Here is a 365841-nt window from a genome sequence, read left to right as displayed (position 1 = left end):
TAAGACTGGGGTGGAAATGGAATGGGAGTGGTGGTTTGTGGTTGAATTGGCGGTTTGGAAATTGTGGGGAATGTGAATAGAGCGAGGGAGAGTTTGAAGGGTAGAGAGATGGTTGGGGGATGGTGGGAGTGGAAAGAATGAGAGTATAGATTGACAGGGCTGCCCAAGTGATATTAGTCGCTGAATATATACCATTTTTCGATAGATATGTACAAAAGGTGTCTACACAAATGGGATTATTGAAGTCTGTAGAAGCCAATAAAGTATTAAATATTTGAGGTGTCTGCCCTAAATAAAATAGTTAATAAACGGATAGAGAAAATGAACATTTCGGGCGTTTATTTAACATGGTTCTTGTATTGTATTGATTGGACAGACATGACCAGAAAAAGACATAATAATTTACTTAATAGAAGGGCTACTGTGGAAATCAGGAAGAAATGATAGATATCGGAATGATGATCCACAGCAATTTCGACCATAGAGAATTTTAAAAAGTTCCGAACCGGCCGGATGAAAAGAGGAGTACGTCATGGATAAGGAGTACGTAAGTTGTGAAGGATAAATTGAATATTGCAATGCTCGGTGATGGAGATATAATAGGGACAACCAAGAAAAACCACGTAGAATCAGGGCTTTTGGCGGCTTGACCCAGCTCTCAAATCCAGATTTTTATGCAGAGAGGGTTAGAAGACGCCAAAAAGCTAAGATAGTGGATGGCTTCTTGACGGCTCTATTCGACCCAATCTTAAAGAGCATGAAAATTTGAATAGGAGGTTTGGAGCAAGCCTGTGCCTGGTACGAGAGTGCCGGGGATGGGCTTGTTGTCGTGCTTATCTTTGGCGCTGATGAAAATCCGTTTTAGCATAGACCGGGTTTCATGAGCAGTGGAAACAAAACTCATTTGGGAATGAAATTGCGGAAGAGAAGACCTGGTAGGGAGTGGGCGAAGGATGGCAAATAATGCGGAGGGATTGTCGCTATGTATGTTCGGCCTGAAGAGATTTGGTCGGGAAGGTGGCGTCGAGGTTGTGGTCGAAGAACTCAGCACTCGGATGGTGAAGTTAGGCCATCAGGTGACTTGTTATACCCGTGGCGGCCATCATGTGAGCGGGAAAGAGTTTGACGGTGAAAGGCTGCACGAGTACAAGGGTGTAAAACTCAAAACGGTCCCGACCATCAACGGGAAAGGACTTGCAGCGGTATCCTCCAGTTTCTTTGCCGCGTTAGCATCTGCCTTTGGCCGATACGATGTCGTGCACATCCACGCGAAGGCCCGGCGGCTATGTGCTGGCTTCCAAAGTTATTTGGAAAACGGGTTGTAGTGACAGTGCATGGCTATGTGGGCTTGTCCATTTCTGTGCTCTTAGCCCAGCATGAAAAAGTATTTGCGGTCGATATTGTTTCGTCTAAAGTCGAGATGGTGAATCAAAGAAAATCTCCAATCCAGGATGAATACATTGAAAAATACCTGGCTGAGAAAGACCTGGATTTGACCGCAACACTCGACGCGGAGATGGCTTACAGCGCAGCCGATTTTGTGGTGATTGCAGCGCCAACAAATGTCTACTCAACAAACTGTATTGACGTAGCAATGTCGAAAAGAACCTGTTTTGCACACTATATAGGGTGCTGAAATTGGCCGTGTTTCACAGCTATATGAACTGTAAATGCAAGATATTTATACAAAACGCTGAACTTTTGCCCCCCCCGTGGTACAAAATTGGCACAACTTTTTCAGAAGAATCATAGAAATGTCGGAAAATAGGAGAAAACAACAAAAATCCATGAGTTTATCATTAACGTCTGAAACTGCTGTTGAGTACACTATCTGACCCACTAATGACACCTACATCATAACGGTTTGTTGAGTCATGAAAAATAGAGAAAAACAGATGATTTCTACTTCATAAAACAGCTGTTGAGTAGAGCACGGATGGTGATGATAATTACATGTTTTGAGTGGTTAAAGTGAATGATTTGTTAATAACGAACAATGAATGGTGAGAATTGGATTGGATGATATATACAGTTTTAATAAAACTCATGCGCCGACAGGGTTGATTCAACAATCCAACACTTAGAAAAAACGTCATTGTAGGGTATACGGGGTTCGACTGTATAAAACAGCACTTCGGCTATAGAGAAATAGAGACGAGTGTACTCAACGGATGTTTTATGGAGTAGAAAACATGATTGCTGGGGTAGTTGGATACGACAATATAAGAAAACACTTAGCCGAGTGTGGTTATCACACAGTGGAAATTAGAGAGAAATGCCATCCATATGGATGTGCATATAGATTTGCGGAAAGAAAAATGACGAGGAGTATTTGAGGGATGAGGAAGAATAAAATCAAAATATTGCATATAGCGCAGGCCGCAGGTGGCGTGGATCGCTACATCCGAATGCTTCTCAAGTATTTGGATAAAGAAAAATTCGAGAATATATTGGTTTGCTCACAAGATTTTCATGAAGAAGACTACAGAGATTTGGTGGATTCTTTTGAACAGATTGAAATGACTAGAGCCATTGGTGGAAACGATCTAAAGGCGATTAAAGAGGTTAGAGCACTGATAAAAAAATATAACCCCGATATTGTTTATGCTCACTCCAGTAAGGCTGGAGCCATTGCTCGTGTTGCCGATATCGGTTTGAAAAATCGCTGTGTATATAACCCACACGGATGGGCGTTTAACATGCGTTGTTCTGCAAAGAAAAAAGCAATGTACACAGCCATTGAAAAGGTGGCTGCGCCATTCTGCGATAAGATTATCTGTATTTCAGATGCGGAAAAGCAGTCAGCATTGGATAAGAAAATATGCAAAGAGGACAAGTTACAGGTCATTTTTAATGGTGTGGACATCGAAACCTATGAGAATGGAGTACATGGTGCAGTTAAAAGGAGAGACTTGAACATTCCGGAAGATGCATTTGTTGTTGGTATGGTTGGACGAATGAGTCCACAGAAAGCACCGGATGTGTTTGTTAAGATGGCAAAGAAGGTAAAAGAAGCGGTTCCAAATGCACACTTCATTATTGTTGGAAACGGAAATCAGGAAGCCGAGATTAGAAGGTATGCGGAGGACAATGGTTTCTCGGACAGTTTACATATCACAGGCTGGGTTGATAACCCAATGAGCTATGTGGAGCTTTTTGATGTTGCATGCCTGTTGAGCCGCTGGGAGGGCTTTGGTCTAGCACTGCCCGAATATATGATGGCGGGTAAGCCGATTGTAGCAAGTAATGTGGATGCTATTCCGAATATAATCCGGGATGGAGAAAACGGTTTGCTTGTTGAAGTGGATGATGCCGCCGGTGCAAGTAAAGCAGTGATGCGAATCTATCAGGAAGATGGATTAAGGGATACATTGGTGGCACAGGGCTTGGAAGATGTACATAAGAAATTTAATGCCCGGAGAGTTTCAGAAGAACATGGGAAACTGTTTGAGTAAATGTAAAGATTGACGGAGGAGGAAACAGTTATGAAAGGCATTATTTTAGCAGGAGGTTCAGGCACACGACTGTACCCATTAACAAAAGTAACAAGTAAACAGCTTTTGCCAATCTACGACAAACCGATGATTTATTATCCGATGTCTGTTTTGATGAACGCAGGCATCCGCGACATTTTGATTATTTCCACACCACAGGATACTCCTCGTTTCGAGAACCTGCTTGGTGATGGACACCAGTTTGGTGTGAATCTGACCTATGCGGTTCAGCCGTCTCCGGATGGACTGGCACAGGCCTTTATCATTGGTGCCGACTTTATCGGTGAGGATTCTGTGGCTATGGTGTTGGGCGATAACATCTTTGCGGGTCATGGTCTGAAGAAGCGCCTGCAGGCAGCAGTCCAGAATGCAGAAAACGGCAAGGGCGCAACGGTGTTTGGCTACTATGTGGACGATCCAGAGCGTTTTGGTATTGTGGAGTTTGACAAGAACGGTAAGGCCATTTCTATCGAGGAAAAGCCAGAACATCCGAAGAGCAACTATTGCGTGACTGGTCTGTACTTCTATGATAACCGTGTGGTCGAGTTTGCAAAGAACCTGAAACCGTCTGCCCGTGGTGAATTGGAAATTACCGATCTGAACCGTATTTATCTGGAAGACGGTACCCTGAATGTAGAACTGCTGGGTCAGGGCTTCACTTGGCTGGATACAGGTACACATGAGAGCCTGGTGGATGCCACCAACTTCGTAAAGACTGTCGAGCAGCATCAGCATCGTAAGATTGCTTGCCTGGAAGAAATCGCATACCTGAACGGATGGATCAGCAAGGATGAGCTGATGGAAGTCTATGAGGTCATGAAGAAGAATCAGTACGGACAGTATCTGAAGGACGTCATGGACGGCAAGTATCAGGAACATCTGTATTAATTAGAAAACGAGAACAAGATACATAGATAAGTGTAGAGGAGAATAAATCATGAATATTATTGTTACCGGCGGTGCTGGGTTTATTGGTAGTAACTTTGTGTTCCATATGCTGAAAAAGTATCCGGATTATCGGATCATCTGCTTGGACAAGCTGACCTATGCAGGCAATCTGTCCACACTGGCCCCTGTTATGGATAACCCGAATTTCCGCTTCGTGAAGGCTGATATTTGCGACCGCGAGGCTGTGAACAAACTGTTTGAAGAAGAACATCCGGACATCGTGGTCAACTTTGCGGCAGAATCTCATGTTGACCGTTCCATCGAAGATCCGGGCATCTTCCTCCAGACCAATATCATCGGCACCAGTGTGCTGATGGATGCTTGCCGCAAATATGGTATTCAGCGTTACCATCAGGTTTCTACCGATGAGGTTTACGGTGACCTGCCGCTGGATCGTCCTGACCTGTTCTTCACTGAGGAGACTCCGATCCATACTAGCTCTCCGTATAGCAGCTCCAAAGCAGCCGCTGACCTGCTGGTTCTGGCTTACCACCGTACCTACGGCCTGCCTGTGACCATTTCCCGTTGCTCCAATAACTATGGCCCGTATCATTTCCCGGAGAAGCTGATTCCGCTGATGATTGCTAATGCTCTGGCTGACAAGCCGCTGCCTGTTTACGGCGAGGGTCTGAACGTCCGTGACTGGCTGTATGTGGAAGATCACTGCAAGGCTATTGACTTGATTATCCACAAAGGTCGTGTTGGTGAAGTCTACAATGTCGGCGGTCATAACGAGAAGCAGAACATCGAGATCGTGAAGATCATCTGCAAGGAGCTGGGCAAGCCGGAAAGCCTTATCACCCATGTTGGTGACCGTAAGGGCCACGATATGCGCTATGCTATCGACCCGACCAAGATCCACAATGAGCTGGGCTGGCTGCCGGAGACCAAGTTTGAGGACGGCATCAAGAAGACTATTCAGTGGTATCTCAATAACCGTGAGTGGTGGGAGACTATCATCAGCGGCGAATATCAGAACTACTACGAGAAAATGTACAGCAACCGCTAAAAGCCAGAGGAGGAAAGAACATGAAGTTTTTTGTAACAGGCGTTGGCGGTCAGCTGGGTCATGACGTGATGAATGAACTGCTGAAGTGTGGTCATGAAGGTGTTGGTTCTGATATTCAGGAAACCTACAGCGGTGTGGCTGATGGTTCTGCGGTAACAAAAGCACCGTATGTGGCTCTGGATATTACTGATAAAGATGCTGTTGAAAAAGTAATTACAGAAGTAACCCCGGATGCTGTGATCCACTGTGCGGCATGGACGGCTGTGGATATGGCAGAGGACGACGATAAAGTGGCGAAAGTTCGTTCCATCAATGCTGGTGGAACTCAGAATATTGCAGATGTCTGCAAGAAGTTGGACTGCAAGATGACCTACATCAGCACGGATTATGTGTTTGATGGTCAGGGCACTGAGCCTTGGCAGCCGGACTGCAAGGATTACAAGCCGCTGAATGTGTATGGTCAGACGAAGTTGGAAGGTGAACTGGCAGTCAGCCAGACGCTGGAGAAGTATTTCATTGTCCGCATTGCATGGGTGTTTGGCTTGAATGGTAAAAACTTTATTAAGACCATGCTGAATGTTGGTAAGACACATGACACTGTCCGTGTGGTTAATGACCAGATCGGCACACCGACCTATACATATGATTTAGCTCGACTGCTCGTTGATATGAATGAAACTGAGAAGTATGGCTATTACCATGCGACCAACGAGGGTGGTTATATCAGTTGGTACGATTTCACGAAAGAAATCTACCGTCAGGCGGGCTATAAGACGGAGGTGCTTCCGGTAAGCACCGAGGAGTATGGTCTGAGCAAGGCTGCTCGTCCGTTCAACAGTCGTTTGGATAAGAGCAAGCTGGTGGAGGCTGGATTTACTCCGCTTCCGACTTGGCAGGATGCATTGAGCCGTTATCTGAAAGAGATCGAGCAGTAATAGAGGAGATAGAAGAAATGGGACAGATTAAAGTTGAGAAAAATGTAGGCGGCATCGAGGGCCTCTGTGTGATTGAGCCTGCTGTTCATGGTGATGCCCGTGGCTATTTCATGGAAACTTACAACGAAAAAGATATGAAGGAGGCTGGCATTGACATCTACTTTGTACAGGATAACCAGTCTATGTCTACAAAGGGTGTGCTTCGTGGCCTGCACTTTCAGAAACAGTATCCGCAGTGCAAGCTGGTGCGCGCCGTGCGCGGCACAGTGTTCGATGTTGCAGTTGATCTCAGAAGCAATTCTGAGACCTATGGCAAGTGGTATGGCGTGACCTTGTCCGCTGAGAACAAGAAGCAGTTCCTCATCCCGGAAGGTTTTGCGCATGGCTTCCTGGTTCTGAGTGACGAGGCAGAGTTCTGCTACAAGGTTAATGACTTCTGGCATCCGAATGATGAGGGTGGCATAGCTTGGAACGATCCTGAAATCGGCATCGAGTGGCCGGAACTGAAGGGTGAGTACAAGGGCAGCACAAGTGCAGAAGGCTATATGCTAGAAGACGGTACTGCACTGAATCTGAGTGATAAGGATCAGAAGTGGCTGGGACTGAAGGATACTTTTAAATTTTAAGAATATGAGATGATACCTTTACATGAAATAAAAGCGTAAGGTGCAGTTGGATAATATAGAGAAAGAGGATTGACATGGCATGGAAAGAATGAAGGTTGCGTTTTTAACTAGTGGGATTTCACCAGTTCCAGCAACAAAGGGAGGAGCTGTTGAAAATCTGATAGAAGACTTACTTGATGAAAATGAAAAGAAACATAGTTTTGACTTTTCAGTTTTTAGTCTATACGAAGAAAAGGCAGCAGAACAATCAAAAAAATATAAAAACAGCAACTTTTATTTTGTGAAGTCTCCGGAAGTGGTTAATTGTTTTGATAAAGCAATATACTGGATTGCAAAAAATCTGTTAAAAAAAGCAAATTTGATTTCATATCGTTGTATTCTTCGTAGACTGTATGTGATGTCAAAGTTCCCAAAGATTTTACTAAAAAATGACTTCGATAGACTTGTTTTGGTAACGAATTCTACGCTTTTCTTCGTGTTAAAAAACAAGAAAGTTGCAAAGAAATATGAAGGAAAGACAATCTATTATCTCCATAATGAGGTTCGTTCGCTGTTTAAATGCGAAAAAGAGGCAGCCTCAATTAGAAGCCTAATAGGAATAAGTGAATTTGTAAATAACTCTTTTAGAAAGCAGGTTCCAACATTAAATAAAGAGCAATGTTATGTCCTTAAAAATGGAGTGGATACTGTAAGATTCACAGCAAGAGACGAAAGAAAAATAATAGAGTATAGAAACAAATATGGAATTGAAGATAATGATTTTGTTGTGATATTTGCAGGAAGGTTGGTAGATGAAAAAGGGGCACTTGAAACAATCAAAGCGATTAAAGAATGCAAAGATGAACATATAAAGTTGCTTATTGTTGGAGCGGGTTTTTATAGCAGTGACATAGTTGATGACTACACATTAGAGCTTCAGAAGGAAGCAGAAGGTATAAAAGATGGGATTGTATTTACAGGATATATAGATTATAAAGATATGCCTTCTATTTACCAATTAGGAAATGTTGCGGTTCTTCCGTCAATGTGGGAGGAACCAGCAGGGATGACTATGGTGGAAGCAGTAGTTAGTGGATTACCGTTGATTACAACAAATTCTGGAGGAATCCCTGAATACATACCTGATAATGCCGCAATTCTATTAAATCGTGATGAAAATCTCGTGGACAATATTAAAAAGTCAATCTTGATGATTAAGGATGAGCCAGGCAAATTTGATGCTATGATATCAAATGGACGAAAATTAGTACAAGAATATAATTTGATGAATTATTATAGCAATTTTGAAACAATACTTATGGAGTGATTATGTACAAAATTTTGATATTAATGTCAACATATAACGGAAAGGATAAAATCCGAAAACAAGTTGAAAGTATTATACATCAAAGAGAGGTCGACAGTTACATATATATTAGGGACGATGGGTCAGATGATGATACAATTGAAGTAATTGAAGACTTAGTCAAAGAATATAGAAGTAGGATTTTTGTTAAGCAAGAAAACAATGTTGGATGGAAACAAAGCTTTTTACAGCTGTTATATTTAGCTGATAATTCTTATGATTATTACGGCTTTTCAGATCAAGATGATGTATGGTTTGACAATAAAATAATAGACTGTATTCGGCTTGCGGAAAAAGATGATTATAAAGGACCACAGTTGATTCACTGTAATTCTGTTTCAGTTACATCTGATTTAAAGACAAGAAGCGAGCAAGAAAACCGAATTGCAACACCCCCATCTTTTGAGTCTGCAATTGCAACTGAATATTTTCAGGGCTGTGGAATGCTTTGGAACAAAGACGCAATGAACATTATTCAAAAGTATAAACCGTTTAATAAAGACATAGCACATGATTACTGGGTTGGACTGATTTGCTTCTTGTCTGGTAAAATTTATTTTTGTGAAGAACCCTTGTTTTATCATATTCGTTATGAAAGTAACTCATCCGAAGATGGAAATAGAAATAAAGGACGAATGAAAAGATTGAAAACCTTGTTGCGAGGGAAAAAAGCATATATGAATCCAACAGAAGATTTATTAGTGGGATATAGTGAATTCTTGAGCAACGATGAAATCGCTTTTTTGAAGGACATTTCGGATTACAAGAAAAATTATTTATGTAAGCTACGATTATTGATAAATAGAAAATTTGTCAGACCAACGCTTCCGGCAACATTAATGTTGAAATTGGCAATTTGCATAAATAGATTTTAAGGAAGGAGGAATTAATGTGCTTTCGTTATTGCTACTTATTGTAGCAATGTTTACACTTGTGAATATTAAAATTTCGCAAAGAGATACAATATCACCCGCAGCCATTGCTTGTCTGAGTTTATTTATAGGTGTTCTTTTTTCCTGCATGGGAGCAGACAGTTGGGAATTTCGACTTTCAGCCACTACATTCTTTGTTGTATTAGTCGGAATAAGTGCTATGACAATGGCAAATCTTTTTTCTAGAAAAAGAATAAAAGTGCCTGTTAGTTGGATAAAGGGATCTGATGTAGTATATAACGATAAAATTGTGGAAGTGGCGACTTTTTGTAGCATAATATTTACAATTTTGTATGGCTTAAATGCATATAGAGTTGGAATGATGGCTGGAGGAAGTGGCATGAATGCATTTGCTTATATGAAAACGGCTTATATGGAGGACGCAGGTCAGTATCGCATGAACCCACTAATACGTCAGCTTTTCAAACCGGTAATTGCAATCGCATACGTAAATATGTTTCTATTTATTGACACTGTTGTAAAAAAAGAAAAAAATAAAAGAAGAAAGTTATGTGGATTGATCTCAGTTCTAAGCGCAGTTGCAATTGTTATTTTTTCAGGATCAAGAACGGAAATTATGCAGTTGCTATCTGGCGGAATTTTAATGTTTTCTGTCTTGTGGAGAGAACATAAAGGCTGGAATATAAAAGATAATAAGAAATCATTTGTTGAAATGATAAGGAAAATTTGGCCAGCAGTTTTTGCGTTTTTAGCACTTGCATTTATTTCAAGAAATATTGTAAAAACAACAAATAATGAACTGTCCGCAACAAGTACATTCTTGCAATATGTTATCTATTATGTGGGAAGTTCGGTTGCAGTCCTTAATAAAAAAATCAAAATGGTTTATAGTGGGGAAGGGCTTTTATTCGGAAATGATATAGCAAAAACTATTATGCATGCACAAGTATACCTCGGAAAGCTAAATTATGGCGGAAATACTGCGACAATTTTTATTAGTGTTTTTGAAGGTGGATTGATTTATATGATATGCCGCTTATTACTGGTGTTTTTTATAGGAATATTACTATATCGCAGTCTGTTATTAAAATCCGAAAGTAGCTATAAAAGAAACCGAAATCTTGTTCTCATGTCGATGTCGTATTATGTATTCACAATGGCATATTATTCGGACTGTGTTGGTTTACTTACGAAAACTTCAAATATTTTGACGATGTTTGTTGTGATATTTTACCATAGACTAATTGCAGGTGTACCAATAAGAAAAGTGAATTAAGGAGAAATGTGATATGAATATATTAGTAATACACGCTCACACGGCGAATAGAGGTGATGAGGCAGCGGTCAAAGCAATGGTTGATGAACTATTGACGAAATATCCTGAAGCCAAAATTACGATTGCATTAAATGGTGTGACACCCTATCCTAATATGCCGCAGCAAGTGGAACTAATTGATCGCTTTCCGAAAGTACATAATCGGATAGCTCAAGTAGAGTTTGTCTTGGCGCATTTAACAGCAGGAAAATGTGTTTTTACAAAGGCTGGGAAGGAATTTATGAATACCTTAAAATCTGCTGACTTGGTAATACATGCGCCAGGAGGACCTTCAATCGGCGATATATATAAGGGTGTCGAATTTTTTTATTTGTGGACTTTGGATATTGTAAAAAAGAATAATATTCCTTATATGTTTTATGCACCATCTATGGGGCCGTTTAAAGATCGGAAGAAAAATATTGATCGCAAGAAAATACTACTAGGTGCAGAACGGGTTATTGTACGTGATCCGATTTCTCTACAATATGTGAATGATTTTGTTCCGGAAGTAAGGGCAATTCAAACATTAGATTCAGCTTTGCAGCATGATGTTGATTTAGAATTAAATCAAAACAAACTTGTTAGATATACAGAGTTGACTGACTTTATGTCAAAACATAGTCGGTGTATTGGAATTACAATTACTGAATTAGATTGGCACCCGTCGTATAAAGATAATGAACATGTCAAGAAGATTCCTACGGTATTTAAAGAATTTATTAAGAAAAGAATCAATGAGGGATACGGCATAATTTTTATACCTCAATTATATGGAACCTCAAACGATACTGTGACAATGAGCAAGTATATGTATTCAGAAGACTGTTTTATGGTCGCGGCCAATGTTGATACTTATGATTCTTATTTTCAGCAGTTTTTGATAGGAAAATTGTACGCAGTTGTCGGAATGCGTTATCATAGTAATATCTTTTCGGCTAAAATGGGGACTCCGTTTATTTCAATATCTTATGAACAAAAAATGAAAGGATTTATTAAATCTGTTGGTTTAGATGAGTATTGCATAGATATTAATAATCTGGAAGCGAAAGAACTTGAAGATAGATATAATATGCTTGTGGACAATTATGAGGAATATAAAGATAGGCTGAAATCGCTTCACTGCACTATGAAAGAAAAATCGTATGAAACGACAGCGGCTGTTATAGAAATTTTGGAGAGAAAGACTAGTGGGGAGTGAGTATGACTGAATTAGATCAAGTTAAACTGATCCTTGGAACAGGTTTGTCGTCGAGTAAGGATTACATTGAATTTAAAAGTATCGTTCAAAGCTGCATTTGCAATGGGATTAACGCTTTTGATACGGCACCAAGTTATGGAACAGAAAGTCTATTAGGAAAGGTTATATCCGACTTAGAACAGGAAAAAATTGTAAGCCGATCAGAATGCTGGGTACAGACAAAGATTGATCCTTGGCAGATGCAAGAGAAAAGCGGGGATGTTAGCGAATATTTAAGTCACAGTGGTAAAAATCTTGGAGTAAGTTATTTTGACGCGGTTTTGATACATTGGCCGATTCCGGAGTATTTGGAAAATACTCTGCATAGTCTTGAATGTGCAAAGAACAATGGATTGATAAGGAATATTGGTGTGTGTAATGTTAGAAAGCGCCATATCGATGAATTACTTGCACATGATCATAAGGTTGATATTGTTCAAATTGAGCGACATCCGCTAAGAACTTGTGATGAAGATGTTGAATACTTTAAGTCTAAAAACATCACTGTACAAGCATATTCCCCATTGTGCAAGATGAATCCAAAGATTCGCAACAATACGGCACTTAAATCGTTGGAGGATAAATATAATCGTAATATTGGACAAATTATTATGCGCTGGCATATAAGTACAGGAGTGATTCCGGTGTTTACGACTAAAAAGGTGTCAAGGATACAGGAATACAGTAACTTGTTGAATTTTGATTTAGAGCCAGAGGATATTTCTCTGATTAATTTAATCAATGAAAACTATAAAATGTATTTGGAGTCGTGGTTATGTCCAGGTTATTAAAATTGTTGATGATTGGTGGATGCCTTTGGGTATTCATATTAGTGATATGTTTTATAAAACATTTATGGTTCCTATTTGCAGTTCTGATACTAATTGGCATATATATAGCGGTTAATTTTGCATTATATAAAAAATTAAAAAATAATGTAAATCAAATGAATGCGACGGGAACTATAAGAAATGTTGACTTTTTAATTATTGGTGAATACATAGATGTACATTCGCTAGTTGATGATGGCAGTTCTGTCTTCGTAATTCTATCACCAGAAAGATCGTTGCAAGCATCAAAAGAAATATTAAGACATACGTTTAGTATTTTAAGAGATGGTGGAACGGTAATTATTACTAGCCCAAAGGGTGCGCTAAATGGCTATACCTGCTTTGATACAATGTGGTTTCACGATATAACAATTAAGAGGCTTGGACTGAAGATAAAAAAATTACTCAACAAATTTCCACTATTTGCTGAACCAGTCAAATCAATTTGTTTGTTGATGAGAGCAGATAATAAGGGAAAAAAGATAAATGAAATGTTGTGCCCAGACTCTGAAATACCAAAGTTTTGTTCTAAACGGGGATTGAATTTCAAGTATTATCAAATTGAGAAAAGGAGCAAATGATATGATTACAGGATACACTAATAATACGAGTGTGCAAATTCTTATTGCATTATTACGAAAGCATGGAATTAAGCGTGCAATAATTTCTCCGGGAACGACGAATTTGGAATTTGCAGCCGGATTACAATACTGCGGAGAGTTTGAACTATATTCAGCTGTTGATGAACGTAGTGCTGCATACATGGCATGCGGGATGGCAGCAGCAACGAAAGAACCAGTTATTATCACTTGCACAGAGGCTACAGCATCAAGAGATTATTATCCCGGCTTAACAGAAGCATATCACAGAAAACTTCCGGTTTTGGCAGTTACGGGTGTTCATCGTTATGCAGAAATAGGACATTTACAACCTCAGATTATTGACCGCAGTGTTTCTGCTCGTGATGCTTTAGTTATGAAAGTCCGGTTGCCGATTATTAAAGACAAAGAAGATGTGTGGCAAACGGAAATTGAAGTAAATAAGGCTTTGCTTGCATTAAGACATAGAGGGGGAGGACCTGTCCATATTGATTTGCCGTGCTGCAATGATGATTACCAGTTTGATTTGACTCAACTCCCGGACTCTCGCATGATTAATAGATATAGCTACAAAGACATACTTCCGGCAGTACCGGAGGGCAGAACCGCAATTTTTATTGGAAGCCATAATGAGTTTTCGGAGAAAGAAACGAAGGCTATAGATTCTTTTTGCGGGAAATATGATGCAGTTGTCTTTTGTGACCATACAAGTGGATACCACGGGAAATATGCTGTACATGCAGGATTAGTAGCATTTCAAAAATCAGGATTTGATATTTTTAATGGAATTTCTTTGCTTGTGCATATTGGTGGAGCAGCAGGAGATGGGCCAGCAATGGCAAGATTTAAGGCTGTTCGGGAGGTATGGAGAGTTAATCCGGATGGAGAATTGCGTGATACGTTTAAGAAGTTAAGTGCGGTTTTTGAAATGGAAGAAATCAACTTTTTTTCTAACTATGTGGGCAATGAAAAATTGGATGACATGAAAGAAGTGTTTTTGCAAAAATGCAAAGAAACAACTGAAAACATATTAATTGATGAAAGCAAACTTCCATTTTCTAATGTGTATATAGCCTCTAAAATTGCTCCAAATTTGCCAGAAAATTCTTATATTCATATTGGTGTGAGCAATACTATTCGTGCATGGACTCTGTTTGATTTTCCTGATTCAGTAAAATCTAGCAGTAATGTTGGGTGTAGAGGTATTGATGGTATTATGTCGGCATTCATAGGAACATCGCTGGTAAAAGAAGAACTGTGCTTTTGTGTTTTGGGCGATTTGACATTTTTCTATGATTTGAACTCTTTAGGAAACCGCAGTATCAAGAATAATGTCAGAATTCTATTAATTAATAATAACAGCGGCGGTGTTATGAAACTACAGGGAGCGCCCGGATACCGTTTTTTTGGAGATGAAGAAACAGATAAATTTATAGCTGCTGCTGGACACTTTGGAAACAAGTCAAAAAGTCTTGTTCGTCACTTTGCTGAAGATCTTGGTTTTGAATACATGACTGCAGAAAGCAAGGACGAATTCAAAGAAGTGTATCCTGAATTTGTAAGTTCTGAAAACAAAGATAAGCCTATAATTTTTGAGGTTTTTACTGATGCGGCAGACGATAGAGAGGCCTTTAATATTGCATCGAGTATAGAAGTTTCATCTTCTGGAATGGCAAAAGAATTAGCAAAAAAACTGCTTGGAAACACAGGAACTGCAAAAGTGAAACGCTTTCTTTCAGGAAAAAAATAAAAACTAACATGGAGATAATAATGCAAGAAAGTGGTAAAAAAATAGAGAGTGGAGAGAAAGTACTAAAAGCTGGTGTATGGTATACGATATCAACAGTTTTTGTAAAGGCAATTTCCGTAATCACTATGCCAATTTATACTAGACTTCTCTCTACGCATGATTATGGTGTTGCATCGACTTTTAGCTCGTGGTATTCGCTAATGTTAATTATTTGTTCATTGGACTTAGAGATGAGCATTGGACGGGCGAAGCAAGATTATGGATCAGGGCTAAAAAAGTATGTTGGTTCTTTACAGGTTTTGAGTGGTCTGTTTTCGGTGATACTATTTTCCTTTTGTGGTATCTTCTTGCCGCAAATATCAGCTTTGACAGAGATGAATTATGGCTTATTGATGATCTTAGCGGTATATCTTCTGTTTTCACCGGCTGTTTCTTTTGCACAGGCCAATTATAGATATGAGTATCGTTATAAAGAGAATATAGCGATAATGATTTTTATTTCAGTGACTACGGTTTTAGCTTCTTTAGTGCTTATTTATGTAATGCCGACGAATAAATACTACGGAAAAGTTATTGGATCGGCGATTCCAACAGTTGCTTTGGGTGTCTATTACTGGATAAGCGGACTGAACAATGGAAGATTAAGTATAAACACAAGTCATTGGAAATATGCTCTGACAATTTCAGCGCCTATGATTATTCATTCACTGTCCCTAAATGCTTTGTCAACATCTGATAGGGTAGTGATAGCCAAATTGGTTGGAGCAGAGGCTACAGGAATTTATACACTTGCTTATCAGTATGCACTGCTGATAAATGTTGTTATGAGTGCTGTCAACCAAGCGTGGCAACCGTGGTTCCATGATAATTACTATGTTGGAAATTATGAGCAAATAAAGAAAAACGCGAATAAGTTGACAGTGTTAGGCTGTTTTATCGGTGTTGGATGTGTATCATTAGCGCCGGAGATGATTTCTCTTTTGGGACCAGAAGAATATAAGTCTGGCGTGTGGGCTGTTCCGCCAATTGTACTGGGTGTTGTTTGCCAGTTCCTGTATACACATTATATTAATGTGGAACTCCATTTGAAAAAGACAAAATATGCATCATACGGAACGGTTATTGCAGCTGCACTTAATATTGGCTTAAATATAGTTTTTGTGGGTAAATATGGGTTTGTGGCGGCAGCGTATACAACACTGTTTAGTTACATTGTACTACTTGTCGCACATTTCTGTATTACTAGATTTTTACTCAAAGTTAATCTGTATGATAATAAATTTTTTGTGGGTTCGTTTATTGGTGTAGCTTTGTTGAGCGGTATATTTATGGCGCTGTTTGACCACTTTATCATCAGATTCCTACTGATGAGCATAATGGGGATTGTCTTTTTGTTTTACAATCGAGAAATGATTAAGACATTTCTGAATAAGGGCAAAATTAAGAAAGGGTGATTAAAGTGGAAAATTTGTACGCGGGTATTGACTAAAGGAAAGGGAGAAATAAAATCTTGAGAGCAGAGCAGAGCAGAGCAGAGCAGAGCAGAGCAGAGCAGAGCAGAGCAGAGCAGAGCAGAGCAGAGCAGAGCAGAGCAGAACGATTATCATGGCTTGATGTACTAAAAGGTATAGGTATTGTTCTTGTTGCAATAGGACATATCTATTCTAATCGAACCGTTTTTAACTGGCTGTATTCCTTCCATATGCCACTTTTCTTTTTGGCAGCAGGTTGGGTGTATAAAGAAAAATCAGTTTTAACAGACATAAAGAGGAGAATCCAGACCATAGTTGTTCCGTATTTCTCGTTCGGTTTGCTAGTACTTTTATATTGGCAAGTGATAGAGAGAAGATTCCGGGATTCGGATATGAGCTTCATGGATTCTCTCCTAGGACTATTTTCGGGTTGCTATGACAATTTGGACTTCAACGTTCATCTGTGGTTTTTGCCGTGTTTTTTTGTAACGGTAGCTCTTTTCAATATACTGGTCAATCTGGGCGGAAGAAAATTTGCTTATATTGCAGTTGTTCTGATGAGCTTGGTTTATGTGGTTCTTCCGATGCCAGAACTTCCTTGGGGATTTAACCGTGTGTTCAAGTACATAGGATTTTATGCTGTAGGTGTTCTCTTGGCGGGGAGAGAAACAAGAATTGTGGACAGAAAGATAAGAACAGGAATGGCTGCTGTAGTTTTGATTATCTTAAATTTCTTCTTGTCCCTCCACAACTTAACCACGGGAATCATGTGGTTTGTGACGGCACTTATTGGCGTGGCTTCTATGATTCTGATTTCTCTGTTCATCAACGAAAATAGAATTCTGCAGTATTTCGGTAGAATCTCTCTGATTGTTCTTTGCATTCACGGTCCTGTATATCGGATTGTAGTTAAGATTGTATCAATTCCGTTGCACAAGGGAACAGATGCCGTGAGAGAGGACTTTCTGCTTGCGATGATTGTTGTTGTGGCTACGATGATAATTTGCAGCGTGGCTTATGAGGTTGTTGTGCGCATTGCTCCGTGGATGGTTGGTAAGAAAAGATGAGTTAATAGAAAGAGGTGATTGGTAATCAAGTGGTACATAAAATCATTAATTCAAGATTTCAGACAACCCGTGTCATACTTGATTCCAACCATCTTCTTCAGTGGATGCATTGTATTTGCTGTTAGCTGGTTATGTGGAAAGAAGAGCACAATAAAACATAGAATTTCATTTGCCTTTTTCTTAGCGTACATTCTCGTTATTTTTCGCATAGCTTTCTTATGCAGGGAACCTGGGAGCAGAAAGGCTATTAGCTTGGTCTTGTTTGAAACATGGGGACATACCTTTCATATGCACGCTATGTTTGTTGAAAACATTATTATGTTTATTCCGTTTGGTGTCTTGCTACCGATATTGTTTAGAAAATTTAGAAAGATAAGGTACAATAAGTTTCGCAAATTGAAAAGTAGTTAAAAAGAGACATGGTTTGCAGCCCTCTGGTAGAATGAAGTCACGACACACCATTCTGAAAGGAGACAACAAACCATGTCCGAAAAGATTGTACAGCTTAACGAGGAAGTAATCAAGGGTCAAATCAAAGAACTGGTACGAGGCAGCGTAGAGGAAACCCTCAACGAACTGCTGGAGGCCGAGGCGGAGAAGCTGACCCAGGCGGCCCGGTACGAGCGCAATGAGCAGCGTCAGGGCTATCGCAGCGGCCACTACAACCGTAACCTCACCACCACTTCCGGGGACGTCACTCTCAAGGTTCCCAAACTCAAGGGAATCTCTTTTGAAACCGCCATCATTGAGCGGTATCGCCGCCGGGAGAGCAGCGTGGAAGAAGCCCTCATTGAGATGTACCTGGCAGGCGTATCCGTTCGGCGTGTGGAGGATATTACCGAGGCCCTCTGGGGTAGCAAAGTCTCTCCCTCCACTATAAGTGAGTTAAACAAGAAAGCGTATGTCCACATCGAGGATTGGCGGAACCGTCCTCTGCAAGGCGGACGATATCCGTATGTCTATGTGGATGGGATCTATCTGCGCCGTAACTGGGGCGGCGAATTTGAAAACGTAGCCATTCTTGTGGCAATTGCGGTCAATGAGGACGGATACCGTGAGGTTCTGGGTGCCGCCGAGGGCATGAAGGAGGACAAGTCCAGCTGGGTCAGCTTCTTCCAGTGGCTGCGTGGCCGAGGTCTGGACGGTGTGAAACTCATTGTTGGAGACAAGTGCCTTGGTATGCTGGAGGCCGTGGGAGAAGTATTCCCCGAAGCCAAGTACCAGCGCTGTACCGTCCACTTTTACCGCAATGTATTCTCGGTCACGCCTCGCTCCAAGGTGAAGCTGGTGGCAAAGATGCTCAAGGCGGTCCACGCCCAGGAAGATAAGGTACAATAAGTTTCGCAAATTGAAAAGTAGTTAAAAAGAGACATGGTTTGCAGCCCTCTGGTAGAATGAAGTCACGACACACCATTCTGAAAGGAGACAACAAACCATGTCCGAAAAGATTGTACAGCTTAACGAGGAAGTAATCAAGGGTCAAATCAAAGAACTGGTACGAGGCAGCGTAGAGGAAACCCTCAACGAACTGCTGGAGGCCGAGGCGGAGAAGCTGACCCAGGCGGCCCGGTACGAGCGCAATGAGCAGCGTCAGGGCTATCGCAGCGGCCACTACAACCGTAACCTCACCACCACTTCCGGGGACGTCACTCTCAAGGTTCCCAAACTCAAGGGAATCTCTTTTGAAACCGCCATCATTGAGCGGTATCGCCGCCGGGAGAGCAGCGTGGAAGAAGCCCTCATTGAGATGTACCTGGCAGGCGTATCCGTTCGGCGTGTGGAGGATATTACCGAGGCCCTCTGGGGTAGCAAAGTCTCTCCCTCCACTATAAGTGAGTTAAACAAGAAAGCGTATGTCCACATCGAGGATTGGCGGAACCGTCCTCTGCAAGGCGGACGATATCCGTATGTCTATGTGGATGGGATCTATCTGCGCCGTAACTGGGGCGGCGAATTTGAAAACGTAGCCATTCTTGTGGCAATTGCGGTCAATGAGGACGGATACCGTGAGGTTCTGGGTGCCGCCGAGGGCATGAAGGAGGACAAGTCCAGCTGGGTCAGCTTCTTCCAGTGGCTGCGTGGCCGAGGTCTGGACGGTGTGAAACTCATTGTTGGAGACAAGTGCCTTGGTATGCTGGAGGCCGTGGGAGAAGTATTCCCCGAAGCCAAGTACCAGCGCTGTACCGTCCACTTTTACCGCAATGTATTCTCGGTCACGCCTCGCTCCAAGGTGAAGCTGGTGGCAAAGATGCTCAAGGCGGTCCACGCCCAGGAAAGCAAGAAAGCAGCCCGGGAAAAGGCCAAAGCTGTGGTGGAAGAACTGCGCTCCATGAAACTGAAAGAGGCGGCCAAGAAGGTAGAGGATGGCATTGAGGAGACGCTGACCTACTGCGATTTTCCCAGCGAGCACTGGACTCGCATCCGTACCAATAACGTTATTGAACGACTCAACCGGGAGATCCGCCGCCGTACCCGTGTGGTGGGCAGTTTCCCGGACGGCAATTCCGCCCTTATGCTGGTCTGTGCCCGGCTGCGCCATGTGGCCGGCACCCAGTGGGGCAACAAGAAGTACATGAACATGAAGCACCTGGAGGCAGCCCTTGAAGATGCCTCCATTGCTGGCTGACTTCACTCATGCCAGACCCTGCAAACCATTTTGCGAAAAATACTTGACACTACCTGAGGAGACGCTGACCTACTGCGATTTTCCCAGCGAGCACTGGACTCGCATCCGTACCAATAACGTTATTGAACGACTCAACCGGGAGATCCGCCGCCGTACCCGTGTGGTGGGCAGTTTCCCGGACGGCAATTCCGCCCTTATGCTGGTCTGTGCCCGGCTGCGCCATGTGGCCGGCACCCAGTGGGGCAACAAGAAGTACATGAACATGAAGCACCTGGAGGCAGCCCTTGAAGATGCCTCCATTGCTGGCTGACTTCACTCATGCCAGACCCTGCAAACCATTTTGCGAAAAATACTTGACACTACCAAACTCTGGCGTACAGCACCACGCCCTCGCTGCGCACCATTGCCAGCATTCTGAAAAATGACCTGGACAAGCCGGACAAGGCCGAGAGCCAACTGTCGCAGTCCAAAGCCAATAGCTACGGCATTACCCGCGGCGCGGCCTACTTCCGGAAGGGAGGTGACCGCTGATGCTGAACCAGGCAACGATGGATATGCTCACGGCAATGAAGATGACCGCTATGGCAGCGGAGTTCGCCAACCAGTTGAAAGACCCCACGTTCAATGAACTGGGCTTCGAGGAGCGCCTGGGCTTGCTGGTAAATGCGGAATGGAACCGACGCCAGAGCAACAAACTGAACCGGTTTATCCGCAATCCACGCTTCGCCGTGCCGTCTGCCACTGTAGAAGGCATTGAATACCACGAGGACCGAAAGCTGGACAAGGCACAGATGCTGCGGTTTGCCACCTGCCAGTACATTGACGAAGACCACCACATTATCCTCAAGGGAACCTCTGGCAACGGCAAGACTTACATCGCCTGTGCCCGGTAGTGTCAAGTATTTTTCGCAAAATGGTTTGCAGGGTCTGGCATGAGTGAAGTCAGCCAGCAATGGAGGCATCTTCAAGGGCTGCCTCCAGGTGCTTCATGTTCATGTACTTCTTGTTGCCCCACTGGGTGCCGGCCACATGGCGCAGCCGGGCACAGACCAGCATAAGGGCGGAATTGCCGTCCGGGAAACTGCCCACCACACGGGTACGGCGGCGGATCTCCCGGTTGAGTCGTTCAATAACGTTATTGGTACGGATGCGAGTCCAGTGCTCGCTGGGAAAATCGCAGTAGGTCAGCGTCTCCTCAATGCCATCCTCTACCTTCTTGGCCGCCTCTTTCAGTTTCATGGAGCGCAGTTCTTCCACCACAGCTTTGGCCTTTTCCCGGGCTGCTTTCTTGCTTTCCTGGGCGTGGACCGCCTTGAGCATCTTTGCCACCAGCTTCACCTTGGAGCGAGGCGTGACCGAGAATACATTGCGGTAAAAGTGGACGGTACAGCGCTGGTACTTGGCTTCGGGGAATACTTCTCCCACGGCCTCCAGCATACCAAGGCACTTGTCTCCAACAATGAGTTTCACACCGTCCAGACCTCGGCCACGCAGCCACTGGAAGAAGCTGACCCAGCTGGACTTGTCCTCCTTCATGCCCTCGGCGGCACCCAGAACCTCACGGTATCCGTCCTCATTGACCGCAATTGCCACAAGAATGGCTACGTTTTCAAATTCGCCGCCCCAGTTACGGCGCAGATAGATCCCATCCACATAGACATACGGATATCGTCCGCCTTGCAGAGGACGGTTCCGCCAATCCTCGATGTGGACATACGCTTTCTTGTTTAACTCACTTATAGTGGAGGGAGAGACTTTGCTACCCCAGAGGGCCTCGGTAATATCCTCCACACGCCGAACGGATACGCCTGCCAGGTACATCTCAATGAGGGCTTCTTCCACGCTGCTCTCCCGGCGGCGATACCGCTCAATGATGGCGGTTTCAAAAGAGATTCCCTTGAGTTTGGGAACCTTGAGAGTGACGTCCCCGGAAGTGGTGGTGAGGTTACGGTTGTAGTGGCCGCTGCGATAGCCCTGACGCTGCTCATTGCGCTCGTACCGGGCCGCCTGGGTCAGCTTCTCCGCCTCGGCCTCCAGCAGTTCGTTGAGGGTTTCCTCTACGCTGCCTCGTACCAGTTCTTTGATTTGACCCTTGATTACTTCCTCGTTAAGCTGTACAATCTTTTCGGACATGGTTTGTTGTCTCCTTTCAGAATGGTGTGTCGTGACTTCATTCTACCAGAGGGCTGCAAACCATGTCTCTTTTTAACTACTTTTCAATTTGCGAAACTTATTGTACCTTATCCCAGAGTTTTGCCGCAGTGTTGGCGTCGGGAGATCGCGACCATATTTTGTCGGGAGTATTTAACCAATTTTTGTCGGAAAAGTCGGAGCCAGCAGAATAAATAAAAAGAGTGCCAACAACCCAGCACTCATAAATTGGTTATTCCTGCGCCACTACCGGCTCAACCGCAGGTATCTTGCCTGTTTGCAAAGAAACGGTCTCCAGTTTCTTTCCCCGGAAACTTTCACCACGCAGCTTAAACACAGTAGCATCGTCAAAGATGCGGTCCAGCGTACACAGCAAGGTAGCGTCTTCCTCAAAATCCTCGCGCCAGAGAGCCGGGTTCTTGTTGCTGGTGAAGATCATATTGAAACTGCCTTCTTTGTTGTATCGCCGGTCAATCAGGTCAAAGAACAGCCGGGTATTCTCTTTGTCAAAGGCACAGTGGCCAATCTCGTCAATAATCAGGCAAGAGGGGCGCACAAGACCGTTGAGGCAGGAATCGGTCTTTCCGGAACGTCTGGCTGCCGTGAATCGGTCCCGGAGTTCAGATGCCTTAATGAAATAGGTCTTCAATCCGTGCTGGCAGCAGGCGTAGCCGAAAGCCTGTGCCAGATGTGTTTTACCTGTACCTGCCGGACCAATAAAGGCTAGGTTTCGGTGAGAGTAGATGGCATTCAAGGACGCCAGAACCTTCAGACGCTCCACATCTTTCCCCTTGAGCAGTGAGAAATCAAAGTTCTCAAAGGTTTTAGGCACCTTTGTAGGAAGGCGGCTCAGTTTCAACAAAGTCTGGATAGTGGTCTGCTGCTTCTTTTCGCTGAGATAGGAAAAGAGCATTTGCACGGCTTCTAATCCAGTCTCTGAGAATTCCTGGTCTTCCGCGAACAGCGCAAATTCCTCTGCGGAAAGATCCAGCTTTAAAACAGAGGCAGCGGTTGCCACCTGCTCAAAGATTGTTTCCTTCATACCTGGTCCTCCTTGTCAAAATCAAATTTGGCAAAGGAGAGATCCTGCGAGGATTTTGGAAGCTGTAAAATCTGTGTTTGCACGGGTGCTGTAGGAAACTCTTCAGGCTGTGCCAAGGGTTCGTACTGTCCGTTGCAGAAACTGTCCGTTCGGCTCCAGGTAACGGTATGTGTAACCAGCAGCACTTTCAGGTCAGCAGAATAGATACGTAATAAATCACCGTTGCGCTCCACTCTGGCTGTTGCGCCAGGATAGCTGTAAGGTACTCCGAAACGCCGACCCTCGTAATTTACAAAGCCGTCAAAGGATATTTTTCTTTCCGGACAGAGATAGAAACGGACGGCATCCTCCGGAACCATGCGCAATTGTTCTCCACATATGGTTTCGTGAATCTTTTGAGGCGCACCATCCACAGTGCGGCGGTAGGTTCCGTTCTGTTTGTTGCACCATTCCAGCGCCTGCCAGTTGAGGTCTGTAAGATCGCAGAACACCCGGTCAGCCAGGAAATTGTCCTTCACAAAACGCACCAATCGCTCCACTTTTCCCTTGGTGAAGGGATGCCGTGGCTTGCAAAGTTTTGTCTCGAAGGTAAGGGTCTGCATAAAGGCTTCGTAGTCTTTCTGCCAGACTGGATGGCCATCCAGATCTCGGTGCAGTACAACGCTCTTCATGTTGTCGGTTAACACAAAACGCGGAACCCCCATGTACTGGAAAGCGTGGATCATCCCAATAAACAGGTTTTCCTGCCGGGCATTGGGGAAGAGCTCAATATACCGCTGTCCGCAATGGTGGCAAATCATAGCAAAGCAGGCAACTCGGTAGGTTTGCCCATTGTAATCCAGAACATCAGTGAATCCCCAATCCATCTGGTAAGCTTCACCGGGCTTTGTGACGTACCGGCGGCCACGGTTTCCCTGCGCCGCAACCAACTGGCGCTTGGCTGGAATAAGGTGTTTGTGGGCGGCGATATACTCTTTTACAATGGTTGCCCCGCCTTCAAAACCGGCCTGTCGCAAACGCTCCAACACTACAGAGGAGTTCTTGACTCCTTGGCGCAACAAACTGTCCAACAGGCCGGTATAACCGCTGAGTTTTGTGACCGTATGTTTACTGCCTTTGGTGCTCCGAGGCAAATCTTGGAAGCTGTTTTTCTTGAGTCTGCGCAGTCTGCTACGAGATACGCCGGTTCGTCGTTCTAATTCGGCCAAGTTGATACGTTCCAGGGAAAAGGAGTCTCCCTGGAACGCCTTCATTTCTTCTATGGCTTGTGCTATACTTGGTGCAAAGCCATTACCATTTTGCTCTTTCATCGCTATTCCTTTCCTCTGGGTTGTTGGCACTTTCCAGTGTACAGGATTTAAAAGAGCATCGGTAGTGGCTTTATCTTTTCCGACTAAATTTGGTCTCGAACGCCCGACACTTGAAGGTTAGTTTCTCCCGACCCGAATAGCAGGCTGCCTCCAGCCGCTGTTTGCCGTACCGCTGTTCCAGTTTGGTCAGACCAGCGCAGGCCTTGTAGCCCTGCTCGGCGGCCTTACCGGACTTCAGGAAGTGTTCGGCTACCTTCTCGGTCATAGGACCGACCGACATCGCCCAGCGGCTGAACTCGTCGGCGTTGTAGGTGAGATATTTCTGGCGTTCCGGCGGCATATGCTCGCGCTTCACCAGCGGATCCCGCTGCCGAGTCTGCAACCGGCGGTGACTGGCTACGCGGTTGCCGTGGTAGAATACCTCTACCGTTGTTTTAGTCACGCGGATGTCCACGCGCTCGCCAATCAAGTTATAGGGAACAGAATACTTGTTCCTGCCATCCGTAACAAGATAGTCGTTGGCGACCTTGGCAACCGACCAGACGGCCGGTTCAAACGCACTGACCGGCAGCGGCAGCATATAGGGCTTCTCTTCTTCCAGATAGGCACTTCGGCGGCAGCCAGCCATCTGCTTGAACGGGCGGCTGTTCAACTCATCCAGCTTTTCAGCAACTGCCTCATTCAATTCCCGCAAAGAAAAGAATTTGCGGTCGCGTAGAGCGGCCACGATCCATGTTTCGGCAAAGCGGACGGATGCCTCCGCCGGACTCTTGTCCTTCGGCTTGCGGACACGTGCCGGTACGATTGCGGTACCGTAATGCTCAGCCAGTTCCTGGTAACTGCGGTTCAGAATCACATCGTACCGGGTGTTGGACAGCGTGGCCGTTTTGCAGTTGTCAGGGATCAGCAGCCGTGCAACACCGCCGAAGAAGTCAAAAGCGTGGACATGGCAGTTCAGCCAGTTCTCGGTTTTCATGTCGTCGCAGGCTTCCGCATAGGTGTAGTAGCTGCAGGGCAGAACGGCAACAAACAAATAGGCTGCCCTTTGTTCGCCTGTGACCGGGTCCTGGATGGGAATGGTGTCTCCAGCCCAATCTACCTGCATGGCATCTCCAGGCTTGTGCTGGATGCGCATGGTCGCTTTTGTTATGCGCGCCCAGCGGCGGTACCGTTCGCCAAACTGAGTACTCATGTACGGCCTTTGGCCCGCCTCCTGACACCTCGCACAGTATTCTTCCCACAGCAGCGTCAGGGTCACGCCCGACCGGGCCAGTTCGCGGTGGATGTACGGATAGTCGGGCTCAGCATATTGACTGGATGCTTTGTGCCTGTTCGGAAAGAGAAGCTGTTCCAGATCGGCATTGGCGACATCGTCGGAGAGGGGCCAGGATATGCCTTGTTCCTTTGCTGCCTGCAGTACATCTCGCACCGTATGTCTGGAACAGTGTGCCATTGATTCAATGGTTCGCTGGCTGTACTGAAGACTGCTTAACCGCAAGATCTCCCGATAATTTGTCATTACGAAACCTCCAATTGATTTAGTCACAGCTTGGCTGTGCTAAACCAATTATAAGGCTTTGGGGCTTCAGTGCGTGAAAGTGGGGCTAAAACTCCGGCAAGGTGGTGCTAAAACTGCGTGCAGATGGGGCTGGGATGGCGATTTTTGCAGCTGTCTGACATTGCATGGAAAAACGATCCTGCCAGACTGGTACAGATTGCAGGATACCCACTGGACAATCGCCCGTCTGCTGTGCAGTTCATAGAGATCTTTTCCAACTACATACAGAGAAACTACTTGGAAGAAAGAATCCTCACTTGACCTGAATAACCAAAATCGTTTAACAACACCCCTGGAACTCCGAGCTGTGAACAGGTCCAGTAAAAACGGACAATAGACAAAGTACCCCCTGATGTAGGAAAATGGAAATACTACATCAGGGGGTATTACTATGGGAAAAAGGAATTACACACATGTGCAGGAATTGTTGCCTGAAATCGAAGCTATGCTTGGATCGGGAAAAACGCAGAGAGAAGTAGCGGAGTATTTTGGCTTTCGGGATAAGTATGTCGTAAAAAGCCTTGTGAAACGGGAACGTGCCAAACAACGGAAGCGAGAAGCCGGAATCACGATACGGCCCAAAGGACGGCAGAGAAAAGCTGCTTCGCCAAGGGACATTGTTGCAGAGCAGGCTTACGAGATTCAGCGGCTGCGCATGGAAAATAAGCTGCTGCGGGATTTTCTGCGATCCACAGGAAGGAAGTGAGAGCAAAGGCAAAGTATGCAGTGATTTACCGCCACAGGAAAGAGTATCCCATTGTTGTAATGTGCAAATTCTTTTCAGTATCGAGAAGCGGCTATTACAGCTTTGTAAAGCGGATGAACCGGCCAGAAAAGGATGCTGCTCTTGCCGAAACGATCCGACAGCAGCAGGCAAAATGTTTTCATACCTACGGCTACCGACGGATGTGGCAGTGGCTGAAAGGCAGCAAAGAGATTTACCACAACCCCAAGACCATTTTGCGTGTCATGAAGAAATACGGCCTGTTGGCAGAGATTCGTCGCCGCAGAAAGTGGCAGCAGATGGGCCAGCACGTACATAAATACCAAAATCTACTCAAGCGAAATTTCCAAGCCGCGGCTCCCAACTGCAAATGGGTAACTGACATTTCTTATATTCAGACGAAGCAGGGGGTATTGTACCTGTCCATGATCCGGGATCTGTATGACAACAGCATTGTGGCCTACAAAACTGCGACACAGCAAACGGTGAACCTGGTGCTGGACACCATCCGCCAGGCAGTACGCAACGAAAAGAAGAAGGTCGCCGCAGAGTTGCAGCTCCACAGCGACCAAGGCTTTCAATACACCTCGCAAGCATATTTCAAGCTGACTCAACAATACGGCATTACGCCTTCGATGTCAAGACGTGGGAACTCGTATGACAACGCTATGGCGGAAAATTTCTTCTCCATCCTCAAAACGGAGTGTATCTACCGCCACAAACCGGCGACCTTCTTTGAAGCCGACGAGATGATTGACCGCTATATCCACTTTTACAACCATGAGCGCATCCAAAGCAAAACAGGAGTGCCGCCGCTCTCGCTGCGCCACTCCTGCTAAAACCGAATATTCCTGCACCAGGGGCTCTTTTTGTACTGTCTGCACAATCTGGGTCAGTTCACTGCCGCACTTGCTGCGGCAGCTCTTTTTGTCTCTGAAATGCTCAACATGGTCTGCCTGGATGGTAGCTGGGTCTGTCGGGACGGGCGATTATAGGGCGGTTACTTTCTATCTGCTCCGGCTTTTTATTTAATCTTTCCTTTTAGCTTTTTGAAGAAAATTCTTGCTAAATGCGGCATACGCTTCAACATCTTCGTATGCAATCCGTTTTGGGGAAAGAGAAGCGTCCTTTAGTAGGAGCATTGCTTTAATCACGTCCACTTCATCCATGTGAGGATTAGATGTGCTGAGAATCTGTGTTTCATTAATGGTATACATTGGTTGTTTCTCATGTTCCAGTATGTAACCAAATGCCTGAAAGAAAGATTCGATTAAGGGCTCCTTGGAACGAAGTTGATTGACTTTTTCTTGGGATATGCAGAAGGAAGGCGACACTTCGGCTAAGAGGCCAGAGACATATGAAGTATCTGCCTCATCTATAGGAAGTGCAAATAGAACAAAATTCATGAATAATACTGGATTGTCTCGAAGCGATGAAGGAGTTAGAGCAATCCCCCTGCGGAAATAGAGTCCATGTGAGCGAAAGTGTTGCCAATTGAAATATAAAAAATAGAAATCACCCGTTTCATTTGTAAGTAGCAAAAAGATTGTTGAATGTCGTGCGTCAACATAGGGAGTTCCATACAAGACGCGTGGATCAGTATAAGGTTTGCCTTCGACAGAAGTAGGTCGTCCGTGGTAGTGCATAGTAGCTGTTGCTTGAGCGTTCTTTTGGGCGATTTCCAGATCAAAGCGTATTAGTTCAGGGCTTTTATGGTTTGGCGAATAAAAGAAGCCGTGAAATTCTCCAAAATATTTTGGATCATCAAGAACAGTGAAATTGCCAGAAGCAAGAAAGTTTCCGTTGCTTTGGTATGTTGTATCCTTGGTTCCTGGACGGGATAGTATCATGGCGGTATCTAAGTGAAGATATCGGCAGATAGCAATTACGGTAGTTAAATCGATTGCATCTTTACTTTGATCTAGAACATTACGGACTGTACCATAGTTTACCTCAATGTCATTGGATTCGTTAATTGCGTCAGTTAGTTGATTTATATTGAGCTTTGACCGGTTAAGAGCATCATTCAGGCGTTGTTTAATCGCTTGGATTTGTTCGTGCTTATTAGATTTTTGCATGAGCCATCACTCCTTTATCTTATTATACACGCGTCTTTGAGTTACGTAAAGATAGATTTGCATTGCAAATATTAGCCTTTAAGAAACAAAAAAATAATTGTGCATCTTGGAGACGTGATTGTGCCCGTCGCTTGGAGACTTCCCAAGTAAGCCCAGCTATAATTGAGATAACAAGAGTTTGTTTCTAGACCAGCTTGTTAAAGCAGCAGAAAACGTCTGAGATGTGAAGGGGGATGGTTCCTATGATGATTTAAGGCTCCGTTTGGAGCAACATCGGACAAGTCATTTTACAAATACGAACAGCGCATCTCTTTACATAGAGAAAAACACCGCTGGCATAAGGCAGCAAGAGGAGTTCTTAGGCTCCCGTTAAAAAAAACGGGCGCGCCTGAGATCATTCTTGCTGCCTTTCTTCGTTTGCGATCAACGTAAGCACCAGGCCGCCCGTGCCGCAAGGCAGGAAGGATGGTCTTTTATGCTTACACTGAAAAATCTGAAGTCTATGGTAGAGAATGTACCCAGCAAGAAGGCTGCTGTGCCGGGCATCCGGCAGTTGGAGGAATCCGATGCAAGAATCCTTGTCCGGGAGATGATTTCGGATATGCTGATCACGGTTTATCAGAACGGGTATGTGGCTTGCCGCAGAGGTCGGGAATCAACCGTGTTCCGGCTCCATGACTGTGGCGGCTATACATACTGGGGTGCATTGGAAGAAAATGAAGAAACTGTGGCTCAAGATGTTTTCGAGAACGAAAACTGGTATACCCGCCTGTATCTGGAAGCAGAAGATCGCCTGAACGCCAACTATGAACGGAAACAGCGTCACCACCAGATTTCGCTGGATGGCCTATATGCTGACCGTTGCAGCAATATGGGCGATTTCACCTGGGACGGTCTGACCGACCTGATCGAGCGGGAGGATGTGAGGCAGGTTAAGAAGTTCCTTGGTCACATGACGCCGAAGCAGCGGCATGTAATCATCCTCTATTTTATCGAGCAGAGAGGCACGAAGGACATCGCGTCCGAACTTGGCGTTTCCTACCAGGCGGTCAGCGACATGATTAAGAAAGCCATCACCCGTGTGCGCCGGAGAGAAGGAATCAACGCAGTTGGCATCCCGCGTGGGGTCTATAACCGCTGCGCCAGGAAGTGGGGTGAGGAGGATGACTAACAACATGAAGCCTGCGAATGCGGAAAAACTGGTGGACACCAGTAGCATCCAGGTCGATCCGAGCCTGCCCTATGAGGAGCGGGTCAAATCCTATCTCAGCCAGATCGGTAATCCCTACCGCTACCTGGATCACAGCTTTACCGTTACCTGTACGTTTGCCGGGGTATGCTCGCTTGAGAACTGCCTGACCAGTTACCTCAGTGAAAAGTACGGGATGCAGAAAGCCTGATATTCTTTTATCCAGCTTGCCGCCTGTGAGTGAAATCATCACTTGCAGGCGGCTTTTTTTCATTTGGCAGCGGATATAGGCGTCTAAAAGCTCTTTTGCAAGTTTTCAAATTATCTGACGCAGATAGCTTGAAAAACTCCATTAAAGAATCCGAGAAGTGAAGGGAAAGGCGTTAAGCCATTCCCTTCACAGTACCTTGACAACTGAATAGCCTGCCCAGATAGATACCTGGCACTGAATGTGCATTCTGCGTGTCTTGCCAGGAAAATACGTCGCGGGAATCGGGATAGGAACGGGTCTGGGATGAGCACAGGCAAACACTCAAATGTTAACTACTGACAACAGTAGATACCATGTGGCGGGGCGGTTCATTTTGCCGGCCCCGCCATATGAATGTGCCGTTGTCATTCCGGCGGAAGTGCCTGCCGGAGACTGCTATGACACAAAATCAAAGGAAGGGATGTGAGCGATATGCTGAAATGGATGATCGGCCTGGCGGTTCTGCTGCTGGTGTTGGTCATGTTTTGCTGTGTCCGCGCTGCGACACTGGCGGACGGCCAGATGAAACAGATCATGCAGGGCAGAAAAAAGAGGGAGGACCAGGATTATGAGTAACATGGAATTTTGGCGATAAAATGGATCGCGTAAGAAAACTGCCGGATTTGCCCTATTTCTATGGCGCAGGTGCAGAGCAGTTTGCGTTTTACCGCATCCCGAAGGCTTTCTTTACAGAGCCAGCGTTGTGCGAAATCTCCCTGGAAGCCAAACTCCTGTATGGCCTGATGCTGGACAGGCTTGCCCTCTCGGCCAGGAATGGCTGGGTGGATGAGGAAAACCGTGTGTTTATCTACTACACGGTGGACAGCATTATGGAAGATTTGAACTGCGGCAACAAGAAGGCGGTGAAGCTGCTCAATGAACTGGACAGTGAATATGGCCTGATTGAGCGCAAACGCCAGGGACAGGGCAAACCGACGCGCATCTATGTGAAGAACTTTTCAACACTGCTCCAGAACCGACATTTCCAGAAGTGTCAAAATGACACTTCTAAAAGTGTTAAAACGACATCTCTAGATATGTCAGAACGACACTCTAATAAGACTAATATAAATAATACTGAGTTTAACAAGATCAATCCTATCTATCCGCCGGAAGGCGACGATGGATATGATGGATTGGATGAGTACAAACAGTATCGGGATTATTTTTTGGATCAGTTGGAGTTTGATGTTCTGTTGGCCAACCACCCATATGATGGAGAGGTGCTCAACGAAATTCTGGAGCTGCTTGTGGAGACGGTCTGCTCCAAGCGACAGTATCTTCATGTCTGCGGCGAGGACAAGCCCGCTGAAGTGGTAAAAAGCCGTCTGATGAAATTGACCAGCGACCATATTGAGTACGTTTTAGATTGTCTCAAATCAAACACCACGGCGATCAAAAACATCAAACGCTACTTACTGGCTACCCTGTACAATGCGCCGGTTACCATCAGCAGCTATTACAGCGCCCTTGTCAACCATGATCTCTACGGCAGAAGAGAGGAATAGTAGTCAAGGTCATATCATGAGTTTGCAGCTTTTATTCAGGTAAACAGGAAAAATTCCCGGAACGAGGAGGTGATAAACCAAATGCAGGAGGAAACCACGGAAAAAACCATCTCTCTTTGTATCAAGGGGGCAAAGGTTACAGAGGGCGTTCTGAAGGCGGTGCTTAAAAAGCTGGTTTCGGAAATGAATCAGCAGAAATCGTCGATCAGACGGTGCAGCTCGGTCACCCGGCGGGGCAAGCAGAGCCTGAAACAGATGATGAAGGAGGGAAGTCAGCTTACCAACATTGAGATTACGGACAACAATATCAAATCCTTTGAGCGCGTGGCCCGAAAATACGGCGTTGACTACAGCCTGAAAAAAGACAGTTTCACATCCCCGCCCCGGTATCTGGTCTTTTTCCGCGCCAGGGATGTGGATGTTATGACCGCTGCCTTTAAGGAGTATGCGGGCATCTCGGCGGAAAAGGAGAAAAAGCCGAAGATGTCCATCCGCAAGAAACTTCAGATTGCCAAAGACCGCGTCGCGAAGCACCGTGAACGCGAAAAATCTCACAAGAAAGAGAGGGGACAGGAACGATGAGCAGGAAAATCAGGCGGGGGGCTATGCCGGCTCGCAAGCCGCGTAAAAAAGCACCCTCCAACCAGACCGGGGGCAGCGCCTGGGGGCAGAAACTGGCATCCGCTGTCCGGGAAAAGTTACAGGGCGTTCAGGTCAAAAAGCTGCTTCCCAAACTTATCCCATTTGCGATTGTGTTCTATCTGATCGACAAAAGCGCATGGCTGTACCGTCACTGTACAGGGGATTCTGCTATTACCCGGCTGATGGTTCTGCTTCAGAACTTTGGCCTGGCGTTCCAAAATCCGCTACCCAGTATCCACCTGATGGACATGGGAGCCGGCGTGATCGCCGCAGCCGCATTTTATGCGATCCTTTACTTCCGGCATAAAAACGCCAAAAAATACCGTCCCGGTGAGGAATACGGCTCCGCCCGATGGGGCGGGCCGAAGGACATTGAGCCGTACATTGCCCCAGTGTTTGAGAATAACATCATCCTGACCCAGACGGAACGACTGACCATGAGCAGCCGCCCGAAGAATCCGAAATACGCCAGGAACAAAAACGTGATTGTGATCGGTGGTTCCGGTTCCGGCAAGACGCGCTTCTATGTGAAGCCGAATTTGATGCAGATGCCGAAAAACGTGTCCTATGTGGTCACGGACCCGAAAGGCACCATCATCATCGAGTGCGGGAAAATGCTGGTCAATGAGGGGTATGTGGTAAAAGTCCTGAATACCATCAACTTCCGTAAATCCATGCACTATAACCCCTTCCACTATATCCGCAGTGAGAAGGATATTCTCAAACTGGTCAACACCATCATTGCCAACACCAAGGGGGAGGGTGAAAAATCTTCCGAGGATTTCTGGATCAAGGCAGAGCGGCTGCTGTATACGGCGCTCATCGGCTATATTTGGTATGAGGCCCCGGAGGAGGAGCAGAACTTCTCCACGCTGCTGGAATTCATCAATGCGTCTGAAACCCGTGAGGATGATGAATCGTTCAAAAATGCTGTAGATGAGTTGTTTGAGGAATTGGAGGCAGACAACCCGGAGCATTTTGCTGTCAGGCAGTATAAGAAATATAAACTGGCTGCCGGTGTAGTAAGTTGAAAGAGTATTTTTAGTACCTTAGATTAAAAGTTCTCTTTGAGCTTATTATTTTTGGCTCAAATACAGAGGAAAGGAGCAGAACATGAGTAGTGAAAAGATTATTGTATTATACGAGCGATTAAGCCGAGAGGATGAGAACCTTGGAGAGTCGTACAGTATATCAAATCAAAAGAAGTTGCTAGAAGATTATTGCAGAGAAAAAGGGTGGACTAGGTTCAGGCACTTCACTGATGATGGTATATCCGGTACAACCTTTGAAAGACCGTCCTTTAAGGCTATGATGGAGCTTGTGGAAGATGGAGAGGTGGAAACCATTATCCTGAAGGATATGAGTCGATTAGGACGAGATTATCTTGTTGTAGGTCAGCTCAGAGAGTTCTTCCGTAAAAAGGGAGTCCGTCTGATTGCAATTAATGATAACCATGACAGTTACAATGGAGATGACGATTTCCTTGTATTCAGGGATGTTATGAATGAAATGTATGCCAAGGATATCAGCAAAAAGATAAAATCCACATTCAAGTCCAAGGGAAAATCCGGAAAGCATGTGGCTAGTGTTACACCATACGGATATCTGAAAGATGAAAATGACGGAAATCATTGGATTGTGGATGAAGAAGCTGCTGAAATCGTGAGGCAGATATTCAAATGGACTATTGATGGGCTGGGTCCTTATCAGATAGCTACTCTTTTGCAGGAGAAGAAAGTAGAAATACCGGCAGTGCATATGGCACGCTTTGGGCAAGGGAACAATAGGCATAAGACTTTTAAAGACCCTTATGGATGGGGTTCTTCTACAGTAGTTGGGATATTGAAGAAAAGAGAATACTTAGGTCACACTGTGAATTTCAAAACGCAGAAGCACTTTAAGGATAAAAAGAGCCATTATGTATCGGAAGATAATTGGGTAATATTTGAGAATACGCAGGAGCCGATTATTGACCAGCAAACCTTTGATACAGTGCAGAAGTTACGAGCAAATGTCAGGAGATATCCGGACGGATGGGGAGAGCATCATGTTCTTACCGGACTCATGCGTTGTGCTGATTGTGGAGCGAAAATGTATGTGCATCGGACAAGCAATGGCAAGAGAATACCACAATATACATGTTCCGCTTATAGCAAGGTGCCGGTTGGTACATTATGCAATACCCAGCATAGAATTAACGAGTCGGTGGTGTTGGAGCTGATAGGGGATATGCTCAAGGCAATCTTTGAATATGCCAAGTATGACCGTAATGAATTTTTGGAAACCATAGCAACCGCACAATCAACGCAAGAGGATGCAGAGGTAAAAAGGGTTAGGGCGAGAATTACGGTGGCTAGAAATCGCTGTGAGGAGCTTGAGAAGTTAATCTGTCGTATTTATGAGGACAACATTCTTGGAAAACTGCCGGATAGCAGATATGAGGTTTTAGATAAACAGTATTCCAAGGAAAAAGCAGAGCTTGATGCAGAGCTTAAGGAATTGGAAGTGAAGCTCACTGAATACGAGAAGAGCAAAAATTCTGCAAGTAAATTTATGGCACTGATTGATAAATATGAGAAGTTTGAGGAACTGACACCGGCAATGATAAATGAATTTGTTGATAAGGTGCTGGTGCATGAAAGAGACAGAAAGGGGAGCATTCAAACCACGCAGGAGATTGAAATCTATTTTAATTTTGTTGGGCGATATGTTCCACCGGCAATGATGACAGAACCTACTCCGGAAGAACAAGCTGAAATTGACCGGATTAACAGAATTAAGGATAAGAGGCATCAGCAGTATTTACGAAGAAAAGAAAGCGGATGGCAGAGGAAGTATGAAGAGCGTGTAAAGAGCGAAAAGCGAGCAAAGATAGAAGCTATGAAAGAAGAAATTCGTAGGCAGGACAGAGAGAACGGAGTCTATGCAACAGTGGGAAGTCTTGCATTAGAGCCGAAAATCGGAACGCCGGTGTAGGATTTCGTAAAAAGCACTTGAGAGAAGTCTTGAGTGCTTTTTTCATGCTCAAATTTCCGTAGGAAATGCAGAGCAACCGAAGAAGTTGAACTGTGTTATCCGTCTTGTGGGGATGACAGATTTCAACTCCTTCGGAGCAGAGTACAGAGGTGCAACCTTTGTCGGAGTTGAGAGGCAGAGCCTTCATCAGGTCAAGGGCGGAAGCCTTGCCCAGTTTATTGTCGTTGCGACGATAAGTACTGGGTATTACTTGTCGCAAACGCAAGGGAAAAAACGGCTTCGCCTTTGAAAAACGAAAGCAGTGGAAAGGAGAAAAACGAATGAAAGCTTCAAGGCATAATGGCAGAAGCGGAAAGCATGGGGTCTATGATGTAAAGCATAATGACCGAGATTTTGATGTGGAGAACAGTGAGCATATTGACCCTGAAAGGACAAAAGAAAATGTGTATTGGGATTGCTACCAAGGTTACAGCTTTGCCGGTAGCTCCCAAGAGAGGCAGTTTACTTTTACCGAAGTTGAGCGTGCCTATTATTTTGAGCATTACTCAGACCATGTGGATGCACAGAATGAGAGAAATGAGATGGCAAGGCATCCGGAACGGAACAGAACCATTGATGATGTACTGAAAAATAATAAGACTTGTCCGGAAGAAACTGTGTTACAGCTTGGTAATATAGACGAAACGGTTTCGGCAGATGTGCTGGCTAAGGTAGTGGCAGAGTATTTTGAGGAATTTAATAAACGATATGGTTCACATGTTCACATTTTAGACTGGGCACTGCACATGGATGAGTCAACACCACATATCCATGAGAGGCATGTGTTTGATGCAAAAAATCAATATGGAGAGTTGTGTCCTCAGCAAGAGAAAGCACTGGAAGAACTGGGATTTGAACTGCCTGACCCAACAAAGAAAAAGGGGAAATACAATAACCGGAAAATCAGCTTTGATGCGGAATGCAGAAAAATGTTTTTGGATATTGCCCACAGAAACGGAGTCGAGATAGATTTCGAGCCGGTCTATGGCGGTGTCAGTTATCTTGAGAAGCAGGATTTTATTATCGAAAATCAGAAAAGACGAATTGCTGAAAATCAGGCAACATTAGATGCACTCACAATGAAGATTTCTGATTTGGAAGCCTTTGTGGAAGAGGTGGCTGAGGATGCCTATGAAAAAGCATGTGAGGTGGTATCTGAAACAGTGGCAGAGCAGACCAGAGAGGAAGATATCGAGGAGCTTCGCAAGTATAAAAAGTGGCTGACTTCGGATGAGAGAAAAACACCAAAGGATAAAAGGGATTTTGTTGGAAGATGCCTTGATAATTTGGAGAACAAGCTCAGGAGCATGGCTCAGAAGGTGGCTGATAAGGTTATGGGAGCATTGCAAAATCCACGCTTAAAGGAGCAAAAGAAAGCTGAGGTAAAGGAACATGCAAGGAAGTCGGTTCGTGCCCTTCTTGAGGCAAATAAGAGGCTTGTAGAGGAGCAGAGAGCAAATGTTACCGAAGCACCGGCACAGAAGAAATCAAGGGGAGAGGAGTTGGGATAAGCATGAATGTATTTACAGTAGTAAAGGACAATGTCACTGCAAGGCAAGTGGCTATGCAGTATGGTATTAAAATCAACCGGAGCGGGCTGGCTTGCTGTCCGTTTCATAAGGACAAGACTCCCAGTATGAAGATGGATAAGAGGTACTATTGCTTTGGTTGTGGAGATACCGGTGATGCCATTGATTTTGTTGCAAAGTATTTCGGTCTTGCACCAAAGTCAGCTGCAATGAAGATTGCATCTGACTTTGGACTAAACTATGATGCAACCAACCGAGCACCACCGAAAAAGATTGCACCAAGGAAAACACCGGAGCAGATATTGGATGAGGAACAGAGGCAGTGCTTTAGGGTTCTGTCGGACTATTATCATCTGCTAAGGAAATGGAAAACAGAATATGCACCAAAGAGCATGGATGAGGAATTGCATCCCTGCTTTGTAGAAGCTCTGCAGAATATCAGTAAAGTAGAATATCAGCTTGATACTCTTCTTGAAAAGGATATCCCTGACAGAGCTTTTGTTGTTTCTGACATTGGAAAGGGGGTGAAGTCGATTGTACGAAGAATTGAAGAGTATCGAAGAAGTCAGGGCGATACTGGAGTGCACAGAAAAGGGAGAAGTCAGGAAAACAGTCGGTAATTATCGTCTGATTTTGATGCATGACCCTAATCTGAAAGGTGCATTCCGGCTGAATATGTTTACGGACAAAATTGACATTACAAGGGATTTGGGATGGTATCGGGAGAGTGAGAGCCTTACGGATGTGGATTTGAAGTTTCTTGTTGTCTATTTTGAAAAGCATTACGGATTGTCCAATGAAAAGCGAATTGAGGATGTGATAAAGGTTGTGGCAAATGAAAACCGCTATCATCCGGTTCTTGATTATCTAAATTCCCTAACATGGGATGGCAAGGAGCGAATACGCTATGCACTGCATCATTTCTTAGGAGCAGAGGTCAGCGATTACACTTATGAGGTAATGAAGCTTTTTATGATGGGTACGATATCAAGAGTTTCCTGCCCAGGCATCAAGTTTGAATCAATGCTTTGCCTGGTAGGTGGTCAGGGAGCCGGTAAATCCACTTTTCTGCGTTTCCTTGCCATGAAGGATGATTGGTTTACGGATGACTTAAAGAAAATGGATGATGACAATGTGTACCGAAAAATACAAGCACATCTGATATTAGAGTTTCCTGAAATGGTGGCTATTCTCAATGCTAAGAATGTAGAAGATACCAAGTCCTTTATGAGTAGACAGAAGGATACCTATAAAACACCATACGACCGGCATCCGAAAGACCATAAGAGGCAGTGTGTGTTTGCCGGTTCGTCAAATTCATTGGATTTTTTGCCTATGGATAGGTCGGGAAATAGAAGATTTCTGCCTATTCTGTGTAAGTCAGATGAGGCTGAGGTTCATATCCTTGATGCTGAAAAAGCATCAAGGGAATATATAGACCAAATGTGGGCAGAAGCAATGGTAATCTATAGGAGTGGCGATTTTCAGTTGAAGCTTCCAAAGAAGATTGAGGAAGAGCTTCGGGAGTATCAGAAACAGTTTATGCAGGAAGATACCAAGAAAGAGCTTATTCTTGATTATTTGGAGCATTGCCAAGCAAATATGGTGTGTTCAAGGCAGTTGTACGCCGAAGCGTTGGGGAATGATGGAAATCCGGCACAATGGGAAATACGAGAGATTAACGACATAATGAATAACTGTAGTGATTGGATTGCCTTTAGTAATCCAAGACATTTCCCTGAGCCATATCGCCGGCAGAAAGGATGGGAGAAGCCTGACAACAAAGGTCGGGATTTTCAACCGATTACCAAGGAGCAGATGGAACAGTTATCACTACCGGCAGAGTGGATGCAGTAATAATTGCCCAGTAGGTTGTCGGCTGGTTGTCTATCCCGTTGTCAACCTCGTTGTCGGTTCTATATTCCTAAAACCCTTATATTTACTATATTTTTTAGGGGGTATATATAGTTCTGACAACGAAAGCAACGGAATATTTAAGAAAAAGTAAATTTAGGAAAAGTAACTATAAATAAAAGGAATTGAGAGTTTTTGAAGGTCGGTTGTCAGCTTCCGGTTGTCAGCTGAAAGAGGCTCTTCCTTATCAGGCAAAACAAAAAAGGAGAACACAAAATGGAGAATAGAAAATCACACACACCGGTAGCACTCAGGAAGCAGATAGGTGGCACAATGTATGTTGTGAGAGTGCATTTCAATGAAGATGCCAAGGAAACCATGAAGGACAAGATAAAGAGGCTGATTGAGAGTGATGTCAAGACAACACAACATACTGCATAGGTAAAAAAGCATGTAGAAGAATTGTATATTTCGTGATATAATTGGTGTGTTCGATGAGAGCGCAAATTTGAATTTTCAGGCTTACGGAGAACTTGAAAGTAAGCGATTATATGATGTTTCTGTTAATACCTTACGTGAGGAAAAATGAAATGATTGATTTGGACGTAGAAATATATCAGCATTTGAATGAACAGATAAAAATAAATAAACTCTGCTATTTGTCATCAGGCGATGATAGCGATACTTTTTTATGTAATGAACAATATGTTGTGAAAGTTCCAAAGCGAGATTCTGTTAGATTTGCTCAGAAACGAGAGTTTGAATTGTATCGGTTTTTAGAAAATTGTAATTTATCTTATCAGACCCCTGCGGTAGTATATCAAAGTGACCGATTTAATATTATGAAATATATTAAAGGGGAACGTATTACTTATGAGCAGTATCATAAGTTGAGTGAAAAGGAAAAGGATGCCCTTGCATATGATGAAGCTACGTTTTTGAAAGAGTTACATTCCATAGAGATTGATTGTTCTGTCAGTTTGTTTTCAGATGCTCTGGTGAATAAGAAAGATAAGTTTTTGCAAGATAAAAAATTACTTATAAGTATTCTGGAAAAGGAGCAGCTGTTAACTGATGAGATGTTGGAACATATCGAAACAATATATGAAAACATATTAAGCAATGCTGTTTTATTTAAATATACCCCTTGTTTGGTACATAATGATTTCAGTGCAAATAACATGATTTTTAGAAATAATAGACTGTTTGGAGTTATTGATTTTGGCGATTTTAATGTAGGTGACCCGGATAATGATTTTTTGTGCTTGCTGGATTGTAGTACAGATGATTTCGGGAAAGAATTTGGCAGGAAGGTATTAAAATACTATCAGCATAAGGCGCCGGAAGTAGCAGAAAGAAAAGCAGAGCTTAATGATGTGTATTGGTTGATAGACCAAATCATTTATGGTTATGAAAGAAAAGATAGGGAAATGTTGATTAAGGGTGTTTCTGAATTGCTACAGACACAAGCAGAGATGTTTATATTTTAGCAGGAAAAGATGATGTGAAATTATATCATGGAAGAGGTGAATTATGTTGGAAGAAAAGCGAGTTTCCTTTCGCCCGATGAGTGAGGATGATTTAGTTCTAATGTTAAAATGGCTGACAGATGACCGTGTTCTTGAATTTTACGACGGTAGAGATAAAAAGCATACACAGAAAACGATTCGTGAGCATTATACAGAGCAATGGGCGGATGAGATTTATCGAGTCATCATTGAATATGATACAATTCCCATCGGTTACGCACAAATATACAGAATTCAGGGGGAACTTTTCGACGAATATGATTACCATGAGACGGAAGAAAAGATTTATGCGATGGACCAATTTATCGGTGAGCCGGAATATTGGAATATGGGAATCGGTGCAGAATATTGCAGAGTAGTATGCCAATATCTACGAACGGAAATGGATGCCAATGCGGTGATTCTTGACCCACGAAAAAATAATCCACGAGCGGTACGAGCATATCAGAAGGCGGGATTTGAAATTATTAAGGAGCTTCCCGAACATGAGCTACACGAAGGGAAGAAGGAAGATTGTGTGTTGATGGAATGGAGAGCGTAATGTTAATGAATTTTAATTTCTAAGGCTGCAAACTTTCAGTAAGTCGGCGCGTTTTACGGAAAGACGAATTTGAAGTTTGCGCTCTTGTGAGTGAAACAGAAACTTGGAGGAATGAATGATGAGAGATGTACATGTACACTTTTTACATGGAAATCCCATAGGCTATAATATTGATTTTTTTGAGGGATTCATTAAAGTAGCACAAGATGCAGGGCTTGATGAAATATACATGCTTGAGCATACCCATCAGTTTACTGAGTTTGAGAGAGTATACGAACCAATAAAAGCATATAACGATTTTCAGCATAACTGGATAATAAAAAGAATGAATGGTTCGATAGATGATTACATTAGTTTTATTAAAAGAGTAAAGGCTACTAGGTATCCTGTAAAAGTGCGGTTTGGTCTTGAAGTCTGTTATATTCCTGAAACTGCTGACATTTTGACAGATATTCTTGATAAATATGATTTTGATTTTCTTACAGGAGCTGTACATTGGATTGATGGTTGGGGATTTGACCATATGGGACAAAAAGAGATTTGGGAAAGCAAGAACATAGAAGAAGTATATAAAAGATATTATGAAATTATGTTCCAGTTGTGTGAAAGTGGTTTGTTTAATGGTCTTGCTCATCCTGACTCAATCAAGTGTTTTGGTCACAAACCAAACATTGATTTAACGGAATATTATAATAAACTAGCTGTTCTGTTAAATAAGCACGGAATGTATGCTGAAAATAGTGGAGGGTTACAATTAAATTATAGTTCTGATATTGAACTTGGTTTAAATCATCAATTATTATCTATTCTGAGAAAAAATAATGTGCAAATTGAGACTGCTTCCGATGCACACAAACAAAGCGATGTTGGTGCAAATATCATGGAACTTGAAAATATGCTAAAAGATTAGTAAAGTTAGCAAATATAATATCTTTTAGCTTGTCAAAATCTAGATACAGTGGAAACTTTCAGTTTGGGCATGAGTTTGCCGGTAATCAAAAGTGAATAAAACATGACTTTATAGCCATTGTGGAGAAATCTACAGTGGCTTTTTTCATGCAATGAAATGTAGGGGGTACTAAAAAGTCCTTGACATTTCGTTTCAGGCAAGACGGCGAAATCCATCCTGATTTCCTGCGGTGCCAGGTTGGCCCCATTTGATATCCAGGAACTGCGTGACCTGATGTCCTACGATGAATTGGAGCTGGATATGCTGGGGGAGCGACGAACAGCGATGTTCGTCATTATCAGCGATACGGACGATACCTTCAATTTTGTGGTCGCCATCATGTACACCCAGCTTTTCAACCTTCTGTGTGATAAGGCGGATGATGAGCACGGCGGCCGGCTTCCGTACCATGTCCGGCTCCTGCTCGATGAGTTTGCCAATATTGGCTCAATCCCGAAATTTGATAAGTTGATTGCCACCATCCGAAGCCGTGAAATATCGGCTTCTATTATTTTGCAGTCTCAGAGCCAGCTCAAGACGATCTATAAGGACGCCGCGGAAACCATCACCGGCAACTGCGACACCATGTTGTTTTTGGGCGGCAAGGAAAGCTCGACCCTGAAGGAAATCAGCGAGACGCTGGGCAAGGAAACCATAGATTTGCTCAACACATCGGATACCCGCGGGCAGAGCCAGTCGTATGGCATGAATTATCAAAAAACCGGGAAAGAGCTGATGAGTCGAGATGAACTTTCGGTTATGGATGGAAACAAGTGCATCCTGCAACTGCGCGGCGTCCGGCCTTTCCTGAGCAATAAGTACGACATCACACAGCATAAACGATACAGGGAATTGTCCGATTATGACAAGAAAAACGCCTTTGACGTGGAACAGTATCTGAAACACACGCTGCGGATGGGCGTGGAGGAAGAATTTGAAGTCTTTGACGTGGAGGTGACACAGACTGATCTGGATCCTGCCGGTTGACGGCAGTGAAAAGGAGGAACTTCGCGATGAAACGTCCGTATCCGGTAAATTTGTTATCGGCAATCAGATTAAATGAAATCTGCGGCACAGCGATGGATTATGCCACGCTTATCGCAGACCAGCAGGCAGGGTTGGCCAATCTGCTGGATCAGCTCACCGAGCGGGAACGCTTTGTCCTGGACAAGCATTACCGCGAAGGCGCTTCCATGAAAGCGCTGGCTGACCAACACCATGTCAACGAGAACCGCATCCGGCAGATTATTCGCCATGCGGTCAAGAAATGCCAGGTGAAGGAACTGCTTCTCTATGTGGCAGACGGCTTTGCGGCCAGGACAAACGCCCTCACAGAGCAGGCCGCACAGGCGGAACGGCTTTATTGCCAGCATTTGAGCATGGAAGGAGTCCATCTCTATCGGCTGGAAGCCGGCGCATTGGATTTGCCTGTCAAGGTTTTGCACACACTGGACCGCGCCGGCGTTCACGCAATCCGCGATCTGGTGATCCTGTCCCAGTACGAAGCCGGTTTGTGCCGGATTCGTATGCTGGGGGCAGCCTCGGAGAGGCAGATCATAACGCGCCTGCAATCGGCAGGACTGTTGCCAGCGCAGTATGAAAGAATCCCTGGCTGTCCCTGCTGTATGAAACCTGACCGGGAACTTGCGGCTTTTCGCAATCTCACCCGGTTTGCCGACAACTGAAAAATCTTCATCCATCTGACCGTCTGCTTACCAGGCGGTCTTTTCTTTTGAGCAGGAGGAAGATATGACTACTATCTATCCGGCGCGGGCACCGCCTGCATACTCTGCAAACACAAAACCAGAACACCACCAATAAAAAATAAAGAAAGGGGAAATCGGAACGCGGGGCCGCTTGGCAAACAAGCGGAAATGCTGGTTTTGTGCGATGAATAACTGAAGATCTCATCCCCGACCTTATGTTCCGATAAACAAATTATGGAATTCTTTAGCTCTGCTGTTACGATTCTCCAGACCCTGGTGGTCGCCATCGGTGCCGGCCTCGGCGTGTGGGGCGTTATCAACCTGATGGAAGGTTACGGAAACGACAACCCTGGTGCAAAAAGCCAGGGTATGAAACAGCTCATGGCCGGCGGTGGCGTGATCCTCATCGGCACCCAGTTGATCCCTCTTCTGGGCGGACTGTTCTGATGATGTAAGGGGGGCAGTCCATGTTCGATAGCATTTTTGATGCAATCGAAGAATGGATGCGGGATCTCCTGACGGGTATGGTGACTTCCAACCTGACCACCATGTTCACCGATGTCAATGAAAAGACCGGCGAAATTGCCACGCAGGTGGGAATGACACCACAAGGGTGGAACAGCAGCATATACAACATGGTACAAAGCCTGTCCAATTCGGTGATCGTACCCATAGCCGGGATCATCATTACGATGGTCCTGTGCTATGAATTGATTTCCATGCTGACGGAACGGAACAACCTGCACGATGTGGATACCTGGATGTTTTTCAAGTATTTCCTCAAAATGTGGGTCGCGGTGTTTCTGGTCAGCAATACCTGGACAATCACGATGGCAGTCTTTGATGTGGGACAAAGCGTGGTCAACAGCGCCGCGGGGACAATCAGCGGCAGCACGGCCATTGATATATCGTCCTTTACATCCACCATCAGCACCACGATGGAATCGATGGAACTGGGCGAACTATTTGTCTTGATGCTGGAAACCTTCATCCTCAGCTTCTGTATGAAGGTCATGTCCGTCCTCATCATGGTGATCATGTTCGGGCGTATGATCGAGATTTACCTGTACACTTCGGTTGCACCCATTCCATTTGCCACCATGTCCAACCGGGAATGGGGACAGATGGGTACCAATTATTTCCGTGGGCTTTTCGCCCTGGCGTTTCAAGCGTTCCTGATGATGGTCTGCGTCGGCATCTATGCCGCGCTGGTCGCCTCCATTGAGCTGACCGACAATGTTCACTCGGCCCTGTTTGGGGTTGCGGCCTATACCATCATCCTGTGTTTCAGCCTGCTGAAAACCGGATCGCTCAGTAAGCAAATTTTCAACACCCACTAGACGGGAAAAACTCAAAGGAAAGGAGCGGGTTACAGGGGCGGCTCATTCCCGGCAAAAAACGTCCGCTGTTACCCAAATTGATTATGGCCTATGTAACAGTCCCCAAAGACCTGGCGAAGGTCAAAAATAAGGTGGCCTTTAACCTGACGCTGCGCCAGATCATCTGTATTGTGGTTGGCGCGGCGCTGGGGCTGCCGTTTTATTTCCTGACGCGGGACATCATCGGAACCAGCGGCGCGGCCACCGGGATGGTGCTGCTCATGCTGCCGGAATTTCTCTTTGCCATGTACGAAAAAGACGGGATGCACATGGAGAAGATTCTCCAGAATTTTATCCGGGTTCGGTTCCAGCGTCCGGCCATCCGCCGGTATGAGACGGCCAATCTGTATGAGGAGGCGGCCTATCCGTACAAGGTGCCGGAGAACAAGCCGCAAACGAAAGGAGGGCTGCACCGTGGTAAAAAAGAAAAAGTCCCGCCCCGCTAAACCGGTAAGGGCAGATGCAAAAAGCACCCGGTTTCCGCTGAAGGGTAAGGCAAAGCGGATTTCTGTCCAGGATTCCATTGCCTATAAGGAAATGGGCAAGGATGGTATCTGCCGGGTAGCCGACCATGTCTACTCCAAGACCATCCGCTTTTATGACATCAACTACCAGTTGGCCCAGAATGACGATAAAAGCGCCATCTTTGAAAACTGGTGCGACTTTCTCAATTACTTTGACAGCAGCATCCAGTTTCAGTTGTCCTTCATCAACCAAAAGAGCAGCATGAAGGAGTATGAGAAGGTCATCCAGATCGAACCACAGAACGACGCTTTCGACGATGTGCGCATGGAATACGCACAGATGCTGCACAACCAACTGGCGAAGGGGAACAATGGTCTGCTTAAATCCAAGTATATCACATTTGCCATTGAGGCTGACAATCTGGCGATGGCAAGGCCGAAACTGGAGCGCATCGAGACGGACATTCTGAGCAACTTCAAGGTCTTGGGCGTGACCGCCTATCCCCTGAATGGGGTGGAACGCTTGAAAGTCCTATATGAGACTTTGAACCCGGAAACCGAAACGCCGTTTACCTTCACCTACGACCAGGTATTGAAAACCGGCCTGGGGACGAAGGACTATATCGCGCCGACGAGTTTCCTGTTCAAATCCGGCAAGGACTTCATGATGGGCGATACCTATGGCGCAGTATCCTATCTTCAGATTCTGGCCCCGGAACTCACCGACAAAATGCTGGCCGAATTTCTGGATATTGATAAAAACCTGATCGTCACCATGCACGTTCAATCCCTGGATCAGTTGAAGGCAATCAAGCTGATTAAGAGCAAAGTGACCGACATCAACCGCATGAAGATCGAGGAACAGAAGAAAGCCGTCCGCTCCGGGTACGATATGGAAATTATTCCGTCCGACCTGGCTACCTATGGCGGTGATGCCAAGAAACTGCTGGATGATCTTCAGTCCCGCAATGAGCGGATGTTCTTAGTCACGGTGCTGTTTCTGAATACGGCCAAGACCCGGCAGGAGCTCGATAACGCTGTGTTCCAGGTGGCAGGTATTGCGCAGAAGTATAACTGCGCGCTGCGCCGGCTGGACTATATGCAGGAAGATGGCCTGATGAGCAGCCTGCCGCTGGGGTTCAACCACATCCCGATCAGGCGGGCGCTGACCACCACGGCCGCGGCCATTTTTGTTCCGTTCACCACCCAGGAACTGTTCATGGGCGGCGAATCGCTCTACTATGGCCTGAACGCCCTGTCCAACAACATCATCATGGTGGACCGCAAAAAATTGAAGAATCCCAACGGCCTGATTCTCGGAACACCCGGCTCCGGCAAATCCTTCGCGGCAAAGCGGGAAATAACCAATGCGTTTTTCGTAACGCAGGACGATATTATCATCGGAGACCCGGAAGGGGAATATTTCCCGCTGGTTCATGCGTTGGGCGGACAGGTCATCCACATTTCCGCCACCAGCCACGACTACATCAATCCGATGGACATCAACATGGACTATTCGGATGACGATAACCCGCTGGGTGTGAAGTCCGACTTCATCCTCTCCCTTTGCGAACTGATTATGGGATCGCGCAATGGGATTGAGGCGGAGGAAAAATCGGTCATTGACCGCTGCCTGCCGCTGGTGTACCAGAAATACTTTGAAAACCCGGTGCCGGAGAATATGCCGGTGCTTGGTGATTTGTATGCCTGCCTGCGCAGCCAGAAGGAGCCGCAGGCACAGCGGATTGCCACGGCGCTGGAAATCTACGTCAATGGCTCACTGAAAGTGTTCAATCACCAGACCAATGTAAAGCTGGATAACCGGATTGTCTGCTATGACATCAAGGAATTGGGCAAGCAGTTGAAAAAACTGGGGATGCTCATTATTCAGGATCAGGTGTGGAACCGTGTCACCATCAACCGTTCGGAGCACAGAGCAACGCGGTATTACATTGACGAGTTCCACCTTTTGCTGAAGGAGGAGCAGACGGCGGCCTATTCGGTAGAGATCTGGAAACGGTTCCGTAAATGGGGCGGGATTCCGACCGGCATCACCCAGAACATCAAAGATTTGCTGGCCAGCCGGGAAATCGAGAACATCATGGAAAACAGCGATTTTATCCTGATGCTCAACCAGGCGGCAGGCGACCGGCAGGTTCTTGCCAAACAGTTGAATATCAGCCCGTACCAGCTCTCCTATGTGACCAACAGCGGCGCGGGTGAGGGGCTTCTGTTCTACGGCAACACCATCATCCCGTTCAAAGATCATTTCGATAAGACGCTCAAACTCTATGCGATCATGTCCACCCGTCCAGAGGACGTCGCCGCCAGACAAGGGGCGGAATCCAAACAGTGAAGGTGGTGTCAGTACGGCCTATAACGGAATGCACCGGGTGATATGGGCGATTTTTATTTTCTCTATCACCCTGTTTACGATTCGCTTATATTTCTTGATGGGAATGTTTCCATTGAAATGGAGCGGAAAAATCAGTTGTCGGCCTCTCGGAAGCCTGTATACGCAGGTCGATGGGAGGTTTTTTCAAAAGTGAAAATGTGGAGGTTTTACTCTATGAACAAAAACAAAAAACGGAGATTTGCGCCGGGTCAAAAGATTCCCAAGACCTATGGGCGCGCAGGCAATATCTCCAAGGAAGAATCGGACGCTATGCTGGAGGAGGCGCTTGCCCAGTTGTTCTCAGCGGCACACCGTTCTGATCCTGCGGATAGGAAACGGGCTAAGCAGCCTGATAAAATCCTTGTTCCTGCACTGGAGGGAGATGGCGAGGAGGTTTTCGGCCAGATGGTGGACGATCTGCTCTGCATGGCATCTCTGGTGGATGGTCTGTACAGCATTCTGGTTTCCCTTGCCGACAGACGGGTGTGCCAGAAACTGGCGCTGAACCAGGGCGGTGAACTGCTTCGGGAAGCGGATGCAATCCTGGAAAGATGGCAGCGGTATTCGCTGCCGGAAGCGTAAGAGGAAGCTGGCGGCGAGGAGGTGAGAAATAATGCCAGGAAAACGCTATGAAGCGCAAGATAAGCGTGTCCAGAAAATGACCCGTGACGGCTTAATGGAAGAAAACCTGCATAGTGGCGAGCATAAACGGGTCAGTAAGCGGACCCAGGATGCCAGCTTGGCGAGGGATGGGGTTGAACAAAGCCGGCCTATTCGAGAAAACAGCCAGCCACAGGTGGCGGGCGGTCAGAAATGGCAGCCCCGTCCAATGGCCAAAGAGGACGCGGCCGTACCCCATGCCAATCACCGCCCACAGCCGGTACAACCCGATACCAGTCAACCGGCGGTGTCCGCTGTTCAGAGCGAGGAACATTTGTCTCCGGGCTATACCCAGGAACGTCCGACACTGACCAGTGGTGAAAGATATGCGCCGCCAACACCTGCAAGATTCACACAGGATCGGTTCCCAAACGAGGGTGCCGTGAACGCCGGCGCAGGAATTGCCAATACAAAACAGCAGGGATTGGCTCAGACACAGAGGGCTGTTAGGCAAACCGAGTATGAGGCAAGCCAGGTGCAGCCCCTGACGGGCGACGATGCGACTATGACCTTTACAACCGGTGAGTACAGCAACGCCCAACCCTTGGCACCGCAGCAAAACGTTATGCCAGACACCGTCCCACTGACAGAGCCGGTAACGGCGCAGGGACAGGTTGCCGCATCCAATTTTGCATGCGGTAGGCAGGATACAGATACGGACCAAGCACAGCCTGTTGGCGGTCAGGAAGAACAAGCGCCGCTTGAAGATGCGCAAATGAACCAAACCGATGTGCCCCATAGCAGCCCGGGCCGGTTTTCTGAACATTCTGCCAAAATGACAGATTTTCGGGAAACATCCGCAAGCCGGGCCGCTGTGCAGACAGCGGCTGAGATACGGCACAACCGTCAGAAAAAACAGGTGCAGTCCGGTTATCACCGGTATCATGCGGAAAATCACACGGCGGATCAGCTCCAGGAATCTGGTGCTGATGCAGATCAAGGCAGGCCGCCGGAGCCGGTTGCGGATGCTGCGGCAAAAGCGCAGGACACAGCGGTTGACATCAACGCTGTTGTTGACATAGAAGAAGGTAGAGGTGCCGGTGCCGCCGTACCGACACAGCGACCAGAGCCTGGCCCGGCTGCGGAGGCAAGGGCCGGTGCGCCTACTTTCTCAGCATCCGAATCCACAACACCCCCAAGGGCCAGAGCAAAAGCAAGCTCGTATCAATCGGCTTTTCGACAGGATGATTCCGAACCGGATGGCAGGTCAAGAAGCACTTTTGACGATGGTACGCATAAGAACAATCCGAAAAGCGCCAGAGAAGGCCAACAGCAGCAAAAAAGGCAGTGGCAGGACAAGCAGGATTCTCAGGAGAAAGCTGGGACATCCAAGAAAAAATCCAGCCGCTTGTCCTTTGACGATGAGGAAAACGGGATGGTTCGCGGTGCCGGCATGGGTATTGGCCGCAAGGCTGCTTCTGCTGTCGCTGGTGCGGTGGCTGGCTACGTCCACACCAAAGTTCACAGTGTTGAGCGGGAAAACAGCGCGGTGGAGGGCGCGCACAAGGCCGAGATTCTAGGCGAGAGCGGCATCCATAAGGTGGTGAACCGGGTCAGTCAACATCGTAAGGATCAAAAGTCAAAACGACACAAAGAAATTAACTCTGCCAGGAAGGATAAACGGCTGCATTTTACCCCTACGGAATCGGCTGCCGCCACCGGCGAAAAAGCGGCGCAGGCAGCCACAGCAAAGAATGCAGCGAAGGATGCACAGGGTAAGACATCCATCCTGAACCGCTTTTGGCAGAAAAAACGGTATAAGGAAGCCTACGCCGCCGCCAGAAATGGAAAAACGGCGGCCGGTGCTGCCGCAAAAGCTACGCAGACAGCGGGAAGTAAGGCCAAGGCGACCATTCAGACCTTCTTCCGCAAAAACAAAGGCATTTTTATTGGGGCCGGCATCATTGCGCTGTTTGTGCTGATTTTCGGTGCCATCCTGTCGAGTTGTACCGCCATGATGCAGGGGACGCAGAACACCTTCATTTCTTCCACCTATCCCAGCCAGGATGCGGACATCTATGCCGCTGAAAATGCGTATTTGGCGCTAGAAGAAGAACTCAACGAGCAGATCAACAACATGGAATCGACCCATCCCGGTTACGATGAGTACAACTATCAGATTGATGAAATCTCGCACAACCCGTATCAACTGATTTCCTATCTGACGGCCAAGTATGAGGAATTTACCTATGCCCAGGTGGCCGGTGAGGTGGAGAGCCTGTTCACCCAGCAATATGAGCTGATTGTCGATGAGGTCATTGAAATCCGCACCCGCACCGTGACTGATCCGGAGACGGGGGAAGAGACAGAGGAGGAGTATGAATACCGCATTTTAAACATTACCCTGATCAACCACGGGTTTGATTCCGTCGCCCGCGGCAATATGGACGGCGACCAGTCCGGCCGCTATACCTTATATAATACGACCTATGGCAACAGAAATTATCTGTTCGATACGGCCACGCTGCCAACCTATACGGGAGACGAAGGCGGGTTCGGTTATGAAATTCCAGCAGAAGCCCTGACGGATGAGAGCTTTGCCCGGATGATTGCCGAAGCGGAAAAGTATCTTGGATTTCCTTATGTCTGGGGCGGCAGTTCGCCCTCCACCAGTTTTGACTGTTCTGGTTTTGTGTGTTGGGTCATCAATAACTGCGGCAACGGATGGAATGTGGGGCGGACAACGGCTAATGGCCTGCGCTCCCATTGCGCGTATGTCTCGCCAGAGGAAGCAAAGCCGGGCGACCTGATCTTTTTCCAGGGTACCTACAACACAACCGGCGCATCCCATGTGGGCATCTATGTGGGCAACGGGATGATGATTCATTGTGGAGATCCGGTGCAGTACACAAGCGTTCAAACTTCCTACTGGCAGAGCCATTTCCTTGCCTACGGCAGAATTCAATGAGTAAAGGAGTGACGATGATATGAGCAAAAAATTGAGCCGTTATCTCGAGGATATTGAGAAAACGGAAAAGAAAATGGCGGAACTGAAAGCGCATCTGGAGGCGGTGCGGCAGTCCCAGAAGGCAGACGAGGACGCCGAGATTGTCCGCAGCATCCGCAGCATGAACGTGAAAGGCTGGGATTTGCTCCGCTTGCTGGACAGTATTCAGAACGGCACGGTGGAGCTGCGGCCGGTGGAACCTGCCGGCCCTTCCGATGCGCAGCATGAGGGGGATACACCCGAAATCTTGCCGGATTTCGATGGAGAAGAAACCGGCCTTGACAAGCAGACGCCGGACGAGGCGTCGGAAAGTGAGGAATGAAACCATGAAAAAGAAGAAACTGCTGACGCTGCTGACCACCCTGTGTATGGCGCTGACGCTTTTCCCGGTGACGGCGTTTGCCTATGCGGAGCCGGAACCGACCCCTACGCCGGAGCCGGTGATCGAGGAAACGACGCCGGAGGGCACCCCGTTTTCGGTTCCCGGCAACGGGGAAATCCTGGACGATATTACCGATGATCCCACCAAGGATTTCCTGACCGTGACAACGGCCAACGGCAATACCTTTTTCCTGGTCATTGACCGCAGCCAGAACACAGAAAACGTGTATATGCTCTCGATGATCGACGAGCTTGACCTTCAGGATTTCATCGAAGAGAGTGAACAGGAAGAACCGGCGCAGGCCGGCGTGGTGTTGGAGGAGCCCGCGCAAACGCCGGAACCCACCCAGGCGGTGGAGCCGGAAACGGAGGAAGAACCCGCGTCCAATGGGTTGCCGCTCTTCCTCATTGTGATCATGCTGACCGCCGTGGCCGGTGTGGGGGCATATTTCTACTTTAAGATTTATAAACCCCAACATGAGCAGGACAATTCCGAGAGCGAGAACATGGAGATCAGCGACGGCCTGGAAACCATCAACGAGGATGAACCGGCAGACACCGATGAGGATGCCGGTTCGGATGAAACCCAGTAATATATAAGCGTGAACACAGCGTAAACACCTGGAGGGCGGCCCGCTTTTGGGCTGCCCTCCTTCCATTGTATGCTTTAGCAAAATGAGAACCCCCAGCTCTGCTGGGGAGAGTAAAAAAGCTTTAGCTTCAAGCACCGAGCGAAGCGAGAAGAGATCAACAACTTTACTATTGTCAGGAAATTGATCTTAGATAATAGCGCCCGTTTACGGGCTGTGGGGCAAGTGATGCAAGTGGCGACTTTTTCAGTGCCTCTTGAGAGGCTTGCCGTTCGATGCCCTTCTAGGGCTTACACAAGCCCCCGGCTTAGCCGGGGGTCATGACTTTACGAGGAGGAGGAGACTATGATTTTAGTGATCGCGGAAAAACCCAGTGTATCGGGCAGCCTGTCCAAAGTGATCGGCGCGGCCAACCGTAAAAAGGGCTATTTTAAGGGCAACGGGTATCTGGTCAGTTGGTGTCTGGGCCACCTGGCAGAATATGTGGAGCCACAGGTCTATGACAAAAAGTATGAGCGTTGGCACTATGAGGATTTGCCCATCATCCCGGATCATTGGCAGCTTGCGGTGGCTGAGGCGAAAAAGGAACAGTTTGAGGTGCTTTCCATCCTGATGAATCGGCCTGATCTCGAATACATTGTCAATGCCTGCGATGCCGGGCGCGAGGGTGAATCCATCTTCCGCAGGGTGTTCGCCCTGGTGGGGAGCAAAGCCCCTGTCAAGCGGCTTTGGATTTCCAGCATGGAGGATGCCGCCATCCGGGAAGGGTTTGCACACCTGAAGGACAGTAGGGCTTATGACAATCTCTTCCAGGCGGCGGAGTGCCGCGCCCGCGCCGATTGGCTGGTGGGAATGAACGCCACACGGGCCTATACCACCAAATACTTTAAGCGGCTGGTGATCGGGCGGGTGCAGACTCCGACCCTGGCTATGCTGGTGGAACGCCAGCATAAAATCGACGGTTTTGTACGGGAAACCTATTATAAGGTATCGCTGAGCGGTGACGGGCTGACGGTTGTTTCGGACGCCATCCAGGAGGAGGCCGATGCAGAAAACCTTGTGCAGATCTGCCACGGAAAGCCGGCAACCGTGTCAAAACTGGAAAAGACCAAGAAAACGGCGAAACCGCCCCGGCTCTATGACCTGACCACCCTGCAAAGGGAGGCAAACCGCTTCTTTGGTTATACCGCTCAGGAAACGCTGGATGTCCTTCAGGAACTGTATGAGGGCAAACTCGTGACCTACCCCCGGACAGACAGTCAGTATATCACGGAGGATATGGCCGGAACGGTTCAGGGGCTGCTTGCCGGTATGCCGAAGATTTTGCCCTTTCTTTCCGCTGTGCCGGATGATTCACGGGTCAGCCGCCTGGTGGACAATGCCAAGGTGACGGATCACCACGCGATTCTGCCGACCCAGGAGGCGGTACGGGCTGACCTTTCCCAACTGGCCGAAAAACAGAAAAATATCTTCTATCTGGTGTGCCAGCGGCTCGCCCAGGCAGTTTTACCCGACTGCATCTATGAGGAGACGGATGTCGAAGTGCTGTGTGCGGAAACTACGTTTAAGGCCAAAGGCAAGATTGTGTTGGAGCCTGGGTATCAGGCCATCGAGGATGCGTTCCGTATCTATTATAATAAGGTAGGGGAAAATAAAGAGAACGCGAAAATTCCCGCTTCTCTGACCGAGGGTATGGAACTTGCATCGGTACAGGCCGGTAAGAGCCGGCACTTCACCTCTCCGCCCAAGGCATACACCGAAGATACCCTGCTCTCGGCTATGGAGACAGCCGGCAACAAAGAGTTTGACGCCGACACCGAGAAGAAGGGGCTGGGTACGCCTGCTACGCGGGCCAACATCATCGAAAAGCTGGTACATTCCGGCTACGCAGCCCGGAAAGGCAAACAGATCGTTCCCACTAAAGATGGCATGGAGATGATCTCCGTGATCCCGGACTATCTGAAATCGGCGGCGCTGACCGCTGAATGGGAGAACCGGCTTCTTGGTGTGGAGCGCGGGAAAATGCCGGCGGACGCTTTCCTGCAAGACATCTGCAAACTGGTGGCAAAGGTGCTGGAAGGATGCGACGCCATCCCGGAAGCGGAACGCCAGCGGTTTGATGCGCGGGTCAGTGTTGGCAACTGCCCACTCTGCGGCAAGCCGGTGTATGAGAGCGTGAAAAACTTCTACTGCTCCGACAAATCCTGCCGCTTTGCGCTCTGGAAGGAGAATCGTTTCCTCGCCAACATGAAAAAGACCATCGACAAAAAGATGGCGGCCGATCTGCTGAAAACCGGCAAAACCCATGTCACTGACCTCTATTCGGCCAAGAAAAATGCTACCTTCGCCGCTGATCTGGTCATGCAGATGGAAAACGGCCGGCCCGCATTTTCTCTTTCGTTCCCGAAACCCTACTCCAGCAAGAAAGGAAAAGCGGCGGGCCAAAAGAAGTAACCTTGCATACTCCCGGTGGGCGGTAGGATGGCCTGCCGGGATTTCTTTTTTGCATAAGACAGGAGGCAACTATGGCACAAATACAATCCATTCAGGCGTTGGCTGAATCCCACGCCCAGGAAGTCAGCCGGTCGCCCCGCGACTGGATGGGGTATCTGGATACCGCCGCAAGGCTGTACCGGTACTCGTTCCAGGAAAATCTTCTGATCCACGCCCAGCGCCCCGGTGCAACCGCCTGTGCGGAGTTGGAACTGTGGAACAGCAAGATGAACCGCTGGGTCAACCGCGGCGCCAAGGGCATTGCGCTGTTGGACGATACCGGACCAAGGCTGCGGCTTCGGTATGTCTTTGACATTTCCGATACCCATCCGGTCAAAGGGGCAAGAGACCCCTACCTGTGGGAAATGCGGGAGACGCACCATGACGCCATTCTTTCCCACCTGGCAGACGCCTATGGCCTGGACGAATCGGCAGATACCTTGCCGCTGGCCCTGATAGCGATTGCCAGGCAGGTGAGTGAGGAAAACCTGGAAGAAGCGATGGAAGGTCTGGCCTATGAAAAAGGCGGTACATTCCTGGAGGAACTGGATGAAGATAACATTCGGGTCGAATTCCGCAATATGCTGGAATACAGCATCTACTATACGCTGTGCCGCCGCTGCGGCCTTGACCCGATGGAGGAACTGGAGGAATCCGACTTTATCCCGGTGACGGATTTCAACCGGCTTTCGGTTCTGACCTTTCTGGGAAACGCCACCAGCAGCCTGTCCGAGCCGGTTCTGCGGGATATTGGCCGGGAGATGCGCCGGATCGAACGGGAAAATTTGGCGCAGCAGCTTGAAAAATCCGTGGACAGCTTGTATACTGTAAATGAAAGATTTAGCGCATTAAAGCGCGAAAGCGAAGAACCAGGAACACAACCAACTGAAGGAGGATATGAGCATGGAACTGACGTATCATCGCAAGGGAGAGTATCTGTTTCCGAACCTGGCCGTACAGGAGGAGCCGGTGCAACTGGGCAAGTATGGGATGCTGCGCAGGACGTATCTGAAGGAGAACAAGCAGAACTGGTATCAGAGTATGCTGCTGACAGGCAAACTGAACCGGCACCTGCTGGAGATCGAGAAGGCCGCCGAGGATCGGATGGACGTGCTGATGGCGGGGCTGCTGAAACAGTATCCGGCCCCGGACAAGGAGAAGGATCAACTGGCCTGGACAGCGCACATGAACAGCCTGCAGGCGATGGCCGAGGAGACCATTCTGACGGAATTGGTGTACAACTGATTCCTGAGACAACCGAACAGGATTTGAGTGAAGCAGAGGAAGAAATCGCCTCTGCTTTATCTTTGCCAGAATTGCCGACGGTGGCAAGCCAGCGCCATGCCATTGAGGAACGGCAGGCGGCGCTGTATGCGGGGGAAATTGCTATCCCTGCGGATGTGGTGGATGAAGTCCTTCGCAGCGGCGGCAACCGGGACAGAAGCCAGCTCCGGCTGATCTATAACTTTATGACCGACCCGACGCCGGAGGAAGCCGCGGAGTTCGTAAAGCGTGAATACGGCGTCGGCGGTAAGGGTTTTACCATTGACGGACGGGACTATGCGGTCTGGTGGGATGAACCGGGAATGCAGATCGCCGCCGGCCATACCGTGAAGGACAAAATCTCGGAGAAAGCGTTTCTCTCTTGGCCGGATGTGAGCGCCCGGATTGGGCAACTGCTCGCCCAGGGGGAATACGCGCCCCAGGTGGTGCTGGACGCAGCGCGGGGCAACGCACTCAAAGAACACGCCGCGGTCTTAATCTATATGGAACGTGACCTGGCCGATGGCGTGGCGGAGCGATTCTTTGATGATTTATCCGTATTTCAAGGCGGATTCCCCGAAGTGACGGAGCGCCTGGCTCAACAGTTGGATTCGCCGGAGTATGTGGCAGACCTAAACCAGCGTCTTGAACGGTTAGCGTCTGCCTATGCTGTAGATACGTCCCTGATCCGGTTCCGCCATTATGCGCCGGATCGCGTGTTGCAGCAGTTTCAAAAGTTCGCCCGCGAGGCTGTGCCGTATCAGGCGCGGAATGAATTTGCATGGCAAGAGCATGACCGCTTTATCACCGAAGATGAAGTGGACGCCTTTCTGACGCGTGGTGGCCCATATTCGGATGGACGTTTGACGGTTTATGCGTACTTTATCGGTGCACACACGGATAAGGAAAAGGCCGACTTCCTCCGCCACCAGTATGGGGAAGGCGGGAGCAGCCACGCGCTGGCCGGAGCAGATGATTCCCATGCGGATTACGGGACAAAGGGGATTGCGCTGGCGCGGGGAAGCTATACCGCACCCTATGCGCAAACCTTTCTGAAATGGCCGAAGGCGGCGCTGCGGGTAGATCAGTTGATTCAGCAAAAGGAATACTTACAGCCGGGCGATTACACACGGATGCCGGCCTATGAGCGGGAATGGATGGCAAACCGCATCCTGCAATTTTACAGTGGGCTTCCACAAGAAGTTGACCGCCCTTTCACCGATACCTTTTTCCACGAAGAAGCGAGAAAAGAACTGCCGGAAGCTCTTTCTGATGCCACCAAGGCAGAAACCCTGTTGACCGCAATGAACCAGGCACTGGCCGCGTTGCCTCTGGATTTTGACCGCTATGAGGAGCGGGCTGAGATTCTGGCCCAGGTGCACCAGTATGTGGACGGTACCTTCACCATCTTCCCGGAGCCGAAAAAGGCACCGGATTTGAATAGCATTTCCGGTCGGCAGCTTTCCCTGTTTGACTTTATGGACAGCGGTGAGCCGGCAAGCGACAAGGAAGAAATGCCCGCCCCAGCCCCGGCACCATCCGAGGCACATATGACGGCGAATACCGGTGACGGACAGGAAGAACCCGTGCAAAATGGCGTTGTGGCCCGTTACCATTCAGCTATGGCCATGCAGGACGGCTATACCGAAGAGATTGCCATCATCCGGTATCCCAATGGGAAATTTTACAACCATTATGGATTCGATGAGGAGCTGGGGATGGGAGCCGCTACGGCAGGCCCGTTTGATTCGCTGGAAGATGCAAGGCGAGCCCTTCACGCCCATCGCCCTGATGCGCAGGAAGTGGAGGTGCAGGAGCAAAAGACGGAACGGGAACCGCAGCCTTTGGAGCCAATGCTGCTGCAAACACAAGACGAGTACAACGCTGTTAAGGAAAAATACCCCAATTCCCTGATTGGCTTTGAACTGGAAGGGCATTACCTGTTCCTGGGCGAAGATGCCAAACAGGTGTCCGCGATACTCGACAGCAGACTTCTGGAAAAACCATTGGAACAGGGCGGCAATATCATCGTAACAGGATTTCCTTCTAACCAGTGGGTGTATTATTCCCGCCAGCTTTGGAGTAAAGGCGAGAATGTCTGCCTTTACGGGGAACAGAATGACGGCACCCACGCCCAGACCAAATATTTAAGCGGCAGGGATTATCTACCCATTGATACGACGGTGCATATTGACGGCAGGGAGTTCCGCGTGGATACGGTGGACTTTGAACGGGGTAAAGTCAGTTTGCAGGACATGACGATGGCCAGAGAGGTGCGGTATCCGCTGTTTCGGGAGGAACCGGTCGAGTTTGTCCGCGCACTCTACGAGCAGGAAGAACCCCAATTTGATTTTGCCACGGAGGAACAGGTATTCATTGCAATCCAGCAATCCCGGTATGCCTATGAGGATTTCTCCGGCGAACAGATGGACGTGATCTATGCGGCAGGCCAGAAAAATTTGAACCTTCTGCCCATGCTGAACCCGGACTTTTCTGTGGAACAAATGCAACTGATCGCAGATATAGAGGATCGGGTGCGCAAAAATGAGCGCGTCGCCTACGACGGGATGATGCTTCCCCTGACCGGCCACGTTATGACGCCGGAAGAAATCAACGCTGTACGGAAAGAAATCCGCCTGCCGCTGGAGCCGTTTACCCGAACCGACGAGGCAACGGAAGAACCGGCGGCACCCGCTCAAACGGCTGTGATTCAGGAAAAGCACAATTTTCACATCACCGACGATGATCTGGGCGTGGGCGGCCCGAAAGCCAAGTTCCGCGCCAACATGGACGCTATCCATCTGCTGAAAACACTGGAGGCCGAGGGTCGGCTTGCCACGGCGGAAGAACAGGAAGTGCTGTCCCGCTTTGTCGGCTGGGGCGGCATCTCCCAGACATTTGACCCGGACAACTCCAGTTGGGCGAAGGAGTATGCCGAGGTAAAAGCGGCGTTGAACCCGGAAGAATACCGTGATGCCAGAGGCTCTACCCTCAACGCCTTTTATACCTCTCCCACCGTGATTAAGGCGATGTATGCCGCACTGGAACAGATGGGGCTGCGTACCGGCAATGTGCTGGAACCGGCCTGCGGGATCGGCAACTTTATGGGGCTGGTGCCACAGAGTATGGAAGGGCTGAAAATGTACGGTGTGGAGCTGGACAGCATTTCCGGCCGGATTGCCCGGCAGCTCTACCAGAAAAATCAGATCGCCGTCCAGGGCTTTGAGACAATGGAGTTTCCGGACAGTTTCTTTGACTGTGCGATTGGCAATGTCCCCTTTGGCGATTACAAAGTGCTGGACAAGCGGTATGACCGCTACAATTTCCTGATCCACGATTACTTCATTGCCCGCAGCCTTGATCTGGTGCGCCCTGGCGGCGTGGTGGCAGTCATCACATCCTCCGGCACAATGGACAAGCAGAATGATTCCGTCCGCCGTTATCTGGCGGCGCGGGCCGACCTGTTGGGCGCTATCCGCCTGCCGGATAACGCCTTTATGCGCAATGCCAACACCGGCGTGGTGGCGGATATTCTGTTTTTCCAGAAGCGTGACCGGGTGGCATTGGAGGAGCCGGACTGGGTGCATCTGGGTACGACCGAGGAAGGCTATACGGTCAACTCGTACTTTGCCAGACACCCGGAGATGGTTTTGGGCACGTTTTCAACGGAAAACACCCAGTACGGCAAGCAGGAGGTGACGGTAAAGCCCATCGAGGGCGCTGTGCTGGCTGACCAGTTGCAAGCGGCCATCTCCCACATTCAGGGAACGATCACCGAGCCGGAACTGGATGAATCCGAGCTGGAGGGCGTGGATACGTCGATACCGGCAGACCCGGAGGTGAAGAATTTCAGCTTCGCCAACGTGGACGGCCTCGTGTATTACCGTGAAAATTCCCGGATGAATCTCATGGAACTGCCGGCAACGACAACCGAACGGGTGCTGGGGATGATTGAACTTAGGGACTTGACCCAAAATCTGCTCAATTTGCAGATGGAAAACTGCTCCGATGCAGAACTGACCATCGCCCAGGACAAACTGAACCGGGCCTATGATTCCTTTACGGCGCAATACGGCCTAATCAGCAGCAACGCCAATCGCCGCGCCTTTTCGCAGGACAGCAGCTACTGCCTGCTGGCTTCCTTGGAAATTCTGGACGAAGAAGGCAAACTGAAGCGGAAAGCCGACATCTTTACAAAGCGTACCATTCGCCGCCCGGAAGCTGTGACCAGCGTGGACACGGCCAGCGAGGCGCTGGCGGTATCCATCGGGGAACGTGCCAAGGTGGATGTGCCCTTTATGGCGCAGTTGGCGGGGAAAACCGAGAACGAAATCACCGAGGAACTGTCAGGCGTGATTTTCAAAAATCCGCTGACTGACCAGTGGGAAATGTCGGATGAATACCTTTCCGGCAACGTCCGCGAAAAGCTGGCTGTGGCCCGCCAGTTTGCAGAGAATCACCCGGAATTTGCCATCAATGTGGCCTATCTGGAACGGGTACAGCCCAAAGACCTGGATGCGTCTGAAATTGAGGTGCGCCTTGGCGCAACCTGGATCAAGCCGGAATATGTCCAGGAATTCATGCAGGAGACGTTCCACACGCCCTGGTATATGGCGGGGAGAGTTATTTCCGTCTCCTATTCCGATGTGACCGGCGCGTGGAATGTATCGGGCAAAAGCCGGGATGTAAACAATCCGCTGGTCAATGCCACCTTCGGCACCACCCGCGCCAATGCCTACCGGCTGTTGGAAGATGCCCTGAACCTGCGGGACACCAAAATCTATGACACGGAGCGTGATATAGACGGGAATGAGCATCGGGTTCTCAACAAAAATGAGACGATGCTGGCCCAGCAGAAACAGGACGCCATCAAGGAGGCATTCAAGGAATGGATTTTCCGGGATATGGATCGCCGGGAAGATTTGGTGCAGACCTATAACCGGATGTTTAACAGCATCCGCCCCCGTGAATATGATGGCTCGCACATCCGCTTTGTGGGTATGACGCCGGAGATCACCCTGATGCAGCACCAGAAAAATGCGGTGGCCCATATCCTGTATGGCGGGAATACCCTGCTGGCCCACTGTGTCGGTGCTGGCAAGACCTTCCAGATGATCGCTGCCGGCATGGAGAGCAAGCGTCTGGGCCTGGCGCAGAAATGCCTGTATGTAGTGCCCAACCATCTGACAGAGCAATGGGGCAGCGACTTTTTACGCCTGTATCCCGGCGCGAATATCCTGGTGGCGACCAAGAAGGACTTTGAACCGGCCAACCGAAAAAAGTTCTGCTCACGCATCGCCACGGGCAACTATGATGCTATTATCATCGGCCACAGCCAGTTTGAGCGTATCCCACTGTCCAGGGAACGGCAGATTGCCACGATTGAACGCCAGATTGACGATATCACAATGGCAATCGCGGATGCTAAGGACAAGGCCGGGGCAAACTTCACCGTCAAGCAGATGGAAAAGACCAAAAAATCATTGCAGGTGAGATTGCAGAAACTGAACGACCAGACGCGCAAGGACGATGTGGTCACCTTTGAGCAACTGGGCGTTGACCGGCTGTTTGTGGACGAAAGCCATTTTTACAAAAATATGTTCCTCTACACAAAAATGCGGAACGTGGCCGGCATCTCCCAGACGGACGCGCAGAAAAGCTCGGATATGTTTATGAAGTGCCAATACCTGGATGAGATTACAGGCAGCCGGGGCATTACCTTTGCGACCGGTACTCCTATCAGCAACTCAATGGTGGAACTCTACACCATCATGCGCTATTTGCAATATGACACCCTCCAGAAGATGGGACTGGGACATTTCGATTCCTGGGCCGCTACGTTTGGGGAGACGGTGACGGCGATTGAACTGGCACCGGAAGGAACGGGCTACCGTGCAAAAACGCGGTTCGCCCGCTTTTTTAATCTCCCGGAACTGATTTCGGTATTCAAGGAGGCAGCGGATGTCCGCACGGCGGATATGCTGCACCTGCCGGTGCCGGAAGCGGAGTATGTCAACGTGGTCTTAAAGCCCAGTGAAATCCAGCAGGATATGGTATCCAGCTTTGCTGACCGGGCGGAAGTCGTCCGCACAGGTTCGGTTGACCCCAGGACCGATAACATGCTCAAGATCACAAACGATGGGCGGAAATGCGCATTGGATCAGCGGCTGTTGAATGACCTTCTCCCGGATGAGCCGGACAGTAAGGTGAATCACTGTGTCGAAAATGCCTTTTCTATCTGGCAGGAAACCAGTGACATCTGCGCCACCCAGCTAATTTTCTGTGACCTGTCCACGCCGAAAGGCGACGGCAGTTTCAATGTCTACGATGATGTGCGGGATAAACTGGTGGCAAAGGGCGTTCCAAGGGAAGAAGTTGCTTTTATCCATGAGGCAACGACCGAGACAAAAAAGGCGGAGCTGTTTGCCAAGGTGCGCGCCGGTCAGGTGCGTATCCTGCTCGGTTCCACACCGAAACTAGGAGCCGGAACCAACATCCAGGATCGGTTGATTGCGCTGCATCATCTGGACTGCCCCTGGAAACCTTCTGACCTGGAACAGCAGGAAGGACGAATTTTACGTCAGGGCAACCAGAACAAGAAGGTAAAAATTTATCGTTACGTCACCGAAAATACGTTTGATGCGTACATGTGGCAGCTTTTGGAGAATAAGCAGAAGTTCATCAGCCAGATCATGACATCCAAATCCCCTGTGCGTTCTGCGGAAGATGTGGACGATACGGCGCTTTCCTACGCGGAAATCAAGGCGCTGGCAACAGGCAATCCGTACATCAAGGAGAAGATGGACTTGGACATCCAGGTGAGCAAGCTAAAGCTGCTCAAAGCCAACCACACCAGTCAGATTTACCGTCTGGAATCGGACATTGCCAAGCGCTACCCGATAGAGATTACTGCCACGAAAGAGCGCGTGGCTGGGCTGAAAGCTGACCTGGAGGCGGTAAAACCGTATCTCGACCAGGACAAAGACGAGTTTGTCATTACCGTTGGGGAAAAGACCTATAGGGACAAGAAAGAGGCTGGCACAGCGATTCTGGCGGCCTGCGCCGGTTTGAAAGCCGTCAATACGGCAGGGCAAATCGGTGATTATCACGGGTTCGCTTTGGTGGCGAGCTATGACACCTTTAACCAGACATTCATGCTCACCGTCAAGCGGCAATGCAGCTATACCATGGAGGTCGGCAAAGACCCGCTGGGCAATATCCAGCGTATCAACAATGCTCTGGCGGGTATTGAGAAAAAGCTGCCGGAGGCAGAGTCCAAACTGGCAACCTTGCAGGCCCAGTTGGAGGCTGCCAGGGAGGAGGTCAAAAGACCTTTCCCGCAAGCTGCGGAGCTGGAGGAAAAGTCGGCGCGGCTGGCAGAACTCAATGCTCTTTTGAACATGGATGAGCGCGGCGGTAGCGAGGCCGTTGGGCTGGATGAGACATCGGAAGCTATGGAAACTGTGACACCCACCCGGAAACAGCCGGAGGTTGCGCAAGAAGTGACCGAGCCTGATCGCCCCGCCAGGGGTGGGTCTGTTCTCGCTAGGCTCCACGAGAAACAGACGGCACATAAGGAGGAGCAGGGAGCCGAATCTGCTCTGAAAAAGACGCAGGCACAGGAACTATAAACTGTTGCGGCACCGCCAGAGGGAGACAGCTTGTGAATCCCTCTGGCGGTGTCCTTCTTTTGAAGACCTGCTAAAAAAAGTCAAGTAAAATTTTCGAGAGAATGAGCAAAAAAACGAGCGCACAAATCTAAGCCGCTGAGCATCTCAAAATCGAAATGGCGGCCGGCCAGATGATATAGTGCAGAAAAATCAGTCGTATTCCATGGAATCCAAATAGGCTTTTACAGAAGCGTAGTAGATGCGCAGAAACTTGTTTGCGGAGGCCATCATGTAGACTCGGTAAGGCTTGCCTTCAGAATGTTTCTTGCTCATGAACTGGTAGACCGGCTCATCCATTGGAGCACGTTGCAGGATGACACTCATCACCAGAAAGAGCGTCCTGCGCAGGGAGGCAGACCCCCGCTTGGAAATGCTGCGGCTGCGGACATCCATTTGGCCGGATTGGTAGGGCGGGGCATCAATGCCCGCAAAGGCCACCAGTGCTTTTTTTGAATGAAAACGGCGGACATCGCCAATTTCAGCCATAAGCTGGGGGCCGAGAGAGGGACCAACGCCAAACATCCCCATTACCACAGGATACTCCGGCAGAGAAGCTGCCAGGGACTGCATCTCTTGCTTGAGAGCAGCTAACGCGGCAGAAGTTGCCCGGAGTTGGGAAATAGCCTGTTCTACCAAAAGTTTTGTTGTATCCGTTTTTGGCATGACACCGAAGTGCCCACAGGCAGAGGCGTATATATCCAATGCCTTATTTTCGTTGAAATTGTAGCCGTGCTTTCTGCACCACTTCTGGTATCTGGTGATAAAGGTCTTCTCAGACAGACCGCAGACACACTCGCAGTGCCAAAAAGCATCTACAAAGTCCACCCACTTCTCGCTGCCATCAGCGCGGGGCGGACTGGCAAACAGGCGGTTTGCGTCCGGGAAAGTTGTGTCCAGCAGGGAGATCAGGTTATTCTTCAGCATGGTTTGTACTTTGGAATACTGCTGGTACTGCCGGTAGCAGGTCTTCAGCATGAGCCGGGTATCCTCATCGGGGACATATCTCGGCAGTGTGAGCCAGTGGTCAAGGCCGTAGTTGGCCAGCTTCACAGCATCCTTCTTGTCGGTCTTGGCCCGCCTTAAACTGTTGTTTCCGTAGTCGTGCACCAGCATTGCATTGACTACCGAGACATAAAGCCCCGCGTCGTGGAGTAGCCAGGCCACAGGCGCGTGGTAATTACCCGTGGCTTCCATCACCACACGGGTCTCACCGTCCAGGCTTTTGAGCAGCCTTGCCAGCTCACTCAGTTCGCTGTCGGTGTGAAGTACCTCAAAGGGTGAGACTACCACCTCTCCGAAAGGCCGCATGACTGCGATCATGCTTTTGCCCTTGGAAACATCGATGCCAACGCAGTTCATCCACATTCCTCCAATACAACGAATCTGTGCAACCGGAATCCATCTTTTCTCGCTGCCGATTCAATCTATTGGGTGACACGAACTCCCCGGCATCCGGTAGGCTCAACCTGCTCAAATCGAACGCTGCAACAAGAGGATGGCTGACCGTCTTCAAAGCGGACATACGAAGCCCAAGGGAGTGAACGTCAGCCAGTTGCTCCTCTTATTGTAGCTTAGGCACGAGATGGAGGGAAAGCCGGACTGGCTGCCCGGCTTTCCTGTCCAAATTTATTGTAATAGGGAGATGATATAGATTTGTTGAAATTAGTACCGATCACACTGCGTCAGGCAAATGCTTTTGTCCAGGTATATCATCGGCATCATAAACCTTCTGTGGGGCACAAATTCTCAATTGGTGTTTCGGATGGAGAAAAGCTGGTCGGTGTAGTGATCTGCGGCCGGCCGGTCAGTCGGCGCTTGGATGATGGTTTAACGCTGGAAGTCAACCGAGTCTGCACGGATGGGACGAAAAATGCTTGCAGTATGCTGTATGGTGCATCCTGCCGCGCTGCAAAGGCGATGGGGTACCGCAGAGTGATTACTTATATCCTGGAAAGCGAACCCGGCACGTCGCTGAAAGCCGCCGGCTTCCACTGCGAGGGGCGGGCAGGCGGCCTTGAGTGGAACGGGAGCCGCAAACCCAAAGATGCGGATCAATACCCACATGAGATGAAAACACGATGGTCAAAAGAAATGGAGGTGGCAACAAATGCCAGAAAAACAGGAGAAGTTGCATCAATTTAATCCAGCGGAATCGGTGGTAATGACTTCCGGCCAGCAGGCACAAAAGATGGTGGAGGAAGCGAAAAAACGGTTTTGGCTCAATCCAGAAGAGGAAAACCTGATTGTCACCTATGCTCAAAAATATGATGATCCAAGTCGGGCGAGCTATCTGATTCATAAATTGGAACAGGCGGTGTATAACACTGATCCCGTGGCAGTTACCAGGGCATTACAGGAAGCCAGAGACGAGATTGACAAATTTCCTGACCGGGAGATCGGCCTTTCTGAAATGCACGAATATGGATACCGGAAGGATGATATGTACCCACTGTCGCAGGATAAGGCGCTGGAGATGCACAGGCTTGGCTTTAAGGTATACTGTTTGCAGCCGGACGGAACCGCAGGCACGTTTTCAAGCCGGGAGATGATCGAGGAACATAACGGCATCTTCGGCATCCGTAAAGCCGACTGGGATTATGAGATGGAGCACCTGGATGACGAGTACAGGGAGGATACGGCGTATCTTCACCCGCAAATGAGCGTCTTAGAGAAGGATGAAGCACTGCGGCTCTTTGATGCCGGTGAGACAATTTATCTGATTACCACCAACCCGATCCCTGTTGCGGCGACCATCCGTTTGGAAATCGAATATGGCTCTGACTATTTTCAAATTTCCACCGAAGCATTGGAGAATGTTAGGCGGCTTCAAACTGAAATGCAGGAACACCCGGAGTTGCAAAGCCTGCGGGAAGCAAAGCTGTTGTTGGAGAATGAGGACAGATATGGTGTTTATCAACTCCGAATTGACAGCCCTGTTACGGAAAAGCTGCTATGTCAGGGAATGGATGCCCTGAAATACCAGGGAAATTCAGTTGAGCGGGAAAATTACAATCTCGTCTATACAAATCATCTCTATCCGGCTGATACGCTGGAAAGTATCTACGCCAGGTTTCACCAGGATCGCCAGCCGGATTTTGATGGCCCGTCCCTCATGGTCAGCGATGTGATTGTGATGAACAGGGAGGGGGTACGGAGCGCGTACTATGTGGACAATCTGGGATTCCGGGAGTTAAAAGATTTTCTGCCGGCCCTTGAAAATCCTGCGCAAAGACAGCGCCAGGCAGTGGAAGGAAAAGAAAAAAAGAAATCTGTGCTTCAAAAATTGCATTCCCATCAGGCAAAACAAAAATCCCAGAAGCAAGCCAATCGTCACCAAAAGTCGCATACGCAAAAGAGAGGTGAGCAAGAGTTATGAAAGTGATTCCGTTTGAACAAGACGAATACATTGTCATGGCGATGTTTGAAGCAGAAAATCGTCAGGCCACAATGCAGCAGATCGAAGAAATCCTTCCATTCATTCAGGATGACACAGAACTGGTGAGGGTTGTGACAGGCACCATAGAAAAGATGAAGCGGATGCCGGATGCACAATTTGCACAGCTTGATCTGGAACCTTACCGCAAGGAGGACGGTGACGAGTGACCATCAACCAGTTTGCGGTATATCAGGTCAGGGAAGAAGCAGCATACCGGCCTCTGCGTTTCCGTTCCTATGATGAGCTACTGCAAAAAGGCTACCGTGTTGATGTAAGCAATTACCATCAGGTCTACCTTTCTCAACTGGCCCCAGGTGATACTGCTGAAACGATTTGCAGGAGGTTTGCTGACAAACTGCCGCGAACATTCAAAGGGCATACCATCAGTGTCAGTGATGTGATTGTTTTGAACCGGACTGGAGAAATATGTGCCTATTTTGTGGATAAGGGCAGACTGATCGCACTTGCCGGTTTTCTACGGCCTAACTCCTCCGGCACTCTCGTTTCGATGGACACAAGTAACTACCGAATAGATGGTAAGCCAGGCACCTGGCTGGCCTGTGACGATGTGATTGTTGATGGCCGTCACTTCTTCCTGATGCAGAACGAGCAGATGAAGAATGCAGCCGCCTGTGCAGTGGTGGACGAAAACGGCAAACTCGTTGTCGATGCGGCGCAAAAATTTGATAAAGATATACTTCGCCAGATCAACGAACATCTTCACCCTCCGCAAGCGGTTCAACAGGAGCCAGCAAAGAAGCCGCCGCTTGAAACTTGGCAGAAAGCATTTGAGAATGGAGAGTACCTCCGTGCAGCGGAGATGACCGAGGAGCAGAGTTACTCCTTCATTGATGGGCGGATCAACAATTTGCCACCGAAAAAAGAAAAAGAAGGCAAGCGGCCTTCGGTGTTGAAACGTCTCCACGAGAAGCAGGCAGCCATTGCGGTACGTTCTGGAAAACTTGCACCGCAGATGGGACTTGAGCAGGAGGCAGAGAGAAACCGTAAATAGGAGGTTACTTGCTATACAGGATTACTAGAATTCCTTCCTGGGTATAAACGAAGCTTATTATTTATATGAATACAATTTACAGTCTAGTCACAAAATAGGTATTGCGAAAGGTATCTGGTTGCGGTATAATAAAAGCGAAGATAGAATCTTCTAAAATGTTTTTTGAGGAGGGAACGACGATGCTGTACGATTATCTGAAAGATATGTATGGCGAAAACGAGCCGATATTTGTAGCTGACATCAAATACGGTGATACGCCGATGAACTCTATTAGACAACAGGTTAAGAAACTCACGGACGAGGGCTATCTGAAGCGATATGACACAGGAATTTATTTTATTCCCAAGAAAACAATCTTTAAATCTGGATCACAGCTTTCCAGAAATAAAGTTATTGAAAAGAAATATCTTTTGGAAGATGGGAAACGTTGCGGTTATGTAAGTGGTGTTCTATTTGCGAATCAATTGGGTCTTACAACGCAAGTACCTGTGAGCTGTGAGGTTGTAAGTAATAAGGCAACAAATGATGTCAGAAGGGTAAAACTTGCCTCTTCAATGATTACAGTTCGCAAGCCTAGAGTAAAGGTGACAGAGCAAAATTTCCGTCTGTTACAGTTACTCGACCTTTTCAAAGATATAGAATTTTATTCTGAAATAGATCAGGCAGAACGTCAAAATCGAATTGTTGGCTATATGGAAAAGTGCGGAATTCGGTTTTCCGCTCTGGACGAGTATCTTCCATACTACCCGGATAAAATTTATAAAAATATGTATGAAATGGGGTTGTTGAATGGAATACCTGCATAGTAACCGGGAACAATTTTTAGATGCGATAAATCTGGCTGTCTTCAAAACAGGGCTTGCTCCAGAGATCGTTGAAAAGGACTACTATGTGACAATGATCTTGAAAAAGTTGGCCGAAAGATTTGACTTTATCGTTTTTAAAGGCGGGACTTCGATCTCAAAATGTCATAGAGTAATTTCGAGATTTTCAGAAGATATTGATATAACGATAGACAGCTCTTTGTCTCAAGGGCAGAAAAGAAAACTGAAGTACGGAATTGTCGATATGGCGGCTGAGCTTGGAATGGAGATTCCTAACCTTGATTCGATTCGCAGTCGTAGAGATTATAACCGTTATGAGTTGGCTTATAGTTCTGTGTTGGATCGGTTGTCTGACACTGTCGAGACCGAAGTGCTGCTGGAAACTTCATTTACGGAAATCTCTTTTCCAACTGTACTCCTTCCGGTTCATAGCTATATTGGTGATTTATTTATGGAGGAGGCACCCGATGCAATAAGCCAATATAATCTTGATCCATTTAGCATGAAGGTCCAAGGATTAGATAGAACATTGATAGATAAAGTGTTCGCAATCTGCGACTACTACCTCAACAATAATGTTACAAAACACTCAAGACACATTTACGATATATATAAACTATATCCACTGGTTCCACAAAATGATGAATTTCGCGAGCTGGTGCGCGAAGTTAGGTCGGTGCGGGCAAAAACGTCTATTTGTCCGTCCGCACAGCCCGGTGTGAATGTACCGGACATACTTAAGCAGATTATAGAATCTCATGTATACCGAGAAGATTATTATTTTTTGACAGTTCAACTTCTAGAAGAAAATGTCAAGTATGATCAGGCAATTCAAACATTAAAGCGCATTGCAGCCGGTGGAATGTTTGAGGAGTAATGTATTTGTGCCCTAAGGCATAATTACTGAAACAGTACAAATCCATATAGCCATGACAATGGAACTGGAAAGCGAGGTGTCTGAATTGTGTAACTTAAGCCAGGGAATTTATAATGAAGGTCTTGATAAAGGAATCGAAGGGGCGGTTGAGCTTCTTAGAGAGGCCGGTTTTGGCGATCAGGACATCATTGAAAAAATTATGACCAAGTATCATTTAACCTTGGAAGTGGCGAAGAAGTATGTACTTCTTCCCACCGCCGGCTGATCGGAACATCGATATTTGATTACGATGCCAGCACGCAGCTAACGATTTTGTTGGTTGCGTGCTGGCACTTTCTTTTTGCTTAAAAAGTTTAGTCAAGGTTATGTTGCTCTGCGCGCATCGTTTCCTTTGCAGGAGTTTTGCCAAGAATTGCCTCCACATTGGAGCAAACCGTTTTCATCTCACTGGCATAATCCTTAAAGTAGTCGTAAGTCTCCTGCTGTGCCTTTTTCTGAATTGTCAGATTCTCCTTCTCCTGCTTCAGTGATTTCATAGAAGGAATCTTGCCGTCCGGGAACTGCGATTTCAAAAATTTCAAAGCGGTTTCATACAGTTCGATTTCGGTTTGGTGTTCCTGCCGGAATCTTTTTTTGTTTGGAGCTTTGAGCATTTCACGCTGAACATCCTTGTTTGCGAGATATTGCCCCGTATAGTGTATAAGCTGGTTGACGGATTTTAGTCTATCTTCTGTGTGGCGAAGCGCCTTCCTGGCATCTTTTCGCTTTGCGATCAGATCATCATAGGCGGATTGCAGTTCCTCTCTGGAATCGAAGCTGTTCTCTTGAACATAGGCGATGGTCTTTGCCATCTGCTGAAGATTAGAGACTTTCACTTTCTGCGCATAGGCTCGGCTCTGCTGCGCCGTCGCATTATTCTGAAGATCAACGACCAGCCGCAAATCTGTCTTGATGAAAAGAATTTTGGCATACTCCGGGATAACTCCGCCGAATGCTTTGAGGATGTCAGCGTTGTCGGATGTTTCAGGGGAGGAAGCCTCATGTGGCTGACCAGCTTTTTGCAGGTTTTGGGTAAAGAGATTCATCAAATAATCCCGGTCATACGCTGCGCCCAATGACCGCCCAGCGATATTTTTTGACCGCTCCGGGTGCAGGTAACTGAACCGTCCGCGTTTATCTGTTACCCGGATTCTATATCTCTCCCAAAGGGTGGTACAAAATTGTGCCAGCGTTGTGGAGGTATGTGCCACATCGTCAATGGCGTTTCGCAGGTATTGCTTCTCTGTTTGAAATTTTATCTTTGCAGGCGTCAGACCGAAGGCAATAACTTCCTGGTTGGTCTGTTCCAATTCTTTCTGGCCCCGTTGCTGCGCCCAATATTCCCGTTCCGTAACCTTTGCTTTGGCAGGTGACAGCAGATCGACTTGGTGCAGTTTTTCCCGTTCACAGATTGCCATCAGGGATTTCTGCATATGTGTCAGATAATCTCTGGTCTGGTGGTGCTTGTAGCCAGCCCGGCTGTCGCAGGGACGTTCCATAAACTCTTTCGGTTCTACGTCCAGTTTGCGCAAACTGTTGATGACGATATGTACATGGATATTCCCGCTTCCGTGGCTTCCATCCGCGTGTGTACAGACCAGCGTCTGGTGGCCGGGGAAATTTTTCTTTGCATATTCGATGCCAATAGCCTGCGCACGTTCTGGTGTCAGGCCACGGTCGATCTGATCCTGCGGGTCAAAGCTGATGATATAGTGATGTGCCTTTATCTCTCCGGGCGTTTGGTTTTTGTGATATAGCTCGTTTAATTCCCGGCATTCTTCCGCGTAGGTGAAGGGACCACAGTTGATTCCGTCCAGAATGTAGCCGCGCCGCCGGATCATTTTCCCGTTTTCATCGAGAACGGGCTTCATGCTTGTATCATCGTGTTCAAACAAAAGATAGAATAGCGCGTCATTGTAATTGGCATTTTTACTTGTAGTGTGTTTTAAGATTGCCATGAATTTCACCCACCATTCTTGTCACGTCCACCTGCGTCTGGACAATGGCATCCAATGCCCTTTCCAGCTCTGCGGTTACTGCCTGGGAGCGTAGACCGCCGGTATTAAAGTGTTTTGCAATTTGATTGATGTTATTGGACAGGTTGCTGAGCAGCCAACTGATTTTTTTCATTTCTTCTCGAAGTTCCGGGAATTCAGCCGTCACCTTGTGTGTGACCATAATCTTTCCGCCCAACAGACTTTTGCGAATGTACTCGGAGCGGGATAGACCCGCAGCGGCAGCTTTCTTCATCACCAGCTCTAATTCGATGTCAGTCAGGCGAAGGGTGATGATGTGCTGATGGTTTAATTCTTCCTCCTTTTTTGGCCTTGCCATAACGCCGTACCTCCTTAACTTGAAATTTGCCGCAGGCAGAAATCACGGGAACCGTGCCCCGTGGCTGGAGTTCATCCGCCGCGCTGCGACCATTTTAGAATGGGAGCCAACCGCAAAATCACCAGATTTGCAGGAACCGAGGGAATGGGGAGCCGGAATCCCCATCAAGTATGCCCGGAATCAAAACCCGCGAAAGCGGGTTTTCGTATTACAGGGCGTATCTTGCTTTCGTGCTACCGCCCCTTTAGAAATTGGCAAAAATGCTTCGTTGCTCCTTCATTTCTCGGAGATAACGTTGAAATTTGGCAAGTGTAAGAAATAATCAGGTAAAACAGCTTGCAAAACAGCCTTTTATTGTCTGGGTTATGAGAGGGAACAAACTATTTTGTAGTTCCTCAAATTTGCCGAACAGTGCAGAAAAGGAGGGCACAAACCATGCGGGATATGGAAAAGAAAAAATTGAAAACCAGGGAATTGGCTGAACGGGAACTTATGTCAGAAAAAATAGAGGCAATGAGAAATGTAGATATTCGCACCGTGGATAAAAGTATACTGGTGGACATTGCAGACGTAGAGATCGATACAAGTCTGCCCGACAGGGAGAGAATGCTGGACTTTATCCGGCAGGTCAAAAACCCTTATTGCTATCTGGATCATGGCACGGTGGTCAAGATCAGTTTTAGCGGCAGCCAGCGGATGGAGGACTGCCTGAAAAAATGTGTCCACCTCGGCTAGATGGCGATTTAGCACTTTAAAGTGTTGACTTTTGAGCAGGGATGTGCGATAATAACCTTGGGTCAAATAGAATATCATTTAAGAAGCCATTGATTTCTTGGTTTATTGTCGCAAGGCAATTAGATTGGGAGGTCAGTGGCTTTATGTATTTTAAAAAGGAAAAAGCGTATCTCACAGCGTCCTACGTTCGACTGTCCAGAGAAGATGGAGACAAAGTAGAGAGCGACAGCATTCATAATCAGCGGGAACTGATCTGTGACTTCGTAAAAAAGCATGACGATCTGAAACTAGTGGAGGAATACATTGATGATGGGTACAGCGGAACCAATTTTGATCGTCCTGCATTTATGCGGATGATCGAGGATGCGAAACGAAAGAAAATTGACTGCATTATCGTCAAGGACTTGTCCAGACTTGGAAGAAATTACATCGAAACGGGCAAGTACATAGAAAAAATCTTTCCATTTATGGGTATCCGATTCATTGCGATCAACGACCATTATGACAGCGCCGATGAAGAATCTGATGCAGATCACATCATCATCCCCTTCAAGAATCTGATTAACGACGCCTATTGCAAGGACATCTCCATCAAAATACGCAGCCAGTTGGATGTGAAGCGCAAGAGCGGAAAATTTATAGGGAGTTTTGCAGGATACGGGTATTTAAAAGACCCGAAGGATAAAAACCATCTTGTGGTGGATGAGTACGCGGCGCAAATCGTGCAGATGGTCTTTCGTTTAAAACTTGATGGAGTAAGTTCCCAGCGGATTGCAGAGAAGCTTACAGAGATGGGGGCACTGCCTCCCCTGGAATATAAGCGGATGCTGGGGATGAACTTTAATAGCGGATTTCGCTCCGGCTCTAATCCGAAATGGTCGGTGGTTGCGGTTAACCGGATTCTGCGCAACGAACTGTACACGGGGAACATGGTTCAAGGCAAACGGAAAAAGATTAGTTATAAAGTAAAACAGAGCCGGGCGGTGAACGAAGCGGACTGGATTCGCGTGGCAGGCACGCATGAAGCGATTATCCCGACGGAAGAATTTGACCAGGTACAGCGGGTGATGCTAATGGACACACGGACAGCGCCGGATGCCGAAAAAATCTATCTGTTTTCCGGCTTCCTGCGTTGTGGTGACTGCGGCCAGAATATGGTGAAACGGTGTACAACCAAAGACGGAAAGAAGTACCACTATTATCATTGCTCTACTTATAAAAGTGGAAACGGATGTACAGCGCACTTGATCAGTGAGAAACATTTGACGGACATCGTGCTGGAGGCAATCCGTAAACAGGTGGAGGTCTTGGTTCGAGCAGAAGCTGTATTGGGGCAGATTCAATTGCTTCCTCAAGAAAGGTTTGGCGTAAAAGAAGTAAAAGCCCAGATTGCTACGTTATCGGCAGAGGTTGAGCGTTACCAGGAACTGAAAACGCGGCTCTATCAGGATATGCAGGACGGCGTTGTTGACAGGGGCGAATTTAAAGCGATCAACGAACGCTTTACGGAAAAAATCCGGTCTGCACAACAAGCGCAGAACAAGCTGGAAGTAAAGCTTGAGAATCTACTAAAGACAGAAACGGAACTTCAACCGTGGCTTGAGGAATTTAAAAGTTATCGAAACATTCAACATCTGGAGAGAAAGGTTCTCGTTCTATTAATTGACCATATTGATGTATATGGAAAAGACAGAATAGAAATTCACTTCCAATTTGAGGACGAAATTTAGCAGATGATTCAAAACCTGGAGTATTACGAAGCACATAAGTTTCAGAATGGGAAGGTGAGCGTATGAGGGTGGTCAGTTATACAAGGGCAATCAGCTATCGCTTAAAGGATGAAAATCCCTCCAATATTATAGGGTTGCAGAATGAACACATCCAACAGTATATAAAAGAAAAAGGCTGGAAGCTGGCAGCAAAATACAGTGACCGGAAATTTTCTTCAGAAGAAATGACCGCATTCAATCAGATGCTTGAAGCCGGTCTTGCCCGGGAGTTTGATTGTGTGGTAATGGATTCAATTTTCCGTTTCGGCCATAACCTGACCGATGCAGTCAGCGTTCTGCGGGAAACATTTTATCCAATCGGAATCCATTTTGTCGTTGTCCAAGATGATTTCTCTAGTTTCGGAAAATCTGTTTCAGCGATAACAGATTATTTTAAGCAGAAGAGGATGGCGATTCTCGGCAATGCGTCATGGACTCGGTGGCGCGCATTGGAAAAAGAGGGCATCATGGTGAAGTCACATTTGAGCTATGGTTACCTTCTTTCAGAGGACCGTCGAAGCATGATTATTGATGAATCGGTAGCGCCTATCATCCGCAACATTTTTCAGTGGTTCCTCTCCGGCATGAATTACCAAACTATTGCGGACCGATTGAATGCGGAAGGCGTTATTTCTCCGCAGAAGCATATGACCAAAGTTTATGGCAGGGAACCCAATTTTATTGTAGACAGTATTTGGCGTGGCTCCAGTATTCACAAACTTCTTGAAAAACCAATCTATATGGGAAAGGCAGTTCGCAAGATTGGCGGCGTGGATACCGTGATTGAAGTGCCGCCGATTGTTTCGGAGGAAGAATTTTTAAAGACACAGGAACTTATCCCTAAAAAACCTGCCAGGGCGATCACATGGAAAATAGCAGGCGTCAACATTTTAAACAAACGCATCTATGATAAGAAAACGGGAAAAGCCCTGATGTGTATGAAATCTCCGATAGATCCAAACGATAGAGTTTACACACTGAAAAAGAACATTCGGTATCTGAGCAAAGAAGAACAGAAAAAGAGCATCCCCTACGGTGTTGTTATGGGTGCAGTCAAAGAGGCCCTGCGAAATGAGGCCGCTTTGGTAGACCAGATTGATGAAATCTTGCAGACAGAGCAGTCGCAGGATTATTTGGAGCAGCAATTACAGGACTATCGAAAATCGGCGCTAAAACTCGTTGAGCAACTGAATACAGTCTATGAAGAACGTATGAACCTTCATCGGATGTATGAAGACGGGCGCATCAATGCGGAGGAATTGGAACAGAAAGAGGATACCTGTCAGGTGAAGCTAATGCGGATTGAGCAGCAATTTGCTTTGATTATGGCTCAGGTAGAAGATCAGAAGACCGCATTCAGCAGGATCAATCCTTGGCTGGCATTGTATCGTCAAATTGAGGTGCCGGACGAACTGGAACGCAGCCATATCATGCAATGGGTTGACCGTGTGGCTGTGGTGGACGCTCAGACGATAGAGGTCGGGCTGAAGCAACAGGAGTGGAAATATAAGCTCCCCCAGGAATGGTTAACTCTCAGAAGGGATGGATAAATATGGCCAGAAAAAGCAGGAAAAATCAAGTATTACCAGAGAGCGTGCAAGTACAGGCGACAGAAAAGACGGCAAGACAACTTCTTGCCACAGCGGCCTATGTACGGCTTTCTGTAGAGAACAGCGGCAACAGTACAGATGATACACTTCAAACACAGATCAAACTTGTCCATAATTTTATTGCGAATCACCCGGATTTGAAACTGGCTGACACGTACATAGATAACGGCTTTACCGGCACGAACTTTGACCGGCCGGAATTTGAGCGCCTGATGCAGGATGTAAAGCTGGGCAAAATCCAATGTGTCGTGGTAAAAGACCTCTCCCGTTTTGGACGAGATTATCTGGAGACCGGCCATTATCTGGAGACAATCTTTCCCAGACTAAACGTTCGTTTTATCGCCGTGACAGATGATTTTGACAGCTTCAGGCCGGGGGACGTGGAAAGCCTGGCGACCCCAATAAAGAATCTGGTAAATAGCCTGTATGCCAAGGATATATCCAATAAACTTAGGGCAGTCAACGCAAATAAGCGAAAACGCGGAGAACGCTGCGGCAGCTTTCCCCCTTATGGATTGAAGCTGACAGAAGATAGAAAAAATTATTTGCCGGATCAGGAAACTGTACCTTACGTCCGTGCTATCTATGTATGGAAGCTATTGGACGTAAATAAGCATGAAATTGTACGACGGTTAGAACTGTTGCAGGCACCTTCACCACGTCAACTTCAGCGGATGCATTCAGATAATACGGCTCACCTTCAAGATAATACGACGTGGCTACCGGGTGCAGTAGCCAGGATATTGGAAAATCCAGTTTATGTAGGAGATACAGTGACAGGAAAAACAAAGCCTTTGGCAAGTTCGTATAAACGGGTACGGACCCGCAGGGAGGATTGGACGGTAACTACGAATACGCATGAGGCGGTTATCCTTCGCAGCGATTATGATGCAGTTCAAGAAATAGCAGATGCAGCGAAACAAAAATGGCGGGCCGCCATTGCAGAAAACGCTGAGGAAAGGGCAAAACTGCCAGATTTATTCCACGGGCAGGTTCATTGTGCTGGCTGCGGTGCCCCGATGATATTGCTGAGACGAGGATCGGCCGCCAAACCATTGTTCAATGTCTATACGTGCAAATCGGACAGGCATAAATATGCCTGTTATGGAACAAAGATTCAGGAGCGTCTTCTTCAGGCACTGGTTATGGATCAGATCAGTGTGTTAATCAAAGCAATGTGCAGCCGCAAGAAAATGCTCGAGGAGATGACCCAAAACGATACGAGCAAAAATGTTCTCCATTCTTTGAAAAGGAAAGCTGCCTATTTGTCTGGAAAGATTGCTGAGGCAGAAGAAAGGAAAAGCGGCTTGTATGAAGATTGGGTCATGGGACTTTTTGATAAAACGGAGTATCAGGGACTAAAAGAACATTACATCCGTGAAATTCAAAAACTGAAGAAACAGTTGCAAGAAACTGAACAAATGCAGCAAACCATAGAGAGAAGGGCACATCAGTATATAGAACTGGTAGAAAACCTTGAACAGCATTTAGATAATCACGCGTTCAATCTCGATTTGGTCAGAGAACTGGTGGAGCGCATTGATGTATCGAGCAATGGCTCCATTGCGGTTCGGTTCCGGTGCAATGATGTTTATGAAGAATTGTTTCGGATGATGGAGGATGTCCAAAATGAGAAATAAGGAAGGGATAGCCCTTTATCTGCGTTTATCTATGGCCGACGGTGATTTGGGAAAGGACAATAAGGACGAGAGCAATAGTATCGAAAACCAACGTCTGTTACTCAAAAGCTATGTCGCAGATCACCCGGAACTTTCCGGCGAACTGCGGGAGTACATGGATGATGGTTATACGGGGACAAATTTTGAGCGGCCCGGATTCAAGCAGATGATCGAGGATGCCAGACACGGCAATATTCAAGTGATTCTGGTGAAAGATTTATCCAGACTTGGGCGGGATTATATCGGTGTAGGCGATTATATCGAACAGATCTTCCCTGTACTGGGCGTCCGGTTTATTGCGGTCAATAACAATTTTGACAGCAATGCTTACGGCGATGGTGCAATGGGGCTGGATATGGCAATCACTAACTTGATTAACAGCCTTTACAGCCGGGATGTTTCCAAGAAAATCCGCTCGGCGTTTGAGGTGAGATGGAGACAGGGCTATGCAACTGCCACCAGGGTACCCTTTGGCTATCAGTGGAATACGAAGAAAAAGGGAGAATGGGTAATCGATCCTGTGGCTTCCAAGTATGTCCGCCGAATTTTTGACCTTGCATTGGAGGGCATGAATACAGCACAGATCAGTCTGCGGCTGAATGAAGAAAAAATCCCAACAGCTGGCGTCTATGAGAGCCACCAAACAGAGGATTGCTCATGGAGCCCTAAATTTATTGCGCCGGATTCCGAACAGTTATGGACAGCAGCCAAGGTTTGGCGTATTCTCAGAAGCTATGAGTATACAGGTGCTTTGGTAATGGGAAAAAAGAAAGTGCTTGCGCTTGGCAGCAAGACATACAGGAGTGTACCCAAATCGGAACAAGTGATTGTGGAAAATGCGCACGAAGCGATTGTAACCCATGAGGAATTTGAGCAGGCACAGATGGCAATTCGTAAAATGGGAGAACAAGGCTACATTGTTCCAAAAGAATATCCATTGAAGGAAAAAGTGGTGTGCGGAAACTGCAAAAGACGTCTGGAATATGCAGAAAGAGTTGGCGGTGCGGTTTTATTTTGCACTCATAAGCGCCAGGCAGGCAAATATTCCAAGTGCTGTGGGGATAATTATTCTGAAGCCATGATAAACGCACGGGTCGGATATGCCATCCGGCAGATGCTCAAGATGGTTGACTTCCTCAAGGGTCAAGTTGTCCACACTATGACGGTTGAAATGCCTGATGTAGATAAAGCAACCCGTGAGATGGAACAGGTAAAAGCGGAACAGGTGCGCCAATATGAAGCGTATGCGGATGGCGTGATCAGCAGGGAAGTGTATATGAAAAAGAAGCAGGAGTTATCCAGAAAAGCTGCCGAACTGCAAGAAAACCTGGATTTGGCAGATGGCTTGCAAGAGGAAGAAGAGAGTAATTCGGCTGGCTTACAGGAATTGGCTGATCAGGGGAAAGCACTATGGAGTGGCGGCAGGCTAACCAGGGAAATGGTGGACGCCTTTGTCGAAAAGGTTTATGTCTATGACCGCAATAAGATAGAAGTTGTGTTCCAGTGTGAGGATGTAATCCTGGCTGCATTGGATCAATATGAGGAAGAAAGAAGGAAGGCGGCCTTATGAAACAGTTACTGACAAAAAGCATTTTACCGATGGCCCTGTTTTTATTGATCGCTTATTTGGGAAAGAACATCTATATAGTGGACGACCAAATCAACTGGTTTCGAGTGTTATTGATCTTTGGCCTGCCTTATGGTATCCCGTACATGATTTTTATTATTCCTATAGGCGGCAGTGTCGCCGGGAAAACATCGCTCCTTGTGTTAAATGCGATCTTGGGTGCGGTGTTTGGGTGTTTCATTGCAGTGTGGGTTTTGTTAAGAGCACTTGTTTATCCGTTGGGATGTATGATCAAACTGGCGCTACATAGATAGTGTTTATGCGTCCAGACGTTCCTTTGTAGAGATAACAAAACATAGGCAGAAAAAATAGACCATAGGGGCAGTTTCCAAGATGCCTTTATGGTCTTTCTGTTTTCCTGGTAAGAGCGCAAGGACGCAAGCGCGCAAAGAGGGGACAATCTGTAACGCCAATCTGCGTTGTTGCCTCAGTAAAGCGGCTTGCAGTCACGCAGAGCTTCTCTGGCGGATTTCATTAATCGCATCAAAAATTCTTTTTCTTCGGGAGAACACCCATCCATAATTTCCTTCATATCGGCATCATACTGGGAAACAAGGACGGGGATGTTGTCATAGAGAAGATGGTCAACCGTTGTTTCAAGAGCAGTGGCAATGCTGATAAGCGTTGGAAGGCTGAGTTTGGTGTGGCCGTTTTCAATTGTGCTGATATACGTTGGCGACACATCAATCAGGTTTGACAAGGTCTCCTGGGTCATACTCATTTTCATGCGTGCCGAACGAATCCGTTTCCCAATCGCGCCATAGTCGATCTGTATATCCACAATCCTCACCTCCTCTGATCTGCAATTTTTGTTAAAAATCATGAAATTAGCCTATATTTGATATTGTAAACGGAAACGGCATATTATATAATTAAGTAATAGTAGAAGAAACATATAAAAATATACATACAGTAGAAAATGGGGCGACTGTTTTTGAAAGATGATCGGAAGCGAAAGGCGAATGTAAACACTTATTCCAATGTTGAGGCTACGTCTGTTCGCTGGCTGTGGTATCCTTACATCTCATATGGTAAGCTCACACTTCTCCAGGGTGACCCAGGAGAAGGTAAATCGACCTTTATCATCCGAGTTGCAGCAGCATTGACGAAGGGAGAAGCCCTCCCGGGATGCTGCAAACCGGATGAACCGGTTACTGTAATCTATCAATGCTCGGAAGACGGCCTGTCAGATACTGTGAAACCAAGGCTTATGGAAGCAGGGGCGGATTGCAGCCGGGTTGTTTACATTGTTGAAGAGGAAATACCTCTGACATTGGATGACGAAAGAATTGAGGACGCGATTGCACAGACTGGTGCAAAGCTGATGATTATTGATCCGATACAGGCGTTTATGGGGCCGGACGCGGATTGGAATAATGCTGTCAAAATCCGGCATATGTTGAGAAATCTATCGAGTACAGCACAGAAATACAACTGCGCGGTTGTAATGGTAGGGCATTTAAACAAAATGACCGGCGGAAAAAATCTATACCGTGGGCTTGGAAGCATTGATATTGCCGCCATAGCCCGCAGTGTTTTGATGATCTCACGGGACAAGGAAGAACCCTCAAAGAGGTATATGTATCCTATCAAGAGCAGTCTTGCCCCAGAAGGCCGTCCAATCTGTTTTGAACTGGGAGAAAACAGCGGTTTTCGATGGATCGGTGAATGTGAAGTCAATATTGATGAGCTGTTACAGCAAAACACAAGCAGTGTTGCGAAAAAGGAAACGGCAGCAGAATATTTGAGAGCCCTTTTGATAAACAACGATATACAGAGTACAGTGATTTTTGAAAAGCTCGATATGCTGGGAATTTCGCATCGCACAGTCCAGGCGGCAAAAAAAGAGATGGGAATTCAGTCGTACAGAAAAGGGAATGCATGGTATTGGCATCTGGATTTGGAGGAATAACGGTATGAATGAGCAGGAGCGGCGTTCCACCAATAAAGAAGAACAAAAGAGAAAAATCCGGGCGCGGTATAAAGGCATCAATCGTGATGAGCTTGAATTTATCCCCGCCAAACAAAAAGAAAAGCTCTTTGAAGATACAACAACAAAGAGGGTCGCCGCGTATTGCCGTGTTTCAACGGATGATGCAAAACAAACTTCTTCCTATGAATTACAGAGAAACCATTACGAGGATATGATTAAAGAGCATATCGGCTGGGAACTGGTTGGAATCTATGCAGATGAGGGAATCTCCGGTACATCCCTTCAGCATCGAGATGATTTTAACCGGATGATGGAGGATTGCCGTGCCGGGAAGATTGATTTGATCGTGACAAAAAGCGTCTCTCGTTTTGCGAGAAATATTGTCGACTGCATTGCCAAGCAGCGTGAGCTGGCAAATTTACCATCCCCAGTCGGCGTCTATTTTGAAACTGAACATATCTATTCCCTGGATGGAACCAGCGAGATGATGATGGCGGTTCTTGCAGCGGCTGCACAGGAAGAATCCCATACAAAGAGTGAGATTATGAACATCTCCATAGAGCAGCGGTTTTCACGAGGAATATTCCTTGTGCCGGAATTGCTGGGCTATGATAAGGACGAGGATGGAAATCTAGTCATCAACGAAGAAGAAGCCGAAACGGTAAAACTTTGTTACTACCTGTTCCTTAATGGATTCCCCAGCGCGGAGATTGCGGAAATTCTTGAGGAACTGGGGCGCAAGACAAAGTTGGGCAGGACTAAGTGGACAAGCGGCAGCGTAGCGGCGGTCCTTAAAAATGAACGCCATTGCGGTGATGTGCTGAGCCGCAAAACTTATACCCCCAATTACCTGGATCATAAAGTAAAGAAGAACCGGCATGATCGAAATCAGTATAAGCAAAGCAATCATCACGAAGGAATTGTCAGCCATGAAATCTTTGAGGCGGCGCAAAAACTGCTGGCAGTCCATAAATATAGGAAATGCGGGTATCCGCTGCCTGAATTAAGAGTGGTGGATGGTGGCGCACTACGGGGTTATGTCTCGGTAAACCGCACCTGGACTGGATTTACAGGGGAGGATTATAAAAAGGCATCGGAAAGTGCTTATAGCGATCTCGGACAGGTTCCTTCGGCAAAGACGGAACATTCCGGGTACAAAACCCATTTCGATCTGTCAGGGTATCAGATTGCGAGGGCGCAGTTCTTTTCTACCAGGCAAGATCCCGCAATGACGATTTCTGCAAATCGGCTTACTTTCAATACGGCTTGCTTGAAAAAGTTTGAAAACGTAGCGTATGTCGAACTGCTTTTTAACTCCATCGAAAAGTGCATTGCCATACGGCCTTGTTCAGCAGAATCTGTCAATGCGATACGCTGGGGGACTGTGAAAGAGGGAAGATGGACCGTTCTGCCCAAAAGCTGCGCTGGATTTGCAACGCCGCTTTACAACTTTATGGGCTGGAATGACCAATACCGCTATCGTTTCCGCGGCGAATATCACAAACAGGATGATGAACAGATTCTATTTTTTGATCTGGTACAGCCAGAGGTAATTGCAACTGTGTCGAAACAGGAAATCACCGCTGCTTCTTCAGATTTTGAAGATCAAAAGTGTTTGGAAGATAGAACCGATTTGCCAGATGAAAGCGCAGAAATCGAAAAAAGTGCAGGGAACAAGGATAAACGTGTGACAAGGATTATGTATCCTTGCGCATGGGCGGACTCTTTTGGGGACGATGCAGAAAGAGACAACTTCCTTGTGCTGCAAAGGATACCATATTATGGGGCCTGGGATATTCTGCGCCCGGCACGGACAGTTGATGGACTTCAAATACTAAATAACCATGTACTTGAGGATTTGATGGATGAAGCAAAATATATGATTGAGAAAATGAGGTGTACTGGATAATGGAACCAAATGACTTTCGGCAGAATGGAGAAGAAACAGCCGTTGATCAGAAAGCATTAGAATTGCAGGAAAACTTTACATATGACGGTTATCAGGTCGTTCGCAGGGAGTTGTTTGCTCATTTAAGGGAACCATCCGTCGTGATCCGGCGGGATAGCATTACATTCAATACGGCTTGTATTGCAGGGATGGAGGATGCCGTATATATCCAAATACTTGTAAATCCAGACACCAAAAAGATGGTTGTTCGTAAATGCGATGAGAATGATAAAGATGCACTCCGCTGGTGCATCGCAAAAACGGATAAGCGAAAAAGCCGTAAGGTGACCAGCAAGATATTCTCCGCAAAAATGTATGAGCTGATGGGATGGAATACTGCTTGCCGGTATAAAATTCTGGGGCACAAAATTGTATATGAAGATGAAATGCTCTACATTTTTGACCTTTTGGAGACCGAGATTTTTTTGGATGTGCGAAAAACAGAAACACAAAAAGCAGGTGTACAGGCGGGGGCCTCTAAAGGAACGGAAAATGCACAAAAAATGATTATGGAAGGCATTGATCTGACTTCTCATGGTGATCATCCCCCGGTCTCTATGCGTGAAAGAAAGGCATATTATCCGGCTGACTGGCGTGATTCTTTTGGCCTACCGGTGGAGGAACATAGCCGGACACTGCAAATTGATATAAAAGATGGATATGCGGAATTCAATGTGTTTTCCGATCATAAAGGGGATAGTACGCCCTCTTCCGGGAGGCGAGCAGATGAGTAGCAGTATGCCCGGAATATCTTTTCAACTTCAAAGCAATAGGGTTTATATTTTTCATTCGACAATTCTGGCCTTAGACGAGCCCAAATATATCCGGCTGCTCTTTAACCCAGAAAAAAAGCACCTGGCAGTGCAAGCGTGCGCCAGGCGTAAGCCGGAGAGTTTTGTGGTTCCCCGGTATGAACCGGAAACTTGGGCCTTCCCGATTTCAAGTTTTCCCTTGTCCAAAATGCTGTCCGAATGCTGTTCATGGGAGAGAGATAAAACATATCGTGTTTATGGGGAACTCCATAAGGACTATCACCTGGTTGAATTTGATTTGACCCAGGCAGTCATTTACACGGAAGAATAAGAGATGACTGTGTCAACAGGACCTTTGAGCGATCAAAGGCCCTATTTTTTTGCCCATTTTTGAGGGTGATGCCGCTCTTCATCTGAAAAAAATATCGAAAATTTTTTGTTCCTTACTTGACAACAGGAGGCCATAAGCGCATTCCATCCCGGGAAGGCGGAATTGAGATCGTGGTGGAGAAACTGTCCACACGGATGGTCAAACTTGGACATCAGGTTACATGTTTTAATCGCAAAGGACACCATGTGAGTGGTTCGGAGTTTGATGGTAATCATTTGTCAGAGTATAAAGGTGTGAAGCTGAAGCCGGTATGGACGCTTCCGGATATTTCGGAGATGCTTCGAATGAACAGTAAGACGGCAGCAAAGAATTTTACATAGGCAACATTATCCTGCATATGAAGATGGAAGGTGATCTGGATGCGGCAAGCAATCCTCTGCTTTCTTACCGCCTAAAATACGAAGACCAGCCTAAACCCAACTCTGCCAAATCATAATTAAAGATCCCTGAAGCCAGCTATCTCTCTGTGTTTCAGGGATTTTTTTATTGCAAACCCAAAATCCCCTCACATTCGACAAATCCCAACATAATTATTGCAAAATATCCCAAACAAGATATAATAAAAAGCACAGCAAACCAACCACACAACGCCCCCAAAAACAAGGAGACCTCCCACATGGCATTCCAAACCACAAAACAAACCATCTCCCAACCACTATTAGACACCGCCGCCTCCCTATACTGCTCTGCATCCCCTCACCCCACCCTGAAGTCAATTTCCGATCAGCTGAAATCCCAGGGCCACCTGGACATAACCCCGCTCAAAGTCCGCCGCCTCCTGATCACTGCCGGTGTATATAAATCCGAACTGGCCTCCCAGATCCAGTCCTTGTACGATTCCGGGAAAACTATCACCGAAATCATGGGAATCATGCACCTTTCCCGCACCTCCGTCCATTCCTACCTGCCATATGTCATTAACGCCGATGACGAGGAGACAGAAGAAGAGAACCTGTGCCAGCGGCCCATTTCCCTAGAACAGCAAAAAAGGTGCGAACAGGCGATGGAGCAGTTTCAAAAGGACTGGAAGGGAGAGAGCCTGTGGGAAGTCATAACGGCATTTGCCGGCTGCACCTTTGTCACAAGCAAAGGGCTGAAATTCACATACGAAGTAAAACAAAACCGGCACGGAGAGCCGACAAACGAGCTTGTAATCAGCCGGAAAGAGAAAACGGTAACAAAAGCAACGGTAATAAAAGCATATGAAAAATTATTGGAACTTAGTGCAGAAGATTCTGAAGACGGCATAACAGCAGATCAGGCGAAGGAGTCCGTGCCGCCCCGTTTCCCCATCCCTCTGTCAGGCCCCAAAAAGCTCGGTACCTTCGGCGCTTCCTATCTATATCCCATTTTTATAAAACTCGGTTTGATCACCGAATATCCCATGCTCTCTTATTTTCATTTACCTTTCAGTGATGATATAGTATAATAACCGCAAAGCGGTTATTATACTAGCGCATGCCGGTTTCCGCGCAAGCCGCGGAAAGCCGGGCGCTAAAATCCGCCGGAGGCACGTGGCCGTGGGACGGCCATGGAATAATAACCGCAAAGCGGTTATTATACTTGCGCATACCGGTTTCCGCGCAAGCCGCGGAAAGCCGGGCGCTAAAACCCGCCGGAGGCGCGTGGCCGTGGGACGGCCATGGAATAATAACCGCAAAGCGGTTATTATACTTACGCATGCCGGTTTCCGCGCAAGCCGCGGAAAGCCGGGCGCTAAAATCCGCCGGAGGCACGTGGCCAGACAGCAGTTTCATGCCTGCACATGAACCTGATACCACATACCAACCACAGCGTTAATCTGTGCCAATTTGCCCCAATCATCCGATGCCCCATAGATGCATGCACGTCCAGGAAAGAAGGCCGGCCGAACATTTATCTCCAGTGTTCCGCCCCAAATTCCTCATACCGGCCCAAAACATCCCGCTCTTCATGCATACTCCTCGCCTCACCCGTCCATCCTACCCGTAGACCCCCAATTTTCCCATTCAATAAAGGAGGCATAACATTCATGGAAACCCTATACTACAACGGCCAAATCCTCACCCTATCCACCCCAACACCCCCATCCCACAACCCGGAAGCCGTCCTCATAAAAGACGGACGCATCGCCAAAGTCGGCGCCCTGGAGGAACTCGAGGCAGCCGCATCTTCTGATGTCAAAAAAGTCGACCTGGCCGGCCGCTGCCTGCTGCCGGCATTCATAGACCCCCACAGCCATTTCGTCATGAACGCAAAAATGGCGCTGTACGCGGACCTGTCGGACTGCTCATCCTTCGCCGACATCATCCGGGTTCTGAAGGAATACATCCGGAAAAACGCCGTCACGAAAGACCAGGCCGTGATTGGCTTCGGATACGACCACAACTTCTTAAAAGAACAGGCCCAGCCAGACAAGCGCGTCCTCGACCAGGTGAGCACGGAAATCCCGATCCTGATCCTTCATGTCTCGGCCCATCTGGCCTGCGCCAACAGTGCCGCTCTGGCTCTGGCCGGTATGGATGAAAACACCCCGGATGTGGCAGGAGGCCTCATCGAGCGCCTTCCCGGCGGAAGGGAGCCGAGCGGATATGTGGAAGAGATGGGCGTGCGCCTTCTTCAGGGAGCAGTCGCCGGCCGCGTAAGCCAGGACAGCTCCCGCATGTACGATGCGATCCAGACCATGTACCTGGAGCATGGCGTCACAACAGCCCAGGACGGCGCCACCGCTTCGGAAGACATGAAAACCCTGGATTGGATGGCAGAAAATAAGATGTTAAAGCTGGATGTTGTGGCATATCCGCAGCTCAGCACCGGCGGCGCGGCCCTCATGGAAGCGTATGGGGAAACATACAGAACGTACAGAAACCGCGTGAAAATCGGCGGCTACAAGCTGGTGTTAGACGGCTCGCCCCAGGGCCGCTCGGCCTGGATGACAGAGCCGTACCTGGGCGGAGAAGAGGGCTACTGCGGCTATCCGTGGATGACTGACGAGGAAGTGGAAGAGCACATGATGCGTGCCGTTTCGGAGAACCGTCAGATTCTGGTGCACTGCAACGGCGATGCGGCAGGTGACCAGTTCCTGAACGCCTATGAGAAAGCCCTGGAAAAGACAAAAAACACAAACGACCTGCGCCCGGTCATGATCCACTGCCAGACTGTGCGGAACGACCAGCTTGACCGCATGGCAAAAATCGGCATGATTGCGTCAATTTTCATCGGCCACGTCTGGTTCTGGGGCGATATCCATGTGAAAAATTTCGGTGAGAAACGCGGAAACCACATAAGCCCGGCAAGGGATGCCCTGGACCGCGGCGTGAAGGTGAATTTCCACCAGGACACGCCGGTCACAAAGCCGGACATGCTCCATTCCGTCTGGTGCGCCGTAAACCGTTTAAGCCGCGGCGGAAACATTATCGGGGAAGACCAGCGGATTTCTGCCTACGAGGCGCTCAGGGCCGTAACCATTGACGCAGCCTACGAATATTTTGAGGAACACGAAAAAGGCAGCATCGATGAAGGGAAACGCGCCGATCTGGTAATCCTGGATCGCTCCCCGTTGGAAGTCCCGCCCATGGAAATCCGCGATATCCGCGTGCTGGAAACCATAAAGGACGGAGAGACTGTTTACACAGCGCCGCAAACTCCCCAGTAGCCGCCCCGCATTTTCCGTCTGGCAAATTTTCGCATCCTGTGCTATACTTCTCAAAAGATGTTGGGGCCAAAAGGTATTTTGCCCCATGATACCGGATTGCTCCGCACGACGTGCTCCCGCAATCCTCAGGGTCAAAAAGCAAACCTGCCGTCCGGGACGTCCCTGGCGGCAGGCAAAAGAGAGGCAAATCATGGACATAAAAAAGCGAATCGAAGAAATTCTTCCCTACGGGATGGTGCTCGTGATGATTTATTACGGCTGCCCGCTGTTTATCAATAACGACACGAGCGCCATCATCGTCATGCTGGCAGTGATGCCGGCAGCCGTGTTTCTCTGCTCATTTTTCTGCGGGCTTAAAAAGGGCATGAGTTTTTTATATCTGGCTTTCGGCGCGCTGGCCTTTCTTCCGGAATACTGGATTACCATAAATGACTGGGCGGCCCTGGGCTTTTATCTTCTGATGTACCTTGCCGCCGAATTTTTTGGACTCCTGCTTGGCTTTGCGGTTGGAAAAATCGTAAAAAAGCTGCTGGAGCGCGCATAAGAAGGAGATGGGAAACATGGAAAAAAGCCAGAAACGCCTCGCGGCCATTGTCCTCTGCATCATGGGAATCGTCGGCACCCTGTACGCAGTCCGGGACGCCGGTACAGCGGGCAGACCGCAGCAGATCGAAACAGAAATCACGGCCATGGAGACGGAATGACCCAAAGTGCAGGTTTGCAGCCATTCATAATTGGCCGGGCGGAAGCTCCGTCCCGGGCTGCTGCTAGGAAATGTTAAGAAATTCTGCCAATCATTGACTTCCTTTCCTGAATATGATAACCTAAATTTGTTTTGCACGGATATTACATAGATTTTACGTTGTCATTACTGGAAAAGGAGTGCCTGCCTGATGAGCAGACGTATCGCTTGCCAATGTCATAGTTTATAAAAAGGTACAGTCCGGGGGCTTTCATCGCCTGCGGGCCGTACCTTTTTGTGTATCGTGCAGAAAACGGAACAGAAAAACAGGAAAGGAAACAGGATATGGACTTATCATTTCTCGGCTTTCTGAGGGAAACCCTGGGGAATCCGGCCCTTCTCGTTACGACCATCTTCACCCTCGGCGTGATCTTCGTAAACGGATGGACGGACGCCCCCAACGCCATCGCAACCTGCGTGACGACGCGCTGCTTAAGCGCCAGAAAAGCCATCCTCATGAGCGCCTTTTTTAACTTCCTGGGCGTTTTCATCATGACGCAGATCAACAGCTCCGTGGCCTCCACCATCAGCAACATGGTGGACTTCGGAGACAGCACCCAGAATGCATTGATCGCCCTGTGCGCGGCCCTTTTATCCATCGTCGTGTACAGCGTGGGCGCCTCTTACTTCGGCATCCCCACAAGTGAAAGCCACAGCCTCATCGCAGGACTTTCCGGCGCCGCCATAGCGATCCAGCACGGAATCGGCGGCATCAACGGCGCAGAATGGGTGAAAGTGCTTTACGGCCTTGTTTTAAGCCTCGTTCTGGGCTTCTTAACCGGCTGGCTCGTCTGCCGCGCCATCACCATAATTTGCCGGGAGATGGACCGCAGGAAGACGAACCAGGTCTTCGGATACGCCCAGATCGCCGGCGCCGCGGCCATGAGCTTCATGCACGGGGCACAGGACGGCCAGAAATTCATCGGCGTCCTCTTTTTAGGCGCCGCCTTCGCCCACGGGAAGAACTCCGTAAGCGGCATGGAAATCCCCATCTGGCTCATGCTTTTGTGCAGCGTCGTCATGGCTCTGGGAACCAGCGTCGGCGGTGAGAAAATCATCAAATCCGTCGGCATGGATATGGTAAAATTAGAGCGCTATCAGGGCTTTTCCGCCGATGTGGCCGGAGCCATCTGCCTTCTTTATTCCAGCCTTCTCGGCATCCCGGTGTCTACGACCCACACCAAAACCAGCGCCATCATGGGCGTCGGAGCCGTAAAACGCGTCTCCGCCATCAATTTCGGCGTCGTAAAAGACATGATGCTGACCTGGATTTTCACATTCCCGGGCTGCGGCCTGATCAGCTTCATCATGGCGAAAATATTCATGTTCGTTTTTTAAAAGAGTAGAAGGAGAAAAACCATGGCAAAAAAACAGGACGATTTTTATTTCCAGAACTTCATTACCTGCGCGGAATTTTCCAGCCAGGCTGCCCACCTGTTAAAAGATATCCTTTCCGATTTCCGCCCGGAGGAGACGAAAAAACGGCTGGATGAGCTCCATGCCATCGAGCATGCGGCAGACGAGAAAAAGCATGAATTAAACGACAAGCTGGTGAAGGCATTCATCACGCCCATTGAGCGGGAGGACATCGCATCCTTAAGCCAGCAGATCGACAACCTGACCGATAAAATCGAAGAGGTATTCATCCGCATTTACATCAACAACGTGAGCAAAATCCGCCCGGAGGCGCTTGAGATGCTGGATATCGTCATCCGCTGCTGCGAGGAAATCTGCGGCCTGATGAGGGAGTTTGCCAACTTCCGCCGCTCCAAGGAGCTGAAAGACCGGATTATCCGGATCAACTCCCTGGAGGAGGAGGCCGACCGCCTCTACATCGCCAACATGCGTGCCCTGCACAGCGAGGAAAAGGATGTGCTGGAAATCATCGCATGGCGGGAAATTTACAGCTATCTGGAAAAATGCGCCGACGCCTGCGAGCATGCCGCCGATGTGGTGGAGGGCGTTGTGATGAAGAATTCCTAAATTCCCCCGCCCCGCACCCTTGACACGCCCGCCAATTTATGATAAATTACAAACCAGTGCAAATACGCTGAAGAGGAAGAGTAGGAAGCGGGAAGGATCAGAGAACTGCCGGGCGGTGCGAGGCAGCTCCGGAATGCTTTTGAACTGGCCTCCAAGTAGCTTGCTGAAGGGAGAAGCTCTCCTGCGTAGGCAACGCCGGTCCGACCGTTACCAGGAAACGAGAGCATGCGGCAGACGCCGTATGAAATAGAGTGGTACCGCGTGAGTTTAAGCCCCCACGTCTCTATATAAAAGAGACAGGGGCTTTTTTATTCCACAGGGTGCGCCCGGCGCACACGATTTCAATACAGGGAGAGTTTTTCAACGATCAGAATGGAGGAAACGTCATGGCACAGTACAATCACACTGCCATCGAAAAAAAGTGGCGTGAGAACTGGGAAAAGGACCCGATCAATGTCAATGATGGGAAAAAAGAAAAATATTACTGCCTGGATATGTTCCCGTATCCGTCCGGCAGCGGCCTTCATGTGGGCCACTGGAGAGGTTATGTCATCTCCGACGTCTGGAGCCGCTACCAGCTCCTTCGCGGAAAATACGTGATTCATCCGATGGGCTGGGATGCCTTCGGCCTTCCGGCTGAGAACTACGCCATTAAAATGGGCGTCCATCCGGCAAAATCCACGGCAGAAAACGTGAAGAACATCAAAAAGCAGATCCAGGAGATCGCCGCGATCTACGACTGGGACATGGAAGTCAACACGACGGATCCGGCCTTTTACAAATGGACCCAGTGGATCTTCGTCCAGATGTTCAAAAAAGGCCTGGCCTACGAGAAAGAATTCCCGATCAACTGGTGCCCGTCCTGTAAGACAGGACTTGCCAACGAGGAAGTTGTAAACGGCTGCTGCGAGCGCTGCGGAACGCCGGTTACGAAAAAGAACCTGCGCCAGTGGATGTTAAAAATCACGGCTTATGCAGACCGTCTCTTAAACGACCTGGATAAGCTGGACTGGCCGGAAAAAGTAAAGAAGATGCAGACCGACTGGATCGGAAAATCCTACGGCGCCGAGGTAGATTTCCCGGTGGACGGAAGAGAAGAGAAGATCACGGTTTACACGACGCGTCCCGACACGCTCCACGGCGCCACCTTTATGGTGCTTGCACCGGAGCATAAATTAGCAAAGAGCCTTGCCACCGACGAGACGAGAGAGGCCGTCGAAAAATACATCTTCGACGCTTCCATGAAATCCAACGTCGACCGTCTCCAGGACAAGGAAAAGACCGGCGTCTTCACCGGCTCCTACGCCGTGAACCCGTTAAACGGCAAGAAGATCCCGATCTGGCTGTCCGACTACGTCCTGGCCGACTACGGAACAGGCGCCATCATGTGCGTTCCGGCCCACGACGACCGTGACTTTGAATTCGCAAAGAAATTTGATATCCCGATCATCCAGGTTATCGCCAAGGACGGGAAAGAAATTGAAAACATGACCGAGGCCTACACCGAGGCGAGCGGCACCATGATCAACTCCGGAGACTGGAACGGCATGGAATCCGCTGTCTTAAAGAAGGAAGCGCCGTTAATGATCGAAGAGATGGGCATCGGCCATAAGACCGTAAACTACAAGCTGCGCGACTGGGTATTCTCCCGTCAGCGTTACTGGGGCGAGCCGATCCCGATCATCCACTGCCCGAAGTGCGGCAATGTGCCGGTGCCGGAAGAAGACCTTCCGCTGACCCTTCCGGAGGTGGACAGCTACCAGCCAACGGGAACAGGAGAATCCCCGCTTGCAGCCATCGACTCCTGGGTCAACACCACATGCCCCTGCTGCGGAAGCCCTGCAAAGAGAGAGACCAACACCATGCCTCAGTGGGCCGGTTCCTCCTGGTATTTCTTACGCTACGTGGACAACAAAAACGACAAAGAGCTGGTATCTAGAGAGAAGGCCGATAAGTACCTGCCGGTGGATATGTACATCGGCGGCGTCGAGCACGCAGTGCTTCACCTTCTGTATTCCAGGTTCTATACGAAGTTCTTATATGACATCGGCGTCATCGACTTTGACGAGCCCTTCAAGAAGCTGTTCAACCAGGGCATGATTACAGGAAAGAACGGCATCAAGATGAGCAAGTCCAAAGGAAACGTCGTTTCCCCGGATGATTTGGTGAGGGATTACGGCTGCGACGCCCTGCGCCTCTATGAGCTGTTCGTAGGCCCGCCGGAACTGGATGCCGAGTGGGATGACCGCGGCATCGAGGGCGTTGCCAGGTTCTTGAACCGTTTCTACAACCTGGTGATGACAAGCAAGGACAAAGACGTCAAAGAGACGAAAGAAATGGTGAAGCTGCGTCACAAGCTGGTTTACGACATCGAGACGCGTTTCAACCAGTTCAGCTTAAATACCGTAGTCTCCGGCTTCATGGAGTACAACAACAAGCTGATTGACCTGGCAAAGACCGAAGGCGGCATCGACAAAGAGACCTTAAAGACCTTTGTGATTCTGCTTTCCCCGTTTGCGCCGCATCTGGGCGAAGAGCTCTGGAGAGACCTTGGCGGCACCGACAGCGTCTTCCATCAGACATGGCCGGAGTGCGATGCGGAGGCCATGAAGGACGATGAGATCGAAATCGCCGTCCAGGTAAACGGAAAGACGAGAGCCGTCATCTCCGTGCCGGCCGACATCTCCAAAGAAGATGCGATTGCAGCCGGAAAAGAAGCCGTAAAGGGAAAACTTGCCGGTACCATCATAAAAGAAATCTACGTTCCGAAAAAGATTGTCAACATTGTGGCAAAATAAACGGCCGAGGCGCCTTCCCCCTGGGACATCCTGGGAGAGGGCGCCTTTTTTATTTCATAGGAGATTGCGTCCTATGAAATAAAACGCTCCGCGAGGATGCGCACTTCGCGCAGAGGAATATGGCTGCTGGCGCAGCCGCGCTCCGGCGCGAGTGTGCGCCGCAGCGCACACTTTTTTATCCGCCTGAAAACAGAGTCCCCATTGCATGAAAGCCTCCGGCCTGGGCGCATGCCGCGCGCAGCGTCTTATTTTTACGAAAACAGACGAAAAACCATCAAAAAAGGAGGAAAATATGAAAAAAACGCAAAAAAAGCTTGAACTTTCCGCGCGGACTCCCTTATAATAAATTTTATTAGACATTACAGCGATAAAGGAGTAAAAGATGGACATTCTGGAGGCAGTTACAGAACGGTATGAGACCCTGAGCCCGGCTCAGAAACGCATTGCCGACTATATTTTCAAATACCCCGACGAGGTCTGCTTCTATTCCCTGAAGGAGATGTCAGAGGCCCTCGGCGTCACGGAGGTGACGATCCTGCGGTTCGCAAAAAGGATCGGGCTTTCCAGCTTCGTGGAGTTAAAACGCCAGCTCCGGGAACATCTCCAGGTGCGCTTAAGCGGCGGAGACACCCTGGGGCGGATCACCGACTGGATCGGAAAGCAGGCGGACGAGACCGAGGACAGGGAAAAGCTGTTCCATGAGTTCGTGGAAAATGAAATAAACGTCCTGAAAAAAACGTATTCGTCCTTTCCCTTAAACCGCGTCCAGGAGGCCGTTTCCATCATCCGCGGCGCAAACATGGTTTATGTAGTCGGCCACGAGCTGACGACGGGCATTTCTTCCTATTTAACAAGGCGCCTTTTAACCATCGGAGTCAAAGCCGTAGATCTCGGAAACGTCAGCAGGGCCATCTACAACGACTACATGTGCCACATCGGCCCGGAGGACGCCGTGATCCTCTTTTCCGTTCCCGGCTACGCCAAGCACCTCGTCAACACCACAAAATTCCTGGAAAAGAACCGCGTCCCCCAGATTGTCGTCACCGATAAGACAGAGGCGCCGCCGGCCGCATCTGCAACCATCGTCCTCACCTGCAACAACCATGACATGTTTTTTTACAACTCGGTGCTGGGCTTCATGAGCATCTGCAATCTGCTGGCATATTTTACGGCGGCAGAGAACATGGAATAGACCAACCGCATGCGCGGACGGCTCTCCGAAGTCCGGGAAGCCATTGGGACGCCGGCAGTTATGAAGGACTGATGGAGACGGGAACGGGCTTTGTATAATTCGTACAGAAAAAAGTGACGGAATCCCGGCAATTTTGCGCTTTTCCCGGCGTGTATAGTAAACACACTACGCGTATTTGTGAAAAACTTGGCAAAATCCATAAGAAAAGCGCTAAGATTGCGAAAAATATTGACAAAATTGTGCAAAGCTGATATCCTTATGAATGCAAGACCTGTACCGGCCAGCCTGCGTGGTACCAGGAGGGCGCCCGGTCGGAAAGGGCAGGAGAGGGGACAATGGCTCCAGCCTATACCGGGGGACGGGTAAAATAAAGGAGGGCAAATTTTATGAGAAAAAGAGGAATGGCAAAAGTTCTTGCAGCCGTGCTTGCAGCATCTATGATGCTTTCCGCATGCGGAGGCGATTCCGGCAGCGAGACGACAGCCGCATCTGCCGGCGGATCGGCCGCAGAAGCAGCAGACGGGGGGGCATCTTCTTCGGAAGGCAGCGGAAATATCGGAAAGACCGATATTATCTTCGGAATCAAGTCGGACGTGGTTTCTCTGGACCCGGCAGGGCAGCAGGATACCACCTCCTCCATCCTGTTAAAGCATGTGTACAGCACGCTGCTTGACATCGACGACGACGGAAATATCGTCGGCGACCTGGCTGAAAGCTATGAGCTTTCCGGAACCCAGGACTATGTGTTCCATCTGAGAGAAGACGCAGTTTTCGCAGACGGAACGCCTGTGACGGCACAGGATGTAAAGTTTACGTTTGACCGTGCAAAAACCATGCCGAAGACCTTAAGCAACACCTCCAAGGTTTCCGAGGTTGTAGTTGACAACGACCACCAGGTGACGATCAAGCTCTCCGAGCCGTATGCGTCCTTCCCGGCCATCGTCTGCAACTCCAACTTAAGCATCGTATCGGAAGCAGCCGTAACGGCAGCAGGCGATGCCTACGGCGATGTGGAGAATATCTTAGGCTCCGGTCCGTTCGACTTAACCGAGTGGGTTCCCAACGACCACTATACGCTTGTGAGAAATGAAAATTACTGGGGCGATATGCCGATTGCAACATCCATTACCTGCCGCGTGATCCCGGAGGGCAGCGCGAGAGCCATCGCCCTTGAGACCGGCGAAATCGACCTCGTATGGTCGCTCGATGCCATCGACGCCATCAACCTGGAGTCCAATCCTGACGTATCCGTTCTGACCCAGCTTTCCTCTTCCATTGAGTACCTGGGCATGAACACGACAAAGGGCCCGTTCCAGGATGTGAAAGTCCGTCAGGCGATCAACTACGCCATCGACCCGCAGGTATTCGTGGATACGATCTTAGAGGGCCGCGGCCAGGTTGCAAACAGCGTCATCAACTCCACGATCCCCGGCTGGTCCGAGGAAGTGACAGGATATGACTACGATCCGGAAATGGCAAAGCAGCTCCTTGCTGAGGCCGGCTATGCTGACGGCTTCACCTGCCAGCTTTTCGTATCCGGCGACGTGAGAAACCGTTCCGCACAGCTTGTGCAGGCGCAGCTTGCCGAGGTTGGCATTACCGTTGACATTTCCATGTATGAGTGGGGCGCTTTCCTTGACTCCCTCAACGCAGGAGACCATGACATGTATATCTTAGGCTGGTCCAACTCCTCCTTCGATGCGGACAGCAGCGTATATCCGCTGTTCCATTCCAGCAACCACGGCGCAACCGGAAACCGTGCGTTCCTGACAGATGCAGAGCTGGATGAGATGATTATTGCAGCAGCCCAGGAGACAGACGAAGCCGCACGTATGGATCTCTACAAACAGATCCAGGAGAGATGTAAAGAGCTGGCACCGTGGGTACCGCTTTACTATCAGGACAACCTGGTCGGCACCCGCGCAGACTTAAAGGGCTTCAAGCTTCATAAAGGTGCACAGCATTATCTTGGCAACTGCCACTATGAGAACTAATTTTCAGATGGCCTGAAAAGAAAAGGAACGTGAGGTGCGGGTGCGATCATAGGCACCCGCACCTTTAAAAAAATCCACGACAAACGCCGGTACACGGCAGAATGGAAGGTATCAATGAGCAGATATATTTTGAAGAGATTGGTAATGCTGATCCCTGTTCTGATTGGCGTTACCTTTATGGTTTACTTCATCCTGAGCCTGTCGCCGGGCGATACCGCGGCCATTGTGGCAGGCGAGGGCGCAGACGCGGAGACGATTGAAGCCGTCCGCAAGGACCTTGGCCTGGATAAGCCGGTCATCGTCCAGTACGGCAGATACATGTGGGATCTTCTCCACGGCGACATGGGACAGTCCTATCAGACAAAACGAGATGTATTTTCCACCATCATGTCTGCATTCCCCAATACGGCAAAGCTGGCATTCTGGTCGATCCTTGTGGCCGTCGGGATCGCGCTCCCAATCGGTATCGTCAGCGCTACGAGACAGTACAGCGCAGTTGACAACGTGGGAATGGTAGCAGCCCTTTTAGGCGTTGCAACGCCGAACTTCTGGCTCGGGCTCATGTTAATCATTCTGTTCTCCTTAAATCTTCGCTGGCTGCCGTCCGGCGGTATGGGCGGATGGAAAAACTACATCATGCCGGCCATTACCCTGGGAACCGGCGATGCTGCCTTAATCACACGTATGACGCGTTCCTCCATGCTGGAGGTTATCCGTCAGGACTACATCCGTACAGCCCGTGCAAAGGGCGTGCCGGAGAAGCGGGTGATCCGCCATCATGCGCTTAAAAATGCACTGATCCCTGTTGTCACCGTTATCGGCCTCCAGTTCGGCTCCCTTTTAGGCGGCGCCACCCTGACAGAGACCGTATTTGCGTGGCCGGGACTTGGCCGTCTCCTGGTAGATTCCATCAAGAGCAAGGACGCGCCTCTGGTTCTCGGCGGTGTTATTACGCTGACCATCACCTTCAGTATTATCAACCTGCTGGTCGATATCCTCTATGCATTCATCGACCCGCGGATCAAAGCGCAGTATAAGAGAAAGTAAGGAGGCAGCATATGGGAGCGAAAAAAAGCAATCCGGCGGTACATATGGAGGACGGCGCGGTTCAGGTAAAGAAGCGCAGCCAGTTCCAGGAAACATGGCGCCGGCTGAAAAAGAACAGGATGGCAATGCTTGGCCTATTTGTCATCACTCTTTTAATCCTGGTTTCAATCTTTGCAGATTTCATTTTTGACTATAACGATGTGGTAATCAAGCAGGATACGTCGATCCGCCTGGAAGGCCCGAGTAGCGAGCACTGGCTCGGAACCGATGAATTTGGCCGCGATATCCTGGCACGTCTCGTCCATGGATCCAGAGTTTCCTTAAGCGTAGGCGTTGTGGCCGTTACGATTTCCCTTTTGATCGGCGGTACCCTTGGTGCCATCGCAGGTTTCTACGGCGGTAAGGTGGATAATGTCATCATGAGGTTTATGGACATCCTTCTGGCGGTGCCAAGCCTTCTTCTTTCCATTACCATCGTATCAGCCCTCGGGCCGAGCTTAATCAACCTGATGTTAGCCATCGGAATTTCCTCGGTGCCGAGCTATGCCAGAATTGTGCGCGCTTCGGTTCTTACCGTAAAGGATCAGGAGTTCGTGGAGGCGGCCAGATGTATCGGAGCCAACAACTTCGAGATTATCACGTCCCACATCATCCCGAACTGTATGGCACCGATCATCGTACAGGTATCCTTAAAGGTAGCATCGGCGATCCTTTCCACATCAGGCTTAAGCTTCCTCGGACTTGGCGTGAAGGCGCCGACACCGGAGTGGGGCGCCATGCTGTCGGGAGGCCGTTCCTATCTGAGGAATGCGCCGCATCTGTGCATTTTCCCGGGTATTGCGATCATCATCACGATCCTGTCCTTAAACCTTCTCGGCGACGGACTGCGGGATGCGCTTGACCCGAAATTAAAGAAATAAGGGAGGATACCGACGTGGCAGAAGAGAACAAGAAGGACTTAATCCTTGACATAAAAGATCTGGTCATCCACTATGAGACGGAAGACGGCGTTGTGGAGGCCGTAAACGGGCTGGATATCCAGCTTGAACATGGAAAAACCCTGGGCCTCGTAGGCGAGACCGGCTCCGGGAAGACGACGACGGCCCTTTCCATTTTAAGGCTTGTGCCGGACCCGCCGGGAGTCATCAAAAACGGCTCTATCATCCTGGACGGCAAAGACATTTTAAACATGCCCACAAAAGAGCTGGAGCACATCCGCGGAAACCTGGTATCCATGATTTTCCAGGATCCCATGACCTCCTTAAACCCGGTGCTTACGGTCGGCGAGCAGATTGCCGAGGTCATTGCGCTCCATGAAAACATCAGTGAAAAGGAAGCGGCCCAGAAGGCCGGCGATATGTTGGAGGTCGTTGGAATCCCGAGAGAGCGCTACGGCGAATATCCGCATCAGTTCTCCGGCGGAATGAAGCAGCGTGTCGTCATCGCCATGGCGCTGGCCTGCAACCCGAAGCTCCTTTTAGCCGACGAGCCGACGACGGCTCTCGACGTGACGATCCAGGCGCAGGTTCTGGAAACCATGAAGCAGCTCCGTGAAAAATACGGCTCCGCCATGATTATGATTACCCATGACCTTGGAATCATCGCCGAGGTCTGTGACGAGGTTTCCGTCGTCTATGCCGGCCAGATTGTCGAGCACGGAACGCTGGAAGACATTTTCGAGCGGACGCTCCATCCCTACACCGAGGGGCTTTTCGGCTCCCTTCCGAACATTGAGGACAGGAAAGAACGTCTCCAGCCGATCCCGGGCCTGATGCCCGACCCGACGATGCTGCCGAAGGGCTGCTGCTTCGCGCCGCGGTGCAAATACTGTACGGAAAGCTGCAAGGCGGCCCGTCCGGAAAAGAAGTGGGTCAGCGATACCCATTATGTGCGCTGCTCAAGATATGACGAACCGGATTTCAAAATCGAAAGGAGTGAGCAGTAATGGCAGATACGATCCTTGAAGTAAAACACTTAAAAAAATATTTCAATACCCCGAAGGGGACGCTTCATGCCGTCGATGATGTCAGCTTCACTCTGGAGAGAGGAAAGACACTGGGAATCGTAGGCGAGTCCGGCTGCGGAAAATCCACCACGGGCCGCGCCATCTTACGTCTCATCGAGCCCACCTCCGGCGAGGTCATCTTTAACGGCGAGGACATCGTAAAAAAGAATAAAGAAGAGATGCGCCTCTTAAGACGGGAGATGCAGCTCATTTTCCAGGATCCCTACGCATCGCTGGATCCGAGAAAAACCGTCAGCGAGATCATCGGCGAGCCCTTGAAGCTCCAGAAGCTGGTTCCGGATAAAAATGAACGGGCAAAGCGCGTCCATGAGTTAATGGAAGTCGTCGGCCTTGCGGACCGCCTTGTGAACACCTACCCGCATGAGCTGGACGGCGGAAGAAGGCAGCGTATCGGCATTGCCCGCGCCCTTGCCATGGAGCCGAAGCTCATCATCTGCGACGAGCCGGTATCGGCCCTTGACGTGTCTATCCAGGCACAGATCTTAAACCTGATGCAGGATCTTCAGGAGAAGATGGGCCTTACGTATATCTTCATCACCCATGACCTTTCGGTCGTGAACCATTTTGCCAACGATATCGCCGTTATGTATCTTGGCCAGCTCATCGAGAAAGCGCCGTCGGAAATGCTGTTCGACCGTCCGACCCATCCTTATACCCAGGCGCTTTTATCGGCCATCCCTGTGCCGAGCTTAAAAAAGCGGCGTGAGCGGATCATCTTAAAGGGCGAGATTTCGTCCCCGATCAACCCGAAGCCGGGCTGCCGGTTCGCGGCCAGATGCCCGTATGCGACTGACAGGTGCAGAAGCGAGGAGCCGAAGCTTGTGGAGATCGAGAAGGGTCATTTTGTGGCATGTCATCTGACAGAAGGCAAGTAATGAGGAAATCCAGCCTCCGGCATTTATGCAGGGGGCTTGTTCCTTTTCCTGAGTCCGGCCAGGATTTGGGAAAAGCATAAAAATATATGGGGGTATCCAGAAATGAAAAGAATTGGCATCGACGATTTTACTTACTACAATTACCCGACCTGCATGGTATCGTCTCCCGACGGCGCCCACGCGGCTCTGGCCGTTGTGAACGCAAACGTAAAGGACAACCGCTATGATTCCTGCCTGTGGATTTACACTATGGCAGACGGATCCGTGAGGAAACTGACGGGCGGGAAGAAGGAGAGAAATTTCATCTGGCTGGATGAGAAGACCCTTCTTTTCACGTCTGACCGGGAGAAATCCTATGCGGAAAAGGTGAAAAACGGCGAGGACTGGACCTGCTTTTATAAAATTTCCATCTGCGGCGGCGAGGCGCAGTTCGCATTTGCCGTACCGTATAAGGTTTCCAAGATGAAACTGGCCGGAAACAAGCTTGTCATGAGCATCAAATACGACTACAACAAGCCGGATTTCGCTTCCTTAGAGGGCGAAGAGAAGGAAGCTGCCGCAAAGGCATGGAAGGAAGAGAAGGACTATGAGGTCTTCGATGAGCTTCCCTTCTGGGCCAACGGGCAGGGCGTTGTCAACAAGATCCGTACACGCCTGGCCGTTTATGACATGGAGACGGGAAAAGCCGAAATCGTGAGCCGGGAATACGAGAATGTGGAAGGCTACTGGGTAGAAGAGGGCGATAAGGTTCTCTATATCTCCAGCCTCTACACCGACAAAAAGGATGTTTACCAGGGCCTCATGCAGTACACGATTTCTTCCGGAAAACTGGAGACACTCGTGGAACAGAAGGACATGAGCATCGACTACGCCTGCATCCTCGGCGGAAAGGTGACGTTCTTCGGCTCCTACATGAAGGACTTCGGCTTCAACGAAAACGACAAGCTCTATACGGTGGAAAACGGCGTTGTAACGCTCCTTTCCGACTACGACGACAGCATCCGCAACACCATGAGCTGCGACTGCAAGTTTGCTGACGGCGCCGGCTTTGTCCATGATGACAAGTACATCTACTTCCTCTCCACCGTGAGAAAGCAGACGGTTCTGCGCTGCTTTGATGCGGCCGGAAACCTTAAGACCCTGATCGACAGGCAGGGCAGCATCCACACCATCGACGTCTGCGGCGACACCATCTACTTCACCGGCATGCGCGATATGGGCCTTACGGAGTGTTACAGCTTCGACGGGAAAGAAGAGAAGAAGCTCACCTCCTTCAACGACGCGCTCCTTGCAGAGAGAAGCGTCTGCCCGGTTGAGGAGTTTACCTTTACCTATAAGGGCATTGAGCTGGACGGCTATGTGATGAAGCCGGTGGACTATGATCCGAACAAGACGTATCCCGGCATCCTAACGATCCACGGCGGCCCGAGAGCCACCTTCGGCCCCACCTTCTTCCATGAGAATGAGGTGTTTGCAAACGCCGGCTATTTCGTATTCTTCACGAACCCGCTCGGAAGCGACGGCCGCGGCAATGTTTTTGCCGACATTACCGGAAAGCACGGCACCATCGACTTTGAGCACTGCATGGCCGTGACCGACGAAGTGCTGAAGCGGTACCCGCAGATCGACGAGAAGCGCCTTGGCGTCATGGGCGGAAGCTACGGCGGCTTCATGACAAACTGGGTCATCGGAAATACCGACCGTTTTGCGGCCGCTGTCTCCCAGAGAAGCATTTCCAACTGGATCTCCAAGTGCATGACGACGGATATCGGCTACTACTTCAACATGGATCAGATCCATGCCGACCCGTGGAACACGCCGGATAAGATGTGGTTCCATTCGCCGCTCAAATACGCCAACAAGGCAAAGACGCCGACCTTGTTCATCCAGTCCGACGAGGACTACCGCTGCTGGATGGGCGATGCGCTCCAGATGTTCAGTGCGCTCCGCTACTTCGGCGTGGAGACGAGGCTCTGCCTGTTCCACGGCGAGAACCATGAGCTGTCCCGCTCCGGAAAGCCGACCCACCGGATCCGCAGGATGACGGAGATGATGAACTGGTTTGAGAAATATCTGAAATAAGAAATTTCAGCTTTTTCCAGTGACTTTCCGCAAAGCATGTGCTATAATGGGATATATTTGAAATTACAGCAAGGCAAAACAGAGGGGAAAGATCCATATGCACAGGCATGTTTATAAAATAGCCCCGGCCGCGATTGCACTTCTTTTATGTCTCGGCGGTTATCGCACCGATTCCGCGGACGCAGCGCAGCCGGCAGCAGTTGATACGATTGTACTGGAAACAGAGGCAGCCTCTGCCGAGGACGTCCCGGTGGACATCAAATGGAAGAGAAGCCAGGAAGGCGGGAAATGGATTGAGAGCCTTTCGGTGGCTCAGGACGTGAACAGCCTTGTCCTGGTTTTAAACGATGAGCAGGCAGAGACGCCTGTGGCGTCGGCAGCCGTGCGGACAGAAAATTCCAAAGTGAAGGGCCGCGCCATGGAAGTCAATTCCAGGCTTCTCTACTATACAAAATCGGCGGACGGCACATGGCAGGAGGTGTTTTCATCCACCTGCATCCTGTCCGGAGGCACCGATGTGCCGCAGGATGAGCTTTACGGCGTCTACCGTGCAAGCGAGGCCTTTGGGAGCCATGAAAATCCCGGGAGCCTTGTGCCGTACCAGAAGCTGACGGAAAAAGATTACCTGATCTTAGACGAGGAATCCGAACAGTACGGGACGATTGTGACCGCAGGGCCCAAAGGCCCCCAGACGGAGCAGGCCGTGCTTTTGGAGTCCATGAAGGCGCTTTCCAACTACGGCATGCTCCTTTGCCCCGAGGACGAGGAGGAACCGTATCCGGCGCTTGTGGTAAACTGCCAGCAGGAAGGAAGCGTCGAGGGCACCCTGGCCGGGATCCAGATCCCGCAGAACTACGTTCAGATGCTGATCCAGTCCGTCGACAGCAATACGCGGATCGTCATCGCAGCCGATGTAATCGACTTAGAGGGAATGTAAACAGAAAACGTTATAAGGGCAGAGAAAGGATGGCTTCTTTCTCTGCCCTTCTTTGCGTGCGCCTTCATTTTTTCCCTTTGGAGAGCTGTGCCGCCAGGAACTTTAGCATCTGGAGCTTTTTCTGCTCCGCCGACGGCATCCCCTCCGTGAGAATAGAGATGATAAGAGCCGTCTCCCGGTCGGAAAAAGACAGCCCGCTCGCCGACGCCCTTTTGTTTAAGGTCATCAGGGCGGAGAGCATTTTATCCGGCGGCGTCTTTTTTATGTCCTCGGAAAAGAGGGAGAGAAGCTCAAGCTTTTTTGGATCCATGCCGCGCAGGCGCGGATCCGTCTTCCATGCCATATTCATATCCCGGATCTCCTTTCTGACCTCACATCTGGCCAAGGGTCTGCATCATGAGCTGGATCGTCTCAAACCTGGACTGCTGTTCCGGCGGTAGCAGGGAGATAAGCTGTTCCGGGCTTATAGGCCCCCTGGACGCCGGATTTTCCGTGAACCTTGCCATGATGTCGATGATTTCCTGCTCCCTCTCGTTGGCATAGGGACGGATGGCCTGGAGCATGTCAGAAGGCGAGGAATGGCCCTCGTCCAGAGCGCAGACGCTTAACATGCCGTCCTCGTTGTCCTGGAAAAATTCCATGGTGCGTAAAAGCTCGTTCCATTTGATGAACATGGACATGGTGCGCTGCTGCGGGATCTCCATGTACGGCAGGGCGGCTTTCATCATCTGGAGACGATGGCTGCCGACGGCATAATCCAGGTCGGTCAGCTTCAGTTCTTTTTCGTTCATTGGCAGGTCTCCTTTCCTGGAGACAATATATGCGCGATTCAATCAATTCATGCCGCCTGCATACAATGAAGTTATAGGAGGTAGATAGAATATGTCCAGGCGTTTGATTATAGATGGAAACAGTGTGTACGAAATCGACGAAGACTGCGAAAAGGAGGCGCACGGAAGCCTCGTTTACGGCCGTGAGCCCGCGAAGGCGAAAGCGCCTGATGGCCGGGAAAAAGCGAAAAAGAAATCATAAAAGAAGGGCGGGATGACGTCCCGCCCGAAGATAGGAAACGAGAAAGTTTAGCAGCAGAAGCCGCCGCCACCGCCCCATCCGCCGCCGCAGCAGCAGAGCAGAAGAATGATCCAGATACAGCTGTCAAAGCCGGAACCGCACCCGCATCCGTTATTGCAGCCATTATGTCCCCAGCCGCCGCCGCCACAGCAGCAGCAAAGAATCAGGATGAGCCAGATAATGTTGCATCCGCCGCATCCGCTGTTCGCTGTCTCGCATCCGCATCCACAGTTTGTAGCAGCTAAATCACTCATGTTTTATCCTCCAAAGGCTTTTTGATTACACTCCATCATATGACAGTCTGCTTGTCATAGTTGACAGTTCGTGAAAACTTTTTTTGACGCCCTTTCCGTGATTGAGAAAACATGGAAAGGGTGTTATACTGGATAGCAGACCAAGGGAAAAAGCGAGGAAATTCGGACATGAAAAAATTGTATTACGATTCAGCATATCAGAAGGAGTTTACGGCGGCCGTCCTTTCCTGTCAGGAGGGGAAAAAGGGATATGAGATCATTCTGGATCAGACGGCCTTTTACCCGGAGGGCGGCGGCCAGCCGGCAGATACAGGCATCCTGGGCGGCGTCCGTGTCCTGGATGTCCATGAAAAAAACGGGCAGATCATCCATACAACGGACGGGCCGTTGAAAGAGGGAACTACCGTATCCGGTACTATCGATTGGGACAGGCGGTTTTTGCACATGCAGGAGCATTCCGGCGAACACATCGTTTCCGGCCTGATCCATGCCAGGTTCGGTTATGACAACGTGGGCTTTCACATGGGAAGCGAGGAAGTCACCATCGACTTCAACGGCATTCTGGAATGGGAGGACCTTCTTGAAGTAGAGCGGGAGGCCAACGCCATCATCTACGACAACCGGGAGGTTTACGCCGGGTTCCCGCCGAAGGAAGAACTGGAAACCCTCGATTACAGGAGCAAAAAAGAGCTTACCGGCGATATCCGGATCGTAAAAATCCCCGGCGGCGACGTCTGCGCCTGCTGCGGCACCCATGTGGCGCGTACCGGGGAGATCGGGATCGTCAAATTCACGTCCATGATCCATTACAAAGGCGGCGTGCGGATCGGTCTGCTCTGCGGCAGCCGGGCCCTTATGGATTATGAGAAAAAAAGGGACGGGCTCCAGAAAATCGCCGTGCTGTTATCGGCCAGGCCGGAGGAGGCCTTCTCTGCCGTGGAGCGGTTAAAGGAAGAGCTTGGGAATGCTCAGATGCGGATCGGGGCGCTCTGCCGGAGCCTGATTGAGGAAAAGGTGTCGGCCATGGAAGAGGGGAGCGGCCGTCTTTTCGTCTGTGAGCCGGATTTTGAGCCGGTGCCCTTAAGGCAGATGGTCAATGCGATGCTGGAAAAAAAGAAAGGCGATACGGTGCTCGGCCTTGCGAAAAACGGGGAGAACGGCTATTTTTATGTGCTGGGGAGCCTTGAAAACGACATGCGCCCCCTCACAAAGGAGTTAAACGGTCTCCTTCACGGAAGAGGGGGCGGCAGCATGCAGATGACGCAGGGCACCTTCTATGGAGCGTATGAGGATGTCTGCGCCGTCTTAAAAGAGAAAGGGTTTAACAGCCCTGGTACATGTAGCGAACCAGGCGCTCCGAGTCTTTCGGATCGTGCGTAGTCAGATTCAGCTCATGGATATGGCCGTTAGAAAAGACCGTTGCCATGGAAACATACTGGGACAGCTTGGATTTTAAGTTCACGGAGCCGCCCTCGGGAAGGCTCAGCTCAACGGCGCCGTCACACTGGCTGATGACATCAAAAAATTTATCGAGATTTGTAATGTTTTTCAGTTTCATTTTCATAAACAACACTCCTTTTGGGGTCTTGAATTAGTTAATCATTTAACAATCCATATTGTAGCAGGAGAAAAGGCAGAAATCAATCGGTGAAATAGATAAAAAATTAACAATCCAGAGGCTGATTTTAGAAGGAACATCAAGAAAATTTGTGAAAAAATGGGGGACTATGGAAAATATGAAAAAAAGAATCCGCGATTACGGCATCATCATTGGAAGGCATGAGACAGGGCCATTAAACAAGCTGACGGATGTGCCCGGCGTTACGGTGGGCCACTGCACTGTGGACACGGAAGAACATAAGACGGGCGTCACCGTCATCCTTCCGTGCCGCGACAACATGTTTGAAAAGAAGCTGACGGCGGCGGCCTTCGTCCACAACGGCTTCGGGAAGACGGCCGGCACGCTCCAGATCGAGGAGCTTGGGACGTTAGAGACGCCAATTGCCCTGACGAATACGTTAAATGTGGGGCTTGTCCACGATGCGATGGTTGATTACATGACAGAGCGGTGCAGGAACGAGGGGATCGAGGTGAAATCCTTAAACCCGGTGGTCGGCGAATGCAACGATTCAAACCTGAACAACATCGCAGAGCGCGCTGTGACAAAGGAGCACGTTTTTGAGGCCATCCGCGCGGCAGCGTCGGATTTTGCCGAGGGAGACGTGGGCGCCGGAAAGGGCACGGTCTGCTTCGGCATGAAGGGCGGCATCGGCTCTGCCTCCCGGCTGGTAAAAATAGGCGGCGAGACTTTCACCGTCGGCGTCCTTGTCCAGTCAAACTTCGGAAGCACGCGGAATTTCGTCCTGGACGGAAAGCCGCTGGGCGATATTCTGGCGGCGCGTATTGAGGATATCAAAAAGGACGAGGGCTCCATCATGATGGTGGTCGGCACGGATCTTCCCGTAAGCGACCGCCAGTTAAAGCGGCTGATCCGCCGGTGCGGTGTCGGACTCTCTCGGTGCGGTTCGTTCATGGGCCACGGAAGCGGCGACATCATGCTTGGCTTTACGACGGCCAACCGGATTCCCCAGGATGAGCCGTTTGTCGAGATCCGCCAGGTGGGAGAAGAGTATTTAAACGACGCCTTTGAGGCCGTGGCAGAGGCCACGGAAGAAGCCATTTTAAATTCCCTTTCCATGGCAGATACGGTGACCGGGTATAACGGGAATACGAGATACTGCCTGACCGACCTGTATTTAAAGGACTTATAAGGAGACTTCATGGCATATTTTCCATTTTTTGCGGATATTCAGGGAAAAGAGGCCGTCGTGGTCGGCGGCGGGAAGATTGCCTGCCGGCGGATTCTGTCGCTTCTTCCCTTTGGCTGCCGGGTCCGCGTCATTGCGCCGGAAATCGGGCCGGAATTGAAAGCTGTTTTGGACGAAGAGAAAGCGTCCGGCCGCCTCTTATGGGAGAACAAGGAATACGAAGAGCGGGATCTGGACGCATGCGGGCGCCCGGCCTTCGTGCTGGCGGCTTCCGGAAATCTGGCAGTCAACGAAGCTGTGGTTTTGAACTGCCGTGCCCGCGGCATTGCCGTCAACGACGCCTCGAAAAAGGAAAACTGCGATTTTTATTTTCCCGGCCTGGCGCGAAGGGGCGGGCTGGTGGCTGGCGTCACGGCTTCGGGAACCGATCATAAAAAAGCGGCCGCCCTGGCAGCGGCCGTGAGAAAGCTTCTGGAAGACGATGTATGGGCCGAAGAAAACAGCCTAAAGCCCGGTGAGAAAGGAAGCGAGCCGGATGGCGTCCAGGTAGAAGGCCGGGACGCGTAAATTCCCGCGGCCTGTTCCGATGGAGATATCCGGCTTGGCGGCGCCGTGGAAATCGGAACCGCCGGTGACACAGAGGCCGTGGCGGTCAGCAAGGGCCCGCAGTCTGGCGCTTTCCGCCTGGTTGTTGGAGGAGTGGAAGCACTCTAACCCCAGCATGCCAAGGGATTTTAAATAGACGATCAGTTCCTCTGTCTTTTCCCATCCGAACTTATACTGGCAGGGATGGGCAAGGGCCGGAAAAGCGCGGGCAGTCCGCAGGATCTCCATGGCCTGCTTTGGCGTCACGTCCTCTTTCTTCCTATAATAAGGGCAGCCGGGAGACAGGTATTTTTTAAAAGCCTGATCCACGGAGGAGACACAGCCCTTTTTTAAGAGGGCGCGGGCAAAGTGCGCCCTGGTGACGACGGTGCCGGGAACGCCGTCAAGCAGGTCGTCCCAGGTGAGCGGGAAGCCGCCGTCCTGGAAGGCCCGCAGCATTTCCGTATTCCTGCTATCCCGTTTTTGGCGGGTTGTCTTTAAAAAATCCAGAAGTTCTTTGTTTTTATGATCGAGGCACAGGCCGAGGATATGGATTTCCTTTCCCTCATAGACACAGGAAATCTCAATCCCGGGGATGACCTCCACTTCCATGTTTTCCGCCGCAGCCAGCGCCTCATCCACGCCGTCCGTCGTGTCATGGTCGGTGAGGGCGATGGCCGAAAGTCCCTTTTCCTCGGCAGCAGCCGCCACCTCGGCCGGAGAAAAAGAGCCGTCGGAAGCCGTAGAATGCACATGCAGATCAATGAATTTCATGGAACTCTCTCTTTCTTATGTCATTTTCTATGATTTTTCTCTGTTTTCCATACCAGTTTACCACACTTTTCACAGCGAGGAAAGACACAGTCGTTGTCCCATAAAAAATTAAGAAATATGTTATACCATTTTCCACAATTTATGCTATACTTATTTCGATACTGACACTAGATCATGTAATAACAGGGCAAATTCCAAGGGGAAGGCCCGAGAAAAATAATAGGGTGAGACTGTATGAGTGATGTAAGAAAGAGAGGGAACACGAGGCAGGCTGCCTCAAGAACATCGAGAAGCTCCCAGAGCAGTGCGGACAGGATCCTGGCGGTGCAGAATGCGAGGAACCGGAGCGCAGGAACCACGAGGCGGAATCCGAGGACGACGGCCTCCAGGAGCCGCAACCGCAGAAGACGGCAGGGGCCGGACTTCGCTAAAATCCTGCTGATTGCCATCGGCATTGTGATTTTCCTGATCTGCGTGGCCGTGGGTGTCAATAGCTGTGCAAGAAACGGGGAAGAAAAGGAGAGCCAGGCAGAAACAACAGAGCCGGAAACCGAGCTTTCGGCAGAGGTGACGGTAAACGGCGTCTCCATCAATGGACTGACCCAGACGGAAGCCAGGGAAAAGGTATTGTCGTCTATCGGCTGGGGCATGAAGGTCTCCTATAACGGCGAGACCATGGACGTGGACGATGTGCTGGAGACCAAGGTGGATGCCGTGCTGGCAGAGGCCTTTTCCGCGAAAGAGTCCAAAGACTATACGTTTGACGCCACAGGCCTTGAGGAAGAAATCAAAGCCCAGGCGGAAAAAATTGCCGCCGCGTGGGACAAGGCGCCGAAGAACGGCTCCATTTCGTCTTATGACAAGGCGACAAACGAATTCCTGTTTGCAGACGGAGAAAACGGAATTAAAATAGACCAGGAGAAGCTTGTGACTGACATCACGGCAGCCCTGGCGGCCGGCGACTATACGGCCGTCATCGAGGCGTCCGCGTCGACGGTGGCGCCGGAAATCACAAAGGAGCAGGCAAAGGCCAGCTTTAAGCGTATCGGCACCTTCACGACGACGACGACCTCCAACAAAGACAGGAACGAAAACATCCGTCTTGCTTCCGAGGCCTTAAACGGACTAATTATTCAGCCGGGAGAGGAATTCTCGATGAATGCGGCTACCGGCGAGAGAACGCCGGCCAAGGGATACAAGCCGGCCGGCGCCTATTTAAACGGCGTCCTGATCGAAGAGCCGGGCGGCGGCGTCTGCCAGGTATCGTCGACGCTTTACAATGCGGTGGTGTTCTCCGGCTTAAAGACGACGGAGCGCCATGCCCACAGCTACGAGCCCAGCTATGTGACGCCGGGCGAAGACGCGATGATCAGCTACGGAAGCGCTGACATGAAGTTTTTGAACAACTCCACGACGGCCGTCGGCATCAAGACCAGCTTTTCCAATAATAAGCTGACGATTTCCATTTACGGAAGCCCGATTCTGGAAGACGGCGTGACCGTTTCCATGAAGTCGGAAAAGACCCAGGTCATCGACCCGCCGGCGCCGACCTACGAGGAAGACCCGACTCTGGAACCGGGTGTGGAAAAGGTTGTCAAGGAAGCGACGCCTGGAAGCCGTTGGGTGACCAATCTGGTGAAGACGAAGGACGGCGTTGTGATCGAGGACAGCTTCCTTCACAACAGCACCTACAACGGGAAGCCGGCCACAATCAGGCGGAACACGTCGGGAAGCGTCCTGACGACGGAAGGGGAGAGCATCTCCGAGTCCGAGAGCAGCACGGCAGAGTCCTCGTCGGCAGGAAGCCCGCTCACGACTCCGGCATCTCCGGAAAATCCGCAGCCAACGGCATCGGAGCCGGGAATCTCCGGGCCGGGCTATGAAGAATCTCCGGGAAACGGACAGGTTCGTCCAAGCGAGGAACCGGGCAGCAATATCCTGCCGTCGGAAAGCGGCGGCCCGGCCAGCCAGCCGGGCGGGCAGCAGCCAGGCTCAGAGCCGGGGAATTCACCTGACGTGGTGACGATCCCCCAGACGACGCCTGCTCCCGTGACGACGACAGGGCCTGGAAACGGGCTCATATCCCCCATCGGATAAAACAAATGATTCAACCGGCCATGACGCGGCAGTAACGCTGTGCCATGGCCGGTTTTTTATTTCATGGGAAATTGCGTCCTATGAAACAAAAACGCTCCGCGAGGATGCGCACTTCGCGCAGAGGGAAAATAGCCTTTGGAGCAGCCGCGGCCCGGTGTACTGCATGCGATTCCACAATGCGGATTACAATCCGCCATGCGGAAATGCTGCGAAAAAAATCTGCATTGTTCGGGATTTTGTACGCAAAAAACCTTCGATTTCGCTTTTCATTTTCGCCGGGAATTGCTATAATATAGTACAGGTAGTCTTTTGCCCGCCGGCAGTCCGCAGGGCGGGAGCAGACTGTACTATAAATAAATCCATTTTATTTATACATTTAAAATAGGAGGAACACTATGGCAAGAAAAATGAAAACCATGGATGGCAACCATGCAGCAGCTCATGCTTCCTATGCGTTTACTGACGTGGCCGCCATCTACCCGATCACTCCTTCTTCCCCCATGGCGGAAGCTACGGATGAGTGGGCAACCGATGGAAGAACAAACATGTTCGGACAGACCGTACAGATCACGGAGATGCAGTCCGAGGCCGGTGCAGCCGGTGCCGTACACGGCTCCCTGGCAGCAGGCGCTCTGACAACGACCTATACGGCTTCCCAGGGTCTTCTCTTAATGATCCCGAACCTGTACAAGATTGCCGGTGAGCAGCTTCCGGGCGTATTCAACGTATCTGCCCGTGCCCTGGCATCCCACGCCCTTTCCATTTTCGGCGACCACTCCGACGTATATGCCTGTCGTCAGACTGGCTGTGCAATGCTCTGCGAGTCCAGCGTACAGGAGGTTATGGACTTAACGCCTGTTGCACATCTTGCAGCATTAAAGGGCAAGGTTCCGTTCATCAACTTCTTTGACGGTTTCCGTACTTCCCACGAGATCCAGAAGATCGAGACCTGGGATTATGAGGACTTAAAAGAAATGACAGACATGGATGCCATCGACGAGTTCAGAAAGAGAGCACTGAACCCGAACCATCCGTGCCAGAGAGGTTCCGCTCAGAACCCGGATATCTTCTTCCAGGTAAGAGAGGCCTGCAACCCGTACTATGATGCCCTTCCGGCAATCGTACAGGAGTACATGGACAAGGTCAACGCAAAGATCGGAACTGACTACAAGCTGTTTAACTACTACGGCGCTGCTGATGCAGAGCACGTAATCGTTGCCATGGGTTCCGTAAACGATACCATCGAAGAGACCATCGACTACCTGGTAAAGAAGGGTGAGAAGGTCGGCGTCGTTAAGGTGCGTCTTTACAGACCGTTCGCTACGGAAGCATTCGTAAATGCAATTCCGGAGACCGTTAAGCAGATTTCCGTTCTCGACAGAACGAAAGAGCCGGGCGCCATCGGCGAGCCGCTTTACCTGGACGTTGTTGCTGCTCTTAAGGGCACGAAATTCGATCAGGTTCCGGTATTCACTGGCCGCTACGGCTTAGGTTCCAAGGATACGACACCGGCTCAGATCGTTGCCGTATATGAGAACCATACAAAACAGAAATTCACCATCGGTATCGTGGACGATGTGACCAACCTCTCCCTTGAGCTTGGCGCTCCGCTCGTAACGACTCCGGAAGGCACCATCAACTGCAAGTTCTGGGGCCTTGGCGCAGACGGTACCGTAGGCGCAAACAAGAACTCCATCAAGATCATCGGCGACAACACCGACATGTATGCACAGGCATACTTCGATTACGACTCCAAGAAGTCCGGCGGTGTTACCATGTCCCACCTGCGCTTCGGCCACTCCCCGATTAAGTCCACCTACTTAATCCGCAAGGCCAACTTCGTTGCATGCCACAACCCGGCATACATCAGAAAGTACAACATGGTTCAGGAGCTGGTTGACGGCGGTACATTCCTTCTCAACTGTGCATGGGATATGGAAGGCCTTGAGAAGCACCTTCCGGGCCAGGTGAAGAAATTCATCGCTGACCACAACATCAAGTTCTACACCATCGACGGTGTGAAGCTTGGTATCGAGACCGGCATGGGCCCGACACGTATCAACACGATCCTTCAGTCCGCATTCTTCAAGCTGGCTGCCATCATCCCGGAGGAGAAGGCTATCGAGCTTATGAAGGCTGCCGCACAGGCTACCTACGGACGCAAGGGTGAAGACGTTGTTAAGAAGAACTGGGCAGCCATCGACGCAGGCGCTCAGAACGTCGTAGAGATCCAGGTTCCGGAAAGCTGGAAATCCTGCGAGGACGAGGGACTTGACTTCGTTCATGCAGAGGGCGGCAGAAAAGACGTTGTTGATTTCGTAAACAACATCCAGGCTGCTGTAAACGCTCAGGAAGGAAACAACCTGCCGGTATCCGCATTTACCAAGTATGTTGACGGTACGACTCCGTCCGGCTCCTCCGCATACGAGAAGCGCGGCATCGCCGTAAACGTGCCGGTTTGGAATCCGGACAACTGTATCCAGTGTAACTTCTGTTCTTATGTGTGCCCGCACGCAGTTATCCGTCCGATTGCCATGACAGAGGAAGAGGCTGCTAAGGCTCCGGAGAGCCAGAAGACCATCCCGATGACAGGTATGCCGCAGTACAAGTTTGCCATGACCATCTCCGCTCTGGATTGTACCGGATGCGGTTCCTGTGCAAACGTCTGCCCGGGCAAGAAGGGCGAGAAGGCACTCACCATGCAGAGCCTGGAGTCCAACCTTTCTGCTCAGGACGGCTTTAACTATGGCCAGACCCTGGATATCAAGCAGGATGTAATTGAGAAATTCAAAGAGACCACCGTTAAGGGCAGCCAGTTCAAACAGCCGCTCCTTGAGTTCTCCGGCGCATGCGCAGGCTGCGGCGAGACTCCGTATGCGAAGCTGCTTACTCAGCTCTTCGGTGACAGAATGTACATTGCAAACGCAACAGGATGTACCTCCATCTGGGGTAACTCCTCACCGTCCACACCTTACACCGTAGGCAAAGACGGCCGCGGCCCGGCATGGGACAACTCCCTGTTCGAGGACAACGCTGAGTTCGGTTACGGTATGCTTTTAGCTCAGAACGCAATCCGTGACGGCTTAAAGGCTAAGGTTGAGACCGTTTACGCTTCCGACAAGGCTTCCGACGAAGTGAAGGCAGCCTGCAAGGAGTGGCTCGATACCTTCGGCATCGGCGCTCTGAACGGTTCCGCTACGGACAAGCTGGTTGCAGTTCTCGAAGGCATTGACTGCCCGACCTGCAAGGAGATCGTAAAGAACAAAGATTTCCTGGCTAAGAAGTCCCAGTGGGTATTCGGCGGCGACGGATGGGCTTACGATATCGGCTTCGGCGGCGTTGACCACGTACTTGCAAGCGGCAAGGACATCAACATCATGGTTTACAACACCGAGGTTTACTCCAACACAGGCGGACAGTCCTCCAAGGCTACTCCGACCGGTGCTGTTGCCCAGTTCGCAGCAGGCGGCAAGGAAGTAAAACAGAAAGATCTTGCAGCCATCGCCATGAGCTACGGCTATGTATATGTTGCACAGATTTCCATGGGTGCTGATATGAACCAGACCATCAAGGCTCTGGCAGAGGCAGAGGCATATCCGGGTCCGTCCCTGATTATCGCTTACGCTCCGTGTATCAACCATGGTATCAAGAAAGGTATGGCAAAGGCTCAGACAGAAGAGAAGCTTGCTGTTCAGTCCGGTTACTGGAACATCTTCCGTTACAACCCGGCAGCTGAGAAGAAGTTCTCCCTTGACTGCAAGCCGGCAACCGTATCCTACCAGGAATTCATCGGCGGCGAGGTTCGTTACACGTCTCTGGCCCTGAAGAATCCGGAAAGAGCAAAGGCACTGTTTGCACAGGCAGAGCAGAACGCAAAGGATAAGTACGAATATCTTGAGAAGTTAGTTGCCCTGTATGACAACAGCGAGAAATAAAGAATAAACATGGGGAGCTGTCGCTTTTTCGGAAGCGGCAGCTTTCTTTATGAAGTTTTCTATTGACATCTGCCGCATGATATTTTATAATAATAGAACAAATGTTCGATACAAAACGGGACGATCTGGAGGTTTTATGGACAGGAATGCTGTGATAATCAGAAATGAAACAGAGAACGATTTCCGCCGTGTCGAGGAGGTTACGCGTGCGGCTTTCTGGAACCTGTATGTGCCGGGCTGTTCGGAGCACTACGTGGCCCATGTGATCCGCAGCCATGAAGACTTTGTAAAGGAACTGGATTTTGTGGCCGAGGCGGACGGAAAGATTGTCGGAAATATCATGTACACGAAGGCGCAGCTTTTGGGCGAGGACGGAGAGAAGAAGGAAATCCTGACGTTCGGCCCCATTTCCGTCCTTCCGGAGTACCAGAGACAGGGAATCGGTACGCGCCTGATGGAACATTCCTTTGAGAAGGCGGCCGGACTGGGGTACGATGCAGTCGTGATTTTTGGCGACCCCGGAAATTATGCAGGACGCGGCTTCAAAAGCTGTAAAAAATACGGCGTTTCCTTGGAAAATAAGACGTTTCCTTCGGCGATGTTAGTAAAGGAGCTGCGGGAAGGCGCCCTGGACGGGAAAGCCTGGATCTATGTGCAGAGCCCGGCTTTTGAAATCGAAGAGGCGGATGCAGAGGCCTTTGACGCCGGATTCCCGCCGCTTAAGAAAGAGGTTCTGCCGAGCCAGGAGGTCTTTTTTATCCACAGCCATTCGGTGATTGCCTAGACCGTTTGGAGGCGTGCGGTGAAATTTGCGGCAAATTTTCGGGAATTATGCCGATTGGGGGTGTTTCCCGGAGATTCTGGCAGAATATGGTTGCATTTCGCGGGGGATTATTCTATACTTTTAGGATGAAAGCGAGGGACAACGATGAAAAAGCATATGAAAAGAAAAGGCATGGCAGCCGCGGCTGCGCTCCTTTCCATCTGCATGGCTTTTCCCGGCCTTGCGGGACAGTGGAACCAGGATGAAAACGGAAAATGGTACGAGCGGGATGACGGCACGTATATTCAAAACGACTGGCTCCAGGACACGGACGGGAAGTGGTATTATTTCGATGAGAACGGCTATGCAGAGACCGGGCTGGTAGAAGGCATGTTTGCCAACTATATGATGGGGCCGGACGGAGCCATGTACACCAACTGTACCGTTTACATCAACGGCAAGTTCTATGACGCCGATGAATACGGGATCTTAAGCCCCAATAAGGGCGGCGAGGGATGGATCGCCGGCGCAAACGGCTGGTGGTACCGGACAGACGGGGACGAGTTCCTAAAGAATCAGTGGATGGACGAAGACGGAAGCTGGTACTATTTCGGCGAGGACGGCTATATGGTGACGGGCTGGCTTGAGCTTGACGGAAAGCGGTACTGGCTGGGCGAGGACGGCGTGATGGCTGTGAATACAGAGCTGACCATCGACGATGTGGAGTACACGGTCAATGAAGCCGGCGAGGTATCGGAGCTCCATCACTACAAAGCGCCGACCGTGATCCCGCCGGAGGAGGAAAAGAGCGATCTCCACAAGCAGGTGGATCAGATGGCTGACACGATCCTTGCGCGGATCACCAACGATTCCATGTCCAAGGAGGAGAAGGCGCGTGCCATTTACTCCTGGGTGCGCGGAAATCTGCGGTATGTGAACCACTCCGACAAGGGAGACTGGGTAAGCGCCGCCTACCAGGGCTTCCGGACAAAGCGCGGCGACTGCTACACGTATTATTCCGTATCGCTGGCGCTGTTAAGCCGCTGTGATATCCCCAGCATCGAGGTGGTGCGGACGGACGGCCATCACTGGTGGAATCTGATCGACTGCGGAAACGGCTGGTATCACTTTGATACGACGCCCAGAAGCGCAGGCGGAACCTTCTGCCTTCTGACGGATGCGGAGCTGGAGGCGTATTCCCAGGGGGTAGGCCGCGGAAGCCATACCTTCGACCATTCCCTGTATCCGCCTACGCCGTAAGCGGGAAAGCAAGCGCGGAAAGGACGTCCGGCGGGAGGCTTCCTGCCGGACGCCCGGATATCCGGCCGCTGGAAAACGGCCGGGAAAGACCATGAGAAATGGAGCAGAAACGGAAGATGCAGACAAATATACTGGAATATCTGGAGCGCACGGTCCGGCGCCTTCCGGAAAAAATTGCTTACACGGACGGAACCTATGGGCTGACCTTCCGGGAGGTCTACGGCGCGGCGCGGTCGGTCGGAAGCTTCCTGGCGGCAGAGGGCTTTTACCGGGAACCGGTGGTGGTATATATGAAAAAGAGTCCCGATGCCATTGCCGCGTTTTTCGGCGCCGTCTACGGCGGCTGTTTTTATGTGCCCTTTGATGAGGAGATGCCAAAATTCCGGGCGGCACTGATCCTTGAAAACTTAAAGCCGCGGGCCGTCATCTGTGACAGCCATACGGAAAAGACCGTAAACAGCCTGGAGTTTTCCGGGCGTGTATTCCGCTATGAGGAAATCAAAACCTTCCGGCAGGATGAGGCGGCTCTCGCGTCGATTAGGAGCCGGGCCCTTGATACGGATCCGATTTATATTGTGTTTACGTCGGGTTCCACAGGCATTCCCAAAGGCGTCGCGGCATGCCACCGGTCGGTTCTGGACTATGTGGAGAACCTTTCGGAGGTTCTTGGCTTCGGGGAGGAGACGGTTTTCGGAAACCAGTCGCCGTTATACTTTGACGCCTGCTTAAAGGAGCTTTATCCGACCATGATGTTCGGTGCCACCACCTATCTGATCCCGAAACCGCTGTTCATGTTCCCGGTGAAGCTGGTGGAATACTTAAACGAGCACCGGATCAACACGGTTTGCTGGGTGGTTTCCGCCCTGACGATGATTTCGTCCATGGGCACGTTTGATACGGTTGTGCCGGAATATCTCCGCACGGTGGCTTTTGGGAGCGAGGTGTTCCCGATGAAGCAGTTCCTTCTCTGGAAAAAGGCGCTTCCGAAGGCGAAATTTACGAACCTCTACGGGCCGACGGAGTGCACGGGGATGTCCTGCTATTACCATGTGGAGAGGGAGCTTGGACTGGATGATGTGATCCCCATCGGGCGGCCGTTCCACAACACGGAGATTCTTTTGCTGGCCGAAGGTGACCGGCCGGCGAAGGAGGGCGAATGCGGCGAAATCTGTATCCGCGGCACCTGCGTGTCCCTGGGGTATTACAACAATCCGGAAAAGACGGCGGAGGTTTTCGTACAGAACCCGTTGAACCCTTACTATCCGGAGATCATTTACCGCACCGGCGACATCGGGCGGTACAATGAGTACGGAGAGCTTGTCTTCGTGTCCCGGAAGGACTACCAGATCAAGCACATGGGCCACAGGATCGAGCTCGGTGAAATCGAGGCCTACGCAGGGCAGGCGGACGGCGTCCGCATGTGCTGCTGCGTCTACGACAAGGAGCGGGAGAAAATTGTCCTGTTCTATGTGGGAGACGCCGAGGGAAAAGAGATTTTAAAGGAATTAAAGAGCCGCCTGCCGCGGTATATGATTCCCAACCGTCTGGAAAAGCTGGAGGCTCTGCCTTTTACGGCAAACGGGAAGATCAACCGGCTGGAGCTTAAGAACCGGCTGGCAGAGGGATAAATTTGTGCGCTGCGGCACGTGAAAAGCCGCATGAGAACCAAAACAGAAGGAGAAAGTTATGGACGAATTGCTTAGAATGTTATCGGATTTGCATGAGGATGTGGACTTTGAGAGCTGCGATACACTGATTGACGACGGGATCCTGGATTCCTTCGACATCGTGACGCTGATTGCAGAGATCAACGACGAGTTTGATGTGACGATCCCGGCGGAGGAGATTGTCCCGGAGAATTTCAACTCGGCGGAGACTATCTGGAACCTGATTCAGAGGCTGGATGAGGAGTAAATAAATGCTGTTTACGTCCTACGGCTTCATCGGCCTGACGGCCGCCGTGCTGGTTCTCTACTACACGGCGTTAAAAAGGTACCAGTGGCAGCTCCTTTTAGCTGCCAGTTATGCCTTTTACTGGTTTTCCGGGCCGAAGAACCTGATTTTCATTCTGGTGACGACCGTCACTGTTTTTTTGGCCGCGCAGAAAATAAGCGGCCTTCATCAGGCGCAGGAAGCGTACTTAAAGGAACATAAGGCACAGATGTCCAAGGAGGAGCGGAAGGCGTACAAGGCTTCCGTCAAGTCATCCCAGAGAAGGTGGATGCTCGTCTGCCTGCTTTTTAACCTGGGGATTCTGGCAGTCTTAAAGTACACGAATTTCTTCATTTCCAACGTGAACTTTTTCCTGGACGTCTTCGGCTCCGGAAAGCAGCTTTCCTTTTTAAACCTGATCCTGCCCATGGGAATTTCCTTTTACACGTTCATGGCAGTCGGCTATTTGTTGGACGTGTACCGCGGGAAATATCCGGCGGAGACCCATCCCGGCCGGTTTGCGCTGTTTATTTCCTTTTTCCCCCATGTGGTGCAGGGCCCCATCAGCCGGTACGACGATGTACGGGGGACGCTGGGCGTCTCCCATGCCTTCGACTGGCAGCAGGTGAGCTTCGGCCTGGAGCGGATCCTGTGGGGATATTTTAAGAAGGTGGTCATTGCGGACAGGATCCTGACGGCCGTCAATACCATCATTCAGAATCCGGAGACCTACGACGGGATTTATGTGTTTCTCGGCATGATGTTTTATGCCCTGGAGCTTTATGCGGACTTTACCGGCGGTATCGACATCACCATCGGCATTGCCCAGACCTTCGGCGTGACGCTCAAAGAGAACTTCCACCGGCCATATTTTTCCAAGAATATCGCCGAGTATTGGAGGCGGTGGCACATCACCATGGGCACCTGGTTCACGGACTATATTTTTTACCCGATTTCCGTCAGCCAGCCGATGTTAAAGCTCAACAAGGCGGCGAGAAAGCATTTCGGCGACTACATAGGAAAGCGGATGCCCGTCTATACGGCCAGCGCTGCGGTCTGGTTCGCCACGGGAATCTGGCACGGGGCCGCCTGGAATTTCATCGTCTGGGGCATGATGAACTTTGCTGTCCTGATGATTTCCCAGGAGTTTGAGCCGTTTTATAAATGGTTCCATAAGAAGTTCCATGTGGACGGAACCATTGGATTTAAGACGTTCCAGGTGATCCGGACGGTGCTTTTGATGAGCTGCCTGCGGATGTTTGACTGTTACCGGGACGTGCCGCTGACCTTCCGGATGTTCGGAGACATGTTGATCCATTCCCGGCCTGGCCAGCTCTTTGACGGCCGGTTCTGGACGCTGGGGCTCACAGCGGCCGACTATGTGCTTTTGGCCATAGGACTTTGCCTTCTCATTTTTGTGAGCCTTCTCGGGCGGAGCGGCAGCGTGCGCGCACGGATTGCGAAAAAGCCGCTTCTGTTCCGGTTTGCCTGCTGGTATCTGCTGTTTTTGGCCGTCCTGGTGTTCGGTGCCTACGGCGTGGGCTATGATTCCAGCCAGTTTATCTACAATCAGTTTTAGGAGGGAACCATGAAGAAGAAAAAGCTTGCGGGATTCCTGCTCCTGTTTCTGGTTATAGTGGGAAGCCTGGATTTTTTGCAGCGCCTTTTCATGCCGAAATTCATGGGCGACATCGTAGAGGGGGCGCTGATTGCCGAATATTATAAGGAAACCACGGATCACGACGTGGTTTTTATCGGGGACTGTGAGGTCTATGAGAATTTTTCCCCGATCACCCTCTGGGAGGACTACGGGATTACCAGCTATATCCGCGGAAGCGCCCAGCAGCTCATCTGGCAGTCCTATTATCTTCTGGAGGAGACGTTAAAGTACGAGACGCCGGAAGTGGTGGTGTTCAACGTGCTTGCCATGAAGTATGATGAGCCGCAGAAGGAGGCCTACAACAGGATGACCCTGGACGGCATGCGGTGGTCTTCATCCAAGGTGGGAAGTATCCGCGCTTCCATGATGGAGGACGAGGAGTTTCTGGACTATGTGTTCCCGATTCTCCGTTACCACTCCAGGTGGAAGGAACTTTCGGCCGACGACTTTAAGTACCTGTACCACCGTGACCCGGTGTCCCACAGCGGGTATTACATGCGGGTGGATGTGAAGCCGGCCCAGACGTTCCCGAAGCCGAAGAAGCTGGGAAATTACCAGTTCGGGGAAAACGCCTATGCGTATCTTGACAAGATGCGGGAGCTCTGCGAGGAAAACGGAGTGGAGCTTGTGCTCATCAAGGCGCCCAGCCTGTATCCCGCCTGGTACGACGAGTGGGAGGAACAGATGGAGGCCTATGCGGCCGAGCACGGGCTTTCCTACTATAATTTCCTGGAGGTTACGGAGGAAGCCGGTATTGACTTTACGACGGATACCTATGACGGAGGGCTCCATTTAAACCTTTCCGGGGCAGAGAAGCTGGCGCGGTATTTCGGCGGAATTTTAAAAGAGGAGTTTGACCTTCCGGATCATCGGGGAGAAGAGGAGCTTCAGGCGGTCTGGGAGGAAAAATGCGATGCGTACTATGCGATGAAGGCGCGCCAGGAGGCGGAGCTTTCGGAGTACGGATATTTGAAAATGTATAACAGCGATGAGGAGGATTCGCAGTCATGAGAAAATCTTATGCAGCAATTTTACTTGGCGCCATGGTGGCCTTAAGCGCCTGCGGCAGCCAGGCAGGAGAGACGGCCAATACGACGGCGGCCCAGACGGAAAGCGCAGCGCCGGAGACGGAGGCCGCTGAGACGGAAGAGGCGGAAACGGAGGAGGCCCTGGAAGAGGAGACAAACGCCGGAACGGAAGGTTCCGGCGAAACGGAAGAAAGCGCAGACGGAGAGAGCGTAGCAGAAAATGGAGCCGCAGAAGGCGGCGCAGCCGAGTCCGCAGGAGCCGCAGAAAGCGAAAGCTCCGAGGCGGCCGGGACAGAGGCGGCAGCAGCCGTTTCTTCCACGGCATCTGCCGCCCATAAAGGCTTTGTGTTCCAGAGCGGTGAAACCCTGATCGGCATGAATGAGGATTCTGCGGCAGCCCTTTCTGAGCTGGGCGCATGGTCCAATTATGCAGAGACTACGAGCTGTGCCTTTAAAGGGCTTGATAAGACGTATTCCTATCCGGGCTTTGACCTCTATACCTACCCCTTAAACGGCACGGATAATGTAAATTCCATTTACTTTACGGATGATTCCGCTGCCACAGCCGAGGGCATCCGCATCGGCTCCACGAAGGAGGAAATGGAGGCCGCCTACGGCACGGACTATACGGAAGAATTCGGTGTCTATATTTATACGAAAGACGACTCCACCCTGTCCTTTATTGTGACAGACGGTATTGTGGAGTCTGTGGAATATACGGCTATTACGCCCCAGGGCTAAAAACAGAGGAGTTTTGGGCGTCCTGCGGCGCTTAAAAAGAGAACTGGAAAAATCCCCCTTGACACAGGGGGATTTTTTATATATACTAACTGTATTAAGAGTGTTAATACACTAATATGCAGGAAAGGAGGATGCGGATGATTATACTGGATTATAAAGACCGGCGGCCAATCTATGAGCAGGTCACGGAAAAGCTGAAGGAACTGATGTTTTTAGGCGTGCTCCAGGAGAACCAGCCGCTTCCGTCGGTGAGGAACCTGGCGATGGATCTTTCCATCAATCCAAATACGATCCAGAGGGCGTATGCGGAGCTGGAACGGCAGGGATATATCTATACGGTCAAGGGCAGAGGAAGCTTCGTGGCCGAAAATGGTGAAATGAGGGAAAATGCATTGCGTGAGATATGGAACAAACTGGAAGAAGTGGTCGAAGAGGCGTTAAGGCTTGGAATCTCAGAAAAGGATTTGAAAGAAGCGATTGGGGCCTGCTGCGAAAAGGCGGCCGGGCAGACGGGAGGTGAAACGCATGCTTGAAGCAAAGAACCTGACAAAACGATTTGACGACATTATGGCTGTGGATCACATCAGTGCCCAGATCCGGGACGGCTATGTGTTCGGCCTGATTGGAACCAACGGCGCCGGAAAGAGCACCTTCTTACGGATGGCAAGCGGCGTTTTGAAACCGGACGAAGGGACGATTCAGCTTGACGGTGAAGACATTTACGAGAACCTGAAAATGAAACGGCGGTTTTTCTATATTTCCGACGATCAGTTTTTCTTCGGAAACGCGACGCCGCAGGAGTTAATGGCTTTTTACCGGACCGTTTATCCGGAGTTTAACGTCCAGAGGTATTATCACCTTCTTGAAAGCTTTGATCTTGGGAAGCGGAGAAAGGTTTCGACCTTTTCCAAGGGCATGAAGAAACAGCTTTCGGTGATTCTCGGCCTCTGTGCCAATACGGAGTACATTTTCTGCGACGAGACCTTTGACGGGCTGGATCCCGTGATGCGCCAGGCGGTAAAGAGCCTGTTTGCCAACGACATGGCGGAGAGGAACCTGACGCCGATCATCGCATCCCACAACTTAAGGGAGCTGGAGGATATCTGCGATCATGTGGGGCTTCTCCACAAGGGCGGCATCCTGCTTTCCAAGGATCTCGACGATATGAAGCTAAACATCCATAAGATCCAGTGTGTGTTAAAGCCCGGGATGAAAGCGGAGGAGCTGGAAGGGCTCGATATTGTGAAGACCGAGTACCGCGGCAGCCTTGCAACCATCACGGTGCGGGGGAAGAGAGAAGAAGTAGAGGCAGCGATGCGGGCCGGAGAGCCGCTGTTTTTTGAGCTGATCCCGCTCTCTCTGGAAGAAATCTTTATCAGTGAAACGGAGGTGGCAGGCTATGACATCAAGAAACTTATATTTTAAGCTTATGAGAGAAGATCTGAAACGGAGAATCTGGGCCGTCTGCCTGGCGTTTCTCTGCTTCTTCTTCTGGATCCCCGTCCTTGGGGCCATGGGCTGCGACGGCCTTGAAAAACAGGTAGAACAGTGGATGGAGAGCGAGAGATATCTGGAGAAGGCCGTGGAAACCATGCGGGCTGAACGGCTTACAGAGCTGGCGCAGGAGATTATCGGCGTAAAGAACCTGGCGATCCCGTTTTTGATCGTCGGGGCAGCCATTGTCCTGGGGCTCACAGGCTTTTCCTGGCTCCACTCCAAGAAAAAGGTGGACTTTTACCACAGCCTCCCGGTGAGCCGTACCATGCTGTTTTTCGTCAAATACCTGGACAGCATCCTGATTGTGTTCTCCATGTATTTCCTGAACCTGATTTTCGGCTGCGGGATCCTGGTGATGAACGGCATGGGCTTCGGGGAAGTATTCCTTCCCGGCCTGGCGTCGCTGTTTTTCCATATGATTCATTTTACGCTGATTTACACGGTGGTGCTGGCGGCAGTGCTGATGACAGGGAATTTCTTTATTTCCGTACTCGGCATGCTGGTGTTCTTTTCCTACATCCCGTTTGTGACGTTTCTGCTTGAGGGGCTTAGCCAGCTCTTTTTTGAGACGGTGATAACCACAGGCGGTGTCCTGTCGGCAATCATGAGGCACGGTTCTCCCATCAGCTATTACACGGCGTCCCTCTCGGAAGTATGGAGCCTGAAGCTGGGAGAGTACGGGGAGCTTTTCCCCGGGCTTTTCTTCCCGCTCCTTGCCGCGGCAGCCCTGATGGTATTCTGCCTTTTTCTCTACCGGCTGCGTCCCTCCGAGGCAGCCGGGAAAGCAATGGCCTTCCGGATCACGAGAGCGCCGATCAAAGTGCTCATCGTGGTGCCGGTCACGATCTCCATGGGAGTCCTTTTCTGGGGAATCTATGAAAGCCTCAGATGGGCGGCCTTCGGATTCCTGTTCGGGCTCTTCGTGACCCACTGTGTGGTGGAGATCCTGTACCACTTTGATTTCCGAAAGCTCTTTTCCAATCTGCCCCATGCCGGTATCTGCGCGGTGATTGCCCTGGCGGTCATCGGTATCTACCGGTTTGACCTGACGGGCTTTGATACGTATTTCCCGTCGGAAGCGAAGTTTGAGTCGGCGGCCGTCTATGTGGGACGGCTGGAAAACTGGGGATTCTCCTATGGCTTTCCTGTGAGAGAAAGCAGCTCGGCAAGCTGGAGATACATTCCGGAGGAAAGTTACGGTAACAGCAACATGGCGGTTACGGATTATGATTCTGTAAAGGCCATTGCGGAAAACGGCATTGACCAGGCGCTAAAGGATAAAGAAAAACGGTTCCGGTTTGAGGACATTGTTTACAACAGCGGGGAAGACGAAGCCGTATGGTCCTATGCGACCATCCAGTACCGGCTTTCCGGCGGGAAAACCGTACAGAGACGGTATATGGTGAATGTTACGGAGCTTCGCCCTGTCCTCGATAAGCTGTATGTTTCGGAGGAATACAAGTCCGGTGTCTATCCGTTTTATGCATATGAGGATTCCAATGTGACAGGAATCTATCTGTATAAGAACCATGAAATCCAGGAGGCCAGGGGCGATGAGGAATTCCGCTCGAAGGTTCTGGCGGCCTACAAACGGGAGATGACAGCTCTGACGCTGGATGCCAGAAGCCAGGAGATGCCGGTTGGTGCGATCCGCTTCCTGACGGTGGCAGAGCGCAGCTACTTAAAGGAGCTCTCCGAGGACGGCGACAAGAATTACGCCGGTGATTTCGATCTGGATGAGATGGAGGAAGTCAACTTCTTCCCGGTCTACCCGTCTTTCACAGAGACCATCGGGCTTCTCAAAGAGGCCGGGATTGACCTTACGGAGCCGTTAAACGCAGATGAGATCAGCCGTGTCGTCATCGAAACCATGGAGCTGGAAACCACGGAGATAGAGCAAAGCGAGACGCAGGCCGCTTACGCAGAGGCCGCAACGGGCTATGTGCCGAAGGAATACACCATCCGGAACGATTCTGAGGAAAACCACCAGATGATTTCCGACATCTGTGCTGCTGTCACTGAGGAGACGCTGGCCGATTACAATTTCCTGAGAAGTTTTGATTATAATGTCGAGGTCCGTGTGTACTTTAAGGAGGATAATGAGGGATTAAATCCCGAGGACCAGATTTATTACAGATACCGGTTCCCGGACGGTGAAATGCCGGAGTCGGTGCAGGAGTTCATCGGCTACGATTCCCTTGAAAAAAACATAAGGGGCGAGCTGTAAGGGACAAAGCTGCATCGCCAAAGAATTTGCCGTCAAAACATTGACTTTATCCCCGTGATTCGATAAGATAGAGCTAGTCATAACGAAAGGGGAAAGAAGTATGGCATTCTTAGATGAAGTGAAGCGCAGCCTTTCCAGCACCGGAAAGACCGTCGCTAAGAAGACAAAGGAAATCACTGAGACGATGCAGCTCAAATCCCAGATTTCCACGGAAAAGGCAACGATTGAGCGCCTCTATACTTCCATTGGGAAGCAGGTTTTCGAGGCCGCGATGGAAGAGGACGAAAAGCGGTTCTTTACCGAATTCGGCTCGATCCGCAAAAGCATGAAGAAAAAGGCAGAACTGGAGAAGGAGCTCAGCAGCCTGGACGGATGCTTTTACTGCTCTGAGTGCGGTGCCAGAATCGACAAGAGTTCCGTATTCTGCAGCCACTGCGGCGCGAAGGTTGAAAAGAGCAAACGCGATGCCGCAGCCGCCTACGGCGAGAGCCTGAGAGACCAGATGGAAGGAACAAAGGAAGAAGAGGAAGAGGCACAGTTCGTATCCAACGAGATCGACAATGCCGCCGCCGACATTACCATCGACATTGTCAACCACTGATGAAAAAAAGAAAAGCCCTGGCTTTTGGAGAATTCGTTCCAAAAGCCAGGGCTTTTTAACAGATTTAACCTTTGCCGTTCCAGCAGTAGGTGCAGAGCTTACAGGGCTCGATGCCGACGGATTCCACCAGATCGTCGAGGCGGTGGAAGCGAAGCGTCGTAAAGTGGAGACGCTTACGGATCTCCTCAACCATTTCCTGGTAATTCTGGCTGTCGGGATCAGCGTAGTCGGCCAGGACTTCATCGGACACGTTTTCGCCCTCACGCTCCCTTATAATCCGCCTCGTAATCAGATCCAGATCCGAAGTGGAGCGGGAGAAATTCAGGTAGGGGCAGGCGAAGGTGATCGGCGGGCAGGCCGGCCTTACATGGACTTCCTTTGCGCCGCTGCGGTAGAGGAAATCCGTGGTTTCGCCGAGCTGTGTCCCGCGGACGATGGAATCGTCGATTAAGAGCAGCTTCTTGTCGCGGATCAGGCAGTCCACGGCGATCAGCTTCATCTTTGCGATCAGGTTCCGCTGCTTCTGGCTTGTGGGCATGAAGGAGCGGGGCCATGTCGGCGTGTATTTGATGAATGGGCGGGAGAACGGAATCCCGGATTCGTTGGCATAGCCGACGGCATGGGCAATTCCGGAGTCGGGAACGCCGGCCACGCTGTCAGCGTCCACGCCCTTGTCGCGCCTGGCCAGGAGCTTTCCGCAGCGGTAGCGCATCTCCTCGACGTTTACGCCTTCGTAGCTGGAGGTGGGGTAGCCGTAGTAGGTCCAGAGGAAGGTACAGATTTTCATCTCACTCCTCGGACGGCTCAGGCACTCGACGCCTTCCGGTGTCACCAGGTCGATTTCGCCCGGCCCAAGCTCGGAATAATGGGTATAGCCAAGATTCAAATATGCAAAGTTTTCAAAGGAGACGCAGTAGGCGCCGTCTTTCCTTCCGATGGTAATCGGTGTCCTTCCGTAGCGGTCCCTGGAGGCGTAAATTCCCTCGGGGGTCAGGATTAAAATGGACATGGAGCCCTTGATTTTTTCCTGTGCATAGAGGAGACCGTCCACGATGCTGTCGCTCTGGTTGATCAGCGCGGCCACCAGCTCAGTGGAGTTGATTTTCCCGCCGCTCATCTCCATAAAATGAATGTGCCCGTTTTCGTAGGCATCCTGGATGAGCTCTTTCTCATTCTTGATGACGCCCACGGTCGTCAGGGCGTAGCTCCCGAGATGGGACTGGATTAACAGGGGCTGCGGGTCCGAGTCGGAAATACATCCGATTCCCATGGTGCCCTCCAGCTCGTCCAGGTCACGGTCAAATTTTGTACGGAACGGGGAATTCTCAATGTTGTGGATAGAACGGTGGAAGCCGTCCTTTCCGTAGACGGCCATGCCGCCCCGCTTCGTTCCCAGATGGGAGTGGTAGTCGATTCCAAAGAATAGATCCAGGGTACAGCTAGTTTTTGATGCAACGCCAAAGATACCGCCCATGATATTACTCCTTTCAGATTGGCCTGTTTTTCGCAGGCAGCAGACAAAGTACGCCCCCTGCCGGGGCAAACTCCCTCCGGCCATAAAAACGACTTCTATATTAGCATAAACCGACAGAAAATAACAATAGCCCGGACATATGAAAAATACTAATAAGCCGGAAGCTGTTTTCGTAATAAAAGGAAAGGCGGAGGGAAAATCCCTCCGCAAAAAGAACGCCTAATTCCCGGCTTCCCCTACCAGGTTCGTGATGACGGCGCCGGCGGCCATTAAAAGGATGCCGAACAGGACTGTCCACACGGACAGGGAGGAGAGCATGGGGAAGAGCCCCGTATTGTAAAAAATAGCAAAGGGCGATGCGATGACAAGGCCCATGATGGCGCAGTAGGTCTGGACACCGAACTGTTCAAATAAGAAAGTAATCAGCTTGGCAATCAGGAAGATGCCGAGCAGCACACCGATGCCGAAGGGGAACAGAAGAAGGAACCCGTCCCGCATGACGGTAAAATCCAGGGCCCTGACACCGTCGAGAAAGCCCTTGATGGTGCCGATGATTCCGTAGTAATAGCCGAAGATCATCAGCATCATGGAGCCGGACACGCCGGGAATCACCATGGTGGCCGAGGCGACGACGCCGAGTACAAAGAGGATCAGCATGTTGAGGGGTGTCACGGCAATGACCGTCATGGCCTCGTCGCCTGCCTTTAAAAGCGGGAAACCGCCGCAGACGAGAAGGCCTAGAAGGAAAAACAGGACGCCGGACACGCCGATAGAACTCCTGCTTTCCTTAAGTTCTTTCCGCATGGACTTCCAGAGCATCGGAAGCCCTCCGAGAATCAGCCCCACGAAGGCCATGCAGGTCACGAAAGTGTGATTGCTTAAGAGGTACTCGATGGCGTAGGTGAAGCCGACGATCCCGATGGCGCAGCCCAAAAGGATCGGAAACAGGAACGCGAGGCTCTCCTTCAGATGCTTAAAAAGGCCGGAAATGCTTCCTAAAAGCCGGTCATAAATTCCGAGAGAGACGGCCATGGTGCCGCCGGATACGCCGGGGATCACGTTGGCGATGCCGATCATGATGCCCTTCAGCACATTCAGTAAAAAATTCATGGATAACCCTTTCTTCAGAGCTTAGATCGTAATCAGCTCATATTCTTTATTTCCGATGCCAAGCTCCACCGCGTGGTCGATGGCAACCTCCCAATTGGTTTCCGGGTGGGTGTCCGTGAAGTGGTCATGGTGGTCATGGCTCTTCTCAGCGAGGACGCTTCCGGCCACTACCGGCTGAGCGTTCACTGCATCGGCGCACGCCATGTCCAGAGCCACCGGGTCGAAGGAGGCGAACATGCCCACGTTCGGCACAATCGGCACATCGTTTTCCGAATGGCAGTCGCAGCACGGAGATACGTCCACCACCAGGTTGATGTGGAAGTTGGGGCGGTCTTTGATAACGGCATAAGTATATTCCGCAATCTTCTTATTTAAGATTTCGTTGGACTCGTCGTTGGAGGCAATGACCGCATCCATCGGACAGACACCGATGCAGCGTCCGCAGCCGACGCATTTATTGTGGTCGATGGAGGCCTTTTTGTCTGTGACAACGGCAGCACCGTGGGCACAGATCCGCGAGCAGGCGCCGCAGCCGACACATTTGTCCTCTACGACAAGGGGCTTTCCAGCGCTGTGCATTTCCATTTTTCCGGCTCTGGAGCCGCAGCCCATGCCAAGGTTCTTTAAAGCGCCGCCGAAGCCGGTCATCTCGTGGCCTTTAAAGTGGTTTAAGGAGATCACGATATCGGCGTCCATGATGGCACGGCCGATTTTGGCTTCCTTCACGTATTCGCAGTTGATGGGCACAAGCTCTTCATCCGTTCCCTTTAAGCCGTCGGCGATGATGACGTGGCAGCCGGTGGCAAAGGGGTTGTAGCCGTCCTCATAGGCAGCGTCCAGATGGTCAAGGGCGTTTTTCCTGCGGCCCACATAGAGGGTGTTGCAGTCGGTTAAGAACACGCGGCCGCCCTGTTCCTTGATTAAGTCGACAATAACCTTTGCGTAGTTGGGGCGCAGGTATGCCAGGTTTCCCGGCTCGCCGAAATGGATCTTGATGGCCGTGTATTTGTTGTTAAAATCAATGCCGTCGAGCATTCCGGCTGTTTTTACGAGGCGGGCCAGCTTCTGAAGAAGGTTTTCCGAGAGCGTGGTTCTCATATTGGTATAGTAGACCTTTGATTTTGCCATGGTATGAATCCTCCTGTTTTTGTTATTATAAAGCAGACAAGGATATTATACATGATCGGGCGGAAGACGTAAAGATAGGGAATGGAAATTCTTGTCACCCCGCCGTAAGTGTGATACACTATAAAAAGGCGCGGCGGCGCCTCTGACATCACAGGAAGAGAGGTAGAGGGCATGAAGGAAAGAAAAAGAAATCTGGAGACCGTGTGCATACAGGGAGGCTGGACGCCGGGAAACGGCGAGTCAAGAGTCCTTCCGATTTACCAGAGCACCACGTTTAAATATGAAACAAGCGAACAGATGGGCCGTCTTTTTGATCTGGAGGAGGACGGATATTTTTATACGCGGCTGGCAAACCCCACCAACGACGCCGTGGCTGCAAAAATCTGCGAGTTAGAGGGCGGTGAGGCTGCGATTCTCACTTCCTCGGGGCAGGCGGCCAACTACTATGCCGTGTTTAATATCTGCAATGCAGGGGATCATATTATCAGTGCGGCAACCATCTACGGCGGGACGTCGAACCTTTTTACCGTCACCATGAAAAAGCAGGGGATTGACGTGACGCTTGTCGATCCGGATATTTCCGAGGAAGACCTTTTAAAGGAATTCCGCCCCAACACGAAGGCCGTATTCGGCGAGACTATCGCAAACCCGGCCTTGGTTGTCCTGGATATTGAGAAATTTGCCCGCGCGGCCCATTCCCAGGGCGTGCCGCTCATCGTCGACAATACGTTTGCAACGCCGGTCAACTGCCGTCCCTTTGAGTGGGGCGCCGATATCGTGACCCACTCCACGACGAAATACATGGATGGCCACGCCATGGCCGTCGGCGGCTGCATCGTGGACAGCGGGAATTTTGACTGGGAGGCCCATGCTGACAAGTTCCCGGGCCTTACGACGCCGGACGATTCCTATCACGGCATCATCTACACGAAGAAATTCGGAAAGAAAGCATATATTACAAAAGCGACGGCGCAGCTCATGCGCGATCTGGGCTCCATCCCGTCGCCGATGAATTCGTTCCTTTTAAATGTGGGCCTTGAGACACTCCATCTGCGTGTGCCGCGCCACTGCGAAAATGCCCAGCGTGTGGCGGAGTGGCTGGCCCAGAGAGAGGACGTGGCCTGGGTCAATTTCCCCGGCTTAAAGGGAAACAAATATCATGAGCTGGCAGAAAAATACCTTCCAAACGGAAGCTGCGGCGTGATCTCCTTCGGGTTAAAGGGCGGCCGGGCCGCTGCCGGGGAATTTATGGACAAGTTAAAGTTAGCAGCCATCGTGACCCATGTGGCAGATGCAAGAACGTGCGTGCTTCATCCGGCAAGCCATACCCACCGCCAGCTTTCCGACGAACAGCTTGTGGAGGCAGGCGTGGATCCGTCCATGATCCGGCTCAGCGTCGGAATCGAAAACGTGGACGACATTATCGAGGACCTGCGTCAGGCATTGGAAGACTGATATACGATCCGTTTTTTTAGAGACAAAGGAGGAATTGCATGGAAAGAGAAAAGGGAAGGGGAAAACGCGGCCTGTGGAAACTGATTTTTGGCCGTACCACATTCTTTGTCCTGTCCCTTGCCCTTCAGATTGCGGCCTTCGTCTGGCTCTATCTGTGGCTGGACGGGACCTACCGGACCTACGGACAGGGGTTCTTCTTTGTCATCAGCGCCCTTCTTGCCATCCGGATTCTGAATGAAAAGCAGAATCCAAGCTTTAAGATGGCGTGGCTCGTCCCGGTTCTTTTATTCCCGGTGTTCGGCGCGATGCTTTATATTTTCATCCAGCTCCAGATGGAGACAAAGATCCTGGCCAGGCGGATTTCGGATATCACGAGGGAGACGGGGAGCTATCTTGTGCAGGAACCGGCCGTTCAGGAGCAGTTGGAGAAAAAGAGCGTCCGGGAGGCCAATCTCTGCAATTATATGAGAGACTGGGGCGGATATCCCGTCTGCAACAGGACGAATGTGAAATATTATCCGCTGGGAGATGATTTTTTCCCGGAGCTTTTAGAGGAGTTAAAAGAGGCAAAGCGGTTTATTTTTCTTGAGTTTTTTATCATAAAGCATGGCATTATGTGGGATAGTATCGCAGAGATCCTGGAAAAGAAGGCGGCAGAGGGCGTCGAAGTCCGCGTCATGTACGACGGCACCAACTCCTTTGCGAACCTTCCCCACAGCTATCCCAAGGAGCTTCGCGCCAAAGGGATCCAGTGCCGCGTCTTTAACCCGATCCGGCCGGCCATCTCCACGAGCCAGAACAACCGCGACCACAGGAAGATCCTGGTGATCGACGGCCACACAGCCTATACGGGCGGTGTGAACCTGTCGGATGAATATATTAACCGCCAGATCCGGTTCGGCCACTGGAAGGACAACGCCATCCGCTTAAAAGGGGAGGGCGTAAAGAGCTTTACCGTCATGTTTTTAAGAATGTGGAACGTCTGCACCAGGGAGCAGAATTATAACTTTGGGAAATATCTCGACCGCGGCGATTATTTCTATCCGCCGGAGCTTCCCATGGACGGCTTCGTGATGCCCTTTTCCGACAGTCCCATGGACCGGGAAGCCGTGGGGCACCAGCTTTACCTGGATATTTTGTACCAGGCGAAAAAGTATGTGTACATCATGACGCCGTACCTGATTATTGACGATGAGATGGCGACGGCCCTTTCCTATGCGGCCAAGCGCGGCGTGGACACGGTCATCATCATGCCCCATATCCCGGATAAGAAGTATGCGTTCATGCTGGCGCGGACATACTATCCGGAGCTTATTGAGGCCGGCGTAAAGATTTATGAATACACGCCGGGCTTTGTCCATTCCAAGACGTTTGTCAGCGACGGGGAAAAGGCAGTCGTGGGCACGATTAACATGGATTTCAGGAGCCAGTTCCTGCATTTTGAGTGCGGTGTCTACCTCTATAAGACGCCGGTGATCCGGGATATCCGCAGGGACTTTGACGAGACGCTTAAACGGTGCATGCCGATGACCATGGAGGACTGCAAAAAGCTGCCTCTCTGGTACCGGTTTACAGGCCGTGCCCTGCGCCTTGTGGCGCCGCTTATGTAGGCGGCAGGACGCAGGCGCGGCGCGTGCCAGATCCGTATTTTTTATAAGGAGACGATGGATATGACAGATGCAGCCCTTGTGCTGGAGGGCGGCGCCCTGCGGAGTGTATTTTCCGCAGGCGTCACAGATGTCCTGATGGAGCGTCAGGTGGAATTTGCCTATGTAAACGGGGTGTCGGCCGGCGCCATGAGCGGCATGAACTATATTGCCAGGCAGCCTGGCCGGATGTTCCGGATCAGTATGGAATACACCAGGGACAAGCGGTACATGAACTTAAGCCCCCGCCACATCCTGAGGAACAGGGAGATTTTTTCGTTTGATTTTGTGTTCGGGGAGCTGAGCGATAAGCTGGTGCCTTTCCACTATGAAGAATTTTACCGTTCGCCGCAGCGGTTTGAGGCCGTTGCCACCCGCTGCCGGACAGGAAAGCCGGAGTTTTTTGAAAAGGGAAAGTGTGACGATATCTGTGCGGCCGTCATCGCCTCCGGCAGCATGCCGGTGTTTTCCAAAATGGCGAAGGTGGACGGGAAGCGGTACCTGGACGGCGGGGTTTCTCTCCCGATTGCGTACCGCCGCGCCATGGAACAGGGGTATGAAAAGGTCGTGCTCCTTCTGACCCGGGAAGAGGGCTATCGGAAAAAGCCCATGGGCGCGCTCCAGAAACGTGCCTTCAGCCGGTATTTTGCGCCGCTTCCGGAGCTGTGCGCTTCAATTTATGAGATCCCTGACCGGTACAACCGGATGCAGGAGGAAATTTCGGAACTGGAAAAGGAAGGAAAAGTTTTTGTCCTGCGGCCGAAGAACCACGTGACAGTCTCCCGCACCGAGCGGAATCCGGCAAAGCTTGCGGCCCTTTACGAGGAAGGGCGCGCCGTCTGTGAAGAACAGTTCGAGGCGCTTATGAAATATCTGGAAGAATAGAAGGACAGAACATGAGACGGCAGGAAAACCGTGAAGCAGGCGGTTTCCTGCCGCAGCTTTGTTTTCCGGGAAATGGTGCGCCTCTTTGGCCTTACAGGAAATGGAAACCGGTTGCGGCAGAAATGAGGCAAAACCGGGAAATAAAAATTTTGTGAACAAAAATTCACAAAAACTACACAAAGGTCTGTTACAGTGTAACAGTCAATTTCAGATTCTTATTTTGAGAGGAGTTCAGTCGATGATACATGGAAAAGCGGCGGCAGCTCTGACGGCGGTTTGTGCCATCTCTGTTGGCATGAGCGGGACCGTCTTTGCAGCCAGCAGTACCTTTGAGATGCGGAAAAAGGCCGTGAGCCTTCTGGGAATCATAAATACGTCAAACGAGAGCGCGACTGTGACGCGGCAGGAATTTGCCAGGATGCTAGTGAACGCGTCGGATTACAGGACGAACGTGAAGGCAGCCAGCAATGTGGCTGTGTTTTCGGATGTGGCGAGCACCAGCGAATATGCCTATGCCATCCGCATTGCGGCCGACAACGGCTGGATGAGCGGATATCTGGGCGGCATGTTTAAGCCGGAGGAGCCCATTGCCATGAAAGATGCCGTGAAGGCTATGCTGGCCATTCTGGGCTATGAAAACAGCGATTTTTCCGGGAACCTTCAGGAAAACCGCATGGCTAAGTTTTCCTCCCTTTCCCTGGATACGAATCTTTACCGGGATGCCGACGAGGTTCTTACATATGAGGACTGCATCAACCTGTTTTACAACCTGATGAAGGCAAGTACGAAATCCGGCGGCCAGTATGGGAGCCAGGTGTTTGACATTACCTACAATTCCGACGGGGAAATCAACACGTCGTCGATCCTGGACGACAGCTTAAAGGGGCCGAAGATTTTAAACAACGACAGCCGGAATTTAAAGAGCCTGGTGCCCTTCAGCTTAAGCAAGGCCACCATGTTTCTAAACGGCGAGACGTCGGATGAGTCGGAGATCAACGACTATGCGACGGTCATCTACTACCATGAGTCCACGAAGACTATTTTTGCCTATTCCGACAGCGGAGAAAACAAAGGAGCCACCGAAGGCCGGATCCGCGCCATCTATTACAGCGAGACCGATCCGTTTACGCCGGTGTCCGTGGAGTTAGATACCTACGAGCAGGACCGGGAGGATGGCGGCTACGACCAGTTTTTAGTGAGCGGCTCGGAACTCCAGTACCTGTTTTCTGTGTACGGCGATTTCCGTGTCGGCGACGATGTGGCAGTCGTATGGGAAAAGAGCGGCAGCGGTGAAAATGCCTCCTACACGATTGTCGATGTAGTGGGAGATAACTAAAGGAGCAGAATATGGAAGAGAAAAACCTGACGGCAGAGGAAGCAGCTAAGCCGGAAACAGAAGAGAAGGCTTCCCCGGCGCCGAAGAAAAAGAAAAAAAGGAAGAAGGGCGGAAAGAAAATTTTCGTCATTCTCATTGTTGTCCTGCTCCTTCTTATGGCAGCTTATTCTGCGATGAAAAAAGGGAAGAATGCCGAGACGTCGGCGGAGGCATCGGCCGTGCAGACGGCCACGGCTCAGAGGATGGATATTTCCTCGGAGCTTACGGCTTCCAGCTCTCTTTCGCCGAAGGACACGTACCAGATCACATCCCTCGTGGAGGGAGAAATTTTAGAGGCGCCGTTTGAGGAGGGCGACGTGGTGGAAAAGGATCAGATCCTTTACCGGATCGACAGTTCCTCCATGGACCGGGACATGAACTCGGCCCAGACCTCCCTTACACGTGCCCAGGAGAAGCTTCAGACGGCCCAGGAGGACTACAATGAGGCTGTCTCAGATTTCAGCGGAAATACATATAAGGCCACGGAGAGCGGATATTTAAAGAAGATTTACATTGAGGCCGGCGGGAAGGTAGGGAACGGTACGCAGATCGCCGATCTCTACGACGATACCACCATGGAACTTCGTGTTCCGTTTTTATCGGCGGAGGCAGCTATGATTACGGCAGATATGCCTGTCACCGTGACCCTGGAGGATCTGGGGGAAACGCTTTCCGGCCAGGTAAAAACCGTCAGCAGCCTTGATGAGACGCTGACCGGCGGCCGGCTCGTCCGCTATGTCACGCTTACCGTCCCCAACCCCGGCGGCCTCACGACGGACATGACGGCCACGGCTGCGGTCGGCGAATTTATCTGCGCCGCAGAGGGGACGTTTGCCCCGGCAGTGGAGAAAACCATGAACGCCGAGCTTTCCGGGAACGAAAGCCTGGAAATTGAGGCCATGCTGGTATCCGAGGGGACGTATGTGACGGTGGGGACGCCGATTTTTAAGGCTACGGACAAATCCATGGAAAAATTCATGCGGAATTTTGAGGACAGCTTAAACTCCGCCGAGGACAGCCTGGAATCAGCAGAAAACAGCCTGGAAAACACCCAGGACAATCTGGACAACTATACGATCACGGCGCCGATTTCCGGCACGGTCATCACAAAAACCTCGAAGGCCGGAGACAATATCACGAAGGGAACCAGCGGTTCCACGACCATGGCGGTGATCTACGACCTTTCCTCCATGACGCTTGAAATGTCTGTCGACGAGCTGGACGTGCGGAGCGTCAAGGTAGGGCAGGCTGTGGAAATTACGGCTGACGCCATCGAGGGACAGACCTTCTACGGTACGGTGACGAACGTGAGCCTGGAGGGGAATTATTCCAACGGCGTCACAAATTACCCGGTCACGGTGACGCTTGAGGAGACCGGAGACCTGCTTCCCGGCATGAATGTGGATGCGACGATCATCCTGGAAAACTCCGAGCAGGCCCTCTGTGTACCGGCAGGGGCCCTGATGCGCGGAAACCGCGTCTATGTGAAGGATGAAACGGTGACAGAGCCCCAGGGCGGCGTGCCGGCCGGCTTCCGTGCGGTGGAGGTGGAGACCGGCGTTATCAATGACGAATACGTGGAAATCCTTTCCGGGCTTTCCGAGGGCGATGAGGTCTATGTGGATCCCAATGCCGGAGCTTCATCTGTCACCGGCATGTGGCAGATGGGCGGCGGCCGCGGCCCGGGCGGCGGAGGTCCCGGAGGCGGAGGACCGGGCGGTGGACGTCCATAAGCGGGGAGGAGACGGTTCAGATGGAAGACAAGAACAAAAATACGCCTCTCATAGAGTTGAAAAACATTTATAAAATTTATCAGATGGGCGACGAGGAGGTACGGGCCAACGACGGGATCAGCCTGACGATTTACCGCGGCGAGTTTGTGGCCATTGTGGGAAAGTCCGGAAGCGGAAAGTCCACGCTCATGAACATCATCGGCGCCCTGGATGTACCGACGGAAGGAGAATATTTCCTGGGCGGCGAGGACGTCAGCGATATGAGCGACAACCAGCTTGCGGAAATCCGCAACAAGATGATCGGCTTCGTGTTCCAGCAGTACAACCTTTTGCCGAAATTAAACCTTCTGGAAAACGTCGAGCTTCCTCTTCTCTATGCCGGGATGGACACCTGGGACAGGAGAGAGAGGGCTTTGGAGTCCCTGGAGCGTGTCGGCTTAAAGGAAAAATGGAAGAATTATCCGAACCAGCTCTCCGGCGGCCAGCAGCAGAGGGTATCCATTGCAAGAGCCCTGGCGGCCGAGCCGTCCCTGCTTCTTGCCGACGAGCCCACGGGCGCCCTGGATTCCAGGACGGGAAGAGAGGTGCTGGACTTCTTTAAGAAATTAAACGACGAGGGCAACACCATCGTCATGATTACCCATGACAGCTCCATTGCCATGGAGGCCAGGCGTGTTGTCAGGATCCATGACGGGAAGATCAATTTTGACGGAGATGTAAAGGAATATGCTGCAATCATTTAAAATGGCCTTAAGGAGCATCTGGGGCAACAAAATGCGTTCTTTTCTTACGATGCTCGGGATCATCATCGGCGTTGCCTCCGTCATTATCCTGGTGAGCATCGTCAACGGGCAGATGTCCTACATGGTGGAGAGCTTCGCCAGCATGGGCATGAATAAGATCAACGTGAATTATACGGCTCTGGCCTCCAGAACCATAGATGTCGACGAGTTCTATGAGTTTTATGAGGAACATCAGGATCTCTTTGCCCAGATGTCGCCGAACGTGTCGGTGAATGTCACGGTCAAGCATGGCTCTGACACCATGGATGCCACATCCGTGGGCGGGTACAGCGAAGAATACCTGGATATTCAGGGCTATGAGATCGCTTACGGCAGGAACCTGCTCTATTCGGATATGGCTGCGCGGCAGAAGGTGGCCGTTGTCGGCGCGTATGTGGCTTCCGAGCTTTACGGAAGCAGCGAGAGGGCTGTCGGGGAGAATATCAAGCTGAACGGTGAACCGTATCAGATTGTCGGCGTCGTGGAACAGCAGACCGAGGATCTGAGCGATTTTGATGACGGCTGCACCGATGACTTCGTCTGGATCCCGTACAGCCGGGCCGTGAAGATGTCGCGGAATGCCGTTATTACCAACTACATATTTACATCGGCGGATGTCAGTCAAAGCAGCCAGTGCAGATCGGCTCTGGAAGACTTTCTGCTGGACAAATTAAAGAGCGACGATTTCTTCCATGTCACGGCCATGAGCGAGCTTATGGATACCTTAAACGAGCAGATCGCCATGATGTCGGCCATGCTCGGCGGCATTGCCGGGATCTCCCTTCTCGTGGCAGGCGTCGGCGTCATGAATATCATGCTGGTGTCCGTGACGGAGCGTACTAGGGAAATCGGCATCCGGAAGGCCCTGGGAGCCAAGCGGCGCGTCATCATGCAGCAGTTTGTCATTGAGGCGGCCGTCACCAGTTCTATCGGCGGCATCATCGGCATTATCGTCGGCTCTGCGGCTACGACAGGGCTTGGGAACCTGCTTGGAATCCCGTCCACGCCGACGCCGTCGGCCGTAATCATCTCCTTTTCCGTATCCGTGGGTATCGGCCTGATCTTCGGCTACATGCCGGCGGCCCGCGCAGCAAGGCTTAATCCCATCGAGGCCCTGCGGAGCGAATAAGCGCGAAAAGCCCTTGAACTTTCCGGCGGCAGATAGTAAGATAGTCGTTGAGAACTGCCAAAAGAAAGGGAGAATCAGATATGAAAGTTGTGGATATGCACTGCGACACCATTCTGGAGCTGTATGCCAAAAAACAGAAGGGAGAGGCGGTCTCTATCGCCGAAAACGATCTGCACATCGACCTCTCAAAGATGGAAAAGGGAGATTACCTTGTCCAGAATTTTGCCATCTTTACTCCGCTGGAGGAGATCAAAGGGATCATGTCCCCTCCGGAGTACGCGTTCCGCCTTGCCGACCTGTTTTTTGCGGAAATGCGGAAATACCCGGAACGGATCGGCATTGTAAAGAGCTTTGCGGACATCGAGGAAAATCAGAAGAAAGGGCGCATGTCTGCCATGCTTACGATGGAAGAGGGCGCCGTCTGCGAGGGAAAGCCGGAATATCTCCGGATTTTCTATGAGCTGGGCGTGCGGATGTTCACGTTTACGTGGAATTATCAAAACGAGCTGGCCTGGCCAAATCAGGTACATATGACAGGGCCCCACGCGGGCACTTTCGCACCGGAGACGGAGCATGGGCTTACGGAGCGGGGCTTTGAATTCCTGGAGGAAATGGAGCGGCTCGGTATGATCGCCGACGTGTCCCATCTCGGCGACAAGGGGATCTTTGACGTGATTGCCCACAGCAGAAAGCCGTTTGTGGCAAGCCATTCCAATGCACGTGCTGTCTGCGGCCATGTGCGGAACCTGACGGATGAGATGATCCGGGGCATCGCCGAAAAAGGCGGCGTCATCGGTATGAACTACTGCCCGTCGTTCCTTCGTGATGCGGATAAATGGGGAAATCCGGGAAATGAGTATCAGGTTTCCCTGGACGATGTGGTGAACCATATCCGCCATATTAAGAAGGTGGGCGGCATTGACGCCGTAGGCCTTGGCTCTGATTTTGACGGGACGCCGATTTCCTTTGAAATGAAGGGCGCTCAGGACATGGGGCTTCTGGCCGACAAGCTGGCGGCCGAGAAGTTTACGGATTCTGAGATCGAAAAGATTTTTTATAAGAACGTACTCCGGGTGTACCGGGACGTACTATAAAGGGGAAAGGCCGTCTGGCGGGAACGTCAGACGGTTTTTCCATATACGGCAGTCTGCCGCAGGACGCGTAGGAAAACACTTTCTTAATAATTTCACACTTTCGTAAGAATTTATTTTTGCATTTTTTCCTCTTTTATGGTAAACTTGTATGCAGGTGATTTTTGCCGGAGAAGATCCGGCGCTGACGACAAGACAGAATTTCAGAGGAGAGAAGAACATGTTCGATGACAAGAAGCCGGTGGATTATATGGCTTCCATCAATAAGGCACGCAGGAAGCGGAATCAGAATCCGTACTGGAAATACATTGCGGCGGCAGCGGCCGTCTGCGTCGTGGCCGGCGGCATCTGGTTCGGGAGCCGCTTTATAAAAACAGGAGAGGAAGGCGATCCGGAGACGTCCGCAGAGACCGTGACGGCGACGGTGGACGAGGTGACGGCATCCAGAGAAGCCGAGGCTGAGTCCAGGGCGGCTGAAGCGCAGAAAAAGCATGAGGAGGACGTGCAGAATGTGGTGAACTCCTATGCGAATCTCGGGATGGTGCAGGTATCCGGCTACCTGAACATGCGGAAAAGCCCGGAGACAGGCTCCCAGGTGGTCGGAAAGCTCCTTGACGGAAGCGCCTGTCAGATTATGGAGGAGTTAGACGGCTGGTACCATGTGACTTCCGGCGGCATTGAAGGGTATGTGAGTTCAGAATATGTGATTACCGGCGATGCAGCCAGGGAAAAAGCGGCGTCCCTTGTGACGGATCTGGCTGTCGTTTTGACGGACAACTTAAATATCCGCGAGGAACCGTCCACCCAGTCCAACGTGGTTGGTCAGTGCTTAGAGGGCGAGCGGTATGAAATTTTAGGCCAGGAGGACGGCTGGTATCAGATTCCCGGCGGCTATATCTCCATGGACTATGCAGAAAAGCGGTTCGGCCTCAACGAGGCCAGGAAGCTGGATTTAAAGGCCATGGTGTTAAATTACTACAACAATCCCGGCGTCTCCAACGTGACGAATTACCTGAATATCCGGGATGCGGCCAGCGAATCAGACGGAAAGATTATCGGAAAGCTGCCAAGCTATGCCGGCTGTGAGATTCTGGAAGAGACGGACGGCTGGTACAAGATCCGTTCCGGGAACCTGACAGGCTATGTGAAAGGCGACTATATCCTGACCGGCGACGCGGCCCGCCAGGCGGCCATGGAGCACGCGGAGCTGATGGCCGTCGTGAGCACCGACCGGCTGAACGCCAGGACGGAGCCGTCCACGGACGCAAAGATCTGGACACAGATTTCCAACAACGAGCGGTACCATGTGCTCCAGCAGTTAGACGGCTGGGTGCAGATCGAATTTGATGAAGGCGGCGAAGGCGACGGAAGCAATGAGATCACTTCGGCATACGTGTCCACTGATTATGTGGACGTGCGGTATGCGCTGGCCGAGGCCATTAAGTTCTCGCCGGCCGAAGAGAAGGCGTCTCTGAGGAGCCAGATCGTCAACTATGCGATGCAGTTCCTTGGAAATCCGTATGTATGGGGTGGCACGAGCCTTACAAAAGGCGCCGACTGTTCCGGATTTACCATGTCGGTTATGAAACATTTCGGCATTTCCCTGCCGCATTATTCCGGCTCCCAGGCTCAGAGAGGGAAGCGGATCAAGTCCAGCGAGATGCGGCCCGGCGACCTGATTTTCTACGGAAACAGCAGCGGTACCATTAACCATGTGTCGATGTATATCGGAAACGGACAGGTCATCCATGCGGCAAGCAAGAGAAGCGGAATCAAGATTTCCACATGGAATTACAGGACCCCGCTTCGGATCGTCAACGTGATCGGCGACTGATCATATATATAAGCAGAATAAAATCTCCTTTTCCACACAAACTAAGGAAAACTGTGTGGGAAAGGAGATTTTTTTGTATGGAAAACATGTTTGGCCCATGGTTCGGCTACGGCGGAGAAGAGGATCTGGCTTTTCGGGAACGGGAAACCGGGCGCGTCCCGGCGCTTCAGGCGGAGAGAAGAAATGCCGTCATGGAGGCAAAAAACGGAGCGGGCAGATCTTCCGGCGATAAGACAAAGGAAGAAGAGGAGCGGATCCGGGAAAACGGCCAGCTCACCCTGGGAGGCGCAAAGAAGGGGCGCATCCACCTGCTCTCCATCATCGGTGAGATTGAGGGACATGAAAATCTGTCCGGCAGCACAAAGACGACAAAGTATGAACATATCCTGCCGAAGCTTGCGGAGGTGGAGGACGATGAGGACATCGAGGGCGTCCTCGTCCTCATCAACACCGTGGGCGGGGATGTGAGCTGCGGCCTGGCCCTCGCGGAGATGCTGGCCTCCTTAAGCAAGCCGACGGTATCCCTTATCATCGGCGACAGCCATTCCATCGGCGTTCCCCTGGCCGTAGCGACGGATTATTCCTTTATCGTCCCCACCGGTACCATGATGGTGCACCCGGTGCGGATGACGGGCATGGTGATCGGCACGGCCCAGACGTATGAGTATTTCGAGATGATTGAGGAGCGGATCTTAAGCTTTGTGTCAGGCCACAGCAGAATTTCCCATGAAGAGTTAAAAGGTCTGATGCACAACACGAAGATGCTGACAAAGGATCTGGGGACAGTTTTGGTTGGAAAGGATGCGGTGGAAAAGGGATTGATTAACGAGGTGGGCGGAATCCGGGAGGCGCTTTCTAAGCTGTATGAGATGATTGATGGGAAATAGTGCCTTCCCAGCCCCCAAAAAGAACCTGCGTTCTGATTCCGGTTGCAATTTAGGCTCATTTAAGCTATACTAAACCAAGAAGGCTTCGGCCTGGAGTTCTATTAAGGGAGGCTTCGGTTTGGCAGGCAGCAGCAGTAAGAAAAAAACAGCATCGACCTCAAAGAAAAGCACGGCAAAGCGTACAGGAAAAAAACAGGAGACAGGCTTTCTCCAGTCAGAAGTGGCAATACTGGGAACCTTTGCAGTCTCTGTTTTCTTATTTTTAAGCAACTTTCATATCTGCGGGTTCATCGGGGATTTTTTAAGCCAGATCATGCTTGGCGTGTTCGGCTCCATCGGCTATATCGCCCCGGTGCTTTTAACGGCAGGCATGATTTTTTATGCATCGAACAAGGGCAACATCCGCGCCGTCTATAAAATGCTGGCGGTGGAGGTGCTCCTTTTAGTCCTCTGCGGGCTGGCCCAGCTTGTGTTCGGCGGCGGCTACACAGAGGGACAGACACTGAAGGAAATTTATGAAACGGCAGGCGAGAGCGGCATGGGCGGCGGCATTATTGGCGGCGCCCTTGTGGTGCTCTTACATACGGCAGTTGGAACCATCGGTTCCTATCTGATTCTTCTTCTGGCCCTTATTATCTGTCTTGTCTGCATCACGGAGAAATCCTTTGTATCGGCGGTGAAAACCGGCGGCGGGAAGGCGTACCAGTATGCCAGGGAGGATTATGACAGGAGAAAAGAGATCCGCGAGGAGCGGCGCCTCTTAAAAGAAGAACAGAAGGTTCACGGCGTCAACTTAAACTCCACGGATCTGTCAAAGGATGTGCAGACGGCTGTCATGGAAGAAACACCGGAAGCACTGCGGGAAGAGCCGGCGATTGCGGCTTCGGAGCCGGAAAAAGAACCGGCAGCGGCCATGCAGGCACAGGAAAAAATCCAGATGCCGGATCCGGCCGACATTTTTGTCGGGAAAATTGCGGCGCCGCCAACCAGTTTTGCGGCAGACGAAGACGAAGTTCCCTTCGAGGAGGACATCTCCCTTTCCCGCCCGCGGGTGGACGAGGATGTCTTCGTGAGCCGCGATACGAGGACACTGGAGGAAATGGAGCTGTTTTCGGCCCCTTCCTTTGAAAGCGAAGGGCGGCTTTCTGAAAAACAGACGGCGGAAAGTGCGCCGAAACCGTCCTTTGAGGAGCCGGTTCCCGTAGTAGAAGACTCCGGCATTTTCCACACGCCGGAAGAACGCAAGACCGTAGTGACGGCCTCGGGAAAGGTCATCGAGACCGACACGGAAGAGATCGTAAAAAAGAAAATGGAAGCAAGAAAGCAGGCCGCCGCAGAGAAGGCGGACAGCGAGAGCTCCGTCCGCGCGGAGATTGAAAAGGCCGAAGAAAAGGTGAAAAAAGAGTATGTTTACCCGCCGATGACGCTTTTAACCAGGAAAAAAGGAAGTTCCGGCGAGTTTTCCGATAAGGAATACAAGGAGACGGCCATCAAGCTCCAGCAGACATTGCGGAATTTCGGCGTCGGCGTCACCGTCACCAACATCAGCTGCGGCCCTACGGTCACGCGCTATGAGCTGCACCCGGAACAGGGCGTAAAGGTGAGCCGGATTTTGGCCCTGGCGGACGATATTAAACTGAACCTGGCGGCGGCTGACATCCGTATCGAGGCGCCGATCCCGGGAAAGGCGGCCGTGGGAATCGAGGTGCCCAATAAGACCAACAGCATTGTTTACTTAAGAGAGCTTTTGGAGAGCGATGAATTTAAAAAGCACCCATCCAAGCTGGCCTTTGCCGTCGGAAAAGACATCGGCGGCCAGACCATTGTGGCTGACCTGGCGAAGATGCCCCATCTTTTAATTGCCGGCCAGACCGGCTCGGGAAAATCCGTGGGCATCAACACGATGATTATGAGTCTCCTCTACCATTCGTCACCGGAGGACGTAAAGCTCATCATGGTTGACCCGAAGGTGGTGGAGCTGTCTGTCTACAACGGGATCCCCCATCTGTTAATCCCCGTCGTGACGGATCCCAAAAAGGCGGCCGGTGCCTTAAACTGGGCCGTGGCGGAGATGACGGAACGGTACAAGAAATTTGCCGACTGCAACGTCCGTGACCTCAAGGGCTACAATGCGCGGATTAAGAAAATCGAGGAAGCCGGAGACGTCCCGGCAGAGGAAATTCCAAATAAGCTGCCGCAGATCGTCATCATCATCGACGAGCTGGCAGACCTTATGATGGTTGCATCCAATGAAGTGGAAGACGCCATCTGCCGTCTGGCACAGCTTGCCCGGGCAGCCGGCATCCATCTTGTGATTGCGACCCAGAGGCCGTCGGTCAACGTCATCACCGGCGTCATCAAGGCAAACGTGCCGTCGAGGATCGCCTTCTCCGTGGCGTCCGGCGTGGACTCCAGGACGATCATCGACATGAACGGAGCGGAAAAGCTCCTTGGAAACGGCGATATGCTGTTTTACCCGTCCGGCTATCCGAAGCCGGTGCGCGTCCAGGGCGCCTTCGTCTCGGATGGAGAAGTGTCGCGGGTGACAGATTTCTTAAAGGAACAGAATACGGAAGGCAGTTACAGCAGGGAAGTTGAAGCAAAAATGAACCAGCCTGTCCAGGGAGGCGGCGCAGACGGCGGAAACGAGCGCGACGTGCTGTTCCCTGATGCCGGGAAGTTCATCATAGAGAAGGACAAGGCCTCCATTGGGATGCTCCAGCGGATGTTCAAAATCGGTTTCAACCGGGCGGCCAGGATCATGGATCAGCTTGCCGAGGCAGGCGTCGTCGGGGAAGAGGAAGGCACGAAGCCGAGGAAAGTTTTGATGTCCATGGAGGAGTTTGAGGCGTTCTTAGAAGGCGGATACTAAATGAGACAAAGGAGAGAGGGAAGATGAAAACAGACATTCAGATTGCACAGGAAACCGAGATGCTTCCAATCAAGGAAGTGGCGGTACAGTACGGGATTTCGGAGGACGATCTCGAGCTTTACGGAAAGTATAAGGCGAAGATCACCGACGAGCTCTGGAACGAGGTGAAGGACAGGCCGGACGGGAAGCTCGTCCTCGTGACGGCCATCAACCCGACGCCGGCCGGCGAGGGAAAGACGACCACCAGCATCGGCCTTGCCCAGGCGCTGACGAAAGCAGGAAAGAAGACCATGCTGGCGCTCAGGGAGCCGTCCCTTGGGCCGTGCTTTGGAATCAAAGGCGGCGCTGCCGGCGGCGGCTATGCCCAGGTGGTGCCGATGGAGGACTTAAACCTTCATTTCACCGGCGATTTCCACGCCATCACGACGGCCAACAACCTGCTTGCGGCCCTTCTTGACAATCACATCCAGCAGGGCAATGCCCTCGGCATTGACACGAGGCAGATTTTATGGAAACGCTGCCTGGACATGAATGACCGCGCCCTCAGAAACATCGTCATCGGCCTCGGCGCAAAGGCGGACGGCGTCGTCCGTGAAGATCATTTCGTCATCACCGTGGCCTCGGAAATCATGGCGATCCTCTGCCTGGCAAATGACATGGAGGACTTAAAGGAGCGTCTCGGAAAGATCATCGTCGCATATAATTTTGCAGGGGAGCCGGTAACGGCAAAACAGCTTAACGCTGTGGGTTCCATGGCCGCCCTTCTTAAGGATGCCATGAAGCCGAACCTGATCCAGACCTTAGAGCATACGGGCGCCCTCGTACACGGCGGCCCCTTCGCCAACATCGCCCACGGCTGCAACAGCGTAAAGGCCACGAAGACGGCCATGAAGCTTGCCGATATCACTGTGACCGAGGCCGGCTTCGGCGCAGACCTGGGTGCAGAGAAATTCTTCGACATCAAATGCCGCAAGGCCGGCTTAAAGCCGGATGCCGTTGTCCTTGTTGCGACGGTGCGCGCATTAAAATACAACGGCGGCGTGCCCAAGGATCAGCTTTCCGAGGAGAACCTGGACGCCTTAAAGAAGGGCATTGTAAATCTGGAAAAACACATTGAGAACATCCAGAAATACCATGTCCCGGTTGTCGTGACCTTAAACTCCTTCTTAACGGACACAGAGGCAGAGTACGAATTCATTAAGAACTTCTGTGAGGAGAGAGGCTGCGAGTTTGCCCTGTCCGAAGTATGGGCCAAGGGCGGAGACGGCGGCATGGATCTGGCTGAGAAAGTGATTCAGACCTTAGAGACAAAAGAAAGCCATTTTGCGCCGCTTTATCCCGACGAGATGAGCATTTCCGAGAAGATCGAGACGGTTGCAAAAGAGATTTACGGCGCCGGCAAGGTGGTTTACTCCCCGGCGGCCAAGAAGGCCATCGCAAAGATCACGGACATGGGCTTCGGCTCCTATCCGGTCTGCATGGCAAAGACCCAGTACTCCCTCTCCGACGACCAGACGAAGCTTGGCCGTCCCGAGGGCTTTGACTTAAATGTCCGCGACGTCTATGTGAGCGCCGGCGCCGGCTTTGTCGTCGCCCTGACAGGCGCCATCATGACGATGCCGGGACTGCCGAAAAAACCGGCAGCCGACAACATCGACGTGGACGCAGACGGAAAGATTACCGGACTTTTCTAGGCCACGGTACGCCGGCTTAAGAAGAGGAACAGACAAAAAACGCCATGGCGTGAAATGGCAAAGGGGCGGGACGGATGCCGGAAACGGCAGATATCGTCCGGCCCTTTGCCGCGGCGCATCACATTTTGAGAACCGGAGGGAAGTATGAGAATCAGAGACTGGTTAGAACGGATGGACTACGAGCTGGTGCAGGGGAGCCTGGACAGCCCGGCGGAGGAAGTGGTTTACGACTCCAGGAAAGCAGGAAAAAACACGGTATTCGTCTGCATCAAGGGAAGCGTCAGGGATTCTCATGAATTTATCCCAGACGTCCTGGCTGCCGGATGCAGGATCCTCGTGGTGGAAGAGGACGTAAAGGCGCCGGAGGACGCGACGGTTCTGAAAGTAAAAAACGGCCGTATGGCCCTTGCCGAGCTTTCCGCCGCCAGGTTTGGCTACCCGGCGGAAAAGATGGTGATGATCGGCATCACCGGAACCAAGGGAAAGACGACGACGAGCCACATGGTAAAGGCGGCCCTGGAGGCAGCCGGGAAAAAGGTGGGCCTCATCGGAACCAACGGCGCTGTGATCGGGAAGGAAAAATACCCGACCTCCAACACGACGCCGGAATCCTATGTGCTTCAGGAATACTTTGCAAAAATGGCGGATGCAGGCTGTCAGTACGTGGTGATGGAGGTTTCCTCCCAGGCGCTCATGTTAAACCGGGTTGGCGGGATTACCTTCGACTACGGCATGTTCACCAACATTTCGCCGGATCACATCGGGCCGAAGGAACATGAAAGCTTTGAGGAATATCTCTACTATAAATCACGGCTCCTTACGGCCTGCCGCACCGGCCTTGTAAACCGCATGACAGACCATTATGAGGAGATTGTAAAGGACGCCTCCTGCCGCCTTATTACCTATGCGCTGGAGGGAGAGGCAGATTTTACGGGAGGAAACCTTCATTATGCCTCGGACCATGAATTTGTCGGGATCGAGTTTGACATGAAGGGGCTCCTTTCTGGCCGTGTCCGCGTGGGGATGCCGGGAAAATTCAATGCCGACAACGCCCTGGCGGCGCTGGCCGTGTGCAGCCTGGCACTGAAAGGCGAAGACGGGACGCTTTCCGAGGAAACGAAGCAGGCGCTCCTTCATTCCCTGGAAAACGTCCGCGTGGACGGGCGCATGGAGATCGCCTACGTCTCCAGAATTTGCAGCGTCATCGTCGACTACGCCCACAATGCCGTCAGCATGGAAAGTCTGCTGTCCACGCTCAGGGATTACCATCCGAAGCGCCTTGTCTGCGTCTTTGGCTGCGGCGGAAACCGGGCAAAGGAGCGGCGCTATTCCATGGGAGAAATCGGCGGCCGCATGGCGGATTTTAACATCCTGACGGCCGACAACCCCAGGTATGAGAAAAACGAGGACATCATAAAGGATATTGAGGCCGGCATGGCAAAGACCGATGGGAAGTACATCGTGATTCCCGACAGGCGGGAGGCCATTGCCTATGCGATGAAACATGCCGAAGAGGGCGACATGATCGCCATCATCGGAAAGGGCCACGAGGACTATCAGGAGATCGAGGGCGTGCGCCATCATTTCCTGGACCGGGAAGTGGTGGAAGAAACGGCAAAGGAGCTGGCGTAAATGGAAAACAAGACAGTAAAAGAAATGTTAGAGGCGACCGGGGGGACGCTTCTTTGCGGAAGCCAGGATACGCCCCTTCGGTGCATCAGCCTGGATTCCAGGAACATGAAGGGCGGCGATCTGTTTGTCCCGCTTTTGGGCGAAAAGGTGGATTCCCACCGCTTCATCGGCCAGGCCTTTGAAAACGGCGCGGCGGCCTCCCTCACAAGCGAGGAAATTTCCGGAAGCTTTGAAGGCAAGGCGTTAATCCGCGTCGCGGACACGAAAAAGGCGCTTCAGGACATCGGCCGCTATATGAGAAACCGCCTCTCCCTGCCGCTTGTTGGCGTGACGGGAAGCGTCGGGAAGACGACCACAAGAGAGATGATCGCCGCGGCCCTTTCGGCCGGGTTTCAGGTATTTAAAACACGCGCCAATCAAAACAGCCAGGTGGGCGTGCCGATTACCATCTCCGAAATTTCAAAGGACGATCAGGTGGGCGTCATCGAGCTTGGTATGAGCGAGCCCGGCGAGCTGACGGTGATTGCAAAGATTGCCCGGATCGACATGGCCGTCATCACAAACATCGGCATTGCCCACATCGAACAGCTTGGCTCCAGAGAAAACATCCGCCGTGAAAAGCTCACGATCCAGGACGGCTTAAAGGAAGGCGGAGTCCTGATCTTAAACGGCGACGACGACATGTTAAAGGACATCAAAGGGCGGGAAGGCATCCGTACCGTCACCTACGGCATGGGGGAGACCTGCGACTTTAAGGCCGAGGACATCCGCCTTTTAGACGGGCGGACGGAATTTACGGCCGTTTACGGCGAAAGCCGCTGTCCGGTGAAGCTTCGCGTCATGGGGCTTCATAACGTCTCAAACGCCATGGCGGCCATGGCCGTCTGCGTCCTTATGGGCATGTCCATGGAACAGGCGGCCGCCGGGCTTTCTACGTTCACCGGCTTTGCCCACCGCCAGCAGGTTTATGCCGGCGCGCGGATGACGATCCTCGACGATTCCTACAACGCAAGCCCGGCTTCCATGGAGGCGGCCATCGACGTGTTCCTGACCTTAAAAAAGGGCAGCCGCCATGTGGCAGTCTTGGCCGATATGAAGGAGCTTGGCGAAAAGACTGAGGAAGCCCACCGGGAAGTCGGGGAGTATGCAGGAAGAGCCGGCCTCGATCTGATTGTGACGCTCGGGCCCTCCTGTCATATACTGGCGGACTCCGCCCGCGCCGTGTCGGATACGGAAATTGTGGAGTTTGAAGATAAGGAAGAGCTGAAACGCTTCCTGGAGAATGAACTTTCGGAGGGCGACTGCGTCCTCATAAAAGGTTCCAACAGCATGGGGCTTTTCGAGCTGGCGGACCGCTTAAAAGAGGCGGCCGGGCCGGAGATGTAAGCGGAAGACGGCCGGCCGGGAGAGCAGGGCAAAAGCAGCCGGTTCCCATGGCGGGGAGCCGGAAGCCCAGGATAACATGGCCGGCCAAAGGCACTGGGCAAAAATGGCCGGCCACGGAAGCCCGGCCGGGCAGAGAAGCCGGAGCAAAAAAGAGAAAGGAGCCGGGACATGGGACAGACATACGCAGATATCATCATCGACATCTCCACCAAAAACGTAGACCGGGTGTTCCAGTACCGGATCCCGGAGCGCCTGGAAGGAAAGATCCATGTGGGCTCCCAGGTGTTAATCCCCTTTGGGAAAGGCGACAGGGAGAGGAAGGGCTATGTGGTGGCCGTCACCACTCAGCCGTCCTTTGCACCTGAAAAGACAAAGGAAATCCTGGATACGGTGAGCGGCGCCGTCCCGGTTCAGGAGCAGATGGTCTGTCTGGCCTGGTGGATGAAGGAGCGGTACGGCTCCACCATGAACCAGGCCCTAAAAACGGTGCTGCCGGTCAAAACGAAGGTGAAGCCCAGGGAAGAAAAGACGATCCGGAGCTTAAAAACAAAGGAGGAGCTCTCACAGCTCCTTTCCGAGGCAGAGAGGAAACGGTTCAAGGCCAGGATGCGGCTTTACAAGGCGCTTTTGGAAAACGAAGAGCTTCCCTACCGCCTTTCTTCGGAGAAGCTGGGCCTTACCATGGCGGCGTTAAAGCCCCTTGAGGAAAAGGGCATTATTGCGGTGGAGACGAAGGAAAACCGGCGGATCCCATTTTCCGGCGGAAACGCCGATGGGAACACGGTGCGCCTGAACATGGAACAGCAGGCGGCCGCGGACGCCGTCCTTTCCGACTACGATTCAGGAATGAGGGGAACGTATCTGCTTTACGGGATCACCGGAAGCGGGAAAACAGAGGTGTACATGGAGCTCATTGCCCATGTGTTAGAAAAAGGCAGGCAGGCCATTGTCCTGATTCCTGAAATTTCCCTGACCTACCAGACGGTCATGCGGTTTTACAGGCGGTTCGGGAGCCGCGTTTCCATCATCAACTCCAGGCTGTCGTCCGGCGAGCGGTACGACCAGATGGAGCGGGCAAGGGCCGGTGAGATCGACATCATGATCGGGCCGCGCTCCGCCCTTTTTACGCCCTTTGAGCACCTTGGCCTCATCATCATCGACGAGGAACACGAGGGCGCCTATAAAAGCGAGACTTCACCCAGGTACCATGCCAGGGAGGTGGCCGAAATGCGGGCGCAGATGAACGGGGCCAGCCTGGTTTTAGGCTCCGCCACGCCGTCTTTAGAGAGCTTTTACATGGCAGAGCAGGGCAGGTACCGGCTTCTTCCGCTCACCAGACGGGCAAAGGAGGAGAGCCATCTGGCTGCCGTTCATGTGGTGGATCTGCGGGAAGAGCTATCCTCGGGAAACCGCTCGGTGTTCAGCAGGAAGTTAAAGTCCATGATGGAGGAACGGCTGGAGAAAAAAGAACAGATCATGCTGTTCATGAACCGCCGCGGCTATGCCAACTTTGTTTCCTGCCGCTCCTGCGGTGAAGCCGTCCGCTGTCCCCACTGCGACGTGAGCCTCACCTACCACCGGGACGGGCGGTTAAAATGCCATTACTGCGGCTATGAGGTTCCGATGCCGGAAAAATGCCCCCAGTGCGGTTCGCCCTACATTGCGGCCTTCGGGACGGGGACGCAGAAGTTGGAGGAGTTTGCGAAACGGGAGTTCCCGTCGGCCAGGATCCTGCGGATGGACGCCGACACCACGGCTAAGAAAGGCGCCCATGAGGAAATCCTTCAGGCCTTTTTGGAGGGCGACGCCGACATCTTAATCGGGACACAGATGATCGTAAAGGGACATGATTTCCCAAACGTGACCCTGGTGGGGATCATGGCGGCCGATCTTTCGTTAAATGCGCCGGATTTCAGAAGCTCGGAGCGCACCTTCGACCTGCTTGTCCAGGCTTCCGGCCGCGCCGGCCGCGGAAAACGTGCCGGCGACGTGGTGATCCAGACGTATGCGCCGGATCATTATGCAATCCGCACGGCGGCCGCCCAGGATTACGGCGCCTTTTATGAACAGGAGTTTTTGTACCGGAAGCTGATGGGGTACCCGCCTGCCGTGGGGCTTCTGGGGATCCAGCTTTCCTCGCCGGACGAAAGGGAGCTTTCCCTGGCGGCTGACAGCCTGTTTCATATGCTTTCGGAGAGGTACCAGGGCACGGGCGCCAGGTTCATCGGCCCTGTGAACGCGGCCCTTTATAAAGTTAATGATATTTACAGAAAAATTTTATATATTAAGCACGAAAATTATGATATACTATTAAGAATCAGGAGTCTTGCCCAGAAATGGGAGGAAAACCGGGATTCCTGCAAAAACGTAATGATTCAGTATGACGGATAGAAAGGATAAAAGACATGGCGATCAGGCAGATTAGGACAATCGGAGATGAAATTCTCACAAAGGAGTGCAAGCCCGTAAAGGAGATGACGGAGCGCACGAGAGAGCTGATTGAGGACATGTTTGAGACAATGTATGACAACAACGGCTGCGGGCTGGCTGCGCCCCAGGTGGGGATCCGCAAGCAGATCGTGGTGATCGACGTGGACGACGGAAACCAGTACGTCCTCATTAACCCGGAAATCCTGGAGACCGACGGGAGCCAGACCGGGGCGGAAGGATGCTTAAGCGTCCCGGGAAAAAGCGGGCAGGTGACGCGCCCGAACTATGTAAAGGTAAAGGCCTTCAATGAAAACATGGAGGAGTACGTCCTGGAAGGGACGGAGCTTCTGGCAAGATGCATCTGCCACGAATGCGACCACTTAAGCGGGAAGCTTTATGTGGATATGGTAGAGGGCGAGCTTATGGATACGGCCGCAGGAGAGGAAGAATAGAGTATGAGAATCATTTTCATGGGGACGCCGGATTTCGCAGTCCCCACCTTAGAGGCCCTGGTAACGGGCGGCCATGAGGTCATCGCCGCCGTTACGCAGCCGGATAAGCCGAAGGGGCGCGGAAAGGCCGTGCTCATGACGCCGGTGAAGGAAAAAGCCCTGGAATACGGGATTCCGGTTTACCAGCCGGTAAAGGCCAGGGAGCCGGAATTTATCGAGGTTTTAAAGAGCCTTGAGCCGGAGGTGATCGTCGTTGTGGCCTTCGGCCAGATCCTTCCGAAGGAAATCCTGGAAATCCCAAGATACGGCTGCGTCAACGTCCATGCCTCCCTGCTTCCCAAATACCGCGGCGCGGCGCCGATCCAGTGGGCCGTCATCGACGGCGAAGAGGAGAGCGGCGTCACCACCATGCAGATGGATGAAGGGCTGGATACGGGAGATATCCTGGAGATGGAAAAAATCCGTCTGGAGGAAAAGGAGACGGGCGGGAGCCTGTTTGACAAGTTGAGCCGTCTTGGCGGGAAGTTAATTTTATCGACGCTTTCCGGCCTGGAAAACGGGACGGTGGTTCCAAGGAAACAGGGCGAGACGACGACACCCTATGCGAAGATGTTAAAAAAGACCATGGGAGAGATCGACTGGAACATGGAAGCGGCTGCCATCGAGCGGCTGATCCGGGGACTGAACCCATGGCCGAGCGCCTATACGTCCTGCAATGGAAAGACGCTTAAAATCTGGGCGGCCGATGTGCTTCCGGGCGGCCAGGGGGAAGAACCTGGACGCGTCCGCGCAGGAAAGGACAGTCTCCTTGTGGAGACAGGAAGCGGCCTGCTTTCGATTACGGAGCTTCAGCTTGAGGGCAAGAAGCGGATGGATACGGCTTCGTTCCTTCGTGGCTTTCAGGTCCCGGATGGGACGGTTCTTGGAAAAGGCTGAAACGCCTTTTCGTTTGAAAGGAGACATGCATATGCTTTATGGCTATGGATACGGGATGTATCCGATGTACTTTGACCCGACGATTATCCTTGTGCTGATCGGCGTGATGCTGTCGCTGTGGGCGCAGGGACGCGTAAATTCCACGTACAGCAAGTACGCCAGAGTCGGGAGCCGGACGGGGATGACCGGCGCAGATGCCGCAAGAAGGCTTCTGGCTTCCCAGGGAATCTACGACGTGACCGTCCGCCAGGTTTCAGGAAATCTGACAGACCACTACGATCCCAGGACGAAGACGGTGAACCTGTCCCAGGGCGTCTACGGCTCCACGTCGGTGGCGGCCATCGGCGTCGCTGCCCACGAGTGCGGCCATGCCATGCAGGACAATGAGGAGTATGCGCCCCTTCGGATCCGCAGTGCCCTTGTGCCGGTGGCAAATTTCGGCTCACAGCTTTCCTGGCCGTTAATCCTTTTGGGTGTAATCTTCGGGGGCCTTGGCTCCCCGCTTGTCCAGATCGGGATCCTTTTATTTACGGCTGCCGTGCTGTTCCAGCTTGTGACGCTTCCGGTGGAGTTCAACGCCTCCTCCAGAGCCGTAAAGCTTCTGGATGCCCAAGGGATTTTGTATGGTGAGGAAGTGACCGGGACGAAGAAGGTCTTAAAGGCAGCGGCCCTCACTTATGTGGCAGCGGCCGCAGGCTCGATTCTCCAGCTTTTAAGACTGCTGATCCTGTTTGGAGGAAGAAATCGTCGTGACTAAAGAGACGAACATCCGGGAGATTGTCCTTGACATTCTCCTGGAAGTGATGGAAAAAGGAAATTACAGCCATCTGATCCTGTCCCAGGCCCTGGAGAAATACCAGTACCTGGAAAAGCAGGATCGGGCTTTTATCACCAGGGTAACGGAAGGAACCCTGGAATATCAGCTTCGCCTGGATGCGGTCATCGACCGGTTTTCCAAAGTGAAGGTGAAAAAAATGAAGCCGGTGATCCGCACAATTTTAAGGATGTCTGCGTACCAGATTCTTTTCATGGAGCGGGTGCCGGATTCGGCCGTCTGCAACGAGGCCGTAAAGCTTGCAAAAAAGCGCCGGTTTGACGGCCTTTCCGGCTTTGTAAACGGTGTTCTGAGGAATATTTCCAGAGAGAAGGGAAGTCTTTCCTTCACGGCGCCGGAAGAGCGGCTTTTGATGCCGGGCTGGATCCTTTCCATGTGGGAAAAGGAGTACGGACGGGAGACGGCAGAGAAAATTGCGGAAAGCTTTCTCACGGAGCGTCCCCTTTCTGTGCGGATCAATCAGAGCCTGGCGTCCAGAAAGACGGTTTTAGAGAGCCTGGGTGCCCAGGGCCTCTCCGTTTCGGAGGACTGGGGGCCCGGTTTTGTGCTGTCTATAAAGGACTATGACTATCTGGATCAGGTGGAGGCGTTCTCGAAGGGCTGGATTACCGTTCAGGATTTCAGCTCGTCCCTCGTGGGCGTGATTGCAGAGCCAAAGTCCGGCGATTTCGTTCTGGACGTTTGCAGCGCCCCGGGCGGGAAAACCCTTGATATGGCCGACCGGCTTTCCGGCACCGGCCTTGTGGAAGCCAGGGACTTGACGGAATATAAGATTTCCCTGGTGGAGCAGAATGTGTCCCGCTGCGGCTTCGCAAACGTGCGGACAAAGGCAGCCGATGCCAGGATTTTTGACGCAGAATCAGAGGGAAAGGCAGACCTTGTGCTGGCAGACCTGCCGTGTTCGGGACTGGGAATCATCGGGAAAAAGCCGGATATCCGGATGCGTCTAAAGGAGAGCGACCTTTCCTCGCTGGCGGCGCTCCAGAGGGAAATCCTCTCCGCCGTATGGCGGTACGTGAAGCCGGGCGGGACGCTTATTTACAGCACCTGCACCATCGATAGGATGGAAAATGAAGAAAATGCCGCGTGGATTTTAAACAATCTGCCGTTTCGGAAAAAGAAGATTTCCGGTCTCCTGCCGGAGCCGTTAAGGGGCTGGTGCCATGAAAATGAGATCCAGCTTCTGCCGGGCGTGTTCCCCTGCGACGGCTTTTACATTGCGGCGTTTGAGAGAAAAGAACAGGAATAAAGTATGGAAAAAATAGATATCAAGTCCCTGGAGCTTTCCGAGCTCCAGGCCTTTGTCGGGAGCCTTGGGGAAAAGCCCTTCCGGGCCAAACAGCTTTACCAGTGGATGCACCAGAAACTGGTGCCCACCATCGACGATATGACGAACCTTTCCAAGGCTTTCCGGGAAAAATTAAAGGAGTCCTGCACGTACACGTCCCTCGTGACGGCCGGCATGCTGGAATCCGGCATTGACGGGACGAGAAAATACCTGTTTGCGCTGGAGGACGGAAACGTCATCGAGAGCGTTCTGATGCGATACCATCACGGGAATTCCGTCTGCATTTCGTCCCAGGTGGGCTGCCGGATGGGCTGCCGGTTCTGCGCGTCGACACTGGACGGGCTGGAGCGGAATTTAAAGCCGTCAGAGATGCTCGATCAGATTTACCGGATCGAGGCCTCCATCGGCGAGCGGGTTTCCAACGTGGTTGTCATGGGAAGCGGCGAGCCCATGGATAATTATGACAATCTCATCCGTTTCATCCGCCTCTTAAGCGACGGAAACGGTTTACATATCAGCCAGCGAAACATCACGGTCTCCACCTGCGGGCTTGTGCCGCAGATGAGGCGGCTTGCTGAGGAGGGGCTTCAGATCACCCTGGCCCTGTCGCTCCATGCGCCGACCGATGAGATCCGAAAGACTCTGATGCCGGTGGCAAACAGCTATAAGCTTAAGGATATCCTGGAGGCATGCCGGTACTATTATGAAAAGACCGGCCGCCGTGTCACCTTTGAATACAGCCTCGTGAAAGGCGTCAACGACAACCTCCACGAAGCGGCCATGCTGGCGGAGCTTATTAAGGACCAGCACGGCCATGTGAACCTGATCCCGGTGAACCCCATCAAGGAGCGGGATTACCGTCAGTCAGGGCGGGAGGCCATCGAAGAATTTAAGAATTATCTGGAAAAACGCGGAATCAACGTGACCGTCCGCAGGGAAATGGGCCGCGACATCGGCGGTGCCTGCGGCCAGTTAAGGAAGAGCTATCTGGAACAGAAAGAAAGGGAGGAATAACCCATGAGAGCATATGCACAGACGGACACCGGCATGGTTCGGAAGGTTAACCAGGATTCCATCTATGCCTCTGTGGACCCGGTGGGTCCCCTTTCCAATTTATTTCTCGTGGCAGACGGCATGGGCGGCCACAAGGCCGGGGACTATGCGTCCCGGTTCGTGGTGGAAACCGTCGTCCGCTGCCTGAAGGAAACGGAAAAGAAAAATGTGGTGCCTGCCTTAAGGGAGGCCATCGAGGAGACGAACCGGCTTCTTTATGAGGAAGCGGCAAAGGATCCGGAGCATACGGGCATGGGCTCGACTCTGGTGGCAGCCACGGTCCAGTATGACACGCTGTACGTCGCCAACGTGGGCGACAGCCGGCTTTACCTTCTGAGGGACAGCTTAGAGCAGGTCACAAGGGATCATTCCCTGGTGGAGGAGATGGTTGCCCTCGGGAAAATTAAGCGCGGAAGCGAGGAATACCAGAGCCATAAGAACATCATCACCCGCGCCATGGGCATCGGGCCCCAGGTGGATGAGGATTTCTTTGAGGTGCCCTTAAGAGAGAGCGACTGCGTCCTTCTCTGCTCCGACGGGCTCACCAACATGGTGGACGACCCCGGCATTGAGAAGATCTTAAAGACGACGGATACCCTGGAGGAAAAGACGGGGCACCTGATTGAAGCGGCCAATGAAAACGGCGGAAAGGACAACATTGCTGTCATCCTGGCTGAGCCTCAGATAAGTGAGGTGAGCCTATGCTGATGACTGGAATGATGCTTCAGGACCGCTATGAAATTCTGGAAAAAATCGGTTCCGGCGGCATGTCGGACGTTTATAAGGCGAAATGCCATAAATTAAACAGGCTGGTGGCCATCAAGGTTTTGAAGGCCGAGTTTACCTCGGACGCCGGCTTTGTGAGCAAGTTTAAAATGGAGGCCCAGGCGGCGGCCGGGCTTTCCCACCCCAATATTGTGAACGTCTACGACGTCGTGGACGAAGGCGAGCTTCACTACATTGTCATGGAGCTTGTCGAGGGGATCACCTTAAAGAGCTACATTGCGAAAAAAGGCCGCCTCGACGTGAAGGAGTCCATCGGCATCGCCATCCAGGTGGCCCAGGGCATCGAGGCCGCCCATGAACAGCACATCATCCACCGGGACATCAAGCCCCAGAACATGCTGATTTCCAAGGACGGAAAGGTGAAGGTGGCGGATTTCGGCATTGCGAGAGCCGTTTCCTCCCAGACCATGAATGCCACGGTAGTCGGCTCGGTGCATTACATTTCGCCGGAGCAGGCCCGCGGCGGTTACAGCGACGAGAGGAGCGACATTTATTCTCTCGGCATCACCATGTATGAGATGGTGACGGGCCGCGTGCCTTTTGAGGGCGACAATACGGTGACGGTGGCCCTCGCCCATCTGGAGGAGCCCATTGCGCCTCCGGGAATTTACAATCCGGAGATCCCGCTGGGATTTGAAAAGATTATTTTAAAATGTACGGAGAAGCGGCCGGAAAACCGGTACCCCAACGCGGCAGCCGTGATCAGTGACTTAAGGCGCGCTCTTATCGACCCGGACGATCCGGCCATCGCCATGGACGAGGAGACAAAGGAAGCCATGTCCCAGACCATCACCATAAGCCCGAAGGAGCTGGAGGTCATCCAGTTCCACGGAAGCGGGAGAGACAGTACGGACGGCCGCGGCGGGAGAGAGCGGACAGGCGGCCGGAGCCGGGACGACCGGGGCGTCAGAGAGGACAATGGCCTTTTAGACAACCGGAATTTCTCCGATGACCGGGAATTTTACGGCAGCAGGGAAAATCGTAGCGCGGGGGGCCGCTCCGGCGCAGATGCCCGCGGGACGCGGAATGCAAGACGCGACTCCCAGGAGACAGGGAAACGGCCGGGAGCGGGACGGATCCAGAAGCCGGACGAGGCGACGCAGCTGGAAAAGGTGCTGACCGTACTTGGCGTCCTGGTGGCAATCATCGTTGTGGCCGTTGTCATCGTGTTTTTTGTGAAGCTTGGCGGCGTCTTTAACCGAGGTTCCTCGCCGACTACGGCGGCGGTTGGAACGGAAAGTGTCACAGACGGGACGGAAAGCAGCGAGGAAGAGTCTGCGAGCCTCAGTAAGAAGGAAGTCCTGATGCCGAAGGTGGAAGGCATGTCCCAGGACGATGCCGAAAAGCTTCTTAAGGAATCCGATCTGGAGATGCGCGTGACCCAGGAAAATTCCGACGAGGTGGAAAAGGGCTACATCATTTCCCAGGCAAATGAGCCAGGCTCCGTTGTCCAGCGGTTTTCGGAGGTGAGCGTCGTTGTGAGCGCCGGTTCCGATAAGATCGACCTGATGAGCCTTAATATTACACAGATGACCCTGGATACGGCCGTGCGCCTTCTGGAGGGCAAGGGATTAAAGACGTCCATCGTCGAGGAAGCCAACGAGACGGTGGAACAGGGGAATATCATCCGCTTTGAGCCGGCAGATAAGGCGGCTTACGGCGATACGGTGATGCTATACGTCAGCACCGGGCCGGCCGTCGAGCTTGTGACAGTACCGGAAATGGAAAGAAAAACAGAGGAAGAGGCTCTGAAGCTTTTAAGCGAGGCAGGGCTTTTGCCGGGACAGGTGACGAAGGAGCACAGTTCCTCTGTGGCAGAGGGCAGTATCATCAGCCAGGGCATCGAGGCCGGCTCCGACGCCGAAAAGGGCTCGGCCGTGGACTACGTCGTAAGCCTCGGGCCGGAGAAGCCGAAGACCCAGTTTTTAGCCTCCCTGGAGGCCAGCTATCCGCTGATGGTTTCCTACGGGCCGGGCGCGGCGTCGTCGGAGATTACCATCATGATCCGATTAAAGCAGACGGTCAACGGCGAGGAGGTCTACACGAAATTAACAGATCCCAAGACGTACAGCGTCGATACGACCCTCGACATCCGCTTTACCAACATCCGCGGCGCTGACGGCGTCCTGACGGGCGAGGTGCAGATCGTGGATCTGACAAACAACAAGGTTCTGAATTCCTATAACGTGAACTTTGTGGAATTCGAGGTCAGCTAAATGACAGGAAAGATCATCAAAGGGATTGCCGGTTTTTACTATGTCCATGACGGCATCTCGAAGGTATATGAATGCAAAGCCAAGGGCGTGTTCCGCAACCGGAATATCAAGCCTCTGGTGGGTGATGACGTGAGCTTTGACATTCTTTCTGAGGAGGAACAGGAGGGGAACATCACGGAAATCCTTCCCAGAAAGAATGAGCTCATACGGCCTGCCGTCGCCAACATCGACCAGGCGCTTCTCGTCTTTGCCGTCGCGGAGCCGGAACCGAACCTGAATCTTTTAGACAGGTTCCTGGTGACGATGGAGCGCCAGGGCGTGCCTGCCGTCATCTGTTTTAATAAGAAGGATCTGGGAAAGGACGGGGCAGCGGCCAGGCTTTCCGGGATTTATAAAGAGGCCGGCTACGACGTCCGCCTGACGAGCACGCTGGAGGACGAGGGGATTTTGGAGATCCGGGAGCTTTTAAGGGGAAAGACGACGGCTCTCGCCGGGCCCTCCGGCGTCGGGAAGTCGTCGCTTACCAATAAAATCCAGCCGAAGGCCGCCATGGAGACAGGAGCCGTAAGCGAGAAAATCAAGCGCGGCCGCCATACGACGCGCCATTCGGAGCTGTTTTTTGTGGAGGAAAACACGTATGTGATGGACACGCCGGGCTTTAGTTCCATCTATGTGGACGGCATGGAGCCGGGAGAGCTTTCGGACTGCTTTCCGGAATTTGAGCCGTTCCTTCCCGACTGCCGTTTTCTTGGCTGCGCCCATGTGGGCGAACGGGAGTGCGGCGTCAAGGACGCGGTGCGGGACGGGAAGATTTCCGGCTCCCGCTATGAAAATTACAGGCTGATTTACGAAGAACTGAAGAATAAAAGGAGATACTGATATGCTTATCTTAGCGCCATCCATTCTGGCAGCAGATTTTACAAGGTTAGGAGAAGAAGTGCGGGCCGTGGCCGATGCCGGGGCGCAGTACATCCATCTGGACGTGATGGACGGCGCCTTTGTGCCGAGCATTTCCTTTGGAATGCCGGTCATCGAAAAGCTCCGCTCCGTCACCGATAAGGTGTTTGACGTACACATGATGGTGGAGGAGCCGGGCCGCTACGTGGAGGCCATGAAAAAGGCCGGCGCCGACATTGTCTGCGTCCACGCAGAGGCCTGCCGGCATCTGGACCGCACCTTAAACCAGATTAAAGAGTGCGGCATGAAGGCAGCCGTGGCCTTAAACCCGGCCACGCCGGTTTCTGCGCTTTCCTGCGTTTTGGAAGAGGCGGACTTGTTCCTTTTAATGACCGTAAATCCCGGCTTCGGCGGCCAGAAGTTTATCCCCTATACGTTAAAGAAAATCCGCGAGCTGCGGGGGATGTTAAACGCAGCAGGGCTTTGCACAGACATCGAAGTGGACGGCGGCATTTCGGCGGCCAACGCCAGGGAGGTCATTGAGGCCGGCGCCAACGTGCTGGTGGCCGGATCGGCAGTCTTTAAAAACGACAGCGCCGCCAACGTGCGGGAGTTTTTGAATCTGTTTCAGGAATTGAAAGCATGAAGCGGTGTCTGATGGTATCCGGCGGGAGGCTTTCCGCGGAATTTGCCAGGGAATTTTTGAAGAATCGGACGTATGACCTGGTGATCGCCGTGGACGCCGGGCTTTCGGTTCTGGAGACCCTTGGGATCTGTCCCGACGCGGCTGTCGGGGATTTTGATACTTACGGCAGGGGCCGGCTGGAGGAATATAAGAAAAATCATGCCGTGAGCCTTACAATCCACCGGCCGGAAAAGGATGAGGCCGACACGGAGCTGGCTTTTTCGGAGGCCTTCCGGCGCGGCTGCACCCATATGGATATTTTAGGTGCCACCGGCGGGCGGCTGGATCATGAGCTTTCCAACATCCATCTCCTCTATCAGGGGATGAAGCGCGGGCTTTCCGTCTCCATCTGGGACGAGCAGAACAGGATTTACCTGATTCCGGCCGAAAACTGCGGAAAAAAGACGTATCGGAAAGGCGAAACCTACGGAAACTATATTTCGTTCCTGCCGTTTACGCAGGAAGTGAAGGGCATCACCCTCACGGGTTTTAAATATCCGCTTTTTAAAAAGGATATCTCGATTTTTGAGAATCCGAGCCTCTGCGTCAGCAATGAGCTTTGCGAGGAGGAGGCCGTCATGACCTTTTCCGAGGGGATTTTGATCTGCGTGGAGTCCTTCGATGCCTGTGGACTGGATAAAAAAAACTAAACTGGATATTCAGACCAATCCACACCAGTGTTAAGATAGGTTCAGTAAAAATCTTGACAAGGGGATGGAATGAGTTATGACAGGAAATAAGAACGAAAATCTTCAGAGAATTGCCCAGGCCGGCCTGATGGCGGCCCTCTGCTATATCGGCTACGCGGTGTTCCCGGCCATCACGGCGACAGGGACGAAGATCCACGTGGGAAATGCCTTCGTGGTGCTGGCCGCGTATCTTCTCGGCGGCGTTTACGGCGGCCTTTCCGGCGCCGTCGGCCTCTCCATTGCCGACATCACCGGCGGCTATGTGGAATCGGCCCCGAGGACGTTTATCACAAAGCTTGTGATCGGCCTGGTGGCCGGCTTTGTGGCTCATAAAATTGCCGGGCTTTCCAAGGACAGATCCCACAGCTACGTGCTTAAGTGGTCTGCCATCTCCGCAGTCTGCGCCCTCGGCGTCAACTGCGTATTTGAGCCGGTTTTAAAGTACGTCTGGTACACGCTCTTAACGCCCAACGCGGATAAGGCGGCCTCGGCCATCAAGGCGCTGATGGCTGTGACGACGTATGCCACCATCATCAACGCGGTCATCAATTCCGTGATTGCGGTGGTTCTCTACATGGCCCTGCGCCCGGCCTTAAAAAAGACCGGGCTCTTACTTCCGGTCGGAAGGAAAAAGGAATAAGACATGGGATATGACAGACAAAAGAAAATTGCAATGATCAACGATCTCTCGGGATATGGCCGCTGTTCTCTGACAGTGGTTATTCCCATTCTGGCGGCAATGCGGATCCAGTGCTGTCCGATTCCGACGGCGATCCTCTCCAATCACACGGCGTTCCCCACCTACTTTTTCGACGACTATACCGATAAAATGGAGGCCTTTGCGGAAAAATGGCTGGAGCTGGGCCTTTCCTTCGACGGGATTGCCACAGGATTTTTAGGCTCCCTGCGCCAGATCGACATCGTCCTCGACCTGGTGGAGCGGCTTAAGGGAGAGCACACTTCGGTGATCGTGGATCCCGTCATGGGAGACGACGGCGTGCCCTATGCCACCTATACGGAAGCCATGTGCGAGGAGATGAAGCGGCTCGTCTGCATGGGCGACGTGGTGACGCCGAACGTGACCGAGGCATGTATTTTGACGGAGACGTCCTATAAGGAGACTGGCTGGACGCGCAGGGAGCTTTTAAACATGGCGATGATGCTGCGGCTCATGGGTGCAAAATCTGTGGTGATTACCGGCGTGAAGGAGGGCTCCTACCTGACAAACGTGGTTTTGGAGCGCGGGAAAAACGAGGCGGAATTTGTGAAGGTGAAACATGCCGGCACCGACCGGCCGGGCACCGGGGATGTCTTTTCTGCCGTTGCGGCCGGGGCCGTCGTAAACGGGGAGCCGCTTAAAAAAGCGGTGCTCCGGGCGTCGCGGTTCGTAAAGGAATGCATCCGCAAGTCGGATGAGCTGGAAATCCCCATCAACAACGGCGTCTGTTTTGAAGAGGTGTTGGACAGCCTTTGGAAAAAATAAGGAAAGGCCTTTTCATCGGCGCTAAAATGTGTTATATTTCTATTTGTGACAAAAATCCTTCGGACGTGCGTCTGTGACGACCGGCCGCAGGCGTAGAAAGAGGAGAAAAACATGCTGGACTTAAAGTTTGTCAGAGAAAACCCGGAAATTGTAAAGCAGAATATCAGGAATAAATTCCAGGACAGCAAGCTTCCGCTGGTGGATGAAGTCATAGAGCTTGACGAGGAGAACAGAAAAACCAAGAAGGAGGCCGACGATCTCCGTGCCGACAGGAACCGGATCTCCAAGCAGATCGGTGCCCTGATGGGACAGGGAAAGAAGGAAGAGGCCGAGGAGGTCAAAAAGCAGGTGACGGCCGCCTCCGATCATCTGGCTGAGTTAGAGGAGAAAGAGCGCGATCTGGAAGCCAGAATCCGCAAAATCATGATGACGATCCCCAACATCATCGACCCGTCCGTTCCCATCGGAAAGGACGACAGCGAGAATGTGGAAGTTAAGAAGTACGGCGAGCCGGTTGTCCCGGATTTTGAGATCCCGTACCATGCGGAAATTATGGAGCGGTTCTCCGGCCTGGATCTGGATTCCGCAAGAAAGGTTGCAGGAAACGGCTTTTATTACCTGATGGGGGATATTGCAAGGCTCCATTCTGCCGTGATCACCTATGCAAGGGATTTCATGATTAACCGCGGCTTTACCTACTGCGTGCCGCCGTTCATGATCCGCAGCGACGTCGTTACCGGCGTCATGAGCTTTGCGGAGATGGACGCCATGATGTATAAGATTGAGGGCGAGGATCTCTACCTGATCGGTACCAGCGAGCACTCCATGATCGGCAAGTTTATTGATACGATCATCCCGGAGGAAGAGCTTCCGAAGACCCTCACCAGCTATTCCCCGTGCTTCAGAAAGGAAAAGGGCGCCCATGGAATCGAGGAAAGAGGCGTTTACCGGATCCATCAGTTTGAAAAGCAGGAGATGATTGTCGTCTGCCGCCCGGAGGAGTCGAAGAAGTGGTTCGACGTGCTGTGGCAGAATACGGTGGATTTGTTCCGCTCCTTAGATATCCCGGTTCGGACGTTAGAGTGCTGTTCCGGAGATCTGGCCGACCTCAAGGTAAAATCCGTGGACGTGGAGGCATGGTCGCCGAGACAGAAGAAATACTTCGAGGTGGGAAGCTGTTCCAACTTAGGAGACGCCCAGGCGAGACGTTTAAGGATCCGCGTCAACGGCGCAGACGGAAAGAAGTATTTCGCCCACACCTTAAACAACACGGTTGTGGCGCCGCCGAGAATGTTAATTGCATTTTTGGAGAACAATCTCCAGGCCGACGGAACGGTTCGCATCCCGGAGGTTTTGCGGCCGTATATGGGCGGAATGGAAGTTATCAAATAAATAGGGAATTTCATAGGGCTGTGGCAGGGGGCATTGTCACAGCCTTTTTTCATTAGGAAGGAATATGCTGACAGGGGAACAGACTGGAGGGATGAGACATGCCGGCAGCATTTGCACATGATTTGTATGGGCGCAGGGTTTATGAAAGGCTCAGGCCGGAGATCCGGCGGTTTATAAAAAAGAATAAGAACTGCTTTTATCTTGGTGTCCACGGGCCGGATATCCTGTTTTACTATTATCCGCTCGGGGAAAATTCCATCGTGAAGGAAGGCTACCGGATCCATGAGGCGCCGGCCAGGGAATTTTTTGCAGAGGGAATGGAAAAGCTCCGGAACACGGACAGCCCGGTGGAGAAAAGCGCAAAAAAGGCGTACCTTCTCGGCTTTGCCTGTCATTTCGCTCTGGACAGCAGCCTCCACGGCTATATCAACGAAAAGGACAGGACGGCAGGCCTTACCCATGCGGGGATCGAGACGGAGCTTGACAGACGGCTCATGATTCGGGAGGGCATGCGTCCCCTCTGGACGGACAGGACGAGCCATATTAAGAATACGGGGATTGTCTGCCGCTCGGCCGCCAACCTTTTAAACACCAGCGACGCAGTGATTGCCAGGGCCATCGACACCATCAAGCTGGTGAACCGTGTCTTTATCAATTCTCCGGAGCCGGTAAAAGAGATGATCTGCCTGTTTTTAAAGGCGCGGGGAAAATATGAGGTGATCCACGGCATGCTGATGCGGAAGGAGCCGATAGCCGGAATGGGAGAAGTGACAGATTATCTGGAGCGGGAGTTTTTCGATGCGGTGCCCCTCGGCGCCGAGCTCCTTACATCCCTCTGGGACAGTATGACCTTCGGCTGGCCCCTTCCGGCCAGGTTTGACAGAAATTTTAACTGAAAAAAGGAGACGGTTTATGACGGGAACAATCTACGGTATCGGCGTGGGGCCGGGAGATCCGGAGCTTATGACGTTAAAAGCATGCCGGCTCATACGGGAGGCCGACGTGGCGGCGATCCCCGGGAAAGATAGGGAGAGCTGCACGGCTTACCAGATTGCAGTGAAAGCCGTGCCGGAGCTTCGGGAAAAGGAAATCCTGCCGGTGGTCTTTCCGATGACAAAGGACGAGGCCGTCCTTTTAAAGAGCCATGAGAGCGGGGCGCGTGCCATTGCAGACTGTCTGGACGCCGGGAAAAACGTGGTCTTTTTGACCCTCGGCGATCCGACGGTCTATTCCACGTACATATATGTCCATAAACGGTTAAAGGCCATGGGCTATGGGGCGGAGATTGTGAGCGGAGTGCCGTCTTTCTGCGCGGCGGCCGCCAGGCTTGGGGTAAGCCTTGGGGAACAGGCGGACTCCATCCATATCCTGCCGGGCTCCTATCCGGAACAGGCCGGGCTTTCCCTTCCCGGAACCAGGGTGTTCATGAAATCCGGAAGGCAGATAAAGGCGGTAAAACAGGCACTTATGGAGGAAGGCGTGAAGGCGGCCATGGTGGAAAACTGCGGCATGGACGGGGAACGGCTCGCTATCGGCGCGAAAAATTTCCCGGAGGATGCCGGATATTATTCGTTAATGATTGTAAAGGACAGGGAGGAGTTTTGAGATGGGGAGAGAAGTAATCCGTCTCGGGACGAGAAAGAGCCGTCTTGCCATGGTGCAGGCAGAGCTTGCGGCGGCTGCCATCCGTAAGGCGGCTCCCGGTGTGGAGATCGAACTTGTGCCGCTTGTGACGACGGGAGATAAGATTCTGGATCGTTCCCTCGTGGAATTCGGGGGGAAAGGCGTTTTTATTGATGAATTTGAATCGGCCATTGCAGACGGCAGGATTGACGCTGCCGTCCACAGCGCCAAGGACATGCCGGCCTGCTTGATGGACGGGCTTTCCATTGCGGCCGTTTTAAAGCGTGAGGATCCCAGGGATGTGTTTGTGACCGTAAAGAAAAGGGAGACATGCCATTCGCCTTTTGTGATCGGAACGGGAAGCTTACGGCGCCAGCTCCAGATTGCAGAGAGGAAGGACGGCGTCTGCCGCCTTTTGAGGGGAAACGTGAACACGCGCCTGGAAAAGCTGTTTTCCGGGGAATATGACGCGGTGATTCTGGCGGCGGCCGGGCTTAAGCGGTTAGGGCTTCTTGAGGATGAGAGGTTTTCTTTTGAATTTCTCCCGGAGACGGAATTTGTACCGGCGGGCGGACAGGGAATTATCGCTCTGGAGAGCAGAAAGGATTCCCGGTGGCAGGAGGTCTTTGACCGGATCAATGACAGGGAGGCCTTCGTTTCCCTCCTTGCGGAGCGGAAGGTGCTCTCGCTCCTTTCGGCAGGCTGCAATGCGGCCGTCGGCGTGTATAGCTGGAGAGAGGGCGGCGAGTTCCATATGAAGCTTATGAGAGAGGAAGGCGGGCGGCCCGTCTACACGGCTGTTTCAGGGCAGGAGAGCGATTATGAGGCGCTGGCGGCCAGCCTCATAGACAGATAGGAGGAGCCATGGAAAAACAGAAGGGATTCGTCTGGCTCGTGGGGGCAGGCCCGGGAGACCCGGGGCTCATTACGGTGCGCGGAAGAGAGCTGCTCCGTCAGGCCGAGGTGCTTGTCTATGACAGGCTGGCTTCGGCGGAATTTCTAAAGGAAGTACCGAAGGAATGTGAAAAAATTAACGTAGGAAAGGAGCCGGGACGCCACGGCAAAACCCAGGAGGAAATCAATGAAATTCTGGTGGAAAAGGCGCTGGAAGGAAAAATGGTGGTGCGGTTAAAGGGCGGAGACCCCTTTGTGTTCGGCCGCGGCGGCGAGGAGATCCTGGCGCTTTCCGAGCATGGAATCGCCTACGAGGTGGTGAGCGGCGTCACGTCGGCTGTGGCAGCGCCGGCCCATGCCGGGATTCCCGTGACCCACCGGGCGGTGAGCCGGAGTTTTCATGTGATTACCGGTCACACGGCCGCCGGCGGGGAATTTCTTCCCGAGGGATTCAAGGAGTATGCAAAGCTCTCCGGCACACTGTTATTTCTCATGGGGCTTTCCAATCTGGAAAAGATTGCTGCGGCGTTAATGGAAAACGGGAAAGATGCGGACACGCCTGCGGCCGTTGTCACGGACGGGACGTTACCGGGAGAGCGATGCGTCCGTGCGCCGTTAAAGGATTTGCCTTCTGCCGTGCGTGCGGCCGGTTTAAAATCGCCGGGGGTCATCGTTGTCGGCGAGACGGCTGCTTTTTCCATGCGTTACGGCGGGGAAATGCCTCTGGCCGGAGTTTCCATCGGGATTACGGGAACCGACGCGATCTTTGAAAAGCTGTCCCTGCGTCTTTCGGCTGTGGGGGCAAAGGTTTCGCGGGCGGCCGTTTCGCGGGTGGAAAAGGAAAACGGAGAGGCCCTTGAGACGGCGCTTAAGGAAATCGGGAAATATCACTGGATTGTATTCACAAGCCGGAACGCCATTGCGCTGTTTTTTGAGGCTGTGAAAGCCTGCCGGGTGGATCTTCGCGCCCTTGGCCATCTGAAATTTGCCGTGGTCGGGAAAGGCACCGGGGAATTTCTTGAGGGCTTCGGCTTTTACGCGGATTATATGCCGGAGGAATACACGACCCGGGCGCTGGCCGAAGGGCTGGCAAAACAGGTGATGGACGGCGAGGAAGTTTTGATCCCGCGGGCGAAGCAGGGCTCTCAGGTTCTTACGGAAATTCTTTCCGGGTGCGGAATTTCGTATCTCGACCTTCCGATTTACGATATCCGGACAGAGTCGCCTGATCTTAAAACGCTTTCGGGCCTTCACTACCTTACGTTCGAGAGCGGTTCCGGCGTCCGGGGGTTCTTTGCGGAAAACCCGGAGGAAAAGCGGAAGCTGTTTGAGACGGTGCGGCCTGTGTGCATCGGGAAGGTGACGGAACAGGTGCTTAAGGAATACGGCGTCGGCCATGCCGTGACGGCAGAAACTTATACGGCCGAGGGAATCGTGGAGGCGCTGCTTCGTGAGAGGGAACATGGAAGACGTTCGGTATAGAGATCGGAAATTTTTACGGCCCGGCTTTACGACGGGGACGTGCGCGGCGATGGCCGGAAAAGCGGCGGTGACGGCGCTCCTTACGGGATGCTTTCCGGATCATGTTTCCGTCGTGACGCCGGCGGGAAAGACGGTGACGGCGGTTGTGGAGAACGTATTGTTAGGTGTCCGGGAAGACGGCGGAAAGGTTTTTCGCTGCGCCGTAAGAAAAGATGCCGGTGACGACCCGGATGTGACGGACGGGCTTCTCATTTACTGCCAGGCGGAATTTTACTGTCAGGCAGACTCTGCCTGCGGGGAAGCGGAAGCTGGCCAGATTCTCATCCGCGGCGGCGCCGGAATCGGCCGCGTGACAAAGCCGGGGCTCGACCAGCCGCCGGGAGAGGCGGCCATCAACTCGGTGCCGCGTGCCATGCTGCGGGCGGAGGCAGCCGCGCTTTTGGAGGAAGCCGGGGAGACGAGAACGGTTCTCCTTACGGTGTCAGCGCCGGGCGGAGAGGAGATCGCCAAAAAGACTTTTAACCCTGTTTTGGGGATTGTGGGCGGCATCTCGATTCTCGGCACCAGCGGTATCGTAGAGCCCATGAGCGACGAGGCATTGACAGATACGATTTTTGCTCAGCTTAAGGTTTTAAGAGCCGCGGGAAGGCGTTGTTTTGCGGCTGTTCCCGGGCGGCTCGGGGCCGTCTGCTTAAGGGAACGGATCGGGGAAATTCCCGAGGACGAGATCGTCGTTTGCAGCAACTTTATCGGAAAAACCGTGGATATGGCGGCGGAGCTGGGCTTTACGGGCATGGTTCTCTGCGGACATCTGGGAAAGCTTGTGAAGCTTGGCTGCGGGATTATGAACACCCATTCGAGGGAAGGCGACGGCCGCATGGACACGCTCGTTTCCTGCTGTCTTGAGGCGGGGGCAGAGCTTTCCTTTTTGAAAAAGATTTTTCATGCCAATACGACGGAGGAGGCCTTTTCATTTATACGGGAAGAAGGGCTTTCCGAAGAAGTGACGGAGATTCTTTTAAAAAGAATTTCTCATTATCTGGGGCATCGGGCCCCGGAGGGCTTTCAGACCGGCGTCCTTTTATTTTCCCAGGAGGGCGGGTTCCTTGGAAGCAGTGCCGGGACGGATGCGCTTGCCAGGCGGCTCCTTATGGAGGCCGAAGAGAGAAGGAAGGAGAACGTACATGGAAGAAATGAAACTTAGAGAGACGCCGGACTATGCGCTTCTGGCGAGCCAGCTTGAGGCGCTCTGTGATGGGGTGGAGTACGACATTACGAACCTTGCCAATGCGTCGGCGCTTTTATACGATGCGCTCCCGGAGCTTAACTGGGCCGGGTTTTATCTTTTCCGGGACGGCGCCCTGCTTTTGGGGCCCTTTCAGGGGAAGCCGGCCTGCACGCGGATTGCCATGGGAAAGGGCGTCTGCGGGACGGCAGCGGCGCGTGGAGAGACGGTTCGTGTGGAAAATGTCCATGAATTTCCGGGACATATCGCCTGCGACTGCGCCTCCAATTCGGAGATTGTGATCCCGATTTATAAAGATCAGGCGCTTTACGGCGTCCTCGATATCGACAGCCCGAAGCTTTCCCGGTTCTCCAAAGAAGATGAAGAGGGGCTTTTGCAGTTTGTGCATGTCCTGGAAAACTATCTGTGAGGTTCAAGTATGGTACATTTTGTGGGCGCCGGCTGCGGCGCGGCAGATCTCATTACGGTGCGCGGGCAGAGGCTTATCCGGGAAGCCGACGTGATTATCTATGCCGGATCGTTAGTGAACCCGGAGCTTCTTTTGGAGGCACGTGACGGCTGTGAAATCCATGACAGCGCAAAGATGACGCTGGAAGAAGTGCTTGCTGTCATCAAAAAGGCGGAAGAAGAGAAGAAGACGACGGTGCGGCTCCATACGGGCGATCCCTGCCTGTACGGCGCCATTAAGGAGCAGATGGACGCGCTCTCCGAAATGGGCATCGAATACGACGTCTGCCCAGGCGTCAGTTCGTTTTTGGGGGCGGCGGCAAGCCTTAGAAAGGAGCTGACGCTTCCCGGCGTGACCCAGACCGTGATCCTCACGCGGATGCCTGGGCGGACGGCCGTGCCGGAGCGGGAGAGCTTCCGGGCATTGGCGTCCCACGGCGCGACCATGGCCGTGTTTTTAAGTGCCGGGCTTTTGGGCGAGATGGAAGAGGAATTGCAGGCGGCCGGATACGGCGCCGATACGCCTGCGGCCATCGTCTATAAGGCCACATGGCCGGAGGAAACGGCCGTGTCCTGTACGGTTTCCACATTAAAAAAGGCGGCCGAAGAGGCGGGCATCAAAAAGACAGCCATGATTTTTATCGGCGATGCGCTTGGGACAGAGGACTATGAAAAATCCAGGCTTTATGCCGCGGATTTTACGACGGGATACAGAAAGGGGAAGACGCCATGAAAAAGCTTTTCGTTGTGGGCATCGGGCCCGGCGACTATGAATCCATGACAATCCGGGCCGAAAAGGCCTTAAAGGAATGCAGCGTCATCGTCGGTTACACGGTCTATGTGGAGTTGATCGAAGAATTTTTCCCGGGAAAGGAATTCCTGACGACACCCATGCGCCAGGAAAAGGAGCGGTGCCGCATGGCATTTTCAGAGGCGGAAAAAGGGAAGACCACGGCGATGATTTGCAGCGGGGACGCCGGTGTCTACGGCATGGCCGGGCTGATCTATGAGATCGGAACGGAATTCCCCGAGGTGGAAATCGAGATTGTCCCCGGCATCACGGCGGCCCTTTCCGGCGCGGCGCTTCTTGGCGCGCCGCTGACCCATGATTTTGCCGTTATCAGCCTGAGCGACCTTTTGACGCCGTGGGAGAAGATCGAGAAACGGCTCCTTGCCGCCGCAGAGGCGGATTTTTCCATCTGCCTTTACAACCCGGCCAGCAAAAAGCGGGCCGATTATTTAAGGCGGGCCTGCGAGCTCCTTTTAAAATCCCGGCCGGCGGAGACGGTCTGCGGGATTGTGAGGAATATCGGCCGCGACGGGGAAGAGAAAAAGCTTATGAGCCTTGGCGAGCTCCGTGACTATGAAGCCGACATGTTTACGACCGTGTTTATCGGAAACAGCCAGACCTTCCTGGAAGGGCGGGACAGTCAGGTTATGGTGACGCCGAGAGGGTACCGCCTATGATAAAGAAGATTTGTCTGTTTGCCGGCACCACCGAGGGCCGGCTTTTGGCAAAACGGCTGGAGGCGTCCGGCGTCCTTGCCGACGTCTTTACGGCCACGGAATACGGGAAGGAGGAGATCCCGGCCGGCCATTTTGTGAAGGTGTTTTCCGGGCGGATGGATGCCGTCTTGATGGAGGAACAGCTTAAACGTGAGGACTACCTTCTGGCGGCTGATGCGACCCATCCGTTTGCAGGAGAAGTCTCGGAAAACATCCGTCTTGCATGCGAGAAAACAGGGACAGAATATGTGCGAATTCTGCGGGCAGGAGACAGAATCTGTGCGGATTCTGCGGACAGGGGGACGGAAGGCGGCGCTGCGGGGGCAGCCTCCGGTACCTCCGGCGGAAACGTCTTTGTCTTTCCGGAGCTTTCAGACGCCGTTGAATTTTTAAAGGGCACCGAAGGAAATATTCTCGTGACGACCGGGAGCAAGGAGCTGGGGGCGTTCTGTGCCCTCCCCGGGTGGGAGTCGCGGGTTTTTGCGCGGGTGCTCTCCCTGCCGGAGGTGGTGGAGACCTGCGGCCGCATGGGTTTTTACGGGAAACACCTGATTGCCATGCAGGGGCCGTTTTCCGCGGACTTAAACCTTGCCATGCTAAACAGCGTGCAGGCCAAATGGCTTGTGACGAAGGAGTCCGGTACGGCCGGGGGCTTTCCGGAAAAGGCGGAGGCAGCCTGGCGCGCCGGTGCCGGCCTCATCGTAATCGGAAGGCCTGCGGAGACGGGGCTTTCTTTTGAGGATGCCGTTTCCCTTTTAGAGGAACGGCTTGGCTGTGCGTTAAAGGGCGCCGGACGGCGGCTGCGCCTGGTGGGAGCCGGGCCGGGGGATCTTTCGATGCTTACAAAACGGGCACGCGAGGCGTTTTCCTCCTGCCAGTTGATCGCAGGTTCCAAGAGGCTTGCGGAGAGCCTTAAAGGCTTTGGAAAGCCGGTGCTCTGTGAGTACCAGCCGCAAAAGCTCCTTTCGTTTCTTTTGGAGCACCCGGAATACGAGGACACCTGCGTAGCGCTCTCCGGGGACACGGGCTTTTACAGCGGGGCAAAAGGGCTTCTTGAGGCTTTCAAAGGCCGGCCGGATTTTTCTGTTGAGGTGATTCCCGGCATTTCCTCGGTGGGCTTTTTCTTTTCCAGAATCGGAAGCTCCTGGGAGGATGTGCGGTTTGTGAGCCTTCACGGGCGGGAAGCCGATATTGCGGCGGCCGTCAGGCGCCATGGACGGGTGCTCTTTCTGGCCGGCGGGGCGGATGCCTTAAAAAAAGTCTGTGCCGCCCTTTTGAGCGCCGGGATGGAGCAGACAAAGATAACTGTCGGCGAAAACCTTTCCCTGCCGTCGGAATGCATTGACGTTGGGACACCAGAGGAACTGAAAGACAGGGAGCTTTCGCCGCTTTCGCTGATTCTTGCGGAAAATCCCGGGGCAGGACATGTAAGGCTCACCCACGGGCTTTCGGACGCAGAATTCCTGCGGGGCGATGTGCCGATGACAAAGCAGGAGGTGCGCGCCGTTTCCCTTGCCAAGCTGGAGCTTACGGAACATGCCGTCGTCTATGACATCGGAGCGGGAACGGGTTCCGTATCCGTCGAGTGCGCCAGGCTTTCCGAGACGGTTTCCGTTTACGCGGTGGAGCGCGATCCGGAGGCCCTTGCGCTTCTGGAGGAAAATAAAAGGAAATTCTGTCTGGAGAACCTGCATATTGTAAGCGGCGAGGCGCCGGGGGCCTTTTCCGGCCTTCCGGCCCCGACCCATGTGTTTGTGGGCGGAAGCGGCGGGCACATGAAGGAGATCCTTTCGGCAGTCCTGGAAAAAAACAGGGAAGCCCGCGTTGTGGTGAACCTAATTACGCCGGAATCCCTTGGAGCCGTCCTGGAATTTATCCGGGAGGCGGGAATCCGGGATGAAGAGATGGTACAGCTTTCGGCGGCCAGGTCGAGGCGGGCCGGAAAAAGCCATCTGATGATGGGGCAGAACCCTGTCTGGATCGTATCGTTTACAGGGAAGGGAGAGTAAAGCCCATGGAAATACGGTTTCCGAGATTTTTAGCGGCGGCCGCCGCCAGCGGACAGGGGAAAACCATGCTGACCTGCGCCCTGTTAAAGCTCCTTTCCGATGAAGGGCATTCGGTACGCGCCTTTAAATGCGGCCCGGACTACATCGACCCCATGTTCCACAGCCGCGTTCTGGGGATCCCCTCTTATAACCTGGACAGCTTTTTCCTAAGGCCTGATACCTTGCGGTTCCTTCTCGGACGCCACGGGGGAGTTTCGGGCGCTGTCGGCGTTTTGGAGGGCGTCATGGGCTATTACGACGGGCTTTCCGGCCTTTCCGACCGGGCCAGCGCCTATGAAATCGCAAAGCTTACGAAGACGCCTGTGGTGCTCATTGCGGATGCGTCCAGGACAAGCCTTTCGGTACTGGCCCTGATACGCGGCTTTCTGGAGTTTCGGAAGGACAGCCAGATTGCAGGCGTGATTTTTAACCGTTTATCCCCGTCCCTGTATCCGGGGCTTAAAAAGGCTGCGGAGGCGGAGCTTCCCGTCCGCGTCCTGGGCTATGTGCCTGTTTTAAAGGACATTTCCTGGGAGAGCCGCCATCTGGGGCTTCTGAGACCGGAGGAAATCCGGGGCTTTAAGGAGCAGACGGAGGCGCTTGCCGAAGCAGTTGGGAAAACCATAGACCTGGAAGGCCTCATGGAGCTGGCGGACTCGGCGCCGCCCCTTTCCTTTACCCCGCCGGACATCCCCGTTTTACCGGGAAAACCAAAGATCGCGGTGGCGATGGATGAGGCGTTCTGCTTTTATTACCGGGACAATCTGGAGCTTTTGGAGGCCATGGGAGCCAGGATCTCGTACTTTTCCCCGCTTCATGACAAAAAGCTTCCGGAGGGGACGGACGGGCTCTATCTTGGCGGCGGCTACCCGGAGCTTTATGTGCGGGAGCTTTCCGAAAACCGCGCCATGCGTATGGCCGTAAAAAGTGCCCTTTCCGATCAGATGCCGTGCATTGCGGAGTGCGGCGGCTTTTTATACCTGAAGGAGGAACTGGAGGATCAGGCGGGAAACGCATATCCGATGGCGGGATATCTTCCGGGACGCGGTTTTTATACGGGAAAGCTTGGCCGGTTCGGCTATGTGACGGTTTCTTCAAAAGAGAAGGAGCTGCTTTTTGGAGACAAGTCCCCGGCTCATGAATTCCATTACTGGGATACGACGGAAAATGGGACAGACTATACGGCAGTCAAGCCATTGACGGGGAGAAATTGGGAATGCGGCTTCGGAAGGACGGATTTTTATGCCGGATTCCCCCACTTTCATTTTTACAGCTCCATGCCGGCGGGCTTTCTGAAAGCGGCGTGCAGAAGGAGAGAAAGGACGGGACATGGGACAGTTGACTGAAGCAGAAATCATAAAAAGGCAGCTCGCAGGCGTGAAGCCGTTGGACAAAAAGGCCATGGAGACGGCAAAGAAGCGGTGGAATTCCATCGCAAAGCCCATCGGGAGCCTGGGACTTCTGGAGGCAGACCTTGTGCAGATGGCGGGCATCCGCGGGACGGCAGACGGCATGTTTCCCCTAAAGACGGCCCTGGCGGTCATGTGCGCCGACCACGGCGTCGTGGCGGAGGGCGTCAGCCAGACCGGCCAGGAAGTGACGCGGATCGTGGCGGAAAATTTCACGTCGGGAAAGACGTGTACCTCGGCCATGTGCAGGATTTCCGGCACCGATATTTTCCCGGTGGACATGGGGATGCTGGGAGAGCGGGGCGGCGTTTTAAATCTGGAGCCGTTTCGTCTTCTTGATCGGAAAATCCGTCAGGGGAGCGGAAACATTGCGAGAGAACCGGCCATGAGCCTTAAGGAGTGCAGAAGCGCCCTGCTGTCCGGCATGGAGTTGGCCGGGGACTTAAAGGATATGGGATATGACCTCCTTGCAACCGGAGAGATGGGTATCGGGAACACGACGCCGACGAGCGCCCTTTCTGCCGTCTTACTTGGCATCTCGCCGGAGGAAGCTACGGGCCGCGGCGCCGGCCTTTCCGATGAAGGCTTAAAGCGGAAGAAAGAGGCGGTTTCCATGGCAGTAGCCCGTTTTTTTGCGGCCCATCCGGACTTTGACGGGGAAAAGGCCTCGGGCGAAGAGGCCGTGATGCTTCTTTCCGAGCTTGGCGGCTTTGACATTGCCGGGATCTGCGGCCTATTTTTGGGCGGCGCCGTCCACCGGCTCCCTGTGGTTATCGACGGCTTTATCTCGGCGGCGGCGGCGCTTTTAGCCGTCCGGATTTTCCCGGGGACGAGAGATTTCCTTCTGGCCTCCCATGTGTCGTCGGAGCCGGCCGCAAAGCGCGTCATGGAAGCCCTTTCCATAAAGGCGCCCATGGATTTCGGCATGCATCTGGGAGAGGGGAGCGGCGCCGTGGCGCTTTTTCCGCTTCTTACCATGGCGGCGGCCGTCTATGAGGGCATGAGCACCTTTGATGACATCGCGGTTAAAGCCTACGAGGACTACGAAGGAGAGAGAACATGAAGCCGTTTTTCATCGCCATTTCCATGTATTCCAGGCTTCCTGCGCCGCAGTTTCCATGGGAGGAAAAGGACAGGCGGCGTGCCATCTGCTTTTTCCCCTGCGTGGGGATTTTTGTGGGCGCGGCCTTCCTTCTGGCCTTCTGGCTTCTGGAACGGATGGGGGCCAACGCCCTTTTAAAAGGGGCTGTTCTGGCCGCAGTGCCGCTCCTTGTAACCGGCGGTATCCACATGGACGGCTTTCTGGACACCTGTGACGCCAGGGCTTCCTGGGGAGACAGAGAGAAGAAGTTAGAAATCTTAAAGGATTCCCACACAGGCGCCTTTGCCGTCATAAGCGGCGTTTTGTACCTGCTTCTTCTGGCCGGCGTCTACTCGATGCTCACCTGGGAGGAGGCAAAGCCTGCGGCGGCAGGATTTGTCCTTTCGCGGGCCTTCAGCGGACTTTCGGTGGCCCTTCTTCCAAACGCCAGGGGAAGCGGCATGCTTTCAGAGCTTACAAAAGACAGCAGCCAGAAAAAAACGGCGGCGGCCATGGCCTTCTGGATTTTGCTTTCAGGAGCGGCAGCCGCTTTGGGAAATCTTACAGGCGGTGTGTTTTCGCTTCTTTTTTCCGGTATTACCTGGATTTCTTTCTGCCGCATGGCGAAAAAGGAATTCGGCGGGATTACCGGCGATCTGGCGGGATATTTTCTGGAACTCTGCGAGCTTACGCTTTCGGCTGGGCTCCTTCTTTCCGGCCGGCTTTTGTAGTTTCCTGCGGGCCATGCCCTGTCAGGATACATCCGTAAGGAGAATTTTATGGAACTTATTTTTTTCAGGCACGGCGCCACAGACGGGAACCGGGAACACCGCTACATCGGGTCGACAGACGAGCCGCTTTCCGGGGAGTGCCGCGAACTTTTAAAAAAGAACGGAACACGGGAACGCATACAAGGTCTGATTTCCTCCGGGATTTCTGCCATTTATACGAGCCCCATGGAACGATGCAGGGAGACGGCCGAGCTCCTGTTTCCAAAAGAGCGGTATCCCGATCTTTTGCGGCGGGAGATTCCAGACTTTCGGGAATGCGAGTTCGGCGAATTTGAGGGGAAAACCTACAAGGAGCTTCTCGGCCACCAGGCGTATCAGGAATTTCTGCGGACAGGGAAAATTGAAAAATTTCCGGGCGGCGAAGCTGTCGCAGCCTTTAAGGAGAGGACAAAGCAGGCATTTTTGAAGCTTTCCGGGGAATTTTCGCCTGCCGAACCATGCACCGCGGTGTTTGTCGTCCACGGCGGGACGATTATGACGCTTTTTGAGGCATACGCAGAACCGGCGAAGGGCTATTATGACTGGCAGCTAAAAAACCTGGAAGGGTACCGCGCCGTACTTTCCCGGGAACCTCTGCGTCTTACAAATGTTGCAAGAACCGGCGAATGGTGGTATAATCCTTAAACAGACAGTACAACGAAAAGAAAAGGACGGACTTTCACATGGTAGTATTTTTTCTCTTGCTCTTAAGCGCATGCTTCCTGATCTACGGCGGCCTCGTGATTACGAGAAAATTCACCCCGCCGACGTCAAAGCTTCTGATTGAGGAAGATGCGGATCTGAATGCCTGGTGCAAAACGGAAGGCTTTGCGAAAATCCTCTGGGGGCTGGATCTGGCATTTTTAGCCCTTTACTTCCAGCAGGTTTTCCTGCCGGTGGTCTGGCAGGCTCTGTTTTTGATCCTGACGGTGTACATCATCATTCTGGCATATAAAAACAACCAGAAATACATGAAATAACATTAGAAAGCTGCATTGGAGAAACGACATGATAAGCAGGCCTGAACTTGCAGCCATACTGTTATCCGGATATCTTCTGGATCTTCTCCTTGGGGACCCGCGCTGGATTTATCATCCGGTGCGCCTCATGGGGCTTATGATCGAGGGGACGGAACGCCTGGTGCGCCGCTTTTGCGAAAGGAGCGAAAAAGCTCTTCTGGCAGGCGGCGTTTTTCTGGTGGTTCTCGTCCTTTTCGAAACGGCGTTCTTTTTCGGCGGGATCCTTTTTGCCGCCTTCACTTTAAACCGCATGGCCGGCCTTTTTGTGTCGGTCTTTTTCTGCTGGCAGGCGCTGGCCGTCCGCTCCTTAAAGACCGAGAGCATGAACGTGTACCGAGAACTGAAAACCGGGACGCTGGCGGACGCCAGGAAGGCCGTCTCCAGGATCGTCGGCCGCGACACAAAGGCGCTGACATTCGAGGGAGTGACGAAGGCAGCCGTGGAAACTGTGGCGGAAAATACGTCTGACGGAGTTGTGGCTCCGCTTTTTTATCTGGCTCTCGGCGGCCCGCTTTTGGGGCTTCTCTATAAGGCCGTCAACACCATGGACTCCATGGTGGGCTATAAAAATGACAAATACCTGTTTTTCGGCCGGGCGGCGGCAAAGCTTGACGACGCGGCCAATTTTCTGCCGTCCAGGCTGTCGGCGCTTCTCATGATTGCGGCGGCCTTTCTTTCGGGGCTTGACTGGCGGGGGGCATGGCGGATTTTTAAGCGCGACCGATTCTGCCACGCAAGCCCCAATTCGGCCCAGACGGAGGCTGCCTGCGCCGGGGCGCTTGGGATCCGGCTGGCCGGGGACGCCTGGTATTTCGGAACGCTTTATAAAAAGCCGTTCATCGGCGATGACAGACGGCCGCCGGTACCGGAGGACATCCGCCTGGCCTGCCGGCTCTTATATTGGACAGCCTTTCTTTCAGCGGCGCTTTTTTGCGGGATCCAGCTCTTATTTTGACAGGGAATGGGCTTTGCGCCGCGAAACGGCAGTCTCCCAGTCCGGAAACAGTCAGGAGGAATCATATGGCGAAGGTAATTATGATACAGGGAACCATGTCAAACGCCGGGAAGAGCTTTCTCGCCGCCGGCCTCTGCCGGATTTTTAAGGAGGACGGCTTCCGGCCGGCGCCTTTTAAGTCCCAGAACATGGCTCTCAATTCTTTTATCACAAAAGAAGGGCTGGAGATGGGCCGCGCCCAGGTGATGCAGGCGGAGGCGGCCGGTGCAGAGCCGGAGGTGGCCATGAACCCGATCTTATTAAAGCCCACGTCGAACATGGGCTCACAGCTCATCGTAAACGGCGTCGTCCGCGGGAATTATCCGGCGGCCGAGTATTTTAAGATGAAAAAGAGCCTGATCCCGGAAATTAAAAAGGCATACGAGACGCTGGCGGCCAAATACGACGTGATTGTCATCGAGGGGGCAGGGAGCCCGGCGGAGATCAACCTGCGGGAAAATGACATCGTAAACATGGGGCTTGCAGAGCTTCTTGACGCGCCGGTGCTTTTGGCAGGCGACATCGACAGGGGCGGCGTGTTTGCCCAGCTTTATGGCACGGCGGCGCTTCTTTCGGAAGCGGAGCGGGCGCGGATTAAAGCCTTTATTATCAACAAATTCCGCGGCGACAAGGAGATTTTAAAGCCTGGCCTTGCCATGCTCTATGACAGGATCCCGATTCCGGTGGCCGGAGTAGTACCATATATGGAAGCGGATATCGACGACGAGGACAGCCTGGCAGAGCGGCTTTCCGGGCAGGAAAAAGAAAAGTTTTCCCATGCGTTTGCGCGGATTGCCGTGGTGCGCCTCCCGCGGATCTCAAACTTTACGGATTTCAACGTGCTGGAGCGGCTTCCCGGCATCGCACTTTCTTATGTGACGCGGCCGGGAGAGGTTTCTGACGCCGACATGGTGATCCTGCCCGGCTCGAAAAATACCATGGGCGACCTCAAATGGCTCCGGGAATCGGGGCTTGAGGCGGCCATTTTAAGGCGGGCCGCAGACGGCGCCGTGATTTTCGGCGTCTGCGGCGGCTTCCAGATGCTTGGTGAAGCGCTTTCCGACCCGGACGGCGTCGAGGAGGGCGGAAACCTGGCCGGTATGGGGCTTTTGCCGGTGACAACCGTCTTCGGCACGGAAAAGACGACGACGAGAGTGGAGGGCGAAGCAGACGGCCTTGGCACGTCAGTTCCTCTTGAGGGCTATGAGATCCACATGGGCGAGACGCTCCGGCACGGCGGAAGCCCGTTCTCCCATATCAGAGAGACGGCCGGCGGGAGCGGAGAGAAAGAGGACGGCTGCGTCCAGGGCATGATCTTTGGAACCTATGTCCACGGTGCTTTTGATTCTGAGGCCGTCTGCGGCCGTATTAGAGAACTGCTCGCAGAGAAAAAGCATGTTTCCGCGGCAGAGTATGAAACCGGCGGGCTTACGGTTTCGGAGTATAAGGAACAGCAGTATGACAAGCTGGCAAAAGGACTCCGGGAGAGCCTTGACATGGATATGATTTATAAGATTTTAAACCAGGAGATGTAAACGGATGGACTGGAATCTGGAATTAAAGGAACGGACAGGGATCAATTTCCTGGCGACAAAGCCGGCGGAAATTGAAAAGAAAAGCTTTGAGATCATAAAAAGGGAGCTGGGAGAGGAATTTCTCGCCTCTTACCCGGAAAAGCAGCTTCCGCTTCTTCTTCGCGTGATCCACACGACGGCGGATTTTTCCTATAAAGACAGCCTTTTTCTGTCGGATGGGGCCATGGAGGCCGGCTGGAACGCCATAAAAGCAGGGCTTCCCATTGTAACCGACACAACCATGGCGGCATCCGGCATCAACAAGGCGGCTGCCGTCCGTCTGGGGATTTCGGTTCACTGCTTTATCGGGGACGAGGACGTAAAAAAAGCCGCGGCGGAAAGCGGCATGACCAGGTCGGCGGCGAGTGTGGACAAGGCAGCCAGACTCATGCCGGACTGCATCTATGCGGTAGGAAATGCGCCGACGGCCCTGATGCGCCTGTATGAGCTGACGATGGAAAAAAAGATCCGGCCGGCCCTGGTGATCGGCATGCCGGTGGGCTTTGTAAACGTGGAGGAGGCGAAGGAGCTGATTCTGCGGCTTCATGTCCCCTGCATCGTCGGCCGCGGCAGAAAAGGCGGCAGCAACGTGGCCGCCGCCGTCTGCAACGCGCTTTTGTATTCGCTTCCTAGCTCCGGGGATTTTCCGGGAGCGTGAGAGTAAAGACCGTCCCTTTATCTGGCTCGCTTTCCACAAAAACCGTTCCCCGGTGGAGCTCCAGGATCCATTTTACCATGGAAAGCCCGAGGCCTGTCCCGGAGCGTCCCATGGAATTGGAGGCGCGGTAGAACCGGTTCCATATCATCGAAAGCTCTTCTTTTGGGATTCCCACGCCGGTATCCTTCACGCATACCGTGCAGACATGGTTTTCAAGGGAGAGGCCGATGGAGACCGTGCCGCCTTCCCGGTTATAGACGACGGCATTCTGGACGAGGTTCGTGAGAGCCCGCACCAGAAGGGACTGATCCGCCGTGATTAAGACGTCCGGCTGGAGGTCGGTGACGATGCGAAGGCCGGCCGTTTCCGCCTGGAGTTCCATTTCCTCGGCCACCATGGCGCAGAGCTCCGTCATGTCCACTGTCTCCCATTCCGGCTTTAATTTCCCGTTGTCGGCCCGGGCGAGCTCTAAAAGCTGTGCGATGAGCCGCGACATGCGCTTTGCCTGGCGCAGGATGGTTTCCAAAGAATCCTTCATTTCGCCGCTGTCGCCAGTGTGCTCCAGGGCATATTCCGCCTGGGAAACGATGATGGCTGCCGGCGTCCGGAGCTCGTGGGAGGCGTCGGAGGTGAACTGCTTTTCCGTGTCAAAGGACTGCTGGAGGCGGGAGAACATCCGGTTAAAGGTGGAGGCGAGCTGTGCCACCTCATCCTTAGAAGCCGGCGGGGCGTCAATCCGCCTGGAAAGGTCGCCGCCGTCCCCGATGGCATCGGCCGTTCTGCGGATGTCGTCGATGGGCCGGAAGGCGCGCCTGGTGATGAGAAAGCCGCCGCCTGCGGCCGCCAGAAGAAAGAGCGGCACGGAGAGTACGGCCACGCGGCGCATCATCTGGAAGGTGCCGTAGACATTGGACACCAGGCAGACGCCGCGGAACCAGACCGGGATTTCCCCGACCATGCGGTACACGTCATAAACCATCCAGGATTCCCCGTTTTCCTCCACGATTTTTGTCTCCTCCGATTCCAAAAGGGCGTTCACATATCCGCGGACGCTGTTTCGCGGCGCGATGAGACGCCCCTGGCTGTCGTAGAGGAAGACGGAGACCTCATTTTTATAGAAAGGCACGTCTTCGGTCTCCAGCTCGCCGCCTTCATAGGCCGTCACGGCGGCCGCCTCCTCCACGACAAGATGGAGGCTTGTGCGGTAGTTCTGCAAAAGCATGCGGTCGGAGAGCCAGAAAATATAAGAGAGGCCCACAAAGAGCAGGACGGCCATGAGCACCGTGTACCAGATGGTGACGCGCGTCTTGATGGACCAGTTTTTTATGGAGAGGCGTCGTTTCAACTCAGCTTCCCTCCTTAATCACATAGCCGCTGCCGCGGACGGTGTGGATCAATTTTTTCTCAAAGGGAGCGTCGATTTTCTTTCGGAGATACCGCATGTACACGTCCACTACGTTGGAGCCGCCTTCAAAATCGTAATTCCAGACGTGTTCCTCGATGCGGCTTCTGGAAAGCACCATGCCTTTGTTGTGCATCATGTATTCCAGGATGGCGTATTCCTTGGCGGAAAGGGAGATTTCCGTCCCGGCCCGCGTGACCTGGTGGGTGGCGAGATCCATGATAAGATCCCCGAGCACAAGCCTGTTGGAGGCCTCATTGGAGCGGCGCCTTAAGATGACGCGGATCCTCGCCAGAAGCTCGTCAAAAGCAAAGGGCTTTGTCAGATAGTCGTCGGCCCCGTTGTCGAGCCCCGTGACCCGGTCTTCGATGCTGTCTCTGGCAGTCAGGAGAAGAACCGGCGTTTTCATCCCTTTTTTCCGTATATTTTTTAAGACCGTGATCCCGTCGGCGCCGGGGAGCATCACATCGAGAAGAATCAGATCGTAGGGAGTATGTTCGATATAATACTGGGCATCCTTCCCGTTATCACAGGTATCGACGCCGTAGCCCTCCGCCTTCAGGCGCTTGGCCGTGATTTCCTTAAGATCCGGCTCGTCTTCCACAACTAAAATCCGCATATGGTCTGCCTCCTTTATCTGCATGTTCCTATGGAGACAGTTTACCATTTTTTCTTTTTCAGGTGAAGGGTTTTTAATGTTATTTTCATGTTTCGCGGTTATACTGAGGTCAAAGATAAGAAAAAGGCATGGGAAAGGAGAACCATATGAGAAAGAAGAGTTATTTTGCAGCAATCCTTTTGGCGATAACTTTAACCGGGTGCTCAGGACAAACGGCGCAGCCGACCCAGGAGGTCATGCCCCAGAACGTCCCCTCGGACATTACGGCGGCCCAGACGGCAGCAGAGACGGAAACCGAGGCCATGACTGAAGCCGTGACAGAAGCAGCCGTTTCCGCATCGGCCGGCACAGAGGCGGCCGCTCCCGCAGTCTCCGGGACGTCGGCTTCTTCGGCGGAAGAAACACCGGAAGAGCTTTTGGGCAGGCTGTACCTTGTGAAAGCGGAAGAGGAAGCGTTAGATGTGGAAGAGGATCTTCTGGAGGCCGACGTGCGGACAGGTAAGCTTACGAGAGAGGAATTTCTCCAGAAAGAAATGGAGCTGGAACAAAAAGAGGACGCCCTGGATCTTTCCGAGGATGAAATCGAGCTGGCCTTAAAGAAACAGTTCTGGACCAGCGGGAGCCTTCTCCCCGAGGACTTTGCCGCTTCGCTGGAATCCATGGAGTTAGAAGAGCTTTTGAACCTGTTAAGGGAAAATGAGCTGGAAGAGGATAAAAACGAGCTGGAGGAAGACCGCCTGAAAATGCAGTATTTAAACGGGGAGATTACGAGAGAGGCTTTCCTCACGGCTCAGGCGGAGCTTGAGAGAGCAAGCGATCTTTTAGAGGCGAAAGAAGACATGATCGAGTACAGACTGAAGCTTTTGGGGTGGGATGACTGATGCCTTCCGCGAATTGACTTTCGGTCTCAAACATGCTATTGTAAAAAAAGGCTTACAGATGCCTGCCGTGTTCTGCGGCAGGCATATTTTTTCAGGAGGTACATATGAAAACAGCACTCAGCATTGCAGGCTCCGACTGCAGCGGCGGAGCCGGAATCCAGGCAGATATCAAAACCATGTCGTCCCTCGGCGTGTTCGGCATGAGCGTCATCGTATCGGTGGTGGCGGAAAATACCAGCCGGGTGATTTCCATTGAGGACGTGTCCCCGAAGGTCATCGCCGACCAGATCGACGCGGTTTTTGAAGATATTGAGGTAAATGCGGTGAAGGTGGGCATGCTTTCGACGCCGGAATGCATGAAAACCGTGGCGGAAAAGCTTCGCCAGTATCAGCCGGAGCATGTGGTGATCGACCCGGTCATGTATGCGAAAAACGGCTGTCCCCTGATGCAGGAGACGTCCATCGGCACGCTCATTGAGACTGTGATCCCGTTAGCGACGCTTCTTACGCCCAACATCCCGGAGGCGGAGAAAATCGCCGGCATGGAGATTAAGACGGCGGAGGATATGAAGACGGCGGCAAAGAAGATTGCTGACATGGGGGCAAAGGCCGTTCTCGTAAAGGGCGGTCATTACATGGGGGATGCCCAGGACATTTTATACGACGGGAGCAGGTACCACACCTTTGTGGAAAAACGGATCCACACGAAAAACACCCATGGCACCGGCTGTACGCTCTCCAGCGCCATCGCCTCGTACCTGGCCCTGGGGGAGAGCCTCCCGGACGCCGTGAAGAAGGCTAAGGAGTATGTGACGGGCGCCATCGAGCACTCCCTGGAGATTGGAAAGGGCTGCGGCCCGACGAACCATTTCTTCCGGTTCTATAAAGATTAGGGGGGATTTTTTCATGAATGTCATGGAACATCTCAGGAAAAAGAACCCGCTCATCCACTGCATCACCAATTACGTGACGGCCTGCGACGTGGCAAACGCCGTTCTGGCCGTGGGCGGCTCGCCGATCATGGCCGATGCGCCGGAAGAGTCCTCAGAAGTGACGGGAATGGCCGATGCCCTCGTCATCAATCTCGGCATGTTAAACAGCGGGAAGCGGGAGGCCATGTTCCGTTCCTGCAAAAAAGCAGGAGAGCTGGGGCTTCCGATTGTCTTAGACCCGGTCGGCGTGGGCATTTCTGCGTTCCGGAGAGAGACGGCCGCAGAGCTTTTAAAAGCGTTTCCGTTCGCGGCCATCCGCGGGAACCTGTCGGAGATATCCTATCTCTGCGGCCTGCCGGCGGCAGAAAAAGGCGTCGACAGCGGCGCGGGAACAGGAGAGGGCGCCGCTATTTTTGCAGCCAGGAAAGCGGCAAAGGATTACAGAACGACCGTCGTCGTGACGGGCGCCGAGGACATCGTTTCCGACGGAACCCGCACGGCAAAAATTGCAAACGGCGTCCCCGAAATGCGGCAGATTACGGGAATGGGCTGCATGCTTTCCGGGATTCTCGGCGCATGCGCCGCGGCAGAGCCGGACACGTTCCAGGCGGCCGTCACAGCCGCAGCCGCCATGGGAATCGCCGGGGAGTCTTCCCTGGAGGGCATTGGAAAAAATGGTGTAGGAAGTCTCCATGTGGGGATTTTGGATGCCCTTGGCCGGATGGACGATGAGACTGTGCGGCTGCGGGGGAAAATCAAGTATGATGAGTAGGGAAAAGGCCGTTTTATGCGGCTTTTTTCATTTCATGGGAAACGGTGCTCCCTATGAAACAAAAGCGCTCCGCAGGGAGGCACACTTTTTCATATCCATGTCCGAAAACAGCCGGATTTTCCCGTGAAGACGTGGTAAGATTCCTTCAGACCATGAAAAAGGAGAAGCAAAATGGAGATGGAGCGAGAAAAAATGTATGCTGCATACAAAGCAAAGGATGCAAGGTTTGATGGCCGCTTTTTCGTCGGCATTTCGTCGACGGGAATCTACTGCCGTCCCATCTGCCGAGCCAGGCTGGCGAAGCCTGAAAACTGCACCTTTTTTGCGACGGCAGCTGAAGCGGAGCTGGCGGGCTACCGTCCCTGCCTTCTCTGCCGTCCGGAGCAGTCGCCGGGAAGGCCGGCGGGAGAGCCTTCCTCCAGAGCACTTGCAGACAGGGCCGCCAGGCTCATGGAGGCGGGCTGCGGAGCCGGACGGAATTTGGAGGAACTGGCCGCAGAGCTGTGGTGCACAAGCCGCCATCTGCGGCGCGTTTTTGCGGAAGAGTTCCATGTGACACCGGTTCAGTATTTAAAAACATGCCGTCTTCTTCTGGCGAAAAGCCTTCTGACGGATACGGAGCTTTCGGTGCTGAATACGGCCATGGCATCGGGGTTCCAAAGCCTGCGCCGCTTCCAGGATGCATTCAAAGAGCAGTATCGTATGACGCCGACAGACCTCAGAAAGCAGGTGTCGGAAAAGAAAAAGGAGAAGAAAGACGGAAGCATCACGGTCTGCCTTTCCTACCGGCCGCCGTACCGCTATGAAGAGCTGCTGCGGTTTTTCGCAGAGAGGGCCATCCCCGGTGTGGAGATAGTAAAAGACGGGCGCTATTACAGGACGGCGCGGGTGAAGGATGCGGAAGGCAGGCGCCATAACGGCTGGTTTTCCGTTGGCCATGAGCCGGAAAAGAACGCCCTTTCGGTGACGGTCGGAGAGACGCTGCTTCCGGTTTTATCCCAGATCCTTGGAAGGGTGCGGAGGATGTTTGATTTATCTTGTGATCCCGAGACGGTCGCCTGCGCCCTTTCCGGCATGGAGGCGGTACGGCCGGGGCTTTTTAAGCCGGGGACGCGCGTTCCGGGAAGCTTTGATGCCTTTGAGCTTTCCGTGCGGGCCGTTTTAGGCCAGCAGATCACAGTGCGGGCGGCCTGTACGTTGGCAGGGCGGCTGGCAGAGGCCTTGGGAACGCCTGTTTTTACGGGAATCGAGGGACTTTCGCTCCTGTTCCCGGAGCCGGAGGAGTTTCTTTCTTCCGGGGAGCCTCTTGAGAGCCGCCTTGGCCCTCTTGGAATCCTTTCTTCGCGGTCAGCCGCCATCAAAAGCCTGGCGGAGGTGTTCACAGACGGGAGTATCCGCTTTGGGTTCTGCGCCGACCCGGAGGCGGAAATGAAGAAGCTGTTAAAAATTCGAGGAATCGGGAACTGGACGGCCCAGTACATTGCCATGCGTACGATGGCCTGGACAGACGCATTCCTGGAAACAGATGCCGGAATCAAAAAGGCGCTTCCGGGACTTAGTCCCAAAGAGCTTCTTAAACTGGCGGAGCCGTGGCGGCCGTGGCGGAGCTACGCCAACATGTGCCTTTGGAATTCCCTTTACGGAGAGGAGAAAACAGAATGTATGTGACAGAATATGATTCGCCGGTGGGACGGCTTCTGCTGGGTTCAGACGGAACGGCGCTTACGGGACTTTGGATGGAAGGCCAGAAGTATTTTGGCGGGACGGGAAAGGAGCTGATGGAAAAGCAGGACTCTCTGCCAGTGTTTGACGCGGCCAAAGACTGGCTGGATCGGTATTTTGCCGGAAAGCGACCTGCGGCATCAGAGCTTCCCCTTGCGCCTTCCGGGAGTCCGTTTTATCAGGAGGTTTGGAAAATTCTTTTGGAGATCCCGTATGGAACCGTGACGACCTACGGAGCTATTGCAGGAAAAATTGCAGAAAAGAGAAACCGCCCGTCCATGTCGGCGCAGGCCGTCGGCGGCGCGGTGGGGCATAACCCGATTTCCATTATAATCCCCTGCCACCGCGTCGTGGGAGCCGGCGGAAGCCTGACCGGGTATGCCGGCGGGGTGGAGAGGAAGAGGTGGCTTTTGGAGCTTGAAGGGGGATGGGGGAGAGGAAAAACGGCAGGCCTGTAAAGGAAACAGTTCTTTGATTACGAAAAAAAGAGAGGATTTTCCCTCTCTTTCTGTCTTTATAATACCACAAAATCAACCAAAAAACAAGACTGGTATCCGGCCGCCTATGGTGTTATCCTATTCTTCCACAAAAACGGAGAGGGGGATATGCCATGGAAAAGGACTGGCTTTTATGGATACAAAATGCCATGCCGGATCGCGTCCTGGAAACAAACAAAACGACAGAAAAATACGGCCTTTCGCTCACCAGAGAGGAGGCCGGAATCATTCTAAAGGAGCAGGAGCGCATTCTAAAGGAACAGAGACGGATTGACCTTAATGGCGGCGCCGCTGAAAAAATCATCCTGGAATTCTGCGATTCTGATTTCATCAACCAGGAAAATTATGCGGAAACCGTGATCCGTCTGGAAGAAATCTTTTACCTGTACAAAAACGAGATGCAGGACGAACTGACAGACGACGAACTTCTGCACCTGATGCGGGAACAGTTTGATGAACTCTGCTTCGGGGATCTGGATTATCTGGAGGGGACATGCCTGGAAAAATTCGCAGAGGCAGTCCGGGCCGGATACCGTGGGTTCCGCGGGACAGACGGGCGCCGGGAGGCCGGCAGGTTCGACGATACGGCCAGATGGGATTATGAGCTCTATCTGGAAACGCTGCGGGAACTTTTGTGGAGGTGATGAGATGGAAGGGAAAATGGACGCATGGATGGAGATTTTTTACAGGCTGGCAGACGCCTATTCTCTAAGGGAAACCAGTTCCCTGACGTATGAAAAGGCAGAGCAGCTCATGGGAGCCGTGCTTTACTGCATCCGCGAGGCCGAGAAATTGCGGCCGGACATGCCTGCATCAGGAATCGGCGCAGAAAAGGAGCTTTACGAAGCCGGAAGACAGGCGGTCTTTGAAAAAGCGAAAGAAGCCCTTGCAGCATACCATGCGCTTTTGCCGGAGTTTGACGCCTATGGGAGCCGGTGCCTGGAGGATACGTTTTTAAAAGGGCTGCCTGCGTTTTTCTCCCGCTACGATGCGCGTTTTTACCCGCAGGCGGACATCATCACCCTGGATTACCCGGTGCTTCAGGATCTGACGCAGTATTCCGGAATTGTGAGAATTTCCGTTTTTTTAGAGTGCATGGAGGCAGAACAAGCCTTTTTAAAAGCATTCCCGCGGCCGGCCGTCATCGAAATGCTGGAACACTATGATGCCGGTTTCCGGGAATCGGCAGACAATCTCTGCGAAATTGTCCTGACGGCTTTTTTCGGACATGTTCTCGCAGGAAAACCGTTCTCCGAACAGAAGTTTTGCGAGACAGATTATGACAGGATTCAAAAGAAATTTGGAAAACAGGGCAGGCAGGAGATAAAAAGGCAGGTGACAGAGGCGGTGGGCGGCATGGTTTTCAGGTGCAGAGCAGAGAGCAGTGTTTTATCGTATCTCTGCGGGGCAGCCGAAGACATTTTAAGCCGGATGGAAAACGCGGCCGCCTGCGGCTCACTAAACAATCTGTTTTAAGAGAGAATCCCTCAGGCGGGATTCTCCGCCGCAGTGCGGTTCAAACGGCGGGAAAAAATCCCGCCGTCCGCCCCCCTATTTCACCTCTTTCAGCGCAAGCCGCGGCGACGCGACAAGTGAATAGTTGGAATGATAGATCACAAAGCCGGGAGCCGCTCCCGGCACTTTTTTTAAGAATTTCCGCTGGATATAGTCGATCTCCACCTTATCATTCTCACGGCCTTTGGAATAGTAGGCCGCCAACTCGCCGGCCTCCTCAAAGGTGCGGTCAGGAAGCTCCTTTCCCTCGGTTTTCACGATCACATGGGAGCCGGGCATGCCCTTTGCATGGAACCACCAGTCGCCGCCGTTTGCCGTCTTGAAGGTCAGTTCCTCGTTCTGGTAATTGTTCTTTCCCACATAGATGTGGAAGCCGTCCGAAGAGAGATAATGGAAGGGACGGCTGGTGATTTTCGGCTTTTTGCCGCCGGCATGGCGCTTCTTGATATAGCCGTACTCCATGAGTTCCTCGCGGATTTCCACCAGGTCGTCCTCGGCGAGGGCAATGTCGAGGGCAGAGCTGATGGACTCTAAGTGGGCGATTTCCGCTTCCGTCTGCGTAAGCTGTTCGGAGACGGCCTCGAAGGTGCGCTTCTGTTTGTTATAACGGTCAAAATATTTCTTTGCATTCTCCTGGGCTGAAAGCGTCTCATCGAGGGGGATTTTGACCTCGGTATTGTCGTAATAATTGAGGCAGGCAAGCGTTTTTTCCCCTCCGGAAAGGCCGTAGCCATACGTGTTTAAAAGCTCGCCGTAAATCCTGTATTTTTCCCGCTTTTCCGTATCCTTTAACTGCTTTCTCTGGAGATCCAGCTTCTTGTAATTCCGCTCCAGGGCCGTGGAGACGATCCGGCGGAGATCCGTGGATTTCTGATGGATTCTGGAAACGGCATTCTTTTCCGCGTAATAGGTCTCCAAAAGGCGGCTGATGGATGAAAATTCCTCAGCGCGATAATCGCCGCCCTCCATCATCGTTAAAGGCACCGAAGAAAACTCCACGGGCACATCTCCGCGGTAGATGATGGACGGCCGGAAATTCCCGCTTTTCACATCGTCCATGATCCAGCCGAAGGCATGGAAGAGATGGGTGAGCGCCGCATCGGAAAACTCCCTTGCGGAGATGTCGCCGTCTAAGGAGGCCAGATGGCAGATTTCCGCAGAAACGACAGGGCTTATGCCGGTTAAGTTCATATAAATAGCCTTGGAAAGCGGCTGGGGCGCTGCACCGATGACGGCCTTAAATTCTTCCTCGGAGATTTCCAGGGGATTTTTCTTCTCCTGGGTGTGGGGGATGAAGTAAGTCCGGCCGGGAAGAACCTCGCGGACGGAGCTGACCTGGGCGGAAATATGCTTGATGCTGTCTAGGATCATGTCGTTTTCGTCGCAGAAGATGATGTTGCTGTGTTTTCCCATCAGCTCCACGATCAGGGATTTCCGTCTGAGATCCCCGAGCTCGTCGAGATGTTCCACCTCGATGCGGATGATCCGCTCAAGTCCCGGCTGCGAAACCGAGACGATGCGCCCGTTGGCGATGTGCTTTCTCAGCAGCATGCAGAAATTCGGCGCCGTCATGGGGCTCGGCTTGTTGTTTTCCGTAAAATAAAGGAGCGGCAGGCTCGCGTTGGCGGAAATCAAAAGCCGCACATTGCCGGAGTTCCCTTTTATGGTAAGAAGGAGCTCGTCTCGTTCCGGCTGTGCGATTTTGGAAATCCGGCCGGAGAGGACGGCGCCCTTTAATTCGTGTACAAGATTTGCAATAACAATTCCATCAAATGCCATGTTGTGAAGTCCTTTCTGATGCATGGATATGGTCAGGCCGTCCGGCGGCCTCATGGAGCAGGGAAAGAAACGCTTTCCGGTACCTGGTAAGATAAAGATCCCTGCGCCGGCAGGCATAAAAATGTCTCGGAAGCTCCACGCCGAGAATCGGATAGACGGCCCATGGAGCGGAATCGCCTGCATCGACATAGGAGTCAGGGCAGATCATGACGGCCTCTGCCGTCGCGGCCACCCGCTTCCCAACCTCGATGCTGACGGTTTCCAGGCCGATTTTCGGCTTGATTTCCCTGGAAATAAAGAGAGAGTCCTGGAGCGCCCGGACGGAATGGCCGGGACGGCTGCAAATGAAGGTCTCATCCCTGGCTTCCAGAATGTCGATGGGCGTCCCGGAGGGGATCCGCCCGGCGATGGCACAGCGGCGGTTGGCGAGAAGCACCAGGTGTTCCTCCTTTAAAAGCTCATAATAAAGCTCCTCATGCTTCGGCGATGTCGTCATACAGGCAATGTCCACACGGCCTTCTAAGACGCTCTGTTCCAGGTCGGCAGAGCCCTGCTCGGAAAGCTCCAGGGTCACATGGGGGAACTGTTCCGAAAAACGGGAATACAGAAGCGGCAGAAGCTCCATGGAACGCTGTACCGGAATGCCGAAGCGAAGCGTGCCGAAGTCCTCATGCTTTAACTCCTCGATTTGGCCGGACAGGTTCCGGTTTATGGCAGAAATCTGCCTGGCGGCTTCCACGTAAAGCTGTCCCGCCGGTGTCAAGGTCATGGGTTCCGTGGTGCGGTCAAAAATAGGGGCGCCGAGGCTGGCCTCGGCAGCCTTTATGGCCTGGCTTAAGGACGGCTGGGAGATATATAGTTTTTTGGCGGCTGCGGTGACGCTGCCTTCCCGCAAAACCGCCAGAATATACTGCATGTGTTTCTCATTCATAAAATCCCCTCCGGGGTCTGGTTAAAAGACGGCTTTGGCATCCTTCGGAAGCGTCCGGACATGTTTGAAAAAGCCAAAAGAGGCTGAGGCCTCATCCCGGTTATAGACATGTCCCCACCGGGCTTCAAGCTCCAGGGCCGTCTCGTCAAACAGGGCACAGGCGGCAGACACGGAATCCCAGACTTCCCCGATATCGCCGCTTATATAGGTTTTCAAAAAGCGGTTCCATGTTTTCTCCGGGAGATAGTCTTTCATATATTTGGATGCCTTTCCCATCGAAATACGGAAATCCGTCTCATATCCGATTTTCCAGTTTAAGAGCCGCACAAGCTGCGGATGGCTTGCGGAATGGTACATTTCCTGGACGTAAGGGATTTCCTCCCGCCAAAGCCCCTTTGTGATGTTGTTTAAGCACCACCAGAATTCGTTGCAGCAGGCGAGAAATTCCCCCTGGGACGGCCGCCTGATCCGATAATCTTCGTCGGACGGAGCAGGAATGTCCGGAAAAATACCGTCTTTATCGAGCAGGATCACACAGAGCTTATCGCTCAGGACATCGGCTTCCCTTACCGGCACCACATGAAGATCCAGCCGGTTCCCGTCCGCAAACTGGATGAGCCAGCCGTAGCATTTATCAAAATCCACGTCACAGCCGTTCCACTTGTCCACCTCGTCAGGGCACTGCATATAGAGCCGCTTCCCGAACCGGTCGATCCAGTGTCTGTCCTCGTAAAAAGGCCGGTTTTCCCGCACCGCATAAACGATGTCGTAGTCCTGGAAAATATCCTTTTTTACATGGGGATTCGTCCTGGAACCGTTCATATAGACGCCGCGGATCCTGTCATCCTCCTTTGCGGTATTCAGGATCAGATCAAACATTTCTTTTTCACTCCGCATGCCGTTTCGTCCTTTCTCTGCCCGGCATAGGACGGGCCGCTTTACAGTTATTATACCATGTCCGCTGCGCGGCCACGGGCCTCCGGCGGAATTTAGCGCCCGGCTTTCCGCGGTGAACGCGGAAACCGGTATGCGCAGGTATAATGTCCGCTGCGCGGCCACGGGCCTCCGGCGGATTTTAGCGCCTGGCTTTCTGCGGTAAACGCAGAAACCAGAATGCGCAGGTATAATAACCGCTCTGCGGCTATTATACCATGCCCGCTGTTTGGCGGCAACTTGAAATCCGCGGTCAGTAAGATGTGCCAATGCCCGCAAAAAATCATTGACTCCGCCGCCCCAGTATGCTATAATCCAAATCAATTTTATAAAACTAAACCGTTGAAGCGGGGATAACGGCAATGATGCCTTTACAGAGAGCCTGTGATGCTGAGAGTCAGGTGAGAAACAAGTTGTCAAATGGGCCGCTGAGGGTGCAGTCAAATGGGAGAAATCCCAGAGTATTCTGCAACGTGCTGGCATACGTCAGTTGCCGGGGATATGAAGGTATCCCGCCGAGCGCACGGGTCATTCCGTGAAATCAAGGTGGCACCGCGGATCGTGCCGTACTTCTATCAGTACGTGATTCGTCCTTGACAGAAACCGACTATTTTTCTGTCAAGGGCGTTTTTGTTTCCGGAAAAACGAAAACAGGCGGGCGGCCGAAACGTCCCCCGAAAGCTCCTTTGGCAGAAAGCGCCAGAGGAGTTTTTCTTTTTCAGGAGGCAGAGACTATGAAAATTTCACCGACTCTCGAAGAAGTCATGGAGCTTGCGGCAGGCGGCCGGTACCAGGTGGCGCCGGTAAGCTTGGAGATCCTGTCCGACTTTACCACGCCTATCGAGGCAATGAAAATACTGAAAAACGTGTCAACCCACTGTTATATGCTGGAATCGGCCATGGCGAACGACAGATGGGGCCGCTACACCTTTCTGGGCTTCGATCCGAAACTGGAGATCACCTGCATGAACGGGGAGATGAAGGCCGGAAGCCTCACCTTCCATACGGACGATCCCTCCGGCCAGATCCGCCAGATCCTTTCCGAGTACAAAAGTCCGCGGTTTGATTTCCTTCCGCCGTTTACCGGCGGACTTGTGGGCTACTTTTCCTATGACTATCTGGGATACGGTGAGCCGGCCGTCCGCTGTGAGACAAAGGACACCGAGGCCTTTAAGGACGTCGACCTGATGCTGTTTGACAAGGTGATCGCCTTCGACCACCTCTGCCAGAAAATTATCCTGATTGTCAACATGTCCTTAAAAGAGCCGGAAACCGGATACAACAAGGCCATCCTGGAGTTAAGACAGCTTTCCGACCTTCTCCACAGCGGAGAAAAGAAGAAAGAGCCGGCCGGAACGCTCATCGGGGAAGTCACGCCGCTCTTTGAAAAAGAAGAATTCTGCGGCATGGTAAAAAAGGCAAAGCACTATATCCATGAGGGCGATATTTTCCAGATCGTGCTTTCCAACCGCCTGTCCGCCCCCTTTGAAGGCAGCTTATTCAACACCTACCGGGTGCTTCGGACGATTAACCCGTCTCCGTACATGTTCTATTTTTCCGGCACCGATGTGGAGGCGGCGGGGGCCTCGCCGGAAACCCTGGTGAAGCTGGAAAACGGCGTTCTGCACACCTTTCCGCTTGCGGGCACCAGGCCGAGGGGGAAAACCGAAGAAGAGGACAGACGGCTGGAGGAAGAGCTTTTAACCGATGAAAAGGAGCTTGCCGAGCACAACATGCTGGTGGATTTAGGCCGGAACGACCTTGGCAAAATCAGCCGGTTCGGCACCGTGAAGGTCGAAAAGCTCCATTCCATAGAGCGGTTTTCCCATGTCATGCATATTGGTTCCACGGTGCGGGGAGAAATCCGGGAGGACTTTGACGCCTTAGACGCCATCGAAGCCGTGCTTCCGGCCGGAACCTTGTCCGGTGCTCCGAAAATCCGGGCCTGTCAGCTCATCGGCGAGCTGGAAAACAATAAGCGGGGCATCTACGGCGGCGCCGTCGGCTACATTGACTTTGCCGGGAACATGGATACCTGCATCGCCATCCGCCTTGCATATAAGAAAAACGGCCGGGTGTTCGTGAGAAGCGGGGCCGGGATCGTGGCGGATTCGGTTCCGGAAAAAGAATATGAAGAGTGCTTAAACAAGGCAAAATCCTCACTCCGGGCCCTGGAGCTTGCACAGGAGGCGGAATTATGATTCTTCTCATTGATAATTACGACAGCTTTTCCTATAACCTCTACCAGCTCATCGGAGAGCTTGACGAAGAGATCCGGGTCATAAGAAACGATGAGATGACCGTGGAAGAGATTCGAAACCTAAATCCTGGCCGCATCATCCTGTCGCCGGGGCCAGGACGGCCGGAGGACGCCGGAATTCTCATTGAGGCCATCCGCACACTCGGGAAAGAAATTCCTATGCTCGGCGTCTGCCTGGGTCATCAGGCCATCTGCGCGGCCTTCGGAGCCACGGTCTCATACGCGAAAAAGCTGATGCACGGGAAACAGTCGGAAGTGACCTTCGATACGGACTGCCCGTTATTTAAAAATTGTCCGCCAAAAGCCTTAGCGGCCCGCTACCATTCCCTTGCGGCCGACGCCGCCACGCTGCCGGAATGCCTGAAAATCACCGCGGTCACAAAGGACGGAGAGGTGATGGCCGTACAGCACAGGGAATTTCCCATTTTCGGCGTACAGTTCCATCCCGAATCCATTATGACACCGGACGGAAAGACCATGCTATATAATTTTCTGAAGGAGATATAAGCCATGATAAAAGAAGCCATCGTGAAAATCGTAAACAAAGAAGACCTGACCTACGATGAGGCCTATACGGTCATGAATGAAATCATGAGCGGCCAGACGTCGCCCACCCAGAACGCCGCCTTCCTTGCGGCCCTGTCGACGAAAAGCGCCAGAGCGGAGACCACCGACGAAATTGCCGGCTGTGCGGCGGCCATGAGGGCGCACGCCACAAAGGTGGAGACTGGCATGGAGCTTTTTGAGATTGTCGGCACCGGCGGCGACAACGCCCACAGCTTCAACATTTCCACGACTTCCGCCCTTGTGGCGGCGTCCGGCGGCATGAAGGTGGCAAAGCATGGAAATCGCGCCGCTTCCTCCCAGTGCGGGACGGCAGACTGCTTAGAGGCCCTCGGCGTAAACATCTACCAGAGCCCGAAGCGGTGTCTGGAGCTTTTAAATGAAGCCGGAATCTGCTTCTTTTTCGCCCAGAAATACCATACTTCCATGAAATATGTCGGCGCAATCCGAAAGGAACTGGGATTCCGCACCGTGTTCAATATTTTAGGCCCGCTCACGAACCCCGGAACGCCCTCCATGCAGCTTCTCGGCGTGTATGACGATTATCTCGTGGAGCCGCTTGCCCAGGTACTCATAAACCTCGGCGTCCGCCGCGGCATGGTTGTCTACGGCCAGGATAAGCTGGATGAAATCTCCATGAGCGCGCCCACGTCCATCTGCGAAATCAAGGACGGCTGGTTTAAAACCTCGGTCATCGCGCCGGAGGACTTTGGCTTTAAACGCTGTGCAAAAGAAGAACTGAAAGGCGGTACGCCGGAGGAAAATGCGAAGATTACGCTGGATATTTTAAACGGAGGGAGAGGGCCGAAGAGGGATGCCGTTTTGATGAACGCAGGGGCGTCACTTTATATCGGCGGAAAGGCCGGGACCATGAAAGACGGCATCGCCCTGGCCGCAGAGCTTTTGGACTCCGGAAAGGCCCTCGAAACGCTTCATAAGCTGAAAGAAATCAGCAGCCGGCCGGAGGTGGAGGAATGACAATCCTGAATCAGCTTGCGGAACATGCGAAAGAGCGCGTCAGCGAAGCAAAAAAACGTCTGCCGGAGAGCGAGCTAAAGAGGCAGGCCGAAGCCATGAAAAAAGGCGGCTTTTCCTTTGAGGAAGCCCTGAAAAAGCCAGGGCTCTCCTTTATCTGTGAGTGCAAAAAGGCGTCGCCGTCCAAAGGGCTTATCGCCCCGGTCTTTCCCTATCTGGAGATCGCAAAGAAATACGAAGCGGCAGGCGCCGACTGCATTTCTGTTTTGACGGAGCCGAAATGGTTCCTGGGAGCCGACCAGTATCTAAAAGAGATTGCTGCCGCCGTCTCCATTCCATGCCTGCGGAAGGACTTTACCGTGGACGAATACATGATTTATGAGGCGAAGGTTCTGGGAGCCGGGGCCGTGCTCCTGATCTGCTCTCTGCTGGAAGAGGGACAGCTTGAGGAATATCTGGCCGTCTGCGAAGAACTGGGGCTTTCGGCGCTTACGGAAGCCCACGATGAAAAGGAAGCCGCCATGGCCGTAAGGGCCGGGGCCAGGATCATCGGCGTCAACAACCGGAATTTAAAGGATTTTACGGCGGACACGGAAAACAGCCGGAGACTCCGGGACATGATCCCGCAGAACGTGCTGTTTGTTTCCGAAAGCGGCGTGCGGGATGCCGAAGACGTGAGAAAGCTTAAGGAAATCGGAGCCGACGCCGTGTTAATCGGCGAGGCGCTCATGCGTGCACCGGATAAGAAAAAGGCGCTTTCCGCCTTAAGAGGTGAACAATGACAGGAATCAAATTCTGCGGGCTGAAAAATCCAAGTGACATTGAGGCCGCAAACTCCTTAGAGCCGGAGTACGTGGGCTTTGTCTTTGCGCCGAAAAGCAGGCGCTTTGTGACGCCGGAGGAGGCCTGTGAGCTGAAACGTCTCTTAAGCCCGAAAATCCAGGCTGTCGGCGTATTCGTGGACGAACGGCCGGAAGTAATAGCTGAACTTTTAACATACGGCGTCATCGACATGGCACAGCTCCATGGGACAGAGAGCCCGGAGGACATCAGACGCCTCAAAGAAATCTCTGGAAAGCCGGTCATAAAGGCCTTTCTCATAAAAACCGCGGAGGATGTCCGAAAAGCCATGCAAAGCCCTGCCGACTATGTGCTGTTGGACTCCGGCATGGGGACGGGCACCGTCTTTGACTGGGAAATGATAAAGGGCATGGAAAGGCCGTATTTCCTTGCCGGAGGGCTGGAACCTGGAAACGTGGGGCAGGCCATCAGGCGGCTTTCGCCCTTTGCCGTCGACGTGAGCTCCGGCATTGAGACAGACGGAGTGAAAGATTTACGAAAGATGGCGGAGTTTTCTGCCGCCGTCAGAAAGGAAGAGAGAGTATGACAAATCCAAACGGACGTTTCGGCATCCACGGCGGCCAGTACATCCCGGAAACGCTGATGAACGCGGTCATTGAGCTGGAGGAGGCCTATAACCGATATAAAAACGATCCCGAATTCAACCGGGAGCTTTCCAACTTATTCAACGAATACGCAGGCAGGCCGTCCAGGCTCTACTATGCGGAAAAGATGACAAAGGATCTTGGCGGCGCGAAGATCTATTTAAAGCGCGAGGACTTAAACCACACCGGCGCCCACAAAATCAACAACGTCTTAGGCCAGGCGCTGCTTGCAAAGAAAATGGGGAAAACCCGCCTGATTGCCGAGACGGGAGCCGGCCAGCACGGTGTCGCATCGGCCACGGCCGCGGCCCTCATGGGCATGGAATGCGTCGTTTTTATGGGCGAGGAGGACACGATCCGGCAGGCCTTAAACGTGTACCGCATGCGGCTTTTAGGTGCCGCAGTGGTGCCTGTGAAGACCGGCACGGCCACCTTAAAGGACGCCGTTTCCGAGGCCATGAGAGAGTGGACATCGAGGATTTCCGACACCCATTACTGTCTCGGCTCCGTCATGGGCCCCCACCCGTTCCCGACCATTGTCCGGGACTTCCAGTCGGTGATTTCAAAGGAGATAAAGGAACAGATTTTAGAAAAGGAAGGGCGGCTCCCGGATGCCGTCATCGCCTGCGTGGGCGGCGGCTCCAACGCCATCGGAAGCTTTTATCATTTTATTGAGGACAAAGACGTCCGCCTGATCGGCTGCGAGGCGGCGGGAAGAGGCATCGACACCTTCGAGACGGCGGCCACCATTGCCACCGGCCGGCTCGGTATTTTCCATGGCATGAAATCCTATTTCTGCCAGGATGAGTACGGCCAGATCGCCCCTGTCTATTCCATTTCGGCCGGCCTTGACTATCCCGGCGTCGGCCCGGAGCACGCCTATCTTCATGACATCGGACGGGCCGAATACGTGCCGGTCACGGACGAGGAAGCCGTGTGCGCCTTTGAATATCTGGCGCGGACGGAAGGGATTATCCCGGCCATCGAATCGGCTCACGCCGTGGCCCATGCCATGAAGCTGGCGCCGGCCATGGGGAAAGACCAGATTCTCGTCATCACCATTTCCGGCAGGGGAGACAAGGACTGCGCCGCCATTGCCCGTTACAGAGGGGAGGATATCCATGAGTAAGATAAAGAACGCATTTGAAAACGGAAAGGCATTCATCGCCTTCATCACCTGCGGCGACCCGGATCTTGAGACCACCGCAGCGGCCGTCCGCGCCGCCGTCACAAACGGCGCCGACCTCATCGAGCTTGGAATTCCCTTTTCCGACCCCACCGCCGAGGGGCCTGTGATCCAGGGGGCGAACCTGCGGGCGCTGACGGGCGGTGTCACCACCGATAAGATTTTTGCCTTTGTAAAAGAACTGCGGAAAGACGTGACCGTGCCCATGGTGTTCATGACCTACGCCAACGTGATTTTTTCCTACGGTGCCGGCCGCTTCCTTTCTGCCTGTCAGGAAATCGGAATCGACGGGCTCATCCTGCCGGATCTGCCCTTTGAGGAAAAGGATGAATTCCTTCCGGTCTGCCGGGAGTACGGGGTTGACCTCATATCCTTAATCGCCCCCACGTCGGAAAACCGCATCGCCATGATCGCAAAGGAGGCCGAGGGCTTTTTATACATCGTTTCCAGCCTTGGCGTGACGGGGACGAGAAGCGAAATTAAAACCGACCTGGAATCCATCATAAAAGTTGTCCGTGAAAACACCGACATTCCCTGTGCCATCGGCTTCGGGATTTCCACGCCCGAGCAGGCAAAAAAGATGGCAGACATCTCCGACGGCGCCATCGTCGGCTCGGCCATCATAAAGATTTTGGAACAATACGGGAAAGAGGCGCCGTCTCACATCGGCGCTTATGTGAAGTCCATGAAGGATGCACTGCGGTAGAAGAGAGAAAATTTTGATTTTATTTGAATATTTAAAATGAATTTACATGAAAATAGGCTGTTTTTAAAAAATTATTCTTGCTGTGGAAGATATATGTATGAAGATTGAACAAAATATGGTTATGAAAAAAGAATAGACTTATCGCTCGATGAATGATAAAATGCAAAAAAGGAGGTTATGTTATGAGTTCAGTAACTGCAAGAATAAAAGAAATCAAGCAACCTCGTGGCGGATATATCAAACCCTCACATTTTGATTTTATCCAAATAAGTGATGAAAAAATTTTAAGTGAGGACGAAAACATTCATGCTTCTGTCATTGGTATGGCAGTAGACTACTTAACCCGTTATGAAATGGGAGTTAATCTTGAAGATGCCTTTGCTATATCGTGTTATGGTGCAGAAAGGGCAAGCAAATTAGGATGTAAAGGCGCACTTAAAGAAGCACAAAAATATCTTAATCAAATAAAAGGGCTGGATGATAAGTCTATTGTAAATGCATGCAAAATGGTTACTTTTGATGTTTGGTTCAGAAATCCAAAGGAAGCTTTATTGGCTAAAACCGCTTCTGAAACTAATCCAGACTTAAATTCGATTAAGAATATTCGTATCATGGTTGAGCGGAGTGTAGCATTTTGGAATGAATATGGACCGATAATTAAAGATGGGTTTACTTTTGAACCGACTGGATATACAAAGACAGTAGATTCAGGTGATGGGGATTTTTTAACAGAAGATACATTATGGGATTTTAAAGTTTCAAAATCAAAACCCACAAACAAACATACTTTACAACTGTTAATGTATTGGATCATGGGTCAACATTCTGGCAAACCAGAATATAAGAAAATTACTAAAATGGGAATTTTTAATCCGAGATTAAATACAATACACATACTAAGGATAGAAAATGTGTCTGAGGATATTATTAAAGAGATAGAATCAGATGTTATTTGCTATTGAAAGCAGGTTTTGATACATATTAAGATAGTAAAGTAGTAAATCTAAAACAGCTATAAAGGATAACCATTATATAGGCTATCTTTTATAGCTGTTTTCCCTGTTATCGTCAGATCATAAATAGTTGGCGTCGTTTCTGTACTGCCTCATTCTTCATGCACATACATCCGCGACATCTCCTCGTCCCCGTCGCCCTGCACCATGCAGAGAAACTCCCAGCCGTACCGCTCATAAAACGAGGTATGGCCGGTAATCAGATAAAGCGTCGGGATTCCGAGCGCCTTCATGTCCGCGCAGATAAAAGAGAGAAGCGAGCCTGCGATGCCATGTCCGCGGAACTCTTCCTCCACATACAGCGCGCAGAGGTTGGGCGACAGATCCTTCCGGTCATGAAAATCATTCTCAATAATTCCGGCGCCGCCGATGATCGCACCGTTCTCCATCACAAGATACCACTGGGGAACAGCTCCCTTATTTAACAGGCATTCCGCCATGCTTTCCTCATACGCCTCTTTTGGGATCCCCCATTTGGAATGAAACCACGCCGCGGCCTCGCCTGCCATGTGTTCCTGATCCCTCAGTTTTACAATTTCCATTTCGTTTTCCTCCCGTATCCTTTCTTTACCCAGCATACCACAGGCCGAACCATCCAACAACTGTTTTCACACCATAAGAAACTTCCTATGGATCCCATAAACGGATAAGTATTGGAGACAAAAAACAATCCGTGATATAGTAAAGATAAAGAAAATGTACGGAATAAAAAGGAGGAACAGCATGGAGATCAAAAAGACAGCCATGGCCGGGACGCTGGAATCCAGCGACGTCCAGGTCACCATTGAACCGTCGGAGAACGGCATCGAAATTCTCCTGGAAAGCAGCGTCATGAGACAGTTCGGAAGACAGATCCGGGCAGTCGTAAAAGAGACGTTAGAGCGGCTGGAGGTAACAAATGCGAGGGTGGCGCTGGTGGATAAAGGCGCCCTGGACTGCACCATAAAAGCCCGCGTGGAGTGTGCCGTGTTCCGCGCCTGCGAAAAGACCGAAAATTACCCGTGGGGAGGTGCCATCCGATGAGCCATCCGAACAAAAAAAGACTGAGACGTTCCATGATGTTTTTAAACTGCCAGAAACCGGCGCTCATCAAGGATCCCTATATCTATAAGCCGGATTCCATCATGCTGGATTTAGAGGACGCTGTGGCCGAAAACCAGAAGGACGCGGCCAGGTTCTCCCTCTATCATGCATTAAAAGAGATCGACTACCGCGGCGTAGAGCGTGTCGTCCGCATCAACGGCCTCGACACGCCCCACTGGAAAGAAGACATCCGCGTCTGCGTGGCCGGCGGCGCCGACGTAATCCGCATCGCCAAAACTGAAACGGCAAAGGATGTGCATCTGGTGGAGGAACATGTCCTGGCGGCAGAAAGAGAATTTGGCAGGCCGGAGGGCAGCACGCTTTTAATGGCGGCGCTGGAGTCCTGCCGCGGCGTTTTAAATGCTCTGGAGGTTTCCGAGTCGTCGGAGCGGCTGATCGGCATCGCCTTATCCGGCGGCGACTACACGAAAGACCTCCAGACCCACATCACCGGGACGGGCGTCGAGCTTCAGGGCGCCAGACAGCACATGATAATGGCAGCCAGAGCGGCCGGCGTCCAGTGCTGGGACACGGTATTTACGAATCTCGACGACATGGAGGGCTTTGAGCGGGAGACCGAGATGATTAAACTCATGGGCTTTGACGGAAAATCCTTAATTAACCCGAGGCAGATCGCCATTGTCCATAAAATCTTTACCCCGACGGAAAAAGAAGTGATTTTCGCAGAAAAAGTCGTGCGGGAGATCGACGAAAAGAAGGCGAAAGGCATCGGCGTTTTCACCGTGGACGGGAAGATGATCGACATTGCCTTTTACGACGGTGCAAAACGGACGCTCGCCATGGCAGAGGCGGCCGGCGTCTATTTCAACAGGGCATAAGGAGGGCTTTTACATGAAGAATGCAGTCGGAAGAGAAATCCCGGAGGAAATCCTGCGGGAGACAGGAAAAGACATCTTCCGGGGCGCCTATGCCCTGGACGGCTATGAATACAAAAAAGCGGCGCCGAAGGTACGCGCCCTTGTGGATCCGAAGCGGGAAAAACTGGTGCCTTCCATAAAAGAGGCACTGGAAAAATGCGGCATCAAAGACGGCATGACCCTTTCGTTTCACCATCACTTCCGTGAGGGCGACTATGTGGTAAACATGGTGATGGAAGAGGTGCACCGCATGGGCATCAAGGACATCACCATCTGCGCCAGCTCCCTGGGAAAAGCCAACGACGCCATTGTGCCATATATCGAGGACGGCACGATCACAGGCATCCAGTCCTCCGGCGTCCGCGGGAAAATCGGCGAGGCCATCTCCGCCGGGCGGCTTAAAAACCTTGCAATCATGCGCTCCCACGGCGGCCGCGTCCGGGCCATCGAAACTGGCGAAGTCCATATCGACATCGCGTTCATCGGCGCGCCCACCTGCGACGAGTACGGAAACTGCCGGGCAAACGGTGGAAAAAGCGACTGCGGCGTCCTTTCCTACGCCATGGCAGACGCCCGCTATGCCGACAAGGTGGTGGCCGTGACAGACTGTCTGGTACCGTTCCCCAACGTGCCGGCCAGCATTTCCATGACCGACGTGGACTATGTCTGCGTGGTGGAGGAAATCGGAAACCCGGCGAAAATCGCCACAGGCGCAGCTAAGCCGACTACGGACGTGAGAAAGCTTCTGATGGCCGACTACTGCACGGAATTCGTCATCCACACGCCGTACTTTAAGGACGGTTTTTCCTACCAGACCGGCGTCGGCGGCGCCTCCATCGCTTCAACGATTTCCCTCGGGAAAATCATGGAAGAGCGCGGCATCAAAATGGGCTTCGGCGTTGGCGGCATCACGACGCCCATGTGCGAGCTTTTAGAGCGGGGGCTGATCCGAAAAATTGTCGATACCCAGGACTTTGACTTAGGCGCCATCGAATCCATCAAAAAGAACCCGAACCATGTGGAAATTTCCGCGTCGGAATACGCAAATCCCATGAACAAGGGCGCCTATGTGAACCGGCTGGATTTCGTGATCCTGGCATCTTTAGAGGTAGATGTGGACTTTAACTGCAACGTGGTAGTCGGCTCCGACGGCATGATCACCGGCGCCCAGGGCGGCCATCCCGACACGGCGGCCGGGGCAAAATGCACCATCGTTATCGCGCCGCTTCTTCAGGGCAGGATTCCGGCCATCCGCACAAGCGTCACGACGGTGACGACGCCCGGCGAAACGGTGGATGTTGTCATCACCGACTACGGCATCGCCATCAACCCGAGAAGACAGGATCTGATCGAGTGCATGAAGGGCGTAAACCTGCCGTTCTGCACCATCGAGGAACTGCGCGATAAGGCATACGCCATCTCCGGCGTGCCGGACGACGTGGAATTTGAAGACCGTGTCGTAGGCATCATCGAAAGCCGCGACGGCACGATTCTGGACGTGGTGCGGCAGGTGAAGGCGGAAGAGGAGTAAAAAACCTTGACAAGACTGGTTTCCTTTAATAGAATAATGGACGGGAATGAAGTTCTCCCGGGGCCAACGGCCCGAACCGCCGAATCATAGACATGACAGGCTGATGACTTCTGTGACAAATCACAGGGGCCGTCAGCCTTTTTTATGGGAAATCTTCCCTGTCCGGCATCCTGGCCCCGCACGAAAGGAGAAATTTTTATGCTCTTCAGTCTTTCCATGATTTTTTTATGCGGCATGATCTTCGGCGGGATTTTTGCCCGCCTGCGCCTGCCGTCTCTGCTCGGCATGCTCCTTACGGGGATGCTTTTAGGCCCTTACGGCCTGAATCTTTTAAGCCCGGAAATCCTCATGATTTCCGCGGATTTAAGGCGGATTGCCCTCATCATTATTTTAACGAGGGCCGGCCTGAACCTGGATCTTTCGGAGCTTAAAAAAGTTGGGCGCCCTGCCGTCCTCATGTGTTTCCTTCCGGCGTCCTTTGAGATTGCCGGGATGCTTCTTCTGGCGCCGGGGCTCCTTGGAATAAGCATTCTGGAGGCGGCCGTCCTCGGCGCAGTCATCGCAGCCGTCTCTCCGGCCGTCGTCGTGCCAAGGATGCTGCGGCTCATGGAAGAGAAGCGCGGGACGGCGCACGGGATCCCGCAGCTTATCATGGCAGGCGCATCCGTGGATGACGTATTTGTCATCGTCCTGTTCACCTGCTTTACAGGCCTTTTGACTGGCGGGACGTTTTCTCCGGCAGACCTTTTAAAAATCCCCACGTCCGTTGTCTCCGGCGCCGTCTGCGGCCTGGCCTTCGGAGCGGCTGCCGCTGCGTTTTTTAAAGCCGTCCATCTGCGGGACAGCCTGAAAGTGCTGATCCTTTTAAGCGTCTCGTTCCTGTTTGTGACATTGGAGGATGCCATGGATGGAATCATAGGCTTTTCCGGCCTTTTAGCCGTCATGGCCATGGGAGCGTCCTTAAAAAAATTCCGCCGGCCCGTGGCTGAGCGGCTTTCCCTGAAATACTCCAAGCTCTGGGTGGCGGCCGAGCTTTTGCTTTTCGTCCTGGTGGGTGCTGCCGCAGACCTTCCTTATGCCCTTTCTGCCGGCCCTGCCGTCGTTGCTGCGATCTTCGGCGCCCTGCTTTTCCGGATGGCCGGCGTATTTTTAAGCCTGGCAGGGACAAGGCTTACGAAAAAAGAGCGGCTTTTCTGCATGATTGCCTACACACCGAAAGCCACGGTACAGGCAGCCATCGGCTCCGTGCCGCTTTCCATGGGGCTATCCTGCGGAAATATCGTCCTGACGGCGGCCGTAGCGGCCATCCTCTTAACCGCGCCCCTGGGGGCATTCCTCACAGATGTTTCCAGCCGGAAACTGCTAGGCAGCCGGTGAAGTGCACAAACACGCACCATGATATTGTATAACATACACTATGTACCCGTTAAAAAAGATATGTTATACTAAGTTTGAAAGCAGGTGATCCTATACCAGGATCGGAAGCACAGAAGAAAACAGGGAATAAGTATTTAAGAAAGCGATTGAGGAAATATAGAAAGGGAGGCGTTGAAAAGTGAGCAATAAAGAAATGATTATTCATCTTTTAGACAATATTCCGGATTATAAAATGGGTTATGTGCTGGCATACGTGCAGGGCGTGGCAGCGGATGAGGAAGCGGACGACCTGTTCTGCCAAAGAATGCTTGAAAATTACGAGAATGCACCGGATGAAGACAAAGAGGGAGTCCCCCTGGAAGATTGCCTGAAAGAATGGGGGCTCGAAGATTGATGTACAGAATCATCATCAAAAAGAAAGCGAAAAAATTCATTGATAAACTCCCGATGAATGAGCGAAAAAGAATTGTGGAGGAAATTAAGCGGCTTCCCAATGGGGAAAACATCAAAAAGCTAAAAGGGCACGATGATCTTTTCCGCCTGCGCGTCGGAAATTACAGGATTATCTATATGGTGGATCACGGTATTCTGACCGTTTTTGTCATTGATGCCGGGAATCGCGGAGAGATATATAACAGATATTAAAATAGCGGGGAGAGATCCCCGTTTATTTCTTTGCATCATGGATGAAAACAATTTCGATGCCCGCAGAGCCGGTAAATTGTCACGAATCAGCCAGGAGCCTGGCCGGAAACTGCTCGACATTTCAGTTGACTAGAATTTCCATTTGACGTATAATAGACCCATCTATGTGAAAGTGAGGCAGCACAGGAATGATAAAGAGCATGACCGGCTTTGGCCGCCATGAAATTGTGACGGACGAGTGCAGGATTTCCGTCGAAATCAAGGCAGTCAATCACCGTTACCTGGATCTGGCAATCAAAATGCCGAAAAAATTCAACTATTTTGAAGCGGCAATGCGGACGCTTTTAAAAGACTATATCCAGAGAGGGAAGGTCGACGTATTCATCACCTATGAAGATTATACGGAAGAAAAGGTCTGCCTGAAATACAACAGCGCCCTGGCTGCGGAGTATATGGAAAGCTTCGAGCGGATGGCAGAGCAGTTCGGGATTGAAAACGACGTGAAGGTGTCCATGCTGTCGCGGTGTCCCGAGGTACTTACGATGGAACAGGTGCCGGAAGACGAGGAACAGCTCTGGGCCGTCCTGGAAAAGGCCCTTCGCGGCGCGGCCGAGGGCTTCGTGGAGACGAGGCTCAGGGAAGGTGAGAATTTAAAGAACGACCTTCTCGGAAAACTGGATTACATGAGCGAGATGGTGGACTTCATCGAGACGCGTTCGCCGGGAGTCCTGGACGAATACAGGAAGAAGCTGGAGGACAAGGTAAAAGAGATGCTCCAGAGCGCGTCCGTCGATGAGAACCGGATCCTCACGGAGGTGACGATCTTTGCCGATAAAATCTGCGTGGACGAGGAAACGGTGCGGTTAAAGAGCCATATCGCCGGCATGAAAAAAGAGCTTCTGGCCGGCGGGAGCGTCGGGCGGAAGTTAGACTTCATCGCCCAGGAGATGAACCGGGAGTCCAACACGATCCTTTCCAAGTCCAACGACCTGGAGATTTCTGACCATGCGATCATTTTAAAAACCGAGATCGAAAAGGTCAGGGAGCAGATCCAAAATATCGAATAACTGGAGTGAAAAGCCATGAAAAAACAGGGAGTTCTGGCGGTTGTGTCGGGGTTTTCCGGCGCCGGCAAGGGAACCGTCATGAAGGCACTGCTTGAAAAATACGACAATTACGCCCTTTCCATTTCCGCGACCACGCGGGATCCGAGACCGGGCGAGGAAAACGGCAGGGAGTATTTCTTTGTATCGGAAGAAACCTTCCTGTCCATGATTGAACATGACGAGCTCATCGAGCATGCCCGCTATGTGAACCACTATTACGGGACGCCGCGGGCGTATGTGGAAGAAAAAATGGCCGAGGGAAAAGACGTGATCCTGGAAATTGAAATCCAGGGCGCCTTAAAGATCAAGGAAAAATTCCCCGATGCCCTTCTGATTTTCATCGTCCCGCCGACGGCAAAAGAGCTGGAAAACAGGCTCACGGGCCGCGGAACCGAGACGAAGGAGGTCATCGAAAAACGGCTTAAGAGGGCAAAAGAAGAGTCCGATGGAATGGATTCTTATGATTATATTCTTGTAAACGATGAGGTGGAGGCCTGCGTGGAAACGCTTCACGGCCTGATCCAGTCGCAGCATCTGCGGGTTTCCGGAAACCGGGAGCTGATTGCGCGGATGAAGGCGGAGCTTAAGGAGCTCTGCCCGGGGGAATAGCCCAAAACAGGTGATTTTGAAAGGAGTTTAAAATATGTTACGTCCATCTTATTCTGATCTGATTGATGCAGTAAACAGCGCTGTGGAGCCGGGTGAAGAGCCGGTGGTTCAGAGCCGTTATTCCATCGTAATTGCCGCCGCAAAGCGGGCAAGACAGCTCATCGACGGCGACGAGCCGATGGTGGCCGGCGCTGCCGGAAAAAAGCCGCTTTCTGTTGCAGTGGAGGAGCTTTACGAACAGAAGGTCACGATTGCAAATGACGAGGCGCCTGCCGAAGAGGAAAACGAAGTCAGCGAATAAGGCTGGAAAGGGGAGGAAATGAAGGCTCATGGGCTCTGTTTCCTCTCTTTTTGTCATAGAACGAAATTATCAGGAGAAAAACCAATGAATTTGCTTTTCATATCACTGGGGTGCGACAAAAACCTGGTGGATACGGAAAAAATGCTCGGCCTTCTCGGAAAAGAGGGCTATGCCTTCGTGGACGATGAAAACGAAGCTGACGTGATCGTCATCAATACCTGCTGTTTCATCGGCGACGCAAAGGAGGAAAGCGTCAATACGATTCTGGAAATGGCGCGGTTAAAGGAAACCGGCCGTTTAAAGGCACTGATTGTCACCGGCTGCCTGGCGCAGAGATATAAAGAGGAGATCACCACAGAAATCCCGGAAGTGGACGCTGTCCTTGGGACAACCTCCTATGAGGCCGTGGCCCAAGCCGTAAAAGAGGCATTGGGCGGCCATCACACAGCGATTTTTAAGAGCATCGACGAGCCGGTGGGAGAGACGACGGACCGGCTTGTAACCACCGGCGGCCACTACGCATTTTTAAAGATTGCCGAAGGCTGCGATAAACGCTGTACCTACTGCATCATCCCGTACCTGCGCGGCAAATACCGGAGCGTCCCCGTGGAACAGCTCGTAAAAGAGGCCGGTGAGCTGGCTGAAAAAGGCGTGAAGGAGCTGATCCTCGTGGCCCAGGAGACCACGGTTTACGGAAAAGACTTATACGGGAAAAAGATGCTTCCGGAGCTTTTGCACCGTCTGGCAGGAATTCCCGGCATCCAGTGGATCCGTCTCCAGTACTGCTATCCGGAGGAGATCACGCCGGAGCTCATTGAGGCCATAAAAACCGAGGAAAAGGTCTGTCACTATCTGGATATCCCGATCCAGCATGCCAGCGACGCCGTCCTAAAGCGGATGGGGCGCCGCACAAGCAATGCAGAGATCCGAGGGTTAATCGAGACACTCAGAAAGGAAATCCCGGACATCGCCCTGCGCACGACGATGATTTCCGGCTTCCCCGGCGAAACCGAGGACGACCACCAGACGCTTCTGGATTTCGTCTATGACATGGAATTTGACCGCCTTGGCGTCTTCGCCTACTCCCCGGAGGAGGACACGCCGGCTTACGGCTTCCCGGATCAGGTGCCGGAAGAGTTAAAAGAGGAGCGGCGCGATGAAATCATGGAGCTCCAGCAGGACATTGCCTTTGAAAAGTCCGCCCGGATGAAGGGGCGCGTGCTGGAGGTGATGATCGAGGGGAAGGTGGCAGACGAAAACGCCTACGTGGGGCGCACCTACATGGACAGCCCCGGCGTGGACGGCCTGATTTTCGTCAACACGGAGCTTCCCCTGATGTCGGGGGACTTTGTCCGTGTCCGCGTGACCGGCTCTGCCGATTATGATCTGATTGGGGAGGTAGAACATGAATTTACCGAATAAGCTTACGATTCTCCGCGTGATTATGATCCCGTTTTTCGTGGCGTTCCTGATGCTTGAAAACGGGGCCAACACCACGTACCGCTATATTGCGGCGGCGCTTTTCATCATTGCGAGCCTGACCGACCTTTTAGACGGAAAGATTGCAAGGAAATACAACCTTGTCACGAACTTTGGAAAATTTATGGATCCGCTGGCGGACAAGCTCCTTGTCTGCTCGGCGTTAATCTGCATGATTGAGCTGGGACAGCTCCCGGCCTGGATGGTGATTATCATCATCAGCCGCGAATTCATCATCAGCGGCTTCCGCCTGGTGGCGTCTGACAACGGCGTCGTGATTGCGGCAAGCTACTGGGGGAAGTTTAAGACCACCTTCCAGATGATCGGCGTTGTGCTTCTGATCCTCAACATTCCGGCACTTTCCATGGTGACGGATATTGTGATCTGGATCGCCGTGGCGCTGACCGTCATTTCCCTGGTGGACTATATCGTGAAAAACGCAGGCGTTCTGAAAGAAGGGAAAATGTGATGGTTAAGACGGATAAAGGATATCTTCAGATGTATAAGATCTTCGGGAAAAGCGAGACGGAGATCAAGGAACGGCTGGCCGGGCTTTTGGAGTGCAGAGGCGGGCTTTCCGTGACGGTGCGGAGACGCGCAAAGGAAGTCCAGGTTCTCCTTGAGACGGAAGAGACCGACGAGGAGACGGCAAAGCAGTATATCAAGCCTGCCGGAAAGGCCGTCAAAAAGGCTCTCGGCGACATGATCTATTCGTCGAAGGAAAACGAGGCCATGGAGGAAGCCGTGTACCGGCTGCTGGCAAAATACGGCCTGACGGCGGCCACGGCTGAGTCCTGTACCGGCGGCCTGACGGCTGCAAAGCTCGTCAACGTGCCGGGCGCATCGGAGGTCTTCCATGCCGGCTTTATTACCTATTCCAACAAGGCAAAAAGGAAGTTCCTTGGCGTAAACAAGGCGACCTTAAAGAAATACGGCGCTGTCAGCAAAAAGACGGCCCAGGAGATGGCCGAGGGCGGCGCGGCTGCCGCTGAGGCGGATGCCTGCGTGGCAATCACCGGGATTGCCGGCCCAGACGGCGGCACCGAGGAAAAACCGGTGGGGCTTGTCTATGTGGCATGCTGCCTGAAAAACGACACGGTCGTGGAAGAGTGCCATTTCCGCGGGACGAGAAGCGAGATCCGAGAGCAGTCCGCCATGTACGCGCTGGATCTTCTGCGGCGCACGATTCTTAAAAATTACCGGTAGGTGAAGCCATATGCGCTTGTATGAAAGGCTGTACGCGGGCGAGCGGGCAAAAAAGCACAGATATAAAATCCTCCAGTCTCTCCGGCATGAAGAGGCGGCGGGGTATTATGTCTTAACGCCGCCTGCCAACGGGAAAAACCTCCTGGACATGTATCCGGCGTTCGTCTTAAAGCAGCCCTATTATAAGGAACAGGATCTTCTGATTTTAGGGATCGCCGAGGACTTCGAGGATGCCGCAGAGCTTGCGGGGCGTATCGTCTCGGAGGTCTATGAAAAGACAGGAGGCTTTGACGTACAGGGCTATCTGAAAGGAAAACTGATCAGGGAGTGAATCCATGCTCCATATTTTATTGTTGCTGTTAAAAATTATCGGGATTATCCTGCTTGCCGTTTTGGCGCTCCTGCTTCTTTTTCTTCTGGCCGTCCTTTTCGTGCCGGTGCGGTATAAGGGAGACGGCTCGTATCACGGCGGGATCAAAGGGACGGCGGCCGTCACCTGGCTGTTTCATGCCGTGTCGTTCCGCCTGGCTTATGACGGGGATATGGCTGTATCCTTTAAGCTCTTTGGATTTCCGCTGATTTCGGAAAAAGGGGAAAAAGAAGACGACGATTTTGCCGTACAGGCCGCGGAACTGAGGAGCGGGAGAGAGGCCCCATCGGAAGGAAAAAGGGCGGAGCCCCCAAAGGATCAGACGCAGAAGCCGGTTCCCCAAAACCCAAAGGAAGAAACGCAGGAGCCGCCTGCGGCTGAGATAGAGGCTCCAAAGCCCTCTGCGGAGAAAGAAAAAAAGGAAGACGGTGCGCCGGAACCGGAAAAGCCAAAGGAATCCAGGCTCGTTCGCTTTTTAAACCGCTTAAAAGAGAAAGCGCGGTCTCTCCGGAAACGGCTCTGCGGGACAGTACAGGGGCTGTTAAAAAAGAAAGAGGAGCTTTTAAAAAAATACGGAAAAGCAAGGGAATTCCTGGAAAAAGAGGAGAACCAGAAAACCTTTAAACTGGTCATAAGACAGGGGAAGCGCATTTTTTTCCACCTGTTTCCAAAGAAGCTGGAAGGCCATATCCGGTTCGGGCTTGAAGATCCCTACCGGATGGGGCAGATTTTATGCATCATCAGCCCATTTTATGGGTTTTACGGGAAAAACCTTGAAATAGAGCCTGTTTTTGATGAAACGGCTCTCGAGGGAGAAGTCTCGTTTAAGGGTCGGATTCGGCTCGGGACACTTCTGTTTCTCGGGCTCAGGCTGCTTGCCGATAAAAATTTCCGCGTGCTGTTAAGACGGTGGAGAAGAAGATAAGGAGGAATCACATATGGCAGAAAATCAGTTCCCATCTACGGTGGAGGCGCTGTTTAAAGGGATGGATCATTTTGTGACGACGAAAACCGTGGTGGGAGAGGCCGTGAAAATCGACGACACCATCATCCTGCCGCTGGTGGACGTCACCTGCGGGATGGCGGCCGGCTCCTTTGCCCAGAGCGCCAAAACCAACGCCGGAGGCGGCATGAGCGCGAAAATGAGCCCCAGTGCCGTGCTGGTGATCCAGAACGGCGTCACAAGGCTCGTGAACATCAAGCATCAGGACGCTGTCACCAAGGTCATCGACATGGTGCCGGATCTGGTGAACCGTTTTGTGGGCGGAAACGACATCTCCCCGAAGGCCATGGCGAAAGCAGAGGACATGGCGGAAGAGCTCGGGAAAGAAAACGAATAGCGGGAAGAAAGAAGCCGCATCCCCTCCGGCCGTCCGGCATAAGATGTAGTAACCGCTTTTTGTTTGCAGTAGCTGCGCCGCTGTTCCTTCGGGGCGCTGCCTGCAAATTCGCTTCCGGGAGGGATTATGAGAAGACTTTGCGGCCTTATGCTTTTCTGCGTCGGCATCGGTATGATCTGGGTACTGATAATCCCCAAGTCGTTTCTCATGGTGCTGCTTGCGGCAGGCCTCCTGATTGTGGGATATAACCTGTTCTGCTGTTAGGGGCGTCCTGGCTTTTGAAACAAAAAAGGGGGCATCCGTTTGTCTGACTGACAACACAGATACCCTCTGTCTTTTGCTGCAAAAACCTGTATCGGAGGCGTTATGCTCTTTCTACGAGACCGGATCTTAAGCAGGATGTACATACATACATCTTCTTTGCTCCGCCGTTTACCTTAACCCTTACAGATTTCACGTTTGCGTTCCAGATTCTGTTGGATCTTCTATGGGAATGGCTTACTCCATTACCAAAGTGAGCAGCTTTTTCACAAATAGCGCATTTTGCCATGGTTGCACCTCCTTAACAGTTCTTTGGACTCTTGAGTAAAAATCCATAACAAATGTATGATAGCAGATAGGATCGAATTTTGCAAGTAGATTTTCAAATTTTCTCATATTTTTATGGGAAAGATGGTTTGCTTTATAAAACGATGGATATTCCGCCCAAAACAAAACCCCAAATTGAATAGACAGCTTATGGGGGAATATGTTATAATAACACAAAGCGTGCGGTGACGTTATGCCTGCAAAGAGGCATGATAATACGCCCGCTGCACATGCTATTACTTAAGAAACAGATCCGCCGTCTCGGACGGAGATGCGAAAACGCAATTTCAGCGGAAACGGAGGCAGGTATATGAAGGGATGCATTAACAATAAAATGGGGCAGATTCAGATTGACACCGATGTAATCGCTTTTTATGCGGGGACGACGGCGGTGGAATGCTTCGGAATTGTCGGCATGGCGGCCGTCAGCATGAAGGACGGGCTCGTCAGGCTCTTAAAGCGCGAAAGCCTGACCCATGGAATTACCGTGACGGTAAGCGAAGACAATGCCATCAGCATTGATTTTCACGTGATCGTCTCCTACGGCGTCAGCATTTTAACGGTTGCCGACAACCTGATTGAAAACGTAAAATACAAAGTAGAAGAATTAACTGGAATGCCGGTGGAGAAAATCAACATCTTCGTCGAAGGCGTGAGAGTGATAGATTAAGGAGGAACTGATTCATGGAGTTAAAATCCATAGATGCCCCGCTGCTTAAAGCTGCGGTTCTGGCGGCAGCAAAAAGCCTGGAGGCAAAAAAAGAATGGATCAATGAATTGAACGTATTCCCGGTTCCGGACGGAGACACCGGCACCAATATGACGATGACGATCATGGCGGCTGCCAAAGAGGTGACAGCCCTGGAAAATCCCACGACGGAGTCCATTGCGAAGGCACTCTCGTCCGGCTCCCTGCGCGGGGCCAGGGGAAACTCCGGCGTCATCCTCTCACAGCTTTTCCGCGGATTCACAAAGGAGATCAAGGACACGGACGTCATCACGGTGACGGTTCTTGCAAATGCCTTCACCCGCGGCGCCGAGACGGCATATAAGGCCGTCATGAAGCCGAAGGAAGGCACGATTTTAACTGTGGCCCGCGGCATGGCGGAGCGGTCGGTGGAGCTGGCGGCACAGACGGACGACATCATCGAATTTCTGGAAAAGGTCATCGAGCAGGGCGACTATATTTTAAGCCAGACCCCGGAAATGCTCCCGGTCTTAAAGCAGGCCGGCGTCGTGGATTCCGGCGGACAGGGCCTTATGCAGGTGATGAAGGGCGGTCTCGACGGGCTTTTAGGCCGCGGCATCCCCTTTGATATGGAGGTTTCCTCCGGCGCCCAGGCCAAAGCTGCCCCCACGCGTCCGGAGCTTGAGACAGACGACATCAAATTCGGCTATTGCACCGAATTTATCATCAATACGGAAAAGCCCTTTGATGAAAAAGAAGAACAGAAATTCAAAGGGTATCTGGAGTCCATCGGCGATTCCATCGTCGTGGTTTCCGATGAGGACGTGGTAAAAGTCCATGTCCACACCAACCACCCGGGCCTTGCCTTTGAAAAAGCGCTGACCTACGGCTCCCTTTCCAGGATGAAAATCGACAACATGCGGGAAGAGCATAACGAGCGCCTGAATTTGAGCGGAGAAAAGGCAAAACCGCAGGAGACGAAGGAAGAGCCCAGGAAGAAATACGGCTTCATCGCCGTTTCCATCGGCGACGGCCTTGGTGAGATTTTCCGCGGCATCGGCGCCGACTACCTGATTGAAGGCGGCCAGACCATGAACCCGAGCACCGAGGACATGTTGAATGCCATCGACCAGGTGAACGCAGATGTGATTTACATCCTGCCGAACAATAAAAACATCATCCTGGCGGCCGAGCAGGCAAAGAGCCTTGTGGAGGACAAGCAGATTTTCGTTGTCCCGTCCAGGACTGTGCCCCAGGGGATTGCTGCCTTAATCAATTTCCTTCCCGACGCAGAGCCGGAAGAAAACATGGAAGCCATGGCGGAAGAAATGAGGCGCGTCCGCACCGGCCAGATCACGTATGCAGTCCGGACGACCACCATCGACGGTATGGAGATCCACGAGGGCGACATCATGGGCATCGGCGATTCCGGCATGCTGGCAGTGGGAACGTCCGTGGACGAAACGGCCATGGATACCTTAAAGAAGCTGGCAGAAGAAGACTCCGAACTCATCAGCATCTATTTCGGAGAGGACGTAAAGGAAGAGGAGGCCGAAGCGTTTGCAGAGCGGGTCCGGGAGGCATTCCCTGCCTGTGAAGTGGAAGTAAACGACGGCGGCCAGCCGATCTACTACTATTTAATGTCTGTGGAATAAAGAAAAGCAAGGGACTGTCTAGGCCTCCGGACATGGCGGCCGGGCAGTCCTTTTTGAAAGGAGCTTTGGAAACGGTATGGTTCAGGCACAGCCGGTAGAAATATTAAAGGGCGTCGGAGAGAAGACGGCCGGCCTGTTTTTGAAGGTGGGCGTAAAGACGGTGGACGATCTGCTCCACTATTATCCGAGGGCCTATGACACGTACCAAAAGCCGTCGGCCATCGGGGAATTAAAGGAGGGGGAAGTCGGCGTCGTGGACGGCTATTTAAAAAGCGGCGCCACTGGCCGGCATTTCGGAAGCACCTCCATCGTCACAGTCTCCATAAGCGATATGACGGGAAAGCTGCGGCTCGTCTGGTACCACATGCCCTATTTAAAAAACACCTTAAAGGCTGACAGCCGCTATATTTTCCGCGGCCGCGTCGTAAAAAAGAACGGCGTCCTCACCATGGAACAGCCCCAGATGTTTAAGCCGGAGGTGTACGCGGAGAGCCTGGGGCGCATGCAGCCCATCTATGCCCAGACGAAAGGCCTTGGAAATAAACTCATCACCTCGGCGGTGGAGCAGGCCGTCTCCATGCGGGAGATGGAGCGGGACTACCTTCCGGCAAGCCTCAGGACGGCTCACGAGCTGGCCGAATATAATTTTGCCATCGAGCACATCCATTTCCCGAAGGACGAGGCCGAGCTCCGCTTTGCCAGAAAGCGGCTTGTTTACGACGAGTTTTTCCTGTTCCTTCTGGCTGTGCGCCGCCTAAAGGAAAAAAGGCAGAACGTAAAAAGCGCCTATGTAATGGAGCGTCACGCCATGGCAGACGGGCTGAAAGCTTCCCTTCCCTACCGGCTCACAGCGGCCCAGGAGCGGACCCTTGGCGAGGTCTGGAGCGATTTAAAAAGCGGCGCCGTCATGAACCGGCTCATCCAGGGCGACGTGGGCTCCGGAAAGACGATCATCGCCGTTTTAGCTCTCCTTGCGGCCGCAGAAAACGGCTTCCAGGGCGCCCTCATGGTGCCGACGGAGGTGCTTGCAAGGCAGCATTTTGAGTCGGTCACGGCGCTTTTTAAAGCCCACGGGATCGAAAAGACGGCCGTCCTTGTAACCGGCTCCATGACGGCAAAGGAAAAGCGGACGGCATACGCCGCCATCGCCTCCCACGAGGCCGACATCATCATCGGCACCCATGCGCTAATCCAGGAAAAGGTTGTCTATGACCGGCTGGCCCTCGTGATTACCGACGAACAGCACCGGTTCGGCGTGGCGCAGCGGGAGATGCTGGGGAACAAAGGGGAAATGCCCCATGTGCTCGTCATGAGCGCGACACCGATTCCGAGGACGCTTGCCATCATCCTGTACGGCGACCTGGATATTTCCGTCATCGACGAGCTGCCGGCCGACCGGCTCCCCATCAAAAACTGCGTCGTGGACACCGGCTACCGGGAGCGCGCCTACCGGTTCATCCGCGGCGAGGTGGAAAAAGGCCGCCAGGCCTACGTCATCTGTCCGATGGTGGAGGAGAGCGAGATGATCGAGGCGGAGAACGTCCTGGATTATACGAAGGTGTTAAAGGAAAAGCTTCCGGGGATACGGGTGGAATACCTGCACGGAAAGATGAAGGGAAAAGAGAAAAACAAAATCATGGAGGCCTTTGCCGCCGGGGAAATTAAAGTGCTTGTTTCGACGACGGTCATCGAGGTGGGTGTCAACGTCCCAAACGCCACGGTCATGATGATTGAAAATGCCGAGCGGTTCGGCCTGGCGCAGCTCCACCAGCTTCGCGGGCGCGTCGGCCGTGGAAAGGAGCAGTCCTACTGCATCATGGTGGACGCCTCCGGCGACAAGGCGCAGAATGAGCGGCTGGCCGTCTTAAACAAGTCAAACGACGGCTTTTTCATCGCCTCCGAGGACTTGCGGCTTCGCGGCCCCGGAGACATTTTCGGGCTGCGCCAGAGCGGCGACATGGAGTTTCGGCTGGCCGATATTTATACGGACGCCGTAACGCTTAAGGAGGTCTCCGAGGACGTGAACCGGCTCCTTTCGGAGGATGAAAACCTGGAAAAACCGGAACACGCGGAGCTTAACAGGAAGCTTCAGGCGTATCTTTCGGAAAGCTATGAAAAGGTGAATTTGTAGGGCTTGTGAAAGAGGCGGATTCCGATTATAATAGACCGTGAACAGGAAAGAAAGGAGCATCCGATGAAGTCGCTTGTCATAGCAGAAAAGCCGTCCGTGGCCCGGGATATTGCCCGCGTTTTAAAGTGCCAGAAAAGCGGAAACGGCTTTCTTGAGGGAGATAAATACATCGTCACCTGGGGGCTCGGCCATCTCGTGACCCTGGCTGACCCGGAGGATTACGATAAAAAATATAAGGAATGGAAGTTGGAAGACCTGCCGATGCTGCCGGAGACCTTTAAGTTAGAAGTCATCCGCCAGACGGCAAAGCAGTACCATGCCGTAAAGGAACAGCTTCACCGGAAAGACGTTTCGTCGGTCATCATCGCCACTGACGCCGGAAGAGAGGGTGAGCTGGTGGCGCGTCTGATCTTAAAAAAGGCGGGAAATTCCAGGCCGTTAAAAAGACTCTGGATTTCCTCGGTGACGGATAAGGCCATCCGCGAGGGCTTTGAAAACTTAAGGGACGGCCGCGACTATGAAAATCTTTACGACGCGGCCATGTGCCGGGCGGAGGCCGACTGGATGGTGGGAATCAACGCCACCAGGGCGCTGACCTGCAAATACAACGCGAGCCTCTCCTGCGGCCGCGTCCAGACGCCTACGCTTTCCATGATCGCAAAACGGGAGGAACAGATCCGCCAGTTCGTGCCGAAGCCCTATTACGGCCTCCAGGCAAAATATCAGGGGCTTACATTTACCTGGCAGGACAAGGAGAGCAGGAGCACAAGCTCTTTTGATAAAAGCCGGATCGAAAGCATCCGCGAGGCCGTAAAAAACGGGAAAGCCGTCGTGACAAAGGTGCAGCGGACGCCGAAAAAGACCATGCCGCCGCTTCTTTACGACCTGACGGAGCTTCAGAGGGACGCAAGCAAGCGGTATGACTATTCCGCAAAGGAAACCTTAAATCTGATGCAGCGGCTCTATGAAAACCACAAGGTGCTGACGTATCCGCGGACGGATTCCAGGTATTTAAGCGCCGACATTGTGCCCACCTTAAAGGAGCGGCTGAAGGCCTGCTCCGTCGGCCCCTACCGCACCATCGGCGGCCGGCTGATCCGGCTTCCAATCCCGGAAAAGCCGTTTTTCGTGGACGATAAAAAGGTGTCTGACCATCACGCCATCATCCCGACGGAGCAGTTCGTGGAGCTTTCTCATATGACCGTCGATGAACGGCGGGTTTACGACCTTGTGGTGCGCCGGTTCCTGGCGGTTTTCTATCCGCCTTATGAATATGAGCAGACGTCCGTCACCGTGAAAATCGGGGATGAGACATTTATCGCCCATGGAAACGCCGTCAAAGAGGCCGGCTGGAAGGCGGTCTATGAGGCGGACGGCGGAGATGACTTCTTTGAGGAAGAAGAGGGCACGCCGAAGGAGAGCGCGGGACAGGCGCTTTTAAGCCTTAAGGAAGGCGATACGCTTACAGGCCTTGCGTTTTCCGTCACCGAGGGAAAGACGAAGCCTCCGGCCCACTTTAACGAGGCGACGCTGCTTTCCGCCATGGAAAATCCCGCGGCCTACATGGAATCGAAAGATAAGGCCATGGCGAAAACCCTGGGGGAGACCGGGGGCCTCGGCACCGTGGCGACCCGCGCCGACATCATTGAAAAGCTGTTTTCCAGCTTTCTGTTGGAGAAAAAAGGAAAGGATATCCTTTTGACCTCCAAGGCAAAACAGCTCCTTACGCTTGTGCCGGAGGACTTAAAAAAGCCGGAGCTGACGGCAGAGTGGGAGATGAAGCTCTCAAAAATTGCAAAAGGCGAGCTAAAGCGCGCCGATTTCATGGAGGACATCCGCGCCTATTCCGAGGAGCTGACCGGCCAGATCAAAGGCGGCGAGGGCACCTTCCGCCATGAAAACCTGACGAACACCAAATGCCCGCAGTGCGGAAAGCGGATGCTTCTCGTCAAAGGGAAAAACAGAGAAATGCTTGTCTGCCAGGACAGGGAGTGCGGCTACCGGGAAACCATCTCCAGGACGTCCAACGCCCGCTGCCCGGTCTGCCATAAAAAGATGGAGCTTCGAGGCAAGGGCGACGGCCAGATTTTCGTCTGCCGCTGCGGCTACAAGGAAAAGCTTTCTGCCTTTAAAGCGCGCCGGGAAAAGGAAGGCGCCGGCGTATCGAAAAAGGATGTGGCAAGGTATCTGAACAAACAGAAGAAGGAGGCCGCAGAGCCGGTCAACAATTCTCTGGCGCAGATGCTGTCCGGAATCAAACTGGAACCGTAAAAGCCGGGCGGCCGGATGAAAAACGGCCCGGCCGCCTGCTTACATAAAAAGGAAAAGAGGGGTAACAGGCATGAACAATGCAAAAAATTATGTCGACTATATCGTCGAACAGGCAAAAGCACTGATCGCCATCGACAGCCCGTCGGGCTACGGCGGCGCAGTCGGCGAGCACCTGTTAAAGGAGTTTGAAGCGCTGGGCTTTTCGGCTTACCGCACGAGAAAGGGCGGCATCATCGCCGACCTGGGCGGAGAGGACGCAGACGATGCGGTGCTTTTGGAGGCCCACTGCGACACCCTGGGCGCCATGGTGCATGAAATCAAGGCAGACGGCCGCTTAAAGCTCACAAACATCGGCGGCATGCAGGCCAACAACGCCGAGGCGGAAAATGTCCGCATCATCACGAAATTTAACGGCGTCTACGAGGGCACCTGCCAGCTTGCAAACGCCTCCGTCCATGTGAACGGGGAGTACGGCTCCACCCAGAGGACATGGGATTCGGTGGAGGTCGTCATCGACGAGAAGGTAAGCTCCAAAGAAGACGTAAAGGCCCTGGGCATCATGCCGGGCGACTATGTCTGCTTCGAGCCGCGGACGCGGGTGACGGAATCCGGCTACATCAAGAGCCGCTTCCTGGATGACAAGCTGTCTTCCGCCATTCTTCTCGGTTATGCAAAATACTTAAAAGACGAGGGCGTGACGCCGAAGCGCCGGATTTATCTCCACTTCACGATCTTTGAGGAGGTGGGCCATGGCGGTTCTGCATCCGTTCCGGAAGGCGTCACCGAGGCATGGTCCGTGGACATGGGCTGCGTCGGAAAGGGCCTTCAGTGTACGGAGCATGAGGTATCCATCTGTGCCAAGGACAGAGGCGGCCCATACAACTATGACATCGTGAAAAAGCTGGTGGAACTGGCAGAAGCCAACGGAATCGGCTATGCCGTGGACATCTATCCGTTCTACGGCTCCGACGTGGAAGCCACCTTAAAGGCCGGCTATGACATCCGCCATGCGCTCATCGGCCCCGGTGTCTATGCGTCCCACGGCTATGAGAGAAGCCACAAAGACGGCGTGGAGAACACCCTGCGCTTAATCCAGGCATACCTGGGCTAAAAAGAAAGGAGAGTGCCGGCATGGAACCAAAGTTTCGGCTTGAGACAGAAATGGGGTATGGGGAATACAGGCGGTTCTCCAGGACAGTCATGCTTCGTGTCAACCATATCGCCCTTGTGGCCCTTTTCATGATGGCAGTCCTGGCGGTTCTGTCTTACCTGACCTGGGATGCGTTCTATCTGATCCTGGCGGTTCTTGTGCCGGCAATTTTCTGGCTTGTCATCGAATACAAGACGAAGAAGGCTTATGCCTCCAACAAGGCCATGCAGGGCATGAAATCCGAGTATCTGTTTTATGACGATCATTTCGAGGCCAAAAGCAGCCTCGGGACGTCAGAAATCTCTTACGGCCAGCTTTATCTGGTTCTGGAGACGAAAGAGGATTTCTATCTGATGATCGGAAGGAACCAGGGCTGTGCCCTGGAAAAGAGCCGGTTTCCCGACGGGCTTTCGGAATTTTTAAGAGGACTTCCGGGGCATAAGAAGGCATAGAAAAAATTCTACGATATAGAAAAAATTCTATAATGAAGGAGGAGTTGCAAATGCTTGCAGTAACAAACGGAACAGTCGTCACCGTCACGAGCGGTACCATTGAAAACGGAACGGTTCTGGTAGAGGACGGAAAAATCAAGGCAGTCGGCGCCGGGCTTGAAATCCCGGAGGGAGCCGAGGTCATCGATGCCAAAGGCGGCGTCATCATGCCGGGCCTCATCGACTGCCACACCCATATCTGCAATTTCTGTGAGCCGAGAACCATGCCCGGCACCAGGATGGACGGCAACGAGGGCTCCAGCCCCATCACGCCGCAGCTTCGCGCGTTAGACGCCGTCAATCCCGAGGACTGGGCCATTGAGCCGGTGAGAAACGCCGGTTTTACCACAGTTTACACGCAGCCGGGCTCCGGCAACATCATCGGCGGCCAGGGTATTGCCATCAAGCTGGCCGGACATACGGCCGAGGAGATGATGATCCCGGGAACGGAGGCCATGAAGTTTGCCCTCGGCGAGAACCCGAAGCGGTTTCATGGACTGGAGCAGAGCCGGATGCCGTGGACGAGAATGGGGACGGCGGCTCTGCTTCGTGAGACGCTCTTTAAGGCGAAGAACTATTCCGACAAATTAAAGGCTGCCGAGACGGATCCGTCGAAAGCGCCGGAGCCGGATTTTGTCATGGACGCCCTTGTGCGTGTGGTGCGCGGCGAACAGCGCGTGAGGATCCACTGCCACCGTCAGGACGACATCATGACGGCCATCCGCATCGCTAAGGAATTCGGGCTGGACTTCACGCTGGAGCACGCCACGGAAGGGTATAAGATCAAAGACGTGATCGCCGAGAACCACATCACCTGTGTTGTCGGGCCGCTTCTTCTGGCGCCGGTGAAGCAGGAGGTCTGGGACCTGATCCTGGAGAATGCCGGAATCCTTACGGACGCAGGCGTCAAGGTCTGCCTGACGGCCGATACGGGCAGCGAGACCCAGTGGCTCCCCTACCAGGCCGGCCTTCTTGCAAGACGCGGCATGAGCGAGGAGAACATCATAAAGGGCCTTACGATTTACCCGGCTGAGGTCTTAAACCTTGACCATCGGATTGGTTCCTTAGAAGTCGGGAAAGATGCCGATATTGCTGTTTTTGACGGGAATCCGTTAAGCAATATGACGCTCTGCCGGATGACGATGATCGACGGGAATGTGGTACATAATACGCTGTAATGAGATACGGCCTGCCGGCGGATGCCGGCAGGCCGTGTTAAAGTGAATCAAGAAAAACTCTAATTATTTAAATAAATCGGAATGTGTGCCGGTTCGGTCAAGATACAATTCATCTTCATAAATTTCATAAATCAACAGCCAATCCGGCAGGATATGGCATTCTCTTCGCCCTTTGTAATTTCCTGATAAGTAGTGATCCTGGTTTTTTTGAGGCAGTTTTTCCGGAATGCGGAGTATCGTAACAACGTCTTCCAGCAGTTTTAAGTTATAGCCGCGCTTGGAACAAACCTTTAAGTCTTTCTTGAACTTTCCGGAAACATTTACTTTCAGCATCATCAATCCTCCAGGATCATCTTAAAAAGATCTTCTGTCGACCCGCTGAAATGCTGGCCTGCACCTGTCCGCTTCATTTCATCAATTTCTGCAAATGCTTCCAAAGTCTCAGCGTTTGGCTCTTCCTCCGGAATTGCCGCACCTTCCAAAATTCCCATAATGTAATATATTTTACTTTCCGGCACTCTATCCAATAACTGATGTGCGTATTCTCTATTGCTCATTTTTCACACCCTCTCTTTCTATTTTTCCCTGATTGTTTAAATGATAAAACAATTCAGGCTTTCTGCTCCGGTTGATAAAATTTTTTCTTTCGTGCCTTTCGGAAATCTGGTTAAAATTTTATCGTATCTTTATATTATGATAGCGTTATCTCTTGGCTTTGTCAATGAAATATACAGCCGCTTTGGACACCTGTCAAATAAGAATTTATGCAAACACCGCCTTAGAAAGAATATACTCCCCAAGCTCTGTGATCCGGCAGCCCTGTTTTGTCTTCAGGATTTCGATGTATCCGTCGTCGGAGAGCTTTGTCAGGATGGAGCGGATCTGGTGGGCGGTGAGGGCGTGGCCGGACTCGGAGAGCAGGACGGAGATCCGGTTGCAGCCGCAGTGAGGGTATGCTTTAATCAGGAAAAGAATTTCCTGCTCCGACTCCGAAAGAGCCGCGGCATTCTCGTCGGAAACATAGCGTACATACGGAGGCAGGCTGTCCAGAGACAGTTTTTTCCCTTTGTAAATACAGGAAAAATATCGAATCAGATTTTCCATCTCCTGAAAATTCCCCGGATAATTGTAAGAATACAGGAACCGCAGCAGCTCTGCGGAGAAGAGATCCTCCGGATGGCATACCGTCCCCGGAAACATACATCCAAAATAGAAACGGAAAAAATCAGGGATCTCATTTTTCATGTCACGCAGCTTTGGAAGCTTCAGCGCAAAAGCACTGAAATGGTAGAAAAGCTCTGGCAGGAACTGCCCGGATGCCGCGTGGCTGTCCAGATTTTCTGAGCCGGAGCAGATGATATGGGGCAAGTTCCGGTTTTCTCCGGTTTGAAGCTTTAAAAGTGAACAGAGACGGTGCTGGAACTGCATCGGCGCCGCTTCCAGGTGGTCGATAAAAATTACCCCTCCTGTACCTGCAAAACAGGAGTCCAGAGATTCGCCTTCTTCCGCAGCATTGATATAGGTAAAGGTCTCGCCGGAATGCCGGGAGGCCGCGTAGACGAAGCGGGCAAGAGGGAGCTGGAGCAGCCCGGCTTCCCCAAGGAGAAGAAGCGGAACCTCTGCCTCAGCCAATAGGATCAACTGATCGACAACGCCGGAAAAACAGGGACTTTTCTTAAACATCCGCAGAATTGCTGCGTCATGATCCGACATTTTTGTGGGAGGACTTTTTTGAACCAGAGCAGGCATCCCGCTTGGGGCTGCCTTTCTTATGGAAGCAAAAAACAGGTAACGGGTCTTTTTGGCGGAATCTGTATAACTTCTTGAAAAATAAAAATCTACCCATTCATCGTTTGCGTTCTGAATTAAAAGCGGAATCCCGTCTGTAATCTGATCCATTCTCAGAAGATAGTGCCAGTCTTTAAACAATTCCGGAAGGCGCCGGCCGACTAGTGCCGTTTTCTCAAGACAAAGGAGACGGCAGAAAGCCGGATTTACATGGAGAATCGTGCCGTCTGGCTCAGAGATACAAATACCGGAGTCAAGATAATCCAGTAATTTGCTGTTGTCATAGGAATGTGCCGTAAGCTTCCCAATCTCCGTCCGCATATATCGCATGAAATTTCCAACATAGCCTGCAAAGCTGGCCGTCACCTGGTTTAGGATGGTCTCTGGAAGTCCAAAGGTGGTTATGATGTGGCAGAGGGTAGCGATGTCTACGTTCCGGTTTCCGATATCAATGATATATTTGATGGTAGAAGGGGCAAGCCTGGCCTCCCCTGGGGTAATCGCATACTGAACCTCCGGGCTGATGGCTGGCCCGCCTGGGAAATAAATGCAGTATTGGTACTGGGAAAATCCAAGAGATATCAGGCTGCTTTTTATTGCCTCGCAGTTTTTCTGGCCGTCATTGATGATGCAGACGTCAGACCCAGGCGGAATCTCCAGAATTTTGTGCAGATATGTATAATTTAATTCGCGGCTGCATTGATGCATGGGGATCGGAAGGTGGCTGACCTGTTCGGACACCAGATTGCGGCAGAGGGCCGACGAAAAAAGCAGCATCTGATACTCCGGCAGCTTTTGCAGATCAATCTGATCGAATAATTGACAGTCAATGTCGATATAAGAATGAAAAAAGGAAGATAAGTAAGGATAAATACCAAGTTTTGCATTTTTATCAATATATATAAGCAGGATTTTTGGCTTCATAACAGTCCTCCTTGAATGAATTAGGCGATTATTATGGAGATAATACAATATATTTTGGTTAAAATCAACCTAAAGATTAAAAAACAAGAAAAACCGACATAGGAGAAAGTGAATGGACGAGAATTTAATGGATTTACATGGAATCGTTTGCTATAATATCAGTCAAAAGAAAAACTTGTCAAAATTTAACACAATAATATGGTTCTAAAAAACAATTTACCGAATACTTTTTAGGCATATTCCGGCATGTACCGAGCAGTGCATGAATAGAATTTCCAAAGAGTAAATGACCTAATTTCAGAAAATACAGGAAACCCGAAAACAAGATATATAAAAGGAGGAGATGTTTATGAAGAAGAAAATCAGGTGGTCAGCTTTAATCCTGGCAGCGGCAGTGGGACTTTCCGCATGTTCCGGCACAGGCTCACAGACTTCCGCAACTACGGCAGCGCCGGAAACGACAGCCAGTGCGGGCAGCTCTGCTGAGACGACAGCCGCCGCTGTCTCGGAGACATCAAGCGGAGAGAAGATTTTAACGATTGGTACTTACATGCCTGTCACAACGCTGGTGCCATGGAGAACAACATCAGACGGTGATGGCTATATTATCCGTCAGATCTACCACACTCTGGTGGAAATGAATAAAGAGTCGGAATTTACACCGAGCCTTGCAGAAAGCTGGGAGTGCAGTGAGGACGGCAAGGAATGGACGATTCATTTGAGAGACGATATTTACTGGCAGACAGGAAATGATCTGTTCGGTGATGAAAAAGTCCAGGTAACGGCAGACGATGTCAAATTTTCTTATGAGTATTACCTTGACCCGGATAATGGCTCCGTCCGCTATACGAACCTGGTAGATACCATTGACAAAATCGAGGTGGTGGATGACTTCACCATCAAATTCTTCCTGAAGGATATCGACGTCCTTTTCGAGTATAAGATGTACCAGAACTATATTATCCCGAAGAAGGCGATTGATGAGGGATGGGATTTCGAGGCACATCCGGTTGGTTCCGGTGCCTACAAATTTGTAGAACATGTGGTAGATACGAGAGTTGTTCTGGAAAAGAATGAAGACTTCTGGCAGGAACCCGGACTGGATAAAATCGAGTACCGGATTATTACAGACAAGTCGGTTTCGGCCATCGCCCTTCAGAATAAAGAGATTGATATTTCACTGGCAATCCTTCCGACAGAAATTGCATCGGTTAAGGAAAAGGATTATCTTGTCATGGATGATACCGGCGGCTCCTTAAGATGGGTTGGCTTTAACTGCCGCGACGAACTTTTCCAGGATCCGGAAATCAGGAAGGCACTGTCCATGGCTGTTGATGTGGACGGAGCTGTTCAGGCCGTTTACGGAAATGACTCGGGCGTAAAGCTTGCCATTCGCGGCTACTCCTGCGTAACCCCGGAACGTCCCGGATATGACAACGATGCCTGCCAGGCAGTAGCACCCGTTTACGATCCGGCAGCAGCCCAGGCAAAACTGGAGGAGCTTGGATGGTCGAAGGGCTCTGACGGCATTTATGCAAAAGACGGACAGAAGCTTCAGTTTACCATTCAGGTAGGAAACAATGATGCAAACCGAGAGAAAATGGCAGTTATCGTTTCTTCCCAGTTAAAGGCCATCGGTGTAGACTGTACGGCACAGACCGTTGAGTGGGGAACCCATACGACCGATATTAAGAACGGCAATGTGCAGATGTACGTTCTTGGCGGATACAGCAACCTGGACGGCCCATTGAGACTGATGCACAGTGATGATGCCAATTTCTCACCGAACTGCGGTTATGCAAACGACGAGCTGGATGCTATCCTTGATGAGGCATGGAAAACCGTGGATTACGACGCAAGGTGCGCGCTGATTGCAGAGGCCAGTGCCATGTTTGCGGCAGATGCGCCCCACCTGGCCTGCTGGTACGAATATGCCCAGACAGGATACAACACGCGCGTCAAAGATTTTGATTATGCAACTGTATATCAGGCGCTCTGCAGCACGGAAAGAAATGTAACGGTAGAATAAGCAGCTGGCAAAATTAAGAGAAGCAGCAGACGCGGTCAGCGGGCGCCCAAAACAGCAGGCGCCCGCATTTACATAAAGGAGCGTTGATATGTGGACTTACATTGTTAGAAGACTTTTGCAGGCGATTCCAACGCTGTTGGTTATTTCTTTTCTGATCTTTTCCCTGCTTTACGTTACGCCGGGCGACCCGGTGGAACTGATTTTCGGAACAGAAGATCAGAGCCTTTCCGAAGAACAGAGACAGATTATTATGGAAGAGTGGGGGCTCGACAAACCATTTTTAATCCGGTATAAGGATTTTGTCGTGGATGCCCTGGGAGGAGATCTTGGCGTTTCCTACGCTACGAACCAGCCTGTATTTGAAAGCGTTATGGAGCGGATGCCGGCCACTTTTACCCTGGCGGCTTTCGCCATGATTCTGTCGTTAATCATTTCTGTGCCGCTTGGAATGCTGGCGGCCTTAAAACATAACAGCATATGGGATTCTCTGGCTACGGCTCTTGCTACTATTGGAGTTTCCCTCCCCAAATTCTGGTTTGGCCTTGTTTTAATGATCTATTTTTCACTGAAACTGGGCTGGCTTCCCAGCACAGGATCGGCAGATCTCATGACAGACGGCCTTGGGGAATTTTTAAAGCATATTATCATGCCTGGTTCTGCTCTGGCTCTTGGAATGGCGGCCACCCAGACGAGAATGATCCGCTCCAGCATGTTAGACGTGCTGGGCCAGGATTATGTCCGCTACGCCAGAAGCAAAGGCTTAAGAGAGAAGATTGTCATCTGGGGCCATGCCTTTAAAAATGCAATGATTCCGGTGATTACCGTGGTTGGTTCGGAAATCGGAAGCCTTTTGGGCGGTGCCGTTGTTACGGAATCCATTTTTTCCTGGCCTGGTGTCGGACGTCTGGCGGTTAATTCCATTTCCAAAAGAGATTATCCGATGATTCAGGGAATTACGCTGCTTCTCTGTACCAGCTATCTGGTTATCAATCTTCTGGTGGATATTGTCTACGCATGGGTAGACCCGCGGATCCGCCTTGACAAGAAATCATAGGAGGGAGGAAGGAAAATGGCAGAAGAAAAGAAAAAAGATTTTGAATTTGAAGATGAAATTTCCCTTCCTGTAACCAGTTATTGGAAGGACGTTGTCAGAAGGTTCTGCAAAAATAAAATTGCTGTCCTTGGCCTCGTTCTCCTTTCCGTCATCATCATTCTCTGCGTTGGAGCGCCGCTTTTTACGGATTATGATCCGGTCATTGATATGGATCTGATGAATATGCTTGTGGAACCGGGCGACGCAGAGCACCCGTTAGGCACCGACGACCTTGGCCGCGACATCTGGTGCCGTCTCCTTTACGGCGGCCGCAGCTCCCTTTTAACAGGCCTTTCCGTCGCAGCGGCCGCAGCCGTAATCGGCGTCGTCATCGGTCTGTACAGCGGATATTTCGGAGGCGTGATCGAAAGCATCCTGATGCGTTTTACGGATATCATGCTGTCGTTCCCGTTCCTGATTGTAGCCATTGCCATTATGTCTGTTCTCGGTTCCAGCCAGAGAAATATTATCATTACGCTGGCAGTCACAAGCTGGCCGAGGTTTGCCAGACTGACCCGCGGCCAGGTTCTTTCGGTAAAGAACATGGAATATGTGGAGTCTGCCAAGGCGGCCGGCTTTAAAAATGCCAGGGTTATTTTCCGTCATGTCCTTCCCAACTGCATCGGCCCCTTAATTATCCAGGGGACACTGGCCGTGGGCAGCGCCATTCTTTCCGCGGCGAGCCTTAACTATCTGGGGCTCGGCGCCGATGCGGCGGCTCCCGACTGGGGCATGATGTTAAGCCAGGGAAAGAATTATTTGCAGCTTGCTCCTTATCTGACGACAATCCCAGGGCTTGCGATCTCCATCACGGTTCTTTCAATGAACTGGATTGGCGACGGGCTCAGGGACGCGTTTGATCCCAAGATGAGAAAGTAGGTGGACATATGGAAAATAAAAATTGTCTGGAAGTAAAAAATCTCCGTACCTGGTTTCATACGCCGGAGGGAGTCGTCAAGGCTGTCGATGGAATTTCCTTTTCCGTGGGACAGGGAGAAACCCTGGCGTTAGTGGGAGAGTCCGGCTGTGGAAAAACCATCACCTCCCTTTCTCTGATCCGGCTCCTTCCGGAAACGGCTGAGCTTCAGGCGGATTCCATTATCTTAAATGGCCGCGACGTGACGAATATTGACAAAAACCAGGCCCGCAAGCTTCGCGGCTCAGAGATTTCCATGATTTTTCAGGAACCGATGACCTCATTAAATCCTGTGTACCGGATTGACAAACAGCTTGGAGAGGTGTTCCGCCTTCACAATCCGGGGATTTCAAAAGAAGAGGTGAAGAAGCGTTCCATTGATATCTTAAAAAAGACCGGCGTTCCCAATCCGGAGGAGCGTCTTAAGGTGTACCCGCACCAGCTTTCCGGCGGCCTGCGCCAGAGGGTCATGATTGCCATTTCCCTGGCGTCCAATCCGAAAATGGTGATTGCCGATGAGCCGACGACGGCGCTTGACGTGACAATCCAGGCTCAGATTTTGGATCTGTTAAAACAGCTCCAAAAGGATATGAACATGTCAATCCTCCTGATTACCCATGATTTTGGCGTGGTTTCCCAGATTGCCAGCCGTGTCGCCGTCATGTATGCAGGAAAAATTGTGGAAGAGGGCGGCATGGAAGAAGTTTTTGCCGATCCATGGCATCCTTATACGAAACTTTTGATCCTTTCCATTCCGGGAATCAAGGTAACGCGCGGAAACCGTCTGGAATCCATAAAAGGCACCGTCCCGAATCCGCTGCGTTTCCCGTCCGGCTGCCGTTTTGCGCCTCGCTGCCCTTACGCTACCGAGCGGTGCAGCAGGGAGGAACCGCCGGAGTATGCAGAAGGAAGGCGGAAAGTGCGCTGTTTTTTGAGGGGGAATCAAAATGAAAGATGAAAATACTATCTTAAGCATTGAAAATCTGAAGGTCTATTTCCCCATCAAAACGGGAATTCTCCAGAGAACCGTCGGCCACGTGAAGGCGGTAGACGGAGTCAGCCTTTCCGTGAAAAAGGGGGAGACCCTTGGCCTTGTGGGGGAGTCCGGCTGCGGAAAAACCACCATCGGGCGCGCCATCGTGCGGCTGAACCATCCGAGCGAGGGCCATATTTACTACCAGGGACAGGATGTCCTGGCTGCCCAGGGAGAAGAATTAAGACAGCTCAGAAAGAGCTTGCAGATTATATTCCAGGATCCCTATTCGTCCTTAAACCCGCGGCATACGGTTCTAAACGCCCTGACAGAGCTTCTGACGGTCCAGATGGGCATGTCGAAGACGGATGCGGCAGGCAGGGCAGAAGAGCTCCTGCACCAGGTGGGGCTCAACGCAGCTTACGGGCTTCGGTATCCCCATGAGTTTTCCGGCGGACAGAGGCAGAGGGTGGCTATCGCAAAGGCGCTGGCACTGAAGCCGAAATTCCTGGTCTGTGACGAAGCCGTTTCGGCCCTGGACGTATCCATCCAGTCCCAGATTATCAACCTGCTCATGGACTTAAAGGAGGAGTATGGGGACATGACGTATCTGTTTATTTCCCATGCCCTCAATGTGGTGGAGCACATTTCTGACCGTGTGGCCGTCATGTACCTTGGACGCATCATGGAGTTTGCAGACAACGAAGAGCTGTTTTCTCATCCGGCCCATCCATATACGCAGGCGCTTCTTTCTGCCATCCCGATTCTGTCGGGAAGAAAGAAGAGAGAGCGCATTGTCCTTCAGGGCGATGTTCCCGGCGCAGCCCATATTCCTTCCGGCTGCCGGTTCCGAACCAGATGCCCATGGGCTACGGAAGAATGTGCCCATGAAGAGCCGAAATTAAAGGATATCGGCGGCGGCCATCTGGCTGCCTGCCTGAAAATTTAAAGACGAAAAAGAGGGGCACGCCCGCGGAAACCTTTCGCAGGTGCGTCCCTCTTTATGGTATGGCTTACATTGCTTCCTTACCCCAACTTCTGATAATAATCATACCCGCCATTATTATATTTCTGAATCAGCTTCTGAATCTTCTCCGTCGGCGACAGGGTATTGCTGATGGAGGCGTCATGGTTTAAGGAGTTGATGATCGCCGCAATGTACTTGCTCACATCGGCCTCCACGTACCATTCCTTCGTAAACAGCTCCGGCGCCCGGTAGTTTAAGTTGGTGGTGACGACGCTGTCGATATAGCCCTTTTCGTAGAACTCGTCAAACTTATCAAAGCCGCTGGTGAACAGGCCGAAGGTACAGCAGACGACAACCTTTGCTGCCTTCCGCTCCTTTAAGGCCCTGGCCGTATCCAGCATGCTTTCGCCGGAGGAAATCATGTCGTCGACGATGATAACGGTCTTTCCTTCTACGGAGCTTCCCAAAAACTCATGGGCCACGATGGGGTTCCTTCCGTTAATGACTCTGGAATAGTCCCTTCTCTTATAGAACATACCCATGTCGACGCCCAGGTTGTTTGCCAGGTAGACGGCGCGGTTCATGGCACCCTCGTCGGGGCTGATGACCATCAGGTGATCCTTATCAATCTTTAAGCTGTGATCATGGTTGAACAGTGCTTTTACAAACTGGTAGGTGGGCATGAAGTTGTCGAGGCCGGAAAGCGGGATTGAATTCTGTACCCGCGGGTCATGGGCATCGAAAGTGGTGATGTTGGAGACGCCCATATGTACCAGCTCCTCAAGCGCCATGGCACAGTCCAAGGACTCTCTGTGGGTGCGCTTATGCTGGCGGCTCTCGTAGAGGAACGGCATGATGACATTGATCCTGTGCGCGGTGGAAGCGCAGGCGCCGATGATTCTCTTAAGATCCTGGTAATGGTCATCCGGGGACATGTGGTTTACATAGCCTGCCATCTTATAGGTCAGGGAGTAGTTTGTCACATCCACCATCACGAACACGTCTGCGCCGCGGACCGATTCCTTAATGACACCCTTGGCTTCGCCGCTTCCGAATCTCGGGCACTCGCAGTTTAAAAGATATGAATCCACGTCATAGCCGCGGTACTGAAGATTCTGCTGCCTTCTTTTGAGCTCCTCCGTATCATTTCTTCGGAAATTCACAATATGCCCGTTTACCTTTTCTGCCAGGTCACGGCAGCTTTCCAGGGCTGCGATTTTCAACGGTGCAATGGGGAGACGGTCATTGAACACATACTGATTTGACATGAAAAAGATTCCTCCGCTCTTCTGGCTGTTTTATTTTCTATTCTTTTATACCATTTTTCGCTTCTTTTCGTCAATAGCCGCCGGGCTTTTTCGGAAAAAGGCCATGGATTCTTTACAAAACCGGGCCGGATTGGTATAGTATGTACAGAAAGACAACGAAAAGAGAGGGAAAAAACCATTGAAATATACCGGCCATAAGATCACGGCCGTGGCGCCAGGCTCCATCGGGGAAGAGCTGGAGCTGGAGCCCGGCGATCTTCTTCTTACCATAGACGGGAACGAAATCGAAGACATTTTTGACTATGAATACATGACCCAGAGCGAGGAATTCACGCTTCTCGTGAGAAAGCAGGATGGGGAAGAGTGGGAGCTTGAAATTGACAGCGGCGGAGAGGATCTGGGGCTCACCTTTGAAAACGGCCTCATGAGCGAGTACCGCTCCTGCCGGAACAAATGTATCTTCTGCTTCATCGACCAGATGCCGTCTGGCATGCGGGATACCCTGTACTTTAAGGACGACGATTCCCGCCTGTCCTTCCTTCAGGGAAATTACATCACGCTGACGAATATGAGCGACAAGGACATCGACCGGATCATCCGTTTCCACTTATCGCCCATCAACATTTCTGTCCAGACCATGAACCCGGAGCTTCGCTGCAAGATGCTGACGAACCGGTTTGCCGGCGAAGCTTTAAAAAAGATGGACAGGCTTTACGAGGCCGGAACCGAGATGAACGGGCAGATCGTTCTCTGTAAGGGCGTCAACGACGGAAAGGAGCTGGAATACTCCATCGAACGGCTTTCCCACTATGCGCCTTATATGCAGAGTGTCTCCGTGGTGCCGGTCGGCCTTTCCAAATTCCGGGACGGACTGTATCCCCTGGAGCCGTTTACGAAGGAGGACGCCTGCCAGGTTATCGACTTAATCGAGGGCTGGCAGAAAAAGATGTATGCGGAATACGGCATCCATTTCATCCATGCCAGTGACGAGTGGTACATTTTAGCGGAGCGGGAGATGCCGGAGGAGAGCCGCTACGACGGCTATATCCAGTTAGAAAACGGCGTCGGCATGCTGCGGCTCCTTTATGAGGAATTTAAAGACGCCCTGGACGGGAAGGAGGACGACGGAAAAGAAGAGGAGCTTTCCATCGCCACGGGATATCTTCCGTACCCGTATCTCTGCCGGCTGATGGAAGATATGAAAACCGTCTATCACGGCCGGAATGTCCATGTTTACCCGATCCGAAATGACTTTTTCGGGGAGAAAATCACAGTGGCCGGGCTTATTACAGGCCAGGACCTGATTGCACAGCTAAAAGGGAAAAACCTTGGTTCACGCCTTCTCCTTCCCGCCTGCATGTTTAAAAACGGCGAGGAAATTTTTCTCGACGACGTGACGAAGGAAGAGGCAGAAGCCGCTTTACAGATTCCCATAAATATAGTAAAATCAAGCGGATACGATTTGCTGGAGGCAGTTTTGAGCCGTGACGCGGCCGCAGAGCAGACGGCAGAGCACGGCGCTTACGAGCTTTCCATGAAGGATTTCTCCGAGGTTTACGACGGGGAAGCCGAAGTTTAGATAAAGTGAGGAGATCAATATGAGTAAACCGGTAGTTGCCATCGTCGGCAGGCCCAACGTGGGAAAATCCACGCTTTTCAACGTCCTGGCCGGCAGTGCGATTTCCATTGTAAAAGATACGCCCGGCGTCACGCGTGACCGGATCTATGCCGACTGTACGTGGTTAGATTATTCCTTCACGCTCATCGACACCGGCGGAATCGAGCCGGATTCCAGGGACGTGATTTTATCCCAGATGCGGGAGCAGGCCCAGATCGCCATCGAAACGGCCGACGTGATTATTTTCCTGGTGGACGTGCGCCAGGGCCTTGTGGACGCCGATTCCAAGGTGGCGGAGATGTTAAGAAAGTCGAAAAAGCCTGTGATCTTAGCTGTCAACAAGGTGGACAGCTTTGCGAAATTCGGAAACGACGTCTATGAATTCTATAACCTGGGCATCGGAGACCCGATGCCGATTTCGTCTGCCTCGAGACTCGGTCTCGGCGACCTTCTCGACGAGGTGACAAAGCACTTTAACCAGGATCAGTACGGCGACGAGGAAGATGAAAGACCGCGGGTGGCCATCGTCGGAAAGCCCAATGTGGGGAAATCGTCGATTGTCAACAGGCTTCTCGGCGAAAACCGCGTCATCGTCTCCGACGTGGCCGGTACGACTCGCGACGCCGTGGACACGGAAATCACCCACAACGGCACGGAATACGTGTTCATCGACACGGCCGGACTCCGCCGGAAAAATAAAATCAAAGAAGACATCGAGCGGTACAGCATTATCCGCACCGTGACGGCCGTGGAGCGGGCCGACATTGTCTTAATCGTCATTGACGCGAAAGAAGGCGTCACCGAACAGGACGCCAAGATCGCCGGCATCGCCCATGAGCGCGGGAAAGGCATCATCGTCGTCGTCAACAAGTGGGACGCCATCGAAAAGAACGACAAGACGATCTACGAGTACACGAGAAAATTAAAGGAAGTGCTGTCCTTCATGCCGTATGCCGAGTACATTTTCATCTCGGCCCTGACGGGACAGCGCCTTGTGAAGCTTTTCGACCTGATCGACGTGATCCGGGAAAACCAGAACCAGCGGATCGCCACCGGCGTCTTAAACGAGATTGTCTCCGAGGCCGTGGCGCTCCAGCAGCCGCCGTCAGACAAGGGAAAACGCCTGAAAATCTACTATGCGACCCAGGTGGCCGTGAAGCCGCCGACCTTTGTCGTGTTCGTAAACGACAAGGAGCTGATGCATTTCTCCTACGTCCGGTACCTGGAGAACAAGATCCGCGAGGCCTTCGGTTTCCGCGGGACGCCGTTAAAATTCATCATCCGCGAGCGGAAGGAGAAAGAATAAGCCATGTTACGAATCCTGTGCCTTGCCATCGGCTATGTATTCGGCCTGTTCCAGACCGGGTATCTTTACGGAAAGCTTCATAAAATTGACATACGAAACTACGGGAGCGGCAACGCCGGTACCACAAATGCCCTGCGCGTGCTGGGGAAAAAGGCCGGCCTGATCGTATTCCTCGGTGATTTTTTTAAGACCGTGTTCGCCTGCCTTTTGGTGCGGATTTTATTTAAGGGAAATCCAAGCCTCGACATGTATGTGCTCTATGCCGGCGTCGGCGTGATTTTAGGCCACAATTTCCCATGCTACCTGCATTTTAAGGGCGGCAAGGGAATCGCCTCCACGGCCGGGATCCTGGTCGCTATGGACTGGCGGATTACGCTCGTCTGCGCCGTGATTTTCCTGGCGTCAGTCATCCTGACGCGGTACGTCTCCCTGGGTTCCATCCTGGTGGTGGTTGCCTTCCTGGCTCAGATTATTTTCTACGGCCTTGGCGGCAGCTATCAGGTAGCCCCGGAGAACATGACGGAGTTTTTCTGCGTGGCGGCCTTTGTGACCCTGATGGCCATCTGGCGCCACCGGGCAAATATCAAGCGGCTTCTTTCCGGGACGGAAAACAAGCTGTGGGGGAATAAAAAATAACAACTGGAAAGGGGTTATCGGCAGATGGAAAAAATCGGAATCATCGGCTCCGGAACCTGGGGAACGGCAATCTCCATTTTACTTCATAATAACGGCCATGAGGTGACAATCTGGTCGGCCATCCCGGAGGAAATTGACGAGATGGCGGCGACCCGAAAACATAAAAATCTGCCGGAGGTGACGCTTCCGGAATCGCTCCGGCTCACAAAGGATTTAAAGGAAGCCATGGAAGGAAAAGACCTCCTTGTCATGGCCGTGCCGTCGGTTTTTGTGCGGAGTACCGCAAAGCGCATGAAGCCGTACCTTCATGACGGCCAGATTATCGTGGACGTGGCAAAGGGCATCGAGGAGTCCACGCTTTTTACCATGTCTCAGATTATTGAAGAGGAGCTTCCGACCGCTCAGGTGGCGGCCCTTTCCGGCCCGAGCCACGCCGAAGAGGTGAGCCGCGGCCTTCCGACGACCTGCGTGGCGGGCGCCCATAAAAAAGCAGTGGCAGAGTACATCCAGTCGGTCTTCATGAGCCCCGTTTTCCGCGTCTACACGAGCCCTGACATGCTTGGCATCGAGATCGGCGCCGCATTGAAAAATGTGGTGGCACTGGCGGCCGGCATCGCCGACGGACTCGGCTACGGAGACAACACGAAGGCGGCCTTAATCACCCGCGGCATGGCGGAGATTGCCCGTCTCGGCATGGCCATGGGCGGCAAATATCAGACCTTTGCCGGTCTTTCCGGCATCGGGGATCTGATTGTCACCTGCGCCAGCATGCACAGCAGAAACCGCCGGGCCGGAATTTTAATTGGAAAGGGATATTCCATGGAAGAGGCCATGAAGGAAGTTCAGATGGTGGTGGAAGGCGTCTACTCGGCAAAGGCGGCTATGGCCCTTGCGAAGAAATATGAGGTGCCGATGCCCATTGTTGAGCAGGTGAACCGGGTTCTCTTTGAGGGGATGCCGGCAAGCGAGGCGGTGAGCGAGCTGATGCTTCGTGACAAGCGGATTGAAAACAGCGACCTTCCCTGGGAGGAGTAAGTCCCATACGTCATAATTTCATGCCCCCTGCATATACTTTAGCAGTATATCAAGGGGGTATTTTTATGGACATATACAGAGATATCGAGGCCAGAACCGGCGGTGAAATCTACATCGGCGTGGTGGGCCCGGTACGGACGGGAAAATCCACGTTCATCAAGCGGTTCATGGAGCTTCTCGTCATGCCGCAGATCACCGACGAACACCAGAAGGCCCAGACGAGAGACGAACTGCCCCAGAGCGCGGCCGGGAAGACCATCATGACGACGGAGCCGAAGTTCATCCCGAAGGAGGCGGCAAAAATTTCCTTAGAGGACGGCATCGAGGCCAGGGTGCGCTTAATCGACTGCGTCGGCTTCATGGTGAACGGAGCGGCCGGCCATGAGGAGAACGGGGCGGAGCGGCTCGTGAAAACCCCGTGGTATGAGGAGGAAATCCCCTTTACGGAGGCGGCGGAAGTGGGCACCAGGAAGGTCATCCGCGATCACTCCACCATCGGCCTCGCCGTGACGACGGACGGGAGCTTCGGGGAGCTTTTAAGAAACGACTACCTCGAATCGGAACAGCGAACCGTAAACGAATTAAAGGAAATCGGGAAACCGTTTCTCGTCCTTTTAAACTCCCAGAGACCTCTTTCCGAGGAGACAAAGGAACTGGCCGCAAAGATGGAAAAGGCCTACGGCGCGTCGGTGCTTCCGGTCAACTGCGAGCAGTTAAAAAAAGAGGACATCGAGGTGATCCTGGCCCAGATCTTAAAAGAGTTCCCGGTGACGGAAATCGACTTTTCCATTCCCCGCTGGATGGAGATTCTGCCGGAGAGTCATCCCTTTAAGGCCGAGGCCATCCGCACCGCCAAGGATATTTTATCGAACGTCAGCCAGATGAAGGATGTGAACGAAGCCGTAAAGACACCGGAGAGCGGGAACATTGACGATGTCCGCATCACGAAAATGGAGATGGCCGACGGGAGCGTGGCCGCTGAGATTGCCATGGACGACGGCTGTTACTATCAGGTCATCAGCGAATTTGCCGGCATGCCCGTGGCCGACGACTATACGTTGATCCACACCCTTTCAAACCTCTCCGGCATGCAGAAGGAATACGAAAAGGTGAAAAACGCCTTAAGCCAGGTGCGGTTAAAGGGCTACGGCATCGTGATGCCGGATAAGTCGGAGATTGAGCTTGACGAGCCGCAGCTCATCCGACACGGCAACAAGTACGGCGTGAAAATCCATGCCCAGGCGCCGTCCATCAACCTCATCAAGGCACATATTGAGACGGAAATCGCGCCCATCGTCGGGAATGAGCAGCAGGCTAAAGACCTGATTGCCTACATAAAAGAAAACTCCGAGACGGCCGACGGCGTCTGGGAGACGAATATTTTCGGGAAATCCGTGGAACAGATCGTCGAGGACGGCATGCAGGCGAAGATTTCCCAGATGACTGAGGACTGCCAGACAAAGCTCCAGGACACCCTCCAGAAAATCATCAACGACAGCAACGGCGGAATGATTTGCATAATTATCTGAAACGCGTTATACTAAAGTCAGTATAATGCGAGGAGGGGTACGTTTGAGACTGACATTTATTGGAGCAGATCATGAAGTAACCGGGAGCTGTCACTATCTGGAAGCCTGCGGAAAACATATTCTGGTGGACTACGGCATGGAACAGGGCAGCAACAAATTTGAGAATGTCGAGCTTCCGATTGCATTTTCCGATGTGGACTATGTTCTCTTAACCCATGCCCACATCGACCACGCCGGCCTTCTCCCCCTGATCTATGCGAAGGGCTTTAAAGGCGTGGTTTTTGCCACGGAGGCCACCTGCGACCTCTGCAATATCATGTTGAAGGACAGCGCCCACATTCAGGAGATGGAGGCAGAATGGAAGAACCGGAAGGCAAGGCGGGCCGGCAAGCCGGAGGTGGAGCCGCTTTATACCGTGGCTGACGCGGAAGGCGTGCTGACCCACTTTGTCCCCTGCCGCTACGGCGAGGAAATTGAGCTTTCCGACGGCATCCGCCTGCGGTTTACCGACGCCGGCCATCTTCTTGGCTCTGCCTCCATCGAAGTTTGGCTTTCGGAGGACGGGACGGAGAAAAAGATCGTTTTTTCCGGTGATATCGGAAACAAGAACAAGCCGCTCATCAAGAATCCGTCTTATATTGACGAAGCCGATTACGTGGTGATGGAGTGCACCTACGGCGACCGGTACCATGAAAGAACCCATGAGCACATCGAGGAGCTGGCCGATATTCTCCAGAAGACTTTGGATCGCGGCGGAAACCTGGTGATCCCGGCGTTTGCCGTCGGCAGAACCCAGGAAATCCTGTATTTCATGCGGAAAATCAAGGAAGAACACATGATCTCGGGCCACGACGGCTTTGAGGTCTATGTGGACAGCCCCCTGGCCGTGGAGGCCACCCATGTGTTCAATGAGAACATCAGCGAGTGCTTCGACGACGAGGCCATGGAGCTTGTGATGCGCGGCATCAACCCCATTGCCTTCCCGGGGCTTAAGCTTTCCATCACCAGCGAAGAGTCCAAGGCCATCAACTTCGACATGACGCCGAAGGTCATCATTTCCGCCGCCGGCATGTGCGACGCCGGACGGATCCGCCACCACTTGAAGCACAACCTCTGGCGGCCGGAGTGTACAATCCTGTTTGCCGGCTACCAGGCCATCGGCACCTTGGGACGGAGCCTCATTGACGGTGCCCAGGTGGTGAAGCTTTTCGGCGAGACCATCGACGTGGAGGCGCATATCGAGCGGCTGGACGGCATCTCCGGCCATGCCGATAAAAACGGTTTAATCGAATGGGTGAATGCCTATAAGAAAAAGCCGGAACAGGTCTTCCTTGTCCACGGCGACGATGCCGTCTGCGACAGCTTTGCAGCCGCTTTAAGGGACGAGTACGGACTTAACACCGCAGCGCCGTTTTCCGGCTCGGTTTACGACCTGGCTGCCGGCGCATGGGTGAAGGAGACCGTCGGAATCCCGATCAAGAAAGAGACCGAACAGCAGAAGAGGAACCGCGGCATCTTTGAGCTTCTTCTCGCGGCCGGCGAGCGGCTCATCGGCGTCATCCACAAGAACAGGGAATGCGCCAACAAGGACATCAAGAAATTTACGGCAGAGATCAACGCGCTCTGCGATAAATGGGACATTTGAGAGGATTTTTTTGGATGAAAGTGACATTATATACGGATGGGGCTGCCCGGGGGAACCCGGACGGCCCCGGAGGCTACGGGGCCGTGCTCCAGTATGTCGACACGAAAGGCGTCCTGCATGAAAAAGAGCTTTCGGCAGGCTACAAGCGCACCACCAACAACCGGATGGAGTTAATGGCCGCCATTGCCGGCCTGGAGGCGCTCACAAAACCGTGCCAGGTGGATCTCTATTCCGACTCCAGGTACCTGGTGGACGCCTTTAACCAGCACTGGATCGAAAGCTGGCAGAAAAACAACTGGAGCCGCCCGAAAACCGGGCCGGTGAAGAACATTGACCTCTGGAAGCGGCTTTTATCGGCTATGGAAGGCCACCAGGTGAGCTTTTTCTGGGTCAGGGGGCACAACGGCCATCCGGAGAACGAGCGGTGCGACCGCCTTGCCACTTCGGCCGCCGACGGGACAGGCCTTTTGGAGGACGAAGGCCTGTAAACAGGCAAAAACGAGGGCAAAGTGGGGGATACCCCTTCCAAAAGCTGGAAAAAATTACGATAATCTTACAATATATTACTTCTTCGTGATTTTGGTTCACAAGTTTATCCGTTTGTGCTATCCTATTTGCAGAGGCGGGGACATGTCTTTTGTTTCCGCCATGCTGTGAATGATTTTTTCGGTGAGGCACTGCGGATGAAAAGACAGTTGGGCGTTTGGATTACTATCATATGCATACTTGTTGTCGGCGTTTCTGTTACGAAGATGACGCGCCGCTTTGTCACGTCCGGCACCCTTGAGACGTTTGCGGCGGAGACAACTGTCGTTTTCGAGCCGTCAGCCATGGCCCGTACCGCAACCGGGGCGGCAGGCGCGCCGGAGACAGGCACGGAAGGCCCGCGGGGACGCCAGTCCGAGGCGGAGCTTTTTTCTGCGGCAGCCGAGACGGCAGCAGAAGCGAAGGTTTCGGAGACGCCGGAAGAGGAAATGGCGGCAGAGGATATGGCCGTTATTACCGAGGCGTCGGAAGTTACGCCAGAGCAGGAGGCCCTGACATCGGAGACGGTGAAATCGCCCCTGGATCCGGGGCCGGCACCGGCATTTTCGCCAGCCATGGCGGAGGCCGCCGACGGGGGGGCATTAAATCCATCGGAGAATTTCAGGGAACGGCTGGATTCGACGGCGGAACAGATCGAGAGATCAAAGGAAGCCGCCAACTCTTCGGCACAGGCGGCCGCTGAGTACGAATGGACGCTGTGGGACAACGAGCTCAACACCATCTATTCTGCCATCCGCCGGAATATGGACGAGGCTGAGAAAGAAGCCTTAAAGCAGGAGGAACTGGAATGGATCCGGACGCGCGACGCCGCAGCCGAGCGGGCAGCCGGAAAAAACAACGTCCAGACAAACCGGAACACAGCGTATATCCTGGAATTATCCGAGATGACAAAGGAACGCTGCTACGAACTGGTGGACACCTACGCCAGCGTTTTAGACCGGGATATCAGCCAATAGACAAAAGAAAAGGAAGGGAGCCGCGCGGGGGAAAGCCGTGCTGCTTCCGTTTTTTTACCGTTTCAAAGAAATTTCTTCTTGCATATCCGCCGCATTGCGATTATGATAGAATGAGCGAAAGTGAGCCAAGAGGGAGCTCGCTCACTCTTGGCGAACGGCGAATTCATGCCGTGGACGCAGTCCATGGCAAACTCGAGCGAAAGTGAGCCGGGAGGGAGCTCGCTCACTTACGGCGAACGGCGAATTCGGCCGTGGACGGAGTCCATGGCAAACTCGAGCGAAAGTGAGCCGGGAGGGACTCGCTCCCTCTTGGCGAACGGCGAATTCGGCCGTGGACGCAGTCCACGGCAGGCCCGAGCGAAAGTGAGCCAATACCCGTCTTTATGGGACGCACATGGAAAAGGAGGCATACGATGGCCGCGTTTTTTGTTTCACTCATACAGACAGCCGGGGAGTTTCTAATTTACGCCGCGATTGCGCTGGCGGGAATCCTTCTCGGAAAAAAATACAGGGCAAAAAAAGATAAACAGTAACCAGGAGGCAGAAATACCATGCAGAAATATGGTGTAAATGAACTGAGGAGAATGTTTCTGGAATTTTTTGAGAGCAAGGGACATCTTGCGATGAAGAGCTTCTCATTGGTTCCGCATAACGATAACAGCTTGCTTTTAATCAATTCCGGTATGGCGCCTTTAAAGCCGTACTTTACCGGACAGGAGATCCCGCCGAGGCGCCGCGTCTGCACGTGCCAGAAGTGCATCCGCACCGGCGATATCGATAACATCGGAAAGACGGCCCGCCACGGCACGTTTTTCGAGATGCTCGGAAACTTCTCCTTCGGCGACTACTTTAAGACCGAGGCGATCCACTGGTCATGGGAGTTTTTGACAGAAGTCGTAGGCCTTGAGGCAGACAGGCTCTACCCGTCCATCTATCTGGATGACGAGGAAGCCTTTAAAATCTGGAACGAGGAGATCGGCATCCCGAAGGAGCGGATTTTCCGTTTCGGCAAGGAAGACAATTTCTGGGAGCACGGCGCAGGCCCCTGCGGCCCATGTTCCGAGATTTACTATGACCGCGGCGAGAAATACGGCTGCGGAAAGCCGACCTGCACCGTCGGCTGCGACTGCGACCGCTATATTGAGGTCTGGAACAACGTCTTCACCCAGTTTGAAAACGACGGCCACGGAAACTACACCGAATTAAAGCAGAAAAACATCGACACGGGCATGGGTCTTGAGCGTCTTGCCGTCGTCGTTCAGGATGTGGACTCCCTGTTCACCATCGACACCAACAAAGCCCTTCTCGACCGGGTATGCGCCCTGGCCGGAAAGGAATACCAGAAAGACCATGAGACCGATATTTCCCTGCGGATTGTGACCGACCACATCAAGTCCTGCACCTTCATGATTTCCGACGGCATCATGCCGTCCAACGAGGGACGCGGCTATGTGTTAAGGCGCCTTCTGCGCCGTGCGGCCCGTCACGGAAGAAAGCTTGGAATCGAAGGGAAATTCCTGGCAAATCTGGCCGATACGGTCATCGCCCTCTCCAAAGACGGCTATCCGGAGTTGGAGGAAAAGAAGGCCATGATCTCCAAGGTGCTGACCGAGGAGGAGGACAAGTTCAACAAGACCATCGACCAGGGTCTTGCCATCCTTTCCGACATGGAAGAGGACATAAAGAAAAACGGGCTTTCGTCGCTTCCCGGCACGGACGCCTTCAAGCTTTACGATACCTACGGCTTCCCGCTTGATCTCACGAAGGAGATCCTGGAGGAAAAGGGCTTTTCCGTAGACGAGGAAGGCTTCCTTTCCTGCATGAAGGAGCAGAAGGAGAAAGCCAGAAAAGCCAGAAAGACGACAAACTATATGGGCGCTGACGTGACGGTTTACCAGTCCATCGACGCGTCCGTCACAACGGAATTTGTCGGCTACGACCGCCTGATCCATCAGTCCCAGATCTCCGTCTTGACGACGGAGGACGCCATCGTCGAGGCCCTGACCGACGGCGAGGTCGGGACGATCCTTGTAAATGAGACGCCGTTTTATGCCACCATGGGCGGCCAGCAGGCCGATACCGGCGTGATCGAGTCGGAGAACGGAAAATTCCTCGTGGAAGACACGATCAAGCTCCAGGGCGGCAAAGTGGGCCACGTGGGCCATATGGTAAGCGGCATGCTGCGGACGGGAGAGACCGTCACCTTAAAGGTGGACGAAGAGAACCGCGCCCTGACGGCGAGGAACCACAGCGCGACCCACCTGCTTCACAAGGCGCTCCGCACTGTCCTCGGAAGCCACGTAGAGCAGGCCGGTTCCCTTGTGGCAAAAGACAGGCTGCGTTTCGACTTCACCCATTTCTCTGCCATGACGAAGGAAGAGCTTAAGAAGGTGGAGGACATGGTAAACGAGGAGATCCGCGCCGCGCTTCCCGTAAAGACGGATATCATGAGCCTGGAGGACGCAAAGAAGACCGGCGCCATGGCGCTGTTCGGCGAAAAGTACGGCGACGAGGTGCGCGTGGTGCGTATGGGCGACTTCTCCACAGAGCTCTGCGGCGGAACCCACGTGGACAACACCCTTTCCATCGGCTCCTTTAAGATTATTTCCGAGGCAGGCATCGCTGCCGGCGTGAGACGTATCGAGGCGCTGACCTCCGACGGGCTGATCCGCCACTATGAGCAGGTGGAAAAAGAGCTCCACGAGGCTGCGGCTGCCGCAAAGGCTGCGCCGTCTGACTTAAAGGCGAAGATTGAGTCCATGCTGGAGGAATTAAAGGCCCTCCACTCTGAGAATGAGAAATTAAAGAGCCGCCTGGCAAAGGAATCCATGGGCGACGTCATGGATCAGGTGAAGGACGTAAACGGCGTGAAGCTTTTGGCTGTCCGCGCGGACGGCGTTGACATGAACGGCCTGAGAAACCTTGGCGACCAGCTCAAGGAAAAACTTGGCGAAGGCGTCATCGTGATCGCCTCCGTGACAGACGGAAAGGTGAACCTGATGGCGACGGCCACCGACGGCGCGCAGAAGATGGGCGCCCATGCCGGAAACCTCATTAAGGCCATTGCAGGCCTGGTGGGCGGCGGCGGCGGCGGACGGCCGAACATGGCCCAGGCCGGCGGAAAGAACCCGGACGGTGTCGAATCTGCCCTCTCCAAAGCGGCGGAAGTTGTCGCGGAACAGGTAAAAGGCTAAAAAATTTACTTTTCCATAAAAAATGTGTTGACGAATGTGTAATTTATGCTATAATCATACCAGTGCGAAAAATACCCACACAGTTGTATAAATGCACAATTCACAACTGGAGGGAGGTTAGGTGTGAGCGATGTCGAACGTAATTGTTAAAGATAACGAGAGCTTGGACAGTGCTTTACGCAGATTCAAAAGAAACTGCGCGAAGGCTGGTATTCAGCAGGAAATTCGTAAAAGAGAGCATTATGAGAAGCCAAGCGTAAGACGTAAGAAAAAGTCCGAAGCAGCAAGAAAACGCAAATATAACTAATCAAAAGAGGAGGCGGACCGCCGGCGAAGTTGCCGGTGGCTCGCCTTTTTGCGTATGTAAGCCCGGAAAGCGGCATCGTGCCGTCCCGGTTCCTTAAACTCCTTTCTGAAGCACCTCCCTTCCATGGGCCTGAATTTTTCTGCCCGCCTTCACATATATTTCCATAAAGGAATCGGAGCAGGGGCACTGCCTTGAAAAAGAAGAAAACAGACCGGAACTTTCTTTCAGACGCCCTGCGTCTTCCGGAGGATGTGGTAAAGGGCGAAAGCCTCCTGACCTTCATCGGCCGTTCCGCGGTCCGGATCGAAAATTACAGGGGCATCCTTTTTTATACGGACACGAACATCCGGATTCAGGCGAAGGCCTACCGGCTCTCCGTAAGCGGGAGCCGGCTTTCCATCCGGTACTATGACAAAGATGAAATGGAGATCACAGGGAAAATCGAAACCATCACGTTTGAGTAAAGGAGAAGGCCATTGGCACTGCATCATCGTTTCTTTTTCTGCGGCGGCGTCCGCGCCGGGATTGACGGGTACGACAGGGAACGCTTTTTCAACATCGCGGCCCAGAGGGAGCTTTCTGTCTGCGAAATCTCTGAAGATCACGAGACGAAGGCCGTCACCTTCTGGACAAAGGTCTCTGACTTTAAGAAGATGAAGCCGGTGGCAAGAAAGACCGGGACAAGGCTCTCCATTGTTTCCAAATTCGGCCTTCCCTTCTTTTTTCACAGGAACAGGAGGCGGAAGCTGTTTGCGGCCGGCCTGCTGACTTTTTTCCTTCTGCTTTTCTGGCTTTCCCGTTTTATCTGGGACATTTCCTTTGAGGGAAACCGAAGATTTACCGATGAGATGCTGCTTCATTACATGGAGACGCTGCCGGTGGCCTGCGGCATGAAAAAGTCCGATATCTCCTGCGAAGAACTGGAAAGCGGGCTCCGCGGCGCTTTTCCTGAGATTTCCTGGGTCTCGGCGGAGCTTCGCGGCACGCGGCTCATTGTCCATGTAAAAGAAAATGAAGCCGTCCTGACACCGGAGTTTCCGGATAAAACGCCGTGCGACCTGGTGGCGAAAAGGGACGGAACCGTCGTAAAAACCGTCACGCGGAGCGGGATCTGCAAGGTAAAGGCCGGAGATCCGGTGACGGCAGGAACCGTCCTCGTGGAGGGCACGGTGCCGATCTATGACGATTCCATGACGCTCGTGAACGCCAGGCAGGTGCATGCCGACGCGGAAATCTATGCCGAGACGGCGTATGCCTATGAAAAAACGCTTCCGAGGACGTATGAGGTGCGGGCAAAAACCGGGAAGGTGCGGAAAGGGATTTTCCTTGAGGCATTCGGCCATTCCTTTTATTTCCTCATGCCGGACAGGGACGGCGGAAGCTGGGAATTTGTCATGGAACAGCGCCAGCTTAGGCTTTTTGAGAACTTTTATCTGCCTGTTTACGGCGCCGTCATCACGGCAAACGAATACGTCCCCTACGAGCGCGCCTACACCGAAGCGGAAATACAGGCGGCTGCCGGCCGGCTTGAACAGGAATATATGGAAAATCTGTCAGAAAAAGCTATACAAATCCTTGGGAATGATGATAAAATAGAGACAGATGGCTCCGGGATCCGGATTTCCGGCGTCATGACCGTGGTGGAGGACATTGCAGAGGCGTCCCCCATCGAGAACAGTGAGGAGAATCAGACATTTCATGAGCGTAATTGAAACGATTATAGACATTCCGGCCGAGCATGAGCGGAAGGTCTGCGGACAATTTGATGTTTACTTAAAAAAGATCGAGCGGACGCTTCACGTATCCATGATCGCCAGGGACGGGGAGATTAAGGTCATCGGCCCCGACCACGCGGTAAAAAAGGCGAAGAGCGTTTTTTCCACCCTGATCGAGCTTTCCAAGCGGGGCGAAGAGATCGGGGAACAGAACGTGGATTACGCCCTGGCCCTTTCCTTTGACGGCCAGGACGACAAGCTTCTGGAAATCGACCGGGACATCATCTGCCATACCATAAACGGAAAGCCGGTGAAGCCGAAAACCCTGGGCCAGAAGCAGTACGTGGACTTGATCAGAAAGAAGATGATTGTCTTCGGCGTCGGTCCTGCCGGTACGGGAAAGACGTACCTGGGCATGTCCATGGCGATCCAGGCCTTTAAAAACGGCGAGGTCGGCCGGATTATCTTAACACGTCCCGCCATTGAAGCCGGAGAAAAGCTTGGCTTCCTGCCCGGCGACCTTCAGAGCAAGATTGACCCGTACCTGCGGCCCCTCTACGACGCCCTCTATCAGATTATGGGCGCAGACAGCTACATGCACAACGCAGAAAAGGGGCTCATTGAGGTAGCGCCGCTCGCCTACATGCGCGGCCGCACCCTGGACAATGCGTTCATTATTCTGGATGAGGCCCAGAACACGACCCAGGCGCAGATGAAAATGTTCCTTACAAGGATCGGCTTCGGCTCCAAGGTCATCATCACCGGCGACCAGTCCCAGAAGGACCTGCCCTACGGAACGGTGTCCGGCCTGGATACGGCCCTTAAGATTTTAAAGAACATCGACGACATCGGCATCTGCTATTTTACCAGCGACGATGTGGTGCGTCATCCGCTGGTACAGAAGATTGTAAAGGCATATGATGAATACGAGGCCCGCGGGAAGCGGCCTGCAAGGGGAGAGCACGCCGAGACAAAGCGGCCCGCAAAGAAGGAGGGACGTCATGACGGTAACGATTGAGTACGAGGCAGAAAAGAAGCTTGACCTGCCTTATGAAACCATCATAAAAGAGGTGGCCGAGGAAGCTCTGGATTATGTGGAATGCCCTTATGATGCGGAGATCAACGTGCTGCTTACGGACAACGAGGGGATCCGGGAAATCAATCAGGAGACACGCGGAATCGACGCCCCGACGGATGTTTTGTCGTTTCCCATGTGTGATTTTGAGACGCCGGGGGACTTTTCTAAATTAGAGGAGACGCCGGAGGAGTATTTTAATCCCGATACGGGAGAGCTGATGCTCGGGGATATCGTAATTTCCGTGGAAAAGGTCACGGAGCAGGCTGAAAAATACGGCCATTCCGAGACAAGGGAACTGGCGTTCCTTACGGCCCACAGTATGCTGCATTTGAGCGGGTACGACCATATGGAGGAGGACGAGCGGCTTGTGATGGAAGACAAGCAGCGGGAGATCCTGGAACGGAGGGGTTACAGAAGATGAGAAAAAAGCGCAGGCAGGTTTTTCTTTTGGCACTGTTTCTGGTGTCCGCAGGCGTTTTGGGCGGCTGCCAGAAAAAGTATGAACAGGTTTCCGTGACGGAGGCACCGTCCGAAACCGAGGCACCGGAAACGGAGACGGCTCCGACCGTCGTGCTGGAAACGGAACCGGAGACTGAGACGGAACCGGTCTTGCGCATTGAGGTGGATGGAAAAATCCGAAGCTACCTGACGGGCGAGATGGTGGATGTTGAGAAAGCCAACCGGCGCCCCGTGGCTGTGATGATGAGCAACGACAAGCAGTCGCTTCCCCAGTATGGTATCAACCGCGCAGACGTTGTCTATGAAGCGCCGGTGGAGGGCGATATGAACCGCTACATGGCGATTTTTGAGGATTATGACGATCTGGAGCGCATCGGCTCCGTGCGGAGCTGCCGAACCTATTATACATATTTCGCAAAGGAATTTGATGCAATCTACGCCCATTACGGCCAGAGCAATTTCGCGGTGCCCTATTTAAAAAATGTCGACCATATCAACGGCGTTGACGGCATCGGTACCACGGCATATTACAGGAGCTCCGATAAAAAGGCGCCCCACAACGCCTACACGAGCGGTGAACGGCTTGCGGCCTCCATCGAAAAGATGGGCTTTTCCACAGACTATTCCGAGGATTACGAGGGCCATTACAAGTTTGCCAGGGGCGATGAGCAGGTGAAGCTTGAGGACGGCGAGGACGCCTATAAGATCGTGCCCGGCTACCCGTTAAACAAGCCCTGGTTCGAGTACAACGAGGAAGACGGCCTCTATTACCGGTACCAGTACGGCGGCCCCCACGAGGGGAACGAAGGGCAGATTGCCGTAAAGAACGTGATCTTTCAATATGTGGAATATGGCTATTATGCGACGACGCCGTACTTAAACATCAATGTCCATACAGGGCATGAGGGACGTTTTTTCACCAACGGCAAGTACGAAAAGATCACCTGGGAGAAGGACGGGGAGTTCGGCGTCACCCATTACTACGACATGGACGGAGAGGAGATCACCTTAAACAAGGGAAAGACCTGGGTCTGCATCATCCAGACCGACAAATACAACAAGGCGGAAATCTACGGCAAATAGCCGCTTTCCGAAGAAAAACGGGAAAATATGTTTAAATTTCAAAAAGAAAGCAGATACTAACGGCAAAGGAGGAAAATCCGATGAAAAAGTATGTATCCTGCTTTCTTTTCTTTTTCTGCCTGACCTCGGCCTGCCTTGTGGGACTTTTCTACGTGACGGGGCGGGAAGAGGAATCCCGCGAGGCCATGGAGGTTCAGATGACGGAATCCGTGGACAGGCCGGTTTTTGCCGGCTCGGAGGCAGAAAGCCGTCCGGCGGAGTACAATCTGGTGCTGAATCAGGGGAAGGTGGATTCTGTATATAAGGAGAGTGAGACGGAAACGGAGGCCGAAAATTACTGTCTCGTGGCGGAGGAGGGCTATCTGATCGTCTACAACCGGGATCTTGTGACCGTAAACATGTTCACCCACATGCCTCTCGTGGACTTCCCCGTCGAAGAACAGGAAAAGCTCATGGAGGGGATCTGGTTTCCCACCATGGCCGAGATTTTCAGCTACATGGAATCTTACACCAGTTAAGGCTTGAAATTTCATCCCCTTCCCGATATACTATTGCATATGACAATACCAGGGTCAAGCGTGCTCGTCGGAGTGCGGAGCACGGAGCAATCCGGTATCATCGTGCACCAACGCTATTTTTCACAGATATCCGCCAGGAGGGAGCCATGGGCAGAGAAGGACTGATTATCGGCGGCGGGGCGTCCGGCCTTACCGCGGCCATCGCGGCTGCGAAGGGGGGCGCCCGCGTCACGCTTTTGGAGCATATGCCGCGGGTCGGCAAAAAAATACTGTCGACGGGAAACGGGCGCTGCAACATGACGAACCTGGCCCTTTCTGCTTCCTGCTACCGCTGCGGAGAACCGGATTTCCCGATGAAGGTCATCGGGCGCTTCCCGGTTCCGGAGACCTTGGCCTTTTTCCGGCGCCTTGGCATTGTAACGACGGAGAGAAATGGCTATGTCTATCCGGCTTCCGGCCAGGCACAGACGGTTTTAGACGCCCTCAGAGAGGAAGTAGAAAGCTTAAAGATCCGCGTGATCTGTGACTGCGGTGAGCTGACGGTTAAAAAAGACGGGGCGCGTTTTTTTGTCCGCTCCGATTCCGGGACATTTTCCGGGGATTTTTTAATCCTAGCGGCCGGTTCCATGGCGGCGCCTGCCACCGGCTCTGACGGAAGCGGCTACAAGCTTTCTAAGGCCTTCGGCCATTCGGTGAAAAAGCCCCTGCCAGCGCTTGTACAGCTTCGCTGCCGCGGAGATTTTTTTAAGTCCGTGGCCGGTGTCCGGACAGAGGCGAAGGTGAGCCTTTACGGAAACGGGGAATTTCTCTGCGAGGACCGCGGCGAGCTTCAGCTTACGGACTACGGAATCTCCGGCATTCCGGTGTTCCAGGTGAGCCGGTTCGCGGCGGAGGCCCTCGATAAAAAGAAAAAGGTCGAGGCTGTCCTCGACTTTTTCCCGTCCATAGATGAAGGCGCGTTTTTCGCGCTTTTAAGAGAACAGCAGAAATATCTTGCCGGCAGAACATGCGAAAGCTTTTTAAACGGGATTTTCCATAAAAAGCTTGCGGCCATGTTTTTAAAGCAGGCGGGGATCCGCCCGGCAAGGGAGGTTTCTGAGCTTTCCAAGCGAGAGCTTTCGGCGCTTACCTCCCTCATAAAGGGCTTTTCTATCCCCGTGACGGCGACGAATCCTTTCGAGCAGGCGCAGGTCTGCATGGGAGGCGTGAAGACAAGGGAGGTCGATCCGTCCACCATGGAATCAAGGCTCGTGCCGGATCTCTATTTTGCCGGGGAAATTTTAGACGTGGACGGCATCTGCGGCGGCTACAATCTCCAATGGGCCTGGTCCAGCGGGTACCTGGCCGGAAAAAGCGCGGCAGAGAAAGGGAAATAACTACATATGATTCGGATTCATCAACTGGCGCTTCCTGCCGGCCATAAGCCGGAGGCCTTAAAGAAAAAGGCGGCGAGGCTTTTAAAAGTCCCGGAGGACGCCATTGCAGAAATAAAAATTGTCCGCCGTTCCATCGACGCGCGGAAAAAAGACCAGCCGTTATTCAGCTATATTGCGGACGTGGCCTTAAAGCAGGGGAAAAAAGAGGCGGCCGTCGTGAAAAAGGCGGCCAGTGCAAATATTAAAATCGAGACAGAAGAAGAGTACCGGTATCCCGCCTGCGGGGAAACGCCTTTAAAAGAACGTCCCGTCATCATCGGTGCAGGCCCGGCCGGTTTGTTTGCTGCCCTTTCCCTTGCGGAAAACGGCTTTGCACCTCTCATTCTGGAACAGGGTGACGACGTGGACACGAGGGCAGAGAAGGTGAGGAACTTCTGGGAGAACGGCGATTCCGCCCTGGACATCCGCTCCAACGTCCAGTTCGGCGAGGGCGGCGCAGGCACGTTTTCCGACGGAAAATTAAATACTCTCGTAAAAGATACTTATGGAAGAAACCGCAAGGTGCTTTTGACCTTTACTGAGGCCGGCGCCGCCCCGGCCATCCTTTACGACAGCAAGCCCCATATCGGGACGGATGTGCTGCGGGAGGTAGTGAAAAACATAAGAAAGCGGATCCAGGATGCCGGAGGCGAGGTTCGCTTCGGCGCTGAGGTCTCGGATTTTCTCATCGAGGGCGGAAGACTTCGCGGCGTTATTCTGGCAGGCGGGGAAACGATCCGAACACCGCATGTCATTCTGGCATCAGGCCACAGCGCAAGGCCGCTGTTTGAGACACTTTTGCGCCGCGGCGTTATCATGGAGCCGAAGGCCTTCGCCGTGGGCTTCCGCGTCCAGCATCCGCAAAAGCAGATCAACCGTTCCCAGTACGGGAAAGAAAAGGAGCCGCTTTTCGGGGCTGCGCCATATAAGGTGACAGCGAAAACCTCCGGCGGCCGCGGCGTCTATTCCTTCTGCATGTGCCCCGGCGGCTTCGTCGTAAACGCCTCCTCCGAACACAGACGTCTTGCGGTAAACGGCATGAGCAACGCCGACCGGGGCGGAGAGAACGCAAACAGCGCCATCATCGTTTCGGTGACGCCGGAGGACTTCCCGGAGAGCGGGCCTTTGGGCGGCGTGGCGTTCCAGAGGTCACTGGAGGAAAAAGCCTTTTTGCTGGGCGGCGGAAAAATTCCGGTTCAGCTTTACGGGGATTTTAAAGAAAAGAGAATCAGCCGGGAATTCGGCGAGGTAGCCCCGGAGTTTTGCGGCGGCTATGCCTTTTCCGATTTGAGGGAGCTGATGCCGGAGGCGTTAAATGAGGCTTTTATTGAGGGCATGGAACAGTTCGGAAGGAAAGTAGACGGCTTTGACCGGCCGGATGCGATTCTAGCCGGCATCGAGAGCCGTACCTCATCGCCCGTGAAAATCCCGAGGGACGAAGCCATGGAAAGCAGCATCCGCGGCCTTTATCCCTGCGGAGAGGGAGCCGGATATGCAGGCGGCATCACCTCGGCGGCCATGGACGGGCTTAAGGTGGCCGAGGAACTGATCAGGCGTTTCCGGCCGGATTACGGCTAAGCGAAAACGCTTCCGAAAAAAGACGTGACAGAAAGGACAAAACAGCTATGAATCAGACAGCAAGAGAACTGCTTAAAAATAAAAAGAGAATCGTCATCAAAATCGGTTCATCCTCTTTGACGCATCCGGAGACGGGAGATTTAAACTTCATGAAGATCGAACAGCTGATCCGCGTCATCAGCGACCTGCGCGGCGAGGGGCGTGAAGTGGTGCTTGTTTCCTCCGGCGCCATCGCGGCCGGGAGACAGGCTTTGGGCTGCCAGAAGCCGGAAACCGTGGCCGAAAAGCAGGCTTACGCAGCCGTGGGCCAGGCCAGGCTCATGATGGTGTACCAGAAGATTTTTTCCGAGTACAACCAGACGGCGGCCCAGGTTCTGATGACGAAAAATACCATTGTCGACAACGTGTCCAGGGAGAACGCCCACAACACCTTCGAGGAGCTCCTGAAACTGGGGGTTGTGCCCATCGTCAACGAAAATGACACGGTCGCCACCTACGAGATCAAGTTCGGCGACAACGACCGGCTTTCGGCTATCGTTTCGGCCTTAATCGGGGCAGACCTCTTAATCCTGCTTTCCGACATCGACGGCCTTTACTCCGACGATCCCAAACGGAATCCCGATGCCGCCTTTATCGAGCAGGTGGATGAAATCTCCGACGAGCTTCTCTCCATGGGAAAGGCAACGACGGGAAGCGACGTGGGCACCGGCGGGATGGCGGCAAAGCTTTATGCGGCCAGGATTGCAGCTGACAGCGGCGCCGATATGGTGATTGCAAACGGCGACAATGTGGAATGCATCTGGGACATTTTAGCCGGTAAACAATGCGGAACGCTGTTTACGGCCCACAAGCGGCCGGAGTTTGAGTTAATCGACTACATACAGAGCATACACTAAAAAGAATGGAGAAACCATGAATCAGGAAAAAATCGACCGAATCAACACGCTTTACCATAAATCCCAGGCCGTCGGCCTCACGGAAGAAGAAAAGGCAGAGCAGGCGGCCTTAAGGAAAGAATACATCGCGGCCATCCGTGCCAACTTACGGGGTACCTTAAACAGCATTTCCATCAAGGAAAAGGACGGCACCATCACCGACCTGGGAAAGAAATACGGAAACGTAAAGGGCACAGAGCAGTAGCAGATACGGAGGCGCGGCATATGGATAAAACCGAGATACGGAGCCGGATGCGGGCCATGTTAAAGGGCCTTTCCCCGGAGGAAAAGGAGCAGCTCGACCACATGCTGTTTTTAAACACGTCGTCGCACCCGCTTCTTTTAAAGGCCGGCTGCATTTACGCCTATGCCTCATTAAGCCATGAAGCCGGGACAGGAGAGCTTCTTTCCTGGATCCTTTCGTCAGGAAAGCGGCTGGCGCTCCCGCGGGTGGAGGGCGCGTCCATGGCGTTTTATTACGTTTCATCGCCCAAAGACCTGGTGAAAGGCGCTTTTGGAATTTTGGAGCCGAATGAGATGTGCCAAAAGGCCTGTGAAAAAGATGCACCTGTCCTCGTCCCCGGCCTGGCGTTTACGGCGGCGGGGCAGAGGCTTGGAAAAGGCGGCGGCTATTATGACCGCTTTCTGGCCGGAGAACCGCTCCACCGGCGCATCGGCATTGCTTACGGCTTCCAGCTTACAAAACTGCTCCCGGAGGAACCCCACGATATGCGGGTGCAGGAGATCATCACGCCGGAGGGCACTGTAACGCGTCAGATCAATACAGCGAAGGCAGTCACAGAAAAGAGGGAATCACATGTTAATGGAAATCGGAAAAAGAGCCAGGGAGGCCTCGTATCTCCTTGGGAAAATGGGAACGTCAGAAAAAAATAAGGGGCTTCTTGCGGCCGCAGAGGCCATTTTGGACGGCAGCGGGGAAATTCTTAAGGCCAACGGAAAGGACATCGAAAAAGCCGAGGCAAAGGGCATGGCCCCTGGGCTTATCGACCGGCTCCGCTTAACGCCATCCCGCATTGAGGGCATCGTCGAGGGCATGCGCCAGGTGGCAGATTTGGAGGATCCCATCGGGGAAGTCCTGTCCATGAAAAAGCGGCCCAACGGCCTTTTGATCGGCCAGAAGCGCGTCCCGCTTGGCGTTGTGGGAATGATTTATGAGGCGCGCCCCAACGTGACGGCCGACGCCTTCGCCCTCTGCTTTAAAACAGGAAACGCCGTGATTTTAAAAGGCGGAAGCGATGCCCTGTTTTCCAATGAGGCCATCGTGGCCTGCATAAAAAAGGGCCTTTCTTCCCAGGGGATCACGGAGGATGCCGTCCAGCTTATCACCGATACGGATCATAAGACGACGCAGGAATTCATGCAGATGCGGGAATATCTGGATGTCTTAATCCCCAGGGGCGGCGCAGGGCTCATCCGGGCCGTGGTGGAAAACAGCAAGGTGCCGGTCATTGAGACGGGGACGGGAAACTGCCATGTGTACGTGGACGAGAGCGCAGACCTTTCCATGGCTCTCGACATTATCTTTAACGCGAAAACGCAGCGGATCGGCGTCTGCAACGCCTGTGAGTCCACGCTGGTTCACAGAAAAGTTGCAGAACAATTCCTGCCGCTTTTAAAGGCCAGGCTCGATGAGAAGAATGTGGAGATCCGGGCCGATGAGGAGGCGAGGAACATCGTGCCGGCTTTTGCTGCCGCCTCCGAGGAGGACTGGGGGACGGAGTACCTGGACTATATCCTTTCTTTAAAACTTGTGGATTCCGTGGACGAGGCCATCGCCCACATCAACCGCTACAACACCGGCCATTCGGAGACCATCGTGACCTCGAGTTATGAGAATGCACAGAAGTTCTTAGACGAGGTGGACGCGGCCGCTGTTTACGTCAACGCCTCGACCCGCTTTACCGACGGCTTCGAGTTCGGCTTCGGTGCCGAGATCGGCATCAGCACCCAGAAGCTCCATGCGAGAGGCCCCATGGGGCTATTGGCTCTGACCTCGACAAAATATATCATTTACGGAAACGGGCAGATTCGTCCATAATACGCTTTAAAAAGGCGGAAGTATTCCGGCGTTTGGCAGGAAAACTCCGCCTTTTGTATTGCTGGGGAAAAATTTTTATAGTATAATAATTTCTAAATTTAGCTAAAAAAGGAGCCGTTGCAAAATAGATGAGTAATCATCTATGGAGCAGCGGCTCCTTTTTTATGCCCTGAAAACAGAAAACGGACCCTGAAGAGCCCGTAATCCATGGTATAATAAGATATGACCAGTAAATTAAAATACCATAAAAATTATACCGAATTCGGTGAGCCTTATCAACTGGTTTTGCCATTAAATTTGGAAGGTTTGGTTCCTGATGATGATTCTGTTCGACTGCTGAGCCACGAATTGGAGGATTTAGATTACAGCTTGCTGTATCAGGCTTACTCTGCCAAAGGCAGAAATCCGGCAGTGGACCCAAAGACCATGTTCAAGATCCTGACTTATGCCTATTCCCAGAACATCTATTCATCCAAAAAAATTGAAACCGCATGCAGACGCGACATCAACTTTATGTGGCTGCTTGCCGGACAAAAAGCACCGGATCACAGCACCATTGCCCGTTTCCGAACCGGTTTTCTGGCAGATGCCTGTGAAAATCTGTTCTACCAGATGGTCTGCCGCCTGGAAGCAAGCGGAGAATTATCAAAAGAAACCGTATTTATTGATGGGACAAAACTGGAAGCCTGTGCCAATAAATATACCTTCGTCTGGAAGAAATCGGTGGGGAAATGGGAAGCAAAGATGTACGAACGGATTCAGGAGGCAGTCTGTCTTCTGAACCAGGATTATATCTGCGGGTTCCATGTGGGAGAGGAAAGCCGTACCCAGGATCTTCAGGAAATCTGCCGGTTTCTGGAAGAACGATGCCGTCTGGATGGGACGATTTTGGTACATGGAAGAGGAAAACGCAAAAGCCGGAATCAAAAATATCTGGAACTGTTCCGCCGGTTTCTGGAACGCCAGACGATCTATGACTGGCATACAGCTAGTTTCCAGGGCCGGAATAACTACTGCAAGACGGATCCGGATGCCACTTTTATGCACATGAAGGATGATCATATGAGGAATGCCCAGCTGAAACCTGGATATAACGTCCAGATCGCAGTGGACAGCGAATACATTGTGGCAGCTGGGATTTTTCAGGATCGGAATGATGTATGGACACTGGCGCCGTTTCTGAAAAACATGGAAGCGAACCTGGGATTTCAATATCCCAGCGTGACTGCGGATTCGGGGTATGAAAGCGAAGAGGCTTATGAATATCTGAAAAGCCAGGGTCAGATCCCTTACATCAAACCGCAGACCTACGAAAAATGGAAAAAGAGAAGTTTTAAGAAAGACATCAGCAAACGGGAAAATATGGCGTATAAGGAAGAGACAGACACCTACACCTGCCATGCAGGAAAAACACTGAGAGAAGTGTTTAAAAAGAAGCAGAAAAGCAAAAGCGGCTATCCGTCCGAGGTAACAGTATATGAATGTGAGGATTGCGGCGGATGTCCGTATAAGAAAAAATGTACGAGGGCAAAGGGAAATAAGAGGCTGTATCTTTCCAAAAACTTTTTGAAAAAGCGTCGGGAATCTTATGAGAACATCATAAGCGAAAAAGGGATCCAGTATCGGACAAACCGTTCGATTCAAGTAGAAGGAGCCTTTGGGGTGTTGAAAAACGATTATGAATTCCAGAGATTTCTGCTGAGAGGGAAAACGAAGGTAAAACTGGAGATCCTTCTGCTGTGCCTGGGGTATAATCTGAATAAATTGCATGCTAAGATCCAAAATGGCCGGACAGGAAGCCATCTGTTTGAAGTAAAAACTGCATAGAAAAATCATAAAACCGAAAGGTTTTATTAAAGTACGGCAAAAATCCGGCGATCTGCTCTGAAACCATAGGGAGCGCCGGATTTTTTGCTGTAACGAGCGGAAGTGCCGCTCAATCATCTATTTTGATGATTTTGCGACACTCCCATCATTCAGGAGGATATCATATGACGATCAACAAACAGACTGATGGCACTAAATTGACGATTTCCCTGGAAGGGCGGCTTGACACAACGACAGCTCCGCTTCTGGAGGCAGAATTAAAGCATTCCGTAGGTGATATAACCGAACTGGTATTCGATTTTGAGAAACTGGAGTACATATCGTCCGCAGGGCTCCGCGTGCTGCTTGCGGCTCAGAAGGTCATGAACCGGCAGGGGAATATGGTGATCCGGAATGTCAACGAGACCATTGCAGAGGTATTTGAGGTGACTGGTTTCGTCGAGATCCTCACCATCGAATAACGCATGATGAAAAGGGGGCCGCTTTATGGAGAATCCCATCTTCCGTAAAAAGAGTCTGGAGCGAATTTCTTCGCCGGAACAGCTGAACAACTATATCAAAGTGTCCAACCCCAGCGTCTGGATGCTTCTGGCGGCAATCATCGCGCTGCTCGCCGGCGTCTGCGTGTGGGGTGTTTTCGGGCACATGGACACAACCCTGACAGCGGCGGCGGTGGCGGAGAGCGGCGCCGTCACCTGTTATGTAAGGGAAGCTGATTATGCGTCCCTTCAAACCGGCATGACCGTATATATTGACGGGGCGGAAGGTACCATTAAAGAGACTGCCAGAACCCCGATAGCCGTAACGGAGGCCTTTGATGCCTATGCGCTGCATGTGGGAGGCCTTCAGGAGGGAGAGTGGGTGTATCCCGTCCTTTTGTCCGGCTCTCTGCCGGATGGGATCTATACGGCTGAAATTGTGGTGGAAAGCATTTCACCGGTTTCCTTTCTGCTGAATTGAGGTGCGCCATGGGAAAAACGATAAAGCAGCCGGTGACTTCCGGCTGTGCCAAAGTGCCGGTGATTATGCAGATGGAGGCCTTGGAGTGCGGGGCAGCGTCTCTTACGATGATTCTGGCTTATTACGGGAAATGGGTTCCGCTTGAGCAGGTGCGGGCAGACTGCGGCGTTTCCCGCAACGGATCCAATGCCAAGAACATATTAAAGGCGGCCCGCAGCTACGGGCTGACAGCCAAGGGCTACCGCTATGAGCCGGAAGGCCTGATGAAACATGCAAAATTTCCCTGCATTATCCACTGGAATTTTAATCATTTCGTCGTGTTGGACGGCTTTAAAGGCGGAAAGGCCTACTTAAACGACCCGGCAAAAGGAAGCTATGCGGTTTCCATGGAGACATTTGACAAATCCTTTACCGGGATTTGCCTGATGTTCGAACCGGGCGAGAATTTTGAGCCGGGCGGAAAGCCAAAATCCGTGCTTGCCTTTGCAAAGAAACGGCTGACAGGGGCAGGCGCGGCGGTGGCATTTGTGGTATTAACCACAGTCATCAGTTCGCTAATCGGCATTATCAATCATGCGTTCTCCCGGGTTTTCCTCGACCGCCTTCTTACCGGGGAAAATCCCGACTGGTTCCTTCCGTTTATCGCGGCGCTGTCGGGACTGAGCGTGATTCAAATCGCAGTGGCCTGGATACAGGCCGTTTATTCTTTAAAAATCAACGGGAAGCTGGCGATTGTAGGCAGCTCCACGTTCATGTGGAAGGTGCTGCGGATGCCCATGGAATTCTTTTCCCAGCGCATGGCCGGGGATATCCAGGCACGGCAGGGCACCAATGCCGCCATTGCCAACGACCTGGTAAACACCTTTGCACCGTTGGCCCTCGACGCCGTGATGATGGTCTTTTATCTGGCAGTTATGATCCGGTACAGCTGGCTTCTGACACTGGTGGGAATCGCGTCAATTTTCATTAACCTGTTCCTGTCCCGCATCATATCAAAAAAACGGGTGAATATCACACGCGTCCAGATGCGCGATGCCGGCAAGCTGGCCGGCGCCACCGTGGCCGGAATCGAGATGATTGAAACCATCAAGGCCAGCGGGGCGGAAAACGGATATTTTGAACGCTGGGCCGGCTACCAGGCCAGCGTGAATACGCAGCAGGTGAAATTCACGAAGCTCAGCCAGTATCTCGGCATGCTGCCGGGGCTTGTCTCTTCTCTCACGAATACGGCCGTCCTGATGTTAGGGGTATGGCTGACGCTTCAGGGAGAGTTTACGCCTGGTATGATCCTGGCTTTCCAGGGCTTTCTTTCCTCCTTTACTGCTCCGGCCATGACTCTGATTTCTGCGGGGCAGACCATTCAGGAGATGCGGACACAGATGGAGCGGGTGGAAGACGTGATGGAATACCCGGAGGATGTAAGCGGGGACGACGGCATTTTGGATGAAAATACATCTTATGATAAATTGTCGGGCAGCTTGGAAATGCGGAACGTGACCTTTGGCTACTCCCGTCTCGATCAGCCGTTGATTGAAAACTTCAACTTAAGCTTAAAGCCGGGAAGCCGTGTGGCATTTGTGGGCGCTTCCGGCTGCGGGAAATCTACGCTGTCAAAGCTGATTTCCGGGCTCTATAAGCCGTGGAGCGGGGAAATTTTATTTGACGGGAAGCCCATAAGCGAGATCGACCGCAGCGTCTTTACCGGCTCCCTGGCCGTGGTGGATCAGGATATCATCCTGTTTGAAGATACCATCGCCAATAACATCAAGATGTGGGACACCTCGATTGAGGACTTTGAGATGATTATGGCGGCCCGCGACGCCAGGATCCATGAGGACATCATGCGGCGCGAAGGCGGCTACCAGTATAAAATCACCGAAGGCGGCAAGGACTTTTCCGGCGGACAGCGGCAGCGCATGGAGATCGCCCGGGTGCTGACCCAGGATCCGACGATTATTATCCTGGACGAGGCCACCTCGGCCTTAGATGCCAAGACGGAGTATGAGGTGGTAAAATCCATCAAAGACCGCGGCATTACCTGTATTGTGGTGGCCCACCGGCTGTCCACCATACGGGACTGCGATGAGATTATTGTGATGGATAACGGCCGCGTCGTCGAGCGCGGAACCCACGATGAGCTGTATGCCAAAGGCGGCGTTTATACGCAGCTAGTGTCCAATGAATAAGGAGGTGCGGAAATATGGGCTGGTTTGATGAACAGATACGGCAGAGAAAACAGAGCGATGATGATATTTTCGCAGAATCCTTTCTTAAAATGGCCGGGGCTGTCATGGGCTCCAGGGTCTCGGCAGCCTTAAACGACCAGAGGCAGATTACAAAGGATGCCATCGACGAGATTCTGCGGTATTTTCATGTGAAAAGCCAGGAAATTCCAGACGGAATGACGGATATGAATGAACAGCTGGAGTTTTTGATGCGTCCCTACGGTATCATGCGCCGGACGGTTCAGCTGGAAAAAGGCTGGTACAAGGACGCCGTCGGCGCCATGTTAGGCGTCCGGAAGGAGGACGGCAGCGTAGTGGCCTTTATCCCGTCGGGGATTTCGGGATACAGTTTTTTTGACAAGGAAACCGGGAAACGCCAGAAGGTGAACCGGAAGAATGAGGGGTTGTTTGAAGAAGAAGCCATCGCCTTTTATAAGCCGTTCCCATTAAAAAAAATGGGGGTTGGGGAGCTGCTCCTCTACATTTTGCAGACGTTATCCATTTCAGATTATCTTCTGTTTGGTCTGGCGTCTCTTGTTGTGACGCTTGTGGGTATGATAACCCCCAAGCTCAACAGCATCATTTTTTCTGATATTGTGGAAAAAGGAAATCTCCGGATCCTTTCGGCCATGACAGTGTTTCTGGTATGCGTTTCCCTCAGTACGCTGATTCTTTCGGCGGTTAAGGAGCTTTTGCTGGCGCGGATCAACACCAAGCTGGATGTGTCGGTGCAGGCCGCAACAATGATGCGGATTCTGTCACTGCCGGCGGATTTTTTCAAAGAATACAGCTCCGGTGACCTGGCCAGCCGGGCCCAGTACCTCAACATGTTCTGCAATGAGATGGCAGCCATGTTTCTTTCCATCGGGCTGACCTCTCTGTTTTCCCTGGCCTACATATCTCAGATTTTTGCGTATGCGCCGGCGCTTGTGGTTCCGGCCATGCTTGTAATTGTATCGCTGCTGGTGCTCTCCCTGCTGACTGCTTTTATCCAGGCACGCGTCACGAAAAAGCACCTGGCGTCAGGAGCCAAAGAAAGCGGATTAAGCTATGCCCTGATTACCGGGGTGCAGAAGATTAAGCTGTCGGGATCGGAAAAGCGTGCGTTTGCCAAATGGGGAAACCAGTTTGCCGAGGCGGCGGCCTTAAGCTACAATCCGCCGCTGTTTTTAAAAATCAATACGGTATTATCCACGGCCATTTCCCTGACCGGCACCATCGTCATGTACTATGCGGCTGTCCGCAGCGGTATTTCTGTGGCGGACTACTATGCGTTCAATGCGGCCTATGGCATGGTCTCCGGCGCTTTCTTATCCCTTTCTTCCATTGCGATGATGCTGGCGCAGGTAAAACCGATTCTTGATATGGTAAAACCCATTATCGAGACGGTGCCGGAAATTTCGGTGGGCAAACAGGTGATCACACGGCTTTCCGGAGGGATTGAACTGAGCAATGTTTCCTTCCGTTACAGCGAAAATATGCCCCTGGTTATCGACGACCTTTCTCTGAAAATCCGTTCGGGACAGTATGTGGCGATTGTCGGCGCCACCGGCTGCGGGAAATCCACGCTGATGCGTCTGCTTTTGGGATTTGAGGCGCCGCAGAAGGGCGCCATTTACTACGACGGCAGGGATCTTGCATCCATTGACTTGAAGTCCCTGCGCCGGAAAATCGGTGTGGTGATGCAGAACGGAAAGCTGTTCCAGGGGGATATCTTTTCCAATATCATCATTTCAGCGCCGCGGCTCACGCTTAATGAAGCCTGGGAGGCGGCTGAGCTGGCGGGGATTGCCGAGGATATCAGGCGGATGCCCATGGGCATGAATACCATGATTTCCGAAGGATCCGGGGGAATCTCCGGCGGCCAGAGGCAGCGTCTGATGATTGCCAGGGCCATTGCGCCTAAGCCTAAAATCCTGATGTTTGACGAGGCCACGTCGGCTCTCGACAACCTGACCCAGAAGAAGGTTTCCGATTCCTTAAACGGCCTGAAATGCACGCGTATCGTCATTGCCCACCGTCTCTCCACCATCCGGCAGTGCGACCGTATCCTGTATCTGGAAAACGGGAAAATTGCAGAGGACGGCACGTATGAGGAACTGATTGCGAAAAATGGGAAGTTCGCTGAGCTGGTTGCGCGTCAGCAGTTGGAGGAGCCGAATGCCGCCACGTAAAAATTTCGGAATCACTGGCCCTTTTTCCGGCGGATTCGTATAAAGAACTGTAAGCAAAATATTCCACAAGAAAAGCATATTAGATGAAAACACTGGAAGCGTTGTATGAATTGGACAGCGTGGCCGGAGACGGCCGTTCCAGTTCCGGGCCACGCATGGGCAAAGCCAATGAAAGTTGTGGAAGATGCTTTCCGGAAGGGACAAGGCTATATAGAGTATCCGTATTAGGGGGGAAACATTTTTCGATGTATGCTCTGAATCAAAACCATCTCGCTATCCCTGCCGCTCAGGCGGAAACGCGGTTTTTTCTGCGCTATACTGCCGGTGCGGAAGAAAAATTGCGGCCGGATTTTGAAAGGGCCGTACCATTTTCGGAATCCGGAAAACGGCTTTTGTTTTTATCGTTCTTTGAGCGGCTGAGCTGGCTTACAAGAGGTGTACGGGACGATATCAAAGCGGCCTATATGAAAGAGAGAAATCCCGTGCTCGCCTGGGATCTGCGGCTGGCTGTCAAAGAAGAGAGGGAGAAAGCCGCAGAATGGCTTTTCGCTGAACTGGAGCGCACGGACGGCGGGATTCTCTTTCAGAAGGCACCGCTTCTGGAACAATGGATAAAAGAGCAGACCGACCGTTTTATCGACGTGACCCGTGAACTGCTTTTGCGTCTGACGGCGGACTGGACGGAGATCCGGCAGATTTTTTTTGCAGGCAGCGATCCGGGGCGGATCACCCAGATAAAGACCGATGGGGCGGATCTTCATTTTCATGGACGTTCCGCCTGCGTGATTGAGACCGAGGGCGGCGCGTTTGTCTACAAGCCGCACAGCTGTGAGATCGACGCCAGGTTTGGAGAAATCGTAAAGCGTTTCTTTGGAGATTTCCTGCGCGTCCCCCGCTGCATTCTGCGCCGTGATTACGGTTACTGCGAATTTGTGGAAGCCCTGCCTGTGGATTCCGAAGAAGATACCGACCGTTATTTTTATCGTCTGGGCGGGGCCTGCGCCCTGTTTCAGGCTCTTGGGAGCAGCGACCTGCACTCTGAAAACTGGATTGCCCAGGGAAGCTGCCCGGTATTGGTGGATCTGGAAACTGTGCTGACCCCTGTTCCTGCGGTATTCAGTGATCCGAACATATGGCCGGAAGCTGCTGCCGGACAGGAGGATTTTCTTTACGATGCCAACCGTTCCCTGCTGCAAAGCGTCCTTCTCCCGGACATCAAGGGAAACCGGGAAATCTCAGTTTTTCTGGATGATGGAAAGAAGTCTCTCTGCCTTCCTGTTTGGGACGGTGTGAAAAGGACAGTATTTGGACATGAAGAGGCCCTTTATGCCGGATTTTCGGAAGGCTATGACCGCTGTATGGAGATCCGCGGAGAGTTATGTCAGGCTTTGGAGGTTTTCCGGAAACTGCCGGTTCGGAGACTGCTCCGAAACACGAATTTTTACGCACAATTCCAGGAAACGCTTTTGAAAACACCGGCGCTCCAGTCAGAACAAACGCAGAGGGAAGCGGCCGGGAAGCTGAATGATTTTTTCATCCGCCATGGCGCCGGACATCTGGAGCCAATCGCCCGGTGGGAGGCGGACTGCCTGCTGGAAGGGGATATCCCGTATTTTAGCTCAAAGGGCGACGAACATGGACTCTACGGATACGGCAATCTTCTGGTTCCCGATTTTTTCAGGCAGAGCGGCATCGAACATGCGCTGGAGCGGCTGGAACGGCTTGGCGAGAAAGAAAAAGCATTTGAGCTTGGAATCCTGCGGCAGAGTCTTTGGATGGCAGTCGTGCCCGTTTCCGAGGAGGAAGCAGAGGAGGCGCTTCACAGGCCCATTCCGGAGTCTGATTCCATCACAAGGGAGCAGGCGCTCCGGGAGGCAGAAGCGATTTTCAGGCAGTTAAGCGATTCTGCACTGACTGGCCCAAGCGGAAAGGTTTCCTGGCTCATGTGCACGGAAAATGGAAATTCGTTAAAAGCGGCCATGCCTGTACTGGCGCAGGGGACGCTTGGACTGGGAGTATTTTTTTCTGCTGCGGCTGCCGTTTTTAAAGAAGATAAGCTGCACGAACAGGCTGTGAAGCTGGCCGCGGTCTGCACAGAACAGGCGGAACGCTCCATCGGCCATCTGGAACATGCAAAGTACATCCCGGAGGAAGCCATCCCTCTGGGGCTGTCTGGCGGAATCGGCGGTGTGCTTCGAGCCTTGACACTGATGGAACAGTATCTGGAAAAACCGGCGCCGGGGCATTTGGCCCAACGTGTGATTGACCTTCTTGGGAAAGTCCGGATGGAAGATGCAAAGCAAACCGATGTTTACTCCGGTGCCGCAGGCCTGCTTTTAGCCCTTTGCGGGCAGCCGGAAAGCCGGAATTCAGAAACGCTTCGCAGACATATCCGCCGTGCTGCCGACCGGCTTCTGGCATTAAGAAAGCCTTTGAAGCCGGGGGAGCCTGCGCTGTGGGATACGTTAGAAAAGGGCCGTCCCATCAGCGGAGCCGGACATGGAATGGCAGGAATCGCAGCCGCTCTCATGGGAGCAGGCCGGCTTCTTGGCGAACCGGCTTATCTGTCGGCAGCCATGGATGCCCTGGATTTTGAACGCCGTATTTATTCGGAGAAGCTCGGCACCTGGCCGGATCTTCGGGATTCTGCCTTTTCAGAGCAGGCCATGCACGGACTCTGTTCCGGTGCGCCGGGGATCGGGCTGGCATTCCTTTTTTGTCAGGAACAGGGGACGGCAGCCGGCATAGAGCCGAAGCTGGAAGGGGATATCGAACGGGCGCTGGAGGCGGTTTTCAGACATCCGCCTCTTTATATGGATTATCTGTGCTGCGGGAACAGTGCTGCCGTGGAATTCCTGATGGAGGCATCACTGGCTGTGCCGGAGCGGGCCAGGGCCTGTCAGGAGGCTGCCGGCCGGCTGTTGGGCTGGATGGTCAGGCGAAAAGAACAGGAAGGGGAATATATGTATCTGCCGCCGGAGTTCCGGCAGGCGTTTGCCCCGGATCTTCTGTACGGTGCGGCGGGGATTGGCTATGAAATGCTGCGGTTTGCGGCACCGGAGCGGATTGTACCTGTTTTGTTCTGATTAAAAACATAAAAAAATCTGTCCCTCCCGGCGGAAGCGTCGTATAAAAGGACAGAAAGATTTATCAATCATATAAGAAAATGGAGGTTTGACTATGAAAACACTGGAGACATTGTATCAGGAAGTATTGGCAAGCGAAGAGTTGAAGAGGGCTTTTTCTGAGGCGGTAAATGAAAACAGAGTGGAAGCGTTTCTGAAAGAGAATGGCTGCGAGTCGGGAGCGGAGGCGCTGGAAGCCTTCCTCATGGAAAAACAGGAGAAACAGGGTGAGCTGGCCGATGAGGAACTGGATAACGTAGCCGGCGGAGGCTGTACTGATAAACCGGCTTCTGTCAGGATTCTTTCCGGGTCTTCTGTTCCGGAAATTACAGAGATGAAAGTAATCGTAAGAAGATGCATTGTCCGAAAGACAACCTGAGATATCGATTTTAGTGGGCCGCAATGAAGTATCTTATGAAAACATTGGAATCCCATATAAGGATCAGGAAAGGGACTATGTCTATCTTCCGGCGGAAGCGTCGTATCAAAGAACAGAAGGATTTATCAAGCATATAAGAAAGTAAGAAAATGGAGGTTTGACTATGAAAACTCTGGAAGCATTGTATCAGGAAATTTTGGCAGACACAGAGCTGCAATTAAGTTTTGGCAGCGCAATGAAGGAGAACCGGCTGGAAGAATTCTTAAAGGAAAACGACTGTGAAGCCAGCAAAGAAGAGGCGGAAGCGTTCCTGAAGGAGAAACTGGAGAAGCATGGCGAACTGGCCGACGAGGAGCTGGATAACGTGGCAGGCGGCGGCTGCGGACATAGACAGAGGATGTGCCCTAAGTGTGGGAGTACAAACCTCAGTTTCGAACCGGTTTCAGGTGTGTATATGCCGAACCAGGATTCATATCTGGTTTACTTTCACTGCCACGCCTGCGGGCACGAGTGGTTGGGGAATGTGAGAGATACGGAGCTTTAAGGAAAATGGAGAAAGGGAGCTGGACAGCGTAGCCGGCGGATGCGGTTCAAGCTCCAGACGCCAAATTCCGCGTTATACGACGTTACTATTAAAAGAATAAAAAAAGCTTCGAGACAATGAATCGCCGGTAAAAAGGATGGGTTCCATATGAAATATGTTTTAAATGACAGAATTGCCCTGCGTTCCTGGCCGCGCATTCCTCACGCCTATTATATGTACGGATATCCATATGCACAGAAACTCAGCCAAGAGGCGTTCGAGCTGCTTTCCAAGTGCGACGGGAAGCAGGAGATTGCAGAATCCCCGCTGCTGACTCAGATGGAAAAAACGGGTTTTTGCCGGCCGGCAGAAGATGGCGAGACATGGAGTGCCTGGTCAGCGCCAAGAGCCTGTGATAACCGGTATTTCCCACACCTCAACTGGGCTGTGACCGGAAAATGCAACATGAACTGCAAGCACTGCTTCATGGCGTCGGACAATGCCCCGATGATGGGAGAATTTTCCTGGGAGGAATGTCTCTCCCTGCTGGACGAATGCGAGCGGTGCGGTATCCAGACCATTACCCTGACCGGCGGCGAGCCGATGCTTCATCCGCATTTTATGGACATTGTCCGGGAATGCGCCAGACGGCGGATTGATGTGGGAGAAGTGAACACCAACGGAAGCTTCCTGACAGAAGAGATGTTAGATGAATTTAAAGCCCTCGGGATGGACACGGAAATCAAGGTGAGCTTTGACGGGATCGGACATCACGACTGGCTCCGCGGCGTCCCCAACGCAGAAGAAATTGCTCTCCGTGCCATGCGGCTTGCAAAGGAAAAGGGGTTCCGCGTCCGCTCCCAGACGAATGTCCACAGGGGCAATCTGGATGTGATGTACGATACGGTAAAGCTTCTGGATGAAATGGGTGTCGAGGAGGTGCGGATCATCCGCACGACGGAAACACCGCGCTGGAGGGAAAACGGCGGAGATTCCACCTTGGGGATCCTGGAATATTACGATGAGATGTTAAAGCTGATTGAACGCTGCGTGCAGAGCGGTTTTCAAATCAGCGTGGATGTATGGCAGTTTTTGCATTACAATCCAGGACACGGAACGTATTATTTCCATCCGGTTCAGGTAGACTGCCAGAGGTACCGCGATTCCATTCCCGCCTGCAAGGGCGCAAGGGGAACGGTTGCCGTCTCCTATACGGGGGAGGTTTACCCCTGCAACCAGATGTCTGGTACCTTCGCCCATCTGGGCATCAGCTACGGAAACGTCAAAAAGCAGCCCCTGCACGATCTGCTGACGGACGGCGCATATTTAGAGCAGGTGACAATGCCAGTGTCGGAGATTTACGACGCCAACAAGGTGTGCCGCGCCTGTCAATACTGGAAGTGCTGTATGGGCGGGTGCAGGGCCATTGCCATGGTTTTCACCAATAAGTACCGTCACTTTGACCCGGCCAAATGTGCCTTCTTTAAAGGTGGCTACATGAAAAAGGCAGACGATATCTTTGCCGCCGCACCGATCCCGTACCGCTGTCTGTCGGAAACCGGAGATATGAGCCGGGCTGGAGAGCCGGAGGCCATGAAAAAGGTAGTCGCCGTCCTGGGAAGCTATGCATAAGCGCAGAAAGGCAGACATCAAAACAATATGACTGGAAAGAATCTCAGAAAATTATTCGATTACCAGAAGTTTCAAAACAATTCTACATTGGCATCCATGATTGCCGAGACAGAAAGCAGGTATGGGCAGGCCTTAAGCGACGACAGCCTGGAACAGGTTAGTGCCGCCGGAGAAGCAAGTCCTCGCCGGGATCATTTTCTTTTCCCGGAGGAGAAAGACCATGACTGAGGCAGCAAAAATAGAGCAGATTTATGAGGAATACCAGGAAAAAGTCCGGCGCTACATAAGCGGGAAAATCCAGAACCCCCACGACGCAGAGGATCTTGTTTCCAACGTATTTGTAAAGGTTTATCAGAAGCTGGAGACTTTCGATGAAACGAAGGCCTCCCTCTCCACCTGGATCTATACGATCACGCAGCGGACGGTGGTGGACTGGTTCCGGACAGCAAAAATTCACATGGAACTTCCGGAAGTGGTTCCCGGTTCAGAAGATGTGGAAACTTCCATGTTTCAGGAAGAGCTGCTGGGAGCCCTGGCACAGGCGCTCAAGTCCCTTCCGGAAAGGGAACGCGATCTGATTATTCTTCATTACTATACGGGATATACCTTAAAAGACATTGCCGGGCGCATGGGAATTTCCTATACCACGGCAAAGACAATCCACAATTCGGCCCTTGGCCGTCTGAAGGATAAACTGGCCAGGTACAGGTTTTAACATCGTTTTCCCATGGGACAGCCGGAAGTCCTTATGTGCCGGAAATGCCCGCCGCGGCGGGTTTTTCCGGTATTTTAGAGAGCAGGAGACAGGAATGCACATGAAGACTGTAAAGGATACTTTTACCGGAAAAATTTTTGCGCGCCTCTGGGCGCCGGCCATGGCTTCTTCGGTGGGATGGGCCTTAAGCGATATGGCGGATGCCGTCGTGGTGGGGCAGAAGCTTGGCACCACGGGGCTTGCGGCAATCGGGTTAATTCTGCCGGTCTACATGATCAACTGCATGGTAGCCCACGGCCTTGGGCTCGGCGGTTCTGTGCGCTATTCCAGGCTTTTAAGCGAAGGAAAAGAGGAGGAAGCCACAGAGAATTTTTCCCAGGTCATCTGCCTGGCGGTACTTTTAAGCTGTTTTACCGCCATAGCCGGAAGTGTGTTTATGGATCCGCTTCTTGGACTTCTCGGAACAGCGCGGGAGGATGGGGCGCTATATTTGGCAACAAGAGACTATCTTCAGGTTCTTACGGCGGCCACACCCCTGTTTTACCTGTCCAATATCCTGAATTATTACCTGAGAAACGACGGGAGCCAGCGCCGGGCGGGCATCGGTTCCATCACAGGAAATCTCTGTGACATTGCGTTAAATGTGTTCCTGGTGCTCGTGATCGGCCTTGGAACCCGCGGGGCTGCCCTTTCCACGGCCCTCGGTCAGATCATTACCATTGCCATCTATCTCCCCGGCGTCGTAAACAGGGGCCATGGGCTTCGCCTGAGGCTGCCGCGGGGACACTGGTTTGGGCCGGCGTTTTCCTCACTCTGGGCCGGGCTTGCCACGTCGGTGCAGTATCTGTACCAGATGATTTTTTTCCTGGTGTGCAACAATCTTTTGATCCGCCTTGGGGGAGAAACAGGTGTGGCTGTGTTCGATGTGCTGCAAAACACCTCTTACCTGATCCTCTATCTGTTTGAAGGGACGGGAAGGGCCATGCAGCCGATCCTTTCCACGTATCAGGGAGAATATAACCAGATCGGCAAACGGAACGCCGTCCGCCTTGGATTTGCAGGCGGGATTGCCGCCGGCGGCCTGTTGATTGCCTTCATCGAACTCTGGCCTGCTGGGATCGGGATGCTGTTCGGCATCACCGGGACACCCTCGGAATCCCTGGCATTTACGGCCCTTCGGATTTACGGCCTCTCGGCACTTTTTGCCGGGATCAATATTCTGCTTTGTACCTATTACCAGTCCTGCGGTCAGGAAAAGGCGGCTTTTATTTTGGAAACCCTCCGGGGCGCCGTCCTTTTGATTCCCATGACATTTCTGTTTGCCAGATTTGGCCTGGAGCGCTTCTGGTGGCTGTTCCCAGTCACGGAAGCCGGCGCGCTGGCTGTTTTTTGCGTTGCAGCGGCCGGCGGGCGCTATGGCACGGCGTCCATTGACAGTGAGCGGATTTTCCAGCGCACGATTATGAGCAGCGCGTCGGACGTGGTGTCTGTAAGCCAGGAGCTGGAAGCGTTCTGTGACCGCTGGGGCGCCGATGCCAGGCAGAGCTATCTGGCGACCATGACCATCGAGGAAATCGGTGTAGCAATTTTAAAGCACGGATTTCAGGGAAGGGACGATGGGTATATCCAGATCACGGCCCTTGCCGGGGAAGACGGAGGATTTGAGCTCCATCTGAGGGATGATGCCCTGACCTTCAATCCGTTCAGCCTGCCGGAAGACCGCGCAAAAAGGGACGGCGATTTCGACGTTGACAATATGGGCGTCCTGATGATTAAGAAGCGTGCAAAAGAATTTTATTACAGGCGCTACCAGGGATTTAATACCCTGATTATTAAAATTTAGCGGGGAAGTACGGACTATGAAAATCGTATATTTTGGAAGCGATGTATTTTTGTCATGCTTCGAGTATTTTGTATCGAATCATCAGGTTTTAGCGCTTTATACTTACCATAATGACGAGGACTTTTTCACGGAATATGCCATAAAAAAGCGCGCAGAATCGCTTGGCATCCCGGTTTTTTATGAATCCATTACGAAAGAGCGCATTCTGGATTATATCGGAGAGGGCTGCGGGCTGTTTTTTTCGGCGGAATATAACCGCATTCTTCCTGTGCCGGAAGGCGAGCCGTGGTTTTTCGGCATCAACATCCACAGCTCCCTGCTTCCTGAGGGGCGAAGCTATTATCCCATCGAGGCGGCCATGGAGCGGGGGCTTTCTGTGACGGGAGTTACGGCCCACAAGCTCCGGCCGGAGCTTGACCGCGGGGATATTTTAGGGAGCCGCACGATACGCATCACGCCGGACATGGACAGCGTGGATGTCTATATGCGGAGCGGGATTTACGCCAGGGAACTGCTGGAAGAGATCATGGGCAATCTGGAGGCGGCATGGGAAAGGGCAGTCCCTCAGACCTGGAAAAAACCCTACTGGCGCCGGCCGGAAGACAGCCTTTTGACCCTGCGCCACGATCTGACAAGGGCGCAGGCGAAAGATATGTTCCGCCGATACAACAGCATGACCCAGGTATTGGCAGAAAATGTCTGGTATTATGTGACGTCATTGGAGGATGGGTCTGCGTCCATGGCAGAAGAAATCCGGATGCTGGATGCCGGGCGCATGCTGTATCGGCTGGCAGACGGCCATCTTCGGCTCCATGTCCATCCGAAAACAGATAAACAGGGAGGTGGCTGACGCGATGAAAAAAGGGAAATGGAAGGTTCGCCTTCAGTTCAAGCTGCTTTTGGGGCTGGTACTCATGGCCTTCGTTTTGATGTTAATCCTGGCTCCTGCAATTTCCGGACTTTACCGGAGCCATATGGAGGACTATTATTCGCAGCTTGCCTTTAACCAGGCATCCATTGCAGCGGAAATCATTGACGGCGACACGATCAAAAAATATTACGAAGGCGGCGAAAAGGACACGTATTACGAAGAAATCCGTCAGTATCTTCTGACAGTCAAGCAGGAGATGGGACTTAAATATTTTTATGTGGTGGTGCCGGAAGAAGAACAGATGGTTTACATCTGGGACGCAGGAGTGGAAGGCGAGCAGGGCGTGTGCGATCTCGGGGATGCAGACGCCTATTACGGCGGCGGAAATGAACTGATGCACGCTGCGTTCACCCCGAATGCCGAAAAAACCATCCTGATTACCAACAACGACGCGTACGGATATCTTGCGTCGGCGTATGTGGCGATTTTGGACAGCGCAGGGAACCCGGCTGCCCTCTCCAGCATTGATATTTCCATGGACATGATCGAACAGCAGATCCGGCAGTTCATGCTTCTTGTGCTCGGCATCACGTGCAGCGTGCTTCTGATGAGTATCTTTGCCTGCTACTTCTATATTCGCCGTATCCTGATCCGGCCGCTTGGCGTGCTTCATCAGGCGTCCCTTGGGCTGGTGGAACATAAAATGGAACATCTGGATCAGTTTGAGGTGGAGGTGCATACCGGCGATGAGGTGGAAGACCTGGCCAACGCCTTTCAGTATATGGTAAGGCGTCTCGACGGCTATATCCGCAACCTGGCCAGTGTGACGGCAGAGAAGGAGCGCATCGGGGCGGAGCTTGATGTGGCCGCCAAAATCCAGGCCGACATGCTGCCATGCATTTTCCCGCCGTTCCCGGACCGACATGAGTTTGACATCTATGCCTCCATGCGGCCTGCCAAAGAGGTGGGCGGCGATTTCTACGACTTTTTCCTGGTGGATGACGACCACCTGGCCCTCGTGATGGCCGACGTGTCAGGAAAAGGCGTTCCGGCGGCATTATTTATGATGATTTCGAAGACGCTTTTAAAGAGCGCGGCCCAGGCGGGGCTTTCTCCGAAGTCTGTTCTGGAAAAGGTAAACAACCAGCTCTGCGAAAACAACGAAGCGGAGATGTTTGTTACCGTGTGGATGGGGATTCTGGAAATCTCCACGGGAAAAATGCGGTGCGCCAATGCGGGGCATGAGTACCCGGCCATTAGACGGCGGGACGGTTCCTTTGAGCTTTATAAGGACAGGCACGGCTTTGTCCTTGCCGGCATGGAAGGCACGAGGTACCGGGAGTATGAGCTGGAGCTGGCTTACGGGGATTCGCTGTTTGTCTACACGGACGGCGTGGCGGAGGCCACCAATGTCAGACAGGAGCTTTACGGGACGGAGCGGATGCTCGCAGCGCTAAACCAGGCGCCGGAAAAAGGCTGCCGGGAGCTTTTGGCTGCCGTCAGCGAGGACGTGGACATGTTCGCAGGGGAAGCGCCGCAGTTTGACGACATCACCATGCTCTGCCTGAAAATGAACCGGCCGGACGGCGACTGCATGAAGAAAAGAAGCATCCTTCCGCAGATCGAAAACCTTGGAGAGGCGACGGCATTTTTTGAAGAGCTTTTACGGAACGAAAAAGTGCCGGAAAAAATCATTTCCCAGGTGAATATCGCTGTCGATGAGATTTTCTCCAACATCGTCCATTACAGCGGCGCCACGACGGCGACCCTTGGCTGTGAGGCGGGAGAGCAGTTCGTCCGAATCCGCTTTTCCGACAACGGAAGGCCTTACGATCCCACCACAGAGGCGCCGGAACCTGACATCACCCTGGACGCAGAGGAGCGGGGAATCGGCGGGCTTGGCATCTTTATGGTAAAGAAGATGATGGATGAGACCGCGTATGAATATTCCAACGGCTTCAATGTGCTGACCCTGGTAAAACACTGGTAGACAATTTCCAAAATATTCTAACTATATTTTTCCTGTTTACTTTTATACAGGCCATGTTATATAATTATACAAAATTTGTCATCCCGGCAAAACCGCAGGTTTTTCCTGCGTTTTGCTGTGATGAGGACGAATTTTTTCGATTTCACTAAGGAAAGGGACGGAAATGGTCAGAATTGGGAACCAGGTATTTGACGCAGATAAAATATGGGCGGAGGCGCCGGAGAAAGAACCGGGCCGCCAGTATTATTTTATAGAAAAGACCAGGGAAGTTCTGAAGGCCAGGTTCGAGGCGGAAGTGGCCTCGGGCAGGGCCATGGAAAAATATGGGAAAGAGCTGCTCGATCAGATGCTCGCCGGGGAGTTTTACGGAACCATGTTTACTCAAACCTTCGGCTGTCAGATGAACGCCAGGGATTCGGAAAAGCTCATCGGCATTTTAGAGCAGGTCGGCTTTGTCCAGGGAAAAGACGAAAGCGCGGATTTTGTCCTTTACAACACGTGTACGGTGCGGGAAAACGCCAATTTAAAGGTTTACGGCCGCCTCGGCTATTTAAACGGCTTAAAGCGGAAGAATCCCGACAAGCTCATTGCCCTCTGCGGCTGCATGATGCAGGAGCCGGAGGTGGTGGAGAAGATCCGAAAGAGCTACCGCTTTGTGGACATTATCTTCGGAACCCACAATATTTTTAAGCTTGCGGAGTTAATCTGCCTGCGGCTTATGGAACAGCATATGGTGGTGGATATCTGGGAGGGCACCGACCAGATCGTCGAGGAGCTTCCCATTGAGAGGAAATATCCCTTCAAGTCCGGCGTGAACATCATGTTCGGCTGCAACAATTTTTGCAGCTACTGCATCGTCCCCTATGTGCGGGGGCGTGAGCGGAGCCGGAACCCGGAGGATATCATAAAGGAAATCGAAGGGCTGGCCGCCGACGGTGTCGTCGAGGTCATGCTTCTGGGACAGAACGTCAATTCCTATGGAAAGACGTTAAAGGACCCGATTTCCTTTGCAGAGCTTTTAAGGCGCGTGGAAAAGGTAGAAGGGATTGAGCGGATCCGCTTCATGACTTCTCATCCGAAGGATCTTTCGGACGAGCTGATCGAAGTCATGAGGGATTCAAAGAAAATCTGTCCCCATCTCCATCTGCCGCTCCAGTCCGGGAGCAGCCGGATCTTAAAGCTCATGAACCGTCATTATACGAAGGAACAGTACCTTGCACTGGTGGAAAAACTCCGGGCTGCTGTTCCGGACATTGCCTTAACGACCGATATCATCGTCGGTTTTCCGGGCGAGACGGAGGAAGATTTTGAGGAAACCATGGATGTGGTGAGACGTGTGCGGTACGACAGCGCCTTTACCTTCATCTATTCCAAACGGACGGGCACGCCGGCGGCAGCCATGGAAAACCAGGTGCCGGACGACGTTGTGAAGGAACGGTTTGACCGGCTTTTGACCCTTGTACAGGATATCTCCAAAGAGGTGATTGCAAGGGACCAGGGGAAGACAGAAAAAGTCCTCGTAGAGGAGATCGACACCCACCAGGCCGGCTATGTGACGGGACGTCTTGGAAACAACACGGTCGTCCATTTTGAGGGCGGCCCTGAGTTAATTGGACAAATCGTAGACGTATCTCTCGATGAATCCAAAGGCTTTTACTTCATGGGAAGCCGAAAATAACAGTAAGGAGAAGGATGCGATGAAACTGCCAATCAAGAAACTGACGGCTGCGGCTTTTGCTGCCGGCCTTTCCGTATCCGTAAGCTTTACGGCTGCGGCGGAAGACGGCTTTGGGCCAGGCTACGACCTTTATCCGGAGGAAACCCAGGCTGAGGGCGGCCAGGAAGAAAACGGACAGGGCGAGGGACAGCCGGAGGAAGGACAGACAACAGGGGAACAGACAGGAGAAGGAACCGGAGAACAGACAGGAGAGAACCAGACAGGAAGCGGCACCGGCGGGAGCGGACAGGCGCAGGCCGTCCAGTACCCGGAGGGCATGGTGCCGAACACCCACCTTTACGGCGGAAATGTGGACTGGACGCCGACCAACGGCCAGGCCATCTGGGACGCCGTTGAGGTTTTCGGCCAGCCGGCCAACGTGGCAGGCCAGTACACCTGGCTTTCCGCCAAATTAAAGGACGGCTTAAACGGCAAGCTTTCCTACCGCCCCTACGTCAACAACGGCGGCTGGTTAAAATTTTATTCCGACGGGGAGCCGGGCGGCGGCACCGAAGGTTCCACCTATGTTGAGGCAATTCAGATGCATCTGACAGGCGAGGCCGCCGAGACCTATGACCTTTACTATGCCGTTGCCACGGCGCAGAGAGGCCAGCTCGGCTTTGCAAAGGCCGGGGAAATCGCCGGAACCGTCGACCTCGGCGACTGGGTCACGGATTTAAAGGTTGTTCTTGTTCCGAAGGGGACAGGCGCTCCGGCCTCGACCCTTGACCGGTATTTCGGGCCGTTTTCCGGCAGGATCCAGTTTACGGAGACGGCTGCCACCTGCGTAAACGCAGACGGGACGCCTTATACGGGCTGGGCCGATTACGACGAAGTGCGGTACTATTTTAAGGACGGCTATACCTTAAGCGGCTGGCAGTACATTGACGGGTTAAAATTCTATTTCTACCCCAACGGCCAGCTCTGCCAGGACGTAGACGGGCTTATCGGCCCCCAGGCAGAGTATGAGCTGAAAGTCAACAAGACCTTAAACTGCCTGACCGTCTATGCAAAGGACGGTGAAAACGGCTTCATCATCCCGGTGAAGGCCATGCTCACCTCCGTCGGCGACGACACGCCCATCGGCACGTTTCAGACGCCGGAGAAGTACCGCTGGAGGCTCATGTACAACGACACCTACACCCAGTATGCCACAAGGATCCAGGCAGGGGCAGGCTTCTTGTTCCACTCCATTACATATGAGACCACGAATCCGCACACGTTAATCGCCAGCGGCTACAACGGCCTGGGCGTCGTCCGCTCTGCCGGCTGCATCCGCCTGACCTGCGAAAACGCCAAGTGGATTTACGATAACTGCAAAATCGGGACAAACGTGACGATCTATGAGGATCCCAATACGCCTTCCCCGTTCATGAAGCCGTATGTGGTTCTGATCCCCGACGACCAGAATTACGATCCGACGGATCCGAACGTGTAAGTTTCAGAAGGGACGACAGACAGTGGCACTATCACCAATGATGACGCATTACCTGGAGACGAAGAAGCAGTATCCCGACTGCATCCTGTTCTACCGTCTCGGGGATTTTTACGAAATGTTCTTCGACGACGCTTTAACCGTGTCGCGGGAACTGGAAATTACACTGACAGGAAAAGACTGTGGATTAGAGGAACGCGCACCGATGTGTGGCGTTCCTTATCACGCAGTGGAGGGATATCTGACCCGCCTTGTCCAGAAGGGATATAAGGTGGCCATCGCGGAGCAGATGGAAGACCCGAAGCTTGCGAAAGGGCTTGTGAAGCGGGAAGTCATCCGCGTGGTGACTCCCGGCACCATCACCAGCGCCCAGGCCCTTGACGAGACAAAAAACAACTACCTGATGGCAGTTGTCTACACAGGGAATAACTACGGCATAGCGACGGTCGACATCACGACCGGCGATTTTTTTGTTACGGAAGTATCATCGGAGCGGGCGCTTCTTGACGAGGTGAACCGCTTTTCTCCGTCGGAACTTGTTTGCAGCGAGGCGCTTTTCATGTCCGGTCTGGATATGGAGGAGTTAAAAAACCGCTATCACCTGGCTGTCACGGCGTTGGAGAGCCGGTTCTTTTCCGACGATACATGCAGGAAAATTTTAAAAGAACACTTTAAGGTGTTAAGCCTCGAGGGACTTGGCCTCGGCGACTACGAAAACGGGATGATTGCCTGCGGCTGCGTCCTCCAGTACCTCTATGAGACCCAGAAAAATGACCTCTCCCATTTAACAAAGCTGACGCCTTATACCACGGGTCAGTTTATGGTGATCGACACGTCCACGAGGCGGAATCTGGAGCTTGTGGAGACCTTAAGGGAAAAGCAGAAGAGAGGCACGCTTCTCTGGGTACTAGACCGGACGAAGACAGCCATGGGAGCCAGGATGCTTCGGACGTTCATCGAGCAGCCGCTCATTTCCGCCGCGGAGATCGAGAGGCGCCAGGCGGCCATCGAAGAGCTCAACATGAACTTCATTTCCAGGGAGGAAATCCGGGAATACTTAAATTCCATCTACGACCTGGAGCGCCTCATCGGCCGCATCAGCTACAAAACGGCAAACCCCAGGGATCTTCTGGCCTTTAAGAATTCCCTGTCCATGCTGCCTTATATTAAAAATCTGCTGGGCGAGTTTTCCGGCAGCCTCTTAAAGGAGCTGTACGATGACCTGGATGAGCTCTCCGACCTCTTTGATCTGATCGGCCGCTCCATCGTAGAGGAACCGCCCATCACCGTCCGCGAGGGAAATATCATCAAGGACGGCTATAACGAGGAGGTCGACAAGTACCGGAAGGCCAAGACCGAGGGGAAGAGCTGGCTCGCAGAGCTGGAGGCCTCCGAGCGGGAAAAAACGGGGATCAAGACCTTAAAAGTCAAGTTCAACAAGGTGTTCGGCTATTATTTTGAAGTCACAAACTCCTTTAAAGACATGGTGCCGGACTACTATATCCGCAAACAGACTCTCACCAACGCGGAACGGTACACCACCGACCGCTTAAAGGAATTGGAGGACATCATCATGGGAGCCGAGGACCGGCTCTACACGCTGGAATACGAGCTGTTCTGCCAGGTGCGGGATACCATCGCCGGAGAAGTCTTACGGATCCAGAAGACGGCGAAGGCCATCGCAGGAACCGACGTATTTACGGCCCTTTCCGCCGTCGCCATGCGGAACAACTATGTGAAGCCGCGAATCAATGAAAAGGGCATCATCAACATCAAAAACGGCCGTCATCCCGTGGTGGAAAAGATGATGCGGGACGACATGTTCGTCGCCAACGACACGTATCTCGACAACGGGAAAAACAGGATTTCCGTCATCACCGGCCCCAACATGGCCGGAAAATCCACCTACATGCGCCAGACGGCTTTAATCGTCTTAATGGCGCAGATCGGAAGCTTCGTCCCGGCCGACGAGGCCAACATCGGCATCTGCGACAGGATTTTCACCCGCGTCGGCGCCTCCGACGACCTGGCTTCCGGCCAGAGTACCTTCATGGTGGAAATGACCGAGGTGGCAAACATCCTGCGGAACGCCACGAAAAACAGCCTGCTTGTCCTAGACGAGATCGGCCGCGGCACCAGCACCTTTGACGGCCTTGCCATCGCTTGGGCCGTCATCGAGCACATCAGCAGTACAAAGCTTCTGGGCGCCAAAACGCTGTTTGCGACCCATTACCATGAGCTGACGGAGCTGGAGGGCGCCATAAGCGGCGTCAACAACTACTGCATCGCCGTAAAAGAACAGGGCGACGACATCGTGTTCCTCAGGAAAATCGTAAAGGGCGGCGCAGATAAGAGCTACGGCATCCAGGTGGCGAAGTTAGCAGGAGTTCCGGATTCCGTCATCGCCCGTGCAAAGGAATTGGTGGAAGAGCTTTCCAGCGCCGACATCACCTCCCATGCGAGAGAAATCGCCGAGGCGCACTCGACTGCGCCCCAGCATAAGGCCGTGACGAAGCCGGATGAAGTGGATTTAAACCAGCTTTCGATTTTTGACACGGTGAAAGACGACGACATTGTCCGGGAGTTAAAGGATCTGGAGCTTTCCACAATGACGCCCATCGACGCCTTAAACACCCTTTACAGGCTTCAGACCAAGTTAAAAAACCGCTGGGAATCATAAAAAGGAGGGACAGCCATGCCGATTCAGCTTCTCGATCAGAATACCATCAACCAGATTGCGGCCGGAGAGGTGGTGGAACGGCCGGCTTCGGTGGTGAAGGAGCTCATGGAAAACGCCATTGACGCCGGGGCCACAGCCGTGACGGCAGAAATCCGCGACGGCGGCATCGGCTTCGTCCGCATCACCGACAACGGCTGCGGGATCCCTGGGGACGAGCTTCCCCTGGCTTTCCTGCGCCATTCCACCAGCAAGATCCGGTCGGCGGCCGATCTGGTGGCCATATCCTCCCTGGGCTTTCGCGGCGAGGCGCTTTCCAGCATTGCGGCCGTGTCCCAGGTGGAGGTCATCACGAAGACAGCCGGGAGCTTAAACGGCTTCCGCTACCAGATTGAGGGCGGGAAAGAGAAGTCCCTCGAGGAGATCGGGGCGCCGGACGGCACCACCTTCATTTCCAGGAACCTCTTCTACAACACGCCGGCCAGACGGAAGTTTTTAAAGACGGCGGCCACCGAGGGCGGCCATGTGGCCGATCTGGTGGAAAAGATTGCCCTTTCCCATCCGGAGATTTCCATCCGCCTGATCGTCAACAACCAGACGAAGCTTCACACCTCCGGAAACCACAATTTAAAGGACATCATCTACACGGTTTACGGCAGGGAGATTGCCGCAAACCTGATTCCCATCGACGTGAAGACCGACTGGTTCACTATTTCCGGCTTCATCGGAAAGCCGGTGATCGCCAGAGGGAACCGGAATTTTGAAAATTATTTTATCAATGGAAGATATATCAAAAGCGGCATCATAGCAAAGGCCATCGAGGACGGCTATAAGAGCTATATGATGCAGCATAAATATCCGTTTACGCTGCTGCATTTTCAGGTGGAGCCGGAGTTCATCGACGTCAACGTCCATCCCTCAAAGATGGAGCTGCGGTTCAAGGACGGGGAGTTCATTTACCGCACCATTTGCCAGGCCGTTTCCGAGGCTCTTAGCGGCAGGGAGCTGATTCCGGCGGCGGAGCTTTCCGGAAACCGGGAAGAGAAGCAGGAGACAGACGGTACGCCAAATACCCCGGGGACAGGCGCGGCCGCAAAGCCGCAGAGAGGGCCGGAGCCCTTTGAGCGCCGCCGTTTAAACGCCATGGGAGTGGGAGAGAGCCCTGCCTCTTATGGGAAGGCGGCGGAGCGCGCTTTTCGGCCGGAAACGACGGCGGAACGTGCCGTCCGGCAGGAAACGGAAACGGGAAGCGGCGTGCCGGAAAAAGCGCCGGTTCCCGCAGACGGCGGGACAGGTTCCCTGGATGCAAAGCAGGAGCCGCGGCCAGCGCTGCCCGGCCCCTCAGCCGGTCAGCCGGTTTCCCGCCCGCTAGACAGTACGCCGGAAGCTGCTGCGGATACCCGGATTCCCAGTACGCCGGAAGCTGCGACGGATACCCGGACTCCCAGGACGCCGGCATCCGCCGTGCCTCAGAAACCTTCTGTCGCGCCCCAGCCCCTCGTTCCCGCGCCGTCAAAGCCATCGGAACCTGCAAAACCATCCACGCCCCCACAGGCGAAGGAAGCCCCAGGCGAACCGCTCGTCCAGCTTGAGATGTTCGATGACCGCCTTCTTTCGGAACAGTCCCGGTACTGGCACCGCCTGATCGGCCAGGTGTTCGACACCTACTGGATCATCGAATACAAGGACGCCATGTACATCATCGACCAGCACGCGGCCCACGAAAAGGTACTGTTTGAAAAGACCTTCGCCTCTTTAAAGTCCAGGGAGTTCACCTCCCAGAACATCAGCCCGCCCATTATCCTGACTTTATCGCTCCAGGAGGCGGAGCTTCTTCGCCGTTATCAGAGGGAATTTGAGACCATCGGCTTTGAAATCGAGCATTTCGGCGGCAACGAATACGCCGTCCGCGCCGTGCCCGACAACTTGTTTTCCCTGGCAAAAAAAGAGCTTCTTTTAGAGATGTTAGACGGCCTCTCCGAGGACACCGGCATTTCCGGCTCCGAGATGATCTACGACCGGATTGCCACCATGTCCTGCAAGGCCGCCGTTAAAGGGAACAACCGGCTCTCGGAGCGGGAAGCCAACGAACTGATCGACCAGCTTTTGAAGCTGGAAAATCCCTACGCCTGCCCTCACGGCCGGCCCACCATCATCTCCATCAGCAAATATGAGATGGAGAAAAAATTCAAGAGGATCGTTTAAATGAAGCAGCCTTTGATAATTTTAACGGGGCCGACGGCCGCCGGGAAGACGGCACTTTCCGTCCGCCTTGCAAAAGCCATTGGCGGCGAAATCATCAGCGCCGACTCCATGCAGGTGTACCGCGGCATGGACATCGGCTCCGCCAAAGCCACAAAAGAGGAGATGGGCGGCATCCGCCACCACTTAATCGACGTTTTGGAGCCGTCAGAGGAGTTCAACGTAACGCGGTTTCAGTCCATGGCGTTAGACGCCATGAAAGAGATTCAGGAGGCAGGCCATATCCCGATAGTGGCAGGCGGAACCGGCTTTTACATCCAGGCCCTGCTTTATGACATTGACTTTACGGAAAACGACGGCGACATGGCTTTCCGCCATGAGTTGGAGCGGCTGGCCGAAGAAAAAGGGCCGGAATGCCTTCATGAGCGGTTAAAACAGGTAGATCCGGAATCGGCCGCTGCCATCCATCCGAACAATCGGAAGCGGGTGATCCGTGCCCTGGAATTTTATGAAAAAACGGGGATGAAGATTTCCGACCACAACGAGGCGGAACAAAAGAAGGAATCGCCCTACCAGTTTGTCTATTACGTCCTCACCATGGATCGGGCGCGGCTTTATGAGCGCATCGACGCCCGCGTGGACAGGATGGCTGCGGCCGGGCTCGTGGACGAGGTGAAAGCCTTAAAGGACGCCGGCCTTACAAAGGATATGGTGTCCATGCAGGGACTCGGCTATAAAGAAATCCTGGATTTCCTGGACGGGAATATGAGCCTGGAGGAAGCCGTCTCTGTCATCAAGCGGGACACCAGGCATTTTGCCAAGCGCCAGCTCACCTGGTTTCGCAGGGAGCGGGACGTCTGCTGGCTTGACTGGGAAAAATTTGACTGGAACGAAGACAGGATGCTTCACTGGATCCTCTCGGATCTTACAGAGCGCGGCATCATAAAAAAGGAGCAGATACAATCATGGAATTAACGGAGATATATGGGACACTCGGCGTCACCGGGCCTGTCCTGGAATACGGAAAGCAGATCGAGGAGAGTTTAAAAGAACGGTTTGAGGCCATCGACGCCACGGCGGAGTACAACCAGTTAAAGGTCATCAAAGCCATGCAGGAGGCCAGGGTCAGCGACATCCACTTTGCCGGCACCACCGGCTACGGCTACAACGATCTGGGCCGCGACACCCTGGAAGAGGTCTATGCAAAGGCCTTCCACGGCGAGGACGCTCTGGTTCGCCCGCAGCTGATTTCCGGCACCCACGCCCTTGCCATCGCCCTTTCCGGGAACTTGCGGCCGGGCGACGAGATTCTTTCGCCGGTTGGAAAGCCCTACGACACCTTAGAGGAGGTCATCGGTATCCGGGATTCCGTCGGCTCCTTAAAGGAGTTTGGGATCACTTACCGCCAGGTAGATCTTTTAGAGGACGGAAGCTTCGACTGGGAGAACATCAGAAAGGCCATTAACGAGAAAACAAGGCTGGTGGAAATCCAGCGTTCCAAGGGCTATGCCACGCGCCCGACCCTTTCCGTCGGCCGGATCGGGGAGCTGATCGCCTTCATTAAGGCCTTAAAGCCTGACGTGATCTGCATGGTGGACAACTGCTACGGCGAATTCGTGGAGCGGATCGAGCCCACCGACGTGGGCGCGGACATGATCGTCGGCTCTCTAATTAAGAACCCCGGCGGCGGGCTGGCGCCCATCGGCGGCTATATCGTCGGAAGAAAAGACTGCATCGAGCGGGCGGCCTGCCGGCTTACGGCGCCCGGACTCGGAAAAGAAGTGGGCGCAAGCCTCGGCGTCAGCCAGTCCTTGTACCAGGGCCTTTTCCTTTCGCCGACCGTTGTGGCCGGCGCCTTAAAGGGGGCCATCTTTGCGGCCAACCTCTATGAGAGGCTCGGTTTTTCCGTGGTTCCAAACGGCAGCGAGAGCCGTCATGACATCATCCAGGCCATCACCTTCGGCACACCCGAGGGCGTGATCAAATTCTGCGAGGGCATCCAGGCGGCTGCGCCTGTGGACAGCTTCGTGACGCCGGAGCCGTGGGCCATGCCCGGCTATGATTCCGACGTCATTATGGCGGCAGGCGCCTTCATCCAGGGCGCTTCCATCGAGCTTTCGGCCGATGCGCCGATTAAACCGCCCTACGCCGTCTATTTCCAGGGCGGTCTGACCTGGTACCATGCGAAGTTCGGTATCTTAAAATCGCTCCAGAAGCTTCTCGATGCCGGGCTCATAAGCCTCCCGCAGGCATAAACATTTCAAAACTCTTAATAAACATTAAATTTTTCTGCCTGCGTTGTTTTGGGGCTGAAAATGTGGTATATTTAACTGATAGCATAAAGGGAAGGACAAGCATGTATGAGAGGGAAAAATTTTTGGATTCTGCTGATTTTCCTGCTGTCCGGCATCGTTCTGGGCGGCTTTATCGGGAATATGGCTGAGGGGATCCCCGGCCTTTCCTGGCTGAATTTCGGCCAGTCCTTTGGGATTAAAGACCCCATCGTCCTGGACTTCGGGCTCTTAATCATCACCTTCGGGCTGACAATCCGCATCACGATGGCCAGCATCATCGGCGTGGCCCTCGCCATTCTCGCATACCGCTACGTCTAAGGATCCATATTCCGGGGCCAGGTGCTTGGAGAGCGGAAAGGCCAGTATGGATCAGAAAAGAAAAACCGAAACAAAAGAAGAAATCACCATGAAGACGCTGCCGGCATCGGAACAGCCCTACGAAAAGGTTCTGGAGTACGGAGCCGCCTCCCTTTCGGACGCAGAGCTCCTCTCGGTGATCCTGCGGAGCGGTTCTAAAGGGATGCCGGCCAGGGCGCTTGCGGAAAAGGTACTGTCCCTTGGAACCCCCGACGGACTGGCGGGCCTTCTCCATCATTCCCTGGCGGATTACAAGGCTATCCGCGGAATCGGAGACGTGAAGGCCATCCAGCTTTCCTGCCTGGGTGAGCTTTCCAAACGGATCTGGCGGTCGGCTTCGGCTGTCCGTTCCCCGTCCTTCCATGAGCCGGAGGACATTGCCGCCTACTACATGGAAGAGCTCCGCCATATGGAGCAGGAATGCCTGCGCCTCATGATCTTCAATACGAAAAACCTCCTGATTAAGGAGCTGGAAATCTCCCGCGGCACTGTCAACGCGTCCATCGCCACGCCCAGGGAGCTTTATATTGAGGCGCTCCGCTACCGGGGAACCGGGATCGCCCTGGTTCACAACCATCCGAGCGGGGACGCGGCGCCAAGCAGGGAAGACTGCTTTTTTACGAGACGTGTGATGGAAGCCGGAAATTTAATCGGGATTCCGCTGTTAGACCACGTCATTATCGGGGATAATTGCTATGTGAGTCTCAGGGAACGAGGAATTTTAGAGGAATGAAGAACACCAAGTATTTTTTGGCCGGGCTGACCGTGCTCTGTATCTGCATGATCGGCGTCACTACCGTAAACGGTACTATTTTAAACCCGCTGCGGGATGCGGTCGGCTATGTGCTCGTCCCGCTTCAGACCGGGATCAATGCCGTTGGCGGCAGCATTTACAGCGAGGCCAGCAAAATCAAAGAACTCAGCACGGCGCTTGAGGACAAGGAAAAGCTCCAGGCCAGAGTGGACGAACTGACAGAAGAAAACACCAGGCTCCGCGCAGAACAGGAGGAGCTTTCCAGGCTCAGAAAGCTCTATGAGCTGGACGAGCAGTACATGCAGTATCAGAAAGTGGGAGCCAGGATCATTGCCAAGGATACCGGCGAATGGTTCCATGTGTTCCGGATCAACAAAGGCTCTGACGACGGCATCCGCGAGGGCATGAACGTCATCGCAGGCGGCGGCCTTGTGGGGATCGTGACCGACGTGGGCGCCAATTATGCCACGGTGCGCTCCATCATCGACGATTCCAGCCAGGTCAGCGCCATGGCCCAGGATTCCGGCGATTCCTGCATCGTTTCCGGCGACTTAAAGCTTTTCGAGGAAGGCCGCCTCAGGCTTTCCTACATGGAAAAGGACGACGATATCGAGGACGGCGACATGATCGTCACCTCCAATATCAGTGAAAAATTCCTTCCCGGCATCCTGATCGGCTATGCCGCGGATATTACGGTAGACTACAACGACAATTTAAGCAAATCCGGATACCTGATCCCTGTGGCCCAGTTTGACAGGCTCCAGGAGGTTCTGGTGATTACGGATACAAAGGATGCGGGGCCTGATTTCGATGAATAGCAATCTCAAACAGATCGCCATCAACCTGGTGTTAATCGTCCTGGCGTTTACGATCCAGAGCAGCGTGTTCCCGTTAATGCCGTTTCTCTCGGCATACCCGAACCTGCTTGTGATCCTGATTTTTTCCTTCGGCTTCATAAGAGGCAGCCGGTCGGGAATGGCCTACGGGCTCGTGGCAGGGCTTTTCATGGATCTTTCATCCGGCGGCGCCCTGGGCTTTTATACGCTGATCTTCGTGTGGATGGGCTACGTCAACGGGATCTGCACGAAATACTATTATGAGGACTACATCACGCTGCCCCTTGTGCTCTGCGTGTTAAATGAGCTGGCATACAACCTCTATCTCTATATGTTCAGCTTCTTAATCCGGGGGCGGCTGGATTTCGGCTATTATCTCGTGAACATCATTCTTCCGGAAACGATCTTCACGGTTGTCACGACTCTGGCTGTGTACCGGCTGTTCCTTTTCATCAGCCGGAAGTTAGAAGAGATGGAAAAAAGGAGAGACACAACGATTGTTTAATGACTTACTGGAAATTCTAAAGGATTTCGTGAAAAAACTCTTCGCCTCGCGGCTTTTCCTTCTGGGCGTGTTTTTTACATGCCTGTTTTCCGTCCTGGCTGTCCGGCTTTTCAACCTCCAAATCATCGAGGGCGAGACTTATCAGGAAAATTACATGGCAAAAACCGAGAAGGTCGTAAGCCTTCCCAGCACCCGCGGGAACATCTATGACAGGAACGGGAACGTGCTGGCCTATAATGAGCTGGCCTACAACGTGACGATCCAGGACAACGGGCAGTTTTCCACCACCAACGAGCGGAATCTGATGCTCCTTGAGCTGGTGCAGATTTTAAACCGCCACGGCGAAAAGATCCAGGGCGATCTTGCCATCGGCTTTGACTATACCGGGGAGCTTGTCTTTACAACAACCAGCGAGCTGGAGCGGAAGCGGTTTTTGCGGGATTACTACGGCTTAAGAAGCATCGACGAGCTGGACAACGAAGAGGGCACGACGCCGTCGGACGTGACGGCCAGGGAGATTTTGGAGAGCCGGAAGAAGGCCTACGGCTTAGACAAGCTGACGGATAAGGATGGAAATCCCATAGCCCTGACTGACGAAGAGGCGCTGGCCATCGCCAACATCCGCTATACCATGAATTTCACCGCATACCGGAAGTACGAGTCGACGACGGTTGCCGCCAACGTGAGCAAGGAGACTATGACGGATGTCCTGGAAAACTCTGCTGATTTAAAAGGCGTGAACATAGAAAAGACAACAAACCGCGTCTACAACGACAGCGTTTACTTCGCCCCGATCATCGGCTATATCGGGAAAATCTGGGACGAGGAGCTGGAGGAGCTGAAAAAATCGGACTCCGATTATGAGCTTACGGATCTGGTGGGAAAGACGGGAATCGAGTCCTCCATGGAGTCATACCTGAAAGGGAAAAAGGGCTCCCAGACCATGTACGTGGACAGCATGGGACGGATTCTGGAAATCGTCTCGGAGGAGGCGCCGGAGGCGGGAAATGACATCTACCTGACTGTCGACCGGGAGCTTCAGATCGGTATTTACCATATTTTAGAGCAGCAGCTTGCCGGCGTCCTCACGTCGAAGCTTGTGAACCGGGATCTGACGGACGCCGATTACACAAAGGCCTCTGACATCCCGATTCCCGTAAAGGATGTGTACTTCCAGTTCATCAACAACAACATCCTGGATTTCAACGCCTTTTCCGCCGCCGAGGCCTCCCAGGTGGAGAAAGATATCTATGCCAAATATTCCGCTGCCAGGGAGCAGGTTCTCGGGAGCCTGCGGTCGGAGCTGACAGACGAAAATGCCGTGCCCATGTCGGCGCTTTCCGAGGACATGTATTCTTACATGCAGTATATTTACACGTACCTGTCTGACCAGGGGATCGTTGTCTCTGACAAAATCCCCCAGGATTCCGAGGCGTATCTTTCCTGGCGCGAGGATTCCATCAGCCTCAGGGATTACCTCTACGCCGGTATCGCCGACAGCTGGATCGACACCACGAAGCTTTCCGTGGATACGAAATATTCCGGTGCCGACGATATTTATAACATCCTTGTGGAATATATCATGGAAGACTTAAAAACGGATACGGCCTTTGCAAAGAAAATTTACCGGTACCTGATCAACGCCGGGACCGTGACCGGGCGTGAGCTGTGTCTGGCTCTGTACTCCCAGAATATCCTGGCTTACGATGAGAACGAGTACCGGATGCTTGCGGCAGGCGGAGAGGAATACGCCTTCCAGTTTATCCGCCAGAAGATCTCCGACATCGAGATCACGCCGGCACAGCTTGCCCTGGATCCCTGTTCGGCCGGCTGCGTCGTCACCGATGTAAACACCGGCGAGGTGCTGGCGCTCGTGACGTACCCGAGCTATGACAACAACAAGTTTTCCGGCACCGTCGATGCCGATTACTACAATAAGCTGAACAACGACTTGTCGCTTCCGCTGTTCAACAATGCGACCCAGGCCCAGAAGGCGCCCGGCTCCACCTTTAAGCCGATCATCGCCGCAGCCGCCCTGGAAGAAGGCGTTGTGAGCCTTACGGACACGGTCACATGTACCGGCCAGTACCAGGAGATTACTCCGCATTTGAAATGCTGGATTTATCCCGGCGCCCACGGCGTACTCGGCGTGGTGGGAGGCATCCAGAATTCCTGCAATGTTTTCATGGCTGAGATGGGCCACAGGTTCTCTCTCCATGAGGACGGGACGTATGATCCGGAAAAGGGAATTGAGACCATCCGGAAATACGCGGCCATGTTCGGCCTCGACGAGACTTCCGGCATCGAGATCTCCGAGCGGTCACCCCACATGACGACGGAAAATCCCGAGGCATCGTCCATCGGGCAGGGCACGAACCAGTATTCCAACGTACAGCTTGCCAGATATATTTCCGCCATTGCAAACCGCGGCACGGTCTTTAGCTTAAGTCTTCTCGATAAAATGACGGATTCCCAGGGGAACCTGATTGAAGACTTTTCGCCTGAAGTCCGCTCCCATGCAGATATGGCCGAATCCACCTGGGATGCCGTACAGCTTGGTATGCGCCGCGTTATTTCCAACGGCTCCGCCAGACGGATCTTCAGCGACCTGGAGGTGGACATTGCCGGAAAAACCGGTACGGCAGAGGAGATTAAGAACGGCCATAAGATCAACCATGCGTTCTTCGTGTCCTTTGCCCCGTATGATAACCCGGAGATCGCCGTTACGGTCAATATCCCTTACGGATATTCGTCCTCCAATGCGGCGACAGCGGCAAAAAATATCTATCGGTTCTACTATGGCTATACAGGTCTGGAAGCAGTTCTGGACAACAGCGCGTCGAGCGTCTCCAACGTCGAGATCGGAGACTAGGCACGGAAGGGGGATTCTTTTATGCGAAACACGGTGGTAATCAAGGGGAACAAGGCCGGTATGACCGTCTATCTCGATCCCGGCGTCCCCTTTGAAGCGCTCCTTGGCGCCGTCAGGGAGAAATTTAAGGAAACCGCCAAATTCTGGGGTTCCGCCCAGATGACCCTGACCTTAGAGGGCAGGGCCCTTACAGCAGAAGAAGAATTCAGAATCGTCAATGCGGTTACGGAGAATTCAGGGATCGAGGTGCTCTGCCTCCTGGATTCCGACGGGGAGCGCATTGAACGGTGTGAAAAAGCACTGAACGAAAAGCTTATGGAGCTGTCCTCCCACACGGGACAGTTCTATAAGGGGAGCCTGCGGGACGGCGACGTCCTGGAGTCGGAAGCCAGCATTGTCGTCATCGGCGACGTGGAAAAGGGCGCCCGCATCCTGGCGAAGGGGAACGTCATCGTCCTCGGCGCCCTGCGGGGCAGCGTCACCGCCGGCCTCTCAGGAAACAGGAAAGCCGTCGTGGTGGCTTTGGAGATGGAGCCGGTGCAGGTGAAGATTGCAGACCTGACGCTCATGGGAAACGGCCGAAAACGCATTTTTGACCGCGGCCCGATGATAATTCTTGTAGAAAATGGTCGGATTTGTTCCGAGCCCATAAAAAAGAACTTCCTGAGCGCATTAAATTTCATTTAATACTGGAAATATTTTTAATTTTCATGTAGAATAGAAGAGTCAGGGACAACTAAATACAGGAGGATATTCTTATGAGTGAAGTCATTGTTGTTACATCCGGTAAAGGGGGTGTTGGCAAGACGACGACCTCTGCGAATGTCGGAACAGGTCTCGCCATGCTTGGTGAGAAGGTGGTGCTCATTGATACGGACATCGGCCTTCGGAACCTGGACGTGGTCATGGGACTGGAAAACCGCATCGTCTACAACCTTGTGGACGTCGTGGAGGGGAATTGCCGAATGAAGCAGGCCCTTATAAAAGACAAAAGATATCCGAACCTGTTTTTACTTCCGTCCGCCCAGACGAGGGACAAGTCTTCCGTGTCCCCGGGCCAGATGATGAAGCTGGTGGACGATTTAAGAGAAGAATTTGATTATGTACTGTTGGACTGCCCTGCCGGGATCGAGCAGGGATTTAAAAACGCCATCGCCGGCGCTGACCGCGCCTTTGTGGTGACGACGCCGGAGGTCTCCGCCATCCGCGATGCCGACCGGATCGTGGGCCTTTTGGAGGCGGCCGAGATCAAAAAGCTGGATCTGATCGTCAACCGGATCCGCATGGACATGGTGCGCCGCGGCGACATGATGTCCATTGAGGACGTGACGGACATTCTGGGGATCCCGATCCTGGGAGCCGTTCCGGACGATGAGGAGATCGTCATTTCCACGAACCAGGGAGAACCGCTCGTGGGGATGAATTCCTTCGCCGGACAGGCATATCTCAATATCTGCAAGCGTGTACTTGGTCAGGAGGTACCGATTATGGATCTTGAGTTAAACCGGGGATTTTTCTCGAGGCTGACCGGGCTTTTAAAGAGAGCGTAGGAGAGGCTTGAATCTTTTGGAAATCCTGACAAAACGGAATTCCGGAACCATTGCCAAGCGGCGGCTTCAGTTCGTCCTGATTGCCGACCGGGCTGGCTGTACGCCGGAAATCCTTGAAATGATCAAGGATGACATGATAAAAGCCATTTCAAAATACATGGAAATCGACACGAACGGCCTGGAAATCAAAATTACGCAGGTGGAGGACTCCCAGTCCGCGGCCGGTCTTCCGGTGCTGTATGCCAGCATTCCGATTCGTGTCCTGCTTACTAAGGGGACTTGCTTTTAATGTTTTCTGAATACAATTTTCGCAGCTTTAATATCCGGATCCTGCTCTATGTGATGGCTCTGACGGCCGTCGGGATTGTCGTCATCAACAGTGCTGTGGCCGGAGATACAAGCTATACGGAAAAACAGCTCATTGGGTTCGCGGGAGGGCTCTGCATGGCAGCCGCCCTTGCCTTTATCAATTACCGATGGCTCCTTAAGTTCAACTGGGTCATCTATCTTGGCTGTATCGTGATCCTTGCGGCAGTTATTTTAAACGGGGCTTTGGGCGGCGGCTCTATGCGGTGGATCGAACTCCCCGTCATCGGCCGCTTCCAGCCCTCCGAATTTGTAAAGATCGGCCTGATCCTTTTCTTTTCCTGGTATCTGGAAAAATACCAGGAAAAGATCAACCGGCCGCTCGTCCTTTTGTCTGTGGCGGTGTTTGCCGCGGTTCCGCTGTTCTTGATTTTGGAGCAGCCGGATCTTTCCACGAGCATTGTCATCGCCGTTTTCATTCTCTGCCTGATCTTTGCCGCCGGCATCGACTATAAATGGATTTTGGGCTCCATCGCCGTCGTTGTCCCACTGGGCGGGATCATGCTTTTTCTCGCAGAGCAGGGGATGGTCCCGTTTTTGCGGGGATATCAGGTAAACCGGATCCTGGCGTTTATTATGCCTGAGAAGTATGCGGAGTTAAACCTCCAGCAGGACAATTCGATGATGGCCATCGGTTCCGGGCAGCTTTATGGAAAAGGCCTGTTCAATGATACGGCAATTTCCGTTAAAAACGGCAACTTCTTATCAGAGGAGCATACGGACTTTATTTTTTCCGTTCTTGGCGAGGAAATGGGCTTTGTCGGCTGCATGGCTGTGCTGGCACTGTATCTTCTGCTCATTTACGAATGCCTGCGGACGGCAAGCCGTGCCAGAGATTTAAGCGGCCGGCTGATCTGCACCGGCGTCGCGGCGCTGGTGGGGTTCCAGGCGTTTACGAATATTGCAGTCGCCACCGGGGTATTCCCCAACACGGGGCTTCCCCTTCCGTTTTTAAGCTACGGAGTAAGCTCGCTGGTGAGTTTGTATATAGGAATAGGTATTGTCTTAAATGTAGGTCTTCAGCGCAGCACAAAACCAGAATATTAGGAGGTATGGCAATGAATGTCGGACTGATCGCGCACGATTCCAAAAAAAAGCTCATGCAGAACTTCTGTATTGCCTATAAGGGGATCCTCAGCAAACACACCCTTTATGCAACAGGCACCACAGGAAAATTGATCGAGGAAGTTACGAATCTCAATATACACAAATTTTTGCCGGGCCATCTCGGCGGGGAGCAGCAGATGGGGGCCCAGATCGAGAACAATGACATTGATCTCGTGGTGTTCCTCAGAGATCCGCTGTCTCCCAAATCCCATGAACCGGATGTCAACAAGGCCGTGCGCCTCTGCGATATCCACAATGTACCTTTGGCAACAAACCTGGCAACCGCAGAGCTTCTCATCAAGGCTCTCGACCGTGGAGATCTGGAATGGCGGGAAATGTACAAATAAAACGGTTCCTGCTCCTCGTTCTGGCGGCAGGCCTTCTGGTGTCCGGCTGTCAGAAAAAGCCGGCCTTTGAGGATGCCTATGTTTTTGAGGAGCGGGCAGAAAACTTTACCGCAGAGGGGCCCCGCACACCGGAGCCCTTTGCGGCAGACCTTGCTGTCATCACCGATGGGGACGACGTATCGCCTGCTCTTGACGCAGAGGCAGCCGCCGTGTTTTCCCTTGACGGCGGAGAGGCCCTGTTTCATAAAAACGCCATGGCACGGATGAACCCTGCCAGCACGACGAAAATCATGACGGCGATCCTGGCATTAAAATACGGGAATTTAAGCGACCTGATAACCGTGGGGGACGAGGTGATTATCACGGAAGCCGGTTCCTCCATGTGCGGCGTGAAGCCAGGTGATACCATGACCTTAGAGCAGCTTCTCTACGGCCTTATGATGCCGTCGGGAAACGATGCGGCCAATGCCATTGCCGTCTATCTGGCCGGTAGCATTGATTCTTTTGCAGATGCCATGAACGAGGAGGCCTGGAACATCGGGGCCACCGGCACCCACTACACCAACGCCAACGGCTTAACGGAGCCGGAGCACTACACGACGGCTTATGACCTCTATCTGATGTTCCACGAAGCCCTGAAATATCCGAAATTCCGGGAAATCATCGGGACGCATTCCTACACGGCCGATTATACGGGAGCCGACGGCGCAGCGAAAACCGTGACCTGGACAGTGGGGAATTACTACATGAACGGCAAGACGGAAACGCCTGCCGGGCTTACGGTTTTCGGCGGAAAGACGGGAACTACGAACGCTGCCGGCTACTGCCTGGTTATGGGGAGCCGCACGGACGACGGCCGCGAATATGCGTCTGTTGTCATGAAAGCAGCAAGCCGCGACAAGCTGTATGACAGCATGACGAAGATAATTTCTAATATTGTCAAATAGTCGTTGCATTTTTTGGATATTTAGTCTATAATCAAATCATATACAAACGATTTTTTTATACAAATCATATAAATCCAAGGAGGAGATCATTATGGTGCAGATTATCGCTGGAAAAAAGGGGAAAGGCAAAACAAAATATTTACTGGATATGGCAAATACTGCTATCAAAGAATCCAAGGGTTCCGTAGTTTATCTTGACAAGAGTTCCAAGCATATGTATGAGCTCAGCAATAAGATCCGTCTCATCAATGTAGCAGAATTTCCTGTACATAGCCCGGAGGGCTTTATCGGTTTCATCTGCGGCATTATTTCCCAGGATCATGACCTGGAAACGATGTTCCTTGACAGCTTCCTGAAACTGGCCAGCCTGGAGGGTGAAGATATCTCTTCCGTGGTTGCAGAGCTGGATGACATCGGCAAAAAATATCATGTAAACTTTGTCTTAAGCGTTTCCATGGACGGCGAAGAGCTTCCGGAAAATGCAAAGGGTATGATCCTTGTGGCGCTGTAAGAATACAGAAAACCTATGATATGGAAAATCAATGGCATAGACTTTCGTTTATGCCATTTTTTCTTGAATTTTCAGCCCGATGCTTTTATAATGAATGGTAGCCCGGCCGTACAGGAATCCGGCCGGGAAGTATCTGCCGGGAGGTTTTGGGATGGCGAAGAAAAAGACAAAGAAAGTCGTTCGGTATCGCCGGCCGTTAAATATCAATGTGGGCATGATTATTTTTGCCCTCATTTTTGCATACATGGCTTTTTATGTATATACCTACATCAGACGCGACAAAATCGAGTTTTATGAGGTGTCCGAGGGCGGCATCGTAAATGACCAGCGCCATACGGGCATTATTTTCCGTGAGGAAGAGACGAAGTACACGGACAGGGCCGGAAATATCAACTATTACCTCAGAGAAGGGAAACGGGCCGCCGTCGGGACAAGGATTTATTCCATCGACGAGACCGGGACGCTCTCTGAGCTTTTGGCCGCGCAGGCCGACAGCTCCGTGGTGCTTTCCCAGGAAAATTTGTCGACCATCAAAAAGCAGCTCTCTTCCTTCAGCCAGACGTTTACAGACGCCGCTTTCCACAGCGTCTATGACGCCAAATATACGCTGGATTCCGAGGTGTTAGAGTTCGTCAACGTGGATACGTTAAAAAATCTGGACAGCGTGGTTTCCGAGATGGGCGTCAATTTCAGCCAGGTGCGCGCCGATGCATCCGGCATTGTTTCTTACTCCATTGATTCCCTCGATGGGACAGCCCCGAACCAGGTAACGGCTGAAACCTTTGACCGTTCTTCCTATACGAGGACAAACATCAAATCGGGGCAGCTTGTGGAGACCGGGGCGCCGGCCTATAAGCTCGTGACTTCTGAGGACTGGTGCATCGTATTCCCGCTTACGGAGGCGGAGATCAGTTCCTTAAGCGGCAGGACGTCTCTGACCGTGAAGTTTTCCGGCGGCGGCCTTCAGACCACCGCGGCCTTTTCCATGTTTACCGGAGCCGACGGTGCCACATACGGGCGGCTGGATTTTACAAAGTATATGGAACAGTTTATTTCAGACAGGTTCGTGGATTTTGAGATTGTCACGGAGGAAGTCCGCGGCTTAAAAATCCCGCGGAGCGCCGTGACGGAGGAGCGGTTCTACCTGATTCCGAAGGAATTCCTTGTCCGCTCTGAAACAGGGGCAGCACGCGGCTTTTATAAGGAAACCTACAACGAGGACGGGACGGCCAGCATGGTACTGACGTCAGCCACCATCTATAATTCTGACGATGATTATTATTATGTGGGCGCCTGGGACAACAGCGAGTTCAGGGCCGGCGATTATATCGTAAAGGCAGATTCCCAGGAGCGTTACCAGATCGGCGCCACAGCGGCGCTCCAGGGCGTTTACAACATCAACCGCGGCTATACCGTGTTTAAGAGGATTGAAATTCTCTCTTCCAATGATGAATATTATACGATTAAAAAGGGTTCGGACTACGGCCTCTCCGTCTACGATCACATCGTTTTGGATGCTGCAGCCGTCGGACAGGAAGGGACAATCATTTATCAGTAGCTACAAGGAGGAAACAGTATGAGTATCAGCGAAAATCTTTCGCAGGTAAGAGAGCGGATGGCAGCCGCATGCGAAAGGGCAGGAAGGGAGCCCGGCGAGGTGACGTTAATTGCAGTCAGCAAGACGAAGCCGGTTTCCATGCTCATGGAGGCATATGATGCGGGCACGCGCGTGTTTGGAGAAAATAAGGTGCAGGAGATTCTGGAAAAGCTTCCGCAGATGCCGGAGGACTGCGTGTTTCATATGATCGGCCACCTTCAGACTAACAAGGTGCACCAGGTGGTTGGGAAGGTTTCCATGATTCACTCCGTGGACAGCCTCCGGCTGGCAGAAAAGATTGAAAAGGAGTCGGAGAAAAAGGGGATCGTCAGCGACATCCTTTTGGAGGTCAACGCTGCTAGGGAAGAGAGCAAGTTCGGGTTTTTCCTGGAGGAGACGGAGGAAGCCGTGAAAGCCATCGCAGCGTTTCCCCATGTCCGCGTAAAGGGACTCATGACCATTGCGCCAAATGTCGAAAATGCAGAGGATAATCGAAAAGTTTTTCAAGATTTATATCAATTATATGTTGACATCAAAAGTAAAAACATTGATAATGGTACTATGAGTGTTCTCTCGATGGGCATGACGGGAGATTATGAAGTCGCCATTGAAGAAGGAGCAACCATGATAAGAGTTGGAACCGGGATTTTTGGTTCCAGGCAGATTGGAGAGAAAGTATAATGAGCATTCTTAGCAAACTGATGGATACAATGCGTTTAAACGACGATGAAAACGAAGATTACTTCTTAGATGACGATTACGAGGACGAGGACAGGCCTGCAAGAAAGGGCTTTTTCAAGAAAAGTGACGATGACTTTGACGATGATTATGATTCCGCAGAGCAGGCGAGACCGCGGTTCCTTCCGCGCCCTGCCGGAAATAAGGTGGTTTCCATGCGGCGCAGCATGGAAGTATCCCTTGTAAAGCCCACGTCTATGGACGATGCAAAGGAAATCTGCGACTACCTGCTGGCCGGAAAGGCTGTCGTCCTCAATATGGAGGGCATCCACACGGAGGTGGCTCAGAGAATCATCGACTTTACGTCAGGAGCCACATATTCGATGAACGGCAATCTTCAGAAGATTTCCAATTACATCTTTATTGCGACGCCGCAGACCGTGGAGCTTTCCGGCGATTTCCAGGATATCCTGGCAGCCGGCGGCGCTCTGGACGTTTCCGGGCTAAATATCCATCTGTAAGGGACATGCCATGGAAAAAGAGGAGCAGATTTTCAGAAACAGAATACAGGAGCTTGCAGGTAATGCTTACCGGCGTGATGTTCCTGTCCATACGGATTTTCTGACCCTGAATGAGCAGACAATTTTCCAGACCATTGCCGGCTCGCTTCCGCCGGTGCGGTATGAACTGGCCGGCGGATACGAGGCGGCGGAGAGGAAGGTTGTTTGCTTTCTTCCGTCATATGAGGAGGTTTTATGGGAACCTCCTTTTGAATGTCTGAGGATTTCGCCGTTAAATGCGAAGTTCGCCGAGGCCCTGACCCACAGGGATTATCTGGGCGCCATCATGAACCTGGGCGTCGAGCGTTCTGTCATGGGCGATATCCTGGTGCACGGTACGGAGGCCTATGTGTTCGTACTGAAGGAAATGAGCCGGTACCTGGCGGAGAATCTCGTGTCGGTGCGCCATACAAGCGTCTCTGTGACGCCATGTGAGGCCGTGTCCGTCCCGGCTCCGGAGTACGACGAGATCACCGGCAGCGTAAGCTCTCTCCGTATCGACAGCATAGCGGCCCTTGCAGGCCGTCTTTCCCGCGCGAAGGCAGTTTCTCTCATCGAAGGGGAGAAAGTCTTTTTAAACGGCCGCCTGGTGCTTTCTGCGAGCCAGCCTGTCCATGAAGGAGATATTCTTTCCATCCGCGGGATCGGGAAATTTTCCTTTGCCGGAGAGGGAAGCCAGACGAAAAAGGGGCGCACGATGGTGACGCTGCGCCAGTACAAGTAACGGAGGATACGACATGGAAATGAACAGTTTGGAGCGGATCCCCATCCGCCGGGACGGGGATGTGATTTACGATATTGTACTCAGGGATTCCTTTGACGGGCTTGGGGAGGAGATCGCCGCACTGGGGCTTTCCGGGCGAAAATTCTGCATCGTGACGGATGCCAATGTGGCGCCGCTTTATCTTGAGGCCGTGCGTGCGGCCGTTGCGGACAAGGCTTCTGCCGTCGCAGAGTATGTGTTCCCGGCAGGAGAGGGGAGCAAGAACCTGGACACGGTCCGCGGGCTTTACGAGCACTTAATCCTGGAGCATTTTGACAGAAAGGATATCCTGATTGCTCTTGGCGGCGGCGTAGTCGGCGACCTCTGCGGCTTTGCGGCTGCCACGTACCTTCGCGGCGTGGGCTTCATCCAGATCCCGACGACGCTCCTTTCCCAGGTGGATTCCAGCATCGGCGGAAAGACCGGCGTGGATTTTGACTCCTATAAAAACATGGTGGGTGCGTTCCACATGCCGCGGCTCGTCTACATGAATATTTCCGTTTTAAGAACCCTTCCGGCCGAGCAGTTTACCGCCGGTATGGGAGAGGTCATCAAGCACGGGCTGATCCGTGATGCCGGATATTTTTCCTGGCTCATGGAAAATCATGAAAGGATACTGGCACTGGATCCTGAGGCCTGCCGTATGATGATAACGGGGAGCTGCATGATTAAGCGGGAAGTGGTGGAGATCGACCCGACCGAGCAGAACGAGCGTGCCACGCTTAATTTCGGCCATACCCTCGGTCATGCCATTGAAAAGCTTAAATGTTTGACGATGCTTCACGGGCACTGTGTGGCCCTCGGCGCCCTGGCTGCCATGGAGATCTGCCGGAAACGCGGCCTTGTGTCCCAGGCGGATATGGACGCTTACAGAAGGGCCATGGAGCTTTACGGCATCCCTTCCCATGTATCAGGCCTTCGTCCGGAGGATGTCATCCGCGCGACAAAAAATGATAAAAAGATGGAAGCCGGAGTAATCAAGTTCATCCTTCTTGATGGGATCGGCCATGCCTTTATTGACAGGACGGTGTCGGAGGAAGAGATGAAAGAGGCGCTTTCTGTCATTCTGTAAGACTTGAGAGGTTTTTCATGGATAAATTATGGAAACGGTACGGGCTTTTCGCTGTGCTCACGGCTCTCCTGACAGCCTTCGACCAGTGGACAAAGGCCCTTGCCTATAACGGCCTGCGTACCGGCGGGCCCATTGTGATATGGAACGGCGTATTTGAGCTTCTGTACTCGGAAAACCGGGGGGCAGCCTTCGGGATCCTTCAGGGAAAGCATGGCTTTTTCTTTCTCGTGGCCGGTGCGGTGCTCGTCGTTGTGCTCCTTTTTCTTGCCAGGCTCCCGTGGGAGAAGCGGTTTTTCCCGCTGTTTGCCTGCATGGTGCTTCTCGCTTCCGGAGCTCTCGGAAACCTGATTGACCGGGCAATGCGTGGCTTTGTGGTGGATTTTTTCTACTTTAAGCTGATTGACTTTCCGATTTTTAATGTGGCGGACTGCTTTGTAGTCGTGTCTGCCGCCTGTTTGATTCTGCTGGTTGGATTTTTCTATAAGGATGAGGAGCTTTCCTTCCTCTCAGACAAAAAGGAGAAGACGGATTGAGACAGGAAATTTTTGTGGAGGAGGACGGGACAGACGACCGGATCGACAAATTCCTTGCCGAACAGTGCGAGGAGCTTTCCCGCTCGTTCCTCCAGAAGCTTTTAAAGTCGGGGGAGGTATCGGTAAACGGCCAGGCCGTAAAGGCCAGTTTCCGGCTTTCAGAGGGCGATTTGATCGTTTTTGAGGTGCCGGAGGCCGCCAAGCCGGAAATCCTTCCGGAACCGTTTCCCCTGGATATTCTTTATGAGGATGAGGATGTGATCCTTGTCAACAAGCCGAAAGGAATGGTCGTCCATCCGGCTGCCGGGCATTATTCCGGCACGCTTGTCAACGCGCTCATGTACCATTGCCGTGACAGCCTTTCCGGCATCAACGGCGTGCTGCGGCCGGGGATTGTCCATCGGATCGACATGGACACCACCGGCGTCATCATCGCCTGCAAAAATGATGTTTCCCACCGTTCCATCGCGGAGCAGTTAAAGGAACATTCGATTACGAGGCGGTACCAGGCCATTGTCCATGGCCGCCTGAAAACAGACGAGGGGACGGTGGACGCGCCCATCGGGCGGAATCCCCAGGACAGAAAGAAGATGAGCATCAATGAGAGAAACGGGAAGCCGGCGGTAACGCATTACCATGTGCTGAACCGGTTTCGTGATTATACTCATATCGAATGCCGGCTGGAGACCGGGCGCACCCATCAGATCCGTGTCCACATGGCAAGCATCGGCCATCCGCTTCTCGGCGACGCGGTTTACGGCCCGGCCAGGTGTCCCTACCGGCTCGAGGGCCAGACACTCCATGCCGGTGTCCTTGGATTTGTGCATCCGCGGAGCGGGAAGTATATGGAGTTTTCGGCGCCGCTGCCGGAATATTTTGAAAAGCTTTTAAGGACTCTGCCGAGAGAGTGAGAGAGAAGAAGAATTTGTATTTATGTCTGAGCAAGGACAGTTGGCGCGGGAGGGCTGGCTGTTCTTTTTATTTTGGGGATTCCTTTGCTCGAAGAGATGAAATCACCTCGAAATAGGGCATAATTTCGGATAATTCAAATTCCATTTTTTCTAAATACATTCTTTGCAGCTGTTTCTCATGTCCAAGCAAAAAATAGGTTCTTGCGACGTCATATGCTGCCGGTCCCTTGCAGACATTCATCATGTCAATCAAAACCATATTTCTCGCCGTATCCACCATAAGATTGGCAGGGTGGAAATCACCATGAAGCAGGCGTATGTCGTCTTCCAGGCCTTTGATTTTTCTTAGGAGTTCCGGGGAATCCCCGGCGAGCAGTTTGAGGAAAGCCTTGTAATCCATTACATTGGCGACAGTTTTACTTATCATTTCTTTATGAAAATTGACGAATTTCTCAAGCCATATGTCTTGAACCTCCCTGTTTGATAATTTGGATAAGAGGGTTTCTCCATCGATTTTATCATAGATAATTCCAACACACCCATCAATGCATACCATTTTATAAGCAGTCGGAGTATTGATGCCTGATTTCAGTACAGCTCTCGCATTATTGAATTCATGTTCGGCATATTGTGAGGGGTAATTCCTATAAAATAATTTGCATATTAAATGACTATCATATTCAAATATTTCAGCTGTATTGCCGTTTGAAATCAAATCCATTATTATAGCCTGCCTTATATTAACTCTTTTACAGATTCTGATTTATTATTGTTTTTCCTACATATGCATTATAACATCTATGCCTATGTTTTTCCATCACGAACCTGTTCTGTACCAAAAGAGGAACAACTCCCTCTGTTGATATCAAATATTTTTCGCATTGTAGTTATGTTTCCGACTGGGATCCCAGTGTCATTTAGAACCAGCCACATGAATTGTACTTTTTATGATTTATGATTGCATTTTCGGAAAAATATTGTATAATATAGATAAGAGCATAAAATTGCCAGAAAGGAGCGGTATATTATGAGTGGAAATCTGATTATTACAATAGGAAGAGAGTGCGGAAGCGGCGGAAGACATATCGGACAGAAACTTGCAGAAGAAATGGGGGTTAAGTGTTATGACAAAGAGCTTTTGACCCTGGCGGCAAAGAACAGCGGGCTTTGCCGAGAGCTGTTTGAAACGCATGATGAAAAACCCACCAGCAGCTTTCTGTATTCCCTCGTAATGGATTCATATTCCATGGGATACACGAATTCCGCTTATATGGATATGCCGATCAATCATAAAATCTTCCTTGCCCAGTTTGATACCATCAAAAAACTTGCATCAGAAGAATCCTGCGTCATCATCGGCCGCTGTGCCGACTATGCGCTGGCAGACTTTCCAAACGTGGTGACGGTTTTCATTTGTGCCGACGAGGATGTCAAGCTAAAGACGCTCCAGGAGCGGTACCAGGTGACGGAATCCAAAGCAAAAGATATCATGATTAAAACGGATAAAAAGAGAGCTAGCTATTATAATTACTATTCCAGCAAACATTGGGGCGACTGCAAGAGCTATGACCTCTGCATCAACAGCAGCAAAGTAGGCATGGATGGGGCCATTCGGATTATCCGGGCGTTTGCAGAAGAAAAGCAGGCGTATGCGAAAAAATAAATCATCCTTTCAGGGAAGGAAAAAGCAGGCGGGACAGGCCTGCTTTTTTCTTGCGGCCGAATGGCCTTCGGCCTATTCGACGGTCACCGATTTTGCGAGATTCCGCGGCTGATCCACATCAAGCCCTTTTTGTACAGAGGCATAGTAAGCGATCAGCTGAAGGACAACAGCGATGGGGAATACCGTAAATTCGTCATCTGTTTTTGGGATGCGTATCACCGTATCGGCAATGCCGTTCTCCAAAGGAGTTTCTTCTCCGAGCAGCAGGATGACGTAAGCACCGCGCGCTTTTACTTCACGTATGTTGGAAAGCGTTTTCGCCAGAATGTGCTTTTGTGTGGCAATAGCGATCACCGGCATACCGTCTGTAATCAGGGCTATGGTTCCATGTTTCAGCTCTCCGGCGGCGTATGCCTCTGCATGAATGTAGGAAATCTCCTTTAGCTTCAGGGCGCCCTCAAGGGAAAAGGCATAATCCATGCCGCGGCCGATAAAGAAGGCATCCGGGGAAGCCGAAATGCGGACGGCAGTCTCACGGATGGAGTCCTTCTGGCCAATCATTTTCTCCATGGCTGCCGCACAGTCAAGAAGGTCGGCCGTGAATGTCCTCGCCTGTTCTTCTGTATATCTTCCGCGCACCAGTGCCATTTTGCAGAAGACAAGATACAAAGCGGCAAGCTGGACTGTGTAGGCCTTCGTGCTGGCAACAGCAATTTCCGGGCCGCCGTGTGTGTAGAGGACATAGTCGCTTTCCCTGGCGATGGAAGAGCCCTTTACGTTGACAATGGAGAGAACCGGCGAACCGCATTCCTTCGCAAGGCGAAGAGCCGCTAAAGTGTCGATGGTTTCACCGGACTGAGAAATCACGATAGCCAGCGTTTTTTCATTGATAAGCGGCTCTTCGTATCGGAATTCTGATGCAATGGAGACAGTCACAGGAATCCGAAGCCGCGGTTCAATTAAAGCTCTGGCAACCATTCCCGCATGCATGGCAGTTCCGCAGGCAATGACACGGATACTGTCCAAATTCTGAAACACATCATCCGGGATTCCGTCATCGGAAAAATCCGGGAGGCCTTTGTTCAGCCGCGGAAGAATCGTCTTTTTAAAGACTTCCGGCTGTTCATGGATTTCTTTCAGCATGAAATGGTCGAACCCGTTTTTCATGGCAGCATCCGTGTTCCAGGAGGCCTCCAAAAGTTCCGGCTCCCTGCGGCTTCCGTCCAGATCGCAGAACGTGATGTTATAAGCCGTCATTTTTACGATTGTTCCCTCCGGGACGACAAAATACCTGCGGGAATATGGAAGCAGAGCTGTCAGGTCCGACGCGATGAGTGCGCCAGACGCCGTATAGGCTGCCACAAGGGGGCTTACGTTCCGTGTTGCATAGATTTCACCTGGCCGGTCGGCAAACATGATGCAGAAGGCGTAGGAGCCTTTAATTTCAGCCAGAAGCTCGCGGATGGATGCTATGGGATCTTTTTTTATGCCGTAAATTGCATTGAGGGCCGCAGCCGCTACTTCCGTATCTGTCTGGGAGTGAAGAGCAGACTGGAGATGGTAGTTTTCCGTAAGCTGGTGGTAGTTCTCGATGATGCCGTTATGGATCATGACAACATCACCGACAATATGAGGATGGGCGTTTTCGCCGGTTACGCCGCCGTGAGTTGCCCAACGGGTATGTCCGATACCGCAGTGGGAGGAGACCGGCGTCTCCGTACAGGCGACTCTCAGAGCAGCAACTTTCCCGATTTTTTTGATAAAATGAATGTTTGAGGCTTCGTCAAAAAGTGCGATGCCGGCGCTGTCATAACCCCTGTATTCCAACTGGGTCAGCCCGTCCAGCAATAGCTTTTGGGCATCCAGCGGGCCGCAATATCCAATAATTCCACACATAGGCTGTCTCCCGTTAAATTTTTTTACGATTATAGTATTGTTTTATGTTTATGTCAATGGGGGGAGGGGAGTGCGGAAAGAATTAAGAATTTTGAACACGTGGATTGTACGATTGAGGGGGATGGATGATGGGGCAAATTGTTTGACAACCTATTATCGGATAAATATAATGAAGACACTAGAAAACAGTATCATGTCTGAGCTTGTAGAAAAGAAGCTAAAAACAGAGTTACAGCCTTTAAAAGATGATATTCGTGATCTTAAGCTAATGGCCGAAAATATGATAAAACCAAATATACAGTTATTAGCAGAAAATTATGTTCCAGCAGCGAAGCGATTTGAAAGAACATCAACACGAATTGAATCAATGGAAACTGATATTGCGTAGAGTCATAGCCCAGTGCCTAGCTGGGCTGTATTTTATTGCAGATTTAAATAGTTGTTTAAGGATACAGGATTATTGATGATTTCCGGAATGGAACAGCAGCAATTCAAAGAAAATCCAAGTTGTGTTGTGTGATTGCAAGCTTGTGGACATATGCATAACTATGCGCGAAAGACAGCTTTAACGAATAGTTCCATTTGATTGCATATACTTAAGATAGTTTCATCCCTATATGCATTCTCTCTGTCTCTCCTTCATAAAAAAAGGGACGACAGAGCCGCCCTTTTTCCGTGTTATGCTATCTGTTCAATTTTTCTTTTGAGCTGCCTAACCTCACTTTCCAGTGCCGTTACACGTAAGAGTAACATTTCCTTTTCATTTTCTACTTTCAGTGCGTCGTCGAGCTTACGGCTTAGGTCGAGGTGTCCTTCAGCGACTATGTTGATTCTCTTGTTGGTGTCATTCTCTAATGTGAGTTGGATTTCATGAATTTGTGATTTTACTTCAGTAAACCGTGCTTTAGTTTCCCGTTCAAAGGTCTCCAGCCTGTTTTCGAGGCCTTCCAACTTGTTTTCGAGGCCTCCCAACTTGTTTTCGAGGCCTCCCAACTTGTTGTTTATTGGCTGCAACAAGGTTTTCATTGTGTCTAGGATTTCCTGATCAGTCATGTTATCGCTGCTCCTTTCGGTATTGGCAGTACTCCTTAGGCTGTTTTGTTAAGCTTGTTAGAATGTTCTTCAATAACCTTTTTCATGATTTCGATATCGGCTTTCATGGCCTCGAGTTCTTCTATCCCGGTTTCATATCTCTTATACGTGCCGGTGTAGCCAGGCTTCGATATTTTGCAGCCTTGGAAGTATATCGTTTTCCATCATGATTTCCATTTTTTTCTGTCTTTCCTCGATGGGTTTTAATTTCTTGTCCATCATGCTGGAGAGAGCTAATAGTAATTCATTATCGCTCATGCTATCACTTCCTCGTTTTTATAGTAATTGAAAACGGGTAAAAAGTCAAATGGCTTTTACAATATGTTCTTTTAGTTAACATAATATTTTTATGTAAACTTTATTGCGATTATATATTTTTCATCGCTAACTTCTCCTGATATCTCGCCCAAAATCCCCAAGCATTCTTCTTCTCCTCTTGCTTTCCCAACCATTATCTGATATGATAAGAATGCTCAAAACTATTCGTTTTTTTGATATTTAACGCATAGTATAAAAAACACTCTCTCCATACTCCAACACATTTTATTTCCATCCTCACCGCAGCCTACAACAGGTATGGAAGGTAATACACAACAAATAAATACAGGATACAGACCACAATGGCAACAGCCAGGATTTTTTCAAACATTTTTCCCATTTCTGATATCTCCTCTCGGCATATGAAATCGAAACAGCGCGTCTCTGCTTTCTATCTTAGCATACCCTCTCCGCCTGTTTCAAGTTTTTCTTCGTGAGAAATATCAGACCAAGGTAATAGTTCAAATAAAAATCAGACAGGAGGCCTAAAAATACATATGAAGCTTCAAAGACTGCTGAGCCTAGTAAGAAAGGCGGCAGATGATTACAACATGATTGAAGACGGTGACAGAATCGCCATAGGCATTTCCGGCGGCAAGGACAGCCTTGCGTTACTCTGTGCACTTCAGGCACTTCAAAAATTTTATCCACGGCATTTTGAAATCCATGGGTTCACTGTGGATCTTGGATTTGGAAATCAGGATTTTGACGCTATTCGGACGTTTTGCAGCGGACTCAATGTGCCTTATACGGTGATTCCAACGGAAATCAGCCAGATTGTATTTGAAACCAGAAAAGAGTCGAATCCATGTTCCCTCTGTGCCAAAATGAGGAAAGGCGCATTAAACCAGGCGGCAAAAGATGCCGGCTGCACGAAAGTGGCTTATGCCCATCACAAGGACGACGTAATTGAAACGATGCTGCTCTCTCTGATCTATGAGGGCCGGTTTCATTCGTTTTCTCCGAAAACGTATCTCGACCGTATGGGGCTGACGGTTATCCGACCAATGCTGTATGTATCCGAATCGGACGTGATCGGCTTTAAAAACAAATATCAGCTTCCTGTATGTAAAAATCCGTGTCCTGTTGACGGAAAAACAAAAAGAGAATATGTGAAAAATCTGACAGCATCTCTGAACCGGGATGAACCCGGAGTAAAAGATCGCCTGTTCCGTGCAATTACAGAAGGAAACATCCCTGGCTGGCCAGAGAGAAAGCAGGCTGAATAAAACTGAAGGGAGGCCGACCTATGGCAACACTGACCTATCACGAACAAAAAGATGTAGAAAATATCAAACGGCTCCGGGGACTGATAAAAGAACTGCCCTATTACTGCGCGGATTTTTTCCGTGGAATTGAGCCGCGGACATCGACGCGAACCAGGATTGCCTATGCTTATGACCTGAGAATCTTTTTTGAATTCTTAAGGCGTGCCAATCCCGAGGCTGAGAAACTTGGAAAAGAGATTCCGCTTTCTTTTCTGGAAGATCTGAATGTCACAGATCTGGAAGAATATATGGAGTATCTGAAATGCCATCCAAGCATCACGGACGATGACGTCTTCAATACAGAGCGAGGAATTATGCGGAAAGTCTCTTCTTTGAAGAGTTTCTATAACTATTTTTACCGGACACAGAAGATTGAAAAGAATCCGGCAGCCCTTGTACAGCTTCCGAAGCTCCACCAGAAGGAAATTATCCGCCTGGAAATTGATGAAGTAGCAAAGCTTCTGGATCTTGTGGAAGACGGAGAAAAGCTGACAGAGCGCCAGAAACGCTATCATGAAATCACAAAGGTGCGCGATCTGGCACTGATGTCTCTTCTTCTTGGAACGGGGATCCGTGTCTCTGAATGTGTAGGGCTTAATATGAACGACGTGGATATGGACGCCTGCGGAATCAAAATCTATCGGAAAGGCGGAAAGGAATCTATCGTGTACTTCAGCGATGAAGTACGCGACGTCCTCGATAAATATCTGGAAGAGCGCCAGCATATAGAGGCATATCCCGGCCACGAAGAAGCCCTTTTCCTCTCCATGCAGAAGAAACGCATGGCTGTCAGGAGCGTCGAAAATCTGGTAAAAAAATATGCGTCCCTGGCAGCTCCTTTAAAAAAAATCACGCCGCATAAGCTTAGAAGCACCTATGGCACGAATCTTTACCGCGAAACAGGAGATATTTACCTGGTTGCCGACGTCCTTGGCCACAGCGATGTAAATACGACAAAGAAACATTACGCAGCTTTAGAGGACGAACGGCGCAGGATGGCAAGAAACCGTGTCAGGCTCCGGGAGGACTGACAGTCCTGCCGGAGGCAGTCCTATTCCGGAAGCGGTGTGTCCGTAAAATAGACGACTGCCAGAGAATCTCCTGCCAGGATATGATCGTTGGAAAGCTGATTCATTTTTTGCAGCTCTCGGACATACTCCCTGACATCCATTCCGGAATTTTCGCAGTACTGCTCTGCAATCGTCCAGAGGGTATCTCCTTCCTGAATTTCGATATTTGTATAGTAACGGTAACGCGGCGGATGGTTTTCTTCTGCATTTGCCATCACCAGCGTTTTGCCAAAAAAACATGAAATTACGATTACAGATACAATAAAAAGGACTAATGTTTTTTTCATTTTTCATACTCTCCTTTCAAACGTAGGTTCGAGAACATCTGTTCTGATTTGGATTATATACTCAGAACATACGTTTGTCAACATTTTTTTGATTTTTTTCGAACAAAGGTTTGCTTTTTTCTCGAACATATGTTAGTATATAGACAACAGGAAAATCAGCAGGCGTCCTGCTGAATCCAAAAGTCCCATCTGATATCTGAAACCGTTCTGATTTTATTACATAGATAAGGAGAGTCATATGAGTCAGGGAAGAATCACCGAAAAACAGAAAGAGATTTTAGAATATATTAAAGAAACCATATTAAAGAAGGGATACCCGCCGGCCGTGCGTGAAATCTGCGAGGCCGTCAACTTAAAGTCCACGTCCTCCGTCCACTCTCACCTTGAGACGCTGGAAAAGAACGGCTATATCCGCCGGGATCCTACCAAACCGAGGACGATTGAAATTCTGGATGATGATTTTGCACTGACGCGGCGGGAAATGGTGAACGTCCCGCTCATCGGGACGGTGGCGGCCGGCGTGCCGATCCTGGCACAGGAAAATATTGAAAGCTATATGCCGTTTCCTGCGGAAATGCTTCCGAATAAGGATATCTTTATGCTCCGCGTAAAAGGGGAAAGTATGATCGAAGCCGGTATTCTGAATGGAGATCAGGTGCTTGTATCCAGTCAGTCCACGGCAGAAAACGGGGAAATGGTTGTTGCTCTCGTGGATGATTCTGCCACAGTTAAAACCTTTTATAAGGAAGACGGCCACTACCGTCTCCAGCCGCAGAATTCTTCCATGGAGCCGATTATCGTTGATGATGTGCAGATCCTAGGAAAAGTCATTGGACTGTTCCGTATCATGAATTAAGGACAAAACTGTGCGGCAGCAGCATGTGGAAGTCTGGAAATGTGTCCGGCGGCACGGCCTTTACGGCAAATATCGCGCAGGGAGGATTTTCCCTGTTGCATCATCGCAGACAAACATTCCGCGTGATCGTGATTCATGTTCTTACGCCCGGCAAATGCCATTTCATATAAGTATGTTACTGCCTGCCGGGCCTGTGCAGCAAAACAGGCGGATTCCGGAAAACTCCGGCGTCCGCCTGCGTAAAAATTCTATATGAACTACTCTAATTCTTCCAGCGATTCCATGACCTTTCCGTCTCGCCAGATCCGCTCCAGATCATAGAACAGCCTGTCTTCTTTTGAAAATACATGAACAATCACATCGCCGTAATCCAAAAGCACCCATGTAGAGCTGCTGTTTCCTTCCTTCTGCCTGCATTCATAGCCGGCCTTGAAAAGCTGTTCCTCCACATTGTCGACAAGCGCCTGAGTCTGGTTCGTGTTGGATGCACTTGCCAGAACGAAATAATCGGCAATGACACTGACATTTTCAATGTCGATAATTTTTATATCTTCTCCTTTTTTCTCGGACAATGCCTCTACGGCGATTTTCACCAGCTCTTTTGACTGTTTCAAATGCAGTTTCCTCCTTGCTTTCCATTTGATTTTTGATATCCTGTATTTTTATATGCTTCCTTTTTTCTTCGACGGCACGCTTCATATCCTCGCAGGCGAGAACCGTCGCAGTATCAATAGAAAATTCCCGGGATCTTAAATAGGTCAGGGTACTTTCCATAATCGCAAGGCATGCCTCATCAAGATCCAGGAAAGCCAGCTTCCGCATCTCGGGAAGATTTCCCGCCTTATACCGGCGCGGCTCAATATAGTCGGCCGCGTACAGGATTTTATCGAGAAGCGTCATGCCGCAGCGTCCCGTAGTATGGCATTCAATGGCCTGAAGGATCTCCGGATCCTCGACGCCATACTTTTCTCTGGCCATGTAAGCGCCGAGCTTTGCATGGAGAAGGGACGGATCCCTCTCCTCTGACGGAGTTACCTGAAGATTCCTGGCAAGACATTTGGAGAGCAGGGTTTCCCCGTCGTACCGCTTGGCGCAGTCGTGCAGAAGCCCCGCCAGCTCTGCCTTGTCAAGATCATACCCATAACGCATGGCAAGAGCCTGACAGGTATAAGAGACCCCAAGCGTATGCTCATACCGCATGGGATCCAGCTTTTTTTTCAAATGTTTTCTTATTTCCGGTACTCTCTCATCCATCCTGTGCGATCACAGTTCCTTTCCGTCCCCGCCGGCCACGTAAAGGCGGCGGTCTCTGATATATTCTGCAACGGCTTTTGGCACGACTCCGCTTATGGACTTTCCTTCCCGTACACGCCTGCGGATATCAGCCGACGCAGCAGCGTTTTCTTCATTATGGAGCAGATGGACATCGGCGCCATAGGTTTGCTTAAGATGCTCGGCCTGCTCGGCCAGCGTGATGCCGTGGCTTTCATATTGCCTTCCTGCCGCAAGAATCGAAGCCAGGGCCATTACCTTTTCCGGATGGTACCAAGATTCAATCTGAAACAGGGAATCTGCCCCCACGATGAAGTAGAACCTTGTATTTGGATACTTCTCTTTCAAAAGTTCAAGTGTCCTGGCCGTGTACGTGTTCCCAGGCCGGTTCATCTCGAAATCCGAAACCTTGCAGTAAGGGATGTCCTTTAATGCCAGCTTAAGCATCTGGATCCTGTCTTCCCCCGGCGTAATCAGATGATCCTTTTTATGGGGCGGGATATGCGACGGCATATACCAGATTTCATCAAGATCAAACTCTTCATGAGCCTGCCGCCCTAAAAGCAGATGCCCGTTATGGACAGGATCAAAGGTGCCGCCCATGATGCCGATGCGTTTCATACAAAGCTTCCTTTCCCTGGCAGGCCCGCTTACTGCGGAAGGACGATTTTTCTGTCCTTTTCCTCTTTTGCCGGCTTATATAATACAATCATTTTGCCGATGACCTGGACAACCTGCGAATGGGTGCGCTCTGCCAGCATGGCCGCCAGCTCTTTCCCATCGTCGGCGCAGTTCTTTAAAATGTGGATCTTTATCAGCTCCCTGGCTTCCAGCGCCTCCGCCGCAGACTGGGTCACTTCGGGCGTCAGACTGGACTTGCCAATCTGGAGGATTGGGGTCATGTTCATTGCAAGCCCCTTTAAATAAGCCCTCTGTTTGCTCGTCATAGTTTTTCTCCTTTATTTGTAGTAATCGAATTCCAGCCCGTACATGCGGACAGTGTCGCCTTCTTCAATTCCAGCTTTTTCCAAATCGGCCAGGATTCCTGTCTGCTTCAAGAATTTCTGGAAGAAGTCAAAGCCCTTTTCGGAATCCAGATTCGTATATCCAAGCATCTTCTCGATCCTCGGGCCTTCCACCACATAGACGCCGTCCTCTGCCTTCTCCACCGTATAAGGAAGATTCCTGTCTCCCTGGTATTCGATTTCAAACTCTTTTTCAAAAATTTTCGGCGTCCGGTCGGCAGATTTTAAAAGCTGGAACAGATGCGCCAAAAGCTCTTCCACACCGTTTCCGCTGACAGCAGAAATTGCAAAAACCGGGATTTCCGGTTCAAATTCCCTTTTGAGGCGTGCAATTGGGCTCTCCTCTTCCTCATAAAACACGTCCATTTTATTGGCTGCGATCACCTGCGGAAGCTCAAGAAGGCCTGGATTATATGCCTCAAGCTCCTGCATGATCGTCCGGATGTCCTCCACCGGATCGCGTCCTTCGACAGAAGCCGCATCTACCACATGGAGAAGAATTTTTGTCCTCTCGATATGGCGCAGGAATTCGTGTCCGAGTCCGGCTCCGTCGGCAGCGCCTTCTATGAGGCCGGGAATATCTGCCATAACAAAGCTGTTTCCGTCTCCCATGTTCACGACGCCGAGGTGCGGGTTCAGGGTGGTGAAATGATAGTTTGCAATTTTCGGCCGGGCATTGGAAACCCTGGAAAGCAATGTGGATTTTCCTACATTAGGAAAGCCCACGAGGCCCACATCAGCGATTACCTTTAGCTCAAGCTGAACCCAAAGCTCCTGACCTGGCTTTCCAGGCTGTGCGTATTTGGGAACCTGCATGGTAGCCGTGGCATAATGCATGTTGCCAAGGCCGCCCTTTCCGCCCTTTAAAATGATTTCCCGGCGGTTCTCACCGGACATGTCGGTAATCACTTTTCCGGATTCCATGTCTTTAACGACCGTTCCTTCCGGAACCTTGATGATGAGATCCTTTCCGTCCGCGCCATGGCAGCGGCGCTTTCCGCCTTCCCCGCCGCTTTCTGCGACGTATTTCCTTACATGCCGAAAGTCCACAAGGGTGTTTAAGCCGTCGTCCACCTCGAAAATGATGTCGCCGCCTCTTCCGCCGTCGCCTCCGTCCGGCCCGCCGTTTGCCACATAGAGCTCGCGCCGGAAGCTCACATGGCCGTTTCCGCCGTTTCCGGATTTAATAAATACCTTTGCACTGTCTGTAAACATCAAAAGACCTGTCCTTTCCAATCTGTCCGCCGTCCACTCACATCTTTGCAGCCTCCTGCCGCAAAAGCCGTCCGCGCGGCTGTCATCCTGCTGCATAGCCGTCAAGCCATGCCATTCTGATCTGCTGCCATATTGCAAAAGAGCCCCATACAAGAAGTATGGAGCTCATTCCTATTATTCGTTGATTGCCTTCGGATATACAGAAACCTGCTTTTTGTCTCTGCCCTTCCTCTCAAATCTTACAACGCCGTCAACCTTGGCAAACAAGGTATCATCTCCGCCGCGTCCTACGTTAAGACCCGGATGGATTTTCGTTCCGCGCTGTCTGTAAAGAATATTTCCGGCTAACACGAACTGTCCGTCTGCTCTTTTTGCTCCAAGACGTTTGGATTCGGAATCTCTGCCGTTCTTTGTGGAACCGACACCTTTCTTATGAGCAAATAACTGAAGGTTCATCTTAAACATCTGTTACACCTCCCTGGATCGAAAGTTGATATATTCTGCTCCATATTCATCCCGGATGTTTTCCAGTCCAAGGATCAGGGATTTCATCAGGAGCTGTGACTCAGAACTCATTTTTTCCGGGAACGAAAAAGTAAAAGCACCATCATCCTCTGCAATACTGCCTTCAAAATGATCGTCTGTAAATGCCTCTACGGAGTTTGCCATGTTGAGAGCCAGTGCAGAAACAGCAGCACATATCACATCCTGTCCGTATTCTGCAAAGCCAGCATGACCGTTGATCTCGATTCCCCGCACGGATTCGTCCCTGCCACGAAGGATTGTTACCTGAATCATATGGGTTTAAGCATTGATCTTGTCGATCTTTACCTGCGTATAAAGCTGTCTGTGGCCGTTCTTCTTATGATAGCCGGTCTTGCTCTTATACTTGTAAACGATAATTTTCTTGCCCTTGCCTACTTTTTCCACAGTAGCGGATACAGTAGCACCGTCTACGGTCGGGCATCCGATTGTAAGCTCGCCGTTGTTCACAGCCAGTACCTGATCGAAAGTTACGGAAGAGCCAACCTCTGCGTCAAGTCTTTCAATCTTGATGCTGTCGCCTTCAGCCACCTTGTACTGCTTACCACCTGTTGCAATAATCGCGTACATATTGCACCTCCTATTATCATTACTCGCCAATTACGGTGGTTCCGGAGCCGGAACACTTGCGAAACCTCATTGTGCGGCATACTCTGATATAATAGCATCGCTTTGCCTGCATGTCAACCATTTTTTTCAAAAAGAAGCCTGATTTTACAAGGCCTTTCCTCGCCCCGGAACCTGCTCGTGGAGAGGCTTCTGGAGTTTTTTCCTCGTCACCTCCACAAGCCCCAGGGGCGTCATGTCCACAAGGCGCGCGGGGACGGGATCCTGAGCCAGAAATTTTCGGAGGGCGGAAAGGAGCGTCTGCCTGTCTTCCTCTGCTTCCATGTCGATAAAGTCGATGACAATGATTCCGGAAAGGTTCCGGAGCCGGAGCTGTACGGCAATTTCTCCGGCGGCCTCCAGATTTGTTTTTAAGACGGTTTCCTTAAAAGACTTCTTTCCTGCCGTCTTTCCCGTGTTTACGTCGATCACGGTCATGGCCTCTGTTGGCTCGATGAGGATGTTTCCGCCGGATTTCAGCCAGACGCGCCTGGAAAGGGCCTCGGAAAGGGCTGAGTTCAAGCTGTAAAGGGAAGAAAGCGGCAGGTTCTCATCCTCATAAAGCCTGGCGTCAATCCCCGCAGATAAAAGTTCTTCATAAATTTCCCTGAGATCCGTAAGAATTTCTCTGTATTCCGACGTATGGGTGTTTTTTACGGTCCGGAGCGGAAAACTTTCCGGGCTGTAAAGCAGGCTTAAGGCCGTGCGCGACATGCCTTTGGAAAGGACATCAAAATACTGGGAAGCCAGCTTCTCTTTCTCGCGCTTTAACGCCTCCATGCCGGCGGACTCGGCATTCGTGCGGACAATGAGACCGTAGCCGTCGTGTGTTTCCGTCTCCCACCACTCTTTTACGGCCGCTTTCCAGCCGGCATTCCGTATTTTCGAGGAAATTCCCAGCTTTGGGAGACCTGCGGTAAGGACTGCATATGTCCCCGCAAAGGAAAGGTTCGAGGTTAGAACGGCATCCTTTGTCTTTACGGCTGCCCGTGCCACCTGTACGAGGATTTCATCGCCTTCATGCAGGGCCGTATGCGGCTTTTTATCGGCAAAAATATGCGTCCTGTTTTCCCGAAGGCTGTAATAGCCGTTGATTCCCGGCTGGTATTCCACAAAAGCCGCCTGAAGGTTCGGGACGATATTTTTCACTTTTCCGACATAAATCCGGCCGGTTCTGGCCTCGGATTCCTCCGGCTCAAATTCCATCCAGACGGCCCGTTTCCCGGAAAGCAGCACAGCCGCCGTTTTTCCAAGCAGGCAGGTAAAAATTAACTTATTCAACAGCTTCACCTTTCTGCGTTGCAGCGTCAATCTCCGTGCCAAAAGCCTCTAAGGGCTGAAGCTTTCTGTCCGTTTGCTGGTCTGTGCCGAGATCCGCATAGACTTCTTCCCTCGTAATCTGGAAAGCAAAGGCCGGATATTCCATGCCTTCGGAGCGGTAAAATGCCTCCAAAACCTGTTCCGGCTTTACATTCACTGTGCTGCCGGAAGAGACCTGAAGAAAGAAGCCGTCCTCGCCGGCAAGGGGCCTGGCCTCATAAATCCATGGCCGGATATCCATCTGTTTTTCGCCTTTTTTCGTCTTCTTCGTGATTTCCAGGCTGTCACACTGAAGGAAAACGGAAAGCCTGTCAAAAAGTTCCGCTGCCGAAAGCCCAAGACCGTTTTCATATTCTTCTTTTAACCGCACCGTATAATCGCAGGCGGCTACCAGGGACATGGCGTTTACCGCGTTATCCGGCAGCTTTTTCCAGCTTAAGACCTTTATGCCATCCACCATGACATCGTTTAAACGGTTTACCATTTCTTCAGACGTCCCGGTGGATAAGACCTCGATGTCCATATATTCCCCGTTGCTTACAAGGCCGACGCCTAACGGAGACGCAAAGGACATGATCTGGTGCGGCGAAAAGCCTTCCGAATAACGGATGTCCACGTCGGCGCGGCGCATGGCCTTCTGAAAATAGCGCATCACATCCAGGTGCCCGATGAATTTCATTGCCCCATGCTTGGAAAATTTAATTCTGATCTTCAAAACAGACACCTCCTCCGAACTGTCTCACGCCGCAGCCGGAACAGCGTTCCCGGCAGTTGGGCGTCACATTTCCTGCCATGGCGTTTTTCCACTCTCTCTTTAAAAATTCCTTGGAAACACCGGTGTCGATGAAATCCCACGGGAACAGCTCGTCAAGGCTCCGCTCTCTCGTAGTATAAAAATCAATATCGACGCCGCAGGTTTCAAAGGCCTTCATCCAGACATCATTTTTAAAGAATTCCGACCATGCATCATAGACGGCGCCGTTCTTATACGCCTCCTCGATGACAGCGCCGACACGCCGGTCACCGCGGGCAAGGACGCCTTCCAGAACCGTCACGTCCGCCTCATGCCAGTTGTATTTTAAACTCTTGTGGTTTAACATTTCCCGCATTTTGTGGTTCACGATCCTGGCTTTTTCCAGGAATTCCTCTTTCGTGGACATGACGGCCCACTGGAACGGCGTGAACGGCTTCGGCACGAAAAAGGAAGTGCTGGCGACCACCTGAACCTTTCCGTTCCGCTGTTCCTTGGGAATTTCGTAATATCGCTCTGCAATCTTTTCGGACAGCAGCGCAATGCCTTCCATGTCTTCGACGGTTTCCGTGGGCAGGCCCAGCATGAAATAAAGCTTTACCCGGTTCCAGCCGCCTAAAAATGCTTCGTAGGCGCCGGTCAGGATTTCCTCCTCCGTAAGCCCTTTATTGATGACATCGCGGAGCCTCTGGGAGCCGGCCTCCGGCGCAAAGGTCAGGCTGCTCTTTTTCACGTCCTGCACCTTGCTCATCACGTCCAGCGAAAAGGCGTCGATCCGAAGGGACGGCAGGGAGACATTGACGCCTTTTCCGTGGAACTCTTCAATCAGGAAGGTCACAAGCTCTTCCAGCTCCCTGTAATCGCTGGAGCTTAGGGAACTTAAGGAAATTTCCTCATGGCCGGTGCTTTTTAGCATCTTATAAGCCAGATCCTTTAACCGCTCCACATTTTTCTCCCGGACGGGGCGGTAAATCATGCCTGCCTGGCAGAACCGGCAGCCGCGGATGCAGCCGCGCATGATTTCCAAGACGACGCGGTCCTGTGTCGCCTTGATGAACGGCACCAGGGGCTTTTCCGGATAAACGGCTTCCGTCATCTCCATGACGAGCTGCTTTTTCACCGTGGCCGGCGCCTCCGGGCAGTTTGGCGTAAAGGACTTTAACGTGCCGTCCTCGTTGTATTCTGTGTCATACAGGGACGGGACATAAATTCCCGGGATGGCGGCCGCCGTTTTTAAGAAGACTTCGCGGCCGGCGCCGGATTTTTTCCATTCTTTATAGGCGTCGATCAGGTCAAAATAGACGGTCTCGCCCTCTCCCATGTAAAACAGGTCGAAAAAGTCCGCAAGGGGCTCCGGGTTGTAGGAACATGGGCCGCCGCCGATGACGAAGGGATCATCCATGGTGCGCTCTGCGGCATGAAGCGGGATCCCGGAGAGGTCCAGAATCTGAAGGACATTGGTGTAGCACATCTCATACTGGAGCGTGATGCCCAGAAAATCAAAATGTTTTACCGGCTCCTGGGACTCCAGGGCAAAAAGCGGAATCTTCTTCTCCCGCATGATCTGGTCAAGATCCATCCACGGCGAATAGACCCGCTCGCAGTAGACGTCGTCCCTGCGGTTAAACATGTCATAGAGGATCTGGATCCCGAGGTGGGACATGCCGATGTCGTAAACATCCGGGAACGCCATGGCGAACCGGACATCCACCTTCGCCGGATCTTTTACCACCATGTTTACTTCATTTCCGATGTATCTGGCCGGTTTGTCGACGCGAAGCAGAATATCATCTGATAATGCTAATTTTCTCATACATTTCATCCTTATTTGGGGTAATCTTCAATGCTATGCGTAATTATAATAGATATTTTGGGTTTAGGCAATAGATATTCTTCCCCCATCACCGCCCCCGCCCCTCCAACATACAATGAAACTATCAGATTATATAAAAAAGGAGTTCTTTATGAGAAAAACCATCTATGGCGTGTCCCTGTGCGCGGCTGCGTTTCTTTGTCTTGCAGGCTGTGCCAGGGAAAGTGCGGACGACGGGCTTGTGCCCGTCACATTGAGCGAGGTGGCCCATTCGATCTTCTATGCGCCCCAGTATGCGGCCATCGAGCTCGGCTATTTTGAAGAAGAAGGGATCGACCTGACGCTTGTCAACGGAAGCGGGGCAGACAAGGTCATGACTGCCCTTATCGCCGGTGAAGCCGACATTGGCTTCATGGGTTCCGAGGCCTCCATCTACACATATGCAGGCGGTGAGAAGGACTACGCCATAAACTTCGCGCAGCTCACCCAGCGGGCCGGCAATTTCCTTGTGGGCCGGACGGAGGAGCCGGACTTCCAGTGGGAAAACCTGGTTGGGAAGAAAGTCCTCGGCGGCAGGGCCGGCGGCCGCCCGGATAACAATGTGCCATCCGATCAGGAAGAAAAGCGAAACGGCTGCCAGTGAGAATTTTCCCTGTGGACAAGCTGCCGCGGATACGATATAGTTAAGGAAAAAGAACATTGGGAGGGAACCAAAGATGAGACAGATTTATTATAACGGCACAGTCTATACCGGCGAACTGCCCCTTTTGGAAGCCTTTGCCGTAGAGGATGGCCGCTTTCTTTTTGCCGGCACAAACGAGCAGGCCAAGGAGGCCGCAGGATCTGAGGACGAGCTTATCGACCTTCAGGGAAATTTTGTGTGCAGCGGCTTTAACGACAGCCACATGCACCTGCTTGGATACGGCAACCTGCTCCGCTCCGCCAACCTGTCCGAGCACACGAAAAGCCTTTCGGACATGATTGCATGTCTGAAGGAATTTTCTATGGCGCATCCGCCGAAGGAAGGCGGCTGGATCATCGGCCGCGGATGGAACCAGGACTATTTCGACGATGTAAACCGGATGCCGGACCGGTATGACCTGGATCAGGTTTCCAAGACGGTGCCGGTCTGCGCCGTGCGTGCCTGCGGCCACTGCCTTGTGGTAAACAGCCGGGCCATTGAACTTCTCGGCATCACAGCCGATACGCCGCAGCCAGACGGCGGTGAGATTGGCCTCATGGACAAAACGCCGGACGGCCGTTTCTTTGACAATGCCATGGATCTCGTAAATAAGGCCCTTCCTGCGCCGGATAAGGACGAGATCAAGGAGATGCTGATCCAAGCCTGCCATGCCCTCAACGCATACGGCGTCACAAGCTGCCAGTCCGACGATTTCGTCGCCTTTAAAAATGTGCCCTGGCAGATGGTAATCGAGGCCTATAAGGAATTGGAGGCAGAAGGAAAGCTTACGGTCCGCGTCAATGAGCAGAGCCATTTTACCAACGTGGAGTCTTTTTCTGCTTTCTTAGAGGCAGGCTATAAGACTGGCGTCGGCTCCGACATGTTTAAGATCGGGCCGTTAAAGGCTTTCGGCGACGGCGCTCTTGGTGCCAGAACTGCCTACTTAAGCCGTCCCTATGAGGACGAACCGTCCACTCACGGTCTTTCCCTGTACACCCAGGAGGAGCTTGACAGCCTTATCTCCTTTGCCCACAAAAACGGGATGCAGGCCGCCATCCACACCATCGGCGACGCCTGCCTCGACCAGGTGTTACATGCATACGAAAAAGCCATGACAGAGGATCCGGGAAAGGATCTCCGCCACGGCATCGTACACTGCCAGATTTCCAGAAAAGACCAGCTGGAAAAGATCTGCCGCCTGGGCCTTCACGTCTATGCCCAGAGCATTTTCTTAGACTATGACATCCATATCGTAAAAGAACGTGTCGGCGAAGAGCTGGCCTCCACCAGTTACAGCTGGAAGAGCCTGATGGAAGGCGGTGCCACGGTCAGCAACGGCACGGACTGCCCGGTGGAAATGCCGAATGCGCTGGCCGGCATCCAGTGCGCCGTGACGAGGCAGAACCTGGACGGTACCATGCCGCCCTATCTTCCGGAACAGGCCTTTACCGTAAAGGAAGCCCTGGACAGCTACACGAAGGCCGGCGCCTATGCAAGCTTTGAGGAAACGTCCAAAGGACAGATCGCCCCGGGAATGGCGGCAGATTTCGTTGTCCTCGGGAAAAATCCCTTCGAGGTGAAACCGGAGACCATCCGGGACATCCCGGTCTGCGCCGCCTATCTTGCCGGGAAAAAGGTGTACGGCTGATAAGCGCCAATCGGGAATAGGATAAGCCGCCCCGCACATAAGATACCATGACAAAAACTGCGGGGTGGTTTCCATGAAAAAGCAGAAACCCATCTATTATCTTCTCATGAAGCCGGACGCCAATCCGGCTTTGTTACATGAACGGAAAGACTCCCTGTGCCGGCAGGGATACCTCGTCATTACTGTCCGGGAAGGCAGACAGGACATGAAGGACGGACTCCGGGAGGTGATCCGGAATCATGTTTCCTGACACGAAACCTGTCATCGACGGCTATGTGCGGCTTTCCAGGGACGACAACCGGCGCAGTTATACCTCCATTGAAAATCAGAAGAAGATCATTCTTCAGTACGCCGCCCAGAACGGCATGACCGTCCGGCACATTTACGAGGACGACGGTTTTTCCGGCTATTCCTTTGACAGGCCAGGCTTCCGGGAAATGATGGACAATCTGGACTCCATCCGCATCCTTGCAGCCAAGGATCTTTCGCGGATCGGCCGGCACAACGCCAGGGTGCTGCTCTTTTTAGAGGAAATGGAGGAGCTTGGAAAGCGGGTCATTTTAATCGACGACAACTACGACTCCTTTTCCTCGGACGACGACATCATCGGCATCAAGACCTGGGACAATGAGCGCCATGTGAAAAGCACGAGCCGAAAAGTGAAGCGCATCAAAAAAATGGAACAGGAAAGCGGGACGTTAAAATCCGTACCGCCCTTTGGCTACACCTGGCACCCTTTAAACCACAGCCTGCTTCTCATCGACGAGGAGGCCGCTGCTATCCTGACTCTGGAGAAAGACCTGTACCTGGCGGGAAACGGGATCCGAAAGATTGCGGAAATCCTCACAGACCGCGGCGTCCCCACGCCCACCATGCTTAAAAAGGAGCGCTGCGAGGCCCTGGGGCTTCCTTACCGCCGGAAGGCCGCCGATGTCTGGAGTTACAGCATGGTAAAGGATACGCTGTTCAACGACTTCCACAACGGTGTCCTGCGAACCCACAAACGGGAACGCGCCACCATCAACGGCAAAGACAAAAAAGTGCCGGAAGAAAAGCAGTATGTCTTTCCCGGCCATCATCCGAAAATCTTTGACGACAGCACATGGAACCTGCTCTTAAAGGTAAAGGAAAGCCGCGGCCGCAATGGCTACCGGGGGCAGAAAAAGCATAAAAGCCTCTTTTCCGGCTGCCTCTACTGCAAGGACTGCGGCGGAAAAATGACGGCCATAAACCGCCCCGGGCGGAAAAAGTATTATGTCTGCGGCACCTACAACAAAAAAGGAAAGCGGTTCTGCGGCGCCTCCCATACAATCATGGAAGAAACTCTTGTGAAGGCCGTAATCCGTTATCTGGCGCTCTGCGGCGGCTGCATGGATGACGCGTTAAAGGACATGGATCTTTCCGCGATAACGCCAGGCTACTCTCCTGCAAACAGTCAAAAAAGGCTGGAGGGCGAACTGAAAAGGGCCAGGGAGGAGCTTAAAACCATGATCGCCCAGAAAACAAAAGAGCTTACGGCAAACCCGTCCGCAAAAGAGCTGATTGCCGAAACCTACGCATCTCTCCAGGACGAAAAAATAGAACAGATTTCAGCCCTGAAGCAAAAGCTTTCGTCCCTGGAGACGGACTTCCCGTCTCCCGTCCAATCGTCTGCTCCTGCCCTTTTTCGGGAGTTTCTGGAGAAAAAATCCCTCACACGGGCTGATATCGAAGTCCTTGTGGAAAGCATTTGGGTCGATCAGGACGGAAATGCCGACATTTTCTTACGGTACGGGCTCCCAGACAGGGACATTCCGGCTTTCTGCGGCACGGCAGACAGCCCGTCCGGATAAGAATCCCAAAACAGTCAGGCTTCTCCCCACGATCTGCCGCTTTCATGGCTCATTGGAGCCGAGAAGGCCGGCGGCATGCCGGAAATGGTCTTTGAATACATCCTGAAAAAACACGGCATCGACCCGAGAACCGACCTTACCATCGATCAGAGCATCAGCTTCGGCAATACGGCGGCGGCTTTCACCAACGACGACTCCGATTATACCGTGGAATTTGAGCCCTACGCCACAAGCTTAGAGCAGGAAGGCGTCGGCCATGTGGTTGCCTCTCTCGGGAAAGAATCCGGCTATGTGCCTTATACGGCCTACTGTGCGAAAAAAAGCTACATGGAAGCCAATCCGGACATCATCCAGAAGTTTACCAACGCCATCCAGAAGGGCATCGACTATGTGAACAGCCATTCCTCTGCGGAGGTCGCCGAGGTCATCGCGCCGCAGTTTAAGGAAACTGACAAAGAGACCCTGGCGGCCATCATCGACCGCTTCAAATCCGAGGACACCTGGAAGGACAATACAGTCTTCGAGCCGGAAAGCTTTGACCTTCTCCAGAATATCTTAGAGGAAGCCGGCGAGCTTGACGGGCGCGTCCCCTATGAGGATCTTGTGACGACGGAATTTGCAAAAAAGGCGGCAGAGGGAAACTAACGCTCTGCCCCACAAAGGAAAAATCCCTGCGGGCCATCTGAAACCCACAGGGATTTTTCTTTTTACACCATCATCGCTTCCCACACGCGCTTTAAATGATCGGGATAGGCTGCCTCCCTTGCATCCCCGCCGGCAACCACCGGCACCTTTCCCAGCTCCTCCCCGTTCAGGCGGTAGACGAGATAACCGACGGTATCGCCTGCGGCGACGGGAGCCATGACCTCATTTTCCAGCACCAGCTCCTTTTCGATGGCATTCAGATCTTCGCCGGACAGGCTTAAGTAGGAAAAAGTGTCTCCATATTTTAAAGGCAGTGTTTCCGGGATACCGTTTCGGACAGTAAGCTCCGGCAGGGCCGGCATCTCCTCGTCCCGGTACAGGCGGCAGTTGGCGTAGCCGTAATTGAGGAGCGTCACCGCATCGTTGAACCTGGTCTTATAATCCGGCGCTGCCATGATGGCGGCAATCAGCTCCACCCCGTCCTTTTTCGCCGTAGCTGACAGACAATATTTTGCAAGGCTGGTGGAGCCGGTTTTTAAGCCGGTCACTTCAAAATTCGTCGCCATCTTAAGGAGACGGTTGGTGTTGGAGAGGCCGAACTCCTTCGTCCCCTGCTTTGTCACATGGGTGATGTTTTCCATCCAGATGGTCGAGTAATTGGAAATCTGCGGGTACTTCGTGATTAACTCCCTGGACATGACGGCAATGTCCCTGGCCGTCGTCACATGCTCCGGGGAATCCGTAAGGCCGCAGCAGTCGATGAATTTCGTATTCGTCATCCCGAGGCCTTTTGCCCGCTCGTTCATCATGGCGACAAAGGTCTGTTCATCGCCGGCTATGTACTCGGCCATGGCCACCGAAGCGTCGTTCCCGGAGGCGATGACGATGCACTTGATTAAAGTCTCCACCGTCTGAATCTCCCCTTCCTCCAGGTACACCTGGGAGCCGCCCATGGATTTTGCGTAGGCGCTGGTGACGACCTCGTCCGACAAATGGATTTTCCCCGACTGGAGCGCGTCAAACGTCAAAATCAGCGTCATGATTTTTGTCACGCTGGCCGGGTTCCTTTTTTCGTCGGCATTTTTTTCATAGATGACTGTCCCGGTACTGGCTTCCATGAGGAGCGCCGACGGCGCGCCGATCTCCGGCCCTGCACTGGCGGCCGTCTCCAAGCCGTCTTCTGCCTCCGCGCGGATTCCGCCGCCGAAAAACATGGCAGCGGACAGAAGTACGGCAGCCGCCTGTCTCACACATTTCCTGCAAAATTTTTTCATACCATTCTCCAGCTTTTCTTCCTTTATAAAATATGGCCGGGACAGCGCACAAATTCCAGTATTTCGCGCCTCCCGCCGTGTTACAAAAATTGACACGAAATTTCCCAACGCGGATGACAGGCCGGGGGCTTTATGGTATAATGACCAAATAGCGGGCATTATACCAGCGCATACCGGTTTCCGCGCCTGCCGCGGAAAGCCGGGCGCTAAATTCCGCCGGAGGCCCATGGCCGGCGGACATGGTATATGTTCACGCGCCCCAAAATACCTCACAGCAACAGGAGTTGATACAATGCAGTACGAAGATGACTACAAGCGCCGCCGCGCTTACGTTTCCCGTTCCCGAAAGTACAGAAAACGCCAGCGTATGGTGCGGATTCTGATATTTTTCCTGGTTCTTGGCGCCGTGATCCTGGCAGTCGGGATCGGCGGCTATTTCCTGCTCCAGAGCAGGAAAAAACATAATTTCCTGTCCTCGCAGTCCGGAGACCCCCAATCCGGCGATCCGGTTTCCGCCGCAGAGGCGACCACGGAAGAGACCACCACAGACGACAGGGAAGCCAGGCTCACTGCCCTGCTCGCCGATGCAGAGGCTCTTGCCCTTACTTACGACTATGACGGAGCCATTTCCCTTCTTACCGAAAGCGAATTTTCGGAAGAACAGGCTGTAACCGATGCCATCGCTTCCTATGAGGAGACGAAGTCCACCCTGGTGCGCGCCGACATAAGCACCATTACCCACGTGTTCTTCCACTCCATCATCATGGACAATTCCAAAGCCTTTGACGGCGACGCCGACGAGGCCGGCTACAACCAGGTGATGACGACAAAAAGCGAATTCTTAAAAATCCTGGAGCAGATGTACGAGCGGGGCTATGTCCTCGTAAAGCTTCATGATATCGCCTATGAGACGACGGATGAAAACGGCAATGTGAAATTTGTGGCAGGCGACATCATGCTGCCGCCCGGAAAGAAGCCCTTTGTCATGTCCCAGGACGACGTATGCTACTATGACTACATGACCGGCGATGGCTTTGCGACCCGTCTTATCATTGGTGACGACGGAAAGCCCACCTGCGAGATGACGATGGACGACGGCACGGTCTCCGTCGGTTCCTATGACCTGATTCCCCTCTTAGAGGATTTCATTACCGAACATCCGGACTTTTCCTATAAGGGCGCCAGGGCTGTCATCGCCTTTACCGGCTATGAGGGCGTCATGGGGTACCGGACGGATCCGTCCTACGAGGGTACGAATCCCAACATCGAGGCAGACCGCCAGACTGTCCGTGAGCTGGCCCAGTGCCTGCGGGACAACGGATGGGAGCTGGCCTCCCATAGCTGGGGCCACATCAACATGACCTCCCGCTCCTTAGACACCGTAAAGACGGATACGGACAAATGGGATAATTATGTGGAGTCCCTGATCGGCGATACGGATATTATTCTCTATCCTTTCGGCGCCGATGTGGGCGACTGGCATGCCTACACCATGGACAACGCCAAATTTGCCTATCTCTACGAAAAGGGCTTCCGCTATTTCTGCAACGTGGATTCCGCCCAGGCCTGGGTACAGCTCGGGGACAAATACCTCCGCCAGGGACGGCGGAACCTGGACGGCTACCGGATGTACTACGACCTTCCGGAGACGAATCCGAAAAAGGATCATCTGAGCGACCTGTTCGATGTATCCGAGGTCTTTGACAGGGAACGGCCGGTGCCGGTACCGCCGATGTAACGGACAAAGAATATATTTTAATTCCCCCGAATTCGGGGGAATTAAAATTATTTCAAAACCTTTGTAGTCTGTTCTTCCAAAATGGACATCTGGTGTATGGCGATCTTATTAAGTTTTATTAAGCGTTCTTTTTGGCATAAGCCATCTTCAATCAGCACTGCATTGATATTTTCCATATTAGACAGGCATATCAGTTCATTTATACTTGCATAATCCCGAATATTGCCCTTTTTATCAGGATTCTTATCTCTCCATTGTTTTGCAGTCATGCCAAATAATGCCATATTAAGGACATCTGCCTCAGACGCATAAATGATAGAGGTCTGTTGCGGTGTAAGTTCTGGCGGAATGAGATTAACCTTAATTGCATCGGTATGTATCCTGTAATTGATTTTTGCTAGTTCCCTCTTGGCACTCCATCCAAGTAAAGCCTGCTCTTCCTTCTTTAACCGTTCAAATTCCTTGATAAGATATAATTTGAACTGCGGAGATACCCAGCTTGCAAACTCAAATGCAATATCTTTATATGCGTATGTCCCTCCATATCGCCCCGCTTTTGCCACAATTCCTTTTGAATTTGTGCGGGATACCCATTGCTTAACAGACATAATAAAACGGTTTAATCCCGCCTCCAGCATGATTTCTTCATAGGCGGAGATATTAAAATCCGCATTATACATTTCTTCCCATATGCCAAGAAATTCTATCGTATTTTTATTTCGCAACCATTTTTCTATTAGGGCAGGTCCATTGTCAATTTTCCTTACCATATCGGTTAACGAGATATAATCATCTTCGTCAATTTGCAGTACCTGTATTTCCGTACCATCGACATTAAGTTTCCCCATAAGCACAATCCTTTCGTTTATTATGTATCAACATCTTTCCCCTATAAGCCCTTTGCAGTACTGCAATAAATACCCATAAGAATTTTTCTCGTCGCTCGGATAAATTCGAAGCCCCAGTGTTCCCTGCTGATTTCCAAATTGGTTACACGGCCGCAGACATCCCTACGTCTCAGCCATCCGCCAGGTACCGCTTCGTGTACGGGCACACCGCAAAGCATAGCCCGCAGAGATCCGTCTCAATGCCGGTGGCCTCTTTCATCCTCCGCACCTGCATGTCCTTGCAGGCCTTCCGCTGAAGAATCTCCTCCCGCTCCACCTTCGGATTCCAGAGCACACCGTTCAGGGCATGGGCTGGACACTGGCTCACGCAGACCGTACAGCCGCCGCAGCGGCTTTCCGTTACGGGCGTGCCGCAGGGAAGCGGGGCATCGGTCAGCAGGGTAGACAGGCGCACGGCACTCCCATACGTTTCTGTCACCAGCAGGCAGTTTTTCCCGATCCAGCCCAGCCCGGCCCGCGTCGCCGCGGTTTTATGGGGCAGCGGCGTCCGCCACTCCTCGTTCATGACGACCGCATCCGTCGTATTTGCCATGGCCTGATAGCCCTTTCCTTTCAGGAACTCCGCACCACAAATCACGATTTTGTTCAGCTTCGCATTCAAAGAATGGTACGCCTCATAATACTCCTTTGTCGGCGCAGTCTGCAAATCCCTCACAATCGTTTTCGGAACCGGGACGGCCACCGATACGCCGGTCTTCATGGCTCCGGAAACGATGCCATTCAAATCTGCGATTCCCATAAGCACTGCCCCTTCCGCTTTTAACAGGCTGAACAGTTCCTCTTTTAGTTTCTCCATCTCTTCCATAAGTCCTCCCCCAGAAATGTATCTCCAATGAAAAACCAGGCGGGGATATGCATCCCCGCCCTCTGTCTTTCTAAAACTGTACGATTTCCTTGATCTCTTCTGCCGGTTCCACAGACTCGGCGTATAGAACCGGGCCGACGCCGTCATAGTCCTGCCAGAATTCATAGGCCATCTTCGCGCGCACTTTGACCCACTGGCCGGTTTCCAGGTGTCTCGCCTCTCTGGCCTTGCAGATAAAGCCTAAAAACGTCATGTCGGCCTCACAGCATGTCATGGCCATCCGCCCCGGCACGAAATAATTCTTCGGGAATTCCGGCGATTTTAAAACCATGGCCGTGAATTCCACCACCTTACCGCTGTACCGGTCTTCCTTGTCGAGAGCGTCAATGTACCAGATTCCGAAAGCATCCGGGGAAATCTCCACCACGTCAGCCTTCAGATCATACGGCAAATCTTCCTCTAAAACCTCCTGCTCGATCTCCCCTTCTGCGTCCTCGAAGATCAGCTCCGCCTGCGGGTTCAATGCCTTCAGGCCGCGGCGGTACCTCGTCAGGTTCTCGTCGGTCACGTCGTCGCAGCGGTTCATGATAATCAGCTCCGACTGTCTCACAAGAAGGGACAGAAGCGGCTTCATGTTGTTTAAATAAAGCTCAAAGGTCGAGCCGTCGATAATGGTAATCTGCTGGAAAAGCTGCCAGGTATCCGGAAGCTTTAACTGATCCTGGGGCCACATGCCGTTCCACTCAATTAAGACGCGGTCCGGGTCATAGAGAGCCTCCAGGCGTCCGAAAAAGTCCTCGTCCAGCTCATCAGCGCTCTCCACGGTGACAAGCTTTGTCTTCGTCTTCTTTAAAAGCTCTTTGTCATATTCCGTATCGCCCTCCTCACAGAGGATCAGCACTGTCGTCCCGTCAGACTGGAAATATTCCTGGGTCAGGGTAAAGGAAATAAACTGGGTTTTTCCTGCCTCCAGAAAGCCGTTGATAAGAAACACCGGCATTTTTTCTTCATTATATCCGCTCATATGGTCTCCTATTTCTCAAAAGCCGCCTTCAGCTCGTCTTCCTTTAAATTGGAACCGATCACGCAGACCTTGCCGGTATAAATCGGCTCGCCGGTGCGGATTTCCGTCTCCTCGGGAACAAGATCAAAGTAGTACCATGTCCCGTCCTCGCCCGGGAGCATTCCCTTGGCGCGGAGTACCTGGCCGTACTTCTCACTGTGGGCCAGATCGGATAAAAGCGTCTCCAGCTTTTCTTTCCCGATGGTGCGGTTCGTCTCCAGGCCCCAGCTTGTGAAAATCTCATCGGCATCATGGCCATGGTGATGATGGTGGTGATGGTCGTGGTCATGGCCGCAGCAGCACTCTTCGCCGTCCTCGTGATGGTGGTGGTGATGCTCATGGTCATGATCGTGGCCGCACTCGCATTCTTCGCCGTCTTCATGGTGATGGTGGTGATGCTCATGGCCGTGGCCGCACTCGCACTCCTCATCGTCGTGGTGATGATGATGCTCATGGCCATGGCCGCACTCACACTCTTCCTCATCATGATGGTGGTGATGGTGCTCATGGTCATGGCCGCAGCAGCACTCCTCGCCGTCTTCGTGATGGTGGTGATGGCCCTCTCTCACTTCCTTAAGAAGCTGCTCTGCCATATCGTCCGCCGGTTTTTCGATAATCGAAAGGAGCTGCGCTCCCGTAAGCTCGCTGCACGGCGTCGTCACGATGGCTGCCTTCGGGTTCTTCTCCCGGATTAACTCCACGCACTGTGCCACCTTATCGGCATCGGCCACATCTGTCCTGCTTAAAACGATGGTGCCGGCGCTCTCAATCTGGTTATTGAAAAATTCGCCGAAATTCTTCATATACATTTTACATTTCATGGCATCCACGACGGTCACGGAGCCATTTAACTCCACCGGAATCTCACCGGCCACGTCGCAGACGGCCTTCATAACGTCGGAAAGCTTGCCGACGCCGGACGGCTCGATGATTACCCGATCCGGCTGGTACTTCGAGAGCACCTCTGACAAAGAACGGCCGAAATCGCCGACTAAAGAACAGCAGATGCAGCCGGAATTCATCTCACGGATCTCGATGCCGGAGTCCTTCAAAAATCCGCCGTCGATGCCGATCTCACCAAACTCATTCTCGATTAAAACCACCTTCTCGCCGGCGATGGCTTCCTTCAGAAGCTTTTTTATAAACGTCGTCTTTCCGGCTCCCAGGAAACCGGAAATAATATCAATTTTTGTCATGATAACTCCTTCCCGGAACATGGACGGAAGTCCGCTCCATGTCCATGTGAACGCGCGCAGGCGCAGCAACTCTTTTCATTGTAACTTTAGCACAATTTTTTTTATTGTCAACCGGTTCCCCGGATTTTTGCGGCATCAGCCCACTTTCCGGACGGCCCGGATCAGGGAAAAGATCCCAAAAGCCGCCATGTTTACCACTACCACACTGGCCCCGGCCGGGATGGAATACTGGTAAGAAAGGACTAACCCCACAAAAAAGCAGGCGACGGCAACGACACCCGAGGAAATGATGACGCCGAGAAAGCTCTTAAAAATCCGCATGGAAGTCAGAGCCGGGAAAATAATCAGGCTGGAAATCAGCATGGCCCCCATCATCCGCATGCCGAGAACGATGGTAACGGCCGTGAGGACGGCGATCACCATGTTGTAAGCCGGGACATTAACCCCGGTGGCCCTTGCAAAATTTTCATCAAAGGTGACGGCAAACACCTTATTGTAGCAGAACAGAAACATGCCGAGGACAACGGCCGAAAGCGCCACGGAAAAGATGACGTCCGTCCGGCTCATGGCTAAGATGCTGCCGAACATGTAGCTGCTGACGTCGGTCGTCATGCCTGTGGTTAAGGACGTGACAATGATTCCGACGGCCAGGGAGCCGGCCGAAATCATGGCGATGGCCGCGTCGCTTTTGATCTTCCCGTTTCCCGTAATCCGGAGCAGCAAAACGGCCGCTGCCACCACCACCGGGATCGAGACGGCAAGAGGCGCCCACCCGAAGGCGACGGCCACCGAAAGGGCCCCGAAGGACACATGGGATAGCCCGTCCCCGATCATGGAATACCGCTTCAGGACAAGGCTGACGCCAAGAAGGGCCGCGCAGAGGGACAGCATAAGCCCGCCCGCCATGGCCCGGACGATAAACGGATAGGAAAACATTTCTGAAAGAACCTGGATCATTCGTCTCCACCTCCCAGGAATTTTCTGCCGCAGTCAGACAGCCGGTACTCCTCTACTGTGCCGTAAAACAGCACGGTCTGCCCGAGATGCAGGATCTTTTTCGCCTGCCCCACAATATTCTGGACATCGTGGGACACCATCAGGACGGCCACGCGGCTCTCGCGGTTCAACTGGCGGATCACATGGTAAAAATCCTGCATGGTGGCCGGATCCAGGCCGGTAATCGGCTCGTCCAAGATCAAAAGCTTATCCGTGGCACAGAGCGCCCTGGCGATCAGGACGCGCTGCTTCTGGCCGCCGGAGAGGTCGCGGTAGCAGCTCTTTTTTAACTCCGAAATCCCGAGCCGTTCCATATTGAGAAGCGCCGTCTTTTTCTCCGCCTGGGAATAAAACGGCCGGTTTCCCCGCTTCCCGAGGCAGCCGGAAAGTACCACCTCAAACACGGTCGCCGGAAAGTCCTTCTGGGAACTGGTCTGCTGGGGCAGATAGCCGATGCCGGAGCGCTTTAGCTCCTCTGACATGGTGATTGTGCCGCCCGTGGGCTTTAAAAGCCCCAAAAGGCCTTTCATCAGCGTACTTTTCCCGGAGCCGTTTTCCCCGACGATGCAGAGATAGTCGCCGGGCCAGATTTCCATGGACACGTCTTTCACCACGTCGTAGTTTTCGTATCCAAAATCCACATGTTCACAAGTTATCAAAGGCTGATTCATTCACACAGTCCCTTCCGAAGATTTTTCACATTGGTTTCCATCAGTTCCAGGTAGGTGACGCCGGCGTCAAACTCCCGCCTCGTCACGTTATGGCAGGAATGGAACAGAAGCGGTTCGGCTCCTGTCTCCTCGCCGATGATCTCTGCCACACGTGGGCTGGAAAGCTCCAGATAGTAGACGGCGGGGATATGTTCCTCCCGAACCTTGTCGATTAAATAGGCGATGGTCTTGGCGCTGGGCTCCGTGTCCGTGGAGCAGCCGGAAAAGGCCGCCCGGTATCGAAGCCCGTATTCATCGGCAAAATACCGCAGCGGGAACTTGTCGCCGAAAATCATGATATCGCGCTTTGCCTCCGCCACCACGCCGGCAAATTCCGCATCCAGCTTTGAAAGCTTTGCAAGGTACGCTTCTGCCCCGGCCTCATAGTCTTTTGCATGCTCCGGATCTGCTTCCTTTAAGGCAGCGGAAATCACATTCACAATCTCCATGGCATTGGCCGGCGACGTCCAGATGTGCTCGTCGTATTCAATCTCGTAGAGGGACTCGTCTTCCGCGTCATGCCCGTCTTCCCCGTCTTCGTCATGGCCGTGCTCATGCTCATGGCCGCTCACTTCCATGCCTTCGACAATCTCCTCTTCCACCACATCCACATGGTCCATCATCGTGACGACGGTCATGGACGGCGTATCGAGGGAGGAAAGCACCTGGCTCACCCACTGTTCCATGTGGCCGCCGTTGCAGATAAACAGGTCGGCTTCCTCGATCAGGCGGATGTCGGCCGGCGTCGGCTCAAAGGAATGGCTGTCCATACCGGCGGGGATCACCATGGAAAGCTCGATGTTTTCGCCTGCAATCTGTCTCGTAAAGTCATAATACGGAAAAAGCGTCGTCACCACCTTAAGGGGATGTCCCGCTTCTGCCGGAACTTCCGCTCCCCCGCCTTCCCCGCTTCTCCTGCACCCGGAAAGCGCCAGGCAGGAAACAGCGGCTGCCAGTGCAAACATGAACACGCCTTTTAAAAAGCCAGATCTCATTCTGCATCCCTCATGGCCTTTAAGATCTCTGTCATGTCCTCCGGCCGTTCAATCATGTAATCGGGCGAAAAGGCCAGAAGCTCTTCCCGCGTCCGGAAGCCCCAGAGGACGCCCACCGTCGCCATACCGGCGCCTTTTCCCGTCCGCATGTCGGTGTTGGTGTCGCCAAAGTACAGGCATTCCTCCGGCTTCGCCCCAAGAAGCCCGGCCGCCGTCTTTGCGCCTTTGGGATCCGGCTTTTTCGGTATGGTCTCCGACTCGCCGATCACCACCTTAAACAGGCCGTTTTCAAAGACTCCGTTCACCGTGTCCTCCGCCTGGGCCTGTGGTTTGTTGGAAACAATGCCGAGGCCTAGGCCGCAGGATTTCGCATAATGCAAAAATTCCAGGATTCCGTCGTAGGCATAGAGATCGTGGAGACAGTTCTCAGAAAAAATCTCCATATAAATCGGAAGAATCTCTTCATAATGGGAAAGCGCTTCATCGCCTGCCAAAAGCAGGGCGCGCTTCATCTGCATCTTGTAGCCGTCGCCGACGATGGTTTTCATCTGGTCTTCCGTAAGCGGCCCCAGGCCAAATTTCTCAAGAGCCAGATTGGTGCAGTAAGTCAGCGCATGGATGGAATTTACAAGTGTCCCGTCCAGATCAAAAATACAGCATTTATATTTCATAAGTTCACTCCTGTCTTTTCTTAACAGCCCCAAAATGCCTGCATTCCCGGGCTGCCAGCGCATTTTATTTTAGCATAAGCCTTCCGGAATAGCAAGGAAAGGATTCCCAGGGATTGTTATTATTTTGTCATTAACAGGCGTTTCCCTTGCCATTTCCCGCGAGTTATGGCAGAATACGGAAAAATGAGCTGCCAGTACGGTTAAAAAGGAGAATCGCCATGAAAACTGTTAAAAATGAGCACCGGGAAACCTGGAAGGAATTCCTGGAAAGAAAAGAAATCCGCATCACACCTCAAACGTATCTGATCGACGCCCTTGGAGCCATGGCCTTCGGCCTCTTTGCCTCGCTTCTTATTGGAACAATTTTCTCCACCCTGGGAGAAAAATGCGGCGTCGGACTGTTCCTCACCATCGCAAATTATGCAAAAAGCGCCACCGGCGCGGCCCTTGGCGTCTCCATCGCCTATGCTTTAAAGGCGCCGCAGCTCGTCCTCTTTTCCGCGGCCGCCGTCGGCATTGCCGGAAATGAGCTGGGCGGCCCCGTCGGCGCCCTGGTCGCTGCTGTGATTTCCACAGAGCTTGGAAAGCTGGTGTCAAAGGAAACCCGCGTGGACATCCTCGTAACGCCCGGCGTCACCATCATCACCGGCGTCCTCGCCGCCCAGTTCGCAGGGCCTGCTGTCTCCCGATTCATGACGCTGTTCGGGGATCTGGTAAAATCTGCGACGGAAATGCAGCCGTTTTTCATGGGAATCCTCGTTTCCGCGCTGATCGGCATCGCCCTGACACTTCCCATCAGCAGCGCGGCCATCTGCATCATGCTGGGCCTCGACGGCATCGCAGGCGGCGCAGCCACGGCCGGCTGCTGTGCCCAGATGGTAGGCTTTGCTGTTTTAAGCTTCCGCGAAAACGGCTGGGGCGGCCTCTTCGCCCAGGGCCTCGGTACTTCCATGCTCCAGATGGCAAACATCATAAAGAACCCGAAAATCTGGCTCGCTCCCACCATGGCTTCCATGGTGACGGGGCCCGTTTCCACCATGATCTTCCGCCTGGAAAACATCCCGGCCGGCTCCGGCATGGGAACCTGCGGCCTGGTGGGCCCCATCGGAATCTATACGGCCATGCCGGACGGCGGCATGAACATGTGGATCGGGATTTTTCTCGTCTGCTTCCTTCTTCCCGCTGTTCTGACTCTCGCCTTCGGCGCGGTTTTCAGGCGGATCGGATGGATTCGTGAGGGCGATATGAAGCTGGACTTATAACCTTATTAGAAAAAATTATTAAATATTCTAAAAATACCCCCCCCCACTATATATTGACTACATTTTATCTCCATGCTATGATTGATTTTGTACAAAATGTCAAATTTTGTATAAAAAATTTTGCAAGGAGGTTGAGTTATGAAAAAGGTTTTCGCAGCGGCACTGGCGGCAGTCCTGTCCATGAACACGGTGTGTACCGCCTTTGCCGCCACAAAACTGGAAGCTCCGCAGGTATGGTGGAGCGAGGAATGGGAGGCCGTGCCGGAATGGAGCCGGGTGGAGGACGCCGGCGGGAAGTACCAGATGGAGGCAGTAAGCGACAACGGCTGGACTTTTAGTTCCACCCACTCCACAAGGATCACATCTGCCCCTGATGTCTTTTCCTTCTATGGCTTCCGCAATCAGATTGAAGAAAGCGGCGCTTACAAATTCCGTGTCAGGGCTCTTGGGGATGATATCGAAACGAAAACCAGTGACTGGTCGGAGTATTCCGAAGAATGGAATTTCGCAATGCCGGACATTTCCTTTGGCGTCCCGGAAAATCCTCATTGGGAAGGCACCACTATCGTTTGGGATGAGCCTTCCGACGCACTTTCAGCCGAGTATTCCGAGTACATTGCCGGATATGAAATTGCGCTCTATGTGGACGGGAAATGGGATATAATCTACGACGATGCACAGGCTCCGGAACTCAATGTTGCCGAAGACATGGTGGAGGAAGGCGCAGAATATACCTTCGACATCCGCACTGTCAGCAGCATGCCGTCCAAGATTTTCCATAGTAAAGCCGTCTTCGGAGATACTTATGACGCTTCCGAAGAAAATGCCGGCGTATCCGGTACCATCGACGGAATCTTAAACTCCGATGACCCGGAAGCTATCACGACGGCTCCTGACAAGCTGGCAGAAAACCGCGATAAGGTTCAGGTTGCCATGCAGACAGAACCGGAAGTGGTAAAAAAGATTGCCGAACTGGAGGCCGCATACGCAAAGGAAAACGGCATTGTAACAAAGATTGACGCCTCCAACGACACCGGAATCGACGCAGGCAAGATCGAAATCGTCGGCGCCGGCCTCAACGCAGAGGCTCCCGGCAGCACCGTCAGCTTCCGCGTCACCAAGCCGGAAGAAGAGGTGATGGTAGACCACACCGCATACCGGAACACGGTGCAGGTGGACTTCTCTCTTGTTGGTGCTGCCGAAGAGTTAAAGGTTCCCGTCCAGATCACCATCCCGATCCCGGAAACCATCAATCCGAAGTTCTTTGCTGTTCTCCACTATCACGCGGACGGAAGCTATGACGCAATCCTGCCGCCGGATCAGCTTCGGTTAAACGGCGACGGCACGGCGACCTTCACGGTGACAAGCTTCAGCACCTTCGTGCTGGCAGAAATCGGCGCAGAGCCGGAGACTCCGGTCACGCCAGTCGCAACACCGTCCAATGCCACGGAATTTAAAAACCTCGTCAAGTCTCTTCCTGACGCAGAAAGCCTGGAGGATTACGAGGCGGCCGCTTCTGGCATGGCCATGCTCCGTGAGGCACTTTTAAATGACAAGGCAGATGCCGGCGACCTCGATGCTGCCATGGTTGAAAAGCTGGATGGGCTTGTCCAGGCTCTCGCCGCTTTCGACGACGAATTTTCCATGGATGTCGAGCTGGACGGCGAGCTGGTTGACGACGTCATCGGCGCACACCTGCTGGCTTATGTCATGGGCGGAGGCGATGCGGAGTCCGTATTCATCGGACACAAGTCCCTTGCGACGGCAAGCAACGCCACCAAGCTGAAATTTGACCTGGAAGGCATGCTCCGGATGAAGGACGGTTCCGAAAAGAAGCTTTCTTCTTTAAAGACACCGTTAATCCTTTCCATCGCAGCCCCTGCCTCCTACGATGAGGTACATAAGTCCTCCGATAAAATCTCCGGCGACGGAATCAAACAGGGGACGGTCGACTACGAGGACGGAATCATCACAGTCTTCACCACGAAGCTCGGAACTGTCATGGTGAAAGGCACTTCCTCCAGCTCCTCCGGAAGCGGCTCCGGCTCCGGCGGAAGAAGCGGCGGCGCACGCTCCGGCATCGTGAAGGAAAGCGATCTTCCGAAGTCTCCCATTGGCGGCTCCTGGAAGCTTGTGGACGGAAAGTATTCCTACTATTACAGCGATGGGACAAGAGCGGAAAACTGCTGGCTTGAGATCAATTCTGTCTGGTATTTCTTCGGAAAAGACGGAATCATGGCAACGGGCTGGCTCAAAGACAACGGAAACTACTTCTACCTGGATCCGGCCACCGGCGCCATGGCAACAGGCTGGAAGGAAATCGACGGAACCTGGTACTACTTCAATGACATTGGAAACGGCTTTAAAGGCATGATGTTCGCCGGCACAACGGTGGACGGCTATGTGCTTGATGAGAGCGGTGCCTGGGTGAGATAAATGGAAAAGGCGGCGGAAATTGGGAAATCCCGTTTCCGCCGTCCTTACTTTTTATGAATCCTTCTTTCTAATCCATCAATTCCCCTGTCCACCAAAGAGCTCCACTGCCTTTATGGCCATCCGCTCCCCGTATGTTAAAAAGGTCTCCACGCTCTCATCCAAACGGCTGCTCACGGCCACCGGCCCCAGATGGATCACTGGCTTTCCGTAAGCGCCGCCGCCGGAATACGTCATCATGCCGTACACCATCATATGATCGAGAATCAGGCGGATTCCCAGGTCGCCGCCGCCGTGTACATAATCCTCTGTCGCAAAGGCCCCGCCGAGCTTTCCGGCAAGCTGGCATTTTTTGCAGGGGCCGTCCAGCCAGTCCTTGACTGCGGCGCAGACGCTTGAGACGTAAATCGGAGAGCCCAGGACGATACATCTGCTCTCTGCTGCCCATTCCTCATCGACCTCCTCAATGGGGCAGACCTTCGCCGCGACTCCGTCGACACGTTCCATTCCCTCTGCGATGACCTTTGCCATCTTCTCCGTGTTGCCTGTCTTTGAGTGGTACAGTACCATCATTTTCATGTGCATTTCCTCCATTTCTTTTTTATCTCAAATGATGTATATACATCATTATGATACGGAAAAACAATCTCACAGCTCCTGAAGAAGTTCCAGAAGCTCCTCGAGCGCCTTTAACCGTTCCTGCCCTAACCTGGACTCAAACTGGCGCTGGGCGGCCGTCCAAAGGGCGGCCGCTTCCTGCAAAACAGCCGTTCCCTGTTCGGTCAGCTCCAGGACACTGTCCCTGGCCCCCTCTTTCCTGCCGTCCCGGATATATCCGGCCTGGATCAGGGGCTTTAAGCTCCTTGCAAGGGTCGAGCGGTCCAAAAGCATAACTTCCGCCAGCTCGCGGACATTGCAGCCCTGATGCCCAGAAACCGCATACAGCAGGGAATACTGCCTCGCAGTCACACCGGAAGGCACAAGGAAGCGGTCATAGAACGCTATGACATTTTCTGCGCTTCTTCTCATTTTCAGACAGTGGCAGGACGTATTGTCAATTCTCTTGCCCATGGATAGCCTTTCCCTTTCTCATTTTAGTGTATATACATCATATCGCAGAGATAAAAATTTGTCAAGGAAAGCTGCTTTCCGCTTTCCCTGACAAATTCCTTTTCCCTATTCGTACCGCAGCGCATCAATCGGATCTGCCTTTGCCGCCTTCGATGCCGGATAAATCCCGAAGAAAATTCCCACGATGGCCGAAAACGAAACAGCCATAAGAATCACCGACGGCCGTACAATGACCTTCATCTGAAGCGCCGCACCGCCTGCCATGACGATGGATACGGCCAACGCCACGCCGATGATGCCTCCGCAGGCCGAAAGGATGGCCGATTCCGTCAAAAACTGGATCATCACATCCCGCGTCCGCGCGCCAAGGGCCTTTCGGATGCCGATTTCCCTGGTTCGCTCGGTCACGGACACCAGCATGATGTTCATGATGCCGATGCCGCCCACAAGAAGGGAGATGGCCGCAATCCCGCCAACGGCCGCAGACAGGGCACCCATGACCTGATCCACGCTTCCCATTTCAGCAACCGCCGTCACCGTGTAAAAGTCCTCCGGATTCCTGTTTTTAATCTTTGCGATAAATGCCGTGAGCCGGTTCATGAAGTCTGTCATGTCCGTCCCGTCGGCCGCAAACAGGTGGCACTGGTAAAAATTGTCGTTGGGCCACGTTAAAAGCGTGTAGGGGAGAAACGCCGAACCGGTGCTGTCATTGCTCCCCATGAGCAGAGCCTGGAACGGGCTCATTTCCTTATGGTAAACGCCGACCACCGTGTACTCGTCCGTGTCTCCGTAAATGGTTGTCCGGAAGGTCATTCCCACGGCATTTTCCACGCCGAACAGGTTCTTTGCACTCTTATCCTCAATGACGATATTTTTCCTGCGTCCCAGGATATCGCCCTCGTTTAAATACCGCCCATACAGAATCTCAACAGGCTGGACATTCTGGTAGGTGTAGTCGATTCCCTGGAAATTGAACTTCATTTTCATCCGCCCTGCCTGGACGTCCGTAGAAACCGAAGCGCTGCTGTCCATATAGGCGATCTCGTCGCCGAACGCCTCCTCAATCTGATCCAAATCATCCAGGGTAAAATAATCGCTGGTTCTCACATCGTCGATCCAGTACCCGATGGCCACATACGCCTGGGTGATGCCCACGTCCTTATAAAGGTCAGAGAACATCCCGCGCATGGTATCACCGATGGAGACGATGGAAATCACGGAGCCGATGCCGATGATGATTCCGAGCATCGTCAGGAAAGCCCGCATTTTATTGGCCTTGATGGCATGAAACGCCATGAACATATTTTCAATTAGCATCCTGCGGCCCCCTTTCCCGTTTTCTTATTGCTGTAAAGCCCCTTGGTGTGGATCGTGCCGCTGCCCTTCGTCGGGTTGGGGTTTTTCGCATCCTCGATGATCTGTCCATCGGAAAAGCGGATGATCCGGTCTGTGAAGGCCGCGATATTCTCCTCATGGGTGACGACCACAACCGTGGCGCCCGCCTTGTGAAGCTCGGAAAAAATCTCCATGATCTCAATGGAAGCGGCCGTGTCCAGGTTTCCCGTGGGCTCATCGGCGAGGATCAGGGGCGGCTCGTTGGCGAGAGCCCTGGCGATGGCAACCCTCTGGCGCTGGCCTCCGGAAAGCTCATTCGGCATATGGAATGCCCTGGCTTTCAGGCCGACGCAGTCCAAAAGCTCCATGGCACGCTCCGTCCGTTTTTTCTTGGACAGCCTCGCATACGTCATCGGAAGCTCCACATTTTTTAAAGCTGTCGTCCTGGAAATCAGATTAAACGACTGGAACACGAAACCGATCTTTAAATTCCTGACAGCCGAAAGCTCATCAGAGGAAAGCTCGGCCGTGTCAATGCCATCCAGATAGTATTTTCCAAGCGTCGGCCGGTCGAGGCACCCCAAAATATTCATGAGCGTCGATTTTCCTGAGCCGGAGTGTCCCATGATCGCCACAAATTCACCGCGTTTAATCGTGAGGCTGATTTTTTTTAAACCAAGGACACGAATCGCCCCGGTGTCGTAAATCTTCACGAGGTTTTCCAGCCGGATCAGGTCTTCGTGAAGGTTCTCCGTCACATAGGGAGAAAGCCTGTTTCTTCCAAACATAAAAGCCCCTCCTTACTGACCGCCGGCCGTCATGACGGCCATACCCTCGGTGTATGCTGCATTGGGCGCCGATACAATCAAAGTAGTCTCGTCCAGCACCTCACCCTCGGCCGGGATAATTTCGCACTCCACATCGCCCTCGACGCCGACGGTAATGGGAATCCAGTGGATCATTCCGCCGTTTACCGCCTGGACATAAGTCTCCTCGCCCACGCTTAAAATGGCGGATACCGGGACGCTTAAGGCATCCTTTGCTTCTTCCAGAATAATCTGGGCCTTGGCCGTGATCCCTGCGATCAGGCGCGTATTGTCTTCCAGGATCCGGATTTTCGTGGGGATGACCCGTTCACTGGAACCGCCGCCCTTTTCCTCGCCGGTCGGGGAAATGGAGATTACTTCACCCTGTACCGTCTCACCGTTTAAAATATCGGCGCTGATCTCCGCCGTCTGTCCCACGGCCACCTTTCCGATGGAATACTCGCTGACCTTGATTTCCAGCTCCAGCACGTCCAGATTTTCAATGACAAACAGCGGTTCCTCGTTTTCCATTTTATCGGCAAACCGGCCCACCTTCGTGTTTACCCGGACGACGGTACCGGCAATGGGGCTCTTGATTTTTGCATCGTCCAGCTCTTCCAGCTTCTTCTCATAATCGAAACGCGCCTTCTCGATCTGGAGCCGGTAGGAATCGTCTGCCGCCGGCTGGCCGTTCACAAGGGTGTAGGACTCCATGGTCCGCCTTGCGTCGTTCATGGAATTGGCCGCCGACTCCAGTTCCACCTGGGACATGCTGCCGCCGTCAAACAGAACCTTCGTCCTGTCATAATTGGCCTTGGCCGTCTGGTAGTCCTGGACAGCCTTTTCATAGCCCTGGCGCGCCTCCTTCATTTTTTCATTGTATGTAGTCACGGCCAGGTCATAGTCGTTCTTTGCGATTTCCACTTCTTTCTTGATGTTCGATTCATCCAGAATCGCAAGAACCTGGTCTTCCTCCACCCGGTCGCCCTCTTTCACCGGGATTTCCAGCACCTCGGCGTGGAGATTCGACACCACGTCCACGCTGTCGGTTCCCGAAACAGGGCCGCTGATGGAAAGCTTGCTTTTAATGTCCTTTTTGACCGGGTTTACGGTTGGGACGATGGATGGCTGCGCTTTCCCGCCGAGGGCATTCATGGCGGCAAAACCAAGGACAAGGAGTACGGCTGCGCCGATCAGGATCCGCCTGCGCTTCTTCCCTGCCTTTTTCTTTTTTGGTTTTTCCCCGGCCGTATTCATCAAAAGCTCCAGCTCTTTATCCACATCCTCCGGATGGATTCTCTCGTCATTCATGTCATAGTCCTCCTGCTTATACTGTTTCCGGCCCCTCTTTTTTCCGCCGTCACTTTCTATAACGAGCCATAAAAAGAAAACACTACAAGAAATTTTATTTTTCATGCAGTGTTTTCAGTATAACAGAAAATATTCATGGAATATAACTTTTATCTTCCGGTTTTCTTTCGGATTTCTGAAGATTTTCTTATTTTGTAATCACATCATAAAGGTCTGACCGCCGGTTCTTTAAAGACGGCATCTGCCTGCGGACTTCTTCTTCATATGTCAAGTCAATTTCTCCATAGAGGATTCCAGGCTCCGTGCCGGCTCTGGCCGTCACGCGGCCCCAGGGGTCAATCACCATGCTGTTTCCGTAAGCCGTATAAGCCGGCTTTGTCCCGGTCTGGGCCGCCGATATCAGATAGCATCCGTTTTCAATGGCGCGGGCACGAAGGAGCGCCTCTAAATGGGCCTCGCCCGTCTCCTTCGTAAAGCTGGCCGGGACAAAGATGACCTGCGCTCCTTTTAAGGCCAGAAGACGGTAAAGCTCCGGAAACCGCACATCGTAGCAGATGGACATGCCGAAAACGCCAAGCTCCGTCGTGACTGTTTCCATGGATTCTCCCGGGCAGACCCTATCGGACTCCCGGAAGGCCTTCCCGTCTGCCAGCGTAATATCGAAGGTATGAAGCTTCCGGCATTCCGAAAGGATTCTGCCGTCAGGGCCGATGAGGACGCTGGTATTATAGGCGCGCCTTTCGCCCGGAATCTCCTCGGTGATGCTGCCTCCATGGATGAAAATCCCCTTTTCCTTTGCCTTTTCCATCAGAAGCTCCGTGGAATAGCCCGGCACCGGCTCACGGCCGCCGCCCTCTCCCACGTTTCTTCCGATCAGGTTCATGACCTCCGGGAAGCAGACGAGGAGAGCGCCTTCTTTCGCCGCCTCATCGGCGTACCGAAGGGCCGTCTCCATATTCTTTCCCTTGTCATTCTGCGTGTCCATCTGAACCAGCGCAATCTTGTATTTTTCTGTCATAGCTCTCCTTTTTAAGTTTCCCGGAACATGCTCACACCCGGGCCGTCCGGACATATTCTAAAATAAAACCAGTATGTTTTCGAGGTATCCTATGATTCCCAAGCTGGAAGTAAAAGGCCTTGGCTACTCCTACCATACCGAGGAGGGAGAAACCCGGGCCCTTTCCGATATATCCTTTTCTGTCGGTGCCGGAGAATTCATCGCCGTTGTGGGGCCCTCCGGCTGCGGGAAATCCACGCTTCTTTCCCTGCTCTGCGGCCTCATCGAGCCGGAGGAAGGCACGATCCTTTTCGACGGAAAGCCGGTCACAAGAGGGCTTTCCGGCATCGGCTACATGCTCCAGAAAGACCACCTGTTTGAATGGCGCACCATCGGCTCCAACGCCGCGTTGGGGCTGGAAATCCAGCATAAGCTGGATGAAAGCCATAAAAAGAAGGTTTCTGATCTCCTGACGGCCTACGGCCTCAAAAGCTTCGAGGACGCCCGGCCGTCAGAGCTCTCCGGCGGCATGCGCCAGCGGGCGGCCTTAATCCGCACCCTGGCTCTGGAACCGGACCTTCTCCTCCTCGACGAGCCATTCTCCGCCCTGGATTACCAGACGCGGCTCGCCGTCTGCGACGACATAAGCACGATCATCAAAAAAAGGAAAAACACGGCCATTCTCGTCACCCACGACCTTTCCGAGGCCGTCAGTGCCGCCGACCGCATCCTGATCCTCTCGAAGCGGCCGGGACGCATAAAGGCCATCCTTCCGGTCACGTTCTCCGATCCCGGCTTAAGCCCCTTAGGCCGCCGGAACTCACCGGAATTTTCTTCCTATTTCAATGAAGTCTGGAGGATCCTGCAGGAATAGCCGCAGGCTCCTTCCTCTTTTATTCGGAGGTGTATCATGAAACCAAACGAAACCCTGGCACAGCAGGAATTTCTGGCGGCCAGGAAGCGCAGGAGAAAACTCATCTCACTCCTTCGCGTCCTCGTCCTTTTCGCCTTCCTGGCGCTCTGGGAGCTTTCAGCCCGCCTTGGCCTCATCAACGACTTTATTTTCAGCTCCCCGTCCCGGGTCATCCTCTGCTTTTCTTCCATGATCCTGGACGGCAGCATTATTTTCCACACCGGCATCACGCTTTGGGAAACGCTCTTAAGCTTTTTCTTCGTGACGGCCTTCGGAATCCTGGGCGGCCTGCTCTTATGGTCGGCCAAAGGCCTTTCCGAGGTTCTCGACCCGTATCTCGTCATGTTAAACAGCCTGCCGAAGTCAGCCCTGGCGCCGATCCTCATCGTCTGGCTGGGAACCGGCACCCGCACCATCGTCATCGCCGCCGTCTCCGTGGCCGTCTTCGGCTCGGTGCTGACGCTCCATAACGGCTTTCAGTCCGTGGATCCCGACCAGGTAAGGCTCATCTATTCCCTGGGAGGAACCAGGCGGGACGTGCTCATAAAGGTTTTGCTGCCCGGCTCCGTCCCCCTCATCGTCAACAACATGAAGGTCAACATCGGCCTCTGCCTTGTCGGCGTCATCATCGGCGAATTCCTGGCGGCAAACCAGGGGCTCGGCTACCTGATTATCTATGGGAGCCAGGTATTCAAGCTGGACATGGTGATGATGAGCATCGTCATCCTCTGCATCGTCTCGGCCGTCCTCTATAAAGCCGTGGCATGGCTGGAAAAGAAAACCGGCCGCATGTCCGCCAAAACGCCTTAAAGAAGCGCCGCAAGTGTGCCTGCCACGAGAAGGAACAGGCCGGCCGCCGCCTTTTTCGTCAGCCGCTCTTTAAAGACGATCCGCGAAAACAGGATTGTCACCAGGATGCTTAACTTGTCAATGGGCGCCACGGCACTGGCCGGCCCTTCCTTTAAGGCACTGTAATAAAGGAGCCAGGACGCTCCCGTCGCCAGGCCGGAAAGACAGATAAAGAAAAGCTCCCTTCCCGGCACGGAAAAGGCCTCCTTCTGTTTCTTCTGGAGAAATACCATGACCCAGGCCATGACAAGGACGACGAGCGTCCGGATGGCCGTGCCCAGGTTCGACTCCACACCGGCCATTCCGGCCTTTCCAAGAATCGAGGTCATGGCCGCAAAAACAGCCGAGAGGACGGCAAAAAGGAGCCAGGAGCTGCCGCCCGCCTTCGCCGCCGCGTTCTCCGTTTTTTTCGGGGAAATCATAAGAAGCGTTCCCGCCGCAATGGCTGCCATGGATAAAAATTTCACGGCGCCGAAGGGCTCATGGAGGAACAAAACGGCAAATACCATCGTAAGAACCGTGCTGCTCTTGTCGATGGGGACAACTTTATTGATGTCCCCAAGCTGGAGCGCACGGAAATAGCAGAGCCAGGAGGCTCCGGTACTGAGTCCTGAAAGGAACAGAAACAACCATGTCTCCCCGGACAGGGACGAAATCCCGTCAAAGGAGCCAACCACAAACACCATGACCCAGGAAAAGATCAGGACGATGATTGTCCGGATGGCCGTGGCGACCGTGGAATCCGTCTTCCTGATTCCGCACTTTGCAAGAATCGACGTGAGGCCGGCAAAAAACGCCGAACCGAAGGCACAGGGAATCCACATTACGCCTCACCGCCCTTCTCTGCCATAAACGCCCGAAGGTTTGGGAAACCGGCCCGGCTCTCCTTTTTTGACCGCTCATAAAGGCCGTCTAATATCCGGCAGAACGCATCCCGCTCTCCTTCCTCCAAATCCAAAAGCAGCCACTCATAAAAGCCGGCCTCCAGGCCAGCCTTGGAATTCTTTAAACGCTCGGCTTTCTCCGTGGCAAAAAGGAGGCGGCTGCGGCCGTCTTTCGGGTTCTTTTCCTGGCGGAGATAGCCCTTGGCGATCAGATTGGCCGTCCGCCTGGCGGCCGCGCCTTTGTCGATGTTTAACTGCTTTCGGATTTCCGCCTGCGTGATGCCAGGATTGTGCCGCACAAGGTGGAGAAAGTCGTACTCCGCAGAGCCGACGCCCTCCGCCCGCGACTCCTGAAGCAGGAATGTGCTGGCTTCCCTTGCAATTTTTGTGATCTGGCGCTTTGTCCTGTCCATAAAACGTCCCGCCTTTCCTGTTGAAATTGGATGTATGTACATCTTTTTAATTGGATGATACTGCATCCAATTTCCGGTGTCAAGACTTCGGACGCATTTTTTTCTTTTTCAGATATTCCGCTCCAAAGGTCCAGATGGGCAGAAAATAAAGATAAAACGCCGCAGCCAGGCTGGAAAGGGGCGCGCCGACTGTCGCCAGGGGAACGGCGCCTGCGATGGACCAGGGAACAAGCGGCGACATCACGATCACCGAATTTTCCAGGTCGATGGCCATCTTTTCCCTGTCCGGCTCCATCTCCCGGCAAAGCTGGTGGGTCAAAATCGCCGCCAGCGTCTGGTTGCAGGAAACCATGGACGTGGCCGCCGACACGGCCATAATCCCGCCGAAGGGCGTAAGCCGCTCCCCGAGTCCGGAAATATATTTTTTCATGCTGGTTAAAAGCCCGGTGCCTTCAAAAATCCCGGAATAGGACGATGAAAGGCAGACGATAAGCGCCACGCTCACCATCGAAGAAAGGCCGCCGCCATCCATCATGGAAGAAAGCGCCGGGTCTTTCGCCCGGTAGCCGAAAATCATGGCGGAAAGCAGCTCCGCCGCCGGCGTTTTCTGAACGAAAAGCCCCAGGACAAACGCCAGCGCGGCGCTGACTGCCATGGTAGTCCGAACCGGGAGCCGGAAAGCAGAAAGCGCTAAAATCACGGCCGCCGGCAGGATTAAGCTCCAATGAAGCAGAAAACTTCCGGAAAACATGGCTCTCACGTCCATATTCTCTCCTTTTCCGCCGAAAAACATTCCCAAAACAGCGTAAACGGCACAGGACAGAAGAAACGGAAGCACCGAGGTTTTTATCATCTGCCGGATGTTTTCATAAATATCCGTCTTTGTCAGCTCGCTGACTAAAAGGGCGCTGGTGGACACCGGCGAGCAGCGGTCGCCGAAGAAAATCCCCGATACGATGGCGCCGCCGCAGAAAAACGGGCTGACTCCCATGGCCGACGCCATGGCCATGCAGATGACGCCCATGGTGGCCGCCGTCCCAAAGGCCGTCCCCGTGAGGACAGAAACCGCGCAGTTTAATAAAAAGGCGATCAGAAGGAAGGCCGACGGCAGGACAAAATCAGACGCATAGCAGACGATGACAGGGATCGTGCCGCAGGCACGCCAGAGCCCCGTCAGCATGCCGATCAGAAGAAAAATAAAAAGGATCTTCTGCACCGTGCGGACACCGGAAAACGACATTTTCACCACGTCCTTCAAGGCATGCCCCTTATAAACCCCATACAGGCAGAATACCGCGTATCCGGCAGCCAAAGCGAGCAGAATAGAGCCGCCGGATCCAAGGCAGACCATCAGGATGAGAATAAATGCAAGCATGGCAAACAGCTCCGGCATGGTTTCGGTTCCTCCTTATTTCCGGAATAATTCTTTCATTTTATTCATTCTCTCAACGACCGGCACAGAGAACGGACATCTCGTCTCGCAGCCGCCGCAGGCGATGCAGTCTTCGGCCGTGGCAGAAAGCGCATGGTAGTGGGCCGCCACCGATTCCGGCACTTCCTCCTGCATCACAGCCAGGTCATAGAGCTTGTTTGCCATGGCAATATCGATGCCGGCCGGGCACGGCGCACAGTGGCCGCAGTAGGTACACTGGCCGGAGAACGCATGGTGCGGCGCGCCGGCCAGGACGCTGGCGTAGTCCTTCTCCTCTTCGGATGCCGTCTCGTAAGCCACGGCCGCCATGACATGTTCCGGCGTATCGCAGCCAGCCATCACGCTTGCCACAGCCGGCCTTGTGAGGGCATAGTGGAGGCACTGCACCGGCGTTAATGCCACGCCGAAGGGCGACCGTTTTTCATCGAACAGGCGGCCGCCGGCATATCCCTTCATGACGTTGATGGCAACGCCCCTCTGCTCACAGATACGGTAAAGCTCCTCTCTCTCCGGTGAAATCCCGCCGGAAGCGTCCGCGTAGGTGGATTCCTCGAAATATTTTGTGATGTCCTCGTTGTCCGGCAGAAGGTCAAAGGCCGGGTTGACGCTGAACAAAAGGACTTCAATCTCACCGCTAAGGGCCGCCCGCTTCGCCACAGCCGGATTGTGGGTGCTGAGGCCGATATGGCGGATGGTTCCGTCCTTTTTAAGCTCTCTCACATACTCCATGAACTCGCCGGCGTAAATCTTCTCAAACTCTTCTTCCTTGTCGACGTAGTGGATCATTCCCAGGTCAATGTAATCCGTTCCCAGGCGGGAAAGCAGATCCGAAAAGGCCTCCTTTACCTTTATAAGCTCCCTGGTACGGACGTACTGGCCGTTCTGCCAGGTGGAGCCGATGTGCCCCTCAATGATCCATTTGTCACGCCGGCCTTTGATGGCCGCGCCGATGTTGGTGCGGACGTTTGGCTCCGCCATCCAGCAGTCCAAAATGTTGATGCCGTTTTCCTCGCAGCAGTCGATGACGGCCTTCACTTCCTCCGCATTATGGCGCTCCAGCCACTCGGCGCCGAGGCCGATCTCGCTCGCCAGAAGGCCCGTGTTCCCTAATTTTCTGTACCGCATAAATCTTTCCTCCTGTTCTCCATCCTTTTCCTCTGTTTTAACATGATGTTTCAGAAAAGACAACCCTTTGTTCGCAAAGTCCGCAAAAAAAGAGGAACAGGCACAAAATGTCCTGTTCCCCTCATGGTTCTTTCGATTACTGCTTGCTGCTTAAATACTCGTTTAAGAGCTCCTGGGATTTGCCTGCCGTGTAGGTGAAGGTATTTCCCGTGTCAACCATCGGGCTTAAGGTGCTGTATAACGGGAATCTTGTGCCGTCAAATACAGCCAGAAGCTCATCCTGGTTGATGGCTGCGGAAACAGCCTTTCTTAAGGTCGCATCCGTTGTCTGTGCGCCGTCCAGAAGGTTGAAGCGGATGTAGGATACGCCGTTGGACGGGAGCGTCTGAAGTCTCAGGTTCGCATCGTTCTCAACGATATCATAGCTCTTCTCCGGAACGGAATAAAGCACATGGATCTCGCCGCTTCTCAAAGCGGAAAGAGCGCTGTCGGCGTCCGCGATAAACTTCACGGAAATGTTCTTGATATGCGGATAATTGTCCGTTCCAGGCATGTAAGCCGGGTTTCTCTCGAAGGTAATCTCGTAGTCGTTCTTCTTAATTGCAACATACGGGCCGCTGCAGGATAAGGTATTGTTGTAGGAGCTTCCCTCGGTGATGGTGGACTGGTCGCCGTAGCAGATATCCTTGCTTACGTCGTAGGTAGCCACATCATACGTGGAGTTCACTTCTTCCACAACAACGCTGTCCACGATACCTGCGGACTGATGAGCCAGGTAGTTTAATACCTGCGGGAACGGCTCGGTGGTCGTCACCTTGATAACCTGGTAAGCGCCTGCCGCATTGTCCACGCTGTCCTTGTTGTCCACAAGTGTGGCAATCGGTGCTGCAAGGCCGTTCTCAAGTGCTTCGCGGATGGTCATGTCGCTGCCGGAAACGGTGGTTCCCTCAAGCTCTGCCATATCCGTTACCATCTGGACATCGGCGATGTGCTCGTGAAGGCTGTATGTCTGATGGTTCGGTACGGAATCTTTGTTCTTTGCACGGTTCAGGGAGAAAATAACGTCCTCGCCTGCTACCTTAACGCCGGAATCAACGGCATGGCCGTCTTCTACGCGTGCGAAGTTGATATCATCTCTTAAGATGAAGTAATAGTCGCTGTTGCCCTCTGCGATGGAGTAGTTGTAGGACAGGGAGCCGTCAGCAACAACCTGATCGTCGTCGGTCAGGTTCACGAGGCGCACATACATGTTGGTGCTTAACATGTTCATGGTACCGTCGTTGCCCTTGATCGGGTCTAACGAAGTGATGGCAGAGCCGGACTGCTGCGTGATGAGCGTCTCGGTCTCCGGGTCGCTTCCGTCAGAGAAATCGATAGTCTCCCATACCATCGAACGGGATTTGGAAATTCTTACGGAATCCGGATCCACCTTCTTGGTATATACACCCTGGGACTTGGTGTTCTGGAACAGCGGGATGATGTACGCCTGCTCTTCTACCATGTATTTTTCCAGTTCGGCGTAGGTTGCCACATAGTCTTCGGGAGTCTCGGTGGCAGCCTTGTTGATTAACTCGTCAACCTTGGGATCTGACAGCGGCTGGTCATTGCTGTCGCCGCCTGTGATAAACAGGGCTCTTACGGCATAGTCCGGGTTACCGGTTACGGTTGTCCAGCCGGAGATCTGGATATCATAGTTTCCAGCCTCGATCTGGGATTTGTAGCTGGAGTAATCCGGCTGCATGTTTAACTTCACATTGAAGCCTGCCTTGGAAAGCTGGTCACGGACGACGTTTCCTGCTTCCTCGTTGCTGCTCATGAACAACAGTGTCAGATCCGCGGAGCCTGCTGCGGTGCTTGTATTTCCTGCTGCCGCCTGGCCGCTTCCGCCAGCCTGGGTTCCCTGGGCGCTGTCTCTCGTCTGCACGCTGCATGCCGTCGTAAGGGCCATGACAGCAGCCAGAGAAAGGGCCATCAATCTTCTTTTTTTCATGCTTCTTCTCCTTTTTTCATTTTCTGCGCGGCCTTTGCCGCACGCCTCTATGTCTCAGGCACTTTTCTGATTAAAAGTGCAGAGATCCGTTCATCATTTCCTTGCAGCGGTGACATGCTACAAAGTGGTTCTCCTCCACCTCTTTGAGCTCCGGATTCACCTGACGGCAGATATCCTCGGCAAAGGGGCACCGCGGGCTGAACCGGCAGCCCGGTTTCGGATTGATCGGCGAGGAAATCTCGCCCTTTAAGATGATCTTTTTCTTCTTCTCCAGCACATTGGTGGACGGGATTGCCGAAAGGAGCGCCACCGTGTACGGGTGAAGAGGCCTGTTAAAGATATTCTTTTTCGTCGTCTTCTCGATCATCTGTCCCAGGTACATAACTCCGATATCGTTGGAGATATGCTTGATAACGGACAGGTCGTGGGAGATGAAAATATACGTCAGGCCCAGCTTATGCTGAAGCTCCATCATCAGGTTTAAGATCTGCGCCTGAACCGACACATCCAGGGCGGAAACCGGCTCGTCACAGACTACGAATTTCGGGTTGATGGACAGGGCCCTTGCGATAACGACACGCTGGCGCCGTCCGCCGTCAAACTCGTGGGGATAGAGGTTTGCCATGGCCGGGCTTAAGCCAACCAGCTCCATTAACTCCTGTACGCGTTTTTTCCGCTCCGCATCGCTCTTATAGAGCTTGTGAAGCTTTAACGGCTCCTCGATGATCTGGGAAATCGTAAACCTGGGGTTTAAGGAGGCGTAAGGGTCCTGGAAAATGATCTGCATATGCTGTCTCATCTTCCGCATCTCTTCCTTGTCAAAGGAAGTGATATCCATGCCGTTATAAATGACCTTGCCTGCCGTCGGCTCGTGGAGCCTTAAAATGGCACGGCCAAGGGTACTTTTTCCGCAGCCGGACTCGCCTACGATTCCGAGGGTCTCGCCTTCGTTGATGGTGAAGGACACATTGTCAACTGCATGGAGGACGCCGCCGTTTGCCACGTTGAAAAATTTCTTTAATCCCTGTACTTCTAATAATGGGCTGCTCATTCTTTAACCTCCTCCAGCGGGAAATGACATTTGCATCTGTGGTTCGTGCCGACAGTCTCCGGCACCTTCTGGGAACAGATGGGCTTTGCATACTTGCACCGCGGATGGAAGCAGCAGCCGGACGGAAGATCCGCCATGTTGGGCATCATGCCGTCGATGGGCATAAGCTGTTCCGTGTCTTCGTCGATCTTCGGGATCGAGTCGAAAAGGCCGCGGGTGTAGGGATGGAGCGGATGCAGGTAAACGTCCTTCACGGTTCCGATCTCCACAATCTCGCCGGCATAGACGATGGCAACGCGGTCACACGTCTCTGCCACAACGCCCAGGTCATGCGTGATTAAGATCATGGCCATCTTGTACTTCTCTCTCAGGTTCATCATGATGTCGAGAACCTGGGCCTGGATCGTAACGTCCAAAGCCGTCGTCGGCTCGTCTGCGATTAACACCTCCGGGTTGCAGAGAAGCGCCATGGTGATAACCACACGCTGCTTCATGCCGCCGGAAAACTGATGCGGATAGTCGTCGAAACGGTCGGATTTTACGCCTACGACCTCTAACATCTCCTTAACCTTTTTCTGAGCCTCGGCCTTGCCGATCTTCTGGTGCCTGATGAGCGCCTCGGTAAGCTGGTCGCCGACGGTCATGATGGGGTTTAAGGCCGTCATCGGATCCTGGAAAATCATGGAAATTCCGTTTCCGCGGATTTTCTGGTTTTCTGCATCCGTATTGTAAATCAGGTTCTTTCCTTCAAACAGGATCTCGCCTTCGGTGATGATTCCCGGCGGATCCGGAATTAACTGCATGATGGACAGGGCCGTCGTCGTCTTTCCTGCACCGGTCTCGCCCACAAGGCCAAGGCTTTCGCCCCTGTTTAAGGAGAAGGAAATGCCGTTGACCGCTTTCACCTCTTCGTCATCCGTCACATAGTGGACATGGAGGTTCTTCACTTCCAAAATTGTATCTTTTTCGCTCATGTGCCTTTACCTTCCTTATTTCAGCTTGGGATCCAATGCGTCACGCAGGCCGTCTCCTAAGTAGTTGAACGCCAGTACCAGCACGATGATTGCCAGACCGGGGTAGATTGCCAGGTAGGAATTGGTCTCCAGGTACTCGCTTCCGATCTTTAAGATATTGCCCCATTCCGGGATGTGCGGCTCAACGCCTAACCCTAAGTAGCTTAAGCTGCTGGTGGAAAGAACTGCACCGCCGATGCTTAAGGTAGCCCTTACGATGATCGGAGCCAGGGAGTTGGGGATAATGTGCTTGAAAATAATAATGTAGTCGCGGGCTCCGCAGGCTCTCGCCGCCTCCACGAACTCACTGCTGGAAAGTCCCATAACCGTGGCGCGGACGGTTCTCGCGTAAACCGGCACATTTCCAAGGCTCAGTGCCAGGATCAGGTTGAAGGTGTTTGCTCCGAAAGCCGCCACGATGGCGATGGCAAGCAAAATGCCGGGAACAGCGTAAAGAATATCAAGGACACGCATGATTGCGTTGTCAATCTTTCCGCCATAGAAGCCGGTAACAGCTCCAAGGACGCCGCCGATGACGATGGGCATAGCTGTGGACAGCATACCGACCACAAGGGAAATTCTGGCGCCGAATATGATGCGCGTGAAGACACAGCGGCCGTAGTTATCCGTACCGAAGGGGTACACGATGCTCGGGCTTAAAAGCAGGGCGCTGTAATCATTCTCTGTCGCCACATAGTAGTCGAAGGTCAGGTAGCTGCAGATGGACACGCTCAGAAGGAAGATTACGACGAAAAATCCGAGAGCTGCCATGTTGTCCCTGAAAATACGGCGGATCACTTCAATCCACTCAACGATTCCCTTCTCTCCGCGGCGTCTGATCTTGGTGAGCAGGATCAGGCCGAGGATCAGGCCGAAGATGTTTCCCGTAACGCAGGTAAGGACCAGGACATAGCCAAGCCATTTTAACTTCGGATCCACGTTCTTTCCCGAAACCATTCTGGAAATCAGGATCATGGACACGATGTCAAATACAAGCACAGCGATGAGAAGTCCCATGCCGATGAAAAACGTATTGGCAACGAAAGGCTTGAAAATATTGATTAAGGAAACGAAAAGCACCGAGATTGTGATGAGCGTCATATAAATAGAAAGAATATACTCGATAGTCTTTTCCTTTTTCACGGTCAGGAAACCTGCGATGCCGGCGAAAATGTTGCCTGTGAACAGGAGCAGGATCATGATAATCCCAAGCTTTCTCGTTCCTGCCGGACATTCTTTGTTTGCCACAATATCCTTTTTCATTTTCAGCCAGATAAGGAGCTGAAGGACTGCTGTTACCCCGTAGAAGACACCGGCGCTGAAAACAGCAGAATTAAAGGTCATCGTCTTCAGGCTGTATGAATTAAACAGGATAATGAGCGCAATGATGAACGTGGCGCCCATGGAGAAGCCGGTCGCCCTTACCTCCTGAAACTTTTTCAGGATGCGTCTGCTTTCTCTTTTTATGTAGTCTTTGTTTTCCATAACTGCTCCTTTACTGACTCTTGATCTTGGACTTGATACGCGGATCTAAGAACGCGTACAGGATGTCCACCAGGAGGTTTACGATACTGATGATGATCGCCACGTAGACCACGCCGGCCAGGACAATCGGGATGTCCGGGATGAACTGCTTGTCTACGATGTAGCTTCCGATACCGTTTACGTTGAAGACTTTCTCCGTAACGGCAGAGCCGCCGAGCATTCCGCCGAACTGAAGGCCGATAACCGTTACAATCGGGATCATGGCGTTGCCAAGGGCGTGCTTCAAAATCACCGTTTTCTTGCTGAGACCCTTTGCGCGCGCCGTCACGATATAGTCGGCACTGATAACCTCAAGCATGGACGAGCGGGTCATTCGGGCCACACTGGCCGCAAGAGAGGTTCCAAGGACAATGGCAGGCATGATAAGCGTCAGCCAGTTGGTAGGCGAGTATGTCGCCGGCAGCCAGCCAAGGTTGATGGAAAAGTTTAAGATTAAGATCAGGCCGAGCCAGAAGTTCGGGATGGAAAGGCCTAACAGCGCCAGGAGCATGAAAACGTAGTCAAAGCCGGAATACTGTCTTACAGCAGATACGATACCGGCCGGAATCGCAATGATGATGGCGATTGTCAGGGAGGCCAGGGTAAGCTGCAAGGTTACGGGGAACTTCCGCATCAATGCTTCCATAACGACTTCGTTGCCCTGATAGGAATTTCCGATATCCAGGGTCAGGATCTTCTTGAACCAGTTAAAGAGCTGGACAAGATACGGCTGATCCAGGCCGTAGATCTTATTGAAGTTTTCCACCTGTTCCGGAGTCGCGGTTACGCCGAGGATGTTGACGGCCGGATCCATCGGGGAAAGGTGAAGGATTGTGAATACGAAGAACACAACGCCGAAGATAACGAAGATCATCATGATCAGACGTTCCAGGATGTATTTTCCGTATGGGTTGGAATAAATGGCTGCCAAAATATACAGCGGGAATGAAGTCACGACAGACAGGACGAACAGTCCGGTATTCCCAAGCAGCTCTTCCAGGATGAAGGGGAAAGAAGATTTTTCTTTCCAATCGTGGATTTCTTTGTCGGCATCAAGACGCTGGTTCACAAGCTCTTCCAGCTCTTTTTTTACCGTCTTGTCCACCTGGCGCTTCATCTCATCCGGGGACATCTTCTTTTCAAAGAAGTCCAGCTTGTTTTTCAGATAGAGTTCGGCTTTTTTTCGAAGGGATGCGGCCGTGCCGTCGGCTTCGAGCGACTCCATCAGTTCCTTCCTTGCCTTTTCGATGGCGTCTTTTTTGCCGGAACTCAGGTTGCGGGTCAGCCAGACAGCCAGCGTGACGAGAAAGGTCGGCAGTCCCAAAATAAACATCAATATACGGTAGAGGGGACGCCGATACATTTTCTTCATGGCTTCTAAAATCTGGAGTTTCATCATATCCTCCCGTAGAAAATATTTTCCAATGCACGCAGGATGAAGTACCAATTACCGGCAAATACCCCCCCCCAATCAAAAATTGGGGGGAGGGTATTCATAGCCCCTGTTTCCAGGGGGTTTGACATTCAGTTGGTTTTACTTCAGGCTTTTGTGCATTTTTGCAGAATCACTTTATCATAGGACTCGAATCTTGTCAATAATGTTCTTTTACTGATGAGAAAAATTTTATCCGACAGCCATTATGTAGCGATTATAGGCATCTTTCATGCAGGCAATCAGTGGTTTTTGCGTCAGGGCGAAGTACCGGGAGCGGATCTCCTGCTCCAGCTCCTTAAGATCGGTACGCAGGCTTTTCCCGATGAAAATCGAGGCGATGAAATTCCTCGTGACAGACAGGATCGTGTTGCACTCCACATCCAGGATCCTGCCGCTCTCTTTTTCGACTACGAGGCTGATGTAAAATTCCCCGTGCAGGTTATAAATGGCATCCTCGCGGCTCGGCTTCGCCTGCCCCACCACAAGGATCGTATCGTTTCCGTACATGGCTCACCTCTCAGGCTTTTTTGATATGGCTATTATACCGTGTTTCCCGCATTTTTTCCACTTATTTCCGGCCGGCAAATGCGGCAATTTTTCGGTTGACAAACCGGCTCTTTTCTTTTAATATATGGATGGAAAACAGATACGGATTTTTTTATTTATCGGGACTCCTGCCCGGATGTTCCCACCATAAATAAGAGCCATGGATCCTTAAGAGGGATACGTGGCTCTTTTTGCCGTTCCCACAAAGACAAGGAGAACATACTTATGAACTTTTATGAAGAACTGGACGCCGTCATGAAACAGGACTTTGGAAACCGCGGGCTTCTCGCCTCGCTTCCGCCCTCTCCGGCTGCCGAGACGGCAGGTTCCCTCTGCGGCGCAAAGCGCGTCCTGCTGCTTACCGGCTTCCCGGTGCGGACGGGAAAAGACAGCTTCACCGGCGAAACCGACGGCCCCTCCGGAACCGCGAACCTGGCGGCGGCCCTGACAGGTGCCGGATGCCAGGCCCTCGTCGTTACCGATGCCGCCTCGGCGCCGCTTTTAAAGGCCGCCTTGGACTTTCGCGCGCCGAAGGCAGGGCTTTTGGTCTTGCCGGAAACGGGAACCGACGCTTTTATAAGAAGCTGCATCCGGGATTTCTCCCCCACCCACTTTATAAGCCTTGAGCGGCCGGGAAAAGCCGCCGACGGCCACTACCACAACATGCGCGGCGAAATCATCGACGACATGGTCACGGATTCCGCCCTTTTCCTCTCGGAGGCGGGAAAGTCCGGCGCCGTCACCATCTCCATCGGAGACGGCGGGAATGAAATGGGAATGGGCGCCTTTGAACGGGAAATTCGCTCCCACGTCCCCTGCGGCCAGTCCATCTGTGCGTCGGAAAGCGCCATGTTTACTCTGGCAGCCGGCGTCTCTAACTGGTGGGGATGGGGCATCGCCTCTCTCCTCTCCGTCATGTGCGGGAAAGACCTGCTGCCGTCGGAGGACGAGGAAGCTGAAATGCTCCGCCGCGTGGTGGCGGCCGGCGGCGTGGACGGCTGTACGAAACGGCCGGAGGCCACCGTCGATGCGCTTCCGCTCTCCCTGCATCTCTCCCTTTTAAGAACCGTCCGCAGCCTGACGGAAACGGCCATGAAAGGCGCCGCCAGGGAAACGGCCTAGAAAAAACGGCAGGGCGGCCCGAAGGAGGAACCAACCTCCCCGGGCCGCCCGTTTTTTGGCCGCACAGAACATCTATTTCTGTTTTTCTTTGTCTTTAAAGGACTTTAACACCCACTGCGCCGGATAGCAGTATGCATAAGTACAGCTTTTCATGAGCTGTACCTCCTCCGGCGTCTTGCAGACGCTTAAAATCATTTCTTCCTCTTCTTTCAGAAGGTACGCCTCGCCGTTTCCGCCTGGTTCTCTGAGATCTTTGTAAATCCGGAATTTCTTGCAGTAATCCGGACAGTTCCCCTTCTTCATGCGAACCGGCTCCGGGATAATCCGAAGCTTATATTTTTCCGACATCCTCGCCAGAATGTTGTTGACTGCGTTGCAGGTATCCCTGGAAACACGATCCATGTTCGGGACACAAAGCAAATAATCCATATATGTACCTGCCTCTTTTCTGTATCATTTTGTCTTCTCTTACACTGCTATTATGGCAAAGCGGCGGAAAAAGTTCAAGCCTTTTCTTATGAATTATGCGCGCTTTACATCCTTGAATTTCTCTGCCAGCTTAAGGAGCAGCGCCACCGTGTTCTCCATGGACTGAATGCAGACAAACTCAAATTTGCCGTGGGCATTGTGGCCGCCGGTGCAGAGGTTCGGGCAGGGAACGCCCATGTAGGAGAGCCTGGAGCCATCGGTGCCGCCGCGTACCGGACGGACTCCCGGCGTCTCAACGCCAAGCTCCTTAAAGGCCTCTGCCGCCACGTCCATCAAATACATGTTCGGACGGATCTTCTCTGCCATGTTGTAGTAGGTGTCGGAGATATCCACGTCCACGGTGCCTGCGCCGTATTTCTCATTTAAGAAATCGCCGATTTTCTTTCCGAGGGCCTTGCGGTTCTCGAAGATTCCCATGTCATGATCGCGGATGATGTAGTGAAGCTCCGTCTCCTCCACGCTGCCAGCCATATGGTTTAAGTGGAAGAAGCCCTCGTACATCTCCGTGTACTCCGGTTTTTCCGCCGTCGGAAGCATACTCTGGAACTCCATGGCAATCAGAAGGGAATTCTTCATCTTATTCTTTGCGCTGCCGGGATGGATGTTCCTTCCGTGGATTGTAACCTTCATGGCCGCTGCGTTGAAGGTCTCATACTCCATCTCGCCCCATGCGCCGCCGTCTACGGTATAGGCCACGTCTGCACCCCAGCCGGGAACGTCAAAGAAGTCCACGCCGTGTCCAACCTCTTCATCCGGCGTGAAGGCGATCTTGATGGTGCCGTGGGGGATTTCCGGATGGGAAAGAAGCGTCTCTGCCATCGTCATGATCTCGGCAATGCCGGCCTTGTCGTCGCCGCCAAGAAGCGTCGTGCCGTCGGTCGTAATCAGATCCATGCCCACATAATTTTTCAGATACGGGAAATCCGCCGTACACATATGGATGCCCAGGTTCTTATTTAAGATAATGTCCTTTCCGTCATAATTTTTGATGAGCTGCGGATGGACATTCTCCCCGGAGCAGTCCGGCGACGTATCCATATGGGCCAGAAAGCCCACAACCGGCCCGTCGGTCTCCACCGTTGCCGGGATCGTCGCGTAAACGTAGCCATGGTCGCTCATGGAAACGTCCTTTGCCCCGATATTCTTAAGCTCCTCCACCAGAAGCTTTGCCAGGGCAAACTGCTTTTCCGTACTCGGAACTGTCTCTGCCCCCTCTGCGGACTGAGTATCAACCGCCACATACCGTAAAAACTTATCCACTACATTCGACATATTCCATTCTCCTTTTTGCTTTATTTTCAGCCGCTGGATGCGGCCGGATATCATTGTTTTTGCTTTTTCAGGCGCCGTTTCCGTCCTTCCGGTCGAGATCCATCTGAAGCACCTCCAGATAATGCACCAGCATGTCCCTGTGGCTCCTGATTTTCCAGGAAAGCGGCACTACCTCTTCATAGGTGAAGCTCTTCCTGCCGCCGTCCTCCATCCGCTTCCAGAAGCCATCAATCACATCGAAGGGGATGTAATAAATCTCATTCTCCGCCGTAAACGACAGGATAATAAAGGCCACGCCCCCCTGGGCCTCAAACTCCTTCATAAACGCGATCTGGTGCGGGTGAATGTTCTGGAGCGGGAACGTCCGCACCGCGCACTCCTTTGCGTCGAAGCAGACGGGAATGCCCTGCACGGCCCCGATATAGTCCACCGTACTCTTCATGTCGAAGTACGCCAGCGTAATGTGGCGGCTCTCCTTGTCGATTTCGATGGGCGTGATCGGCGTCGGGATTTTCTGGATCAGCGCCAGCTTCTTTTCCCGGTAGCTGTCGTTGGTTCTGTTGATGAATTCCTCCAGTGTGGAGCCGCGAAGGCCCCTCGTCTTCCATGTTCCCATGGGTTCTGCCCTCTCTCTGATGTCTGTCTATCTTTTAAAGTTTACATAAATTATTTATGTAAACAAGCAAGCTGTTCTCCCTCTGCCATATTAAGAAATTCTGCCGGCGGGTCTGCCTCAAAGCTTTTCCCGGAAAGTCTCCGAAAGCTTCCGGCAAGCTCCGGGAACTCCAGGCGGTAGGAGTGGAGAAGCTGGGAGGTAACGCCGTAGCGCTCTTTTGCCCGCCTGTTTTCCGCCGCATTTCCGTATTTCCCGTCGCCGATGATCGGATGGCCGAGAGACGCCAGATGGGCGCGGATCTGGTGGGAGCGCCCCGTTAAAAGCGTCACTTTTAAAAGCGTGTACGCCCCGTTATTGCAGACCGGCTCATATTTTGTGCGGATCGGAAGCGGCTTTTCCCCGCCTTTTTTTAACATGCTTTCCGCCTCTTTTTTCCCGAGGATCCGCACCTGGTTCTTTGCCTCGTCTTTTAAAAGCCATCCATCCGCCGTCAAGCTTTCCTTCATAACGCCGGATACGATGCAGAGGTAATATTTGTGGACGCTCCGCTCCCTGAAAACTTCCGAAAGCATCTGGAGTCCGGCCAGGGTCTTCCCCGCCGCCACGATGCCGCTGGTGTTCCGATCCAGACGGTTGCAGACCGACGGACGGAAAGTCTTTAGCTCCTCCTCCGTGACGGCCCCGGTTCTTAAAAGGTAGGCAATCACGTATTCCACCAGGGACTCGTCCGTCTCCTTCGCCTTCTGGGAGAGCATCCCCGACGGCTTGTTGATTAAAAGGATGTCACCGTCTTCATAGAAGATGTCCAGGGCCGTCTCCCGGACTGCCGTCTTCTTCGTCTCCGAAAATTTTTCTATGGTCTCGTCCGAAAGAAAGAGCTTTAAGACGTCGCCTTCCTTTAGCAGCTCCTGCCCGGCGCATTTTTTCCCGTTTAAAACGATGTTCTTTTTCCGCATCATCTTATAGAGAAAGCCCTTTCCGGCCAGGCTCATGTATTTTCCAAGGAATTTATCGAGCCGCTGGCCGGCCTCGTTTTTTCCGATGTTGATCTCTCTCATGGCTTTCCGCTCCTACATGGACATGTTCTTTAAAAGGTTCACCGTATAGTCCACGCTCCCATCGTCCTCTTCTTCGGTCATGGGCTTTAAGCTGGAAAGGCGCTTAAAAAAGACATTTTCCTCCGTGATTACCCTGGCGTTTCCGTCCAACTTCCAGCTTTTTAACATGGAATTTAAAAACTGCTCGGCCTTTTTCACATCCGTCTTCCCAGGACAGTAAAGATAAACGCCGGAGGGATGGACGGCCGCCGCGTCCACGGCCAGGATCATCTCCTTTGACGTGATGATCAGCTCATAGAGCATCGGCACCTTCTCTTCATAAGGACGGCAGGCCTCGTAAAACTCCCGGCTGATGCTTTTGTACCGCCAGGCCGCAAGAAGCGGCGACGCCACGTTCGCCATCGGAAGGACAGTTAAGATTGCCGTCACCGTCAGCACATTTTTAAAGGACTGAGCCGCCGTAAGCTGTCTTGCGCCAAGCTGGATGAGAATGGCCGCAGCCAGCACGGCCACCACGGCGCACTGCATGTTTCTATGGTATTTCCGGTACCCGAAGGTACCTTTCTTTCTGTTGTATTTCAAGCTTCTGCCTCACTTTTTCCTTTCTTTTTTCCGTCATCCTGCCAGGAAATGAACTGCATCAGGAAGCTGTGGGGAAGAAGGCGGCAGAGGACGTAAAAGGCTTTCATGGGAAGTCCCGGAACCGACATGGCCTTTCCCATTAAGCTGTCGGCAATGGCCCGGCGAACCACCATCTCCGGCTTCACCGTCACCCATTTCTTATAGGAGGTCAGCTTCCCGCCGTTTAAGGCGATATCAAAAAATTCCGTCGCCACCGGCCCAGGACAGACGGCCGTCACGAAAATCTTCCTGGACTTTAACTCCGCAGACAGGGCCCGGCTGTAACTTAAGACAAAGGCCTTTGTGGCCGCGTAGACGGCAAAGCCCGGCTGAGGAAGGAAGGCGGCCGCCGATGCAAACTGGATAATCCGGCTGTTTGCGGAAATATACGGGAGCACCGCCTCCGTCACGGCCACAAGCGCCTCGTTGTTTAACCGCACCATGTCCATGGAAAGCTCTGACGGGATCGTCCCGCAGGCGCCGGTCTTTCCAAAGCCGGCCGCATTTACGAGCACCTTCACTTCCGGCTCCCGCTCCTTAAGCTCTGCTTTCAGTTTCTCAATATCCTCCCTTTTGGTAAGGTCGAGAGGGAGAATCCGCACAGCCGCTGTCACATGGCCGGAAAACTCTTTGAGCCTTTCTGCCCGCCTTGCGATCACCCAGATTTCCTCCAGGCCGGCGAACCGGTCGGCAAGCTGGTACACCATCTCGCGCCCCATTCCCGAGGACGCCCCGGTAACAACTGCAATTTTCATGCACGACTACCTGCCCTTCACTGATTTATGGATATTCCGTATGGTCTTTTTCTTCGCTGGTGCAGACGCCTTCTTCTGGCTGCCAGAAAAGCCGGCTGTCTTTCCGGCGGCCCCGGCACGGCTTCCCTTTCCCGGGACAGCGCCGCCCATGGCTTTTTTTGCGGCCGCCGCTCCGGAACTGCCGCTTCCTTTTAAGGCACCGCCCTTTGCGCCTGCGTTCCTGGCGGCCCCGGCCGCAGCGCGCGCTCCGCCGTCCATGGCTTTCCCGCCGCTCCGCTCCGGCCGTACCAGGCACCGCCTGTCATAGCCGATTAAGTCTTCGCGGCCGGCCTTCCTTAACGCCTCCCGCACCAGGTCGTAATTCTTCGGGTTCCGATACTGGATCAGGGCCCGCTGCATGGCTTTCTCATGGGGATTCGTCGGCACATAGACCGGCTCCATGGTGCGCGGGTCGAGGCCCGTGTAATACATGCAGGTGGAAATCGTCGACGGCGTCGGGTAAAAATCCTGTACCTGCTCCGGCATGTAGCCCAAATCTCTCAGGTACTCGGCAAGCTCGATGGCCTCATGTAACGTGGAACCGGGATGGGACGACATCAGGTACGGCACAAGGTACTGCTTCTTCCCAAGCTTTTCATTCATCCGGTTGTACTCGTCCACAAATTTCCGGTAAACAGCATTTTCCGGCTTTCCCATCCGCTTAAGCACATTGTCGGCCACATGCTCCGGCGCCACTTTTAGCTGTCCGCTCACATGGTACTCGCAGAGCTCCCTTAAGAAATCCTTTTTCTTATCGGCCAGCACATAGTCAAAGCGGATTCCGGAACGGATGAACACCTTCTTCACCTTCGGTAGCGCACGGAGCTTTCGCAAAAGCTCAATATAATCCTTATGGTCGGCAATAAGGTTCCCGCACGGCTTCGGGAACAGGCACTGCTTTCCGGGACATGCGCCCTTCGTGAGCTGCTTTTTGCAGGCCGGGAACCGGAAGTTTGCCGTCGGCCCGCCCACGTCGTGAATGTAGCCCTTAAAGTCCGGTTCTTCCGTAAGAAGCTTCGCCTCCGCCACGATGGACTCATGGCTCCGCACCTGGATAATCCGCCCCTGATGGAAGGTCAGCGCGCAGAAGCTGCACCCGCCGAAACAGCCGCGGTTGTTTATCAGGCTGAACTTCACCTCGCGGATGGCCGGGATTCCGCCGGCTTCCTCATAGGACGGATGGTACGTCCGCATGTAGGGAAGGGCGTACACGTCGTCCATTTCCTGCGTCGTCAAAGGCTTTGCC

Annotated in this window: 334 protein-coding genes, 3 pseudogenes and 1 other annotated feature (1 of these 338 only partly in view); of the genes and pseudogenes, 260 read left to right on the top strand and 77 right to left on the bottom strand. The window is 52.2% G+C overall.

Annotated features, from left to right (window positions below):
* Nucleotides 1-953 precede the first annotated feature (953 nt).
* The 19 genes and pseudogenes from KE531_18810 to KE531_18720 all read left to right on the top strand — a co-directional run bounded on the left by KE531_18810 (nucleotide 954) and on the right by KE531_18720 (nucleotide 21042).
* Nucleotides 954-1636, top strand: a pseudogene (locus tag KE531_18810) (glycosyltransferase).
* Between the two features lie 703 nt (nucleotides 1637-2339).
* The gene (locus KE531_18805; GenBank protein MBR9955646.1) at nucleotides 2340-3455 is read left to right on the top strand and encodes a glycosyltransferase family 4 protein; all 1116 of its coding nucleotides are present in this window, start codon (nucleotides 2340-2342) and stop codon (nucleotides 3453-3455) included.
* A gap of 30 nt (nucleotides 3456-3485) precedes the next feature.
* On the top strand, nucleotides 3486-4382 hold the full coding sequence (gene rfbA / locus KE531_18800; protein ID MBR9955645.1) for a glucose-1-phosphate thymidylyltransferase RfbA: 897 nt from the start codon (nucleotides 3486-3488) through the stop codon (nucleotides 4380-4382).
* Nucleotides 4383-4431: 49 nt separating this feature from the next.
* A complete protein-coding gene (gene rfbB / locus KE531_18795) occupies nucleotides 4432-5451 on the top strand; it encodes a dTDP-glucose 4,6-dehydratase (GenBank protein ID MBR9955644.1) in 1020 nt (339 codons plus the stop codon).
* 20 nt (nucleotides 5452-5471) lie between these two features.
* Complete coding sequence (gene rfbD / locus KE531_18790; GenBank protein MBR9955643.1) at nucleotides 5472-6386, top strand: dTDP-4-dehydrorhamnose reductase; 915 nt, start codon at nucleotides 5472-5474, stop codon at nucleotides 6384-6386.
* Nucleotides 6387-6403: 17 nt separating this feature from the next.
* Entirely contained in the window at nucleotides 6404-7012 is a 609-nt protein-coding gene (gene rfbC, locus KE531_18785) for a dTDP-4-dehydrorhamnose 3,5-epimerase (GenBank protein ID MBR9955642.1), read from the top strand.
* Nucleotides 7013-7091: 79 nt separating this feature from the next.
* Nucleotides 7092-8318, top strand: coding sequence for a glycosyltransferase family 4 protein (locus KE531_18780; protein MBR9955641.1), 1227 nt, complete (start codon nucleotides 7092-7094; stop codon nucleotides 8316-8318).
* Between the two features lie 2 nt (nucleotides 8319-8320).
* Nucleotides 8321-9232, top strand: coding sequence for a glycosyltransferase (locus KE531_18775; GenBank protein MBR9955640.1), 912 nt, complete (start codon nucleotides 8321-8323; stop codon nucleotides 9230-9232).
* Between the two features lie 16 nt (nucleotides 9233-9248).
* Complete coding sequence (locus KE531_18770) at nucleotides 9249-10526, top strand: oligosaccharide repeat unit polymerase (GenBank protein MBR9955639.1); 1278 nt, start codon at nucleotides 9249-9251, stop codon at nucleotides 10524-10526.
* A gap of 13 nt (nucleotides 10527-10539) precedes the next feature.
* Nucleotides 10540-11766 (top strand): polysaccharide pyruvyl transferase family protein, encoded by a 1227-nt coding sequence (locus KE531_18765; protein ID MBR9955638.1) that lies wholly within the window; start codon nucleotides 10540-10542, stop codon nucleotides 11764-11766.
* 2 nt (nucleotides 11767-11768) lie between these two features.
* Complete coding sequence (locus KE531_18760) at nucleotides 11769-12596, top strand: aldo/keto reductase (GenBank protein MBR9955637.1); 828 nt, start codon at nucleotides 11769-11771, stop codon at nucleotides 12594-12596.
* The gene (locus KE531_18755; protein MBR9955636.1) at nucleotides 12581-13216 is read left to right on the top strand and encodes a hypothetical protein; all 636 of its coding nucleotides are present in this window, start codon (nucleotides 12581-12583) and stop codon (nucleotides 13214-13216) included. Before KE531_18760 ends, KE531_18755 begins: the two co-directional genes overlap by 16 nt.
* 1 nt (nucleotide 13217) lies before the next feature.
* A complete protein-coding gene (locus tag KE531_18750; protein MBR9955635.1) occupies nucleotides 13218-14984 on the top strand; it encodes a hypothetical protein in 1767 nt (588 codons plus the stop codon).
* Between the two features lie 20 nt (nucleotides 14985-15004).
* The gene (locus KE531_18745; protein ID MBR9955634.1) at nucleotides 15005-16438 is read left to right on the top strand and encodes an oligosaccharide flippase family protein; all 1434 of its coding nucleotides are present in this window, start codon (nucleotides 15005-15007) and stop codon (nucleotides 16436-16438) included.
* Nucleotides 16439-16494: 56 nt separating this feature from the next.
* Complete coding sequence (locus KE531_18740; GenBank protein MBR9955633.1) at nucleotides 16495-17523, top strand: acyltransferase family protein; 1029 nt, start codon at nucleotides 16495-16497, stop codon at nucleotides 17521-17523.
* Between the two features lie 483 nt (nucleotides 17524-18006).
* Nucleotides 18007-18852: pseudogene (locus KE531_18735) on the top strand (IS256 family transposase).
* A 106-nt stretch (nucleotides 18853-18958) separates the two neighbouring features.
* Nucleotides 18959-20149: an IS256 family transposase gene (locus KE531_18730; protein MBR9955632.1), complete on the top strand. Its 1191-nt coding sequence runs from the start codon at nucleotides 18959-18961 to the stop codon at nucleotides 20147-20149.
* Between the two features lie 55 nt (nucleotides 20150-20204).
* Nucleotides 20205-20459, top strand: a pseudogene (locus KE531_18725) (transposase).
* A gap of 220 nt (nucleotides 20460-20679) precedes the next feature.
* Entirely contained in the window at nucleotides 20680-21042 is a 363-nt protein-coding gene (locus KE531_18720) for an IstB-like ATP-binding domain-containing protein (GenBank protein MBR9955631.1), read from the top strand.
* Nucleotides 21043-21091: 49 nt separating this feature from the next.
* On the opposite strand, the gene KE531_18715 is transcribed toward KE531_18720, so the two are convergent.
* The 4 genes from KE531_18715 to istA (KE531_18700) all read right to left on the bottom strand — a co-directional run bounded on the left by KE531_18715 (nucleotide 21092) and on the right by istA (KE531_18700) (nucleotide 26171).
* The gene (locus tag KE531_18715; protein MBR9955630.1) at nucleotides 21092-22282 is read right to left on the bottom strand and encodes an IS256 family transposase; all 1191 of its coding nucleotides are present in this window, start codon (nucleotides 22280-22282) and stop codon (nucleotides 21092-21094) included.
* Between the two features lie 250 nt (nucleotides 22283-22532).
* Nucleotides 22533-23342: an ATP-binding protein gene (locus tag KE531_18710; GenBank protein ID MBR9955629.1), complete on the bottom strand. Its 810-nt coding sequence runs from the start codon at nucleotides 23340-23342 to the stop codon at nucleotides 22533-22535.
* The gene (gene istA / locus KE531_18705) at nucleotides 23339-24652 is read right to left on the bottom strand and encodes an IS21 family transposase (GenBank protein MBR9955628.1); all 1314 of its coding nucleotides are present in this window, start codon (nucleotides 24650-24652) and stop codon (nucleotides 23339-23341) included. The genes KE531_18710 and istA (KE531_18705) overlap by 4 nt, the downstream gene beginning before the upstream one ends.
* 70 nt (nucleotides 24653-24722) lie before the next feature.
* Nucleotides 24723-26171, bottom strand: coding sequence for an IS21 family transposase (gene istA / locus KE531_18700; protein ID MBR9955627.1), 1449 nt, complete (start codon nucleotides 26169-26171; stop codon nucleotides 24723-24725).
* Nucleotides 26172-26601: 430 nt separating this feature from the next.
* Between istA (KE531_18700) and KE531_18695 the strand changes: the two genes are divergently transcribed.
* Nucleotides 26602-26916, top strand: coding sequence for an imidazolonepropionase (locus KE531_18695; protein ID MBR9955626.1), 315 nt, complete (start codon nucleotides 26602-26604; stop codon nucleotides 26914-26916).
* Nucleotides 26913-27773 carry an IS3 family transposase gene (locus tag KE531_18690; GenBank protein MBR9955625.1) on the top strand — a complete coding sequence of 287 codons (861 nt, stop codon included), beginning with the start codon at nucleotides 26913-26915 and terminating at the stop codon, nucleotides 27771-27773. Before KE531_18695 ends, KE531_18690 begins: the two co-directional genes overlap by 4 nt.
* A gap of 189 nt (nucleotides 27774-27962) precedes the next feature.
* Here the strand turns inward: KE531_18690 and KE531_18685 are convergent, their stop codons facing one another.
* Nucleotides 27963-29012 carry a hypothetical protein gene (locus KE531_18685; protein ID MBR9955624.1) on the bottom strand — a complete coding sequence of 350 codons (1050 nt, stop codon included), beginning with the start codon at nucleotides 29010-29012 and terminating at the stop codon, nucleotides 27963-27965.
* Nucleotides 29013-29487: 475 nt separating this feature from the next.
* Here KE531_18685 and KE531_18680 point away from each other — a divergent pair, with 475 nt between their 5' ends.
* The 25 genes from KE531_18680 (at nucleotide 29488) to KE531_18560 (ending at nucleotide 54994) form a co-directional block, all read left to right on the top strand.
* Nucleotides 29488-30183, top strand: a complete 696-nt coding sequence (locus tag KE531_18680) for a sigma-70 family RNA polymerase sigma factor (protein MBR9955623.1) — start codon at nucleotides 29488-29490, stop codon at nucleotides 30181-30183.
* On the top strand, nucleotides 30176-30412 hold the full coding sequence (locus KE531_18675; GenBank protein MBR9955622.1) for a hypothetical protein: 237 nt from the start codon (nucleotides 30176-30178) through the stop codon (nucleotides 30410-30412). Before KE531_18680 ends, KE531_18675 begins: the two co-directional genes overlap by 8 nt.
* 462 nt (nucleotides 30413-30874) lie before the next feature.
* Nucleotides 30875-31027: a hypothetical protein gene (locus KE531_18670; GenBank protein MBR9955621.1), complete on the top strand. Its 153-nt coding sequence runs from the start codon at nucleotides 30875-30877 to the stop codon at nucleotides 31025-31027.
* Nucleotides 31028-31047: 20 nt separating this feature from the next.
* The gene (locus KE531_18665) at nucleotides 31048-31959 is read left to right on the top strand and encodes a replication initiator protein A (GenBank protein ID MBR9955620.1); all 912 of its coding nucleotides are present in this window, start codon (nucleotides 31048-31050) and stop codon (nucleotides 31957-31959) included.
* Nucleotides 31960-32040: 81 nt separating this feature from the next.
* Nucleotides 32041-32541: a PcfB family protein gene (locus KE531_18660; protein MBR9955619.1), complete on the top strand. Its 501-nt coding sequence runs from the start codon at nucleotides 32041-32043 to the stop codon at nucleotides 32539-32541.
* 23 nt (nucleotides 32542-32564) lie between these two features.
* Nucleotides 32565-33632, top strand: a complete 1068-nt coding sequence (locus KE531_18655; GenBank protein ID MBR9955618.1) for a type IV secretory system conjugative DNA transfer family protein — start codon at nucleotides 32565-32567, stop codon at nucleotides 33630-33632.
* Between the two features lie 82 nt (nucleotides 33633-33714).
* Complete coding sequence (locus KE531_18650) at nucleotides 33715-35577, top strand: recombinase family protein (protein ID MBR9955617.1); 1863 nt, start codon at nucleotides 33715-33717, stop codon at nucleotides 35575-35577.
* A 320-nt stretch (nucleotides 35578-35897) separates the two neighbouring features.
* The gene (locus KE531_18645) at nucleotides 35898-37127 is read left to right on the top strand and encodes a serine/arginine repetitive matrix protein 2 (protein MBR9955616.1); all 1230 of its coding nucleotides are present in this window, start codon (nucleotides 35898-35900) and stop codon (nucleotides 37125-37127) included.
* A gap of 2 nt (nucleotides 37128-37129) precedes the next feature.
* Complete coding sequence (locus tag KE531_18640; GenBank protein MBR9955615.1) at nucleotides 37130-37765, top strand: DNA primase; 636 nt, start codon at nucleotides 37130-37132, stop codon at nucleotides 37763-37765.
* 16 nt (nucleotides 37766-37781) lie between these two features.
* Nucleotides 37782-39002: a virulence-associated protein E gene (locus KE531_18635; protein MBR9955614.1), complete on the top strand. Its 1221-nt coding sequence runs from the start codon at nucleotides 37782-37784 to the stop codon at nucleotides 39000-39002.
* A gap of 273 nt (nucleotides 39003-39275) precedes the next feature.
* Nucleotides 39276-39440, top strand: coding sequence for a transposon-encoded TnpW family protein (locus KE531_18630; protein ID MBR9955613.1), 165 nt, complete (start codon nucleotides 39276-39278; stop codon nucleotides 39438-39440).
* A gap of 149 nt (nucleotides 39441-39589) precedes the next feature.
* On the top strand, nucleotides 39590-40489 hold the full coding sequence (aph(2'')-IIa, locus tag KE531_18625) for an aminoglycoside O-phosphotransferase APH(2'')-IIa (protein MBR9955612.1): 900 nt from the start codon (nucleotides 39590-39592) through the stop codon (nucleotides 40487-40489).
* A gap of 43 nt (nucleotides 40490-40532) precedes the next feature.
* Nucleotides 40533-41069 (top strand): aminoglycoside N-acetyltransferase AAC(6')-Im, encoded by a 537-nt coding sequence (gene aac(6')-Im / locus KE531_18620; GenBank protein ID MBR9955611.1) that lies wholly within the window; start codon nucleotides 40533-40535, stop codon nucleotides 41067-41069.
* Nucleotides 41070-41184: 115 nt separating this feature from the next.
* Nucleotides 41185-41979: a histidinol phosphate phosphatase gene (locus tag KE531_18615; GenBank protein ID MBR9955610.1), complete on the top strand. Its 795-nt coding sequence runs from the start codon at nucleotides 41185-41187 to the stop codon at nucleotides 41977-41979.
* Between the two features lie 213 nt (nucleotides 41980-42192).
* Nucleotides 42193-43005, top strand: coding sequence for a TraM recognition domain-containing protein (locus KE531_18610; protein ID MBR9955609.1), 813 nt, complete (start codon nucleotides 42193-42195; stop codon nucleotides 43003-43005).
* Nucleotides 43006-43031: 26 nt separating this feature from the next.
* Entirely contained in the window at nucleotides 43032-43703 is a 672-nt protein-coding gene (locus KE531_18605; GenBank protein ID MBR9955608.1) for a hypothetical protein, read from the top strand.
* A gap of 255 nt (nucleotides 43704-43958) precedes the next feature.
* Nucleotides 43959-44171 (top strand): Maff2 family protein, encoded by a 213-nt coding sequence (locus tag KE531_18600; GenBank protein ID MBR9955607.1) that lies wholly within the window; start codon nucleotides 43959-43961, stop codon nucleotides 44169-44171.
* Between the two features lie 20 nt (nucleotides 44172-44191).
* Nucleotides 44192-45064, top strand: a complete 873-nt coding sequence (locus KE531_18595; GenBank protein ID MBR9955606.1) for a hypothetical protein — start codon at nucleotides 44192-44194, stop codon at nucleotides 45062-45064.
* An 83-nt stretch (nucleotides 45065-45147) separates the two neighbouring features.
* Complete coding sequence (locus tag KE531_18590) at nucleotides 45148-45549, top strand: PrgI family protein (protein MBR9955605.1); 402 nt, start codon at nucleotides 45148-45150, stop codon at nucleotides 45547-45549.
* Nucleotides 45452-47923, top strand: a complete 2472-nt coding sequence (locus KE531_18585; protein ID MBR9955604.1) for a conjugal transfer protein TraE — start codon at nucleotides 45452-45454, stop codon at nucleotides 47921-47923. The genes KE531_18590 and KE531_18585 overlap by 98 nt, the downstream gene beginning before the upstream one ends.
* A 213-nt stretch (nucleotides 47924-48136) precedes the next feature.
* Complete coding sequence (locus KE531_18580; protein ID MBR9955603.1) at nucleotides 48137-48544, top strand: hypothetical protein; 408 nt, start codon at nucleotides 48137-48139, stop codon at nucleotides 48542-48544.
* A 31-nt stretch (nucleotides 48545-48575) separates the two neighbouring features.
* The gene (locus KE531_18575) at nucleotides 48576-51530 is read left to right on the top strand and encodes a C40 family peptidase (GenBank protein ID MBR9955602.1); all 2955 of its coding nucleotides are present in this window, start codon (nucleotides 48576-48578) and stop codon (nucleotides 51528-51530) included.
* Nucleotides 51531-51549: 19 nt separating this feature from the next.
* The gene (locus tag KE531_18570; GenBank protein ID MBR9955601.1) at nucleotides 51550-51891 is read left to right on the top strand and encodes a DUF4315 family protein; all 342 of its coding nucleotides are present in this window, start codon (nucleotides 51550-51552) and stop codon (nucleotides 51889-51891) included.
* 4 nt (nucleotides 51892-51895) lie between these two features.
* On the top strand, nucleotides 51896-52543 hold the full coding sequence (locus KE531_18565) for a DUF4366 domain-containing protein (protein MBR9955600.1): 648 nt from the start codon (nucleotides 51896-51898) through the stop codon (nucleotides 52541-52543).
* A 342-nt stretch (nucleotides 52544-52885) separates the two neighbouring features.
* Entirely contained in the window at nucleotides 52886-54994 is a 2109-nt protein-coding gene (locus KE531_18560; GenBank protein ID MBR9955599.1) for a DNA topoisomerase 3, read from the top strand.
* A gap of 91 nt (nucleotides 54995-55085) precedes the next feature.
* On the opposite strand, the gene KE531_18555 is transcribed toward KE531_18560, so the two are convergent.
* Nucleotides 55086-55349 carry a hypothetical protein gene (locus KE531_18555; protein ID MBR9955598.1) on the bottom strand — a complete coding sequence of 88 codons (264 nt, stop codon included), beginning with the start codon at nucleotides 55347-55349 and terminating at the stop codon, nucleotides 55086-55088.
* 581 nt (nucleotides 55350-55930) lie between these two features.
* Between KE531_18555 and KE531_18550 the strand changes: the two genes are divergently transcribed.
* Nucleotides 55931-56278: a TnpV protein gene (locus KE531_18550; protein ID MBR9955597.1), complete on the top strand. Its 348-nt coding sequence runs from the start codon at nucleotides 55931-55933 to the stop codon at nucleotides 56276-56278.
* Between the two features lie 23 nt (nucleotides 56279-56301).
* Nucleotides 56302-63927, top strand: a complete 7626-nt coding sequence (locus tag KE531_18545; GenBank protein ID MBR9955596.1) for a DEAD/DEAH box helicase family protein — start codon at nucleotides 56302-56304, stop codon at nucleotides 63925-63927.
* Nucleotides 63928-64116: 189 nt separating this feature from the next.
* Here KE531_18545 and KE531_18540 read toward each other — a convergent pair whose 3' ends face one another.
* Nucleotides 64117-65325 (bottom strand): IS110 family transposase, encoded by a 1209-nt coding sequence (locus KE531_18540; GenBank protein MBR9955595.1) that lies wholly within the window; start codon nucleotides 65323-65325, stop codon nucleotides 64117-64119.
* A 294-nt stretch (nucleotides 65326-65619) separates the two neighbouring features.
* Between KE531_18540 and KE531_18535 the strand changes: the two genes are divergently transcribed.
* From KE531_18535 to KE531_18505, 7 genes are all read left to right on the top strand, one after another.
* Entirely contained in the window at nucleotides 65620-66108 is a 489-nt protein-coding gene (locus KE531_18535) for a hypothetical protein (protein MBR9955594.1), read from the top strand.
* Nucleotides 66074-67342, top strand: coding sequence for a hypothetical protein (locus KE531_18530; protein MBR9955593.1), 1269 nt, complete (start codon nucleotides 66074-66076; stop codon nucleotides 67340-67342). The genes KE531_18535 and KE531_18530 overlap by 35 nt, the downstream gene beginning before the upstream one ends.
* A complete protein-coding gene (locus tag KE531_18525) occupies nucleotides 67339-67569 on the top strand; it encodes a transposon-transfer assisting family protein (protein ID MBR9955592.1) in 231 nt (76 codons plus the stop codon). Before KE531_18530 ends, KE531_18525 begins: the two co-directional genes overlap by 4 nt.
* On the top strand, nucleotides 67566-68414 hold the full coding sequence (locus KE531_18520) for a DUF4316 domain-containing protein (GenBank protein MBR9955591.1): 849 nt from the start codon (nucleotides 67566-67568) through the stop codon (nucleotides 68412-68414). The genes KE531_18525 and KE531_18520 overlap by 4 nt, the downstream gene beginning before the upstream one ends.
* A 155-nt stretch (nucleotides 68415-68569) precedes the next feature.
* Nucleotides 68570-69220: a hypothetical protein gene (locus KE531_18515; protein MBR9955590.1), complete on the top strand. Its 651-nt coding sequence runs from the start codon at nucleotides 68570-68572 to the stop codon at nucleotides 69218-69220.
* Nucleotides 69204-70115, top strand: a complete 912-nt coding sequence (locus tag KE531_18510; GenBank protein ID MBR9955589.1) for a nucleotidyl transferase AbiEii/AbiGii toxin family protein — start codon at nucleotides 69204-69206, stop codon at nucleotides 70113-70115. The genes KE531_18515 and KE531_18510 overlap by 17 nt, the downstream gene beginning before the upstream one ends.
* Nucleotides 70116-70167: 52 nt before the next feature.
* Nucleotides 70168-70380 (top strand): hypothetical protein, encoded by a 213-nt coding sequence (locus KE531_18505; GenBank protein MBR9955588.1) that lies wholly within the window; start codon nucleotides 70168-70170, stop codon nucleotides 70378-70380.
* An 88-nt stretch (nucleotides 70381-70468) separates the two neighbouring features.
* Here KE531_18505 and KE531_18500 read toward each other — a convergent pair whose 3' ends face one another.
* Nucleotides 70469-72112 (bottom strand): rlx protein, encoded by a 1644-nt coding sequence (locus KE531_18500; GenBank protein MBR9955587.1) that lies wholly within the window; start codon nucleotides 72110-72112, stop codon nucleotides 70469-70471.
* Nucleotides 72084-72488 carry a plasmid mobilization relaxosome protein MobC gene (mobC, locus tag KE531_18495; protein ID MBR9955586.1) on the bottom strand — a complete coding sequence of 135 codons (405 nt, stop codon included), beginning with the start codon at nucleotides 72486-72488 and terminating at the stop codon, nucleotides 72084-72086. The genes KE531_18500 and mobC overlap by 29 nt, the downstream gene beginning before the upstream one ends.
* 492 nt (nucleotides 72489-72980) lie before the next feature.
* On the opposite strand from mobC, the gene KE531_18490 reads away from it, so the two are divergent.
* From KE531_18490 to KE531_18465, 6 genes are all read left to right on the top strand, one after another.
* The gene (locus tag KE531_18490) at nucleotides 72981-73223 is read left to right on the top strand and encodes a hypothetical protein (GenBank protein MBR9955585.1); all 243 of its coding nucleotides are present in this window, start codon (nucleotides 72981-72983) and stop codon (nucleotides 73221-73223) included.
* A 143-nt stretch (nucleotides 73224-73366) separates the two neighbouring features.
* Nucleotides 73367-74953, top strand: a complete 1587-nt coding sequence (locus tag KE531_18485) for a recombinase family protein (GenBank protein ID MBR9955584.1) — start codon at nucleotides 73367-73369, stop codon at nucleotides 74951-74953.
* A 62-nt stretch (nucleotides 74954-75015) separates the two neighbouring features.
* The gene (locus KE531_18480; protein MBR9955583.1) at nucleotides 75016-76542 is read left to right on the top strand and encodes a recombinase family protein; all 1527 of its coding nucleotides are present in this window, start codon (nucleotides 75016-75018) and stop codon (nucleotides 76540-76542) included.
* Nucleotides 76543-76544: 2 nt separating this feature from the next.
* Nucleotides 76545-78242: a recombinase family protein gene (locus KE531_18475; GenBank protein MBR9955582.1), complete on the top strand. Its 1698-nt coding sequence runs from the start codon at nucleotides 76545-76547 to the stop codon at nucleotides 78240-78242.
* Nucleotides 78232-79851, top strand: a complete 1620-nt coding sequence (locus KE531_18470; GenBank protein ID MBR9955581.1) for a recombinase family protein — start codon at nucleotides 78232-78234, stop codon at nucleotides 79849-79851. Before KE531_18475 ends, KE531_18470 begins: the two co-directional genes overlap by 11 nt.
* Nucleotides 79848-80162, top strand: coding sequence for a hypothetical protein (locus KE531_18465; protein MBR9955580.1), 315 nt, complete (start codon nucleotides 79848-79850; stop codon nucleotides 80160-80162). The genes KE531_18470 and KE531_18465 overlap by 4 nt, the downstream gene beginning before the upstream one ends.
* A gap of 173 nt (nucleotides 80163-80335) precedes the next feature.
* Here KE531_18465 and KE531_18460 read toward each other — a convergent pair whose 3' ends face one another.
* Nucleotides 80336-80689: a helix-turn-helix transcriptional regulator gene (locus tag KE531_18460; GenBank protein ID MBR9955579.1), complete on the bottom strand. Its 354-nt coding sequence runs from the start codon at nucleotides 80687-80689 to the stop codon at nucleotides 80336-80338.
* Between the two features lie 138 nt (nucleotides 80690-80827).
* On the opposite strand from KE531_18460, the gene KE531_18455 reads away from it, so the two are divergent.
* The 19 genes from KE531_18455 to KE531_18365 all read left to right on the top strand — a co-directional run bounded on the left by KE531_18455 (nucleotide 80828) and on the right by KE531_18365 (nucleotide 104242).
* A complete protein-coding gene (locus KE531_18455; GenBank protein ID MBR9955578.1) occupies nucleotides 80828-81820 on the top strand; it encodes an AAA family ATPase in 993 nt (330 codons plus the stop codon).
* A gap of 4 nt (nucleotides 81821-81824) precedes the next feature.
* On the top strand, nucleotides 81825-83750 hold the full coding sequence (locus tag KE531_18450; protein MBR9955577.1) for a recombinase family protein: 1926 nt from the start codon (nucleotides 81825-81827) through the stop codon (nucleotides 83748-83750).
* Nucleotides 83750-84523: an integrase gene (locus tag KE531_18445; protein ID MBR9955576.1), complete on the top strand. Its 774-nt coding sequence runs from the start codon at nucleotides 83750-83752 to the stop codon at nucleotides 84521-84523. Before KE531_18450 ends, KE531_18445 begins: the two co-directional genes overlap by 1 nt.
* The gene (locus KE531_18440; GenBank protein MBR9955575.1) at nucleotides 84516-84872 is read left to right on the top strand and encodes a hypothetical protein; all 357 of its coding nucleotides are present in this window, start codon (nucleotides 84516-84518) and stop codon (nucleotides 84870-84872) included. Before KE531_18445 ends, KE531_18440 begins: the two co-directional genes overlap by 8 nt.
* A 676-nt stretch (nucleotides 84873-85548) precedes the next feature.
* The gene (locus KE531_18435) at nucleotides 85549-86361 is read left to right on the top strand and encodes a hypothetical protein (protein MBR9955574.1); all 813 of its coding nucleotides are present in this window, start codon (nucleotides 85549-85551) and stop codon (nucleotides 86359-86361) included.
* Between the two features lie 582 nt (nucleotides 86362-86943).
* Nucleotides 86944-88566: an amidohydrolase gene (locus KE531_18430; protein ID MBR9955573.1), complete on the top strand. Its 1623-nt coding sequence runs from the start codon at nucleotides 86944-86946 to the stop codon at nucleotides 88564-88566.
* 190 nt (nucleotides 88567-88756) lie between these two features.
* Complete coding sequence (locus KE531_18425) at nucleotides 88757-89110, top strand: hypothetical protein (GenBank protein MBR9955572.1); 354 nt, start codon at nucleotides 88757-88759, stop codon at nucleotides 89108-89110.
* Between the two features lie 16 nt (nucleotides 89111-89126).
* Entirely contained in the window at nucleotides 89127-89270 is a 144-nt protein-coding gene (locus tag KE531_18420; GenBank protein ID MBR9955571.1) for a hypothetical protein, read from the top strand.
* 323 nt (nucleotides 89271-89593) lie between these two features.
* Entirely contained in the window at nucleotides 89594-90646 is a 1053-nt protein-coding gene (locus KE531_18415; GenBank protein MBR9955570.1) for an inorganic phosphate transporter, read from the top strand.
* A 21-nt stretch (nucleotides 90647-90667) separates the two neighbouring features.
* Nucleotides 90668-91291 (top strand): DUF47 family protein, encoded by a 624-nt coding sequence (locus tag KE531_18410; GenBank protein ID MBR9955569.1) that lies wholly within the window; start codon nucleotides 90668-90670, stop codon nucleotides 91289-91291.
* A gap of 58 nt (nucleotides 91292-91349) precedes the next feature.
* Nucleotides 91350-91579 (top strand) — a binding site (T-box leader).
* Between the two features lie 98 nt (nucleotides 91580-91677).
* Complete coding sequence (leuS, locus tag KE531_18405) at nucleotides 91678-94089, top strand: leucine--tRNA ligase (GenBank protein ID MBR9955568.1); 2412 nt, start codon at nucleotides 91678-91680, stop codon at nucleotides 94087-94089.
* Nucleotides 94090-94471: 382 nt separating this feature from the next.
* Nucleotides 94472-95281, top strand: a complete 810-nt coding sequence (locus KE531_18400) for a MurR/RpiR family transcriptional regulator (protein MBR9955567.1) — start codon at nucleotides 94472-94474, stop codon at nucleotides 95279-95281.
* Between the two features lie 386 nt (nucleotides 95282-95667).
* Entirely contained in the window at nucleotides 95668-97275 is a 1608-nt protein-coding gene (locus tag KE531_18395) for an ABC transporter substrate-binding protein (GenBank protein MBR9955566.1), read from the top strand.
* Between the two features lie 114 nt (nucleotides 97276-97389).
* Complete coding sequence (locus KE531_18390; GenBank protein ID MBR9955565.1) at nucleotides 97390-98322, top strand: ABC transporter permease; 933 nt, start codon at nucleotides 97390-97392, stop codon at nucleotides 98320-98322.
* 44 nt (nucleotides 98323-98366) lie between these two features.
* Nucleotides 98367-99242, top strand: a complete 876-nt coding sequence (locus tag KE531_18385; GenBank protein MBR9955564.1) for an ABC transporter permease — start codon at nucleotides 98367-98369, stop codon at nucleotides 99240-99242.
* A complete protein-coding gene (locus KE531_18380) occupies nucleotides 99230-100267 on the top strand; it encodes an ABC transporter ATP-binding protein (GenBank protein MBR9955563.1) in 1038 nt (345 codons plus the stop codon). Before KE531_18385 ends, KE531_18380 begins: the two co-directional genes overlap by 13 nt.
* Complete coding sequence (locus tag KE531_18375) at nucleotides 100267-101223, top strand: dipeptide ABC transporter ATP-binding protein (protein ID MBR9955562.1); 957 nt, start codon at nucleotides 100267-100269, stop codon at nucleotides 101221-101223. Before KE531_18380 ends, KE531_18375 begins: the two co-directional genes overlap by 1 nt.
* Nucleotides 101224-101325: 102 nt before the next feature.
* A complete protein-coding gene (locus KE531_18370; GenBank protein MBR9955561.1) occupies nucleotides 101326-103305 on the top strand; it encodes a S9 family peptidase in 1980 nt (659 codons plus the stop codon).
* A 97-nt stretch (nucleotides 103306-103402) separates the two neighbouring features.
* Nucleotides 103403-104242, top strand: a complete 840-nt coding sequence (locus KE531_18365) for a hypothetical protein (GenBank protein MBR9955560.1) — start codon at nucleotides 103403-103405, stop codon at nucleotides 104240-104242.
* Nucleotides 104243-104306: 64 nt separating this feature from the next.
* Here the strand turns inward: KE531_18365 and KE531_18360 are convergent, their stop codons facing one another.
* Both KE531_18360 and KE531_18355 read right to left on the bottom strand, forming a co-directional pair.
* Nucleotides 104307-104591 (bottom strand): hypothetical protein, encoded by a 285-nt coding sequence (locus KE531_18360; GenBank protein ID MBR9955559.1) that lies wholly within the window; start codon nucleotides 104589-104591, stop codon nucleotides 104307-104309.
* A 22-nt stretch (nucleotides 104592-104613) separates the two neighbouring features.
* Nucleotides 104614-105033, bottom strand: a complete 420-nt coding sequence (locus KE531_18355) for a hypothetical protein (protein ID MBR9955558.1) — start codon at nucleotides 105031-105033, stop codon at nucleotides 104614-104616.
* 91 nt (nucleotides 105034-105124) lie between these two features.
* Between KE531_18355 and KE531_18350 the strand changes: the two genes are divergently transcribed.
* Nucleotides 105125-105274 carry a hypothetical protein gene (locus tag KE531_18350; protein ID MBR9955557.1) on the top strand — a complete coding sequence of 50 codons (150 nt, stop codon included), beginning with the start codon at nucleotides 105125-105127 and terminating at the stop codon, nucleotides 105272-105274.
* Nucleotides 105275-105321: 47 nt separating this feature from the next.
* On the opposite strand, the gene KE531_18345 is transcribed toward KE531_18350, so the two are convergent.
* The gene (locus tag KE531_18345) at nucleotides 105322-105567 is read right to left on the bottom strand and encodes a hypothetical protein (protein ID MBR9955556.1); all 246 of its coding nucleotides are present in this window, start codon (nucleotides 105565-105567) and stop codon (nucleotides 105322-105324) included.
* A gap of 168 nt (nucleotides 105568-105735) precedes the next feature.
* Between KE531_18345 and KE531_18340 the strand changes: the two genes are divergently transcribed.
* Nucleotides 105736-106947, top strand: a complete 1212-nt coding sequence (locus KE531_18340; GenBank protein ID MBR9955555.1) for an alanyl-tRNA editing protein — start codon at nucleotides 105736-105738, stop codon at nucleotides 106945-106947.
* Here the strand turns inward: KE531_18340 and KE531_18335 are convergent.
* Nucleotides 106889-107125: a polya polymerase gene (locus tag KE531_18335; GenBank protein MBR9955554.1), complete on the bottom strand. Its 237-nt coding sequence runs from the start codon at nucleotides 107123-107125 to the stop codon at nucleotides 106889-106891. The two genes, KE531_18340 and KE531_18335, sit on opposite strands and share 59 nt — an antisense overlap.
* 178 nt (nucleotides 107126-107303) lie before the next feature.
* On the opposite strand from KE531_18335, the gene KE531_18330 reads away from it, so the two are divergent.
* Nucleotides 107304-108338 (top strand): P1 family peptidase, encoded by a 1035-nt coding sequence (locus KE531_18330; protein ID MBR9955553.1) that lies wholly within the window; start codon nucleotides 107304-107306, stop codon nucleotides 108336-108338.
* Nucleotides 108339-108347: 9 nt separating this feature from the next.
* Nucleotides 108348-108902, top strand: a complete 555-nt coding sequence (locus KE531_18325) for a bifunctional precorrin-2 dehydrogenase/sirohydrochlorin ferrochelatase (GenBank protein ID MBR9955552.1) — start codon at nucleotides 108348-108350, stop codon at nucleotides 108900-108902.
* Here KE531_18325 and KE531_18320 read toward each other — a convergent pair.
* A complete protein-coding gene (locus KE531_18320; protein ID MBR9955551.1) occupies nucleotides 108840-109694 on the bottom strand; it encodes a PHP domain-containing protein in 855 nt (284 codons plus the stop codon). The two genes, KE531_18325 and KE531_18320, sit on opposite strands and share 63 nt — an antisense overlap.
* 234 nt (nucleotides 109695-109928) lie before the next feature.
* Between KE531_18320 and KE531_18315 the strand changes: the two genes are divergently transcribed.
* From KE531_18315 to KE531_18255, 13 genes are all read left to right on the top strand, one after another.
* Nucleotides 109929-111791, top strand: a complete 1863-nt coding sequence (locus tag KE531_18315; protein ID MBR9955550.1) for a VanW family protein — start codon at nucleotides 109929-109931, stop codon at nucleotides 111789-111791.
* Between the two features lie 395 nt (nucleotides 111792-112186).
* Nucleotides 112187-115726 (top strand): pyruvate:ferredoxin (flavodoxin) oxidoreductase, encoded by a 3540-nt coding sequence (nifJ, locus tag KE531_18310; GenBank protein MBR9955549.1) that lies wholly within the window; start codon nucleotides 112187-112189, stop codon nucleotides 115724-115726.
* 136 nt (nucleotides 115727-115862) lie between these two features.
* A complete protein-coding gene (locus KE531_18305; GenBank protein ID MBR9955548.1) occupies nucleotides 115863-116510 on the top strand; it encodes an N-acetyltransferase in 648 nt (215 codons plus the stop codon).
* A 156-nt stretch (nucleotides 116511-116666) separates the two neighbouring features.
* The gene (locus KE531_18300) at nucleotides 116667-117749 is read left to right on the top strand and encodes a hypothetical protein (protein MBR9955547.1); all 1083 of its coding nucleotides are present in this window, start codon (nucleotides 116667-116669) and stop codon (nucleotides 117747-117749) included.
* Between the two features lie 116 nt (nucleotides 117750-117865).
* The gene (locus KE531_18295) at nucleotides 117866-119377 is read left to right on the top strand and encodes an amino acid adenylation domain-containing protein (protein ID MBR9955546.1); all 1512 of its coding nucleotides are present in this window, start codon (nucleotides 117866-117868) and stop codon (nucleotides 119375-119377) included.
* 58 nt (nucleotides 119378-119435) lie between these two features.
* Entirely contained in the window at nucleotides 119436-119663 is a 228-nt protein-coding gene (locus tag KE531_18290; GenBank protein ID MBR9955545.1) for an acyl carrier protein, read from the top strand.
* A gap of 4 nt (nucleotides 119664-119667) precedes the next feature.
* Nucleotides 119668-121260, top strand: coding sequence for an MBOAT family protein (locus tag KE531_18285; protein ID MBR9955544.1), 1593 nt, complete (start codon nucleotides 119668-119670; stop codon nucleotides 121258-121260).
* 9 nt (nucleotides 121261-121269) lie between these two features.
* Nucleotides 121270-122352: an SGNH/GDSL hydrolase family protein gene (locus tag KE531_18280; GenBank protein ID MBR9955543.1), complete on the top strand. Its 1083-nt coding sequence runs from the start codon at nucleotides 121270-121272 to the stop codon at nucleotides 122350-122352.
* Nucleotides 122349-123110, top strand: a complete 762-nt coding sequence (locus KE531_18275) for a hypothetical protein (GenBank protein MBR9955542.1) — start codon at nucleotides 122349-122351, stop codon at nucleotides 123108-123110. Before KE531_18280 ends, KE531_18275 begins: the two co-directional genes overlap by 4 nt.
* Before the next feature lie 137 nt (nucleotides 123111-123247).
* Nucleotides 123248-123643, top strand: coding sequence for a GntR family transcriptional regulator (locus KE531_18270; protein ID MBR9955541.1), 396 nt, complete (start codon nucleotides 123248-123250; stop codon nucleotides 123641-123643).
* The gene (locus KE531_18265) at nucleotides 123636-124535 is read left to right on the top strand and encodes an ABC transporter ATP-binding protein (GenBank protein ID MBR9955540.1); all 900 of its coding nucleotides are present in this window, start codon (nucleotides 123636-123638) and stop codon (nucleotides 124533-124535) included. Before KE531_18270 ends, KE531_18265 begins: the two co-directional genes overlap by 8 nt.
* Complete coding sequence (locus tag KE531_18260) at nucleotides 124510-126834, top strand: hypothetical protein (GenBank protein MBR9955539.1); 2325 nt, start codon at nucleotides 124510-124512, stop codon at nucleotides 126832-126834. Before KE531_18265 ends, KE531_18260 begins: the two co-directional genes overlap by 26 nt.
* A gap of 100 nt (nucleotides 126835-126934) precedes the next feature.
* Nucleotides 126935-127435, top strand: a complete 501-nt coding sequence (locus KE531_18255; protein MBR9955538.1) for a zinc ribbon domain-containing protein — start codon at nucleotides 126935-126937, stop codon at nucleotides 127433-127435.
* A gap of 64 nt (nucleotides 127436-127499) precedes the next feature.
* Here KE531_18255 and KE531_18250 read toward each other — a convergent pair whose 3' ends face one another.
* The 3 genes from KE531_18250 to KE531_18240 all read right to left on the bottom strand — a co-directional run bounded on the left by KE531_18250 (nucleotide 127500) and on the right by KE531_18240 (nucleotide 131147).
* Complete coding sequence (locus KE531_18250) at nucleotides 127500-128909, bottom strand: amidophosphoribosyltransferase (protein MBR9955537.1); 1410 nt, start codon at nucleotides 128907-128909, stop codon at nucleotides 127500-127502.
* A gap of 219 nt (nucleotides 128910-129128) precedes the next feature.
* On the bottom strand, nucleotides 129129-130019 hold the full coding sequence (locus tag KE531_18245; GenBank protein MBR9955536.1) for a DUF368 domain-containing protein: 891 nt from the start codon (nucleotides 130017-130019) through the stop codon (nucleotides 129129-129131).
* Nucleotides 130020-130040: 21 nt separating this feature from the next.
* Nucleotides 130041-131147 (bottom strand): DUF362 domain-containing protein, encoded by a 1107-nt coding sequence (locus tag KE531_18240; GenBank protein MBR9955535.1) that lies wholly within the window; start codon nucleotides 131145-131147, stop codon nucleotides 130041-130043.
* 171 nt (nucleotides 131148-131318) lie between these two features.
* Between KE531_18240 and KE531_18235 the strand changes: the two genes are divergently transcribed.
* The 45 genes from KE531_18235 (at nucleotide 131319) to KE531_18015 (ending at nucleotide 183441) form a co-directional block, all read left to right on the top strand.
* On the top strand, nucleotides 131319-132602 hold the full coding sequence (locus tag KE531_18235) for an O-acetylhomoserine aminocarboxypropyltransferase/cysteine synthase (GenBank protein MBR9955534.1): 1284 nt from the start codon (nucleotides 131319-131321) through the stop codon (nucleotides 132600-132602).
* Nucleotides 132603-132640: 38 nt separating this feature from the next.
* Entirely contained in the window at nucleotides 132641-134212 is a 1572-nt protein-coding gene (cls, locus tag KE531_18230; GenBank protein ID MBR9955533.1) for a cardiolipin synthase, read from the top strand.
* A gap of 60 nt (nucleotides 134213-134272) precedes the next feature.
* A complete protein-coding gene (locus KE531_18225) occupies nucleotides 134273-135133 on the top strand; it encodes a patatin family protein (protein MBR9955532.1) in 861 nt (286 codons plus the stop codon).
* Nucleotides 135134-135371: 238 nt separating this feature from the next.
* Nucleotides 135372-136469, top strand: coding sequence for an S-layer homology domain-containing protein (locus KE531_18220; protein ID MBR9955531.1), 1098 nt, complete (start codon nucleotides 135372-135374; stop codon nucleotides 136467-136469).
* An 11-nt stretch (nucleotides 136470-136480) separates the two neighbouring features.
* On the top strand, nucleotides 136481-138241 hold the full coding sequence (locus KE531_18215; GenBank protein MBR9955530.1) for an efflux RND transporter periplasmic adaptor subunit: 1761 nt from the start codon (nucleotides 136481-136483) through the stop codon (nucleotides 138239-138241).
* Between the two features lie 20 nt (nucleotides 138242-138261).
* Entirely contained in the window at nucleotides 138262-138984 is a 723-nt protein-coding gene (locus KE531_18210; GenBank protein MBR9955529.1) for an ABC transporter ATP-binding protein, read from the top strand.
* On the top strand, nucleotides 138968-140152 hold the full coding sequence (locus tag KE531_18205) for an ABC transporter permease (GenBank protein ID MBR9955528.1): 1185 nt from the start codon (nucleotides 138968-138970) through the stop codon (nucleotides 140150-140152). Before KE531_18210 ends, KE531_18205 begins: the two co-directional genes overlap by 17 nt.
* 80 nt (nucleotides 140153-140232) lie before the next feature.
* The gene (locus KE531_18200) at nucleotides 140233-141246 is read left to right on the top strand and encodes a dipeptidase (protein ID MBR9955527.1); all 1014 of its coding nucleotides are present in this window, start codon (nucleotides 140233-140235) and stop codon (nucleotides 141244-141246) included.
* Nucleotides 141247-141463: 217 nt separating this feature from the next.
* Entirely contained in the window at nucleotides 141464-143077 is a 1614-nt protein-coding gene (locus KE531_18195; protein ID MBR9955526.1) for an SH3 domain-containing protein, read from the top strand.
* Between the two features lie 191 nt (nucleotides 143078-143268).
* Nucleotides 143269-143964, top strand: a complete 696-nt coding sequence (locus tag KE531_18190) for an ATP-dependent Clp protease proteolytic subunit (GenBank protein ID MBR9955525.1) — start codon at nucleotides 143269-143271, stop codon at nucleotides 143962-143964.
* A gap of 118 nt (nucleotides 143965-144082) precedes the next feature.
* The gene (locus KE531_18185) at nucleotides 144083-146836 is read left to right on the top strand and encodes a DNA translocase FtsK (GenBank protein MBR9955524.1); all 2754 of its coding nucleotides are present in this window, start codon (nucleotides 144083-144085) and stop codon (nucleotides 146834-146836) included.
* A gap of 23 nt (nucleotides 146837-146859) precedes the next feature.
* Nucleotides 146860-148530: a formate--tetrahydrofolate ligase gene (locus tag KE531_18180; protein MBR9955523.1), complete on the top strand. Its 1671-nt coding sequence runs from the start codon at nucleotides 146860-146862 to the stop codon at nucleotides 148528-148530.
* Nucleotides 148531-148674: 144 nt separating this feature from the next.
* Nucleotides 148675-150162 carry a UDP-N-acetylmuramoyl-L-alanyl-D-glutamate--2,6-diaminopimelate ligase gene (locus KE531_18175; GenBank protein MBR9955522.1) on the top strand — a complete coding sequence of 496 codons (1488 nt, stop codon included), beginning with the start codon at nucleotides 148675-148677 and terminating at the stop codon, nucleotides 150160-150162.
* On the top strand, nucleotides 150163-151548 hold the full coding sequence (locus KE531_18170) for a UDP-N-acetylmuramoyl-tripeptide--D-alanyl-D-alanine ligase (GenBank protein MBR9955521.1): 1386 nt from the start codon (nucleotides 150163-150165) through the stop codon (nucleotides 151546-151548).
* Between the two features lie 168 nt (nucleotides 151549-151716).
* Nucleotides 151717-153939 (top strand): primosomal protein N', encoded by a 2223-nt coding sequence (gene priA / locus KE531_18165; protein MBR9955520.1) that lies wholly within the window; start codon nucleotides 151717-151719, stop codon nucleotides 153937-153939.
* A 14-nt stretch (nucleotides 153940-153953) separates the two neighbouring features.
* The gene (gene def, locus KE531_18160; GenBank protein MBR9955519.1) at nucleotides 153954-154430 is read left to right on the top strand and encodes a peptide deformylase; all 477 of its coding nucleotides are present in this window, start codon (nucleotides 153954-153956) and stop codon (nucleotides 154428-154430) included.
* Nucleotides 154431-154433: 3 nt separating this feature from the next.
* Entirely contained in the window at nucleotides 154434-155366 is a 933-nt protein-coding gene (fmt, locus tag KE531_18155) for a methionyl-tRNA formyltransferase (protein MBR9955518.1), read from the top strand.
* 31 nt (nucleotides 155367-155397) lie between these two features.
* A complete protein-coding gene (locus tag KE531_18150) occupies nucleotides 155398-156123 on the top strand; it encodes a zinc metallopeptidase (GenBank protein ID MBR9955517.1) in 726 nt (241 codons plus the stop codon).
* The gene (gene rsmB / locus KE531_18145) at nucleotides 156098-157450 is read left to right on the top strand and encodes a 16S rRNA (cytosine(967)-C(5))-methyltransferase RsmB (protein ID MBR9955516.1); all 1353 of its coding nucleotides are present in this window, start codon (nucleotides 156098-156100) and stop codon (nucleotides 157448-157450) included. The genes KE531_18150 and rsmB overlap by 26 nt, the downstream gene beginning before the upstream one ends.
* Before the next feature lie 3 nt (nucleotides 157451-157453).
* The gene (gene rlmN / locus KE531_18140; GenBank protein MBR9955515.1) at nucleotides 157454-158503 is read left to right on the top strand and encodes a 23S rRNA (adenine(2503)-C(2))-methyltransferase RlmN; all 1050 of its coding nucleotides are present in this window, start codon (nucleotides 157454-157456) and stop codon (nucleotides 158501-158503) included.
* Between the two features lie 3 nt (nucleotides 158504-158506).
* Entirely contained in the window at nucleotides 158507-159250 is a 744-nt protein-coding gene (locus KE531_18135) for a Stp1/IreP family PP2C-type Ser/Thr phosphatase (protein MBR9955514.1), read from the top strand.
* Nucleotides 159244-161544, top strand: coding sequence for a Stk1 family PASTA domain-containing Ser/Thr kinase (gene pknB / locus KE531_18130; GenBank protein ID MBR9955513.1), 2301 nt, complete (start codon nucleotides 159244-159246; stop codon nucleotides 161542-161544). The genes KE531_18135 and pknB overlap by 7 nt, the downstream gene beginning before the upstream one ends.
* Nucleotides 161545-162423 (top strand): ribosome small subunit-dependent GTPase A, encoded by an 879-nt coding sequence (gene rsgA, locus KE531_18125; protein MBR9955512.1) that lies wholly within the window; start codon nucleotides 161545-161547, stop codon nucleotides 162421-162423.
* A gap of 1 nt (nucleotide 162424) precedes the next feature.
* Complete coding sequence (locus KE531_18120) at nucleotides 162425-163087, top strand: ribulose-phosphate 3-epimerase (GenBank protein MBR9955511.1); 663 nt, start codon at nucleotides 162425-162427, stop codon at nucleotides 163085-163087.
* Nucleotides 163084-163776 carry a thiamine diphosphokinase gene (locus KE531_18115; GenBank protein MBR9955510.1) on the top strand — a complete coding sequence of 231 codons (693 nt, stop codon included), beginning with the start codon at nucleotides 163084-163086 and terminating at the stop codon, nucleotides 163774-163776. Before KE531_18120 ends, KE531_18115 begins: the two co-directional genes overlap by 4 nt.
* A gap of 76 nt (nucleotides 163777-163852) precedes the next feature.
* Complete coding sequence (locus KE531_18110) at nucleotides 163853-164455, top strand: ECF transporter S component (GenBank protein ID MBR9955509.1); 603 nt, start codon at nucleotides 163853-163855, stop codon at nucleotides 164453-164455.
* Between the two features lie 3 nt (nucleotides 164456-164458).
* Nucleotides 164459-165298 (top strand): pyridoxamine kinase, encoded by an 840-nt coding sequence (locus KE531_18105; GenBank protein MBR9955508.1) that lies wholly within the window; start codon nucleotides 164459-164461, stop codon nucleotides 165296-165298.
* Between the two features lie 111 nt (nucleotides 165299-165409).
* Nucleotides 165410-166690, top strand: a complete 1281-nt coding sequence (gene serS / locus KE531_18100) for a serine--tRNA ligase (protein ID MBR9955507.1) — start codon at nucleotides 165410-165412, stop codon at nucleotides 166688-166690.
* A gap of 98 nt (nucleotides 166691-166788) precedes the next feature.
* A complete protein-coding gene (locus KE531_18095) occupies nucleotides 166789-167586 on the top strand; it encodes a zinc dependent phospholipase C family protein (protein MBR9955506.1) in 798 nt (265 codons plus the stop codon).
* 16 nt (nucleotides 167587-167602) lie between these two features.
* Complete coding sequence (cobI, locus tag KE531_18090; protein MBR9955505.1) at nucleotides 167603-168295, top strand: precorrin-2 C(20)-methyltransferase; 693 nt, start codon at nucleotides 167603-167605, stop codon at nucleotides 168293-168295.
* A gap of 1 nt (nucleotide 168296) precedes the next feature.
* The gene (hemC, locus tag KE531_18085) at nucleotides 168297-169169 is read left to right on the top strand and encodes a hydroxymethylbilane synthase (GenBank protein ID MBR9955504.1); all 873 of its coding nucleotides are present in this window, start codon (nucleotides 168297-168299) and stop codon (nucleotides 169167-169169) included.
* Nucleotides 169170-169177: 8 nt separating this feature from the next.
* Complete coding sequence (gene cobA / locus KE531_18080; protein MBR9955503.1) at nucleotides 169178-170689, top strand: uroporphyrinogen-III C-methyltransferase; 1512 nt, start codon at nucleotides 169178-169180, stop codon at nucleotides 170687-170689.
* A complete protein-coding gene (cbiD, locus tag KE531_18075) occupies nucleotides 170658-171893 on the top strand; it encodes a cobalamin biosynthesis protein CbiD (GenBank protein MBR9955502.1) in 1236 nt (411 codons plus the stop codon). Before cobA ends, cbiD begins: the two co-directional genes overlap by 32 nt.
* A complete protein-coding gene (locus KE531_18070) occupies nucleotides 171874-172344 on the top strand; it encodes a GAF domain-containing protein (protein ID MBR9955501.1) in 471 nt (156 codons plus the stop codon). Before cbiD ends, KE531_18070 begins: the two co-directional genes overlap by 20 nt.
* A 9-nt stretch (nucleotides 172345-172353) precedes the next feature.
* Nucleotides 172354-173115, top strand: coding sequence for a precorrin-4 C(11)-methyltransferase (gene cobM / locus KE531_18065; GenBank protein MBR9955500.1), 762 nt, complete (start codon nucleotides 172354-172356; stop codon nucleotides 173113-173115).
* Nucleotides 173112-173849 carry a precorrin-3B C(17)-methyltransferase gene (gene cobJ / locus KE531_18060; protein MBR9955499.1) on the top strand — a complete coding sequence of 246 codons (738 nt, stop codon included), beginning with the start codon at nucleotides 173112-173114 and terminating at the stop codon, nucleotides 173847-173849. Before cobM ends, cobJ begins: the two co-directional genes overlap by 4 nt.
* The gene (gene cbiE / locus KE531_18055) at nucleotides 173846-175897 is read left to right on the top strand and encodes a precorrin-6y C5,15-methyltransferase (decarboxylating) subunit CbiE (GenBank protein ID MBR9955498.1); all 2052 of its coding nucleotides are present in this window, start codon (nucleotides 173846-173848) and stop codon (nucleotides 175895-175897) included. Before cobJ ends, cbiE begins: the two co-directional genes overlap by 4 nt.
* An 11-nt stretch (nucleotides 175898-175908) precedes the next feature.
* The gene (locus KE531_18050) at nucleotides 175909-177282 is read left to right on the top strand and encodes a cobyrinate a,c-diamide synthase (GenBank protein MBR9955497.1); all 1374 of its coding nucleotides are present in this window, start codon (nucleotides 175909-175911) and stop codon (nucleotides 177280-177282) included.
* Entirely contained in the window at nucleotides 177266-178408 is a 1143-nt protein-coding gene (gene cobT, locus KE531_18045) for a nicotinate-nucleotide--dimethylbenzimidazole phosphoribosyltransferase (protein MBR9955496.1), read from the top strand. The genes KE531_18050 and cobT overlap by 17 nt, the downstream gene beginning before the upstream one ends.
* Nucleotides 178405-179157: an adenosylcobinamide-GDP ribazoletransferase gene (locus KE531_18040; GenBank protein ID MBR9955495.1), complete on the top strand. Its 753-nt coding sequence runs from the start codon at nucleotides 178405-178407 to the stop codon at nucleotides 179155-179157. Before cobT ends, KE531_18040 begins: the two co-directional genes overlap by 4 nt.
* A 48-nt stretch (nucleotides 179158-179205) precedes the next feature.
* Nucleotides 179206-179841 carry a histidine phosphatase family protein gene (locus tag KE531_18035; protein ID MBR9955494.1) on the top strand — a complete coding sequence of 212 codons (636 nt, stop codon included), beginning with the start codon at nucleotides 179206-179208 and terminating at the stop codon, nucleotides 179839-179841.
* 38 nt (nucleotides 179842-179879) lie between these two features.
* A complete protein-coding gene (locus KE531_18030; GenBank protein MBR9955493.1) occupies nucleotides 179880-180176 on the top strand; it encodes a hypothetical protein in 297 nt (98 codons plus the stop codon).
* Between the two features lie 28 nt (nucleotides 180177-180204).
* On the top strand, nucleotides 180205-181170 hold the full coding sequence (gene cobD / locus KE531_18025; protein ID MBR9955492.1) for a cobalamin biosynthesis protein CobD: 966 nt from the start codon (nucleotides 180205-180207) through the stop codon (nucleotides 181168-181170).
* Nucleotides 181171-181235: 65 nt separating this feature from the next.
* Nucleotides 181236-182744 carry a cobyric acid synthase gene (locus KE531_18020; protein ID MBR9955491.1) on the top strand — a complete coding sequence of 503 codons (1509 nt, stop codon included), beginning with the start codon at nucleotides 181236-181238 and terminating at the stop codon, nucleotides 182742-182744.
* 4 nt (nucleotides 182745-182748) lie between these two features.
* Nucleotides 182749-183441 carry a precorrin-8X methylmutase gene (locus KE531_18015; GenBank protein MBR9955490.1) on the top strand — a complete coding sequence of 231 codons (693 nt, stop codon included), beginning with the start codon at nucleotides 182749-182751 and terminating at the stop codon, nucleotides 183439-183441.
* Here KE531_18015 and KE531_18010 read toward each other — a convergent pair.
* Together KE531_18010 and KE531_18005 are read right to left on the bottom strand one after the other, a co-directional pair.
* Nucleotides 183413-184786, bottom strand: a complete 1374-nt coding sequence (locus tag KE531_18010; protein ID MBR9955489.1) for a HAMP domain-containing histidine kinase — start codon at nucleotides 184784-184786, stop codon at nucleotides 183413-183415. The two genes, KE531_18015 and KE531_18010, sit on opposite strands and share 29 nt — an antisense overlap.
* Before the next feature lies 1 nt (nucleotide 184787).
* The gene (locus KE531_18005; protein ID MBR9955488.1) at nucleotides 184788-185462 is read right to left on the bottom strand and encodes a response regulator transcription factor; all 675 of its coding nucleotides are present in this window, start codon (nucleotides 185460-185462) and stop codon (nucleotides 184788-184790) included.
* 146 nt (nucleotides 185463-185608) lie between these two features.
* Here KE531_18005 and KE531_18000 point away from each other — a divergent pair, with 146 nt between their 5' ends.
* The 7 genes from KE531_18000 (at nucleotide 185609) to KE531_17970 (ending at nucleotide 191742) form a co-directional block, all read left to right on the top strand.
* Nucleotides 185609-186343 carry a hypothetical protein gene (locus tag KE531_18000; GenBank protein MBR9955487.1) on the top strand — a complete coding sequence of 245 codons (735 nt, stop codon included), beginning with the start codon at nucleotides 185609-185611 and terminating at the stop codon, nucleotides 186341-186343.
* A 104-nt stretch (nucleotides 186344-186447) separates the two neighbouring features.
* A complete protein-coding gene (gene thiD / locus KE531_17995; protein ID MBR9955486.1) occupies nucleotides 186448-187236 on the top strand; it encodes a bifunctional hydroxymethylpyrimidine kinase/phosphomethylpyrimidine kinase in 789 nt (262 codons plus the stop codon).
* A 13-nt stretch (nucleotides 187237-187249) separates the two neighbouring features.
* Nucleotides 187250-188047, top strand: a complete 798-nt coding sequence (gene thiM, locus KE531_17990) for a hydroxyethylthiazole kinase (protein ID MBR9955485.1) — start codon at nucleotides 187250-187252, stop codon at nucleotides 188045-188047.
* A gap of 171 nt (nucleotides 188048-188218) precedes the next feature.
* Nucleotides 188219-189715, top strand: a complete 1497-nt coding sequence (locus KE531_17985; protein MBR9955484.1) for a helix-turn-helix domain-containing protein — start codon at nucleotides 188219-188221, stop codon at nucleotides 189713-189715.
* Nucleotides 189706-190227, top strand: a complete 522-nt coding sequence (locus KE531_17980; GenBank protein ID MBR9955483.1) for a methylated-DNA--[protein]-cysteine S-methyltransferase — start codon at nucleotides 189706-189708, stop codon at nucleotides 190225-190227. The genes KE531_17985 and KE531_17980 overlap by 10 nt, the downstream gene beginning before the upstream one ends.
* A 152-nt stretch (nucleotides 190228-190379) precedes the next feature.
* Nucleotides 190380-190910 carry a hypothetical protein gene (locus KE531_17975; GenBank protein ID MBR9955482.1) on the top strand — a complete coding sequence of 177 codons (531 nt, stop codon included), beginning with the start codon at nucleotides 190380-190382 and terminating at the stop codon, nucleotides 190908-190910.
* Nucleotides 190911-190914: 4 nt separating this feature from the next.
* Complete coding sequence (locus tag KE531_17970) at nucleotides 190915-191742, top strand: hypothetical protein (GenBank protein MBR9955481.1); 828 nt, start codon at nucleotides 190915-190917, stop codon at nucleotides 191740-191742.
* 75 nt (nucleotides 191743-191817) lie between these two features.
* On the opposite strand, the gene KE531_17965 is transcribed toward KE531_17970, so the two are convergent.
* The 3 genes from KE531_17965 to KE531_17955 are packed head-to-tail and all read right to left on the bottom strand — an operon-like array spanning nucleotide 191818 to nucleotide 195388.
* Nucleotides 191818-193560 carry an NFACT family protein gene (locus tag KE531_17965; GenBank protein ID MBR9955480.1) on the bottom strand — a complete coding sequence of 581 codons (1743 nt, stop codon included), beginning with the start codon at nucleotides 193558-193560 and terminating at the stop codon, nucleotides 191818-191820.
* Nucleotides 193550-194491, bottom strand: coding sequence for a LysR family transcriptional regulator (locus KE531_17960; GenBank protein MBR9955479.1), 942 nt, complete (start codon nucleotides 194489-194491; stop codon nucleotides 193550-193552). Before KE531_17960 ends, KE531_17965 begins: the two co-directional genes overlap by 11 nt.
* Nucleotides 194492-194512: 21 nt before the next feature.
* Nucleotides 194513-195388: an aminoglycoside 6-adenylyltransferase gene (locus KE531_17955; protein ID MBR9955478.1), complete on the bottom strand. Its 876-nt coding sequence runs from the start codon at nucleotides 195386-195388 to the stop codon at nucleotides 194513-194515.
* Nucleotides 195389-196158: 770 nt separating this feature from the next.
* On the opposite strand from KE531_17955, the gene trpE reads away from it, so the two are divergent.
* The 8 genes from trpE to KE531_17915 all read left to right on the top strand — a co-directional run bounded on the left by trpE (nucleotide 196159) and on the right by KE531_17915 (nucleotide 203522).
* Nucleotides 196159-197625 (top strand): anthranilate synthase component I, encoded by a 1467-nt coding sequence (gene trpE / locus KE531_17950; GenBank protein ID MBR9955477.1) that lies wholly within the window; start codon nucleotides 196159-196161, stop codon nucleotides 197623-197625.
* On the top strand, nucleotides 197622-198191 hold the full coding sequence (locus tag KE531_17945) for an aminodeoxychorismate/anthranilate synthase component II (GenBank protein MBR9955476.1): 570 nt from the start codon (nucleotides 197622-197624) through the stop codon (nucleotides 198189-198191). The genes trpE and KE531_17945 overlap by 4 nt, the downstream gene beginning before the upstream one ends.
* Before the next feature lie 3 nt (nucleotides 198192-198194).
* On the top strand, nucleotides 198195-199226 hold the full coding sequence (trpD, locus tag KE531_17940; protein ID MBR9955475.1) for an anthranilate phosphoribosyltransferase: 1032 nt from the start codon (nucleotides 198195-198197) through the stop codon (nucleotides 199224-199226).
* Entirely contained in the window at nucleotides 199223-200005 is a 783-nt protein-coding gene (gene trpC, locus KE531_17935; GenBank protein MBR9955474.1) for an indole-3-glycerol phosphate synthase TrpC, read from the top strand. The genes trpD and trpC overlap by 4 nt, the downstream gene beginning before the upstream one ends.
* Complete coding sequence (locus KE531_17930; GenBank protein MBR9955473.1) at nucleotides 200002-200610, top strand: phosphoribosylanthranilate isomerase; 609 nt, start codon at nucleotides 200002-200004, stop codon at nucleotides 200608-200610. Before trpC ends, KE531_17930 begins: the two co-directional genes overlap by 4 nt.
* The gene (gene trpB / locus KE531_17925) at nucleotides 200607-201797 is read left to right on the top strand and encodes a tryptophan synthase subunit beta (protein ID MBR9955472.1); all 1191 of its coding nucleotides are present in this window, start codon (nucleotides 200607-200609) and stop codon (nucleotides 201795-201797) included. Before KE531_17930 ends, trpB begins: the two co-directional genes overlap by 4 nt.
* Entirely contained in the window at nucleotides 201790-202560 is a 771-nt protein-coding gene (locus KE531_17920) for a tryptophan synthase subunit alpha (protein MBR9955471.1), read from the top strand. The genes trpB and KE531_17920 overlap by 8 nt, the downstream gene beginning before the upstream one ends.
* Before the next feature lie 182 nt (nucleotides 202561-202742).
* Nucleotides 202743-203522 carry a hypothetical protein gene (locus tag KE531_17915; protein MBR9955470.1) on the top strand — a complete coding sequence of 260 codons (780 nt, stop codon included), beginning with the start codon at nucleotides 202743-202745 and terminating at the stop codon, nucleotides 203520-203522.
* A 143-nt stretch (nucleotides 203523-203665) separates the two neighbouring features.
* Here KE531_17915 and KE531_17910 read toward each other — a convergent pair whose 3' ends face one another.
* Nucleotides 203666-204115, bottom strand: a complete 450-nt coding sequence (locus tag KE531_17910; GenBank protein ID MBR9955469.1) for a GNAT family N-acetyltransferase — start codon at nucleotides 204113-204115, stop codon at nucleotides 203666-203668.
* A gap of 181 nt (nucleotides 204116-204296) precedes the next feature.
* Between KE531_17910 and citD the strand changes: the two genes are divergently transcribed.
* The 16 genes from citD (at nucleotide 204297) to KE531_17830 (ending at nucleotide 215762) form a co-directional block, all read left to right on the top strand.
* Nucleotides 204297-204596 (top strand): citrate lyase acyl carrier protein, encoded by a 300-nt coding sequence (gene citD, locus KE531_17905; protein MBR9955468.1) that lies wholly within the window; start codon nucleotides 204297-204299, stop codon nucleotides 204594-204596.
* Nucleotides 204593-205495, top strand: coding sequence for an HpcH/HpaI aldolase/citrate lyase family protein (locus KE531_17900; protein ID MBR9955467.1), 903 nt, complete (start codon nucleotides 204593-204595; stop codon nucleotides 205493-205495). The genes citD and KE531_17900 overlap by 4 nt, the downstream gene beginning before the upstream one ends.
* A 13-nt stretch (nucleotides 205496-205508) precedes the next feature.
* On the top strand, nucleotides 205509-207065 hold the full coding sequence (gene citF, locus KE531_17895) for a citrate lyase subunit alpha (GenBank protein ID MBR9955466.1): 1557 nt from the start codon (nucleotides 205509-205511) through the stop codon (nucleotides 207063-207065).
* 198 nt (nucleotides 207066-207263) lie between these two features.
* On the top strand, nucleotides 207264-208442 hold the full coding sequence (locus tag KE531_17890; GenBank protein MBR9955465.1) for a cation:proton antiporter: 1179 nt from the start codon (nucleotides 207264-207266) through the stop codon (nucleotides 208440-208442).
* A 178-nt stretch (nucleotides 208443-208620) separates the two neighbouring features.
* On the top strand, nucleotides 208621-208836 hold the full coding sequence (locus KE531_17885; protein ID MBR9955464.1) for a hypothetical protein: 216 nt from the start codon (nucleotides 208621-208623) through the stop codon (nucleotides 208834-208836).
* Nucleotides 208836-209087, top strand: a complete 252-nt coding sequence (locus tag KE531_17880; GenBank protein MBR9955463.1) for a type II toxin-antitoxin system RelE/ParE family toxin — start codon at nucleotides 208836-208838, stop codon at nucleotides 209085-209087. Before KE531_17885 ends, KE531_17880 begins: the two co-directional genes overlap by 1 nt.
* Nucleotides 209088-209275: 188 nt before the next feature.
* On the top strand, nucleotides 209276-210154 hold the full coding sequence (locus tag KE531_17875) for a YicC family protein (GenBank protein ID MBR9955462.1): 879 nt from the start codon (nucleotides 209276-209278) through the stop codon (nucleotides 210152-210154).
* Between the two features lie 15 nt (nucleotides 210155-210169).
* Nucleotides 210170-210802 (top strand): guanylate kinase, encoded by a 633-nt coding sequence (gene gmk / locus KE531_17870; protein ID MBR9955461.1) that lies wholly within the window; start codon nucleotides 210170-210172, stop codon nucleotides 210800-210802.
* A 34-nt stretch (nucleotides 210803-210836) separates the two neighbouring features.
* Nucleotides 210837-211103, top strand: coding sequence for a DNA-directed RNA polymerase subunit omega (locus KE531_17865; protein MBR9955460.1), 267 nt, complete (start codon nucleotides 210837-210839; stop codon nucleotides 211101-211103).
* An 84-nt stretch (nucleotides 211104-211187) separates the two neighbouring features.
* Nucleotides 211188-212525, top strand: coding sequence for a 30S ribosomal protein S12 methylthiotransferase RimO (gene rimO / locus KE531_17860; GenBank protein ID MBR9955459.1), 1338 nt, complete (start codon nucleotides 211188-211190; stop codon nucleotides 212523-212525).
* Nucleotides 212509-213051: a CDP-diacylglycerol--glycerol-3-phosphate 3-phosphatidyltransferase gene (gene pgsA / locus KE531_17855; GenBank protein ID MBR9955458.1), complete on the top strand. Its 543-nt coding sequence runs from the start codon at nucleotides 212509-212511 to the stop codon at nucleotides 213049-213051. Before rimO ends, pgsA begins: the two co-directional genes overlap by 17 nt.
* A complete protein-coding gene (locus KE531_17850) occupies nucleotides 213051-213788 on the top strand; it encodes a nicotinamide-nucleotide amidohydrolase family protein (protein MBR9955457.1) in 738 nt (245 codons plus the stop codon). The genes pgsA and KE531_17850 overlap by 1 nt, the downstream gene beginning before the upstream one ends.
* A 10-nt stretch (nucleotides 213789-213798) precedes the next feature.
* Entirely contained in the window at nucleotides 213799-214119 is a 321-nt protein-coding gene (locus KE531_17845; protein ID MBR9955456.1) for a hypothetical protein, read from the top strand.
* 4 nt (nucleotides 214120-214123) lie between these two features.
* Nucleotides 214124-215083 (top strand): hypothetical protein, encoded by a 960-nt coding sequence (locus KE531_17840; GenBank protein ID MBR9955455.1) that lies wholly within the window; start codon nucleotides 214124-214126, stop codon nucleotides 215081-215083.
* 13 nt (nucleotides 215084-215096) lie between these two features.
* Entirely contained in the window at nucleotides 215097-215498 is a 402-nt protein-coding gene (locus tag KE531_17835) for a GerW family sporulation protein (protein ID MBR9955454.1), read from the top strand.
* 126 nt (nucleotides 215499-215624) lie between these two features.
* Nucleotides 215625-215762 (top strand): hypothetical protein, encoded by a 138-nt coding sequence (locus tag KE531_17830; GenBank protein MBR9955453.1) that lies wholly within the window; start codon nucleotides 215625-215627, stop codon nucleotides 215760-215762.
* Between the two features lie 100 nt (nucleotides 215763-215862).
* Here KE531_17830 and rpmB read toward each other — a convergent pair whose 3' ends face one another.
* The gene (gene rpmB, locus KE531_17825; GenBank protein ID MBR9955452.1) at nucleotides 215863-216048 is read right to left on the bottom strand and encodes a 50S ribosomal protein L28; all 186 of its coding nucleotides are present in this window, start codon (nucleotides 216046-216048) and stop codon (nucleotides 215863-215865) included.
* Between the two features lie 348 nt (nucleotides 216049-216396).
* Here rpmB and KE531_17820 point away from each other — a divergent pair, with 348 nt between their 5' ends.
* The 7 genes from KE531_17820 (at nucleotide 216397) to KE531_17790 (ending at nucleotide 225650) form a co-directional block, all read left to right on the top strand.
* Nucleotides 216397-216756 (top strand): Asp23/Gls24 family envelope stress response protein, encoded by a 360-nt coding sequence (locus KE531_17820; protein ID MBR9955451.1) that lies wholly within the window; start codon nucleotides 216397-216399, stop codon nucleotides 216754-216756.
* A 14-nt stretch (nucleotides 216757-216770) separates the two neighbouring features.
* Nucleotides 216771-218429, top strand: coding sequence for a DAK2 domain-containing protein (locus KE531_17815; protein MBR9955450.1), 1659 nt, complete (start codon nucleotides 216771-216773; stop codon nucleotides 218427-218429).
* 76 nt (nucleotides 218430-218505) lie between these two features.
* Nucleotides 218506-220560, top strand: a complete 2055-nt coding sequence (recG, locus tag KE531_17810) for an ATP-dependent DNA helicase RecG (GenBank protein ID MBR9955449.1) — start codon at nucleotides 218506-218508, stop codon at nucleotides 220558-220560.
* A 63-nt stretch (nucleotides 220561-220623) separates the two neighbouring features.
* The gene (locus KE531_17805) at nucleotides 220624-222831 is read left to right on the top strand and encodes a DNA topoisomerase III (GenBank protein MBR9955448.1); all 2208 of its coding nucleotides are present in this window, start codon (nucleotides 220624-220626) and stop codon (nucleotides 222829-222831) included.
* Between the two features lie 70 nt (nucleotides 222832-222901).
* A complete protein-coding gene (locus tag KE531_17800; protein ID MBR9955447.1) occupies nucleotides 222902-223942 on the top strand; it encodes a M42 family metallopeptidase in 1041 nt (346 codons plus the stop codon).
* A gap of 20 nt (nucleotides 223943-223962) precedes the next feature.
* Nucleotides 223963-224433 carry a YcxB family protein gene (locus tag KE531_17795; protein ID MBR9955446.1) on the top strand — a complete coding sequence of 157 codons (471 nt, stop codon included), beginning with the start codon at nucleotides 223963-223965 and terminating at the stop codon, nucleotides 224431-224433.
* 50 nt (nucleotides 224434-224483) lie between these two features.
* On the top strand, nucleotides 224484-225650 hold the full coding sequence (locus tag KE531_17790) for an amidohydrolase (GenBank protein ID MBR9955445.1): 1167 nt from the start codon (nucleotides 224484-224486) through the stop codon (nucleotides 225648-225650).
* A 63-nt stretch (nucleotides 225651-225713) separates the two neighbouring features.
* Here the strand turns inward: KE531_17790 and KE531_17785 are convergent, their stop codons facing one another.
* The 3 genes from KE531_17785 to KE531_17775 all read right to left on the bottom strand — a co-directional run bounded on the left by KE531_17785 (nucleotide 225714) and on the right by KE531_17775 (nucleotide 228362).
* Nucleotides 225714-225983, bottom strand: coding sequence for a type II toxin-antitoxin system YafQ family toxin (locus KE531_17785; protein ID MBR9955444.1), 270 nt, complete (start codon nucleotides 225981-225983; stop codon nucleotides 225714-225716).
* 2 nt (nucleotides 225984-225985) lie between these two features.
* Nucleotides 225986-226207 (bottom strand): hypothetical protein, encoded by a 222-nt coding sequence (locus KE531_17780; GenBank protein MBR9955443.1) that lies wholly within the window; start codon nucleotides 226205-226207, stop codon nucleotides 225986-225988.
* Between the two features lie 205 nt (nucleotides 226208-226412).
* Nucleotides 226413-228362 (bottom strand): PAS domain-containing protein, encoded by a 1950-nt coding sequence (locus KE531_17775; GenBank protein ID MBR9955442.1) that lies wholly within the window; start codon nucleotides 228360-228362, stop codon nucleotides 226413-226415.
* A gap of 349 nt (nucleotides 228363-228711) precedes the next feature.
* Here KE531_17775 and KE531_17770 point away from each other — a divergent pair, with 349 nt between their 5' ends.
* From KE531_17770 to KE531_17750, 5 genes are all read left to right on the top strand, one after another.
* Nucleotides 228712-230391, top strand: a complete 1680-nt coding sequence (locus KE531_17770; protein MBR9955441.1) for an ABC transporter substrate-binding protein — start codon at nucleotides 228712-228714, stop codon at nucleotides 230389-230391.
* Nucleotides 230392-230479: 88 nt separating this feature from the next.
* Entirely contained in the window at nucleotides 230480-231445 is a 966-nt protein-coding gene (locus KE531_17765) for an ABC transporter permease (GenBank protein MBR9955440.1), read from the top strand.
* A gap of 15 nt (nucleotides 231446-231460) precedes the next feature.
* The gene (locus tag KE531_17760; protein ID MBR9955439.1) at nucleotides 231461-232363 is read left to right on the top strand and encodes an ABC transporter permease; all 903 of its coding nucleotides are present in this window, start codon (nucleotides 231461-231463) and stop codon (nucleotides 232361-232363) included.
* An 8-nt stretch (nucleotides 232364-232371) separates the two neighbouring features.
* Nucleotides 232372-233358 carry an ABC transporter ATP-binding protein gene (locus tag KE531_17755; GenBank protein MBR9955438.1) on the top strand — a complete coding sequence of 329 codons (987 nt, stop codon included), beginning with the start codon at nucleotides 232372-232374 and terminating at the stop codon, nucleotides 233356-233358.
* Complete coding sequence (locus KE531_17750) at nucleotides 233348-234322, top strand: ATP-binding cassette domain-containing protein (GenBank protein ID MBR9955437.1); 975 nt, start codon at nucleotides 233348-233350, stop codon at nucleotides 234320-234322. Before KE531_17755 ends, KE531_17750 begins: the two co-directional genes overlap by 11 nt.
* Nucleotides 234323-234399: 77 nt before the next feature.
* Here KE531_17750 and KE531_17745 read toward each other — a convergent pair whose 3' ends face one another.
* Nucleotides 234400-235608 (bottom strand): ribose-phosphate pyrophosphokinase, encoded by a 1209-nt coding sequence (locus KE531_17745; GenBank protein MBR9955436.1) that lies wholly within the window; start codon nucleotides 235606-235608, stop codon nucleotides 234400-234402.
* A 178-nt stretch (nucleotides 235609-235786) separates the two neighbouring features.
* Between KE531_17745 and KE531_17740 the strand changes: the two genes are divergently transcribed.
* From KE531_17740 to KE531_17450, 59 genes are all read left to right on the top strand, one after another.
* Nucleotides 235787-237187 carry a DUF512 domain-containing protein gene (locus tag KE531_17740; GenBank protein MBR9955435.1) on the top strand — a complete coding sequence of 467 codons (1401 nt, stop codon included), beginning with the start codon at nucleotides 235787-235789 and terminating at the stop codon, nucleotides 237185-237187.
* A gap of 19 nt (nucleotides 237188-237206) precedes the next feature.
* Entirely contained in the window at nucleotides 237207-238532 is a 1326-nt protein-coding gene (gene der, locus KE531_17735; GenBank protein ID MBR9955434.1) for a ribosome biogenesis GTPase Der, read from the top strand.
* Between the two features lie 3 nt (nucleotides 238533-238535).
* Nucleotides 238536-239168 carry a glycerol-3-phosphate 1-O-acyltransferase PlsY gene (plsY, locus tag KE531_17730; GenBank protein MBR9955433.1) on the top strand — a complete coding sequence of 211 codons (633 nt, stop codon included), beginning with the start codon at nucleotides 238536-238538 and terminating at the stop codon, nucleotides 239166-239168.
* Nucleotides 239169-239192: 24 nt separating this feature from the next.
* Nucleotides 239193-240203 carry an NAD(P)H-dependent glycerol-3-phosphate dehydrogenase gene (locus KE531_17725; GenBank protein MBR9955432.1) on the top strand — a complete coding sequence of 337 codons (1011 nt, stop codon included), beginning with the start codon at nucleotides 239193-239195 and terminating at the stop codon, nucleotides 240201-240203.
* 65 nt (nucleotides 240204-240268) lie between these two features.
* Entirely contained in the window at nucleotides 240269-241732 is a 1464-nt protein-coding gene (gene spoIVA / locus KE531_17720; GenBank protein MBR9955431.1) for a stage IV sporulation protein A, read from the top strand.
* Between the two features lie 25 nt (nucleotides 241733-241757).
* Complete coding sequence (locus KE531_17715) at nucleotides 241758-243377, top strand: MBL fold metallo-hydrolase (protein MBR9955430.1); 1620 nt, start codon at nucleotides 241758-241760, stop codon at nucleotides 243375-243377.
* A gap of 14 nt (nucleotides 243378-243391) precedes the next feature.
* Nucleotides 243392-243865 (top strand): ribonuclease HI, encoded by a 474-nt coding sequence (gene rnhA, locus KE531_17710; GenBank protein MBR9955429.1) that lies wholly within the window; start codon nucleotides 243392-243394, stop codon nucleotides 243863-243865.
* 195 nt (nucleotides 243866-244060) lie between these two features.
* A complete protein-coding gene (locus KE531_17705; protein MBR9955428.1) occupies nucleotides 244061-244879 on the top strand; it encodes a DUF1311 domain-containing protein in 819 nt (272 codons plus the stop codon).
* Between the two features lie 551 nt (nucleotides 244880-245430).
* Nucleotides 245431-248073, top strand: a complete 2643-nt coding sequence (gene alaS / locus KE531_17700) for an alanine--tRNA ligase (protein MBR9955427.1) — start codon at nucleotides 245431-245433, stop codon at nucleotides 248071-248073.
* A gap of 130 nt (nucleotides 248074-248203) precedes the next feature.
* Nucleotides 248204-248380, top strand: a complete 177-nt coding sequence (gene rpsU / locus KE531_17695) for a 30S ribosomal protein S21 (protein ID MBR9955426.1) — start codon at nucleotides 248204-248206, stop codon at nucleotides 248378-248380.
* 191 nt (nucleotides 248381-248571) lie between these two features.
* The gene (locus KE531_17690; GenBank protein ID MBR9955425.1) at nucleotides 248572-248844 is read left to right on the top strand and encodes a YabP/YqfC family sporulation protein; all 273 of its coding nucleotides are present in this window, start codon (nucleotides 248572-248574) and stop codon (nucleotides 248842-248844) included.
* Between the two features lie 12 nt (nucleotides 248845-248856).
* Complete coding sequence (locus tag KE531_17685) at nucleotides 248857-250092, top strand: sporulation protein YqfD (protein MBR9955424.1); 1236 nt, start codon at nucleotides 248857-248859, stop codon at nucleotides 250090-250092.
* On the top strand, nucleotides 250079-251113 hold the full coding sequence (locus tag KE531_17680) for a PhoH family protein (protein ID MBR9955423.1): 1035 nt from the start codon (nucleotides 250079-250081) through the stop codon (nucleotides 251111-251113). The genes KE531_17685 and KE531_17680 overlap by 14 nt, the downstream gene beginning before the upstream one ends.
* On the top strand, nucleotides 251097-251594 hold the full coding sequence (gene ybeY, locus KE531_17675; GenBank protein ID MBR9955422.1) for an rRNA maturation RNase YbeY: 498 nt from the start codon (nucleotides 251097-251099) through the stop codon (nucleotides 251592-251594). Before KE531_17680 ends, ybeY begins: the two co-directional genes overlap by 17 nt.
* A complete protein-coding gene (locus KE531_17670; GenBank protein MBR9955421.1) occupies nucleotides 251591-252715 on the top strand; it encodes a DUF3048 domain-containing protein in 1125 nt (374 codons plus the stop codon). The genes ybeY and KE531_17670 overlap by 4 nt, the downstream gene beginning before the upstream one ends.
* A gap of 80 nt (nucleotides 252716-252795) precedes the next feature.
* Entirely contained in the window at nucleotides 252796-253233 is a 438-nt protein-coding gene (locus tag KE531_17665) for a hypothetical protein (GenBank protein ID MBR9955420.1), read from the top strand.
* Between the two features lie 146 nt (nucleotides 253234-253379).
* Nucleotides 253380-254609: an NAD(P)/FAD-dependent oxidoreductase gene (locus KE531_17660; GenBank protein MBR9955419.1), complete on the top strand. Its 1230-nt coding sequence runs from the start codon at nucleotides 253380-253382 to the stop codon at nucleotides 254607-254609.
* Nucleotides 254610-254615: 6 nt separating this feature from the next.
* A complete protein-coding gene (locus KE531_17655; protein ID MBR9955418.1) occupies nucleotides 254616-256226 on the top strand; it encodes an NAD(P)-binding protein in 1611 nt (536 codons plus the stop codon).
* A gap of 47 nt (nucleotides 256227-256273) precedes the next feature.
* Nucleotides 256274-257122 carry a glutamate 5-kinase gene (proB, locus tag KE531_17650; protein MBR9955417.1) on the top strand — a complete coding sequence of 283 codons (849 nt, stop codon included), beginning with the start codon at nucleotides 256274-256276 and terminating at the stop codon, nucleotides 257120-257122.
* A 16-nt stretch (nucleotides 257123-257138) separates the two neighbouring features.
* On the top strand, nucleotides 257139-257366 hold the full coding sequence (locus KE531_17645) for a DUF896 domain-containing protein (protein MBR9955416.1): 228 nt from the start codon (nucleotides 257139-257141) through the stop codon (nucleotides 257364-257366).
* A 20-nt stretch (nucleotides 257367-257386) separates the two neighbouring features.
* Nucleotides 257387-258055 (top strand): 5-formyltetrahydrofolate cyclo-ligase, encoded by a 669-nt coding sequence (locus KE531_17640; GenBank protein ID MBR9955415.1) that lies wholly within the window; start codon nucleotides 257387-257389, stop codon nucleotides 258053-258055.
* A complete protein-coding gene (locus KE531_17635) occupies nucleotides 257979-259220 on the top strand; it encodes a glutamate-5-semialdehyde dehydrogenase (protein MBR9955414.1) in 1242 nt (413 codons plus the stop codon). Before KE531_17640 ends, KE531_17635 begins: the two co-directional genes overlap by 77 nt.
* A gap of 222 nt (nucleotides 259221-259442) precedes the next feature.
* A complete protein-coding gene (locus KE531_17630; GenBank protein ID MBR9955413.1) occupies nucleotides 259443-261047 on the top strand; it encodes an IS1182 family transposase in 1605 nt (534 codons plus the stop codon).
* Between the two features lie 164 nt (nucleotides 261048-261211).
* Nucleotides 261212-261508 carry an STAS domain-containing protein gene (locus tag KE531_17625; GenBank protein MBR9955412.1) on the top strand — a complete coding sequence of 99 codons (297 nt, stop codon included), beginning with the start codon at nucleotides 261212-261214 and terminating at the stop codon, nucleotides 261506-261508.
* A 25-nt stretch (nucleotides 261509-261533) separates the two neighbouring features.
* Nucleotides 261534-262007, top strand: a complete 474-nt coding sequence (locus KE531_17620) for a hypothetical protein (GenBank protein MBR9955411.1) — start codon at nucleotides 261534-261536, stop codon at nucleotides 262005-262007.
* Nucleotides 262008-262015: 8 nt separating this feature from the next.
* Nucleotides 262016-264193: an NHLP family bacteriocin export ABC transporter peptidase/permease/ATPase subunit gene (locus KE531_17615; protein ID MBR9955410.1), complete on the top strand. Its 2178-nt coding sequence runs from the start codon at nucleotides 262016-262018 to the stop codon at nucleotides 264191-264193.
* A gap of 14 nt (nucleotides 264194-264207) precedes the next feature.
* Nucleotides 264208-266406, top strand: a complete 2199-nt coding sequence (locus tag KE531_17610) for an NHLP bacteriocin export ABC transporter permease/ATPase subunit (GenBank protein ID MBR9955409.1) — start codon at nucleotides 264208-264210, stop codon at nucleotides 266404-266406.
* Nucleotides 266407-266870: 464 nt separating this feature from the next.
* Complete coding sequence (locus KE531_17605) at nucleotides 266871-269492, top strand: type 2 lantipeptide synthetase LanM family protein (protein ID MBR9955408.1); 2622 nt, start codon at nucleotides 266871-266873, stop codon at nucleotides 269490-269492.
* 94 nt (nucleotides 269493-269586) lie between these two features.
* On the top strand, nucleotides 269587-269910 hold the full coding sequence (locus tag KE531_17600) for a hypothetical protein (GenBank protein MBR9955407.1): 324 nt from the start codon (nucleotides 269587-269589) through the stop codon (nucleotides 269908-269910).
* A 163-nt stretch (nucleotides 269911-270073) separates the two neighbouring features.
* Complete coding sequence (locus KE531_17595) at nucleotides 270074-270454, top strand: hypothetical protein (GenBank protein MBR9955406.1); 381 nt, start codon at nucleotides 270074-270076, stop codon at nucleotides 270452-270454.
* A gap of 147 nt (nucleotides 270455-270601) precedes the next feature.
* The gene (locus KE531_17590; GenBank protein MBR9955405.1) at nucleotides 270602-272065 is read left to right on the top strand and encodes a radical SAM protein; all 1464 of its coding nucleotides are present in this window, start codon (nucleotides 270602-270604) and stop codon (nucleotides 272063-272065) included.
* A 220-nt stretch (nucleotides 272066-272285) separates the two neighbouring features.
* Nucleotides 272286-272780: an RNA polymerase sigma factor gene (locus KE531_17585; protein MBR9955404.1), complete on the top strand. Its 495-nt coding sequence runs from the start codon at nucleotides 272286-272288 to the stop codon at nucleotides 272778-272780.
* 100 nt (nucleotides 272781-272880) lie between these two features.
* The gene (locus KE531_17580; GenBank protein ID MBR9955403.1) at nucleotides 272881-274623 is read left to right on the top strand and encodes a polysaccharide biosynthesis C-terminal domain-containing protein; all 1743 of its coding nucleotides are present in this window, start codon (nucleotides 272881-272883) and stop codon (nucleotides 274621-274623) included.
* Nucleotides 274624-275348: 725 nt separating this feature from the next.
* Entirely contained in the window at nucleotides 275349-277484 is a 2136-nt protein-coding gene (locus tag KE531_17575; GenBank protein MBR9955402.1) for a SpoIIE family protein phosphatase, read from the top strand.
* Nucleotides 277485-277647: 163 nt separating this feature from the next.
* The gene (miaB, locus tag KE531_17570; protein ID MBR9955401.1) at nucleotides 277648-279162 is read left to right on the top strand and encodes a tRNA (N6-isopentenyl adenosine(37)-C2)-methylthiotransferase MiaB; all 1515 of its coding nucleotides are present in this window, start codon (nucleotides 277648-277650) and stop codon (nucleotides 279160-279162) included.
* A gap of 316 nt (nucleotides 279163-279478) precedes the next feature.
* Entirely contained in the window at nucleotides 279479-280639 is a 1161-nt protein-coding gene (locus KE531_17565) for a L,D-transpeptidase family protein (GenBank protein MBR9955400.1), read from the top strand.
* Between the two features lie 37 nt (nucleotides 280640-280676).
* Nucleotides 280677-283316, top strand: a complete 2640-nt coding sequence (gene mutS, locus KE531_17560) for a DNA mismatch repair protein MutS (GenBank protein MBR9955399.1) — start codon at nucleotides 280677-280679, stop codon at nucleotides 283314-283316.
* 15 nt (nucleotides 283317-283331) lie between these two features.
* Complete coding sequence (gene mutL / locus KE531_17555; protein ID MBR9955398.1) at nucleotides 283332-285518, top strand: DNA mismatch repair endonuclease MutL; 2187 nt, start codon at nucleotides 283332-283334, stop codon at nucleotides 285516-285518.
* Entirely contained in the window at nucleotides 285519-286490 is a 972-nt protein-coding gene (gene miaA / locus KE531_17550) for a tRNA (adenosine(37)-N6)-dimethylallyltransferase MiaA (GenBank protein MBR9955397.1), read from the top strand.
* Nucleotides 286481-287770 (top strand): methionine gamma-lyase family protein, encoded by a 1290-nt coding sequence (locus KE531_17545; GenBank protein ID MBR9955396.1) that lies wholly within the window; start codon nucleotides 286481-286483, stop codon nucleotides 287768-287770. Before miaA ends, KE531_17545 begins: the two co-directional genes overlap by 10 nt.
* A gap of 105 nt (nucleotides 287771-287875) precedes the next feature.
* On the top strand, nucleotides 287876-288127 hold the full coding sequence (locus KE531_17540; GenBank protein MBR9955395.1) for a DUF4321 domain-containing protein: 252 nt from the start codon (nucleotides 287876-287878) through the stop codon (nucleotides 288125-288127).
* 46 nt (nucleotides 288128-288173) lie between these two features.
* Nucleotides 288174-288899: a DNA repair protein RadC gene (radC, locus tag KE531_17535; GenBank protein MBR9955394.1), complete on the top strand. Its 726-nt coding sequence runs from the start codon at nucleotides 288174-288176 to the stop codon at nucleotides 288897-288899.
* Complete coding sequence (gene mreC, locus KE531_17530; GenBank protein ID MBR9955393.1) at nucleotides 288896-289738, top strand: rod shape-determining protein MreC; 843 nt, start codon at nucleotides 288896-288898, stop codon at nucleotides 289736-289738. Before radC ends, mreC begins: the two co-directional genes overlap by 4 nt.
* Complete coding sequence (gene mreD, locus KE531_17525) at nucleotides 289731-290261, top strand: rod shape-determining protein MreD (protein MBR9955392.1); 531 nt, start codon at nucleotides 289731-289733, stop codon at nucleotides 290259-290261. The genes mreC and mreD overlap by 8 nt, the downstream gene beginning before the upstream one ends.
* Nucleotides 290254-293133 (top strand): penicillin-binding protein, encoded by a 2880-nt coding sequence (locus KE531_17520; GenBank protein ID MBR9955391.1) that lies wholly within the window; start codon nucleotides 290254-290256, stop codon nucleotides 293131-293133. The genes mreD and KE531_17520 overlap by 8 nt, the downstream gene beginning before the upstream one ends.
* Before the next feature lie 21 nt (nucleotides 293134-293154).
* Nucleotides 293155-293820, top strand: coding sequence for a septum site-determining protein MinC (locus KE531_17515; GenBank protein ID MBR9955390.1), 666 nt, complete (start codon nucleotides 293155-293157; stop codon nucleotides 293818-293820).
* Between the two features lie 71 nt (nucleotides 293821-293891).
* Nucleotides 293892-294683 (top strand): septum site-determining protein MinD, encoded by a 792-nt coding sequence (gene minD, locus KE531_17510; GenBank protein MBR9955389.1) that lies wholly within the window; start codon nucleotides 293892-293894, stop codon nucleotides 294681-294683.
* 7 nt (nucleotides 294684-294690) lie between these two features.
* On the top strand, nucleotides 294691-294972 hold the full coding sequence (minE, locus tag KE531_17505; protein MBR9955388.1) for a cell division topological specificity factor MinE: 282 nt from the start codon (nucleotides 294691-294693) through the stop codon (nucleotides 294970-294972).
* Nucleotides 294972-296096 carry a rod shape-determining protein RodA gene (locus KE531_17500; protein MBR9955387.1) on the top strand — a complete coding sequence of 375 codons (1125 nt, stop codon included), beginning with the start codon at nucleotides 294972-294974 and terminating at the stop codon, nucleotides 296094-296096. Before minE ends, KE531_17500 begins: the two co-directional genes overlap by 1 nt.
* Before the next feature lie 11 nt (nucleotides 296097-296107).
* On the top strand, nucleotides 296108-296503 hold the full coding sequence (locus KE531_17495) for a methylglyoxal synthase (protein MBR9955386.1): 396 nt from the start codon (nucleotides 296108-296110) through the stop codon (nucleotides 296501-296503).
* Nucleotides 296482-297450, top strand: a complete 969-nt coding sequence (locus KE531_17490; protein MBR9955385.1) for a D-alanyl-D-alanine carboxypeptidase — start codon at nucleotides 296482-296484, stop codon at nucleotides 297448-297450. Before KE531_17495 ends, KE531_17490 begins: the two co-directional genes overlap by 22 nt.
* Nucleotides 297451-297541: 91 nt before the next feature.
* Nucleotides 297542-297961 (top strand): twitching motility protein PilT, encoded by a 420-nt coding sequence (locus KE531_17485; GenBank protein ID MBR9955384.1) that lies wholly within the window; start codon nucleotides 297542-297544, stop codon nucleotides 297959-297961.
* A gap of 151 nt (nucleotides 297962-298112) precedes the next feature.
* Entirely contained in the window at nucleotides 298113-299519 is a 1407-nt protein-coding gene (locus tag KE531_17480) for a hypothetical protein (GenBank protein ID MBR9955383.1), read from the top strand.
* A gap of 18 nt (nucleotides 299520-299537) precedes the next feature.
* Complete coding sequence (locus KE531_17475) at nucleotides 299538-300239, top strand: YggS family pyridoxal phosphate-dependent enzyme (GenBank protein ID MBR9955382.1); 702 nt, start codon at nucleotides 299538-299540, stop codon at nucleotides 300237-300239.
* Nucleotides 300239-300757, top strand: a complete 519-nt coding sequence (locus tag KE531_17470) for a cell division protein SepF (GenBank protein ID MBR9955381.1) — start codon at nucleotides 300239-300241, stop codon at nucleotides 300755-300757. Before KE531_17475 ends, KE531_17470 begins: the two co-directional genes overlap by 1 nt.
* 10 nt (nucleotides 300758-300767) lie before the next feature.
* Nucleotides 300768-301520, top strand: coding sequence for an RNA-binding protein (locus KE531_17465; GenBank protein MBR9955380.1), 753 nt, complete (start codon nucleotides 300768-300770; stop codon nucleotides 301518-301520).
* 19 nt (nucleotides 301521-301539) lie between these two features.
* Nucleotides 301540-302631 carry a 3-dehydroquinate synthase gene (gene aroB, locus KE531_17460; GenBank protein ID MBR9955379.1) on the top strand — a complete coding sequence of 364 codons (1092 nt, stop codon included), beginning with the start codon at nucleotides 301540-301542 and terminating at the stop codon, nucleotides 302629-302631.
* 17 nt (nucleotides 302632-302648) lie between these two features.
* Nucleotides 302649-303164 carry a signal peptidase II gene (gene lspA / locus KE531_17455; GenBank protein MBR9955378.1) on the top strand — a complete coding sequence of 172 codons (516 nt, stop codon included), beginning with the start codon at nucleotides 302649-302651 and terminating at the stop codon, nucleotides 303162-303164.
* Nucleotides 303161-304075, top strand: coding sequence for an RluA family pseudouridine synthase (locus KE531_17450; GenBank protein ID MBR9955377.1), 915 nt, complete (start codon nucleotides 303161-303163; stop codon nucleotides 304073-304075). The genes lspA and KE531_17450 overlap by 4 nt, the downstream gene beginning before the upstream one ends.
* Before the next feature lie 67 nt (nucleotides 304076-304142).
* On the opposite strand, the gene KE531_17445 is transcribed toward KE531_17450, so the two are convergent.
* A complete protein-coding gene (locus KE531_17445; GenBank protein MBR9955376.1) occupies nucleotides 304143-304796 on the bottom strand; it encodes a phosphotransferase in 654 nt (217 codons plus the stop codon).
* 306 nt (nucleotides 304797-305102) lie between these two features.
* Here KE531_17445 and KE531_17440 point away from each other — a divergent pair, with 306 nt between their 5' ends.
* Nucleotides 305103-305738, top strand: a complete 636-nt coding sequence (locus tag KE531_17440) for a cytidylate kinase-like family protein (protein MBR9955375.1) — start codon at nucleotides 305103-305105, stop codon at nucleotides 305736-305738.
* Between the two features lie 72 nt (nucleotides 305739-305810).
* Here the strand turns inward: KE531_17440 and glmS are convergent, their stop codons facing one another.
* A complete protein-coding gene (gene glmS / locus KE531_17435; protein ID MBR9955374.1) occupies nucleotides 305811-307634 on the bottom strand; it encodes a glutamine--fructose-6-phosphate transaminase (isomerizing) in 1824 nt (607 codons plus the stop codon).
* A gap of 169 nt (nucleotides 307635-307803) precedes the next feature.
* On the opposite strand from glmS, the gene KE531_17430 reads away from it, so the two are divergent.
* A complete protein-coding gene (locus KE531_17430) occupies nucleotides 307804-308022 on the top strand; it encodes a hypothetical protein (GenBank protein MBR9955373.1) in 219 nt (72 codons plus the stop codon).
* 290 nt (nucleotides 308023-308312) lie between these two features.
* Here the strand turns inward: KE531_17430 and KE531_17425 are convergent, their stop codons facing one another.
* Entirely contained in the window at nucleotides 308313-308660 is a 348-nt protein-coding gene (locus tag KE531_17425) for a hypothetical protein (protein MBR9955372.1), read from the bottom strand.
* Between the two features lie 168 nt (nucleotides 308661-308828).
* Nucleotides 308829-308984: a hypothetical protein gene (locus KE531_17420; GenBank protein ID MBR9955371.1), complete on the bottom strand. Its 156-nt coding sequence runs from the start codon at nucleotides 308982-308984 to the stop codon at nucleotides 308829-308831.
* Nucleotides 308985-309541: 557 nt separating this feature from the next.
* Between KE531_17420 and KE531_17415 the strand changes: the two genes are divergently transcribed.
* Together KE531_17415 and KE531_17410 are read left to right on the top strand one after the other, a co-directional pair.
* A complete protein-coding gene (locus KE531_17415) occupies nucleotides 309542-310273 on the top strand; it encodes a tRNA 2-thiocytidine(32) synthetase TtcA (protein ID MBR9955370.1) in 732 nt (243 codons plus the stop codon).
* A 20-nt stretch (nucleotides 310274-310293) separates the two neighbouring features.
* Entirely contained in the window at nucleotides 310294-311343 is a 1050-nt protein-coding gene (locus KE531_17410; GenBank protein MBR9955369.1) for a tyrosine-type recombinase/integrase, read from the top strand.
* 20 nt (nucleotides 311344-311363) lie between these two features.
* Here KE531_17410 and KE531_17405 read toward each other — a convergent pair whose 3' ends face one another.
* On the bottom strand, nucleotides 311364-311669 hold the full coding sequence (locus tag KE531_17405) for a LysM peptidoglycan-binding domain-containing protein (GenBank protein MBR9955368.1): 306 nt from the start codon (nucleotides 311667-311669) through the stop codon (nucleotides 311364-311366).
* Between the two features lie 238 nt (nucleotides 311670-311907).
* On the opposite strand from KE531_17405, the gene lexA reads away from it, so the two are divergent.
* A complete protein-coding gene (gene lexA / locus KE531_17400; GenBank protein MBR9955367.1) occupies nucleotides 311908-312525 on the top strand; it encodes a transcriptional repressor LexA in 618 nt (205 codons plus the stop codon).
* 257 nt (nucleotides 312526-312782) lie between these two features.
* Here the strand turns inward: lexA and rsfS are convergent, their stop codons facing one another.
* From rsfS to KE531_17345, 11 genes are all read right to left on the bottom strand, one after another.
* Nucleotides 312783-313139 carry a ribosome silencing factor gene (gene rsfS / locus KE531_17395; GenBank protein MBR9955366.1) on the bottom strand — a complete coding sequence of 119 codons (357 nt, stop codon included), beginning with the start codon at nucleotides 313137-313139 and terminating at the stop codon, nucleotides 312783-312785.
* Nucleotides 313054-313779 carry a bis(5'-nucleosyl)-tetraphosphatase (symmetrical) YqeK gene (gene yqeK / locus KE531_17390; protein ID MBR9955365.1) on the bottom strand — a complete coding sequence of 242 codons (726 nt, stop codon included), beginning with the start codon at nucleotides 313777-313779 and terminating at the stop codon, nucleotides 313054-313056. The genes rsfS and yqeK overlap by 86 nt, the downstream gene beginning before the upstream one ends.
* A 9-nt stretch (nucleotides 313780-313788) precedes the next feature.
* Entirely contained in the window at nucleotides 313789-314418 is a 630-nt protein-coding gene (gene nadD, locus KE531_17385; protein MBR9955364.1) for a nicotinate-nucleotide adenylyltransferase, read from the bottom strand.
* Nucleotides 314419-314447: 29 nt separating this feature from the next.
* Nucleotides 314448-314744 carry a ribosome assembly RNA-binding protein YhbY gene (gene yhbY / locus KE531_17380; GenBank protein ID MBR9955363.1) on the bottom strand — a complete coding sequence of 99 codons (297 nt, stop codon included), beginning with the start codon at nucleotides 314742-314744 and terminating at the stop codon, nucleotides 314448-314450.
* A 12-nt stretch (nucleotides 314745-314756) separates the two neighbouring features.
* Complete coding sequence (gene obgE / locus KE531_17375; GenBank protein MBR9955362.1) at nucleotides 314757-316037, bottom strand: GTPase ObgE; 1281 nt, start codon at nucleotides 316035-316037, stop codon at nucleotides 314757-314759.
* 174 nt (nucleotides 316038-316211) lie between these two features.
* The gene (gene rpmA / locus KE531_17370; GenBank protein ID MBR9955361.1) at nucleotides 316212-316502 is read right to left on the bottom strand and encodes a 50S ribosomal protein L27; all 291 of its coding nucleotides are present in this window, start codon (nucleotides 316500-316502) and stop codon (nucleotides 316212-316214) included.
* A 3-nt stretch (nucleotides 316503-316505) separates the two neighbouring features.
* On the bottom strand, nucleotides 316506-316835 hold the full coding sequence (locus KE531_17365) for a ribosomal-processing cysteine protease Prp (protein ID MBR9955360.1): 330 nt from the start codon (nucleotides 316833-316835) through the stop codon (nucleotides 316506-316508).
* 6 nt (nucleotides 316836-316841) lie between these two features.
* A complete protein-coding gene (gene rplU / locus KE531_17360) occupies nucleotides 316842-317150 on the bottom strand; it encodes a 50S ribosomal protein L21 (GenBank protein MBR9955359.1) in 309 nt (102 codons plus the stop codon).
* Between the two features lie 144 nt (nucleotides 317151-317294).
* On the bottom strand, nucleotides 317295-318392 hold the full coding sequence (locus KE531_17355) for a ribonuclease E/G (GenBank protein MBR9955358.1): 1098 nt from the start codon (nucleotides 318390-318392) through the stop codon (nucleotides 317295-317297).
* Between the two features lie 67 nt (nucleotides 318393-318459).
* Nucleotides 318460-319221 (bottom strand): TIGR03936 family radical SAM-associated protein, encoded by a 762-nt coding sequence (locus KE531_17350; GenBank protein ID MBR9955357.1) that lies wholly within the window; start codon nucleotides 319219-319221, stop codon nucleotides 318460-318462.
* Complete coding sequence (locus tag KE531_17345) at nucleotides 319205-321070, bottom strand: TIGR03960 family B12-binding radical SAM protein (protein MBR9955356.1); 1866 nt, start codon at nucleotides 321068-321070, stop codon at nucleotides 319205-319207. The genes KE531_17350 and KE531_17345 overlap by 17 nt, the downstream gene beginning before the upstream one ends.
* A gap of 151 nt (nucleotides 321071-321221) precedes the next feature.
* Between KE531_17345 and KE531_17340 the strand changes: the two genes are divergently transcribed.
* The 5 genes from KE531_17340 (at nucleotide 321222) to KE531_17320 (ending at nucleotide 325877) form a co-directional block, all read left to right on the top strand.
* Entirely contained in the window at nucleotides 321222-321713 is a 492-nt protein-coding gene (locus tag KE531_17340; GenBank protein ID MBR9955355.1) for an ABC transporter substrate-binding protein, read from the top strand.
* Between the two features lie 73 nt (nucleotides 321714-321786).
* Nucleotides 321787-323400, top strand: coding sequence for an amidohydrolase (locus tag KE531_17335; protein MBR9955354.1), 1614 nt, complete (start codon nucleotides 321787-321789; stop codon nucleotides 323398-323400).
* A gap of 73 nt (nucleotides 323401-323473) precedes the next feature.
* On the top strand, nucleotides 323474-323650 hold the full coding sequence (locus tag KE531_17330; GenBank protein ID MBR9955353.1) for a hypothetical protein: 177 nt from the start codon (nucleotides 323474-323476) through the stop codon (nucleotides 323648-323650).
* Entirely contained in the window at nucleotides 323640-325232 is a 1593-nt protein-coding gene (locus tag KE531_17325; GenBank protein ID MBR9955352.1) for a recombinase family protein, read from the top strand. The genes KE531_17330 and KE531_17325 overlap by 11 nt, the downstream gene beginning before the upstream one ends.
* Nucleotides 325233-325307: 75 nt before the next feature.
* Nucleotides 325308-325877 carry an ABC transporter substrate-binding protein gene (locus tag KE531_17320; GenBank protein MBR9955351.1) on the top strand — a complete coding sequence of 190 codons (570 nt, stop codon included), beginning with the start codon at nucleotides 325308-325310 and terminating at the stop codon, nucleotides 325875-325877.
* Nucleotides 325878-325939: 62 nt separating this feature from the next.
* Here KE531_17320 and KE531_17315 read toward each other — a convergent pair whose 3' ends face one another.
* Nucleotides 325940-327151, bottom strand: a complete 1212-nt coding sequence (locus KE531_17315; protein MBR9955350.1) for a D-alanyl-D-alanine carboxypeptidase — start codon at nucleotides 327149-327151, stop codon at nucleotides 325940-325942.
* Nucleotides 327152-327443: 292 nt separating this feature from the next.
* Between KE531_17315 and KE531_17310 the strand changes: the two genes are divergently transcribed.
* Nucleotides 327444-328889 carry a polysaccharide deacetylase gene (locus KE531_17310; GenBank protein ID MBR9955349.1) on the top strand — a complete coding sequence of 482 codons (1446 nt, stop codon included), beginning with the start codon at nucleotides 327444-327446 and terminating at the stop codon, nucleotides 328887-328889.
* 47 nt (nucleotides 328890-328936) lie between these two features.
* Here the strand turns inward: KE531_17310 and KE531_17305 are convergent, their stop codons facing one another.
* The 8 genes from KE531_17305 to KE531_17270 form a co-directional block, all read right to left on the bottom strand.
* Complete coding sequence (locus KE531_17305) at nucleotides 328937-329737, bottom strand: KilA-N domain-containing protein (protein MBR9955348.1); 801 nt, start codon at nucleotides 329735-329737, stop codon at nucleotides 328937-328939.
* Between the two features lie 169 nt (nucleotides 329738-329906).
* Entirely contained in the window at nucleotides 329907-330593 is a 687-nt protein-coding gene (locus tag KE531_17300) for an epoxyqueuosine reductase (GenBank protein MBR9955347.1), read from the bottom strand.
* Between the two features lie 79 nt (nucleotides 330594-330672).
* Entirely contained in the window at nucleotides 330673-331626 is a 954-nt protein-coding gene (locus KE531_17295; protein MBR9955346.1) for a GTPase, read from the bottom strand.
* Between the two features lie 8 nt (nucleotides 331627-331634).
* Nucleotides 331635-332861, bottom strand: a complete 1227-nt coding sequence (locus KE531_17290; protein MBR9955345.1) for a GTP-binding protein — start codon at nucleotides 332859-332861, stop codon at nucleotides 331635-331637.
* Nucleotides 332862-332996: 135 nt separating this feature from the next.
* The gene (locus KE531_17285; protein MBR9955344.1) at nucleotides 332997-333815 is read right to left on the bottom strand and encodes a metal ABC transporter permease; all 819 of its coding nucleotides are present in this window, start codon (nucleotides 333813-333815) and stop codon (nucleotides 332997-332999) included.
* The gene (locus KE531_17280) at nucleotides 333815-334528 is read right to left on the bottom strand and encodes a metal ABC transporter ATP-binding protein (GenBank protein MBR9955343.1); all 714 of its coding nucleotides are present in this window, start codon (nucleotides 334526-334528) and stop codon (nucleotides 333815-333817) included. The genes KE531_17285 and KE531_17280 overlap by 1 nt, the downstream gene beginning before the upstream one ends.
* The gene (locus KE531_17275) at nucleotides 334525-335562 is read right to left on the bottom strand and encodes a zinc ABC transporter substrate-binding protein (GenBank protein ID MBR9955342.1); all 1038 of its coding nucleotides are present in this window, start codon (nucleotides 335560-335562) and stop codon (nucleotides 334525-334527) included. The genes KE531_17280 and KE531_17275 overlap by 4 nt, the downstream gene beginning before the upstream one ends.
* Complete coding sequence (locus KE531_17270) at nucleotides 335559-336233, bottom strand: HAD family hydrolase (GenBank protein MBR9955341.1); 675 nt, start codon at nucleotides 336231-336233, stop codon at nucleotides 335559-335561. The genes KE531_17275 and KE531_17270 overlap by 4 nt, the downstream gene beginning before the upstream one ends.
* A gap of 218 nt (nucleotides 336234-336451) precedes the next feature.
* On the opposite strand from KE531_17270, the gene KE531_17265 reads away from it, so the two are divergent.
* Together KE531_17265 and KE531_17260 are read left to right on the top strand one after the other, a co-directional pair.
* Nucleotides 336452-337495 (top strand): PTS sugar transporter subunit IIC, encoded by a 1044-nt coding sequence (locus KE531_17265; protein ID MBR9955340.1) that lies wholly within the window; start codon nucleotides 336452-336454, stop codon nucleotides 337493-337495.
* A 708-nt stretch (nucleotides 337496-338203) separates the two neighbouring features.
* Nucleotides 338204-339931, top strand: a complete 1728-nt coding sequence (locus KE531_17260; GenBank protein ID MBR9955339.1) for an N-acetylmuramoyl-L-alanine amidase family protein — start codon at nucleotides 338204-338206, stop codon at nucleotides 339929-339931.
* A gap of 75 nt (nucleotides 339932-340006) precedes the next feature.
* On the opposite strand, the gene KE531_17255 is transcribed toward KE531_17260, so the two are convergent.
* The 6 genes from KE531_17255 to KE531_17230 all read right to left on the bottom strand — a co-directional run bounded on the left by KE531_17255 (nucleotide 340007) and on the right by KE531_17230 (nucleotide 345469).
* Nucleotides 340007-340507, bottom strand: a complete 501-nt coding sequence (locus KE531_17255; protein ID MBR9955338.1) for a flavodoxin domain-containing protein — start codon at nucleotides 340505-340507, stop codon at nucleotides 340007-340009.
* Nucleotides 340508-340576: 69 nt separating this feature from the next.
* A complete protein-coding gene (locus KE531_17250) occupies nucleotides 340577-340999 on the bottom strand; it encodes a winged helix-turn-helix transcriptional regulator (protein MBR9955337.1) in 423 nt (140 codons plus the stop codon).
* Nucleotides 341000-341104: 105 nt separating this feature from the next.
* Nucleotides 341105-342316: an ABC transporter permease gene (locus KE531_17245; protein ID MBR9955336.1), complete on the bottom strand. Its 1212-nt coding sequence runs from the start codon at nucleotides 342314-342316 to the stop codon at nucleotides 341105-341107.
* Entirely contained in the window at nucleotides 342310-343122 is an 813-nt protein-coding gene (locus tag KE531_17240) for an ABC transporter ATP-binding protein (GenBank protein MBR9955335.1), read from the bottom strand. Before KE531_17240 ends, KE531_17245 begins: the two co-directional genes overlap by 7 nt.
* Before the next feature lie 12 nt (nucleotides 343123-343134).
* A complete protein-coding gene (locus tag KE531_17235) occupies nucleotides 343135-344451 on the bottom strand; it encodes an HlyD family efflux transporter periplasmic adaptor subunit (protein ID MBR9955334.1) in 1317 nt (438 codons plus the stop codon).
* 187 nt (nucleotides 344452-344638) lie between these two features.
* The gene (locus tag KE531_17230; protein ID MBR9955333.1) at nucleotides 344639-345469 is read right to left on the bottom strand and encodes a carbon-nitrogen hydrolase family protein; all 831 of its coding nucleotides are present in this window, start codon (nucleotides 345467-345469) and stop codon (nucleotides 344639-344641) included.
* 91 nt (nucleotides 345470-345560) lie between these two features.
* Between KE531_17230 and KE531_17225 the strand changes: the two genes are divergently transcribed.
* Both KE531_17225 and KE531_17220 read left to right on the top strand, forming a co-directional pair.
* On the top strand, nucleotides 345561-346322 hold the full coding sequence (locus KE531_17225) for an ABC transporter ATP-binding protein (GenBank protein MBR9955332.1): 762 nt from the start codon (nucleotides 345561-345563) through the stop codon (nucleotides 346320-346322).
* A 36-nt stretch (nucleotides 346323-346358) separates the two neighbouring features.
* Nucleotides 346359-347171 (top strand): ABC transporter permease, encoded by an 813-nt coding sequence (locus KE531_17220; protein MBR9955331.1) that lies wholly within the window; start codon nucleotides 346359-346361, stop codon nucleotides 347169-347171.
* On the opposite strand, the gene KE531_17215 is transcribed toward KE531_17220, so the two are convergent.
* The 10 genes from KE531_17215 to KE531_17170 form a co-directional block, all read right to left on the bottom strand.
* Nucleotides 347168-348034, bottom strand: a complete 867-nt coding sequence (locus tag KE531_17215; protein MBR9955330.1) for an EamA family transporter — start codon at nucleotides 348032-348034, stop codon at nucleotides 347168-347170. The two genes, KE531_17220 and KE531_17215, sit on opposite strands and share 4 nt — an antisense overlap.
* On the bottom strand, nucleotides 348034-348507 hold the full coding sequence (locus KE531_17210) for a MarR family transcriptional regulator (GenBank protein MBR9955329.1): 474 nt from the start codon (nucleotides 348505-348507) through the stop codon (nucleotides 348034-348036). Before KE531_17210 ends, KE531_17215 begins: the two co-directional genes overlap by 1 nt.
* Nucleotides 348508-348586: 79 nt before the next feature.
* A complete protein-coding gene (locus KE531_17205) occupies nucleotides 348587-349900 on the bottom strand; it encodes a sodium:proton antiporter (protein MBR9955328.1) in 1314 nt (437 codons plus the stop codon).
* A gap of 15 nt (nucleotides 349901-349915) precedes the next feature.
* Nucleotides 349916-351064 carry an aldo/keto reductase gene (locus KE531_17200; GenBank protein MBR9955327.1) on the bottom strand — a complete coding sequence of 383 codons (1149 nt, stop codon included), beginning with the start codon at nucleotides 351062-351064 and terminating at the stop codon, nucleotides 349916-349918.
* 136 nt (nucleotides 351065-351200) lie between these two features.
* Complete coding sequence (locus KE531_17195) at nucleotides 351201-353054, bottom strand: hypothetical protein (GenBank protein ID MBR9955326.1); 1854 nt, start codon at nucleotides 353052-353054, stop codon at nucleotides 351201-351203.
* A gap of 70 nt (nucleotides 353055-353124) precedes the next feature.
* Complete coding sequence (locus KE531_17190; protein MBR9955325.1) at nucleotides 353125-354105, bottom strand: dipeptide ABC transporter ATP-binding protein; 981 nt, start codon at nucleotides 354103-354105, stop codon at nucleotides 353125-353127.
* Nucleotides 354102-355079 carry an ABC transporter ATP-binding protein gene (locus tag KE531_17185; GenBank protein MBR9955324.1) on the bottom strand — a complete coding sequence of 326 codons (978 nt, stop codon included), beginning with the start codon at nucleotides 355077-355079 and terminating at the stop codon, nucleotides 354102-354104. The genes KE531_17190 and KE531_17185 overlap by 4 nt, the downstream gene beginning before the upstream one ends.
* A gap of 15 nt (nucleotides 355080-355094) precedes the next feature.
* The gene (locus tag KE531_17180) at nucleotides 355095-356075 is read right to left on the bottom strand and encodes an ABC transporter permease (GenBank protein MBR9955323.1); all 981 of its coding nucleotides are present in this window, start codon (nucleotides 356073-356075) and stop codon (nucleotides 355095-355097) included.
* A 538-nt stretch (nucleotides 356076-356613) separates the two neighbouring features.
* On the bottom strand, nucleotides 356614-357519 hold the full coding sequence (locus KE531_17175; protein MBR9955322.1) for an ABC transporter permease: 906 nt from the start codon (nucleotides 357517-357519) through the stop codon (nucleotides 356614-356616).
* Nucleotides 357520-358266: 747 nt separating this feature from the next.
* Nucleotides 358267-358584, bottom strand: coding sequence for a DUF3870 domain-containing protein (locus tag KE531_17170; protein MBR9955321.1), 318 nt, complete (start codon nucleotides 358582-358584; stop codon nucleotides 358267-358269).
* 264 nt (nucleotides 358585-358848) lie between these two features.
* On the opposite strand from KE531_17170, the gene KE531_17165 reads away from it, so the two are divergent.
* Nucleotides 358849-359745 carry a DUF4392 domain-containing protein gene (locus tag KE531_17165; GenBank protein MBR9955320.1) on the top strand — a complete coding sequence of 299 codons (897 nt, stop codon included), beginning with the start codon at nucleotides 358849-358851 and terminating at the stop codon, nucleotides 359743-359745.
* Between the two features lie 72 nt (nucleotides 359746-359817).
* Here the strand turns inward: KE531_17165 and KE531_17160 are convergent, their stop codons facing one another.
* From KE531_17160 to KE531_17130, 7 genes are all read right to left on the bottom strand, one after another.
* Nucleotides 359818-360174, bottom strand: a complete 357-nt coding sequence (locus KE531_17160) for a hypothetical protein (GenBank protein ID MBR9955319.1) — start codon at nucleotides 360172-360174, stop codon at nucleotides 359818-359820.
* 93 nt (nucleotides 360175-360267) lie between these two features.
* Nucleotides 360268-361506 carry a peptidase T gene (gene pepT, locus KE531_17155; protein MBR9955318.1) on the bottom strand — a complete coding sequence of 413 codons (1239 nt, stop codon included), beginning with the start codon at nucleotides 361504-361506 and terminating at the stop codon, nucleotides 360268-360270.
* Between the two features lie 67 nt (nucleotides 361507-361573).
* Nucleotides 361574-362122, bottom strand: a complete 549-nt coding sequence (locus tag KE531_17150) for a Holliday junction resolvase RecU (protein ID MBR9955317.1) — start codon at nucleotides 362120-362122, stop codon at nucleotides 361574-361576.
* Between the two features lie 50 nt (nucleotides 362123-362172).
* Nucleotides 362173-363180 (bottom strand): RluA family pseudouridine synthase, encoded by a 1008-nt coding sequence (locus KE531_17145; GenBank protein ID MBR9955316.1) that lies wholly within the window; start codon nucleotides 363178-363180, stop codon nucleotides 362173-362175.
* A gap of 12 nt (nucleotides 363181-363192) precedes the next feature.
* Nucleotides 363193-363708, bottom strand: coding sequence for an O-linked GlcNAc transferase-like protein (locus KE531_17140; GenBank protein ID MBR9955315.1), 516 nt, complete (start codon nucleotides 363706-363708; stop codon nucleotides 363193-363195).
* 50 nt (nucleotides 363709-363758) lie between these two features.
* On the bottom strand, nucleotides 363759-364556 hold the full coding sequence (locus KE531_17135; protein ID MBR9955314.1) for an SDR family NAD(P)-dependent oxidoreductase: 798 nt from the start codon (nucleotides 364554-364556) through the stop codon (nucleotides 363759-363761).
* Nucleotides 364557-364562: 6 nt separating this feature from the next.
* Nucleotides 364563-365841: the 3' portion of a YgiQ family radical SAM protein gene (locus KE531_17130; GenBank protein MBR9955313.1), read on the bottom strand. It continues 782 nt past the right edge of the window; 1279 of the gene's 2061 nt are visible here — the last part of the coding sequence; its start codon lies off the right edge, out of view; the stop codon is at nucleotides 364563-364565.

The sequence above is a fragment of the Eubacteriaceae bacterium Marseille-Q4139 genome (genome assembly GCA_018223415.1).
GTDB lineage: Bacteria > Bacillota > Clostridia > Lachnospirales > Lachnospiraceae > CABSIM01.
This window is presented reverse-complemented; position numbering and strand designations above follow the sequence as displayed.

Excerpts from the sequence above, each read along its gene's own strand:
- KE531_17210 (MBR9955329.1), bottom strand. The coding sequence starts at position 348,507 with ATGGACAGGACAAAGCGCCAGATCACAAAAATTGCAAGGGAAGCCAGC.
- KE531_18450 (MBR9955577.1), top strand. The coding sequence starts at position 81,825 with ATGAATGAGCAGGAGCGGCGTTCCACCAATAAAGAAGAACAAAAGAGA.
- KE531_17610 (MBR9955409.1), top strand. The coding sequence starts at position 264,208 with ATGGGCTGGTTTGATGAACAGATACGGCAGAGAAAACAGAGCGATGAT.
- KE531_18260 (MBR9955539.1), top strand. The coding sequence starts at position 124,510 with ATGACATCAAGAAACTTATATTTTAAGCTTATGAGAGAAGATCTGAAA.
- KE531_17600 (MBR9955407.1), top strand. The coding sequence starts at position 269,587 with ATGAAAACACTGGAGACATTGTATCAGGAAGTATTGGCAAGCGAAGAG.
- KE531_18020 (MBR9955491.1), top strand. The coding sequence starts at position 181,236 with ATGGCGAAGGTAATTATGATACAGGGAACCATGTCAAACGCCGGGAAG.
- rpmA (MBR9955361.1), bottom strand. The coding sequence starts at position 316,502 with ATGTTTAAGATGAACCTTCAGTTATTTGCTCATAAGAAAGGTGTCGGT.
- KE531_18430 (MBR9955573.1), top strand. The coding sequence starts at position 86,944 with ATGGAAACCCTATACTACAACGGCCAAATCCTCACCCTATCCACCCCA.
- trpD (MBR9955475.1), top strand. The coding sequence starts at position 198,195 with ATGATAAAAGAAGCCATCGTGAAAATCGTAAACAAAGAAGACCTGACC.
- KE531_17150 (MBR9955317.1), bottom strand. The coding sequence starts at position 362,122 with ATGGGAACATGGAAGACGAGGGGCCTTCGCGGCTCCACACTGGAGGAA.
- KE531_18390 (MBR9955565.1), top strand. The coding sequence starts at position 97,390 with ATGAGCAGATATATTTTGAAGAGATTGGTAATGCTGATCCCTGTTCTG.
- istA (MBR9955627.1), bottom strand. The coding sequence starts at position 26,171 with ATGACAAATTATCGGGAGATCTTGCGGTTAAGCAGTCTTCAGTACAGC.
- KE531_18175 (MBR9955522.1), top strand. The coding sequence starts at position 148,675 with ATGAGAATCAGAGACTGGTTAGAACGGATGGACTACGAGCTGGTGCAG.
- KE531_17310 (MBR9955349.1), top strand. The coding sequence starts at position 327,444 with ATGCAGTACGAAGATGACTACAAGCGCCGCCGCGCTTACGTTTCCCGT.
- KE531_17415 (MBR9955370.1), top strand. The coding sequence starts at position 309,542 with ATGAAGCTTCAAAGACTGCTGAGCCTAGTAAGAAAGGCGGCAGATGAT.
- KE531_18490 (MBR9955585.1), top strand. The coding sequence starts at position 72,981 with ATGTCAGAAAAAATAGAGGCAATGAGAAATGTAGATATTCGCACCGTG.
- KE531_18780 (MBR9955641.1), top strand. The coding sequence starts at position 7,092 with ATGGAAAGAATGAAGGTTGCGTTTTTAACTAGTGGGATTTCACCAGTT.
- KE531_17220 (MBR9955331.1), top strand. The coding sequence starts at position 346,359 with ATGAAACCAAACGAAACCCTGGCACAGCAGGAATTTCTGGCGGCCAGG.
- KE531_17910 (MBR9955469.1), bottom strand. The coding sequence starts at position 204,115 with ATGGAAATTGTAAAACTGAGGGATCAGGAACACATGGCAGGCGAGGCC.
- rfbD (MBR9955643.1), top strand. The coding sequence starts at position 5,472 with ATGAAGTTTTTTGTAACAGGCGTTGGCGGTCAGCTGGGTCATGACGTG.
- KE531_18465 (MBR9955580.1), top strand. The coding sequence starts at position 79,848 with ATGAAACAGTTACTGACAAAAAGCATTTTACCGATGGCCCTGTTTTTA.
- KE531_18505 (MBR9955588.1), top strand. The coding sequence starts at position 70,168 with ATGACAATGGAACTGGAAAGCGAGGTGTCTGAATTGTGTAACTTAAGC.
- KE531_18410 (MBR9955569.1), top strand. The coding sequence starts at position 90,668 with ATGGCAAAAAAACAGGACGATTTTTATTTCCAGAACTTCATTACCTGC.
- rfbB (MBR9955644.1), top strand. The coding sequence starts at position 4,432 with ATGAATATTATTGTTACCGGCGGTGCTGGGTTTATTGGTAGTAACTTT.
- trpC (MBR9955474.1), top strand. The coding sequence starts at position 199,223 with ATGACAATCCTGAATCAGCTTGCGGAACATGCGAAAGAGCGCGTCAGC.
- priA (MBR9955520.1), top strand. The coding sequence starts at position 151,717 with ATGGGACAGACATACGCAGATATCATCATCGACATCTCCACCAAAAAC.
- mreC (MBR9955393.1), top strand. The coding sequence starts at position 288,896 with ATGAAGAACACCAAGTATTTTTTGGCCGGGCTGACCGTGCTCTGTATC.
- citF (MBR9955466.1), top strand. The coding sequence starts at position 205,509 with ATGAAGAATGCAGTCGGAAGAGAAATCCCGGAGGAAATCCTGCGGGAG.
- KE531_17270 (MBR9955341.1), bottom strand. The coding sequence starts at position 336,233 with ATGAAATATAAATGCTGTATTTTTGATCTGGACGGGACACTTGTAAAT.
- KE531_18755 (MBR9955636.1), top strand. The coding sequence starts at position 12,581 with ATGTCCAGGTTATTAAAATTGTTGATGATTGGTGGATGCCTTTGGGTA.
- KE531_17980 (MBR9955483.1), top strand. The coding sequence starts at position 189,706 with ATGTATGTGACAGAATATGATTCGCCGGTGGGACGGCTTCTGCTGGGT.
- KE531_17660 (MBR9955419.1), top strand. The coding sequence starts at position 253,380 with ATGGGCAGAGAAGGACTGATTATCGGCGGCGGGGCGTCCGGCCTTACC.
- KE531_18635 (MBR9955614.1), top strand. The coding sequence starts at position 37,782 with ATGCATGACCCTAATCTGAAAGGTGCATTCCGGCTGAATATGTTTACG.
- KE531_18290 (MBR9955545.1), top strand. The coding sequence starts at position 119,436 with ATGGACGAATTGCTTAGAATGTTATCGGATTTGCATGAGGATGTGGAC.
- nadD (MBR9955364.1), bottom strand. The coding sequence starts at position 314,418 with ATGAAACGCATCGGCATCATGGGCGGCACCTTTGATCCTGTCCATAAC.
- KE531_17865 (MBR9955460.1), top strand. The coding sequence starts at position 210,837 with ATGTTACGTCCATCTTATTCTGATCTGATTGATGCAGTAAACAGCGCT.
- KE531_17890 (MBR9955465.1), top strand. The coding sequence starts at position 207,264 with ATGCTCTTCAGTCTTTCCATGATTTTTTTATGCGGCATGATCTTCGGC.
- KE531_18570 (MBR9955601.1), top strand. The coding sequence starts at position 51,550 with ATGAGCAAAAAATTGAGCCGTTATCTCGAGGATATTGAGAAAACGGAA.
- KE531_17605 (MBR9955408.1), top strand. The coding sequence starts at position 266,871 with ATGAAAGAGAGAAATCCCGTGCTCGCCTGGGATCTGCGGCTGGCTGTC.
- KE531_17705 (MBR9955428.1), top strand. The coding sequence starts at position 244,061 with ATGAAAAGACAGTTGGGCGTTTGGATTACTATCATATGCATACTTGTT.
- KE531_17930 (MBR9955473.1), top strand. The coding sequence starts at position 200,002 with ATGACAGGAATCAAATTCTGCGGGCTGAAAAATCCAAGTGACATTGAG.
- KE531_18240 (MBR9955535.1), bottom strand. The coding sequence starts at position 131,147 with ATGGCAAAATCAAAGGTCTACTATACCAATATGAGAACCACGCTCTCG.
- KE531_18180 (MBR9955523.1), top strand. The coding sequence starts at position 146,860 with ATGAAAACAGACATTCAGATTGCACAGGAAACCGAGATGCTTCCAATC.
- KE531_17160 (MBR9955319.1), bottom strand. The coding sequence starts at position 360,174 with ATGGATTATTTGCTTTGTGTCCCGAACATGGATCGTGTTTCCAGGGAT.
- spoIVA (MBR9955431.1), top strand. The coding sequence starts at position 240,269 with ATGGACATATACAGAGATATCGAGGCCAGAACCGGCGGTGAAATCTAC.
- KE531_18370 (MBR9955561.1), top strand. The coding sequence starts at position 101,326 with ATGAAAAGAATTGGCATCGACGATTTTACTTACTACAATTACCCGACC.
- KE531_18340 (MBR9955555.1), top strand. The coding sequence starts at position 105,736 with ATGAAAAAATTGTATTACGATTCAGCATATCAGAAGGAGTTTACGGCG.
- KE531_17365 (MBR9955360.1), bottom strand. The coding sequence starts at position 316,835 with ATGATTCAGGTAACAATCCTTCGTGGCAGGGACGAATCCGTGCGGGGA.
- KE531_18245 (MBR9955536.1), bottom strand. The coding sequence starts at position 130,019 with ATGAATTTTTTACTGAATGTGCTGAAGGGCATCATGATCGGCATCGCC.
- cls (MBR9955533.1), top strand. The coding sequence starts at position 132,641 with ATGGAAAGAGAAAAGGGAAGGGGAAAACGCGGCCTGTGGAAACTGATT.
- KE531_17845 (MBR9955456.1), top strand. The coding sequence starts at position 213,799 with ATGCGCTTGTATGAAAGGCTGTACGCGGGCGAGCGGGCAAAAAAGCAC.
- KE531_17715 (MBR9955430.1), top strand. The coding sequence starts at position 241,758 with ATGCGAGGAGGGGTACGTTTGAGACTGACATTTATTGGAGCAGATCAT.
- KE531_17815 (MBR9955450.1), top strand. The coding sequence starts at position 216,771 with ATGGAGTTAAAATCCATAGATGCCCCGCTGCTTAAAGCTGCGGTTCTG.
- KE531_18250 (MBR9955537.1), bottom strand. The coding sequence starts at position 128,909 with ATGGGCGGTATCTTTGGCGTTGCATCAAAAACTAGCTGTACCCTGGAT.
- mobC (MBR9955586.1), bottom strand. The coding sequence starts at position 72,488 with ATGGCAAGGCCAAAAAAGGAGGAAGAATTAAACCATCAGCACATCATC.
- rpsU (MBR9955426.1), top strand. The coding sequence starts at position 248,204 with ATGTCGAACGTAATTGTTAAAGATAACGAGAGCTTGGACAGTGCTTTA.
- citD (MBR9955468.1), top strand. The coding sequence starts at position 204,297 with ATGGAGATCAAAAAGACAGCCATGGCCGGGACGCTGGAATCCAGCGAC.
- KE531_18015 (MBR9955490.1), top strand. The coding sequence starts at position 182,749 with ATGGACTGGAATCTGGAATTAAAGGAACGGACAGGGATCAATTTCCTG.
- KE531_17790 (MBR9955445.1), top strand. The coding sequence starts at position 224,484 with ATGCTTGCAGTAACAAACGGAACAGTCGTCACCGTCACGAGCGGTACC.
- ybeY (MBR9955422.1), top strand. The coding sequence starts at position 251,097 with ATGACGGTAACGATTGAGTACGAGGCAGAAAAGAAGCTTGACCTGCCT.
- KE531_17830 (MBR9955453.1), top strand. The coding sequence starts at position 215,625 with ATGAGAAGACTTTGCGGCCTTATGCTTTTCTGCGTCGGCATCGGTATG.
- rfbA (MBR9955645.1), top strand. The coding sequence starts at position 3,486 with ATGAAAGGCATTATTTTAGCAGGAGGTTCAGGCACACGACTGTACCCA.
- KE531_18595 (MBR9955606.1), top strand. The coding sequence starts at position 44,192 with ATGTTCGATAGCATTTTTGATGCAATCGAAGAATGGATGCGGGATCTC.
- KE531_17275 (MBR9955342.1), bottom strand. The coding sequence starts at position 335,562 with ATGAGATCTGGCTTTTTAAAAGGCGTGTTCATGTTTGCACTGGCAGCC.
- KE531_18375 (MBR9955562.1), top strand. The coding sequence starts at position 100,267 with ATGGCAGATACGATCCTTGAAGTAAAACACTTAAAAAAATATTTCAAT.
- KE531_18285 (MBR9955544.1), top strand. The coding sequence starts at position 119,668 with ATGCTGTTTACGTCCTACGGCTTCATCGGCCTGACGGCCGCCGTGCTG.
- KE531_18640 (MBR9955615.1), top strand. The coding sequence starts at position 37,130 with ATGAATGTATTTACAGTAGTAAAGGACAATGTCACTGCAAGGCAAGTG.
- KE531_17580 (MBR9955403.1), top strand. The coding sequence starts at position 272,881 with ATGAAGACTGTAAAGGATACTTTTACCGGAAAAATTTTTGCGCGCCTC.
- KE531_18360 (MBR9955559.1), bottom strand. The coding sequence starts at position 104,591 with ATGAATATGGCATGGAAGACGGATCCGCGCCTGCGCGGCATGGATCCA.
- KE531_17645 (MBR9955416.1), top strand. The coding sequence starts at position 257,139 with ATGAATCAGGAAAAAATCGACCGAATCAACACGCTTTACCATAAATCC.
- KE531_17615 (MBR9955410.1), top strand. The coding sequence starts at position 262,016 with ATGGGAAAAACGATAAAGCAGCCGGTGACTTCCGGCTGTGCCAAAGTG.
- KE531_18365 (MBR9955560.1), top strand. The coding sequence starts at position 103,403 with ATGCACAGGCATGTTTATAAAATAGCCCCGGCCGCGATTGCACTTCTT.
- cobA (MBR9955503.1), top strand. The coding sequence starts at position 169,178 with ATGGAAAAACAGAAGGGATTCGTCTGGCTCGTGGGGGCAGGCCCGGGA.
- KE531_17800 (MBR9955447.1), top strand. The coding sequence starts at position 222,902 with ATGAACAATGCAAAAAATTATGTCGACTATATCGTCGAACAGGCAAAA.
- rpmB (MBR9955452.1), bottom strand. The coding sequence starts at position 216,048 with ATGGCAAAATGCGCTATTTGTGAAAAAGCTGCTCACTTTGGTAATGGA.
- KE531_17920 (MBR9955471.1), top strand. The coding sequence starts at position 201,790 with ATGAGTAAGATAAAGAACGCATTTGAAAACGGAAAGGCATTCATCGCC.
- KE531_17900 (MBR9955467.1), top strand. The coding sequence starts at position 204,593 with ATGAGCCATCCGAACAAAAAAAGACTGAGACGTTCCATGATGTTTTTA.
- KE531_18035 (MBR9955494.1), top strand. The coding sequence starts at position 179,206 with ATGGAACTTATTTTTTTCAGGCACGGCGCCACAGACGGGAACCGGGAA.
- KE531_17425 (MBR9955372.1), bottom strand. The coding sequence starts at position 308,660 with ATGAAAACCTTGTTGCAGCCAATAAACAACAAGTTGGGAGGCCTCGAA.
- KE531_18385 (MBR9955564.1), top strand. The coding sequence starts at position 98,367 with ATGGAGGACGGCGCGGTTCAGGTAAAGAAGCGCAGCCAGTTCCAGGAA.
- KE531_17955 (MBR9955478.1), bottom strand. The coding sequence starts at position 195,388 with ATGCGGAGTGAAAAAGAAATGTTTGATCTGATCCTGAATACCGCAAAG.
- KE531_17205 (MBR9955328.1), bottom strand. The coding sequence starts at position 349,900 with ATGCCGGAGCTGTTTGCCATGCTTGCATTTATTCTCATCCTGATGGTC.
- KE531_17235 (MBR9955334.1), bottom strand. The coding sequence starts at position 344,451 with ATGAATGACGAGAGAATCCATCCGGAGGATGTGGATAAAGAGCTGGAG.
- KE531_18540 (MBR9955595.1), bottom strand. The coding sequence starts at position 65,325 with ATGAACTGCGTTGGCATCGATGTTTCCAAGGGCAAAAGCATGATCGCA.
- pepT (MBR9955318.1), bottom strand. The coding sequence starts at position 361,506 with ATGTCGAATGTAGTGGATAAGTTTTTACGGTATGTGGCGGTTGATACT.
- KE531_18695 (MBR9955626.1), top strand. The coding sequence starts at position 26,602 with ATGGGAAAAAGGAATTACACACATGTGCAGGAATTGTTGCCTGAAATC.
- KE531_18765 (MBR9955638.1), top strand. The coding sequence starts at position 10,540 with ATGAATATATTAGTAATACACGCTCACACGGCGAATAGAGGTGATGAG.
- cobM (MBR9955500.1), top strand. The coding sequence starts at position 172,354 with ATGGTACATTTTGTGGGCGCCGGCTGCGGCGCGGCAGATCTCATTACG.
- KE531_17200 (MBR9955327.1), bottom strand. The coding sequence starts at position 351,064 with ATGCGGTACAGAAAATTAGGGAACACGGGCCTTCTGGCGAGCGAGATC.
- KE531_18750 (MBR9955635.1), top strand. The coding sequence starts at position 13,218 with ATGATTACAGGATACACTAATAATACGAGTGTGCAAATTCTTATTGCA.
- KE531_18095 (MBR9955506.1), top strand. The coding sequence starts at position 166,789 with ATGCCGGCAGCATTTGCACATGATTTGTATGGGCGCAGGGTTTATGAA.
- KE531_18235 (MBR9955534.1), top strand. The coding sequence starts at position 131,319 with ATGAAGGAAAGAAAAAGAAATCTGGAGACCGTGTGCATACAGGGAGGC.
- KE531_18575 (MBR9955602.1), top strand. The coding sequence starts at position 48,576 with ATGCCAGGAAAACGCTATGAAGCGCAAGATAAGCGTGTCCAGAAAATG.
- KE531_17295 (MBR9955346.1), bottom strand. The coding sequence starts at position 331,626 with ATGAGCGGATATAATGAAGAAAAAATGCCGGTGTTTCTTATCAACGGC.
- KE531_18215 (MBR9955530.1), top strand. The coding sequence starts at position 136,481 with ATGGAAGAGAAAAACCTGACGGCAGAGGAAGCAGCTAAGCCGGAAACA.
- KE531_18680 (MBR9955623.1), top strand. The coding sequence starts at position 29,488 with ATGCTTACACTGAAAAATCTGAAGTCTATGGTAGAGAATGTACCCAGC.
- nifJ (MBR9955549.1), top strand. The coding sequence starts at position 112,187 with ATGGCAAGAAAAATGAAAACCATGGATGGCAACCATGCAGCAGCTCAT.
- aroB (MBR9955379.1), top strand. The coding sequence starts at position 301,540 with ATGAACAGTTTGGAGCGGATCCCCATCCGCCGGGACGGGGATGTGATT.
- KE531_18530 (MBR9955593.1), top strand. The coding sequence starts at position 66,074 with ATGCCAGAAAAACAGGAGAAGTTGCATCAATTTAATCCAGCGGAATCG.
- thiD (MBR9955486.1), top strand. The coding sequence starts at position 186,448 with ATGAAAACAGCACTCAGCATTGCAGGCTCCGACTGCAGCGGCGGAGCC.
- pgsA (MBR9955458.1), top strand. The coding sequence starts at position 212,509 with ATGAATTTACCGAATAAGCTTACGATTCTCCGCGTGATTATGATCCCG.
- KE531_17195 (MBR9955326.1), bottom strand. The coding sequence starts at position 353,054 with ATGAAAAAAAGAAGATTGATGGCCCTTTCTCTGGCTGCTGTCATGGCC.
- KE531_17540 (MBR9955395.1), top strand. The coding sequence starts at position 287,876 with ATGAGAGGGAAAAATTTTTGGATTCTGCTGATTTTCCTGCTGTCCGGC.
- KE531_18350 (MBR9955557.1), top strand. The coding sequence starts at position 105,125 with ATGTCCAGGCGTTTGATTATAGATGGAAACAGTGTGTACGAAATCGAC.
- KE531_17565 (MBR9955400.1), top strand. The coding sequence starts at position 279,479 with ATGGTGCCGAACACCCACCTTTACGGCGGAAATGTGGACTGGACGCCG.
- KE531_17725 (MBR9955432.1), top strand. The coding sequence starts at position 239,193 with ATGGAAAAAATCGGAATCATCGGCTCCGGAACCTGGGGAACGGCAATC.
- KE531_17775 (MBR9955442.1), bottom strand. The coding sequence starts at position 228,362 with ATGAAGCCAAAAATCCTGCTTATATATATTGATAAAAATGCAAAACTT.
- recG (MBR9955449.1), top strand. The coding sequence starts at position 218,506 with ATGGTTCAGGCACAGCCGGTAGAAATATTAAAGGGCGTCGGAGAGAAG.
- KE531_18775 (MBR9955640.1), top strand. The coding sequence starts at position 8,321 with ATGTACAAAATTTTGATATTAATGTCAACATATAACGGAAAGGATAAA.
- KE531_18565 (MBR9955600.1), top strand. The coding sequence starts at position 51,896 with ATGAAAAAGAAGAAACTGCTGACGCTGCTGACCACCCTGTGTATGGCG.
- KE531_18585 (MBR9955604.1), top strand. The coding sequence starts at position 45,452 with ATGAGGAGGCGGCCTATCCGTACAAGGTGCCGGAGAACAAGCCGCAAA.
- KE531_18455 (MBR9955578.1), top strand. The coding sequence starts at position 80,828 with ATGGGGCGACTGTTTTTGAAAGATGATCGGAAGCGAAAGGCGAATGTA.
- rimO (MBR9955459.1), top strand. The coding sequence starts at position 211,188 with ATGAATTTGCTTTTCATATCACTGGGGTGCGACAAAAACCTGGTGGAT.
- KE531_18345 (MBR9955556.1), bottom strand. The coding sequence starts at position 105,567 with ATGAGTGATTTAGCTGCTACAAACTGTGGATGCGGATGCGAGACAGCG.
- KE531_18500 (MBR9955587.1), bottom strand. The coding sequence starts at position 72,112 with ATGGCAATCTTAAAACACACTACAAGTAAAAATGCCAATTACAATGAC.
- KE531_17290 (MBR9955345.1), bottom strand. The coding sequence starts at position 332,861 with ATGACAAAAATTGATATTATTTCCGGTTTCCTGGGAGCCGGAAAGACG.
- KE531_18330 (MBR9955553.1), top strand. The coding sequence starts at position 107,304 with ATGAAAAAAAGAATCCGCGATTACGGCATCATCATTGGAAGGCATGAG.
- KE531_18470 (MBR9955581.1), top strand. The coding sequence starts at position 78,232 with ATGAGAAATAAGGAAGGGATAGCCCTTTATCTGCGTTTATCTATGGCC.
- KE531_17835 (MBR9955454.1), top strand. The coding sequence starts at position 215,097 with ATGGCAGAAAATCAGTTCCCATCTACGGTGGAGGCGCTGTTTAAAGGG.
- cobD (MBR9955492.1), top strand. The coding sequence starts at position 180,205 with ATGATAAGCAGGCCTGAACTTGCAGCCATACTGTTATCCGGATATCTT.
- KE531_18760 (MBR9955637.1), top strand. The coding sequence starts at position 11,769 with ATGACTGAATTAGATCAAGTTAAACTGATCCTTGGAACAGGTTTGTCG.
- KE531_17480 (MBR9955383.1), top strand. The coding sequence starts at position 298,113 with ATGGCGAAGAAAAAGACAAAGAAAGTCGTTCGGTATCGCCGGCCGTTA.
- KE531_17595 (MBR9955406.1), top strand. The coding sequence starts at position 270,074 with ATGAAAACTCTGGAAGCATTGTATCAGGAAATTTTGGCAGACACAGAG.
- KE531_18110 (MBR9955509.1), top strand. The coding sequence starts at position 163,853 with ATGACAGGAAATAAGAACGAAAATCTTCAGAGAATTGCCCAGGCCGGC.
- KE531_17410 (MBR9955369.1), top strand. The coding sequence starts at position 310,294 with ATGGCAACACTGACCTATCACGAACAAAAAGATGTAGAAAATATCAAA.
- KE531_18710 (MBR9955629.1), bottom strand. The coding sequence starts at position 23,342 with ATGAAGGAAACAATCTTTGAGCAGGTGGCAACCGCTGCCTCTGTTTTA.
- KE531_17680 (MBR9955423.1), top strand. The coding sequence starts at position 250,079 with ATGAGCGTAATTGAAACGATTATAGACATTCCGGCCGAGCATGAGCGG.
- KE531_18560 (MBR9955599.1), top strand. The coding sequence starts at position 52,886 with ATGATTTTAGTGATCGCGGAAAAACCCAGTGTATCGGGCAGCCTGTCC.
- KE531_17780 (MBR9955443.1), bottom strand. The coding sequence starts at position 226,207 with ATGAGCAATAGAGAATACGCACATCAGTTATTGGATAGAGTGCCGGAA.
- KE531_18715 (MBR9955630.1), bottom strand. The coding sequence starts at position 22,282 with ATGTCCGAAAAGATTGTACAGCTTAACGAGGAAGTAATCAAGGGTCAA.
- KE531_17470 (MBR9955381.1), top strand. The coding sequence starts at position 300,239 with ATGAGCATTCTTAGCAAACTGATGGATACAATGCGTTTAAACGACGAT.
- KE531_18655 (MBR9955618.1), top strand. The coding sequence starts at position 32,565 with ATGCCGGCTCGCAAGCCGCGTAAAAAAGCACCCTCCAACCAGACCGGG.
- KE531_18615 (MBR9955610.1), top strand. The coding sequence starts at position 41,185 with ATGATGAGAGATGTACATGTACACTTTTTACATGGAAATCCCATAGGC.
- KE531_17945 (MBR9955476.1), top strand. The coding sequence starts at position 197,622 with ATGATTCTTCTCATTGATAATTACGACAGCTTTTCCTATAACCTCTAC.
- KE531_17545 (MBR9955396.1), top strand. The coding sequence starts at position 286,481 with ATGGAATTAACGGAGATATATGGGACACTCGGCGTCACCGGGCCTGTC.
- KE531_18200 (MBR9955527.1), top strand. The coding sequence starts at position 140,233 with ATGAAAGTTGTGGATATGCACTGCGACACCATTCTGGAGCTGTATGCC.
- KE531_17420 (MBR9955371.1), bottom strand. The coding sequence starts at position 308,984 with ATGAGCGATAATGAATTACTATTAGCTCTCTCCAGCATGATGGACAAG.
- KE531_17255 (MBR9955338.1), bottom strand. The coding sequence starts at position 340,507 with ATGAAAATGATGGTACTGTACCACTCAAAGACAGGCAACACGGAGAAG.
- rfbC (MBR9955642.1), top strand. The coding sequence starts at position 6,404 with ATGGGACAGATTAAAGTTGAGAAAAATGTAGGCGGCATCGAGGGCCTC.
- trpB (MBR9955472.1), top strand. The coding sequence starts at position 200,607 with ATGACAAATCCAAACGGACGTTTCGGCATCCACGGCGGCCAGTACATC.
- KE531_17770 (MBR9955441.1), top strand. The coding sequence starts at position 228,712 with ATGAAGAAGAAAATCAGGTGGTCAGCTTTAATCCTGGCAGCGGCAGTG.
- KE531_18590 (MBR9955605.1), top strand. The coding sequence starts at position 45,148 with ATGGCCTATGTAACAGTCCCCAAAGACCTGGCGAAGGTCAAAAATAAG.
- KE531_17795 (MBR9955446.1), top strand. The coding sequence starts at position 223,963 with ATGGAACCAAAGTTTCGGCTTGAGACAGAAATGGGGTATGGGGAATAC.
- KE531_17280 (MBR9955343.1), bottom strand. The coding sequence starts at position 334,528 with ATGAATCAGCCTTTGATAACTTGTGAACATGTGGATTTTGGATACGAA.
- pknB (MBR9955513.1), top strand. The coding sequence starts at position 159,244 with ATGCTGATGACTGGAATGATGCTTCAGGACCGCTATGAAATTCTGGAA.
- def (MBR9955519.1), top strand. The coding sequence starts at position 153,954 with ATGGCGATCAGGCAGATTAGGACAATCGGAGATGAAATTCTCACAAAG.
- KE531_17960 (MBR9955479.1), bottom strand. The coding sequence starts at position 194,491 with ATGAATGAGAAACACATGCAGTATATTCTGGCGGTTTTGCGGGAAGGC.
- KE531_17230 (MBR9955333.1), bottom strand. The coding sequence starts at position 345,469 with ATGACAGAAAAATACAAGATTGCGCTGGTTCAGATGGACACGCAGAAT.
- KE531_18675 (MBR9955622.1), top strand. The coding sequence starts at position 30,176 with ATGACTAACAACATGAAGCCTGCGAATGCGGAAAAACTGGTGGACACC.
- thiM (MBR9955485.1), top strand. The coding sequence starts at position 187,250 with ATGAATGTCATGGAACATCTCAGGAAAAAGAACCCGCTCATCCACTGC.
- KE531_17445 (MBR9955376.1), bottom strand. The coding sequence starts at position 304,796 with ATGGATTTGATTTCAAACGGCAATACAGCTGAAATATTTGAATATGAT.
- KE531_17305 (MBR9955348.1), bottom strand. The coding sequence starts at position 329,737 with ATGGGGAAACTTAATGTCGATGGTACGGAAATACAGGTACTGCAAATT.
- KE531_18415 (MBR9955570.1), top strand. The coding sequence starts at position 89,594 with ATGGACTTATCATTTCTCGGCTTTCTGAGGGAAACCCTGGGGAATCCG.
- alaS (MBR9955427.1), top strand. The coding sequence starts at position 245,431 with ATGCAGAAATATGGTGTAAATGAACTGAGGAGAATGTTTCTGGAATTT.
- KE531_17635 (MBR9955414.1), top strand. The coding sequence starts at position 257,979 with ATGTTAATGGAAATCGGAAAAAGAGCCAGGGAGGCCTCGTATCTCCTT.
- KE531_17175 (MBR9955322.1), bottom strand. The coding sequence starts at position 357,519 with ATGATGATCTTCGTTATCTTCGGCGTTGTGTTCTTCGTATTCACAATC.
- KE531_18205 (MBR9955528.1), top strand. The coding sequence starts at position 138,968 with ATGCTGCAATCATTTAAAATGGCCTTAAGGAGCATCTGGGGCAACAAA.
- KE531_18425 (MBR9955572.1), top strand. The coding sequence starts at position 88,757 with ATGGACATAAAAAAGCGAATCGAAGAAATTCTTCCCTACGGGATGGTG.
- KE531_17180 (MBR9955323.1), bottom strand. The coding sequence starts at position 356,075 with ATGGTTTCGGGAAAGAACGTGGATCCGAAGTTAAAATGGCTTGGCTAT.
- trpE (MBR9955477.1), top strand. The coding sequence starts at position 196,159 with ATGAAAATTTCACCGACTCTCGAAGAAGTCATGGAGCTTGCGGCAGGC.
- KE531_18660 (MBR9955619.1), top strand. The coding sequence starts at position 32,041 with ATGCAGGAGGAAACCACGGAAAAAACCATCTCTCTTTGTATCAAGGGG.
- minD (MBR9955389.1), top strand. The coding sequence starts at position 293,892 with ATGAGTGAAGTCATTGTTGTTACATCCGGTAAAGGGGGTGTTGGCAAG.
- KE531_18650 (MBR9955617.1), top strand. The coding sequence starts at position 33,715 with ATGAGTAGTGAAAAGATTATTGTATTATACGAGCGATTAAGCCGAGAG.
- KE531_17590 (MBR9955405.1), top strand. The coding sequence starts at position 270,602 with ATGAAATATGTTTTAAATGACAGAATTGCCCTGCGTTCCTGGCCGCGC.
- KE531_18040 (MBR9955495.1), top strand. The coding sequence starts at position 178,405 with ATGAAGCCGTTTTTCATCGCCATTTCCATGTATTCCAGGCTTCCTGCG.
- cbiE (MBR9955498.1), top strand. The coding sequence starts at position 173,846 with ATGATAAAGAAGATTTGTCTGTTTGCCGGCACCACCGAGGGCCGGCTT.
- yqeK (MBR9955365.1), bottom strand. The coding sequence starts at position 313,779 with ATGGATGAGAGAGTACCGGAAATAAGAAAACATTTGAAAAAAAAGCTG.
- KE531_17500 (MBR9955387.1), top strand. The coding sequence starts at position 294,972 with ATGTTTTCTGAATACAATTTTCGCAGCTTTAATATCCGGATCCTGCTC.
- KE531_18435 (MBR9955574.1), top strand. The coding sequence starts at position 85,549 with ATGGCATTCCAAACCACAAAACAAACCATCTCCCAACCACTATTAGAC.
- KE531_17970 (MBR9955481.1), top strand. The coding sequence starts at position 190,915 with ATGGAAGGGAAAATGGACGCATGGATGGAGATTTTTTACAGGCTGGCA.
- KE531_17765 (MBR9955440.1), top strand. The coding sequence starts at position 230,480 with ATGTGGACTTACATTGTTAGAAGACTTTTGCAGGCGATTCCAACGCTG.
- KE531_17805 (MBR9955448.1), top strand. The coding sequence starts at position 220,624 with ATGAAGTCGCTTGTCATAGCAGAAAAGCCGTCCGTGGCCCGGGATATT.
- KE531_17170 (MBR9955321.1), bottom strand. The coding sequence starts at position 358,584 with ATGTACGGAAACGATACGATCCTTGTGGTGGGGCAGGCGAAGCCGAGC.
- KE531_18170 (MBR9955521.1), top strand. The coding sequence starts at position 150,163 with ATGGAAAACAAGACAGTAAAAGAAATGTTAGAGGCGACCGGGGGGACG.
- KE531_18190 (MBR9955525.1), top strand. The coding sequence starts at position 143,269 with ATGGAGGCAAAAAACGGAGCGGGCAGATCTTCCGGCGATAAGACAAAG.
- KE531_18475 (MBR9955582.1), top strand. The coding sequence starts at position 76,545 with ATGGCCAGAAAAAGCAGGAAAAATCAAGTATTACCAGAGAGCGTGCAA.
- cobJ (MBR9955499.1), top strand. The coding sequence starts at position 173,112 with ATGAAAAAGCTTTTCGTTGTGGGCATCGGGCCCGGCGACTATGAATCC.
- KE531_17335 (MBR9955354.1), top strand. The coding sequence starts at position 321,787 with ATGAGACAGATTTATTATAACGGCACAGTCTATACCGGCGAACTGCCC.
- KE531_18135 (MBR9955514.1), top strand. The coding sequence starts at position 158,507 with ATGAGAGCATATGCACAGACGGACACCGGCATGGTTCGGAAGGTTAAC.
- KE531_17985 (MBR9955484.1), top strand. The coding sequence starts at position 188,219 with ATGGAGATGGAGCGAGAAAAAATGTATGCTGCATACAAAGCAAAGGAT.
- KE531_18210 (MBR9955529.1), top strand. The coding sequence starts at position 138,262 with ATGGAAGACAAGAACAAAAATACGCCTCTCATAGAGTTGAAAAACATT.
- rsgA (MBR9955512.1), top strand. The coding sequence starts at position 161,545 with ATGACAGGAAAGATCATCAAAGGGATTGCCGGTTTTTACTATGTCCAT.
- KE531_17190 (MBR9955325.1), bottom strand. The coding sequence starts at position 354,105 with ATGAGCAGCCCATTATTAGAAGTACAGGGATTAAAGAAATTTTTCAAC.
- KE531_18320 (MBR9955551.1), bottom strand. The coding sequence starts at position 109,694 with ATGAAATTCATTGATCTGCATGTGCATTCTACGGCTTCCGACGGCTCT.
- KE531_17655 (MBR9955418.1), top strand. The coding sequence starts at position 254,616 with ATGATTCGGATTCATCAACTGGCGCTTCCTGCCGGCCATAAGCCGGAG.
- radC (MBR9955394.1), top strand. The coding sequence starts at position 288,174 with ATGGATCAGAAAAGAAAAACCGAAACAAAAGAAGAAATCACCATGAAG.
- KE531_17345 (MBR9955356.1), bottom strand. The coding sequence starts at position 321,070 with ATGAGAAAATTAGCATTATCAGATGATATTCTGCTTCGCGTCGACAAA.
- hemC (MBR9955504.1), top strand. The coding sequence starts at position 168,297 with ATGGGGAGAGAAGTAATCCGTCTCGGGACGAGAAAGAGCCGTCTTGCC.
- KE531_18005 (MBR9955488.1), bottom strand. The coding sequence starts at position 185,462 with ATGCGGATTTTAGTTGTGGAAGACGAGCCGGATCTTAAGGAAATCACG.
- KE531_17465 (MBR9955380.1), top strand. The coding sequence starts at position 300,768 with ATGGAAAAAGAGGAGCAGATTTTCAGAAACAGAATACAGGAGCTTGCA.
- KE531_17325 (MBR9955352.1), top strand. The coding sequence starts at position 323,640 with ATGTTTCCTGACACGAAACCTGTCATCGACGGCTATGTGCGGCTTTCC.
- KE531_18335 (MBR9955554.1), bottom strand. The coding sequence starts at position 107,125 with ATGAAACTGAAAAACATTACAAATCTCGATAAATTTTTTGATGTCATC.
- KE531_17485 (MBR9955384.1), top strand. The coding sequence starts at position 297,542 with ATGGTGCAGATTATCGCTGGAAAAAAGGGGAAAGGCAAAACAAAATAT.
- KE531_17630 (MBR9955413.1), top strand. The coding sequence starts at position 259,443 with ATGACCAGTAAATTAAAATACCATAAAAATTATACCGAATTCGGTGAG.
- KE531_17575 (MBR9955402.1), top strand. The coding sequence starts at position 275,349 with ATGGGTCTGCGTCCATGGCAGAAGAAATCCGGATGCTGGATGCCGGGC.
- KE531_18550 (MBR9955597.1), top strand. The coding sequence starts at position 55,931 with ATGAGCATGGAACTGACGTATCATCGCAAGGGAGAGTATCTGTTTCCG.
- KE531_17250 (MBR9955337.1), bottom strand. The coding sequence starts at position 340,999 with ATGGGCAAGAGAATTGACAATACGTCCTGCCACTGTCTGAAAATGAGA.
- yhbY (MBR9955363.1), bottom strand. The coding sequence starts at position 314,744 with ATGACGAGCAAACAGAGGGCTTATTTAAAGGGGCTTGCAATGAACATG.
- KE531_18805 (MBR9955646.1), top strand. The coding sequence starts at position 2,340 with ATGAGGAAGAATAAAATCAAAATATTGCATATAGCGCAGGCCGCAGGT.
- KE531_17245 (MBR9955336.1), bottom strand. The coding sequence starts at position 342,316 with ATGCTAATTGAAAATATGTTCATGGCGTTTCATGCCATCAAGGCCAAT.
- KE531_18275 (MBR9955542.1), top strand. The coding sequence starts at position 122,349 with ATGAGAAAATCTTATGCAGCAATTTTACTTGGCGCCATGGTGGCCTTA.
- KE531_18220 (MBR9955531.1), top strand. The coding sequence starts at position 135,372 with ATGATACATGGAAAAGCGGCGGCAGCTCTGACGGCGGTTTGTGCCATC.
- KE531_17840 (MBR9955455.1), top strand. The coding sequence starts at position 214,124 with ATGCTCCATATTTTATTGTTGCTGTTAAAAATTATCGGGATTATCCTG.
- KE531_18000 (MBR9955487.1), top strand. The coding sequence starts at position 185,609 with ATGAGAAAGAAGAGTTATTTTGCAGCAATCCTTTTGGCGATAACTTTA.
- KE531_17965 (MBR9955480.1), bottom strand. The coding sequence starts at position 193,560 with ATGGCATTTGATGGAATTGTTATTGCAAATCTTGTACACGAATTAAAG.
- lspA (MBR9955378.1), top strand. The coding sequence starts at position 302,649 with ATGGATAAATTATGGAAACGGTACGGGCTTTTCGCTGTGCTCACGGCT.
- KE531_17755 (MBR9955438.1), top strand. The coding sequence starts at position 232,372 with ATGGAAAATAAAAATTGTCTGGAAGTAAAAAATCTCCGTACCTGGTTT.
- KE531_18300 (MBR9955547.1), top strand. The coding sequence starts at position 116,667 with ATGAAAAGAAAAGGCATGGCAGCCGCGGCTGCGCTCCTTTCCATCTGC.
- KE531_17620 (MBR9955411.1), top strand. The coding sequence starts at position 261,534 with ATGGAGAATCCCATCTTCCGTAAAAAGAGTCTGGAGCGAATTTCTTCG.
- KE531_17665 (MBR9955420.1), top strand. The coding sequence starts at position 252,796 with ATGAAAAAGTATGTATCCTGCTTTCTTTTCTTTTTCTGCCTGACCTCG.
- KE531_18480 (MBR9955583.1), top strand. The coding sequence starts at position 75,016 with ATGAGGGTGGTCAGTTATACAAGGGCAATCAGCTATCGCTTAAAGGAT.
- KE531_18270 (MBR9955541.1), top strand. The coding sequence starts at position 123,248 with ATGATTATACTGGATTATAAAGACCGGCGGCCAATCTATGAGCAGGTC.
- KE531_17975 (MBR9955482.1), top strand. The coding sequence starts at position 190,380 with ATGGAAAAGGACTGGCTTTTATGGATACAAAATGCCATGCCGGATCGC.
- mutS (MBR9955399.1), top strand. The coding sequence starts at position 280,677 with ATGATGACGCATTACCTGGAGACGAAGAAGCAGTATCCCGACTGCATC.
- leuS (MBR9955568.1), top strand. The coding sequence starts at position 91,678 with ATGGCACAGTACAATCACACTGCCATCGAAAAAAAGTGGCGTGAGAAC.
- KE531_17750 (MBR9955437.1), top strand. The coding sequence starts at position 233,348 with ATGAAAGATGAAAATACTATCTTAAGCATTGAAAATCTGAAGGTCTAT.
- proB (MBR9955417.1), top strand. The coding sequence starts at position 256,274 with ATGAATCAGACAGCAAGAGAACTGCTTAAAAATAAAAAGAGAATCGTC.
- rlmN (MBR9955515.1), top strand. The coding sequence starts at position 157,454 with ATGGAAAAAATAGATATCAAGTCCCTGGAGCTTTCCGAGCTCCAGGCC.
- KE531_17850 (MBR9955457.1), top strand. The coding sequence starts at position 213,051 with ATGGTTAAGACGGATAAAGGATATCTTCAGATGTATAAGATCTTCGGG.
- KE531_17880 (MBR9955463.1), top strand. The coding sequence starts at position 208,836 with ATGTACAGAATCATCATCAAAAAGAAAGCGAAAAAATTCATTGATAAA.
- KE531_18630 (MBR9955613.1), top strand. The coding sequence starts at position 39,276 with ATGGAGAATAGAAAATCACACACACCGGTAGCACTCAGGAAGCAGATA.
- KE531_18280 (MBR9955543.1), top strand. The coding sequence starts at position 121,270 with ATGAAGAAGAAAAAGCTTGCGGGATTCCTGCTCCTGTTTCTGGTTATA.
- obgE (MBR9955362.1), bottom strand. The coding sequence starts at position 316,037 with ATGTTTACAGACAGTGCAAAGGTATTTATTAAATCCGGAAACGGCGGA.
- mutL (MBR9955398.1), top strand. The coding sequence starts at position 283,332 with ATGCCGATTCAGCTTCTCGATCAGAATACCATCAACCAGATTGCGGCC.
- KE531_17915 (MBR9955470.1), top strand. The coding sequence starts at position 202,743 with ATGAGTTCAGTAACTGCAAGAATAAAAGAAATCAAGCAACCTCGTGGC.
- gmk (MBR9955461.1), top strand. The coding sequence starts at position 210,170 with ATGAAAAAACAGGGAGTTCTGGCGGTTGTGTCGGGGTTTTCCGGCGCC.
- KE531_18440 (MBR9955575.1), top strand. The coding sequence starts at position 84,516 with ATGAGTAGCAGTATGCCCGGAATATCTTTTCAACTTCAAAGCAATAGG.
- KE531_18580 (MBR9955603.1), top strand. The coding sequence starts at position 48,137 with ATGAACAAAAACAAAAAACGGAGATTTGCGCCGGGTCAAAAGATTCCC.
- KE531_18150 (MBR9955517.1), top strand. The coding sequence starts at position 155,398 with ATGCTTTATGGCTATGGATACGGGATGTATCCGATGTACTTTGACCCG.
- KE531_18555 (MBR9955598.1), bottom strand. The coding sequence starts at position 55,349 with ATGTCAAAGACATACCGAAGCCGCAGCCTTGGTCCGGTATCGTCCAAC.
- KE531_18525 (MBR9955592.1), top strand. The coding sequence starts at position 67,339 with ATGAAAGTGATTCCGTTTGAACAAGACGAATACATTGTCATGGCGATG.
- KE531_17475 (MBR9955382.1), top strand. The coding sequence starts at position 299,538 with ATGAGTATCAGCGAAAATCTTTCGCAGGTAAGAGAGCGGATGGCAGCC.
- KE531_17495 (MBR9955386.1), top strand. The coding sequence starts at position 296,108 with ATGAATGTCGGACTGATCGCGCACGATTCCAAAAAAAAGCTCATGCAG.
- KE531_17405 (MBR9955368.1), bottom strand. The coding sequence starts at position 311,669 with ATGAAAAAAACATTAGTCCTTTTTATTGTATCTGTAATCGTAATTTCA.
- serS (MBR9955507.1), top strand. The coding sequence starts at position 165,410 with ATGCTGGACTTAAAGTTTGTCAGAGAAAACCCGGAAATTGTAAAGCAG.
- istA (MBR9955628.1), bottom strand. The coding sequence starts at position 24,652 with ATGAAAGAGCAAAATGGTAATGGCTTTGCACCAAGTATAGCACAAGCC.
- KE531_17320 (MBR9955351.1), top strand. The coding sequence starts at position 325,308 with ATGCCGGAAATGGTCTTTGAATACATCCTGAAAAAACACGGCATCGAC.
- KE531_17355 (MBR9955358.1), bottom strand. The coding sequence starts at position 318,392 with ATGGAATTTGAGCCGGAGGAATCCGAGGCCAGAACCGGCCGGATTTAT.
- KE531_17225 (MBR9955332.1), top strand. The coding sequence starts at position 345,561 with ATGATTCCCAAGCTGGAAGTAAAAGGCCTTGGCTACTCCTACCATACC.
- KE531_17430 (MBR9955373.1), top strand. The coding sequence starts at position 307,804 with ATGAAGACACTAGAAAACAGTATCATGTCTGAGCTTGTAGAAAAGAAG.
- miaA (MBR9955397.1), top strand. The coding sequence starts at position 285,519 with ATGAAGCAGCCTTTGATAATTTTAACGGGGCCGACGGCCGCCGGGAAG.
- cobT (MBR9955496.1), top strand. The coding sequence starts at position 177,266 with ATGGGACAGTTGACTGAAGCAGAAATCATAAAAAGGCAGCTCGCAGGC.
- KE531_18720 (MBR9955631.1), top strand. The coding sequence starts at position 20,680 with ATGCTGAACCAGGCAACGATGGATATGCTCACGGCAATGAAGATGACC.
- KE531_18195 (MBR9955526.1), top strand. The coding sequence starts at position 141,464 with ATGTTCGATGACAAGAAGCCGGTGGATTATATGGCTTCCATCAATAAG.
- KE531_18445 (MBR9955576.1), top strand. The coding sequence starts at position 83,750 with ATGGAACCAAATGACTTTCGGCAGAATGGAGAAGAAACAGCCGTTGAT.
- KE531_18730 (MBR9955632.1), top strand. The coding sequence starts at position 18,959 with ATGTCCGAAAAGATTGTACAGCTTAACGAGGAAGTAATCAAGGGTCAA.
- KE531_17875 (MBR9955462.1), top strand. The coding sequence starts at position 209,276 with ATGATAAAGAGCATGACCGGCTTTGGCCGCCATGAAATTGTGACGGAC.
- KE531_18305 (MBR9955548.1), top strand. The coding sequence starts at position 115,863 with ATGGACAGGAATGCTGTGATAATCAGAAATGAAACAGAGAACGATTTC.
- KE531_17240 (MBR9955335.1), bottom strand. The coding sequence starts at position 343,122 with ATGTTTGGAAGAAACAGGCTTTCTCCCTATGTGACGGAGAACCTTCAC.
- miaB (MBR9955401.1), top strand. The coding sequence starts at position 277,648 with ATGGTCAGAATTGGGAACCAGGTATTTGACGCAGATAAAATATGGGCG.
- KE531_17745 (MBR9955436.1), bottom strand. The coding sequence starts at position 235,608 with ATGTCAAATCAGTATGTGTTCAATGACCGTCTCCCCATTGCACCGTTG.
- KE531_17625 (MBR9955412.1), top strand. The coding sequence starts at position 261,212 with ATGACGATCAACAAACAGACTGATGGCACTAAATTGACGATTTCCCTG.
- KE531_17145 (MBR9955316.1), bottom strand. The coding sequence starts at position 363,180 with ATGAGAGAGATCAACATCGGAAAAAACGAGGCCGGCCAGCGGCTCGAT.
- KE531_17820 (MBR9955451.1), top strand. The coding sequence starts at position 216,397 with ATGAAGGGATGCATTAACAATAAAATGGGGCAGATTCAGATTGACACC.
- lexA (MBR9955367.1), top strand. The coding sequence starts at position 311,908 with ATGAGTCAGGGAAGAATCACCGAAAAACAGAAAGAGATTTTAGAATAT.
- KE531_17760 (MBR9955439.1), top strand. The coding sequence starts at position 231,461 with ATGGCAGAAGAAAAGAAAAAAGATTTTGAATTTGAAGATGAAATTTCC.
- KE531_17330 (MBR9955353.1), top strand. The coding sequence starts at position 323,474 with ATGAAAAAGCAGAAACCCATCTATTATCTTCTCATGAAGCCGGACGCC.
- KE531_17300 (MBR9955347.1), bottom strand. The coding sequence starts at position 330,593 with ATGGAGAAACTAAAAGAGGAACTGTTCAGCCTGTTAAAAGCGGAAGGG.
- KE531_17440 (MBR9955375.1), top strand. The coding sequence starts at position 305,103 with ATGAGTGGAAATCTGATTATTACAATAGGAAGAGAGTGCGGAAGCGGC.
- KE531_17340 (MBR9955355.1), top strand. The coding sequence starts at position 321,222 with ATGAGAAAAACCATCTATGGCGTGTCCCTGTGCGCGGCTGCGTTTCTT.
- KE531_17260 (MBR9955339.1), top strand. The coding sequence starts at position 338,204 with ATGGTGGAGGAAGGCGCAGAATATACCTTCGACATCCGCACTGTCAGC.
- KE531_18295 (MBR9955546.1), top strand. The coding sequence starts at position 117,866 with ATGCAGACAAATATACTGGAATATCTGGAGCGCACGGTCCGGCGCCTT.
- KE531_18685 (MBR9955624.1), bottom strand. The coding sequence starts at position 29,012 with ATGCAAAAATCTAATAAGCACGAACAAATCCAAGCGATTAAACAACGC.
- KE531_17315 (MBR9955350.1), bottom strand. The coding sequence starts at position 327,151 with ATGAAAAAATTTTGCAGGAAATGTGTGAGACAGGCGGCTGCCGTACTT.
- KE531_18605 (MBR9955608.1), top strand. The coding sequence starts at position 43,032 with ATGAAACGTCCGTATCCGGTAAATTTGTTATCGGCAATCAGATTAAAT.
- KE531_17165 (MBR9955320.1), top strand. The coding sequence starts at position 358,849 with ATGAACTTTTATGAAGAACTGGACGCCGTCATGAAACAGGACTTTGGA.
- der (MBR9955434.1), top strand. The coding sequence starts at position 237,207 with ATGAGTAAACCGGTAGTTGCCATCGTCGGCAGGCCCAACGTGGGAAAA.
- rnhA (MBR9955429.1), top strand. The coding sequence starts at position 243,392 with ATGAAAGTGACATTATATACGGATGGGGCTGCCCGGGGGAACCCGGAC.
- KE531_18420 (MBR9955571.1), top strand. The coding sequence starts at position 89,127 with ATGGAAAAAAGCCAGAAACGCCTCGCGGCCATTGTCCTCTGCATCATG.
- KE531_17140 (MBR9955315.1), bottom strand. The coding sequence starts at position 363,708 with ATGCAGTGCGCCGTGGTGGCCGTGCTGGCTGCGGCCATTCTCATCCAG.
- plsY (MBR9955433.1), top strand. The coding sequence starts at position 238,536 with ATGTTACGAATCCTGTGCCTTGCCATCGGCTATGTATTCGGCCTGTTC.
- KE531_17515 (MBR9955390.1), top strand. The coding sequence starts at position 293,155 with ATGCGAAACACGGTGGTAATCAAGGGGAACAAGGCCGGTATGACCGTC.
- KE531_18355 (MBR9955558.1), bottom strand. The coding sequence starts at position 105,033 with ATGAACGAAAAAGAACTGAAGCTGACCGACCTGGATTATGCCGTCGGC.
- KE531_17640 (MBR9955415.1), top strand. The coding sequence starts at position 257,387 with ATGGATAAAACCGAGATACGGAGCCGGATGCGGGCCATGTTAAAGGGC.
- KE531_18395 (MBR9955566.1), top strand. The coding sequence starts at position 95,668 with ATGAGAAAAAGAGGAATGGCAAAAGTTCTTGCAGCCGTGCTTGCAGCA.
- KE531_17185 (MBR9955324.1), bottom strand. The coding sequence starts at position 355,079 with ATGAGCGAAAAAGATACAATTTTGGAAGTGAAGAACCTCCATGTCCAC.
- KE531_17215 (MBR9955330.1), bottom strand. The coding sequence starts at position 348,034 with ATGTGGATTCCCTGTGCCTTCGGTTCGGCGTTTTTTGCCGGCCTCACG.
- mreD (MBR9955392.1), top strand. The coding sequence starts at position 289,731 with ATGAATAGCAATCTCAAACAGATCGCCATCAACCTGGTGTTAATCGTC.
- KE531_18255 (MBR9955538.1), top strand. The coding sequence starts at position 126,935 with ATGGCATTCTTAGATGAAGTGAAGCGCAGCCTTTCCAGCACCGGAAAG.
- KE531_18515 (MBR9955590.1), top strand. The coding sequence starts at position 68,570 with ATGTTTTTTGAGGAGGGAACGACGATGCTGTACGATTATCTGAAAGAT.
- KE531_18485 (MBR9955584.1), top strand. The coding sequence starts at position 73,367 with ATGTATTTTAAAAAGGAAAAAGCGTATCTCACAGCGTCCTACGTTCGA.
- KE531_17265 (MBR9955340.1), top strand. The coding sequence starts at position 336,452 with ATGAAAACTGTTAAAAATGAGCACCGGGAAACCTGGAAGGAATTCCTG.
- KE531_17785 (MBR9955444.1), bottom strand. The coding sequence starts at position 225,983 with ATGCTGAAAGTAAATGTTTCCGGAAAGTTCAAGAAAGACTTAAAGGTT.
- KE531_18400 (MBR9955567.1), top strand. The coding sequence starts at position 94,472 with ATGGACATTCTGGAGGCAGTTACAGAACGGTATGAGACCCTGAGCCCG.
- KE531_18600 (MBR9955607.1), top strand. The coding sequence starts at position 43,959 with ATGGAATTCTTTAGCTCTGCTGTTACGATTCTCCAGACCCTGGTGGTC.
- KE531_17135 (MBR9955314.1), bottom strand. The coding sequence starts at position 364,556 with ATGAAAATTGCAGTTGTTACCGGGGCGTCCTCGGGAATGGGGCGCGAG.
- KE531_18745 (MBR9955634.1), top strand. The coding sequence starts at position 15,005 with ATGCAAGAAAGTGGTAAAAAAATAGAGAGTGGAGAGAAAGTACTAAAA.
- KE531_17585 (MBR9955404.1), top strand. The coding sequence starts at position 272,286 with ATGACTGAGGCAGCAAAAATAGAGCAGATTTATGAGGAATACCAGGAA.
- KE531_18315 (MBR9955550.1), top strand. The coding sequence starts at position 109,929 with ATGAGTGATGTAAGAAAGAGAGGGAACACGAGGCAGGCTGCCTCAAGA.
- rplU (MBR9955359.1), bottom strand. The coding sequence starts at position 317,150 with ATGTACGCGATTATTGCAACAGGTGGTAAGCAGTACAAGGTGGCTGAA.
- KE531_18115 (MBR9955510.1), top strand. The coding sequence starts at position 163,084 with ATGAAGCGGTGTCTGATGGTATCCGGCGGGAGGCTTTCCGCGGAATTT.
- KE531_18120 (MBR9955511.1), top strand. The coding sequence starts at position 162,425 with ATGCTTATCTTAGCGCCATCCATTCTGGCAGCAGATTTTACAAGGTTA.
- KE531_18070 (MBR9955501.1), top strand. The coding sequence starts at position 171,874 with ATGGAAGAAATGAAACTTAGAGAGACGCCGGACTATGCGCTTCTGGCG.
- KE531_18645 (MBR9955616.1), top strand. The coding sequence starts at position 35,898 with ATGAAAGCTTCAAGGCATAATGGCAGAAGCGGAAAGCATGGGGTCTAT.
- glmS (MBR9955374.1), bottom strand. The coding sequence starts at position 307,634 with ATGTGTGGAATTATTGGATATTGCGGCCCGCTGGATGCCCAAAAGCTA.
- cobI (MBR9955505.1), top strand. The coding sequence starts at position 167,603 with ATGACGGGAACAATCTACGGTATCGGCGTGGGGCCGGGAGATCCGGAG.
- KE531_18510 (MBR9955589.1), top strand. The coding sequence starts at position 69,204 with ATGGAATACCTGCATAGTAACCGGGAACAATTTTTAGATGCGATAAAT.
- fmt (MBR9955518.1), top strand. The coding sequence starts at position 154,434 with ATGAGAATCATTTTCATGGGGACGCCGGATTTCGCAGTCCCCACCTTA.
- KE531_18225 (MBR9955532.1), top strand. The coding sequence starts at position 134,273 with ATGACAGATGCAGCCCTTGTGCTGGAGGGCGGCGCCCTGCGGAGTGTA.
- KE531_18105 (MBR9955508.1), top strand. The coding sequence starts at position 164,459 with ATGGGATATGACAGACAAAAGAAAATTGCAATGATCAACGATCTCTCG.
- KE531_18325 (MBR9955552.1), top strand. The coding sequence starts at position 108,348 with ATGGCATATTTTCCATTTTTTGCGGATATTCAGGGAAAAGAGGCCGTC.
- KE531_17670 (MBR9955421.1), top strand. The coding sequence starts at position 251,591 with ATGAGAAAAAAGCGCAGGCAGGTTTTTCTTTTGGCACTGTTTCTGGTG.
- KE531_17490 (MBR9955385.1), top strand. The coding sequence starts at position 296,482 with ATGGCGGGAAATGTACAAATAAAACGGTTCCTGCTCCTCGTTCTGGCG.
- KE531_18665 (MBR9955620.1), top strand. The coding sequence starts at position 31,048 with ATGGATCGCGTAAGAAAACTGCCGGATTTGCCCTATTTCTATGGCGCA.
- KE531_18030 (MBR9955493.1), top strand. The coding sequence starts at position 179,880 with ATGGTAGTATTTTTTCTCTTGCTCTTAAGCGCATGCTTCCTGATCTAC.
- KE531_18265 (MBR9955540.1), top strand. The coding sequence starts at position 123,636 with ATGCTTGAAGCAAAGAACCTGACAAAACGATTTGACGACATTATGGCT.